The sequence below is a fragment of the Streptomyces sp. ITFR-16 genome (assembly GCF_031844705.1).
Lineage (GTDB): Bacteria > Actinomycetota > Actinomycetes > Streptomycetales > Streptomycetaceae > Streptomyces.
The window spans coordinates 5,829,734-6,283,853 of sequence record NZ_CP134609.1 but is presented as its reverse complement, the minus strand read 5'-3'; the positions used below and the strand labels follow the sequence as shown (position 1 = coordinate 6,283,853).

Here is a 454,120-nt window from a genome sequence, read left to right as displayed (position 1 = left end):
ACGTTGACGAGCCCGGAGGTGAAGCCGGTGGCCCCGGCGGAGAAGTAGGAGGGGGCGTACAGCTCCGCGAGGCCGGCGACCCAGACGAAGCGCTCCAGGCCCGCGTCCCGGGCGAACCCGGCGAAGCGCGCGGCGTCCGGGACGGCGTACTTGACGCCGATGACGTTGGGGCAGGCGTCCGCGAGCGCGGCAAGGGCCGCCCCGTCCAGGTGCGGGTTGCGGATGTAGGGGACGACGCCGAGGCCGGGGACGGCCTGTGCGATGGCCCGGTGGTAGTCGATCCAGCCGTCCTGCGAGACGTACGGATGGACCGGCTGGTGGACCATCACCATCTCGGCTCCGGCGTCCCGGGCGTGCCCGGCGGCGGCGACGGCGGTCGGCACGTCGTGCCCGACCCCGACCAGGACCGCGGCACGGCCGCCCGCCTCCTCGACGGTCAGCTCGGTGACGGTGCGCCGCTCCTCGGGGGTGAGGGCGTAGAACTCACCGGTGTTGCCGTTCGGGGTGAGGATGCGCACGCCGCCGTCGAGCAGCCGCCGCAGCAGGGTGCGGTGCGCCGCCGTGTCGATGCTCCCGTCCTCGGCGAACGGGGTCACCGGGATCGCCACGACGTCGGCGAGGGCCGCCTTCAGGGGGGTGAGGTCCATACGGACAGGCCTTTCGCCGGTGTGCTGCCGCCTCACGCCGCGTCACCCCCGTCTTCGTCGTCGGGGAACGCGCGGCGGACGAAGGAGGCGATGTGGTCGTGCAGGGCCCCGGCCGCCGCGTCCGCGTCGTCGGCGAGCGCGAGCCGCAGGATCTCCCGGTGCTCGGCGGCCTCCCGCTCCCAGGACGGGACGGCCGACCAGGCGACCGTGGACACCAGCGCGGCCTGGTCGCGGACCTCGTCGAGCATCCGGGCCAGCAGCGGATTGCCGCAGGGCAGGTAGAGCGCCCGGTGGAAGTCCCGGTTGGCCAGCGACCTGTCGGCCGTGTCCCCGGCTGCGTCGGCCCGGTCCAGGGCCTCCCGCGCCGCGTCGAGCGAGGCCTTGCGGGTGACGGAGCGGCGCAGCGCCTCCGGTTCCAGCAGCAGCCGTACGTCGTACACCTCCCGGGCCATGGTGGCGTCGACGAGCCGCACGGTGGCGCCCTTGTACTGGCTCATGACGACGAGTCCGGTGCCGGCGAGGGTCTTGAGCGCCTCGCGGACCGGGGTCTTGGAGACGCCGAACTGCGCGGCCAGCTCCGTCTCGACGAGCGCCTGACCTGGTCTCAGCCGCGCCGTGAGGATCGCGTGCTTGACCGCCTCCAGCACGTACTGGGTCCGGGACGGAATCGGGGTGGGCGCAAAGGTCATGGGTGAAGGGCTCCCACATCTCGCGTATCACGTCTCATATATGACGTACGAAGTACGACGCGATGAAGCTAGAGCCGCCGCAATCGTTCGTCAACGCTTCCGGCAGAAGAACTTCAACGGGCTACGGCGTGTGCCCTACACCGATCGCCCCACCCGGCCCTCCCGCCCAACGGCGGTACGGCATCCGCCCGATGCCCCGCGCCCGCCTCACCGGCCAGCCTGACCACGACGCACAGACAGGGTCCGGGGAGGTCCGGTGGGTACACAGACACGGTCGGCGACAGGCAGGGTGCTGCGGGACCGAACGGCCGGGCTGTTCCTGGCGGCGGTCGTGGTCTCGGGGTTCGGCAGCTCCGCGATGTCGCTGGCGGCGGGCATCTGGGTCAAGTCCCTGACGGGCTCGGACAGTCTGGCGGCGCTGGCGCTCTTCGCCGTCTGGCTGCCGGTGCTCTTCGGACCGGTCATCGCGGCACCGGCCGACCGATGGCCCAGGAAGCCGCTGCTGGTCGGGGCGAACGTGGTCATGGCCCTGCTGCTGACCACCCTGACGGCGGTGGACTCGGCAAGGGGGATCTGGCTCCTGTTCGCGGTGCTCGTGGTGTACGGCTGCGCATCCGTACTGATGGACGCCGCCGAATCGGCCCTGGTCGCGCAGGCCGTGGACGCCCGGCTGCTGGGCGACTTCAACGGCCTGCGGATGATGGCGAACGAGGGCATGAAGCTGGTGGCCCCGCTCACCGGCGCGGGCCTCTACGCCCGCTTCGGGGGCGGCGCGGTGGCCCTGCTCGACGCGGCCTCCTTCGCACTGGCCGCCGGCCTCTACGGGCTGCTGCGCGTACGCGGGGCGGCCCCGGCGGATGACGCGCCCGGCGGATGGCCGGCCGGGCTCCGGCAGCTCCGCCGCTCACCGGTGCTGCGTCCACTGGTGCTGGCCGGCTCCGCGACGATGCTGTGCGCCGGGCTCAACGGGGCGACGCTGTACGCCGTCGTGGACGGGACGCTCGGCCTCCCCCGCGTTCGCCGGTGTGCTCTCCCTGGCCCAGGGCGCCGGGTCGGTCGCGAGCGGGCTGCTGGCCGGGCCCTTACTGCGGCGGCTGCCGGAGCGGGTGTTCACCGCGGCGGGCATCGCCGTGTTCGCGGTGGGGGTGGGTCTGCGGGCGCTGCCGTACGACGCGGTGGCGCTGACGGCGTGCGGGCTGATCGGGGCCGGGCTGCCCTGCGTGCTGATCGCCGCGCTGACGGCGGTGCAGCGGGAGACACCGGACGCGGTCCTGGGCCGGACGGCCGCGACCGCCGGCTCCCTGATGATGGCGCCCAACGCGGTGGCCCTGGCGCTCGGCGCGGGACTGGTCGCCGTGGTGGACGTGACCGTGCTGCTGCCGCTGGTGGGCGCGGTGGCACTGCTGACGGCGGGGCTGCTGCTCATGGGCCGACGGGGACGGCCGCCCGTCCCCGCCGGACCACGGGCGCCGTCATCCGCCGAGGCGTGAGAGCGCCGGGGCGACGGCCGCGAGATCCGGGTCCGAGGCCAGCCCCGCGTGGTACAGGCGCAGTTGGTTCGCGCCGAGCGCGACCGCGTGGGCGGCGTCGCGTTCCAGTGTGTCCGGGCTGCCGCCCATCCCGCGTACCGCGGTGAGATTGGCCGCGAGGACGCCCGCCCGGCCGGCGAACGGACCGAGCACGGCCTCCCGGGCCGCGTCCGAGCCGGTGCAGGGCAGCACCACTCCGTCCGCCACGGACAGGATGTGCTCCACGTCGACCCCCACGTTCGCCCCGGTGCGGTAGGGGGCGGGGTCGGCGTGCAGCAGGACCTGGAAACCGGGGGCCGCCGCCGCGCGCACGGCGGCGACCACCGACTTCTGGAGCCCGCGCGCCACTTCGGTACGCCATCGCAGCGTGGCCGCCGCGAGGTCCGCGCCGAGCAGCCTCTCGACCTCGCCCCAGCCGGCTTCCGGGGCACCGACGCCGGCCCAGACGGGCTCCAGCGCGCGGCGCACGGCCCGGCCCGCTTCCGCCGCGTCCAGGCCGTGCCCCTCGTACCCGGCCCGGCAGTCGGGGCAGAAGCAGAGCGACATCAGATACTGCGCCGCGTCACCGAGCGCGACGCCCGCGATCTTGTCGTGGGCGTGCAGATGGGCGAAGCCGTACCAGCCGCAGGACTCCAGCTCGGTGCCGTGCGCGCCGCCGCGTACCGCCGCCTCGGCCGCCAGATCGACCAGGTACGCACGGACGGCGGGCCGCGCGATGCAGGGCGCCCAGGGGTAGCGGTCGCCGTACGCATTGACCACGGAGGTCTCCGGATGCTCCGCTCCCAGCCGGGAGTTGTGCGCGAGGACGACCCAGCTGTGCACCTCCAGACCGGCCCCGGCCAGCGCCTCGGCCGCCTCGGCGAAGGGATCGTCCGAGGCCACCCAGGACTGCGGGTAGGGACGCAGCGCGCGGCCCTCCCACCGGGCGTCGTCCGGCGGATAGAGCACCGCCGCGTGCTCGGCCGTGACAATGCGGCGGGCGGGGTGGCGCGGGGTCAGCGCCCGCGTCGAGTGGTAGGCGGCGGCCAGTGTCACCTGCTGGACGCCGAGGTCCGCGACCCGGGCAGCCGCGTCCGGGTCCCCGACGACGTCCCACGGGTAGAGGAAGGCGGAGGCCCTCACCCGCGCTCCCCCGCCCCGGCGCCGGCCCGCTCCAGCAGGGCGCGTCCGTTCGCGATGATCGCGGTCAGCTCCTCGATGTGCGCGGCGGGCGGCTCGGTGAGCGGGCTGCGCACCTCGCCGACGTCCAGACCCTGGAGCCGGACGGCCGCCTTGACCAGCGACACCGCGTACCCCCGGCCCTTGGCGCGCAGTTCGACGAGCGGCCGGTAGAACGTGTCGAGCAGCGCGTTGACAAGGTCGTCGTCGCCGGAGTCCAGGGCCCGGTAGAAGGCCAGCGCGATGTCGGGGGCGAAGGCGAAGACGGCGGAGGAGTAGAGCGTGACGCCGATGCCCCGGTAGGCGAGGCCGGTGAGCTCGGCGGTGGGCAGCCCGTTGAAGTACAGGAAGTCCCCGCCGGGCCGTTCGGTGCGCACGGCGCTGACGATGCGCTGCATCAGGTCGAGGTCGCCGTACCCGTCCTTGAGGCCGATGATCCCGGGCGTCCGCGCCAGCGCGACCACGGTCTCGGGGGTGAAGACGGCGTTGTCGCGCTGGTAGACGATCGTCTCCAGGGCGGTGGCGGCGGCCAGCGCGGCGTAGTGGGCGAGCAGCCCCTCCTGGTCGGCGACGACCAGGTACGGCGGCATGGCGAGCAGCCCGTCGGCGCCGGCCTCCTCCGCCAGCTTCGCGAACCGGACCGCCAGCGCGGTGCCGTATCCGGCGCCCGCCACGACGGGCACCTGCCCCGCGGTCTCCTCGACGGCCGCCGCGACGACGAGCCGGAACTCCTCGGGCGTCAGGGCGTGGAACTCCCCCGTGCCGCAGCAGGCGAAGACGGCCGCCGCTCCGGCGTCGATGCCCCGTCGCACGTGCGTGCGGAAGGCGTCGAGGTCCACGGAGCCGTCCGGTCCGTAGGCGGTGACGGGAAAGAAGAGCGGCCCGGCGACAGCGGTGAGTCGGGCGGCAAGAGGGGCTGAGGTCACGGGCGCTCCCTGAGCAGGTTCAGGCGTGCACAATTCTGATCGGCGTCCATATTTATGAACAAGACTCACGCTAAGCCAGTGGCTTGGCACGGGTCAAGGCGGGTGCGGGTGCTCCGGGCGGGCGGTTCCGTCCTCAATCGCCGGACGGGCTTGGTGGTGCGGGTGTCCCGCAGGGTGCGCACTCTGTCCGGGTGGGGGTCCGGTGCCCCTCCGGGGAGACTCCTCGGACGACGAACGTGCGGCGACGACGCACTGGCACTCGGGAACATGTTCGTCGTCCTGCGGGGACTCCCCTGCACGGCCCCGGACCGGCCGTCGTGCGTCTGCGGCAGTCGGACAACCGGCGTTCGGGCGCGAATGATGCCGGGTGGGGGCGCGCAGGGGAGTCCCCGCAGGAAATGGCGTACGACCCGGGTCCCTCGCGGACCCGGGTGAACACGCCATTTCCGAGGAGTCTCCCCGGAGGGACCCCACCCCCACCCACCGGACAGAGCGCCCCCACGGGCAACCCGCACCACCAAGCCCGTCCGGCGATTGAGGACGGCACCCTCCGCCCCGGACCGGGGAACCCTTGACGCACCCCCACCCCGCTCCATAACTTGTCCACGCATGTGAACCCCAGCCAAGGACCCGGCACGAGGAGACCCCCGTATGCCCGCCCCCCGCACCGTCCTGCTCACCGGCGCCGCCGGCGGCCTCGGCACCCTGATGCGCGGACTGCTGCCCGCCCACGGCTACACGCTCCGCCTGTTCGACATGGTCCCCGTCGAGGGCGAGCCGGACGCGATCACCGCCGACCTCGGCGACAAGGAGGCCCTGCGCGAGGCCGTACGGGGCGTCGACGCGATCATCCACCTCGCGGGCATCTCGCTGGAAGCCTCCTTCGACAAGATCCTCCGGGCCAACATCGAAGGCACCTACAACCTCTACGAGGCCGCGCTCGCGGAAGGCGTGCGCCGGATCGTCTTCGCCTCCTCCAACCACGCCGTCGGCTTCACCCCCCGCCCCCTGCCCGGCGACCCGCTGATCCCCATCGACACCCCGCGCCGCCCGGACACCTTCTACGGCCTCTCCAAGTCCTTCGGCGAGGACCTCGCCCAGCTGTACTGGGACCGGCACGGCCTGGAGACCGTCTCGGTGCGCATCGGCTCCTGCTTCCCGGAGCCGACCTCCGTACGGATGCTCTCCGTCTGGATGAGCCCCGCCGACGGCGCCCGTCTCTTCGACGCGGCGCTGACCGCCGAGAACGTGGGGCACACCGTCGTCCACGGCTCCTCCGACAACACCCGGCTGTGGTGGGACCTGACGTCCGCCCGCGCGCTCGGCTACGCGCCGCAGGACGACTCGGAGCCGTACGCGGCGAAGCTCGTCGCCGAGCAGGGCGAGCTCGATCCGGACAACCCGGACCACGCCCACCTCGGCGGCCACTTCTGCACCGACCCCCCGATCTGGCCGCACTGACGCGAGGCGAAAACCCCGCGCCCGCGCCGGGCCGGGTCCGGCATGATGCCCGGTATGGCGAGACCTTCCGGATTCCGGTACGAGCGGCACGGCGACGCGAGCGTCGGCATCACCCACCACGGCCGCCCCGCCGGCACCCTGCGCGGCGGCCGGGCGGAGAAGTTCCTGGCCGAGGTGGAGTCGGGGGACGCCCAGCTGGTGATGGCCCGCTGGACCGGGGCGTACAAGCACGGCAACGAGCGGGCCGCGCGCAACCACCCCAGAAACCGATGACATCAGGGGACATGGCCGGACGGAACGATGCCGTCCGCCGGTCGGGGGAAGCCGCGCAAAGGTAAGGGAACGGCAAAGCCGGGTCGTTCGTTACCCCGAGCATGACCGCTATGACACCCGGCTCGAACATCCCTCTCTCCGCCGCCCGCGTGGCGGTGGACGTCGCCGCCCCCGTGCGGCTCGACGTCTCGGGCCTGCTGCTCGCCGCCGACGGCAAGGTGCGCTCGGACGACGACTTCATCTTCTACAACCAGCCCACCGGCCCCGGTGTGACCTACCGCTCGGGCGGCGGGACCGCACCGGACGCCATCGTCGTGGACACCTCGGCGGTGCCGGCCGGCATCGAGAAGATCGTCGTCACGGCGAGCCCGGACGGAGCCGGTCAGACCTTCCAGGGCGTCGAGCCCACCGCCACCGTGCGCAACGCGGACGACGGCAGCGTGCTAGCCACCTTCACCCCGCCCCGGCTGGGCGCGGAGACCGCGCTCGTCGTCATGGAGGTCTATCTGCGGGGCGGCGCGTGGAAGGTCCGCGCGGTCGGCCAGGGCTATGCCAACGGGCTGGCGGGCATCGCCACGGACTTCGGCGTCTCGGTCGAGGAGCCCGCCGCCGCGCCCATCGCGGCCGCTCCCCCGGCGCCCGCCGCCGCTCCGGACCCCCGGGTCTCCGCGCCCCCGGCCCCCGCCGCGCCGCCTGCACCGCCCGCAGCGCCCCCGGCCGCTGCCGCCTCGGGCCGGATCAACCTCGACAAGGGCCGGGTGAGCCTGCAGAAGAACCAGACGGTGTCGCTGGTCAAGGGCGGCCGGCCGCTGCTCTCCCAGGTCAAGATGGGCCTCGGCTGGGAGCCCGCGTTCCGCGGCAAGGACATCGACCTCGACGCCTCGGTGATCGCCTACGGGGCCGGCCGCAACCACCTGGACAGCTGCTACTTCGGCAAGCTCTCCATCCTGAACGGCGCGATCAAGCACTCCGGCGACAACCTCACGGGCGAGGGCGCCGGCGACGACGAGGTGATCGTCGTCGATCTGGGCCGCATCCCCCCGGAGGCGACCGGCCTGGTGTTCACGGTCAACTCGTTCACCGGACAGAAGTTCACCGAGGTCTCCAAGGCCTACTGCCGGCTGATCGACGCGACCACCGACGAGGAGCTGGTCCGCTTCGACCTCACCGGCGCCGAACCGCAGACCGGCGTGATGATGGCCAAGCTGATCAAGCAGTTCTCCGGCGAGTGGGAGATGACCGCGATGGGCGAGTTCGTGAAGTCCCGCACCGTCCGGGGCATGGTCAAGCCCGCCGCCCAGTCGCTGTAGCGCCCGCCCCGCCGTACAACGGCTTCAGGGGCACCCGGCTGGTAGCGGGTGCCCCTGAAGGCCGTAGGCGGAGAAACGGCGGACGCGGCGCGTGCTCGTCGCTTCTCTCAGAGCTTGGTCAGCTTGGAGTACGGGCTCAGGATCCTCCCCTGTCGCCCCGAGAAGTCGATGAGCACTGCGTCGTTGTCGCCCTCGACAGCGAGGACTCGGCCGAGTCCGAACTGGTCGTGCGACACCCTGTCGCCCACATCGAACAATTCGACCGGTGGGGCCGCCTGGGCCGGGCGGTTGAAGGGACTGGAAGGCAGGTGACGCCGGGATCCGGCTGACTGTTTCATTACCTTGAGTATGCGCCCTGGAAACGCCCGACGCCATGCCCGACCACTCCTGGGGCCCCACTGATGCCGGATTCGTAATCAGCGATTCCGGCACCACACGGCCCGGAGCCCTTGGCGCTCCGGGCCGAAAGGCCTTACTGTCACCCGCGCGGCTGGCGCTTCCACGGGCCGGTGATGGCCACCATGATCCCCGGCGTCTGGATGTTGGCGTACAGGGTCTTCCCGTCGGGCGAGAACGTGACGCCGGTGAACTCGCTGTACTCCGGCTCCTCCTCGGTGCCCGCGTTCAGGTCGTTGCGCGCGATCGGGTACGTACGGCCGCTCTCGGTCGCCCCGAAGAGGTGCTGGACGCCCTCGCCGTCCTCGGCGATCACCAGACCGCCGTACGGCGAGACGGTGATGTTGTCCGGGCCGTCGAACGCGCCGTCCTTCGAGGGGTCGGCGTTGACCCCGAGGAGCACCTTCAGCGTCAGCGTGCGGCGCTTCGGGTCGTAGAACCACACCTGGCCGTCGTGTTGCACGGGGCTCTCGTCACGGGCGTACGAGGAGACGATGTAGGCGCCGCCGTCGCCCCACCACATGCCCTCCAGCTTGCGGGCGCGGGTGACCTCCTTGTCGCCGAACTGCTTGCGCACCGAGACGGTCCTCGCGTCGCGGTCGGGCACGTCGACCCAGTCCACGCCGTACACCGTGCCGATCTTCGTGGCGCGGGAGAGGTCGTCGACGAACTTTCCGCTCTTGTCGAAGCACTTGGTGGCCTGGAGGACCCCGGCGTCGTCGGCGAGCGTGCGCAGCTTGCCCCGGCCGTGCCGGAAGCCGCGCGGCGGCACCCAGCGGTAGAGCAGCCCGTTGGGACCGGCCGCGTCCTCGGTGAGGTAGGCGTGCCCCTGCTGGGGGTCGATGACGACCGCCTCGTGCGCGTACCGGCCGAACGCCTTGACGGGGCGCGGGGCACGGTTGGCGCGCCGGTCGTACGGGTCGACCTCGAAGGCGTAGCCGTGGTCCTTGAGCAGCCCGTTCTTGCCGGCCCTGTCCTCGGTCTCCTCGCAGGTGATCCAGGTGCCCCAGGGGGTGGCGCCGCCGGCGCAGTTGGTGGAGGTGCCCGCGATGCCGACCCACTCGGCGGTGCGGCCGTCGCGGCGGGTCTCCACGACGGTGCAGCCGCCGGCCGCGACCGGGTCGTAGACGAGGCCGTCGGTGAGCGGGACCGGGTGCTCCCAGTCGGCGCGGGTGCCGCTCAGCTCGTGGTTGTTGACCAGCAGCGTCACGCCGCGCGCGCCCTCGAAGGCGGCCGTGCCGTCGTGGTTGGAGGGGGTGTACTCGCCGGACTCCAGCCTGGTGACACCGCTGTGGGTGATGACCTTGTACGAGAATCCGGCGGGCAGCGCGAGAATGCCCTTCGGGTCGGGACGCAGCGGCCCGTAGCCGGGCTCGTGGCTGTGTCCGTGTCCGTGTCCGTGCCCGTGTCCGTCGTGGCCGTGGTCGTCGTGGCCGTGGTCTCCGGCGGCGAGGGCGCCGGGCGCGGTGGCCAGCGCGGCGACGGTTCCGGTGAGGGCGATGCCGGCACCGGTGAGGGCGGACTGTCTGCTGAATTCCCTGCGCGTGAAGGCCATCGGGTACTCCTGGTGCAGCGGGGCGGCTGTTGACCGGCCCACCGTCCCGTTCCTGCCCCAACAGCAGTTGAACCCGAGGCGACTTCGGGGCGGAGCCTTCTGTGAAGATCCCCCGCCCCGCGCCTTCCCTCCGCGCCGCCGTCCCGCGCCGCCCCTGCGGCGCTAGCTGTCCGAACCGCCGCGCGAGCGGGCCTTGAAGGCGGCCTTGCGGGCCTCCTTCGCCTGCTTCTTGTCGCTGTGCAGCCGCCCCATGGCCTCCAGGACGTCCGCCGTCGCCGGGTGGTCCACCCGCCAGGCCTCCTCGAAGAAGCCGCTGTGCTGACCGGACAGCCCCTCGACCAGCTCCTGGAGCTCGTCCAGGTCGCCGTCCGCCTCCAGCTGGGCCGAGATGGTGTCGACGGCGAGCCAGAAGATCATCGCTTCGGAGGGCGGGGGCACGTCGGCCGCGCCGCGTTCGGCGAGCCAGACCCGGGCCAGGCCGCCGAGTTCGGGATCGCCGAGCACCGCGCGCACGGCGGGTTCGGCCTCCGCGCCGACCAGGGCGAGCGCCTGCTGGCAGTGCAGCCGGCGCAGCGGTGCCTGGGGGTCCGCACCGCGTGCGGCGTCCAGGAGTTCGGCGGCGGCCCCGTCGCCGCCGCGCTTGGTGAGCCACAGCCCGATCTCGCTGCGGGCCGCGGCCTCGGGGTAGTAGGCGATGCCGCCGAGGAGCGCGTCGGCGCCCTTGTCCGCGAGGTCGCCGATGGCCGGGGCGTCCACGCCGGCCTCCAGCATCCGGGCCCGGATGCCGTAGAGGCCGAGGGGCGTCAGCTTCACCATGCCGTACCGGGTGACGTCCTCGTCGTCGGCGGGCGGGGCGGTCTCCTCGCCCTCCTCGACGAGCAACGCCTCGTCCACCGGCCGGTATTCGACGATGCCGATGGGTTCGAGGACCCGGAACTGGTCGTCGAGGCGCATCATCGCGTCCGAGACCTGCTCCAGGATGTCGTCGGTGGGCTCGCCCATGTCGTCGGGCACGATCATCGACGCGGCGAGCGCGGGCAGCGGGACGGGCGCACCGTCCGCGCCGTCGCCGACGGTCAGCAGATAGAGGTTGCCGAGCACGCCGTCGAGGAATTCGGCCTCGGTCTCCGGGTCCCAGTCCAGGGCGTCGAAGTCGACCGAGCCGTCCTCGCCGACGAGGTCGGCGAAGTCGTCGAAGACGGGGGCGGTGGCGTCGGCGTGGGCGGCCTCCAGGCCGTCCAGCCAGATCGCCAGGACGTCGCTGGGCGAACCGCCGGTCAGCAGCGCGAGGTTCTCGCCCGCGGTGACGGTGCCCTCCGCGTCCGCGCCGAACTCCTCGTCGTCCTCGCCGAAGCCGTCCTCCTCCGGGGACAGGGCCTCCGCGGCCGGGTCCTCGACCTCGACGAGCCCGGTGTCGACGGCGAGCCGCCAGGCCTCGCTGGCCTCCGCCGCGCCGTCCTCGTCCGGGGTGAGGCCGAGGTGCTCGGCGGCTGCTGGCAGCTGGGCGTCGACGAGCTCGCCGCCGGCGCCGACCCGGGTGTCCGGCCCGGCCCAGCGGGCGAGCCGTACGGCGCGGGCGAGCAGCGGCGCGGCAAGCGCGTCCCGTGCCAGCTCGGCCTCGGTGTGCAGCCGGACCGGCGGCAGGGTGGGGCGCTCTGCGGACATCAGGGGGGTCTCCTCGGGACGTGCGGGGCGTACGGCTCGCCGGGGCGGTGACACCGGGCGGGTACGGGGTCAGGCGGCTCAAGCGTAGACGCATTTCGCCGCGTGCCGCCCGGAACCCGGGCAAGGCCGCCGGAGCACGCCCCAGGGGCCCCGGCGGCCGGCCGGTCCGTCCCCCCGGTCACGGTCGCGGCGCCCCCGGCCGCAGGCTCAGCGCGGGGGTGTAGCGGTGCACTCCGCCGCCGGTCACGCCGGGGTAGGTCTGCACCCGCTCCCACTGCGGTGTCCGCGAGCCGACGCCGTTGCCGGGAGCGGCGAGTGCGTCGATGTGCGCCTGTGCGCTCACCCATTCCGCGTAATTGAGCACACGGGTTCCGTCGGTGCTCACGTGGAAGTACCCGGCGAGCCCGCCGGGCGCGGGGGCCGGGTCCGTGCCGAGCGCCTCGAACACCGTGTCCACCCAGTCGCGTTGCCGGGCCGGGTCCGGCCCCTCGAACTCCACGTCGACGATGACGACGCACCCCGGCGCGACCGCGTCCGGCCCGCCGGGGGTGCCGAAGCGGTACAGCTCGTAGGTGTGCAGGGCGATCCGTTCGATGCCCGGCACGGCCGCGTCGATCTCGGCGTTCCGCTCGTCCCGGGCGGAGCGGACGTAGGCCTGGAAGGTCTCCTCGTCCGCCCACTGCGAGTAGTGGAAGAGCGTCCGGCCGTCCTCCCCCGTATGGACGGTGCAGGAGAGCGGCCCGGGCTGCGGCCACTCCCGGCTCTCCCATGCCTTGCGGATGGCCTCGACGGCCTGCCGCTGCCGTTCCGGTGTGCCGACGTCCCAGGTACTGGCCTTGACGACACCCGCGTCCGTGCGGGTGACATCGGGCCGGGACACCAGTTCCACGCTCATGACCGCTCCCCTCATGGGCGCTCCCGTGCGGTGCGCCCCATGACGGCCACCCTGATACGTCAAGTGCGCTTGAGGTCAACTGCGTCCCGGCCCTGCGTCGTTAGGCTGACGAAACGGACAAGGAACGGAGTACCGCATGTCGCTGCGGGTCGAGGGCATCACACGCGAACAGCATCTGGCGTTCGTCGCCGGCCGGAGTTCCGTGAGCCATATGCAGGTCCCGTCGTGGGGCGGGGTGAAGCCCGACTGGCGCGCGGAGAGCATCGGCTGGCTGGACGGGGAGCGGATCGTCGGTGCCGCGCTGGTGCTGTACCGCCCGATCCCCCGGGCCAAGCGGTATCTGGCGTATCTGCCGGAGGGGCCGGTCATCCCGTGGCACGAGGGCGATCTGCGGCCCTGGCTGGATCCGCTGCTGCTCCATGTGAAGGAGCGGGGCGCGTTCACGGTACGGATGGGGCCGCCCGTGATCGCGCGCCGGTGGGAGGCGCAGACGGTCAAGGACGCCGTGCCCGATCCGGCCGCGCGCCGGCTGGGTGACGTCGAGCCCGACGTGGTCGAGCCGGGCGCCGCCGAGCTGGTGGCGCAGCTGCACCGGCTGGGCTGGCGGCGGAGCGCTGACGGCGGCGCGGACGGATTCGCCGCGGGCCAGCCCCGGTACGTCTTCCAGGTGCCGTTCGCCGGGCGGTCGCTGGAGGAGATCCGGGGCGGGCTGAACCAGCAGTGGCGGCGCAACATCAAGAAGGCCGAGAAGGCGGGCGTCAAGGTCGTCGAGGGCGGCCTCGACGACCTTCCGGTCTTCTACGGGCTGTACCGCGAGACGGCCGAGCGCGACCGCTTCATCGCCCGCCCGCTCGACTACTTCCAGCGGATGTGGACCGCGCTGCGCGCCGAGGACCCGGAGCGGATGCGGCTGTATCTGGCGCACCACGACGGGGAGGTCCTGTCCGCGGCGACGATGCTGACGGTCGGCACCCACGTCTGGTACTCGTACGGCGCCTCCACGAGCCGCCGGCGCGAGGTGCAGCCGAGCAACGCGGTCCAGTGGCGGATGATGAGCGACGCGCACGAACGGGGCGCCGACGTCTACGACCTGCGCGGCATCACCGACACCCTCGACGAGAGCAGCCATCTGGTGGGCCTGCTGCGCTTCAAGGCCGGTACGGGCGGCCGTGCCGCCGAGTACGTCGGCGAGTGGGACTTCCCGGTCAGCAAGCTGCTGCACAAGGCGTTCAGCCTGTACATGGCCCGCCGCTGACGCCCCGGGGCGGCCGTGCCAGAATCCCGGGCGTGCAGCTGCGTACCGCGACCCGCCCCGACCTGTCCGCCGTGCTCGCCCTGCTCGCCGACGAGGACGCGGTGGTGGACCCCGCGTCGGTCGTCGTGGACGAGGCCTACGAGAAGGCGTTCGCCGACATCACGGCCGATGCCCGCAACGAGATCCTGGTGCTGGAGGACGGCGGGACGGTGGTGGGCTGCCTCCAGGCGACCTACATCCCCGGACTCGGCAGGCACGGGGCCGAGCGCGCCCTGATCGAGGCCGTGCGGGTCAGGGCGGACCGGCGCGGCGGCGGGCTCGGGCGGCAGCTGATGGAGCGGGCCGTCGAGCGGGCTCGGCTGCGGGGCTGCTCGCTGGTGCAGCTGACCAGCAACCGGAGCCGGAAGGACGCACACCGCTTCTACGCCTCACTGGGGTTCGCCGCCAGCCACGAAGGGTTCAAGCTCACCCTCTGAGCGCAGCGGACCCTTGAGCGTTTCTTCACCTTCACCCGGAGAAGAACTAAGTGGACCTTCATGGTCCGGCGGGCCGACACTGCGGACATGACGCCTCCCGCACCCTCGCGCCCGCGCCCCTTCGGCCGCGCCCTCTGCGCGATGATCACCCCGTTCACCGCCGGCGGAGCCCTCGATCCGGACGCGGCGGCCCGGCACGCCGCGGCCCTGGTCGCTGACGGCTGCGACGGTCTGGTGCTCAGCGGCACCACCGGCGAGTCCCCGACGACCTCGGACGCGGAGAAGGCGGCGCTGCTGCGCGCGGTGCGGGAGGCGGTCGGCGCGGACGTGCCGGTGGTGGCGGGCATCGGCACCTCGGACACCCGGCACACGGTGGAACTGGCCCGGCAGGCCGAGCGGGCCGGCGCCGACGGCCTCCTGGTAGTGACCCCGTACTACAGCCGGCCGCCGCAGGACGCCGTGGAGGCGCACTTCCGCCGGGTGGCCGACGCGTCGGGCCTCCCGCTGATGCTGTACGACATCCCGGGGCGCACCGGCACCCGTATCGAGCCGGAGACCCTGCTGCGGCTGGCGGAGCACCCGCGCGTCGTGGCGGTGAAGGACTGCTCGCAGGATCTGCTGGGCGCGACCAAGGTGATCGCGGCGACCGCGCTGGCGTACTACTCGGGCTGCGAGGAGCTGAATCTGCCGCTGTACGCGGTGGGCGGGGCCGGCTATGTCAGCACGGTCGCCAATGTGGCGCCCCGTCAGCTGCGGTCCGTGCTGGACGCGTTCGACGCCGGGGACACCGGGGAGGCGCAGCGGCTGAACGGGCTGCTCGCCGCGCTGGTCGAGCTGATGATGGCGTCCGGGCTGCCCGGCACGGTGACGGCGAAGGCGCTGCTGGCCGCGGGCCCGGTCCGGGAACCGCTGCGGCCCGCCGGACGCGGGGCGACCGACGGGCTGCGCGAGGCGTACGGGCGACTGCTCGCCGCCGCTTAGTCGTTGCTGTGCAGGACGTCGTTGAGGCCGTCCCAGACCGCGTTGTTCGGGCGGGCCTCGACGGTTCCGGTCACCGAGTTGCGGCGGAAGAGGATGTTCGAGGCGCCGGAGAGCTCGCGCGCCTTGACGACCTGGCCGTCGGGCAGGGTGACACGGGTGCCCGCGGTGACGTACAGACCGGCCTCGACGACGCATTCGTCGCCGAGCGCGATCCCGACCCCGGCCTCCGCGCCGACGAGGCAGCGCTCACCGATCACGATGCGCTCCTTGCCGCCGCCGGACAGCGTGCCCATGGTGGAGGCGCCGCCGCCGATGTCGGAGCCGTCGCCGACGACGACACCGGCGGAGATCCGGCCCTCGACCATCGACGTGCCGAGCGTGCCGGCGTTGAAGTTGACGAAGCCCTCGTGCATGACGGTGGTGCCGGAGGCGAGATGCGCACCGAGCCGCACCCGGTCGGCGTCGGCGATCCGGACGCCCTTCGGGGCGACGTAGTCCGTCATGCGCGGGAACTTGTCGACCGAGGTCACCTGGAGGTGCAGGCCCTCGGCGCGAGCGTTGAGCCGCACCTTCTCCAGGTCGTCGACGGCGACCGGGCCGAGCGAGGTCCAGGCCACGTTGGTGAGGAGGCCGAAGAGCCCGTCCAGGTTCTGCCCGTGCGGCCGGACGAGACGGTGCGAGAGCAGGTGCAGCCGCAGGTACGCGTCGTGGGCGTCGAGCGGCTTGTCGTCGAGCGAGGCGATGACCGTACGCACGGCGACGACCTCGACCCCGCGGCGTGCGTCCACGCCGATGGCCTTGGCGGCGCCCTCGCCGAGCAGGTTGACGGCCCGGTCGGGGGTGAGCCGCTCGGTTCCGGCCGGTCCGGGCTCGGCGGTGAGCTCGGGCGCGGGGAACCAGGTGTCGAGAACGGATCCGTCGCCGGCGATGGTGGCGAGGCCGGCGGCGACGGCGCCGGTGGTGCGGGTGGAAGTCGTGTCGGTCATGGACAGAAACCTAACCGGCCGGGGGCCGCCCCGGCGAACCGGTCTCAGCGTCCGGGCGTCGCGGCACCGGGTGCCGCAGGACCGGCCGGGAGCGGGAGCCGGACGGGGACGGGCCGAGGCGCCGGGCGGCCAGGACCGCCCCGCCCGCACCGCAGGCCAGGACCGCGCAGGCGGGCCAGAGCAGGGCGGGCGCGGCGCTGTAGAGCGCGCCGCCCAGCGGGGGCGCGAGCACCTGTCCGCTGATCGAGGCGCCCGCGTACAGGCTCTGGAACCGGCCCTGGGCGTGGACGGGCGCCTGGTCGGCGACATAGGCCGTGGCCGGGGTCTTGTACAGGATCTCGCCCAGGCTGAGCGAGCACATCATCGAGACGGCGAGCACCGTGCCGGCGCCCGCGCCCAGCAGCGCGTACCCGGCCCCGACCAGCAGCAGCCCCGTGCCGACGATGCTCAGCGGCGCCCGCTTGCGCAGCGCGTGGGCTGCGGGCAGTTCGAGGCACAGGATGACCGCTCCGTTGAGCCCGATCAGCCAGCCGTAGAACGAGGTGCCGTGTCCGTGGTCGGCGAGGAAGACGGGGAGGGTGGAGTACTGCTGGCGGTAGACGGTGTCGGCGCAGACGATGGCCGAGAGCAGCACCGGTACGGCGGGCCTGGCCCGCAGTTCGCTCCACAGCCCCGGCCCGCCCGGGCGCTGCGCGGGGCGGGAGTGCGCGGTGCCGCGGGCCGGCAGGATCCGGGCCGCGTACCCGGCGAACAGCAGGGTGCCCATCCCGTCGATCAGGAACAGCCAGTCGTAGGAGTAGTGCGCCGCGATCAGCGCGCCGACGGGCGGCCCGACGGTGAAGCCGCCGTTGCCGGCGAAGCGGGTGAGGGCGAAGCTCTGGCGCCTGGAGCCCTCGGGCACGGAGACGGCGACCAGCGCGGAGTTGGCGGCGCGCACGACCCCGGTCGCGTACTCGGCGAGCGGCAGCACGCCGTACAGCACGGCGAGCGGCAGCAGGGGCAGGGCGATGAGCACGGCCCCGCTCACACAGGCGCCGAGCAGCAGCATCCGGCGGTGCCCGTAGCGGTCGCCGAACCAGCCGCCGGTGAAGTTGCCCGCGACCAGCCCGATGCCGCCGATGCCCGTGAGCACCCCGGCCTGGGCGACGGAGAGCCCGCGCGGGCCCGTCAGACAGACGAAGAGATAGACGAAGGTGAAGCTCACCACGCCGTTGAAGAAGGCTCCGAACGCCAGCAGCCGCACCGTGCGCGGGACACCCCGCAGCATCTCCACCCGAACATCCCCCCCGTGAGTTCCCTTTGGGAACTGACTATGGCAGCATGCTCTGCTCAGGTCAACGCGGACGGACGCGGTTCACCGGATGCAGTTCAATGGCCGTCACACCCTGACGGAGGAGGCCCCATGGCCCAGCGCGGCAGCCTGGCGGACGCGGACTGCGCGATCGCCCAGGCGCTCGACGTGGTCGGCGACTGGTGGACGCTGCTGATCGTGCGGGACACGGCACGCGGGGTGCACCGGTTCGACGCGCTCCAGCACGAACTGGGCGTGTCCCGCAAGGTGCTCACCGAGCGGCTGCGGCTGCTGGTCGACGCGGGAGTGCTCTCCCGCGAGCCCTACCAGGACCGGCCCGCCCGGTACGAGTACCGGCTGACGCCGCGCGGCCGCGCCCTGCTGCCGGTACTGATCGCGCTCCAGGACTGGGGCGATGCCTGGGTGACGGGAGACGGAGCGACCATGGCGACCACGGAGGAGTCCTCTCGGGAGGCCGCGCGGGTGCACGCGCTGGTGGGCACCGAGGTGCCGGAGCTGAGCCTGCCGGGGCACACCGGCGGGCGGCAGGACCCGGTGGCGGCCACGCCGTACACCGTCCTGTACTTCTTCCCGGGCGCCTACGCCCGCCAGGAGTCCTATCCGCCGGGCTGGTCCGGCATCCCCGGCGCCCGGGGATGCACCCTCGAATCGTGCACCTACCGCGACCAGTTGGCCGAGTTCACCGCGGCCGGGGCCACCGTGCACGGCATCTCCACCCAGCGCCCCGACGAGCAGCTGGCGTTCGCGGAGGCGGAGCGGCTGCGCTTCCCGCTCCTGTCGGACGCCGGCCTCGAACTGACCGCCGCCCTGCGCCTGCCCACGTTCCGCGCGGCGGGCGTCAGCCGGCTGAAGCGGCTGACCCTGGTGGTGGACCGGGACCGGGTGGTCCGCGAGGCGCTGTACCCGGTCACCGACATCGAGGAGAGCGTACGGACGGCCCTGGCAGCGGTCCGGGGCGTCAGCCGGTGATGCGCCCCAGCATCTCGCGGGCGTAGGCCTCGTCGTACTCCCCGCCGGTGAGCAGCGCTTGGAGGCAGATGCCGTCCATCAGCGCCACCAGGGCGCGGGCGGTGGCCGGATCGGTGCGGGGTTCCAGCAGGGCGGCCGTGGCGTCGGTCCACTCGGCGGCGACCGGGCGCAGCGCGGGCCGGCGCAGCGCGGCGAGGTAGAGCTCGTACTCCAGCTCCGCCCGGCCCCGGCCGCCGCCGAAGAACTCCCCGAGCAGCCGGGCGAGTTCGGCGGCGAGGTCGGCGGCCGGGTCGGCAAGGGCCCGGCTCTCGCGCATGAGCCCGGCGAAGTTCTCGTTGGAGCGGCGCAGGGCGGCGGTCAGCAGCTCGTCCAGCGAGGCGAAGTGGTAGGTCGTCGAGCCGAGCGGCACATCGGCCTCGGCGGCGACGGAGCGGTGGCTGAGCCCGGCGATCCCCCGGGCGCCGACCACCCGGATCGCCGCGTCGATGATCCGGGCGCGCCGCTCGGGGTCGTACCGCCGGGCCATCAGTGCGCACCGCCCAGGTTCAGCACCACCACACCGGCGATGACCAGGACGATTCCGGCCAGCTTGAGCAGGCTGCCGGACTCCCCCATGAACAGCATGCCGATGAAGGCGACGGCTGCGGTTCCGGTCCCCGCCCAGATCGCGTAGGCCGTGCCCATGGACAGGGTCTTGAGCGTCTGGGCGAGCAGCGAGAAGGCCAGCAGATAGCCGACGACGGTGATCAGCGAGGGCCAGAGGCGGGTGAACCCCTCGCTGTACTTCATGGCCGTCGTCCCGGCCACCTCCGCCGCTATGGCCGCGGCGAGCAGTCCGTATCCCATGTGTACGAGTGTACGCAACGGCGGTTGCCGTCCGCCCCGGAATGGCGGGACCGGCGGGACGCTACCGTGGTCCGTCCGGACACATGATCGACTGACCGACGGAGCAGCAGTGGCGCAGGACGCAGGGTGGGGCGGCGGTGCCCAGGGGGGCACGCCGTACGGGGGACCTCCAGGACCGCCTGGGCCTCCCGGGTGGGGTGGCTGGGGCGGTGGCTGGATGCCGCCGAAGCCCGGGGTGATACCCCTGGGGCCGTTGAGGCTCGGGGACATATTCGGCGGCTCGTTCGCCACCATCGGCCGTTACGGCAAGCAGTTGTTCGCCATCGGGGCGGCCGTCTACGGCGGCGCGCTGGCCGTGGTGGTCGTGGCGGCGGCCATCGCGTACTCGGCCGTCGCCGACCCGCTGGACCGGCTGTTCGCGCTCCGCGCGGACGAGGACCCCAGGTCGCAGGATCTGACCGCGGTGCTCGTGGCCCTCGGCCTGGTCGCGCTGCTCGGCCTGGTCGCGATGGTGGTGGCGACGGCCATCATCTACGCGGCGGTGCCCGCCGTCCTCCAGGAGGCGGTGCTCGGCCGGCCGACCACCTTCTCCGACATCTGGCGTCGGGCCTGGAGCCGGATGCCCGCGGTGTTCGGCGCGGTCTTCCTGACCTGTCTGATCGCCATGATCCCGATCGTGCTCGCCTGGGCCGGGTTCGTCGCCCTGATCATCGGCCTGTTCGCGATGGACGGCGGGGGCTCCGCGGTGCTGGCCGTGGTGGGCGTGCTGGGTGCGCTGGCCACGGCACCGCTCGGGATCTGGCTCTGGGTGAAGTTCGCCCTGGCCCCCTCGGTGGCCGTCTTCGAGAACCAGGGGCCGATCGCCTCGATGCGCCGCTCCGCCCAGCTGGTGCGCGGGGACTGGTGGCGGATCTTCGGGATCACCCTGCTGGCCAGCATGATCGCCGGGGTCGCGAGCTATCTGATCCAGCTGCCGTTCTCGCTGCTCGGGATGTTCTCCGGCATGCTCGGCTCGGCCAATCTGGGCGACGACCCGAACCCGGCGTCGATCCTGGTCGCGATGAGCGGCTATGTGCTGGCCCTGATGATCGGCCAGCTCGTGGGCCAGCTGGTCGTGGCCATCTTCCCGCCCCTGGTGACGGGCCTGCTCTACGTGGACCGCCGCATCCGCACCGAGAACCTGGGCCCGGTCCTCGCCGAGGCGGCCGCCGTGCCGCCGCAGTACATGGTCTGAGTCCCCGGGGGGGGCGGTGGGGTGCGCCGTCCGTCGCCGGTCCGGCGCACCCCGCCCTCTCTCTGTCAGCCGCGGGCGACGGCGATCGAGCCCTGGAGCCGCTCGCCCGCCTCGTAGACCATGTACGGCACCCCGTGGTCCGTCCCGAAGCTCGGGGAGGCGCTGCGGCCGTTCTCGGGTGCGGCGCTGCCCGAGTCGTAGAAGACGCCGAGGTGGTCGCGGCGGGAGAAGTCGTTGCCCACCTCGGTGATCAGCAGATTGCCGCCGCTCTCCTTGTTGGTGTTGTAGACGACGTACGTGCTTCCGTTCCGGCTCAGCAGGTGCGGGCCGCCTATGTTGTCCGCACCGACGTCGGTGTGGCGTACGAGCGGCTGCTGGGCGAAGGTCCAGTCGCGGCCGTCCTTCGACCATCCCCAGGCGATGTCACGGTGGTTGGAGCTGTTGTTGAGCATGAACAGCATCACGTAGCGCGCGCCGCGCGCGGGCAGGTCGTGCCGGAAGACGCGGGCGTACGAGGTCTCGGTGCTGCCCGCCGGCATCATCGCGGTGGTGAGCACCACCTTGTCGTACGTGAAGGTGATGCCGTCCTTGGAACGGGCCAGGCGGGTCGTGCCGTTCTCGCCGTGGAAGTAGAGCCAGAGCTCCTTGACGTCCTCGTTCCACAGGACGTGCGGGGAGGCGACATGGCTGACCTTGTAGTGCGGCTGCCAGTTGTTGGAGACGAGGGGGTTGGCCGGGTACTCGGTGAACGGCCCCTCCAGGGAGTCGCCGTAGGCCAGGCAGATCCCCCCGGGGGCATCGTGCGGGCCGTAGTAGAGGTAGTAACGGCCCAGCGGAGCGGCCAGCTTGTCGTAGACGCCCCGGATGCACGGGAAGATGATCTCGCCGGTCGGGTTGTACTTCAGCCGCGAGGGCGTCAGCAGCGTCTTGGTGTAGCGGTAGTCGGGGAATCCGCCGGGGGCCGCCGCGGCGCTGCTCGCGGCGGCGCCGGTGGCGACGATCCCGGCGGTGGCGGCGGCCCCGGCGACCGCGCCCCGCAGGAAGATCCTGCGGCTCGGCTGCCGGGGGCCGCTGTGGTGTGTCCCGTACGCGTCGTCGTGCTGTGTCATGTCGTGCTCCGTCCCGAGTGAGCGATCACAGATGACTGGGGTGGGGGTGACCGGCGTGAGAGGTCACAGATAACTGGCGGCGGTCACGCAGAATCCGCCCAGGGCGACGGCCCAGACATACGGCAGGGTCCGCAGCATCACCTGCTGGGGGGTCACCCCGGCGTACTGCGCGCTCCAGACGGTCTGCGTACTGGTGGGGTCCGACACCCCGAAGACCTGGTTGTACGAGGTGGCGAGGCCGAGGACCGCGACGGCCGGGTAGATGCCGGCGGCGATGAGGACACCGGCGATGCCGGCGCCCAGGCCGTAGACGTTCAGCGGCCCCCGGTAGAGGCAGAGCGGTACGAGGAGGGTGAACACCAGGACGAACAGCACCGGGTTCTGCGGGCTGACGGCCTTGACCAGCGGCTCCAGGGTCTCCACCGCGCCCGGCAGCTTCACCGCGGCGAGCAGGATCCCGATGGCGACGAACAGCACGATCGGCGCCGCCGCGACCTCGAACGCGCCGTACAGCGTGCGCAGCAGCCGCTTGTTCATGTCGCGCGGCCGCGTGGTCGTGACCAGTGCGTACAGGACACCGGCCAGCATCGAGGGCAGGATCGCGACCTCGAGGCCGAGGGCGAGGCCCAGCGGGACGAGCGGGGTGAGCAGCGCGTACCAGGGGGCGTCGCCGAGTTGCCTGCGCCGGGAGGCCGGCTTGGCGGACGCCGACTTGAGCGACCACGCGTGTTCCACTCCGCGCCGCCGCGTCTCGACGAGGACGAAGAGGACGGCGGCGGCCAGGGCGAAGGGGAACAGCTTCAGCATGAAGCCGCGGACCGTGTCGACGGGCAGTTCGAGGGCCGTGGAGAAGAACTGCCAGATGGGCAGTTCGAAGGGCATGCCGGCGGCGATGCCCATCAGGATCGTCCCGGCCGCGGTGACCTTGGGGATGCCGACGGCGATCATGGCGGGGATGCCGATGATGCCGGCGAGCATCGCCGCGGGGGCCGAGCCGGTGACCGTGCCGACGAGGGTGGAGACGGCGAGGACGCCGAGGGCGACCACGACCGGCCGGTCCCCGCCGAACTCGACGATCTTGCGGACGAGCGTGCCCGCGATGCCCGTCTCGTCGAGGAGCCTGCCCAGCCAGGAGCCCAGCAGGATCGCGATCATCGTGGCGGCGAGCATCGGCGCGCCGTTCTGCACGACCGTGTCCAGGACGCTGTTCTCGCCGGTCGGCGGGGCGCCCGCGACAAGGGCGATGACGACGCCGAGGAGGACGAGCGCGAAGGCGGTGGGCAGCCTGCGGGTGAGCATCGCGGCGACTCCGGCCGCCATGACAAGAAGGATGACGACGCCCATGGCGTTACTTCTCTCTTCCGTGCGGGGATCCGTGCCGCGGCCCGGCCGCGGTGGCCAGGGCGGCCGTGAGCAGGAGCGGGCTTCGTCCCAGTCCGCAGGCGACGCGGGCGTGGGCATGGGCGGCGATCTCGTCGGCCCCGGCGACGTGGCCGTACAGGGTGTGCCGCCCGGCGCGGAGGACGACATGGTTCAGGTCGCGCTTCAGGGCCTTCTTCGCGGGCCCGTGGTGGAGCCGCTCGTGCACGGCCTCATGGGCGAGGGCCGCCGCCCGTACCGAACCGGCCGGGAACCAGTGGCGCCAGCCGAGCCGCTCCGTCAGCTCCTCGGCGAGGGCCAGGGTGTCGGTGAACAGTTCGACGGTCGGCACGGGCCGTGAGGTGTAGCGGGCCAGCAGGCCCCTCGCCAGACCGCCTTCGCTCTCCACGATCCGGGCCGTGGAGGCGGCGGGAGCCAGCGCCGAGCCGAACGCGTCGGCCCTGCGGGCCCACTGCCGCAGCAGCTCCGGGTCACGCCCCTCGTGCGTGGGGGTGTTCGCCAGCAGCCGCGCGCCGAACTCGGCGTCGTCGTACGCCGCGAGTTCCCCGATCGCCGCGCGTGCGGCCCGGTCGAGCGGTGCGGCCGTCATGAGCGCACCTCCAGGACGGCGACGACCGGTTCGTCGGCGGCGCGGGCGCGCAGTTCGCTGCGGGCGAGCGCGAGCAGCGGCTGCGGATCCAGCACCCCGGACAGGTCGGCGATCCGGGAACCGAGCAGCAGCCGCAGCGCCGGGGCGCGGACACCGCCGTCGCCGTACGACGTCGCCTCAGTCACCAGACCGGCGAGGACTTCGGGGGCCCGGCCCACGGTGGTGGTCTCGACCCGGGCGTCGGGGGCGTGGAGCCGTACGACGCCGTCCGCGTCGACGACCCGCACCGGGTGGAGGTCCGGGCGGAACCGGCGGTGCACATCGGTGCCGTACACGGTGTGGGCGGGGGTGCCCGCCAGGACGCGCACCGAGGCCGGGTCGGTCCTGAGGCTGTCGGCCGCGGCGCGCAGCCGGTCCGCCTCGTCGGCGCGGTGCGCCCGGTCCTGGGTCCGCAGTTCGGTGGCGCCGGTCGCGACGGCCCGCACGGTGCTGGTCTGCGGGTCGACGGTGACCTCCACCTCGACGCCGTCGGCGGCGGCGCCCTGGGCGACGACGGCGGCCTCGGCCTCGGCGCGCACGGCGAGTATCTGCTCCTGGCCGGCTCCGGGGATGATGCGCTCGACCTGTTCCCGGACGAGGGCGAGGGCCACGCCGATGGGGCTGATCACCTCGTTGTGCCGGGCGATCCTGCCCTCCTGGCCGGTGACGGCCGCGAGGTGGGGCGTGACGGCGGCGGCGCCACCGCCCCCGCCGACGAGCACCGCGGTGTCCTTGTCGAGGCGGTAGTCGCGCATCATCGTCTCGGCCACGGCCCTGACCTTGCCGGTGCCCGCGTCCAGGATCATCGTCGCCGCCGCGGCGACGTCCGTGCCGAGCAGGGCGGCCAGCGGGGCGATCGCGGCCTCGGCCACGGACGGGTCGCACCGCGCGAAGTCCCCCTCCGGCACCCGTCCCAGGGCGTTGGCCGCGCAGGTCATCGTGATCGCGAAGCGCCCGCCCGCGGCATCGATCACCGCGTAGTCGGCCGGGTCGTCCTCCTTCGGCCGGATCAGGGTGATCCTGGCGTCGCGCAGGTCCTCCGCGCTCGCGAAGCAGGCGTAGGCCAGCCCCGCGATGTGCGCGCTGCGCGGCCCGACACCGGTGACCGCGCCGCCCGCGACCCGGACCATCGACCCGCCGCCGACCCCGACGGTGCGGACGTCGAGCGCCGACAGGTACGAGGTCCGGCCGAGGATGGTGGCGTGCCGGACGGCGACCTTGCCCCGCCGCACGACGCTGATGTCCGTGGACGTTCCGCCGGTCTCCAGGAACAGGCCCTCGCTGACGCGCTCCTGCATGAGCGCTCCGGCGACACCCGCCGCCGGTCCCGACAGCACCGTCAGCAGCGGTCTGCGCCGCATCTCGTCCAGCGACATCACCCCGCCGTCGCAGCGCATCACCATCAGCGGCGCGCTCACCCCCGCCTTGGCGATGGAGGCGTCGACGAGATCGGCGGTGGCGAGCATGCGCGGCAGGATCGCGGCGTTCACCACGGCGGTCCGGGTCCGTTTGTGGAGCCCGTACAGCGAAGTGATGTCGTGCGCGGCGGTCGTCGGCAGCCCGCGCTCCCCGGCGGCGGCGGTGACGGCGTCCTCGCCCTCGGGGCGGTCCACGCTGAACGGCTGGCTGGCGACGACCACTTCGGCGCCCTCGCGTACGACCGCGTCCAGGGCCTCGCGTACGGCGGCCGCGTCCTGCGGGTCGGCCACGTGCCCGTAGACGAGCGGAAGCCGCTTGCCCGGGGTGAGTTCCAGCTTGCGCAGGGCGGCCAGCCGGCGGGTGAGCGCCGCGCTCGGACCTGCGCCGATACCGATCAGGCCGACGGTGGCGACGTCGCCCTCCAGCAGCGCGTTGGTAGCCTGTGTGGTGCCGTGGGCGAGGAAGGTCACCTCCTGCGGGGTGTGGCCGGTCTGCTCCAGCAGGCGGTCGAGAGCTTCGACGATGCCGTGGGCGACGCCGTCCTCGTGGTGGTGGCTGGTGGGAACCTTCACCTGCCCCAGCAGAAGCAGGGTCGTGGCATCGACGGCCACGGCGTCGGTGAAGGTTCCGCCCACGTCGATGCCGACGCGGATGCGGTGGGTGTTCATGGCTGGGCACCTCCTTGTGCGGGTGGGCAGGCGGAGGGCGGCAGGGGCCGGTCGTTCACGGGACCGGGGCCCTGGGCCGGGCGGGTACAGGTGGAGCTGCGCCCGCCCGGCACTCCGCCGCCGCCCGGGGGGCCTTGCGGTGAAGCGGTGGTGCGGTGTCGTGGGCGGCGGGTGCCGCCCGGGGGTGGGTCAGTAGCCGCGTACATCGGGCCAGTGGCGCTGGACGCCTTCGCGGTCCAGCACCTGGGCGAACGCCTCGAACCGCTTGTCCTCGGCCTGGACGCGGTGCGGCTCGACGCCCTCGGCGACACAGTGCGCGGCGAGGGCGCCGGCGACCTCGCCGATGTTCCATTCCACCGGGTGGAGCCGGTAGCAGCCGTTGGTGATGTGGGTGGTGCCGATGTTCTTGCCGGCGGGCAGCAGGTTGCGGACGCGGCGCGGAATCAGGGCGCCGAGGGGGATCTCGAACGGCACGGAACCGATGTCGATGTAGTTGTCGCCCCCGGTGGAGGGGTGCAGGTCGATGCGGTAGTTGCCGACGCCGACGGAGTCCCGGTACCGGGTGCCGCCGTACGGGCCGACGATGTCGATGGACACGTCGTGCTCGGTGACGGTGGTGACGGCCTTGATCCGGCGCGACTCGCGGACGTACGGGGCCTTGGCGAGCCCGTCGGGCGTGCCGGTGATGTCGGGGCGCGGCCGGAGCCCGGGGAATCCCCGGCCGCCGTCGGCGCGCGGCGCCTCGGTCTGGAGCCAGTACAGCACCGACAGCGAGAGCTGGCGGGCCCCGGCCAGCGCGGCGGCCGATGTCTCCTCGCCTGCGCCGACCAGGGGCTTGAGCCAGTAGTCGTTGAGCGGCCAGTTGACCAGCGTGATGTCGGAGTCGAAGGCGCCGGGCCGGTGCAGTTTGCGGGCCAGGATGCGGCGGAAGCCGAAGAGTTCCTTGTCGCCCGCGTCGGCCGACTGGTCGGCGTTGACGTCGAGCGGGTCGAGGTCCGGGTTGGGGACGAAGGTGCGCGGTACGGCTTCCAGGCTGCGGGGGTCGGGGGCGAGGAAACCGAGCAGCGGGCCCGGCCAGAAGTCCGGCCGGTAGGCGCGCCAGAAGTCGTAGTCGGCGGGCCGCTCGATGGTGTGGTCCTCGCCCTCGTGGTGGGAGAGCGCGAAACACACCGTGATGCCCTGCTGGTTGAGGGGCTGGGCCTCCTCGGGAGCGTGCGGCTCGTCGAACTCGCCGCGCGCCTCCGCGCCGGTCACATGCTCCACCCCGGCGAGTTCGAGCAGCTCGCCGGTCTCGGTCGCGTCGATGACGTAACGGGCGCCGAGGGTACGGCGGTTGCCGGTTCGGGTGTCCTCCAGCGTGACGGACCGCACGGTGTCGTCGTCGCCCGCCTCGGCGGCGACCGGGCGGTGCTCGGTGAGGAGCGTGAGCCGGCCGGACGAGCGGTGCGGTGCGAGCATCGCCTCCAGTACGGCGAGGGCGACGCGCGGCTCGTGGCAGAGCTTGCTGACGCGGCCGGCCCCGGGGTTGAGGGTGGTGAGGGCCAAGGCCTCGGAACGCAGCGGGTACCAGCGGCGGTAGTGGTCCCTGATGGACTCGCGCAGGGCGCGGTACGAGGCGGTGGTCCCGAACTCCTCCACCCAGGGGTGCTCGTCCGGCGGGACCGCCTGCGAGGTGAGCTGGCCGCCGATCCAGTCCGTCTCCTCGGTGAGGACGACGGTGCGTCCCGCCCGGCAGGCGGCGAGGGCGGCGGCGACGCCGCCGAGACCGGCGCCCACGATGAGGATGTCGGGTTCGGGTATCACGGTTCTCCTTGAAGTGCGGGGTGTGCTCGGTGCGTTGGCGCGGAGGGGGTCACAGATGGCCGGGGGGCGGCGGGCCGGCCGTCGCGCCGGGGCGGAAGGCGCAGGCCACGAGGGGTTCCGTCGCCTCCTCCCCGGCGACCAGCGCGGCGAGCATCCGCACGGCGGCGGCGCCCAGCCGCGTACGGGGGATGTCGAATCCGGTGATGGCCGGGCCGTCCGCGAGGTCCGGCGGCGGGCTGCCGAGCACCGCGAGCGAGGCGTCGCGCGGGCAGTCGATCCCGACGAAGTGTGCGGCGCCGTGCAGGGCCCGCCAGGCATCGCCGGTGTCGGTCTCCTCCGCGACGAACGCGGTCACCCCGTCGTCCAGCCAGCCGCGCAGCCGCTCCGCGGTGAGGTCGCGCTCCGGGTCGGCCGAACGGAAGACGGCCCCGGGGCCGCCCGGCAGCCCCGCCTCCTCCAGGCCCTTGAGGAAGCCGTGCTCGCGGTCGGTGGACGCGGGGGCATCGTCGTCCTCGCGGACGAGCACGATGCGGCGGTGCCCGAGGGAGGCGAGGTGCGCGACGACCTCCCGGCTGGCGCTGATGTAGTCGGCGCCGACCCACGCCAGCCCCTCCAGCTCGTCCCTGCGGCCCAGGTGGACCACGGGGAAGCCGTCGGCCACCAGGCGCAGCAGCTCGTCGGCGGGCGCGTGGCGTCCGAGGAACAGACAGCCGTCGGCGAGCCGCACCCGGTTGAGCGCGTGCGGACCGGCGGCCCCGGCGCCGCCCGTACTGGAGCCGGTGAAGAGCACCAGGTCGTAGCCGCGGACCGCGGCCTCCTGCTCGACACCGACGAGGAACGGGTAGTACGAGTGCTGCACGTCGGTCGGGAACGTGGAGGTGAAGCTGAAGACCCCGAGCAGGTTGTTGCGCGCGGCGGCCAGCCTGCTGGCTGCCGGATCGGGGACGTAGCCGAGCGTGCGCACCGCGTCGAGCACCTTGCGCCGGGTCTCCTCCGAGATCGTGGCGCCCTGTTTCCGCGCCCCGAGGACCAGCGAGACCGTGGCCTGGGAGACCCCGGCGAGACGCGCGACCTCGGCCTGCCGGGGCCGGGACGTGCGGCCCGCGGGCGAGGGGGCGCGGCCCGGCCGGGCCCGCCGCTTGGGTTCTTCCACAGTGTTCCTCCGGATCGTTAATGCGTATTACTAATGCGCATTAACGAGTACTGTGGGCCTCACCCCCCGCAGCGGTCAAGGGTTCGCGCAGGACTTCTTTCGGCAGGCGCCCCGGGAGCGGTTACCGCACCCCGCGCGGCCGGAACTGGATGCTGATGCGTCCGCCGGCGGTCCGGGCGGACTTGGGGACGGCGTGCTCCCAGGTCCGCTGGCACGAGCCGCCCATCACGATCAGGTCGCCGTGCCCCAGTGGGCGGCGCACGGCCCCGCCACCGCCCACCGGGCGCAGCAGCAGGTCGCGGGGGGTGCCGACGGAGAGGATGGCGACCATCGTGTCCTCGCGGGCGCCCCGGCCGATGCGGTCGCCGTGCCAGGCCACGCTGTCGCGCCCGTCGCGGTAGTGGCACAGGCCGGCCGTCGCGAACTCCTCGCCGAGCTCGGCGCGGTAGTGCGTGGACAGGGCCCGGCGCGCCTCGTCGAGAACGGGGTGCGGCAGCGGCTCGCCGGCCCCGTAGAAGGCGAGCAGCCGGGGCACGTCCACGACGCGCTCGTACATCTCCCGGCGCTCCGCCTTCCACGGGACGTCGGCGGCCAGCCGTTCGAACAGCGTCCCGGCACCGCTGAGCCATCCCGGCAGCAGGTCGATCCAGGCCCCGTGACCGAGAACCGTCCTGCGCATCCCGCCCAGCGGGCCCAGGCGTACCTCGTCGCCCTGGTCGAAGAGCGATCCCTGGAGCTGGTGCGGTGCCATGCGTCCAGCGTACGCGAATAGAACAGGTGCGCTAATTAAGAACGGCCGTGCTCCCCCGGCGAACCGGCGGGCACGGCCGTGCGGAGGGCGAAGCGCGAGGCCCGCCCCGGTGGATCAGCCGTTGAGCGTGAACCAGGTCGCGCGGGACTTCTTCCACTCGGCGTGGTCCAGGTCCTTGGCCTCGGTGCCGTCCCCGTACAGATCGGCCGAACCGGCGTCCGTGATCAGCTGCGCGCGGGCGCCGGGCACCGTCAGGTCCGGCACGTCCACCACGGCCTCCCAGCCGCCCGGGTCGGCGGTCGGCAGGTCGAGACGCTTCACCGGCGCGTGGCCGGCGACGCCGTCCCAGGAGTAGACGGCGTACGGGTCGGAGTTGTCGTCCGCCGCCCAGGAGCCGGCCACGATCAGGTACTGGTCGGCGGAGTTCTTCCGGATGTCACGGATGCTGAGCCCGCCGAGGTCCAGCTCGATGGGGCTGCCGATGACGGCCTTCGCCCCGGAGCCCGCCACCTTGTCGAAGTTGGTCACGGGCACGATCAATGCCTTGGCGCCCTCCTTCGGCGGGACGAGCGGCGCCCGGAAGCCGAGGTAGGCGGTGGTCGTCGAACCGGGCGCGAACTCCAGGCCCTCGATGTTGAAGCCGTCGATCTGCTTGGGCACCTGGCCGCTCTTCGTCCCCTTGGCGAAGCCGTAGCGGTCGCCGTTGGACTTGTCCCAGGCGACGAGGTCGTCCCGGAGCTTCTTGTACGAGCCGCCGACGGTCAGCTGGGTGGACGCCCCGGAGCCGGTCACCGTGGTGGTGAAGACGGTGTTGCGGTCCGCCTTGTACTCGCCGTCCTTGTTGTTGCCCAGCGAGCCCGTCCAGTAGATCGTGTTGCCGATGCGGGTCGCGCCCTCGATGTCCACCTCCTTGGAGACACCGAGCTTCTTCGCCACGTCCCAGGTCCTTACGGGCGCGCCGGAGGCGTTGCGGTCGTACAGGCGCAGCGTGTTGGACTCGTCGTCGGCGACCACCGCATAGCCGCCGCCGGCGTCGACGGCGGCCGAGGCGTCGGAGGAGCCGGTCAGGTAGTGGGTGTCGGCGGCGTTCTGCACGGCGGCGGAGGCCGCGTAGTGCAGCTTCCTGGTGGCGCTCTTGCCGCCGAGGCCGGTGACCTTGACGGTGAGGTCGGTGTAGCCGCGGGCGTGGGCGGTGACCCGGAGCTGCCGGGTGGCGCCGGTGCCGGTCACGGTGACGTCGCCGGGCGCGGCCACGGACGACTTGGAGCTGGCGGAGGCGGCCACCCCTAGCGCGTCGGCGTCGGCTCCGCTCTGGGCGACGGTGACCGTGACCACCGGGTCGCCGCTGGCCCCGACGGCGCCGGAGAGATAGTCGGCGGAGAACGAGATCGTCGGCGTTCCGTAGCTCGCGGCGTGCGCGGGCACGGCCGGCACCAGGGCCGCCAGCGCCAGCGCGCCTCCTGCTGCGACGGCCCGGTGGTGGCGGAGGACAGGGGAATGCGGCACGGCGTACCTCTCGTCGGCGTGGTGTCGAGAAGCAGGTTCCGGTTTCCGTGCCAACACAGGGCGCACGGCAGGCGTACACCGGGCGAACAACGGCGAACGGCCCCCGGCGGAATGCTCCGGGGGCCGTGCGTCGTCGTACGGGCTGCTCAGACGTTGAAGCCCAGCGCGCGCAGCTGCTCGCGGCCGTCGTCCGTGATCTTGTCGGGGCCCCACGGCGGCATCCAGACCCAGTTGATCCGGAGTTCGTTGACGATGCCGTCGGTGGCGGACTTCGCCTGGTCCTCGATCACATCGGTCAGCGGACAGGCCGCCGACGTCAGTGTCATGTCCAGCGTGGCGATGTTGGCGTCGTCGATGTGGATGCCGTAGATCAGCCCCAGGTTGACGACGTCGATCCCCAGCTCGGGGTCGACCACGTCGTACAGCGCTTCGCGGACCTCCTCCTCGGAGGCCGGCTTGGTGGTGAGGGTCTCGTTGTCGCTCATGCGGTCTTCCCTTCGGACAGCGCCTTCGCCGTCGCGTCCTTCCACGCCATCCAGCTCAGCAGCGCGCACTTGACCCGGGCCGGGTACTTGGAGACACCGGCGAACGCCACGGCGTCCTCCAGCACCTCCTCCATCGCGTCGTCCGGCTCCAGCTGTCCCTTGGACTGCATCAGTTCCAGGAACGCGGCCTGGATCTTCTGCGCCTCGCCCAGTTCCTTGCCGACCAGCAGCTCGTTCAGCACGGAGGCGCTGGCCTGGCTGATGGAGCAGCCCTGGCCCTCGTAACTCACGTCGGCGATCGTCTCGCCCTCGTACCGCACCCGCAGTGTGATCTCGTCACCGCACGTCGGATTGACGTGATGCACCTCGGCGTCGCCGTCCCGCAGGCCGCGCCCGTGGGGGTGCTTGTAGTGGTCCAGGATCACTTCCTGGTACATGGAATCAAGCTTCACGAGTCAATCCTCAGCCGCTGTCTAACCGAAAAAGTTCCGGACGTGTTCCAGGCCGTCCACCAGGGCGTCGACCTCGGCGGGCGTGGAGTACAGATAGAACGACGCCCGCGTGGTCGCAGGAATTCCGTACCGCAGGCAGACCGGCCGTGCGCAGTGGTGTCCGACCCGGACCGCGATGCCCTGCTCGTCGAGCACCTGGCCCACGTCGTGCGGGTGGATGTCGCCGAGCGTGAAGGAGATCGTGGCGCCGCGGTCCTCCGCGGTGGCCGGGCCGATGATCCTGAGGTCCGGCACCTCCAGCAGCCGCTTCACCGCGTAGGCGGTGATGGCCTGCTCATGGCGGTGGATGTTCTCCATGCCGATGGCCGAGAGGTAGTCCACGGCCGCGCCGAGGCCGACGGCCTGGGCGATCGGAGGCGTACCCGCCTCGAACTTGTGCGGCGCCGGGGCGTAGGTCGAGGAGTGCATCGACACGGTCTCGATCATCTCGCCGCCGCCGAGGAACGGCGGCAGGTCCTCCAGGAGCTCCTGCCGTCCCCAGAGCACGCCGATACCGGTCGGGCCGACCATCTTGTGGCCGGTGAAGGCCACGAAGTCGGCCTGCAGCGCCTGCACGTCGAGCACCATGTGCGGGGCGGCCTGCGAGGCGTCGATGCAGACCAGCGCACCGACCTCCTGGGCGCGCCGGACGATCTGCTCGACCGGGTTGATCGTGCCCATGATGTTGGAGACCAGCGTGAAGGAGACGATCTTCGTCTTCTCGGTGATGATCTCGTCGATGTTGGACAGGTCGAGGCGGCCGTCGTCCGTGATGCCGAACCACTTCAGCTTCGCGCCCGTGCGCTGCGAGAGCAGCTGCCACGGCACGATGTTGGAGTGGTGCTCCATCTCGGTGGTGACGATCTCGGTCTCGTGGTCGACCCGGTAGGGCTCGTCGGCCCAGCCGAGCATGTTGGCCACGAGGTTGAGCGACTCCGAGGCGTTCTTGGTGAAGATCACCTCGTTGCGGCTGGGCGCGTTGATGAACGCGGCGATCTTGTCACGGGCGCCCTCGTACAGCGCCGTGGCCTCCTCCGCGATCGTGTACACACCGCGGTGCACATTGGCGTTGTGCCGCTCGTAGTACTCGTTGAGGGCGTCGAGCACCTGGCGCGGCTTCTGCGAGGTCGCCGCACTGTCCAGGTAAACGATCTTCTTCCCGTCGTGGACCGTACGATCCAGCAGGGGGAAGTCCTTGCGGATCGCCTCGGTGTCGAGGAGGCCCGGCAGCTGTGTCACGCGGAAGCGCCACCCTTCACATATGCCTCGTAGCCCTCGTTCTCCAGCTTGTCGGCGAGCTCGGCGCCGCCGGACTCGGCGATCCGGCCGTTGGCGAACACGTGCACGAAGTCGGGCTTGATGTACCGGAGGATCCGGGTGTAGTGCGTGATCAGCAGGGTGCCGACCTCGCCGGTCTCACGGACCCGGTTGACGCCCTCGGAGACGACGCGCAGGGCGTCGACGTCGAGGCCGGAGTCGGTCTCGTCGAGGATCGCGACCTTCGGCTTGAGGAGCTCCAGCTGAAGGATCTCGTGGCGCTTCTTCTCACCGCCGGAGAAGCCCTCGTTGACGTTGCGCTCGGCGAAGGACGGGTCCATCTGGAGGCCGGACATCGTCTCCTTGACCTCCTTCACCCAGGTGCGGAGCTTGGGCGCCTCGCCGCGGACGGCGGTGGCGGAGGTGCGCAGGAAGTTGGAGACCGAGACACCGGGGATCTCGACCGGGTACTGCATGGCGAGGAACAGGCCGGCGCGGGCCCGCTCGTCGACGGACATCTCCAGGACGTCCTCGCCGTCCAGGGTGACCGTGCCGCTGGTGACGGTGTACTTGGGGTGCCCCGCCAGCGAGTACGCGAGGGTGGACTTGCCGGACCCGTTGGGGCCCATGATGGCGTGGGTCTCGCCCTGCTTCACGGTCAGGTCGACGCCCTTGAGGATCTCCTTCGTGGCGTTGTCGGCCTCGACGGTGACGTGCAGGTCGCGGATTTCAAGCGTTGCCATGGGTGACTCAGGACTCCTGGGTGACGGAGACGAGCACATCGTCCCCTTCGATCTTGACGGGGTATACGGGGACGGGGCGTGTCGCGGGAAGGCCGGACGGCTTGCCGGTGCGCAGGTCGAAACTCGATCCGTGCAGCCAGCACTCGATCGAACAGTCCTCGACCTCGCCCTCGGACAGCGAGACGTTCGCGTGCGAGCAGATGTCGTTGATCGCGAACACCTCGCCCTCGGTGCGGACGACGGAGACCGGCGTGCCGTCGAGCTCCACCCTTTTGGGGGTGTCGTCCTCCAGCTCGCTCAGCGCACAGGCTTTGACGAAGGCCATCAGACCGACGCCTTCAGCTCGGTCTCGATCTTGTCGAGGAGACGGGCTTCGACGTCCGGCAGGCCGATCTGCTGGACCAGCTCGGCGAAGAAGCCGCGCACGACGAGGCGGCGCGCCTCCTCGGCCGGGATGCCCCGGGACTGCAGGTAGAACAGCTGCTCGTCGTCGAAGCGGCCGGTCGCGGAGGCGTGGCCGGCGCCGACGATCTCACCGGTCTCGATCTCCAGGTTCGGCACCGAGTCGACCCGGGCACCGTCGGTGAGAACCAGGTTGCGGTTCATCTCGTAGGTGTCGGTGCCCTCGGCGGCCGCCTGGATGAGGACGTCGCCGATCCAGACGGCGTGCGCGCCGTCGCCCTGCAGTGCGCCCTTGTAGGCCACGTTGGACTTGCAGTGCGGGGTGTTGTGGTCGACCAGGAGGCGGTGCTCCTGGTGCTGGCCCTTGTCGGTGAAGTACAGACCGAAGAGCTCGGCCTCGCCGCCCGTGCCCGCGTAGGCGATCCGCGGGTGGATCCGGACCAGGTCACCGCCGAAGGTGACGACGATGGACTTGAACGAGGCGTCCCGGCCGACCAGGGCGTTGTGCTGGCCGACGTGCACGGCCCGCTCGTCCCAGTCCTGCACGGAGACGACGGTCAGCTTGGCGCCGTCGCCCAGGACGTAGTCCACGTTGGCGGCGAGCACCGCGTCGCCGGTGTGGTCGATGACGACGACGGCCTCGGCGAAGGCGCCCAGCTCGACGACCTGGTGGCCGAAGGCCACCCCGCCCTCGCCGTGCACCGCGATCCGGATCGGCTCGGTGAGCACGGCTTCCTTCTCGACGGTGACGACGGAGGCCTGCTCGAAGGACGAGTACGCCTGCGCGGCGACCCGGTCCACCGGCGTGCCGGCCCGGCCGAGGCGGGCGTCGTCGCGGCCGACGGTCTCGACCGTGACGCCCGCGGGGGCCTCGATGGCGACCTTCACCGCGTTGCCGGTGGCGACGGCGGTGCCGTCGTGCAGCCCGCGCAGCCGCTCCAGCGGGGTGAACCGCCACTCCTCCTCGCGGCCGTGCGGGACCGGGAAGTCCGCGACGTCGAAGGACGGGGGTGCGCTCATGCGCGTGGCGACGGTCGACTCCGCGGCCACCGCGATGGAACCGGCGGTGGTGGACCCCGCAGGAATGTTCTGAGCCTCAGCCATGGCTGTCGTAGTGCTCGCTTTCTCAGTCGGACAGATGTCAGGGGGGATTCGGGCGCCGGCGTACTAGCCGACCGAACCCTCCATCTGCAGCTCGATCAGCCGGTTGAGCTCGAGCGCGTACTCCATGGGGAGCTCCTTCGCGATCGGCTCGACGAAGCCGCGCACGATCATCGCCATGGCCTCGAACTCGGTCATGCCGCGGCTCATCAGATAGAAGAGCTGGTCCTCGGAGACCTTGGAGACGGTCGCCTCGTGACCCATCGACACGTCGTCCTCGCGGACGTCGACGTACGGGTAGGTGTCGGAGCGCGAGATGGTGTCGACCAGGAGCGCGTCGCACAGCACGTTGGACTTCGCGCCCGGCGCGCCCTCACCGATCTCGATCAGACCGCGGTAGGAGGTGCGGCCGCCGCCTCGTGCCACCGACTTGGAGACGATGTTGGACGAGGTGTTCGGGGCCATGTGGACCATCTTGGCGCCGGCGTCCTGGTGCTGGCCCTCGCCCGCGAAGGCGATGGACAGGGTCTCGCCCTTGGCGTGCTCGCCCATCAGGTAGACGGCCGGGTACTTCATGGTGACCTTGGAGCCGATGTTGCCGTCGACCCACTCCATGGTCGCGCCCTCGTAGGCCACGGCGCGCTTGGTGACCAGGTTGTAGACGTTGTTCGACCAGTTCTGGATCGTCGTGTAGCGGCAGCGGCCGCCCTTCTTCACGATGATCTCGACGACCGCGGAGTGCAGGGAGTCCGAGGAGTAGATCGGGGCGGTGCAGCCCTCGACGTAGTGGACGTAGGCGTCCTCGTCGACGATGATCAGCGTCCGCTCGAACTGGCCCATGTTCTCCGTGTTGATACGGAAGTAGGCCTGGAGCGGGATCTCGACGTGCACACCCTTCGGCACGTAGATGAACGAGCCACCGGACCACACGGCCGAGTTCAGCGAGGCGAACTTGTTGTCGCCGACCGGGATGACGGTGCCGAAGTACTCCTTGAAGAGCTCCGGGTGCTCCTTCAGCGCGGTGTCGGTGTCCATGAAGATGACACCCTGCGCCTCCAGCTCCTCGTTGATCTGGTGGTAGACGACCTCGGACTCGTACTGCGCGGCGACACCGGCGACCAGGCGCTGCTTCTCCGCCTCGGGGATGCCGAGCTTGTCGTACGTATTCTTGATGTCCTCGGGCAGGTCCTCCCAGGACTCCGCCTGCTTCTCCGTCGACCGCACGAAGTACTTGATGTTGTCGAAGTCGATGCCCGAGAGGTCCGAGCCCCAGTTGGGCATGGGCTTCTTGCCGAAGAGCTTGAGGCCCTTGAGCCGCAGCTTCAGCATCCACTCGGGCTCGTTCTTCTTCTCCGAGATGTCGCGGACGACGGCCTCGGAGAGGCCGCGCTTGGCTGCCGCGCCTGCCGCGTCGGAGTCGGCCCAGCCGAATTCGTACGTGCCCAGGCCATCGAGCTCAGGGTGGGCAGTCTCCGTAGGGAGCGTCATGCGGGGTTCCTCCCGGACTTGCTTGTGGATGCTGAATCAGTGGTCTGCGGGGTGGGGTGGCCGCTGCGCGGAATGTACGTCGTGCACACCCCGTCGCCGTGGGCGATGGTGGCCAGACGCTGCACATGGGTCCCCAGGAGGCTGGAGAAGAACTCCGTCTCCGCCTCGCACAGCTGCGGGTACTGCTCGGCGACGTGTGCGACCGGGCAGTGGTGCTGACACAGCTGCTCACCCTGTTGCGGGCCCGGCGCGCTGCGCGCCGTAGCAGCGTACCCGTCGGCGGACAAGGCCTTGGCCAGCGCCTCCGTACGGGCTTCGGGGTCCGCGGCTTCGATCGCCGCGCGGTAGGCCGCCGACTGCTCGGCGATCCTGGCCCGGGCGAACGCCATGACCGCTTCGTCGCCCGAGGTCTCGGCGATCCAGCGCAGGGCGTCCGCGGCAAGCGTGTCGTAGGACTGGTCGAAGGCGTCCCGGCCGCAGTCGGTCAGGGCGAACACCTTGGCCGGACGGCCGCGGGTCCGTGCCCCGTAGACCCGCTGCTCGCGGGCCTCGACGACATCGTCGGAGACGAGGGCGTCGAGATGGCGGCGGACGGCCGCCTGGGTCAGCCCCAGGCGCTTCGCCAGATCGGCGACGGTGGAGGGGCCGTGGTCCAGAATGGAGCGCGCGACCCGGTTGCGCGTCGAGCGCTCACCGGTCGCGAGTTCCTCCTGCGGAGCCTCTCCCACGTATTTCACAACGCCATTGTTGCGTAATTCCTTCGGCCCTGACAACCACGGTCCGAAACGATCAACCGTGGAATCCATCACTTAGGGTTACCTAATCAAGCCCCCGGACCGGGGCCCCCGAGGCGGCTGCCTAGACTTACCGCCCATGAAGAGCGAGCCCGTTTCACCCCCCTCCGGCCCGGCTGTCCAGGTCCGTGGCCTGGTGAAGCGGTACGGCGGCAAGGCCGCCGTGGACGGCCTCGACCTGGAGGTGGCGGCCGGCGCGGTCACCGCGGTCCTCGGTCCCAACGGCGCCGGCAAGACCACCACGATCGAGACATGCGAGGGATACCGCCGTCCGGACCAGGGCACCGTCCGGGTCCTCGGGCTCGACCCCGTCGCCGACGCGGCGCGGCTGCGCCCCCGGATCGGTGTGATGCTCCAGTCCGGCGGCGTCTACTCCGGCGCCCGCGCCGACGAGATGCTCCGCCACATGGCGAAACTCCACGCCCACCCGCTCGACGTCGACGCCCTCATCGAGCGCCTGGGCCTCGGCGGCTGCGGCCGCACCGCCTACCGGCGGCTCTCCGGCGGCCAGCAGCAGCGGCTCGCCCTGGCCATGGCCGTCGTCGGCCGCCCGGAACTCGTCTTCCTGGACGAGCCCACCGCCGGCCTCGACCCGCAGGCCCGCCGCTCCACCTGGGATCTCGTACGGGAGCTGCGCGCCGACGGCGTCGGCGTCGTGCTCACCACCCACTTCATGGACGAGGCCGAGGAGCTCGCCGACGACGTCGCCTTCATCGACGCGGGCCGGCTCGTCGCCCAGGGCAGCCCCGAGGCCCTGTGCCGCGGCGGCGCCGAGAACACCCTGCGCTTCACCGGCCGCCCCGGCCTCGACCTGGACTCCCTGCTCAAGGCGCTGCCCCCCGGCACCGAGGCGGCCGAGCTCAGCACCGGCGCGTACCGCATCACCGGCGACGTCGGTCCGCAGCTGCTGGCCACCGTCACCTCCTGGTGCGCGCAGCACGGCGTGATGCCCTCGGGCATCTCCGTGGAGCGCCACACCCTGGAGGACGTCTTCCTCGAACTGACCGGCAAGGAGCTGCGCGCATGAGCGCCGGTACGTACACCCCCCGGCCGGGCGCCGCCCCGCTGCCGCGCATGATCGCCGCGCAGACCGCGCTGGAGACCCGGATGCTGCTGCGCAACGGCGAGCAGCTGCTGCTGACGGTGGTCATCCCGACGCTGCTGCTGGTGCTGTTCAGCGCGGTCGACATCGTCGACACCGGCTCGGGCGCGTCGGTCGACTTCCTGGCCCCGGGCATCCTGGCGCTCGCCGTGATGTCGACGGCCTTCACCGGACAGGCCATCGCCACCGGTTTCGAGCGGCGCTACGGCGTGCTCAAGCGGCTCGGCGCCTCGCCGCTGCCCCGCTGGGCGCTGATGGCCGCGAAGACCCTCGCGGTGCTGGTCACCGAGGTGCTCCAGGTCGTCCTGCTGACGGTGATCGCCTTCGCGCTGGGCTGGTCGCCGCACGGCAACCCGTTCGCGGTGCTGCTCCTGCTGGTGCTGGGGACCGCAGCCTTCTCCGGGCTCGGCCTGCTGATGGCCGGGACGCTCAAGGCCGAGGCGACGCTGGCCGCCGCCAACCTGGTGTTCCTGCTGCTGCTCGTCGGCGGCGGGGTGATCGTGCCGCTGGAGAAGTTCCCGGACGCGGTGCAGTCGGTGCTGGGCCTGCTGCCGATCACGGCGCTGTCGGACGGGCTTCGGGACGTCCTCCAGCACGGTGCGGCACTGCCGTGGGGCGATGTCGGCATCCTGGCCGTGTGGGCGGTGCTGGGGCTCGGAGCGGCGGCGCGCTTCTTCCGCTGGGAGTGAGCCCCGGACACCCGCCGGGTCACGATTCGTCCCCCTCGTGAAAGCTTGCACAAGCTGCCGCCTACGATGGTGCGCGTGCCCAAGCTGACCCGAGCCGAAGTCGCTCAAGCCGCGCGGAACCCGCTGCAGTACATCGCCGACCGCTGGACCCCGTCCGACCGGACGGTGCGCCGTGCGGCCATGGCCGCGGTCGTCATGGCCGTCCTCATCGTCGTCACCGGCGGCGCCGTACGGCTGACCGGTTCCGGTCTCGGCTGCCCGACCTGGCCCAAGTGCACCGACGAGAGCCTGACGGCGACGAGCGCGATGGGCTTCCACGGCGCCATCGAGTTCGGCAACCGGATGCTGACGTACGTCCTGTGCGCGGTGGTCGGCTGGGCGATCATCGCGGCCCGGTCCGCCAAGCCGGGCCGGCGTTCGCTGACCCGCCTCGGGTGGGTCCAGTTCTGGGTGGTCATGGGCAACGCCGTCCTCGGCGGCGTCGTCGTGCTGGTCGGCCTCAACCCGTACACCGTGGCGGCGCACTTCCTGCTGTCCACGGCGCTGCTGGCGGTCGCGGTCGTGATGTGGCAGCGGACCCGCGAGGGCGACGAGGCGCCGCGTCCGCTGGTCGGCAAGGCGGTCGCGCAGCTGACCTGGCTGCTGGTCGTCGCGGCGGGGCTGCTGATCGCGGTCGGTACGGTCGTCACGGGCGCCGGGCGGCACGCAGGTGACTCCAGCGACGTCCACCGCATCCCGATCGACTGGAAGACGATCGCCCAGCTGCACGCCGACCTGGCCTGGGTCGTGGTGGCCCTGACCGTCGCGCTCTGGTTCGTCCTGAAGGCCGTCGACGCCCCCGTCGGCCCGCTGCACCGCGCCCGGGACCTCTTCCTGATCCTGATGGGCCAGGGTGTGATCGGCTATGTCCAGTACTTCACGGACACCCCGGAGATCCTGGTCGGGCTGCACATGTTCGGCTCGTGCCTGGTGTGGATCGGCGTGGTCCGCGTCCTGCTGTCCCTGCGCGAGCGCCCGCTGACGGCCCCCGCGGTGCCCGGCCCGGCGGCCGAGCTCCCGGAGCCCGCAGCCGCCGGCTGACCGGCGCTCACCATTCGGCGAAGGCGCCGTCGTCCTGGCGCCAGACCGGGTTGCGCCAGGCGTGCCCGGCGCGGTCGGCCGCGCGTACGGCGGCCTCGTCGACGGTGACGCCGAGCCCCGGCTGCCCGGTCCGCCGGGCGTGCCCGGCCTCGAAGCGGAACGGCTCGGTGTCCACGACGTAACTGAGCAGGTCCGCGTCCTTGTTGTAGTGGATGCCCCGGCTCTGCTCCTGGATGAGGAAGTTCGGGGTGGCGAAGGCGATCTGGAGACCGGCGGCGAGGGCGATCGGGCCGAGCGGGCAGTGCGGGGCGAGCTGTGCGCCGAAGGTGTCGGCCAGCGAGGCGATGCGGTGGACCTCGGAGATGCCTCCGGCGTGCGAGGGGTCCGGCTGGGCGACCGCGATCCCGGCCGTCAGCGCGGGCAGGAAGTCGGCCCGTCCGTACAGCCGTTCCCCGGTGGCAAGGGGGATTGAGGTGGCGCCGACGAGGGCTGGCAGCAGATGCCCGTGCTCGGGCAGGAGGGGTTCCTCGACGAACAGCGGGTGCAGCGGCTCGATGGCGTGCAGCACCCGGCGGGCCCCGGCCGGGCCGAAGCGGCCGTGCATGTCGACGGCGACGTCACGGCCGGGGCCGAGCACCTCGCGGGCGACGGCGACCCGTTCGACGACGGCGGCGGTCTCGGCGGGGGTGCCCAGCGGTGCGGTGCGGCCCGCCGCGTTCATCTTCACGGCGGTGAAACCGGCCTCGACCTGGGCGGTGATCTCCTCGGCGAGCCGGGCGGGTTCGTCGCCGCCGACCCAAGCGTAGACCCGGACCCGGTCGCGCACGGGACCGCCGAGCAGGGCGTGCACGGGCGCGCCGTACACCTTTCCGGCGATGTCCCACAGCGCCTGGTCGAGTCCGGCGACGGCGCTGGAGAGCACCGGGCCGCCCCGGTAGAAGCCGCCCTTGCTGAGCACCTGCCAGTGGTCCTGGATGCGCAGCGGGTCCTCGCCCAACAGGTATTCGGAGAGGACGTCGACAGCGGCCCTGACCACCTCGGCCCGGCCCTCGACGACGGGTTCGCCCCAGCCGACCACGCCCTCGTCGGTCTCCACGCGGCAGAACAGCCAGCGCGGCGGGACGAGGAAGGTCTCGATACGGGTGATCCTCACTGGTCCGCGGTCCCCTCGCCGGTGTCCCCTGCCGTCCTGCGCACCCGGTCCAGGTCGCGTGCGGCCTGGTCGAGCAGGGTCCGCACGGCGCGTTCGGCGGCGGCCGGGTCCCGCTCGCGCACGGCGTCCAGGACGACCCGGTGGCTGGGCACCGGGTCCTCGCCGTGCCGGGAGCTGTGCACGATCGCGTCGCGGTGGGCGAGACCGGACTCGATGACCATCTCCATGCGTTCCAGCAGTTCGTTGTGGGTGGCCGCGAGGAGGGCGCGGTGGAAGGCGAGGTCCGCCTCGACCGCGTGGGCGGCGCCGCCCTCCTGCTCCCCCATCGCGGTGATCGCGGCTTCGAGCGCGTCCAGGTCCGCGTCGGTGCGGCGTTCGGCGGCGAGCCGGACGGCGGCCGGCTCGATGATGCCGCGCACCTCGCCGAGGTTGCGCAGCAGCGCCGGCCCGGCGCCCGCGCCGCCGTCGGCGAACTGCCAGCGCAGCACGTCCGCGTCGAGCAGGTTCCAGTCGGAGCGGGCCCGGACGAAGGTGCCGCGCTTCTGGCGGGCGTCGACCATCCCCTTGGCCGCGAGGACCTTCAGGGACTCGCGCAGGGCGGTCAGGCTGACGTCCAGCTCGCCCTGGAGCGCCACGAGGTCGAGCGTCGCCCCTTCGGGGATCTCGCCGCTCAGGACCCGGCGCGCGAGAGTCTCCACGGTCTGGCCGTGCACTCCGCGGCGCGCGTATGCCGCCATGTCCGTGTGCCTTTCTGCTGTGCCGTACGACGCGGTTTGGGGGGCGGGCGGTGGTCAGGCCGAGGCCTTGACGACGGACCAGCCGCCGTCCACGAGCAGGCTCGACCCGGTGATGTAGGACGCTTCGTCCGCGGCGAGGAAGGCGATGGCCGCTGCCGCTTCCGCGGGGGTGCCGAACCGGCCGGCGGCGGTCTCGGCGACGCTTCTGCGCCGGTCCTCCTCGGTCACCCGGTCCCAGGCGGCGGTGAGGATGGGCCCGGGGAGCACGGCGTTGACCCGCACCTCGGGCCCGTACTCCACCGCGAGCTGCCCGCACAGGGAGAGCAGCGCGCCCTTGGACGCGGCGTAGGCGGGGTGGCCGGGGATGCCCTTGTGGGCGTGGACCGACGAGGTCAGCACGGCGGCGCCGCGCTGGGCCCGCAGGTCGGGCAGGACCGCGCGGAAGCCGAGGAAGGTGCCGGTGAGGTTGACCGCGAGCTGCCGCTCCCAGGAGCCGACGGTCATCTCGTGGGCGGGGGTTACGTCGACCGTGTAGGCGTTGCTGACCAGGACGCCGACGGGTCCGAAGGTGTGCGCGGCGGCCACCACCCGCCGCCAGTCGGCTTCGCCGGAGACGTCGGTAGGGACGAAGAGGGCCCGGCCGCCCCGGGCGCGCAGGGCCGCGGCGACGGCCTCGCCGGCCTCCTGTGCGATGTCCGCGAGGATCACCGCGGCGCCCTCGTCGGCGAGGCGTTCGGCCGTGGCCGCGCCGATGCCCGAGGCGGCGCCGGTGACGACTGCCACCTTGTCGGCGAGACGGGGGCGTGCGTTCATGGGGCGGCTCGGCTCCTCGGAGTTCGTGCCTGCTGCCGGCGGCCCGGTCGCAACCGCCGGATCACAGACTGAGGTGCCGAGGAGCCCCCGTCAAGATTAATTACTAATTATCACCGCCGGGTACGGCCGGTGGCTTCAGGCCTTGTCGGAGGGGCCGCCGACCTGGATGCCGGCCATGCGCGTCCACTCGTACGGGCCCGTGCGGACCTTCGCCGCGAACTCGCCGTCGAAGGCGTCGTGCATCGTGATCCCGGACTTCTGCGCGGCGCTCTCGGCGACGGCGTAGGAGGGGGCCACCAGGTCGCCCCAGCCGCCGTCCTCGCCCACGAGGACGATGCGGGCGCCCATCTGCCCGATGTACGCGAGCTGCCCCTCGGCGCCGCCGTGGGCCTTCGCGAAGGCCCCGATCTGCTTGGCCAGCCGGGCGGCCCTGCGCTCCGCGCGCGCCGCCTGCTTGCCGTCCACCTGCTGGGTCTCAGCCGTCTCTGCCATGCACAGGATGCTACCGATGGGTAGATCGACGTGCGACGGGCGGGGAGCGTGGCGTGGGCCACGCTCCCCGCCCGTCGGCGGAAGCGGAGGAGGTCTACCGCAGGAAGGGGTCCACCGCCACGGCGACGAACAGCAGGGACACATAGGTGATCGACCAGTGGAACAGCCGCATCTCCTTGAGCTTCCCGCCGGTCACCCCGGCCTTGGCCCGGTTCAGCAGGGCGTGCGCCTCCCAGAGCCAGAAGCCGCCGGTCAGCAGGGCCACCGCCGTGTAGAACCAGCCGGTGTAGCCCAGCGGGGTCAGCAGCAGCGAGACGGCGACCATCACCCAGCTGTAGAGGACGATCTGGCGGGCCACCACCCGATTGGAGGCGATGACCGGGAGCATCGGGACGCCGACCCGGGCGTAGTCGTCCTTCACCTTCATGGAGAGCGGCCAGTAGTGCGGCGGCGTCCAGAAGAAGATGACGGCGAAGAGGATCACCGCGGCCCAGGACATCGAGTTCGTCACGGCCGACCAGCCGATGAGGACCGGCATGCAGCCCGCGATGCCGCCCCAGACGATGTTCTGCGAGGTGCGGCGCTTCAGCAGCATCGTGTAGACGACGACGTAGAAGAGCAGGGCGCCGAGCGACAGCGCCGCCGACAGCCAGTTCACCAGCAGCCCGAACCAGGCCGTCGAGACCACCGCGAGGGTGATGCCGAAGGCGAGGCACTCGCGCGGGCTCACCATCCCGGTGACCAGCGGGCGCTGCGACGTACGGTCCATCAACGCGTCGATGTCGCGGTCGATGTACATGTTCAGCGCATTGGCACCGCCGGCGGACAGGTATCCGCCGATGGTGGTAGTGAGCACGAGCCACAGGTCGGGTACACCCTGAGCAGCCAGGAACATCACCGGAACAGTGGTGATCAGCAACAGCTCGATGATCCGAGGCTTGGTCAGTGCCACGAATGCCTTGACCCGGGCCCCGAACGGGCGATGGCCCCCTGGGCTCGGAGTCAAGGCGACCCCTGCGGGTCGGGACTCGACGGCCGTCACGCACACCCCTGACAGAGAAATCCCAGCAAGCTCCGGGCATGAGGGCCCAGTGAAGACTTGCGCGAACCCGACCACTGTAGACGTTGGGGACAGGCCGCCCTTCGCGGGGGTGGGGTCGTGTTGATGTGGCGTGGAGGGGCGGTGCGGCACCCGTGCGAGAGGGGTCGCACATACGAGTGGCGCACAGGTGTCGCAGGGGCGTTCGCGGGGGTACACGGTGGCCGCGCGGGGGCGCCCCGGAACGCTCGCCGAAGCACCTCAGGAGTGACCCCGCGCGCTCATCGGAGAGGCCCATCGGTGAACCTCCGCGCTCATACGGGAGGCGGATTCCGCGGGGCGCCCGCACCCTGGTAGGAGCCGGAAATCACGGGTCCGGACGGGGGTAGGCTCGACAACGTCCGGTGCGGTCACAGTCACCGGTTGACAACAGTGGAGAGGAGCCCTGACTCAGGGTGAGCACCAAGCCGACCACCACAGACCTCCAGTGGACCGAATTGGACCAGCGGGCCGTGGACACCGTCCGCGTCCTCGCCGCGGACGCCGTACAAAAGGTCGGAAACGGCCACCCGGGTACGGCCATGAGCCTGGCTCCCGCCGCGTACACCATCTTCCAGAAGGTGATGCGTCACGACCCCGCGGATCCCGAGTGGACCGGCCGCGACCGGTTCGTGCTCTCGGCGGGCCACACCAGCCTGACCCTCTACATCCAGCTCTACCTGGCCGGGTACGGCCTGGAGCTCGATGACCTGAAGGCCTTCCGCACCTGGGGTTCCAAGACCCCGGGCCACCCGGAGTACGGCCACACCACCGGCGTGGAGACGACGACCGGCCCGCTGGGCCAGGGTGTCGCCAACGCGGTGGGCATGGCGATGGCCGCCCGCTACGAGCGCGGCCTGTTCGACCCGGACGCGGCCCCCGGCACCTCCCCGTTCGACCACATGGTGTGGGCCGTCGCCGGCGACGGCTGCCTCCAGGAGGGCATCTCCGCGGAGGCGTCCTCGCTGGCCGGGCACCAGAAGCTCGGCAACCTGGTCCTCCTGTGGGACGACAACCACATCTCGATCGAGGGCGACACGGAGACCGCGGTCTCCGAGGACACCCTCAAGCGCTACGAGGCGTACGGCTGGCACGTCCAGCGTGTCGACCAGCTGCCCAGCGGCGACCTGGACCCGGCGGGTCTCTACGAGGCGCTGCTCGCGGCGAAGGCCGAGACCGAGCGCCCGTCGTTCATCGCGGCCCGCTCGATCATCGCCTGGCCCGCCCCGCACGCCCAGAACACCGAGGCGGCGCACGGCTCCGCGCTCGGCGACGACGAGGTCGCCGCGACCAAGAAGGTGCTGGGCTTCGACCCGGAGAAGACCTTCGAGGTCGCCGACGAGGTCATCGCGCACACCCGTCGGGCGCTGGACCGCGGCCGCGAGGCCAGGGCCGAGTGGGACAAGTCCTTCGCCGCGTGGCGCACCGCCGCCCCGGAGCGCGCCGCCGAGTTCGACCGTGTCCGCGCGGGCGAGCTGCCCAAGGGCTGGGAGGACGCCCTCCCGGTCTTCGAGCCCGGCAAGGGTGTCGCCACCCGCGCCGCCTCCGGCAAGGTGCTCCAGGCGCTCGGCGAGATCATCCCCGAGCTGTGGGGCGGCTCCGCCGACCTCGCCGGCTCGAACAACACCACGATCGACAAGACGTCGTCGTTCCTCCCGGCGGGCAACCCGCTGCCGGGCGCGGACCCGTACGGCCGCACGATCCACTTCGGCATCCGCGAGCACGCCATGGCCGCGGCCATGAACGGCATCGCGCTGCACGGCAACACCCGCATCTACGGCGGCACCTTCCTGGTGTTCTCCGACTACATGCGCAACGCCGTGCGGCTGTCCGCGCTGATGCACCTGCCGGTGACCTACGTGTGGACGCACGACTCGATCGGTCTCGGCGAGGACGGCCCCACCCACCAGCCGGTGGAGCACCTGGCCTCGCTGCGCGCCATCCCGGGCCTCAACGTCGTGCGCCCGGCCGACGCCAACGAGACGACCATCGCCTGGCGCGAGATCCTGCGCCGCTACACCAAGGTGTTCGGCAAGGGCGCCCCGCACGGTCTGGCGCTGACCCGCCAGGGCGTGCCGACGTACGAAGCGAACGAGGACACCGCCAAGGGCGGGTACGTCCTGCGCGAGGCCGAGGGAGGTGAGCCCCAGGTGCTGCTGATCGGTACGGGCTCCGAGGTCCAGCTCGCCGTCGAGGCGCGCGAGGAGCTCCAGGCCGCCGGTATTCCGACCCGTGTGGTCTCGATGCCGTGTGTCGAGTGGTTCGAGGAGCAGGACCAGGCGTACAAGGACAGCGTGCTGCCGCCGTCCGTGAAGGCCCGGGTCGCGGTCGAGGCGGGCATCGGCCTGACCTGGTACCGGTACGTCGGGGACGCGGGCCGGATCGTCTCGCTGGAGCACTTCGGTGCCTCGGCCGACGCCAAGGTCCTCTTCCGTGAGTTCGGCTTCACCGGCGAGGCCGTCGCCGAGGCCGCCCGGGAATCCCTCGCGGCCGTCACGCGCTGACGCCGTTATACGACTAGTAGGAGATGCAATTCTCATGACAGACGCACTCAAGCGCCTCTCCGACGAGGGCGTGGCGATCTGGCTCGATGACCTCTCGCGCAAGCGGATCACCTCGGGCAACCTCGCCGAGCTGATCGACCAGAGCCACGTCGTGGGTGTCACGACCAACCCGTCGATCTTCCAGAAGGCGATCTCCTCGGGCGACGGTTACGAGCAGCAGCTCACCGACCTCGCCGCCCGCAGGGTGACCGTCGAGGAAGCGATCCGGATGATCACCACGGCGGACGTCCGGGACGCGGCCGACATCCTGCGCCCGGTCTTCGACGCCACCGACGGCCAGGACGGCCGGGTCTCCATCGAGGTCGACCCGCGCCTGGCGCACAACACCCTGGCCACGGTCGCCGAGGCCAAGCAGCTGGCCTGGCTGGTGGACCGGCCGAACACGCTCATCAAGATCCCGGCGACCAGGGCCGGCCTGCCGGCGATCACCGAGACCATCGGCCGGGGCATCAGCGTCAACGTGACGCTGATCTTCTCGCTGGAGCGCTACCGCGAGGTCATGGACGCCTACCTGGCGGGCCTGGAGAAGGCGAAGGCCGCGGGCCTGGACCTCTCCAAGATCCACTCGGTGGCCTCCTTCTTCGTGTCCCGCGTGGACACCGAGATCGACAAGCGGCTCGACGCGATCGGCACCGACGAGGCCAAGGCCGCCAAGGGCAAGTCCGCCCTGGCCAACGCCCGCCTGGCCTACGAGGCGTACGAGGAGGTCTTCGCCGGTGAGCGCTGGGCCGCCCTCGACCGGGCGCACGCCAACAAGCAGCGCCCGCTGTGGGCCTCCACCGGCGTGAAGGACCCGTCCCTCAAGGACACCCTCTACGTCGTGGACCTCGTCGCGCCGAACACGGTCAACACCATGCCGGAGGCGACTCTGGACGCGGTGGCCGACCATGGGGAGATCACCGGCAACACCGTCGCCGGTTCCTACGACCAGGGCCGTGCCGACCTCGAGACGATCAAGAAGCTCGGGATCAGCTACGACGACGTCGTCCAGCTCCTGGAGGACGAGGGCGTCGAGAAGTTCGAGGCCGCCTGGACCGACCTGCTCAACTCGACCGAGGCGGAGCTCAAGCGCCTCGCCCCTTCGGAGGGCTGACCACTTTGTCTGGTGTTCCCGGAGCCAACCCGCTCCGTGACGCCCAGGACCGACGGCTCCCGCGCATCGCGGGGCCGTCGGGCCTGGTCATCTTTGGCGTCACGGGCGATTTGTCCCGTAAAAAGCTGATGCCCGCCGTCTACGACCTGGCCAATCGCGGCCTGCTGCCGCCGGGCTTCTCGCTCATCGGTTTCGCGCGCCGCGACTGGGAGGACGAGGACTTCGCCCAGGTCGTCCACGACGCCGTCAAGGAGCATTCCCGTACGCCCTTCCGCGAAGAGGTCTGGCAGCAGCTCAGCCAGGGCATGCGCTTCGTGCAGGGCGACTTCGACGACGACGTCGCGTTCGAGACCCTCAGGGCCACGATCGAGGAACTCGACAAGGCGCAGGGGACGGGCGGCAACTTCGCCTTCTACCTGTCCGTACCGCCGAAGTTCTTCCCCAAGGTCGTCCAGCAGCTCAAGAAGCACGGCCTGGCCGACCAGGGAGAGGGCTCCTGGCGCCGGGCCGTCATCGAGAAGCCCTTCGGCCACGACCTGAAGAGCGCGCAGGAGCTCAACCAGCTCGTGCACGACGTCTTCCCGCCGAACGAGGTCTTCCGGATCGACCACTACCTCGGCAAGGAGACGGTCCAGAACATCCTGGCGCTGCGCTTCGCCAACACGATGTGGGAGCCGATCTGGAACAGGTCGTACGTCGACCACGTCCAGATCACGATGGCCGAGGACATCGGCATCGGCGGCCGGGCCGGCTACTACGACGGCATCGGCGCCGCCCGCGACGTCATCCAGAACCACCTGCTCCAGCTGCTGGCCCTGACCGCGATGGAGGAGCCCGGCTCCTTCCACCCCAAGGCCCTGGTCGCCGAGAAGCTCAAGGTGCTCACGGCGGTGGAGCTGCCGGAGGACCTGGGCAAGCACACGGTGCGCGGCCAGTACACGCACGCGTGGCAGGGCGGCCAGGAAGTGCCCGGCTATCTGGAGGAAGAGGGAATCGACCCCAAGTCGAAGACCGACACCTTCGCCGCCGTCAAGCTCACGATCAACAACCGCCGCTGGGCGGGCGTGCCGTTCTACCTCCGGACCGGGAAGCGGCTCGGCCGCCGGGTGACGGAGATCGCGGTCGTCTTCAAGCGCGCCCCGTACCTGCCCTTCGAGTCCGGTGCCACGGAGGAGCTGGGCGGCAACGCCCTGGTCATCCGGGTCCAGCCGGACGAGGGCGTGACGGTGCGGTTCGGCTCCAAGGTGCCGGGCACCTCCATGGAGGTCCGGGACGTGACGATGGACTTCGCCTACGGCGAGTCCTTCACCGAGTCCAGCCCGGAGGCGTACGAGCGGCTCATCCTCGATGTGCTGCTCGGCGACGCCAACCTCTTCCCGCGCCACCAGGAGGTCGAACTCTCCTGGAACATCCTGGACCCGATCGAGGAGTACTGGGACAAGCACGGCAAGCCGGCGCAGTACCCGGCAGGCACCTGGGGCCCGTCCGAGGCGGACGAGATGCTCGCACGAGACGGACGGAGCTGGCGCCGGCCATGAAGATCGACCTCACGGAAACCACGTCCAGCAAGATCAACCAGGCCCTGGTGTCGGCCCGCCGCGCGGTCGGCGCCCCGGCCATCGGGATGGTGCTCACCCTCGTCATCGTCACCGACGAGGAGAACGCCTACGACGCGCTGAAGGCCGCGAGCGACTCCTCGCGCGAGCACCCCTCGCGGATCATCGCCGTGATCAAGCGGGTCAGCCGTTCGCCGCGCGCCCGCCGTGACGCGCGGCTCGACGCCGAGGTCCGGGTCGGTTCCGACTCGGGCTCCGGCGAGACCGTCGTGCTGCGCCTGCACGGCGAGCTGGCCAACCACGCCCAGTCGGTCGTCCTGCCGCTGCTGCTGCCGGATGCCCCGGTGGTGCTGTGGTGGCCCCAGGACGCCCCGGCGGACCCGGCGAAGGACGCGCTGGGCGCCCTCGCCCAGCGCCGCATCACCGACACCTACTCCGCCGAGCACCCGCTCGACGAGCTGGCGGTGCGTGCGGCGACCTACCAGCCGGGGGACACGGACCTGGCCTGGACCCGCATCACGCCGTGGCGCTCGATGCTGGCGGCGGCGCTCGACCAGCAGCCGGCCGAGGTCGTCTCCGCCACGGTCGAGGGCGAGTCCGACAACCCGAGCTGCGAACTGCTGGCCATGTGGCTGGCGGACCGGCTCAAGGTGCCGGTGGAGCGCACGACGTCCGGCGGCCCCGGTCTGACGGCCGTCCGGATGACCACGAAGAACGGCGACATCGTCCTGGACCGGGCCGACGGCTCGCTCGCCACGCTGTGCATGGTGGGCCAGCCGGACCGTGCCGTGGCGCTCAAGCGCCGGGAGACGGCCGAGCTCCTCGCCGAGGAGCTGCGGCGTCTGGACCCGGACAACATCTACGAGTCCACGGTGAAGTTCGGCGTCGAGCGTCTGGGACAGGTGGCGGAGCCCGCAGCGGCGGAGAAGGCCGCCCCCGCCCAGGCCCCGGCCGCCGCCAAGAAGGCCGCGCCCGCGAAGAAGGCGGCGTCGAAGTGAGCGTCGTCCCGCAGCTCGTCGTGCACCGCGACAAGGAGCTGATGGCCCGGGCCGCGGCGGCCCGGCTGATCACCAAGGTCGTGGACGCCCAGGCCGCCCGGGGTCACGCCTCGGTGGTGCTGACGGGCGGGCGCAACGGCAACGGCCTGCTGGCCGCGCTGGCCGCCGCGCCCGCGCGGGACGCCGTGGACTGGTCGCGGCTGGACCTGTGGTGGGGCGACGAGCGGTTCCTGCCCGAGGGCGATCCGGAGCGCAATGTCACGCAGGCCCGCGAGGCCCTGCTGGACTCGGTGCCGCTGGATCCGGCGCGGGTGCACGCGATGCCCGCGTCCGACGGGCCGTACGGCGACGACGCCGACGCGGCGGCCGCCGCGTACGCCGCCGAACTGGCCGCCGCGGCCGGTCCGGAGGACCACGGCCCGGTGCCGGTGTTCGACGTGCTGATGCTCGGCGTCGGCCCCGACACCCATGTCGCCTCGCTCTTCCCCGAGCTGCCCGCGGTACGGGAGACCGAGCGCACCGTCGTCGGTGTGCACGGGGCGCCCAAGCCGCCGCCGGTGCGGATCTCGCTCACGCTGCCCGCCATCCGGGCGGCGCGCGAGGTGTGGCTGCTCGCGGCGGGCGAGGACAAGGCGGAGGCCGCGGCCATCGCCCTGTCGGGGGCCGGGGAGATCCAGGCCCCGGCGGCGGGTGCGTACGGCCGCAGCCGCACCCTGTGGCTGCTGGACGCGGCGGCGGCCTCCGGGCTGCCGCGCGCCCTCTACCCGCCGGCATCCGCCTGACCGGCCGACCGGCTGTCAGCAGTACGGACCGCGGGCCCGGTCCGCTCCTCGGAGCGGACCGGGCCCGCGGCGTGAGAGGGTCGGGCCCATGCATATCGGAAGCGTGGTGATGGGGGCGTCGGACGTGCGGCGCGCGGCGGCCTTCTGGAAGGCGGCGCTCGGCTACGTGGAGCGCGAGCCGCTCACCGAGGACTGGGTGGTCCTGGTCCCGGCGCAGGGGTCCGGGCCCGGGGTCTCACTGGGCCGCAGCGACGCCCCGGTGCAGGAGGTCCCCCGGGTCCATCTCGACCTGTACACCGAGGAGCAGGACGCCGAGGTGGCGCGGCTGCTCGGGCTCGGCGCCGTCGAGGTCGACTGGAAGCTGTATCCCGAGGACCCGGACTTCGTGGTCCTCGCGGACCCCGAGGGCAACCGCTTCTGCGTCATCGACACGACGCACGGCTGACCGGCGCTCACTCCCCCGGCGCCCGCTCCAGGAAGGGCGCCAGCAGCCCCGGGACGGCCTCGGAGGCGAAGGCGAGGCCCTCGGCGGCATCCGCGTCGTACACCGTGTACGCGCCCGCCCCGGCGGCCGTCGTCGCGGTGACGCTCAGGACGCCCGCCCTGCGCTGGAAGTAGGTCTGCCGGACCGTCCAGCCGATCACTCCGGCCCGTTCCAGGGCGGCGGTGGAGCGGCGCAGCGCTCCCGAACGGGTCACCAGATAGCCGCCGCTGAGGGTGTGTCCGAGGCTGCGGTACGCGTCGTGCGCCAGCAGCACCCCCGCCGGCAGCCCGATGGCCGCGCAGCCGAGCGCGGTCCAGAGCAGGACGGGTGTCAGCAGGGCGCCGAGCAGCGCGAGGACCAGCACCGGGACCAGGACCGCCCACAGGGCCCGGCGCAGCCGCCGGCCGCGCGCCGCGGGCGGGTGCGCGACGAGCGCGGCGCCGGTCGGGGAGAGGTCCTCGCGGAGCACGGCGGCGGCGACTTCGTCCGCGAGGCGCCGGGGCGCGGCGGGCAGCAGGGTGTTGTGGTCGCCGTGCTGCTCCTCGTCGTCCTTGGCGAGTCCGGTGGTGATGGCGTCGAGGCGGGCCGCGCCCAGCAGCCGGACGCCCAGCGGCTCGACGAGGTCGGCGCCGCGCAGCCTGCGCTCCTCGATGGTGACGGAGCGGGAGGTGAGCAGTCCGCGCCGGATGCGCAGGGTGCCGCCCGGTTCGCGTTCGAGCCGGTAGTTCCACCACATCTCGACCCAGAGGCCGAGGGCGCCGATGACGCCGGCGAGGACCGCGGCGACGGCGAGGAGCACGATCACGGAGACCAGGGAGGTGTCCCGGTAGCGGTCGCCGACCCATTCGATGACCCGGCCCTGGGCGCCGAACCAGTCGCTGACCTGCATCACCGCCCCGACGGCGGCCCCGCCGAGCGCGGGTGCGACGAACGAGACGGGTGCGTAGCGGATCCAGCGCGGGTCGAGCGCGACGAGTTCGCCCTCGCGGTGGCTGCCGGGCACCGTGCTCGCGCCCCGCTCCAGCAGGGCGCGGCGCAGCCGTTCCCCCTCGGCGCGCAGGACCGGGTCGAGTTCCAGGGTGGATTCGCTCCCGGTGTGCTCGCCGGTGCCGATCCGGACGGTGACCAGGCCGAGGACGCGCTGGACCGGGTGGGCGGTGAGGTCGACGCTGCGGATGCGTTCGCGGGCCAGGGATCGCTTCTTGACCAGGAGCAGGCCGGTGTGGAGCTCGACCCGGTCGGCGCCCACGCGGTAGCGGGTGCGGCGCCAGCGTACGTAGTCGGCGCCGGCGCTGCCCGCGATCAGCAGAGCGGCGCCGGTCAGTACCCAGGCGACGGCGGTCCCGAATCCGAACCGGCCGGAGAGCCCGAGCGTGGTCGGTACGGCGGCGCCCGCCGCCACCCCGGCGGTGACCAGGGCGGTGAGCCAGACCGTGCGCCGGTCGAGCGAGCGCCAGTCCCCGGGCGGGGCGGCGGTGCTCATGTGGCGTCCCCGGGGGTGTCGCGGGTGATCCGGGTCAGCCGCTCGGCGAGTTCCGCGGCCAGTTCGTGGTCGAGGCCCTCGATCCGGACCGCGCCCTTGGCGGACGCGGTGGTGACGGTGACCGTGGCGAGCCGGAAGAGCTGTTCGAGGGGGCCGCGCACGGTGTCCACGGTCTGGATCCGGGACATCGGCGCGATCCGCCACTCCTGCCACAGCACGCCCGTGCGGACGTACACGGCCTCGTCCGTGACCTCCCAGCGGTGCGTGCGGAACCACCAGAGGGGGACGAGGACGGCGCAGCCGGTGCCGAGGACGGCGAGCGCGGCGGCGGGCAGCCACAGCCAGAACCGGGCCGGCGCGAGGAACGCCCCGAGCACGGCCAGGACGGCCACCGGCACCGCGGTGAGCAGCAGCCACTGGACCCGCCACCAGCCGACGGCCCGCGGGTCCAGCGTGTTGACCGGCGGCCGCAGCCGTACCGCCCCCTCCCCGGCGGTCATGGGGTCAGCGCCCCCGCAGCTCGCGGTACGCGGCGACGAGCGCGGCGGTCGAGCTGTCGAGCTGTTCGCCGCCCTTGCCCTCCGTGAGCACCGGCTCGATCTTCTTCGCGAGGACCTTGCCGAGCTCGACGCCCCACTGGTCGAAGGAGTCGATGTTCCAGACGGCGCCCTGGACGAAGACCTTGTGCTCGTACAGCGCGATCAGCTGGCCGAGCACCGACGGGGTGAGCCGGTCGGCGAGGATCGTCGTGGTGGGGTGGTTGCCGCGGAAGCTCTTGTGCGGCACCAGCTCCTCGGGGACGCCCTCGGCGCGTACCTCGTCCGGCGTCTTGCCGAAGGCCAGGGCCTGGGTCTGGGCGAAGAAGTTGGCCATCAGCAGGTCGTGCTGGGCGACCAGCCCGGGCAGCAGGGAATCGACCGGCTCGGCGAAGCCGATGAAGTCGGCCGGGATGACCTTCGTGCCCTGGTGGATCAGCTGGTAGTAGGCGTGCTGGCCGTTGGTGCCGGGGGTGCCCCAGACGACCGGGCCGGTCTGCCAGTCCACCGGATTGCCGTCCCGGTCCACGGACTTGCCGTTGGACTCCATGTCGAGCTGCTGGAGGTAGGCGGTGAACCGGGACAGGTAGTGGCTGTAGGGCAGCACGGCGTGCGACTGCGCGTCGAAGAAGCCGCCGTACCAGACGCCGAGCAGACCCAGCAGGAGCGGGGCGTTCTCCTCGGCGGGGGCGGTGCGGAAGTGCTCGTCGACGAGGTGGAAGCCGTCGAGCATCTCGCGGAACCGGTCCGGGCCAATGGCGATCATCAGCGACAGGCCGATGGCGGAGTCGTACGAGTAGCGGCCGCCGACCCAGTCCCAGAACTCGAACATGTTGGCGGTGTCGATGCCGAAGTCCGCGACCTTCTCGCCGTTCGTGGACAGCGCCACGAAGTGCTTGGCCACCGCTTCCTGACCGGCCTTCAGCCCGGTCAGCAGCCAGTCGCGGGCGGAGGTGGCGTTGGTGATCGTCTCGATCGTGGTGAAGGTCTTGGAGGCGATGACGAAGAGCGTCTCGGCCGGGTCCAGGTCGTGCACGGCCTCGTGCAGGTCGGCGCCGTCGACGTTGGAGACGAAGCGGACCGTGAGCGAGCGGTCCGTGAAGGAGCGCAGCACCTCGTAGGCCATGGCGGGGCCGAGGTCGGAGCCGCCGATGCCGATGTTGACGATGTTCTTGATCGGCTTGCCGGTGTGGCCGGTCCACTCGCCGGACCTGACCCGGTCGGAGAAGGCCGCCATCTTGTCGAGCACGGCGTGCACGGCGGGCACCACGTTCTCGCCGTCGACCTCGATCACGGCGTCGCGCGGGGCGCGCAGCGCGGTGTGCAGGACGGCGCGGTCCTCGGTGGTGTTGATCTTGTCGCCGCGGAACATGGCGTCCCGCAGCCCGGCAACCCCGGTGGCCTTCGCCAGCTCGCGCAGCAGCGTGAGCGTCTCGTCGGTGACCAGGTGCTTGGAGTAGTCGAGGTACAGATCGCCGACCCGCAGGGTGTATCCGGTACCGCGCTCCGGATCGTCCGCGAACAGCTGCCGCAGATGTGTCGACCCCAGCTGCTCACGGTGCTTGCCCAGCGCGGCCCATTCCGGCGTCTGGTTGAGCCTGGTACGGCTTTGTGCGTTCATCCCGGACATCAGCCCACTTCTTCTCGTAACCGCAGTTCCCCGCTGCCCCTCCAACCTAATTGATCAGGCGGCCGGACGGCACAACGGCGGGCTGCGGCACGGCAGAAGCATTCCGGCCGGGCACCCGTGGGGTGTCCGGCCGGTGAACGATTCAGATCTCGCCGCGGAGTTTCGCCAGGGCCTCGGCGAGGATCGCCTCGCCGTCCGCGTCACTGCGCCGCTCGCGTACGTACGCGAGGTGCGTCTTGTACGGCTCGGTGCGGGGCGGGTCCGGCGGGCTGTCCCGGTCCTGGCCGGCCGGGAATCCACAGCGCGGGCAGTCCCAGGTCTCCGGTACCTGCGCGTCATGGGCGAAGCTCGGCTGCGTCTCGTGCCCGTTCGAGCACCAGAAGGAGATGCGGGCGCGTGGCGCGGACTCGCCGCGCTCGGCCTCCCCCATCGGCCCCGCTCCGACCCGGCTTCCCCGGATCGCGTTGCCACTTGCCACGGTCGTAACTCCCTGCGTGATGGTGCTCGAAGATGCCCCAGTCTACGTAAGGCCCAACGCGCGTCCAGTGAAAGGAGTTACACCCTCACCGGGAATCGCGTACGACGGGTCAGTTGTCCAGCTTGATGAGCAGACCAAGCACCACGATGCACGCGAACCAGCCCAGACCGACCACCACGGTGATCCGGTCGAGGTTCCGCTCGGCGACCGAGGAACCGCCGACGGAGGACTGCATGCCGCCACCGAACATGTCGGAGAGGCCGCCGCCCTTTCCCTTGTGCATCAGCACCAGCAGCATCAGCAGCAGGCTGAAGACGATCAGGGCGATCTCGAACCCCAAAATCACGGCTGGTCCCTACTTTCCGGAAATCCTGACTGCATGTGCGAACAACGGGGGCCGGGAGGCTGCCCTCCTCGGCCCCCGCAAGGGTACGACGGATCCGCGCTACCGCATACTCACTGGTCGCGGAAGCGGACGATCTTGACGAACTCGTCGGCGTCCAGCGCGGCGCCGCCGATCAGCGCACCGTCCACATCGGGCTGCGCCATGATCGCGGCGACATTGCCGGACTTGACCGAGCCGCCGTACTGGATGCGGACCGCGTCGGCCAGCTCCTGCGAGTACAGCTCGGCGAGGCGGCCGCGGATCGCACCGCAGACCTCCTGCGCGTCCTCGGGGGTGGCGACCTCGCCGGTGCCGATGGCCCAGACCGGCTCGTAGGCGATCACGATGGACTCGGCCTGCTCGGCCGGGATGTCCTTCAGCGCGCCGTCGAGCTGGGCGAGGGTGTACGCGACCTGGTCGCCGGCCTTGCGGACGTCCAGACCCTCACCGACGCACAGGATCGGGGTCAGGCCGTGCTTGTACGCGGCCTTCACCTTGGCGTTGCAGACCTCGTCGGTCTCCGCGTGGTACTGGCGGCGCTCGCTGTGGCCGACGGCGACATAGGTGCACTTCAGCTTGGCGAGCATGGGGCCGGAGATCTCACCGGTGTACGCGCCGGAGTCGTGCGCCGAGATGTCCTGGGCGCCGTACTTGATCTTCAGCTTGTCGCCGTCGACCAGCGTCTGCACGGAGCGCAGGTCGGTGAAGGGCGGCAGGACAGCGACCTCGACGGCGTCGTAGTCCTTGTCGGCCAGGGCGAAGGCGAGCTTCTGGACGTGTGCGATGGCCTCGAGGTGGTTGAGGTTCATCTTCCAGTTGCCCGCCATCAGCGGGGTCCGGCCTTGGGCGGTAGCAGTCATGAAAGGTCAGTCCTCCAGTGCGGCGAGGCCGGGAAGCGTCTTGCCCTCGAGGTATTCGAGGCTGGCACCGCCACCGGTCGAGATGTGTCCGAACGCGTTCTCGTCGAAGCCCAGGATGCGGACGGCCGCGGCGGAGTCGCCACCGCCGACCACGCTGAAGCCCGAGGAGTCGACGAGGGCCTGGGCGACGGCCCGGGTGCCCTCGGCGAAGTCGGGGTGCTCGAAGACGCCCATCGGGCCGTTCCAGAAGACGGTGGCCGCGTCGGCGAGCTTCGATGCGTAGAGCTTGTTGGTCTCCGGCCCGTTGTCCAGACCCATCTGGCCGGCCGGCATGGCGTCGGCGGCGACGGTGGTGGGGTGGGCCGGGGCCTTGGTCTTGAGGTCCGGGAACTCCGGCGCGACCACGACGTCGACGGGGAGCACGAACTCCACGCCCTTCGCCTCGGCGCGGGCGAGGTACTCCTGCACGGCCGGGATCTGGTCCTCCTGGAGCAGCGAGCTGCCGACCTCGTGGCCCTGGGCCTTGAGGAAGGTGTACGCCATGCCGCCGCCGATGAGGATGCGGTCGGCCCGCTCCAGCAGGTGGTCGATGACCCCGAGCTTGTCGGAGACCTTGGCGCCGCCGAGCACGACCGCGTAGGGCCGCTGGACGTCGTCGGTGAGCTTCTTCAGGACGCCGACCTCGGTGGCGATCAGGTCGCCCGCGGCGTGCGGGAGCCGGGCCGGGAGGTCGAAGACCGAGGCGTGCTTGCGGTGCACGGCGCCGAAGCCGTCGCCCACGTACAGGTCGGCGAGCTCGGCCAGCTGGTCGGCGAACGCGCCGCGCTCGGCGTCGTCCTTCGACGTCTCGCCGGGGTTGAAGCGGAGGTTCTCGATGACGGCGACCTGGCCGTCGGTGAGGGCGGCGACCGTGGCGCGGGCGGACTCGCCGACGGTGTCGGTCGCGAAGGCCACATCGGTCCCCAGCAGCTCGCCGAGGCGGGCGGCGGCGGGGGCCAGCGAGAACGCCGGGTCCGGGGCGCCCTTGGGGCGGCCCAGGTGCGAGGCGACAACGACCCGGGCGCCGGCCTCGGCCAGCTTGCGGACGGTCGGCGCGACGGCGCGGATCCGGCCGTCGTCGGTGATGGTGGTGCCGCTCAGCGGCACGTTGAGGTCGGCGCGGACGAATACGCGCTTGCCGGTGACCCCTTCGGCGAGAAGTTCGTCGATCGTCTTCATCTGTCTGGACTCCTAGGAGGACGGGGGCGCATGCGAGGGGGCTCGAACGGCGCCGCGTTGCGCTGTTCGAGCCCCGTGCTCACATCGAGGTGCCTGCCGGACCAGCGGTCAGAGCTGGCTGCCGACGAAGACGGTCAGGTCGACGAGGCGGTTGGAGTAGCCCCACTCGTTGTCGTACCAGCCGAGGATCTTCACCGTGTTGCCCTCCTGGACCATGGTCAGGGAGGAGTCGAAGGTGCAGGACGACGGGTCGCCGACGATGTCCGAGGACACGATCGGGTCCTCGGTGTACGTGAGGAAGCCCTTGAGGTCGCCGTCGTCGGACGCCTTCTTGAACGCGGCGTTGACCTCGTCCTTGGTGACCTCGCGCTGCAGGGTCACGACGAGGTCGGTGGCGGAACCGGTCGGGACCGGGACACGCATCGCGATGCCGTCGAGCTTGCCCTTGAGCTGCGGCAGAACCAGGGCGGTGGCCTTCGCGGCACCCGTCGTGGTCGGGATGATGTTCTCCGCGGCGGCGCGGGCGCGACGCAGGTCGGAGTGCGGGAAGTCCAGGATGCGCTGGTCGTTCGTGTACGCGTGGACCGTCGTCATCAGGCCCTTGACGATGCCGAAGTTCTCGTCGAGAACCTTGGCCATCGGCGCCACGCAGTTGGTGGTGCAGGAGGCGTTGGAGATGATGTTGTGCTGGGCGGCGTCGTACTTGTCCTGGTTGACGCCCATCACGATGGTGATGTCCTCGTCCTTGGCCGGAGCCGAGATGAGGACCTTCTTGGCGCCGCCCGCGATGTGCTTGGCGGCGTCGGCCTTCTTGGTGAAGATGCCGGTCGACTCGATGACGATGTCGACGCCCAGCTCGCCCCACGGGATGTCCGCCGGGTTGCGCTCGGAGAGCACCTTGATGGTGTGACCGTCGACCGTGATGGTGTCGGCGGTGTGACTCACCTCTGCCTTGAGACGACCCAGAATGGTGTCGTACTTCAGCAGGTGGGCCGTGGTCGCAGTGTCACCCAGGTCGTTGACAGCCACGATCTCGATGTCCGCACCCTGCTCCAGCAGCGCGCGGAAGTAGTTACGACCGATGCGGCCAAAGCCGTTGATGCCTACGCGGATCGTCACGAACCGATCTCCTCGTTAGGTACGCCGGTTTTCGACGCCGGCGAGTTGTATGGGATGTCCCCGACCGCCTCCGACCCTACCTCTCCGGAGCCCTCGGGGTGACATCGAGCGGGGCCGTAAGACGGCCGCAGGCCCGTACTCCCCAGTAGGAGTACGGGCCTGCGGTTGTCCGGTGCCACCGGCTGCGACGATTACGCAGCGTCAACACCCGCGGGTGCGTGGCGCGTTCCCGCCGCGGCTCGTCGGCGGGGACGCGGATCAGCCGACCAGACCGTCGGCCAGCTCTTCACTGAGGGTGGACTCGGTGCCGGGGATACCCAGGTCCTGGGCCCGCTTGTCGGCCATCGCCAGGAGCCGGCGGATCCGGCCCGCGACGGCGTCCTTGGTCAGCGGCGGGTCGGCGAGGGCGCCCAGCTCCTCCAGGGAGGCCTGCTTGTGCTCCATGCGCAGCCGTCCGGCGGCGGCGAGGTGCTCGGGGACCTCCTCGCCCAGGATCTCCAGCGCGCGCCCCACCCGGGCACCCGCGGCGACGGCGGCGCGGGCGGAGCGGCGCAGGTTCGCGTCGTCGAAGTTGGCGAGGCGGTTGGCGGTGGCGCGGACCTCGCGCCGCATCCGCCGCTCCTCCCAGGCCAGCACCGACTCATGGGCGCCGAGCCGGGTGAGCAGGGCGCCGATCGCGTCGCCGTCGCGGACGACGACGCGGTCCACCCCGCGCACCTCGCGGGCCTTCGCCGCGATGGAGAGCCTGCGGGCGGCGCCGACCAGCGCGAGCGCCGCCTCCGGGCCCGGGCAGGTCACCTCCAGCGAGGAGGAGCGCCCCGGCTCGGTCAGCGAGCCGTGCGCCAGAAAGGCCCCGCGCCAGGCGGCCTCGGCGTCGCAGGTGGCCCCCGAGACCACCTGCGGGGGAAGTCCGCGGATGGGACGGCCGCGGCCGTCCACCAGGCCCGTCTGGCGCGCCAGCTGGTCTCCGCCGGCCACCACCCGTACGACATAGCGCGAACCGCGCCGCAGGCCGCCGGGGGCCATCACGATCAGCTCCGAGCTGTGCCCGAAGATCTCGAGAATGTCCCGCTTGAGCCGGCGCGCCGCCATCGCGGTGTCCAGCTCCGCCTCGATCACAATCCGGCCGCTCACCAGGTGCAGTCCACCCGCGAACCGAAGAATCGCCGAGACCTCTGCCTTCCTGCAGCAGGTCCGGGTCACGGGAAGCCGAGAGATTTCGTCCTTCACCGCTGGCGTCATCGCCATGGGCCGATCCTTCCATGCATCCGAAAAATACGGTCGTACGCGGCGGCCAACAGCTCCGGATCATGAATCGGAACGCCGTCGGGTGAGGCCACCGGCGCCAGCTCGACCGCGGCACCGAGCCGTTTTGCGGCGTCGGCGAGGGACTCGCGGTCGGGCACGGCGGCCTCGTCGGCCAGCACCACGTCCAAGGCGAGTTTAGGGGCGTGTCGTCCCAAAACCTCCAAATGACGCTGCGGAGAGAAGCCCTCTGTTTCACCGGGTTGCGGCGCGAGGTTCAGCGAGAGGACCTTGCGGGCCTTCGTTTCGATCAGCGCGTCGAGCAGATCGGGGACGAGCAGATGCGGGATGACCGAGGAGAACCAGGAGCCGGGGCCGAGCACCACCCAGTCCGCGTCCAGCACGGCGGCGACCGCCTCGGGGACGGCCGGCGGGTCGGCGGGCACCACGTGCACCGACTGGACCTCGCCGGGGGTGAGCGCCACCGTGGCCTGGCCGCGCACGGTGTCCACGTCCTCCGGGCGCTCGGGGTCGTGCCCCTTGACGAGCGCCTGGAGCTCCAGCGGCACGGCGGACATGGGCAGCACCCTGCCGTGCGCGCCGAGGAGCTTGCCGACCAGGTCGAGGGCCTGGACGTGGTCGCCGAGCTGTTCCCACAGGGCGACGATCAGCAGGTTGCCGACCGCGTGCTCGTGCAGGTCTCCCTTGGACTGGAAGCGGTGCTGGATGACCTGGGACCAGGTCCGGCCCCACTCGTCGTCGCCGCACAGGGCGGCCAGCGCCTTGCGCAGGTCGCCCGGGGGCAGCACGCCCAGCTCCTCGCGGAGCCGGCCGCTGGATCCGCCGTCGTCGGCGACCGTGACCACCGCGGTCAGGTCGCCGGTGATCCGCCGCAGGGCGGTGAGGGAGGCGGACAGGCCCATGCCGCCGCCGAGCGCGACGACCTTGGGCTGCGCGCCGCGCTTGCGGCCGGACAGGGGCGTGCCCCTGCGCAGCCGGCGCAGACGCAGATTGCGACTGGTCACTCGCGCCCCATGTCCCGGTGGACGAGCACGGTCTCGATCCCCTCGGTGGCGAGCCGGGCCGCCAGCTTCTCCGACATGGCCACGGAGCGGTGCTTGCCGCCCGTACAGCCGACGGCGATGGTCACATAGCGCTTGCCCTCGCGGCGGTAGCCCGCGGCGACCAGCTGGAGCAGCTCGGTGTACTGGTTGAGGAACTCCTTGGCGCCCGGCTGGTCGAAGACGTACGCGGACACCTCCTCGTTGAGGCCGGTGAAGGGGCGCAGCTCCGGGACCCAGTGCGGGTTGGGCAGGAAGCGGCAGTCCACCACCAGGTCGGCATCGACGGGCAGCCCGTACTTGAAGCCGAAGGACATCACCGTGGCGCGGAGCTCGGGCTCCTCGTCGCCCGCGAACTGGGCGTCCATCTTGGCGCGCAGCTCGTGCACGTTGAGGCTGGAGGTGTCGATCACCAGGTCGGCGTCGCCGCGCAGCTCGCGCAGCAGGTCGCGCTCGGCGGCGATGCCGTCGACGATGCGGCCGTCGCCCTGGAGGGGGTGCGGGCGCCGGACCGACTCGAAGCGGCGCACCAGCGCGTCGTCGGAGGACTCCAGGAAGACGATGCGCCGGGTGACGCCCTTGGCCTCCAGGTCCGCGAGGGACTCGCGGAGGTTGTCGAAGAAACGGCGCCCGCGCACGTCGACGACGACGGCGATCCGCGCCACGTTGCCCTGCGAGCGGGCGCCGAGCTCCACCATGGTGGGGATCAGCGCGGGCGGCAGGTTGTCGACGACGAACCAGCCGAGGTCCTCCAGACACTTGGCCGCGGTGCTGCGCCCGGCGCCCGACATGCCGGAGATGATCACCAGCTCGGGGATGGCCACCGCGCTGTCGCCCGTCTCGATCGAGGTGCCCGTACTCACGTGTGCTGCTCCGTCTGCTCGGTCTGTGCGGTCGTGCCCGTGTTCGTCGTGCCCGTGTTCATTGTCGCGCTCGGTCATGTCGTGCTGCCCCCGTCGTCCTCTTCAATGATCTCTCCTGTGGCCGTGTTCACGGCGGGCGTGGCCGGGGCGGCCGCGGCGAGGGCGACGGCCACCGATTCCGCCGTCCGGCGGCCTATCCCCGGAACCTCGCAGATCTCGTCGATTGTCGCCTGCCTCAGCTTCTTGACGGAGCCGAAATGCTTGATCAGGGCCTGTTTCCGGGTCTCTCCGAGTCCGGCGACGGCGTCCAGGGGGCTGGAGCGGATGCGCTTGGCCCGTTTGGCGCGCTGGTAGGCGATAGCGAAGCGGTGGGCCTCGTCGCGGATGCGCTGGAGGAGGTAGAGGCCCTCGCTGGAGCGGGGCAGGACCACCGGGTCGTCGTCGTCGGGCAGCCAGACCTCTTCGAGGCGCTTGGCGAGGCCGCAGACGGCGATGTCGTCGATCCCCAGCTCGTCCAGGGCCCGCTTGGCGGCGGCGACCTGGGGCTGCCCGCCGTCGACCACGAGGAGCTGGGGCGGGTAGGCGAACCGCTTGGGCCGGCCGTCGTCCTCGCGGGGCCCGGCGGGGTCGGCGGCGGCCGGCACGGGGCCGCTGGGAGCGGGGCCCGTGGGCGCGGGCCCGCCGGCTGCCGCTCCATCGGGTGCGGGGGTCTCCTCCCACTCCCCCGTCCGCTCCTTCTCCTGGAGGTAGCGGCGGAAGCGCCGGCCGATCACCTCGTGCATCGAGCGGACGTCGTCCTGGCCCTCGAAGCCCTTGATCTGGAAGCGGCGGTACTCCCCCTTGCGGGCCAGCCCGTCCTCGAAGACCACCATGGACGCCACGACGTCGTCGCCCTGGAGGTGCGAGATGTCGAAGCACTCGATGCGCAGGGGGGCCGTGTCGAGGCCGAGCGCCTCGGCAATCTCCTCCAGCGCCCGGGAGCGGGTGGTGAGGTCGGAGGCGCGCTTGGTCTTGTGCAGCCCCAGGGCCTGCTGGGCGTTGCGCTGGACCGTGGCCATCAGGTCCTTCTTGTCGCCGCGCTGCGGGATGCGCAGGCTGACCTGGGAGCCCCGGCGGTCCGCCAGCCACTGGGAGACCGCGTCGGGGTCCTCGGGCAGGGCCGGGACCAGGACCTCCTTGGGCACGGAATCGCCGCTCTCCTCCCCGTACAGCTGCTGGAGGGCGTGCTCGACGAGGCCGGAGGTGTCGACGTTCTCCACCTTGTCGGTGACCCAGCCGCGCTGGCCGCGCACCCGGCCGCCGCGGACGTGGAAGATCTGGACGGCCGCCTCCAGCTCGTCCTCGGCGACCGCGATGAGGTCGGCGTCGGTGGCGTCGGCGAGCACGACGGCGCTCTTCTCCATGGCGCGCTTGAGCGCCTCGACGTCGTCGCGCAGGCGCGCCGCCCGCTCGTACTCCATCTCCTCGGCCGCCGCCGTCATGTCCTTCTCCAGGCGGCGGATGTACGTGCCGGTGCGGCCGGCCATGAAGTCGCAGAAGTCGTCCGCCAGTTCGCGGTGCTCCTCGGGGGTGACGCGGCCGACGCAGGGGGCCGAGCACTTGCCGATGTAGCCGAGGAGGCAGGGGCGGCCGGTCCTGGCGGCGTTCTTGAAGACCCCGGCGGAGCAGGTGCGGACGGGGAAGACGCGGAGCATCAGGTCGACCGTCTCGCGGATCGCCCAGGCGTGCCCGTACGGACCGAAGTAGCGCACGCCCTTCTTCTTGGCGCCGCGCATCACCTGGACGCGCGGGAACTCCTCGTTGAGCGTGACCGCGAGATACGGATAGCTCTTGTCGTCGCGGTACTTGACGTTGAACCGGGGGTCGAACTCCTTGATCCAGGAGTACTCGAGCTGGAGCGCCTCGACCTCCGTGGACACCACGGTCCACTCCACGGACGCGGCGGTGGTCACCATCGTGCGCGTGCGCGGGTGGAGGCCGGAGAGGTCCTGGAAGTAGTTGGCCAGGCGCTGGCGCAGGCTCTTCGCCTTCCCGACGTAGATCACCCGGCGGTGCTCGTCGCGGAATTTGTAGACCCCCGGGGAGTCGGGGATCTGTCCCGGCTTGGGGCGGTAGCTGGAGGGGTCTGCCATGGGTCCCACCCTACTTGCGGGCAGTGACAGCTCGGGGTGCGCACGGATGGCGCCGGGCCCCGGGACACGGGTTGGGGGCACGTGTCCCGGGGCCCGGGGTCTTCGGGTGCGGGCGGGGCCCGCCGTCACCCCTCCCCGCGGCGGCGGCCGCGGTTGCGCAGGGCGGTGGCCCCGCACAGGGCGAGTACGGCGACGGCGCCCGCCGCGGCCGCCCCGGAGGTGGCGGTCAGGGCGGTGGACGGGCCGGTGTCCGCCGCGATGGCGGGCCCGGACCGCGCCGCCGCGGCCTTCCCGCCCTTCTCGTCGGTCGCGCCGGACGGTCCGTAGCCGCCGGCCCGGCCGGAGCGGGCGTACGCGGAGCCGGGCAGCTTGTCCGCGTACGCGGCCCGTACCCGGGTGCGGTAGGCGGCCAGCGTGGTCCCGTCGGCGCCGACCGCGCGGACGGCGTCCTGGTCCAGTGGGAGCACCCGGCCGCCCTTCTGGACGTACCAGGCGTCGATCTGGGGCTCGCGGAAGACGAGGCCGCCGGGCAGCTTGCGGGCACCGGCGGCGGCGTAGCGGCTCTCGTCGTCGCCGGTGGCGATGTTCACCACCTGCCAGCTCCCGTCCCTGCCCGGCTCGGGCAGCGTCCACAGGGACGCCTTCTGGCCGTCCGAGGAGACGGCGGTGCTGGCCAGGTAGTCGAGGTCGGCGACGGGCGCCCCCGGTTCACCGGCGACGAAGTCGGCGGACAGGGTGCGGACCGGCACGGCCGCGCCCTCGATCCGTGGGGCGGCGGCCGCCTTGGTGACGGCGCCCTCCCGGGCGAAGAACCGGGACAGGGTGTCCAGGGTGGTGGCGTCGGTGGCCGCCTCATGGGCCGCCGCCAGGGCCGAGGGGGTGGCCGAGGGGCCGGTGGCGGCCGCGGCCTGCGGGGCGACGGTCAGCAGGGCGGCGCCCGCCAGCACCCCGCTCGCGGCGAGGGCGGCGGCGAAGGGGCGCGCGCCGCGCACGGTACGGGTGGAGGTCATGCCGTCACGCCCCGATCCGGTAGAGCGAGTGGGTCCAGGAGAACTCGCTGTTGTTCACGTACCAGGCGTGCGAGGCCCAGTTGTAGCGGTTGCTGGAGGGCCAGGGATCGCCCCAGTAGACCCAGCTGTTGGCGTCGTCGTAGCCGTACAGGACGTGCATGTGGCCGCCGCCCGAGGACCACTGGATGCGGGTCTCCACCGGCCGTCCGGCGGCTATCTCGGCCTGCACGGCGGGATAGCGCAGCCAGCCGGTGACGTACGAGCCGGGGTTGATGCCGGCCCAGTACAGACCGTCCTGGACATTGCCGAGCGAGGCCTGCGAGTTGGGGCAGTCGTAGCCCTGCGCACGGCCGAAGGCGGCGTTGCAGAACTGGTTCTGGGTGTAGTTCCGGCCGAACCAGGCGGCGATGGTGTTGCCGGAGGCCGCCCAGCACCAGTTGCTCTTCTGCTGGGCCTGCATGGTGATGTTCAGCCGCTGGGTGGCGGCCAGGGTGCCCGTCGCGGCGGAGGCGGTGCGGTCGTGGCCGGCGGCGGTGGCGGTCGCCGTGGGTGCGGCGAGAAGGAGGACGGCGAGAACGGCTGTCACCGACAGCCGTCCCGGCCGGATTCTTCGGTTGCGCATGGCGTTCCTCCCGGGGCGGGGGGTGGGGGTTCCGAGGAGCGCGTCCGGACGCTGTCGAGGAGCATCAACCGTTGTCGGGAGCGGGTCAACACGCTTCAATGCGGGGGAACAGCGCGGTGTGAACGCCGGGGGTGCTCGCGTGAACGCGTCCCCCTGGCCACCTGCGGTCCGGCACCCGTCGGCGCGGCCCGGCCCGCGCGCGTCGTGAATGTTCACCTGGAGTCTCAATGACGAAGTCAAGCCGCCTGCGTGACCGGCGGGGCGGAGGTGAAGACTCGCCCGTCACGCAGCAGGGCCCACAGCACGCTCGCTCGTCGGCGGGCGAGAGCGATGACGGCCTGGACGTGCTTGCAGCCCTCGCCGCGCTTCTTGAGGTAGAAGTCCCGGTTCGGTCCCTCACGGATGATGCTGGTCTGCGCGGAGAGGTAGAACACCCGTCGCAGGCGTCGGCTGTAGCGCTTGGGCCGGTGAAGGTTGCCAGTGCGGCGTCCGGAGTCGCGGGGCACGGGCACCAGCCCCGCCGCCGAGGCCAGATGGCCGGCGTCGGCATAGGCTGCGAGGTCACCGGCGGCGACGACGAACTCGGCCCCGAGTATCGGGCCCATGCCGGGCATCGACTCGATGATCCCGGCTTGCGGATGGCTGCGGAAGGTGTCGCGGATCTGCCGGTCGATGTTCTTGAGCCGGTCGTCCAGGGCCAGGATCTGAGCGGCGAGATCGGCCACGATCTGGGCTGCGGCGTCCTCCCCGGGCAGCGCGGTCTGCTGGGCCTGGGCCGCCTCCAGAGCGGTGGCCGCGACCGCGTCGGCTCCACGAACACTGCGGTTGGCGAGCCAGGCCGTCAGCCGTGCCCGCCCACGTCGACGGATCGCGGCCGGGGTCTGATATCCGGTCAGCAGCACCAGGGCACCCTTGTGGGCCGAGTAGTCGAAGGCCCGCTCCAGCGCGGGGAAGACGCCGGTCAGCACGTCGCGCAGGCGGTTGATCATCCGTACCCGGTCGGCAACCAGGTCCGAGCGGTGGGCAGTCAGCAGCGCGAGGTCGGCGGCAATCTGGGCGGGCACGTCGATCGTGGCGAAATCCCGGCGATGACGGGCGGTCTCGGCGATGACGTAGGCATCGCGGGCGTCCGTCTTCGCCTCGCCCCGGTAGGCGCCGGACATGCGGTTGACGGTGCGGCCGGGCACGTAGACGGCCCGCTGGCCCTGCGCCGCGAGCAGGGCCAGCAGCAGCGCGGAGGACGTGCCGGAGATATCCACCGCCCAGCGGACCTCATCCGCCAGGCCGAGGATCTCACCGAGCGCGGTCAGGATCGCCGACTCGTCGTTGTCGACCTTCTTCGACCACAGCGTCGCGCCGGTCTCGTCGACCACGGCCGCCCAGTGGTGGCCCTTGCCGGCATCGATACCGGCCCAGACCTGGGTCTTCCGCTCGCTCACGTGCCCCTCCTCGCATCCCACCACATGCCGTCGGCCCGAGGAACACCCCGCTGTCATCTCCGTAATCAGCGACCGCACACAGCGCGCACATCTCAATCAGCAGCCAGGGCGCCCCGGAGAGCCGGACGGCCACTCCAGGGAAGCCACTGACGGCAAGAACCCATAAGCCACATCCGGCCCTCCCGGACCACCCAACAACTTACGGAGGACCCATGCAGCACACCGAGGCCGAACTGGCGCAGGTGCTGCACACCGGCCCGTTCCACCTGGCCCTGCGCACCGCGCTCTCCGTGCGCGGGCTGCCGCTCCAGCGGGTCCAGCACCATCTGGCGCACCGGGGGGTCAAGGTCGGGGTGACCAGCCTGAGTTACTGGCAGCAGGGGGCCCGGCGCCCGCAGCGTCCGGAGTCCCTGCGGGCCGTGAAGGCGCTGGAGGAGGTGCTGGAGCTGCCGGGGAACTCGCTGCTCGCGCTGCTGGGCGCCGGGGAGCCGCGCACGGAGGCGGACCGCCCGCCGGCCCGCTCGTACCGCTCGCTGATGGAGACGTCCGGCTCGGTGGAGCGGCTGCTCGCGGCGATGGAGTCACCGGCGGACGGCGGGCTGCACACGGTGGGGCACCAGGAGCGGGTACGGATCGGGCCCGGCCGCCAGATGCAGTTCCGGAGCTCGCAGCACGTCGTGCGCGCCCATCGCGACGGGGTGGACCGCTATCTCGCCGTGTACCGGGGCGATCCGGGGTGCGATCCCTCGCGGGTCGGGGTGAGCGCCCGGGAGAACTGCCGCACCGGACGGGTCCGCTGGGACGCGGAGACGGGGGTGCTGGTGGCGGAGCTGCTCTTCGACACCCGGCTGCGGGCGGGCGAGACGTACCTCTTCGGCTACGGCTTCGAGGACGGCACGGGCGGGCCGTGCGGGGAGTACGTGCGCGGCTTCACCTTCGGCGGCGGGCAGTACGTGCTGCAGATCCGCTTCGACGAGGAGGCGCTGCCGGTGCGGTGCCGCCGCTTCGCCCAGGTGTCGGCGGGGGCGCCGCGCGGGGCCCGGACGGATCTCACGCTCACCGGCCGGCACCGGACCGTCCATCTGGTCGAGCAGGGGGTGCGGCCCGGTCTGGTCGGGATCGACTGGGACTGGGAGTGAGGGGCCGCGCCGGGCTCAGGCCTCGGGGCCCGCGATCAGCTTTCCGCCCTCGACCCTGACCGGGACGGAGGGCAGCGGCACGGTCGCCGGGCCGTGCACGGCCTTGCCGGTCGTCGTGTCGAAGAGGCTGCCGTGGCAGGGGCAGTGCCCCTCGTTCTTCTCGACCCGGTCCAGCAGGCAGCCCGCGTGGGTGCACTGGGCGCTGAACGCCTTGAACTCGCCCTTGGCCGGGCAGCTGACGACGACGCGCTGCTCGCGGTAGAGCTTGGACTGGCCGACGGGGATCTCGTCGGGTGTGCCGAGCTCGACGGGTGCGGTGGGGGTCGGCGTCTCGGCGTGCCCGAGCTTCGAGTCGGTCGAGCAGGCGGCCGCACCCAGCCCGGCGACGCCCGCGAGGGCGGCACCCTTCAGCACGGTGCGGCGGGCGGCGGGCTGGCCGGACATGCGGTCTCCACGGGTCAGAGGTGCGGCGGGGTGCCAGGGATGCCCGAGGTCACTGAGGCATCGGTGACGTAACCGACGATACCGGCGGAGACGGACGCACCCGCGCGCGGGCGGGTCCGGCGCGCGACGCGGCGAGGTGGCGGCCCCCGGCGGGGCCGCCACCTCGCATCGCGTGCTCCCGGCGTCAGGCCTTGCGGGCGCGGGTCGCCTTCTTGGCCGCGGGCTTCTTCGCCGCGGCGGTCTTGGCGGTCTTCGCCATGGCCGCCTTCGCCGTGGTGGCCTTCGCCGCCGTCTTCCTCGCGGGGGCGGACTTCGCGGCGACGGTCTTCTTCGCGGCCGTCTTGCGGGTGACCGGCTTGCGCGCCGCCGGCACCGCGGCCTCGCTCACCCGGTCCGCGTCCAGAATGCCCTGGAGGAACTTCCCGGTGTGGCTGGCGGGAACACCGGCCACGTACTCCGGGGTGCCCTCGGCGATGACCAGACCGCCGCCGTTGCCCCCTTCGGGACCCATGTCGATGACCCAGTCGGCGGTCTTGATGACATCGAGGTTGTGCTCGATGACGATCACCGAGTTGCCCTTGTCGACAAGCCCGGAGAGCACCTTGATCAGCTTGGAGATGTCCTCGAAGTGCAGACCGGTGGTCGGCTCGTCCAGGACGTAGACCGTGCGGCCGGTGGAGCGCTTCTGGAGCTCGCTCGCCAGCTTCACGCGCTGGGCCTCGCCGCCGGAGAGCGTCGGCGCGGACTGGCCGAGCCGCACATAGCCGAGGCCGACCTCGTTGAGCGTGCGCAGATGGCGGGCGATGGTCGGGACGGCCTCGAAGAACTCCAGGCCCTCCTCGATCGGCATGTCCAGCACCTCGGCGATGGACTTGCCCTTGTAGTGGACCTCCAGGGTCTCCCGGTTGTAGCGCGCTCCGTGGCAGACCTCGCACGGGACGTACACGTCCGGCAGGAAGTTCATCTCGATCTTGATCGTGCCGTCGCCGGAGCAGTTCTCGCAGCGGCCGCCCTTGACGTTGAAGGAGAACCGGCCCGGCAGATAGCCGCGGACCTTGGCCTCCATCGTCTCCGCGAACAGCCTGCGGACGTGGTCGAAGACACCCGTGTACGTCGCCGGGTTGGACCGGGGCGTACGGCCGATGGGCGACTGGTCGACGTGCACCACCTTGTCGACGAGGTCGTCCCCGTCGACCCGGGTGTGCCGGCCGGGCACCGACTTGGCGCCGTTCAGCTCGCGGGCCAGGTGGGTGTAGAGGATGTCGTTGACCAGCGTCGACTTGCCGGAGCCGGAGACCCCGGTGACGGCGGTCAGCACGCCGAGCGGGAAGGAGACGTCGATGTCCCGGAGGTTGTTCTCCCGGGCGCCGTGGACCGTGAGCAGCCGCGAGGGGTCGACTGGGCGCCGGACCTCGGGCATCTCGATCGACTTCTTGCCGGTCAGATACTGGCCGGTGATCGACTTGTCGTTGGCCAGCAGCTCCTTGAGCGATCCGGAGTGGACCACCTTGCCGCCGTGCTCGCCGGCGCCGGGGCCGATGTCCACGACCCAGTCCGCGACCTTGATGGTGTCCTCGTCGTGCTCGACGACGATGAGCGTGTTGCCCATGTCGCGGAGGCGGACCAGGGTCTCGATCAGCCGGTGGTTGTCGCGCTGGTGCAGGCCGATGGACGGCTCGTCCAGCACGTACAGCACGCCGACCAGGCCGGAGCCGATCTGGGTGGCGAGCCGGATGCGCTGGGCCTCACCGCCGGACAGGGTGCCCGCCGCGCGGTTCAGCGAGAGGTAGTCCAGGCCCACGTCGACCAGGAACTTCAGCCGCTCGTTGACCTCCTTGAGGACGCGCTCGGCGATCTTCTTGTCACGGGCGTTCAGCTTCAGCCGGCCGAGGAACTCGGCGCACTCGCTGATCGACATCGCGGCGACCTGGGCGATGGACTTCTCCATCACCGTGACCGCGAGGACGATCGGCTTGAGCCGGGTGCCCTCACAGGTCGGGCAGGGCACCTCGCGCATATAGCCCTCGAAGCGCTCCCTGCTGGAGTCGCTCTCGGCCTCCGAGTGCCGCCGCTTGACGAACTGGACCGCGCCTTCGAAGGAGGGCGTGGTGTAGGCGCGCTCGCGCCCGTACCTGTTGCGGTAGCGGACCTCGGTCTGGATCTTGTGGCCGTGCAGCAGGGCCTTCTTGGCGCGCTGCGGCAGCCCGGCCCAGGGGATGTCCGTACGGAAGCCGAGGGCTTCGGCCAGCGCGTTGATCTGGCGGCCGAAGTACTCCTTGGTGTGGCCGTGCGACCAGGGGTGGATCGCGCCCTCGTCGAGGGACTTGTCCTCGTCGGGGACGATCAGCTCCGGGTCGACCTCCATGCGCGTGCCGATGCCGGTGCAGTCGGGGCAGGCGCCGAAGGGGGAGTTGAAGGAGAAGGAGCGCGGCTCCAGCTCCTCGAAGGAGAGGTCGTCGTACGGGCAGTAGAGGTGCTCGGAGTACATCCGCTCGCGCTCGGGGTCGTCCTCGGGGAGGTCGACGAAGTCGAGCACGACCATGCCGCCGGAGAGGCCGAGCGCGGTCTCGACCGAGTCGGTCAGCCGGCGCTTGGCGCTGTCCTTCACCGTGAGCCGGTCGATGACCACCTCGATGGTGTGCTTCTCCTGCTTCTTGAGCACGGGCGGCTCGGAGAGCTGGACCGTCGCCCCGTCGACCCTGGCCCTGCTGTACCCCTTGGTCTGCAGATCGGCGAAGAGGTCGACGAACTCGCCCTTGCGCTCGCGCACCAGCGGCGAGAGCACCTGGAAGCGGCTGCCCTCGGGCAGGCCGAGGACCTTGTCCACGATGGCCTGCGGCGACTGGCGGGAGATCGGGCGGTGGCACTCGGGGCAGTGCGGCTTGCCGATCCTGGCGAAGAGCAGCCGGAGGTAGTCGTAGACCTCCGTGATGGTGCCGACCGTCGAGCGCGGGTTGCGCGAGGTCGACTTCTGGTCGATGGAGACGGCGGGCGACAGGCCCTCGATGAAGTCGACGTCCGGCTTGTCCATCTGGCCGAGGAACTGCCGGGCGTACGAGGAGAGGGACTCCACGTAGCGCCGCTGGCCCTCGGCGAAGATCGTGTCGAACGCGAGCGACGACTTGCCCGACCCGGAGAGTCCGGTGAAGACGATGAGGGAGTCGCGGGGGAGGTCGAGCGAGACGTTCTTGAGGTTGTGCTCGCGAGCGCCACGGACGATGAGACGGTCGGCCACGCCGGTCCGCACCTTTCTAGAGAGAAGCGGGGGAACTGAGCCCCTGTCCCAGGGTATGGGGGGCGCCACAGCGGTGTACGGAGCTTTCGACTCCGAGCGTATAGCACGCGCATTCGAATTACGGACGGCTGATGACTCCTTCACCCGAATGAGTGGCGGGGCTAGGCTCGGCCCCATGAATGATCACGTGCACGACCTCGCAGCACTGCGTGAAGCGACGGATCGACTGCTCAGCGCCACCGGGAAACTGGACGACGTCGCACTCGCCGAACCGTCACGGCTGCCGGGCTGGACCCGGGGTCATGTCGTCGCGCACCTCTCTCGTAACGCCGACGCGCTCGTAAATGTTCTCCGAGGCCGGCCGATGTACGCAGACAGCGAAACCCGCGACCGCGACATCGAGCGTGACGCGCCCCGGCCGCGGGCCGAGCAGCTCGCCGACCTGGCCGCGAGCGCGGACCGCTTCCAGGACGCGGCCGCCGCACCGGCGGACTGGTCACGCACGGTGGCGCTGCGCAACGGGGTGACGGACTCGGCCTCCCGGGTCCCCTTCCGCCGCCGCATCGAGGTCGAGCTGCACCACGTGGACCTGGACGTCGGCTACGAGCTGGAGGACCTGCCGGACGAGTTCACCGCGCGGGAGATCGACTTCCTCGCCGAGCGCTTCGCCGGGCACCCCGACGTGGTGGCGACGGTCGCGACCGACGACACCGGCCGGTCCTGGACGACCGGCGGCGGCGCGGCGGGCGGGCCCGTCACGGTGCGCGGCACGGCGTCCGGGCTGCTCGGCTGGCTCAGCGGACGGCGGGACGGCTCCGCGCTGACCGCCGAGGGCGGACCCCTTCCGGCGCTGCCCCCGCTATAGGCTGAGACGTATGACGTACAGCGGAGCGGTCAGGGTCGGCGGGCCTGCGGATGTGCACGAGTTGACGGATCTGATGATCTCCAAGGTCGCCGTCGGCCCGATGAACAACAACGCCTACCTGCTGCGCTGCCGGGCCTCCGGCGAGCAGCTGCTGATCGACGCGGCGAGCGAGCCCGCGACCCTGCTCCGACTGATCGGTGACGACTCGATCGTCTCGGTCGTCACCACCCACCGGCACGGCGACCACTGGCAGGCGCTGGGCGAGGTGGTCGCGGCCACCGGCGCCCGCACCTACGCCGGGCGGTACGACGCCGAGGGCATCCCGGTCCCGACCGATGTGCTCGTCGAGGACGGCGACACGATCCGGGTCGGACAGGTCGCCCTGACCGCCCGCCATCTGACCGGGCACACCCCGGGGTCGATCGCGCTCGTCTACGACGACCCGCACGGCGCCCCGCATCTGTTCACCGGGGACTGCCTCTTCCCCGGCGGGGTCGGCAACACGCACAAGGACCCCGAGGCGTTCGCCCGTCTGCTGCACGATGTGGAGACCAGGCTCTTCGCCCCGCTGCCGGACGAGACCTGGGTCTACCCGGGCCACGGGCACGACACCACGCTGGGCGCCGAGCGCCCGCAGCTGCCTCAGTGGCGCGCCCGCGGCTGGTGACGGCGGCGCCGCTCAGGCGTCTATGCCGGCGCCCTTGTCTGCGGGGTCGGCGGCCTTCCCCGCGTCCTCGCCGTCCGCCTCGGCCCGCTTCTTGTTGGCGATCAGACTGGTGATCGTGGTGATCACCAGCACCCCGCAGATGACGCCGAGCGAGACCGGGATGGAGATCTCGGGGACGTGCACCCCGGACTCGTGCAGCGCGTGCAGCACCAGCTTGACGCCGATGAAGCCGAGAATGACCGACAGCCCGTAGCTGAGGTGGACCAGCTTCTTGAGCAGCCCGCCGATCAGGAAGTACAGCTGCCGCAGCCCCATCAGCGCGAAGGCGTTGGCGGTGAAGACGATGTACGGGTCCTGGGTCAGGCCGAAGATCGCGGGGATGGAGTCCAGCGCGAACAGCACATCGGTGGTGCCGATGGCGAGCATGACCACCATCAGGGGCGTCAGCACGCGCTTGCCGTTGTTACGGATGAAGAGCTTGGTGCCGTGATAGCGGTCGGCGACACCGAAGCGGCGCTCGATGTTCTTGAGGAGCCGGTTCTCCTCGAACTCCTCGTCCCCCTCGTCGGCACGCGCCTCCTGGATGAGCTTCCAGGCGGTGTAGATCAGGAACGCGCCGAAGATGTAGAAGACCCACGAGAAGTTGGCGATGACCGCGGCGCCCGCGGCGATGAAGATCGCTCTCAGCACCAGGGCGATCAGCACCCCGATGAGCAGCACCCGCTGCTGGAGGTGGGAGGGCACCGAGAACTTCGCCATGATCAGCACGAAGACGAAGAGGTTGTCGACGCTCAGCGACTTCTCGGTGATGTAGCCGGCGAAGAACTCGCCCGAGGCCTGGGTCTCGCCGAACACGAGCAGACCGAGCCCGAAGAGGGCGGCCAGGACGATCCAGACGATGGTCCAGATGCCGGCTTCCTTGGTCGACACGTCATGGGGCTTGCGCCCGATGAAGAAGTCGACGGAGATGAGGGCGCACAGACCGAGAATGGTCAGCGCCCAGAGGGTCCATGAAACGTCCACTGCGCCTCCGGCAGTTCGCTACGGCTACTGATCAGCGTCGTCGCTGCCGGAGGTCTCTTCCACCCGGGCGCACGGGATGCGCGCCTGGGCCGACGCCCCGGGACCGGTCACAGTCCGTACTGACGGGAACGCCGCGTATGGGAGTACTCCCCTCCGCTCCATGAACAGTACAGGGAATACCAAGGAAAGGTAAAGAGAAGGCTAAAGGATCTCCAAAAGGCCAGCTGGGAAGAGGTGCGGACGGATGCGGCCTCAGCGGTGACCGGTGCGGCGGGCGGAAGCCACCTGGGCCAGCACCTGCTCCAGGACCCTGCTGCCCGGCGGGGTCGCGAGCGGTTCGTACGTCCATGCGTGACCGACCCACGGATCGGCCAGATGGTCGTCGGCGACCGGAGTGATCCGCAGCAGCGACCGCCACAGCGGGTCGAGCACCGGCCCGTAGGCGGAGGCGTCCGCCCGGTCGGCGACCATCAGGAGGTGGACGCCGACGGCGGGCCCCTCGTCGGCGAGATAGCGCAGCTGGGTGACGGCACGGTCGTCGAAGCCGTGCGGGAAGTCGTTGACGATCAGCAGCTGCTCGGCCGGGTCCAGATCGGGCGGCAGCGAATCGGCCGCACCGGCCCGGATCGCCATCTGCACGAGGTCGACGCGCCGGGTGAGATGGGCGAGGACCGAGGCCACTCCCCCGGGCCCGGACGCGGGCGGCCCCGAGAGCACCCCGGATGCGACCAGCGGGGCGAGCGCGGTGGCGGCCGAGCCGGCCGGGTCGATGACATGGACCGAGAACTCGTTCGGCGGGTAGACGGCGAGCAGCCGGGCCGCGTGCAGGACCGCGCTCTCCATGGCCAGGCGGCGCAGCGTGTCCGTGTCGGTCAGGGCGGCGGCCTCGGAGGCCGTTCGGCCGCTGTCGATCCAGATGCCGCGCTCCAGCGGCAGCCGCACCAGCAGCGGGATGCGCAGGGCGACGCTCTCCGGGAGATGGAGGTCGCCGATCCGCAGGGCCATGGGGATCTCCATCGGGACCCGGTAGCCGTGCCAGACGGGGTTGTCCCAGCCCGCGTACGCGGCGGGGAGCGCGGGCTCGACCACGGCGGACTCGGCGGCGAGCTGGGCGAGGTCGCGGTCCAGCGCCTCACGGGCCCGGCCGGTCAGCTCGTCCCGCTTGGCCCGGGCCTCCGCACGGGCCCGGTCGCCCGCGCCGCCGATCCGGCTGCGCGGGTCGGACAGGGTGCGCTCCAGCTCCTGGTCCATCCGGGACTCGGCGAAGTCGACGGCGCTGCGGTACGCGGCGGCGGCCCGGGCCAGGTCCTCGAACATGCCCCAGATCTGGTTGTAGAGGCGCTCGTCCATGGACCAGCCGGTGGCGTCCCCCGCGACGGGCTGGGCGGGCTGCCCCGGCTGCGCGGGCGGCGCGGTGGGCGGGGGCGGCGGGGGCGTGGAGGTCTGGCGGCGCGGGTGCGCGTAGTCGACGGGGCCGCCCGGGGCCGCCGGAGCGGCGGGCTGCGGGGTCGCGGGCGGCGGGGTGGCCGAGCCGGGCAGGGGCGCCGGCTGCGGGGTCGCCGGAGGGGGGACGGGCGGCTGCCCGCCACCCGTCGCGGGGGCCGCGGTCTGCCTGACCCGGTCCCCCTCCGGGGTGCGGGGCGGCGGCGGGGCCACGGAACGGGCCAGACCGCGGGCGACCGCTTCCTGGATCGACCCGGCCAGTTCGGCCGCCCCGTCCAGGCCCTGGTCGGCGAGCATCGCGGCGAGGCCGCCCGCATAGCCCTGGCCGACCGCGCGGACCTTCCAGGCGCCCTGCCTGCGGTAGAGCTCCAGGGCGGAGACCGCGGACTCGCTGTCCAGGCCGGTCAGGGTGAACGTGGCGATCTCGCCGCCGTCGAGGCCGGTCACGGCGACGAAGGGCGAGGCGACGGCCCCGAACCTGGCCGGGCCGCCCGCGCCCAGCGGCAGGGCCAGCAGCACCGTGACCCGGTGCACCTCGGCGGGCAGGGCGTCGAGGTCGACGGCGAGCCGGTGCTCGGAGGCGGCCTGCCGGGACACCTCCAGACCCGGCAGCTGCGGCGAGCCGGGGTGGGCTATCCACTCCACCCCGCGCACCGTGCCGCGCTCGTCGCCGAGCGTGGCACCCGCCACGACGGGCGCTCCGGCCGATACCCGGATCTCCAGTCGGGTCTGGGGCAAGGTGTGGTTCTGCCCCCGGACCAGCTCGGCCGTCATTGCCCTGTCCCCTCGACGAGTTACTGCCGCGATGCGGTGTTCCGATGTGGTGCCGTCCCGTGCGTCCGTACGCACGGGACGGCGTTGTGATGCGGTGCAGCTCCCGGCGGCCGATGCCTCCGGGAGCTGCGCGTGTCGCGATGCGGACCTGTCGGGTCCGGCGCCGCCTACAGGTGGGGCAGGATCGCCGGCATGAGGTCCTGGAAGGTGCGGCCGTTGGCCGGGGTGCCGAGGGCGGTCATCTGCCACCCGTTCCCCGCGCGGTGCACCTTGGCCATGATCTGGGCGGTGTACTGCCCGCCGCCGTCCAGCGTGTAGCGGGCGAGCTCCTGGCCGTTGGTCTCGTCGACGATGCGGCAGAAGGCGTTCTGCACCTCCTGGAACGTCTGGCCGGTGAAGGAGTTCACCGTGAAGACGATCTGGTCGATGTGGACCGGCACCCGCTGGAGGTCCACCAGGATCGCCTCGTCGTCGCCGCCCGAACCGGCGCCGCCGACCAGGTTGTCCCCGGTGTGCCGGACCGAGCCGTCGTCGCTGGTGAGGTGCCGGAAGAAGACCACGTCGACCGGCTGCTTGTCGGCGAACAGGACCGCCGAGGCGTCCAAGTCGATCTCCCGGGTGCGCGAGCCGAACAGACCGCGGCGCGGCGCCGCCTGCCAGCCGAGCCCCATCCGTACCGCGGTCAGGGTCCCCCCGTCGCTCTTCTGCAGGCTGATGGCCTGACCCTTGGTCATATTGACCGTCACGCGCTGTCCCCTCTCCGCTGTCCCCGCAACCGTCCTTGCGCGGTTTCCCAGCACCCTACGCAGTCACGCCACCGGCGCAGAGGTTCCGGGCCGTTTTGTGTCGGTCCTGCAACACACCGGGCGCAGCCCGGTCAGGCCAGCCCCGCTTCCCTCATCTGGCGCAGCTCCTTCTTCAGTTCCCCGACCTCGTCGCGCAGCCGGGCGGCGACCTCGAACTGCAGGTCGGCGGCGGCCGCGCGCATCCGGTCGGTCATCTCCTCGATGATCCCCGCGAGTTCGGTGGCCGGGCGGTCGGTGACCGCCGTCCCGGCCTTGCCGGCCCTGCCGGCCTTCGCCGCCTTGCCCGGCGCGGCGTCGATGCCCAGCGTGGGCACCGGGGTCTTGGCGCCCTTCGCCTGGCGGTAGCCGGTGCCGAGCAGCTGCTCGGTGTCGACCTCCTCGCGCGCGATCGTCGCGACGATGTCGTTGATCTTCTTGCGCAGCGGCTGCGGGTCGAGGCCGCGCTCGGTGTTGTAGGCGATCTGCTTCTCGCGGCGGCGGTTGGTCTCGTCGATAGCCTGCGCCATCGCCGGGGTGATCTTGTCCGCGTACATATGGACCTGGCCCGACACGTTACGGGCGGCGCGGCCGATGGTCTGGATGAGCGAGGTGCCCGAGCGCAGGAAGCCCTGCTTGTCGGCGTCGAGAATGGCCACGAGAGACACCTCGGGCAGGTCGAGGCCCTCACGGAGCAGGTTGATGCCGACCAGGACGTCGTACTCGCCGGAGCGCAGCTCCCGCAGCAGCTCGATCCGGCGCAGGGTGTCGACGTCGCTGTGCAGATAGCGGACCTGGATGCCGAGCTCCAGGAAGTAGTCGGTGAGGTCCTCGGACATCTTCTTGGTGAGGGTGGTGACGAGGACTCGCTCGTCCTTCTCGGTGCGCTTGCGGATCTCGTGCACCAGGTCGTCGATCTGGCCCTCGGTGGGCTTGACGACGACCTCCGGGTCGACCAGGCCGGTGGGGCGGATGATCTGCTCCACGAAGCCCTCGCCCCGGGAGAGCTCGTACTTGCCGGGGGTGGCGGAGAGGTAGACCGTCTGGTCGATCCGGCCGAGGAACTCCTCCCACTTCAGCGGGCGGTTGTCCAGGGCGGACGGCAGCCGGAAGCCGTGGTCGACGAGGGTCCGCTTCCGGGAGGCGTCGCCCTCGTACATCGCGCCGATCTGCGGCACCGTGACGTGCGACTCGTCGAGCACCAGGAGGAAGTCCTCGGGGAAGTAGTCGAGGAGGGTGTTGGGCGCGGTGCCGGGGGAACGGCCGTCGAAGTGCATCGAGTAGTTCTCCACGCCGGAGCAGGTGCCGATCTGGCGGAGCATCTCGATGTCGTACGTGGTGCGCATCCGCAGCCGCTGGGCCTCCAGCATCTTGCCCTGCTTCTCCAGCTCGGCCAGCCGCTGCCCGAGCTCCTGCTCGATGCCCGTGACGGCCTTCTCCATGCGCTCGGGTCCCGCCACGTAGTGGCTGGCGGGGAAGACGTGGAGGGACCGGTCCTCGCTGATGACCTCGCCGGTGAGCGGGTGGAGGGTGGAGAGCGCCTCGATCTCGTCCCCGAACATCTCGATCCGGACGGCGAGCTCCTCGTAGACCGGGAAGATCTCGATGGTGTCGCCGCGCACCCGGAAGGTTCCCCGGGTGAACGCCAGGTCGTTGCGGGTGTACTGGATCTCCACGAAGCGGCGCAGCAGCTGGTCGCGGTCGATCTCGTCGCCCACCTTGAGCTGGACCATCCGGTCCACGTACTCCTGCGGCGTACCCAGGCCGTAGATGCAGGAGACCGAGGCGACCACGACGACGTCGCGCCGGGTGAGCAGCGAGTTGGTCGCGGAGTGGCGCAGCCGCTCGACCTCCTCGTTGATCGAGGAGTCCTTCTCGATGTAGGTGTCCGACTGCGGGACGTACGCCTCGGGCTGGTAGTAGTCGTAGTACGAGACGAAGTACTCGACGGCGTTGTTGGGCAGGAGCTCGCGGAACTCGTTGGCCAGCTGGGCGGCCAGCGTCTTGTTCGGCGCCATCACCAGCGTGGGGCGCTGCAGCTTCTCGATCATCCAGGCGGTGGTCGCCGACTTTCCGGTGCCGGTCGCGCCGAGCAGCACGACGTCCTTCTCACCTGCCCGGATGCGCTTCTCCAGCTCGGCGATGGCCGCCGGCTGGTCGCCGCTGGGCTGGTAGGGACTGACGACCTCGAAAGGCGCCACCGAACGTTCGATCTTCGAAACGGGCCGCATGCAACCACCGTACGACCCCCCACTGACAACGGGGTCCGGACGGCGTCCGCGCCGGGGTCCCGGTCAGCGTTCGCGGGGCCGTACGGGTTCGCGGGGGTGCGTGTGGAACGACGCCGGGTCGGCATGCGTGCCGAACCGGGGCACCTGGCGCTGGGCGGGGATTCCGGGGGCGCGCCCGGCGCCGGGCGGGGCGTCGCGGTCGTTCCAGTCGGGCGTGCCCATGACCACCAGCGGGTCGAACATGACGACGACGGCCGCGAGCAGCAGGAAGCAGGCGGGCCCGATCAGCATGGGCACGAGGAGCGCCGTCGCCCGGTCCCCGGTGGCGTGGCCCGCGGCGGCGGCGGGGTGCAGATGGACCTGGAGGGCGGCCATGCCCGTGTAGTGCATGCCGCTCACCGCCGCGCCCATCACGACGGCGGCCCCGAGGCTGGTCAGGAGGCCGTGGCGGGAGACCGCGGCCCACAGGGCGGCGGTCGAGGCGACGACGGCGATGACGACGGAGAGCGACACGGTGAGCGTGTCGTACTCGAACTGCCCATCAAGTCGCATACCGGCCATGCCGAGGTAATGCATGGAGGCCACACCGAGTCCGGTGATCGTGCCTCCCGTCACCAGTGCCATGCGGGTGGCGCCCCGGTACCCGACGAGGAATATCCCGATGCCGACCATGACGACCGCGACGGCGAGGCTGGCGAAGGTGACCGGCCTGTCGTAGCCGACGGGCACCTCCTCGACGGAGAAGCCCACCATCGCGATGAAGTGCATGGTCCAGATGCCCGAACCTATGGAGGTCGCACCGAGAGCCAGCCAGCCGGCCTTGAAGGAGCGCTCGGTCCGCAGCGACCGGGTGGTGCAGCGCAGGCCCAGTGCCGCGCCGAGACACGCCATCACGAATGCCACCGCCGGAGTCACCGCTCCATAGCTGAAGCCGTGGACTGTGCCCTGCATCTTCGTACGCCCTTCGCAGTAGCCCGGGTTCGGACGACCCTATGGCGCGGGGCCCGGCAAACAAACAGAAGAGCTGCATTTTATCGACAGGGGAATCGGCCCGTGACCAGCTCCCCGGGGTGCGTTCACGCAGTGGCCATCCTTCGCCCGTCCCCCGTTCGGGGCCGGCTGGGACGCTCGGGCCGTCCGCAACTCTGACGCAAGGAGTCCACGTGTACGCAGGCACCGCAACTGCCTCCGTCGCTGCCGCCGCCCTGCTGGGCGCCGGCACCTTCCTGATGTCGACCGCCGCACCCGTCACGGACACCACCCCCACCGGGCGCACCGCGCCCGTGACCCACGCACTCCCCGCCGCACACCCCACGACCCCCGGCACCGGGGCCCGGCCGGAGAACGGCCCGGAGCCCGTCGCGACCGGCGTCCCGCGGATCTTCGCCCACCGGGGCGCGTCCGCCTACGCGCCCGAGAACACCCTCGCCGCCGTGGACAAGGCGGACGTCCTCGGCTTCGACTGGGTCGAGAACGATGTCCAGCTCACCAAGGACGGCGAGCTGGTTGTCATCCACGACACCGACCTGAAGCGGACGACGAACGCCGAGGAGGTCTTCCCGGACCGCGCTCCCTGGGCGGTCAAGGACTTCACGGCCGCCGAGATCGCCCGGCTGGACGCGGGCAGCTGGTTCGGCCCCCGGTTCACGGGCGTCCGGGTGCCCACACTGCGGCAGTACCTGGACCGGATCGGGCGCAACGGCCAGAATCTGCTGCTGGAGATCAAGAGCCCCGAGATCTACCCGGGGATCGAGCGGGCGACCCTGCGGGTCCTCGGCCAGGAGGGGTGGCTCGACCGTGCCCACACCGGCAACCGCCTGGTGATCCAGAGCTTCGGCGCCGACAGCGTGCGTACGGTGCACGCGCTGCGCCCGGACGTGACCACGGGCTTCCTGGGCAACCCTGCCGTCGCCGACCTGCCCGCGTACGCCGCGTTCGCCGACCAGATCAACCCGACGTACACCTCGGTCTCCGGCGACTACGTGGCGGCCGTGCACGCCCTGAAGGGGCCGCACGACAAGCCGCTGGAGGTGAACACCTGGACGGTCGACGACGCGGAGCACGCCCTCCGGGTGAACGGGCTGGGTGTGGACGGCATCATCACCAACACCCCGGATGTGGTGCGCGCGGCCACGGGCGGCCGCACGGGCGCCTGACCCGCCCCGGGGACGGCACCGGGACCGGCCGCGGAAGCCCGTTGTCAGTGGCCGGTCGTACGGTGGGTGCCATGAACAGCAACGGGGTCGTCGAGTGGGCCGTCGTCGAGAGCGACATCGGCCCGCTCCTGCTGGCCGCGACGGATGCCGGGCTGGTGAACGTGGTCTTCCACGCCCGCCCCGAGGTGCGGGACAAGGCGCTGGACCGGCTGGGCGGCCGGCTCGGTGCGGAGCCGGTCACGTCCCCCGGCTCCGCCCGGCTCGCCGAGCCGATACGCCAGCTCGCGGCGTACTTCGCGGGCACGCTGCGGGAGTTCTCGCTCGACCTGGACTGGTCCCTGACGGGCGGCTTCAACCGCCAGGTGCTGCGCGAGCTGGCGTCGGGGGTGCCGTACGGGGCGGTCGCCGGGTACGGGGACCTCGCCGACCGGGTCGGCCGGCCGGGTGCGGCCCAGGCGGTGGGTACGGCGATGGGCTCCAATCCGCTGCCCGTCGTGGTGCCCTGTCACCGGGTGGTGGAGAGCGACGGGGGCCTCGGCGGCTTCGGCGGCGGACTGGAGACCAAGAGGCGGCTGCTGGCGCTGGAGGGCGTGCTGCCCCAGCCGCTGTTCTGACCCGGGGCCGCGGACCGCTCCGGGGCGGTTCAGAGGGTGATGTGGTACGCCTTGCGCAGCGTCTCGTGCACGGTCCACGTCGTACGGTCGCCCTCGCGCAGCACGCACGCGTCGCCGGGTCCGATCTCCAGCGTGGCGCCGCCCTCGACCGCCACGGTCGCGCGCCCGCTGACGACCACGAACAGCTCGTTGGCCTCGGTGTCCGTGACCACGCCCGGCGTGATCTGCCAGATCCCGCGCAGCTGCTTGCCGTCGGCCGACTCCCACAGCACCTTGCCGGTGACCTCGGGCTCGCCGGAGACGATCTGCGCCGGATCGAGCGGTTCCGGTTCCAGCACGGCGTCCGGGATGTGCACGGAGAAGGAGGGGGAGGACTGATCAAAGGTGCTCATGGCCGGTCACCTTAGCGACCGGCTCCGGGCGCCTCGCCACCAGGACGGGCTGGAAGAAGCCCGACTCGTCCGGCTCGTGCCACACCGGCTCCCGCAGCCCGGCCCGGGTGGCGAATTCGACGATCTGCGCCTGGGACAGCGCCCAGTACGAGGTACGGCGTGTACGCACGCCCCATCCCGCCTCCCCGTCCGTGCTCCCGGCCGCCGGCGCGCCGGGCAGCAGCTGGAAGTGCTCCAGGTCGTAGCGCTCGCCGTCCGGCCGCCAGTGCCACAGCTGGAAGGTGACCACCCGCCCGTCGGCGTCCTCCCGGACCTGGGGCTGCGTGGACGCGGGCCGTTCGCGGCGCAGCCGGTCGTACGGCCGGGTGGACAGCAGCAGGACCCCGCCGGGCCGCAGCACCCTGCGCATCTCGCCGAGCGCGGCCAGCACCGCCTGCGGGGTGAGCAGATGGGGCAGGGAGTTGTCGGCGCACACGACCACGTCGAACGAGCTGTCGAGGAACGGCAGCTCCCTCATGTCGGCGGCCGTGGTGCGCAGGCTCAGCCCCCGCTCCGCCGCCTCCTTGGCGGCCCGGTCCGCCGCGACGGGGCTCAGATCCGTACCGGTGACCCGGTGACCCAGCGCGGCCAGTCCCAGGGCCTGGGTCCCGATGCCGCAGGCGCAGTCCAGCACGTCGTACGCCAGGGGGCCGTCGGCCGGCAGTGCCGCGTCGATCAGGGTGGAGAGCGCGGCCGCCTGGCGCTCGATGCTCGCCTGCCAGTCCGCGTACATGAGGTCGTAGTCCGCGGCCAGGTCGTCGTAGAAGTGGCGCACGGTGGAGGGGGACGGATTCGGCGCAGACGTCATGGCCCGACCCTAACGCCGGGGCGGGCGCGGCACGTTTGAGTCCGGGGCACGCGCGACAGGGATGTGGACATGTCACTGACTGCGCCGCTCGGCGCCACCCCCTACGCCCCCGTTCTCTCCGCCGAGGTCCGGGCCGCCCTCGCCGAGGACCGGCCCGTCGTCGCCCTGGAGTCGACGATCATCGCCCATGGCCTGCCCCGCCCCCGCAATCTGCGGGTCGCCGAGGAGCTGGAGGGGCTGGTGCGGTCCGCCGGGGCCGTGCCCGCCACCGTCGCCGTGCTGGACGGCCTGGCCCGGGTCGGCCTGGACAAGGCCCAGGTGGAGCGGGTCGCCGGGGATCCGGCGATGCGCAAGCTGGGGCACCGGGACCTCGCCCCGGCGCTGGCGGCCGGGGCGAGCGGGGCGACGACCGTGTCCGCGACCGCGTTCCTGGCGGCCCGCGCGGGGCTGCGGATCTTCGCGACCGGCGGGCTCGGCGGGGTCCACCGGGGCTGGACCGAGACCCAGGACGAGTCCGCCGACCTGCGGCTGCTGGCGCGGACGGGGATCACCGTGGTCTGCGCGGGCGTGAAGTCGATCCTGGACGTCCCGGCCACCTTGCAGCGCCTGGAGACGCTCGGGGTCGGGGTGCTCGGCTACGGCACGGACCGGTTCCCCGGCTTCTACCTGAGCAGTTCGGGCGAGCCGGTCGACTGGACGGTGCGCTCGCCCGAGGAGGTCGCGGAGGTGATGCGGGCGCAGGACGCGCTCGGCGGCCCGGACGCGGCGCTGATCGTCGCCAACCCCGTGCCCCGGGAGGAGCAGTTGGACCCGGAGCTGCACGACCGGGTGCTGGCCGAGGCGCTGGACGCGTGCCGGGAGCGCGGCATCGTGGGGCAGGCCGTCACGCCGTTTCTCCTCGATCAGCTGATGCGGCGGACCGAGGGCGCATCGCTGGAGGCCAATCTCGCGGCCGTCCGGGGCAATGTGGCGCTCGCGGCGCGGATCGCCACCGCCTGGACGGCACGGTGACCGGCGCCCTTCTCGTCGTCGGGGAGGTCGTCACCGACATCGTGGCCCGGCACGGGGCGGGGCTGGTCCACGGCACGGACACCCCGGCCCGGATCCGGACCCTGGCGGGCGGCGCCGGGGCCAATGCGGCCTGCTGGGCGGCGCTTTCGGGCTGCCGGGACGTGCGGCTGGTGGCCCGCGTCGGCGCCGACTCGGCGGGCTGGCACCGCGACCTGCTGCACCGCGCCGGGGTGCGCGCGCTGCTGGCTGTGGACGACGCGGCCCCGACCGGCACCGTCGTCGCCCTGGTCGACTCCGCCGCCGAGCGCACCTTCCTCACCGACAGCGGGGCGGTGCTGCGCCTCTCCCCCGGCGACTGGTCGCCCTCCCTGCTCGACGGCGTCGGCCGCCTCCATCTCTCCGGCTATCTGCTGTTCGCCGAGACGAGCCGCGCCACCGCCCTGCTGGCCCTGCGGGAGGCCGGGCGGCGGAACATCCCGGTGAGCGTCGACCCGGCCTCGGCAGGATTCCTCTCGGAACTCGGCGTCGGCCGGTTCCTGGACCTGGTCGAGGGCACGGACCTGCTGCTGCCCAACGCGGACGAGGCCCGGGTGCTCACCGGTCTCCCCGACCCCGCCGACGCGGCGGCCAAGCTGAGCCTGCTGGTCCGTCAGGTCGTCGTCACCCTGGGCGGGGGCGGCGCGCTGCTGGCCACCGCCGGTACGGTGCGCCATCGCGTCCCGGCCGAGCCGGTCGCGGCCGCCGTGGACTCCACCGGCGCCGGTGACGCCTTCACCGGGGCCTTCCTCGCGGCCCGGCTCGCGGGCGCCGACGACGCGGCTGCCGTGGCGGCGGGGTGCCGCGCGGGGGCGCGGGCCGTCACGGCGGTGGGCGGAAGGCCGCCGCTGCCCGGCGAGTGACGGGACGCCCCGGGGCGGGTGACCACGCGCCCGGGGGTGACGACGCACCCGGGCCCTAGGGCCTGTCCGGCCCCGGTCCGCCGGACAGGCCCCGGTTCTCCTGCCTCAGGCCGGTCCAGGCCGGGTGGCGCGGGTCGTCGGCGCGCACCACCGCGTCCGCGCTCCCGGCGGGCGCCACCTCGTCCTCGTACCGCGCGAAGGCCGGCAGGGTCCACTGCTCGTCCTCCTCCGTGCGCCGCCTCAGCGCGCCGGGCGACAGCCTCAGATGGACGCTCAGGTCGAAGGGGAACCAGTGCCCCAGCAGCAGCGGCCCGTGCAGGAGCAGCACCCCGCCCTCCGGCAGCGTCCGGTAGGCGCTCCGCGTGGCACGGTCCGTCTCCGGGTCCCACAGATCGGGCAGCACCCGCCCGCTGCCGCCCGGCTCCAGCGGGCCGAACACCTCGCGCCACAGCGCCCCGGTGTCGAACCAGCTGCCGTAGTACGAGTCGGGGTCCCGCTTGCCGTACTCGTACCGCAGACTGGCCGGCCGCAGAAAGCCCGCCGCGGACACGGTCAGCACCGCCCGGCCGCGCACCATCAGCCGCTGGGCCACGGACTCGGCCAGCTCGCCGGTACGGGCGGCGGGGGCGCCGTCGACGGCGATCTTGAGCCAGGGCCCGCCGCCGGCGGGCTTCAGCGCGTCGGCGTGCGCGGCCAGCGCGTCCGCCAGCCGTTCCCAGGTGATCGCTTCGAATCGCACCGCTCCATCATGGCCTTCTCCGCGGCCCGTGCCGGCGGCGGCCGTCAGGGGAAGTCAGTCCGGTGGTCCTCGACCAGGCGGCGTACGCGTTCGGCGAGCGGGCCGTGCGCCGCCTCGCGCGCCGCCGCCGCGTCGGCGAGGCCGGTGATGTCCTCGGCCCAGTTCCCGGTGACGGGGTGCTCGGCCCCGACGCGGGCGAAGCCGCGCTCCAGCAGGCCCCGGGCCGTCTCCGGCTGTCCGCGCAGCACGGCCTTGACCGCGGCGACCGCGTTGGCGAGGGCGCTGGCGGGCCTCGACCAGTCGGGGCCGGGTTCCGGCGGACCGGCCGGCGCGGGGGCGGGGCTGCCTGCGGCGGAGCGCGCGGTGATCTCCAGGTCGAGGCGCCAGAAGAGCGGAACGCCGTCGAAGGCGACGAAGAGCAGCCGCCGTGCGCGGGAGTGCCGCAGATCGGGGTCCGTCCGCAGCGAGCCGACGCCCCGGACCGTACCCAGCACATCGCCGGCGGCGGCCACGCACGGCTCGAAGCGGTCGTCCGGAACGGTCCACACCACATCGATGTCGCTGTACGCGTCGGCCGTCCCCCGGGCGAGCGAGCCCCGCAGCTCCGCGTGCGAGCCGGGGCAGTGGGCGGTGAGCGCGGTCAGGACCTCCCTGGCCAGCGCGGCGCGGCGCGCCGGGTCGAGCTCCCCGCTCACGCGTCCACCACCCCCCTCGTCCGCTTTGCCGGTGACGGTCTACGGTCGTGCCCATGGATCTCGCATTCGCCCGTTCGTTCGCCGCGCGGTGGCAGGACGACTGGAACTCCCACGATCTCGAACGCATCCTGACGCATTATCACGACGACGTGACGTTCAGCTCGCCCATGATCGCCCGGTTCACCGGCGATGCCTCCGGCACCGTGCACGGCAAGGACGCGCTCCGCGCGTACTGGGCGCGCGGGCTCGAACTCATCCCCGATCTCGCCTTCGAGGTGATGGACGTGCGGGCCGGCGTCGACACCGTGGTGATCGACTACCGCAACCAGATCGGCGGCCGGGTGTACGAGGTGCTGACCTTCCGCGACAATCTGGTGAGCGCCGGTCTGGGCGCGTACGGGGAGACGCTCGCCCGCTGACGGCCGGCGCCCGGCAGGTCGGTGGCCGCCGGGTGCCGGGGCGCGGGCCGCGCGTCACTTCTTCTTGCCGCAGTCCACCGCGTCGGCGTCCTCGGAGAGTTCGCTGCCCTTCGGAAGCAGATAGGTCACCCAGAGGACGACGGGCTCGGTGCCCAGATTGCGTCCGATGTGGCGGTGCTTCTTCCCCGACGGCTCGATGAAGGACGTGCCGGCGGGTGACACCTCGACCGTGCAGTCGTCCAGCGTGCGGGTCAGCGTCCCGGCCTTGACGACGGCGATCAGCTGGCCGCGGTGGGTGTGCCAGCCGGTGGAGCCGCCCGGCTCGATGGTGATCTTCCGGAAGGTGACGTCGGCGCGGCCCTTGGGGGCCTTCACCTTCAGCTTGCCCACCGAGGTGCCCACCGCGACGACGGTGCCGCTCACCCCGCTGCCCGGGGTGGCGACGGCCGCCGACGGTACGAAGCCGAGCGCCGCCACACAGCCTCCGATCACCAGCGCCTTGCCCAGCCGCCCCCGGTGTCCCGGGCGCACCGTACCGCGCCGTTCCTGCCGTTCCAGTCGCTCCTGCTGTCTGCCGAATCCCACGGGCAACTCCTCGCCATCGGTGTCCCGGACATCCCAAATGCCCGGACGCTACCCAGAAGTTGCCCGTACGAATCACGCCACCGGCACCGCGACCCGCGCCGCCGCCGGACCCCTCCGCGCCCGGGTCACTCGCCGCGCAGATCGGCCGCCAGCGGGCCGTCGCCGAAGACCTCGATCCGGCCGTCCTTCACCGCCTGCGCGAAGGTCAGATCACCCCGCCCCAGGGCGAGACAGAGCTCCGCGTCGAGTGCGATGCCCGCGTCGGCGCGCGGTGCGGGGCCGTCCCCGTACACGGGTTCACCGGCGGCCACCCCGCCCGTACGCACATGGAACTCGCCCTCGTCCAGGCGGACATCCACCACCCCGGCGACCGTCGGCCCCCCGGCCCCGTCCAGGGCGCGCAGCAGCGGGAGAGCGAACCAGTGCGCCCGGACCGCGTCCGTGGGCCGGCGCTCCTCCAGGGCGGGCGCGCCCCATGCGGCGAGCGCGGTGAGGACGGGCAGCAAGCCGTGCCCCCGGCCGGTGAGTTCGTAGACGGAGGCGGCGGCGGGCGGGGGCAGCCTGCGGCGGGTGACCAGGCCGCCCTGCTCCATGTCCTTGAGCCGGGACGCCAGGACGTCCGTGCTGACCCCCGGCAGGTCGGCGTGCAGATCCGTGTAGCGGCGGGGGCCGGCCAGCAGTTCACGGACGATCAGCAGCGTCCACCGGTCACCGACGGCGTCCAGGGCGCGGGCGCCGGCGCAGAACTGGTCGTAACTCCGGCGGCGGGCCGGGCGGGTCGCTGGCTGTGGCTGACGTGGCATGCGACGCAGTCTAGACATGTTGTTGGACTTTCCAAGCTCAAGCTTGGTAAAACCAAGTACCACAACCGGGTCGGGGAGGCACCGCATGGAATTCCGCCAGTCCAGCAAGCTCAACGAGGTCTGTTACGAGATCCGGGGCCCGGTCATCGAGCACGCCAACGCCCTGGAGGAGGCGGGCCACAGCGTGCTCCGGCTCAACACGGGCAATCCGGCGCTGTTCGGTTTCGAGGCGCCGGAGGAGATCGTCCAGGACATGATCCGGATGCTTCCGCAGGCCCACGGCTACACCGACTCGCGCGGCATCCTGTCCGCCCGCCGGGCCGTGGCGCAGCGCTACCAGGCCATGGGGCTCACCGAGGTCGGCGTGGACGACATCTTCCTGGGCAACGGCGTCTCGGAGCTGATCTCCATGGCCGTCCAGGGCCTGCTGGAGGACGGTGACGAGGTACTGATCCCGTCCCCGGACTATCCGCTGTGGACCGCGGTGACGACGCTGGCCGGCGGAAAGGCCGTGCACTACACCTGCGACGAGGCCTCGGACTGGAACCCCGATCTCGCCGACATGGCCGCGAAGATCACCGACCGCACCCGGGCCGTCGTGATCATCAACCCGAACAACCCGACCGGCGCTGTCTATCCGCGCGAGGTGCTGGAGGGCATCCTCGACCTGGCCCGCCGGCACGGCCTGATGGTGTTCGCCGACGAGATCTACGACCAGATCCTGTACGACGACGCCGAGCACCACCCCGTCTGCGTCCTCGCCCCCGACCTGGTCTGCCTCACCTTCAGCGGCCTGTCCAAGACGTACCGGGTGGCCGGGTTCCGCTCGGGCTGGATGGTGGTGTCGGGTCCGAAGCAGCACGCCCGCAGCTATCTGGAGGGGCTGACCATGCTCGCCTCCATGCGGCTGTGCCCCAACGCCCCCGCGCAGTACGCGATCCAGGCCGCGCTGGGCGGCCGGCAGTCGATCCGGGACCTGGTGGTGCCCGGGGGCAGGCTGTACGAGCAGCGCGAGCGCGCCTGGCAGAAGCTGAACGAGATCCCGGGGGTGTCCTGTGTGAAGCCGAAGGGCGCGCTCTACGCCTTCCCCCGCATCGACCCGAAGGTGCACCCGATCGCCGACGACGAGAAGTTCGTCCTGGACCTGCTGCTGCGGGAGAAGATCCAGGTCGTCCAGGGCACCGGTTTCAACTGGCCGCGCCCCGACCACTTCCGCATCCTGACCCTCCCGTACGCTGATGATCTTGACGCCGCGATCAGCCGCATCGGCCGCTTCCTGACCGGATACCGGCAGTGAGCCGCCGGCCGGCGACGAAGGGAACCCGTCCGTGAGCTGCCCCGACTGCCGGGTCCCCGTCCACACCCAGTTCGCCTCGCCCGAGCTCGTCGGCGCGATCGTCGAGGGTGGACTCGACCCGGCGACCGACCCCGGCTGGGCCCGGTCGGGCGCCGCGTCACCGGCGGAGTACGCGCGCTGGGCCGGCCATCTGTGCGGGATGACCTGTCTGCGCATGGCGCTCGGCGCGGACGCCCCCTCGCTGTTCGCGCTGCGCGACGGAGCGCTGGGGTACGGCGCGTACACCGAGGACGCCGCCGGTGAGATCCGCGGCCTGGTCTACGACCCGTTCGCCGTGTACGTACGGGAGAAGCACGGCCTCGACGCCACCGTCCACCGCCGTCTGGAAGCGGCGGAGATCCCGGACCTGCTGGACGCGGGGCGGTCCGTCATGGCCTCGGTGCACTACGCGATCCGCCGCCCGGAGCAGCCCGCGACGGGACGCGGCGGACATCTGGTGCTCCTGACGTCCCGTACGCCCGACGGGACGGGCGTCCACTTCCACAACCCGTCCGGGACGAGCGCGCAGACCCGGGCCGCGAGCCTTCCCCTGACGGAGTTCGAGCGCTTCTTCGCCGGGCGCGGAGTGTCGCTGCGCGCGGCCTGACGGCTCACGGAGCGGGGATCCGGCAGCCACAACACGGCCCGCACCGGAGGTCTTTGGCGCCCTGCGGGTACCGTCCGCGCGCCGGTGCGCTCCCGCCCGTTCGGGTGGTTTCCGTGCGACGCCCCTCTTCCGCCGCCGTCCGATGGGGGCCGCTTGCCACAGTGAGGCCCGCGCGTCCGCGCCCGCTCCCCGCACCTGGAACGAAGGGCCTCCCCCATGCCTCGCCTCCCCCGCCCCGCCCGCGCGAACGACCCGGCGGCCACCGGCTCCGCCGCCACCCGCCGCCGTCCCCGGCACCGTGCCGCGCTCGTCACCGCGACGGCGGGGCTCGCCGTCCTGGCGGCGGGCGCGCCCGTCGCGTACGCCACGCTGGGCGGCGGCTCCTCCCCGGACCCCCGGCCGGCGACGACGGCCGTGCGGGGGAAGGACTACATCGAGACCCGGCTGCTCTTCGGCACCGAACGCCCGGACGGCGGACCGGAGGTGACCGACCGGCAGTTCCTGGCGTTCATCGACGAGGAGGTCACCCCGCGCTTCCCGAACGGGCTGACGATCCAGGACGGCCGCGGGCAGTGGCGGGACTCCCACGGGGTGATCGAGCGGGAGCGGAGCTATGAACTGACCCTGCTCTACCCGGCGTCCGAGGCCCGGCTGCGCGATCCGCAGATCGAGCGGATCCGCGACGCCTACGAGAAGGCGTACGCGCAGGACTCGGTGGCGCGGCTGGAGGAGCGCACCCGGGCCGACTTCTAGCCGAGCCGCCCGTAGGTGAACCGCCGCCCGCCGGTGGCCGGCCCGTGGCGGTCGGGTACTGTGCCGCGGCCGGGTTCCGGGCCACCGGACGTCGACCAGCGGGAGAGCGAACAGCATGGGCGCACCGATACGCCACTTCACCGCCACTACCGAACAGGGGCAGGTCTTCACGGTCAACATCGAGCGGGACTTCCGCTACGACCCGTACCGCGACTTCCTCGTCTGTGCGCACTGCGACTGGTCGCCCTCGCTCCTGACGACCCGGCGGATCATCGACATGGCCGGGGAGCATCTGGCCTCGGCGCACGGAGCCGGGCGGGGGCTGGCCCAGCAGGAAAACGAGTCCTTCCGCAAGGGGCGGCTGATCGTGCTGCCGATCGTCGCCGTCGTGCTGATCGCCTTCCTGGTGCTGGTGACCCGCTGAGCGGTCGGCGGCCGGTCAGCCGCCGCTGAGCTCCAGGAGTGCGCCCACCGGGTCGGAGTCCGGGGCCGCGCGGGGCCACCACTCGTCCTCGCCGGGGTCGGACTCGTAGCCGTACCACCGGCCGTCGTGGCCGAAGCGGAGCTGAAGGGTGCCGCCGGGGTGGGTGAGGTGGTTGCGCCAGGGCTGGAAGCGGGGGTAACCGGCGGCGGCGAGCGCCGGGCGGGCCCGGTCGAAGGGGCCCGCCGGGGGGTCCCAGGGGGTCTCCAGGACCGCCAGGCCCTCGGCCCCGCCCTGCCGCCAGGCGGCCACGGCCCGGGCCAGGTCCGTGGTGTTGCGGCCGGTGGCGGAGGCCAGCTCGCGGTAGAGGGCGCGGGTGGTGGCGGTGAGCCCGGCGGTGGGACGGGCGGCGGCCAGCCGGACGGCGTCCTGCCACGGGGTGAGCCCGGCGAGCGGGTCGAGGCCGGTGGTGAGCAGCGCGTGGGCGCGGGCACCCGCGTCCGTGGCGAGCTGGTCGAGGGCGAGCGGGTCCCGGCTGCCGGGCAGGCCGGGGTAGGAGGGCGGCTGGCCCGGATGCGGCGCGACGGGGAGCGGGGCGGGCAGCGGCGGCAGGAAGCGGCCTGCGAGCGCCTCCGACGCCGGTACGGACGGGGCGGCGGGGGCGGCGGGCCGCTCCCGCGCGGAGTGCGCGGCGTTGCGACGGCCCAGGTCCTCCAGGAGCTCGCGCTCGCCCCGGCCGCGCAGCAGCAACAGGACGAACGCGTCGGCGTCCAGCAGCCGGGCCATCTGGTAGCAGAGCGCGGCCACGTGCTTGCAGGGGCGGCCGCGGTCGGGGCAGGAACAGGTGGGGTCGAGGTCCCCGGCGGCCGGGAGCAGCGTGACACCGGCGTCGGCCGCGGTGTCGGCCAGTGAGTGCGGCATCTCCTTGGCGAGGAGCGCGGCGAGGTGGCCGGGGCGGGCGGCGACCGCGTCGAGGAAGGTCTCCCATTCGGGGTCGGTCAGCACGCGCAGCCGCAGTTCGGCGCGGTACGGGCGGGGTCGGCTGCCGTGCACATAGGCGACGACGCGGCCCGGGGTGACCGTGATCGCGGCGACGTGCCCGGTGTCCGCGTACGCACGGCCGCGGGCGAGCCTCGGCGCGTCCATCGAGAGGGACTCCAGGGCCGACACCCAGGCCCGGCCCCACCAGCTGTCCGCGAAGGGTTCGCCCTCGCCGGAGGTGCGCGCGGGCACGGCCTCGAAGGTGCGCCGCAGGTCGTCGGGGCCGGGGCGGGAGCGGGCGACGGGACGCGGGCTCATGACGGCCTCCGCAGGGAGACGAGATCGGCGAGGTCGCGGTCGCTGAGCTCGGTCAGCGCGGTCTCCCCGGCCCCGAGGACGGCGTCCGCCAGGGCCCGCTTGGCGAGCAGCATCTCGCCGATCCGGTCCTCGACGGTGCCTTCCGCGATCAGCCGGTGCACCTGGACGGGCTGGGTCTGCCCGATGCGGTAGGCGCGGTCGGTGGCCTGTTCCTCGACGGCCGGGTTCCACCAGCGGTCGTAGTGGATGACATGGGCGGCCCGGGTGAGGTTGAGCCCGGTGCCCGCCGCCTTGAGGGAGAGCAGGAAGACGGGCACCTCGCCGGACTGGAAGCGGTCCACCATCCGCTCGCGCTCGGGCACCGGCGTACCGCCGTGCAGGAGCTGGGAGGGGATCGCGCGCGAGGCGAGGTGCGCGGAGAGCAGCCGGGCCATCGTCACGTACTGGGTGAAGACGAGGACGGAGCCGTCCTCGGCGAGGATCGTGTCGAGGAGTTCGTCGAGGAGAGCGAGCTTCCCGGAGCGGCCGGTGAGACGGGTCGGCTCCTCCTTCAGATACTGCGCGGGGTGGTTGCAGATCTGCTTGAGCGAGGCCAGCAGCTTCATGATCAGTCCGCGCCGGGCGATGCCCTCCGATGCCTCGATGTACGCCATGGTCTCGCGCACCGTCGCCTCGTAGAGCGTGGCCTGTTCACGGGTGAGGAAGACGGGGTGGTCGGTCTCCGTCTTGGGCGGCAGCTCGGGGGCGATGCCGGGGTCCGACTTCTTGCGGCGCAGCAGGAAGGGCCGGACCAGGCGGGAGAGCCGCTCCACCGCTTCGTCGTTGGCGATCCCGGCGGCCGTGCCGGTGTTCTCCACGATCCGGGCGTGCCGGGCGCGGAACGCCTTGAGGGGGCCGAGGAGTCCGGGGGTGGTCCAGTCGAGCAGCGCCCAGAGCTCGGAGAGGTTGTTCTCGACGGGGGTGCCGGTCAGGGCGACGCGGGCCGGGGAGGGGATGGTGCGCAGCGCCCTGGCGGTGGAGGAGAGGGGGTTCTTCACGTGCTGCGCCTCGTCGGCGACGACCAGTCCCCAGCTGTGTGCCGCCAGTTCGGCCGCGCTGGAGCGCATCGTGCCGTACGTGGTGAGGACGAAGCCGCCGTCGGGTCCGGCGAGGGTGCGGCCTGTGCCGTGGAAGCGGCGGACCGGGACTCCGGGGGCGAAGCGGTTGATCTCCCGGTGCCAGTTGCCCAGGAGCGAGGCGGGGCAGATCACCAGGGTGGGGGCGGGGTGGGCGCGGTGCAGATGGAGGGCGATGAGGGTGATCGTCTTGCCGAGGCCCATGTCGTCGGCGAGGCAGCCGCCGAGGCCGAGCGAGGTCATCCGGTCCAGCCAGGCGAGTCCGCGCAGCTGGTAGTCCCGGAGTGTGGCGTCGAGTCCGGGCGGCGGGGGGATCGTCGTGTCGTCCTCGACGATGCGCCGGCGCAGCTCCGCCAGCGCGCCGACCGGGACCGCCTCGACCTGCTCGCCGTCCACCTCGGCGCTGCCGGTCAGGGCGACGGCCAGGGCGTCCACCGGGTCGAGGAGGCCCAGCTCCCGCTTGCGCGCCTTTCGGACGAGCGCGGGGTCGACGACGACCCACTGGTCCCGCAGCCGCACCACGGGGCGGTGCGCCTCGGCGAGCGTGTCCATCTCGGCCTCGGTGAGCTTCTGGTCGCCCAGGGAGAGCTGCCAGTCGAACGCGAAGAGCTGATCGGCGTCGAAGAACGAGGTGCCGTCGGTGGCCGAGCCGGGCGCGGGCCTCACGACGGCGGCCGCGGTGAGGGAGCGGGCCAGCTCCCTCGGCCAGTGGACGCTCACCCCGGCGGCCGAGAGCCGTGCCCCGGCGTCGCTCAGCAGCTCGTACAGCTCGTCCTCGGTGAGGGCCAGTACGTCGGGGACGGGCTGGTCCAGCAGCCGTTCCAGCGGGGCCCAGACGCGGGCGGCGCGGCGCAGGGCGAGCACGGCGTCGATCCTGGCGCGGGGGCCGAAGGGTTCGCCCGCGCCGCCGTTCCACAGGGCGGCGGCGTCGACGACGTAGGTGGGGTCGGCGAGGCTGTGCACCTGGGTGACGGCCGCGGCGGCATGCCGTGCGGCGGGGTCGTTCCCGCTCTCGCTCTCGCCGGTGGCCCGGTCCGGGTCGGTGGTGCCGGCCGTGTCGAAGAGTTCGTACGCGGACAGGTCCAGGCGCAGCGAGACCCGCACCCCGGCGTCGAGGCCGGAGGCGACCTCCACCGCCCACTCCCGCGCCCCGGGCAGATGCTGGGCCTCACGGGCGGCGAAGGGCCCGCCCATGGCGTAGGCGGCGGCAGGTGTGCGGGGCAGGGTGTCGGCGACCGCGTCGAGGAATGCGCCGACGAGGTGCTCGGGGTCGGGGAGCCGCGGCGGGGTGGGGCCGGTGAGCGGGACCGCGTACCCCTCCCAGGGGAGGGCGGCGGCGACGGCCCGCAGATGGGCGATGTCCTCGGCGTCCCGGGGCCCGGCCCGCCAGGCGTCGTGGTCGTCGGCGGTCAGGCCGGGGAGCATCCGGCCCCGGGCGACCAGATGCAGGGCGTGCAGGGCGGCGGCGCCCCAGCAGCGGGTGGCGGGGTGGGCGGATCGCAGGTGCCGGGCGCGGGCCAGGAGGGGGAGCGCGTCGGTGACGGGGAGGACGAGGGCGGGGACGGTGTGCGCGCGGATCTCGTCGTCGCCCCTTGCCGTGTTCCCGCCCGCGTGCGCGGCGCCTTCGCCCGGCGGGCGTACGACGGTGATCTCGGTGCGCCGGGGGCCGGTGTCCGCCGCGTCGGACGTGGAGGCGGGGGCGCTCGGCAGCGGGCCGTCCGCCGGGTCCCAGAACGCGATGCGGCCCTGGCGGGGCAGGGCCGCGGGCAGGAAGACGGCGGCGCAGCGCAGGAGGCGGTCGTCGTCGGCGTCGTGCCGTGGTGGTGGGGCGATGGTCACCGGTCCCCCTCCTGAGTGCGGGTCCGTGTTCCGTGCCTGGTCAGCACGGAATCCTCTGACTCGCGAGTCTAGGCGGGGGGTGTGACAGCCGGTGTCCGCCGGGGATCCCGTCCCCCGGGTGCTCCGCTCCCGGACCCCCGCTCCTCAAACGCCGGAGGGACTGGAATTCGCCCTCCGGGGCAGACCGTCGGCCCGGGCGGCCGGGGAGGCCCCGGCGGGTGGAGCGGAAGCAGTGGGCGGAGCGGCTGCGGCAGGCGGGGACTCCTTGATCTCGACCCGGTCGATCTGCACGCCCCATCCGACCGCAGGGCTGTCGATCATCAGCTCAAGCCCCTGGTTCAGCTTCTCGCGGTTGGAGAGAAGGTCGTCCAGATCGCTCTTTCCGATGATCGAACGCAACGATGTCTGGGCCATCTGGGAGACCGCGAAGCGGTAGTCCTCCACCTCGACGACCGCGCTCGCCGCGTCGACCACCTTGAAGTAGATGACCGCGTCCACCCGCACCGTGACGTTGTCCCGGGTGATCCCGTCCTGCGCCGGCACCGGCATGGTGACGATCTGCATGTTGACCTTGCGCAGCCGCTCGACGCCCGGCAGCACCATCGTGAACCCGGGTCCGCGCACATCGTCGCGGAGCCGGCCGAGCCTGAGCACCACGCCCCGCTCGTACTGCTTGACGACCCGGGCGGCCGCCGCCGTGTACACGGCACCCGCCGACGCCGCCGCGACCACGGCGATCAAGAGCTCCTGGACCATGACGGCCCCCTGCCAGCCGGACGAACCGGACTATCTGTCGCGACGCTCTCTCACTTCGCGCCCTAATACCACGTTATGCCCGATTCGGACACCGGTCGAACCTCCGTCCGTCCGGCCGTCCCCCGCCCGGCGTCCTCCCGGATGCCGGGGCCCGGGGAAGCGGGCAGGGTGACGAGCGTCAGCCCGTACAGCCGAGCCGGACGAGACAGACGAGGATCCGCCCATGCCCGTGACCGACCACCGACGCCGCCGTCTCGGCATCGCCGCCCAGGCCGTGCTCCTGACCCTCACCGTCGCGGGCTGTTCCGGTCTCGGCCGGACCGCGGTCGGCCCGGTCACGTACACGACCGAGCGGGACGCCGTGATCATGCTGAACAGCCCCTCGGTCAAGGGCTGCCACCGGCTCGCCCCGGCGGGTGCCAAGGAAGTCGTCAACGGCACCCTGATCGACATCATCCTGTACCGGACGAGGGACTGCACCGGCCCGGGGACGACGTATCTCGCCACCACGTTCTCCGATGTCAACGCGCCCGGCGCGCTGCCCTGGCGCAGCTTCAGCACGGTCCACTGACGCCCGCCCGGCCGGGCCCGCCGGGCTCACGCCCGGCGGCGGACCCGCGCGACCAGGGCCGCCGTCGCCTCTCTGCGCTCCCTGGCGATCAGCACCATGACCACGACGAGCAGCGCGGGCATCACCGCGTTCGGCGGGTCGAGCAGCGTCAGCTGGACGACGGACGCCCCCGCCAGCAGGCCGCAGAAGGCGAGGGCCGCGACCCCGGCGAGCAGCGGGATCAGCAGCGCGACCGCCCCGGCCGCCTCCAGGAAGCCGATGGCGTACATCGCGCCCCGCCCCCAGCCCATCCGGGCGAAGGACTCGACGGCGGACTCGTGGGCGATCAGTTTGGCGCTCCCGCTGAAGCCGAGGAACAGCGCCAGGGCGTACCGCGCGACGTGCAGCGCGACGGTACGGCCCCGGCCCGCGGCGGGGGCGGAGACGGGGGCGGACGAGGGGGAACCGGCCGTGGCGGTCGGGGACATGGTGTGCTCCTCGGGGACGGGTGCGCGGTGTTGCGCACACCCGTACAGACCGGGGCCCCGCCCATAACTCATCGCTCGGCGGGGCAGGAATTCCCCGCTCTCCCGCGCTACTTGGGCACGGCCCGCACCCAGACGCCGTCGTCCGTGAGATAGCGGTCCACCCGCAGACCGGCCGCGTCCAGATACCCCTCGAACTCCTCCTTCGACAGCAGCCGGGACAGGAAGGTCTGGGTCCACCGGGCATCGGCGAACTCGTACTCCGCGCGCACCGAACGCACCCCGTCCCCGACCGGCTCCGAGGAGACGATGCGCGTCGTGCAGCCGGCCGGGTGGACCCGTTCGCGCGGCAGCGCGGTGTGGTAGTCCGCCCCCTCGCGCTGGAGGAGCACGACGCCTGCGTCGCGTACGTATCGGCGGCAGGTCCGCAGCAGTCCGTCGCGCACCCGGTGGTCGCCGGAGTGCACCAGGAACGAGGCCAGCATCACGACGTCGAAGGTCTCGTCCCCGAGGTCCAGCGACTCGATCGGGGCGCACACCGTCCGGGCGCCGCGCACCTTCTCCAGCATCTGCGGCGACTCGTCCACGGCCGTGACCGCGAAGCCGCGCTCGACCAGCGGATGGGTCACCCGGCCCGCCCCGCAGCCCAGTTCGAGGATGCTCGCCCCGGCGGGCACGGCCGCCTCGATGACGTCCGGTTCATCGCCGACGGCCAGCCGGGTGTACAGCTCGACCGCGCAGCCGTCCGGGGTGATCGCCCCGGGGCCCGTCCCTGAGTAGCCCTCACGTACCAGTTGTCCGCTCATACCCGGACGAACGCGCGTGCGGCGGCGGCCGTTCCCCGGGCGCTCACACCGAGCGGCGGGCGACCAGGGCGGCGCAGAGGTGCTGGAGGTCGGCGGGGCGGGCCGGGGAGAGTCCGGTCAGCCGGTCGATGCGGCGGATGCGGTAGTCGACGGTGTTGGGGTGGACATGCAGTGCGGCCGCCGCGGCCCGGCGGTCCAGCCCGTGTTCGAGGTACGTCTCCAGCGTGTGCAGCAGCTCCGGCTTGGCCTCCAGCGGGTGCAGGAGCCGGGCCAGCCCGCGCAGCGCCTCGCTGGGCCTGCTCAGCTGGTACTCCAGCAGGACGTCGGCCAGCCGGTAGAGGCCGGGCGCCCGGCCGGTGCGGGCGACGAGATCGACGATCTCGGCGTTACGGGCCACCGCGGCCGGCACCGCCGCCGGTTCGGCGGTCTCGGCGGCCGCCGTGACGGGGACGCCCGCCGCCCGGGTCGCCTCGGCGATCAGCTCGCGCAGGCCGCCGGGCCCGCTCCAGGGGGGCTGTTTTGCGACGGGCAGCAGCACGGTGCCGCCGGACGCGTCCAGGGCCGTCAGCGCGGGCGTCCCGGCGAACCGGTCCAGGGCCGTGCGGATGCGGCGGATCTTGCGGCGGGCCGCCACCTCCGTCCCCGGTCCCGGGGCCTGGCCCACCTCGTCGTGGTGCGGGGCGAGCGCGAGGGCCATCGTCAGATAGCGGGCGGCGGGGCGCAGGCCGGTGCGCCGGGTGAAGCCCTCCAGGTCCTCACCGGTGAGGAGCGCGGCCATCAGGGCGTGCCGGCCGCCGTGCTCCTGGCTGTCCAGGATCTGCCGGGCCTCCAGGTACGCCCCGCTCACCGCGGAGGTCAGCTGCTGCTGGAGGACCATGATGCGGTCCATGATCTCCAGCACGGCCGGCAGGTCGCCCGGGCCCGCGTCGCGCGCGGTCTCCTCCCAGCACATCGCGATGCCCACCTGGTACGCGGTGAGGATGGCGTCCAGCGGTACGCCCTCCTCGGCACGCTGGGCCGCCGAGTCGCGCTGCTGGGCGAGTTCGGCGTCGGTCGCCGCTCTGCGGTGCTCGACGACGTCGGCGAACAGGCGCAGGTTGTGCTGGACGATGTCCGCGATGTCGCCCGCGATCTCCTCGTGGGGCAGCTCCGCGTAGACCGGCAGATCGCTCAGCAGCCGGGCGACGACACGGGCGGTGAGGGCGGGGACGCGGGCCCGCAGCCGGCCCGCCACCGGGCGTCCGCCGAGGCACAACGGCCGCTGTCCGGCCCCGACGGCCGTCCGCTCGTTGTCATGCGTCACAAAAGCCCCCGCGGAAGTCTGCGTTACCGACCAGTTAAACGACGGCGTTCGAGTCTGCATGATGACCGGCGACACCCGCCATGCCCCCACTCTCAGCGCACCGGAGGTCGTCGTGAACTCGTCCCGAAACAAGGCGTTCTGTCGTTCCGTCAGAGGAGCCGCCACCGCTGTCGCCCTGGCCTCCCTGGCCGTCGGCACCACCGCGTCCGGTGCCTGGGCGGCGAGCGCCGACGACCCCGTCCAGTACGTGGCGCTCGGCGACTCCATGGCCTCGGGACCGCTCATCCCGGGCGTCACCGGCTCGCTCGCCTGCGGCCGTTCCACGCACAACTACGCGCACGAGCTGGCGGCGAGCATCGGCGCCTCGCTGCGCGACGTGACGTGCAGCGGTGCCCAGTCCAAGCACATGGCCGAGAAGCAGTCCCTGTCTCTGCTCGACGTCCCGATGGGCTCGGCGGCGCCGCAGTTCGACGCGCTGCGCGCGGACACCGACCTGGTGACCCTGACCATCGGCGGCAACGACGCCGGTCTGGTCGGCATCGCGCAGGACTGCATGCAGCTCGACCCGACCGCCACCCCGTGCAGGGACAAGCTGACGGAGGGCGGGGTCGACCAGGTGGCGCAGCGGATCGACGCGTTCGCGCCGCGCCTGGCGGCCGTACTGGACGGAATCCACCAGCGGTCCCCGCAGGCGAGGATTCTCGTGACGGGCTACGGGCTGTACATCAAGCCGGGCGGCTGCTGGCCGCTGCAGCCCGTGCTGCCGGTGGACGCCGACTTCCTCCAGGGCAGTGTGAACCGGATGAACGCGGTGATCGCCGAGCAGAGCGCCGCGCACGGCGCCGAGTACATCGACGTCGCCACGCCGAGCAAGGGCCACGACGCCTGCCGGGCGCCGTCCGACAAGTGGGTCGAGGGGTACGTGCCGACCGCGCCGGCCGCCCCGCTGCACCCGAACCGGCAGGGCGAGGCCGCCTACGCCCGCATCATCGGCGCGCACCTCCAGGGGAGCTGACCCGTGCGGCAGCGGATACTCGACGGACTGCTCGCGGTGGCGCTCGGCACCGCCGCGCTCCTCGCCCCGCCCGCCCACGCGGCCCCGGCGGACCCTTCCCCGGCGCGGGGCTGCGACCCGCTGGCACCCGCCGAGTGCCTGCTGCCGTTCCCCGACGACTGGTACACCCGGCCGGACCCGCGCACCGACACGGGCCGCCGGGTGGCCTTCGACGCCTCGGTCCTGCCCCGGCCCGCTACGGGGCAGGCCGTCGACCCGGCGGCCTGGAACCGGTCCGACGGCTTCTCCCCCGGCTCCACCCTGATCGCCCAGGTGCCGGGCCTCGACCTGACGAGGACCGGCGCGGCCCCGCTCACCGACATCGGCAGGTCGCTGGAGCGGGACGCGCCCGTCGTCCTGCTGGACACCACGACCGGTGAGCGGTGGCCGTACTGGGCGGAGCCGGACGCCAACGCCGCAGACCCCGCGCGCCGGGCCCTGCTGATCCACCCGGCCCGCAACTTCCGCGACGGCCACCACTACGCCGTGGCGCTGCGCCGGCTCAAGGACGGAGCGGGCCGTACGATTCCGGCCGCCGCCCCGTTCGCCGCCGTCGCCGGAGAGCGGCTGCCCGCGCACGACCCGCTGCGCGTGCGCCAGGACCGGCTGCGGCCCGCGCTGAGCGCCCTGCGCCGGGCCGGGGTCTCCACCCAGGGGCTCAATCTGGCCTGGGACTTCACGGTCGCCTCCACCCGCAGCCTCACCGGCGACCTGTTCACCCTCCGCGACGACGCGTTCCGCCGCCTCGGCAACCGCTCGCCCGCCTTCACGGTCACCGGGGTCACGGACTTCACCCGGGAGCAGGACCCCCGGATCGCCCGCGAGGTCACCGGTGAGATCACCGTGCCCGGCTATCTGGACACGCCGGGCGGCCCGCCCGGCGCCGTGCTGAACCGCGACCGGAACGGCACCCCGCGCGCTCTCCCCGGCAGCAACCAGACCGCCGCGTTCCGCTGCGAGATCCCGCGCGCCGCCTTCCGTACGCCCTCCCGCCCCTCGCTCTACGGGCACGGACTGCTCGGCTCACGCAACGAGGTCGGCGCGGGCAACGTCAAGGACATGGCGGCCGAGCACGACTTCACCTTCTGCGCGACGGACTGGATCGGCATGGCCAAGGACGACATCCCCGTCGTGCTGGCCGCGCTCGCCGATCCGACCCTGTTCCCCGCCGTCCCCGAACGCAGCGAACAGGGCATGCTGAACGCCCTGTTCCTCGGCCGCGCCCTGATCCACGCCGAGGGCCTGGGCGGCGACCCGGCGTTCCGTACCGCCGGGGGCCGTCCACTCCTCGACACCCGGCACGGTCTCGCGTACGACGGGAACAGCCAGGGCGGCATCCTGGGCGGGGCGCTGATCGCCGCCTCGACCGACATCCGGCGCGGGGTCCTGGGCGTCACCGCCATGAACTACGGGCTGCTGCTCAACCGCAGCGCCGACTTCGCCCCGTTCCAGCAGGTCCTGGACGGGGCCTACCCCGACAAGCTGCGCCAGCAGCTCGTCCTCCAGCTGTTCCAGATGGTGTGGGACCGGGGCGAGACCGACGCGTACGCGAACCACCTCACCGATCACCACCAGGTGCTGATGCACATCGCGTACGGCGACCACCAGGTCGCGAACGCGGCGGCCGACGTGGAGGCGCGCAGCATCGGCGCCCGGCTGGTCTCCCCCGCGCTCGCCCCGGGCCGCAGCCCCGATGCCGTCCCCCACTGGGGCATCCGGCACGTCGGCGCCGGCCAACTGCCCTACCGGGGATCGGCCATGACCGTCTGGGACAGCGGCACCCCCACCCCTCCGCTCACCAACACCCCGCCCACCGGGCCCGCTTACGGGCACGATCCGCACGAGGATCCCCGCAACTCGCCCGCCGCACGTCAGCAGAAGGCCACCTTCCTGACCACCGGCCGTGTCATCAATGTCTGCGGCACCACCCCGTGCACCGTCTCCCCGACCTCCTGACGCCTCCCCTGCCCGCAGGGACCTGACAAGGAGCACCATGCGTACGCACCGCATCGCCGGAGCCGCCCTCGCGGCCGCCCTCCTGACCGGTACGGCCATGGCGCCGGCCGCCCTCGCCGCGCCGCCCGCAGCCGCGCCGGCCGCCGCTCGGTCCGCCGTCCCCTTCACGGCCGCCACCGCCGCACGCGCCGCCGACGGGGGTTACGCCCTGTCCTGGGCCTCGCCCGCCGCCTCGGTGACCGTCACCGCCGTCACCTCCCCCGACGCCACCACCGGCACCGCGCTCGGGACGGCGGCGGGCACCGGCTCGCTGACCGTGCCCGCCGGGACCCTTCCGGAGGCCGGGCGCTGGTACTTCCGGCTGGTCCCGGACAGCGGCGGCCCGCTGGTGGTCGCGGACCGCTCGCTCGGCCTGGAGTCCGCCCGCAACTTCCGGGACATCGGCGGCTACCGCACCACGGACGGCCGCTGGGTCCGCTCCGGCCTGGTCTACCGCTCCAACAAGCTGAGCTCCCTCACCGACGCCGAGCAGCAGCGGCTGCTCTCCCAGGGGCTGACGCTCGATGTGGACCTGCGCAACGCCCAGGAGCGGCACGACGACCCGGACCGGCTGCCGGCCGGTGTCACGTACCAGGTCGCCGATGTCGTCTCGCTCAGCCACGGGATCCGCTTCCACGACTCGGCCCTGATGACCCTGGCCCAGGCCATAGCCGCCGGCCTCTTCTCCGGCTCCTCCGACCTGGGCCAGTCCATCGGCTACCCGTTCATGGTCGACTTCGTGGGCGCCGACTACGCGTTCCACGACCTGGTCACGGCCGTCACCACGAACACCTCGGGCGCCACGGTCTTCCACTGCAGCGCGGGCAAGGACCGCACCGGCTGGGGCACCGCCGTCCTGCTCACGCTGCTCGGCGTGCCCCGGGAGACGGTCGAGGCGGACTTCCTGGCCAGCAACCAGTACACGGGCAACCCGAAGGCCGTGGAGCTGAGCTGGCTGCGCGCGGCGTTCGCCGAGGTGGACCACATCTACGGCGACTTCGCCGCGTACGTACGCGACGGGCTGAAGCTCGACGCGGCGACCGTGGAGACCCTGCGCGCGCGGCTGCTGACCGGCTGAGCCGCACGTTCTCGCGGGCACCTCGCGACATCCGTGCCGCCGTGGGTCCATGCTGGTAGGTGAGGCGATGGCCATGCGTAGCGGTAATGAACCGACCACTGCCCGCAGTCCGCTGCGGATGCGGCTCTGGCTGGGCCTGTGGGGCCTGGCCTGGGCCGTCTTCGGGCTGACGGCCTTCACCCTGACCGGCCGGGCCGGCTGGGCGGCTGCCTGCGGGGTGCTGCTCGTGCTGGTCCTGGTGGATCTGGCCGTGGTCGTCCACCACATGCGCCGGGGCCCGCACTACCAGCCGGGCAGCACGATCCCGCCGTACGAGCCGGATCATGGCCCCGGACGGCGCGGGTACCGGTGCTGAGCGGCACGGAAGGCCCGCGGTACGGGTGACGGGCGGGCGGAGGTGTCAGCTCTCCGTGTCGAAGCGGGCGGCCTTCAGATACTCCGGGTTGGGGTCCAGCGCGGCTGCCAGCCGGAAGTGGCGCGTGGCCCGCTCGGGGTGGCCGGAGCGCTCGAAGGTGCGGGCGAGCGCGAAGTGCGCGAAGGCGTTGTCCGGCTCCCGCTCCAGGACCAGTTCGAATTCGAGCTCGGCCGGGCGCAGTTGGGCGGCAGCGAAGAAGGCGCGGGCCCGCAGCAGACGGGCCGCGGTGTTCTCCGGGTGGGAGGCGATGACCGAGTCGAGCAGTTGCACCGCGCCCCGGGGATCACGCGCGGCGAGCAGCTGCTCGGCCGCACGGAAGTCGATGACGTCGGTTTCCGGGTTCCTCTCGGGCACAGTCGCATCCTTCCCTCGTCCACCGCGGGGTGAACATCGGCCCGGCCGCCGGTATTCCGGCCCGGGGTCAGCCGGCCTCGGCCCGCCGGACCAGCTCCGCCCAGACCTCGGCGACCCTCGGTTCCAGCTCCTCGACGGTCCCGTCGTTGTCGATCACCAGATCGGCGACGGCGCGCCGCTCCTCCCGGGTGGCCTGGGCGGCCATCCGGGCGCGCGCCTCCTCCTCCGTCATCCCGCGCAGCCGCACGAGGCGGTCGAGCTGGGTCTTGGGAGCGGCGTCGATGACGACGACCAGGTCGTAGAGGGGGGCGAGGCCGTTCTCGGTGAGCAGGGGCACGTCGTGGACGACCACGGACCCGGGGCTCGCCTCCCGCTCCAGTTCGGCGGAGCGGGCACCGACGAGCGGGTGGACGATCGCGTTGAGCGCGGCGCGGCGGCCCGGGTCGGCGAAGACGATCGAGCCGAGCTTCGGCCGGTCCAGGGTGCCCTCGGGGGTGAGGATCTGTGCGCCGAACTCCTCGACCACGGCCGCGAGACCCGGGGTGCCGGGCTCGACGACCTCGCGGGCGATCCGGTCCGCGTCGATGAGGACGGCTCCGTGACCGACGAGCAGCCGCGACACCTCGCTCTTGCCGGCGCCGATGCCGCCGGTCAGGCCCACTTTCAGCATGGGCGGCAGCCTAGTGCCCCGCCCCCGGCCCTGCGGGGGCGGGCCCGGCCCGGATCAGCCGTCTCCCTCGCGCTCGGCGAGGAACTTCTCGAATTCGAGGCCGATCTCGTCGGCGGACGGCAGGTCCACCGGCTCGGCGACCAGACTGCCGCGCGTCTCGGCCCCGGCCACCGCGTCGTACTGGTGCTCAAGGCCCTCGACCAGCGTGACGAGTTCCTCGTCGCCCTGGTCGATCTGGCGGTCGATCTCCGTCTGGGTGCGGTGCGCCTCGGTGCGCAGGGCGTGGGCGATGGTCGGCAGGACCAGCCCGGTCGCCGCCGTGATCGACTCCAGCGCGGTGAGCGCGGCATCGGGGTAGGCGGAGCGGGCCACATAGTGCGGGACATGGGCGGCGACACCGAGCACGTCGTGTCCGGCCTCCATCAGCCGGTACTCGACAAGGGCCTCGGCGGAGCCGGGGACCTGTGCCTCGTCGAACGGGCTGCGGTGACCGGGCATGAGGTCGGTGCGGTTGCCGTGCGGGGTGATGCCGACCGGGCGGGTGTGCGGCACGCCCATCGGGATGCCGTGGAAGTTGACCGCGAGGCGCACACCGAGCCGCTCGACGATCTGCTCGACGGCGGCGGCGAAACGCTCCCACTCGACATCGGGCTCGGGCCCGGACAGCAGCAGGAACGGCGCCCCGGTGGCGTCCTGGACAACCCGGACGTCCAGGGTCGGGGTCTCGTACGCCGACCAGCGGTCGCGCTTGAACGTCAGCAGGGGACGGCGTGCGCGGTAGTCGACCAGGCGGTCGTGGTCGAAGCGGGCCACGACCTGGTGCGGCAGGGATTCGAGCAGGCCGTCGACGATCTGCTCACCGGTCTCACCCGCGTCGATGTATCCCTCGAAGTGGTAGAGCATGACCAGGCCGGCCGACTCCTGGGCGAGCGCCATGTCGACGACAGCCAGGCCCTTCGGCTCCCATTCGTACAAACTCTGCGGATCAGGCACGGTTACCGCTCCTCCTTGTGTTCCTGAAGAAGAACGTCCCGGGGGGCATGGGCATTCCCGCCCATGCCCCTTCACATGGTGTTTACCCAAGGACCCGCGTGTGCAGTGCCGTGACCGCCTTCCGGGCCGAGGTGAACGCGCCGTGCTGCCAGGCATCCGCGTAGCTGAGGTAGTCCCCGGCGAAGTACACGTGTCCGGCGGCCTTGTTGAGCGGTGCGAAGACGGGCGCGTCCGGGCCGCCCGGCAGGGAGTGCCAGGACGCCTCCAGGTACGGGGTCTGGCGCCAGTGGTGGGAGAACGAGGTGGCGAGTTCCGTGCGGTACTTCTCCCCGTGGATCTTCACGCCCTGCGCGACGGCCCGCGCCTCGCGCTCGCGCGGGCTGAGCGCGGCGTACGCGTCCGCGTCGGACCCGGTGTTGTAGTACCCGATGATCGTTCCGCGCCGGCCCTGGTGGCCGTAGGACGGGTACCAGATGTGGGCCAGGTCCAGGTCCGTCTCGGTGATCCCGCCATAGATCCGGTGGTCGCTCTCCCACCAGCGGCTGCGGTACTCGAGCCCGATCTTGCCGGCCGAGGAGGGCTTGCAGGCCTCCAGCGCGGTCTGGACGGCCGGGCCCAGGTTGTGCGCGGTCCCGGCCAGGATGTTGGGCGGCAGGGCCGCGACGCAGTAGTCCGCATCGATGCGGCGGGTGCGGCCGGACTGGGTGTAGGTGACGGTGACGCCGTGGGCGGTGTCGGTGATCTCGGTGACGGCCGCGCCGGTACGGATCCGGCGCTCCCCGATCGCCCGGGTGAGCGCGGCGGGTATCCGGTCCATCCCGCCGACCGGCTGGAACATCAGCATCGCCTGGTCGTACTCGAACTCGAAGGCGAAGTAGCGCCCGACGCCGCTGGCGAAGACCTCGGATGCGGAGGGGACGGAGCCGAGCTGCTCACCGGGGGTGCCTGCGGCGGCCGGGTCGACGCGGTAGCCGCGCCGGGGGCTTCCGGTGTAGTCGAGGGTGTCGCCGATGTCGCCGAAGTCCTTGAGGAATTCCAGCAGCCGCTCCTGGTCGTCGGCGGTGATCTGCCGGTCGAGGGCCCCCTTGTCGGTGGCCTTGGAGAGCAGTTCGGCGACATAGCCGTACACATCGGCCTTGGCGGTGCGGTAGCGCACCGGGGCCTTCATGCCCGACTTCTCGTTGAAGATGTAGGCATTGGCGTTCACATTGGTGAAAACCTCGATGGGTACGCCGAGTTCGCGGCAGTAGTCGAGGGTGACCATCCACTGCGGGATCCGGCCGGGCCCGGCGTTCATGTACTGCCCGTCGGAGAACCGCGCGGTCTGCTGGACGCCGTGGATGTCGGTGGTGGAATCGCCGCCGCGCACGGTGAAGTTGCGGCCTCCCGTGCGGCCCCTTGCCTCCAGGACCGTACAGTCGTAGCCCGCCTTGCCGAGTTCGTAGGCGGTGGCGAGTCCGGCGATGCCGCCGCCCACCACGACCACCTTGGCCGCGGCCTTGCCCTTCAGGTGGAAGTCACTGCTGCTGGGCGCGCGGAAGGCGGGTTCGCGGCCTGCCGCCCGGGCGGTGGGGGCGAGGCCGAGCGCCCCCATGGTGGCGAACATCGCCCCGGCCCCGCCGGAGAGCCCGACGTTGCGCAGGAAAGTGCGGCGGCTCGCGCCCGGCGTCGCGGACGAGTGGTGCGAAGCATGCGTCATGTCCCGGCTCCCCTTCGGATCTTGAGGTTGCCGGGGATCCTGGCAAGGGGGTGTTACGGGCCGTCAGTTACTCGTGTATCCCACACGTTTCTCTGTGTTCACGCGCTTCACCGGGCTCGCGATCAATGGTCCAGACCTTGACACGCCCCCGGCCCGTCCCTACCGTCACTGGGCAGCAAGTTCAGGCACTCGCCCCATATTCATGTACGAGAACATCCTGGACCTTTCACGGGAAGGCACCCCCATGCGCACCCGCACGCTGCTCCCCGCCCTGCTGGCCACCGCCCTCGCCACCGGTGGCCTCGCGCTCGCCTCCGCCACCACGGCGGGTGCCGCCACGGTCATCGAGGTGAGCACCGCCGCCCAGCTCAAGTCGGCCCTCACCGCGGCCGCGCCCGGCGACACGATCCACCTCGCCGACGGCACGTACACCGGCAACTTCAAGACCACCGTGCCCGGCACCGCCGCCGCCCGCATCACCCTGACCGGCTCCGCCGGGGCGGTCCTCACGGCCGGCGGCGGCTACGGGCTGCACCTCAACGGCGCCTCGTACTGGACCGTGCGGGGCGTCACCGTCACCGGCGGCCAGAAGGGCATCATGGCCGATGCCGCCGACGGCGTGATCATCGACTCGGTGACCGTGCACGACCTCACCATGGAGGGCGTCCACTTCCGCAAGTCCAGCAGCGACGGCGTCATCAGGAACTCCCGGATCTACGACACCGGGCACGACGGACGCGGCATGGGCGAGGGCGTGTACGTCGGCACGGCGGGCGACCTCTCCGACCGCAGCGACCGGGTGCAGATCCTGGACAACACGATCGGCCCCGGAGTCGGCGGCGAGAACGTCGACATCAAGGAGGGCACCACCGGGGCGCGCGTCATCGGCAACACCTTCGACGGCAGCGGGCTGACCGGCGCCAACTACGACGACTCCTGGGTCGACGTGAAGGGCAACGACGTCCTCGTCGAGGGCAACCACGGCACCCGTACGACCAACAACGGCTACGAGACGCACACCCAGCAGAGCGGCTGGGGCTGCGGGACCGTCTTCCGGGACAACGCCTCGGACCTGTCGGGATCGACGGGCGACAGAAGGATCGCGATCAACGTCACCAACTACAGCGCGAGTTGCCCGACGACGGTCTACGCGAGCAACACCGTCACGGGCGGCAACGGCCTGACCGACATCGCCGTCACCCCGTAGGACCGGCCGGACCCACGGATGAGGCCCGCCCCCCGAAGGGGACGGGCCTCATCCGTCATCCACTGCTGCGGCCGATGACCGGCCGGAGGGTCAGAGCGTCAGCTCTGGCCGCCCGCCAGCTTCTCGCGCAGGGCAGCCAGGGCCTCGTCCGACGCCAGGGCGCCGGAGTTGTCCGCGGACTCCGAGGAGTACGAGCCGCCACCGCTGCCGCCGGAGGCAGCCGGGGCGTTGCCGGCCGGGGCGGCAGCGCCCTCGGCGGCAGCGGCCTCGTCGGCCTCGCGGGACTTGATGACCTGGGCCTGGTGCTGCTCGAAGCGCTGCTGCGCCTCGGCGTACTGGGTCTCCCAGACCTCGCGCTGAGCCTCGAAGCCCTCGAGCCAGTCGTTGGTCTCGGGGTCGAAGCCCTCGGGGTAGATGTAGTTGCCCTGGTCGTCGTACGACGCGGCCATGCCGTACAGGGTCGGGTCGAACTCGACCGACGCCGGGTCGCCACCGAAGGACTCGTTGGCCTGCTTCAGCGAGAGGCTGATGCGACGGCGCTCGAGGTCGATGTCGATGACCTTGACGAAGATCTCGTCGTTGACCTGGACGACCTGCTCCGGGATCTCCACGTGGCGCTCGGCCAGCTCGGAGATGTGGACCAGGCCCTCGATGCCCTCGTCGACGCGCACGAACGCACCGAACGGAACGAGCTTGGTGACCTTACCGGGAACGACCTGCCCGATCTGGTGCGTACGGGCGAACTGCTGCCACGGGTCTTCCTGCGTCGCCTTGAGCGACAGGGACACGCGCTCGCGGTCCATGTCCACGTCGAGGACCTCGACGGTGACTTCCTGGCCGACCTCGACAACCTCGGAGGGGTGGTCGATGTGCTTCCAGGACAGCTCGGAGACGTGCACGAGACCGTCGACGCCACCCAGGTCCACGAAGGCACCGAAGTTGACGATCGAGGAGACGACGCCGGAGCGGACCTGACCCTTCTGGAGGGTCGTGAGGAACGTCTGGCGGACCTCGGACTGGGTCTGCTCGAGCCAGGCACGGCGGGACAGGACCACGTTGTTGCGGTTCTTGTCCAGCTCGATGATCTTGGCCTCGAGCTCCTTGCCCACGTACGGCTGGAGGTCGCGGACGCGGCGCATCTCGACGAGCGACGCCGGCAGGAAGCCGCGGAGGCCGATGTCGAGGATGAGACCACCCTTGACGACCTCGATGACGGTACCGGTGACGATGCCGTCTTCTTCCTTGATCTTCTCGATGGTGCCCCAGGCACGCTCGTACTGAGCGCGCTTCTTCGAGAGGATCAGGCGGCCTTCCTTGTCCTCCTTCTGAAGGACCAGGGCCTCGATCTCGTCGCCGACCTTGACGACCTCGTTCGGGTCGACGTCGTGCTTGATCGAGAGCTCGCGGCTCGGGATGACACCTTCGGTCTTGTAACCGATGTCGAGGAGAACCTCGTCCCGGTCAACCTTGACGATGACACCGTCAACGATGTCGCCGTCGTTGAAGTACTTGATCGTCTCGTCGATCGCCGCGAGGAACGCGTCCGCGTCGCCGATGTCGTTGACCGCAACCTGCGGAGTGGTGGCGGTGGTCTCGGTGCTGCTCGTCATGTGGGAAAGGGCTCCGGTACGGACAGTGAGTCGAAGTTACTGCTACGCCGTGAGCCCGTATCGCCTCTGCAGAAGCCGGACAGCCTGGGAAGCGCCGGCCCCTGAGCGGGAGGCGCCTCGTGAACCGAGGGGACATACAACAGATGCGAGCGCGGCCTGCTAGGTCTGAGGCGCGCAGGCTCGCAGCGCAACTTGTAGCATACGGGGGCAGCAGGGCACGGTCAATGCGCGAAGGCGCACACCAGGGGCGGAACAACCCATACCCGGCACAACTCAGGTTCACCGAGGCCACATCGGCCCCGGCGAGGTTCCGGACACACGGGTCCCGCGCGCACGAGATCCCCCTGGTACGTACCGCGTACGACGGGGTGAAGGCAAACTACAACGACGGACACGATGAGCCAAGAGATCTACGCCCCCGAACCCGAGGCGACACGCCGCAGCGCCGGTGAGGCCGAGAGCAGCAGGGCCAGCCGGGGCTGGTGGGACAGCAACGCCGACGAGTACCAGAGCGACCACGGCACCTTCCTCGGCGACGACCGCTTCGTCTGGGGCCCCGAGGGTCTCGACGAGGCCACGGCCGGGCTGCTGGGCCCCGCCGGATCGCTGAAGGGCCTGGACGTCCTGGAGATCGGAGCCGGCGCGGCGCAGTGCTCACGCTGGCTCGCGGCGCAGGGCGCCCGCCCGGTCGCCCTGGACCTCTCCCACCGCCAGCTCCAGCACGCGCTGCGGATCGGCGGGGGCATCCCGCTGGTCGAGGCGGACGCCGGGGTGCTGCCCTTCCGCGACGGCTCCTTCGACCTGGCCTGCTCCGCGTACGGCGCGGTGCCGTTCGTCGCCGATCCGGTCCAGGTCTTCCGCGAGGTCCACCGGGTGCTGCGCCCCGGCGGCCGCTGGGTCTTCTCGGTCACCCATCCCGTCCGCTGGGCCTTCCCCGACGAGCCGGGCCCCGAGGGGCTGTCCGTCGCCGCCTCGTACTTCGACCGCACGCCGTACGTGGAGCAGGACGAGCAGGGCAACGCCGTGTACGTCGAGCACCACCGCACGGTGGGCGACCGGGTGCGGGACGTGGTGGCGGGCGGCTTCCGGCTGCTCGACCTGGTGGAGCCGGAGTGGCCGTCCTGGAACGATCAGGAGTGGGGCGGCTGGTCGCCGCTGCGCGGCCATCTGATCCCGGGGACCGCGATCTTCGTCTGCGCCCGGGACTGAGACACCGGCCGGTGCGGGGCCCGGGCGCCGCGCGTACGAGACTGGGGGCGTGATCCGCACCGAGGCCCTGGACCAGCTGCCCGTCCGCACCGCCGTGCCCGCGCTGCGGCGGGCGCTCGACGACCGGGGGGTCGCGGTGCTGTGCGCCCCGCCCGGCACCGGCAAGACGACCCTGGTCCCGCTGGTGCTGGCCGGGCTGACCGGTGAAGGACCGGTGCGCCGGGTGGTGGTCGCCGAACCGAGGCGGATCGCCGCCCGCGCGGCGGCCCGGCGGATGGCCTGGCTGCTCGGCGAACGGACCGGCGGACGGGTCGGGTTCACCGTGCGCGGCGAGCGCGTGGTGGGGCCGGACACCGTGGTCGAGGTGGTCACCACCGGGGTGCTGCTCCAGCGGCTCCAGCGCGACCAGGAGCTCGCGGGCGTCGACGCGGTGATCATCGACGAGTGCCACGAGCGGCATCTGGACGCGGACACGGTGGCCGCCTTCCTGCTGGACGTCCGCGCGGCGATCCGGCCCGACCTGCGGCTGGTCGCCGCCTCGGCCACCACGGACGCGGAGGGCTGGGCTCGGCTGCTCGGCGACGCCCCGGTGGTCGAGGCGCAGGGTGTGTCGCACCCGGTGGAGGTCGTGTGGGCGCCGCCGCCGAGGCCGGTGCGCCCGCCGCACGGGATGAGGGTCGATCCGGCGCTGCTGAGCCATGTCGCCGCCGTGGTGCGGCGGGCGCTGGCCGAGCGGGACGGCGATGTGCTGTGTTTCCTGCCCGGGGTCGGTGAGATCGGCCGGGTGGCCGGTCAGCTGTCCGGGGTGGCGGCCGAAGTCCTCCAGGTGCACGGGCGGGCCCCGGCGGCCGTGCAGGACGCGGTGCTCGCGGGCTCCTCGCAGGGGCGGCGGGTGGTGCTGGCGACCTCGGTGGCGGAGTCGTCGCTGACCGTCCCCGGGGTGCGGACGGTCGTCGACTCCGGGCTCGCCAGGGAGCCGCGCACGGACCACGCGCGGGGGCTGAGCGCGCTGACGACGGTACGGGCCTCGCAGGCGGCGGGCCGCCAGCGGGCGGGCCGGGCCGGGCGGGAGGCGCCCGGGACGGTCTACCGCTGCTGGGAGCAGGCGGAGGACGGGCGGCTGGCCCGGTTCCCGTCCCCGGAGATCAAGGTGGCCGATCTGGCGGCGTTCGCGCTCCAGGCGGCCTGCTGGGGCGATCCGGACGCCTCGGGGCTCGCGCTGCTCGACGCGCCCCCGGAGGGTGCGATGGGCGCGGCCCGCGAGGTGCTGACGGCGGTCGGCGCGGTGGGGGCGGACGGCCGGGTCACCGAGCGGGGGCTGCGGATGTCCCGGCTCGGGCTGCATCCCCGGCTGGCGAGGGCCCTGCTGGACGGGGCGGCCGAGGCCGGGGGCCGCCGGGCCGCCGAGGTGGTGGCGCTGCTCAGCGAGGAGCCGCCCCGGGACTACGGGGACGACCTGGCCGCAGCGTTGCGTACCGCGCGGCTCGGCAAGGACGGGTACGCCGCCCGCTGGCGCCAGGAGGTGCGGCGGCTGTCCTCCTCCCTCAAGGGCTCCGGGGCCGGCGGCGCCGGCCCGGACGACGCCGCCGTGGGCCTGGTCGCCGCGCTGGCGTTCCCCGAGCGGGTGGCGCGGGCCCGGGGCGAGGGCGCGTTCCTGATGGCCTCGGGCACGGGCGCGGAGCTGGGCGAGGGCTCGCGGCTGCGCAGCGCGCCCTGGCTGGCGGTCGCGGTGGCGGACCGGCCGGCGCACGCGGCGTCGGCCAGGGTCCGGCTCGCGGCGGTCATCGACGAGGACACCGCGCGGCTGGCGGCCGGGCATCTGCGGTTCGCGGGCGAGGAGGTCCGCTGGGACGGCCGGGACGTGGTGGCCCGCCGGGTCGAACGGCTGGGCGCGGTCGAGCTGTCGGAGCGCCCGCTGAAGCAGCCCGATCCGGACCTGGTCCGTGAGGCGCTGGTGGAGGGGCTGCGGCGGGAGGGGCTCGGGCTGCTGCGCTGGAGCCGGGACGCGGAGCAGTTGCGGGAGCGGCTGGCCTTCCTGCACCGGGAGCTGGGGGCGCCCTGGCCGGATGTGTCGGACGGGGCGCTGCTGGAGCGTACCGGTCAGTGGCTGGAGCCCGAGCTGTCGCGGGCCCGGCGGCGGTCCGGGCTGGCCGCGATCGACGCCGGGCAGGCGCTGCGCAGGCTGCTGCCCTGGGCGACCGGCGAGGCGGCCCGGCTGGACGAGCTGGCCCCGGAGCGGATCGAGGTGCCGAGCGGTTCGCGGATCAGGGTGGAGTACGGCGGGGCGCAGCCCGTGCTCGCGGTGAAGCTCCAGGAGCTGTTCGGTCTCCAGGAGACCCCGAGGGTGGCCGGCGTACCGGTGCTGGTCCATCTGCTCTCCCCCGCCGGCCGGCCCGCCGCGGTGACGGCGGACCTGGCGTCGTTCTGGCGGGAGGGCTACAAGGCGGTGCGGGCGGAGCTGCGCGGCCGGTATCCGAGGCATCCGTGGCCGGAGGACCCGGCGACGGTGGAGGCGACGCGGTACACGAAGGCGCGGCTCAGGCGGGAGTAGGCGCCGGGCCGGGGGCGGCTTCGGGGACGGGATCGGGCCGGGGCCCGTCCGGGCGCCGGGAGCGGGCCTCCAGCCAGAGCGCGAGGGCCAGCAGCACGGCGGCGAGGCCGAGGAAGCCCCGGGGCAGGTACGAGGTGAGCAGCAGGACCAGCAGGCGCTGGGACTTGACGAGGTCGACGATCGAGACGACGTAGTCCTCGCGCATCTTCACATGGCCGGCGAACACGGTGACGGTGTCCTGGGGCATGCCCATCGCCTTGGCGTTGCGCATCTCCTCGCGGTGGATCTCCTCGCCGTTGACCGGCGCGCCGGTGACGGGGTCGACCCAGAACATCCGCTTGGTGGTGTACCAGCGGGTCATCCCGGTCCTGGCGATCTGCGCCGGGGTGATGCCCTTGATGGGCATCGTCTTCGGCATGGGGACCTCGGTCCACGGGACGGTCTGCTCGAAGTAGTAGACCTCCAGGCCGCGGAAGGTGCGGGTGCCCCTGTAGTGGATGGGCGAGCTGGTGCGGGTCTGGGCGTCGAAGTACTCGTAGTCGCGCTTCTCGGTGAGGAAGGGCCATTTGAACTCGATGCCCTCGCGGGTGACCGGGTCGCCGTCGACCATTTCGCCGGTGGCGTGGACGGGGGCCTGGCTGTGGGCGTCGAAGATGTAGCGCTCGGGGATCTTGGAGACCATCTTGCCGTCGGGCCCCTGGACGTAGGAGAGGGCGTCCCAGACGACGACGTCGCGGCCGGCGCTGCGTTCGATCCGCTCGGACTCCTCCACGTTGCCCTTGAGGGTCTGCACGATGGTGATCCTGTCGACCTTCTTGGCCGTGAGGGTGGAGTAGTCGAGGAGGGTGGCGGGCTTCGCCTCCAGCACCGTCTCCTGGTACTGGTTCGGCGGGATCTTCGCGAGGCGCGGGAAGGCGTACCAGCGCAGCAGCGGGGACAGCGCGGCGAAGAAGACGGCGAAGGCCAGGAGTACGAGACCGGCTCGGCGGCGCATGGGCTGCCCTTCCTCGACAGTGGCGGTGTGGTGCCGACGGCTATTTCCTGGGGCCCGGGACGGTCGTCAGCAGGGGTTCGGGGGAGGTCTCGCCGGGCGGGGCGCCCACCGCGCCGACGGTGATGACGAGGGCGAGGGCGGCGGCCAGTCCGATGGCGGCGGCGATAAGGGCGCGCATGCTCGGCCTCCCGGAAGCACATAGCTGATGGGTCGTCAGGGCTGGGGCACCGTAGCAACCGGGGCGCGAGATGAGAACACATGCGACAGCCCCTCGGCCCGTGCGGGCCGAGGGGCTGTCGCGTACGTGCGCGGGGTCAGGAGGCGGCGGAGGCGGAGCGCTCCTTGACCGTGAGCTCGACGACGACCGTGGCGCCGCCCTCGGTGGTGAGCCGCAGCTTGTACGTACCCGCCGGGCCGTCCGCGTAGATCTTCGGCAGGACGAGCCTGCCGTCGGCGTCCGTGGTCAGCACGAGACTGCGGACCGGGTTGCCGTCGTCGTCCGTGCAGTACGGGCCCTTGTCGTTCTCGACCGGCTTCTCGTCGTCGGTGATCATCGTGGCGGTGACGGCGACCCGGTCGGCGGCCGCGCCCTTGTACGTGGCCGCGAACACGAGGTCGGCGAAGGTCTCGCCGGGTGCGGCGGCCGGCACGTCGGTGCCGGTCCTGACGATCGCGTCGGCCTGCCGGGCGGTGACGGTCGCGCTGTAGGTGACGGGGGCCAGCGCGGTGCCGGTCGCCGCGGCGCGCACGGTGAACTGCCCGGTCTTCTCGCCCGCCTCGAGCACCGGCGCGGTGACCGTGCCGTCGGTCCCGGTCGCCAGCGTGACGCTCGTCTTCCCGCCCGCGAACGCGGCGTCGGTGTCACCGACGACGGTGAAGGTCACGGAGACCTTGGCGAGCGGGCCGCCGACGGAGTTGCGCGCCCGCACCCTGATCCGCTCGGCGAAGGCGTCGCCGGCCGTGGCGGTCAGCGGGCCGGTACCGGCGTTCTGCACCCCGGCCAGGGTCTCGGACGGAGTGGGGGCGGGCGTCGGCTTGGGCGAGGTCGGCTTGCCGATGCCGCCCGGCTTCGAGGGCCCGGGGCTCGGCTTCGCCGGGGGCTTGGGCTTCTCCGGGTCGTGCGGCTTCGGCGAGGGGGACGTCGACGGCGACGGCGAGGTGGACGGGTGGCCGCCGCCGGGGCCGTTGCCCGTGCTGGGGCTGGTCGGCAGCACGCCGGTGCCGTCCGGGACCTCGTGGGTGCCGCGGTTGTAGTACGTGAACCACGAGCGGACGGTCCGCAGATACTCGTCCGAGTGGTTGTAGCTCAGGACCGCCCGGTCCAGGTCGGCGGCGACCGACAGATCGCGGGAGCCGGCGCAGAGATAGCGGCCGGCGGCGAGCGCCGCGTCGTAGATGTTGTTGGGGTCCTTGCGGCCGTCGCCGTTGCCGTCCTGGCCCCAGGTCTCCCAGGTGGACGGGATGAACTGCATCGGGCCGACCGCCCGGTCGTGCTCCCGGTCGCCGTCGTAGGCACCGTTGTCGGTGTCCTTGATCAGGGCGAAACCCTGGCCGTTGAGGGCCGGGCCGAGGATCGGGGAGAGCGTGGTGCCCTGCGCGTCCACCCGGCCGCCGCGGGCCTGGCCGGACTCGACCTTGCCGATCGCGGCGAGCAGTTGCCACGGCAGCCGGCAGGCGGCGTCCGTGCTCGCGAGGGTCCCCTGGGCCTTCTTGTACGCCGCAAGGACCGACGCCGGAATGCCCGATTCCGCACTGCCGGTGGCGGGCAGGTCGACGGAGGTGCCGGGCTTGTCCGGCGTGTGCAGCGGCGGAAGGTCCGTGAAGTACGGCGAGTCGCCGGACGCCCCGGTGTCGCCGGAGCCGGAGGGCGTGGAGCCCGCGGTCGGCTGGTCGCCGCCCTCGGCGGCGGTCAGAGGTGAACCGGGTGCCTGCGATGCGGACAGGGCCGCCACCGCGGCGGCCGCCACGGCGGTGGTGGTCGCCCCTCTACGCAGCCGGCGGCCGAATTGCGCTGCCATGAAGTCTGGGCCCTCCCCCTCGACGGCTGTCCGCGCTCCCCTGCGCCTGGACTCAGGCGACCCTACGGCAACTTGTGCCGCCCGGACACAGCGGCCGGACGTCTTCTTACCGGTTTTTCACGTTCCGGACCGCAGATTGTCCGGTCCCCGCCACCTGACGACGGCTCACGCATACTTCCCCCATGCCGTTCACGCTCAGCCACGCCGCCGCCGTCCTGCCGGGAATCCGCCGGGACGGGACGGGCCGGGGGCCCCTCGTCGCCTCGGCCCTCGTCGCCGGTTCGTTCGCCCCCGACATGACGTACTACGCGGACACGGCGATTCCGGGCGCCATGGAGTTCGGACAGGTCACCCACGCGGCCTGGGGGGTCTTCACCGTGGACGTCCTGATCACGGCGGCGACGGTGGCTCTGTGGCTGCTGCTGCGGGAACCTCTGGTGGCGCTGCTGCCCCGGACCTGGCAGGGGCGGGTGTACGCCTGCGTACGAGGGGCCCGGCGGGCGCCAGGGGCGGGGCCGCGGGGTGCCCGGGACGCGGCGTGGTTCGTGGTGTCGGCGGTGCTCGGGGCGGCCACGCACGTCGTCTGGGACGCGTTCACCCATCACGACCGGTGGGGGGTGCGGCTGGTGCCGGTGCTCGGGGCCGGCGCGGGCGGGTTCCCCGTCTACACGCTGGTGCAGTACGGCAGTTCGGCGCTGGCCCTGACCGGGATCGGGTGGTTCGCGGTGAGCGCGCTGCGGCGGGCCGGGGCGCGCCCGGTCCCCCCGGCCGTACCGGTCCTGGGCCGCCGGGCGCGCTGGTACGCGGGCGGCGGCATCGCGCTGTGCGTCCTGCTGGGCATCGTGCACCGGTGCGCGCGCTGGTACGCCGCCTTCGGGCACATCAGCACCCCGCTGGACATCATCCCCACCGCCTGCTTCGGCGCGGGCGCCGGACTCGCGGTGGGGCTGGTGCTGTGGGGGGTGTGGCTGCGGCTGGTCCGCCGCCCCGGCCCCGCACCGGCGCTCCCCGTCGCCGGCCGGGCCCGGGACACGAGCCCGGCCGGCGACTGAGGCGGTCCGCCCTCGGCCGCACCGCGGGCGGCGGGTGCCCGCGTCCGGCGCCGGCGGTCAGTGCGCCGCCGACTCCCAGTCGTTGCCCACGCCGACGGAGACGTCCAGCGGGGCGCGCAGCTGGACCGCCGTCGACATCTCGTGGCGCAGGATCTTCTCCACCTGCTCGCGCTCGCCCGCGGCGATCTCCAGCACGATTTCGTCGTGCACCTGGAGCAGCATCCGCGAGGTGAGCTTCGCCTCCGTGAGTGCACGGTCGACGTGGAGCATGGCGACCTTGACGATGTCCGCCGCCGTGCCCTGGATCGGTGCGTTGAGCGCCATCCGCTCGGCCGTCTCGCGGCGCTGGCGGTTGTCGCTGTTGAGGTCGGGCAGATAGCGGCGGCGGCCGAAGACCGTCTCCGTGTAGCCGGTGGCCCTGGCCTCCTCCACCACCCGGTGCAGGTAGTCGCGGACGCCGCCGAACCGCTCGAAGTAGGTGTCCATCAGGCCCCGGGCCTCGCCCGCCTCGATGTTCAGCTGCTGGGAGAGGCCGAACGCGGAGAGCCCGTAGGCCAGCCCGTAGCTCATGGCCTTGATCTTGCGCCGCATCTCCGGGTCGACCGCGGACTTGTCGACGCCGAACACCTGGGAGGCGACCGTGGTGTGCAGGTCCTCGCCGGAGGTGAACGCCTCGATCAGGCCCGCGTCCTCGGAGAGGTGGGCCATGACCCGCAGCTCGATCTGGCTGTAGTCCGCCGTCATCAGCGACTCGAAGCCCTCGCCGACGACGAAGCCCCGGCGGATCGCCCGGCCCTCGTCCGTGCGGACGGGGATGTTCTGCAGATTGGGGTCGGTGGAGGAGAGCCGGCCGGTGGCGGCGACGGTCTGGTTGAACGTGGTGTGGATGCGGCCGTCCGCCGCGATCGTCTTGACCAGGCCCTCGACCGTCACCCGCAGCTTGGCCTGCTCGCGGTGGCGCAGCATGATGACCGGCAGCTCGTGCTCGGTCTGGGCGGCGAGCCAGGCCAGGGCGTCCGCGTCGGTCGTGTACCCGGTCTTGGTCTTCTTGGTCTTCGGCAGGCCCAGCTCGCCGAAGAGGACCTCCTGGAGCTGCTTGGGCGAGCCGAGGTTGAACTCCCGGCCCACCGCGGCGTGCGCCTCCTTCACCGCCTGCTGCACGGCGCCCGCGAACTGCTGCTCCATACCCTCCAGATGGGCGCGGTCGGCCGCGATGCCGTGCCGCTCGAGCCGGGCCAGCAGGATCGACGTCGGCAGCTCCATGTCGTGGAGCAGCTCGGCGGCGCCGACCTCCTTGAGGCGGATGGTGAACGCGTCACCGAGGTCCAGGATCGCGCGGGCCTGCGCCATCAGCGCGTCGGCCTCGGCCTGGTCGTCGGCGCCGAAGGCCAGCTGCCCGTCGGACGCGGCGGCCGGGGCCAGCTCCCGGCCCAGGTACTCCACCGCGAGGGCGTCCAGCGCGAAGGAGCGCCGGCCGGGCTTGACCAGGTAGGCGGCGAGCGCGGTGTCCATCGAGACGCCCTCGATCCGCCAGCCGTGCTCCGGGAAGACCCGCATCGCGCTCTTGGCGTTGTGCATGACCTTGGGCCGGCCCGCGTCCGCGAGCCAGGCGGCGAACGCCTGCTCGTCGGCCTCGTCGACCTGGGCCGGGTCGAACCAGGCCGCAGCCCCGTCCGCCGCGGCGAGCGCGATCTCGGTGACCGTGCCGCTGCCGAGGGCCCAGGTGTCCACGGAGGTGAGGCCCAGCGGCTGCCCGGCGTGCTCCGCCAGCCACGGGGCGAGCTCGCCGGCGCCCAGCACCGCGCCGTCCAGCTCGATGCCCGCGGCGGGCGCGGGGGCCTCGTCCTCGGCCGCGCCCGGGTCCACCGCGAGAAGCCGCTCGCGCAGGCTCGGGTTGCGGATCTCCAGCACGTCGAGCACCCCGGTGACCGCGGTGCGGTCGTAGGGGGCGCGCTCCAGGTCGGCGGGGGTCTTCGGCAGGGCCACGTCGCGGACCATCTCGGTCAGCCGGCGGTTCATCCGCACCGCGTCCAGGTGGTCGCGGAAATTCTGCCCCGCCTTGCCCTTGACCTCCTCGGCCCGGGCCACCAGCTCGTCGAAGGAACCGAACTGGTTGATCCACTTCGCGGCCGTCTTCTCGCCGACGCCGGGGATGCCCGGAAGGTTGTCCGACGGGTCACCGCGCAGCGCCGCGAAGTCGGGGTACTGCTGGGGGGTGAGGCCGTACTTCTCCTCGACCTTGGCCGGGGTGAAGCGCGTCAGCTCCGAGACGCCCTTGGTCGGGTAGAGCACCGTGACGTTGTCCGTGATCAGCTGGAAGGAGTCCCGGTCGCCGGTGACGATCAGGACCTCGAAGCCGGCCGCCTCGGCCTGGGTGGCCAGGGTGGCGATGACGTCGTCCGCCTCGAAGCCGTCGACCGCGAAACGGTCGGCGTGCATCGCGTCGAGCAGCTCGCCGATCAGCTCGACCTGGCCCTTGAACTCGTCCGGGGTCTTGGAGCGGTTCGCCTTGTACTCGGGGAACTCCTGCGCGCGCCAGGTCTTGCGGGACACGTCGAAGGCCACCGCGAAATGCGTCGGCGCCTCGTCACGCAGGGTGTTCGCCAGCATCGACATGAAGCCGTACACCGCGTTGGTCGGCTGTCCCGCCCCTGTCGTGAAATTCTCCGCAGGCAGCGCAAAGAACGCCCGGTACGCCAGGGAGTGCCCGTCCATCAGGAGCAGGCGCGGTCGGTTGTCTGCCGTCTTCTTCGATGCCGTCTCAGCCACACCCCGATCCTGCCACGGCCCACTGACAATCCGGACCGGCGACCGCCCGCGACGGCTCACCGGACCGGCTGTCCGCCCCGCGTGCCAGGATCGAGGAGAAGGACACACGCACTGCGGCCCGCGCGGGGACGCAGCAGGCTCGAAGGGGAGCACGATGGCCAGCAAGCCGCCCACGGGAGACCCCGTCCAGGACTCACCGCAGGTCGGACCGGCCCGGCACGCCGCCGCCGGGCTGCCCGCCGTCGCCCACAGCCTGCGCATCGCCCAGCAGCAGATGGGGGTGAGCCGCACGGCGCGGACCCTGCTCAAGGTCAACCAGAAGGACGGCTTCGACTGCCCCGGCTGCGCCTGGCCCGAGGGCGACAAGCGGCACACCGCCGAATTCTGCGAGAACGGCGCCAAGGCCGTGGCCGAGGAGGCGACGCTGCGCCGCGTCACCCCCGACTTCTTCGCCGCCCACCCGGTCGCCGACCTGGCCGCCCGCAGCGGCTACTGGCTCGGCCAGCAGGGCCGCATCACCCAGCCCATGTATCTGCCCGAGGGCGCCGACCGGTACGAGGCGGTGGCCTGGGAGCGGGCCTTCGAGATCATGGCCGAGGAACTGCGCGCGCTCGGCTCCCCCGACGAGGCCCTCTTCTACACCTCCGGGCGCACCAGCAACGAGGCCGCGTTCCTCCTTCAGCTGTTCGCCCGCGAATTCGGCACCAACAACCTGCCCGACTGCTCCAACATGTGCCACGAGTCCTCCGGCTCGGCGCTCACCGAGACCATCGGCGTCGGCAAGGGCTCGGTGTCCCTGGAGGACCTGCACCACGCCGACCTGATCATCGTCGCCGGGCAGAACCCGGGCACCAACCACCCCCGGATGCTCTCCGCGCTGGAGAAGGCCAAGTCGGCGGGCGCGAAGATCATTTCGGTGAACCCGCTGCCCGAGGCGGGGATGGAGCGCTTCAAGAACCCGCAGACACCGCTCGGCATGATCAAGGGCGCCGCGCTCAACGACCTGTTCCTCCAGATCCGTATCGGCGGCGACCAGGCCCTCTTCCGGCTGCTGAACAAGCTGATCCTGGAGACCGAGGGGGCCGTCGACCAGGCGTTCGTGGAGCGGCACACCCATGGCTTCGAGGAGTTCGCCGCAGCGGCGGCCGCCGCCGACTGGGACGGGACGCTCGCCGCGACCGGCCTCGACCGGGCCGCGATCGAGCAGGCACTCGCGCTGGTCCTCGCCTCGGAGCGCACCATCGTGTGCTGGGCGATGGGCCTCACCCAGCACAAGCACTCGGTGCCGACCATCCGCGAGGTCGTCAACTTCCTTCTGCTGCGCGGCAACATCGGCCGCCCCGGCGCAGGCGTCTGCCCCGTGCGGGGCCACTCCAACGTGCAGGGCGACCGCACCATGGGGATCTTCGAGCGGCCCGCGCCGGCGTTCCTCGACGCGCTCGACAAGGAGTTCGGCATCACCTCGCCGCGCCACCACGGCTACGACGTGGTCCGCTCCATCGAGGCCCTGCGCGACGGCGACGCCAAGGTCTTCTTCGCCATGGGCGGCAACTTCGTCGCGGCCACGCCCGACACCGCCGTCACCGAGGCCGCGATGCGCAACGCGCGCCTGACCGTCCATGTCTCCACCAAGCTCAACCGCTCGCACGCGGTCACCGGCGCCCGGGCGCTGATCCTGCCCACCCTGGGCCGTACCGACAAGGACGTGCAGGCGGGCGGGCGGCAGTTCGTCACCGTCGAGGACTCCATGAGCATGGTCCACGCCTCGCGCGGCAACCTCACCCCCGCGAGCCCGCATCTGCTCTCCGAGCCCGCCATCGTCGCCCGGCTCGCCCGCGCCGTGCTCGGGCCCGCGTCGGCCACGCCCTGGGAGGAGTTCGAGCGGGACTACGGGACGATCCGCGACCGCATCGCACGTGTCGTCCCCGGCTTCGAGGACTTCAACGCGCGCGTCGCCCACCCCGGCGGGTTCACGCTCCCGCACGCTCCGCGCGACTCGCGCCGCTTCCCCACCGCCACCGGGAAGGCCAACTTCACCGCCGCCCCCGTCGAGTTCCCCGAACTCCCGGAGGGCAGGCTGCTGTTGCAGACCCTGCGCTCGCACGACCAGTACAACACCACCGTCTACGGCCTGGACGACCGCTACCGGGGCATCAAGGGGGGCCGCCGCGTCGTCCTGGTCAACCCCGACGACGCGGCCGTTCTCGGCCTCGCCGACGGCGCGTACACCGACCTCGTCGGCGAATGGAGGGACGGGGTGGAGCGCCGCGCCCCCGGCTTCCGCGTCGTCCACTACCCCACCGCCCGGGGCTGCGCCGCCGCCTACTACCCCGAGACCAATGTGCTGGTCCCCCTGGACTCGACCGCCGACACCAGCAACACCCCCGCCAGCAAGTCCGTCGTGGTGCGCTTCGAGAACACCGCCCCGGCGCCCGCCCCGGACGCCGCCTAAGCGACCGCTCAGCCGTCTGATAAGAACGACGGACACAGAAGCGCACCACCGCAGAGAGACGGAGCCGGACCCCATGGGCGAGCACACCGCGCCGAAGTTCCCCCAGGAGATCATCGACGAGTACGCCGCGCTCGGCGTCGACCTCCCCGCCCTCTTCTCCGCCGGCCACCTCGGCGAGCGCATGGGCGTGCAGATCACCGAGGCCTCCGCGGACCGCGTCGTCGGCACCATGCCCGTCGAGGGCAACACCCAGCCCTACGGACTCCTGCACGGCGGCGCCTCCGCCGTCCTCGCCGAGACCCTCGGCTCCGTCGGCACCATGCTCCACGGCGGCGCCACCAAGGTCGCCGTCGGCGTGGACCTGAACTGCACCCATCACCGAGGGGTACGAAGCGGCCTCGTCACCGGCGTCGCCACCCCCGTACACCGCGGCCGCACCACCGCCACGTACGAGATCGTCATCACCGACGAACAGGACAAGCGGGTCTGTACCGCCCGCCTCACCTGCCTGCTGCGCGACGTCCCCCGGGCCGACGCCTCCTGACCGCGCGGCACCCCCTTCCACCACGGCCCGGCCGGATCACCGATCCGGCCGGGCCGTGTCATACCCGGGCACAACGGCCGCCGCGCACACAGAACTTGCACATCGCCAGGCCGCAACGCCCTTGACCCCATGACCCGTTCCGTGGCCCACTCGTCTGCCACGCCCCGCCTGCCCACCAGCACACCGCGTCGACCGCGCCACCCCGGACGTAACACTGCGTAACAAACGCGCAATGTACGCGCGCCCCGGCGCGGCACGAAGAGCCCGGCCCGCAGGCACCGGGTGCCCCGGCGTGCCCCCGCACCGCCGCGCACACCCCCCGGCGGGCGACAGCACCAAGATCGCCTCAAGCCCCTTAGCAGAGCTGCGCGTTCTCAGCATGCGGTCACTTCACGGTCCGGTAAAAAGCCGTACATGTCCCCACAGCCACCTCAAGCCTTGCTCAAGGGCATAACAAGACAGTCACATCCTGCTCCACCCCCATCCCGGACCCCCACCGCTGCCCTTAGAGTCACCGCCAGTCACCGCGCCGCCGGGCGCGTCTGCAGCACGGCCCTGTACCAACCAGTACGGCCCGGCGAACGACACGGCACCTCAAGCAGAGGAGGCCGCGCCAGGGAAAGGACTTTTCGTGCGACACCGTTCTTTGCTCATCCTCACCACAGTGCTCACCACAGGAGCACTGACGCTCACCGCCTGCGGGTCGCGCGACGACGACAAGAAGGGCAGCAGCGGCGGCGACAGCCAGACCGTGGTCATCGGCGTCGACGCTCCGCTGACCGGTGACCTGTCCGCCCTCGGCCTCGGCATCAAGAACTCCGCCGACCTCGCCGCCAAGACGGCGAACAAGGACAAGACGGTCCCGGGGATCACCTTCAAGATCCAGCCGCTCGACGACCAGGCCCAGCCCTCGGTCGGCCAGCAGAACGCCACGAAGTTCATCGACAGCAAGGACGTCCTCGGTGTCGTCGGCCCGCTGAACTCCGGCGTCTCCCAGTCGATGCAGAAGCCGCTCAACGACGCCGGCCTGACGCAGATCTCCCCCGCCAACACGGGCACCGAGCTGACCCAGGGCGACAACTGGAAGACCGGCGACAAGAAGCGCCCCTTCAAGACCTACTTCCGCACCGCCACCACGGACCAGATCCAGGGCGCCTTCGCGGCGAAGTACCTGTACAACGACGCGAAGATCAAGCAGGTCTACCTCATCGACGACCAGAAGCCCTACGGTGCCGGTCTCGCCGCCTCCTTCAAGGCGACGTTCACCGACCTCGGCGGCAAGATCGTCGGCGCGGACCACGTCAACCCCGACGACCGTGACTTCAACGCCGTCGTGACCAAGGTCAAGCGCTCCGGTGCCAAGGCCGTCTACTACGGCGGTGAGTACCCCGCCGGCGCCCCCCTGAGCCAGCAGCTCAAGGACAGCGTGCAGATCCCGCTCATGGGCGGTGACGGCATGTACAGCGCCGACTTCATCAAGCTCAACAAGAAGGCCCAGGGCGACATCGCCACCTCCGTCGGCAAGCCCGTCGAGGAGCTGGACTCCGCCAAGACCTTCATCGCGAACTACAAGGCGGCCGGATACAAGGACGCCTACGAGGCGTACGGCGGCGGCACCTACGACGCCACCTGGGCGATCATCGAGGCCGTCAAGGCCGTCGTCGCCGCCAATGACGGCAAGCTCCCCGACGACGCCCGCGCCAAGGTCCTGGAGGCCGTCGGCAAGGTCAAGTTCGACGGCGTCACCGGCCCGGTCTCCTTCGACGAGTTCGGCGACACCACCAACACCATGATGACCGCGTACCAGGTCGACGGCGGCAAGTGGACGTCCAAGCTCAGCGAGGCCTACAAGCCGTAACACGCTCCCGGTCACGCAACGACTGACACCAGACCGCGCGGGAGCGCTACGAGCGCTCCCGCGCGGTGCCATATCCGAACCACTCCACGGAGGCCCTGCGGTGCACGAACTGCCGCAACAGCTGGCCAATGGACTCATCCTCGGCGCGATGTACGGACTCATCGCGATCGGTTACACGATGGTCTACGGAATCATCCAGCTCATCAACTTCGCCCACGGCGAGATCTTCATGATCGGAGGCTTCGGAGCTCTCACCGTGTACCTCTGGATGCCGGCCGGCTCCAACCTCCTCGCAATCGTCCCCCTCATGATCATCGGCGGCGTCATATGCTCCGTCGCGGTCAGCGTCGCCGCCGAACGCTTCGCCTACCGGCCGCTGCGCAACGCCCCCCGGCTCGCCCCGCTGATCACCGCGATCGGACTCTCCCTCGCGCTCCAGCAGGCCATCTGGAAGTGGTACCCGAACGCCACCAAGGACCGCCCCTTCCCGCAGTTCAAGGGCGAGGCCTTCGACCTCTTCGGCGCCCACATCCAGCGCGGTGACATCTTCGTCCTCATCGCCGCCCCCGTCTGCATGATCGCCCTCGGGCTCTTCGTCTCCAAGACCCGCTCCGGCCGCGGCATGCAGGCCACCTCGCAGGACCCCGACACCGCCAAGCTCATGGGCATCAACACGGACCGCATCATCGTCATGGCCTTCGCCATCGGTGCCGCGTTCGCCGCCGTCGCCGCCGTCGCCTACGGGCTCAAGAACGGCCAGATCGGCTTCAAAATGGGCTTCATCATGGGGCTCAAGGCGTTCACCGCCGCCGTGCTCGGCGGCATCGGCAACATCTACGGCGCCATGCTCGGCGGCGTCGTCCTCGGCGTCGCCGAATCCCTCGCCACCGGCTACATGAGCGACGTCCCCGGCATGGACCTGTTCGGCGGCGGTGCCTGGAAGGACGTGTGGGCCTTCGTCCTCCTCATCGTCGTCCTGCTGCTGCGGCCCCAGGGCCTGCTCGGCGAACGCGTCGCGGATCGGGCGTGATACGGATGACCACCCAGACCCCCCTCGTCCCGCTGCCCGCCCCGGTCGCCCGGATCGCCACCGCCGTCGGCGCCGCCGCCGCGCTGGCCGGCACCTTCCTGCCCTGGACCTGGACCTCCGAGTTCCCCGGCGACCTCACCGTCACCGGCTACCCCGGCGGCCTCCAGGTCCTCACCCTCACCGGTGCCGTCCTCACCCTCCTGTTCACCCTCTGCGGATACGGCATCCCGGGACTGCGCTGGCTCACCCCCGGCGGCGTCAACAGCCCCGTCCGCCTCCTCGCGCTCGCCACCCTCGGCACCACCGGCTACGCCATGGGCGCCATCTCCTACGAGCTCGGCGGCGCGGTCAACCTGGAGCCCGGAGCCTGGGTCAGCGGCGTCGGCGCACTCGTCGCCGTGGTCGCCTCCCTCGGACTGCCCAGCGACGTGCCGATCCCGGCCGAGCACATCGCGCCGAACGCCTGGCAGCGCTTCCGCAACAGCCTCGCCGCCCCCTCGGTCTCCCGCGCCAAGGCGCTCCCGGGCTGGGCCGAGATCATCATCATCGCCGTGTGCTTCGGTGTCGCGCTGTACGTCTTCACCTTCGGCATCGACATCCCCACCGAGGAGTCCGAGCAGTTCATCGGCTTCCTCATCACCGCGGCCTTCGCGTTCACCGCGCTGACCCGGGCCGGCCTCATCGCCCGCATCACCGCGCTGACCACGAAGCACCGCAACGTGACGCTGACCGCCGCACTGGTCGCGGCGCTCTGCTTCCCGTTCACCCAGGACACCGCCGAATACGCCCTCATCGGTGCGAACATCCTGATCTTCGCCACCGTGGCCCTCGGCCTGAACGTCGTTGTCGGCCTCGCCGGCCTCCTCGACCTCGGCTACGTCGCCTTCCTCGGCGTCGGCGCCTACACCGCGGCCCTCGTCTCCGGCGCCCCGCTCTCCGCGATCGGCGTCCACTTCCCCTTCTGGGCCGCCGTGCTCACCGGAGCCGTCGTCTCCCTGATCTTCGGCGTCCTCATCGGCGCCCCGACACTGCGGCTGCGCGGCGACTACCTCGCCATCGTGACCCTCGGCTTCGGAGAGATCTTCCGCGTCACGGTCAACAACCTCAACGGCAACAGCGGACCGGACCTCACCAACGGCTCCCAGGGCATCCCCAGCATCCCGGACCTCAACCTGTTCGGGATCGACTTCGGGCTCAGCCACGACATCGGCCCCTTCACGCTCAGCAGGCCGGCCAACTACTACCTGCTGATGCTGGTCGTCACCGCCGTCGTCGTGCTGGTCTTCCGCCGCTCCGGGGACTCCCGCATCGGCCGCGCCTGGGTCGCCATCCGCGAGGACGAGACCGCGGCCACCGCCATGGGCATCAACGCCTTCCGGCTCAAGCTGCTCGCCTTCGCCCTCGGCGCCACCCTCGCCGGACTCGCCGGTACCGTCCAGGCCCACGTCAACTACACCGTGACGCCCGAGCAGTACCAGTTCGCCGGCTCCGTGCCCCCGAACTCCGCCTTCCTCCTCGCCGCCGTCATCCTCGGCGGCATGGGGACCCTCAGCGGACCCTTCGTCGGCGCCGCGCTGCTCTACCTGATCCCGGCCAAGCTGCAGTTCATGCAGGACTACCAGCTCTTCCTCTTCGGCATCGCGCTCATCCTCCTGATGCGCTTCCGCCCCGAGGGCCTGGTCGCCGACCGCAGGAAGCAGCTCGAATTCCACGAGACCGGCCAACTCGACGTACCCGAACCACGGCAGTCCGAAGACAGCGACGCCGGCATCGCCAAGGCGGGGGCGTGACCACCATGACCACCACCACGAAGACCGCGACCACCGTCCTGGACGCCAGCGGGGTCACCATGCGCTTCGGCGGTCTCACCGCCGTACGCGATGTCGACCTCACGGTCAACGCGGGCGAGATCGTCGGCCTCATCGGCCCCAACGGCGCCGGCAAGACGACCTTCTTCAACTGCCTCACCGGCCTCTACGTCCCCACCGAGGGCAAGGTCAGCTACAAGGGCACCGTCCTGCCGCCCAAGCCCCACCTCGTCACCAAGGCAGGCATCGCCCGCACCTTCCAGAACATCAGGCTCTTCGCCAACATGACGGTCCTGGAGAATGTCCTCGTCGGACGCCACACCAGGACCAAGGAGGGCCTCTGGTCGGCCCTGCTGCGCCTGCCCGGCTACAGCAAGGCGGAGAACTCCAGCCGCGAACGCGCCTTGGAGCTCCTGGAGTTCATCGGCCTCCAGGACAAGGCCGACCACCTGGCGCGCAACCTCCCCTACGGAGACCAGCGCAAGCTGGAGATCGCCCGCGCGCTCGCCAGCGACCCCGGGCTCCTCCTCCTGGACGAGCCCACCGCCGGCATGAACCCGCAGGAGACCCGGGTCACCGAAGAGCTCATCTTCGCCATCCGGGACCAGGGCATCGCCGTTCTCGTCATCGAGCACGACATGCGCTTCATCTTCAACCTGTGCGACCGCGTCGCCGTGCTCGTCCAGGGCGAGAAGCTCGTCGAGGGCACCGCCGAGGTCGTCCAGGGGGACGAGCGCGTCGTCGCCGCCTATCTCGGCACCCCCTTCGAAGGCGCCCCCGGCGCCGAGGAGGTCGCCGAGGTCGAGGCCGCGGAGGCGGGGGCCGCCGCCGTCGCCGAGGACAGCAGCGCCGAAGCCCCTGCTGCCACGGACACCACCACCGAAGAGGAGGACAACCGATGACCGCACTGCTCGAGGTCGAGGACCTCCGCGTCGCCTACGGCAAGATCGAGGCCGTGAAGGGGATCTCCTTCACCGTCGACGCCGGCCAGGTGGTCACCCTCATCGGCACCAACGGCGCCGGCAAGACCACCACCCTGCGCACCCTGTCCGGGCTGCTCAAGCCGCTCGGCGGCCGGGTGCTCTTCGAGGGCAAACCGCTCACCAACATCCCGGCACACAAGATCGTCTCACTGGGCCTCGCCCACTCCCCCGAGGGCCGGCACATCTTCCCCCGGCTGACGATCACCGAGAACCTTCTGCTCGGCGCCTACCTCCGCAACGACAAGGCCGGCATCGAGAAGGACATCCAGCGCGCCTACGACCTCTTCCCCATCCTCGGGGAACGCCGCAAGCAGGCCGCCGGCACCCTCTCCGGCGGCGAGCAGCAGATGCTCGCCATGGGACGCGCCCTGATGTCCCAGCCGAAACTGCTCATGCTCGACGAGCCCTCCATGGGCCTCTCCCCGATCATGATGCAGAAGATCATGGAGACCATCGTCGAGCTGCGGGCGTCCGGCACGACGATCCTCCTCGTCGAGCAGAACGCCCAGGCCGCCCTGTCCCTCGCGGACCAGGGCCACGTCATGGAGATCGGCAAGATCGTCCTCTCCGGCACCGGGGCGGACCTCCTCCACGACGAGTCCGTCCGCAAGGCGTACCTCGGCGAGGACTGAGCCCGTACGGGAAGGCCCGCACCCCGGATGTCCGGGGTGCGGGCCTTCCCGTTGTACGGGTACGGCTACTCGGCCGCGCGCTTCTTCTCCTCGGCGTCCTCGATCAGCGCCTCGGCGAGCTGCTGCATCGAGAGCCGGCGGTCCATCGACGTCTTCTGGATCCACCGGAACGCCTCCGGCTCCGACAGCCCGTAGTCCGTCTGCAGAATGCTCTTCGCCCGGTCCACCAGCTTCCGCGTCTCCAGCCGCTGCGCCAGGTCCGCGACCTCGTTCTCCAAGGCCTTCAGCTCGGAGAACCGCGAGACGGCCATCTCGATGGCGGGCACCACGTCGCTCTTGCTGAACGGCTTCACGAGGTACGCCATCGCCCCGGCGTCCCGGGCCCGCTCGACCAGGTCGCGCTGCGAGAACGCGGTGAGCATCAGGACGGGCGCGATGGACTCCTCGGCGATCTTCTCGGCGGCGGAGATCCCGTCGAGGACCGGCATCTTCACATCGAGGATGACCAGGTCCGGCTTGTGCTCCCGGGCCAGCTCGACGGCCTGCTGCCCGTCCCCGGCCTCACCGACGACCGAGTACCCCTCTTCTTCGAGCATCTCTTTGAGATCGAGGCGAATGAGCGCCTCGTCCTCGGCGATGACGACGCGGGTCGTCAGCGGCGGGACGTGCGACTTGTCGTCGTCGGCGACGGGCTGGGGCGACTCGGGGGTGGTCACGGGGGCTCCTTGTTCCAGGACAGGTACAGCTCCCACGAGCCTACCTAGCTCCTGTAAGGTAGTGACGCGCAGGGCAGCTACAACCCTTCCTTTCTAAGGCCCCAGTACTCCAACTGGTCAGAGAGGCCGCTCTCAAACAGCGGACAGTGTGGGTTCGAATCCCACCTGGGGCACTTTTCCTTCGATTCCAAGGTTGCAGGCGAGTCGCCTACTTCGGGCTGTCGTCCTCGCCGATGTGGTGCACGCGTACCAGGTTCGTGGAGCCCGCCACGCCCGGCGGGGAGCCGGCCGTGATGACCACGACGTCGCCCTTCCGGCAGCGGCCGATCTTCAGCAGTTCCTCGTCGACCTGGGCCACCATCGCGTCCGTCGAGTCCACGTGCGGGCCGAGGAACGTCTCCACACCCCAGGTCAGGTTCAGCTGGGAGCGGGTGGCCGGGTCCGGGGTGAAGGCCAGGAGCGGGATGGGTGAGCGGTAGCGGGAGAGGCGCTTGACCGTGTCGCCGCTCTGGGTGAAGGCCACCAGGAACTTCGCGCCGAGGAAGTCCCCCATCTCCGCCGCCGCGCGGGCCACCGCGCCGCCCTGGGTGCGGGGCTTGTTGCGGTCGGTGAGCGGGGGCAGGCCCTTGGCGAGGATGTCCTCCTCGGCGGCCTCGACGATGCGGGACATCGTGCGGACCGTCTCGATGGGGTACTTGCCGACGCTGGTCTCGCCGGAGAGCATCACCGCGTCCGTGCCGTCGATGACGGCGTTGGCGACGTCGGAGGCCTCGGCGCGGGTGGGCCGGGAGTTGTCGATCATCGAGTCGAGCATCTGGGTCGCGACGATGACCGGCTTGGCGTTGCGCTTGGCCAGCTTGATCGCGCGCTTCTGGACGATCGGCACCTGCTCCAGGGGCATTTCGACGCCGAGGTCGCCGCGGGCGACCATGATGCCGTCGAAGGCGGCGACGATGTCGTCGATGTTCTCCACGGCCTGGGGCTTCTCGACCTTGGCGATGACGGGGAGGCGCCGCCCCTCCTCGTCCATGACGCGGTGGACGTCCTCGATGTCGCGGCCGCTGCGCACGAAGGAGAGGGCGATGACGTCCGCGCCCGTGCGCAGGGCCCAGCGCAGGTCGTCGATGTCCTTCTCGGAGAGCGCGGGCACGGAGACGGCGACGCCGGGGAGGTTGAGCCCCTTGTGGTCGGAGACCATGCCGCCCTCGACGACGGTGGTGCGGACGCGGGGACCGTCGACCTCGGTCACCTCCAGCGTGACGCGCCCGTCGTCGACGAGGATGCGCTCGCCCGGGGTGACGTCGGCGGCGAGGCCGGAGTAGGTGGTGCCGCAGGTGTGGCGGTCACCCTCCATGGGTTCGACGGTGATGGTGAAGTCGTCGCCGCGTTCAAGGAGTACGGGTCCTTCGCGGAAGCGTCCGAGGCGGATCTTCGGACCTTGAAGGTCGGCGAGGATGCCGACACTGCGGCCGGCCTCGTCGGACGCCTTGCGCACACGGTGGTAGCGCTCTTCGTGCTCGGCGTAGGTGCCGTGGCTGAGGTTGAGGCGGGCGATGTCCATTCCCGCCTCGACCAAGGCTTTGATCTGGTCGTATGTATCGGTGGCGGGTCCCAGGGTGCAAACAATTTTCGCTCGGCGCATGGTTCGAGCCTAATCCTTACCTACGGGTAGCGAATTGGCTCGGGATGACTGCCCAACCACCTTTGAGTGAAGGGTTATTGACAAGTGTTGAATTGTGCGGCGGGGCGCTCGGATGAGCGCGCGAAATGCGGCCGGGCGCGGCACTTCAGAGTTTTGGTGGGGTCATGATGAATCGCGCATTCACCTGGGCGTAGACGGTCTGCGCCTGCGGTTCGAGGTCGAGCGCGGGGGCTCCGCCGGCGGCGCCCGGGGCCGGCGGGGGCGCGCCGCCGTACCCGCGTGCGAAGGCGACGGGGGCCGCGTTCTCCGCGCCGAGGTCCGCGAGTTCGACCAGGGCGGCGAGCTGGGCGCCGACGGCCTCCGCGTATTCGCGGGCGCGCTGCACGGCTTCGCGTACGGCCTGGCGGCGGGCCTCGCCGTGGGCGGGCGATTCGGGGCGCAGGGACCACCAGGGGCCGTCGATCCGGGTCATGTCGAGGTCGCCGGCGCGGGTGGTGAATTCACCGAGTGCGGTGAAGTCGTTGAGCAAGGCGGTGATGAGGACGCGGCCGTGGTAGGCGCGGATCTTTTCGTCGCGTCCGCGCTGGGCGAGTTCGGGGGTGATGGAGAAGGCGCCGGTTTCGAGTTTCTCGACGGCTTCGCCGTATCCCCGGGCGAGTTCGAGAACGGCGCTGTTGCGCCGGGTGAGATCGTCGAGCGCGGCGCGGCGGTCCTTTCCGCGCGCGGTGACGGTGATGCCGACGCGGGCGATCTCGGGGTCGAACTGGAGGCGGGCCTCGCCCCGGACGGCGAGGCGGGGGTGGTCCGGGGTGCCGTAGGGCTGCGCGGTGTCGGTCATGGGTCCACTGTCGCACTCGGGTACGACAGCGGCCGGTCATCGAATAGAAACCTGTGGGGGGTGTTGCCGGGTGTGGTGCGTGGGTCATTATCTACGCGCGTTGTCCACGCGCGGGTACGTTCTACGCGCGTTGTGTGCGGCGGAACTTGCACGGAGAGAACTGAGATGTGGGAGACGAGATGCCGCTGAACCGAAGGACGTTCCTGGGCACATCGGCCGCGGCCGGCGCCGGCGTGGCGATCGCGGGCGGTGCCGCGGCGCCCGCCGAGGCGCACGGACACGGGCACGGTCATGGGCACGGGCGTCCGCCGAAGCGGTACTCGTTCACCGTGATGGGGACGACGGACCTGCACGGGAATGTCTTCAACTGGGACTACTTCACGGACGCGGAGTTCGACGACAAGGACCACAACGACGTCGGCCTGGCGAAGATCTCCACACTGGTCGACCAGGTGCGGCGCGAGAAGGGCCGCCACAACACCCTGATGATCGACGCGGGTGACACGATCCAGGGCACGCAGCTGTCGTACTACTACGCGAAGATCGACCCGATCACCGCGAAGCGCGGTCCGGTGCACCCGATGGCGCAGGCGATGAACGCGATCGGCTACGACGCGGCGGCACTGGGCAACCACGAGTTCAACTACGGCATCCCGGTGCTGCGGAAGTTCGAGGAGCAGTGCGACTTCCCGCTGCTCGGGGCGAACGCGCTGGACGCGAAGACGCTGCGGCCGGCGTTCGCGCCGTACGTGATCAAGAAGTTGCGCACCCCGCACGGCCGGGACGTGAAGGTCGCCGTTCTGGGCCTGACCAACCCGGGGATCGCGATCTGGGACAAGGTGAACGTCAGCGGGAAGATGGTGTTCCCGGGCCTGGAGGAGCAGGCAGCCAAGTATGTGCCGCGGCTGCGGTCGATGGGCGCGGACGTGGTGATCGTCTCGGCGCACTCGGGCAACAGCGGGACGTCGTCGTACGGGGACCAGATCCCGTACGTGGAGAACGCCGCGGGCCTGGTGGCCGAGCAGGTCCCGGGGATCGACGCGATCCTGGTGGGCCACGCGCACCTGGAGATCCCCGAGTACTTCGTGGAGAACAAGAAGACCGGCAAGAAGGTCGTGCTGTCCGAGCCGCTGAAGTGGGGCCAGCGGCTGACGCTGTTCGACTTCGACCTGGTGTGGGAGAAGGGCCGCTGGGTGGTCGAGAAGGCCGGTTCCCGGGTGCTGAACTCGAACACCGCGGCGGAGGACCGGAAGATCACGAAGCTGCTGGCGGACGAGCACAAGAAGGTCGTCGCGTACGTCAACCAGGTGATCGGCACGTCGGCGGCGGCGATGACGACCGCCGAGGCGGCGTGGAAGGACGAGCCGATCATCGATCTGATCAACGTCGTCCAGACCGAGACGGTGAAGGCGGCGCTCGCGGGCGGCGAGTACGCACAGCTGCCGGTGCTCTCGCAGGCGTCCTGCTTCTCGCGCACGGCGAAGATCCCGGCCGGGAACGTGACGATCAAGGACGCGGCGGGGCTGTACCCCTTCGAGAACACCCTTGAGGCGCGGCTCGTGACGGGTGCGCAGATCAAGGACTACCTGGAGTTCTCGGCGCGGTACTACGTGCAGACGGCGGCGGGCGCGCCGGTGGACCCGGAGAAGCTGACGAACGCGGACAACACCCCGGACTACAACTACGACGCGGTGTCCGGTCTGACGTACGACATCGATATCGCGAAGCCGAACGGTTCGCGGATCGTGAACCTGTCCTTCGAGGGCAAGGCGATCGACCCGGCGGCGCAGTTCGTGCTGGCGGTGAACAACTACCGGGCGAGCGGCGGCGGCAACTTCCCGCATGTCCCGGCCGCCAAGCAGCTGTGGGCGAACTCGGAGGAGATCCGGAACACGATCATCGCCTGGGTGCAGGCGAAGGGTTCGGTGGACGGTGCGCAGTTCGCCTCGGTGGACTGGCGTCTGACGCGGGACGGCACGCCGGTGTTCTAGGCGTCGCACGCAGGTGAAAGGCGGGCGCCCGCTTCCTCCGGGGAGGCGGGCGTCCGCCTTTCGCGTGCCCGGGGGCGTTCAGTTGCTCTGGGCGAGAGGGATGAGCGCGGTGTTCTGCGCGGGGATGCCCGGGGTGTGCGGCGCCAGGCCGAAGGTGGTGAAGGCGGTGCGCTCCGGCAGGGGGTATGGGGTGGTGCCGGTGAGGTCGTTGAGGATGGCGGCGCTGCGCCAGGCGGCGAGGCCCAGGTCGGGGGCGCCGACGCCGTGGGTGTGCCGTTCGGCGTTCTGTACGTAGATGTGGCCGGTGACGGAGGGGTCGAGGCCGAGGCGGTAGCGCTCGTCGATGCGGGGCCGGCCGGCGCTGTCGTGGCGCAGATGCGGGGCGAGGCCTTCGAGGATCCGGCCGAGGGGGCGTTCGCGGTAGCCGGTGGCGAGGACGACGGCGTCGGTGGTGAGGCGGCTGCGGGTGCCCTGCTCGGTGTGTTCGAGGTGGAGTTCGACGCGGGTGTTGGCGACGCGTCCGGCGGTGCGTACGGCCACGCCGGGGGTGAGGGTGGCGTCGGGCCAGCCGCCGTGGAGGGTGCGGCGGTAGAGCTCGTCGTGGATGGCGGCGATGGTGTCGTGGTCGATGCCCTTGTGGAGCTGCCACTGCTGGGGGACGAGTGTGTCGCGTACGGCTTCGGGCAGTGCGTGGAAGTAGCGGGTGTAGTCGGGGGTGAAGTGTTCGAGCCCGAGCTTGGAGTACTCCATGGGGGCGAAGGCCGGGGTGCGGGCCAGCCAGTGGAGCTGTTCGCGGCCGGCGGGGCGGGCGCGCAGCAGGTCGAGGAAGATCTCGGCGCCGGACTGGCCGGACCCGATGACGGTGATGTGTCCGGCTTCGAGGAGGCGGCTGCGGTGGTGGAGGTAGTCGGCGGAGTGGATGACGGGGACGGATCCGGCGTCGGCGAGGGGTTTGAGGGGCTCGGGGATGTGGGGCTCGGTGCCGATGCCGAGGGCGATGTGGCGGGTGTGCGCGCGGCCGAGCGACTCGGCTTCGCCCTGGGCGTCGAGCTGGGTGAAGTCGACCTCGAAGTGGGCGCGTTCGGCGTTCCAGCGGATGGCGTCGACCTGGTGGCCGAAGTGCAGGCCGGGGAGCTGTTCGCTGACCCAGCGGCAGTAGGCGTCGTACTCGGCGCGCTGGATGTGGAAGCGCTCGGCGAAGTAGAAGGGGTAGAGGCGGTCGCGGGTGCGCAGGTAGTTGAGGAAGCTCCAGGGGCTGGTGGGGTCGGCGAGGGTGACGAGGTCGGCCAGGAAGGGGACCTGGAGGCTGGCGCCCTCGATGAGGAGGCCGGGGTGCCAGTGGAAGGCGGGGCGCTGCTCGTAGAAGGTGGCGGCGATCGGGCCGGGGATGCCGTGGGCGAGCGCGGCGAGGGAGAGGTTGAAGGGGCCGATGCCGATGCCGACGAGGTCGTGTGGCTGATCGGTCTCGGGGGTGGGCCGGTCGGTCATCGGAGGGAGCTGCCTTCCTGGGTCGCGGTGGCGGGGTCTGCGGCGGCGGAGGTCTCGGTGACGGGGCTTTCGGTGGCGAGGGCTTCGGTGACGAGGGCTTCGGTGACGAGGCCGAGGAGCCGTTGCAGGTCGTCGGGGGTGGTGTACGGGTTGAGGAGGGTCGCCTTGAGCCAGAGGCGGCCGTGCGCGCGGGTGCGGCCGAGTACGGCGTGGCCGCCGGTCAGGAGCGCGCGGCGGATGGCGGCGACGGTGCGGTCGTCGGCGTCCGTGGGGCGGAAGAGGACGGTGCTGATGGTGGGGCGGTCGTAGAGGTCGAGGCCCGGGGCCTTGGTGACGAGGTCGGCGAGGTGGTGCGCGGCGGCGCAGGTGCGGTCGACGAGGTCGGCGAGGCCGGTGCGGCCGAGGGCCTGGAGGGTGACCGCGATCTTGAGTACGTCGGGGCGGCGGGTGGTGCGCAGGGAGCGGCCGAGGAGGTCGGGCAGGCCGGCCTCGGTGTCGTCGTCGGCGTTGAGGTAGGGCGCGCGGTGGTGGAGTGCGTCGAGGTGGTGGCGGTCGGGGACGGCGAGGATGCCGGCCGAGGCGGGCTGCCAGCCGAGTTTGTGCAGGTCGAGGGTGACGCTGTGGGCGCGGTGGAGGCCGTGGACCTGGTGCCGGTGGGTGGGGCTGAACAGGAGCGGTCCGCCGTAGGCGGCGTCGATGTGGAGTTCGGCGCCGTGGCGGGTGCACAGGTCCGCGATCTCGGCGAGGGGGTCGATCTGCCCGGTGTCGGTGGTGCCGGCGGTGGCGGTGACGAGCACGGGGCCCTGACCCCGGAGCCGGGCGAGGGTGTCGTCGAGCGCGGCGAGGTCGAGGGTGCCGGTGGGGGCGGGCACGGTGACGGGTTCGGGCAGGCCGAGGAGCCAGGCGGCGCGGGTGATGCTGTGGTGGGCGTTGGCGCCGGTGACGGTGCGGACGGGGCCGTGGCGTTCGCGGGCGAGGAGGAGGGCGAGTTGGTTGGCCTCGGTGCCGCCGGTGGTGACGAGGGCGTCGGGCGCGGTGTGGTGGGGGTAGATCTCGGCGGCGAGCGCGGCGGTGGTGCCGGCTTCCAGGGCGGATGCGGCGGGGGCCTGGTCCCAGGAGTCCATGGAGGGGTTGAGGGCCGACGCGGCGAGGTCGGCCGCAGCGGCGACGGCGAGGGGCGGGGTGTGGAGGTGGGCGGCGCAGAGCGGGTCGGCGGGGTCGGCGGCGCCTTCGGTGAGGGCCCCGACGAGGGCGGCGAGGGCGTGGTGGGCGCCGGTGCCGTGCTCCGGGATGACGGGGTCCAGGACGGTGCGCAGGGCGGCGGTGACCGTGTCGGGTCCGCCGGCGGGCAGCGGGCCGTCGCGGCGGCGGGCGCCCTCCTGGAGTGCGGTGAGGACGGTGTCGAGGAGGGGGCGCAGGGCGGCGGGGCCCGGGGTGGATCCGGCGAGGGGTGGGGTGGGCATGGGTGGGTGGCCCCTTCGGGTGCGCATGGGTGGACATGCCAGCTTGTCCGGGTTTCGGGGGGCGCTGCCGGGGAGCCCCGTGATCTGAACTCGAACGGGGGACGGTGGGCCGATGGGGCCGGGCCGGGCGGGGGCGGGATGGTATGGGCGGGGACGTACGGCTGTGGATACGGGAGTGCCCGGCCCGCCCTCGGTGGTGAGGGCGGGCCGGGCACGGGTGGTGCGGCGGTGCGGTGCTCCGGTCAGTGGGCTTCGCGTACGGCGAGGGCGCGGCGCAGGTCGTCGATCTGGTCGATCAGTTTGCGGCGCAGGGCGGGGCTGAGGTCCTCGCCGGCGAGGGCCTGTTCGCCGAGGCGGAGGCTGTCGGCGTCGACGGCGTCGGCCGGGAAGGCGTAGCGCCCGGCGGCCTCGGCGATGGCGGGGCCCCGGCGGTCGGCGAGTGCTGCGGCCTCGGCGTAGTAGCGGGGCACGTATGCCCGTACGAGGTCGGTCTGTTCGGGCTGCCAGAAGCCCTGGGCGGTGGCGGTGAAGAGGTAGTTGGAGAGGCTGTCGTCGTGGAACAGGGCGTCCCAGGCGGCGGCCTTGGCCTCGGCGGTGGGCAGCGCGGCGCGGCAGCGGGCGGCGCCCTCCTGGCCGGTCGCGCTGGGGTCGGCGTCGAGCGCGGCGGCGATGGCGGTCTCGTCGACGGCGCCGAGTACGGCGAGGCGGGTCAGGATCCGCCAGCGCAGCTCGGGGTCGAGTTCGGGTCCGCCGGGGACGGTGCCGTCGGCCAGCCAGCCCTGGATGGTGTCGGGCTGGGTGGCGGCGTCGATGAGGTGGCGGACGGCGGTGAGGCGCAGGCCGGGCCGGCTGCCGTCCTCGGTGCGGCGGATCAGGTCGCGGCACAGGGCGGTGAGCGTGGTGAGCGCGGCGGGCCGGTCCTCGGGGGCCACGTAGCGGGCGGCGATCTGGCCGTCGGCGAAGGCGAGGACGCCTTGGAGGAGGGCCAGGTCGGTCTCGTGGGGCAGGTGGGTGCGGGCCGCTTCGAGGTAGGTGGCGGGGGCGAGTTCGCCGTCGCGGACCATGTCGCGGGCGGCGTTCCAGATGACGGCCCGGGTGAGCGCGTCGGGGACGCCGGAGAGGCCGGCCAGGACGGTGTCCCAGGAGCCCGCGTCGAGCCGGATCTTGGCGTAGGTGAGGTCCTCGTCGTTGAGGACGACGAGGGCGGGGCGGCCGCCGGGGCGGGTGAGCGGGCCGTCCTGGGGGATGCCGGTGTCGAAGCGGTCGCGCAGGACGAGCGGGACGCGGCCGGGCTGGGTGTCCAGCGCGAGGTCGTAGGTGCCGACGCTGATGCGGTGGGGGCGGGTGCCCTGCCGGTCGACGGCGAGCGACCAGCTGGTGTCGGCCTCCTCGACCCGCGCGGTGAGGGTGTCGACGCCGGTGGTGCGCAGCCACTGCTCGGCCCAGGCGTGGACGTCGCGGTCGGTGGCGGAGGCGAGGTTGTCGATGAAGTCGGCGAGGGTGGCGTTGCCGAACCTGTGGCGGGCGAAGTGGGCGTTGATACCGGCCAGGAAGTCCTTCTCGCCGAGCCAGGCGACGAGCTGGCGCAGCGCGGAGGCGCCCTTGGCGTAGGAGATGCCGTCGAAGTTGAGCAGCGCGGACGCGGTGTCGGGGACGTCGGCGGGGTCGGGGGCGACGGGGTGGGTGGAGGGGCGCTGGTCCGCGTCGTATCCCCAGCCCTTGCGGGCGACGCCGAAGTCGACCCAGGTGTCGGTGTACTGGGTGGCCTCGGCGAGGGTCTGGTAGCCCATGTACTCGGCGAAGGACTCGTTGAGCCAGATGTCGTCCCACCAGGCGAGGGTGACGAGGTCGCCGAACCACATGTGGGCCATCTCGTGGGCGATGACCATGCCGCGGGTCTGGCGCTCGGTCTCGGTGACGGCGGAGCGGTAGACGAACTCGTCGCGGAAGGTGACGAGTCCGGGGTTCTCCATGGCGCCCGCGTTGAACTCCGGGACGAAGGCCTGGTCGTAGGAGTCGAAGGGGTACGGCTCGTCGAACTTCTCCTGGAACCGGTCGAAGCAGGCCCGGGTGATGCCGAGGATCTCGTCCGCGTCGGCGTCGAGGTACGGGGCGAGGGAGCGGCGGCAGTGGAGGCCGAAGGGCAGTCCGGCGTGCTCGGTGGTCACGGAGTGCCAGGGGCCCGCGGCGACGGCGACGAGATAGGTGGAGATCAGCGGGGTGGGGGCGAGGGTCCAGCGGCCGTCGCCCCGGTGGTGGGCGATGCCGTTGCCGAGGACGCTCCAGCCTTCGGGCGCGGTGACCGTGAGGTCGAACACGGACTTGAGGTCCGGCTGGTCGAAGGCGGCGAAGACGCGCTGGACGTCCTCCATGAACAGCTGGGTGTAGACGTAGGTCTCGTTGTCGCTGGGGTCGGTGAAGCGGTGCATGCCTTCGCCGGTGCGGGAGTAGTGCATGGCGGCGTCGACGTGCAGTTCGTGGCCGCCGGCGGTGAGGCCGGTCAGGGGGTACCGGTTCCCGTCGAGCTCAGCGGGGTCCAGCGGCTGCCCGTCGAGGCTGATCGAGCGCAGGACGGCGGGCTTCAGCTCGACGAAGGTGTCGCCGGCCGCGCGAGCGGTGAACTGGATGACGGTACGGGAGTCGAAGGTCTCCTCCCCCGCGGTGAGATCGAGTGCGATCGTGTACCGCTGTACGTCGAGGAACTGGGCTCGGGCCTGCGCTTCATCGCGCATCAGTACGGACATGGGGGCCATGCTGCCGTATGCGGTGGTCCCGGTGCAGCCGGGTTCGGGACGGACCGGCCGGGCCTTGCCGGAACCTTTGAGGGCTAAGATTCTTACCCATGGTGTAGCTGTACGGAGGTGTGCCCGGGATGGCGAAGGACGGGGACGCGGTCGCGTCGATCGTGGCGGACTGGCGGCGGGAGCGGCCCGAGCTGGACACGGCTCCGCTGGAGGTGTTCGGCCGGCTGCACCGGGCGTTCCTCCGGTACAGCGCGGCGATCTCGCGGCCGGTGGAGCGCCGGGGCCTTTCGATGGCCGGGTTCGACGTGCTGACCGCGCTGCGGCGGGCGGGGAAGCCGTTTCGCCGTACGGCGGGTGAGCTGGCCGACTCGGGGCTGATCAGCTCGGCGGGCGTGACGCTGCGGATCGACCGGCTGGAGAAGGACGGGCTGATCCGGCGGGAGCGGGATCCGCAGGACCGGCGGGTGGTGCACTCGCGGCTGACGGACGAGGGGCTGTCGCTGATCGACGCGCTGTTCTCGGAGCATCTGGACAACGAGCGGCGGATGCTGGCGGGGTTGTCGGAGGCGGAGTGCGGTGAGCTTGCGCGGTTGCTGGAGAAGCTGGAGCGGTCCGTGCTGGCGGCGGAGGGCGGGGAGTAGACCCTCCGCGGGGGGCACGGAGGCCCTGGTGCGGGTGGTGTCCTCAGTCGCCGGACGGGCCTGGAAGGAGGACACCCCCGCTGGTGTCAGGATCCCGTTGCCTGGGCCTCCGCCTCCGTGCGGTACATGCGGCGGACACGGACCACGCCCAGGTCGTGCTGGTAGAGGTTCTCCGCCTGGTCGGCGTCGCTGCGCAGGTCCTCCAGCATGACGCGGTCCTGTTCGAGCACCTCCCAGTGGCGGTCCTCCAGCAGTGTCCGGTACAGGAAGCGCCAGGTGTCGCGCTGCCAGCCGGTGACCTTGCGGTAGCGCCAGAAGAAGACGGCGCAGCGGTCCTCGTCGATGGGGGTGGCCATGCCGACGATGCCGAACGGGCCGCCGGGCCCGGCCGTCGGCGGGTACGGGATGGTGAGGTCGACCCAGTCGACGCCGGTGCGGCAGAGCTCGACCCAGTCGAAGTTGACCCCGCTCTGGTCGGTCTTCTCGAAGAAGAAGCCCCGCTCGGTCTCGCGGATGCGGAAGCGCGCGGTGGTCTGGCCCTCGGCCATGCTGTGCGAGTCCCGGTGGAGGAACGACCCGTGCATCGGGTCGAGCAGGTTCTCCACGGCGTAGCGCCAGTTGACGTTCCACTCGGCATAGCAGAGGAACGCGGTGGTGCCGGGGTCGGTGAGCTGTTCCGGGAGGGTGAGCGGCACCGGCTCGGCGTGGGTGCTGTCGCCGAAGTACGCGAGGATCGCGCCGCCGGTCTCGACGAGGTGGGGTGCGGCGACGAGCTGTTTGCCCTCCAGATTGCAGCCGGGCAGGCCGGGGACGGCCGCGACGGTGCCGGTGCCGTCGACCTGGACGCCGTGGTACCAGCAGGCGATGCGGTCCCCGAGGTGCTTGCCGAGGGAGAGGCGCGCGCCCCGGTGGGGGCAGCGGTCCTCCAGCATGTGGAGGGTGCCGTCGGCGCGGCGGAAGAGCAGCCACTCCTCGCCGAGGAGGGTGAGCCGTTTCATTCCGCCGGCGGGGACGAAGTCCGAGGGGCAGACCGCGTACCACTGGTTGCGGATGCCGGTGGCGAAGAGGCGGTCGGCGGTGCGGTCGCCGGGGCGGGCGACCTCGGAGGGCCGCACGGGGGTGCCCGGCCGGACCGGGGTGGCGGTGTCGGTGGTCATGGCGGTGTCACGCTCCCAGTCGGCGCATCTCGGTGCGGAAGGTTTCCTCGGTCCACGGGCTGCCGTCGGGTGCGGGCAGGTCGCGGGCGTTGAGTCCGGCGACGAGCCCCGGCAGGTCGTGGGCTCCGCTGCCGAAGACCTCTTCGATCTCCGCGGCGAGCTTCTTCTCGTACGGGGTGGGTTCGGCGGTGCGTGACTGGTGCGGGTCGAGGTACTGGGCGTGGGTCGGGCTGGTCATGCCGGCTCCCTTCGGGGGCGGTTCAGAGGTCGAGGACGAGGCGGGGGGTGCGGGCCCGGGAGACGCAGAGCATCATCGACGCGCCGGACTCGCGTTCGCTGTCGGTGAGCAGGAAGTCCCGGTGGTCGGGGGTGCCTTCGAGGACCTTGGTCTCGCAGGTGCCGCAGATGCCGTCGCGGCAGGAGGAGGCGACGGGGAGGCCCGCGCTCTCCAGGGCGTCGAGCACGGAGGTGTCCGGGCCGACCTCGACGGTGCGTCCGGTGCGGGAGCAGACGACCTCGAAGCCGGTGTCCTCGCCGTCGCGCGCCGGGGCGGCGGGCGCGGCGAAGCGTTCGGTGCGGGCGCCGGGGTGGCGTTCCTCGACGGCGGCGAGCAGGGGTTCGGGGCCGCAGCAGTAGACCTGGGTGCCCGGGGCGAGGCCGGTGAGCAGGGCGTCGAGGTCGGGGTGGCCGCTCTCGTCCTGCGGAACGAACTCCACCGATCCGCCCGGCAGTTCGGCCAGTGCCGTGAGTTCGGCGCCGAAGGCCATGGAGGCGCGGCTGCGGCCGCCGTGGACCAGGCGCCACGGGGTGGAGGTGCGGGCGGCCTCGCGGGCCATGGCCAGGAGCGGGGTGATGCCGATGCCGCCGGCGATGAAGAGGTAGCCGGTGGCGTCGCCCGCCGGGTCGAGCTCGAAGTGGTTGCGGGGCCCCTGGACATGGACGGTCTGGCCGGGGCGCAGGCCGCTGTGGACATGGGCGGAGCCGCCGCGTGAGGCGGGTTCCCGCAGGACGCCGATGCGCCAGTGGGTGGGGTCGGCGGGGTCGGAGCACAGCGAGTACTGGCGGATGTGGCCGCCGGTGTGGACGTCGATGTGGGCGCCGGGCCGCCAGGCGGGGAGCGGGGCGCCGTCCGGGTGGGTGAGTTCGATGCTCAGGACTCCGTCGGCCTCCCAGGTCATGCGGTGGACGAGCAGGTCGAGCCGGGGTTCCTCGGCGGGCGTCATGACGGGTTGCCTCCTTCTCCAGGGGTATCGGTGGCGGTGGCCGGGAGCTTGACCGGCGGGGTGAACGGGGTGTTCATCGGGCCGAGTGCGGCGAGGTCGACCTCGACGAGGGTGGGTCCCGGCGAGGCGGTGGCCGCCTTGATGACGGGTGCGGCGTCGGCCTCGGCGGCGATCCGGGCGTACGGGAGGCCAACGGCGGCGGCGAGCAGCGCGAAGTCGGGGGTGGTGAGGTCGACTCCGGAGCGGCGGGGGAAGTGGGTGTCCTGCATGTTGCGCAGGACTCCGTAGCCGCCGTCGTTGAAGACGAGAAGGGTGAGGTCGGGCTTCTCCTGGGCGAGGGTGAGGAGTTCGCCGAGGTGGACGGCGAGGCCGCCGTCGCCGGCGATGACGACGGTGGGTGCGCCGGGGCGGCCGAGTGCGGCGCCGATGCCCATGGCGAGGCCCTGGCCGATGCCGCCGCCGCGCGGGAAGACGTTGGTGGCCGGGTCGGTGATCTCCAGGAGCCGGTTTCCCCAGGTGGAGGAGGGGATGGTGACATCGCGGGCGATGACGGATCCGGGCGGGCAGGCGTCCCGGATGGCGTCGTTGACCGCGGCCTGCGGGCCGATGGCGTGGCGCTGTGCGGTACGGGCCTCGGTGCGGGCCCTGCGCACCCGGTCGGGCCAGCTCGTCTCCGTACCGCCGCTGGTGACACGGCCCAGGAGGGCGGCGAGTACGGCGGCGGCGTCGCCGTGCAGGGCGACGGTCGCGGGGTACACACGGCCCGGGGCGGCCGGGTCCAGGTCCAGCTGGATGTGGACGGGCGGGAGCCGGAGGCCGTAGTCGGCGGTCTCGTTGGAGCGGAAGTGGGTGCCGATGGAGAGCAGGACGTCGGCCTCGGCGAGCAGGGCGCGGCCGGCGGGGGCGGTGGCGTAGTTGCCGAGGACCCGGTCGTCGGACTCGGGGACGGCGCCCCGGCCGGAGTTGGAGGTGACGAGTCCGGCGTTCAGGGCGTCCAGGAGCGCGGCGACCTCGGGGCGGGCGCTGTTGGCGCCGCCGCCGGCCCAGAGGAGGGGGCGGCGGGCCCCGGACAGCAGGGCGGCCGCCGCGTCGAGGAGCGCCGCGTCGGGCAGGGCGGGGGCCGTTGCCCCGGGGACGGGGGTGCCGGTGAGTACCTGGGGCGCGAACTGCAGGTCGATGGGCCATTCCACGCTGACCGGGCCGTGCGGCGCGGTGAGGGCGCGGGCCGCCGCGTCGCGCAGGATGTCCCCGGCGCGGGCGGCGTCGGTGACGGTGACGGCGTGGGTGGACACCGCGCGGAGCATGCCGAGCTGGTCCTTGGTCTCGTGGATGAAGCCGCGTCCGGAGCCGAGGTAGGCGCTGTCGATCTGTCCGGTGATGTGGAGGACGGGGGTGCCGGAGCTGAGGGACTCGATGAGGGAGCCGGCCGCGTTGCCCGCGCCCGTACCGGTGCTGGTGAGGGCGCAGCCGAGGGTGCCGCTGGCTCGGGCGTAGCCGTCGGCGGCGTTGACGGCGGCGGCTTCGTGGCGGACGGGGACGAAGCGCAGATCGCGGTCGACGGCTTCGACGAGCGGCAGGTTGTGCACGCTGACGATGCCGAACACCGTGTCGACGCCCAGTCCGCGCAGCGTCTCGACGAGCAGGTCGCCGCCGTTGGGTCGGGTCATGTCGGGTGCTCCTGAGGGGTGGGGTGACGGGCTGCGGGGTTACGCGACGGCGCGGTTGACGCCGCCGCAGACGTCGACGGTGGTGCCGGTGATGTACGAGGCCCTGGGTGAGAGCAGGGCGGTGACGGCGTACGCGACTTCGTCGGCGGTGCCGAGGCGGCCCAGGGCGATGCCCCGGTCGGCGGCGAGCGCGGCCTGCCAGGCGGTGTAGTCGAGGGGGCTGCCGGACGCGGCGTGGCGGCGTTCCCACTGGCCGGTGTCGACGAGGCCGAGGCAGACGGAGTTGACGCGGATGCCGTCGGGGGCGAGTTCCTTGGACAGGGAGGTGGAGAGGTTGAGGATGCCGGCGCGGGCGGCGCTGGTGGTCATCAGCGCGGTCTCGGGCTGTTTGGCGAGGACGGCGTTGATGTTGACGACGGAGGCGCGGCCGGGGGTCCCGCCGGATGCGCGCAGATGGGGCAGGGCGGCGTTGAGGGGGTTGAGGACGCCGAAGAACTTGAGTTCCAGTTCGTCGCGCCAGTCGTCGGCGGTGGTCTCGGCGAAGGGCTTCATCCGGGAGGCGCCGGCGTTGTTGACGAGCCCGTCGAGGCCGCCGAGGTGGTCGGCGGCGGCCTCGGTGAAGGCGCGTACGGCGGCTTCGTCGCGGACGTCGCAGGGGGCGTGGAAGAGCCGGTCCGGGGTGGCGAGGCCGTCCAGGGCGGCGGCGAGGGCGTCGGGGCGGCGGCCGCAGGTGGCGACGCGGGCGCCTTCGCCGAGGAGCGTGCGGACGGTGGCGAGGCCGACGCCGGAGCTGCCGCCGGTGACGAGGATGCGGGTGCCTTGCAGGCGGAGGTCCATGGGGCTGAGGCTCCTTTCGGGTGGGGGCGCGGGGCGCTCCGCGGGGGCACCGGGACCCCGGTGCGGGGGTGTCCTCAATCGCCGGACGGGCTTGATCTGCCGGCCCGGCACGCTCGATTCGCGCGGCGCGGTGGTCGTTCTGTCCTCGATCGCCGGACGGGCCCGGATTGGCTCGGGCGTCAGGTCATCGTGAAGCCGCCGTTGACCGCGAAGGTCTGGCCCGTGATGTAGCCGGACTCCTCGCCGACGAGGAACGCGATCAGGCCGACCAGGTCCGCCGGTCGCTGGGGGCGGGAGATCGCCCGGTTCAGCCGGTACAGCTCGTGGCGTTCGGCGGGGATGTCCACCGCGGACTCCCCCTCCGTGAGGCCGGGCGCGACCGCGTTGACGGTGATGCCGAGGTCGCCCGTCTCGCGGGCCATGGCCCGGGTCAGGGAGATCACCGCACCCTTGGAGGCGATGTAGTGGGCCAGCCGGGGCGAGCCGTACAGCGCCGCGTCCGAGGCGAGGTTGACGATGCGTCCGCTGCCGTGGGCCCGCATCAGCGGGAGGAGGGCGCGGGCGACGAGCCAGGGGCCGCGGGCGTTGACCGCCATGATGCGGTCCCAGGCTTCGACATCGATCTCGTGGAACGGCTTGCCGCCCACCGCGTTGGCGAGTCCGGCGTTGTTGACCAGGCCGTACAGCCGGCTGCCGTCCCCGGCGAGCGTGCCGGCGAGTGCGGCGACGGAGTCCGGGTCGGCGACATCGAGCGGGTGGAAGTCCGCGGCGATGCCGTCGGCCCGCAGTTCCTCGGCGGCCCGGCGCCCGGTGGCCTCGTCGAGTTCGGCGACGAGGACGCGGTGGCCGTCGGCGCCGATCCGGCGGGCCGCGGCCAGTCCCAGGCCGCGGCCGGCGCCGGTGACGACGACCGTACGGGGGGTGTCGTCGGCGGCCATCAGTCGCGGGTCACGCCGTGCATCGGGGAGTGCGCGGGGTAGGTCGGCACCTGCGGCTTCCGGGTACCGATGATCACGCAGAACAGGGCGTCGGTGTCGCCCTCGTTCTTCAGCGAGCGGGCCACCCCGGCGGGCACGACGATCATGTCGCGGTAGCCGAGGGTGCGGTACTCGGCCTCGTCGGCGCCCCGGTGGATGCCGACCCTGACCTGCCCCTCCAGGACGAAGAAGGCCTCCTCGACGTCGTGGTGGGTGTGCTCGGGGCCCTCCGCGCCCGGCGGGAGCAGCATGTTGGAGAGGGTGAAGCCGCCCGAGGGCAGGATGCGGTTGTCGTTCTCGTGGTTGCCGGTGGCGCCGGAGCCGACGTAGCGGATCTGGGCGCGGCGGTACTGGGCGCCGGCCTTCTCCTGGAAGGAGAGGGTGTTCCAGTCGGGCTCGCGGGAGTCCTTGGTGGCGATGAGCGAGTCGGTGAACTTCGCGAGGTCGCCGTCGTTCTCGTACGGGGTGTTGTCGATGGGCACGGGATGCTCCTCGGTTCGGTGCTGGGGGCGGGTGGTGGGCGGTGCGTCGCTACGCGGGCACGCGGGCGACGACGTGGAGGTGGGCGCGGACCCAGGCGTTGAAGGCCTCGGGGCGTTCCTGGTTGGCGAGGTGCCCGGCGCCGGAGAGGGTGACGTAGACGGACTTGGCGAGGCCGCCGGCGATGGCCTGGGACTCGTCGGTGCCGGTGACGGTGTCCTGTTCGCCGCACAGGACGAGGGCCGGTGCGGTGATGGCGGGCAGGTCGTGGGTGAGGTCGGCCTCCGCCATGGACGCGGCGGCGTAGCCGTATCCGGGGGTGCGGACGGAGGCGGCCATGGTGGCGACGACGCGTGCGACGAGGCCGGGGGGCGCGTCGGCCGAGACGAGGCGCGGTCCGCGCGCGGCGGCGAAGGCCTCGGGCCCCTGGGCGGCGAGCTGTTCGGCGCGCCCGCGCATGGCCCGCGCCTTGTCCGGGTCGGTGCCGGACCCCCGGCTTGAGTCGGCGACGATCAGGGAGGCCACCAGGTCCGGGTGGCGGGCGGCGAGGCGCAGCGCGATGACGCCGCCCCAGGAGACGCCGAGGACATGGGCGGGGCCGCCGTGTGCGCGGATGAGGGCGGCGGCGGTGTCGGCGTAGCCGTCGAGGCCGGGGGCGTGGGCCGGGTCGGCGGAGCCGGCGTAGCCGGGCGCGTCCCAGGCCACCACCCGCACCTGGTCGGCGAGTTGGTCGAGCTGCGGGGCGAAGGCGGCGGACGAGGAGCCGATGCCGTGCAGGCAGAGCAGCAGCGGGGCGTCCGGGTCGCCGGCCTCCCGGGTGTGGACGGCCCCGGCCGTGAGCGTCGCGGCGGTCACAGGATCTGTCCCGCCCGGCCGACGACGGCGCCGAGGCTGCGGAGCACGGCGTGCGGGACGACCTGGCTGGTGGCCGGGTTGGCGGCGTCGGGCCGGTGGGCGACCTCGAAGCGGTACGTGCCGTGCTCGCCGGCCGCCTCGATGACGTGCCGGGTCAGGGTGGCAGCCGGGTCCGCGACCACGACGACCTGGACGAGGCCGGGGTCGCCGGTGGCCAGCGCGACCGAGGCGGCGACGTTGGTCGACCTGGGGAACTTCACCGGGACGTCGCGTGCGGTGCCGCGCATGACCTCGACGGGTCCGGTGGCCGTCCGCAGCCGTTCGGTCAGTCCGGCGTCCATCCAGGGCTGGTGGAGGGTGCCGGGAAGCTTGGTGGTGGTGAGGGTGACGGAGGTGAGGGGGCCGAGTCCCCGCACGGCCTGGAGGAGGTCGAGTCCGCCGACGGCGCCGCCGGTGAAGTAGACGCGTCCGGGTCCGGCGGCGCGCAGCCGGTCGACGAGTCCCGGGTCGACGAGGGCGCCGGTGGACGCGATCAGCAGGTCGGCGCCGCCGGTCAGGACCCGCTCGGCCCATTCCCGTACCACCGTCTGGCCCGCGGCCTCGACGATCAGGTCGCAGACGGCGAGGGCGTCCTCGAAGGAGAGCTGGGGGGCGGGGGCGTCGACGAGGGGGCGGTTGTCGATGACGCAGGTGAGTTCGGCGCCGGGGATGTGGCCCTCGGCGAGTGCGGTGCCGACGACGCGTCCGATGGCGCCCCAGCCGACGAGGCCGACGCGGCGGACGGGGCGGGCGGAGCGCGCGGGGGTGTCCGGGCGGGGGGCCGGGGTGGCGGTCATGCGGTCACCTCTTCTGATGCGGGGGCGAGGGGGCCGGGGTCGGGGGTGCCCGCCATGCGGGAGCGGATCGCGGGCGAGGGCGGTCCGGCGGTCCCCCACAGGTCGGAGAGGTCGGGGGTGCGGCGCCAGACCTTGGCGATCCAGGCGTCCTCGACGATCTGGGCGACCTCGGAGGTGTATTCGCAGACGAGTCCGGCGGGGTCGGTGAAGTAGGAGAACGTGTTGTTGCCGGGGCCGTGCCGGCCGGGCCCCCACTGCGGGGTGATCCCGTGGTGGCGGAGCCGGCCGAGGCCGCGCATGAAGTGGTCGACCGACGTCATCTCGTAGGCGACGTGGTTGAGGGAGGTCCACTCGGCCTGGTTGAACGCGATGCAGTGGTGGTCGGCGTTGCAGCGCAGGAAGGCCATCTGGTGCTCGGACCAGTCGGAGACGCGCAGGCCGAGGACCGAGGTGTAGAAGGCGACGGCCGCATCGATGTCCGTGGTGTTCAGGACGGTGTGGGTGACGCCGACGGGGACGGCGGCGTCCCGGCCGCGCGGGGTGACGGCGTGGGTCTGGGCGCTGAGCTCGATCAGCCGGCCCTCGGGGTCGGTGAAGCGCAGTCCGTAGCCGCCGCCGACCTGGTCGAGGGGGCCGGGGCCGGCTGCGGGGACGATGCCGAGGGCGAACAGCCTGCGGGCGGCCTCGTCGATCTCGGCGGGGGTGGCGACGGCGAAGGTGATGCGGCCGAGTCCGTTGCGCTCGCCCCGGCTGAGGTGCAGGACGTGGTGCTCCTCGCCGGTGCCGCGCAGCCAGGTGGCGTCCCTCTCGCGCTCGACGGCTTCCAGGCCCCAGACCTCGGCGTAGAAGTCGGCGGACTCGGTGAAGGCGGGGGTGCGGAGTTCGACGGAGCGCAGGGCGCGGAGCCGGGCGACGGGCTGGGCGGGGCGGTTCTCGTGGGGCATGGCGTTCTTCCGCTCGGGTTCGTGGGGCACGTGCGGCGTCAGTGGGCGGCGGCCCAGGGCAGCGGGGTGGTGTCGGTGGCCCAGTAGAGGGACTTCTGCCGCTGGTAGCCGCGGATCAGGTCGCGGCCCTTCTCGGTGCCGATGCCGCTGTCCTTCAGCCCGCCGAACGGGGTGGCGATGCTGAACTGCTTGTAGGTGTTGATCCAGACGGTGCCCGCGTCGATGCGGCGGGCAAGCCGCCAGGCCCTGGCGTGGTCGCGGGTCCAGATGCCGCAGGCCAGCCCGTAGACGCTGTCGTTGGCCTGGGCGACGAGGTCGTCCTCGTCGTCGAAGGGCAGGGCGATCAGGACCGGGCCGAAGATCTCCTCCTGGCAGACCCGGGCGGAGTTGGGCAGGCCGTCCAGGACGGTGGGCAGGTAGTAGGCGCCCTCGCGGTAGCGCTCGCCGTCGGGGGCCGCTCCCCCGCACCGGACGGTGGCGCCCTCGGCGCGGGCCAGGTCGACGTAGGCGGCGACGCTGTCGCGGTGGCGGTGGTGGACCAGCGGGGCGACCTGGGTGTCGGGGTCGGTGCCGGGCCCGACGCGCAGTTTCCCGGTACGGGAGACGAGCTCGCCGACGAACTCCTCGTAGCGGGAGCGGGCGACGAAGAGCCGGGAGCCTGCGATGCAGCTCTGTCCGCTGGAGGAGAAGACCCCGTACATGACGCCGGCGAGGGCCTGTTCCAGGTCGGCGTCCTCCAGCACGATCGTCGGGGACTTGCCGCCGAGTTCGAGGGAGACCGGCACGAGTCTGCCGGCGGCCGCGTGGGCGAGGGTGCGGCCGGTGGCCGTGCCGCCGGTGAAGGTGATCTTCCCGACAGCCGGGTGGCGGACGATCGCGTCGCCGATGACGCTGCCCCGGCCCGGCAGCACCGAGAGCAGCGCGGTGGGCAGGGCGGCCTCGGTGAGGGCCTGGTGGACCAGCCGGCCGAGCGCGAGGGCGACCAGCGGCGTCCACTCGGCGGGCTTGAGCAGGACGGCGTTGCCGCCGGCGAGCGCGGGGGCGAGCTTCTGGGCGTCGCTGGCGATCGGCGAGTTCCAGGGGGTGATCGCGGCGACGACGCCGATGGGTTCGTGGACGCTCATCGTGACGTACGGGCCGCGCGCGGGGGTGAGCGCGTCCTCGGCGGTCTCCAGGGCGGCGGCGGTGTAGCGGAAGGTGCCGGCCGCGCTGAGCACCAGGGCGCGGGTCTCGGTGAGGCACTTGCCGGTGTCGGCGGTCTGGAGGGCGGCGAGCCGGTCGGCGCCCTGCTCGACGAGGTCGGCGACGCGGTGCAGCAGCCGGGCCCTCAGATGGGCGGGCAGCTCGCGCCAGGCGGGGTCTTGGGCGGCGTCGGCGGCTGCGGCGGCGGCCTCCTCGACGTCGTCGAGGGAGGCGGCGTGCACGGTGGCGACGGTCCGGCCGGTGGCCGGATCGACGGTCTCGACGGGGGCCCCGCGGCCCTGCCGCCACCGTCCCGCGACCAACACCTCGTCGGCAAGCATCAGTTGGCCTCCTGCTGTCGTGTCGGTTACCTCAGGGCTAAAAATCTAAGTGCTTAAGTAATTGACCGCAAGCCCCCCTCGGCGAAAATCCTTTTGGCCCGAGGGTCTTGACGGGCTCCACCCCGGGACCGATAAAACTTAAGCCCTAAGAAGCTAGGCGCTTACAGAGGTCCGTGGGCGATGTCACCCGCTCCTGAGCCCTGTGCGTACGTCCCCACCCGTACGCTCACCTCACTCCCGCCCCCTCCGTAACCCGTGTACCTGGCTCTCCCCAACCGCTCCGGTCCCCCGCGGAGCAGGAGGAACCCTGGATGAGCACCGACACCTCGCAGGACGCCGCACCGGGACCGTCCCCGGCCGGCACCACCCGCGCCGCCGTCGCCGCCCGCTTCGAGCGGCTGCCGCTCTCGCGCTGGCACGTCACCGTCCGCCTGATCGTGGGGGTTGTCACCTTCTTCGAGGCCTTCGACCAGTTGCTGATCGCCTACGCGCTGCCCGAACTGCGCGAGGAATGGCACCTGACCACGGGCGACGCCACCGCCGTGCTGACCGTCGGCTCGGCGGGCATGCTCGTCGGCGCCCTGCTCTCGGGGCGGCTGGCCGACCGCTACGGCCGGGTGAGGGTGATCGCGTACTGCGTGGCCGTCTCCGGCCTGGCGAGCCTCGCCCTGACCGCCTGCACCTCGCTCACCCCGTTCCTGGCGCTGCGCTTCGTGCAGGGCCTCGCGATCGGCGGCGAGGTACCGGTGGCGGCCGCCTTCATCAGCGAGATCACCCGCAGCTTCAAGCGCGGCCGCTTCGTCCTGCTGTACGAACTCGTCTTCCCGGCCGGCCTCACCGTCGGGGCGCTGGTCGCGGCCTGGGTGGTCCCGGCGGCGGGCTGGCGCACGATGTTCGCGGTCGCCGCCGTGCCCGGCCTGCTGGCCTTCCTGGTCCAGCGCAGGGTCCCGGAGTCACCGCGCTGGCTCGCGGACCGGGGCCGCCTCGCGGAGGCCGACGCGGTGCTGAGCGGCATCGAGGCGAAGGTGTCGGCCGCGACGGGCCGGCCGCTGCCCCCGCCGGTCCTCGGCGCCGCCGGGCCCGCGCCCGCCGCCGGAGCCGCCGCCACCCCGGCGGAACACGCCGCGAGCGGTGTCCGCGGCCTGTTCACCGGCCGCTACCGGCGCCGCACCCTGGTCGTCGGCGCGATCTGGTTCACCGGCTACTTCGTGAACTACGGCGTGACGTCCTGGCTGCCCAGCATCTACAAGGACGCCTACGGCCTCACCCTCTCCGACGCCCTGATCCACTCCACGGTGACGTCGGTGGCCGGGCTGCTCGGCTGTCTGCTCGTCGCCCTCACCGTGGATGTGTTCGGCCGCCGCCGGATCTTCGCCGTCTGCCTCGGCGCCTCGGCCGCGCTGCTGCTCACACTCGCGGCGCTCGGCGCCCGTACCCCCGGGCAGGTCCTGCTCTGGACCTCGCTCTCGGCGGTCGGCTTCTTCGGCTCCAACATCTGCCTGTACCTGTACACGCCCGAGCTGTACCCGACCCGGATGCGCGCCCTGGGCTGCAGCGTCGGCGGTGCGGTCAACCGGCTGGGCGTGATCCTCGGCCCGGTCCTGGTGGGCGTGGTCTACGCGGCCGGCCACAGCGTCACGGCGGTCTTCGTGATGCTGGGAACGGTGGCCGCGCTCGGCGCGGTGGTGGCCGGGACACTGGCGGAGGAGACGGCGAACCGGCCGCTGGAGGAGATCTCTCCCTGACCGGCGGCCGGCGGGCGGGGCCCGGCGGGCGGCGCGCAGCCGAGGAGGCCCTACGCCTGCGCGCCGCCCGCCGGGTGCGCCGACTCCTCGGCGATGCGCTCGTGGTGGCGGATGACCTCGGCCACGATGAAGTTCAGCAGCTTCTCCGCGAACGCCGGGTCCAGGTGCGCACTCTCCGCGAGCTGCCGCAGCCGGGCGATCTGCCGGGACTCACGGGCCGGGTCCGCCGGGGGCAGCTGGTGGGCGGCCTTGAGATGACCGACCTGCTGGGTGCACTTGAAGCGCTCGGCCAGCATGTGGACAACAGCCGCGTCGATGTTGTCGATGCTCTCGCGCAGCCGTTTCAGCTCGGCGCCTACGGACTCGTCGATGTCGCTCGTGGTCATGGTCAGCGAGCTTAGAGGGTCCCTCGCGCCGGGTTCCGCGGGGTTGCGGAACGACCGCCCGCGGGGCTACGGGATGATCGTCGGCGGGTGCTCCGCGTCGGGCACCCGGTCGCTCCAGCCGCCCGGCACACTGCGGCCCTGCTGCTCGCGGAAGCGCACCGGGGCCATGCCGACCCGGCGGGCGAACAGCCGGGAGAAGTACGCCGGATCGTCGTACCCGACCCGCCGGGCGACGGCGGCGACCGGCAGGTCCCCGGTGGCGAGGAGCTCCTTGGCACGGCCGAGCCGGATGCCGAGGAGATAGTCCTTCGGACTGCACCCCGCGCTCCGCCGCACCGCCGTGCGCAGTTCGGCGGAGGTCATGCCGTGCCGGGCCGCGTGCTCGGCCACCGAGAGCGGCCGGAAGGCGTCCCGGGCCAGCGCCTGGAGCACCGGGTCGCCGTCGGGTCCCACGTCCGCGCGGGCCCGGCGCAGCGCGACGAGCAGTTCGTGGACGGCCGCACCGGTCTCCACCTCCAGCAGCGGATTGCCGCGCCGGGCCGCACGCACCATCCGGCCGACGGCGGCGCGCGGGCCCGCCGTGTCGGCGAGCGGGACGAGGGGCCGGTCCGGCTCGATGTAGCCGAGTTCGGTGTACGTGGCGGTGGCGGGCCCGGTGAAGTCGACGAAGCTCTCGTCCCAGCCGGTGGCCGGGTCGGCGCCGTAGTGGTGCGGGGTGCCGGGGGTCAGCCAGATCAGGCTGGGGCCCGTCACGGGCACCCGGCGCCCGTCGGGCCCGGCGAACCATCCGCTGCCCGCGTTGATGACGACGGCCACATGGTGGTCCAGGGTGCGCGGGCCCACGGTCGGCAGAGTGCCGTGCTGGAGGCCCACCCCGAGACAGACCAGGCCCAGGCGGTGGTGGAGCGGGCTGGGGGTGAAGAAGCGCATCCAGGTGTGGTACATCGGCCTTCGCTCCCCGGTCCTCTCGTCGCGCGCCGCTCGTCGCGTGGGCGTGTGCTGCGTGTGCTGCGTCCAAACAGCCATGATCTTTGTCCATGGACCGGCCGCACGCCAGGGCTGAGGCTGGGCCGTGACATTCCTCCCGGGTTCGCCCGCTCCGTCGCACGTGCCGCGTTCCGCCGGCAGCGGTCCCGGGGCGGCGCCGGTCCCGGGACCACGCGCACAGGAGAGAACGAGCACGATGGCTGACTTCACCGTGGGGGACGACCACTTCCGGCTCGACGGGAAGCCCGTACGGCTGCTGTCGGGGGCTCTGCACTACTTCCGGGTGCACGAGGCGCAGTGGGACCACCGGCTGTCGATGCTGCGGGCGATGGGCCTGAACTGCGTCGAGACGTATGTGCCGTGGAACCTCCACGAGCCGCGTCCGGGCGCGTTCCGCGACGTCGGCGCGCTCGGCCGGTTCCTGGACGCGGCGCGGCGGGCGGGGCTGTGGGCGATCGTCCGCCCCGGCCCGTACATCTGCGCGGAGTGGGAGAACGGCGGTCTGCCGGCCTGGGTGACCGGGCGGTTCGGGCGGCGGGTGCGGACCCGGGACGCGGGCTATCTCGACGCGGTGCGCGCCTGGTTCGCCGAGCTGCTGCCGCAGGTCGTGGAGCGGCAGACGGGCCGGGGCGGCCCGGTGGTCATGGTGCAGGCGGAGAACGAGTACGGCAGCTACGGCACCGACCAGGTCTATCTGCGCCGGGTGGCCGGGCTGCTGCGCGAGGCGGGCGTGGACGTCCCGCTGTTCACCTCCGACGGGCCGGAGGACCACATGCTCACGGGCGGTTCGGTGCCCGGCCTGCTCGCCACGGCGAACTTCGGCTCGGGCGCGCGCGAGGCCTTCCGTGTGCTGCGCCGCCACCAGCCATCGGGACCGCTGATGTGCATGGAGTTCTGGTGCGGCTGGTTCGAGCACTGGGGCGCGCCGCCGGTCGTACGGGATCCGGCGCAGGCGGCCGGCGCGCTGCGGGAGATCCTGGAGTGCGGGGCCTCGGTGAACATCTACATGGCGCACGGCGGGACGAACTTCGCCGGCTGGGCGGGCGCCAACCGCTCCGGCCCGCTCCAGGACCAGGACCTGCTGCCGACGGTGACCTCCTACGACTACGACGCGCCCGTGGACGAGTACGGCCGGCCCACGGAGAAGTTCCGCCTGTTCCGTGACGTCCTCGCCGCCTACGCGGACGGGCCGCTGCCGGAGCCGCCGCCCGAGCCCGCCGGCCTGGCGGAGCCGGTGCGGGCCGTGCTGGGCGAGTGGGCGCCGCTCTCCGCCGTGCTGGAGGCGCTCGGTGACGAGGAGACCGAGGAGTCGGGGGTGCCGCCCACGTTCGAGGAGCTGGGGGTCGACCGCGGGCTGGTGCGCTACCGGGTCGCGGTGCCGGGCCCCCGCCGCCCGTACGCCCTCGGTGTCGCGGGCCTGCGGGACCGGGCGGTGGTGTACGTGGACGGGGTCCGCAAGGGGGTCCTGGCCGAGGAGGACGCCGTGCTCGACGAGCCGGTGGCCGGGCCCGCCGATGTGGAGCTCTGGGTGGAGTCGCTGGGCCGGGTCAACTACGGGCCGCGCCTGGGCGAGCCGAAGGGGATCACCGGGGGCGTGCTGCACGAGCGCCAGTATCTGCACGGGGTGCGGGCGCGGGCGCTGCGGCTGGACGCGTTCGACGCGCCGGACGGCGGGGACCCGCTGGCGGGCGTCCGGTTCGAGGCGGTCGACGAGGCCGCGGGGACCGGGCTGTTCCGGGGTTCGTTCACGCTCGCCGACGTGTCCGGGACGGGGCACGCGGGGCTCGAACTGCCTGGCTGGATGCGTGGCTTCGTCTGGGTGAACGGCTTCTGCCTCGGGCGCTACTGGTCGGCGGGCCCCCAGCACACGCTGTACGTACCGGGTCCGGTGCTGCGGGAGGGCGTCAACGAGGTGTGGGTGCTGGAGACGGAGCAGGCCGGGGCGCCGTACGCGGAGCTGGGCCCGGGAGCGCCCCCGCGCGCGGACGGTCCCGTTACAGTGGGGAGGAGTTGAGCGTCGCGGAACGGGGGTACGGACGTGGCGGACAGCCCCCACGGCAGCCCGGTGGTGCACGGCTTCCCGCATCTGGCCACCGTCCGCTCCGCCGTCACCGCGCTCTACCGGCGGCTCTCGTACGACGGTGTGCACCGCTTCGCCCCGAGCCTCGCCCCGGTCGAGGCCGCCTTCGCCGACGCCGATGACCTGCATCTGGGCACCCAGCGGGTGGCGCGGGCGATGGTGCAGCATCTGCGGCTGCCGGACGCGCGGATGATCGTGGCGTTCCGCGCGATGGAGCACGCGGGAAGCGTGGAACTCGCGGCGGGCCCCGAGTACTCCATCGAGCTGAACGACCGGTTCCGTACGCATCGCAGGGACATCGGCGCCGCGCTCTCCCACGAGGTCATGCATGTGCTGCTGCACCGCCTGGGCCTGGAGTTCCCGGGGACCCGGGACAACGAGATCCTGACCGACACGGCGGCCGCCTATCTGGGGGCGGGCTGGCTGCTGCTGGACGCGTTCCGGGAGGACGCCACGTCCAGCCAGAAGCTCGGCTACCTCACCCCGGAGGAGTTCGGGTACGTGCTGGCCAAACGGGCGATCGCCTTCGACGAGGACCCCTCGCCGTGGTTCACCAGCCCGCAGGCGTACACCGCGTACACCAAGGGCCGGGCCCAGGCGCTGCGCGAGAGCGCGCAGCCGCCGCTCACGGCGGCCGGCTGGGCGGGCCGCCGCAGGTACGCCAAGGACCGGCGGTACGCACAGGACCATCCCGGCGCGGGCGCGGCACCGGGTCAGGAGGTCCCGTACACCTTCGAGACCTCAGGGGACGGGCTCCGGGTCGCCTTTCCGTGCCCCACCTGCCACCAGCGCAACCGGATTCCGGTCCGGGGCCGGGTGCGCGCCCGGTGCGCGCTGTGCCGCACGGTGCTGGACTGCACCACCTGAGCCAACGGGCTGTGCCGCACGGCGTATTACAGTCGAAATGTGACAGAAGATCCGAGGGCGGAGACAGCGGGCGCGGCGGACGGGCAGCGCCTGTCCGCCGCGCTGTACGAGGGCGACGACGCCGTCGTACGGCTGCTCCGCGCCGGTGTGCCCGCCGAGTCGGTGGACGAGGAGGGCACGAGCGCGCTCTATCTGGCGGCGGTCTCGGACCGTCCCGGGGCGGTGCGGCTGCTCCTCGCCGCCGGCGCCGACCCGGACCGGGCCTGCGGTCCCGAGGCCGGTGATCTGCCGCTGTGCGGGGCGGCGTGCGGCGGTCACACGGAGGTGGTCGAGGCGCTGCTGTCCGCCGGGGCACGGCCGGATCTGCGCGAGCAGTTCGGGTTCACGGCCCTGCGCTGGGCGGTGGGGCTCGGTCACGCCCGGACGGCTGAGGTGCTTCTCGCGTACGGCGCCGACCCCTGCCTCCCGGGCCCCGAGGGCGAGTCGCCCCTGCTGCTCGCCGCCCGGCGCGGCTCCCTGGAGACGGTACGGGCGCTGCTGCGCCGGGGCGCGGGGGCACGCGAGGGCGCGGTCGATGAGGCGCTCGGCGAGGCGCGCCGGATGCTGGACGTGGACCTGGAGCGGGAGATGCGCGACGGACTGCGGGAGGTGTACGGGGACCGGCCCGGGTACGAGGTCGTGGCGCGGCGCGACGTGGTCGACGGCGGGGAGACGCTGACCGTCGAACTGGTGCGGGACGGGCACCCGTCGGCGGGGCGCGACCAGCAGACGGGGCACGGGGCGATCGCCACGGTCCTGGAGGGCGAGCTGGGTATCCGGGCCCCCTTCGAGGAGCTGGCGCGACGGGCCCTGCGGTCGGGGCGGCCGGAGCTGGACAACTGGCGGGTGGCGGTGGAGGCGTTGTGCGGGCGGGGGGACGAGGAGACGCGGCAGGCGGCAATGGCGTGGTGTGCGAGCGGTGACGCGGCGCGGGTGGCGCTGGGGGCGGAGGTGCTGGCGGGGCTGGGTGCCCCGGGAGCGCTGCCGGACCCCCGCTCCTCAACCGCCGGAGGGGCTTGAAGCGGAGGGGCCTGAGGCGGAGGGGCTCGGGTGCGCCGGCGCTCCGTACACCGGGGCGGGCTCCGCCGCCCGCGCCAGCAGCTTGCGTACCGTCTCGTCCACCGCCGCCACGTCCCAGCGTTCGCCCCGGTCCGCCGTCGGGCCCGTGCGCCAGCCCTCCATCACCGTGATCCTGCCCGCCTCCGCCTCGAAGACCCGGCCCGTCACCCCGTCGCTGGCGGCCGAGCCGAGCCACACCACCAGCGGGGACACGTTCTCCGGCGCCATCGCGTCGAACGCCCCCTCCCCCGGTGCCGCCATCGTCTGCGCGAAGGTCCGCTCCGTCATCCGGGTCCGCGCCGCCGGGGCGATGGCGTTGACCTGGACCCCGTAACGCGCCATCTCCTCGGCGGCCACCAGGGTCAGACCGAGGATTCCGGCCTTCGCGGCGGAGTAGTTGCCCTGGCCGACGCTGCCGAGGAGGCCCGCCCCCGAGCTGGTGTTGATCACCCGTGCGACGGGCGTGCGCCCCGCCTTCGTCTCGGCGCGCCAGTGGGCCGCCGCATGCTTCAGGGGCAGGAAGTGGCCCTTGAGATGAACCCGCATCACGGCGTCCCAGTCGTCCTCGTCCAGGTTGACCAGCATCCGGTCCCGCAGAAAGCCCGCGTTGTTGACCAGGGTGTCCAGCCGGCCGAAGGCGTCCAGCGCCGCCGCGACCAGGCCGGACGCGCCCTCGGTGGTGGCGATGTCGCCGCCGTGCGCGACCGCCTCGCCGCCGGCCGCCACGATCGCGTCGGCCACCTGCCGGGCCGGCCCCGAAGAGATGCCGTCGCCGTCCGGACCGGTCCCCAGGTCGTTGACGACCACCTTCGCCCCCTCGGCCGCGAAGGCGAGCGCATGGGCCCGGCCCAGACCGCGCCCCGCACCCGTCACGATCACCACACGGCCGTCGCACAGACCGGTCATCACTCATCTCCCCTGTTGGCGATGCGGGGGCAGGCTGCTACCTTCCACACCTAACAAATGTTTGGTGGAAAGGTAGCTGATTCACTCATGGGTGTCTCCACCACCTGTCCCGGCAGCGGAATCCGGCTCGTCACCGCCGACTACCCACCCGTCAACGCCCTCCCCGTCAAGGGCTGGTACGCCCTGGCCGACGCGGTCCGCGCCGCCGGCCGCGACCCCGAAGCGCGCTGTGTCGTCCTCGCCGCCTCCGGCCGGGGCTTCAACGCGGGGGTCGACATCAAGGAGATGCAGCGCGCCTCCGGGCACGAGGCGCTGCTCGGCGCCAACAGGGGCTGCTCCGAGGCGTTCGCCGCGGTGTACGAGTGCGAGGTCCCGGTCGTCGCCGCCGTGCAGGGCTTCTGCCTCGGCGGCGGCATCGGGCTCGTCGGCAACGCGGACGCGATCGTGGCGAGCGAGGACGCGACCTTCGGCCTGCCCGAGCTGGACCGGGGCGCGCTCGGTGCCGCGACCCATCTGTCCCGGCTGGTCCCGCAGCACCTGATGCGCACGCTGTACTACACCTCCCGCACCGCCACCGCCGCCGAACTGCACGCCCACGGCTCGGTGTGGCGGGTCGTGCCCCGTACCGAACTCATGGACGCGGCCCTGGCGTTGGCTGCGGAGATCGCCCGCAAGGACGGCTCCCTCATCCGGCTGGCCAAGGCCGCGATCAACGGCATCGACCCGGTGGACGTGCGCCGCAGCTACCGCTTCGAGCAGGGCTTCACCTTCGAGGCCGGCCTCAGCGGCGTCGCCGGCCGCGTCCGCGACACCTTCGGCAAGGAGGCATGACGGTGACCGACAAGACCATGACGGCCGAGGAGGCCGTGTCCCGGCTCCGCAGCGGCATGACCCTCGGCATCGGCGGCTGGGGCTCGCGCCGCAAACCGATGGCCCTGGTCCGGGCCCTGCTCCGCTCCGACGTCACCGACCTCACGGTGATCTCGTACGGCGGCCCCGATGTCGGCCTGCTCGCCGCCGCCGGACGCATCCGCAGGCTCGTCGCCGCCTTCGTCACGCTCGACTCGGTCCCGCTGGAGCCGCACTTCCGCGCGGCCCGCCAGCAAGGGGCGTTCGAGCTGACGGAGATCGACGAGGCCATGTTCATGTGGGGGCTGCACGCCGCCGCGAACCGGCTGCCGTTCCTGCCCGTGCGCGCCGGGATCGGTTCGGACGTGATGCGGGTCAACCCCGGTCTGCGCACGGTCGTCTCGCCGTACGAGGACGGCGAGGAGTTCGTCGCGATGCCCGCCCTGCGGATGGACGCCGCCCTCGTCCACCTCAACCGCGCCGACTGGCAGGGCAACGGCCAGTACCTGGGCCCCGACCCGTACTTCGACGACCTGTTCTGCGAGGCCGCCGACACCGCGTACGTCTCCTGCGAACGCCTGGTGGAGACGGCGGAGCTGACCGGGACCGCGGCGCCGCAGACCCTTCTGGTGCAGCGGCACTCCGTCACCGGGGTCGTCGAGGCCCCGAACGGCGCGCACTTCACCTCCTGCGTCCCCGACCACCCGCGTGACGAGGCCTTCCAGAAGGCGTACGCCACCGCTGCGGCGGACCCCGACGCCTGGGCGGCCTTCACCGACCGCTTCCTGCACCCCCGGGGCGACGAGAAAAGCTATCGGGCGGCCGTCCGGGCCTGGCACGAGGAGCAGAAGTGAGCGAGTCATTCACCGGCACGGCCACCCGGGCCGAGTACTGCGTGATCGCCTGCGCGGAGGCGTGGCGCGGCGACGGCGAGGTGCTCGCCGGCCCGATGGGCCCGGTCCCCTCCGTCGGCGCCCGGCTCGCCCGGCTGACCTTCGCGCCCGACCTGCTGCTCACCGACGGCGAGGCGCTGATCGTCGGCCCGGACGGCGCGCCCGAGGGCTGGCTGCCGTACCGCAGGCACCTCACCATGGTCACCGGCGGCCGGCGGCACGTGATGATGGGCGCGAGCCAGATCGACCGGTACGGCAACCAGAACATCTCCTGCATCGGCGACTGGGCCCTGCCCGCCCGCCAGCTGCTCGGCGTGCGCGGCGCACCCGTGAACACCCTGAACAATCCCGTCAGTTACTGGATCCCCCGGCACTCGCCCCGGGTGTTCGTCGAGCGTGTGGACATGATCTGCGGTGTCGGGTACGACAGCGCGGCGGCGGCCGGTCCCTCCGCGACCCGCTACCACCGCATCCCGAGGGTGGTCAGCGATCTCGGGGTGTTCGACTTCGCGACCCCGGACCACTCGATGCGGCTGGCCTCGCTGCATCCGGGGGTCACCGTCGACGCGGTCCGCGCGGCGACGGGTTTCTCGCTCGCCGTCGCGGACGACGTCCCGTACACCCGTGAGCCGACCGCCGGGGAACTGCGCCTGATCCGTGAGGTCATCGACCCGGCGGGCGCCCGGGACCGCGAGGTGAGGGTCTGATGCGCACCCGGCTCACGGAACTCGTCGGGGTCCGCCACCCGATCGTCCAGACCGGCATGGGCTGGGTCGCGGGGCCCCGGCTGGTGTCCGCCACGGCCGAGGCGGGCGCGCTCGGCATCCTCGCCTCGGCGACGATGACCACCGAACAGCTGCGGGCGGCGGTACGGGAGGTCAAGTCCCGTACGCGGGAGCCCTTCGGGGTCAACCTGCGCGCCGACGCCGGTGACGCGCGCGAGCGGGTGCGGATCATCGTCGAGGAGGGGGTGCGGGTGGCCTCGTTCGCACTGGCCCCCTCGAAGGAGCTGATCTCCGAGCTGAGGGACGCGGGGGTGGTCGTCATCCCGTCCGTCGGCGCGCGGCGCCATGCGGAGAAGGTCGCGGCATGGGGGGCGGACGCGGTGATCGTGCAGGGCGGCGAGGGTGGCGGTCACACCGGCGAGGTCGCCACCTGTGTACTGCTGCCGCAGGTGGTCGACGCGGTGGACATCCCGGTGATCGCGGCGGGCGGCTTCCACGACGGCCGGGGGCTGGTCGCGGCGCTGGCGTACGGGGCGGCGGGCGTCGCCATGGGGACGCGCTTCCTGCTGACGGCCGAATCGACGGTGCCGGACGCGGTCAAGGCCCGCTATCTGGCGGCGGGCGTCAAGGACGTCACGGTCACGACGGCGGTCGACGGGCTGCCGCACCGGATGCTGCGGACGGAGATGGTCGCGGCGCTGGAGCACGCGGGCCGGGTGCGTTCCCTGGCCCAGGCGGTGCGCCGGGCGTCGGGCTTCCGGCGGATCTCCGGACTGAGCTGGCCCCGGATGGTGCGCGACGGGCTGGCGATGCGGCACGGCAGGGAGCTGTCGTGGAGCCAGGTGCTGATGGCGGCCAACACCCCCATGCTGCTGAAGGCCGCGATGGTGGACGGCCGCACGGACCTGGGCGTGATGGCCTCCGGCCAGGTCGCGGGGGTCATCGAGGACCTGCCGACGGTGGCGGCCCTGGTGACGAGGGTGATGGCGGAGGCGGAGGCGCGTGCGGCGTCGCTGAGCCGCTGAAACCCAGCGCCTGCGGGCCGCGAACCCGGCCCGGGCGGGAAAACCCAGCCCAGGTGGCAAAGACCAGCCCGTCCGGCGTCTGAGGACGGGAGCGGTGCTCGGGAGACCCCGATCACCGCTCCGTCCTCAGACGCCGGACGGACTGAAAGGGCGCTACGCCGCCCGACGGCCCCGCGTCGGCGCGGAACCGCGGGACGCGGCACCACGCGCAGACGCACCGGCGCCGCCTCCGCCCCCGCGGCGGCCCCGCCCCCGGCTCCCCGAGCGGAACCCGGACCCCGCACCGGCCCCGCCGGCACCCGCACGGGCCTTCGGCTTGGCCTGCACCGGCTGCGGGACCTCGATCACGATCGCGACACCCGACGGCTCGCGCGCCCCGGTGATCCGGGTGAGCTCCTCGTCGGTGGACTTGATCCGGGTGGTGTGCGGCGCGATGCCCGCGTCCTGCATCAGCCGGGTCATCTCCCGCTTCTCCTCGGGCAGCACCAGCGTGACGACACTGCCGGACTCCCCGGCGCGCGCGGTGCGCCCGCCTCGGTGGAGGTAGTCCTTGTGGTCCGTGGGCGGGTCCACGTTGACGACCAGGTCGAGATCGTCGACGTGGATGCCACGGGCCGCCACGTTCGTCGCGACGAGCGCGGTGACCTGGCCGTTCTTGAACTGGTCCAGGGTCCGGTTGCGCTGCGGCTGCGAGCGCCCGCCGTGCAGGGCGGCAGCCCGTACACCGCTGGCGAGCAGCCGCTTGGCGAAGCGGTCGGCGGCACGCTTGGTGTCGACGAACATGATCACGCGGCCCTCACGGGCGGCGATCTTCGTGGCGACGGCCTTCTTGTCGGTCTCGTCGAGCACATGGAGGACGTGGTGCTCCATGGTGGTGACCGCGCCTGCGGACGGGTCGACCGAGTGCACGACGGGGTCGGTCAGGAACATCTTGACCAGACGGTCGATGTTCTTGTCCAGGGTCGCGGAGAAGAGCATCCGCTGCCCGTCCGGCTCGACCTGCTTGAGCAGGGCGACGACCTGCGGCATGAAGCCCATGTCGGCCATCTGGTCGGCCTCGTCGAGGACGGTGATGGCGACCTGGTCCAGGCGGCAGTCGCCGCGCTCGATGAGGTCCTTGAGCCGGCCCGGCGTGGCGACGAGCACCTCGGCGCCCCGGCGCAGCGTGGCGGACTGCTTGGTGATGGACATGCCGCCGACGACGGTGGCCAGCCGCAGGTTCACGGAGGTCGCGTACGGCGTCATCGCGTCGGTGACCTGCTGGGCGAGCTCGCGGGTCGGGACGAGGACGAGGACCAGCGGGGCCTTCGGCTCGGCGCGGCGTCCGGCGGTGCGGGCCAGCAGGGCGAGGCCGAAGGCCAGGGTCTTGCCGGAGCCGGTGCGGCCGCGGCCGAGGATGTCCCGGCCGGCCAGCGAGTTCGGCAGGGTGGCGCCCTGGATCGGGAACGGGTCGGTGACGCCCTGCGCGGCAAGGGTTTTCAGCAGGGCGGCGGGCATGTCCAGCTCGGCGAACGCCTCGACGGCGGGCAGTGCGGGGGTCATGGTTTCGGGCAGGGCGAACTCACCCTGCGGCGGCGTGGCCCTGCGACGGGGCGACGCCTTTCCGGATCCCTTGCCGGAACCCTGTGCGGTTGCCTTTGCCTGGGCCGCGCCGCGCCCCCTCGACGGGCGATTACGGGCGGGACGGTCCTGACGTTCGGAGCGGGTCATACGGAATTGCCCTCCTGGGGATTCCTGGGAACTACATGGAGCTGCTGGGATCTCCCAGGGACAGCACAAGCCGGGACCCGCACCTTCACGGTGCGGGCCCCGGCTGCGAGGTACGCGTCCGGCGATTAGGCCGGGACGATGTTCTCCGCCTGCGGGCCCTTCTGGCCCTGCGTGACGTCGAAGGAGACCTTCTGGCCCTCCTGGAGCTCACGGAAGCCCTGGGTGGCGATGTTGGAGTAGTGGGCGAAGACGTCGGCGCCGCCGCCGTCCTGCTCGATGAAGCCGAAGCCCTTTTCCGAGTTGAACCACTTCACGGTTCCAGTAGCCATGTCATTCTCCTAAAACAGGTGCAGTGCCGGAAATCCGCACTTTACGGATTCCAAGTCGCCGCATTGAGCCCCACCCGGAGAAAGCCGGAAAACAATAAAGCGCCTGAGGAAGCATTCCCGTCAGGCGCACATAAAGTTCATGGGTACCAAAACTGCAACCGGACCACCGTAGCACGATCCGTCGACCGACGGTGGGAGGCGCCACGCCGCCGGCCTGCCCGGAGTCGTCCCCGGAGGCGTTTCCGGGGGCGGCCCCGGGGCCGCTTTTCAGATTCTCAGAGCCGTTCGACGATGGTCACATTCGCCTGGCCGCCGCCCTCGCACATGGTCTGGAGCCCGTAACGGCCGCCCGTGCGTTCCAGTTCGTGCAGCAGGGTCGTCATCAGCCGGGCCCCGGTGGCGCCCAGCGGGTGGCCCAGGGCTATCGCGCCGCCGTTGACGTTGACCCGGTCCGGATCGGCGCCGGTCTCTTTCAGCCAGGCGAGGACGACCGGCGCGAAGGCCTCGTTGATCTCGACCAGGTCGATGTCGTCGATCGACATGCCGGTCCTCCGCAGCGCGTGGGCGGTGGCCGGGATCGGGGCGGAGAGCATCCGGATGGGGTCCTCGCCCCGCACCGACAGGTGATGGATGCGGGCGCGGGGGGTGAGGCCGTGCACGGCGACGGCCTGTTCGGAGGCGATGAGCAGCGCGGCGGCCCCGTCGGAGACCTGGGAGGAGCAGGCCGCGGTGATGGTGCCGCCGTCCACCACCGGCTTCAATCCCGCCATTTTCTCCAGGGTGGTGTCGCGGCGCGGCCCCTCGTCGGCGGTGACGTCCCCGTACGCGACGGTCTCGCGCGCGAAACGGCCCTCGTCGAGGGCGCGGACCGCGCGGCGGTGCGAGACGAGGGCGAACTCCTCCATGTCGCGGCGGCCGATCCCCCACTTCTCGGCGATCAGCTGGGCGCCGTGGAACTGGTTGACGGGCCGGTCGCCGTAGCGGGCCCGCCAGCCCTCGCTGCCGGCGAACGGGCCGGCGGTGAGACCGAGGGGCTCGGCGGCCTGCCGGGAGGCGAAGGCGATCGGGATCTGGGTCATGTTCTGGGTGCCGCCGGCGACGACCAGGTCCTGGGTGCCGGAGAGCACGCCCTGGGCCGCGAAGTGCACGGCCTGCTGGGAGGAGCCGCACTGCCGGTCGACGGTGACGCCGGGGACCTCCTCGGGCAGCCCGGCCGCCAGCCAGCTGGTGCGGGCGATGTCCCCGGCCTGCGGACCGACGGTGTCGAGGCAGCCGAACACCACGTCGTCGACCGCCGCCGGGTCGATGCCGGACCGCTCGACGAGGGCCCTGAGCACATGGGCGCCGAGGTCGGCGGGGTGGACGGCCCCGAGGCCTCCTCCGCGCCGCCCCACGGGGGTGCGTACCGCTTCGACGATGTAGGCCTCGGCCATGGCTGCTCCTCGGGTGCGTCAGTGACGGAGGGCGATCCCGTCCAGGACCATCGAGAGGTACTGGCGGGCGATCTCCTCGGGGCTGTGCTGTCCGCCGGGCCGGTACCAGGAGGCGGCGACCCAGACGGTGTCGCGCACGAACCGGTAGGTCAGACGGATGTCCAGGTCGGCCCGGAAGGTCCGGTCGGCGACGCCGCGCTCCAGGGTGCCGAGCCAGGCCTTCTCGAACTTCTGCTGGGAGTCGGCGAGGTACTGGAAGCGCGGCCGGACGGCCAGCTGCCGGGCCTCCTTCTGGTAGATGGCGACGGCGGCGCGGTGCCGGTCGATCTCGCGGAAGGACTCGGTGACGAGCGCCTCGATGGTCTCCCTGGGGCCGAGTCCGGCGCCGAGCACGGCGTCGTACCCGTCCCAGAGCTCGTCGAGGAAGGCGGAGAGGATCTCGTCGACCATCGATTCCTTGGAATCGAAGTGGTAGTAGAGGCTGCCCGCGAGCATTCCGGCCGCGTCCGCGATCCTGCGTACGGTCGTGGCGTTGTATCCCTCGGCGGCGAACACCTCGGCGGCGGTGGCCAGCAGTTCGGCACGGCGCTCCGGCGAGGGGGTCACCTGGGGCTTCTTCTTGGTAGGCACCCGGCCATTCTCCGCCCCGCCGGGTCAGGCACGCTGACTGCTGACGGAGACGACCTCGCCCGTCATGTACGAGGAGTAGCCGCTCGCCAGGAAGACGATGACGTTGGCGACCTCCCACGGCTCGGCGTACCGGCCGAAGGCCTCCTTGTCCGTCAGCTCGTCGAGGAGTTCGTCGGAGGTCACCTTCACCAGGTGGGGGTGCATGGCGAGGCTGGGCGCGACCGCGTTGACGCGTACGCCGTACGCGGCGGCCTCGACGGCGGCGCAGCGGGTGAGGGCCATGACGCCCGCCTTCGCGGCGGCGTAGTGGGCCTGGCCGCTCTGGGCGCGCCAGCCGACGACCGAGGCGTTGTTGACGACGACGCCGCCCCGGCCGGCCGCCCGCAGGGAGCGCAGGGCCGCGCGGGTGCAGCGGAAGGTGCCGTTGAGGGTGACGTCGAGGACCTTGCTCCACTGGGCGTCGGTCATCTCGGTGAGGGTCGCGGTGCCGCCGAGCCCGGCGTTGTTGACGACGACGTCGAGTCCGCCGTGGGCCTGCTCGGCGTGCGCGAACAGCGCCCGGACCTGTGTCTCGTCGGTGACGTCGCAGGGCAGTGAGGTGACCCGGTCCGCGCCGAACTCCCCGGCGAGGGCGCGTTCGGTCTCCGCGAGCCGGCGGGTGTGCGCGTCGCCGATGACGATCCGGGCGCCCTCCTCCAGGAACCTGCGGGCGGTGGCGCCGCCGATGCCCGCGCCCGCCGCCGCGGTGATGACGGCACAGCGTCCGTCCAGGAGCCCGTGACCGGGGAGGTACTGCGGTGCGCCCACGTCCGTGACTCCTTCGCCCTCGGGTCCTCGACGGTGCCGAGGGCCGTACGTTAACCTACCAAACACTTGTTAGGGAAGGATGGTCCCGATGGATCTGTCGTTCACGGCCGGCGAGGAGGAGTTCCGGGCCGAGGCGCGCCAGTGGCTGCGGGCCCATGTGCCCGACCGGCCGCTGCCCTCCCTGGAGACCGCCGAGGGGTTCGCCGCGCACCGGGCCTGGGAGGCCGAGCTGTACGCGGACCGCTGGTCGGTCGTCTCCTGGCCGGCCGGGTACGGGGGCAGGGGCGCCGACATCTTCCGCTGGCTGGTCTTCGAGGAGGAGTACTACGCGGCGGGCGCACCCGGCCGGGTCTCGCAGAACGGCATCAGCCTCCTCGCCCCCACCCTCTTCGACCACGCCACCGAGGAGCAGCGCGCCCGGATCCTGCCGCCGATGGCGAGCGGCGAGGTGATCTGGGCGCAGGCATGGTCGGAGCCCGAGGCCGGCTCGGACCTGGCGTCGCTGCGCTCGCGGGCGGTGCGCACGGACGGCGGCTGGCTGCTGTCGGGGCAGAAGACCTGGTCCTCGCGGGCGGCGTTCGCGGACCGGGCGTTCGGCGTCTTCCGCAGCGACCCGGCGGCGGCGAAGCCGCACCAGGGGCTGACGTATCTGATGTTCGGCCTGTCCGCGCCGGGGGTCACCGTCCGGCCGGTGGGGCGCCTGGACGGCAAGCCGGCCTTCGCCGAGCTGTTCCTGGACGAGGTGTTCGTGCCGGACGAGGACGTGATCGGTGAGCCCGGCCAGGGCTGGCGGATCGCCATGTCCGCCACGGGCAACGAGCGCGGGCTCACCCTGCGCTCCCCCGGCCGCTTCCTGGCCGCCGCCGGCCGGCTGGCCGCGCTGTGGCGCACGCACGGCGACCCCTCGGACACCGCGCTCGGCAACCGGGTCGCGGACGCGGTGACGGGCGCGCGGGCCTATCAGCTCTTCACGTACGCCAACGCCTCGCGTTTCGCGACGGGTTCCACGATCGGCGCGGAGTCCAGTCTGAACAAGGTCTTCTGGTCCGAGTACGACATCGCGCTGCACGAGACGGCGCTCGATCTGCTGGGCCCGGACGCGGAGCTCGCGGGGTCCGACTGGGAGCAGGGGTACGTCTTCTCGCTGGCCGGGCCGGTCTACGCCGGGACGAACGAGATCCAGCGGGACATCATCGCCGAGCGGCTGCTCGGCCTGCCGAAGGGGCGGCGCTGATGCGATTCCTCCTGACCGGCGAGCAGCGGGAGTTCGGCCGCTCGCTGGCCGCGATGCTGGCGGCGGCGGACACGCCCTCGGCGGTAAGGGCCTGGGGCGACGGGGACCGGGGTCCGGGCGAGGAGCTGTGGAAGCGGCTCGCGGAGGCCGGGGTGTTCGCGCTCGCGGTGCCGGAGTCCCGCGGGGGCGTCGGGGTGCTGCCGGTCGAACTGGCCGTCGCCTTCGTGGAGCTGGGCCGGCACGCGGTGCCGGGTCCGGTGGTGGAGACGGTCACCGCGTCGGTGCTGCTGGCCGGGGCGGGCGGCCCGGCCGCCGGTGACTGGCTGCCCCGGCTGGCCTCCGGGGCGGCGTCGGCGACGCTGCGGATGGCGGGGCACGGGCCGTACGCGCTGGACGCGGACGCCGTGGACGCGGTGTTCACCGTGGACGGCGAGGTGCTGCGGCTCGCCCCCGGCCCGGGCACGCTCAGCGCGTCGGCGGACCCGGCCCGGCGGCTGTTCTCGCCCGGGCCCGGCGGCCGGGTCCTGGCGGCGGGGCCCGGGGTGGCCGAGGGAGCCGCGCGGGCCGCGCGGTGGGCGGCCTTCGCGACGGCCGCCCAGGCGCTCGGCACGGGCGAGGCGCTGCTGTCCGCGACGGTGGCGTACGTGAAGCAGCGCACCCAGTTCGGTGTGCCCGTCGGGTCCTTCCAGGCGGTGAAGCACCGGCTCGCGGACACCCTGACCGGCCTGGAGTTCGCCCGCCCGCTGCTGTACGGGGCGGCGCTGTCGCTCGCCGCCGGTTCACCCCGTGCGGCGGCGGACGTGGCGGCGGCGAAGGTGACGGCGGGCGAGGCCGCGTACGCCGCCGCGCGGACGGCGCTCCAACTGCACGGGGCGGTGGGCTACACCGAGGAGCTGGATCTGTCGCTGTGGCTGCGCAGGGCGCGCCCGCTGCGCGACGCGTGGGGAACGCCCGCTGCCTGCCGGGCGCTGATTCTCGCGGACCTGCCGGGCCCGCCCGCGTCAGGGCGTACCGGAGGCTGAGGCGTCGTCGTTGCCCCGGCGGATCGTGCGCGCCGGGAGGCCGGGGCGCCATACCCGGACGACGAGGGTGTCGCCCTCGACGGTGGTGCGCACGACCTCGGTCAGCTCCACCCGGAACAGATGGAAGGGCTCCGGCGGTTTCGCCGCGTCGGTGAACCGGGCCAGCAGGCCGGGGTCGGTCACCTCCGCCGCCCGTCCGCAGATCCGGACGTCGCCGTCCGCCATCTCCGCGTCCGGGCCCGGGTTGGCCTGCACCGCGAAGCGGGGGTCGCGGCGCAGGTCCAGCGCCTTGCGGGAGCCCGGCATCATCCCGAGGAGGGGTTCGCCGAGCCGGAAGTCCACTTCGAGGCCGGTCACCCGGGGTGATCCGTCCGCGCGCAGAGTGGCCAGGACGTGGTGGCGGTACTGCTCGAAGCGGCGGCGCACGGTGTCGGCGAAGGCCGGTTCCGCTGCCCGGAAGTCTGCCCAGGAACGTGTCGTCATGCGCTCCATCGAACCCGGGATACCCGACATCCTCTGTCCGGATTGCTCAGGGGCGGTCGGGGGCCGCCCGTTCGGATGCCGCCCGGTCCCGGGGGTGGTGTCCTGGAAGAGGTGGTGGCCGCCGTCCGGGCGGCGGGGAGGCCCACTCCCGCCCCCGAGGTGAGTTCAGATGGCGATCTTCATGAAGGCGTCGCTGCCGGGTATGACGACGGACCGGTACGAGGCGCTCAACGCGGAACTCGAAGCACTGCCCGGTGACACGTTCGCGGGATGTCTCTCCCATGTCTGCGTCCCGACCGACACGGGCCTGGAGATCTACGACGTCTGGGAGTCCGAGGAGGCCATGAACACGTTCGGCGGGATCATCATGCCCCTCGTCGAGAAGCTGGGGCTGCCCGACTCGGGTGAGCCCCCGAAGGTCTCGCGGGTGCACCGCTTCTGGACCCGTGACTCCTAGGGCGTGTCCCCGCGCGCGTCCGACAGCGTGACCAGCGCCGCGAACCCCTGGGTACGCAGCACACACACCGCCGGGCCCCGCAGCAGCACGCCGTCGTAGGGGTCGAGGACGGTGTCCGTGCCGTCGATCACTGCACCGTCCTCCAGCGCCACGGCCAGCACCGCACCGCCCTCCGGCGCCCTGAGCCGGAGGGTGCCGCGTACCACCGCCACCTCGGCCCTCGTACGGTCCCTGCGGGACATCACGTTGAGGTTCCTGACCGGGCCCGCCAGCAGCCGGCCCTCGGTCTGCGGGTCGCCCGGGAAGCCGTGCGGCCAGTACGGCTCGTCGACGATGTGGTGCTCGCCGTCCACCAGCAGGTCCATTCCGGCCCCCTCCACCACGGTGAGCGTACGGTCGACGCCGGGGAAGACGGAGAACGGCCCGTCCCCGGTCACCTCCGCCAGGCTGACCCGCCAGTCGAAGGCGTCCGTCGTGGCGCCGGGGGACGCGGCGATCTCGCGGGTGACTCCCCCGCCGTTCTTCCAGGCCACCGGCGGCCGGCCGGCGGCGCGCAGGATCCGGAACGCCTCGGAGGTCATGCGGCTTCTCCACTCTCGACGGGTCGGGGCCTTGAGCCTAAGCCCGGCTGCGGGCGGTGCCGGCGGGTTCGCTATCTTGATCGCCACCCGCCCCACCGGCCGCTCTTGCCCGTCCACTGCCGAAGGAGCCGGCCATGGAGGCCGCCGCCACCACGTGCTACTGCCATCCCTCGTACGAGACGTATGTCAGCTGCACCCGTTGCGAGCGGTTCATCTGCCCGGACTGCATGCGTGAGGCCGCCGTCGGCCACCACTGCGTGGAGTGCGTGCGGGAGGGGCAGCGCTCGGTGCGGCAGGCCCGCACGGTCTTCGGCGGTATGGCGTCCCGGGCCGCGGTGCCGCTGGTCACGTACGTCCTGATGGGGCTCAACGTCCTGGTGTACCTGGGCGAGCTGGTCAGTCCTGGCCTCGTCGACCGGTTCGCGATGACGGGTGCCGGACTGGCCGCCCCGGACGGCAGCCGCTATGTCTACGTGGACGGGGGCTTCCCCGGGCTCGATGTGATCGGGGTCGTGGACGGCGAGTGGTACCGGCTGCTCACCGGGGCCTTCCTCCATCTGCCGCCGACCGGCGCCTCGTTCGGCTCGCTGCCGTTCGGGGTGCTGCACATCGTCTTCAACATGTACGCGCTGTGGAACCTCGGCCGGGTGGTCGAGCAGCAGCTGGGGCGGGCCCGCTACCTCGCCCTGTATCTGCTGTCCGCCCTGGGCGGTTCGGTCCTGGTCTACCTGGTCGCGCCGTACGACGACACGGTGGGCGCCTCCGGCGCGGTCTTCGGTCTGGCCGCGTCGTTCTACGTCGTCAACCGCCGTCTGGGCCGGGACATGCAGGCGGTCAACCGGTTCCTGGCCGGGTTCCTGATCTGGATGGTGATCTCGGCGGGCTTCACCTCCTGGCAGGGGCACCTGGGCGGGCTGCTCACCGGCGCCCTGGTGACGGTCGTCTACGCGTACGCCCCGGCGGAGCGGCGCACGGCGGTCCAGGCCGCCGGATGCGTGGTGCTGCTGGCCGTACTGGTGCTGCTGGTGGTCCTGAAGACCTCGGCGCTGACGGGCTGAGCGGGGCCCCGCGCACGGGCCCGTCTGACACCATGACCGCATGCGGAATGATCACTCCACCCCGCCGTCGCGGGGCGGGAGCCCCGGTGTGTACTCGCTGGTCCGGCGGCTGCACCCCCTGGACTGGCTGGCGGCCGGGCTGCTTCTGCTGGGGCTGGTCGCCGCGGCGACCGGGCTGCTGCCCAGCGGCCCGGCGGCCGACCAGATGCGGCGCATCGGGCCGCTGCTGGCGTTCCTGGCCACCGTGATCGTGCTGGCGGAACTGGCGGGCCGGGCGCAGGTCTTCGACGTGGTCGCGGCCTGGGTGGCGCGGGCCGGGCGGGGCCGCTACCCGCTGCTCTTCGGGCTGTGCGTGGCCTTCGCCTCGCTCACCACGATCACCCTGAACCTGGACACCACCGCCGTCCTGCTCACCCCGGTGATGCTGGCGCTGGCCGGCCGGGTGGGCATCGCGGCGGTGCCGCTGGCGATGACGACGGTGTGGCTGGCCAACACCGCGAGCCTGCTGCTGCCCGTGTCGAACCTGACCAATCTGCTGGCGGCGGACCGGGTGGCGCTGTCCCCGGCCGGGCTCGCGGCCGTGATGTGGCTGCCGCAGCTGGCCGCGATCGGGGCGACGGCCCTGTGTCTGTGGGTCTTCTACTGGCGCCGGGGTCGGCGCGGCGCCGACCGGTACACCCCGCCGCAAGTGCCGGCGCCCGACGACCGGGTGCTGCTCGGGATTTGCTCGGTGGCGTGCGCGGGGTTCCTGCTGGCGATCCTGGCCGTGGACGTGCCGCTGTGGTCCGCCTCGCTGGTCGCGATGCTGGTCGTCGTGGCGGCCTACGCGGTACGGCGCCGGGGCGAGCTGCGCCTCTCGCTGATCCCGTGGCGGCTGCTGGTACTGGTCCCGGGGATGTTCCTGGTCGTGGAGACGGTCAACGCGCACGGGCTGCACGAGCTGCTGGTGCGGGCACTCGGCACGGACAACGGCTTCGTGGGGATGCTGCGCTCGGCCGGCGTGGGCGCCGGGCTGGCCAACGTACTGAACAACCTTCCGGCGTACGTGGCGGGCGAGGCGGTCGTCCCGGCGGCCAACCACCACCAGCTGCTGGCCCTGCTGATCGGGGTCAACGCGGGCCCCCTCGTCACTCCGTGGGGCTCGCTGGCGACGCTGCTGTGGTTCGAGCGGTGCCGCTGGCAGGGGACGCGCATCGACCTGCGGCGCTTCGTGCTGACCGGTCTGGTGCTGGCGGTGACGGCGACGGCGGCCGCCACCTGCGCGCTGGCCCTGACCGCCTGAGCCGGGAGGGCGGCTGCCCCGGGATGCGCCACGGCGCCTGCCGAATCGTCCGGTCGGGGACGGGCAGGCGCCGCGTTCAGTTCCGTACGCCGTTGTACGGGACGTCTGGTGTGCCGTGATCAGACCGTCAGGGAACGGTCCGTCGGGCGGATCGGGGCCGGCAGCGCGCTGGCCCCGGTCAGGTAGCGGTCCACGCCGCGTGCCGCGGAGCGGCCCTCGGCGATGGCCCACACGATGAGGGACTGGCCGCGGCCCGCGTCTCCGGCGACGAAGACGCCGTCGACGTTGGTGGCGTAGTCGTCGTCGCGGGCGACGTTGCCCCGGGCGTCGAGCTCCAGGCCGAACTGCTGGACCAGACCGTTGGCCTGGTCGGTGCCGGTGAAGCCCATCGCGAGGGTGACCAGCTGTGCGGGGATCGTCCGCTCGGTGCCGGGCTTCTGCTCCAGCTTACCGTCCTTGAACTCCACCTCGACGAGGTGGAGGGACTGGACGTTGCCGTCCTCGTCGCCCTCGAAGTGGGTGGTCGAGACGGAGTAGACCCGCTCGCCGCCCTCCTCGTGCGCGGAGGTGACCTTGTAGAGCATCGGGAACGTCGGCCAGGGCTGGTTGGCGTTCCGGTCCTCGCCCGGCCGGGGCATGATCTCCAGCTGGGTGACGGACAGGGCGCCCTGGCGGTGGGCGGTGCCCACGCAGTCGGCGCCGGTGTCGCCGCCGCCGATGACCACGACGTGCTTGCCCTCGGCGGTGATCGGGGAGACCGTCAGGTCGCCCTCCTGCACCTTGTTGGCGAGCGGCAGGTACTCCATCGCGAAGTGCACACCGTTCAGCTCACGGCCCGGGACGGGCAGATCGCGCGAGACGGTGGCGCCGGCGGCGATGACGACCGCGTCGTAGCGGCGGCGCAGCTTGGCGGCGTCGATGTCCCGGCCGACCTCGACCTCGGTGCGGAACTTGGTGCCCTCCGCGCGCATCTGCTCGATGCGGCGGTTGATGTGCGACTTCTCCATCTTGAACTCGGGGATGCCGTACCGCAGGAGTCCCCCGATGCGGTCCGCGCGCTCGTAGACGGCGACGGTGTGGCCGGCCCGGGTCAGCTGCTGGGCGGCGGCGAGTCCGGCCGGGCCCGAGCCGATGACGGCCACGGTCTTGCCGGAGAGGCGCTCGGGCGGCTGCGGGGTCACGTCGCCGCGGTCCCACGCCTGGTCGATGATCGAGACCTCGACGTTCTTGATGGTGACGGCCGGCTGGTTGATGCCGAGCACACACGCCGACTCGCAGGGGGCCGGGCAGAGCCGCCCGGTGAACTCCGGGAAGTTGTTCGTGGCGTGCAGGCGCTCGGACGCGGCGGTCCAGTCCTCGCGGTAGGCGTAGTCGTTCCACTCGGGGATCAGGTTTCCGAGCGGACAGCCGTTGTGGCAGAACGGGATGCCGCAGTCCATGCAGCGGCCGGCCTGCTTGCTGATGATCGGCAGCAGCGAGCCGGGTACGTAGACCTCGTTCCAGTCCTTGACGCGCTCGCCGACGGGGCGGGTCTTGGCGACCTCGCGGCCGGTGGTCAGGAAGCCCTTGGGGTCAGCCATTGGTCGCCGCCTCCATCATCTTCTCGGTGGTCTCCTGCTCGGAGAGACCGGCGAGCTCAGCGGCGTCCTTGGCGGCGAGCACTGCCTTGTAGGTGGACGGGATGATCTTGCTGAAGCGGGCCACCGCGGTGTCCCACTCGGCGAGGAGCTTCTCGGCGACCGTGGAGCCGGTCTCCTCCTGGTGGCGGCGCACGACGTCGTGCAGCCACTGCTGGTCGGCGGCGGTGAGCTCCTCGACGGCGCCGAGGTTGCCGACGTTGACGTTGTCGCGGTTCAGGTCGATGACGTAGGCGACACCGCCCGACATGCCGGCCGCGAAGTTGCGCCCGGTCTCGCCGAGCACGACGGCGTGCCCGCCGGTCATGTACTCGCAGCCGTGGTCGCCCACGCCCTCCGAGACGACCGTAGCGCCGGAGTTGCGGACGCAGAACCGCTCGCCGGTGCGGCCGCGCAGGAACAGCTCGCCGCCGGTGGCACCGTAGGCGATGGTGTTGCCCGCGATGGTGGAGTACTCGGCGAGGTGGTCGGCGCCCCGGTCCGGGCGGACGATGACGCGGCCGCCGGAGAGGCCCTTGCCGACGTAGTCGTTGGCGTCGCCCTCCAGGCGCAGCGTCACACCACTGGGCAGGAAGGCGCCGAAGGACTGGCCCGCGGAGCCGGTGAAGGTGATGTCGATGGTGTCCTCGGGCAGGCCCGCACCGCCGAACTTCTTCGTGACCTCGTGGCCGAGCATGGTGCCGACGGTCCGGTTGATGTTGCGGATCGCGATCTGCGCGCGGACCGGCTGGGCGGCCTCGGGGCTGTCGGCCTTCAGGGCGTCGGCGGCGAGCTTGATCAGCTCGTTGTCGAGGGCCTTGGCCAGACCGTGGTCCTGCTCGGCGATCTGGTGGCGGGAGGCGCCCTCGGGCAGCTCGGGCACGTGGAACAGCGGCTTCAGGTCGAGGCCCTGGGCCTTCCAGTGCGTGATCGCCCGGTCGGTGTCGAGCAGCTCGGCGTGGCCGACGGCCTCCTCGATCGTACGGAAGCCGAGCTCGGCGAGGATCTCGCGGACTTCCTGGGCGATGAACTCGAAGAAGTTGACGATGTACTCGGCCTTGCCGGAGAACCGGTCGCGCAGCACCGGGTTCTGGGTGGCGATGCCGACCGGGCAGGTGTCCAGGTGGCAGACGCGCATCATGACGCAGCCGGAGACGACGAGCGGCGCGGTCGCGAAACCGAACTCCTCGGCGCCCAGCAGGGCGGCGATGACCACGTCGCGGCCGGTCTTGAGCTGGCCGTCGGTCTGCACGACGATGCGGTCGCGCAGGCCGTTGAGCAGCAGCGTCTGCTGGGTCTCGGCGAGGCCCAGCTCCCAGGGACCGCCCGCGTGCTTGAGCGAGGTGAGCGGGGAGGCGCCCGTGCCGCCGTCGTGGCCGGAGATCAGGACGACGTCCGCGTGCGCCTTGGAGACACCGGCGGCGACCGTGCCGACGCCGACCTCGGAGACCAGCTTCACATGGATGCGGGCCGCCGGGTTGGCGTTCTTGAGGTCGTGGATCAGCTGGGCCAGGTCCTCGATGGAGTAGATGTCGTGGTGCGGCGGCGGGGAGATCAGACCGACACCCGGGGTGGAGTGCCGGGTCTTGGCGACCCACGGGTAGACCTTGTGGCCGGGCAGCTGGCCGCCCTCGCCGGGCTTGGCGCCCTGCGCCATCTTGATCTGGATGTCGTCCGCGTTGACCAGGTACTCGCTGGTGACACCGAAGCGGCCGGAGGCGACCTGCTTGATGGACGAGCGGCGGGCCGGGTCGTAGAGCCGGTCGGCGTCCTCGCCGCCCTCACCGGTGTTGGACTTGCCGCCCAGCTGGTTCATGGCGATCGCGAGGGTCTCGTGCGCCTCGCGGGAGATGGAGCCGTACGACATGGCGCCGGTGGAGAAGCGCTTGACGATGTCGGCGACGGACTCGACCTCGTCGATGTCGATCGCCTCGCGGTCCGAGGCGAAGCCGAACAGACCGCGCAGCGTCATCAGCCGCTCGGACTGCTCGTTCACCCGGTCCGTGTACTTCTTGAAGATGTCGTAGCGGCGGTTGCGCGTGGCGTGCTGGAGGCGGAAGACCGTCTCCGGGTCGAACAGGTGCGGCTCGCCCTCGCGGCGCCACTGGTACTCGCCGCCGATCTCCAGCGCGCGGTGCGAGGCGGAGATGCCGGAGGCGGGGTAGCCCTTGGCGTGCCGGGCGGCGACCTCCTTGGCGACGACGTCGAGTCCGGCGCCGCCGATCTTGGTGGCCGTGCCGTTGAAGTACTTGGCGACGAAGTCCTCGTCGAGGCCGACGGCCTCGAAGACCTGGGCGCCGCGGTAGGAGGCGACGGTGGAGATGCCCATCTTGGACATGACCTTCAGGACGCCCTTGCCCAGCGCGTAGATGAGGTTGCGGATGGCCTGCTCGGCGTCGATGCCCTCGATGAAGGTGCCGGCCCGGACCAGGTCCTCGACGGACTCCATGGCCAGGTACGGGTTGACCGCGGCGGCGCCGTAGCCGATCAGCAGCGCGACGTGGTGGACCTCGCGGACGTCACCGGCCTCGACCAGCAGGCCCACCTGGGTGCGCTGCTTGGTGCGGATGAGGTGGTGGTGGACGGCCGAGGTGAGCAGCAGCGAGGGGATGGGGGCGTGCTCGGCGTCGGAGTGCCGGTCGGACAGGACGATCAGGCGGGCGCCGTCCTCGATGGCGGCGTCGACCTCGGTGCAGATCTCCTCGATCCGCGCGGCCAGCGCCTCGCCGCCGCCGCCGACCCGGTAGAGCCCGGAGAGGGTGGCGGCCTTCATGCCCGGCATGTCGCCGTCGGCGTTGATGTGTATGAGCTTGGCCAGCTCGTCGTTGTCGATCACCGGGAACGGCAGCGTGACGCTGCGACAGGACGCGGCGGTCGGCTCCAGCAGGTTGCCCGCGGGGCCCAGCGACGAGCGCAGCGAGGTGACGAGCTCCTCGCGGATGGCGTCCAGCGGCGGGTTGGTGACCTGCGCGAACAGCTGGGTGAAGTAGTCGAAGAGCAGCCGGGGGCGCGCGGAGAGCGCGGCGATCGGCGAGTCGGTGCCCATGGAGCCGAGCGGCTCGCCGGCGGTGCGGGCCATCGGCGCGAGGATGACGCGGAGCTCTTCCTCGGTGTAGCCGAAGGTCTGCTGGCGGCGGGTGACGGAGGCGTGGGTGTGGACGATGTGCTCGCGCTCGGGGAGGTCCTCGAGCTCGATCTCGCCGGTCTCCAGCCACTCCTGGTACGGCTGCTCGGCGGCCAGGCCGGCCTTGATCTCGTCGTCCTCGATGATGCGGTGCTCCGCGGTGTCGACGAGGAACATCCGGCCGGGCTGCAGACGGCCCTTGCGGACCACCTTGGCGGGGTCGATGTCCAGGACGCCGACCTCGGAGGAGAGGACGACGAGACCGTCGTCGGTGACCCAGTAGCGGCCGGGGCGCAGACCGTTGCGGTCGAGGACCGCGCCGACCTGGACGCCGTCGGTGAAGGTGACGCAGGCCGGGCCGTCCCAGGGCTCCATCATCGTGGCGTGGTACTGGTAGAAGGCGCGGCGGGCCGGGTCCATGGAGTCGTGGTTCTCCCACGCCTCGGGGACCATCATCAGCACGGAGTGCGGCAGCGAGCGGCCGCCGAGGTGGAGCAGCTCCAGGACCTCGTCGAAGGAGGCCGAGTCGGAGGCGTCCGGGGTGCAGACGGGGAAGATCCGGTCCAGCTGCTCCGTACCGAAGAGGCTGGAGGCGAGCTGGGACTCGCGGGCCTTCATCCAGTTGCGGTTGCCCTTGACCGTGTTGATCTCGCCGTTGTGCGCGACGAAGCGGTACGGGTGGGCGAGCGGCCAGCTCGGGAAGGTGTTGGTGGAGAAGCGGGAGTGGACCAGCGCGACCGTGGTGGCGAAGCGGCGGTCGGAGAGGTCCGGGAAGAACGGCTCCAGCTGTCCCGTGGTGAGCATGCCCTTGTAGACGATCGTGCGGGCGGAGAGCGACGGGAAGTAGACCCCGGTCTCACGCTCGGCACGCTTGCGCAGCACGAAGGCCTTGCGGTCCAGGGCGATGCCGGTGCTCTCGCCGTCCGCGACGAAGAGCTGGCGGAACTCGGGCATGGTGGCGCGGGCGCCGTTGCCGAGGATGTCGGGGGTGACCGGGACCTCGCGCCAGCCGAGGACCTGGAGGCCTTCTTCGGCGGCGATCTTCTCGAGGTCGTGGACGGCGTCGGTGGAGCCGTCCGCGGGCAGGAAGGCGATGCCGACGGCGTAGCCACCGGCCTCGGGGAGCTCGAAGGGGACCTCGGCACGCAGGAAGGCGTCCGGGACCTGGAGCAGGATTCCGGCGCCGTCACCGGAGTCGGGCTCGGATCCGGTGGCGCCTCGGTGTTCGAGGTTGCGCAGTACGGTCAGCGCCTGCTCGACCAGCTCATGGCTGGCCACACCGGTCAGAGTGGCCACGAACCCGACGCCGCAGGCGTCGTGCTCGTTGCGGGGGTCGTACATCCCCTGCTGGGCGGGGCGACCGTCCATGGGCGACCAGGCGTCGGTGCGCATCGGCTCTCCCGTCGTCGTCGTGGCATATGCAGTGCCGAGGGACGACGTTGGCCCTCTGCGAAATTTCGTGCAGATTACATGATGGGACGCTTCTCAAAAAGCGGATAGCTCGTTCCAACATACGGACACCGTCGGTGACGGCGGAGTGGGTCGCAGTCGGAGGATCGGCGCCCGGGAGACCACAGAGAGCAGGCGTCGTTGCCTGCGGTGTCTACGGCTCATGCCCGGCGGCAAAGGAAACGAAACCGCCGGGTAATGGCTACTTATGTGTAGCCCTGCATAGAGTCTCATTTTACGGTCCGCACGGGCATCCCGCCCAGTGGCGGGTGCCAGGACATACGTCACACAGATGGCGCCCACGTTACGGGCCGGGTCCACGGGCCGGTGCGCGGGGCGCGGGCGGTGCCCGGCGGGCTCAGCCGCCGACGGCCACACCGAACAGCGCGCCCAGACCGTACGTGATCGCGGCCGCCGCGCCACCGAGCGCCAGCTGCCGCAGCCCGCTGAACCACCAGCTGCGCGCGGTGACCCGGGCGACCACGGCGCCGCAGCCGAAGAGCCCCAGCAGCGCCAGCAGCACGGCCGGCCACATCGCTGCCGCGCCCAGCAGATACGGCAGCACGGGCAGCAGCGCCCCCAGCGCGAAGGCGCCGAAGGAGGAGACGGCGGCGACGAGGGGCGAGGGCAGGTCGCCCGGGTCGATGCCCAGCTCCTCGCGGGCGTGTATCTCCAGGGCCTGCTCGGGGTCGCGGGACAGCTGCCGGGCGACCTCGCGGGCGAGATCCGGCTCGACGCCGCGCGACGCGTAGAGCGCGGCGAGCTCCCGCTCCTCGTCCTTGGGGTGCTTGCGCAGCTCCCGCCGCTCGACGCCCAGCTCGGCCTCGACCAGCTCGCGCTGGGAGGCCACCGAGGTGTACTCGCCGGCGGCCATGGAGAAGGCGCCGGCCGCCAGGCCCGCGAGCCCGGTGATCACGATCGTGCGGTGCGAGACCGCGCCGCCCGCGACACCGGTCATCAGCGCGAGGTTCGAGACGAGCCCGTCCATGGCACCGAACACCGCCGGACGCAGCCAGCCTCCGTTGACATCACGGTGGGTGTGGTTGTCCCGGTGCGCCTCGTGCAGGACGGCGTCGGTCTCGATGATGGACACAGCTCTCCTCTTCTCCGGCAGCGGAATTCACCGCTCCGCCCCCGCTCGACACACTCGAAAGTGCGCACGAAAAAGGGCTCCCGCCAGCAAGGCAGGCCGTACTTACCACGCTGTGTGACCAGGTAGGTACGGCTTGCCTTGCTGGCGGAAGGGCGTCATCCGAGTGGCCCTTTTGTAGTGATTTCCGGCCTCTGTCGGGGCTCCGCGTGGCACAGATCCCACAGGTATGGAACTGGCTCGGGGCGAGCGAAGGGTCGACGCGATGGAGCTGATCGCAGGGAATCCGGCGGCGGCGCGGACGGATGCCGCCGCAGCGGCGGGGCGGGTCGCCAGGACCCCGGGCGACCCGGTCAGGGGCGGAACGGCCGACCGGGCCAGGGGCGCGCTCCTCGGCCTCGCGGTCGGTGACGCGCTGGGCGCACCGGCGGAGAACATGCGGCCCTCCGAGATCCGCCGCCGCTGGGGCCGGATCGAGGGCTTCGTCAGCGACGACCCGGCGGGCACCGACGACACCGAGTACGCGATCTTCTCCGGGCTGCTGCTGGCCCGGCACGGCTCCGCGCTGACCGTCACCCACGTCGAGCGGGCCTGGCACCTGTGGATCGCCGACCTGGACGAGGGGCCCTTCCGGGGCGCGGGCTTCAGCGAACGCGGCACGCTGGAGAACCTGCGCCGGGGCCTGGCCGCCCCGATCTCGGCCCAGCACCGGCACGCCTGGAGCGACGGCCTGGCGATGCGGGCGGCGCCCTTCGGCGTCTTCGCGGCGGGCCGGCCCGCCGAGGCGGCCCGGCTGGTGGCGGTGGACGGCCGGGTCAGCCACGAGGGCGAGGGCATCTACGGCGGCCAGGCGGTGGCGGCCGGGGTGGCCGCCGCGATGACCGGTGCCGGGGTCGCCTCGGTGATCGCCGCCGCACTCTCCGTCGTCCCCATGGACTCCTGGACGGCCCGCTCGCTGCGCCGCGCGGTGACGGCGGCGCAGCGCCCGCACCCGGACCGGCTCACCGCGGAGCGCGCGCTGCGCTCGGCCGTCGTCGTGGGCGGCTACCCGTGGACGGATCTGGCCCCGGAGGCGGTGGGCCTGGCCTTCGGCGCGTTCGCGGCGGCGCGCGGCGACTTCCGTACGGCGGTGCTGACGGCGGTCAACATGGGCCGCGACGCCGACACGACGGCCGCGGTGGCGGGCGCCCTGGCCGGCGCGCTGCACGGGGCGTCCGCCGTCCCGCGCGTCTGGGCGGACGCGATCGGCCCGGTGCGCGGCAGCTGTCTGCCCTCGATGCGCGGCTACCACGTGCTGGACATCGCGGAACTGCTCACCCCGGACGAGGCGGACACCCGGGCCGCGGGCGGCGGGCCCGAGGCCCCGGACACGCGGGGCCCCGCCGCCCCCGCCACCCGCAGCGCCCCGGACGCGGAGGCCCTCGACGGCTCCCCCGCCCCGGACCCGCAGGCCGCCGCCCCGGTGGCCGGGCGATGACCACGGCGCGGGACGTCACCCGCACCGCACGCCCCGCCACCGGGCGACGGGCCCGGATCGAGGGACTGCTGCTGGGTCTGTCCGCCGGGGACGCGGCGGGGTGGCCGGCCGCGCGGCACCGGGCGGCCCGGATGCCGGAGTGGACCCGGCGCCTGACCCGCGAGCTCGACACCTTCGCCGAGCAGAACGCGACGACCACCCTGCCCGTGCCCATCGCGCTCAACCAGCCGCCCGAGCCGCTGCGGCTCGGCCCGTCCGACGACGCGGAATGGGCGGCGTTCGCGGCGAGCACCGTGCTCACCTCTGCGGCGGGCCGGCTGCACGGACTCGCCCCCGGGCGCCGGATGCGGGCCGCCGTGGACCTCGCCTGGAACGCGCTGGCCGCCGAGGTGTCCGCGGCCGCCGCCCGGGCGCCCGAGGTCGAGTCGGCCGTGCTGCCGCTGCGGGCCAGGATCTCCGTGCGGGCCGGGCTCGGCAATCTCGCCGCCGGTCTCCGCCCGCCCGCCACCGGCCACGACAACCCGCACTACTTCGACGACGCGGCCTGTGTGCGGGCCGCCGTGCTGGCCGTCGTGCACCCCGGCGACCCCGACGCGGCCGCCGCACTCGCGGAGTTCGACGCGCGCTACACACAGGACGGCGACGGGGTGCACGGGGCCCGCGCCATGGCCGCCGCCGTCGCGGAGGCGCTCGGCGGGGCGGACGTCGACACGGCGGTGAACGCCGCGCTCGCCCAGCTCCCCGAGGGCACCGAGATCGCCCGCAACGCCGCCCACGCGGTCCGGATCGCCCGGGAGTTCGCCGGGGAGCGGGCCGGGGCCTTCGCCCTCGTCCCCGTGCTGGAGCACCAGATCGTCGACCATGTCTACAGCTACGGGATCGCCGCCGCCGAGACCGTGCCGGTCGCGCTCGCCCTCACCGCGGCGGCCCGGGGCGACCTCGCGCAGGCGGTGCCGTCGGCGGCCTGTCTGTCCCGGGTCGCCGACTCCGCCCCCGCGCTGGCCGGTGCGCTGACGGGCGCGCTCGGCGGGATCACCAGCGTGCCGGACGGCTGGCGCGAGGCCTGCCGCACCCTCGCCGGGTGCGCGCTGCCCCGTTTCGCGGGTACGGATCTGATCGAACTCGCCGGGCTGCTGGCAGACACGGAACCGGCGCCCTCGGGTGGACAATTCGGACATGACATCCACCGCGCCCCTGGCGCCCACGAGGTCCGCACCCACGACGACATCCACTGAGCCCACCCTCGACGACCGGATCGCCGGCGCCCTCGTCGGCGCCGCCGTGGGCGACGCACTCGGCGGCCCGGTCGAGGGCCGGCCGCCGGAGCAGATCGTGGCCCGCCACGGCGGGCGGATCACGGGCGTCGTCGGCCCCTGGGACGGCGACGACTGGCCGACCGCCCGCCCCATCGCCCCGTACCACAAGGGCGACGGGCACGTCACCGACGACACCCTGATGACCCATGCGCTGGTCCGGGTGTACGGGAAGGTGCGCGGCCATCTCGACGCGTACTCCGTCGCCGACCACCTCGTACCCGAGCTGATCTCCAACCCTCGCTGGATCCCGGAGCTGGAGGCGGAGGCTCTGCCGCTCCAGCGGGTCTTCCTGGCCGAGAAGTGGATCGTCGCCCGGCTGCACTACGGCCATGTCGACCCGCGCGAGGCGGGCTCCGGGAACATCGTCAACTGCGGTGCGGCGATGTACATGGCGCCGGTCGGCCTGGTGAACGCCGCCCATCCGCAGGCGGCGTACGCCGAGGCGCTGGATGTCGCGGGGGCCCATCAGTCCAGTTACGGCCGGGAGGCGGCGGGTGTCTTCGCGGCCGCCGTCGCCGCCGCGTGCGCCCCCGGGGCGACGGCCGGGAGCGTTGTGGAAACCTGTCTGTCCCTCGCCAAGGACGGCACCCGCGCCGCCATCGAGGCCGTGTGCGAAACGGCTTCCCACCACCGGGACTTCGAGGCGGCCCTCGCCCCGCTGCGTGAGGCCGTCGCCCCGTTCGACACGGTCGGCCCGGACTACCGCGCCCCCTCGCTCGGCGCCCGCCGCCCCTCGCGGCTGCACGCCATCGAGGAACTGCCCGTCGCGCTCGGCATGCTGCTCGTCGCGGACGGGGACTACCGCGCGGCGGTGCTGGGTTCGGTCAACTACGGGCGCGACTGCGACTCCATCGCCACCATGAGCGGCGCGCTCGCGGGCGCCCTGCACGGCGAGCGCGCGATCCCCGCCGACTGGGCGGCGACGGTGGCGGGGGCCAGCCGTCTCGATCTGCACGCCCCGGCCCGGACCCTGGCCGAGGTCGCCCGCGAGGTGTTCGCGCAGGACACCGCCCGCCGCCGCGCCCACGAGGCCGCCTTCGCCGCCCTGGTCCGGACGCCGTGACCACTGCCGTGCGCGTCACCTGGGTGCAGCCGGAGGACCTGGTCGGCCATGAGCTGCGGCAGGCGGCCGAGGACGGGCGCGACGCCCGCGACCTCGCGCGCCGGTGGTACGAGGCGGGCGGCGCGCCCGCCCCGGACCGGGCGGGCGCCTCGGCCCCCGCCGCCCCGCCCGAGCTGCGGGCGGTCGCCACCCACCTGCTGGACGAACTCGCCACGCTGGAATCGCCGCTGGCCGACGACGAGCCGACCGGCCTGGACGCGATCCGGGCCGCCTGTCCGCAGTGGCCGCACGCCGCCACGCAGCGGCCGGCCGTGACCGGGCGCGAGCGGCTGCACGCGGCCTGGCTGGGCCGCGCCGCCGGCTGTCTGCTCGGCAAACCGGTCGAGAAGCTGCCGCTGGAAGGCATCCGCGCCCTGGCCAGGGCCACCGGGAACTGGCCGCTCTCCTCCTGGTTCACCGCCCGCGGCCTGCCCCCGGGCCTGGCCGCCACCTACCCCTGGAACCGGCGCTCGGCGCCCACCTCACTGGCCGAGAACATCGACGGGATGCCCGAGGACGACGACCTCAACCACCCCTTGCTCACCGTGCTGCTGCTCCAGCGGCACGGACCGTCCTTCACCACCGCCGACCTGGCCCGGCTGTGGCTGGACGAGCTTCCGGCGGGGCGGACGTTCACCGCCGAGCGGGTCGCCTACCGCAATCTGCTCGACGGCATCGAGCCGCCGGAGACCGCCCGCCACCGCAATCCGTTCCGGGAGTGGATCGGGGCGCAGATCCGGGCCGACGTGCACGGCTGGACCCACCCGGGGGACCCGGCGGCGGCAGCGGAGCAGGCCCACCGCGACGCGGTCCTCACCCATACCGGGAACGGGGTGTACGGCGCGATGTTCACCGCCGCCGCGCTCGCCGAGGCGGCCGGCGGCGAGGCCGATGTGCACGGCTGCCTGGCCGCCGGACTCAGGGTCGTCCCCCCGCGCTCGCGGTTCGCCCGCGCGGTGCGCGACGGCATCGAAGCGGCCCGCGCGCAGGACGACTTCGATACGGTCGTCGACCGGCTGCACGCGGCGTACGGCAGGTATCACTGGGTCCATGTCCTGCCCAACGCGGCGCTGCTGGCCGCCGCCCTCACGCACGCCGACGGCGACTTCACCGGCTCGGTCTGCCGGGCGGTGTCCGGCGGCTGGGACACCGACTCCAACGGGGCGACCGCGGGTTCGCTCGCCGGGCTGCTCGCCGGGCGGCCGGACGCGCTGCCCGACCGCTGGACCGCCCCGCTGAAGAACCGTCTCGCCACGTCCGTACCCGGCTTCGACGCGGTCGGCTTCGACACGCTGGCCGATCTGACCCACCGTCTCACCCACGAGGAGGCACTCCGCCCATGACCAGTCTCGCGGTGCTCGGCAGCACCAATATGGATCTTGTGGCCTATGTCGACCGGGCCCCGGAGCGCGGGGAGACCGTCACCGGAAAGGAGTTCCGCACCATCCCCGGCGGCAAGGGCGCCAACCAGGCCGTCGCCGCCGCCCGCGCGGGCGGTGAGGTGCTGATGATCGGCGCGGTCGGCGACGACGCGTACGGCGTCCGATTGCGGGAGAACCTGGAGCACTCGGGCGTCGACACCGATCTCCTGCACACCGCCGAGGGCCCCAGCGGCACCGCGCACATCGTGGTCGACGCCCAGGGGTCCAACGCGATCGTGGTGGTGCCCGGCGCCAACGGCACCGTCACCGTGCTCGGACCGGGCGAGATCGCCGCCATCGCGGGCGCCGATCTGCTGCTGCTCCAGCTGGAGCTGCCGCTGTCCGCCGTGATCGAGGGTGCCCGGGCCGGTCACGCCAAGGGCGTACGGACGGTGCTCACCCCCTCCCCCGTGCAGGACCTGCCCTCCGAACTCCTCGACAACGTCGACCTGCTGATCCCCAACGAGCACGAGGCGGCGGCCCTGTCCGGGCAGGACGAACCGCACGCGGCCGCCGAGATCCTGCTCAGCCAGGTCCCGGCGGTCGTCATCACGCTCGGCTCCAAGGGCTGTCTGTACGCGGCCCGGGGCAGCCGGACCATCCACTTCCCCGCCCCCGATGTCGCCGCCGTCGACACCACCGGGGCCGGGGACACCTTCGTCGGCACACTGGCCGTGGCGCTCGGCGAGGGGCGGCCCGTGCCGCAGGCCATCGCCTGGGCCTCGGCCGCCGCCGCGCTCTGCGTACAGAAGCCGGGCGCCTCGACCTCCATGCCGTACCGCAGCGAAATCGATGCCGCGTGAGCGGGCAGTCAGCGGCTCCGCTGACCGGACTGCGCGTCGTCGACCTCGCCACGCTCTTCGCGGGGCCCCTGGCGGCCACGATGCTGGGCGACTTCGGCGCCGAGGTGATCAAGGTCGAGCACCCGAGCCGGCCCGACCCGTCCCGGGGGCACGGTCCCGCCAAGGACGGGATCGGGCTGTGGTGGAAGCTGCTCGGCCGCAACAAGCGCAATCTGACCCTCGACCTGTCCTGCCCGGACGGGCGCGACGTCCTGCTGCGGCTGGCCGCCGAGACGGATGTGGTCGTCGAGAACTTCCGGCCGGGCACGCTGGAGCGATGGGGGCTCGGCCCGAAGGAGCTGCACGCCGTCAACCCCCGGCTGGTGCTGGTCCGGGTCACGGGCTTCGGCCAGTTCGGCCCGTACTCCCACCGGCCGGGCTTCGGCACGCTCGCGGAGGCGATGAGCGGCTTCGCGGCGATCACCGGGGAGCCGGACGGTCCGCCGACCCTGCCGCCGTTCGGGCTCGCCGACTCGATCGCGGCGCTCGCCACGGCCTTCGCCGTGATGGCCGCCCTGGCGGGCCGGGACCGCACCGGCGAGGGCCAGGTCGTCGACATGGCGATCATCGAACCGATCCTGACCGTGCTCGGCGCGCAGCCGCTCTGGTACGACCAGCTCGGCTACGTCCAGCCGCGCACCGGCAACCGCTCGCGCAACAACGCCCCGCGCAACACCTACCGCACCTCGGACGGGCAGTGGGTGGCCGTCTCCACCTCCGCGCAGTCCGTCGCGGAGCGGGTGATGCGCCTGGTGGGCCGGGCGGAGCTGATCGAGGAGCCGTGGTTCGGCTCCGGCACCACCCGCGCCGAGCACAGCGACGATCTCGACGAGGCGGTCGGCCACTGGATCGCCCGGCACACCCGGGAGGAGGCGGTCTCCGCGTTCGAGAAGGCGGAGGCGGCCATCGCGCCCGTCCACGACATCCGCGAGGTGATGGAGGACCCGCAGTACCGGGCCCTGGACTCCATCACGGAGGTCGACGACCCGGAGCTGGGACCGCTGCGGATGCAGAACGTCCTCTTCCGGCTCTCCGCGACCCCGGGGGCGATCCGCTGGGCGGGGCGCCCGCACGGCGCCGACACCGAGGAGATCCTCACCGAGCTGGGCCTGAGCGGGCCGGAGATCTCGGCGCTGCGGGCGGAGCGGGTGCTGTGACCGCGGCGACCCCTCTCACCTGGCTGTACGTGCCCGGGGACCGGCCGGACGTGGTCCGCAAGGCGGCGGTGTCCGGGGCGGACGTGGTGATCGTCGACCTGGAGGACGCGGTCGCCCCGGACCGCAAGGAGTACGCCCGCGCGGCCACCGCGGAGCTGCTGTCGGACCCGGCGTCCGCCACGGCGGCGCCGGTCCATGTCCGGGTCAACGACGAGGCGGACGTCCTGGCGCTGGCCGGGCTGCCGGGCCTGGCCGAGCTGCGGCTGCCGAAGATCACCCATGCCGCGTCCGTCCACCACATCGCGGCGCTGGCCCCCGGTGTCGCGCTCTGTCCGCTCCTGGAGTCGGCCCTCGGCATCGAGCACGCCTACTCGGTGGCCGCCGCCCACCCCCAGGTCCGCGCGATCGCCCTGGGCGAGGCGGACCTCCGCGCCGATCTCGGGGTACGGGAGGACGCGGGGCTCGACTGGTCGCGCAGCCGGGTGGTGGTCGCGGCCCGGGCGGCCGGGCTGGCCCCGCCCGCCCAGTCGGTGTTCCCGGACGTGCGGGACCTGGACGGCCTGTGGTCCTCGTGCGCGCACGGCCGGTCGCTCGGCTTCCTCGGCCGGTCGGCGATCCATCCCCGGCAGCTGCCGGTGATCGAACGCGCCTTCCGGCCGACGCCGCAGGAGATCGAGGCGGCCCAGGAAATCGTCGAGGCGGCCGTCACCCAGGCGGGCGCCCAGGCCCTCCCGGACGGCCGCTTCGTGGACGCGGCGGTGGTGGCCCAGGCCCACCGCACACTGGCCCTGGCCGGCCGGGGACGGGAACGGTGAGCGACAACCCACCTCCCGGATCAAGCCCGTCAGGCGATCGAGGACACCGTGCCCGCGACACCGTGCCGCCGGCACGGACAGGGCGAGGGCCCGCCGAATGATCCGGCGGGCCCTCGCCCTGCGGGTACGCCCGGCGTCAGCCCTTCGCCGCCTCCGCCGTACCGTCCGCCTTGGGCGCGTCCTCGTCCTCGGCCGCCTCCACGGGCGCCTCCGCGTCCGCGTCCTCGCCGACTTCGCCCTTCACGGCTTCCGGCGCCTCCGGCTCGACGATCTCCTCGCGCCCCGGCCGCACCTTCGCCGAGATCACGATGTACGCCACCGCAAGCAGGCCCACGATCACGGCGGTCCACACGTTCAGCCGCAGGCCCAGGATGTGGTGGGCCTCGTCGACGCGCATGTACTCGATCCAGCCGCGCCCCGCGCAGTACGCCGCGACGTACAGCGCGAACGCCCGCCCGTGTCCGAGCTTGAAGCGGCGGTCCGCCCAGATCACCAGGAGCGCCACACCGACGCACCACAGCGACTCGTACAGGAACGTCGGGTGGTAGGTGCCCGCCACCCGGTTGGGGCCCTCGCTGATCTTCAGCGCCCACGGGAGGTCGGTCTGCTTCCCGTACAGCTCCTGGTTGAACCAGTTGCCCCAGCGGCCGCAGGCCTGGGCCAGGGCGATGCCGGGGGCGAGCGCGTCGGCCCAGGCGGGCAGCGGGATGCCCCGGCGGCGGCAGCCGATCCAGGCACCGACCGCGCCCAGGGCGATCGCACCCCAGATACCGAGGCCGCCCTGCCAGATCTTGAAGGCGTCGACCCAGTTCTCACCGTCGCTGAAGTACAGCTGGTAGTCGGTGATGACGTGGTAGAGCCTGCCGCCGACGAGGCCGAAGGGCACGGCCCAGACGGCGATGTCGGCCACGGTGCCGGCTCGGCCGCCCCGGGCGACCCAGCGCTTGTTGCCGAACCAGACGGCGACGAAGACACCGATGATGATGCAGAACGCGTAGCCGCGGAGCGGGATCGGGCCGAGATCGATCACGCCGGTCGACGGGCTGGGAATGTAGGCAAGGTTCATGACAGCGTCGACGCTACCTTGCCGGGCGGGACGTACGGCAACCCGCCCGACAACGTATGGGTAACGAGGCGGTCATCGATTCCCCCGGCCGGGCCCATGGAACCGCTAAGGAACCGGCGTCGCCGTGCCCGGCTTCTTGCCCTTGTTGGCCTCGGCGACCCACTTCTTCAGGTTGGCCACCGTGATCGGCTCGTCACCCTTCTTGGGGAAGATCGACTCGCCGTTGAGCAGGGCCGTCGGCGTGCCCTGGAAGCCGCCGTTCTGGAACGCGGTGTTGGACTTGCGGACCCACGCGTCGTGCTTGCCGTCCTCGACACAGCTGCGGAATCCGGGCGTGTCGAGCCCGTCGACCTTCCCGGCCAGCTCGATCAGCCTGCCGTTGTCGCCGAAGGCGTCGTCGGACTCCTGGGGCTGGTTGCGGTACAGCACGTCGTGGTACGCGGGGAACTTCCCGGCGTCCTGGGCGCAGGCCGCCGCGTTGGCCGCCTTGAGCGAGCCGCTGCCGCCGAGGTTGCCGTCGATCAGCGTGGCCAGGTGGTACTCGACCTTGATCTGGCCGCTCTGCTCCAACTGATGGATCGTGTCGCGGAAGGCGTTCTCGAACTGGGCGCAGACCGGGCAGCGGAAGTCCTCCCAGACCGTGAGCGTGGACGGGGCGTCGTCCGCGCCGACGGGGATCGCCAGGCTGTCCTTGCCGGTCGCGCCGGACGGGGAGACGGCCGGGCCCGACGCCTTGTCCTTGCCGCCCTTGTCGCCGGTGTTCGCCGCGATCACTCCGATGACGGCGGCCAGCCCGAGGACCCCCACCACGGCCGTGGACACGATCAGCGTGCGGCGGCGGCGCTCGCGCGCCTTCGCCTGCTCGCGCTGCTGGATCAGCCGGTCTCGCGCGGCCCTCTTACCCTCTGGGTTCTTCTCGCTCACACCGCAGCAACGAACCGGGGAGGCACTCGCGTGCCTCCCCGGTCCCAGGTCCACCCGTTCGAGTTACGCCCGGTGTCAGCGCTTTCGAACACCTTCGGCCAGATCGGCCGCCAGTGAGCGGACGGCTTCCAGGCCGGCCGGCCCGTCGGGCGCGTCCAGCATCCGCTTGACGAAGGCCGAGCCGACGATGACGCCGTCGGCGAAGCCCGCGACCTCGGCCGCCTGGTCGGCGTTGGACACGCCGAGGCCGACACAGACCGGGATGTCCGTGGTGGCGCGGGTGCGCCGCACCAGGTCCTGGGCCTGCTCGCCGACCGAGGCGCGGGTACCGGTGACCCCCATCAGCGAGGCGGCGTAGACGAAGCCGGAGCCCGCCGCCGTGATGGTGGCGAGGCGCTCGTCCTTGCTGCTGGGCGCGACGACGAAGACGGTCGCCAGACCGTGCTTCTCGGCGTGCTCGCGCCACAGCGCGGACTCCTGGACCGGCAGGTCGGGCAGGATGCACCCGGCGCCGCCCGCCTCGGCGAGCTCGGCGGTGAAGCGCTCGACGCCGTACCGGTCGATCGGGTTCCAGTACGTCATGACGAGGATCGGGACGCCGGTCGCCTCGTACGCCTCGCGCACCGTGCGCATCACGTCGGCGATCTTCACGCCGCCGCGCAGCGCGATGTCGTCGGCGGTCTGGATGACCGGGCCGTCGAGCACGGGGTCGCTGTGCGGCAGCCCCACCTCGACGATGTCGGCGCCGCCGGCGACGACGGCCTTGACCGCCTCGATGCCGCCGTCCACGGTCGGGAAGCCGGCCGGCAGATAGGCGATCAGCGCGGCCCGGTCCTCGGCCCGTGCGGTGGCGAGCGTGCTGTTCAGCAGTGCGATGTTGCCGCTCACTTGGCGTCCCCCTCGATCTCCGCGGTCGCGCTGTCCGCGTCCGCCTCGACGGCCGCGTCCGCGTCGTACAGCCCGAAGTACCGTGCCGCCGTGTCCATGTCCTTGTCGCCCCGGCCGGAGAGGTTGACCAGGATCAGGCCGTCCTTGCCGAGTTCCCTGCCGACCTCCAGGGCCCCCGCCAGCGCGTGCGCGCTCTCGATGGCCGGGATGATGCCCTCGGTGCGCGAGAGCAGGCGCAGCGCCTGCATGGCCGCGTCGTCGGTGACCGCGCGGTACTCGCCGCGGCCGACGTCCTTGAGGTACGCGTGCTCGGGGCCGATGCCCGGGTAGTCCAGACCGGCCGAGATGGAGTACGGCTCGGTGATCTGGCCCTCCTCGTCCTGGAGGACGTAGCTGCGCGAGCCGTGCAGGATGCCGGGCTCGCCCGCGGTCAGGGTGGCCGCGTGCTCGCCGGTCTCCACGCCGTGTCCGCCGGGCTCGCAGCCGATGAGGCGGACCCCGGCGTCGGGGATGAAGGCGTGGAAGAGGCCGATGGCGTTGGAGCCGCCGCCGACGCAGGCGACCGCGGCGTCCGGCAGCCGTCCGGCCCGCTCCAGGATCTGCCGCCTGGCCTCGACGCCGATCACGCGGTGGAAGTCGCGGACCATGGCGGGGAAGGGGTGCGGGCCGGCGACCGTACCGAACAGGTAGTGGGTGCGGTCCACGTTGGCGACCCAGTCGCGGAACGCCTCGTTGATGGCGTCCTTGAGGGTGCGGGAGCCGGACTTCACGGCGATGACCTCGGCGCCGAGCATCCGCATGCGCGCCACGTTGAGCGCCTGGCGCTCGGTGTCGATCTCGCCCATGTAGATGGTGCAGTCGAGGCCGAAGAGCGCGCAGGCGGTCGCGGTGGCGACGCCGTGCTGGCCGGCCCCGGTCTCGGCGATGACTCGGGTCTTGCCCATGCGCTTGGTGAGCAGCGCCTGGCCCAGCACGTTGTTGATCTTGTGCGAGCCGGTGTGGTTCAGGTCCTCGCGCTTGAGGAAGATCCGGGCGCCGCCCGCGTGCTCCGCGAAGCGCGGGACCTCGGTCAGGGCGCTGGGGCGGCCGGTGTAGTCGACCATGAGCTCGTTGAGCTCGGCGGCGAAGGCGGGGTCGGCCTTCGCCTTGTCGTACTCGACGGCGACCTCGTCCACGGCGGCGACGAGCGCCTCCGGGATGAACTTTCCGCCGTACGCGCCGAAGTACCCCTCGGCGCTGGGGATCAGACCCTCCGGGTCCGGGATGAAGAAGTCGGACGACATCGATGTGCTCCTCGACAGGGCATGGGTGGGTTCACCGTAGTGCGCCGTGAGCGGAGCGCCGCCGCGGCCGGGGGCCGGGCGGATGCGGTCGTGCGCGACCGCGCCTCGTGGGCGGGGTGACGACGGCCGGGGCTCGCTCTACTGCGCGGACCCCGTGCGCCATCGCATGCCGTTGACCTGACCGGGTTCGTCACCGATCACGTACCGCACCCGTCGGCCGTGCACCCGGCGCGCGGGGGCGCGGCAGCCGCGGGGGCGGCAGCCGCGCGCCAGCGGCGCGTGCGGGTCGCGTCCCAGCGGCCGGCGCGCCCCGGCGGGGCGCAGGCCCGGCCGGACGCGGGGCACGGAACGGTCGGCGGACATCGGGCGGGGTCAGCCCCGTCCGTGCCGGAGCGCGGGGTGGGCGCCGGCGGCGACCAGGTCGGCGACGGCGGCGCGCGGGTCGCGGCCGGTGACCAGGGACTCGCCGACCAGCACGGCGTCAGCGCCGGCGTTGGCGTAGGCGATGAGGTCGTGCGGGCCGCGGACGCCGGACTCGGCGACCTTGACGATGCGGTCGGGGATCTCGGGGGCGACGCGCTCGAAGGTGGAGCGGTCGACCTTGAGGTCCTTCAGGTTGCGCGCGTTGACACCGATGATGCGGGCGCCGGCGTCCACCGCGCGCTCCGCCTCCTCCTCGTCGTGCGCCTCGACCAGCGGCGTCAGGCCGATGGACTCGGCGCGCTCGATCAGGGAGACCAGGGCCTCCTGGTCGAGGGCGGCGACGATCAGCAGCGCGAGGTCGGCGCCGTAGGCACGCGCCTCCCACAGCTGGTAGGAGGTGACGATGAAGTCCTTGCGCAGGATCGGGATGTCGACCTTGGCGCGGACGGCCTCCAGGTCGGCGAGCGAGCCGCCGAAGCGCCGCTGCTCGGTGAGGACCGAGATGACGGACGCGCCGCCGGCCTCGTAGTCCGCGGCGAGCGCGGCCGGGTCGGCGATGGCGGCGAGCGCGCCCTTGGAGGGGCTGGAGCGCTTGACCTCGCAGATGACGGTCACGCCCTCGCCGCGCAGGGCGGCGACTCCGTCCTTGGCCTGGGGAGCGCGGGCCGCGCGTTCCTTGAGCTCGTCGAGGCTGACGCGCGCCTGCCGCTCCGCGAGGTCGGCGCGGACGCCGTCGATGATCTCGTCGAGCACACTCACGCGAGCGGCCCCCTTCCGGGACGGTGGCAAAGAAACATATCGGGGCACAGGATCAGCCATACCGATGGTATCCGCAGGAGGCCGGTGGGCCCGCATCCGGCCGTCGGGTGTCCCACTACCTGGGCATTCACGGCGCGAGCGCCGATCCGAACGGCAGGTTCCGGACGACGGTGAAGATCAGCAGCACGGCTCCGATCCCCCACCAGTGCACCGGCTTCAGGTCGATCCGCACCGGCCTGCCGGCGGCGGCGCGCACGGTCCACAGGACCCAGAGCACGGCGAAGAGCGCATAGCCGACGACGGCCAGGGCGTTGGAGCCGAGCGCCGCCGCGAGGTCGCCGTGGGCGACGGCGTGGGCGCTGCGCAGCCCGCCGCAGCCGGGGCAGTAGATCCCGGCGAACCGGAGCAGCGGACAGACCGGGTAGTGGCCCGGCTCGTTCGGGTCGACGGAGCCCACGTACGCGAAGGCCCCGGCGACGACGGCCAGGACCCCGGCCGGGGCGGCGATCCGGCGCAGCCGCGAGGCGGGCACGGGGGCGGGCGGGAAGACCGGCGGCCCCTGGCCGGGCACGCCGGGCGTGGGGGGCGGGCCGGTCACCGGCGGGCGGTCCGGGGCCGGCGGGGCGGGGGAAGGCGAGGCGTCCACCCGGTGATTGTCGCCGCTGACGCGGCGAGGCGCAGCCCGGACCGGGCTGCGCCTCGCGTGCGTACCGTCCCGGACACGGCCCGGGGAGGGGGTCAGGAGGTCTGGGCCTGTCCGGCGCGGGCCCGGGCCGCCGCCACGTCCGCCGACTCCTTCGGCATGCCGAGGCCGGCCGCCTTCATCGCGAGACCGACGACACCGCCGAGGACGACGACGGCCATGCCGGCCCAGAAGCCGAGCGGGTTGGCCGCGACCATGAAGACGCCCGCGATGCAGAAGCCGATGAAGGCGATGATGACACCGGTCCAGGCGGCCGGGGTGTGTCCGTGGCTGCTGCCCGCCATGAGTTGCTCCTCGTTGATGATGCGCTGTGGGTATCGCTCGGGTGGCTGTGCGCAGGGCCGGTGCCGCTGGGGGTGCCGCCTGCTGCGAGCTCACGCACATTGTCCCGTACGGGCGGGCCGGACGTGAGCTGGGGGGTCATGCCTCGCGCGTCGGGTCCTCGCCGCGGTCCAGGGCCTTCCACAGGTCCTCGGGCCGGTCCGGGTCGGGGGCGGTGCGGGGGGCCTTGCGGGGGCGCGGGGTGCCGTCGCGCTCGTACCGTCCGGACATCGTGGGCCAGCGGCTGCCGTAGCGCAGGGCGAGCAGCCCGGCGAGCAGGATCAGCAGGCCGCCGGCGGCCGTGATGTAGGGCCAGGCGGTGTGGCTGAGGGCCTCGATGGTGGCGGAGCTGTCGCCGGTGCTCTGGGCGGCCTTGGCGTCGAGCGCGTCGCTGTCGAAGGCGCCGAGGTAGGCGCTCAGGGCGGCGCCGAGTCCGCTGAGGGCCAGCAGTCCGGCGACGAGCAGGCGGCTGCCGGCACGGACGGCGAAGACCGCGACGAGGGCGGCCAGGCCGACTATGGCGAGGGCGGCGGGCACGCCGGTGACGTCCTGGCCCTCGGCGCTCAGCGCGAGGGCTCCGCCGCCGACCGAGGCCTTGCCCTCGGCCCAGGTCTGCCCGGAGGAGAGCAGGACGACAGTGGCGCCGGCCGCCCCGAGGAGCAGGCCGGCGGCCAGGCTTCGGCGGCTGCCTGGGCTGTCGGACGCGGCGGCGGCTTCGGCACGGGGCTGGGGTACGGGGACAGCACTCACGCCCTCCACTATCCCTTACGTCCCGGGAAAGCCCGACCGCCCCCCTGTCGCGGGCGCCCGCAGGCCCTCTAGGCGCGCCGGCCGCTGTCCCGTAGCCGGTTGGCCGTGTGGACGGCGCGCAGCACCGCCGCGGCCTTGTTGCGGCACTCGGTGTCCTCGGCGACCGGGTCGGAGTCGGCGACGACCCCGGCGCCGGCCTGGACGTAGGCCGTGCCGTCGCGCAGCAGGGCGGTGCGGATCGCGATGGCGGTGTCGGAGTCCCCGGCGAAGTCGAGGTAGCCGACGCAGCCGCCGTACAGCCCCCGGCGGGTGGGTTCGAGTTCCTCGATGATCTGCATGGCGCGGGGCTTGGGGGCGCCGGAGAGGGTGCCGGCCGGGAAGCAGGCGGTGAGAACGTCGAAGGCGGTGCGGCCCTCGGCGACCTTCCCGGTGACCGTGGACACGATGTGCATCACATGGGAGTACCGCTCGATCGACATGAAGTCGACGACCTCGACGCTGCCGGGTTCGCAGACCCGGCCCAGGTCGTTGCGGCCGAGGTCGACGAGCATCAGGTGCTCGGCGCGTTCCTTGGGGTCGGCGAGGAGTTCGTCGGCGAGCGCCTGGTCCTCCTGCGGGGTGGCGCCCCGGTGCCGGGTGCCGGCGATGGGGTGGACCATCGCCCGGCCGTCCTCGACCTTGACGAGCGCCTCGGGGCTGGAGCCCGCGACGTCGAAGCCGTCGAAGCGGAAGAGGTACATGTACGGCGAGGGGTTGGTGGCCCGCAGCACCCGGTAGACGTCCAGGGCGCTCGCGGTGCACGGGGTCTCGAAGCGTTGGGAGGGGACGACCTGGAAGGCCTCGCCCGCCCTGATGCGCTCCTTCACGTCCTCGACGGCGTCCTGGTAGGCCTTGCCGCCCCACAGCGCGGTGTACGGCGGGAGCTCGGAGGGCGGCAGCACGGCCGGGGCGTTCTCGACGGGGCGGCGCAGGTCCTGCTCCATCGCGTCGAGCCGGGCGACGGCGTCGGTGTACGCCTCGTCGACGCCGGTGGCCAGGTCGTTGTGGTTGATGGCGTTGGCGATGAGCAGGACGCTGCCGTCCCAGTGGTCCAGGACCGCGAGGTCGGAGGTGAGCAGCATGGTCAGCTCGGGGAGCCTCAGGTCGTCGCCGCCGCTCTCGCCGATCCTCTCCAGCCGGCGCACGATGTCGTAGCCGAGGTAGCCGACCATGCCGCCGGTGAAGGGCGGGAGGCCGGATTCCTGGTCGTGCGGGGTGTGCAGGGTCTCGATGGTGGCGCGCAGGGCCTGGAGGGGGTCGCCGTCGACCGGGACGCCGACGGGCGGGGTGCCGTCCCAGTGGGCCTCGCCGTCGCGGGTGGTGAGCGTGGCGGCGCTGCGGACGCCGATGAAGGAGTAGCGCGACCAGGTGCGGCCGTTCTCCGCGGATTCCAGGAGGAAGGTGCCGGTGCGCTCGCCCGCGAGCTTGCGGTAGAGGCCGACCGGGGTGTCGCCGTCCGCGAGGAGCCGGCGGGTGACGGGGATGACGCGCCGGTCGACGGCCAGCTTGCGGAAGGTGTCGAGGTCCATGGCCGCAGACCCTACTGTCCGAGCGGGAGGACGTCGGCGTCGAAACAGGTGCGGTCGCCGGTGTGGCAGGCGGCGCCCGTCTGGTCGACCCTGACGAGCACGGTGTCGGCGTCGCAGTCCAGCGCGACGGACTTGACCTGCTGGATGTGGCCGGAGGTGTCGCCCTTGACCCAGTACTCCTGGCGGCTGCGCGACCAGTAGGTGCAGCGGCCGGTGGTCAGGGTGCGGTGCAGCGCCTCGTCGTCCATCCAGCCGAGCATCAGCACCTCGCCGGTGTCGTACTGCTGGGCGATGGCCGGGACCAGCCCGTCGGCGCCGCGCTTGAGGCGGGCGGCGATGGCGGGGTCGAGGTCGCTGGCGGGCCGGGGGGTGCCGGGCGTGGGCGTGCTGGTCATGTGCCCATTGTGCCGTGGCCGGGGAGGGCATTCGGGCGTGCGTCCACTGGGCGGACGGTGGACGCCGGTCGTACGCTGGCGGGCATGTCGACCCATGCGAAGCGCGAACGACTTCTGCTTGCCGACCTGTTGGAGGCGGTGGGCCCGGAGGCCCCGACTCTCTGCCACGGCTGGAATGCCCGCGACCTGGCGGCCCATGTGGTGGTGCGCGAGCGCCGCCCGGACGCGGCGGCCGGAACGCTGATCGGCCCCCTGAAGAACCGGCGCGACCGGGTGCAGGCCGAGTTCACCGCGAAGCCGTACGAGGAGCTGATCCAGCTCATCCGTACGGGGCCGCCCCGGATGTCCCCGTTCGGGCTGAAGCAGCTGGACGAGGCGGCCAACACCGTCGAGTTCTATGTGCACACCGAGGACGTGCGCCGGGCGCAGCCCGAGTGGTCGGCGCGGGAGCTGGACCCGGTCTTCGCCGACGTCCTGTGGTCGCGTACGGAGAAGGCGGCGCGGGTGCTGGGCCGCAAGGCGCCGGTGGGGCTGGTGCTGCGGCGGCCGGACGGGCAGACGGCGGTGGCGCACAAGGGCACCCCGGTGGTGACGGTGACCGGTGAGCCGGGCGAGCTGCTGCTGTTCGCGTTCGGGCGGCAGGACGCGGCGCGGGTGGAGCTGGAGGGCGAGCCGGAGGCGATCGGCCGGGTGACGACGGCGAAGCTCGGGATGTAGCGCCCTGCCGTACGGGGCCGCCTCAGCGTGGCAGTTCCGCGCGGCGCAGCCGGGTGAAGGCCAGGCCGGTCACCGCGCCGGCCCCGCACAGCGCGGCGCCGGCGACGAAGACCGGGCCGGTGCCCCACAGGGCGACGGCCGCGCCGGTGACGGGGTAGCTGAGCGGCGAGAGGGCGTGGGTGAACAGCGTGGAGACCGAGGTGACCCGGCCCAGGCAGGCGGGGTCGGCGGCGGTCTGCGTCAGTGCGCCGCACAGGGCGCCGCCGAGGCCCGCGAGGAGTCCGATGAGGACGGCGACCCCGGCGGCGAGCGGCACGGAGGGCACGTACGCCAGGGCCGCCACGGCGACGGCGCTGGTCAGCACGGTCAGGCACATGACGAGTCCGGCCCGGGGTATCCGGCCGCGCACGGCGAGCAGCAGCGCGGACGCGCCGGCGCCGGTGCCGAAGGCGGCCAGCACCCAGCCCATGCCGGAGGCGCCCCAGCCGCGCTCCTGGCTGAGGAGGATCAGGCCGAGGTTGAGCGGTCCGACGAAGCCCAGTTCGCTGACGGCGATGACGAGCATCAGCGGTCCCAGGAGCGGGTGGCGGCGGATGTGGCGCAGCCCGTCGGCCAGTTCGCGCCAAGCGGTGCCGGCGGGTTCGGCCGTGTCCCGTACGGCCGGCGGGGTCATCCGCACCGCCAGCAGCAGCGGCAGCGAGACGGCGAAGAGCACGCCTGCGGCGGCGAAGGCCAGGACGGGTCCGCCGAGAGCCACGGCGACGCCGCCGAGCGGCGCGCCGAGGACGTTGGCGCCCCGGGAGGCGAGGCCGCGCAGCCCCTGGACGCGGGCGAGCTGGGAGGCGGCGGTGATCCTCGGCGGGAGGGCCCCGACGGCGGGCAGGAAGAGGGCGTCGGCCGCGCCGAAGACGAGCGCGACGGCGATCAGCATCCACACCGCGGGCGAGGTGAGGAGCAGGGCGCCGGCCAGGCCCAGGACGACCAGGCAGCGGGCCGTGTCGCTCGTGACGACGACGCGGCGCGGGCCGAGCCGGTCGGCGAGCACTCCCCCGCCGAGCAGCAGCAGGGCCCGGGGCAGGGAGCCGGCGGCCAGCACCAGGCCGGTCTGCGAGGCGTCGCCGGTGCGGGCGGCGGCCCAGGCCAGGGCCATGTAGTAGACGCTGTCGCCGATCATGGAGGCGGTGTAGGCGCCCAGCCAGCGCAGGACGTTGCCGTCGCGGTGGGCGGGGCGCGCCGGGGCCTCGGCCGCGATGAGGGTGACGGTCACGGGGTCGTCCTCTCGGGTGGCGGGTCAGGTGCGGAACGGGAAGCCGTACAGATGCAGCGCGACGTTCTCGCGGTCCGCCGTGTCGCCGGCCTCCTCGCGGGTGCGGCCCTGCTCCTCGTACCGCTTGACGAGCGCGTCCATCTCCCGTTCGAGCGCGGCGAGTTCCCCGGCGGTGAGCCGGGCCAGGTATTCGGAGCCGAAGGCGGCCCTGCGCCACTGCGGGGGCCAGCTGCGGTGCGCGTCGAGGTGGCGGCGGTACATCTCGGCGTGCTGGTCGAAGGAGAGCCGGCTGACGGCGGTGTGGGTGGCGGCCTTCTCGGGTGCGTCGCTGAAGTCCTCGTCGTGGAAGCGCAGCCCCTTCGAGGCGGGCTGCCACCAGCGCTCGCGTCCGTCCGCGCCCTCCCGCTCGGCCTCCTCGATCAGGCCGTGGTCGGCGAGCTTGCGCAGGTGGTAGCTGACGAGCGAGACCGCCTCGTCGACCTGCTCGGCGAGCTGGGAGGCGGTGGCCTGCCGGGCGATGTAGAGGGCGCGGTACAGCTTCATCCGCAGCGGGTGTCCGAACGCCTTGAGGGTGCCGAGGTCGGACACCCGGCGTGATTCGTTGCTTGGCATGCCCCCACGGTAGATAGGAAAGAAAACTTGCGCAATATCTGTTGCGCAATAAAAGTTGCACGATTCGGGGCGGTGCGCAGTCGGTACCCAGGGGTGTGCGCCGCGCTTCTTCATCACGGTCCTGCGACCTTCCGGCCGGTAGCCCCCGCTGGGCATACGCGCGGGGGCCGGACCGCGTCACGCGGTCCGGCCCCCGGAGGTGCGGTTGCTCAGCGGACCGGGTGTCCGGACTCCCGCAGCGCGCCCTTGACCTCGGAGATCCGCAGATCACCGAAGTGGAAGACGGACGCGGCCAGGACCGCGTCGGCCCCGGCGGAGACGGCCGGGGCGAAGTCGGCGAGCCGGCCCGCACCGCCGGAGGCGATGACGGGGACGCCGACCTGCGCCCGTACGGCCGCGATCATCTCGGTGTCGTAGCCGTCCTTCGTGCCGTCGGCGTCCATCGAGTTGAGCAGGATCTCGCCCGCGCCGAGTTCGGCCGCCCGGTGCGCCCACTCGACGGCGTCGATGCCGGTGCCCTTGCGGCCGCCGTGCGTGGTGACCTCGAAGGAGGTGCCGTCCGGCGTGCGGCGGGCATCCACGGAGAGCACCAGGACCTGGCGGCCGAAGCGCTCGGCGATCTCCCGGATCAGCTCCGGCCGGGCGATGGCCGCGGTGTTGACGCCGACCTTGTCCGCGCCGGCCCGCAGCAGCTTGTCGACGTCGTCTGCGGTGCGGACGCCGCCGCCGACGGTGAGCGGGATGAAGACCTGCTCTGCGGTGCGCCGCACCACGTCGTAGGTCGTCTCGCGGTTGCCGCTGGAGGCGGTGATGTCCAGGAAGGTCAGCTCGTCGGCGCCCTCGGCGTCGTACAGCTTCGCCATCTCGACGGGGTCGCCGGCGTCCCGCAGGTTCTGGAAGTTGACGCCCTTGACGACGCGGCCGTTGTCCACGTCGAGGCAGGGGATCACGCGTACCGCGAGGGTCATCGCGCACCTGCCCGGTAGGCCTCGACCTCGACCTCGACGACCAGGCTCGGGTCGACGAGACCGGACACGATGAGCATGGAGGCGGCGGGCCGCACGTCGTCGAACAGCTCCTTGTGGGCGCGTCCGACCTCGTCGGTGTCCCGGGCGTGCGTGACGTACATCCGGGTGCGGACCACATCCTCGCGTCCGAGGCCCAGCTGCTTCAGGGCCTCGAAGGCGGCCTGGAAGGAGGTGACGGTCTGTTCGTAGGGGCCGCCGGCGGAGATCGCGCCGCCCACCACCGACGTGCACCCGGCCACCAGCACCAGGCCGTTGGGCAGCTCGACCGCGCGGGAGTAGCCGAACTTCTCCTCCCAGGGGGCGCCGGAGGCGACGCGCCGGACGGACTCGGTCATGCGGCGACCGCCTTCAGGGCCTCTTCCAGCGTGAACGCCTTCGCGTACAGCGCCTTGCCGACGATCGCGCCCTCGACCCCTTCGGGGACCAGCAGCGAGATCGCGCGCAGGTCGTCGAGGCAGGAGACGCCGCCCGAGGCGACGACGGGGCGGTCGGTGGCCGCGCAGACGTCCCTCAGCAGGCCCAGGTTGGGGCCCTGGAGCGTGCCGTCCTTGGCGATGTCGGTGACGACGTAGCGGGCGCAGCCCTCGGAGTCGAGGCGCTCCAGCGTCTCGTAGAGGTCGCCGCCGTCGCGGGTCCAGCCCCGGCCGCGCAGCGTGGTGCCGCGCACGTCGAGGCCGACGGCGATCTGGTCGCCGTGCTCGGCGATGACCTTGGCGACCCACTCCGGGGTCTCCAGGGCGGCGGTGCCGAGGTTGACGCGGCGGCAGCCGGTGGCGAGGGCGGCGGCCAGCGAGGCGTCGTCGCGGATGCCGCCGGAGAGCTCGACCTTGATGTCCATGGCGCCGGCCACCTCGGCGATGAGGGCGCGGTTGTCGCCGGTGCCGAAGGCGGCGTCCAGGTCGACGAGGTGCAGCCACTCGGCGCCGGCGCTCTGCCAGGCGAGTGCGGCCTCCAGCGGGGAGCCGTAGGAGGTCTCGGAGCCGGACTCGCCGTGCACCAGGCGGACCGCCTGGCCGTCGCGCACGTCTACGGCGGGGAGCAGTTCAAGCTTCGGCATTACAGCGTCTCGATCCAGTTGGTCAGCAGCTGGGCGCCGGCATCGCCGGACTTCTCGGGGTGGAACTGGGTGGCCCACAGCGCGCCGTTCTCCACGGCCGCCACGAACCGTTCGCCGTGCGTGGCCCAGGTGACCTTGGGGGCACGGATCCGCGCGTTGGTGACTTCGAGGGCCCACTCGTGCGCCGCGTAGGAGTGCACGAAGTAGTAGCGGGCCTCGGGGTCGAGTCCGGCGAACAGCCGGGAGTCCTCGGGGGCTTCGACGGTGTTCCACCCCATGTGCGGGACGACGTCGGCCTTGAGCGGGCCGACCGTGCCGGGCCACTCGTCGAGCCCCTCGGTCTCCACGCCGTGCTCGATGCCGCGCTCGAAAAGGATCTGCATGCCGACGCAGATGCCCATGACGGGCCGGCCGCCGGAGAGCCTGCGGCCGATGATCCAGTCGCCGCGGGCCTCCTTGAGCCCCTCCATGCAGGCGGAGAACGCGCCGACGCCTGGCACCAGCAGCCCGTCGGCGTTCATGGCCGTGTCGAAGTCGCGGGTGATCTCGACGTCGGCGCCGACATGGGCGAGGGCTCGCTCGGCCGAACGGACGTTGCCGAAGCCGTAGTCGAAGACGACGACCTTCTTCTTGGTATCCACGTCTGTTCCCTCAGTCCCAGAGTCCCTGGATCCGCATGACGCCCGCTACCAGGCACATCACGGAGGCGATCGTGAGCAGCACGATGATGCTCTTGGGCATCCCCTGCTTGGAGAAGGAGTAGACCCCGCCGGCCAGGAAGAGGCCGACCAGGATCAGGACGGTGTTGAGGCCGGTCACAGGGCGCCCTTCGTGGAGGGGAGGATGCCGGCCGCGCGCGGGTCGTGCTCGCTGGCGTAGCGCAGGGCGCGGGCGAGCGCCTTGAACTGGCACTCCACGATGTGGTGGGCGTTGCGCCCGTACGGGACGTGGACGTGCAGGGCGATCTGGGCCTGGGCTACGAAGGACTCCAGGATGTGCCGGGTCATCGTCGTGTCGTAGGCGCCGATCATCGGCGCCATGTTCTCGGGCTCGGTGTGCACCAGGTAGGGGCGGCCGGAGAGGTCGACGGTGACCTGGGCGAGCGACTCGTCCAGCGGGACGGTGCAGTTGCCGAAGCGGTAGATGCCGACCTTGTCGCCGAGCGCCTGCTTGAAGGCGGCGCCGAGCGCAAGGGCGGTGTCCTCGATGGTGTGGTGGGAGTCGATGTGCAGGTCGCCGTCGGTCTTGACCGTGAGGTCGAACAGTCCGTGGCGGCCGAGCTGGTCGAGCATGTGGTCGTAGAAGCCGACCCCGGTCGCGACATCGACCTTGCCGGAGCCGTCGAGGTTGATCTCGACGACCACGGAGGTTTCCTTGGTGGTCCGCTCCACTCTTCCTACGCGGGCCTCGCGAGTCATGCGTCGTGCTCCTTCTTCAGTTCGCGCACCGCATCGAGGAACGCGTCGTTCTCTTCCGGGGTCCCTGCGGAGACCCGCAGCCATCCCGGTACGCCGTTGTCCCGGACCAGGACGCCCCGGTCGAGGATGTACCGCCAGGCGGTGCGGCTGTCGGCGAAGCGGCCGAACTGGACGAAGTTGGCGTCCGAGTCGGTGACGTCGAAGCCGAGAGCGCGCAGCTCGGTGACGATCCGGTCGCGCTCGCTCTTGAGCTGCGCGACGTACCCCAGGAGCGTATCGGTGTGCTCCAGGGCGGCGAGCGCGGTGGCCTGGGTGACGGAGGACAGGTGGTACGGCAGCCGCACCAGCTGGACCGCGTCGACGACGGCCGGGGCCGCGGCGAGGTAGCCCAGGCGCAGCCCGGCGGCGCCGAACGCCTTCGACATGGTGCGGGAGAGCACCAGGTGGGGGCGGCCCTCGATCAGCGGGAGCAGCGAGGGGTGGTGGCTGAACTCGCCGTACGCCTCGTCGACCACGACCATGGACGGCTTCGCGGCCTGCGCGGCGTCGTACAGCGCGAGGACGGTCTCCGCGTCGACGGCGGTGCCGGTGGGGTTGTTGGGCGAGGTGATGAAGACGACGTCGGGCCGGTGCTCGGCGATGGCGGCGCGGGCGGCGTCCACGTCGATGGTGAAGTCCTCGTGGCGCGGGCCGGAGATCCACCCCGTTCCGGTGCCGCGGGCGATGAGGGCGTGCATGGAGTACGAGGGCTCGAAGCCGATCGCGGTGCGGCCGGGGCCGCCGAAGGTCTGCAGCAGTTGCTGGAGCACCTCGTTGGAGCCGTTGGCCGCCCAGACGTTGGCGGCGGCGACCTCGTGCCCGGCGGTGCGGGTGAGGTAGCGGGCCAGTTCGGTACGGAGCTCGACGGCGTCCCGGTCGGGGTAGCGGTTGAGGCCGCGGGCGGCCTCGCGGACCCGTTCGGCGATCCGGTCGACCAGGGCCTCGGGGAGCGGGTAGGGATTCTCGTTGGTGTTCAGCCGGACCGGTACGTCGAGCTGGGGCGCCCCGTACGGGGACTGGCCGCGCAGTTCGTCCCGGATGGGGAGCTCGTCCCAGGCGTTGCGCGCGGTGGTGCCGTCGTTCGTCACTGCTGCGGAACCTTCCAGCCGAACCGGGCCTTGAGGGCTGCGCCGTGGGCGGGGAGGTCCTCCGCCTCGGCGAGGGTCACGACGTGGTGGGTGACCTCGGCGAGCGCGTCGCGCGTGTAGTCGACGATGTGGATGCCGCGCAGGAAGGACTGCACGGACAGGCCCGAGGAGTGGCAGGCGCAGCCGCCGGTGGGCAGGACGTGGTTGGAGCCGGCGCAGTAGTCGCCGAGCGAGACGGGCGACCAGGGGCCGACGAAGACCGCTCCGGCGTTGCGGACCCGGTCGGCGACGGCCGCGGCGTCGGCGGTCTGGATCTCCAGGTGCTCGGCGGCGTACGCGTCGACGACCTTGAGGCCGTCCGCCAGGTCGTTGACCAGGACGATCGCGGACTGCCGGCCGGCGAGCGCGGGCTCGATCCGGTCGCTGACGTGCTTGGTCGCGGCGACCTGGGGCTTCAGCTCGGCCTCGGTGGCGGCGGCCAGCTCCTCGGAGTCGGTCACCAGCACGGCGGCGGCCATCGGGTCGTGCTCGGCCTGGCTGATCAGGTCGGCGGCGACGTGCACCGGGTCGGCGGTGGCGTCCGCGAGGATCGCGATCTCGGTGGGTCCGGCCTCGGCGTCGATGCCGATACGGCCCTTGAGGAGGCGCTTGGCGGCGGCGACGTAGATGTTGCCGGGGCCGGTGACGAGGTCGACGGGCAGGCAGTCCTCGGTGCCGTACGCGAACATCGCGACGGCCTGGGCGCCGCCGGCGGCGTACACCTCGTCGACGCCGAGCAGGGCGCAGGCGGCCAGGATCGTGGGGTGCGGCAGTCCGCCGAACTCGCTCTGCGGCGGGGACGCGACGGCGATGCCCTCGACGCCGGCCTCCTGCGCGGGGACCACGTTCATCACGACGGAGGAGGGATAGACCGAGCGGCCGCCCGGCACATAGAGCCCGACGCGCTCGACAGGCACCCACTTCTCGGTGACGGTGCCGCCGGGGACGACCTGGGTGGTGTGCGTGGTGCGGCGCTGCTCGCGGTGGACGAGGCGGGCGCGGCGGATCGACTCCTCCAGGGCGGCGCGCACGGCCGGATCGAGCGCCTCCAGGGCGTCGGTGACCGCGCTCGCGGGGACCCGGATCGACTCCAGCCGTACCTTGTCGAACCTCTCTCCCCAGTCGATCACTGCCGCCGAGCCACGATGGCGTACGTCCTCGCAGATGGGCCGCACCGTCTCCAGGGCGGCTTCCACGTCGAACTCGGCACGGGGCAGCAGGTCGCGCAGGGCGCCGCCCTCGGGGAGGGCATCGCCGCGCAGATCGATTCGAGAGATCACACCGCAATTCTCGCAGACCGCCATCGGCGCCCGGACGTCCGTATCACTGGCTGATACATGCCCCCGCTGCGACGGCTGACTATGTGCGTTCACCCGGTCACTCAGAGGGAATAACGGGATCACAGCTCCGAACGAAAGGGGCACCCGTGACGGAGCGGAACGACGGGGATCTCCCGGACGGCCTGAGCGCGGCCGAGCTGGGCATGTGGCAGTCCTTCAGAAACGGCACCACCTACGACCTGCGCGCCCGCGACGGGGCGCGCGACGATCCGTTCGCCCCGTACCCCTGGGGCCCCGAACGCAGTGTGGCGGCCCGGGTCGTCGCCCGGCTGCTGCTGAGCGGGCCCGGGGCCAGACCGGGCCGGGTGACGGCGCTGAAGCTCCGGGGCGTGCTGATCACCGGGAAGCTGGACCTGGCGGGCGGGCGCGTCGATCCGTATGTGGAGCTGACCGGCTGCCGGTTCGAGGAGGAGGTGGTGCTCCCCGAGTGCCATTTCACGACGCTGCGGATGGTGGGGTGCGCGATCCCCCGGCTGGAGGCGGCCCGGCTGCGCACCGAGGGCGATCTCCATCTGCCGCGCTGCCGGGTCGAGCGCGGGATCCGGCTCACGGACGCCCAGATCGGTACGGACCTGCTGATCAACCAGATCGACATCGGCCCCGACCGGCAGGGCCGGGCCCTCATCGGGGACGGGCTCGCGGTCGCCCAGGACCTCCAGGCGGAGATGATCGAGACGCTCGGCGAGCTGAGCCTGCGCGGGACGAAGGTGGGCGGTTCGCTGAGTCTGCGCGGCAGCCGGCTGCGGGCGGCCCAGGGCCGCCGCGCGCTGAACGCACCGCAGCTGAGCGTGGAGCGCACCCTCTACATGAGCGAGGCGTGGGTCAGCGTGGACACGGGGAACCAGGGCACCACTCCCCCGTTCGGCATCGTCACCTCCCCGACCCCTGCGCACGGCACCCGCGCGCAGGCCTTCCGCTGCCGGGGCGGGGTGCGGCTGGACGACGGCCGGTTCGGTGACGCGGTCGACCTGCACAAGGCCGTGTTCGTGCTGGCCGCCCACGAGGAGCTGTCGCTGCGCCGGATCGTCGCGCCCGAGCTGCGGTTCAACCCCGAGCGCCCGGCCCGGGGGCGCGTCGTGCTCAACGGGGCGAAGGTCGTCACGCTGATCGACGTCTCGACGAGCTGGCCGGGCCCGGGCGGTCTGGCGATGGGCGGGTTCGTCTACGAGAACCTCGTCCCGTACGGGCATTTCCCGCTCTCGCGGCGCCTGGAGTGGGTGGCGGCGGCGACCCCGGAGTACGTGCCGGAGCCGTACGAACGGCTGGCCGCCGTGCTGCGCGGCAGCGGGGAGGACGCGGACGCCCGCGAGGTGCTGCTCGCCAAGCAGCGGCGCCGCCGCGAGACGCTGCCGCCGGCCGCGAAGCTCTGGGGCTATCTCCAGGACTGGACGGTGGCGTACGGCTACCGGCCGGGGCGGGCCGCGGTGTGGATGGCCGTGCTGTGGGCGGCGGGCACGCTGGCCTTCTCGCGGCACGAGCCGGCCGCGATCAAGGGCGGGGAGCATCCGCAGTGGAACGCGGCGCTCTACGCCCTGGATCTGCTGATCCCGGTGATCAATCTCGGCCAGGACGGCTACTGGCGGCTGCAGGGCGGCTGGCAGTGGGCCTCGGCCGTCCTGGTGCTGCTGGGTTGGATACTGGCCACCACCGTCGCGGCCGGCGCCTCGCGAATGCTGCGCCGCGGCTGACCGCGACCGCCTCCGGCCCCGCCCGCCGGGCCGCGATCCCCGCCCCCGCCTGGGCCGCCCGGCCCCACCCGGCAGCGGACACACCACGGACCGTCTGCCCCCGACCGTCAGGAATCAGCCAGAATCCACGATTTCCTTTGCCTTTTCTTGACTCCGGCCGGAGCAACCCATCCACTCGGCACCAAAGCTTCACAGCGCCCCTCTGGCGCCGTCTCCACCAGCGCTTTTCAATGGTCTGCACCATGCCTTTCCTCCGCGCTCTGCTCCGTACCGCGCGTGTGATCCGGCACACCCCGGAGCTGTCCACCGGGTTGCCCGCGGACCACGCGGTGATGCTCGACGCCCCCGACGAGCGGCTCTCGCCCGCGCTGGTGGCGGCCGCCCTCGGGGAGTACGAACCGGCCGCGAAGCTGCTGGCCACCACCCGGGACGCCGCCGAGTGGGAGAGCCGGGACCGCTATCTGAGCCGGCTCGTCGCCTTCGCCCGCAACCGGGACGGCTGGCTCCGCGACTGGCTGTCCGCGGCCCCGCACGATCCCGACGCCCTGCTCGTCAAGGCCCAGCTCGCCGTCGACCGCGCCTGGGAGTCGCCCGCCCGCGCGGAGCAGCTGCGCGCGGTGGGGCCGATGATCACGGCGGCCGCGGAGAGCGATCCGCGCGACCCCGTGCCCTGGCGCCTGGCGCTGGACCATGCCCGGGGCACGCAGGCCACGCACACCACGTTCGAGACCCTGTGGGAGGAGGCCCTCCAGCGCTCCACGCACCACTACGGCTGCCATGTCGCGGCCCTGCAGTACCTTTCGGCCGCCTGGTACGGCTCGCACCGCGAGTGCTTCGACTTCGCCGAGCGGGCCGCCGAGGACTCGCTGCCCAGCTCCCTGGTCCAGGCACTGCCGCTGCGGGCCGCCTTCGCCGTACTGGCCGAGGGCTCCGGCGCCCGCACCACCTCGGTGCAGGAGGAGCGCATCGACACCGCGGCGGATCTGGCGATCTCGCTGTCGGCGGCCTTCGCCCCGGGCGACCCGTGGCCGGCCGAGGTGCGCAATCTGCTCGCGTACGTGCTGGTGGCGCGGGGCCGCTGGGACGAGGCGCTGGAACAGTTCCGGCAGATCGGACCGCACGCGGCCTCCTTCCCGTGGGCCTCGGTCTCCGACGATCCGCTCGGCCGGTTCCTCGACGCGCGGGACGGCGCGCGGCTCCGGGTGGCCTCGCGGACGCCGTTGCGCCACCGGGCCGACCGGGGGCACCCCCGCGGCCATTACGCTTGAGCGTTGTGACCACCGCTCGCCTGCCTCTGTTTCCGCTGAACGCGGTGCTGTTCCCCGGCCTCGTGCTGCCGCTCAACGTCTTCGAGGAGCGGTATCGCGCCATGATGCGCGAGCTGCTGAAGACCGACGAGGACGAACCGCGCCGCTTCGCCGTGGTCGCCATCCGCGACGGCCGCGAGACCGCCCCGACCGCCTCCGGCATGCCGGAGGCGGTCAGCACGCCCGTCGAGCGCGGCCCGGCGGACGGCTTCGGGCCCGACCCGGTCCAGACGTTCCACCGGGTGGGCTGCGTCGCCGACGCGGCGACCATCAGGGAGCGGGCCGACGGCAGCTTCGAGGTCCTGGCCACCGGCACGACCCGGGTCAGGATCCTCTCGGTGGACGCGAGCGGCCCGTATCTCACGGCCGAGCTCGAAGAGCTGGAGGAGGACCCGGGCGAGGAGGCGGGCGCGCTCGCCGAGGGCGTCCTGCGGGCCTTCCGCAGCTACCAGAAGCGGCTGGCCGGCGCCAGCGAGCGCTCCCTGACCACGGGCGCGGACCTGCCCGACGACCCCTCGGTCGTCTCCTATCTGGTCGCCGCCGCCGCGGTCCTCGACGTCCCCGCCAAGCAGCGCCTGCTCCAGGCCCCGGACACCGCGACCCGGCTCCGCGAGGAGCTGAAGCTCCTGCGCGCCGAGACCGCCGTCATCCGGCATCTGCCGTCGCTGCCGGCGGTGGACCTGACCCGGGCCCCGACCCACCCCAACTGACATGGCGAAGAAACCGAAGAAGCAGAACCGGTCCGGCGGCACCCCCGCCACGGTCGCCCTGACCGAGGCGGGCACGGCGTTCACCGTGCACGCGTACGAACACGACCCGGCGTCGCCCTCCTACGGCGAGGAGGCGGCCGAGGCCCTGGGTGTCTCCCCCGACCGGGTGTTCAAGACCCTGGTGGCCGACGTGGACGGCGTCCTGACGGTCGCGGTGGTCCCCGTGGCGGGCTCCCTGGACCTGAAGGCCCTGGCGTCGGCGGTGGGCGGCAAGCGGGCCGTGATGGCGGACCCGGCGGCGGCGGAACGCACCACGGGCTACGTCCGCGGCGGCATCTCCCCCCTGGGCCAGCGCAAGCGCCTGCCCACGGTGCTGGACGCGTCGGCGCGCGCCCACGCCACGATCTGCGTCTCGGCGGGCCGCCGCGGCCTGGAGGTCGAACTGGCCCCGACGGACCTGGCCACCCTGACATCAGCGGTCTTCGCGCCGATCGGCCGCGCCTGAGTTTCCCGCCACCGCGAAGGAACCGCCCCCCCCGGCCCGGTTCCGTCCTCCAGCGCGCCGGCCGAATCCGGCCCGTCCGGCGCTTGAGGACCGGGGTCCGGGGCGGAGCCCCGGATCAGGGAAGGGGCGGGTAGGGGAAGAGCCCCCGCGCGCAGCGCCCGCCCACCGTCACTCCCCGCCCGAGGCCTCCGGCGACTCCGGCTTGGGCGACTCACCCGCCGGGGACGAGCTGGACGACGGCGACGAGGTGGACGACGGCGCGGAACCGGACGGCGGCGCCCCGTAATACCCCGAACCCCCGTGATAGACCCCCCACTCCGGCTCAGGATCCCGCGGCCCCAGCAGCGCCGTCACCCCCAGATGCACCACCATCGCCGCCAGCGCCCAGGCCAGCAACGCCCCCTTGGCCCGCAGCTCCAGCGGCGCGTCGAAGATCACGCCCTTGCCCACCTCGCGCGCGTGCGCGACCACGTCGTCGGTCGGCCCCAGCCGCGTACCGACCTGCCAGGCCAGCACCGACCCGAGCAGCCCGCCCACCGCGAGCCCGACGACCGGCAGGATCCCGCCGCGCCGGTGGAACCAGAAGACCAGCCCCGCCGACACCGCCCCGAACGCGAGACCGAGCAGCGCAAACGTTCCGTCGGCCCCGATCGCCTCCTCGCCCTCGCTGTCGCTGAGGAAGACGGCGGTGTTGTCGGAGACCAGCGGCACCCGGGGCGCCAGCCACAGCCACAGCAGCCCGAGCAGGACCCCCGCGACCGTCAGGACGGCGGCGATCACGCCCGCCCGCCGCAGGTCCGAGCGGAGTTCCTCCCGGTCCGGAGTCCCGGTCGGGACGCCTTGGTGAGAGCCGGTGGGACCGCCCCCTGCGGGCGGCGTCTGCCACGGCTCGTGGGGGGAGGGCTGGTGCGGCGGCGTCAGGGGTGCGGTCACCGTGCCATCGTGCCAGGCGTCGCTGTGCGGCGCCTCACCGGACCGCTGCCCTGCGGTACGCCCAGGTCGCCACGGCCAGCGAGACCACGCCCACGACGGCGCAGACGGCGAGGTCGAGGGCGACGACCGCCCAGTCGGGGTGGGCGTCGAAAGACCGGGAGAGCGCCTCCACCCCGTACGTGGACGGCAGCAGATCGCGGGCCCAGCCGATCGGCCCCGGCAGCCGGTCCGCCGGCAGCACCCCCAGCAGCAGCGCCGCGGACATCCCGAGCTGCCCCAGCAGCGTGGCCAGCTCCTGGCGCGGCGCGAGCAGCCCGAGGGCGGCGCCGAGGCCGGAGAGGGCCGCCCCGGAGAGGGGGACGACGGCGACCAGCACCCACAGGTGCGTCATCGGCAGCCCGAACAGCACACTGCCGGTCACCGCCGTGACGATCGTGCCGGGCACGGTGAAGGAGGCGTACGCCCCGGCCGCCCCGAGCACCACGGCGGCCGGCGGCACCGGCAGCGTCGCGTAGTGGTCGAGCCCCCCGCCCGCCCGCAGCTGCCCGAAGTACTGGGCGAGCAGGTTCAGCGCGACGAAGGCGACGACCAGGACACTGGACCCGGCGACGACGGCCCGCGCCTCGGAGCCCCCGTCCACGACCCCCCGCATCAGGACCATGATCCCGACGGACTGGAAGGTGGCCACGAAGAGCAGCGGGATGCGGGCGACCCTGGCCCGGGAGAGCTGGGCCCGGTAGACGGCCGCGAGCGAGGGGAACAGCCGGGCCCGCGGCGCGAGCGCCGCCACAGCCCCGGCCGCCGCGCCGATTCCGCTCATGCCTTCACCAGCCTTCACCGGTCCCTTGGTGACACCCACGCCGATCATGCCTTCACCAGCCCCTTGGTCACGCCGCCGCCGAGCGCCAGGTAGACGTCCTCCAGGCTCGGCGTCGCCAGGGTGAAGTCGTCGAGCGCGGCGAAGGCCGCGCCACCGGTCACCGCGGCGACCGCCGCCCGGGCCTCCTCGGGCGCGAGCCGCAGCACCCAGCGGCGCCCGGACTCCTGGGCCGAGGGGCGCAGCGCGGCGACCTCGGGGACGTGCAGGGGCGCCCGCTCGCGCCACACCAGCTCCACCCGGACCTCGCCCGCGACGCGCTCCTTGAGCCCGGAGGGGGTGTCGCAGGCGATGACCTTGCCGCGTTCGATGACGGCGACCCGGTCCAGGACGGTCTCGGCCTCGATGACGTTGTGGGTGACCAGCAGGACCGTGGCGCCGCGCTCGGCCCGACGCCGGTCGACGGCGGCCCAGACGGCGCGCCGGGCCACCGGGTCCATGCCCGTGGTCGGCTCGTCCAGGACGAGCACCGGGCGCTCGCCGACGAGCGCGGCGGCGACGCAGGCGAGCCGCCGCTGGCCGCCGGAGAGCTTCTTCAGGGGGCGGCCGGCGAGCTCGGTGAGGCCGAGTTCGTCCAAGACGGCGTCGCGCTCGGCACGGGCCTCGCGCACCGGCAGTCCGCGCAGCCGCCCGGTGGTCTCGGCGGCCAGGGCGACCGTCAGCTCGTCGAGCGCGGTGGACTCCTGGCCCAGGTAGCCGACCAGCCGGGAGGCCCGCTCGGGGTGGCGTACGAGGTCGTGGCCCAGCATGTCGACGCTGCCGGAGTCGGGCCGCATCAGCCCGGTGAGCTGGCGTACGAGGGTGGTCTTCCCGGCGCCGTTGGGGCCCAGCAGTCCGAAGATCTCGCCGCGCCGGACGTCCAGGCTGATGCCGTCGGTGGCGCGGACCTCGGGGGTGGGCGGAGTGCCTCGCCGGCCCCGGGCCGGGGGGTAGGTCTTGACCAGATCACGCACCGCGCACACGGTGCCGTTCGCTGTCCGCGCCTGTGCTGTCCCCGTGCTCACGAGGTACGAGGGTACGGGGTCCGGGGACCCGCATTACGCCCGGGGCCGCACCGATCGGACATCAACGCAGCAAACACCGGCCGGGTTGAGCGGGGCTGGCCCGGATGTGGCCTCAGTCTCCAGCGGGGGCCGCTTTCCCGGCCTTCTCGGCCGGCCGCTCCCCCGGGGCGTGCTCGGCCGCGGCCCGTACGTCGATCTCGCGCCAGAACCCGGCCCGGATCGCGTACCGGTCGTGCTCGTCGATCTGGTCGTCCTTGTGGGCGAGCAGTCCGAACCGGGCCGCGTACCGCAGCAGCTCGCCGTCGATGCGGTGCGGGATGCGGGGGTACATCGTGGACAGCTTCTGCAGATGGGCGGTCTCCGGCAGCCGCTCCATCCACCGCCGGGCGAAGACCTGGCCCACCTCGAAGGGGTCGCCGCCGACCGTGGTGATGTCCTCCTCGCGGTCCGCCCAGCGCTGCTCGGCGCTGGTGAGCTGGGCGAGGGTGGGCAGCGATGCGGTCTCGGGGGGCTCGCCGAGCGGTCCGCCGCGCTCCACCCAGCCCCGGTCCGAGGACCAGCGCAGCGTGGCGTTGGCGGGCGGCGGGGCCGGGTGCCGCTCCGCCGGGGCGGCGGGCCCGCGCAGGGTGCCCGCGAGGTCCTTCGGGGTGGGCACGCCCCTGCCGGGGTGGCTGTGCGCGGGCGGTCCCGCACCCTCCTCGGGCGGCGGGGGCGTCCCCGTGCGGGCGGCTTCGGCCTGGGCCCGGGAGGCGCGCTCGGCGGAGGCCTGGAGGGCCGCCTCGGGCAGCGGCGCGGACAGGATCGCGGTGATCTCGGGGCCCGGGACGGGCGGCGGCGCACAGGCCCCGCCGGTCTCCTTGGCCCGTACCGCCTGGGTGATCCAGGCCCGGTCCAGCACCCGGCGCTCGTCGGCCTCGGCGACGAGGTCCTCGGACTGGTTGTAGTCGCCGTCGGCGGCCTGGACGGCCCAGAGGTGGACGGCGACGCCGTGTTCCTTGGCGGACATCAGACCGGGCAGCAGATCGCCGTCGCCGGTCACCAGGACCACGTCGGAGCAGGCCCGGTTCCTGGCGAGTTCGGTGAGCTCGGCGTGCATCGCGGCGTCGACGCCCTTCTGCGCCCAGCGCCCGTCACTGCGGGTGAGTGCGCCCAGCCGGACCGTCACGCGCGGCATGACCCGCAGCCTGCGGTGCTCGGGCTGGGGCACGCGGTCGGGGGCGCCGTCGAACCAGTAGATCCGCAGCAGCGGCTGCTCGGTGTCGGCCTCGGCCCGCTCGCGCAGCCCCTGGATCAGCGCCGCGTGGTCGACGGTGATGCGGGAACGGGCGGGCTCGCCTGCCAGCAGGCTCGCGGCTGCGCCCAGCAAGTAGCCGGCGTCCACCAGGACGACGCAACGGTCCACGCGTTCCACCCTCTTCCAGGAATTCGGGAACGGGTTTCCTTCGAGTCTGCCCGACCGCGCGGAGGTTAACGGCCGGAACTCGATCATCGGCGTGGCGGATCCGGAAAACCGCGCATCATACCTCCTTGCTACGCACGGTAATGATCCAACATGCGATGTTTATCCGATTATGTGAATCTGACAGCGGTCCTGGCCCCGAGAGTCCTTATAGGAGGAACACCATGGCCAAGAACAAGAACCGCAAGCAGGGCAGCCAGCAGGACCGCGCTTCCGAGTCGGAGCGCGGTGCGCAGGAGGCACGTTCGACGGCTTTCGAGTCGCAGAACCAGCCGCAGGCCCAGTCCCAGGGCAGCCCTGCCGATGTTGCGCGTAAGCATCAGCGGCGCTTCGGCCACAACTGACCGGACTCCTCCGGTACGGCCACAGGCCGGTAGGACCGGGAGGGGCGGCTCCGCGCAAGCGGAACCGCCCCTCCCGTACGTCTGCGCTCAGCCGGCCAGGCAGGACGGCCCGAGCAGGACCTTCAGGTCGCCGAAGAGCGCCGGGTCGGGCTTCACCCGGTGCCGGTCGAGCCGGAGCACCGTGGTCTTGCGGGGGCCCTGGAGCCTGATGCGCACCTCGGTGTCGCCCCGGTGGCTGTTGAGCACCTCACCGAGCCGGCTGACCATGGGCGGGGTGATCTTGACGGTCGGGATGGTCAGCACGACCGGGGCGTTGGTGCCCGCCGAGGAGATGTCGGGCACCTGCATCTCCATGGCGACCAGCCGGGGCACGTCCTCGCGCTTGTCGAGCCGTCCCTTGACGAAGACGACCGTGTCCTCGACGAGCTGGGTCGAGACCAGCTGGTAGGTGGCGGGGAAGAACATGCACTCGATGGAACCCGCCAGGTCCTCCACGGTGGCGATGGCCCAGGCGTTGCCCTGCTTGGTCATCTTGCGCTGGAGGCCCGAGATGATGCCGCCGATGGTGACGATCGCGCCGTCGCTGTGCTCGCCGCCGGTGAGCTGCGAGATCGCGGCGTCGGACTTGTCGCTCAGCACGTGCTCGATGCCGAAGAGCGGGTGGTCGGAGACGTAGAGCCCGAGCATCTCGCGCTCCTGGGCAAGCAGGTAGGACTTCTCCCACTCGATGTCGGAGAACTCCACGTCGAGCCCGAAGCCCGGCTCGTCGCTGTCCTCCTCGCCGCCGCCGAAGAGGTCGAACTGCCCCTCGGCCTCCTTGCGCTTGACCTGCACCACGTTGTCGATCATCGGTTCGTGGTGGGCGACCAGCCCCTTGCGGGTGTGGCCCATCTCGTCGAAGGCGCCGGCCTTGATCAGCGACTCCACGGTCCGCTTGTTGCAGACGACCGCCTCGACCTTGTCGAGGAAGTCGGGGAAGGAGCTGTACTTCCCCTTCGCCTTGCGGCACCGGATGATCGAGTCCACGACGTTCTGGCCGACGTTGCGGACGGCCGTCAGCCCGAAGAGGATGACGTCGTCACCCTGGGCGGCGAAGTTGGACTGGGACTCGTTGACGTTCGGCGGGAGCACCTTGATGCCCATGCGCCGGCACTCGTTGAGGTAGACCGCGGACTTGTCCTTGTCGTCCTTGACCGAGGTCAGCAGGGCGGCCATGTACTCGGCGGGGTAGTTCGCCTTGAGGTACGCCGTCCAGTAGGTGACCAGGCCGTACGCCGAGGAGTGCGCCTTGTTGAACGCGTACCCGGCGAACGGGACCAGGACGTCCCACAGGGCCTTGATCGCCGCGTCGGAGAAGCCCTTCTCCTTGGCGCCCGCCTCGAAGAGGACGAAGTTCTTCGCCAGCTCCTCGGGCTTCTTCTTGCCCATCACGCGGCGCAGGATGTCGGCCTCGCCGAGCGAGTACCCGGCGACGATCTGGGCGGCCTTCTGCACCTGCTCCTGGTAGACGATCAGGCCGTAGGTGAGGCCGAGGACCTCCTTGAGGGGCTCCTCCAGCTCCGGGTGGATCGGGGTGATCTCCTGGCGGCCGTTCTTGCGCTCCGCGTAGTTCGTGTGCGAGTTCATGCCCATCGGGCCCGGCCGGTACAGGGCCGAGACGGCGGAGATGTCCTCGAAGTTGTCGGGCTGCATCTGGCGCAGCAGGGAGCGCATCGGCCCGCCGTCGAACTGGAACACACCGAGCGTGTCACCGCGGCAGAGCAGTTCGTACGTCTTGGGGTCGTCCAGGGGCAGCGCGAGCATCTCCAGGTCGATGCCCTTGTTGGACTTCACCATCTTGATGGCGTCGTCCATGATCGTCAGGTTGCGCAGCCCCAGGAAGTCCATCTTCAGCAGGCCGAGCGACTCGCACTGCGGGTAGTCCCACTGCGTGATGGTGACGCCGTCGGTGTGCCGCACCCAGACCGGGGCGTGGTCGACGATGGGCTCGCTGGACATGATGACGCCGGCGGCGTGCACGCCCATCTGCCGGACCAGGCCCTCGACGCCCTTCGCGGTGTCGATGACCTTCTGGACGTCCGGCTCGTTCTCGTACATCGCCCGGATCTCGCCCGCCTCGCTGTAGCGCGGGTGCTTCGGGTCGGTGATGCCGTTGAGGTCGATGCCCTTGCCGAGGACGTCGGCCGGCATCGCCTTGGTGAGCCGGTCGCCCATGGCGTACGGGTAGCCGAGGACGCGGGCCGAGTCCTTGATCGCGTTCTTGGCCTTGATCTTGCCGTAGGTGCCGATCATGGCGACCTTGTCGGCGCCGTACTTCTCCGTGACGTACCGGATCACCTCGACGCGCCTGCGCTCGTCGAAGTCGATGTCGACGTCGGGCATGGAGACGCGCTCCGGGTTGAGGAAGCGCTCGAAGATCAGTCCGTGCTCGATCGGGTCGAGGTCGGTGATGCCCATCGCGTACGACACGATCGAGCCGGCCGCGGAGCCTCGTCCGGGGCCGACGGCGATGCCGTTGTTCTTGGCCCACATGATGAAGTCGGCGACGACCAGGAAGTACCCCGGGAACCCCATCTGGATGATGATGTCCATCTCGTACTCGACCTGCTTCTGCCGGTCCTCGGGGATGCCGCCGGGGAAGCGGCGCTCCATCCCCACCCGGACCTCCTCCTGGAACCAGGTGACCTCCGTGTAGCCCTCGGGGATCTCGAACTTCGGCATCAGGTCGCGCTTCTCGAACATCCCGGTGGTGTCGATCTGCTGCGCGACCAGCAGGGTGTTGGCGCAGCCCTCCTGCCAGGCGTCCGAGGAGTCGACGCCGTACATCTCGTCCGTCGTCTTGAGGTAGTAGCCGGTGCCGTCGAAGCGGAAGCGGTCCGGGTCGGAGAGGTTCTTGCCGGTCTGGATGCACAGCAGGGCGTCGTGCGCGGTCGCCTCGTCGGCGTACGTGTAGTGCGAGTCGTTCGTCACGAGCGGCGGGATGTTCAGCTTCCGGCCGATCTCCAGGAGCCCGTCGCGGACCCGGCGCTCGATCTCGATGCCGTGGTCCATCAGCTCCAGGAAGTACCGGCCCTCGCCGAAGATGTCCTTGTAGTCGGAGGCCGCCTGGACCGCCTCGTCGAACTGTCCGAGCCGCAGGCGCGTCTGCACCTCGCCGGAGGGGCAGCCGGTGGACGCGATCAGACCCTCGGACCACTGCGAGATGGTCTCCTTGTCCATACGCGGCCACTTCTGCAGCCAGCCCTCGGCGTAGGCGTCGGAGGAGAGCTTGAAGAGGTTGTGCAGCCCCTTGGCGTTCGCCGCCCAGATCGTCTTGTGGGTGTAACCACCCGAACCGGAGACGTCGTCGCGCTTCTGGTGCGGCTGCCCCCATTGGATCTTCCGCTTGTGCTTGCGCGACTCGGGGGCGACGTACGCCTCGATCCCGATGATCGGCGTCACGCCCGCCTTCTGCGCCGAGTGGAAGAAGTCGTACGCCCCGTGCAGGTTGCCGTGGTCGGTCATCGCGATGTGGGACATGCCCATCTCGTTGCACGCGTTGAACATGTCCTTGAGCCGCGCGGCACCGTCCAGCAGCGAGTACTGGGTGTGGACGTGAAGGTGCGTGAAAGGCGGCTTGGTCACGGCGCTGTGCCTCCGGGGAAACGGACGATGACGGGCGGGACACCCCCGAGGGGGACAGCGTGGAAGTCTACGTCTCCCGGGTCACGAGTGACGGGCACTCCGCGATACGGTCGCGCGTTGGAAGGGCGAGGACGCCCGTCCCATTTGTCATGTACGTCGTCACGCAGGCCAGGTACCAGGAGGCACCCAGAGATGTCGGAAACGCAGACCGGCGCAGCGCAGCGCGGGGAGCAGATCCTCGAGGTCTTCGACACCGCCTTCGGTGAGCTGCTGGCCGCCGATCCGGCCGCCTTCCAGGTCAAGTTCCGCAAGATGGCGGGCTCGGCCTTCGCGTTCTACCGGGGCACGGCCTGCCTGTTCTACGACGACCTGGAGCGGGAGCGGCACGGCGGCCCGTATCTGGACGAGCGCACCGGCCGGGTGTGGATCCACGGCGATCTGCACGCGGAGAATTTCGGCACGTACATGGACGCCAACGGCCGCCTGGTCTTCAACGTCAACGACTTCGACGAGGCCTACGTCGGCCCCTTCACCTGGGACCTCAAGCGGTTCGCCGCCTCGGTCGCCCTGATCGGCTACGCGAAGGCGCTGAGCGACGAGCAGATCACCGAGCTCGTCCGGATCTACGCGGCCGCCTACCGAGAGCGGATCCACGCACTGGCGACGGGCGCGAAGAACGACGAGGTGCCGCCGTTCACGCTCGACACCGCCGAGGGCCCGCTGCTGGGCGCCCTGCGCGTCGCCCGCTCGCTGACCCGGTTCTCGCTGCTGGACTCGATGACCGAGATCCGTGACTTCGAGCGCCGGTTCGCCGAGGGCGGCGGCGCGATCGACCTGGACGCGGCGACGCGGTACAAGGTGCTGGCCGCGTTCGACGGCTATCTGGAGACGCTGCCCGAGTCCAGCCTGACCCGCCCGGATTCCTACCGGGTCAAGGACGTCGTCGGCCGGCGCGGCATCGGCATCGGATCGGCCGGCCTGCCCTCGTACAACATCCTTCTGGAGGGCAACAGCGACGCCCTGGAGAACGATGTGGTGATCTACCTCAAGCAGGCGCAGACCCCCGCCGTCTCCCGGCACATCACGGACGCGGCCGTGCGGGACTACTTCCAGCACGAGGGGCACCGCACGGTGATCTCGCAGCGCGCCCTCCAGGCGCACGCCGACCCGTGGCTGGGCTGGACCGAGCTGGACGGCGCCGGCCAGCTGGTCGCCGAGGTCTCGCCGTACGCGGTCGACCTGGACTGGTCCGACATCGACGAGCCGGACGAGATCGCTGCGGTCGTCGCCGACCTCGGCCGGGCGACGGCGACGATGCACTCCGCTGCGGACGACGAGAGCGGCCACTCCCTGGTCCCGTTCTCCACCGAGCGGGCCATCGACGCGGCCATCGCGGCCGACGAGGACGGCTTCGCGGAGCTGCTGGTGGACTTCGCCCACAGCTACGGCGCCCGGGCGCGCGAGGACCACCAGATCTTCGTGGACCTCTTCCGCAACGGCCGGATCCCGGGGCTCTAGCCACCGGGGCGCGGGCTTCAGGGGTCGCTTACAGGTTCGCATGCGACACTCCAGGGCGATGGACATATCCGGGACGCAGCTCAGAGTCGTACGCGCGGCGCTTTTCACAGCGCTCGTCGTGACGCTCTCGGCTGCCTCCCATGTGCTGCTGACCCGGGTACCGCTGCCGGTGGTCCCGGTCGCCGTGCTGGCCGCCGCGGTCTTCGCGGCGGCCTATGCCCTGGCCGGGCGGCAGCGCGGTTTCGGGGCGATCGCGGGGCTGCTGGTCCCGCTGGAGCTGGCCGCGGACACCGTCTTCACCACCGGCCAGCACCTCTGTTACGGCGCCGCGGGCGGCCCGATCGCAGGTCCGCTGCGCTCCGTGGGCGTCGATGTGCTGTGCGGCGGCGGGCACGTAGGGACCGATGTGGGCACCCCGCTGACGTCGGTGGCCTCCGGCGGCCAGGGCGCCGCCACGCTGCTGGCCTCGCCCGGCCCCCTGGTCCCGTGGCTGCTGCTGGCCGCGCATGTGACGGTCGGGCTGCTCGCCGCCGCCTGGCTGCACCGGGGCGAGCTGGCGCTCGCCGCGCTGCTGGGGGCGTTCGCGCTGCTGGCGTTCCGGCCGCTGCTGATCGCGGTGGCCGTGGCGGGCGGGGACCGCAGCCGCGCCCCCCGCTCGGCGCGCCCCGCACCCCGGGACGCCCTGCCGCTCGCGCCCGCCTGCCTCCTCGTGCACTCCGTGGGACGGAGGGGACCGCCGCGCTCGGCAGGCGCCACCGCCTGAGCACACGATCCCCCACCCCGTACGACCACGCAGACCACGGAGAACCGCACCATGAGCAAGCGCAACAGCCAGGCCAGCAAGTCCGCCGCCCGCGAGCGGCTGCGCGCGGAGCGCGAGCGCCAGGCCAAGAAGGACAGGACCCGCCGGCAGATCGTCGTCGGCGTCTCGGTCGTCGCCGTCCTCGCGATCGCCGCGGGCGTCGGCTACGGCGTGATGAAGCTCAACGAGCCCGACCACTGGGACGAGGCGAAGAACGCCAAGACCGTCGCCGCGCCGAAGAACACCTCGGGCAAGAACGGCACGACCGTCGTCATCGGCAAGTCGAGCGCCAAGAAGACCCTGGAGCTGTACGAGGACTCCCGCTGCCCGATCTGCGCCTCGTTCGAGCAGACGGTCGGCGAGACGGTCCACAAGGACATCGACGCCGGCAAGTACAAGGTCAAGTACATCGGTGCCACGTTCATCGACGGCGACAAGTCCGCCAACGGCGAGGGTTCGAAGAACGCGCTGAGCGCCCTGGGCGCCGCGCTCAACGTGAGCCCCGAGGCGTTCCTCGACTACAAGTACGCGCTCTACTCCGCGAAGTACCACCCGGAGGAGACGCAGGACAAGTTCAAGGACGACTCGTACCTGATCAAGGTCGCCGACACGGTGGACGCCCTGAAGGGCAACGCCGCGTTCCAGAAGGACGTCAAGGACGGCACCTACGACGCCTGGGCGATGAAGATGTCCGACACCTTCGGCAAGAGCGGCGTCGAGGGGACCCCGACGCTGAAGATGGACGGCAAGACGCTGACCGGCGCGGACGGGAAGAACGCCCCGATGACGGTGGAGGACTTCACCACCGCGATCACCGCGGCCCTGAAGGGCTGACCCGCCCCCGTACCGTCCGAAGGGCCCCGCGCACCGCGTGCGCGGGGCCCTTCGGCGCTCACAGCGTGGCGAGGAAGCCGATCGCGACCTTCCAGGCCAGCTCGGCCGCGTCCCGGTCGAAGTCCGGCAGTTCGGCGTCGGTGAACAGATGGCCCGCGCCGGGGTAGCGGTAGATCTCGACATCCGCGCCGGTGCGCTGCATCTGCAGATACCAGGAGTTCAGCCAGTCGTGCGTCTCGAACGGGTCGGGGTCGGCGACATGCAGCTGTACGGGCAGTTCGTCGACCGAGGCGTTCTCCGCGATGTCCGACGTGCCGTGGAACAGCAGCAGCCCGCGTGCCTTCGCATCCCCGAGCGCCAGGGTCTGGGCGACGGAGGCACCCAGCGAGAAGCCTGCGTAGACCAGCCCGCGGTCGGAGTAGGGCGCGGCGGCCAGCACGGCCCGCTTCAGCAGCTCCTCCTTGCCCGTCTCTTCCCTGAATGCCTGTGCTTCCTCCACGGATTCGAAGGTGTGCCCCTCGAACAGATCGGGCACCTGCACCTCGTGCCCGGCGGCGCGCAGCCGGTCGGCTGCCGCGTGGACCGCGGGGCGCAGACCGTACGTCGAGTGGAAAAGCATGATGTTCATGAGGCCCATGGTGCCAGTTACGGTCGAGAGCATGGAGAGCGACAGCATGGAGAACGTACTGCGTCCGCTGATCGTCCTCGGCGGTTCGGTCGTGATCACGCTGGTGGCGGGATGGCTGCTCGATCTGCTCCTGAGACGGGCCGACGGCCGCCACCACGAGACCCCGCTGTGGGGTCTGCTGCGGCGCTGCCGGATCCCGTTCCAGGTGACGCTGTGCACGGCGCTGCTGCGCGCCTCGTACACGCACACCGGGCTCCGCTCGGTGCGCGAGCACCAGGTGGGCATCGGACGGCTGCTGACGCTGGTGCTGATCGGGGCCTCGGCCTGGCTGGTGGTGCGGATCGCCGTCGCGGTGGTGGACTCGGTGTACGCGCGCTACGCGGCGAGCACCCGGGACCCGGCGCGGGTGCGGCGGGTACGGACGCAGGTGACGCTGATCCAGCGGGTGGTCATCGCGATCGTGACGACCGTGGCGGTCGCGGCGATGCTGCTGACGTTCCCCGCCATGCAGGCGGTGGGGACCTCGATGCTGGCCTCGGCCGGTGTGCTCGGCATCGTCGCCGGTGTCGCCGCGCAGTCCACGCTCGGCAACCTCTTCGCCGGGCTGCAGATCGCCTTCGGCGACATGGTGCGGATCGGCGACACGGTGGTGGTGGACGGTGAGTGGGGCACGGTCGAGGAGATCACCCTGACCTTCCTCGCCGTCCGGACCTGGGACGAGCGGCGGATCACCATGCCGGTCTCGTACTTCACCGGCAAGCCGTTCGAGAACTGGTCGCGCGGCGGTGCCCAGATGACCGGTTCGGTGTTCTTCCACCTCGACCACGCGGCCCCGGTCGACGCGATGCGCGACCGGCTGCGGGACATCCTCGGCGAGTGCGCCGCCTGGGACGGCCGGGACTGGTCGCTGGCGGTCACGGACACCACGCCGTCGACGATCCAGGTGCGCGCGGTGGTCACCGCGAAGGACGCGAACGACATCTGGACGGTGCGCTGCACGGTCCGGGAGCAGCTGATCGGCTGGCTGCGCGACCACCATCCGTACGCGCTGCCGAGGATCGCGACGGCGCCCGCCGCGATGCCGCCCGGCGACGCCTGGCCGTCGGTGAACGGCCGGGACGAGAAGCCGGCGGGGCTGAGCAGGGCGCCGCGCACCGGGCGGGGCTGAGCGGCGCCCGGTGCGCGGGCCGCGTCCGGCTGGGGCGTGCCGTCGAACCGGTGCCGTTGCCCGAAGGGCGGCGGGGCGGCGACAGGTGCTTCCCCAAGCTCCCGGCTTCGCTCGACCAGGGGAGACCCCACTCCTCGGCGTGCCGGCCCCGGACCCCTGTACTGGACGTACCGGGACCCGTGGCCGGTGCGGCGAGAGTACGTGCATGGCGCCGCCCGGCAGACGCCAGTTCGACGACACGCCCTAGCGCAGGCTGCGGACGTCGAGCTGGCGCAGCACCCGGTCCACGACCTCCGGGTCCGCGCCCGCCTCGCTCCGGGCGGCGAGCACCGCGTGGCGGGCGGCCGACATCATCTCGCGCTGGATGCGGCTGACCGCCTTGAACCGCTCGGCGCGCTTCGCGTACGCGTCGCGCCGCTCGTCGTCGACCATGTCGGGGCTGATCCGGGCCCCCACGTCGTAGGCGAGCCGGTGCAGCCGCTCGACGACGTCCTCGGGGAACTCCTCGACCTCCTCGATCTCCTTGAGCCGCTGCCGGGCCGCCCTGGCCGCCCGGATCGCGAGGTCCCGCTCCAGGGCCGCCTCGGCGTCGGTGTCCGCGCGGACCCCCAGCCGGCGCACCAGCCAGGGCAGCGTCAGCCCCTGGAAGACCAGCGTGACCATGATCACGGCGAAGGCGATGAAGATGATCTCGTCGCGCCCGGGGAAGGGCTTGCCGTCGTCCGTCTTCAGCGGGATGGCGAGGGCCAGGGCGACCGAGGCCACCCCGCGCATCCCGGCCCACCACATGATCACGGTCTCCCGCCAGCTGGTGGGGATCTCCTCGCTGACGTCCCGGCGGGTGTGCAGCCGCTTGGCCAGCCAGGTCGCGGGCAGCAGATACAGCAGCCGTACGCCGACGACGACCGCGACGACGGCCAGGCCCCAGCCGGCCATCTCCAGCTCGCGCCCGTCGGCCGTACCGAACACGTTGTGCAGTTCGAGGCCGATCAGTCCGAAGGCGACGCCGGTGACGAGGGTGTCGACGATCTCCCAGAAGGTGCGTCCGGTGAGCCGGCCGAGGACGTCGTCGGCGTCGGCCGTGTGCTCGGCGAGGAAGAGCGCGGTGGTCAGCACGGCGAGCACGCCGGAGCCCATCAGCTCCTCGGCGAGCACATAGCTGACGAACGGCACCAGCAGCGTGAGGCCCACCTGGAGGGTGGCGTCGCCGAGCAGCCCCATCAGCTTGATGGTGAGCCAGCCGAGTGCGACGCCCACCGCCACGGCCACGACGGCGGACAGGACCAGCAGCCCGAACGCCTCGGGCAGCGAGAAGGTACCGCTGACGGCCGCGGCGATGGCCACGTGGTAGAGCACGATCGCCGTCACGTCGTTGAACAGGCCCTCGCCCTCCAGGATCGAGACGAGCCTGCGGGGCAGCCCGACCGAGCCCGCGACGGCGGTCGCGGCGACCGGGTCGGGCGGGGCGACGAGCGCGCCGAGCGCGACGGCGGCGGCCAGCGGCAGCCCGGGGACGACCGCGTTGGCCACGGCGGCGACGGCCGCCGTGGTGAGGAAGACCAGCGCCACGGCCAGCAGGAAGATCGGCCGCTTGTTGGCGGCGAACTGCCGCCAGGAGGTGCGCTGCACGGAGGCGTAGAGCAGCGGCGGCAGCAGTGCGGGAAGGATGATCTCGGGCGGGATGTCCACGTTCGGCACGAAGCTGACGAAGGCGAGACCGACGCCCGCGAGCGTCATGAGCACGGGAGCGGGCAGCCCGAGCCGGTCCCCGAGCGGCACGGTGACCACGGCCCCGAGCAACAGCAGGAGCAGCAGTGCCATTTGATCCACGAGGTACCTTCCGGAGCGCTCCGGCCGGGCCCGGTCTCGGCTCGGCCAAGGCCCTCAGCCTGCCATGCGCCCCGCGCACCCCGAGGTCAGGGGTGCGGCGCGGTGTCAGATCGTCCGGCGCATCGCCCGGTGCGGAATGCCCGCGTCGGGGAACTCGGGGCCGTAGGCCGCATAGCCGAGGCGCTCGTAGAAGCCGAGCGCGTGCGTCTGGGCGTGCAGGTCGACCGCGGTCAGACCGCGCTCCCGGGCGGCGTCCTCGACGGCCCGCACCAGCGCCGCGCCGACCCCGAGGCCGCGCGCCTCCTTGGTCACCGCGAGCCGGCCCAGCGAGCCGACCGTGAGGTCGCCGCCGGTCTTGGCCGCCGCGGCCGGGCCGTGCAGCAGCCGCCCGGTGCCGAGCGCAGTGCCGTCCGCCGCGACGGCGATGACGTGCACCGCGTCCGCGTCGTAGGCGTCGTACTCCAGCTCCTCGGGCACGTTCTGCTCGCCGACGAAGACGTCCTTGCGGACCTGGAAACAGGCGGCACGGTCCTGCTCACCGGTGACCGTGCGAGTGGTGTAGGAGATCATTCGCTCTCTGCCGCGATCCGGTCGAGGGCCTGCTGGAGGTCGTCGGGGTAGGTGCTGGCGAACTCCACCCAGCTGCCGTCCGCGGGGTGCTCGAAGCCGAGCCGGACCGCGTGCAGCCACTGCCGGGTCAGGCCCAGTCGCTTGGCCATGGTCGGGTCGGCGCCATAGGTGAGGTCGCCGACACAGGGGTGGCGGTGGGCGGACATGTGGACCCGGATCTGGTGCGTGCGGCCGGTCTCCAGCTTGATGTCGAGCAGGCTGGCGGCGCGGTACGCCTCGATCAGGTCGTAGTGCGTCACGGAGGGCTTGCCCTCGGCGACGACCGCCCACTTGTAGTCGTGGGTGGGGTGGCGCCCGATGGGGGCGTCGATGGTGCCGCTCATCGGGTCGGGGTGGCCCTGGACCAGGGCGTGGTACTTCTTCTCGACGACCCGGTCGCGGAACTGGGCCTTCAGCCGGGTGTAGGCGCGCTCGGACTTGGCGACGACCATCAGTCCGGAGGTGCCGACGTCGAGGCGGTGCACGATGCCCTGGCGCTCGGCGGCGCCGGAGGTGGAGATCCGGTACCCGGCCGCGGCGAGACCGCCGATGACGGTGGTGCCGGTCCAGCCGGGGCTGGGGTGCGCGGCGACACCGACCGGCTTCATGATCACGACGATGTCGTCGTCGTCGTGGACGATCTCCATGCCCTCGACGGGCTCGGCGACGATCTGCACCGGAGCGGGCGCCTGCGGCATCTCGACCTCGAGCCAGGCACCGCCCCGCACCCGCTCGGACTTCCCGACGACCGAACCGTCCACCTGCACCTTCCCGGCGGCGGCCAGCTCTGCGGCCTTGGTGCGGGAGAAACCGAACATCCGGGAGATGGCGGCGTCGACCCGCTCGCCTTCCAGGCCATCGGGTACGGGCAGGGTGCGGACCTCGGGTTGCGTACTCACCTGTCGAGTATGCCTTGCGTGGCTCAGTCCTTGTGCACGGTGCCGTCGGGGTCCAGGCCCTTGAAGGAAAGCAGGACGATCAGGATGCCGCCGCAGACGATCGCGGAGTCGGCCAGGTTGAAGACGGCGAAGTGGGCGGGGGCGATGAAGTCCACCACCGCGCCCTCGAAGACGCCCGGTGCCCGGAAGATCCGGTCGGTGAGGTTGCCGAGGGCGCCGCCGAGCAGCAGCCCGAGGGCGATGGCCCACGGCAGGCTGTAGAGCTTGCGCGCGAGCCGGGCGATCACCACGATGACGGTCGCCGCGATGACGGTGAAGATGATCGTGAAGGCCTCACCGAAGCCGAACGCGGCGCCCGCGTTGCGGATCGCGTCGAGCTTGAGCCAGTCGCCGAAGATCTCGACCGGCTCCTGGTGCTCCAGCTTCGCGACCACGAGCATCTTGCTGCCCAGGTCGAGCAGATAGGCGAGCACGGCCACGCAGAACAGCAGGATGACCCGGCGCCGGCGGACGGCCGGCGACCGGTCGACCGCCGCTTCCTCGTCCTCGGCCGCGGTCGCGCCGGTGTCCTGCCCGTCCGGCTCGACGGCGTCCGGGGACCCGGCCTCGCCGCTGTGCTCCGGCTCGGTTCCTCCGTGTCCCTCAGCCTCGGGGATGTCCGGCGTACCGATGATGCGCTCCGCCTCTGCCACGTGAGTCCCTCAACCTAGTTCCCGACTGAGGACGAGGGTACGACACGCTGGCGGGGATCAGCCGCGTCGCTCCTGCTTCTGTTTGTCCTCGACACAGAGGGTGGCCCGGGGGAAGGCCTGCATCCGTGCCTTGCCGATCGGATTGCCGCAGATCTCGCACAGACCGTAGGTGCCCGCGTCGAGCCGGGCGAGCGCCCGCTCGGTCTGCTCCAGCATCTCCTGGGCGTTGGCGGCGAGTGACATCTCGTGCTCGCGGGTGATGTTCTTGGTACCGGTGTCCGCCTCGTCGTCCCCCGCCCCGTCGCCGGAGTCCCGCATCAGCCCGGCCAGCGCGAGGCCCGAGGCCTCCAGCTCGTCCCGCAGCCGGGTGATCTCGCCGGTCAGCTCGCTGCGCGCGGCCGCGACCTCCTCCGGCGTCCAGGGGTCCTCCCCCGGCCGTACGGCCAGCTCCCCGGGCGCCGTGGCGACCCGGGCCGGGGGCACGGGTGCCGTGTCCCGGTCGGCCGTGCGGGTCCTGGCCGCGCTCTTCTTGGCTACCACCGTGTGGGCTCCCGTCTGCTCGGCGGCCTCGGCCGCCCCCGTGGCCGCCGGAGCGGCCTTCTTCGAAGCCTTCGCGGCCGTGGTCCCGGCCGCGGTCTTCTTCGTCGCGGTCTTCTTGGCCGCGGTCTTCTTCGCCGCCGCCTTCTTGGCCGTCTTCTTCGCGGGCGCCTTCTTCACGGCCGCCTTCTTCGTGGTCTTCTTCGCGGCCTTCGCGGCCCCGGTGGTCTGGTCGGCCGCGTCCTCCGGCCCGGTCCCCGCGTTCGCGTCGGACGTCTTCTTCGCCACCATGGCCGCGGCCCCTTCACGCATTGTGATCTTGCTCGCGAGTCGTGCTGGGACGATAAGTCGACCCCAGCCCTGCGGCAACGGGGCACGCCGCCGCATCGCCCCTCCCCGTGTCCGGACCACCGCGCGCCTGAATCCGTTGTGCCCAGCTCCCCGCCGGGTAATCCGCCTTCCGCCGACGTGCCGGGCGGCGCCGGGACTCCGTACGGCCCGTCTGGCCATTCGGGTCACGCCGGGCCCCCGGTAAACCGGTCGGCCGGCGCGGCCCGGGGCCCGTACACTGGCCTCAGCGAGAGGCGTGGATGGGACGAGTAGCGTCGTACGCAGCCAGGAGCGACCCGGGGACGGTGGAAGCCCGGGGGCGAGCGCGTCGTGAAGATCACCCGGAGCCGTCGGAAGAAAGCCCGCAAGGCGAGTAGAACCGGCATCGCACCCCAATGAGGGGGCCACGGGCACACACCCGGGGCCAAGGAGGGTGGTACCGCGGGGACCGGCATCGGTTCTCGTCCCTCCGACGGAAGTGGAAAACGTCCGCCGGAGGAAGCCCGCACATGACATCGCCGCAGTACCGCCAGGTACCCGCCCAGGTCGACCTGCCCGCGCTGGAGCACGCCGTGCTCGACTTCTGGCGCGAGAACAAGGTCTTCACCAAGAGCCTCGACCAGTCCGAGGGCCGCCCCGAGTGGGTCTTCTACGAGGGCCCGCCGACCGCCAACGGCATGCCCGGCGCCCACCACATCGAGGCCCGCGTCTTCAAGGACGTCTTCCCGCGCTTCCGCACCATGCAGGGCTACCACGTCGGCCGCAAGGCCGGCTGGGACTGCCACGGCCTGCCGGTCGAGCTCGCGGTCGAGAAGGAGCTGGGCTTCAACGGCAAGAAGGACATCGAGGCGTACGGCATCGCCGAGTTCAACGCCAAGTGCCGTGAGTCCGTGACCCGGCACACCGACGCCTTCACCGACCTCACAACCCGGATGGGCTACTGGGTCGACCTCGACGACGCGTACCGCACGATGGACCCCGAGTACGTCGAGTCCGTGTGGTGGTCGCTGAAGGAGATCTTCGGCAAGGGCCTGCTGGTCCAGGACCACCGGGTCGCCCCCTGGTGCCCGCGCTGCGGCACCGGCCTCTCCGACCACGAGCTGGCCCAGGGCTACGAGACGGTCGTCGACCCCTCGGTCTTCGTCCGCTTCCCGCTCACCTCCGGCCCGCTGGCCGGCGAGGCGGCCCTGCTGGTCTGGACGACGACGCCCTGGACCCTGGTCTCCAACACGGCCGTCGCCGCGCACCCCGATGTCGAGTACGTCGTCGCGACGAACGGCGAGGAGAAGCTCGTCGTCGCCCGCCCGCTCGTCGAGAAGGCGCTCGGCGAGGGCTGGGAGCCGACCGGCCAGTCGTTCACCGGCCGCGAGATGGAGCGCTGGACCTACGAGCGCCCGTTCGCCCTGGTCGACTTCCCGGCCCCCGCGCACTACGTCGTCAACGCGGAGTACGTGACGACCGAGGACGGTACGGGTCTGGTCCACCAGTCCCCCGCCTTCGGCGCAGACGACCTCCTGGTCTGCAAGGAGTACGGCCTCCCGGTGGTCAACCCGGTCCGCCCCGACGGCACCTTCGAGGAGGACGTGCCGCTGGTGGGCGGCGTCTTCTTCAAGAAGGCCGACGAGGCGCTCACCGAGGACCTCAGGGACCGCGGTCTGCTCTTCCGCCACGTCCCGTACGAGCACAGCTACCCGCACTGCTGGCGCTGCCACACCGCGCTGCTCTACTACGCGCAGCCGTCCTGGTACATCCGCACGACCGCCGTCAAGGACCGTCTCCTCGAGGAGAACGAGAAGACCAACTGGTTCCCCGAATCGGTCAAGAACGGCCGGTACGGCGACTGGCTGAACAACAACATCGACTGGGCGCTGTCCCGCAACCGCTACTGGGGCACCCCGCTGCCCATCTGGCGCTGCGAGGACGACCACCTCACCTGTGTCGGCTCGCGCGCCGAGCTGAGCGAGCTGACCGGCAGCGACCTCTCGGGCCTGGACCCGCACCGCCCGTTCATCGACGAGATCACGTTCACCTGCTCGCACGAGAACTGCCAGCTGGAGGCGTACCGCGTCCCCGAGGTCATCGACGCCTGGTACGACTCGGGATCCATGCCGTTCGCGCAGTGGGGCTACCCGCACAAGAACAAGGAGATCTTCGAGAGCCGCTACCCGGCGCAGTTCATCTCGGAGGCCATCGACCAGACACGCGGCTGGTTCTACACCCTGATGGCGATCGGCACCCTGGTCTTCGACAAGTCCAGCTACGAGAACGTCGTCTGCCTCGGCCACATCCTCGCCGAGGACGGCCGCAAGATGTCCAAGCACCTGGGCAACACCCTCGAACCGATCCCGCTCATGGACCAGCACGGCGCGGACGCGGTCCGCTGGTTCATGGCGGCCGGCGGCTCCCCGTGGGCGGCCCGCCGCGTCGGCCACGGCACGATCCAGGAGGTCGTCCGCAAGACGCTCCTCACCTACTGGAACACGGTCGCCTTCCAGGCCCTGTACGCCCGTACGTCGGACTGGGCGCCCTCGGCCGCCGACCCGGCCCCGGCCGACCGCACGGTCCTGGACCGCTGGCTGCTGAGCGAGCTGAACGCGCTCGTCGACCAGGTCACCCAGGCGCTGGAGGGGTACGACACCCAGCGCGCCGGCAAGCTGCTGTCCTCGTTCGTCGACGACCTGTCCAACTGGTACGTGCGCCGCTCCCGCCGCCGCTTCTGGCAGGGCGACAAGGCCGCGCTGCGCACCCTGCACGAGGTCATCGAGACGGTCACGCTGCTGATGGCCCCGCTGACCCCGTTCATCACCGAGCGGGTCTGGCAGGACCTGGTCGCGCCGGTCACCCCGGACGCCCCGGAGTCGGTCCACCTGGCCTCCTGGCCGAAGGCCGACCTGTCGGTGGTCGACCCGGGCCTCTCCACGCAGATGGCACTGGTACGCCGCCTGGTGGAGCTGGGCCGCGCCACCCGCGCCGAGTCGGGCGTGAAGACCCGCCAGCCGCTGTCGCGCGCCCTGGTGGGGGCCTCGGGCTTCGAGACCCTCTCCCCCGAGCTGCGCGCCCAGATCACGGAGGAGCTGAACGTCTCCTCGCTGGCCTCTCTCTCCGAGGTGGGCGGCTCTCTGGTCGACACGACGGCCAAGGCGAACTTCCGGGCCCTGGGCAAGCGGTTCGGCAAGGGCGTCCAGGCGGTGGCCAAGGCGGTGGCGAACGCGGACGCGGCGGCCCTGTCCCTCGCCCTGCGCGAGAGCGGCACGGCGTCGGTGGAGGTCGACGGCGAGCAGATCGCCCTCTCTCCCGAAGAGGTGATCATCACGGAGACCCCGCGCGAGGGCTGGTCGGTCGCCTCCGACTCGGGCGCGACGGTCGCGCTGGACCTGGAGATCACCCCGGAACTGCGGCGCGCGGGCCTGGCCCGTGACGCGATCCGGCTCATCCAGGAGGCCCGCAAGAACAGCGGTCTGGACGTGGCGGACCGGATCGCCGTCCGCTGGACGACCACGTCCCCGGCGACGGCCGAGGCCCTGACCGAGCACGCGTCACTGATCGCGGACGAGGTCCTGGCCGTGGACTACGCGCAGGGCGAGGCGGAGAGCCCGTACGGTCCCCCCTTCGAGGACGAGGGCCTGTCCCTGACGTTCCGCCTCCACAAGACGGAGCGCTAGCCCGCAGCACGCAGGGGCCCGACCGGACACCTTCCGGCCGGGCCCCTGCCGTATCCGGGGTCGTGCGGATCCAGCCTCGCCGGCGTTCGGGGCGCGGGGTCCGGGGCGGAGCCGGGGGCATGCCCCGCGCAGCGGGACCCGGGCGCCGCCCACGGCAAAGGGCCGGGCCCCGGGGAAACCCCGGGGCCCGGCCCTTTGCCTGCCGACGGCTACGCGCTCATCGCGCGCAACCCGCTCAGTTGTCGTCCTCGTCGATCAGGAACCCGCGCATCGGCGAAGGCGCCTGCTGCATCGGCTGCGGCGCCTGCGGCCGCACCGGTGCCATCGGCTGCGTCATCGCGGGCGACATCTGCTGCTGGCCGCCGTACGAGGGGCCACCGCCCATGGACGGGTTGCCGCCCATCTGCTGGTTGCCGTGACCGCCGTGGTTGCCGCCCATGGTGTGACCCATGGCACCGGCACCGGCCGGAGCCAGCGAGGGCGACGGCGGCAGCGAGGCGGCCGCCGGCGTCCGCGGCGGAGCCAGCGAGTCGTCGGCCTGGGTCTCCAGCTGACGCAGCTGGCTCTCCAGGTAGGACTTCAGACGGGTGCGGTACTCGCGCTCGAAGCCACGCAGGTCCTCGACCTTGCGCTCAAGCGTCGCGCGGGCCGACTCCAGCGAGCCCATCGCCACGCGGTGCTTCTCCTGCGCGTCCCGCTCCAGCGCGTCCGCCTTGGCACGCGCGTCGCGCTCCAGGCCCTCGGCACGGCTGCGCGCCTCACCGACGATCTTGTTGGCCTCGGAACGGGCCTCCGCGATCGCCTGGTCGGCGGTCTGCTGCGCCAGGGAGAGGACACGGGCGGCGCTGTCGCCGCCGGGGCCCTGCTGCTGCATCTGCGGCGGCTGCTGCATCTGCTGCATCTGCTGCATCTGCTGCTGCGGGTTGTGGCCGCCCATGGGGCCACCCATCGGGCCGCCCATGGGGCCACCCTGCATCGGACCGGGGCCGTGCGGGCCCTGCGGACCGGGACCGTGCGGACCCTGGGGACCGTGGCCGCTGGGACCGGCGGGCAGCTGCGGAGCACCACCGGGCAGCTGGGGGGGACCCATCTGCGGGGGCTGCTGCTGGACCGGCGGACCAGATATGGCAGCGGGCACCGGTGCGCCGGGCCGGTCCTGCGGCTCCGGCTTGCGCATACCCTGCTGCTGCTGGTTCTGCGCGGCGGCACGCGTGGCGGCGGCCAGCTTGGCGCGCAGATCCTCGTTCTCACGGAGCAGGCGGGTCAGCTCGGACTCGACCTCGTCGAGGAAGGCATCAACCTCGTCCTCGTCATAGCCTTCTCGGAGGCGGACCGTCGTGAACTGCTTGTTCCGCACGTCCTCGGGGGTCAGCGGCATCTCTTCTTCACCTCTACGTAGTCGTCGGCAGTCGGCAAGACCGTATCGCTCACAACCCGGTCACGATGCTGATCAAGATGGAAACGATGATCATCAGAACGAAGAAGGACAGGTCGAGTGCCACGCCCCCGAGACGCAGCGGCGGAATGAACCGCCGCAGGAGCTTGAGCGGTGGATCGGTGACCGTGTAAGTGGCCTCGAGTACGACCACCATCGGCTTGCCCGGCTGCCATGAACGTGCGAACTGGAAGACGTAGTCCATGACCAGCCGGAAGATCAGCACGATGAGGAAACACATCAACGCGATGTAGACAACACTTTGTGCGACGCCCATCCTCGCGCTTCCCTCTCCCCTGGCTCTCGTAGCTCCGGCCTCTCGGCCGGGTTGTTCCCGGTGTCGTGTTCTCAGCTCTGGTTGAAGAATCCGCCCTCTGCGATGCGGGCCTTGTCCTCCGCCGTGACATCGACGTTAGCAGGCGACAACAGGAACACCTTCTGCGTCACGCGCTCAATGCTGCCATGGAGACCGAAGACGAGTCCCGCGGCAAAGTCGACAAGTCGCTTTGCGTCCGTATCGTCCATCTCCGTGAGATTCATGATCACCGGAGTGCCCTCACGGAAGTGTTCCCCGATGGTACGGGCCTCGTTGTACGTCCTGGGGTGCAGCGTGGTGATCCGGTAGGGCTCCCGCTCGGACACGACCTTGGGCATGATCACCGGTGCGTTCTTCTCCATGTTCGGGCGTTCAGGTGTGATGGATGCCACGGGCGCGATCCGGGCGGGTCGCTCTCTCTCCGCCGGGATCTGAACCGGCTCCCGCTGGGCCGGCGGCTGTACCACTCGTACCGGTTCGTCCCGCTCCCGGTCCCGCTCCACCTGATGCGCGGGCTGGTGCCGGCGCCGGTCGCGCTCGGGCTCCGGCTCGGGTTCGAATTCGTCGTCGGGGTCGAACCCCGGACCGTCGTACCCATCGTCCTCCACGAGGCCGAGGTAGACCGCCATCTTGCGCATCGCGCCGGCCATGCTCTGAGTCCTCCGCTCTGTGGTGGATCGGCATCTGTCACCAAGTGCCCGCGATCCACTCCGGCCTACCCGCCCTGGGCGGTAATGACCATATTTTCTGCTGTGGTCCGACTTGCTTGGCGACGTTACCCGAGCCCGGGTCGGACTCCGAGTACCGCAGTACCGACGCGCACATGTGTCGCTCCGGCCGCAACGGCGTCCTCGAGGTCCGCACTCATCCCTGCAGAGACCATGTTCGCAGCCGGATGGTTCCCGCGCAGCCGGGATGAGAATTCCATCAGCCGGTCGAACGCCGCCCGTTGCCGCCCGGCGAACGGACCGGCGAGCGGGGCGACGGTCATCAGACCGTCCAGCCGCAGTCCCGGTGCGGAGGCGACCGCGTCGGCCAACTCCTCGATGCCGTCGGGCGCGACGCCGCCGCGCTCACCCCGCTCGCCGCTCTCCGCGTCCAGGGCGACCTGGATGAGACAGCCGAGTTCGCGGCCGGCCCGGACGGCCGCCGACGAGAGGGCGGTCACCAGCTTCGTACGGTCCACGGACTGCACGACATCGGCATAACTCGCCACAGAACGAACCTTGTTCGTCTGCAATTGACCGACAAAGTGCCATGAGAGGGGTAGATCCGCACATGCGGCGGCTTTGGGGGCGGCATCCTGGTCGCGGTTCTCGGCGACCTGACGGACACCGAGTCCGTGCAGGATCCGCACATCGCTCGCGGGGTAGGTCTTGGTGACCACGATGAGGGTCACCTCCTCCCGCTTGCGGCCGGCGGTGGCGCAGGCGGAAGCAATGCGTTCCTCCACCTGTGCCAGATTTGCGGCGAGTTGTTCCTTACGGTCCGTCATGCCCTATCAGTCCAACCAGACATATCCGGCGAGCCGCCCGGTGATGCGGTCGCGTCGGTACGAGAAGTGGTCGCCCGATTCCAGGGTGCAGACGGACGACATGTGCCGGTCGGTGACACCGAGGGCTTCGAGCTGGGCATGGACTCCGGCGGTGACGTCCACCGCCGGAGTCCCCCAGCTGGTCTCGGACCATGAGCCGGGAGCGGCCGCCGCGACCTCGTCCCGCATCGCGGCCGGAACCTCGTAGCACCGGCCGCAGACGGCGGGCCCGGTGTGGGCGGTGATCCGCGAGGGCTCCGCGCCCAGACCGGTCATGGCCTCGACCGCCGCCGGCACGACTCCGGCGACCAGCCCCGGCCGGCCCGCGTGGGCCGCCGCGACGACTCCGGCGACCGGATCGGCGAGCAGTACGGGGGTGCAGTCGGCGGTGAGCACGGCGAGCGGGAGTCCGCGCCGCGCGGTGACCACAGCGTCGACGGCGGGAATCCCGGGGACGTCGCCCCAGGGTCCGTCGACCACGGCGACGTCCCGCCCGTGCACCTGGTTCATCCAGACGACCCGCGCCGGATCGAGTCCGCGGCCGCGCGCGGCACGCTCCCGGTTGGCGAGAACGGCGGCGGGGTCGTCACCGACCGCGCCGCCGAGGTTGAGCTCCGCATACGGAGCGGCGCTCACCCCGCCCCACCTGTCGGTGAAGGAGAAGTGGGCGCCGCCGCCCGAAGAAGGCGAATCCGTCGAGCTCACTGTGTGGTGCGGACCTATCACTTCAAGAAATCCGGAACGTCCAGCTCTTCGGCCTGGGAGTCCTGGTAGGGACGGGCCGGCGGGACGTGCGGCGGAGAGACCGGCGGAAGGTGGCTCTCGCCGGCCGCCGGAACCGGCTCGGCCTGGACCGGGGGCTCCTCGCGCGGGGGCACGGAGCCCAGTCCGCTCGACTGGCGCACGGGCTCGGCGGCCCGGACCGGCGTGGCCGGCTCCTCGCGCTTGGTGGAGTTGGCGCCCAGGACGTTCTCCCGGCGGGCCGGCGGCTGGCCGCCGTCGAAGCCCGCGGCGATCACGGTGACCCGCACCTCGTCGCCCAGGGCGTCGTCGATGACCGCACCGAAGATGATGTTCGCCTCGGGGTGCGCCGCCTCGCTCACCAGCTGGGCGGCCTCGTTGATCTCGAAGAGACCGAGGTCGCTGCCGCCGGAGATGGAGAGCAGGACACCGCGGGCGCCGTCGATGGACGCCTCCAGGAGCGGCGAGGAGATCGCCATCTCCGCCGCCGCCACCGCGCGGTCGTCGCCGCGGGCCGAGCCGATGCCCATGAGCGCCGATCCGGCCTCGGACATGACCGACTTGACGTCGGCGAAGTCGAGGTTGATCAGACCCGGGGTGGTGATGAGGTCGGTGATGCCCTGGACACCCGAGAGCAGGACCTGGTCGGCCGACTTGAAGGCGTCGAGCACGCTGACCTGGCGGTCCGAGATGGACAGCAGCCGGTCGTTGGGAATGACGATGAGGGTGTCGACCTCTTCGCGGAGCTCGGCGATGCCGTCCTCCGCCTGGTTCGCGCGGCGCCTGCCCTCGAAGGTGAACGGGCGGGTGACCACACCGATCGTCAGGGCGCCGAGCGAGCGTGCGATGTTGGCGACGACGGGTGCGCCACCGGTTCCGGTGCCACCGCCTTCGCCTGCGGTGACGAAGACCATGTCGGCCCCCTTGAGGACCTCCTCGATCTCCTCACGGTGGTCCTCTGCCGCCTTACGACCGACGGCCGGGTTCGCCCCGGCGCCGAGGCCGCGGGTGAGTTCACGGCCGACGTCGAGCTTGACGTCGGCGTCGCTCATCAACAGGGCTTGCGCATCCGTGTTGATCGCGATGAACTCGACGCCCTTGAGACCGACCTCGATCATTCGGTTGATGGCATTGACACCACCGCCGCCGACACCGATGACCTTGATGACTGCGAGGTAGTTCTGCGGTGCTGCCACGTCGAAGGCCTCTCGCCTCGAGTTACGTGTCGTCGCTTGGCGGTAGTCCCGCCGCGACGACGGATGCCGATTGGGACGGTCCGAACGCCGACCCAAACCCTAACGTTCAAGTTTAGGGTTACCAGTGTGTCTGCTTCATGGACTCTTCCGAACAGGACACTAAGTCGACAAGTGGCGCACGTTCAACGAACACGCCGAACCTCCCGTTTTTCTTTTCACCCTATGTGATCACCCGTAGCGCTGACCAACCAGGGTGCTGGCCAGGCCAAATGTGCGTCAACTACCCGACACCGCAGGAGCGGTGGGCGCACTCACGTCGAAGTGTCCCGCTTTGGGAGCGGCTTTCATGAGAGCGGTGAGGACTTTCGCCTTCACCGCGCCCTCTTCACCGCTTCCCCAGATCACCGTCCGGTCCCGGGTGAGTTCCAGGGAGACCGCATCGTACGAGGTGACCCGCACGACCTCGGTCTCCCGGGCGATGCCGCCCGGAAGGTCGCCGGCGACCCGGACCGCTTCCCGCACCAGCCGGTTGCTGTCGAAACGGCGCAGGCTCGCGGAGTGACCCGGGGTCAGTTCCAGCAGAGGTACGCGCGGGGGCGCTTTGTCCACCGTGGCGAAGCGCACGCCCTCGGCGTCCACTTCGATGAACTTCGCACCCTTTTTCATCAGCAGGACCGGCTGCCGTTCGGTCACTTTAAGTCCGATCCCGTGCGGCCATGACCGTACGACATCCACCGAGTCGATACGAGGCAACTTCTGGCGCAACCGGGCGGCGACGGCGCCGGTGTCCACGGAGACCAGCGGAGCGCCCATCGGCACCTGCGCCGCGGCCTCCACCTCGGCCGGTGACAGCACGTCGACACCGGTGATCCTGACCTGCTCGGTGCGGAGCCAGGAGGACCCGTAGAGCGCCCAGACGGCGCCCGAGCCGAGCACCAGCACCGCGGCGGCGATCACGATCAGCAGCCCGCGCCGGGAGATCCGGGAGCCCTCGGCGCCTGGGCGTGGCGGGCGGTCCGGGGTGTCCTGCTGCTGCCCCTTGCCGCGCTGGGCGGTCGTCGGTCCGGCCACGCTCGCTCCTTATGCCGGGTCCGGGGGCCACCGCCCCCGGACCCGTCCGCCTCACGCGTTACGACGTGCGGCAATCGCCTCGTACACCATGCCGACCAGCAGATCGTCGGCGTCCCGGCGGCCGAACTCGGCGGCGGCGCGGGACATTTCATACAACCGGTGCGGATCGGACAGCACCGGGAGGACGTTGCCCTGCACCCACTCGGGAGTGAGCGCGGCGTCGTCCACCAGCAGGCCGCCGCCTGCGTTGACCACCGGCTGGGCGTTGAGCCGCTGTTCGCCGTTGCCGATCGGCAACGGGACATAGGCGGCGGGAAGCCCGACGGCGGAGAGTTCGGCGACGGTCATCGCGCCCGCGCGGCAGAGCATCATGTCGGCCGCGGCGTACGCGAGATCCATCCGGTCCACGTACGGTACCGGGATGTAGGGGGGCATCCCGGGCATGTTGTCGACGCGCGGCAATTCGTTCTTGGGGCCGACCACATGCAGGATCTGGATGCCGGAGCGCTGGAGCAGCGGTGCGACGCGCTGGACCACCTCGTTGAGGTGGCGGGCGCCCTGCGAGCCGCCGGAGACCAGCAGCGTCGGCAGGTTGGGGTCGAGACCGAACGCCGCGCGCGCCTCGGGGCGGACGCGGGCCCGGTCCAGGGTGGCGATGGTGCGGCGCAGCGGGATGCCGATGTAGCGGGCGCCGCGCAGCTTGCTGTCGGGGGTGGAGACGGCGACCCCGTGCGCGTACCGCGAGCCGATCTTGTTGGCCAGGCCCGGCCGGGCGTTGGCCTCGTGCACCACGATGGGCACTCCGGCGCGCTTGGCGGCGAGATAGCCGGGCAGGGCCACATAGCCGCCGAAGCCGACGACGCAGTCCGCCTTGGTGCGCTCCAGGATCTGCTCGGCGGCCTTGATGGTGCCGCGCAGCCTGCCCGGGACGGTGATGAGTTCGGGGGTGGGTTTACGCGGCAGCGGGACGGCCGGGATCAGGGCGAGTTCGTACCCCCGCTCGGGTACGAGCCTGGTCTCGAGTCCGCGCTCCGTGCCCAGAGCGGTGATTCCCACGCTCGGGTCCTGCCTGCGCAGGGCATCCGCGAGGGCAAGCGCGGGCTCGATGTGGCCGGCGGTCCCCCCACCGGCGAGTACGACATGCACCGAAATTCACCGCTCTCCGGACGGACGCTTCTTGACGCGCCGTCTCATCGTCTTCCATCTCACCCCGGGCCTCCGCATGGCCAGGGCCGCCTTCGCCGCGGGCTCGTCCCGCGCGAACGCGATCAGCAGCCCGACGGCGAACATGGTCGGCAGCAGGGCCGACCCCCCGTAGGAGAACAGCGGGAGCGGGACACCGGCGATCGGCAGCAGGCCGAGCACCGCACCGATGTTGATCACGGCCTGCGCCGTGATCCAGGTGGTCACACCTCCCGCTGCGTACCTCACGAAGGGGTCCTCCGTGCGTCCGGCCACGCGGATACCCGCATAGCCTAGAGCCGCGAAGAGGGCGAGTACCGACAGCGTCCCCGCCAGTCCCAGTTCCTCCCCGGTGATGGCGAAGATGAAGTCGGTGTGAGGTTCGGGCAGTTGACCCCATTTTTCCACACTTGCACCGAGCCCGGATCCGAACCAGCCGCCCGATGCCAGAGCATAGATGCCGTGCACGGCCTGCCAGCACGAGCCGCCGGGCCCCGGTTCGCTGGCCCCCATGCAGTCGAGCCGGGACATCCGGTTGGGACTGGTCTTGATCAGCAGGACGGCGATCAGACCTGCGGAGGCCAGGACTCCGGCGAACAGCCGGGTGGGCGCCCCGGCCAGCCAGAGCAGCCCGAACAGGATGGCCGTGAGAATGATCGCAGTGCCCATGTCGCCGCCGAGCATGATCAGCCCGAGGAGCATGAAGGCGACCGGGACCAGCGGGACGAGCATGTGCTTCCACTGGGTCAGCAGCCGCTTGTCCTGTTTGCGGGCGAGCAGGTCGGCGCCCCACAGCACGAGGGCCAGCTTGCCGAACTCGCTGGGCTGGAGCTGGAAGGGGCCGCCCAGGTAGAGCCAGTTGCGGTTGCCGTTGACCGACATCCCTATCCCCGGCACCTGGACCAGCACCATCAGGAAGACCGCGCCCATCAGCAGCGGGTAGGACAGCGCCCGGTGCAGCTTGACCGGCATCCGGGCGGCGACCGCCATCAGCCCGGCTCCGATGACGGCGGCCAGGAACTGCTTGCGGAAGAAGTAGGTGCCCGGCTTGCCCAGCTCCAGCGCCTTGATCATCGAGGCGGAGTAGACCATCACCAGGCCGAGCACGGTGATCAGGAGCCCGGCGCCCAGGATGAGGTAGTACGCGGTCAGCGGGCGGTCCCAGGCCCTGCGCGCCTGCTCGTACAGCCGCCGCACCCCGCCGCCGCGCGGGCTGCGGGGGCTCCCGGCGGTCCGGGAGCGCGCCGGGGCGGGCCCGCGTGCGGCGCCGGCGGCGGGCCGTACGCGCAGTGCGAGGCCGGCCGGGAGCGCGGCGCCCGGGGTCGCGAGGAGGGGCGGTCGGAGCGCCCGGCTGATCGCCGAGGTCGTCCGTGAGCGGTCCCCGCCGCGTGCGGCAGGGCTCTCTTCGGCCGGCATGGTCCCAGTCCCCTCCACTGCTCGTGCCCGGGGCTCCGGTGCCGGGAGCCCGGCCCCCGGCGCGCGGAGGCCGGGGCCGTCAGGCGCTCTCGGCGGCGCGTGCGCGGACGGCGTCCGCGAAGGCCTCGCCCCGCTTGTTGTAGTTGACGAACATGTCCATCGAGGCGCAGGCCGGGGCCATCAGTACGGTGTCTCCCGGCCGGGCGAGCCGTGCCGCCTCGCAGACCGCCTCGGACATCGCCCCAGTGTCGGTCCGGTCGAGGTCGACCACCGGGACCTCGGGCGCGTGTCGCGCGAGGGCTTCGCGGATCAGGGCCCGGTCCGCGCCCATCAGCACGACGCCCCGCAGGCGCTTCGCGCACCCGGTCACCAGTTCGTCGAAGGTGGCGCCCTTGGCCAGGCCGCCGGCGATCCAGACGATCGGGTCGTAGGACGCGAGGGACGCCTCGGCGGCGTGCGTGTTGGTGGCCTTGGAGTCGTCGATGTACGCGACCCCGTCGATGTCCGCGACGTGCTCGATGCGGTGGGGGTCCGGGCGGAAGGCCCGCAGCCCGTCGCGCACGGCGGCCGGCTCGACGCCGAAGGCGCGGGCCAGCGCGGCGGCGGCCAGCGCGTTGGCGATGTTGTGCGGGGCGGGCGGGTTCACGTCCGCGACCTCGGCCAGCTCCTGCGCCTGCTTCTGCCGGTTGGCCACGAAGGCCCGGTCGACGAGGATGCCGTCGACCACGCCGAGCTGGGAGGGTCCGGGGGTGGAGAGGGTGAAGCCGATGGCCCGGCAGCCCTCCTCGACGTCCGCCTCGCGCACCAGGTCCTCGGTGGCGGGGTCCGCCGCGTTGTAGACGCAGGCGACCTGGTTGCCCTCGTAGATCCGGCCCTTGTCGGCGGCGTACGCCTCCATGGAGCCGTGCCAGTCGAGGTGGTCGGGCGCCAGGTTGAGCACGGCCGCGGAGTGGGCGCGCAGCGAGGGCGACCAGTGCAGCTGGTAGCTGGAGAGCTCGACGGCGAGCACGTCGTACGTCTCCTCGCCGAGGACGGCGTCCAGGAGGGAGACGCCGATGTTGCCGACGGCCGCGGTGCGCAGCCCGGCCGCCTCCAGGATCGAGGCGAGCATCCGTACGGTCGTCGTCTTGCCGTTGGTGCCGGTGACCGCGAGCCAGGGGGCCGGCTTCCTGCCGTCCTGTCCGCGCAGCCGCCAGGCGAGTTCGACGTCGCCCCAGACCGGGACGCCCGCTTCGGCGGCCGCGGCGAACAGCGGCTTGCCGGGCTTCCAGCCCGGGGCGGTGACGATCAGCTCGGTGGACTTCGGCAGGGTGTCCCCGTCGCCGAGGCGCACGGTGATGCCCTGTGCCTCCAGCTCCGCGGCCTGGGTCCGCGAGCGCGCGTCGTCCCCGTCGTTGACCACGGTGACGAGGGCGCCGAGGCCGTGCAGCGCGCGGGCCGCCGGGATCCCGGAGACCCCGAGTCCGGCGACCGTGACGTGCTTGCCCTGCCAGTCCACGTTGCTCACTTCTTGGCTGCCCATCCCGCGTAGAAGAGGCCGAGGCCGACGATCACGCACATGCCCTGGATGATCCAGAAGCGGACCACGACAAGGACTTCGGACCACCCCTTGAGTTCGAAGTGGTGCTGGAGCGGTGCCATCCGGAAGACGCGCTTGCCGGTCATCTTGAACGAGCCGACCTGGATGACGACGGACATCGTGATCATCACGAAGAGGCCGCCGAGCACCGCCATCAGGAACTCGGTGCGGGAGCAGATCGCCAGACCGGCGAGCGCGCCGCCGAGGGCGAGCGAGCCGGTGTCCCCCATGAAGATCTTGGCCGGCGAGGTGTTCCACCACAGGAAGCCGAAGCAGGAGCCCATCAGGGCGGACGCCACGACGGCGAGGTCGAGCGGATCTCGTACCTCGAAGCAGGCGCTCGGGTTGGTGAGGGTGGCCGCGTTGGCGCAGGACTCCTGGAACTGCCAGAGCCCGATGAAGGTGTAGGCACCGAAGACCATCACCGAGGCGCCGGTGGCGAGGCCGTCCAGACCGTCCGTCAGGTTCACGCCGTTGGACATGGCGAGGATCATGAAGAGCGCCCAGACCACGAACAGCACCGGGCCGATCGACCAGCCGAAGTCCTCGACGAACGAGAGCTTGGTGGAGGCGGGGGTGTTGCCGCGGGCGTCGGCGAACTGGAGCGAGAGCACCGCGAAGGCGATGCCGACGATCAGCTGGCCGGCCATCTTCGCCTTGGCCCGCAGACCCAGCGAGCGCTGCTTGACGATCTTGATGTAGTCGTCGAGGAAGCCGACGAGACCCATCCCCGCCATCAGGAAGAGGACCAGCACACCGGAGAAGCGCATGTCCTCGCCGGTGATCACCTTCGCCAGGACGTACGCGATGATCGTCGCCAGGATGAAGGCGATGCCGCCCATGGTGGGCGTGCCCTTCTTGGAGCCGTGGGTACGCGGGCCGTCGTCCCGGATGAACTGCCCGTATCCCTTGCGGGCCAGCAGCTTGATCAGCAGCGGAGTGCCGACCAGGGTCAGGAAGAGCCCGATGGCCCCCGCGAAGAGGATCTGCCTCATCGGCCCGCGACCTCGCCCTCGGTCGCGTTCTCCAGCAGTGCCGTAACGACCTGCTCCAGGCCGACCGACCGGGACGCCTTCACCAGCACGACGTCTCCCGGGCGCAGTTCACTGCGCAACAGATCGACGGCAGCCTGTGCGTCGGACACATGCACCGACTCCTCACCCCACGAACCCTCGTTGTATGCGCCCAGTTGCAGCCAGGAGGCTTCTCTGCCCCCGACCGCGACGAGCTTGCTGACGTTGAGCCGGACGGCGAGCCGTCCGACCGCGTCGTGCTCGGCGAGCGAGGCGTCGCCGAGCTCGGCCATCAGGCCGAGCACCGCCCACGTACGACGCCCCTTCCCCATGGCGACCAGCGCGCGCAGCGCTGCCTTCACGGATTCGGGGTTGGCGTTGTAGGCGTCATTGACGAACGTCACGCCGTCCGGACGCTCGGTGACCTCCATGCGCCAGCGGGAGAGGGTGCCCGCCTCGGAGAGCGCCTCGGCGATCTCGTCTGCGGACAGGCCCAACTCATGGGCGACGGCGGCCGCGGCGAGCGCGTTCGACACGTGGTGCTCACCGTACAGGCGCATGGTCACATCGCTGCACCCGGTGGGTGTGTGGAGGCGGAACGCGGGGCGTCCGTCGTCGGTGAGCCGCACGTTCTCGCCCCGTACGTCCGCATCCGCGGCTTCGCCGAAGAGCAGCACCCGGGCCTTGGTGCGGGAGGTCATGGCGCGTACGAGGGGGTCGTCGGCGTTGAGCACGGCGAGGCCGTCCTCGGGGAGCGACTCGACCATCTCGCCCTTGGCCTGGGCGATCTGCTCCCGGCCGCCGAACTCGCCGATGTGCGCGGTGCCGACGTTGAGGACGAGGCCGATCCTCGGCGGCACGAGGCCGGTGAGGTAACAGATGTCGCCGATGTAGCGGGCGCCCATCTCCAGGACGAGGTGGCGGGTCTCCTCCGTGGCCCGCAGCGCGGTGAGCGGCAGGCCGATCTCGTTGTTGAGGTTGCCCTCGGGGTAGACCGTGGGGCCCTTGCGCTCCAGGAGCTGGGCGATGAGGTCCTTCGTGGAGGTCTTGCCCGCGGATCCGGTGAGGGCGACGACGGTGGTGCCGAGGCGGCCGACGACCGCGCGGGCGAGCGCGCCGAGCGCCGCGACGACGTCGTCGACGACGATCGCGGGCACGCCGACGGGACGGGCGGCCAGGACGGCCGCGGCGCCCGCCTCGACGGCGCCCCGGGCGTAGTCGTGGCCGTCGGCCCGTTCGCCGGCGAAGGCGACGAAGAGGCTGCCTTGCCGCACCTGGCGGGAGTCGCTGACGACCGGCCCGCTGACGATTGCTGCCGGATCCGGTATGTCGTACGACTGCCCGCCGACGATTTCGGCGATCTCGGCGAGGGAAAGGGCGATCACTTGGTCATCCCTGACTGTTGTTCTCGTGGGTGGAGGCACGGGGGGTGGCGCTCTCGTCTCCCAGGGACCGCTCGATGGCCGCGCGCAGGACCACCCGGTCGTCGAAGGGCCGGACCACGCCGTGGACGTCCTGGCCCTGCTCGTGGCCCTTGCCGGCGACCAGCACGGTGTCGCCGGGTCCGGCCCGGCCGACGGCGGCGGCGATGGCGGCGGCCCGGTCGGCGTCGACCAGGACGTCGCCGCGTTCGTGCACGGGCACTTCGGCGGCGCCGGCGAGCATCGCGGCGAGGATGCCGAGCGGGTCCTCGGAGCGGGGGTTGTCTGAGGTCAGGACGGCGGTGTCGGCGAGCCGGGCCGCGGCAGCGCCCATCGGGCCGCGCTTGGTGGTGTCGCGGTCGCCGCCGCAGCCGAGGACGATGTGCAGCTTGCCCTCGGTGACCTTCTGCAGGGAGCGCAGCACCGACTCGACGGCGTCGGTCTTGTGCGCGTAGTCGACGAGTGCGAGGTACGGCTGTCCCGCGTCGACCCGCTCCAGCCGGCCGGGCACCCCGGGCACGGCGGCGACGCCGTCGGCCGCGGTCTGCGGGTCGATGCCGGCGACGGCGAGGGTGACGATCGCGGCCAGGGTGTTGGCGACGTTGAACGGGCCGGGCAGCGGGGCCCTGGCGGTGGCCCGCTCGTCCTTGGGACCGACGACGGTGAAGGTGGACCCGAGCGGGCCGACCTCGACGTCCTCGGCCCGCCAGTCGGCGTCCGGGTGGCCCTCGGCGGAGAAGGTGGTGAGGGGGACGGACGCCTCGGTGATCAGCCTGCGGCCGTACTCGTCGTCGAAGTTGACGACGCCCTGCCGGCTGCGCCGGGGGGTGAACAGCTGCGCCTTGGCCTGGAAGTAGTCCTCCATGCCGGAGTGGAACTCCATGTGCTCCGGGCTGAGGTTGTTGAAGACGGCGACGTCGAAGACGCAGCCGTCGACCCGGCCGAGCACCAGCGCGTGGCTGGAGACCTCCATGGTCACCGCGTCCACGCCGCGTTCGCGCATGACGGCGTACAGGGCCTGGAGATCGGTGGCTTCGGGGGTGGTGCGCTCGGACTTGATGCGCTCGTCGCCGATCCGCATCTCGACGGTGCCGATGAGGCCGGTGTCGCGTCCGGCGCCCCGGAAGCCGCCTTCGACGAGGTAGGCGGTGGTGGTCTTGCCGGAGGTCCCGGTGATGCCGATCTGGAGCAGGTCGGTGCCGGGGTGGCCGTAGATCTCGGCGGCGAGTTCGCCCATCCGGCCGCGCGGGTCCTCGGTGACCAGCACCGGGAGTCCGGTGGCGGCGGCGCGTTCGGCGCCGTCCGGGTCGGTGAGGATCGCGGCGGCGCCGAGGCCGGCCGCCTGGGCGGTGAAGTCGGCGCCGTGCAGACGGGCGCCCGGCAGGGCCGCGTACAGATCTCCGGGGCGTACGGCCCGGGAGTCGTGGGTGATGCCGGTGACTTCGCCGGTGCCCGGCGGTTCGGCTCCCAGCCGGGCTGCCAGCTCGCCGAGGGAGGTCGGCCGCAGCCGATCCGGGCGGGGCGCTCCCGGGTAGTTCACAGGCGCGTCCTTCGGGGTGGTTCGGGACTGTTCAGCGTGGGGCACGGCGGTGAGCGTACCGGGCGCACCCGGCCTCTCGCGAAGTGAGGGGCCGGGGGTACGGGGCTTCCCGTTCCGGTTCCCGGGATCAGGGGTGATGGTTGTCACTGGTGGTCTCCGCGAGTTCACTCGTCGGGCTTGGAAAACACCGGCAGCCTGGCCGGCTCGCTGCCGGACGGCGGGGTCTGGAGCGTCTTCAGCGCGAACTCCATGACCTGCTTGTAGATGGGGCCGCAGATCTGGCCGCCGAAGTAGTTGCCCTTGACGGGGTTCTGGATCGCGCAGTAGACGGTGATCTGGGGGTTGTCGGCGGGGGCGAAGCCGGCGAAGGAGGCGGTGTAGCCGTGGTAGCCGCCGCGTACCGGGTCGACGCGGTTGGCCGTTCCGGTCTTGCCCGCGACCCGGTAGCCGGGGATCTTGGCCTTCGTTCCGGTGCCCTCCTCGTCGCCGACCACGGATTCCAGCATGGTGGCGAGCGTCTTGGCGGTCTTCTCGCTGACCACCCTGGTCTGTTCGGGGGCCTCGGCCGGGGTGAAGCGGCCGTCGGCGCCCTTGGTGCCGCGCACGAGGGTCGGCTGGATGCGGACTCCCCCGTTGGCGATCGTCGAGTAGATCGAGGCGGCCTGCATCGCGTTGAGGGAGAGGCCCTGGCCGAAGGGGATCGTGAACTGCTGCGAGGTGGACCAGTCCTGGGGCTTGGCGAGGATGCCGGGGGTCTCTCCCGGGTAGCCGAGCCCGGTCGGCGAGCCGATGCCGAACTTCCGCAAATAGGAGTAAAGCACCTTGTTGGCCTGGGCCTGGGTCTTCCCCAGCTGTCCGGTGGCCAGGATGGTGCCGATGTTGCTGGACTTGGCGAGTACGCCGTTGAGCGTCAGGTTCCAGGTGCGGTGGTCGACGTCGTCCTTGAAGAGCCGGTCGCCTCGGTGCAGCCGGTTGGGGACCGTGACGTGCGTACCGGGGGTGGCGACGCCCTCCTCCAGCACGGCGGCCATGGACATGACCTTGCTGGTGGAGCCGGGCTCGTACACGTCCTGGAGGGCCGCGTTGCCCAGGGCCGCGGCGTCGGCCTGGGAGAGGTCGTTGGGGTCGAAGCCCGGGGCGTTGGCCATGGCGAGCACCTCACCGGTCCGGGTGTTCTGGACGATCACGTAACCCCGGTCGGCCTTGGACTTCTTCACCTGCTCGGAGATGGCCTTCTGGGCCGCCCACTGGATGTCGCGGTCGATGGTCAGCTCGACGTCGGAGCCCGCGACCGCGGGGACCTCCTTGGTGCCTGCGGTGGGCACCCGCCGGCCGCCGGACTGGGCGTACTTGATCGTGCCGTCCTCGCCCGCCAGCTCCTTGTCGAGCTTGGACTCAAGGCCGCCGGCGCCCTTGCCCTCGGCGTTGACGTAACCCAGTATCCCGGCGGCGAGCCCGCCGTTGGGGTAGACGCGCTTGGTGGTCGACTCCTGGAAGACCCCGGCCAGCACATTGGCCCCGGGGCCGCCGGCCGCCTTGTCCTTCGCGGCCTTCTCGGCGAAGACGGACTTGAGGTCCTTGATCTGCTTCCAGACCTGCGGGGTCTGCCGGCGGGCCAGCACGGCGTACCGGCTCTTCGGCTTCGACAGCTTCTTCGTGAGCTCCGCCGCGTCGGCCCCGAGGATGGGTGCGAGCAGGGCGGCGGCCTGCTGGGGGGCGTCGGGCGCCTTGCTGTCCGCCGGGGTGAACATCTTGGGGTCGGCGGTGATGTCGTACGCGTCGACGCTGGTGGCCAGCGCGATGCCGCTGCGGTCGGTGATCTCGCCGCGTTCGGCGGCGACCGTGTAGCTGAGATAGCGGTTCTTCTCGGCCTTGGCCGCGTACGCGCTGGCGTCGACGGCCTGGACCTGGAGGAGCCGGACGACGAACGCGATCATGACGAGCGTCAGGGCGAGGCTGACCAGCCGCAGCCGGGGGCGCGGGCTGCCGAGGCGCAGCGTCCGGGCGGGGCGGCGCCCGCGCGCGGTCCGGCCGCGCGGCACGGCGGACGACGGCCGCCGGCGGGGCGCCGGACGGGCCGCGGGGCGTGGGGCGCGGCCCGCCGCGTTACGGGGACGGGCGGGGCCGGGTACCCGGCGGCGCGGTGGTTCCTGGGAGGGCACTGCGTCACCTGCCGGGGCTCGGGGAGGTCTGGTTGGCCGGGGTACGCGGGGTCGCGGCGGTGCCCGGCTTCGCCGGGGCGGACGTGGAGGCGCCGGGCGCGGGCGCGGTGGCGGCCGCGGTGCCCGACGGGGTGGCGGGCGGCGGGGCCGGGGCTGTGGTCTTCGGCGGTGCGGGGGCCGGTGGCGCGGTGGCGGCCGACGGCACACCGCGCACCGTGCCGTCCGGGTCGAGGAAGACGGGGCTGCCGCCGGGGACCATGCCCAGCTCCCGGGCGCGGCGCGCGAGGGCGTCGGGCTCCGACGAGCGGTCGACGTCGCGCTGGAGGGCCTGCTGCTCGTCGGTGAGGTCGGTGGTCCGCTTCTTCAGCTCGCTCAGCCGGAACGATCCTTCGTTGAGCGCGGAGTTGAGCAGCAGCAGCGTGATCAGACCGCCGCCGAGGAGCAGGACGACCAGCAGCACGAAGGGGGTCCGGGCCGCGCTGCTCGGTCCGGCGGGCATCAGCCGGGTGAGCCGTGCGGCGCGTCCTTTCAGCTGCCCGGCCGGCTTGCTCACCGCACCGCTCCGTCCCCCGCGTCAGCGCTCCGGCGGCTCATCGCTCCTCCTCGCGGATGCGCTGGGCGCCGCGCAGCCGGGCGGGGGCGGCGCGCCGGTTCTCGGCGACCTCCTCCTCGGTGGGCAGCTCCGCGCCTCGGGTGAGCAGCTTCAGCCGGGGCTGGTAGCGCTCGGGGACGACCGGCAGACCGGGCGGGGCGGTGTTGGCGGCGCCTGCCGCGAACACCTGCTTGACCAGCCGGTCCTCCAGCGAGTGGTACGACAGGACGGCGATGCGTCCGCCGACGGCGAGGCTCCCGACGGCGGCCGGGATCGCCCGCTCCAGCACGGTGAGCTCGCCGTTGACCTCGATGCGCAGGGCCTGGAAGGTGCGCTTGGCGGGGTTGCCGCCGGTGCGCTTGGCGGCCTGCGGCAGCGAGTCGCGGATCAGCTCGACGAGTCTGGCGCTGTTGCTGAAGGGCTCCTTCTCGCGCTCGCGCACGACGGCGGAGACGATCCGCTTCGCCTGCTTCTCCTCGCCGTACGCCCGCAGGATCCGCACCAGCTCGCCCGGCGGGTAGGTGTTGAGCACCTCGGCCGCGCCGATCCCGGTCGTCTGGTCCATCCGCATGTCGAGGGGGGCGTCCTGGGCGTACGCGAAGCCTCGGTCGGCCTCGTCCAGCTGCATCGAGGAGACCCCGAGGTCGAACAGGACCCCCTGGACCTTGGGGACGCCGAGCCGGTCGAGCACCTCGGGCAGTTCGTCGTAGACGGCGTGCACGAGTGTGGCGCGGTCGCCGTAGGGCGCGAGGCGTTCGCCGGAGAGCCGCAGCGCCTCCTTGTCCCGGTCCAGCGCGATCAGCCGGGCGGTGGGGAAGGCGGAGAGGAGCGCTTCGCTGTGCCCGCCGAGTCCCAGGGTGCAGTCGACGACCACGGGCGGCTGCGGGCCCGCCGCCTCCAGAGCCGGGGCCAACAGGTCCAGGCATCGCTGGAGCATCACCGGGACGTGTCGGGTCTGGCTCATGCGCCCTCTCAGGCTCAGGTCCCGGGTGGCTGCACGTACGGCCTGGTCCCCGCCCGCTCGCGAAGGGGAGGTCCGCCGGCGCCGGGGAAGGGGCGTCAGCCGACCGGCGAGTGGGAGAGGGCCGGGCCGTACGTACGCCGCGCACACGGGGAAAAATTCGGAATGTGCAGGGTGTCGGTAACTTCCCGTCACTTTAGTCCACCCTGCCATTCGATCGATTCCCGATCAATCAACCCCGCAGCGCGTCGGGCATCCCTTTGTTCACCCGAGCGGGTGACCTGCTGTGAGGCTTGTGGGTTACCTCACAACAAGCGTCGTTGACGTTCTTTGTCCGCTTCCCCACCACGACGGAGAGGCTCCCGGCCGCTAACGTCTTGTCCATGTCGACTTCCGCGCACTCCCCCGCCGAGCCCGCCGTCCCCACGGTCACCGACCGCCTGGTCGAAGCGAACGGGCGCTACGCGTCTGAGTTCACCGACCCCGGCATGGACGCGAAGCCGGTGCTGCGCGTCGCCGTCGTCGCCTGCATGGACGCCCGGCTCGACCTGCACAAGGCGCTCGGCCTGGCCCTGGGCGACTGCCACACCATCCGCAACGCGGGCGGCGTGGTCACCGACGACGTGATCCGCTCGCTGTCGATCAGCCAGCGGGCCCTCGGCACCCGCAGCGTGATACTGATCCACCACACCAACTGCGGCATGGAGTCGATCACCGAGGAGTTCCGGCAGGAACTGGAGATGGAGGTCGGCCAGCGGCCGGCCTGGGCGGTGGAGGCCTACAAGGACGCCGACCAGGACGTGCGGCAGTCGATGCAGCGCGTGCGCACCTCGCCGTTCCTGCTGCACACCGACGACGTGCGCGGTTTCGTCTTCGACGTGACCACCGGTCTGCTGCGCGAGATCCCGCCGGCCGTCTGATCCGGAATCCCGCGGCGCCGGAAGGTGACGGACACGTTCCGGTGACGAAATCCCCACCTAGCCCGACATATCTCCCCCGGTTGTCCACAGGCGAGTGACACGAAGCGGTAACGGCAACAAGAATGCGTGTGTGACACCCCGTCGGGCCCCGCCCGGCGCGGTGTCGGTATTCGGGGTGGGCCGGGCCGCACGAGGGCGCCGGCCCGTGACTGGGGAATCCCGTGCTCCTGGTGAGCGTGGGGCAGGGCCGAGGAGGGCCGGGTGACGACCTATGACGATCGAGCGAGCCTCACAGATCTGACGACCACCGCGGAGCGGGTGCGCAGGTCGGTGGAGCGTGTGATCGAGGGCAAGCCGGAGGTCGTACGGCTTTCGCTGACCGTGCTGCTCGCGGAGGGGCACCTCCTGATCGAGGACGTCCCCGGCGTCGGCAAGACCATGCTGGCCAAGGCGCTGGCCCGGTCCATCGACTGCTCGGTGCGGCGCATCCAGTTCACACCGGACCTGCTGCCCTCGGACATCACCGGTGTGTCCATCTACGACCAGCAGCGCCGCGACTTCGAGTTCAAACCGGGCGCGATCTTCGCCCAGATCGTGATCGGCGACGAGATCAACCGCGCCTCGCCCAAGACCCAGTCCGCGCTGCTGGAGTCGATGGAGGAGCGCCAGGTCACCATCGACGGGCACACCTACGAGCTGCCCGACCCCTTCATGGTCGTCGCCACGCAGAACCCGGTGGAGATGGAGGGCACCTATCCGCTGCCCGAGGCCCAGCGCGACCGCTTCATGGCCCGGGTGTCGATCGGCTATCCGAGCGCGGAGGCCGAGCTCCAGATGCTCGATGTGCACGGCGGCGTCTCACCGCTCGACGACCTCCAGCCCGTGGCCCACGCGCACGACATCGTGAAGCTGATCGACGCGGTGCGCACGGTGCATGTCGCCGACGCCGTACGGCGGTACGCGGTGCAGCTCGTCGGCGCCACGCGCAACCACCCCGACCTCAGACTCGGCGCCTCGCCGCGCGCCACGCTGCATCTGCTGCGCGCCGCGAAGGCCTCCGCCGCGCTGAGCGGCCGGGACTACTGCCTGCCCGACGATGTGCAGGCCCTGGCCGTCGCGGTGCTCGCCCACCGGCTGCTGCCCACCGCACAGGCCCAGCTCAACCGCCGCACCGCCGAGCAGGTCGTGCTGGAGATCCTCCAGCAGACCCCGGTGCCCACGGCCGCCGGAGGCACGGCCGTCACGCCCCCGCAGCACCAGCCGGGCCCGGCGTACGGCGGCCGGCAGCAGCCCGGCGTACGGCGGCTCTGATGGCCGCCGGGGGGCCGGTCCCGATGGACGACAGCGACGACAAGGGCGGTCTGCGCGCCGCGCTGGGCGGGCTGACCACCCGGGGGCGCTCCTTCCTCGCGGCCGGTGTCGCGGCGGCGGTCTGCGCCTATGTGCTGGGCCAGGCGGACCTGCTGCGGGTCGGACTGCTGCTCGCCGTGCTGCCGCTGGTGTGTGTGACCGTGCTCTACCGGACCCGGTACCGCGTCGCGGGCACCCGGCGGCTCTCCCCCTCACGGGTGCCGGCGGGTGCCGAGGCGCGCGTCCATCTGCGCGTGGACAACGTCTCGCGGCTGCCCACGGGCCTGCTGATGCTCCAGGACCGGGTGCCGTACGTGCTCGGGCCCCGGCCCCGCTTCGTGCTGGACCGGGTGGAGGCGGGCGGGCGGCGCGAGGTGTCCTACCGGGTGCGCTCGGACCTGCGCGGGCGCTACCCGCTCGGTCCGCTCCAGCTGCGGCTGAGCGACCCGTTCGGGATGTGCGAGCTGACGCGTTCCTTCAGCGCGTACGACACCCTGGTGGTCATCCCCCGGACCGAGCCGCTGCCGCCGGTGCGGCTGGCGGGCGAGGCGACCGGGTACGGCGAGGGCCGTCAGCGCTCGCTGGCGCTGGCCGGCGAGGACGACGTGATCCCGCGCGGCTACCGGCACGGCGACGATCTGCGCCGCGTCCACTGGCGCTCCACCGCGCGCTACGGCGAGCTGATGGTGCGCCGCGAGGAGCAGCCGCAGCGCGCCAGGTGCACGGTGCTGCTGGACACGCGGCAGATCGCCTACCAGGGCGCGGGTCCCGACTCGGCGTTCGAGTGGGCCGTCTCCGGGGCGGCCTCCGTCCTGGTGCACATGCTGGAGCGGGGCTTCGCGGTCCGGCTGCTGACGGACAATGGGACGGTGGTGCCGGGCGAGGGCGAGAGCGGCTTCGCCGGTGCCACCCAGGACTCCGCGGACGCGGCCGGTCTGATGATGGACACCCTGGCCGAGGTGGACCACTCCGACGGAGGCGGTCTCTCCCGCGCCTACGACGTGCTGCGCGGCGGCAACGAGGGCCTGCTGATCGCCTTCCTCGGCGAGCTGGACGAGGAGCAGGCGGCCGTGGCGGCCCGGATGCGGCAGCGCAGCGGCGGGGCCGTCGCGTTCGTCCTCGACAGCGCCGCCTGGGTGCACGGCGAGAGCCCGGCCACCCGGGAGGCGTCCGAGCAGCGGCTGCGGCGGCTGCGCGAGTCGGGGTGGACGGCGGTGCCCGTGCGGCCCGGCACGGCTCTCGCCGGGCTGTGGCAGCAGGCGGGTCATCACGGCTCGCTGACGCAGTCCGCCGCGGTCGGCGGCACGACGGGCGGTACGACGGGATTCTCCGGTGGTTGGTCATGAGGGGACGGTCATGAGCGGTCGTGGTCGGCTGGCGCTGTGCGCCTTTGCGGCGACGCTGATGGCGGCGTGTTCGATGCTGCCGCTGGTCGACCCGGTCACCTGGATTCTGCAGGCCGCGTTCATGCTGGCCGTCGTGAGCGGTGCGGGCGCGCTCTGCCGCCGGGTGCCGCTGCCCCGGGTCCTGACGGTCGCCGCGCAGCTGCTGGTCATGCTGGTGCTGCTGACCGTGGCCTTCGCCCGGCAGCAGGCCCTGGCCGGGCTGGTCCCGGGGCCGCAGGCCGTGCGGCAGCTCGCGGATCTGCTGACGGCGGGCGCGGACGACGTCGGACGGTACGCGATTCCGGCGCCGGCCACCCCGGGCATCCGGCTGATGCTGGTGGGCGGTGTGCTGCTGGTCGGGCTCGCGGTGGACGTGCTGGCGGTGACGTTCCGCAGCGCCGCGCCCGCCGGGCTGCCCCTGCTGGCGCTCTACTCGGTCGCCGCGGGCCTCTCGGACGGCGGCGCGGACTGGCTGTGGTTCCTGCTGGCCGCCTGCGGCTATCTGCTGCTTCTGCTGGCCGAGGGGCGGGACCGGCTCTCCCAGTGGGGCCGGGTCTTCGCCGGTGCGGCCGGGTCCGGGAACGGGCTGCCCTCCGGGATCGACTCCCCGGGCCTCGGGGCGCTCGCCCCGGTGCGCACGGGCCGGCGGATCGGGGCCCTGGCGCTGGGCATCGCGCTGGTCGTGCCGGCGGCGCTGCCCGCGCTCGACGGCGGTCTGCTGGCCGGTACGGCCGGCGGGAACGGCAAGGGGGGAGGCGGCGGCACGATCTCCGCGGTGAACCCCCTGGTCTCGCTCCAGAACAACCTGAACCAGCCGGAGAACCGGGAGGTGATCTCGTACCGCACCAACTCCGAGGACACCCAGGGCTTCTATCTGCGCATCCTGGCCCTGGACCAGTTCAACGGGAACGAGTGGCGTGCCTCGACCCGGAGTCTGAAGGATGTGCCGAAGCGGATGCCGGACCCGGCCGGCCTCGCCCCGGACGTCGCCGTGACGGAGATCAGGTCGAACATCTCCGCCTCGCCCTCGTACCGGCAGACCTATCTGCCGCTCCCCTATCCGGCCACCGAGGTCAGGATCGGCGGGCGCTGGCGCTTCGAGCCGGAGGGGCGCACCCTCGTCGGGGACGACGGTGAGACGACCGGCGGCGCCCGGTACACGGTCTCCAGCCTGGAGGTGCAGCCGACGGCGGCCCAGCTCGCCCGGGCGGGCGCGGCCCCGGCGGCGCTGCTGCGCGAGTACACCCGGGTGCCCGACTCCCTGCCGAAGGTGGTCGCGCAGACGGCCGACGAGGTGACGAAGGGCGCGGCCAACGCCTACGAGCAGGCGGTGAAGCTGCAGAACTACTTCTCCACCGACGGCGGGTTCACCTACGACACCTCGGTGAACTCGGGGACCGGCAGCGCCGCGATCGCCCGCTTCCTGAAGGACAAGGAGGGCTTCTGCGTCCACTTCTCCTTCACGATGGCCGCGATGGCGCGGACGCTGGGCATCCCGGCCCGGGTCGCGGTGGGGTTCACCCCCGGCACCGCGCAGTCGGACGGTTCGGTCTCGGTCGGCCTGCGCGACGCGCACGCCTGGCCCGAGCTGTATTTCGAGGGCATCGGCTGGACCCGCTTCGAGCCGACGCCGACACGTGGCTCCACCCCCACGTACACCCTGCCGGACGCCCCGTCCGGTGACACGGCGGATCCGGCCCGGCCGGAGACGGGTGCCTCGGCGCCGGTTCCGGTGGCGCCGTCCGCGTCCGACAGCTGCCCGGCCCAGATGCGCAAGCAGGGTGAGTGCGGGAGCACGGAGATGCCCGGTGCCGTGGCGCCGACGGGTGGCGGGACGTCGGCCGGTTCCGTGCTCGGCATCGCCCTGGTGGCCCTGCTCGTGCTGCTGATTCCGCTGCTGCCGGCGGCCTGGCGGGTCAGGGTACGGGCCCGGAGGCTGGGCTCCTCCGCCGGGCGCACCCCGGCCGACGCGACGGCGCGGACGCTGTCGGCGTGGCTGGAGATCACCGACTCGGCGTGGGACCACGGCATCGAGCCGGACGAGTCGCAGACCCCGCGCAAGTCCGCGGCCCGGCTGGTGCGGCTGGGGCGGCTCGACACCGAGGCGGCCGCGGCCGTGCACCGGGTGGCGGGCGCGGTGGAGCAGGTGCTCTACGCGCCCCGGCCGCTCCCGGCGTCGGGGCTCGCGGAGGATGTGGGGACGGTACGGGCGGGGCTGCGGGCCCCGGCCGGCCGGTTCGCCCGGTTCCGCGCGGTCATGGCGCCGCGCTCGGCCGTCCGGGTGGTGTGGGCCCTGTCCGAACGGCGGGCGGCACTGGCCGGGCGGTGGCGGATGCCGCGGCGTCCCGCGTGGGCGCGCCGGCTGTCCCGCCAGGGCGGCTGACGACCCGGGTCCGGGGCACACGCCCCCGGAGCCACGGCAGGGAGTCCCCGGGGGCACGGCATGGGTGAGGGGCGGTCGCAGAAATGCGACCGCCCCTCACCCATAAGTGTTCTGAGCCGGGCTTCCCGAGCGCTTACTGCCCCTGCTCGTCACGGCGACGCTGCCACCGCTGTTCGATCCGGTTCATCACGGACCGGCGCTGTTTGGCCTGCCGGCGTTCGCCGGCGCCTCCGGTGCGGACCGCCTGTTGCTCGCCCGGCTTCGGCGCCTTGCGCCAACCCGTGACCGCGAGCACCGCGCAGCCCAGCATGACGAGGAAACCCACCACGCTGATCCAGATCTGCTGAGCGACCATTCCGGCCATGAGGAGCGCGATACCCACCAGAAAGCCAGCAACTGCCTGGTAGACCCGTCGCCGGGTGTACGTACGCAGCCCACTTCCCTCGAGCGCTGTCGCGAACTTGGGATCTTCGGCGTACAGCGCTCGCTCCATTTGCTCGAGCATTCGCTGCTCGTGCTCCGAGAGCGGCACGGAGTCCTCCTCGTCGTCGGCCGCGGGGGGCGGCCGGTATGCGGCCCTTCCAGGATAGGCAGGGAATCGCCCCCGTGAAACCCGCCCTCAATGCCAATCAGCCAGTCCGGGCCGCCACGACGGCTCAGCTGCTGAGGCGTTGATTCCCCAACCTCCGATCCGTCATGCCGGATGGTGTCCCCCGATCATACGGGGCCGAGGCCCGGATCGGGGCTGCCGGTGCGTACTCCGTCTGCAGCTGCGTTGCTGATCAGCCACGCTGCCGACCCGATCCGGCCGGGGCGCTCAGACCCGCTTCGTGCCCAGGACGTGCAGCTGGGTCGCCACCGAGTGGAAGGCCGGCAGCTCGGCGGCGGCGGTCTCCAGCTTGAGCAGGGCTTCCATCGCGCCCGGTTCGGTGTCCACCAGGACTCCAGGCACGAGGTCGGCGAAGACGCGCACACCGTGGACCGCGCCCACCTCGACATCGGCGGCGGAGACCAGCTCGGTGAGCTGCTCGGCCGTGTAGCGCCGGGGCATCGGGTCGCCCTCGCCCCAGCGGCCCGCCGGGTCGCTGAGCGCCTGCCTGGCCTCGGTGAAGTGGCCCGCGAGCGCCCGGGCCAGGACCGCGCCGCCCAGCCCGGCGGCGAGCAGGCTGAGGGCGCCGGCGGAGCGGAGCGCGTCGACCGCGTGCCGTACCCCCTCGGCGGGGTCGTCCACGTACTCCAGGACGCCGTGGCAGAGCACCGCGTCGTAGCCACCGCGCTCGACCACGTCGAAGAGACCGAGGATGTCGCCCTGCACCCCGTGCACCCGGTCGGCGACGCCGGCCTCGGCGGCCCGGCGCTCCAGCGCGAACAGCGCGTTGGGGCTGGGGTCGACGACGGTGACGCGGTGGCCGAGGCGGGCGACCGGCACCGCGAAGTTGCCGGTGCCGCCGCCGGTGTCCAGCACGTCCAGGGCGTCCCTGCCGGTCGCCTTGACCTGGCGGTCGAGGGCGTCCTTGAGGACCTCCCAGACCACAGCGGTACGGAGGGAGGCGCGGGGGCGCAGCTGGTCCGACACGGCAGTTGACTCCTCGGCACGGTGCCGCCACGGGGGCGGGGCGTGAACAGCGCAGGTAACAGGTCCCGTCCACCCTATGGCCTGGCACCGCCGTCGCCGTCATCCCGTGTCGGGGCGCTCGGCGCGGGGCTGCGGAAGCACCGGCTGGAGCACCAGCAGCCGCTCCACCAGGCGCAGGAACATCGCCGCGTCCCGCAGCAGGTCGTCCGCGTCCCGCCGGGTGGCCGCGCCGGGTATGCCCGCCTCGGCGCGGGCCCGCCGGGCGGCGCCTGCGGCGAACAGCGCGCTCCATTCGGTGAGCTCGGGGGCCAGCTCCGGGAGGACCTCCCAGGCGCTGCGGATGCGCTCGCGGCGCCGCCGGGCGGGCTCGGGCCGCCCCCGGACGGCGAGCACGGCGGCCGCGGTGCGCAGGGCGGCGAGGTGGGCGGTGGCATAGCGCTCGTTCGGCACGTCGAGGACAGCTGCCTCTTCCAGGCCGGCACGGGCCTGGGCGAGGAGATCGAGAGCGGCGGGCGGCGCCGCGGCGCGCCGGACGACGGGGTGGACATCGTGTGCCGGGCCGGTCGGTGAGGGAGCAGGGCCGTCTGCGCGGCGTCGCGGGGCGGCTGCTGCGGACGAGTGGGCCATGACAGAACCTCCTGTCTCGGTAACGGCTTCGTGGCCGTCTGTGTCCATCGTGACGGCACCCACTGACAATCGGTCTCGAACCGGCCCTGACCTGGCATTTTGCTTCGGTCACGAGTTCGGGATACCTTTTTGAACTGACCAGTCAGTTCAAAGAAGGGGGAGGGACTGTGGACAGCCCGCATGCTGCGGCCGGCCCGCACGGGGCCGCCGTCACCGCCGAGGACCTCGGGCTCAGAGGACCGCGCGGCTGGGCCTTCCGGGGCGTGACCTTCAGCGCCGCCCCCGGTTCCCTGATCGCCGCCGAGGGCCCCTCCGGCTCCGGCCGCACCTGCCTGCTGCTCGCCCTCACCGGCCGGATGAAGCCGACCGAGGGCCGGGCGGAGACCGCCGGGCTCCGCCTGCCGCGCCGGGCCGCCGCCGTCCGCCGGATCGCGGCCCTGGGCCCGGTGCCCTCGGTCAGCGAGCTGGACCCGGCCTTCACCGTCGACGAGCACCTGCGTGAGCGGGCCCTGCTCCAGCGCCGCTACGACGGCTCCCTGCGCACCCTGCTGCACCCGCGCCGCGAGCGCGTAGCCGCCGCCCGGGCCCGGATCGACGACGCGCTGACGGCCGCCGGGCTCGACCCCGCCGCCCTGCCCAAGGCCGGGCGGACCTCCGTACGGGATCTGGAGCGGCTGGAGGCGCTGCGGCTCTCCGTGGCCCTCGCGCTGATCGGCCGGCCCCGGCTGCTCGCGGTCGACGACACGGATCTCAAGCTCTCCGACGCCGAGCGGGCCGAGGCCTGGGCGCTGCTGCGCTCCCTCGCCGCCGCCGGCACGACCGTGCTGGCCGTGTGCAGCGAGGCGCCCGAGGACGCCCTCGTCGTCCGCACGGACGCCCCGCACGCGGACGCGGAACGCGCGGGTGCGGAAAAGGACACCGCACCCGACGCCACCGACGGGACCACCGAGGAAGACGAGGAAGGGACGGCCGATGCGTTCGCCGAGACTCGCCGCGCTTGAGCTGAGGCGCTTCGGCCGGGGGAAGCTGCCGCGCGCCGCACTGGCCGCGCTCCTGCTGCTGCCCCTGCTCTACGGCGCCCTGTACCTCTGGTCGTTCTGGGACCCCTACGGCCGCCTGGACCGCATCCCGGTCGCCCTGGTCAACGACGACAAGGGCGCCACCGCCGAGGGCAAGCGGATCACGGCGGGCGACGACATCACCGGGAAACTGCTGGACTCCAAGGTCTTCGACTGGCACGAGGTCAGCGCCGCCGAGGCCGACAAGGGCGTCGAGGACGGCACGTACTACCTCTCGCTGCGCATGCCGTCGGACTTCAGCAAGCGCATCGCCTCCAGCTCCGGCGACTCCCCCGAGACCGGCGCGCTCCAGGTGCGCACCAACGACGCCAACAACTACATCGTCGGGCAGATCTCCCGGACGGTGTTCTCCGAGGTCCGCACTGCAGCGTCGACCAACGCCTCGCGCGGCTTCCTCGACCGGATCTTCATCAGCTTCTCCGACCTGCACGACGCGACGGCGAAGGCCGCCAAGGGTGCCGACGACCTCAAGGGAGGCATCGGCAAGGCGAAGAAGGGCTCCAAGGACCTCGCGGACGGGCTCAAGGAAGCGAAGGGCGGCAGCAGCAGGCTGGCCACCGGCATCGTCAGGCTCGACAAGGGCGCGGGCGATCTGGAGACCGGCTCGCGCCAGGTCGCCGGCGGCACCCAGCTGCTGGCCGACAAGGTCAACAAGGTGGCCGGGGACATCCGCCCGTTCCTGAAGGACAACGGCAAGTCCATCGGTGACACGGCCCGGCTGGTCTCCGACTCGTCGAAGACCGTACGGGACAACCTCGACCTGCTCGTGAAGGCGGCGCCCACCGCCGCGAGCGCCGCACACACCGCGTCCGACGAGCTGACCGAGATCCACCGCACCCGCTGCGAGGACCAGCCGCTGCCCGACCCCACCGTCTGCCCGCCGCTGAAGCGGGCCGTGACGGCGGCGGCCGATGTCGCCGCCGTGGCCGACGACGTGAACGTCCTGGTCAAGAATCAGGACGGGGACCTCAAGAAGCTGCGCACCCAGCTGACCACCCTGCAGAAGCAGGCCGACGCGCTGGCCGAGCGCGCCCCGCACCTGGACGAGGACCTGGAGGCGTCGGTCAAGAAGATCAACGCCCTCAACACCGGCGCCCACAAGGTCGCCAAGGGCGCGGACCAGCTGCACACGGGCCTGACCACGGCCAGGACGGGCTCGGCCGATCTGAACACCGGCGTCGGCAAGCTGAAGAAGGGCGCGACGAGCCTGGACAGCGGGATGATCCGGCTCGGCGACGGCTCGGCGACCCTCGCCCAGGGCCTCAACGACGGCGTGGGAAAGATCCCCGACTACGACAAGAAGGACCGCGACGCCCGGACCGGGGTCATGGCCGACCCCGTGCAGCTGGCCTCCCGGTCGATGCACGCGGCGCCCAACTACGGCACCGGGTTCGCGCCCTACTTCATCCCGCTCTCCCTCTGGGTCGGCGCGATGGTGGCGTACATGCTGATCCAGCCGCTCAGCCGGCGCGCCCTGGCCGCCGGGGCACCGGCCTGGCGGATCGCCCTCGCGGGCTGGCTGCCGGTGGCCGCGATCGGGCTGCTCCAGGTGGGCGCCCTGATGTCCGTACTGCACTGGGGGCTCGGCCTGCAGATGACCCGGGCCGCCGGGACGATCGGCTTCCTCGCCCTGGTCACCTGCTGCTTCGCCGCGATCGTGCAGTGGCTGAACGCCCGCTTCGGAGCGGCCGGGCGCATCCTCGTCCTCGCGGTGCTGATGCTCCAGCTGACCTCGGCCGGCGGCACCTACCCCGTACAGACGAGTCCGGGCTTCTTCAACGCGATCCACCCCTATCTGCCGATGAGCTACATCGTGGAGGGGCTGCGCCGGCTGATCACGGGCGGCGGGCTCGGCCCGGTCTGGCAGGGCTGTGCTGTGCTGCTCGCCTTCACCGCAGGTGCGCTCGCGCTGACCGCGCTGTCCGCGCGCCGCAAGCAGATGTGGACCCTGGACCGGCTGCACCCGGAGCTGAGCCTGTGAGCGCCCCGGGACCTGTGAGAATCAGGAGCATGGAAAGCAGTAGCACCACGCGCCGCCGGGCCACCCGGCAGAAGCTCTACGAGGCGGCGGTGACCCTCATCGCCGAGAAGGGTTTCTCCGCCACCACGGTGGACGAGATCGCCGAGCGCGCCGGGGTCGCCAAGGGCACGGTCTACTACAACTTCAAGAGCAAGACCGAGCTGTTCGAGGAGCTGCTGCGGCACGGGGTCGGGCTGCTGACCGCCTCGCTGCGGGCCGCGGCCGAGGAGACCGACGCGCGGGGCGGCAGCCGGGTCGAGGCGCTGGACGCCATGATCCGGGCCGGTCTGGCCTTCATCGACCGCTATCCCGCCTTCACCCAGCTGTACGTGGCCGAGCTCTGGCGCACCAACCGCGCCTGGCAGGGGACGCTGCTGGTGGTCCGCCAGGAGGCCGTCGCCGTGGTCGAGGGCGTGCTGCGGGAGGGCGTCGCGAACGGCGAGCTGAGCGAGGAGATCGACATCCCGCTGACGGCGGCCGCGCTGGTCGGGATGGTGCTGGTGGCGGCGCTGGACTGGCAGGCGTTCCAGCCGGAGCGGTCGATCGACGACGTGCACTCGGCGCTGTCCCTGCTGCTGCACGGGCGGGTCAGCGGGCGCTGAGCCGGGCCCGGCCCGCCCCCGGACGTGCGAAGGCGCCGTCCGACGGGGCTCGATCCCCCCCGAGCCTCGCCGGACCGGCGCCTTGCGTGCAGCCGGAGAACCATCCCCCGTGACCCCGTGTCCCCCGTGGTCCCGGGTCCTCCGTCGTGCACCCCCGTTCGGAAGGGGGCGCCGCCGCGTTCCGCAGCCCCGTGCCGGCGGTGCCGCGGCGGCGCCCCTCCCGTGGTCCCCCACTCTGCCGTTCCCGCAGGTCGCGGCCCATCCGTGTCCCTACTCATCTCACGCCCTAGGTACGGATACTCAGACCTGGGCCCCCGCACCCGGCCGCACGGGCCCGCCGGCTGGTTACGATCACGTCCGTGTCCGTACTCCCCCTGGTGTTCACGAGCGGCTGGGCGAGCGGGATCAACGCCTACGCGGTGGTCCTGCTGCTCGGCGTCCTCGGCGCGACCGGAGTGACCGACGAGGTGCCCGCCTCGCTCCAGCGCACCGATGTCCTCGTCGTCGCCGGTGTGCTCTTCCTCTGCGAGGTGGTCGCGGACAAGATCCCGTACGTGGACTCGGTCTGGGACTCGGTGCACACCGTCATCAGGCCGCTGGCGGGCGCCGTCGTGGCGGCGCTGCTCGCGGGCGAGAGCGGGTCGCTGCCCGAGCTGGCGGCCGGGGCCGTCGGCGGTTCCACCGCGCTGATGAGCCATCTGGTGAAGGCCGGCACCAGGATGGCGGTCAACACCTCCCCCGAGCCCTTCAGCAATATCGCGCTGAGCACTGCCGAGGACCTCGGCGTCGCGGGGGTCGTCACCTTCGCCGTATTCCACCCGTGGATCGCCGCCGGCATCGCCGGGACCCTGCTGCTGCTCGGCCTGGTGATACTGGTCTTCCTGGCCTCCCGGATCCGCCGGTTCCTGCGCCGCAGGGCGCAGCGCCGGGAGGAGAGGCGGCTGGCGCAGTCCGTCTCCCACCGGCCTGACGACTGAGCTGTCGGAGGCAGTCGTTAAAGTCCCTGGCATGGCACGTATTGCGGTGATCGGCGCCGGGATGGGCGCGATGTCGGCGGCGGCCCGGCTGGCCGTGGCAGGCCACCGGGTGACGGTGTACGAGCGGTCGCAGACCTACGGCGGCTCGCTCGGCCGGCATGCGCGGGACGGGTTCGTCTTCGACACCGGGCCCGGTCTGCTCCATCTGCCCGCGGTCTACCGCGACCTGTTCGTGAAGACCGGCAAGGAGCCGCTGGAGCAGTGCGTCTCGCTGACCCAGGTGGACCCGGCGAGCCGCCATGTCTTCGCGGACGGCACGGACGTCCGTCTGCCGAACGCGTCACGCGCCGGGACGGTCGCCGCTCTGGACGCCGCGCTAGGCAGCGGTGCGGGCGGGAGGTGGGGCGCCTTCCTCGACCGGGCCAGGGACGCCTGGGACCGCTCCAGGCGTCCGCTGCTCGAGGAGCCGCTGCGCCCCGACTGGCAGGTGCTGACCCGCGACCCCTATCCGGCTCCGGCGCACCGCAGGCTGCTGCGTCCGGCCCGGCGGGCGGGCACGGTGGCGGAGATCGGTGCCTGGGAGCTGGCGGACCCCCGTCTCGCCGCCCTGCTGGACGGGTACGCGCTGTCGTACGGCCTGGATCCGCTGCACGCCCCGGCGGGCGCGGCCCTGCTGCCGTACATGGAGGAGACGTTCGGCAGCTGGTACGTCATGGGCGGGATGCGGGCGCTGGCGCAGGCGGTGTACGAGCGGTGCCTGGCCCGGAAGGTGGAGTTCGTCTTCGGCGCCGAGGTGGCCCGGGTCGTGGAGAAGGACGGCCGGGCAGCAGGCGTCGAGCTGGCGGACGGGACGGTCGCGGAGGCCGCGCACGTGGTGCTGGGCGCCCGGCCGGCTCCGGAGCTGGTGTCCGGTCAGGAGCTCTGGCAGGACGGCGAGGTGACGGCGCAGCCGCGCGCGGACGGCGGCGGGTCCGGCCGGTTCCTGGTGCTGCTCTCGCTGCGCGGCGGGCGGCCGGCCGACGCCGTGCACCGGACGCTGGTGCACCCGGCCGACGGGGCGGCCGAGAGCGCGGCGGTGTTCGGGGGCAGGGCCGCCGGGCACCCCACGGTGACGGTGCTGCGCCCCGACGATCCCTCGACCCGCCCCGACGAGGCGCACGAGGCCGTGACCCTGATGGCGACGGTCGCCCCGCACGGCCCGGTGGACTGGACGGACCCGGCGCTGCGCGCGCGGTTCGCGGACACGCTGATCGACAGCGCGGGCGCGGCGGTGCCCGGACTGCGGGAGCGGGTGCTGGACATGGAGGTGCGGACGCCCGCGGAGACCGCGGCGGACACCGGTGCGCCCGGCGGCGCCGTTCCCCCGCCCGCGCTGGCGGGTGCCGGGGGCGGTCATCTCCACGCGGGCAACCGCACCCGGCTGCCGGGGCTGCTGCTGGCGGGCGGCTGGTCGCACCCGGGCGGCGGGCCGGCCCATGCGGGCATGTCCGGGGCGCTGGTCGCGGGGATCGTCGTCGAGGGGGACGGCTTCCGCGGGTCGCAGTGACGGCGGCGGGGCCCGGGCGGCCCGGCCCCGGGCGTCAGTAGCGGTACTGGTCGTTGTAGCCGGGGTCGTAGCCGTTCGGGTACGGGGCCGGCTGGGCGGGCTGCTCCGGGGGCGGGGGGTACTGCTCGCCCTCGCGCTGCTGCGGCACCCACACACCGCCGGGCGGGGTCTCGGAGCCGTAGGTCCGGGACTGCGCGCCGTAGGGGTCGGCGGGGTCGGTGTACTGCTGTCCGGCGCCCTGGCTGTCGTAGTTCCCGTAGGCGTCGTACGTGCCGTACTGCGGGGTGCCCGCGGTGGTGCCGATGTACGGGTCGGAGTAGGCGGCGTACTGCTGCTGGTCCGTGCCGTAGTCGTACTGGCCCGCTCCGGCGTAGGTGCCCTGGCCGGAATAGGTGTCCTGGCCCGCGTAGCCGTCCTGGGCCGCGTAGGTGTCCTGCCCGGGGTACGTGTCCTGGCCGGGGTAGGCGTCCTGCCCCTGCGTCTGATGGCCCGGGTAGTCGGCGTAGGGGTCGTACGCGGCGTACTGCGGGCTGCCCTGGGGCTGCTGGGGTTCCTGGTGGGTCTCGCGGCGCGGCAGCGGATCGGTGTAGACGCCGTACTGCCCGGTGTCGTCCGGCAGGGGCTCCGGCTCGTAGACCGCGGCGGCCCCGTCCCGCGGGGCGGAGCCGGGGGCGGGCGGTGCGTCGGTGCCGGACTCCATCTCCAGGTCCGAGACCCGCAGCGCGGGCTCGCGCTCGCCGCCCCCGCGCCGCCGGCGGCTCGCGCCGGGGCTGCCCCCTATGGCCCAGCCGGTCGAGAAGCCCCGGCGGAACGAGAGCGTGACGTAGGTCTGACCGGTCGCGAAGGCGACCGCGCCGAGGGCGATGACGGGCACGGACGGCATCAGGACGCCGAGGACGACACCGAGGAAGCCGGTGAAGGCGAGCAGGCGCCAGCGCAGCCGCGCCTTGTACTGGAGCAGCACCTCACCGAGCAGCCACAGCGCAACGATGCCGAACGCGATGTAGAGGACCGTCCAGCCCATGCCCGCCCCCTTCTACGGCCACCGCCCCGGATCGTGGCGGGTACGGCCGGTCACGACTGCTTGTGCAGTCCGAGATTCTCGTAGATCTCGAGCGTCGCAGTCGAGTTGTTCAACGTGATGAAGTGCAGTCCGGGCACACCCTCGGAAAGCAGCTCCGCGCAGAACCGCGTTGCGAAGTCGATGCCAATGGAGCGTACAGCGGCGGGATCGTCCTTGGCGGCGAGGATGCGTTCTTTCAGCTCGGCGGGCACGGTCGCGTTGCTGAGCTGCGCGAACCGCTCCAATTGCCGGACGCTCGTGAGCGGCATGACTTCCGGAATGATCGGCGTTTCGCAACCCGCAGCGACCACCCGGTCACGCATCCGCAGATAATCCCCGGGCGTGAAGAACATCTGCGTGATCGCATAGTCCGCACCGGCGCGGCACTTGTCCACGAAATGCCGGATGTCGGTGTCCCAGTCGGTGGAGCGGGGGTGCCGCTCGGGAAAGGCCGCGACGCCGACGCAGAAATCCCCGGCCTCCTTGATCAGCCGGACGAGATCGGCCGCGTACCGCACTCCTTCCGGGTGCTCGACCCACGGGCCCATCGGGTCGCCCGGCGGGTCGCCGCGCACGGCGAGGATGTTCCGGATGCCGGCGTCCGCGTACTGCCCGACCATGTTGCGCAGTTCGGCGACGGAGTGGTTGACCGCCGTGAGGTGCGCGACCGGGGTGAGGGTGGACTCGGCGGCGATGTCCTGGGTGGCCTTCACCGTCCCGGACCGGGTGGAACCACCGGCCCCGTAGGTCACGGAGACGAAGCTCGGCCGGACCGCCTCGACCCGGCGCAGCGCGTTCCAGAGGTTCCGTTCGCCCTTTTCGGTCTTGGGCGCCCAGAACTCGAACGAGTACGAGGTCTTGCCGGTCGCGAGCATCTCACGCACGGTGCGCGCGTGATCTGTCCTGGTGGAAGGTGTGCCAAGGGCCATACCGGCAGGTTAACCAGGAGGACGCCCCATCCCCGCCGAACCGGGGTGATTTGCCTGGATTGACCGTTACTTTGTCCACGCCTCGGACACTTCTGTCCCAAACACGCCCTCGGCGCGCGCTGCGGGACGCGCCCGCGCCGCTCACGCGCCGGCGCGCTCGCGGACCCTTCGTGCCAGCTCAGCGGCGGCGGCGGCCGGATCGGACGCCTCCGTGACGGCGCGGACCACGACGACGCGGCGCGCCCCGGCGTCCAGCACCTGGTCCAGATTGCCCGCGTCGATCCCGCCGATGGCGAACCAGGGGCGCGCGGGGGCGAGCGAGGCGGCGTAGCGGACGAGGTCCAGGCCGGGGGCGTGCCGGCCGGGCTTGGTGGGGGTGGGCCAGCAGGGGCCGGTGCAGAAGTAGTCCACGCCGGGCTCGGCGACGGCCGCGTCCACCTCGGCCCGGGCGTGCGTGGAGCGGCCGACGACCACGTCCCGGCCGATGATCGCGCGGGCGGCCGGCACCGGCAGGTCGCCCTGGCCCAGGTGCAGCACGTCGCTGCCGATGGCGTGGGCGACGTCGGCCCGGTCGTTGACCGCGAGGAGCTTGCCGTGGCGCTTGCAGGCGTCCGCGAAGACCGCGAGGTGCTCCAGCTCCTCGGCGGCCTCCATGCCCTTGTCGCGCAGCTGGACGATGTCCACCCCGCCGGAGAGCACCGCGTCGAGGAACTCGGGCAGGTCGCCCTGGCGCCTGCGCGCGTCCGTGCACAGATAGAGCCGGGCGTCGGACAGCTGCGAGCGAGGCGTGGACATGGTGCGGTTCCCCCCGGGACAAGGCGATGGCGTGGTGCGGCGCGGGGAGCGGGCCGCGTGGGACGCGGCCCGCTCCCCCGTACGGCTTTCGGTCAGACGGCGAGCGCCTGGGCGCGGCGCTTCACCTCCGTGCCGCGATTCTCACTCAGCGCCTGCGCGGGCGTGCCCGGCAGGGTCGGGTCGGGCGTGAAGAGCCATTCCAGCATCTCTTCGTCGGAGTAGCCGTCGTCCCTCAGGAGCGTCAGGGTCCCGGAGAGGCCCTTGACCACCTTGCTGCCGTCGATGAAGGCGGCAGGCACCTGGAGCGCCCGGTTCTCACCACGTCGTACGGCGATGAGCTGGCCCTCCTTCACCAGCTGCCGCACACGCGTCACCTCGACATCGAGCATTTCCGCGATGTCGGGAAGGTGGAGCCAGGCAGGGACGAGAGCATCGATCTTTGCGTCAATCTCGGTCACGGGACAAGCCTGCCATCCCGGACCGACAGCCGACACCCGGACTCAGCCCTTCAGGTCCTCGCGGCTACGGGAGGACCGCCGACTTCAGCGGTACGGAGGGGTCGGCGGCCCGCAGCGGATCGAGCCGCGCCCCCGCCTCGACGAGCCTGCGCCCCTGGGCCAGATCGCGCGGCCGGCTCACGGCCAGGACGGCGGCCAGGACGCCGTCGCGCAGCCAGCACACGGACCAGGCGGGGTCCGCCGGGTCGCCGCGCCACAGCAGCGTGTCCGCGTCCGCGTGATGGCCGGCGTACTGCACGAACCGGCCGAACTGCTCGGACCAGAAGTAGGGCACGGGGTCGTAGGCGGGCGGTTCGGCGGCGCCCTCGCCGGCGGCCGCGGCGATGTGCGCGGCGGCGGTCCTCGGCCCCTGGAGCGCGTTGTCCCAGTGGTGGACGAGCAGCCGGGTGCCGTAGCGGGCGGAGGGGAAGGAGGCGCAGTCGCCGACGGCGTACACATCGGGCAGCGAGGTGCGCAGGGCCGTGTCGGCGGTGACCGATCCGTCGGGGCCGAGCGCGACGCCCGAGCCGGCCAGCCAGCCGGTGGCGGGCCGGGCGCCGATCCCGACGACGACCGCGTCGGCGGCGAGGGTGCGCCCGTCCGCCAGGACCACCGCGCCGGGTTCGACGCGGGCGACCCGGGCCCCGGTGAGGAGTTCGGCGCCGCTCTGTGCGTACCAGGCGGCCATCGGGGCGGCGACCTCGGCGGGCAGGGCACCCGCCAGGGGCCGGCCGGCGGCCTCGACGACGGTGACCGCACAGCCGGCGGCGCGGGCCGCGGTGGCGAACTCGGCGCCGATCCAGCCCGCGCCCACGACCACCACGTCGTGCCCCGCCGCGAGGACGGGGCGCAGCCGCGCCGCGTCGTCGAGGGTGCGCAGCAGATGGACGCCGGGCACGCCCTCGGAGCCGGGCAGGACGACCGGTTCGGCGCCGGTGGCGATGACCAGGACGTCGTAGGGCACGGGGCCCGCGGAGGTGTCCAGTTCGTGCGCGGCGGCGCGCACGCCGGTGACCTCGCAGCCCAGGCGCAGTTCGATGTCCAGGCCCTCGAAGTCGATGTCGAAGGCGGATTCCTCGGCCTTGCCGAGCAGGACCGCCTTGGACAGCGGGGGCCGGTCGTAGGGCTGGTGGGGCTCGGCGCCGATGAGGGTGACGGCGCCCGTGAAGCCCTGTTCGCGCAGGGCCACGGCGGTCTGCACCCCGGCCATGCCCGCGCCGGCGACGACGACCCGCCGCCCCGGCCTCTCTGCCCGCTGCTGCTCGCTCACCCGTCCACCTTAACCACGTGACAGACCGTCAGGACAGGGGGCCGCCGGTCCCGCCCGCACCCCCGCCCTCCTTACCGGGTCCCGGGAGCGGGGTTTAGGGTGGCCACGGTAAGACACTCGCGGGAGCCCGGACGCACCGGGCTGAGAGGGAGGCTGGACGGCCTCCGACCGTACGAACCTGATCCGGGTCATGCCGGCGAAGGGAGGGGCTGGACGCCCATGCGCACCCATCGCACCGAAGGGTCCGACGTCCTCGTCATCGGGGGCGGCATCATCGGCCTGGTGACCGCCTGGCGGGCCGCGCAGCGCGGACTGCCGACCGCGGTCGTGGACCCCGGTCCGGGCGGCGGCGCCGCCCGGGTCGCGGCCGGCATGCTGGCCGCCGTCACCGAACTCCACTACGGCGAGGACACCCTGCTGAGGCTCAACCTCGCCTCCGCCGCCCGCTATCCGTCGTTCACCGCCGAGCTGGAGGCGGCCGGCGGACAGGACATCGGCTTCCGCGCCTGCGGCACCCTGGCCGTCGCACTGGACGCCGACGACCGCGCCCATCTGCGCGAGCTGCACGAGCTCCAGCGGCGCTCGGGGCTGGACTCGCAGTGGCTGACCGGCCGGGAGTGCCGCCGGCTGGAGCCGATGCTCGCGCCGGGGGTGCGGGGCGGGCTGCGGGCCGACGGCGACCACCAGGTCGATCCGCGCCGGCTGGCCGCCGCGCTGCTCACGGCGTGCGAGCGGGCCGGGGTCGTCTTCCACCGCCGAAGGGCCGAGCGGCTCTCGGTGGTGCGCGACCGGGCCGTCGGGGCCGTCCTGGACGACGGCACGGAGGTGGCGGCCGACCAGGTCGTGCTCGCCGCGGGCAGTCTCAGCGGCCGGCTGGCCGGGGTGCCCCCGCAGGTCCTGCCGCCCGTGCGCCCGGTGAAGGGCCAGGTGCTGCGCCTGACCGTGCCCCCCGCGTACGCCCCCTTCCTCTCGCGCACCGTGCGCGCCGTGGTCCGGGGCAGCCACGTCTATCTCGTGCCGCGCGAGAACGGCGAGCTGGTCGTCGGCGCGACCAGCGAGGAGATGGGCTGGGACACCACGGTCACGGCGGGCGGGGTGTACGAGCTGCTGCGCGACGCGCACGAGCTGGTGCCCGGCATCACCGAGCTGCCGCTCACCGAGACCCTGGCCGGCCTGCGCCCCGCCTCCCCCGACAACGCCCCGCTGCTCGGCCGGACCGCCCTGCCCGGCCTCCATCTCGCCACCGGCCACCACCGCAACGGGGTGCTGCTCACGCCCGTCACGGGTGACGCCATGGGGCAGCTGCTGGCCGGCGGCGAGCTGCCCGAGGTGGCCCGCCCCTTCTCCCCCGGACGGTTCGCACCCGCCGCCCCCGCACGTCAGGAGCAGCCCGCATGACCGAGTCCGTCCCGCTCACCGTGTCCGTGAACGGCGAGGCGGTCGCCGTCGCCCCGGGCACCACCCTGGCGGCCCTCGTCGCGACGCTGACGGCCGCGCCCTCGGGTGTCGCGGCCGCGCTCAACGAGACCGTGGTGCCGCGCGGCCAGTGGCCCGCGGCGGCGCTCACCGACGGCGACCGGGTCGAGGTCCTGACCGCGGTCCAGGGAGGCTGACCGTGTCCGACGACCTCTTCACCCTCGGCGGCACCGTCCTCGGCTCCCGGCTGATCATGGGCACGGGCGGGGCGCCCAGCCTTGAGGTGCTGGAGCGCTCCCTGACCGCGTCCGGCACCGAGCTGACCACGGTCGCCATGCGCCGCCTGGACCCGACCGTGCAGGGCTCCGTGCTCTCCGTGCTGGAGAAGCTCTCCATCCGGGTGCTGCCGAACACGGCGGGCTGCTTCACGGCGGGCGAGGCCGTGCTCACCGCCCGGCTGGCCCGCGAGGCCCTCGGCACCGACTGGGTCAAGCTGGAGGTGGTGGCCGACGAACGCACCCTGCTGCCCGACCCGGTCGAGCTGCTGGACGCCGCCGAGATCCTGGTGGACGACGGTTTCACCGTGCTGCCGTACACCAACGACGACCCGGTGCTGGCCCGGAAGCTGGAGGACGTGGGGTGCGCCGCGATCATGCCGCTCGGCTCGCCGATCGGCTCGGGCCTGGGCATCCGCAACCCGCACAACTTCCAGCTGATCACCGAGCAGGCGGGGGTCCCGGTGATCCTGGACGCGGGCGCGGGGACGGCGTCGGACGCGGCGTTCGCCATGGAGCTGGGGTGCGCGGCTGTGATGCTCGCCTCGGCGGTGACCCGGGCCCAGGAGCCCGAGCTGATGGCTTCCGCGATGCGGCACGCGGTGGAGGGCGGGCGGCTCGCGTACCGCGCCGGGCGCATCCCCCGGCGCCACTTCGCCGAGGCGTCGTCGCCGGTGGCGGGGCGTGCGGCGCTGGATCCGGAGCGCCCGGCGTTCTGAACCCGGGGTTCCGCGGTGGCGGATCTCATGTCCCTGTCACGGCTCGGCTTCAGTACTGCCCCGGGTTCGCCCCGGAGCGTCGGGGGTGTCCGTGGCGGCTCGTAGACTCGCATGGTGGATACGACCCTCCAGGACCCTCTCGTCGGGCAGCTGCTCGACGGCCGCTACCGCGTCGATGCCCGCATCGCCGTGGGCGGCATGGCCACGGTCTACCGGGCCATGGACACCCGGCTCGACCGGGTGCTCGCCCTCAAGGTGATGCATCCGGCGCTCGCGACCGACGCCACGTTCGTCGAGCGCTTCATCCGTGAGGCCAAGTCGGTGGCGCTGCTCGCGCACCCCAACGTGGTCGCGGTCTTCGACCAGGGCGCCCAGGGTCAGTACGTCTACCTGGCGATGGAGTACGTCGCGGGGTGCACGCTGCGCGACGTGCTGGCGGAGCGCGGCGCCCTGCGGCCGCGGGCCGCGCTGGACATCCTGGAGCCGGTGCTCGCCGCGCTCGGTGCCGCGCACCGGGCAGGCTTCGTGCACCGCGACATGAAGCCGGAGAACGTGCTGATCGGGGACGACGGCCGGGTCAAGGTCGCCGACTTCGGCCTGGTCCGGGCCGTGGACTCGGTGACGAACACCACGGGGACCATCCTGGGCACGGTCTCGTATCTCGCCCCCGAGCAGATCGAGCACGGCACGGCGGACACCCGGGCGGACGTCTACGCCTGCGGCGTCGTGCTGTACGAGATGCTGACGGGCGACAAGCCGCGCGACGGGGACTCCCCCGCCCAGGTCATCTACCAGCACCTCAACGAGGACGTACCGCCTCCGTCGGCCGTGGTCCCGGGGCTCGCGGTCGAGCTCGACGACCTGGTCGCGAGCGCGACCGCCCGCAACCCCGAGATCCGTCCGTTCGACGCGGTGGCGCTGCTCGCCGAGACGCGCCGGGCCCGCGCGGGCCTCACCGACGCCCAGCTCGACGCCGTACCGCCGCAGGCTCTCCCCGAGGTGCGCGACGCGGCCGAGGAGCCGCAGGACGCCGGGGAGGACGTCCGGGAGGACGACCACACCACGGTCATCCCCCGGGTGCTGCCTGCCGATCTGGGCACCGCCCACCACACCAACCGGCTGGAGATGCCCCCGCCGCCCGCACAGCTGCCGCCGCCCGCCCGTGGCGGCGGGCTCCGCGGCGGTCCCCGGCGCGGCATCCTGGCGGCGGTCCTGGCCGTGCTGCTGGTGCTGGGCGTCGGCGGGGGCGTCTGGTACATCAACTCCGGACAGTTCACCCAGGTCCCCGCGCTGCTGGGCCAGAGCGAGAAGGCCGCGAAGAAGCGGCTCTCGGACGCCGGGCTGGACCTGAAGGGCGTCGAGCGCGTCTACAGCGACACCGTGGACCGGGGCAAGGTGGTGGGCAGCAACCCCAAGTCGGGCGACCGCATCCGGGGCAACGGCTCGGTCTCGCTCATCGTCTCGCGCGGGCCCGAGATCGTGAAGGTGCCCGACGTCGAGGGCCTCAGACTGGGCGACGCCCGGCGCGAGCTGGTGAAGGCCGGCCTGCAGCCCGGCATGGTGACCAGGGAGTTCAGCGAGGACGTGGCGGCGGGCGAAGTGGTGCGTACGGATCCCGAGCGGGGGACGGAGCGGCACCCGGACTCCGCGGTCGCGCTCGTGGTCTCCAAGGGCGCCCCCGTCGACGTCCCGGACGTCACCGGTCTCTCCGTCGAGGACGCCACGGACGCGCTGAAGGAAGAGGGCCTGAAGACCGAGGTGGCGCCCGGCCGGGTCAACTCCCCGGAGGACGCGGGCGACGTCGCCCGCCAGTCGCCGGGCGAGGGCACCGAGGCCGCCAGGGGCGACACCGTCACGCTGACGGTCTCCAAGGGCCCGCGCATGATCGACGTACCGGACGTGACCGGCAAGGACGTCGACGACGCCCGCAGCGAGTTGGAGGACGCGGGCTTCGAGGTCAAGGTCGACCGCCCGTTCCTCTCGTTCAGCGACACGGTCGCGAGCCAGTCCGTCGACGGCGGCGACCGGGCGCCCGAGGGCAGCACCATCACCATCAGGACCAAGGGGCTCTAGATCCGTATGCGCAACCCAGTCGGCGGTCATATCCCGGTGGCCGGCGGCCTCGCCAAGGTGGGGCTGCCCTACGCCCGGGAGATGGGGGCGGAGGCCGTCCAGGTCTTCGTCGCCAACCCGCGCGGCTGGGCGACCCCGGCAGGCAACGCGGCGCAGGACGAACTGTTCCGCGCCGGGTGCGCCGCCGCGTCCATGCCCGCCTATGTGCATGCCCCGTATCTGATCAACTTCGGCTCGCACACCCCGGAGACCGTGGAAAAGTCCGTGGCGTCGCTGCGCCACTCCCTGCGCCGGGCCCGTGAGATCGGCGCCCTGGGCGTCGTGGTGCACACCGGCTCGGCGACCAACGGAAGGCCCCGCGAGGAGGCGCTGGCGCAGGTGCGCACCCATATGCGGCCGCTGCTGGACGAGCTGGCGCACGACGACGACCCGTTCCTGCTGCTGGAGTCGACGGCGGGGCAGGGTTTCTCGCTCTGCTCACGGACCTGGGACTTCGGCCCGTACTTCGATGCGCTGGACGCCCACCCGAAGCTCGGCATCTGCCTGGACACCTGCCACATCTTCGCCGCGGGGCACGATCTGGCCGGTCCCGGCGGCATGAAGGAGACGCTGGACCTGCTGATGGAGACGGTCGGTGAGGGCCGGCTGAAGCTGATCCACGCCAATGACTCCAAGGACGTCACCGGTGCCCACAAGGACCGCCACGAGAACATCGGCGCGGGCCACATCGGCGAGGAGCCGTTCCGGGAGCTGTTCTCCCACCCGGCGACCGAGGGCGTGCCGCTGGTCATCGAGACCCCGGGCGGCAAGGAGGGCCACGCGGCGGACGTGGCCCGGCTGAAGGCGCTGCGCGGGCCGGACTGACCGGGCGGAGCGGCCCGGTCAGAGCTCGGGGCCGTCCCCGGGCTCCTCCTGGTAGGAGTAGCGCTGCTCCCGCCAGGGGTCGCCTATGTTGTGGTAGCCGCGCTCCTCCCAGAAGCCCCGGCGGTCGGCGGTCATGTACTCGATGCCCCGGACCCACTTGGGGCCCTTCCAGGCGTACAGGTGCGGGACGACGAGCCGGAGCGGAAAGCCGTGCTCGGCGGTGAGGAGTTCGCCGCCCTTGTGGGTCGCGAACAGAGTCCGGTCGGAGAGGAAGTCCTCGATCCGGAGATTCGAACTGAATCCGTATTCGGCCCAGACCATCACATGGGTGACGTGGGGCGCGGGCGGTGCGAGCGCCACGACATCGCGGGCGAGCACGCCGCCCCACTCGGCACCGAGCATGCTGAATTTGGTCACGCAGTGAAGATCGGCGACGACCGACGAGAACGGCAGCGCCGAGAAATCCTGGTGATTCCAGCAGCGCTTCTCGCCGTCGGCCGTGGCCCCGAAGACCCGGAACTCCCAGCGGTCGGGCTTGAACTTCGGCACCGGCCCGTAATGGGTAACCGGCCAGCCGCGCTGCAGTCGCTGTCCCGGCGGAAGCTCGGACTGCTCTGCTGCGCGGTGTTCCCGGCTTTCCGGCTGACCCATGACTCCATGGTGACAGACAGGCAGGGGTGGTCATGACCAGGGCAGAGCCGATCAGGGCAACTCGTACTAAGCGTGCACTTACTGGACGGCCACCGGACGCGATGCGAGGATGCGGCCATCTTGCCCAGTTCACCGGTTGGAAGGAGCCTCTGCGATGCAGGGCGACCCCGAGGTCCTCGAGTTCCTGAACGAACAGCTGACCGCCGAATTGACTGCCATCAATCAGTATTTCCTGCACGCGAAGATGCAGGACAATTTCGGCTGGACCAAGCTCGCCAAATACACGCGGTCCGAGTCCTTCGACGAGATGAAGCACGCCGAGATCCTGACCGACCGGATTCTCTTCCTGGAAGGACTGCCGAACTATCAGCGGCTCTTCCACGTCCGCGTGGGCCAGACGGTCACCGAGATGTTCCAGGCGGACCGCCAGGTCGAGGTGGAGGCGATCGACCGCCTCAAGCGCGGTATCGAGCTGATGCGGGGCAAGGGCGACATCACGTCGGCGAACATCTTCGAGTCGATCCTCGCGGACGAGGAGCACCACATCGACTATCTCGACACCCAGCTGGAACTGGTGGAGAAGCTCGGGGAGCCGCTGTACATCGCGCAGCTCATCGAGCAGCCCGACAGCTGACCGCCGGGACGCTCAGGCGGCCTCGGGGAGCGCGACCGGCTCGGTGTCGCCGCCGGACGTCTGCTTCTGGTCGAGCAGGTCACGACGCGGGCAGGCGCCGCGGCCCAGCATCGCCTGGATGGTGCGGACGCAGCCGCCGCAGTCCGTGCCCGCCTTGCAGGCGGAGGCGATCTGGCGGGGCGTGCAGGCGCCGGCTTCCGCATGCATCTTCACCTGCTGCTCCGTAACGCCGAAGCACGAGCAGACGTACATGCGGTTCACCTCCCGACGGGATCGATCGTGGGCGCCGCCCCGATAATCGGTGAGGCTAACCTAACCTTACCCGCCGCGCGAGGCCGGTAAAAGCCCCGGAACGACCGGTGGGGCACGGATCACATCGATCCGTGCCCCGCCGTCGTACGTGCGCTACCTGCCGTGACGCCTACTGGTCCCGGTACATCTCGGCGACCAGGAAGGCGAGGTCCAGCGACTGGCTGCGGTTGAGCCGGGGGTCGCAGGCCGTCTCGTACCGCTGGTGCAGGTCGTCGACGAAGATCTCGTGGCCGCCGCCGACGCACTCGGTGACGTCGTCGCCGGTGAGCTCGACATGGATGCCGCCCGGGTGCGTGCCGAGGCTCTTGTGCACCTCGAAGAAGCCCTTGACCTCGTCCAGGACGTCGTCGAAGCGACGGGTCTTGTGGCCGGAGGCGGCCTCGAAGGTGTTGCCGTGCATCGGGTCGGTGACCCAGGCGACGGTGGCACCGGAGGCGGTGACCTTCTCGACGAGCTCGGGCAGCTTGTCGCGGACCTTGTCGGCGCCCATCCGGACGATGAAGGTCAGCCGGCCCGGCTCGCGGTCGGGGTCGAGGCGCTCGACGTAGCCGAGGGCCTCGTCGACGGTGGTCGTCGGGCCGAGCTTGATGCCGATGGGGTTGCGGATCCTCGAGGCGAACTCGATGTGCGCTCCGTCCATCTGGCGGGTGCGCTCACCGATCCACACCATGTGACCCGAGGTGTCGTACAGCCGGCCGGTGCGCGAGTCGGTGCGCGTGAGCGCGGACTCGTAGTCCAGCAGCAGGCCCTCGTGCGAGGAGTAGAACTCGACGGCCTTGAACTCCGCCGGGTCGGTGCCGCACGCCTTCATGAAGTTCAGCGCGTTGTCGATCTCGCGGGCCAGGGCCTCGTAGCGCTGGCCGGAGGGGGACGACTTCACGAAGTCCTGGTTCCAGGCGTGCACCTGGCGCAGGTCGGCGTAACCACCGGTGGTGAAGGCACGGACCAGGTTCAGCGTGGAGGCGGATGCGTGGTACATCTGCTTCAGCCGCTCGGGGTCCGGGACGCGGGCCTCCTCGGTGAAGGCGAAGCCGTTCACCGAGTCGCCGCGGTAGGTCGGCAGGGTCACGCCGTCGCGGGTCTCGGTCGACTTGGAGCGCGGCTTGGAGTACTGCCCGGCGATCCGGCCCACCTTGACGACGGGCACGGAGGCCGCGTAGGTGAGGACGGCGCTCATCTGGAGCAGCGTCTTCAGCTTGGCGCGGATGTGCTCGGCCGACACGGCGTCGAAGGCCTCGGCGCAGTCACCGCCCTGCAGCAGGAACGCCTCGCCCTTGGCGACGGCTCCCATGCGGGCACGCAGCTGGTCGCACTCGCCGGCGAAGACGAGCGGCGGATACGACGCGAGGTCCGCGAGTACATCGCGCAGGGCCTCGGAGTCGGGGTACTCGGGCTGCTGCGCCGCGGGAAGGTCTCGCCAGGTGTTGCCACCGGCGACGGAGGTATTGGCGTTCACGGTCACGGGTCCCACATTACGGGGTCGTGTCGCCTGCTTTTCCTGCTGCTCAGTGACTGAGACGGACATCTCGGCACGTCCAGTGACGGGTATCACTCCCCGGCCTGCTAGCCTCGCGTTTTTCAGCGTTGAACAAGTGGACAACAGGGGTGGGGACTTGAAGCGGAATCACCGGAGGGACCTCGGCAGGAGACGGCTGCTGTACGGGGCCGGGGCGGCGGTCGTCGCGACCGCGACGATCGGCACGCTGGCCATGGCCTCGCAGGACCCCGCGGCCACCGACGGCAAGCCGGGCTCCCCGGCCGCCGTCCTGCAGTCGCAGTTCGAGGACGCGGCCCGTGAGTTCGACGTCCCGCAGAGCGTGCTGATGGCGGTCTCGTACCGGCAGACCCTGTGGGAGAGCCACGACGGCGAGCCGAGCACCAGCGGGGCGTACAACGTCATGGGGCTCACCCGGGTCACCGAGGACGACATCGAGCAGCCGACCGACGCGGAGCGGCTCGCTCACCTGAACATGAGCGGTGACCCGGCCGTCACGAAGCACTTCGACGCCGGGCGCGCGCTGCGCGGGCTGCCGAAGCGGGTCGACACCGGCGCGGCCGAGCTGCACACGCTGGACGAGGCCGCGAAGCTCATCGACAGGCCGGCGGGCGACGTCCAGGACGACACCGCGCAGAGCATCCGCGCGGGCGCCGCGCTGCTGGCGAAGTACCAGAAGGACGCGACCGGCTCGCTGCCCGGCGACGCCGGCAAGTGGTACCCCGCCGTGGCGCGCTACAGCCAGGCGCCGGACACCAAGGGCGCCACGCTCTTCGCCAACCGCGTGTTCGAGTCGGTGAAAAGCGGCGAGAGCCGGGTGACGGCCGACGGCCAGCAGCTGTCGCTGCCCGCGGAGCCGTCGGTGACCCCGGTCAGGCCCGCCAGGATGCCGCTGGCCGCGACGAACGCGAGCACCACCGCGGCCCCGGCCCCGGAGTGCCCCTCCGGGCTGAACTGCGACTTCAAGCCCGCCGGGTACAAGCAGAACAGCTCGACCCCGGACGACTTCGGCAACTACAACGAGGCGAACCGTCCGGCCGGCGGCGAGGACATCCGCTACATCGTCATCCACGACACGGAGGGCGGCTACGACGGTTCGCTGGCCACCTTCCAGAACCCCGCCTCGTACGCCAGTGCGCACTACCTGATCAGGGCGAAGGACGGCCTGGTCACACAGCTGGTGCAGACGAAGGACGAGGCGTGGCACGCGGCGAACAAGACCGTGAACATGCACTCGGTCGGCATCGAGCACGAGGGCTACGCGATCAAGTCGGGCAGCTGGTACACGGAGCCGCAGTACGAGTCCTCCGCGACGCTCGTGAAGTATCTCGCCGCCAGGTTCGGCATCCCGCTGGACCGTGAGCACATCATCGGCCACGACGAGGTGCCGGGCGTCCTGGACGGCAATGTCGCCTCCCAGCACTGGGACCCGGGCCCCTTCTGGGACTGGAACCACTACATGTCCCTGATGGGCGCCCCGACCGGTGCCAGTGGCGCGGGCGGTCCGGTCAAGGCGGGTGAGGTGGTCCGTGTGGTGCCGCCGTTCACCTCGGCCAACCAGCCCGAGCTGACGTACGGCGGCAGCGCGGTCGCCAAGCAGCCGGCGAACTTCGGCTACCTCTACACCTCGGCCTCCACGTCCGCGGCGAAGATCGTCGACCCGTACATGCCGAACGTGAAGGACACCGACGGGCCGAACTGGGGCAACAAGGTCGTCGCCGGCGGTGCGTACGTGGTCGCCGAGTCGAAGGGCGACTGGACCGCCATCTGGTACGGCGGCAAGAAGGCCTGGTTCCAGAACCCGGGCGGCCAGTTCACCAAGACGGTCGCCAGGACCGCCCAGCCGGTGCTGAAGCCCAGGAGCGGTGCGGCCTCCATCCCGGTGTACGGGCGCGCCTACCCCGAGGACGCGGCCTACGCGGGCACCGGCGTCCCGGTCCAGGACAAGAACAACGACTCGCTGACGAAGTACAGCGTCCCGGCGGGCCAGGTCTACGCGCAGGCGGGTCCGGCCCAGGCCGGCGACTACTGGTTCGCGGGCACCTTCGCCGGCACGGCCGACAACGACCGCACCCTGGTGAAGGGGAGCACGAACCTCTTCTACCCGATCCGCTACAACCACCGCATCGCCTGGGTCAAGGCGAGCGACGTCCAGCAGGCGAGCAGCACCGTCCCGGATGCCGGGACCGACCGGTACGACGTGATGGGCCGGGACAGCGCCGGGCGCATCTGGCAGTACCAGGGCACCGGTACCGCATCCTCGCCGTACTACCGCCGCTACCAGGCCGGCTACGGCTGGGAGAACTACACGGCGATCACCGCCATGACCGCGCTGCGGGCCGACGGCACTGGGGACATCGTGGCCCGGGGCAAGGACGGCGTGCTCTGGTACTACCGGGGCAGCGGCAACCCGGACAAGCCGTACCTGGCCCGGCTGAAGGTGGGCAGCGGCTGGAACCAGTACGACAGCCTGACCGGCATGCGGGACCTCGACGGTGACGGCAAGGCGGATCTGATCGCGCGCAACGCCGCAGGCGCGATCTTCTTCTACAAGGGGACGGGTGACCCGGCGAAGCCCTTCGCGCCCAAGGCGCAGATCGGCACCGGCTGGCAGATCTACGACACCCTGGTCTCCACCGGCGACCTGAACGGCGACGGCAGGGCCGACTTCGTGGCCCGGGACAAGTCGGGGGTGCTGTGGATCTACACGGGCACCGGCTCGGCGGCCTCCCCGTACGCGAAGAGGGTCAAGATCGGCACGGGCTGGGGCGCGTACAAGCTGCTGCTCGGACCGAGCGACCTGGACCGCGACGGCCGGGGCGACCTGGTCGGCGTGGACGGTTCCGGGAATTTCTGGTTCTACCACTCCACCGGTGACACGGCGGCGCCCTTCGCCAAGAAGGTGCAGGTCGGGACCGGCTGGCAGATCTACGACACGCTGTTCTAGCCGGCGGGCAGGACCGTGAGCGCGGGGCCTGTTCCCACCCGGCCGGGTGGGAACAGGCCCCGTCGCCGCACGGCGTGGGTTAGGGTTCGGGACATGTTCGCGCACTCGACCCGTAACTGGTGGTGGACCGCTCATCCGGCGGCCCACTGATCGCGCGTACACCGACGCAGAGGCCGCCCGAGGGGCGGCCTTTTCCGTGTCCGGGGCCGTTCCTCCCAGCTGATCTTCCTGGAAGGAACACCCCGCATGACGATCGACCGACTGCTCCGCGACGACTGCCCGCCCTTCGCCCTGCTCCGCAGGCGCACTCCCGGCCATGACCACGACACCGTCGAGGTGCTGATCGGCGAGGTGCGCGAGGTGGAGCGGCTGGCCGAACTCCCCGTCGGCGAAAGGCCCTCGCTGGCCCTGGTGCCGTTCCGCCAGATCGCCGAGCGCGGCTTCGACGTACGGGACGACGGGACCCCGCTGTCCGTGCTGGTCGCCGACGAGACGTACGAACTCAGCGTGGACGAGGCGCTGAAGCTGCTCCCGGCCCATGAGGTGGACGTCCGCGACGGGGCCTTCGACGTCGGCGACGAGGAGTACGCGGCGACCGTGCGGCGGGTCGTCGAGGACGAGATCGGCCGGGGCGAGGGCGCGAACTTCGTGATCCGGCGGACCTTCCGGGGCGAGATCCCGGGCTTCGGCCGGGCGGACGCACTGGCCCTGTTCCGGCGGCTGCTGGCCGGGGAGCGTGGGGCGTACTGGACGTTCGTCGTCCACACCGGCGGCAGGACACTGGTCGGAGCCAGCCCGGAGGTGCATGTGCGGATGTCCGGCGGGACGGTCGTGATGAATCCGATCAGCGGCACCTACCGCTACCCCGCCGAGGGGCCGAGCGCCGAGGGCCTGCTGGACTTCCTCGGTGACCGCAAGGAGACCGAGGAGCTCTCCATGGTGGTCGACGAGGAGCTGAAGATGATGTGCACCGTCGGCGACATGGGCGGGGTGGTGATCGGCCCCCGGCTCAAGGAGATGGCCCATCTCGCGCACACGGAGTACGAGTTGCGCGGACGCTCCTCGCTGGACGTACGGGAGGTGCTGAGGGAGACGATGTTCGCGGCGACCGTCACCGGCTCCCCCGTGCAGAACGCCTGCCGGGTCATCGAGCGGTACGAGTCCGGCGGGCGGGGCTACTACGCGGGCGCGCTGGCCCTGCTGCGGCAGGCACCCGACGGGACGCAGACGCTGGACTCGCCGATCCTGATCCGGACCGCCGACATCTCGGCGGAGGGCCGGCTGCGGGTGCCGGTCGGGGCGACGCTGGTGCGCCACTCCGACCCGGAGAGCGAGGTCGCCGAGACCCATGCGAAGGCGGCCGGGGTGCTGGCCGCGCTGGGGGTGCGCCCGGCCCGGCCCGAGGCGGAGGGGGAGCGGCCCCTGCTGGCCGCCGATCCCCGGGTGCGGGAGGCACTGGACGCCAGGCGCGGCGGACTCGCGCCGTTCTGGCTGCGGATGCAGGAGCGCACCGACGCGCTGTCGGGCCATGCGCTGGTGGTGGACGGCGAGGACACCTTCACCGCGATGCTGGGGCACCTGCTGCGCGCCTCGGGGCTCGACGTCTCCGTGCGCCGCTACGACGAGCCCGGGCTGCGCGAGGCGGTGCGGGCGCACGAGGGGCCCGTCGTGCTGGGTCCGGGGCCGGGGAACCCGGGTGATCAGGGCGACCCGAAGATGCGGTTCCTGCGCTCGCTGACCGCCGGGCTGGTCCGCGAGCACCGGCACGGGCTGCTGGGGGTGTGCCTGGGCCATGAGCTGATCGCGGCGGAACTGGGCCTGGACATCGTCCGCAAGGCGGTGCCGTACCAGGGGGCGCAGACCAGGATCGAGCTGTTCGGGCGGCCGGAGACCGTCGGCTTCTACAACAGCTTCACCGCGCGCTGCGACGAGGCGGCGGCGGCCGAGCTGGCGGCGCACGGCATCGAGAGCAGCGTGGACGCGGCGACCGGGGAGCTGCACGCGCTGCGCGGGGACGGCTTCGCCTCGGTGCAGTTCCACCCGGAGTCGGTGCTGACGATGCGCGGGGCGGCGATCGTGGGCGAGCTGCTGGCGGGGCTGCCGGTACGCGGCTGAGGGACGGCGGGCTCAGGGGGCGGGCGGGGCCGGGACCAGGACGTTGTCGCTGTGGCGGCGTGCCAGGTAGTCGTCGACGTTCTGGACCGTGGCGTCGATGATCTGGCCCACCGCGTCCTCCGTGTAGTACGCCTGGTGCGAGGTGACGATGACGTTCGGGAAGGTGACGAGCCGGGCCAGGGTGTCGTCGTCGACGCCCTCCAGGGACTTGTCGAGGAAGAAGAGCCCGGCCTCCGCCTCGTACACGTCCAGGCCCACGCCCAGGAACCGGCCCGCGCGCAGCTCACCGACCAGGGCCGAGGTGTCGATGAGGCCGCCCCGGCTGGAGTTGATCAGGATCGCGTCGTCCTTCATGCGGGCGAGGGCGTCCTTGCCGATGATGTGGTGGGTGGCGGGCAGCAGCGGGACGTGCAGGCTGATCAGGTCGGACTCGGCGAGCAGCTGCTCCTTGTCGACGTAGCGCATGCCGAGCTCGGTGCAGCCGGGGTTCTCGGCGACGTCCCAGCCGAGCAGATTCATGCCGAAGCCGTGGGCGATCCGGGTGAAGGCCTCGCCGATCTTGCCGGTGCCGATGATGCCGGCGGTGCGGCCGTGCATGTCGCGGCCGAGCAGTCCGTCGAGGCGGAAGTCGAAGTCGCGGGTGCGGCCGGCGGCCCGGATGACGCGGCGGTTGACCGCCATGGCGAGGGTCCAGGCGAATTCGGCGACCGAGTAGGGCGAGTACCAGGAGACCCGGGCGACCCGCAGGGCGAGGCGTTCGGCGACGTCCAGATCGATGTTGTTGAAGCCGGTGGAGCGCTGGGCGATCATCTGGGTGCCGCCGGCCGCGAGGGTCTGCAGGACGGCGCTGCCCAGGTCGGCGTTGACGCTGGTGGAGATGACCTCGTAGCCCGCCGCGATGGGGGCGGTGTCCCGGTTCAGGAAGACGTCCAGGCACCGGACCTCGTGCTTCCCGGCGAAGGCCTTCTCGATCAGCGGCTTCTCGTCGGACTGCACACCGAATGCCAGGATCTCCACGACTGCTCCCGTGACTGATGCGGGCCCCGCAGGGGCGGTCATCGCGAATATACGGCGGCGGGGCCCGCGGCGCCGCTCAGCCGAAGAAGACTCCGGCCTCCGCGTAGAGCGCCGGGTCGACGGTCTTGAGGCGGGCGGTGGCCTCCGCGATCGGCACCCGCACGATGTCCGTGCCGCGCAGGGCGACCATCTTGCCGAAGTCCCCGTCGCGCACCGCGTCGATCGCGTGCAGCCCGAAGCGGGTGGCCAGCCAGCGGTCGAAGGCGCTGGGGGTGCCGCCGCGCTGGACATGACCGAGGACGGTGGTCCTGGCCTCGTGGCCGGTGCGGCTCTCGATCTGCCGGGCCAGCCATTCGCCGACGCCGGAGAGCCGGACGTGTCCGAAGGAGTCGTGCGTGCCGTCCTTGAGGACCATCGCGCCGTGCGCGGGCACGGCCCCCTCGGCGACCACCACGATCGGTGCGTAGCTGGCCCGGAAGCGCGAGGCCACCCAGGCGCAGACCTGGTCGATGTCGAAGCGCTGTTCCGGGATGAGGATGACGTTGGCGCCCCCGGCCAGGCCCGAGTGGAGCGCGATCCAGCCCGCGTGGCGGCCCATCACCTCGACGACGAGGACCCGCATATGGGACTCGGCCGTGGTGTGCAGCCGGTCGATGGCCTCGGTCGCGATGCCCACGGCGGTGTCGAAGCCGAAGGTGTAGTCGGTGGCGGACAGGTCGTTGTCGATGGTCTTGGGCACGCCGACGCAGCGGATGCCGTGCTCGTCGGACAGGGTCGCCGCCACGCCGAGGGTGTCCTCGCCGCCGATGGTGACGAGGGCGTCGACCTCGTACGCGGCGAGGTTCTCCCTGATCCGGCGCACGCCCCCGTCGACGGCGAGCGGATTGGTGCGCGAGGAACCGATGATGGTGCCGCCGCGCGGCAGGATCCCGCGCACCGCGGGGACGGAGAGCGGGACGGTGCTGCCCTGCACCGCCCCGCGCCAGCCGTCCCGGAACCCGATGAAGTCGTAGCCGTACTCCTGCACGCCCTTGCGGACGAGGGCGCGGATGACCGCGTTGAGCCCGGGGCAGTCGCCTCCCCCGGTCAGTACTCCGACTCGCATGGAAGCATCCCTTCGCCGAAGTGAGCCCACTCGTCACCAAGTTAAGGGTGACCCAGGTCACTCCGGGATGGGTCGGACGGTCAATTCCCGTGCAACGCTCGGGAGTTGATCTCAGGCGTCGTCGAGCCCGCGCTCTATGGCGTACCGCACGAGCTCCACCCGGTTGTGCAGCTGGAGCTTGCCCAGGGTGTTCTGCACATGGTTCTGGACGGTGCGGTGCGAGATGACGAGCCGCTCGGCGATCTGCTTGTACGAGAGCCCCTTGGCCACCAGCCGCAGGACCTCGGTCTCCCGGTCGGTGAGCTGCGGGGCCTTCGGCTCGTCGGAGGCGACGGGCGCGGGCTCGGAGGCGAGCCTGCGGTACTCGCCGAGCACCAGACCGGCGAGGCCGGGGGTGAAGACCGGGTCGCCTGCCGCGGTGGAGCGGACGGCCTCGGTCAGCTCCTGGGTGCTCGCCGACTTGAGCAGATAGCCGGTGGCCCCGGACTTGACCGCCTCCAGCACATCGGCGTGCTCGCCGCTCGCGGAGAGCACCAGGACCCGCAGGCCCGGCTGGGCGCCGACGAGTTCCTTGCAGACCTGGACGCCGGGCATGCCGGGCAGATTGAGGTCGAGGACCAGGACGTCGGGGGTGACGGCCCCGGCCCGCCGCACCGCCTGCGGCCCGTCGCCCGCGGTCGCGACCACGTCGAAGCCGGCCTCGGCGAGGTCACGGGCGACGGCGTCGCGCCACATCGGATGGTCGTCGACCACCATCACCCTGACCGGCCGCTGCCCCGCCCCGGTGTCCTTCTCCTGTGCTGCGCTCATCGCACCGAACCCGCCTTCCCCCGTGAAACCTTCGGAACCTTCAACTCGACCTCGGTGCCCTGGCCGGGCACCGAGATCAACTCTGCCGTACCGCCCAGGTCACGCAGCCGCCCCCGGATCGACAGCGCGACCCCGAGCCGCCCCTCGCCCTCGGCCTGGGCGAGCCGCCCCTCCGGGATGCCCGGACCGTCGTCCCGGACCGTGACGATCACCTCGTCCGGCCAGTCCTCGACCAGGATCCACGCCTGGGCGCCCTCCCCCGCGTGCACCCGGACATTGTCCAGGGCCGCGCCGACGGCCGCCGCCAGCTCCAGGGCCGCGGCCGGGGCGAGCAGGACCGGGGCGCCGGGCTCGGCGAAGCTGACCCGGGAGCCGGCGTGCGGGGCGAGCAGGGCGCGCAGATCGGTCTCGCCCGGTGCCTCCGGCTCGTCGTCGTCCTGCTCGACGGTCCGCACGACGGCGCCCTCGGACGCCTCCTCCGAGACCCGGGTGGGCGGCACCAGACCGCTGGAGACCAGGGTGCGCAGGGCGACCTCCTGCTCCCCGGCCATCCGGCCCAGCTCGGCCGCCTCGCCGCCGATCGCCGCGCCCCGGCGCTGCACCATGGCGAGGACCTGGAGCACGCTGTCGTGGATGTCCCGGGCCAGCCGCTCCCGCTCCCGGGTGGCGGCCTCGATCTCCAGGGCGCGGGCAAGGGTGCGCTCACTGGCGCGGGCGACCTCGACGACGTACCCGATGGCTATCGAGGCGACCCAGACCAGCAGGACGTTGTGCAGGGTGTCGCGGCTCGGCTCGGCGCGCTCGACGAGATTGGCGACGGCGACGAGGCTGGAGGCGAACGCCGCCCAGCGCCAGCCGCCCTTGATCGCGAAGGCCAGGACGGACCCCGCGGTCCAGATGGACGGCAGGGTCGGCCCGTCGACGTGCTGGGCCTGGAAGTCGGCGAGCGGAGTGACGAGGATGCCGGTGAGGGCGACCGCGAGATCGGCGCCCAGGAAGCGCTTGGTGCAGGCCGCGGCCGAGCCGACCTTCGGCAGGGTGGCGAGCGTCCAGAGCGCCATCGCCGACAGGAAGGCGACCGCCACCCAGGTCCGGTCGTACGCGCCGTGCGCGAACACGGCGAGCAGGATCGCGTAGAGCATCGTCAGGATGCGGTAGGCGGTCAGCGCCCGCCACAGCGGCTGCTCGACCGACATCCGCACGACCCGGACCCGTTTGGCCATCGTCCTCTCCCCCACCCCGGTGGACCGCCCGCGCGCGCTCAGGCGCCGCCGCGGTCCCTGTCCGTGTCCGACGCGGTCTTCTTCGCGGCCTCGGCCCGCCGCTTCGCCTCGTCGGCGATCTGCCGCTTGGCGGCGGTCGCGTAGATGTCGACGTACTCCTGGCCGGAGAGGTTCATGATCTCGTACATCACCTCGTCGGTGACCGAGCGCAGGATGAAGCGGTCGCCCTCCATGCCGTGGTACCGGCTGAAGTCGAGCGGCTTGCCGATCCTGATTCCCGGGCGCATCAGCTTGGGCATCACCTGGCCCGGCGGCTGGATCTTCTCCGTGTCGATCATCGCGACGGGGATGACCGGCGCCCCGGTGGCGAGCGCCACCCGGGCGAGCCCGCCGGGCTTGCCCCGGTAGAGCCGGCCGTCGGGCGAGCGGGTGCCCTCCGGGTAGATACCGAAGAGCCCGCCGCTCTCGATGACCTCTATGCCGGCCTTGATCGCCGCCTCGCCCGCGCCGCGCGCGCCCGAGCGGTCCACGGGGAGCTGGCCGACGCCCTTGAAGAAGGCGGCGGTGAGCTTGCCCTTCACACCGGGCGCGGTGAAGTACTCCGCCTTGGCGATGAAGGTCACCTTGCGGTCCAGGACGGCCGGCAGGAAGAAGGAGTCGGAGAACGACAGATGGTTGCTGGCGAGGATCGCGGGCCCCCGCTCGGGGATGTTCTCCAGGCCCTCCACCCACGGCCTGAAGGCGAGCTTCAGAGACCCGCCGATGGAGAACTTCATAGCGCCGTAGATCAACTCGGGTGCCTCCTGTGTGCTGTCCGACAGACCTTAACCCGCGGCACGGGCCGGGTGTCCCAGGCACCGGCCGGGGACGGCCCTGGTCGGTGTCGGTCCGGTCGCGTACGGTGAAGTAATCCGTCTGCACTCCCCCCTTTCGCTCCCCTTCGAGCCTCACGAACAGGAGACCCCGGTGCCGGTCCTTCCTGGAGCCGAGCCGTTCCGCCACGAGGGCGGAGAGGTCGGCGTCCTCCTCTGTCACGGATTCACCGGCTCGCCGCAGTCGCTGCGCCCCTGGGCCGAGTACCTGGCCGCGCGCGGCCTCACCGTCTCGCTGCCGCTGCTGCCGGGGCACGGCACCCGCTGGCAGGACATGCAGGTGACCGGCTGGCAGGACTGGTACGCGGAGGTGGACCGGGAGCTGCGCGGGCTGCTGGAGCGGTGCGAGCAGGTCTTCGTCTTCGGCCTCTCCATGGGCGGCGCGCTGGCGCTGCGGCTCGCCGCGAAGCACGGTGACGCGGTCCGGGGCCTGGTGCTCGTCAATCCGGCCAACAAGGTGCACGGCCTGGCGGCGCACGCGCTGCCGGTCGTCCGTCATCTGGTGCCGACGACGAAGGGCCTGGTGAGCGACATCGCGCTGAAGGGATCGGACGAGGTGGGCTACGACCGGGTGCCCCTGCACGCGGCCCATTCGGTACGGAAGTTCTTCCGGCTCGTCGACGGCGAGCTGCCCCAGGTGACCCAGCCGCTCCTGCTGTTGCACAGCCCCCAGGACCATGTCGTGCCGCCCGCCGACTCGGCCCGCATCCTGAGCCGGGTGTCCTCGACCGACGTCCGCGAGATCCTCCTGGAACAGAGCTACCACGTCGCGACGTTGGACCACGATGCGGAGCGGATCTTCGACGAGAGCCATGCGTTCATCGGCCGCCTCGCTCCGAGTGTCGGGAAGAAGGGGAGCACGTCCGGTGGCTGAGCACGACGCGGAGCGCGCGGGCAGCGAGGAGGAGCGCGAGCCGCTCCCCGCCGAGGGAGCGGCCGTTCCCGACGACGGCGGTGCGCCGCCGCCCGAGGGACCCACCGCCGCGGGCGGCGGGGAGACCCCGGTCGACGAGGACGCCGTCTGGAAGGCGATCGTCGCGGGGTACGGGGAGGAGCCGCCGGACCCGCCGGGGGCGCGGCCCTTCCGGTCCATCGAGGATCTCGCGCTGCCGGACGACGGCCCGCTGACCGCGCTGGACCCGGACAAGGGCATCGGCAAGCGTCCGCCCAAGCCGGACAATCCGCTGGGCAGCTCCGTGGTGTTCGCCCCGGGTGTGGGCGGCCCGCGCGACTACGAACCGGCGGAGCCGTCCGCCGGTGACATCGACGACGAGGACGACAGCGGCGAGGGGCACTTCGTGCCGCCGGAGCCGCCGCCGCTGCCGGAGGCCGACGTCACGGCGAAGTTCGCCTGGCTCGCGGTGGTCGGCGGCCCGGTGCTGCTGCTGGTCGCGGTGCTGCTCCAGTGGGAGATGACCTGGTGGCTGACGACGGTCTGCGTCGGCGGCTTCCTGGGCGGTTTCGTCACGCTGGTGGCCCGGATGGAGCACGACGACGAGGACGGCGACGACCCGGGCCGCGGCGCGGTGGTCTGAGCCGGGTCCTCACGCCGGGGCGGCCGGCACCCGCAGCGCGGCCAGCACCGGCAGATGGTCGGTCGCGGCCAGCAGGTCGGCGCCGGTGACCCCGGGCAGCCCGGCCGGCACCCCGCAGCCGACCACCTCGATGCCTGCGGTCGCGAAGACCGCGTCGATCCGCCGCCGCGGGTCCTGCGGCGGGAAGGTGTACTCGCCGCCCAGCGGCCGTACCTCCCAGCAGTCCTGGAAGTGGCCGGCCAGCCGCCGGAAGGCCCGCCCGCTCGGTACGTCGTTGAGGTCGCCGGCGACGACCGCGTGCTCCACGCCCATCGCGTCCACCGTCTCCAGCAGCCGTTCGGTCTGGGCGGCGCGCTCCTGGCGCTGGAGGCTCAGATGGCAGCTCAGCACGCCGATCCGGGTGCCCGCGATCCGTACCACGGCGGTGGCGAAGCCCCTGCGGTGCAGGCCCGGGGTGAGCGGCAGCAGGATGTCCTCGGTGCGCTCGACCGCGGCGCGCAAGGAGCAGAGCAGCAGCGGTCCGGCCGCGGTGGCACCGCCGGAGAGGATCACCAGATCGGTGGCGGCGGCGAGCCGGGCGGCGCGCTTGCGCCAGCGGAAGAAGCGCGGCGCCTCCTGGATCATGACCAGGTCGGGGGCGCAGGCGCGGATCACCCGGGCCAGCGCGGCGGTGTCGTCGCGCATCGACCGGATGTTGTAGCTGAGCACCCGGATGACGGCCGAGCCGTCCTCCTCGGTGCGGGAAGCGGGCAGCGACATCGTGGCCATGTGCTCACGATACGGCGGACGCCCGCCGCTCCCCGAGGGGGCGCGACGGGCGTCCTGCGTGTCCGTTTCCGGCGGGGTCAGCCCTGGCGGGCCAGGTCCGCCGCGCCCACCAGCCCGGCCTTGCCGCCCAGTTGGGCCGCGAGCACCTGGGCGTGCGGGCGCCATTCGCCACCGATCAGCCAGCGCCGGAACGACTTGCGGATCGGGTCGAGGACCAGCTCGCCCTCGTCCGAGACGCCGCCGCCGACGATGAAGGCGGAGGGGTCGAAGAGCGAGGCGAGGTCGGCGAGTCCGGCGCCGGCCCAGCGGGCCAGCTCGCGGAACGAGTCGACGGCCACCGGGCAGCCCTGCCGGGCGGCCTCGCTGATGTGCTTGCCCTCGATGCCCTCGACCGTGCCGTCGCCGAGGCCCAGCAGGATCGTGGCGTTCTCGGGGGTGGCGTTGGCCCGCTGCCTCGCGTACCGGACGAGCGCGCGGCCGGAGGCGTACTGCTCCCAGCAGCCCTGGCTGCCGCAGCCGCAGAGCAGACCGTCCGGGACGACCCGGATGTGGCCGAACTCGGCGGCCACGCCGAAGCGTCCGCGCCGGAGCTTGTTGCCAATGATGATGCCGCCGCCGAGGCCGGTGCCGAGCGTGATGCAGATGACGTCGTCGTGGCCCTGGCCGGCGCCGAAGCGGTATTCGCCCCAGGCCGCCGCGTTGGCGTCGTTCTCGACGACGACGGGGAGGCCGACGCGCTGCTCGACCTTGTCCTTGAGCGGCTCGTGCCGCCAGTTGATGTTCGGTGCGAACAGCACCGTGGCCCGCTTGTCGTCGACGTAGCCGGCGGCGCCGATGCCGACTGCCTCCACCGGGTGTCCCGCGCTCGCGCCGGAGACCGCCGCCGCGATGGCGTCCACGATGGCTTCGGCCGTCGGCGGGGTCGGCACCTTGAAGGTCGAGAGGATGTGGCCCTCTTCGTCGACCACTCCAGCTGCGATCTTCGTGCCGCCGATATCGACGCCGATGGTGAGTCCCATGAATCCCTCAGTTTCGGTCGAGCCCCGCTGAGGCAACCGTACCCGAGGCCGGGCCCCGCACTGTCGGCGCCGGTCAGTCCAGGTCGATGTGTTCGCCGCTGCCCGGCCCCTCGTCGCGGGGGTCGGAGGGGTCGTCCGCCTTCTTTTCCGTGCCCGCGGGGTCCCCCGCGCCCTGGGTCCAGCGGCGTTCCTGTCCCTCGACGGCCGAGCGGTAGGCCGCGAGCAGTTCGCTGCCGGCGGCGGCGATGTGATCGAAAACGTCCGGATTGCGCTCGATGACGGGCTCGACGGCGGACTTCGCCTGGCGGATGACCTGCTGCACGGCGCCCTGGGCCGCGACCCCGAACAGCGGCGACTGGAGCGACCCGAGCTTGTCGGCGACGGCGTCGACCAGCTTGCGCAGCTCCTCGGCGGCGGAGCCGGGCGGCGGCCCGTACTCGGCGCGGCGGCGGGCCTTCTCGGCGGCGAGATCCTCGGCGCAGGCCTGGGCCCACGCGTCGTCGTCGACGGGACGATCGGTGGCTTCGCTCATGGCGGACTCCTGCGACTGGGTGGCCGGGCGGCCCGGCATACCGGACACGTACTACCGACGTTACCCGAACGGTGGTACGCCGTTCAGCTCGTCCTGGGCCACAGCGCGGGGTCGGGCGTGAACCGGACCCGGAGCACCCCGTCGGTGAGCGCGGCGCCGGAGACGGTGCAGCGGCGCAGGGCGGACTCCAGGGGCACGATGCGGTGGAACGGGCCGACGGTCAGCAGGAGTTCGCTGCCGCGCCGGACGAGCTGGAGGTCCTTCTTGACGGCGCCGGGCAGCCGCAGGCACCACAGCAGTATCCCGTCGGCGCCGTCGGGCCCGTCGGGGGCGCCGGCCTCCTCGATCCACCAGGGGTCCTCGGCGCGGCCCCCGTCCCGGCCGTCCGGGGAGACCGCGAGCACGTCGTCCGGGCCGGTCAGCGCGGCGAGGCCGGCGGGCCCCTCGGGATCGCGGCCGAGGTGGGGCACCTGCACCGGCGGGGCCTCGGCGGACCATTCCTCGCGCCAGTGGGCGAGGCACTTCTCCTGCTGGGCGGCGAGCGCGGCGAACCACGGGTCCGGCGAGTGGCCGGGCAGCACCCGGTTGGCGACCAGCGCGTCGACGCGCAGCCCGTGCAGGGCGAGGCCGGTGCGGGCGGTGCGCAGGGCGTCCTCGGCGGCCGGGCCGGGTTCGGCCACCAGCCGCAGGGTGGTGGCCCGGTCCTCGATCAGTGCCTGGACCTCGGCCAGCTCGGCGTCGCGCCGGGCTGCGGCCTCGTACAGCCACTGGGCGGGCATGGGCACACCGGCCAGCTGGGCGAGCATCGGGCGCAGGGCGCGGGCGGCCTGGCGTTCCTGGGGCAGCAGCCGGCGCAGATAGCGGCGCAGCTGTTCGGGCAGGGCGAGCAGGGCGAGTGCCTCGCGCAGCGGCGGCAGATCGACGACGAGGAGGTCGTAGCCCTCGCGGGACCAGTCGCCCCGGGCGGCGCGGCGCAGGGTGTGCAGCGTGGCGAGCTCGGTGCTGCCGGGGAGTTCGGTCAGCTCCTCGCCGTCCATCCGGTTGCCGCCGAGCAGGTCGAGCACACCGGACAACTGGTCCTGGAGGGTGAGGAGTTCACTGCGGAAGTGCGCGCCGGAGTCGATCCGGACGGACCACAGCCGGTCGGTGACCGGCGTGGGTTCGGTGGCCTGGGGGAAGCCGGGTATGGCGTCGGCTGAGACGAGCAGGGTGCGGGCGCCGCCCCGGGCACCGGCCAGCGCGGTCGCCGCCGCGACGGTGGTACGGCCGGCGCCGCCGAGGCCGGTGACCAGGACCGTACGCACGGGGTCAGGCCTTCGGGACGGACTCGACGCGCTTCTTGAGACCGGCCAGCGCGCGGTCGATGATGACCTTCTCCGCCTTGCGCTTGATCATGCCGAGCATCGGGATCTTGACGTCGACGGTCAGCCGGTAGGTGACCTCGGTGCGGTCGCCGTCGCCGAGCGGGGCCAGCGCGTAGGAGCCGTCGATGGCGCGCAGCATCTGGGACTTGACCAGGGTCCAGCTGACCTCGTAGTCGCCGATCCAGGTGTACGCGAGGGTGTGGTCGTCCTTGATCGCGCCGGCGTCCAGGACGAGGCGGACCCTCTCGGCGCGGCCGCGGTCGTCGGTGGCGAGCACCTCGGCCTCCTTGACCTCCCCGGTCCATTCCGGATAGCGGTCGAAGTCGGCGATCACACCCATGACGTCGGCCGGTGCCGCCTCGATCGTGATGCTCGAGCTGGTGTGTTCAGCCATCGCTGTGGCCCTCCAGTGCGGTGTACCGGTCGGTCGGCAGAGGCCTGCCGCCAGAAGGCTATCGCGTGTGCGCGGCGCCTTGTCCCAGGGCCCGGTGCGGGCCCCGTCACCACTCCAGGGCGAAGGGCCGGCCGGTCGAGGCGAAGTGGCCGACGTTCACGCACTCGGTGTCGCCGATCCGCATCCGGCGGACCAGCGGCTGGTGGACATGGCCGAAGACGGCGTAGCGGGGGCGGGTGCGGCGGATGGCGTCGAGCAGGGCCCGGCTGCCGCGCTCGAAGCGGCGCGCGACGGTGTCGTACGTCAGCTCCGGCACCTCGGGCGGGATGTGCGTGCACAGGACGTCGACCGGGCCGACCGCCTCGATCTTGGCCGCGTACTCCTCGTCGCTGATCTCGTACGGGGTGCGCATCGGGGTCCGCAGCCCGCCGCCGACGAAGCCGAAGACCCGGCCGCCGATCTCGGCGCGCTCGCCGTCCAGGACGGTGGTGCCGGGGCCGGCGTACTCGGGCCAGAGGTCCGGGATGTCGACATTGCCGTAGGTCGCGTACGTCGGCGTGGGGAGCGCGGCGAACATCTCGGCGTACTGCTTGCGCACCGCCCCCACGATCGCGGCGTTGCGGTCCATGCCCGCCCACAGCGCTCGGCCGAAGTCGCGCGCCTCCTCGTAGCGGCGCTCGGTGCGCAGGGCGACGATCCGGTCGGCGTTCTCCACGCCGAACAGGTCGGGGAAGATGCCGCGCGAGTGGTCGGCGTAGTCGAGGAAGAGCACCAGGTCACCCAGGCAGACGAGAGCGTCGGCACCGTCCCCGGCGCGGGCCAGGGCCTCGGTGTTGCCGTGCACGTCGCTGACGACATGGACGCGGGTGCGCCGCCCGGCGGCGGCCCGGCTGTTCGGTGCGGCTCCCATGAAGATCACCCTAGAACCCCGGCGTCCACCTGGGTAGAGGCCCCGGACCTGCGGTTACTTCCGGGTGCCGGGCGGGGTGGACTACTGTGCGCGAAAGGACCACCGATATGTGTGACGCATAAGACATCTGGCCGGAACCCCCTATCGGGAACCGAGTACCGGTGGGTAACGTCCGGGCAGTCCAGTCGTGCTCACCCCACTGAGCACCCGCCATCATGGACCGCGCCGGTGCGTCACACAGAGCCGTGGCACCGGAGCCCGATGAGGAGCAGCAGTCTTGCGCGAGTTCAGCCTTCCGGCCCTGTACGAGGTCCCCTCGGACGGCAACCTGACGGATCTCATCCGCCGCAATGCCGCTCAGCATCCCGATGTCGCGGTGATGAGCCGCAAAGTGGCGGGCGTCTGGACGGACGTCACCGCCACGCAGTTCCTGGCCGAGGTCAGAGCGGCCGCCAAGGGGCTGATCGCCGCCGGTGTCGAGCCCGGCGACCGGGTCGCCCTGATGTCCCGCACCCGCTACGAGTGGGTGCAGCTGGACTTCGCGATCTGGAGCGCGGGCGCGGTGACCGTGCCCGTGTACGAGACCAGCTCCGCCGAGCAGGTGCAGTGGATCCTCGGTGACTCGGGGGCCGTCGCGGTGCTGGTGGAGAGCGACGCGCACGCCGGGGCCGTGGCCTCCGTGCGCGACCGGCTGCCGGAGCTTCGCCATGTCTGGCAGATCGACAAGGGCGCGGTCGACGCGCTCACGGCGTCGGGCGCGGAGGTCTCCGAGGAGACCGTGGACCTGCGCAGCGCGGGCGCCAAGGCCGACGACCCGGCCACCATCGTCTACACCTCCGGCACCACCGGCCGCCCCAAGGGCTGTGTGCTGACGCACCGCAGCTTCTTCGCGGAGTGCGGCAACGTGGTCGAGCGGCTCAAGCCCCTCTTCCGTACCGGCGAGTGCTCGGTCCTGCTCTTCCTGCCCGCCGCCCATGTCTTCGGACGGCTGGTCGAGGTCGCCTCGGTGATGGCCCCGATCAAGCTCGGCTGCGTCCCGGACATCAAGAACCTCACCGATGAACTGGCCGCGTTCCGGCCGACCCTGATCCTCGGGGTGCCGCGCGTCTTCGAGAAGGTCTACAACTCGGCGCGCGCCAAGGCGCAGGCCGACGGCAAGGGCAAGATCTTCGACAAGGCGGCGAACACGGCGATCGCCTACAGCCGCGCGCTGGGCACCCCGCAGGGCCCGTCCATGGGCCTGAAGTTCAAGCACAAGGTCTTCGACCGGCTGGTCTACAGCAAGCTGCGGGCCGTCCTCGGCGGCCGCGGCGAGTACGCGATCTCCGGCGGCGCGCCCCTGGGCGAGCGGCTCGGCCACTTCTACCGGGGCATCGGCTTCACCGTCCTGGAGGGCTACGGCCTGACCGAGACCTGCGCGGCGACCGCCTTCAACCCGTGGGACCGGCAGAAGATCGGTACGGTCGGCCAGCCGCTGCCCGGCTCCGTGGTGCGGATCGCGGACGACGGCGAGGTGCTGCTGCACGGCGAGCACCTGTTCTCCGGCTACTGGAACAACGAGGCGGCCTCCGCCGAGGTGCTGGCCGACGGCTGGTTCCACACCGGTGACATCGGCACCCTCGACGAGGACGGCTACCTCGCGATCACCGGCCGCAAGAAGGAGATCATCGTGACGGCCGGCGGCAAGAACGTCGCGCCCGCCGTCATCGAGGACCGCATCCGCGGGCACGCCCTGGTGGCGGAGTGCATGGTGGTCGGCGACGGACGCCCGTTCGTGGGCGCGCTCGTGACGCTGGACGAGGAGTTCCTCGGGCACTGGGCCGAGGAGCACGGCAAGCCCGTCGGCTCCACCGCCCTGTCGCTGCGCGAGGACCCGGAGCTGCTGGCCGAGGTACAGCGCGCGATCGACGACGGCAACGCCGCGGTCTCCAAGGCCGAGTCCGTACGCAAGTTCCGCATCCTGGGCGCCCAGTTCACCGAGGAGGCGGGCCACATCACGCCCTCGCTGAAGCTGAAGCGCAACGTGGTGGCGAAGGACTTCGCGGACGAGGTCGAGTCGATCTACCGCGCCTGATCCACGCGTACGCAGGGGCCCGCGCCGGACACGGTGCGGGCCCCTCGTGCGTTCAGAGCAGCGTCCTGAGCTTCTCCGCGAGCAGGTCCCAGCGCCACTTCTCCTCGACCCAGGCGCGGCCCCGCTCCCCCATCCGCCGCCGCAGCTCCGCGTCGCCGAGCAGCGTCACGATCCGCTCCGCCGCCTCCTCGGCCGAGCCGCCGCGCACCACCCAGCCCGTCTCGCCGTCGAGCACGGCGTCGGGCGCGCCGCCGGAGTCGCCCGCCACCACCGGCAGCCCGGTCGCGGACGCCTCCAGGTAGACGATGCCGAGGCCCTCCACGTCGAGGCCGCCGCGCCGGGTGCGGCACGGCATCGCGAAGACGTCTCCGGCCCCGTAGTGCGCGGGCAGCTCCTCCCAGGGCACCGGCCCGGTGAACCGCACCGAGTCCGCCACCCCGGTCTGCGCCGCCAGCTTCCTGAGACCGGCCTCGTACGGACCGCCGCCGACGATCAGCAGGACGGCGTCCGGCTGCTCGGCCAGGATCGCGGGCATCGCGAGGATCAGGGTGTCCTGGCCCTTGCGGGGCACCAGCCGGGAGACACAGACGACGACCGGCCGGCCGGTGAGCCCGAGGCGGGCCCGGACCCGGTCCCCGCCCGAATCCGGGTGGAAGGTCTTCTCGTCCACGCCCGGGGGCAGCTGGACCATGCGCCCGGCGGCCGCCGGGGTGAGTGCGGCGGCGATCCGGGAGCGGGTGTACTCGCCGAGATAGGTGATCGTGTCCGTGCCCTCGCCGATCCGCCGCAGCAGCTGCCGGGACGCGGGCAGCTGGGCCCAGCCGGCCTCGTGGCCGTGGGTGGTGGCGACCAGCCGGCGGGCGCCGGCGCGGCGCAGCGCCGGTGCCATCAGCCCGAGCGGGGCGGCGGCGCCGAACCAGACGGACGAGCAGCCGTGGGTGCGCAGCAGCCGGGCGGCGCGGCGGGTGACGCGCGGGGTGGGCAGCAGCATCGTCGTGCGGTCGCGGACGACGGTGAAGGGCTGCTCCGCGTCGAAGGCGGCGGTGGCCGCCGCACCCTCGGCGCCGCGCTTCCAGGTGGAGGCGTAGACGACGATCCGGTCCGGGTCCAGCCGCAGCGCCATGTTGTGCAGGAAGGCCTGGATGCCGCCGGGGCGGGGCGGGAAGTCATTGGTCACGATCAAGGTCTTGTCCATCGCCGCCGACAGTACCGGGCGGCCCCGCCTGATGGCTCCCGCACCGGCGGGGCAGGCATCATGGCTCCTCGTACCACCGACGGAACGGGACGAGGGCAGGTCAATGACGGGTTCGAGCGGCACACGTCCGGCGGCCTTCGCGGTGTGGGCGCTCACCAGATCCGTGCTGCTGCTCTGCGTCGTCAAGGTGTTCACGCTGCCGGGACCGGACGTGACGAGCGATGTCTCGGTGATCTACCACGGCTGGTACGACGTCCTGCGCTCCGGCAGCTATCCGCAGTCCGATGTGACCTGGCAGTACCCGCCGGTGGCCGCACTCGCGATCCTCTCCCCCGCCCTGCTGCCGTTCCTGGACTACGCCTCGGCCTTCTTCGTCCTGGCGTTCCTGTGCGACGCCCTGGTGCTGGGCCTGCTGCTGTACGCGGGCCGGGGGTCCGGGCGGCGGACGGCGGGGGTCTGGGTGTGGGTGGCGGGGGTGCCCCTGCTCGGCACGACCGCGTACGCCCGGTACGACGTGATGGTGACGGCGGTCGCCGTGGCGGCGCTGCTGGCCGGGGTGCGCCGTCCCCGGGTGCTGGGCGCCCTGGCCGCGTTCGGCGCGCTGCTCAAGGTGTGGCCGGCCCTGCTGCTGGCCGGGACCGCCCCCGGCCGCCGGACCAGGCTGGCCTGGACGACGGCGGCCGGGGTCGCCCTCGGGCTGCTGGTGCTGTGCACGGCGGCGGCGCCGGGCGCGCTGGCCTTCCTGGGCTTCCAGCGCGACCGGGGCACCGAGGTCGAGTCGCTGGGGGCGCTGGTCTTCCATGTGGCGCGGCAGTTCGGCTGGCAGGGCCGGGTGGAGCTGCACTACGGCTCACTGGAGTTCCTGGGCCCGCATGTGCCGCTGGTGAGCACGCTGGCACTGGGGCTGAGTGTGGTCGCGTTCGGCTGGCTGCTGGTGTGGCGGCTGCGGGCGCGCACCTTCGGGGTGAGCACGCCGGCGGACGCGGCGTTCACCGCGGTGCTGCTGTTCACCACCACGAGCCGGGTGATCAGCCCGCAGTACATGCTGTGGCTGGTCGGTCTGGCCGCGGTCTGCCTGGTGTTCCGGGAGAGCCGGATGGTGTGGCCGGCCGGTCTTGTGCTGGTGGCGACGGGCGTCACCCAGCTGGAGTTCCCGCTCGGCTTCGGCCATGTGGTGACCAGCGACGCGACGGGCGTGACGCTGATGTTCCTGCGCAACGGGCTGCTGGTCGCGGCGTCCCTGCTGGCGTGCGCGCTGCTGTGGCGGGAGACCGTGCCGGGCCGGACGCCGCAGGGGGCGGACGCGGCGGGCGCCGCTCCCGCGCTCAGCCGAGCCGACTCCCCAGATACTCCCGCCAGCGCGCCGTGAAGTCCTGCGGAGTCGTGCCCAGCACCTCGTGCAGGGCCTGCTCCACCGCTCCGTCCCGCCCTGAGTGCCCTCCGACGGCCCGGTAGAAGGCGAACAGCTTCTCCTCGCCCCAGTGGTCGGCAATGAGCGCGCAGGCCAGCCAGCCGCCCTCGTACGCCTTCGCCAGCCGGTCCGCGTCCCCCGCGAAGCCGAAGTCCTCGTCCGCGGGCAGCGCGGCCGGTACGTCACCGGCCTGGACGGCATCGGCCAGCTCGGGCGCGATCTCGGTCGCGGTGCGCTCCTGGTCCCGGTAGGCCGCCCAGTCCGCGAAGCCCTCGGAGAGCCAGGTGGGGGTGGCGGCGGAGGTACGGGCGCGGGTGGCCACATGGGTGGTCTCGTGGGTGAGGACCACGCGCTGCCCGAAGGCGCCGAGCATCGCGTACGCCTCCGGGTTGACGATGACCCGGTCGGCCGGCGCCTTCCCCGAGCCGCCCGTCTCGCCGGTGGTGACGGCCGCTATGCCCCGGTAGTTCGCGGCCGGTGATCCCAGCAGGTCCGCCATGTCGTCGACGGTGTCCGGCACCAGCACCACCACGCGGCCCGCCCACCGCTCCGGCCAGGCGGCGGAGACGGCCGGCACCGCCCGGTCCGCGGTGGCGGCGATCCTCTCCAGCTCGGCCCGGGTCCGGCCCACTCCCAGCACCAGGCTGTGGCCGCCGCGCACCACGTCGATGTCGCCCTGCTCCCAGAGCTGCCGGGCCCCGCCCTCCGCTGCCCGGTCCGCCGTGATGTACCAGCGGCCGTCCGCCGGGTCCCGGGTCAGGTCCAGGACGCGGTCCACGGAGACCGGGGCGCTGTCGTAGCCCTTGATCCGGTACCCGAGGCGGACGTCGGCGGTGGCCCGGCCCTTCCCGCGCGCGGAGAGGTCCGTCAGCCGGTACGTCCAGGAGCCGATCGGCACGTCCGCGAGGTGGCCGATCTCCCGGCGCTGCGCCGTCCGCAGCGCCGTGGCGCGCGGGTCCACGACGGCGGCGTAGCCGGCCGGGTCGTGGTGCAGTACGGCGGCGGCGCGGCGGTCGAGGGTGGCGCGGATGTCCCGCGCGTCGGTGTCCGGCGCCCTGCCGGCCGGAGCGGCGCAGCCGGCGGCGCACAGCAGCGCGGCGAGCACGGCACCCGCCGCACGCCGTCGTCCTCCGCGCGCCCGTCTCGCGGTGCGCCCCTGATCAGCCACCTGACCGAGGGTACGGTCAGACGCGGGTGACCGAGGCGATGGGCATCATGCCGACGGGGTCGTAGCGCACGGCGGCGCCCGGGTACGGCGCGTGGATCACCTGGCCGTTGCCGACGTACATCCCGACATGGCTGGCGTCCGCCCGGTAGGTGACCAGGTCGCCGGGGCGCGCCTCGGAGAGCGGCACCATGCGGCCCGCGTACCGCTGCGCCTGCGAGGTACGGGGCAGGCTGACCCCGGCCTGGGCGTACGCCCACTGCATCAGCCCGGAACAGTCGAATCCGGAGGGCCCGCTCGCACCCCAGACGTACGGGCGTCCCAGCGCCCGGCGGACCGCCATGACGGCGGCCGCCGCCCGCGCCGAGCCGGCCGGGAGTCCGGCCCGGGGGCCGGCGCCGAAGTCCCGCCCGTCGCGCGAGGCCCGCTCGAACGCCGCCCGCTCGCCGCCCGGCAGCGACCGCAGCAGCCGGCGCGCCTGGGTCAGCTTGCGCTCGACGGTGCGCTTGTGGCGGCTGACGGCCTCGCGGTTGCGCTTCAGGCCGGCGAGGGAGCGGGCGGCCTCGGCCCGGGTCTGGGCCAGGACGCGCTGTGCCTTGCGGAGTTCGGCCAGGGCGGCGGCGCGGCTCTCGTCGGCGCGGCCGAGGGCGGCGGCCCGGTCGAGGTAGTTGTCCGGGTCGGAGGAGAGCAGCAGGGCCAGCGAGGGGTCGATGCCGCCGGAGCGGTACTCGGCCCGGGCCACCGAACCCAGCTCCGTACGCATGCGGTTGATGCGCTCCTGGCCCCGGGCCGCGCGGTCCTGGGCGCGGCTCACCTCGCCGCGCAGCCGCCCGACGTTCTCACCGGCCTTGTTGTACTGCTCGGTGGCCCGCTCCGCCTCGGTGAACAGGCGGTCGACCCGGGCCCCGGCGGTCTGCGGCGAGTCCTGCGGCTCGGCGCTGGCGGTGGCGGCGCCGAGCGTGGCCGCGGCGGTGGCCGCCGCGGCGGACAGGACAGTGGCCCGGACGCTCCGGCTCAGGCCGGGCTGTGTGGAACGGCGATGGGACACCACAGGACGCCGTACTCCCTTCCGCTGTACGCAGACGTGCGCAGCCCCTGCCACCCGGGGCGGGCGGACCGACGCACGGGAGCTGCACAGCAGGCAGACAGTAGTCGGACGATCACGGAGCGGACAAAGACCGCGCCGGTCCGGCGGAAGGCACACACAGTGACGCCCCGCCGGTGACCTGTGGTCTCCGGCGGGGCGGCTGTCAGTGCGGGGCGCGGGAATTCGCCCGTTCGGGCGTGGTCAGATGCGCACGGCGGTCTGGTAGGCGCCGACCGTGTTCATTGACTCGTAGCGCACGTACGCGCCCGGCTTCGGCGCGTGGAGCACGGTGTTGTTGCCGGCGTAGAGCGCCACGTGCGAGGTGTTGCTGAAGAAGACCAGGTCGCCCGGCTTGAGCTGGCTGCGCGGGATCTGCGTGCCCTGGTTGATCTGGGTGTACGTGGTGCGGGTGATCTGGGCACCGGCCTGGGCGTAGGCCCACTGGGTCAGGCCCGAGCAGTCGAAGGAGCCGGGGCCGGTGGCGCCGGAGACGTACGGCATGCCGACGCGGGTGTTGGCGGCCTGGAGGGCGGCGGCGCCCAGTCCGGAGGCGGGGGCCTCGTTGCCGAGGTCGATGCGGTCACCGGCGGCGCGGCTGGCGCGCTGGTCGTCCTCGCGCATCTTCTGGCGCTCGGCGGCGGTGAGGGTGTTGAGCAGCTTCTGCGCCTCGGCGAGCTTGGTCTGCTGCTTCTTCTTCTTCTCGCCGAGCGTCTTGCGGACGTCGGCGAGGTCGCTCAGCTTGTCCTGGGCCTCCTTGCGCTCCTGCGCGAGGGACCGCTGCTTCTCCTGGACCTTCTGCAGCGACTCGGCCTGCTTGGCCGTCAACTGGTCCAGCGCGGAGGCCTGGTCCAGGAAGCTGTCCGGGTCGGAGGCGAGGAAGAGCTGCACGGAGGGGTCGATGCCTCCGGAGCGGTACTGCGCGGCGGCGAGGGAACCCAGGCCCGAGCGCAGGTTGTTGAGCTCCTGCTGACCGCGCGCCACCTTGTCCTGCAGCGCGCCGATCTGCTTCTCGAGCTTCTCCTGCTTCTCCTTGGCCCCGCTGTACTGCTCGGTGGCCTCTTCCGCCTCGTGGTAGAGCTTGTCGACCTTCGCCTTGACCTCGCTCTTGGTCGGCTTGGGGTCGGCGTGAGCGGCCTGGGAGGTGAGAGCCACGGCTGCGGCGGCGGTGGCGGTGAGCACGGTCACGCGGGTGCGGCTCGGCTGCTTGGGACGACGGTGGGACGCCACGAAGGCGAGCTCCTTCTTCCTCGAGCCGCCTACCGGGCTGTGGGGAGATGAATCCCCGGCTCCGTGCAGATCACGGACTCGGCGGTTCCTTCGCTGTCACCCCGGATGGGTGATCAACCGCGCGAAGGTTCGAGGCCCGACCCTAGTGACCATCTTGTGATCAGTTCAAATCCTCACGGGAAAAATCTCGTCACACGAGGCACTTCTTTGCCCACATCACACAGGGTGTAGCGGTGACTTGACGGTCCGTTCCGTGATATCCGGCAAGTCACCGCAAGCCGCACTAGACGCGCGAAAGCCGCTTCAGGAGCAAGACGGACGCAACGGGCCTGGCCCCCGCCTTCGCCACCCCGTCGGCCACCTCGCGGTCGGTGGAGACCACCACCACGGGCCGTCCGGACGGTTCGGCGCGCGCGAGTTGGCGGATGAGCTCGTCGGCCGTGACCCCCGGCTTGCTGAACAGCACCCGCACCCCGCGCGGCGGCGCGAGCAGCACCGGCGCGGCCAGCTCGGCCCCGTCGAAGACACAGGTCATCTCGGCGCCCGTCTGGGCCGCCAGCATCGCCAGACCGCCCAGCAGCCTCAACCGCTGCTTCTCCAGCGGCATCTGGGGATAGCCGGTCTTGGTGACGTTGTAGCCGTCCACGATCATGTGGGCCTGCGGCAGCGCCAGCAGCTGGTCCAGCAGCGCCGGGTCGGTCTCCGAAAGGGCCCTGGCCGCGATGTCCTTGGGAGACATCCGGCCCGGCTCGACCGCGTCCACGCTGTCGGCGGGGCGCATCGAGGAGGGCGGCAGCGCCAGTTCGCGCCGCAGCCCGGCCGCCGCGTCCAGCACCGTGTCGAGCAGCAGCCGCAGCCGCATGTCCTCGACCGAGCGTCCCTCCCTGGCGGCCCTGCGGCCCGCCTCCACGGCCGCCTCGGCCTCACCGAGCCGCGCCCGCAGCCGCCGGGTCTCGCTCTCGGCCGCGGACACCTGGGCGGCCGCCTCGGCCCGTACGGCGTCGCTCTCGGCCCTGCCCCGGCGCAGCGCCGCCTCGCCGCGCTTGACCTCGTTGGCCGCGCTGCGCAGTTTGCGCTGGAGGGAGTCGGCCTCCTTGCGGGCCGCATCCAGCTCGGCGCGCAGCCGTTCCGTCTCGCTCTTCGTCTGGGCGCGCGCCTGCGCCAGCTCCTCGCGCAGGCGCTCCAGCTCGCGCCGGCTCTCCTCGTCGGCGCGCTCGGCGTCGGCCCGCTGGGCCTCCTCGCCGGCGGCGGCGACCAGCTTCACCCAGCCGGCCGGGCGCAGCACATAGGCCGCGGCGGCCACGTCCACGGGATCCGCGGCGGCGGGCGGCGAACCGGCCTCCAGGGCGCCCGCCAGCTCCGGCTGGGCCTCCTTGAGCCGTTCACCGATGCGCCGGCGGAAGGGCGCGTCGCCCTCCAGCGCGGCCGCCATCGCGTTCCCGGCGAACTTGGCGCGCCGGGTCGGGGTGAAGCGGGCGTACTGTCTGAGCTGTGCCGGGAGTTCGCTGACCGTGAGACCGCCGAACGCGTCCGAGACCAGCGCGACGACCCGGCGCCGCACACCTTCGGGCAGCGGGCGGTCGAGCACCTCCACGGCGTCGTCGGCCGCACCGGCCGACGCGGCGCCGCCTTCGGGCTGCTCCACCATCCGTCACCTCATGTTGTCTGTCCGCACGGCCCCGTCAGGAGTCGGCACCCGGCCTGTCGACTAGTTCGATCTGGTCCACCGCGTTGCACCAACGACAGCGCACCGACTCGATGGTCTCACTGACGACCTCGCGTTCCTCGATGCTGGACTCCCCGGCCAGGTCGAGATGGACGTACTCGACGACCTTGGACGAGCGCGTCACATCGAAACGGGTCAGATTTCCGCAGAGCGTGCAGCGCCAGCGGGTCCCGTCGGTCGGCTGGGGAACCGTCGTCATCGTTGCGTCCTCTTTCGTCGGGCTGTCGAGCTGTCGAGCTGCCGGGCAAGGATCTCGCGGTGCGCCGTCGAACTGCGGATGTCCTGTCGTCACCCTACGGCCTCGGTGCGTTCGGGCGGCACGGCGAGGCGGTCTGTCCCGTTCCCTCCGCTTGCGTCATGCTCTGTTCATGATCGATCGGCGGACTGCGGCCGGCAGGCTCCTGCGCGCGGCGACCTCGGGCGGACCGCCGGTGACGTATGCGCTCATCGCCCTGTGCTGCGTGATCTTCCTGATCAGCCCGCTGTCCGGATTCAACCCGGTCTACGGCACCGCCGACGCGCTGCTCGCCGCCCAGGCCGGGTACTTCGAACGCTGGGGCGTGATCCCGAGCGAACTGTGGGACGGCTCCGCGCACGCCGTGCTCACCCCGCTGACCGCCCTGTTCGTGCACGGCAGCTGGCTGCACCTGCTCGGCAACATCCTGTTCCTCTACGTGTTCGGCGCGATGGCCGAGGAGCGGATGGGCCACACCGAGTTCGCCTTCTTCTACCTCGGCTGCGGCTATCTCGCCCTGCTCGCCTACGCGGCCGCGCACGCCACCTCCGACCAGACGCTCGTCGGCGCGTCGGGGGCGATCTCGGCGGTGCTCGGGGCGTTCCTCTACCTCTTCCCGAGGGCCCGGGTCACCAGCCTGTTCCCGTTCCTGCTGTTCCTGCCGCTGCGCTTCCCCGCGTGGATCGTGCTGATCTTCTGGTTCGTGCTCCAGTGGCTGGCCGCCGAGGGCGCCGGCAGCGGCCCCGGAGTGGCCTACCTCGCCCATGTCGTCGGCTTCGCCACCGGCTTCCTCTACGCCTGGGGACGCTATCGGCGTGACGCTAGAGTGAAGTCTCCAGCCACGGCCACCGAGGGAGAAAGCCAGCCGTGATCACCGCGATCGTGCTCATCAAAACCAGCGTGGACCGGATTCCCGAGATCGCCGAGGCCATCGCCGCGCTGGACAGCGTCAGCGAGGTCTTCTCGGTCACCGGTACCTACGACCTGATCGCCATGGTCCGGGTGGCCAAGCACGACGACCTCGCCGAGGTCATCCCCGGCCGGATCAGCAAGATCCCCGGTGTCGAGGGCACCGACACACACGTGGCGTTCCGTACGTACTCGCAGCACGACCTGGAAGCCGCCTTCGCCATCGGCCTCGACGGCTAGGCACGTGACAACGCGGTCGGCGCGGGTCCGGGCAGCTGCCCGGACCCGCGCCGACCGCGTTGTACCTGTCAGACCTGAGCGGCCTCGCCCCGGTCCGGGACACAACGGCCGCCCTCGGTGCGGTACTTCCACTGGGCGCCCTCGCTCACCAGCTCCTTGACCGCCCGCAGGAAGCGCTCGATGTGCTCGTCCGGGGTGCCGGCGCCGAAGCTGACCCGGATCGCGTTCAGGGACCGCTCGCCCGGCTCGGCCTCGGGCGCGCCGCACTCGCCGACGTCCTGCGGGTCGCTGCCGAGCAGGGTGCGCACGAGCGGGTGGGCGCAGAAGAGGCCGTCGCGCACCCCGATGCCGTACTCGGCGGAGAGGGCGGCGGCGAAGTGGGAGCTGTTCCAGCCCTCCACCACGAAGGAGATGACGCCGACCCGGGGCGCGTCGTCGCCGAACAGCGAGAGCACCTTGACCTCGGGGACCTCGGCGAGCCCGGCGCGGACCTGCGCGACCAGGTGCTGCTCACGGGCGACCAGGGAGTCGTAGCCGGCCTCGGTGAGCGCCTTGCAGGCGGCGGCGATGGAGTAGACGCCGATGACGTTGGGCGAGCCGGCCTCGTGGCGGGCGGCGGTGGTGTGCCATTCGACGTCCACCCCGCCGTCGGCGCGCCGGGCGACCTTGCGGGAGGCGCCGCCGCCGGCCAGGTAGGGCTCGGCGGCGGTCAGCCAGTCGGAGCGGCCGGCGAGGACGCCCGAGCCGAAGGGCGCGTACAGCTTGTGTCCGGAGAAGGCGACCCAGTCGACGTCCAGCTCCGCGATGTCGACGGGGTGGTGCGGGGCGAGCTGGGCGGCGTCCAGGACGATGCGGGCGCCGTGGGCGTGGGCGGCGGCGGCGAGTTCCTTGACGGGCCACAGCTCGCCGGTGACGTTGGAGGCGCCGGTGACGCAGACCAGCGCGGGGCCAATGGGGCCTCCCCTGCTCGAACGAAGCCGAGAGCTCGGGGAAGGTTCGCGGTCGGCGAGGGCGCGCTCCAGGGTGGCGACGGCCTGGGCCGGGGTGCGCGGGGCGTTGAGGTAGGTCACCCGGGCGTCGCGCCAGGGCAGCAGCGAGGCGTGGTGCTCGGTCTCGAAGACGAACACCTCGCAGTCGGCGGGCAGCGCGGCGGCCAGCAGGTTGAGCGAGTCGGTGGTGGAGCGGGTGAAGACGACCTGGTCGTCGGCGCGGCAGCCGAGGAACTCCGCGACCGTCACCCGGCTGCTCTCGAAGAGGTCAGTGGAGAGCTGGGAGAGGTAGCCGGCCCCGCGGTGGACGCTGCCGTAGTAGGGGGCGTACGCGGCCACGTCGTCCCACACCCGCTGGAGGGCCGGGGCGCTCGCCGCGTAGTCGAGCGCCGCGTAGGTGACCTCACCGCCGGTGACCAGCGGGACCGTGACGTCTCCGCCCAGAACGGGCAGCGGGGAACAAAGTGACTGGTCGGCGGCAGCGGTGAAGACAGACATGGCGAACTCCCGTATACAGGCAGGCGAATTCCGCGTGCCTGCGGAGACGCGGCAGCACGGAAGGAAGAAAAGAAGGTGCGCGGAGAAGGGCCGAAAAGCCCTATCGCATTCGCTTGCTCACAAGAGGCTCCCTGAGGACCAGGACCCCACGGGTGGACATCTCACGATGTCGAGGGGTCCGCGCTTGCCGCAGACCTCGCTGCCTACGGCCTGGTCTTCACCCGGGGCACCCCGCCACGGACGGAGGGTTGCCGGACAGCGGGCCGGGGCCGTAGTCGCTGTCACTCATGACCTGCGCAGCATCTTGCCATACCTACGGGAACGCGCAAGGCGCAGTCCATGATCTGGACTGCGCCCTGCCTCACATCCGTGCGCTCACGCGTTGCTGGCCTCGACCCATCTCTCCAGGACGCGCCCGGCCGCACCCGAGTCGATCGACTCGGCGGCCTTCGCCATCCCGGCGGCGAGCCGCTCGGTGAGCGGGCCCTCCCCCGGCTCCAGCGCGACCAGCGCCGCCGCCGAATTGAGCAGGACGGCGTCCCGTACGGGCCCGGTCTCGCCGGCCAGCAGCCGGCGGGCCACATCGGCGTTGTACGAGGCGTCGGCGCCGCGCAGCGCCTCCACCGGCACCAGTTCGAGCCCGACGTCGCGCGGGTCGAAGGCCTCCTCGCGCACCGCCCCGTCCCGGGCGATCCACACCCGGGAGGTGGCGGTGGTGGTCAGCTCGTCCAGGCCGTCGTCGCCGCGGAAGACCAGCGCGGAGTTGCCGCGCTCGGCCAGGACGCCCGCGACGATGGGCGCCATCCGCAGGTCGGCGACGCCGATCGCCTGGGAGCGGACCTTGGCCGGGTTGGTGAGCGGCCCCAGGATGTTGAAGGTGGTCGGGGCGCCGAGCTCGGACCGGGCCTTCGCCGCGTGCCGCAGGGCCGGGTGGAACTTCACCGCGAAGCAGAAGGTGATGCCCGCCTCCTCCGCGACCTCGGCGACACGGCGCGGCGGCAGGTCCAGATTGACGCCGAGCTTGCCCAGGACGTCGGACGAGCCGCTGGCCGACGAGGAGGCGCGGTTGCCGTGCTTGACGACCTTGGCGCCGGTGCCCGCCACGACGATCGCGGACATCGTGGAGATGTTGACCGTCTTGGCCATGTCGCCGCCGGTGCCCACGATGTCGACCGTGCGGCCGGGCACCTCGATGGTCGTGGCGTGCTCGTACATCGCGCGGACCAGCCCGGAGACCTCCGTGACCGTCTCGCCCTTGGCGCGCAGGGCCACCGCGAAGCCGGCGATCTGCACGTCGGTCGCCTCGCCGCTCATGATGCGGTCCATCGCCCAGGCGGTGTCGTCGGCCGTCAGGTCCTGGCCGCGCAGCAGGGGGGTCAGCACGCCGGGCCAGGAACGAGCCGCCACGCTGTCGCCGCCGACCGGGGTCACAACGTTCATGGTCCGCTCCTGGGGTCCACAGCCGATAAAGGGATCGGGGCCACCCTATCGAGCCGTACGGACAGCGAAGAGCCCCGTCCATCGGATGGAATGGACGGGGCTCTCGCTGTGGCGATCAGTCGGGTCGGTCAGGCGATCAGTGGTGGCCGTGGCCGCTCGTGATCTCCTTGTACTCCTCGGCGGTGGGCTTGGCGATCTGGTTGTTCTCGCCGTAGTAGCCCTTGCTGAGCTTGGCGCGCAGCTTCTCCACCGGGGAGACCTTGCGCCGGACGCCGTTCTCGTCGACCGTCGGGCCGATCTCGACCGGCTTGTACTGCTCGTGCGCGGTGAGCGTGTGCAGCTGCGCGGGGGCGAGCGGCTCGTGCACCTCGACGAACTCACCGTGCGGCAGGCGCTTGATGAGACCGGACTCGCGTCCGTGCAGCACCTTCTCCTTGTCCCGGCGCTGGAGGCCGAGGCAGATCCGCTTCGTCACGATGAACGCGAGGACCGGTCCCACGAAGAAGAAGATCCGGACGAACCACGAGATCGAGTTCAGCGACAGGTGGAAGTGCGTGGCCCACAGGTCGTTGCCACCACCGACGAGGCCGATGAAGTAGACCGTGATCCAGGCGACACCGAAGGCCGTACGGGTCGGGGCGTTGCGCGGGCGGTCCAGGATGTGGTGCTCGCGCTTGTCCCCGGTGACCCAGGACTCGATGAACGGGTACATGGCGATCGCACCCAGGATCACGCCGAACAGGACCAGCGGGATGAACACACCGAGGACCAGGGTGTGGCCCCACAGGTTGATCTCCCAGCCCGGCATCACTCGGATCAGACCCTCGGCGAAGCCCATGTACCAGTCGGGCTGGGCGCCGGTGGACACCTGGTCCGGGCGGTACGGGCCGATGGCCCAGATCGGGTTGATCGAGGCGATGCCCGCGATGACGGCGATGACACCGAAGACCAGGAAGAAGAAGCCTCCGGCCTTCGCCATGTACACCGGCAGCAGCGGCATGCCCACGACGTTCTTGTTGGTCCGGCCGGGACCCGCGAACTGCGTGTGCTTGTGGTAGAAGACCAGGATCAGGTGGCCCACCAGCAGTCCGAGCATGATGCCCGGCAGCAGCAGGATGTGGATCGAGTAGAACCGCGCGACGAAGTCGCCGCCCGGGAACTCCCCGCCGAACAGGAACATCGAGATGTACGTGCCCACGATCGGCGTCGACAGGATCGCGCCCTGCGTGAAGCGGACACCAGTACCCGAGAGCAGGTCGTCCGGGAGCGAGTAACCGGTGAAACCGGTGAACATGCCGAGGACGAACAGCAGGAAGCCGAACAGCCAGTTGATCTCGCGCGGCTTGCGGAACGCGCCCGTGAAGAACACGCGCATCATGTGCACGAACATGCCGGCCAGGAAGATCAGCGCGGCCCAGTGGTGGATCTGGCGGACCAGCAGACCGCCGCGGACGTCGAAGCTGATGTCCAGCGTCGAGGCGTAGGCCTCGGACATCCGGATGCCCTGCATGGGCTCGTACGGGCCGTGGTACACGACCTCGTTCATGCTCGGGTGGAAGAACAGCGTCAGGTACACACCCGTGAGGATGATGATGATGAAGCTGTAGAGGCAGATCTCACCGAGCATGAAGGACCAGTGGTCCGGGAAGATCTTGCGCATGTTGGCCTTGGCCAGGGAGTAGATCCCGAGCCGGCCGTCCGCCCAGTCGGCCACCCGCTCACCGGCGGGCGCCTTGCGCTTCGTATCGGTCGCAGTACTCATCCGCGCTCCCAGAATGCAGGACCGACGGGCTCTTCGAAGTCACCGAGCGCCTCGAGGTTGCCCTCGCTGTTCACGCCGATCCGCAGCTGCGGAAGAGCGTGACCGGCCGGACCGAAGATGACGCGGGCGCCGTCGGAGAGGTCGAAGGTGGACTGGTGGCACGGGCAGAGCACGTGGTGCGTCTGCTGCTCGTACAGGCTGATCGGGCAGCCGACGTGGGTGCAGATCTTGGAGAAGGCCACGATCCCCTCGTGGGCCCACTCGCGCTCGCGCTTGTCCTTGATGTTGTCCGGCTCGATGCGGATGATCATCAGGGCGGCCTTGGCGATCTGCGTCTGGAAGTCGTGCGCGTCCTCCTCCAGGCCCTCGGGCATGGCGAAGGTCAGCGAACCGACGACGACGTCCTCGGGGCGCAGCGGCTCATTGGTGTTCATGTTGATGAGCTGCTTGCCCTTGGCCCACATGGTCGAGCGGAGCTTCTTCTCCGGCAGCGGACCGAGGTCGCGCAGCAGGACCACACCGGCGAGCGGCACCAGGGCCAGTGCACCGAACATGGTGTTCCGGATCAGCTTGCGCCGGCCGAACGCGGACTCCTCGGCACCTGCCGCGAAGTCGGCGAGCACCTTCGCCTTGACCTCGGGCTCGGCCGAGATCGCGTGCCGCTCGTCGGCGACCTCCACGTCGGACATCAGGGTGCGCGCCCAGTGGACGGCGCCCGCGCCGATCGCGAAGAGCGCCACGCCCAGGGTCAGCCCCAGGGAGAAGTTCAGCGCGCTCACATGGCCGAACGGGAAGATGTAGACGATCTTGTCGACCGGGAAGATGACGTAGGAGGCGATGAAGCCCACCGTCGCCAGCATGGACAGCGTGAACATGAACGCGACCGCGCGCTCGGACCGGTTGGCGGCCCGTTCGTCGATGTCCTGGATGCGCGGCTTGTGGGCCGGCAGCCCCGGGTCGGCGAACGGGTCGTCCGTACCCTCCACCGCGCCGTGCGCGGGGTCCTGCTCTGCGGGCAGGTTCTCTTCTGGAATCTCTTGGCTACTCATGACTTCTTGGCCTTAGCGGTGTGGGCCGCGACCCAGACGGCAACTGCGATCAGTGCGCCGAGTCCGAAGATCCAGCCGAACAGACCCTCGCTGACCGGACCGAGGCCGCCCAGCTTGAGGCCGCCGGGGCTCTCCGACTCACCGCTGTTCACGGTCTGGACGTACGCGATGATGTCCTTCTTCTGCTGCTCGGGCATCGTCGAGTCCGGGAAGGACGGCATGCTCTGCGGGCCCGTCTGCATGGCCTCGTAGATGTGCTTCGGGTCCACGCCCTCGAGGCTGGGGGCGTACTTGCCCTTCGTCAGGGCACCGCCCTCGCCGGTGAAGTTGTGGCACTGCGCGCAGTTGGTACGGAACAGGTCGCCACCCTTGGCGACGTCCGCGCCCTCAGGGCTGACCTGGCTCTTGGTCGGGACGATCGGACCGGCGCCGAGCGACGCGACGTACGCCGCGAGCTGGTCGATCTCGGCCTGGGTGTAGATGACCTTCTTCTTCGGTACCTGGGCGCCCGGCTGCTGCGCCGGCATACGGCCCGTACCGACCTGGAAGTCCACGGCGGCGGAGCCCACGCCGACAAGCGAGGGCCCGTCGGTGGTGCCCTGACCGCCGGTTCCGTGGCAGCTGGCGCAACCGACGGAGTACAGCTTCTTGCCCTCGTCGATGGCGAGGGACTGGGCGGTGTCGTCGGCCTGCGCCTTACTCGCGGGCGCAAACGCGGCGTACAGCCCCCCAGTGGCCGCCAGCGCGAGGAGTAGTACGACGACCGCCGCCAACGGATGGCGTCGTCGTGCGGAGAGCTTTTTCACGGATTACCCCGGTGTCAGGATCTTCTGCGTCGATGCTGGATGTGGTTCGGGCTCGGGCCCGGTTACTTGATCATGTAGATCGTGGCGAAGAGGCCGATCCACACGACATCGACGAAGTGCCAGTAATAGGACACGACGATGGCAGCGGTCGCCTGTTCATGGGTGAACCTCTTGGCCGCGTATGTCCTGCCCAGAACGAGCAGGAAGGCGATGAGACCGCCTGTCACATGCAGACCGTGGAAGCCGGTGGTCAGGTAGAACACCGAGCCGTACGGATCCGAGGACAGCGAGAGGCCGTCCTTCTTCACCAGCTCCGTGTACTCGAAGACCTGGCCTCCGATGAAGATCGCACCCATCACGAACGTGATCACGAACCAGGCACGGAGCTTCTTCACGTCGCCCCGCTCCGCGGCGAAGACGCCGAGCTGGCAGGTGAGTGAGGAGAGCACCAGGATCGTGGTGTTCGTCGCCGAGAACGGGAAGTTCAGGGCGGATGCCATTTCCTTCCAGTGATCCGCTCCGGTCACCGATCGCAGGGTGAAGTACATCGCGAAGAGGGCCGCGAAGAACATCAGCTCGGAACTCAACCAGATGATGGTTCCGACGCTGGTGAGGTTCGGCCGATTGACCGACGGGTGCGCGTGCCCGGTTTCTACTGTCGTTGCTGTCGCCACGACCGACATTATGTCGGTCGCTTATCCCGCCCTCACTCCGGGGGGTGCCGTTCGGTGTGTCAGGGGGGTGTGTCCTGCCCGAACGGCCCATGGATCCGCTGTCCCGGGCGGTGCTGACAGGCTGTCGGGCGGAGTACGATCCGCGCATCGGACAGCTCTCACAGACCGAGTGCCCCGAAAGCCCCGAAGACACAGATGTCACGGAGGAACCATGCAGCCGACCGCCACGGTCCTGGTCTACAGCGACAACGCACACACCCGTGAGCAGGTGAGGCTGGCCGCGGGACGCAGGCCCGCGGCGGACGTGCCACCGGTGGAGTTCCTGGAGTGCGCCACCCTGCCCGCCGTCCTGGACGCGCTGGACCACGGGGGCGTCGACGTCTGCGTACTGGACGGCGAGACGGCCCCGGCGGGCGGGATGGGCGTCTGCCGGCAGATCAAGGACGAGATCTTCCGCTGCCCGCCGGTGCTGCTCCTGATCGGCCGCCCCCAGGACGCCTGGCTGGCCACCTGGAGCCGTGCGGACGCCGCGGTGACCCTCCCGGTCGAACCGGTGGAGTTCGCGGACGCGCTGGCCGCCCTGCTGCGCGCCAGGCTGTCCGTGGAGGCCTGAGCCCCCGCACTCCACCGGTAGTCCCTCCGAGGGGCAGCGCACCCCCGGCCGTCAGACCTGGGGGCGCAGCCGCGCCGCCCGGACCGTGTCGACGCGGTTCGCGGTGGTGTCGTTGGTGAGCGCGCTGCCCTTCTGCCACTTGGCCCAGGACAGGTTCCAGTCTCCGTAGCCGTTGTCGAAGGGCGTCATGGTCTCGCCGTCGCTGCCGACGACCTTGACGATGTCGCCCTCGCGCACGGTGTTGAAGAACCACTCGGCCTCGCTGGTGCTCATGCCGGTGCAGCCGTGGCTGACGTTGGCGTACCCCTGCGATCCGGTGGACCAGGGCGCCGCGTGGACGTACTCCCCGCTCCAGGTGACCCGGGTCGCGTAGTAGACCGGCAGGTCGTACGAGTCGGCCGAGCCCTCGGCGATCCCGATGGACTCCCCGCGCATACGTACGTAGTACTCCTTGCCCAGCACGACCTTGACGCCGTTGCGCGTGTCGAAGCCGGGCTTGCCGGTGGTGACCGGAATGGTGTTGATCACTTCGCCGTTGCGCAGCACCGTCATGGAGTGCTCCGAGGCGTCGGTGATGGCCTCCACGCGGTCGCCGGTGGTGATCTTCAGCGACTTCGCGGGGGCCCCGTAGAGGGCGTTGGTCACCTTGATGCCGGCCAGGTTGCTGCTGACCTCGATGGTGGCCTTGGCCGGCCAGTACTCCTGCGGGCGGTAGTGCAGCGTCTTGTCGTCGACCCAGTACCAGGAGCCGGTCACGGCGGGCGTGGAGCGGACCTTGAGCGCGCGCTCCACGGTGGCGCGGGCGGCGTTGTCGGTGACGGGGGCGCTGAGTTGCGCCGTGACGGGCTGTCCGACGCCGTAGGTGCCCGCCTGCGGGCCGAAGGTGACCTTCAGGAACTTCTTGGCCGCCGCGGTCTCGAAGGAGAGCGTACGGACGCCTGGGGCGCCGTCGTCGTCCTCCATGCTGACCCTGACGGAGTAGCGGGTGCCCGCGGCCAGCGGGGCGGTGGAGTGCCAGCGGTGGCCGTCGGCGTCGAGTTCGCCCGCCAGATGGCGTCCTTCGGTGTCCACGGCCGTCACATCGGTGATCCGGCCGTCGTCGCCGTCGACGCTGACTTCGAGGGGCTTGTCCGGGTCGACCTTCTCCCCGCCGTCGGGGGCGTTGGAGGAGATCTCGTCCGCCGCGTCGTACGGCTTCGCCGAGAGCGGATGGCTGCCGGACTCCCCACAGGCTGTCGCCCCTGCGACCAGGGTCACGACCAGCAGAGTGCAGCTCACTACGGGACGGATGCGCGGCGTGTGGTTCATGAACCCACGCTAAGAAGATTCATCCGATTCAGCGCGCCGGATGACTGCAAACGGGGGGCCCGCACTTCGCGTGGAAGTGCGGGCCCCCCGTCAGGTGGAGCGATGTCACAGGTGGAGCGGTGTCACTGGGTGCGGTTCTCGCCGCGGTAGTACTCGAAGACCCAGCCGAACAGACCGATCAGGATGACCGGGGCCGAGAAGTAGAGCAGCCACCAGCCGAAGACGACTCCCATGAAGGCGAGCAGACCGCCGACCGCCAGCGAGAGCGGCTGCCAGCTGTGCGGGGAGAAGAACCCCACGTCGCCGGCCTCGTCCGCCACGTCGGCTTCCTTGTTGTCCTGCGCCAGCGCGTCGACCCGCCGGGCCGTGAAGGCCAGGTAGAAGCCGATCATGACGCTCAGGCCGAAGGCCAGGACGAGTGCGGTGGTGCCGACCGGCTCCTTGGACCACACCCCGTACGTGATGGCCATGACGAGGATGAACAGCGCCAGGCCGAGGAACATCTTGCCCTGGATCTTCACTTGCCCGCCTCCTTGCCGCCGGCGAGCGCCTTGTCACCCTCGGAGAGGTGGTCCAGCTGCTCCAGCGCCGTGATCTCCGGGTGGTGCAGGTCGAACGCCGGGGATTCGGAGCGGATCCGGGGCAGGGTGAGGAAGTTGTGCCGCGGCGGCGGGCACGACGTCGCCCACTCCAGCGAACGGCCGTAGCCCCACGGGTCGTCGACCTCGATCTTCTTGCCGTACTTGGCCGTCTTCCACACGTTGTAGAGGAACGGCAGGATCGACAGGCCCAGCAGGAACGAGGAGATCGTCGAGATGGTGTTCAGCGCGGTGAAGCCGTCGGCCGCCAGATAGTCGGCGTACCGGCGCGGCATGCCTTCCGCGCCCAGCCAGTGCTGCACCAGGAACGTGCCGTGGAAGCCCACGAACAGCGTCCAGAAGGTGATCTTCCCGAGCCGCTCGTCGAGCATCTTGCCGGTGAACTTCGGCCACCAGAAGTGGAATCCGGAGAACATCGCGAACACCACGGTGCCGAAGACGACGTAGTGGAAGTGCGCGACCACGAAGTACGAGTCCGAGACGTGGAAGTCCATCGGCGGCGAGGCCAGGATGACACCGGTCAGACCACCGAAGGTGAAGGTGATCAGGAAGCCGATCGCCCAGAGCATCGGTGTCTCGAAGGACAGCGAGCCCTTCCACATCGTGCCGATCCAGTTGAAGAACTTCACCCCGGTGGGCACCGCGATGAGGAACGTCATGAAGGAGAAGAACGGCAGCAGCACACCGCCGGTGACGTACATGTGGTGCGCCCACACGGTCACCGAGAGGCCGGCGATGGAGATCGTCGCGGCCACCAGGCCGATGTAACCGAACATCGGCTTGCGGCTGAAGACCGGGATCACTTCCGAAATGATCCCGAAGAACGGCAAGGCGATGATGTACACCTCTGGATGGCCGAAGAACCAGAAGAGGTGTTGCCAGAGCAATGCGCCGCCATTGGCCGCGTCGAAGACGTGCGCACCGAATTTACGGTCCGCCTCCAGCGCGAAGAGCGCCGCCGCGAGGACCGGGAAGGCCAGCAGGACCAGCACACCGGTCAGCAGGACGTTCCAGACGAAGATCGGCATGCGGAACATCGTCATGCCGGGCGCGCGCATGCAGATGATCGTGGTGATGAAGTTGACCGAACCGAGGATCGTGCCGAAGCCGGAGAAGGCCAGACCCATGATCCACATGTCGGCGCCGACGCCCGGCGAACGGACCGCGTCCGACAGCGGGGAGTAGGCGAACCAGCCGAAGTCGGCCGCACCCTGCGGGGTGAGGAAGCCGGCCACCGCGAGGATCGAGCCGAAGAGGTACAGCCAGTACGCGAACATGTTCAGCCGCGGGAACGCCACGTCGGGCGCGCCGATCTGCAGCGGCATGATCCAGTTCGCGAATCCGGCGAACAGCGGCGTCGCGAACATCAGCAGCATGATCGTGCCGTGCATCGTGAACGCCTGGTTGAACTGCTCGTTCGACATGATCTGCGTGCCGGGCCGGGCCAGTTCGGCGCGCATGAAGAGCGCCATCAGACCGCCGATGCAGAAGAACGCGAACGATGTGACCAGGTACATCGTGCCGATCGTCTTGTGGTCAGTGGTGGTCAGCCACTTGATGACGACGTTTCCCGGCTGCTTGCGCCGGACCGGCAGCTCGTCCTCGTACGAGTCGTCTGCTGCCGCGGCACCCTGAGGTTCGTTGAGGATGCTCACAGTTTGTTCGTCTCCGCATTCCTGGCCGGGTCAGTCTGCTCGATGCCGGCCGGCACGTAGCCCGTCTGGCCCTTCTTCGCCAGCTCCTTCAGGTGCGCCTGGTAGCGCTCCGGGGAGACGACCTTGACGTTGAAGAGCATCCGGGAGTGGTCGACGCCGCAGAGCTCGGCGCACTTGCCCTTGAAGGTGCCCTCCTGGTTGGGAGTCACCTCGAAGGCGTTGGTGTGGCCCGGAATGACGTCCTGCTTCATGAGGAACGGCACCACCCAGAAGGAGTGGATGACGTCACGCGAAGTCAGGATGAAACGGACCTTCTCACCCTTGGGCAGCCAGAGGGTCGGCCCCGGGTTGCCGTTCTGCGGGTTCCGAGTGCCCGGGATACCGACGTCGTAGACGCCGTCCGCACCCTTCGGGAACTCCTTGCGGAACCTGTCCGGGATGGCGTCGAGCTCCTTGGGGACCTCGTTGCCCGTGGCGGCCGAGCCGTCCACGTTCTCGATGTAGTTGAAACCCCAGCTCCACTGGTAGCCGACCACGTTGATGGTGTGGGCGGGCTTCGGGGAGAGCTCGAGGAGCTTCGATTCGTCGCGCGCGGTGAAGTAGAACAACACCGAGACGATGATCAGAGGGACCACGGTGTACAGCGCCTCGATGGGCATGTTGTACCGGGTCTGCGGAGGTACCTCCACCTTGGTGCGGCTGCGCCGGTGGAAGATGACGCTCCACAGGATCAGGCCCCAGACCAGCACGCCCGTGGCGAGCGCAGCCGCCCACGAGCCCTGCCAGAGGGAAAGGATCCGTGGGGCCTCTTCCGTTACCGGCGTAGGCATACCAAGGCGGGGGAAGTCCTTGTATGTGCAACCGGTGGCGGTCGCCAGGATCAGGCCCGCAGTCAGCACCTGCGGCAGCTTCCGCCGCATCGGGCGCCGCGACGAGCGGTCGGAGCCGTTGGGACTCACGTAGCGCCTTCCCGAGAGTCTCGCCCGCACGGTCGGCGCGCCCGTCTCGCTGGTCGGTCGCCGGCCCTGACGCGGGCAGGGGTTTGGATGTTTATGCGGACCAAACCCTACTGGACGCTATTTGGGGCCGCGCGGGGAGGGTGCCCAACGCGCCGCCCGACTCCCCGAAGGGGTGGAATTCGCGCCTCCGGCGGCCATCTGACGCCCCCTCTCCCGGTTCTCCGCCGCCGCGGAGCCCGGCCGGTCCCGGTCCCCGGGCGGGGCCGGGCTAGCGTGACCGGGTGCCCTACTTCGACGCGGCGTCCGCCGCACCCCTGCACCCCGTCGCCCGTCAGGCGCTGCTTGCCGCACTGGACGAGGGCTGGGCCGATCCGGCCAGGCTCTACCGGGAAGGGCGGCGGGCCCGGCTGCTGCTGGACGCGGCCAGGGAGGCGTCGGCGGAGGCCGTCGGCTGCCGCCCCGACGAGCTCACCTTCACCTCATCGGGCACCCGGGCGGTGCACGCGGGAATTTCCGGAGCTCTCGCCGGGCGTCGGCGTGTCGGCGGCCATCTGGTGGTGTCGGCGGTCGAACACTCGTCGGTGCTGCACGCGGCGGCGGACCATGCGGACCGGGGCGGCTCGGTCACCGAGGTGCCGGTGGACCGCTCGGGCGCGGTGAGCCCGGAGACGTACGCGCGGGCCCTGCGCGAGGACACCGCGCTGGCCTGTCTGCAGTCGGCCAACCACGAGGTCGGCACCCTCCAGCCGGTGGCCGAGGCCGCCGGGCTGTGCCGGGACGCGGGGGTCCCGCTGCTGGTGGACGCGGCGCAGTCGCTGGGGTGGGGGCCGGTGCCGGATGGCTGGTCGCTGCTGGCGGGCAGCGCGCACAAATGGGGCGGACCGGCCGGGGTCGGGCTGCTCGCGGTGCGCAAGGGAGTGCGGTTCGCGCCCCAAGGCCCGTCCGACGAGCGGGAGTCGGGCCGGGCCCCCGGCTTCGAGAACCTGCCGGCGATCGTCGCGGCCGCGGCGTCCCTGCGGGCGGTACGGGCCGAGGCCGCCGCGGAGTCGGAGCGGCTGCGGGAGCTGGTGGACCGGATCCGCGGCCGGGTGCCGGCGCTGGTGCCCGATGTGGAGGTGGTCGGCGATCCGGTGCTGCGGCTGCCGCACCTGGTGACCTTCTCCTGTCTCTATGTCGACGGGGAGACACTGCTGCACGAGCTGGACCGGGCCGGTTTCTCCGTGTCGTCCGGTTCGTCCTGCACGAGCAGCACCCTGACACCGAGCCATGTGCTCAAGGCGATGGGCGTGCTGTCCGAGGGCAACGTCCGGGTGTCGCTGCCGTCGGGCACGTCCGGCGAGGACGTCGACCGCTTCCTCGCGGAGCTTCCCGGGCTGGTCGCGGGGGTACGGGAGAAGCTGGGCGCGCCCGCCGCCGCCGTCCCCTCCCCCGCCGCGCGGAACTCCCTGGTCGTCGACGCGCTCGGGAAGCGCTGCCCGATCCCGGTCATCGAGCTCGCAAAGGTGATCGGAGGGGTACCCGTGGGCGGGACGGTGACCGTGCTGTCCGACGACGAGGCGGCCCGGCTCGACATTCCGGCCTGGTGCGAGATGCGCGAGCAGGAGTACGTGGGTGAGGAGCCGGCGGACCGGGGCTCGGCCCATGTGGTCCGCCGGCTGTCCTGACCGCCCGGCTACACGAGGTGGGTGCGCACCTCGGCGGCGGCCTCGTGGCCGTACGCCTTGGTGAAGCGGTCCATGAAGTGGTTGCGGTGCAGGGTGTACTCCTGGGTGCCGACCGTCTCGATGACGAGGGTCGCCAGCATGCAGCCGACCTGGGCGGCGCGCTCCAGGCCGACGCCCCAGGCGAGGCCGGAGAGGAACCCGGCCCGGAAGGCGTCGCCGACGCCGGTCGGGTCGGCCTTGACGTTCTCCTCGGGGCAGCCGACCTGGATCGGCTCCTCGCCGGCGCGCTCGATGCGCACGCCCTGGGCGCCGAGGGTGGTGACCCGGTGGCCGACCTTGGCGAGGATCTCCGCGTCGGTCCAGCCGGTCTTGGACTCGATGAGCCCCTTCTCGTACTCGTTGGAGAAGAGGTACGTGGCGCCGTCGAGGAGGATGCGGATCTCGTCGCCGTCCATCCGGGCGATCTGCTGGGAGAAGTCCGCGGCGAACGGGATCCCGCGCGAGCGGCACTCCTCGGTGTGGCGGAGCATCCCCTCGGGGTCGTCGGCGCCGATGGAGACGAGGTCGAGGCCGCCCACCCGGTCGGCGACGGCCTTCAGCTCGATGAGCCGCGCCTCGCTCATGGCGCCGGTGTAGAAGGAGCCGATCTGGTTGTGGTCGGCGTCCGTCGTGCAGACGAAGCGGGCCGTGTGCAGGACCTCGGAGATCCGCACCGAGCCGGTGTCGACGCCGTGGCGGTCGAGCCACGCCCGGTACTCGTCGAAGTCGGAGCCCGCGGCCCCGACCAGGACCGGCCGGGTGCCGAGCAGGCCCATGCCGAAGCAGATGTTGGCCGCGACCCCTCCCCTGCGTACGTCCAGGTTGTCGACCAGGAAGGAGAGCGAGACCGTGTGCAGCTGATCGGCGACCAGCTGGTCGGCGAATCGGCCGGGGAAGGTCATGAGGTGGTCGGTGGCGATGGAGCCGGTGACTGCGATACGCACGGGGAGACTGCTCCTGCGGAGGTCGAGGGGAACGGGTGTCCGCGTTCCCGGGGTGGCGTGACAGTTCACGCTACCGGTTCCCGGAGCACCCGAAGGGGAAAAACTACCCGATAGTAGGGCTTTCTTCCTGAGCTCTGTGGTGCCTACGGTGCGGTTATGTCGAACCACATCGCCCCGCGCGAGTCCGAGAACGGCCTGGCCGAGCTGCGCGGAGACTGCGCACGGATGGCTCCGCACTGGGTGGTACCCGCCAGGAGCGCGCCCACCCCTGTCGCCCCCTCCCTCATCCACGGCGTGACCGTGCCGTCCGCCTCCGCCCGGCTGATCGACGCGATGCCGGAGTACGGCGACTAGGCGGCACCGCGCGGCGCCCGCGCCGCCTCAAGGGGAACCGTGCGCTCCTTCGCCCCGTCCCACCCGTGTCCGTACCCACGGTTCGGGCGATATGCCGGACAGGCATATGACGGCAACGCAGGCGAAGGAGCGATCCGGTGAGCACCGAGCGACCCGACAACGACGTGACCGGCCCCCGGCGGCGTTCGCCGCTGGTCGTGGCCTCGGTGGCAGCGGCCGTGCTGCTGGCCGGCGGCGGCGGCGCGTACTGGGCCGCGACCGCGGCGGACGGCGGTGACGGAGGACAGGGCAGTGCCGCGGACCAGGGGGACGCCTCTCCGCCGCCCCTGCGCCTGGACGAGGAGGGCGGCGCCGCCTCGCCGTCGTCCCCGCAGCCGTCGGCCCCGCCGGAGGGCATCGCCCCCGGTGAACCCGATCCGCACGGCACCCGGCTGGTCTACCGCGCCTCCGGCACGCTGCCGGACGGCCCCGGCAAGGCCGCCGTCCGGCGTGCGGCCGGGACCGTGTCCGCCGCCGAGGTCGCCCGGCTGGCCAAGGCGCTGGGCCTGCCGGGGACCCCGCAGGACGGGACCACGTTCTGGAAGGTGGGCTCCGACGGGGACGGCTCGGGCCCGTTCCTCCGGGTCGAGAAGCAGGCCCCCGGGACCTGGACCTTCGCCCGGTACGGCTCGGGCGGCACGGACAACTGCAAGAAGGGGGCCACCTGTCCGGGGAAGCAGGTCGACCCGGGCGGCTCCGGTTCTCCGGTGAGCGAGAAGGCCGCGAAGGCCGCCGCCGCGCCCGTGCTGAAGGCCGTCGGCCAGGACGACGCGGCGCTCGACGCCCGCCAGCTGATGGGCTCGGCCCGGGTGGTGAACGCCGACCCGGTGGTGGACGGACTGCCGACGTACGGCTGGGCGACCGGGATCAAGGTCGGCCCCGGCAGTGAAGTGATCGGCGGCGGCGGGCAGTTGAAGGCCCTGGAGAAGGGCGCCGACTATCCGGTGATCGGCGCGGCCGAGGCCCTGAAGCGGCTGAACGCGGCACAGCCGCCGTCCGGCGCCCGGAGCACCGGCGGCTGCGCGACCCCGGCTCCGCTGGAGGACGGCACGAAGCCGTCCGGTGTGAGCTGCGGGGCACGGACCGGCGCGGAGCCGGCGACGGTGACGGTCGACAAGGCGACGTTCGGCCTGGCGGCGCGGCACGCGGACGGGAAGCAGCTGCTCGTACCGTCCTGGATCTTCACGGTCCGCCCGGCCGGCGGTACGGGTGACACGGTCACCCAGGTGGCCGTGGACCCGAAGTACCTGACGAAGAACCCCGCGTCGGAGAAGACACCGGACAGCGGCGGCGCCACCAAGGCCCGCACGGTCCTCTCCTACGGCTCCGACGGCCGGACGCTCTCGGTGACGTTCTGGGGCGGCGTGTGCAGCACGTACACGGCGAGCGCCCGCGAGGACGGCGGGACGGTACGGGTGAGCGTGAAGGAGACCAAGCCCGACCCGGACAAGGTCTGCGTCATGATGGCCAAGGAGCTGACCCGTACGGTCACGCTGGACCAGCCGCTGGACGGCCGGAAGGTGGTCGACACGGCCTCGGGCGCCACGGTGCCGCGCGCCTGACACCGCGCCCGTGCCACACAGCACGACGACACAGCACGACGGCGGCGGCCCCGGAAGGATCCCGGGGCCGCCGCCGTGACATCGGCGCCGACCGCGCGCCTGGGCCCGCTTAGCTGAAGGAGTCGCCGCAGGCGCAGGAGCCGGTGGCGTTCGGGTTGTCGATGGTGAAGCCCTGCTTCTCGATGGTGTCGACGAAGTCGACCGAGGCGCCGCCCAGGTACGGGGCGCTCATGCGGTCGGTGACGACCTTCACACCGCCGAAGTCCTTCACGACGTCACCGTCGAGCGAACGCTCGTCGAAGAACAGCTGGTAGCGCAGGCCCGAGCAGCCGCCGGGCTGGACGGCGACGCGGAGCGCCAGGTCGTCGCGGCCCTCCTGCTCCAGCAGGCCCTTGACCTTGGCTGCGGCGGCGTCGGACAGGAGGATGCCGTCGCTCACGGTGGTGGTCTCGTCCGATACGGACATCTGCTTCTCTCCCGGGTTGTACGGAGACTGCTTGCCGACGTTGCAACCGTCGGGACCGCGGATTCATTCCGGGCCGAGCGCTTGCCTGTTCCCTTCATGCTCGCACACCGGCCCTGTGGGCGGATGCGTCACATTGACGCTATCGGCATCGTCAAAGTGACGTGAAGCGGCTATGATAGATAGCGTCAATTAGACGAAAAGGCTTCCCGCACAGAAGTCACCGCAGAGAAGAAAGGGTGCGTGACGTGACCACGGCCCAGACCGTCCAGGAACTCGACGTCCAGCCGACGCCCCTCGCCCTGCTGCTGCTCGGCCGCGACGCCGACCCCAGGAGCGAGCGCGGTGTCGAATGCCCCGGTGACCTGCCCTCCCCCTCCGACCCGGACCTCGTGGAGCGAGCCCGCGCGGCCAAGGAGAAGCTGGGCGAGAAGGTCTTCGTCCTCGGGCACCACTACCAGCGCGACGAGGTCATCCAGTTCGCGGACGTGACCGGTGACTCCTTCAAGCTCGCCCGGGACGCGGCGGCCCGTCCGGAGGCGGAGTACATCGTCTTCTGCGGTGTGCACTTCATGGCCGAGTCCGCGGACATCCTGACCACGGACGACCAGAAGGTCGTGCTGCCGGACCTGGCGGCGGGCTGCTCGATGGCCGACATGGCCACCGCCGAGCAGGTCGCCGAGTGCTGGGACGTGCTGACCGAGGCCGGCGTCGCGGACCGGGTCGTGCCCGTCTCGTACATGAACTCCTCCGCCGACATCAAGGCCTTCACCGGCCGCCACGGAGGCACGATCTGCACCTCGTCCAACGCGAAGCGCGCCCTGGAGTGGGCGTTCGAGCAGGGCGAGAAGGTCTTGTTCCTGCCCGACCAGCACCTGGGCCGCAACACCGCCGTCCGGGACATGGGCATGTCGCTGGGGGACTGCGTCCTCTACAACCCGCACAAGCCGAACGGCGGCCTGACCGCCGAGGAGCTGCGGAACGCGAAGATGATCCTGTGGCGCGGGCACTGCTCGGTGCACGGCCGCTTCTCGGTGGAGTCGGTCGAGGACGTCCGCGCGCGCATACCCGGTGTCAATGTGCTGGTGCACCCGGAGTGCAAGCACGAGGTCGTGGCCGCCGCGGACTACGTCGGCTCGACGGAGTACATCATCAAGGCCCTGGAAGCGGCCCCGGCCGGCTCCAAGTGGGCCATCGGCACCGAGCTGAACCTGGTGCGCCGCCTGGCGAACCGTTTCGCGGCCGAGGACAAGGAGATCGTCTTCCTCGACAAGACGGTCTGCTTCTGCTCGACGATGAACCGGATCGACCTGCCGCACCTGGTGTGGACACTGGAGTCCCTGGCCGAGGGCAAGCTCGTCAACCGGATCGAGGTCGACCCGGAGACGGAGAAGTACGCCAAGCTGGCCCTGGAGCGGATGCTCGCGCTGCCGTAGCCGGTTCCCCGCGCAGAAGGTCCGGACGTGGCCGATTTCGTCCGGACCGGCCCGGAAGCCCCTCCCCCGTATCTACGCTGCTGTTCTCACCGGCGGCGCGGATACGGGGGACAGTTGTATGGGGCACCTCAGCAGGGTGGACGACCTGGTGGTCGTCGTACCGGGAATCCTCGGCAGCACGCTGGCGGACGCGGACGGGCACGAGGTCTGGGGGCTCTCCGGGAAGGCCCTGCTGCGGGGCATCCGCACCTTCGGCAACGCGGTCAAGGGGCTGACGCTCGCTCCCGGGCTCGGCGACGGGCCTCCCGGCGACGGCGTACGGCCGGTCGGGCTCATGCCCGATCTGCATGCCCTGCCGGGGGTGTGGATGCCGGTGGACGGGTACAGCGGCCTGCTGGGCTGGCTGGAACGGACCTTCACCCTCCGGCGCCGTCTGCCGGGCGATGCGGCGGATGTCCCGGCCAACCTCGTCGGCTTCGCCTACGACTGGCGGCTCTCCTGCCGCTGCAACGCACAACGGCTGGCCGAGCGCGTGGACGAGGAACTGGGCCGCTGGCGTGCGTCCCGGCCCGGCCGGCGGGACGCCAAGGTCATTTTCCTCTGCCACTCCATGGGCGGCCTCGTCACCCGGAGCTACGTCGAGCAGTGCGGCGGCGCCGAGGTCACGCGCCGCGTGATCACGCTCGGGACGCCGTACCGGGGCTCCCTGGACGCGCTGCTGTATCTGGTCAACGGCATGCGGTACGGGATCGGCCCGGCGGGCCTCGACCTCACTGCGTTCGCCCGCAGCCTCCCCTCCCTTCACCAGCTCACCCCGGACTACGCCTGCCTGACGACGGCCGCCGGATCGCCGCTGCGATACGCGCGCGAGGTCACGGGCCTGCCCGGGGTGGACGAGGAACTGCTGCGGCACGCGGGCCGTTTCCACGCGGATCTGCGGGAATCGGACGCGAGCAGGCGATACGGGGTGGAGTACGTGCCGGTCGGCGGGGTGCTCCAGCCGACGCCCACGACCGCCGAGACCGAGGGCGACGGCTTGCGCCCGGTGCTCACCATCGACGGGGTGGACGAGGGGGGCGACGGGCGGGTGCCTCATCTCTCCAGCGGCCATGTGGGTGCGGGCCGGCACGCGTACACCCCGTGGGAGAAGCACGGCTCCCTGCAGAACAACAGGGCGGTCCGCCAGGCCCTCTACAACTGGCTCACCCCCGAGCCACCCGTGCACCGGGGCGCGGACGACGGCACGGTGGCGCTCTCCGTGGCGGCGCCGGAAATCCTCGTGGAGGGAGAGGCGTACGAGATCCGGGCGACGGTACCCGCGGACAGACCGGGCCACGACCGGGTCGCCGTCTTCGCGGGTGCGCAGGACGGTCCGATGCGCAGGATGACCAACCGGGGCGGCGGGCTGTACACCGCCCGGATCAGCGGACTTCCGGCGGGCGGGCACCGGGTGCGGATCGGCACCCGGGTTTCGTCCCATGTGGTGATGACGGCCCTGGTGCTGGTCCTGGAGCGGGGCTGACGATGACGCACGAGGAAGAGGGCCGGCCGAAGCCGGCGGGCACGGCGCTGTGCGTGGTGTGCGAGGAGTACGCGGACGGGGGGAGGTTTCCACGGCTCGTGGGGGCCGGGGCCCAGATGGACGAGATCGTGGGGCTGCTGGAGGGGTTGGGGTACGAGGCGCGGAAGGTGGGGGACGGGGACCCTTCGGCGGACGCGTTTCGCGCGGAGTGCGAGGAGTGGTCCGAGGGCTGGGTTGCCACGGGTGACTCCAGACCGGCTCTGGTCATCTGGTCGGGGCACGGGGTGCGCGTCGACGGCCGGACGCGGCTCGTGCTCCCGGACCTGAAGCCGGCCGACGACCCGGGGCAGTGGAAGGCGAGGGTGACGCGGCACGGCGTGACCGCCGACGATCTCGTCAGCGAAGCCGTCGGCTCCGGTGCCGAACACGTACTGGTGATCATCGACGCCTGTTACGCGGGCGGCGGCGCGGTCCCGGCGCTGGAGACGGCTCTCGGGCGCTGGGAGGAGGAGTCCGCAGCACCCGGACACGCCAAATGGCTCGGCTTCCTCGCGAGTTGTCAGAGCCACGAGACCTCGGACGGCAGCGGCCCGCTGCTGGCCGCCCTGGCGGAGGTACTGAAGGCGGGTCCGGCCGGCAACGAGTACCGCTCCGCATGGAGCGACCACAATGCGCTCGTCAGCGGCCCCGACCTGCTGGGCGCCATCGCCACGCGGTGGCAGGGCGAGGGCCAGACACCGGTCCCCGCCACCATCGGCGAGTGGCGGCCCGCCTTCCCCAATCCGCTCCACACCCCCGGGGCCCCGGCCCGGCTGGTGGAGCACCTGGTGCAGGCGGCCCGTGGGGTCGGCCACCTGGAGGAGGGCTGGTTCTTCACCGGCCGTACGGGGGTGCTGGGCCGGATCGTGGACTGGATGGACGAGGGCACGCCCGGCCTGTTCCTGGTGACCGGGCCCGCCGGCTGCGGGAAGTCGGCCGTGCTGGGCCGTATCGCCACGCTCGCGGACCCGGAGCAGCGCGCGCGGGCCGTGGAGAACGGGGCGCTGCGCGACGGCGACCCGGACCCGGGCGTCCGGGCGGAGCGCACGCTCGCGGCGGTGCACGTACGGGACCTGACCCCGGTGCAGGCGGCAGCACGGCTGGCCCGCGCCCTGGGCCTGCACAGGCCCCGCAACACGGACGATTTCCGGGCCGAGGTGCGGGAGCTGTCGCCTCAGCCGGTCCTGGTCATCGACGGCCTGGACGAGGTACCGGCCGAGCACCTGCAGGGCATGATCGAGGAGCTGGTCTTCCCGCTGAGCCGGACGGTCCCGGTGCTGCTCGGCTCCCGCGAACGCGCGTTCCGCAGCCGTCTGGCGGACGACGGGCGCGCGGACGAGACGCTGCCGGACGCGCTGGCCCGGCTGATCGGCGCGGGCGTCACCACTGCGGACCTCGAGCGGGAGCCGCACACCCAGGAGGACATCGCCGCGTACGTGTTCCGCCGGTGTGCGGCGGCCGGTGTGCCGGAGGGCCGGGCGCGGGAGGCGGGCGAGGCGGTCGCCTCACGGGCCGCGGCGGGGGGCGGCGGATTCCTGTTCGCCCGGCTGGTGACGGGCTCGCTGCTGGCGGAGGGGCGGGTCGCCGAGGAGGAGCGGTGGCAGGACGGTCTGCCGGGGTCCATCGAGGCCGCGTTCGAGGACGACCTGCGGGCGGGTCCGGTCCGGGTCCTGGCCGACGGCACCGAACTGCCTTCCGCCGCCCGGGACCTGCTGACCGCACTGGCCTGGGCGGTCGGGCGCGGCATGCCCGCCGGAGGCGTCTGGGAGGAGGTCGCCGGCGCGCTGGGCGGCCGCGCGGTGCCGTACGAGGAGAGCGACGTGGACTGGGTGCTGTCCGCCTACGGCCGCTACATCGTCGAGGACTCGGAGGGCGGACAGGCGGTGTACCGCCTGTACCACCGGGAGTTCGTGTCCCATCTCGCGGGGCGGGACGGGCCCGGAGGCGCCGCGGCCGGAGAGGTGGCGTCGGCCGCCCTGGTCGCGCACGTCGAGCGGCGTGTGGCGGACGGCGGCTGGGCAGCGGTCGACCCGTACGTGGTGCGGAGGCTGGCGCGGCACGCGGCGCAGGCGGGTGAGCCGGGCATCGAGCTGCTGCGGGGGCTGGCGGAGCGGGTCACGGGCGCGATGCCGGTTCTGGCCCAGGCCCTGCGCCACTTCTCCGAGCGGCTCGGCACGGACGGGGACCTCGACGCGGCGGTGACGCACGCGCGGGAGGCCCTGGTGCTGTACCGGGCGCTGGAGCAGACCGTTCCCGGGTCCTGCACGACGTCGCTGGTCCGCACGCTGATCAACGTCGCCAACCGGTGCGCCGAGATCGGCGACCTCGAAGGGGCGCTCGTCCCGGCGCGTGAGGCGGTGGCGCTCCAGCGCGGCATCGCCGACGCGGGCGGCAGCGCGTCCCTTCCCGACCTGGCCCTCGCCCTCGGCACACTCGGCCGGCGCCTGCACGACATCGGTGACCGCGAGGGAGCGCTCACCCTGACGCGGGACGCCGCCGACATCTACCGCGGGCTCGCGGAAGAGTTCCCGGCGGTCTTCCGCCCGCGGCTCGCCGCCTCGCTGAACAATCTGGCGGTGAGTCTGGCGGCCGTCGGGCAGCGCCGGGCCGCCGTACCGCCCGCGCGGGAGGCCGTGGAGATCCACACCGAGCTGGCCGCTTCGCACCCCGATGAGTTCCTGGCCCCGCTGGCCTCCTCCCTGACCAATCTGGCCGGCAGCCTCAAGGCCGTCGGAAGCGATGCGAGTGCGCTTCCGCACGCGGAGGAGGCGGTCAGGGTCAACCGGAAGGTGGCCGAACGCCACCCCGCCGTCCTGCGGTCCTCCCTGGCCGGCTCCCTGACCAATCTGTCCGTGCACCGGGAGGATGTCGGTGATCTCGCGGGGTGCCTGGCGCCCGCGCGGGAGGCCGTGGAGCTCTGCCAGGAACTCGTCGCACGTCATCCGGCCGCCTTCCAGCCGCAGTTGGCGGGCGCACTGCACAACCTGGCGGACCGGATGTCCGCCACCGGGGACCGGGAGGGCGCGCTCACCACGGCCCGGGACGCCGCGCGCCTGTTCGCCGGGCTCGCCTCGCAGCACCCCGACGCCTTCCAGCCCGATCTCGCCCGGTCCCTGACCTCGCTGGCCAACAAGACGGCCGACGCGGGCGACCGGGCGTCGGCCGTCCTGCTCGCGCGCGAGGCCGTCCGCATCCAGCGCGAACTGGCCCGGGACCTCCCGAGGGCATCCCTCCCGGGGCTGGCCGCGATGCTCAACAACCTCGCGATGCACCTGGTCGCCTCGGGTGAGCCCGGGGAGGCCCTGTCCGACGCCGAGGAGGCGACCGCACTCTACGGGCGCCTGGCCACGGAGGATCCGGACGCCTTCCTCCCGGAGCTGGCGACGGCCCTCAACAACCTCGGCAACCACCGCGCCTCCCTGGGCGACGTCTCGGGGGCGCTGGCCGCGGGCCGTGAATCGGTCGCCATCCGCCGCGATCTCGCCGCGGAGCAGCCCGCCGTCTTCCGGCCGGACCTGGCCACGGCGCTCATCAACCTCGCCGCTCACCTGAACCATGCCGGGGACCCGGCGGCGGGCCTGCGGGCGTCGGAGGAGGCCGTCGCCCTCTTCCGTGAACTCGTGATTCCCGAGCCCGCTCTCCGCTCCGCGCTCGCCGGCTCACTCGGCACCCTGGCCCGCAATCTCGCCGACACCGGCAGCCGGAAGGACTCCCTGGCGCCGGCCGGGGAGGGCGTCCGGATCCTGCGCGAGCTGGTCGGCGAACTCAGCAGCGCCCACCTGCCCAATCTGGCCCTCGCCCTCCACGGTCTCAGCAGGCTTCTGGTGATGAACGAGGACGGCGAAGGAGCCGTGGGCGCGGCGCGGGAGGCGGTCGCCGCGTACCGGACCCTGGCCCTGGAGAACCCGGGCGCCTTCGCGACGGACCTGGTCGCAGCTCTCACCAACCTGTCCGGGAACCTCGCCCGCGTCGGCGACCACGCCTCGGCGATCGAGGCGTACGAGGAGTGCGCGGCCGAGTTCGCCGAGGCCCACCCCGCGACCGCACGGCGTCTCGGGGCCGAGCGGGACATCTTCCTGCTGGGCTGCCCCGCTCCCCGCCCCTCGGAGGGCGTACGCGCGCTCGTGTCGTTCCTGGCGCGGGGCACCGGCACCGGGCCGGACGACGGCCCGGACCTGGTGGCCGTACGGGCACGGCGGGCGCTTCGCGGTCATGGCGACCCGCAGGCCGTGCGCGCCGCGTGGGAGGCGGAGACCTCGGGCCCCGCGCCCGGCTGGCTCACCCTGTCGGCCGTGACCGTGGACCTGGTCAGCTCCTGGATGTTCGCGCCCAACTGGCCCGCGTCACGCGACTTCTGGTCCCAGAACGCCGACACGCTCGGCGAGGAGCGGGCGGCGACGGCCCTCGAAGAGCTGGCGCTGCTGGACCCCCGCACCGCGCGGCGGCACACCGCGCTCCGTGAGGCGATCCTCGCCCACGGCGTGACCGCCGCCTACGACCCGCTGATCCTCGCGGAGCAGACGGCGGAATGGGTGAACTGCACCTCCTGGGCGGAGTCCCGGGCCTTCCTCCAGGCCCACCCGCGCATCCTCCGGGCCCGGCCGCCCGAGGACACCCCCCTCGCGCATCTCGCCGTCATCGAGGTCGCCCGCTCGGAAGGGCTGGACGCCGCCTACCGTATCGTCGAGGACCGCGCCGCTCTCCAGGCCTATGTGGAAAGGGCGCTGGCCGCCGGGGACGGCAACGCGCTGTTGCACGCGGCGGCCGTCGAGGGGCAGGTCTTCGACGACAAGCTGTCCTCCTTCACCCACGCCCAGGCGGGCATGGTGCTCGCCGGAGCCGTCGAGGGCGTCGTGCCGGACGAGCTGGCGACGCTCCTGCCCCGCGCCTCCGACGAGACCCGGACCCGGCTGCTGAGGGAGATCGCCGCCCTCAGCGTCCAGCACGCCCGCCCGCACGGCGAGCTGTGGCTCCGGATGGTCCAGGCGCTCAGCGGGACCGCCTGACGTCCACGGCCGGACTCGAAGGGGCCTGTCCCGCACGCTCGGTGCGGGACAGGCCCCTCGTCGTACCGGTCCGGGTCAGGCCTTCGCCGGCTCCGGCTCGTCGGACGAGTCGCAGGAGCCGGTGGAGGTGGACTCCTGCTGCTCGGACGGCGCCGGCAGACCGGCCTTCTTGGCGCGCTTGTCCGCCTTCTTCTTCGCGCGGCGCTCCTTGCGGAGCTCCACCATCGCGTACAGCGTCGGCACCAGGAGCAGCGTCAGCAGCGTCGAGGTGACGAGGCCGCCGATGACCACCACGGCCAGCGGCTGCGAGATGAAGCCGCCCTCGCCGGTGACGCCGAGCGCCATCGGGAGGAGGGCGAAGATCGTCGCCAGGGCCGTCATCAGGATCGGGCGCAGCCGGTGGCGGCCGCCCTCGACGACCGCCTCGACGACGCCCATGCCCTGCCCGCGGTACTGGTTGATCAGGTCGATCAGCACGATCGCGTTGGTCACCACGATGCCGATCAGCATCAGCATGCCGATCATCGCCGGGACGCCCATCGGGGTGCCGGTGATCAGGAGCAGGCCGATCGCGCCGGTCGCCGCGAACGGGATGGAGACCAGCAGGATCAGCGGCTGGACCAGCGACCGGAAGGTGGCGACCAGCAGCATGAAGACGATCGCGATGGCCGCCAGCATGGCCAGGCCCAGCTTCATGAACGCGTCGTCCTGGTCCTGGGAGACGCCGCCGATGGTGGCGGTGGCGCCGTCCGGGAGGTCCAGGGCGTTGATCTTCGTCTGGAGCGAGGCGCTGACCGCGCCGGTGTTGTCACCGGTGGGCCGGGCGGTGATGGTCGCGGCGCGCTGGCCGTCGATCCGGGTCATGGAGACCGGTCCGGGGACCAGCTTCACGTCGGCGATCGTGCCGAGCTTGACCGGGCCGAGCGGGAGGTTCTTCAGCTCGGCCATCGTGGTGGCCGGGTGGGCGGACTTGATGACGACGTCGCGCTCGGTGTCGTCCATGATCGCCTTGCCCGACGGGGTGCCGCGCACCGCACCGGCGACGGCCGCGCCCAGCGTGGCCTGGTCGTAACCGGCGTCGGCGGCCTTGGCGTTGGCCGTGACCGAGATGCGCGGGACGCTCTGCGCCAGGTCGCTCTGGACGTCGGTGACGTCCTTCAGCCCGGCGACCTCGGCGCGGACCTGCTCGGACGCCTTCTTCAGGGTGTCCGCGTCGGCCGACTTGACCACGACGCTGAGGTCCTGGCTGCCGAAGCCGTCGCCCGCGGCGATGGTGGTGTCACCGATGCCGTCGAGCTTGCCGAGGGCCTCGTCGATGCGGTCCTGGGTGGCGTCGTAGTCGGCGGAGTCCTTCAGGGTGATCTGGTACGAGGCCTGGTTGGCGCCCGTGCCGCCGCCGAAGGCCGCCATGAAGCCGGACGAGCCGACGGTGACCTGGTAGTCCTTGACGCCCTCGTCGCCGGCGAGGACCTTCTCGACCTTCTTGGCCGCCTCGTCGGCGGCCGCCAGGCTGGTGCCCGGGGTGAGCACCTGCTTGATGGACAGGACCTCCTGCTCGCCCTGGTCGAAGAAGTTGGTCTTCAGCAGCGGGGCCATGCCGAAGGTGCCGAGCAGCACGGCCACGGCGATGACGACACTGGTGATGCGGCGCCGGGTGGCGAAGCGCAGCACCGGCACGTAGATCCGCTGGAGCCTGCTGCGGGCCTCCTTCTCCTCGGCCTCGCGGCGCGCCTTGTCCGGGTCCTCGGCGCTGCCCTTGGGGGCGCGCAGGAACCAGTACGACAGGACGGGCACGACGGTCAGCGAGACCAGCAGCGACGCCAGCAGGGCCGCGGTGACGGTCAGCGAGAACGAGCCGAAGAGCTCGCCGACCATGCCGCCGACGAGGCCGATGGGCAGGAAGACGGCGACGGTGGTCAGGGTCGAGGCCGTGACCGCGCCCGCCACCTCCTTCACCGCGGTGATGATCGCGGACTGCCGCTCCTCGCCGTAGCCGAGGTGCCGCTTGATGTTCTCCAGAACGACGATCGAGTCGTCGACGACCCGGCCGATCGCGATGGTGAGTGCGCCCAGCGTGAGCATGTTGAGCGACAGGTCGCGGGTCCAGAGCACGATCAGCGCGAGGACCACGGAGAGCGGGATGGAGACCGCGGTGACCAGGGTCGAGCGGAGCGAGGCCAGGAAGACCAGGATCACGATGACCGCGAAGAGCAGGCCGAGCGCGCCCTCGGTGGTCAGGCCCGAGATCGCCTTGGAGACGGCGGGGCCCTGGTCGGAGACGACGGTCAGCTCGGCGCCGGAGCCGAGGTCCTGGCGCAGCTTCGGGAGCTTGTCCTTGACGGCGTCCGAGATGGCGACGGCGCTGCCGTCCTTGTCCATCGTCGCCATGACGGCGAGGCTCGGCTTGCCGTTCGTCCGGGTGAGGGAGACCGCGGTGGCGGGCTCCTGCTCCACCGTCGCGATGTCACCGACGCGGACCGGCTTGCCGGGCTTGCCGGTCGGGTTCTGGCCGGAGACCCTCAGGTCCTCGATCTGCTTCAGCGAGCCGAAGGCTCCGCCGACCTGGACGGTGCGGCTCTTGCCGGACTCGGAGAAGGAGCCGGCCGGGACGGTCGCGCCGCCCGCCTGGAGCGCCTGGGAGAGCGAGGCCGCGTTCAGTCCGGCGGCGGCGAGCTTCTTGTCGTCGGGGGTGACGGAGACCTGGAGGTCCCGCACACCGTCGACGGAGACCTGTCCGACACCGTCGATGTCCTCCAGCGCGGGGACGACGGTGCGGTCCAGCTGGTCGGCGAGTGCCTGCTGGTCCTTGTCGGAGGTGACGGCGAGGACGACGGTCGGGATGTCGTCCGTCGAGCCGGCGATGACCTGCGGGTCGACGTCGTCGGGCAGCTGGATGCGGGCGCGGTTCACCGCCTGCTGGATGTCGGCGACGAGCTGCTTGGTGCCCTCGTCCCCGAAGTCGAAGGACGCCATGATGACGGCGTTGCCCTCGCTGGCGGTCGACGTGATGCCGGTGACGCCGTCGACGGCCTTGATGGAATTCTCGAGCGGTTCGACGACCTGCTTCTCGACCACATCGGGGGACGCACCCTGGTAGGGAGCGAGCACCGACACCATCGGGAGTTCGATGGTGGGCAGCAGTTGCTGCTTGAGCTGCGGGATCGCGATCGCTCCGAAGACGAGCGCGACGATCGAGATCAGCCCGATCAGGGCCCTTTGCGCGAGGCTGAATCTGGACAGCCAGGACATGGGTGGGTCTCTCTTCTGTGGCTTACGCGGCAGATGGGCGGGTGACTCGGGGACAGACCCGGCCCACCTACACGATCTCCCACCCCCGGGGGCGCGGGCGTCGGCCCCAGGTCGCTTTCTTATGCCGCGCATACCGCAGGTGGAGTACACCCGGGCTGCACCCTCACTCCACCCTGGGGCGTACCAGGCCCGATTCGTATGCAATTACCACCAGTTGGGCCCGGTCCCGGGCGCCCAGCTTCGCCATCGCCCGGTTCACATGGGTCTTGACGGTGAGCGGGCTGACCACCAGCCGCTCCGCGATCTCGTCGTTGGACAGCCCGCCCCCGACCAGCACCAGCACCTCGCGCTCCCGGGTGGTCAGGGCCGCCAGCCGCTCGGAGTACGCCGCTGGGCCCGGTCCCCCGTCGGCCGAACTGCCGCCCTGCGCGAGGAACGTGGCGATCAAGCCCTTGGTCGCGGCGGGCGACAGCAGCGCCTCGCCGCCCGCGGCGATCCGGATGGCGTTGAGGAGTTCGTCGGGTTCCGCGCCCTTGCCGAGGAAGCCCGAGGCGCCGGCGCGCAGCGACTGCACCACGTACTCGTCCACCTCGAACGTGGTGAGCATGACCACGTGCACCTCCGCGAGATCCGGGTCGGCGCTGATCATCCGGGTCGCGGTGAGCCCGTCCGTGCCGGGCATCCGGATGTCCATCAGCACCACGTCCGGCCGGGTCGAGCGGGCCAGTTCGACGGCCTGCGCCCCGTCCGCGGCCTCGCCCACCACCCGCATGTCGGGCTCCGAGTCGACCAGCACCCGGAACGCGCTGCGCAGCAGCGCCTGGTCGTCGACGAGCAGGACCTTGATGGCCGGTGTCATGCGTGCTCCCCCGTCCGGCCCGCCGCTCCCGGCTGATCCGGCTTCTGCGCACGGGCCTTGAGGGGCAGGATCGCATGCACGCGGAAGCCGCCTCCGTAACGGGGGCCCGCGGTCAGGGTGCCGCCCAGGGCGGTGACGCGTTCGCGCATCCCGAGCAGCCCGTGGCCGCCACCGGCCGGCTGCCGGCCGCCGCCGGAGGTGCCGCGGCCGTTGTCCAGCACCATGACCTCGGCCGTGGCCCCGACCCGTACGACACTCACCTCGGCCCTGGCCCCCGGGCCCGCGTGCTTGCGCACGTTGGTCAGCGCCTCCTGGATCACCCGGTACGCGGCCAGGTCCACCGCCGAGGGCAGCGGCGGGTCGTCACCGGTCGCACAGGCCACCTCGACGGGCAGCCCGGCCTGCCGCACGGTCTCCACGAGCTGGCCGAGGACCGCGAGCCCCGGGGCGGGTTCGGTCGGGGCCTCCGGGTCGCCGGACTGGCGCAGCAGCCCGACGGTGGCCCGCAGTTCGTTGAGCGCGGAGCGGCTCGCCTCCCGGACATGGGCGAGTGCCTGTTTGGCCTGGTCGGGGCGTTTGTCCATGACATGGGCCGCGACCCCGGCCTGCACGTTGACCAGGGCGATGTGATGGGCGACGACATCGTGCAGGTCCCGGGCGATCCGCAGCCGCTCCTCCGCGACGCGGCGGCGGGCCTCCTCCTCGCGGGTCCGCTCGGCCCGTTCCGCGCGCTCCCGGATCGCGTCGACGAACGCGCGCCGGGAGCGGACCGCGTCCCCTGCGGCGGCCGCCATGCCCGTCCAGGCGAAGACGCCCAGGTTCTCCTGGCTGTACCAGGGCGGCGAGCCGAAGAGCATCGCGGCCGCGGTGAGCGCGGACATCGTGAGCAGCCCGACCCGCCAGGTGGTCGGGCGGTCGGTGCGGGCGGCGACGGTGTACAGCGCAATGACCGCGCTCATCACGACGGGCGCGGGCGGATCCACCATCACCAGTTCGACGACGGTCAGCGCACCGGTGGCGGCGAGCACCGCAAGCGGGTTGCGGCGCCGCCGGACGAGGGCGAGGGCGCCCAGGGTCATCAGGAGCAGGCTGCTCACCGCGGGCGTACGGGTGCCGAAGACGGGCCCGTTGTGCCTGTTCGGATCGGCGAACGACCCGATGATCATGGCCACGAGCACGGCGAGGGCGAGGGCGCCGTCCAGCGCGAGGGGATGGTCGCGCAGCCAGTGCCGGACGCGCAGGACCCCGGTTCCGAGGGTGGTCACGTCAAGCAACGTTACGGCGTGTCGCTCGCGCACCGGTCCGGCCGGCCAGGAGCGGTGCGCGACAGCACTGTGCCCCGCGTCCGGCGGACCGGATGCGGGGCACAGTGCCGCGGGTGCTGGAGCGGCCGGCGGTCAGCCGGGGATCAGCCCGTCGTCGCGGAGCATGGCGCGCACCTCTTCGAGGGTCGCGTCGGGCGACGGCAGGATCAGCTCGGACGGCTCCAGGGAGTCGTCGGGCAAGGGTGTGCCGAGTTCACGCACCTTGGCCAGGAGCGCGTGGAGCGTGGTGCGGAAGCCCGGTCCGTCACCGCTCTCCATTTCGGCGAGCAGTTCGTTGTCGAGTTCGTTGAGCTCGGCGAGGTGACTGTCGGCCAGGACTGCCTGGCCCTCCCCCATGATCCGTACGATCATGACGCTGCCTTAATTCTTGTCGAACTTGTGCGGGGACCGGTCCTGCTGCTGCTGGGCGGCGTCCTGCGGACCGCCCTCGATGGCCTGCTGCGAGGAGGAGCCGCCGGCCAGTTCGGCCTTCATGCGCTGCAGCTCCAGCTCCACATCCGTACCACCGGAGATCCGGTCCAGCTCGGCGGCGATGTCGTCCTTCGCCGTGCCGGTCGGGTCGTCCAGGGCGCCGGAGGCGAGCAGCTCGTCGATCGCGCCCGCGCGCGCCTGGAGCTGCTGGGTCTTGTCCTCGGCCCGCTGAATGGCCAGGCCGACGTCGCCCATCTCCTCGGAGATGCCGGAGAAGGCCTCCCCGATCCGGGTCTGTGCCTGGGCCGCCGTGTAGGTGGCCTTGATGGTCTCCTTCTTCGTACGGAAGGCGTCCACCTTCGCCTGCAGACGCTGGGCCGCGAGGGTGAGCTTCTCCTCCTCGCCCTGCAGCGTGGTGTGCTGCGTCTCCAGGTCCGTGACCTGCTGCTGGAGGGCGGCGCGGCGCGACAGCGCCTCGCGTGCCAGGTCCTCGCGGCCGAGCGCGAGCGCCTTGCGGCCCTGGTCCTCCAGCTTGGACGTCTGGCCCTGCAGCTGGTTCAGCTGCAGCTCCAGCCGCTTGCGCGAGGTCGCCACGTCGGCGACGCCGCGGCGCACCTTCTGAAGCAGCTCCAGCTGCTTCTGGTACGAGTAATCGAGGGTCTCGCGCGGGTCCTCGGCCCGGTCCAGGGCCTTGTTCGCCTTCGCGCGGAAGATCATCCCCATACGCTTCATGACACCGCTCATGGGCTTCGCGCGCCCCCTTCTGACTTAACTGGGCTCCAGCACTCCGACAGAACCCACAGTACGGGCCCTGTCTCTATTACCGCACTGTTCGAGCGTGGATGGGGTCCTCCCCAAGGACGACTGCTCCCGGTGACCGCTCCGGCCCAGGGAGTAGACGAGGGTCGGGGAAAGGGCGGGGAAGCCCGGATCGTCCGGCTCGTACACCGGCAAGGACGCAGGCCGTTGCCGGATCGTTCCCGGCCGGTCTGGGGTCGTCGCGATCGACCCCGTACCCTTGGGCCTTGTGTTCCGTAGCCGCTCCAAGGAAGAGAAGGCCCCCACCGGCAAGGTGACGGCGGACCTCTCCAAGACGCCCCGCGACCCGCAGGCCCCCAAAGGTCGCCCCACCCCCAAGCGCAGCGACGCCCAGTCGCAGCGCCGCCGTGCCTCCAGTGGCGCGCCGACCGACCGCAAGGAGGCCATGAAGCGCCAGCGCGAAGCGCGGCGTGTGGACATGGCCAGGCAGCGTGAGGCGCTCGCCAGTGGTGACGAGCGCTATCTGCCGGCCCGCGACAAGGGCCCGGTGCGGCGCTTCGTCCGCGACTTCGTGGACTCGCGCTTCTGCATCGCGGAGTACTTCCTGCCGCTGGCGGTGGTCATCCTGGTGCTCAGCGTGATCCAGATCCGCGGCATCCAGAACATCTCGCTGCTGCTCTGGCTCGGCGTGATCGTGCTGATCGTCGTCGACTCGATCGGGCTCACGTTCCGGCTGCGCAAGCAGCTGAACGAGCGCTTCCCGGACACCCCGAAGCGCGGAGCGGTCGCCTACGGCCTGATGCGTACGCTCCAGATGCGTCGCCTGCGGCTGCCGAAGCCGCAGGTCAAGCGCGGAGAGCGGCCCTGAGTACGGATCTCTCCGGTGCGGCCGGCGGCGTGTCCGCAGGCCGGCCGGGTGATGCGGTCTCCGGGTTCGAGGGGGCCTCGTCGGTCTGGCTGAAGGGGCTCGGCGGGCTGCGCAACACCGTCCGCCAGGAGCTGGTGGCCCGGCAGCTGGACGAGCAGATAGCGGCCCGCTTCCCCGTGGGCCAGCGGCTGCGGATCCTCGATGTCGGCATGGGCCAGGGCAACCAGGCCCTGCGGCTCGCGCGGGCCGGGCACACGGTCACCGGGCTCGAAGCCGACGCCGAGATGCTGCGGGTCGCCCGTGAGTCGCTCGGCGGCGAGCCTGCGGGCATCCGTGAGCGGGTCCGGTTCATCGAGGGCAACGGCCAGGACACCGGGGTGCACTTCCTGCCCGGAAGCTTCGACGTGGTCCTCTGCCACGGCGTGCTGATGTATGTCCAGGAGCCGGATGCCATGGTGGCCGGTCTGGCCAGGATGCTGGCCCCGGGCGGGCTGCTGTCCCTGCTCGTGCGGAACGCGGACGCGCTCGCGATGCGGCCCGGGACGGCCGGGGACTGGGACGCGGCACTGGCCGCGTTCGACACGGACCGCTACACCAACCGGCTCGGCCTGTCCGTCCGCGCGGACCGGCTGGACGCCCTCACCGCGACGCTCGCCGGGATCGCGGCGCCGCTGCACGCCTGGTACGGGGTGCGGGTCTTCACGGATCACGTGGGCAACGACGTGGAGCTGCCGTCGGCGGCGGAGCTGGAGCGGGTGCTTTCGGCGGAGGACCGGGCGGGGCGGACGGATCCCTACCGGCGGGTCGCGGCGTTGCTGCACCTGTGCGGGGTGCGGGGGTAGGGGCCGGGGCCCCGGGCGTACACCAGCGGGTGCGCTCGGCGGGCCGTCGCGTTTCGTGAACGTGACAATACGGACATGGATGCCCTTTGCTCTCGCAGCCGTGTGCGTCGGCTGCTGTTGCCCCTGTCCGCAGGTGTCTGTGCGATCGCGCTGGTGAGCGGTTGCTCCGACTCGACCTCCCCCGCCCCGAAGCCCGAGGCGACGACGTCCGGGTCGGCTCAGCCGGGCTCGGCCTCGAAGGCCACCGGTGATCTGCAGAGCGAGTACCAGTCGGTCATCAAGGACGTGCTGCCGTCGGTCGTGCAGATCGACGCGTCGAACAGTCTGGGTTCCGGCATCGTCTACGACGCCAAGGGCCATATCGTCACCAACGCCCATGTCGTCGGCGACGAGAAGAAGTTCAAGGTGACCGCGGCCACCGGCGAGAAGGTGCTGAGCGCCTCGCTGGTCGCCGCCTATCCCGACCAGGACCTCGCCGTCATCAAGCTCGACGACGTGCCCGAGGGGCTGAAGGCCGCGAAGTTCGGCGACTCGGAGAAGGTCGAGGTGGGCCAGATCGTGCTGGCGATGGGGTCGCCGCTCGGTCTGTCCAGCAGCGTCACCCAGGGCATCGTCTCGGCACTGGGCCGGACCGTGAGCGAGAGCCGCGCGGGCGGCGGCACCGGCGCCACCATCGCGAACATGGTGCAGACCTCGGCGGCGATCAACCCCGGCAACAGCGGCGGCGCCCTGGTGAACCTGAACAGCGAGGTCATCGGCATCCCGACGCTCGCGGCGACCGACCCGCAGATGGGTGACAGCGCGGCGCCCGGGATCGGCTTCGCGATCCCCGTCTCGATGGTGAGGACGGTGGCCGACCAGATCATCAAGAGCGGCAAGGTCACCGACTCCGGCCGGGCGGCCCTGGACATCACCGGCCGTACGGTCGTCAACGACAGCTACCAGCCCGCGGGCGTCGCGATCGTCAGTGTGGGCAAGGGCGGCGCGGCCGAGAAGGCGGGGCTGCGGGTCGGCGACATCATCACCGAGCTGGGCGACACCCCGGTCACCACGATCACCTCGCTGTCGGAGGCCCTGGCCGGGCGGAAGCCGGGCCAGAAGGTCACCGTCACCTATCAGCGCAGCGAGGCGGAGAAGACCGCCGACGTCACGCTCGGGGAGATCTGAGACCCGGACGGCGACGGCGGACGGCCGCCGGGCCGGGCCCTCGCGGGTCCCGCCCGGCGGCCGTCGCGGTCAGCTTTGGTCGCCCTGGAGGCTCATCGGGCCGTAGATCTTCGTCGCGTCCTCGAAGAGCGTCACCTGGTCCGCACCGCCGTCGAGGAGTTCCTTCCAGTACTCACCGATCCAGGACTCCGCGTCGCCCTGCGTCGTGAATTCCTCCGGCTGCAGGGCCGGCTCCGTCTCCGTACCGTCGGACTTCTCGAACCGCCACGTCCACGCCATGTCCGCCTCCTGGGTCACTTGTTACGGTCCGCAGCCTAGTGGCTCCGGACCGGGGCGGGAGGGGGGCCGGGCACGCCCGGTGCACCCCAGATCGCGCAACCGGTGCGGGGACGCGGGAGGATCGGAGCGTGGAACTGACTCTGCTCGGCACCGGAGCCCCCGACGGGCTGCCGCGGCCCGACTGCCCCTGCGCCGCCTGCGCCACCGCCACCGGAGCGCGCAGCCGGGCCGCGACCGCCCTGCTGATCGACGACGCGCTGCTGCTCGACCTCACGCCCGGGGCGGTGTTCGCCGCCGCCCGCGCGGGGCATTCGCTGACCGGCGTACGACAGGTGCTGCTCACCCATCCGCACGACGGACCGGCCGTCGAACTGCCCGCGGGCCTGCCGCCGGCGGGGCGGGTGCCGGACGGCCGGGAGCTGACCCTGATCAGCGGGCACCGGGTGCGGGCCGTGCCGATGGACGCGCCGGGGACGGGGTACGAGGTGACCTCGCCGGAGGGCGAGCGGCTGCTCTACCTGCCGCCGGGCGGCGCCCCGGCCGGTCTCGCGGACCGGGTGGCTGAGCCGTACGACATGGTGGTCGCGGATGTCGTGGGCCGGCCCGACGCGGTGGCCCGGCTGCGGGCCGTCGAGGCGGTCGGGCCCGCCACCGAGGTGATCGCCGTCCATCTGGACCACGACGCCCCGCCCGGCGCCGAGCTGGAGCGACGGCTCGCGGCGGCCGGGGCGCGGGCCGTGCCGGACGGGACGACGCTCGCGGTCGGCGGCTACCGCGCCGCGCCCGTGGTCCCCCGGCGCACGCTGGTCACCGGCGGCGCGCGGTCCGGGAAGTCGGTCGAGGCCGAACGGCGGCTGGAGACGTATCCCGAGGTCGTGTACGTGGCGACCGGCGGCGGCCGGGACGGCGACGCGGAGTGGGCGGCCCGGATCGGGCTGCACCGGGAGCGCAGACCGGCGGCCTGGCGCACCGAGGAGACATGCGAACTGGCGGAGCTGCTGGCCTCGGACGGGCCGCCGCTGCTGATCGACTGCCTGTCGCTGTGGCTGACGGACGCGATGGACCGGGTGGACGCCTGGGACGACGAGGCGTGGTCCGGCGGCGGACAGAGCGCGCTGCGCAAGCGGACGGCCGAACTCGTCGCAGCGGTGCGCGGGACCCGGCGTACCGTCGTGACGGTGACCAACCAGGCGGGGTCCGGGGTGGTGCCCGCGACCGCCGCAGGGCGGCGCTTCCGGGACGAGCTGGGCCGGCTGAACGCGGCGGTCGCCGCCGAGTGCGAGCTGGTGCTGCTGGTGGTGGCGGGGCAGGCGCTGACCCTGCGGGGCTGACGGGTGGCGCGTACCCCCCGCAGGCCGGAACGGAACAGGAGGAGCGGACATGGCGCGTGTGCGGCCGATGCTGGACGGGGTCCCGGAGACCCTGTTGTGGACCTTGTACAACCGGGCCTGCGAGGCGAGCCGGTCCTATCCGGTGCTGGACGACCCGATGGCGGCCGAGCTGCTGTCGGATCTCGACTACCCGTTCGAGGAGCGGTTCGGGCGGCCCAGCCCCTTCCACTCGCAGGCGCAGGCGCTGCGGTCGCGCTGCTTCGACCTGGCGGTGCAGGAGTATCTGCGCGACCGTCCCGAGGCCACCGTGGTGGCGCTCGGCGACGGTCTGGAGACCGGGTTCTGGCGGATCGACAACGGCCGGCTGAACTGGCTGAGCGTGGAGTTGCCCGAGGTGGCCACGCTGCGGCGCACGCTGCTGCCGCCGTCGGACCGGCTGCGGACGCTGTCCGGTTCGGCGACCGGTCTGTCCTGGCTGGACGAGATCGAGGACCCCGAGGGCCGGGGCGTGGTGGTCACGACGCAGGGGCTGCTGATGTATCTGCGGCCGGCCGAGGTGCGCCGGATCCTGGCGGCCTGCGCCGAGCGGCTGCCGGGCGGGATCATGGTGCTGGACACGATGTCGCGGTGGCTCGCGAAAGGCACGGTGGCGGGCACCTCGAAGGTCGGCGGGATGACGATCCCGCCGATGCGCTGGGCGATGGACCCGGGCGAGCGGGCCAAGCTGCGCGGCGCGCATCCGGGGATCACCGAGGTGCGGGCGCTGCGGCTGCCGCGCGGGCGCGGGGCGATGGGTGAGCTGATCCGGCTGCAGGGTCTGCTTCCGGGGCTGCGGACGCTGACGCCCGCCATGACGCTGCTGCGGTTCGGGGACCGGGCGGCGCACTGAGAGGGGCCGCAAATCGCGGCGGGTACTGTTCCGCAGGGAGCCCGCCGGCGGGCTCCCTGGCCACCCCACGTATCGACCCGCGAGGCAGACCCCCGTGAATCTGGACGACTTCTCCGACCTGATCGAACGCCCCGACGGGGGTGTACGGCGTGACGCCGAGGAACGCCGGGAACGGTTCGCGGTGCCACCGGGCGCCCTCGGCCGCCTCGACGAACTCGGCGAGTGGCTCTCGGCGGCCCAGCAGTCCGTGCCGGTGAGGCCCGTCGAGCAGGCGCGCGTGATCCTGTTCGCCGGTGACCACGGAGTGGCGGGGCTCGGGGTGTCGGGGCGTGCGGCCGGCAGCGCGTACGAGCTGGTACGGGCCACGCTGGACGGGGCGACGCCGCTCGCGGTGCTGGCGCGGCGGTTCTCCGTCCCGGTGCGGATCGTCGACGTCTCGCTGGACTGCGACCCGGAGCTGCTGCCGGAGTCGGTGGTGCGGACCCGGGTGCGGCGCGGCAGCGGCCGGATCGACATCGAGGACGCGCTGACGGTCGAGGAGGCGGAGCAGGCGGTCCGGCTCGGCATGGCGCTGGCCGACGAGGAGGCCGACTCGGGCACCGATCTGGTGGTACTCGGCGATCTGAGCGTCGGCGGCACGACGGCCGCGGCCACCTTGATCGCGGCGCTGTGCGGGACGGACGCCTCGGTGGTGACGGGGCGCGGTGGCGCGGGGATCGACGACCTGGCCTGGATGCGCAAGTGCGCGGCGGTGCGGGACGCCTTGCGCCGGGCCCGGCCGGTCCTCGGTGACCAGCTGGAGCTGCTGGCCACGGTGGGCGGGGCCGATCTCGCGGCGATGACCGGCTTCCTGCTGCAGTGCGCGGTGCGCCGGCTGCCGGTGATCCTGGACGGGGTGGTCTCCGCGGCCTGTGCGCTGGTCGGCCAGCGGGCGGCGTTCCGGGCGCCGGACTGGTGGCTGGCGGGCCAGCTGAGCGGTGAGCCGGCGCAGGCGAAGGCGCTGGACCGGATGGCGCTCAACCCGCTGCTGGACCACGGCGTCATCGTCGGGGAAGGAAGCGGGGCCTTGCTCGCACTTCCGTTCGTCCAGGCCGCCGCCGCACTGGCAGCCGAACTGCCCGAGCGGGCACCGGTGGCCGACGAGGACGACGAGAAGGACGACGACTCCCCGGCCGGGGACTGACGGAACGCGCCCGACCCATCGGGCCGCGGCCGGCCGGACACCGGCCGCGGAGCGGCCCCTCACGGAGTGCGATGCCCCATATGATCGCGTTTCATGGGAGAGGTCCGATTGGTCAGCGAGGAATCCGGGCAGGGTGCCGTCCGGCCGCAGAGCACCGAACGTTCACGACGCAGCGCGGCATTCGCCATCTGGTACCTGCGCATCGTGTCGTTCATCAATTTCCTGAGCGCCGTCTGGGTCACCTTCGGCCAGGACCTGCGCCGCCACAACACCGAGAACTACTTCACCCCCTATCTGCTCACGGCGGGTTTCTCCTCCGGGGTGGTCGCGCTCTTCCTGGCCGTGACCATGCGGCGGCGCAAACGAGCCGCGTGGATCGTGAACATGGTGCTCAGCGGGCTGACCCTGCTGCTGTTCGCCGCGGTGATCGGCTTCCCGGAGATCCGCCGCTACCCGCAGAACTGGATCTCGCTGGCACTGACCGCCGCCTTCGTCCTGGCGCTGGTCCTCGGCCGGCGCGAGTTCTACGCGAAGGGCGACCGGTCCAACCCGAAGCTGGCCGCGCTGGTCGCGGTGGGCGGGCTGCTGGTCACCTCGCTGCTCGCGGCGGGCCTGGTCACGGTCACCAACTCCGCGCACGACGACTACCGTTCGACGTTCCTGGACCGCTGGCGCTACGGCGCGCTGCGGCTGGTCTCCGTCGCCGCCGACGACTCGCGGTTCCCCGGCATCCGGACGCCGGGCTGGGTGAACGTCGTCATCAACATCCTCTCCACGCTGCTGCTGATCGCCGTCGTGTACGCGGCGTTCCGCTCGCGCCGGGCGGTCGACCCGATCGGCCCGGCGGACGAGGCGGAGCTGCGGGCGCTGCTCGACAAGCACGGTGAGCGGGACTCGCTCGGCTACTTCGCGCTGCGCCGCGAGAAGAGCGTCATCTGGTCGCCGACGAAGAAGGCGGCCGTCACCTACCGGGTGGTCGGCGGGGTCTCGCTCGCCTCCGGGGACCCGATCGGCGACCCCGAGGCCTGGCCCGGGGCGATCGCCCCCTGGCTGGCCGAGGCCCGCGAGCACGGCTGGATCCCGGCCGCGATGGGGGTGAGCGAGGAGGGCGGCACCGTCTACGCCCGGCACGGCCTCGACGCCCTGGAGCTGGGGGACGAGGCGATCGTGGAGACCGCCGAATTCACCCTGGACGGGCGGGCGATGCGCACCGTCCGCCAGGCGTACAACCGGGTCAAGCGGGCCGGTTACGAGGTGACGGTGCGCCGGCACGCGGACATCCCCGAGGCCGAGATGGCCCAACTGGTGCGCCGGGCCGACGACTGGCGCGACGGGGCGACCGAGCGCGGCTTCTCGATGGCGCTGGGCCGGCTCGGCGACCCGGCCGACGGGCAGTGCGTGATGCTCGAATGCCGGGACGCCTCCGGCGAGGACGGCACCCCGGGCGGGCTGCGGGCCGTGCTGAGCTTCGTCCCCTGGGGCCCGCACGGTCTCTCGCTGGACCTGATGCGCCGTGACCGGGACGCGGAGAACGGCCTGATGGAGTTCATGGTCATCGAACTCCTGCAACGGGCCGAGAAGATCGGCGTCACCCAGGTCTCGCTGAACTTCGCGATGTTCCGGTCCGTCTTCGAGCGCGGGTCGCGGCTGGGCGCGGGGCCGGTGCTCAGGCTGTGGCGTTCGCTGCTCAGCTTCTTCTCGCGCTGGTGGCAGATCGAGTCGCTCTACCGCGCCAACGCCAAGTACCGGCCGATCTGGGAACCGCGCTATCTGCTGTTCGAGAAGAGCGCGGACCTGCTGCGCATCGGCATCGCGGCGGGCCGCGCCGAAGGGTTCCTGGAGGCACCCGGACTGCCCAAGTGGCTGCACCGCTCGCAGCTGGGACCGCGTGGATGAGACCGCCGCGCGCGCTCGGCCCGGTCCGCCGGGCGGCCCGCCGGGAGTGGGGTCCGCTGTGGACGGCCGTACGGACGGCGCTCGCCGCCGACGGGCTGCGGGCCGTCCCCATGACCCTGTGCGCGGTCGCCCTGGTGGCGCTGCTCCAGGTGGTGCAGAACCGGTCGTGGGGCTACGGGCCGGTGCAGACGCTCGGCGCGGTCAGGGCCGACGACCCCCTGTGGGCGGCGCTGCTGCGGACCCCCCTGTCGCTGTTCGTGCCCGCGCTCGATCTGCCGGTGTGGGGCGCGCTGGTCCAGGTGCTGCTGGTGTTCGGGACCGCCGAGATCTGCCTCGGCCGGTGGCGGACGCTGCTGATCGCGTACGTCGCGACGCTGGCCGGGACGCTGTACGCGCGGATCGGCGTGGCGACCGGGCCCGGCGGGTTCCTCGGGCTGCCCGCCTCCGACGCGCTGATCGTGGACACCGGCCCCTCGGCGGCGGTGGTCGCCCTGGCCGTCTGCGTCTGCTGCGCCTACCGGGCGCGGCTCACCGGGGCGCTGGTGATCGTGGCGATGGTGACGGAGGTGGCCGTCAAGGACAACCTGGCGGGCAAGGAGCACCTCGCGGCCATCGTGGCGGCCCTGGTGCTGTGCGCGCTCGGGGGCCTGCGCCGGCGCGGTCAGGGCTTGGGCGACGGGGCCGGGACCCGGTCCGGCGCGCCGCCGATCAGGTCCTGAAACTTCCGGCGCGGCCCGGCCCAGCGCACATCGTGGTGGTAGGCCCGCAGCACCGAACGGGACCGGGCGCGGTGCCGGTTGCGGTAGAAGCGCTTGGCCCACATCGAGGTCGGCCGGGCCAGCCGGACCGCCCCGAACAGGGCGACGAACGGGACCAGGGTGCCGACCACCGCCATCCGCGTCTTGCCCTTGAACAGGGCGATCAGCACGAAGCAGAAGTTGACGACGATGGTGAGCACGGCGCCGAGCCGGCCCTGCTGCTGATCGTCGCTCAGGTCGTCCACGCCGAGCGGGGAGAACCCGCCGAGCACCAGCAGCACCAGGGCCGCCGTGAGCACCACGACCTCCACGCTCTGGCGGCCCTGCTCGGTCCAGTACACGTCGTCCAGATGCAGGATCAGCGCGAACTCGTCCAGCACCAGTCCCGCGCCGATGCCGAACACCACCGCACAGACCCCGGCCGTGACGCCGTGCTTCCCGCTGGCCACCGCACCGAATCCGCCGACGACGCTGAGCACGACGCCCGGCACCACGTGGTGGACATGGACCCCGCCCGGGGTGATGTTGCGGAACGGCCCCTTGCCGGCCCGGATCATCCGGGTGATGACGCGGGTGATCGCGAACGTGAGCACGAAGGCGGCCAGGGCCAGGAGCAGGGGCAGCTTGCCGGGCTCGACGATGTTCCGATCGAACCAGTGACCCATGCCACCCACTCCCGCTTGGCCGCTTCCGCCCGTTTTCCGCCGTTTCGGACAATCTATCGGCCGCGCCCACCGATTAGCCTGCGCGCCGTGACCTCCCTGAACAGCCACGGCATACGTTTCGCCTTCGGCACCCTGACCGTGCTCCCCGTCCGCGTCACCCGCTGGGACCGGGACGCGGCCCGGTCCGGAATGCTGTGCGCCCCGCTGGCCGGACTCGCGGTCGGCGTGCTCGCGGCTGCGGCGGGGAGCCTGTTGCTGCTGTTCGGCTCGGGCCCGCTGCTCGCCGCCGTGGCCTGCGCCGCCGCGCCGGCCGCGCTCACCAGGGGGCTGCATCTGGACGGTCTCGCGGACACCGCCGACGGCCTCGGCAGCGGCAGACCGGCCGACGACGCGCTGCGGATCATGAAGCAGTCGGACATTGGGCCATTCGGTGTGATCACCCTGCTCTTCGTCCTGCTGGCCCAGGTGGCGGTCCTCCAGCAGCTGTACGCGCAGGGCTGGGTGCGCGGCGCGGTGGCGGCCGTCGCCTCCGCCGTCGTCGCCCGGCTCGCCCTCACCCTCGCCTCCCGGCGCGGCGTCCCGGCGGCGCGCCCGGAGGGGCTGGGCGCGGCGGTCGCGGGCACGGTCCCGGTGGCCGGCGCGGTGGCCGCCGCCCTCGTGGTGGTGGCGGCCTGCGCGGGCGCAGGCGCGCTGTTCGGCGGGTACGGGGCGCTGCGCCACGCCCTGGCCGCCCTGGCCGCCCTGGCGGTGGCCCAGCTGCTGCTGCGGCACTGCGTGCGGCGGTTCGGCGGGGTGACCGGCGATGTGTTCGGCGCGCTGGCGGAGACGGCGGCGACGGTGACGCTGGTGGGCCTGGCACTCGGCTGAGCCCCGCCCCGGCCGGTCAGCTCCGCGCGGCCGGGCACGTCCGGCGCCAGGGGCCGAGTTCGTACGCCTTGCGCAGCGAGCTCAGCCTCAGCCGCCGGGACTGTGCGCAGAACCGCTCCACCGGGAGCTCGTACTCGACGTGGAAGACCGCCTTGCCCGCCTTCACGAACGGGGTGAGCTCCTCGCACTCGTCGTACTGGGCGCACTGCTCGTTGACCGCGAAGTCGAAGTCCGCCACCAGCTCCGGGATCTGCGGGAGGTCGTTCTTCAGGCCGACGGCCATGCCGTGGCGGTGGGCCGCGCGGGCGATCAGGCGGTTGTAGCGCAGCTGGTCGGCGGCGGTCAGCGGGAAGCCGGTGCGGTTGCGGTAGCCGTCCATGTTGTCGGGCTCCACCGCGTCGAAGCCCTTCTTCGCGCACATCGCGATCCGGGTCTCCATCAGCGGCTCCAGGACGTCGGTGCGCCGGATGTCGAGCCAGCGCTCCCCCTTCCAGCCGTTGCCCTTCCCCAGGACCTCGGTGGGGAAGCGGGACGCGTCCGGGCGGAACTTCTCCCAGGCGCCGGTGGACAGGTAGCAGATGACCTTGCGGCCCTTGCGGTGCAGCGCGGCCACCTCGGCGGCGCTGCGGTCGAAGCCGTCGATGTCGTACACCGGGGCGTCCACCGCGGTGTCCAGCCGGCCGGAGAGCTGCCACTGCCAGTCGGTGCCGGGCGCGGGCTGCCAGCGGGCCGCCGACGGCTTCGCCGAGGTCTTCCCGGCCGGGTCCGGGCCGGGTGCCGGGCCGCAGCCGGCCAGCAGCGCCAGCAGGGTCAGTACGGCGACCGGCAGCGCGGGCAGGCGCTGGTGCATCGTTCCCCCGTCCGCCGGGGCGCCGCCAACGCCGCCCCAGCCATGGTCCGTTGTCCCCGGGACGATCTTCCCGGGGTGACAACCATACGGCCGCCGGGGGCCTCGACGGCCCGCCGCCGTGATCGGGCAGCAAAGGCGCGCGTAGGCTCATTCCCGGCACATTGCGGCGGCGTCTACGATGCGCCGGGCCCGGTCGGCCACCCCCTCGACCATCACAGGCCGGAAAAGAACTCAACGGAAGCGAGATTTCACCACCGTGACTGCTCTCACTCTCAGCACCGCCGGTGCGGCGACGCTGCGCGCCGACGCGCTTGTCGTCGGTGTCGCCAAGGGCGACAAGGGCCTGGTGCTCGCACCGGGCGCCGAGGCCGCGGACAAGGCGTTCGACGGAAAGCTCGCCGCCGTCCTGGAGACCCTGGGCGCCGCCGGTGCCGAGGGCGAACTGACCAAGCTCCCCGCGCCCGACGGCCTGAAGGTCCCGGTCGTCATCGCGGCCGGACTCGGCCCGGTCCCGGAGAAGGACGGCGCGTACGACGCCGAGGCGCTGCGCCGGGCCGCTGGTGCGGCCGCCCGCTCGCTCGCCGGCGCCAAGAAGGCGGGCTTCGCCCTGCCCGTCGGCTCCGTCGAGGACGCCGAGGCCGTCGCGGAGGGCGCCCTGCTGGGCGCGTACGCCTTCACCGCCTACCAGGGCGGCGAGAACAAGCTCGCGCCCAAAGGCGCCAAGGCGGCCGGCGCCAAGCTGCCGCTCGGCGAGGTCGCCCTGCTCGGCGCCAAGCCGCGCGACAAGGCCTTCAAGGCCGCGGCCGAGCGCGCGGTCGCGCTGGCCGAGGAGATCAACCGGGCCCGTGACCTGGTCAACACCCCGCCGAACGACCTGTACCCCGAGTCCTTCGCCGCCGTGGCCACCGCCGCCGGCAAGGAGCACGGCATCAAGGTGCAGGTGCTCGACGAGAAGGCGCTCGTCAAGGGCGGCTTCGGCGGTCTGCTCGGCGTCGGCCAGGGCTCGACCCACGGCCCGCGCCTGGTGAAGCTGGCCTACACCCACCCGAAGGCGGAGAAGACCCTGGCCCTCGTGGGCAAGGGCATCACCTACGACTCGGGCGGCATCTCGCTGAAGCCGGCCGGCCACAACGAGACGATGAAGTGCGACATGAGCGGCGCCGCCGCCGTGTTCGCGACCGTCGTCGCGGCCGCCCGTCTGGGCCTGCGGGTCAACGTCACCGGCTGGCTGGCGCTCGCCGAGAACATGCCATCGGGCAACGCCACCCGCCCCGGTGACGTGCTGCGCATGTACAGCGGCAAGACCGTCGAGGTCCTCAACACCGACGCCGAGGGCCGGCTCGTCCTCGCGGACGCGCTGACCCGCGCCTCGGAGGAGAACCCGGACGCGATCGTCGACGTGGCGACCCTGACCGGCGCGATGGTGCTGGCCCTGGGCAACCGCACCTTCGGCATCATGGCCAACGACGATGCCTTCCGTACCTCGATCCACGAGATCGCCGAGGAGGTCGGCGAGGCCTCCTGGCCGATGCCGCTCCCGGCCGACCTCCGCAAGGGCATGGACTCCCCGACCGCCGACATCGCCAACATGGGCGAGCGGATGGGCGGCGGTCTGGTGGCCGGTCTGTTCCTGAAGGAGTTCGTGGGCAAGGGCATCGCCTGGGCGCACCTGGACATCGCGGGCCCGGCCTTCCACGAGGGCGCCCCGTACGGCTACACGCCGAAGGGCGGCACCGGCTCGTCGGTCCGCACCCTGGTGAAGCTGGCGGAGCGCACCGCGGCCGGAGACCTCGGCTGAGGTCGTCGACCGCTGTACGGCCCCGGGCATAGGCCCGGGGCCGTACGTGTTCCCCTCACGGCACCGCGGCAGGGGCCCGGACGGTTTCGCTCTCGACGAAATCAGCCGGTCCCTACGCAGCGGTAACCCCCTGGGACGGACGATCATCCGTCCCAGACACGGGCCCCGCGTCCCGCCCACCGTCAACAAGTGCGAAGATGGGTTCTCGGCAGGACAGGGCCCCCACCACAGGGCCGAAAGACAAAAGCGGCCGAACACCAGCCGACCGGCCGGTCACACCCCGATGACGGGGCCCGGCGTACGGCGCACATGCATGGAGGACGTGACGTGGCGAACGACGCCAGCACCGTTTTCGACCTAGTGATCCTCGGCGGTGGTAGCGGCGGGTATGCCGCGGCCCTGCGCGGAGCGCAGCTGGGCCTGGACGTCGCTCTGATCGAGAAGGGCAAGGTTGGCGGCACCTGCCTGCACAACGGCTGCATCCCCACGAAGGCCCTGCTGCACGCCGGTGAGATCGCCGACCAGGCGCGCGAGGCCGGCCAGTTCGGCGTCAAGGCCACCTTCGAGGGCATCGACATCGAGGCCGTCCACAAGTACAAGGACGAGGTGATCTCGGGCCTGTACAAGGGTCTGCAGGGCCTCGTCGCCTCCCGCAAGGTGCACTACATCGAGGGTGAGGGCCGGCTCTCCTCCCCCACCTCGGTGGATGTGAACGGCCAGCGCATCCAGGGCCGCCACGTGCTCCTGGCGACCGGCTCCGTGCCGAAGTCGCTCCCGGGCCTGGAGATCGACGGCAACCGCATCATCTCCTCGGACTACGCACTGAAGCTGGACCGCGTCCCGAAGTCCGCGATCGTGCTGGGCGGCGGCGTCATCGGCGTCGAGTTCGCCTCGGCGTGGACCTCCTTCGGCACCGACGTCACGATCATCGAGGGCCTCAAGCACCTCGTGCCGGTCGAGGACGAGAACAGCTCCAAGCTTCTTGAGCGCGCGTTCCGCAAGCGCGGCATCAAGTTCAACCTCGGCACGTTCTTCCAGAGCGCCGAGTACACGCAGGACGGCGTCCGCGTGACCCTCGCCGACGGCAAGACCTTCGAGGCGGAGGTGCTGCTGGTCGCGATCGGCCGCGGCCCGGTCTCACAGGGTCTCGGCTACGAGGAGGCCGGCGTCGCGACGGACCGCGGCTACGTCCTGGTCGACGAGTACATGCGGACGAATGTGGAGACGATCTCGGCCGTGGGCGACCTCGTCCCGACGCTCCAGCTCGCCCACGTCGGCTTTGCCGAGGGCATCCTGGTGGCGGAGCGGCTGGCCGGTCTCAAGACCGTCCCGATCGACTACGACGGTGTCCCCCGGGTGACGTACTGCCACCCCGAGGTCGCCTCCGTCGGCATCACCGAGGCCAAGGCCAAGGAGCTCTACGGCGCGGACAAGGTCGTCGCGCTGAAGTACAACCTCGCGGGCAACGGCAAGAGCAAGATCCTCAAGACCGCGGGCGAGATCAAGCTCGTCCAGGTCAAGGACGGTGCCGTGGTCGGCGTCCACATGGTCGGTGACCGTATGGGCGAGCAGGTCGGCGAAGCCCAGCTGATCTACAACTGGGAGGCGCTGCCGGCCGAGGTGGCCCAGCTCATCCACGCCCACCCGACCCAGAGCGAGGCGCTCGGCGAGGCCCACCTGGCCCTGGCCGGCAAGCCCCTGCACTCCCACGACTGACCAGTCGACCGGGCGCGACGACCGACCACTTCCGCATTTTCGTTAGGAGCAACTGAAACCATGTCGGTTTCCGTAACCCTTCCGGCGCTCGGCGAGAGCGTCACCGAGGGCACTGTCACCCGCTGGCTGAAGGCCGAGGGCGAGCGCGTCGAGGCCGACGAGCCGCTGCTCGAGGTGTCGACCGACAAGGTCGACACCGAGATCCCGGCCCCCGCCTCCGGCATCCTCGCCTCCATCAAGGTCGCCGAGGACGAGACCGTCGAGGTCGGCGCCGAGCTGGCCGTCATCGACGACGGCTCGGGCGCCCCGGCCGCCGCCGAGGCCCCGGCCGCCGAGCCCGAGGCCGCCCCGGCCCCGGCTCCGGCTCCGGCAGCCGAGGCCCCCGCCGCCCCGGCCCCCGCGGCCGAGGCTCCGGCCGGTGGTGCCTCCGGCACCGACGTCACCCTTCCGGCGCTCGGCGAGAGCGTCACCGAGGGCACCGTCACCCGCTGGCTGAAGGAGGTCGGCGAGGAGGTCGCGGAGGACGAGCCCCTGCTCGAGGTCTCCACGGACAAGGTCGACACCGAGATCCCGGCCCCGGTCTCCGGTGTGCTGCTGGAGATCGTGGTCGGCGAGGACGAGACCGCCGAGGTCGGCGCCAAGCTGGCCGTCATCGGCGCCCCGGGCGCCGCTCCGGCCGCCGCTGCTCCGGCCCCGGCCGCCGCCCCGGCACCCGCCGCGCCCGCCCCGGCACCGGCGGCTCCGGCTCCCGCGCCGGCCGCGCCCGCACCGGCACCGGCTCCGGCGGCTCCCGCCCCGGCTCCGGCGCCCGCCGCCGCTCCCGCGCCTGCCGCCCCGGCTCCGGCTCCGGCCGCTCCGGCCGCCCCGGCCGCGACCTCCGGTGACGACGGCGCGTACGTCACGCCGCTGGTCCGCAAGCTCGCCGCCGAGAACGGCGTCGACCTGGGCTCGGTCAAGGGCACCGGCGTCGGTGGCCGCATCCGCAAGCAGGACGTCGTGGCCGCCGCAGAGGCCGCCAAGGCCGCCGCTGCCGCTCCGGCTCCCGCCGCCGCCCCGGCCGCCGCCTCCAAGGCGCCGAAGCTGGAGGCCTCCCCGCTGCGCGGTCAGACGGTCAAGATGACCCGCATGCGCAAGGTCATCGGCGACAACATGATGAAGGCGCTGCACTCGCAGGCCCAGCTGACCTCGGTCGTCGAGGTCGACGTCACCAAGCTGATGAAGCTGCGCAATAAGGCGAAGAACGGCTTCGCGGCCCGTGAGGGCGTCAAGCTCTCCCCGATGCCGTTCTACGTCAAGGCCGCCGCCCAGGCGCTGAAGGCCCACCCGGTCATCAACGCCCGGATCAACGAGGACGAAGGCACGATCACGTACTTCGACTCGGAGAACATCGGCATCGCCGTGGACGCCGAGAAGGGTCTGATGACCCCGGTCATCAAGGGTGCGGGTGACCTCAACATCGCCGGTATCTCGAAGAAGACCGCCGAGCTGGCCGGCAAGGCCCGCGGTGGCGGCCTGACGCCGGACGACATGTCCGGCGCCACCTTCACCATCAGCAACACCGGCTCGCGCGGTGCGCTGTTCGACACCGTCATCGTGCCGCCGAACCAGGCAGCCATCCTGGGCATCGGCGCCACCGTCAAGCGTCCCGCGGTCATCGAGACCGAGGAGGGCACCGTGATCGGTGTCCGCGACATGACGTACCTCTCGCTCTCCTACGACCACCGTCTGGTGGACGGCGCGGACGCCGCCCGCTACCTGACCGCGGTCAAGGCGATCCTGGAGGCCGGTGAGTTCGAGGTCGAGCTCGGCCTCTGAGCACCACGGCTGTAACCAGCCTCACCAGCGGCGCCCCCGTCCGGAACACTCCCGGGCGGGGGCGCCGCCGTATTGTCTAGACACCACCGGTCGCTCCGGCCGCCGTGTCGGTGCAGGCAGCACCGGTTTGCCCCGAAGGAGCCCCTCATGACCCCGCCCGTCGTCCACTCGCTGCGCGAGCAGATCCGCGAGCACATCGTGGACGGGATCGTCAGCGGGCGCTGGAAGCCGGGCGAGCGGATCGTGGAGCGGCGGATCGCCACCGAGCTGGAGGTCAGCCAGACGCCGGTGCGCGAGGCGCTGCGGGAGCTGGAGACGCTCCGGCTGATCGAGTCGGCGCCCAACAAGGGCGTCCGGGTCCGCAACCTCACCGCCGCCGACCTGGAGGAGAGCTATCCGGTCCGGGCCGGCCTGGAGCAGATCGCCGCCGAGCTGGCGGCCCCCGGGCTCGGCGAGGACTGCTCGCTGCTGGCCCCGCACGTGGCGGCGCTGTACGAGGCGGACCGGCTGGCCGACGGCGAGGCGCAGGTGCGCCACACGGTCGGGTTCCACCGCGAGCTGGTCCGGGCGGCGGGCAACGCCGTGCTGCTGCACACCTGGGAGGGGCTGGGCATCGAGGTGTTCACCGCGCTCTCCATCCGCTGGCTCGGCACGGTGCAGAAGTCGTACGCGGAGGAGCACGAGGCGCTCATCGAGGCCTTCCTGCGCAAGGACCCGGACATCGGGACGCTGGTCAAGGCGCATGTGCTCGGGTGCGCGCCGCGCGCCTGAGAGCGGCGCCGGCAGTGATGCGCATGTGTCGGAAGGGGCGCTCGCCCGTGCAGGCGAGTGCCCTTTTTATCCCATAAATCCCGTCACTGCGTGCCCCCTTTCGAGGCACCCCATGCCACTTTCTTCAGATCGAGAAGTTTTGCCTTTCATCCTTTGATCGATCATCGATCGGCGACTTACAGTTCACTCCGCGGGCCCACCGGCCCCATCGCCCTGTCCTGCCAGTCAGGGACTTCTCCACCCCCCTCCTCACCGGAAGGCGGCGATCATGACCGACCCCGTAGCAAAGCTTCCGAGCGAGCTCGACCAGCTCCCGGACCGCGACCCGGAGGAGACCGCCGAATGGGCGGCCTCCCTCGATGCCGTCACCAAGGCCGCAGGCCCGCACCGCGCCGCGTACCTGATGCGCCGCTCGCTCCAGCACGCCGAGGGTGCCGGTCTCGCGCTGCCCAAACTGCTGGAGACCGACTACGTCAACTCCATCCCCACCGCCGCGGAGCCCGCCTTCGACGGTGACCTGGAGATGGAATCGAAGATCACCGCGTGGAACCGCTGGAACGCGGCCGCGATGGTCACCCGCGGCTCCCGCTTCGGCGTCGGCGGCCACATCGCCACCTTCGCCTCGGCGGCCTGGCTGTACGAGACCGGCTTCAACCACTTCTTCCGCGGCAAGGAGGGGGACGGCTCCGGCGACCAGCTCTACATCCAGGGCCACGCCTCCCCCGGCATCTACGCCCGCGCCTTCCTCGACGGCCGGCTCAGCGAGCAGCAGCTCGACAACTTCCGCCAGGAGGCGGGCGGCGACGGCCTGCCGTCCTACCCGCACCCGCGCCGGCTGCCCTGGCTGTGGGAGTTCCCCACCGTGTCGATGGGCCTCGGCCCGCTCTCGGCGATCTACCAGGCGCGCTTCAACCGCTACCTGGCCAACCGCAACATCAAGGACACGTCGAACTCGCACGTCTGGGCCTTCCTGGGCGACGGCGAGATGGACGAGCCCGAGTCGACCGCCGCCCTCGCCCTCGCGGCCCGTGAGCAGCTCGACAACCTGACCTTCGTCATCAACTGCAACCTGCAGCGCCTCGACGGCCCGGTCCGCGCCAACTTCCGGGTCGTCCAGGAGCTGGAGGGCGCGTTCCGCGGCGCCGGCTGGAACGTCGTCAAGACGCTCTGGGGCTCCGCCTGGGACGAGCTGTTCCAGCTCGACACCGCGGGTGCGCTGGTGCGCCGGCTCCGCGAGGTGCCGGACGCCCAGTTCCAGACGTACGCGACCCGGGACGTCGCCTACATCCGCGAGCACTTCTTCGGTGCCGAGCCCGCCCTCGCCGAGCTGGCGAAGCTGCTCACCGACGCGAAGATCGCCGAGTGCTTCCACACCTCGCGCGGCGGCCACGAGGCCCGCAAGGTGTACGCGGCCTACCGGGCGGCGCTGGAGCACAAGGGCGCCCCGACGGTGATCCTGGCCCAGACCGTGAAGGGCTACACGCTCGGCCCGGGCTTCGAGTCGCGCAACGCCAACCACCAGATGAAGAAGCTCGACGGCAAGCAGTTCCGCGCCATGCGCGACCTGCTCGACCTGCCGATCCCGGACTCGAAGCTGGACGAGGGCCTGGTGCCCTACGGCCACCCGGGCGCCGATTCCCCGGAGGTCCGCTACCTCCAGGAGCGCCGTGCCGCCCTCGGCGGCCCCGCCCCGGCCCGCCGGGTGCACCAGGTGGCGCTGCCCGCGCCCGAGGAGCGCGCGTTCGCCGCGCTGAAGAAGGGTTCCGGCAAGCAGGAGCTGGCCACCACGATGGCCTTCGTCCGCCTCGCCAAGGACCTGATGCGGGACAAGGAGACCGGCAAGCGCTGGGTCCCGATCGTCCCCGACGAGGCCCGCACCTTCGGTATGGAGGCGCTGTTCCCGTCGGCCGGCATCTACTCGCCGCTGGGCCAGACGTACGACCCGGTCGACCGCGACCAGCTGATGTACTACAAGGAAGCCAAGGACGGCCAGGTCCTCAACGAGGGCATCACCGAGGCCGGCGCCATGGCCGACTTCATCGCCGCCGCCACGTCGTACGCGACGCACGGCGAGCCGATGATCCCGTTCTACATCTTCTACTCGATGTTCGGCTGGCAGCGCACGGGCGACCAGTTCTGGCAGCTCGGCGACCAGCTCGGCCGCGGCTTCGTGGTCGGCGCCACCGCCGGCCGTACGACCCTGACCGGTGAGGGCCTCCAGCACGCGGACGGCCACTCGCACCTGATCGCGTCCACGAACCCGGCGTCGCTCAACTACGACCCGGCGTTCGCGTACGAGATCGCGGTCATCGTCCAGGACGGCCTGCGGCGGATGTACGGCCCCGACGCCGAGAACGTCTTCTACTACCTGACGGTCTACAACGAGCCGAAGCCGCAGCCCGCGATGCAGGAGGGCGTCGAGGAGGGCATCCTCAAGGGGCTGTACCGCTTCAAGGAGGGCACGCCCGCGAAGGCGGACGCGCCCCGCACCCAGCTGCTGGCCTCCGGCACGGCGATCCACTGGGCCCTGGAGGCGCAGGAGCTGCTGGCCTCGGACTGGGGTGTCACGGCCGACGTCTGGTCCGCCACCTCGTGGGGCGAGCTGCGCCGGGAGGCGCTGGAGTGCGACGAGGCGCTGCTGCGCGGTGAGCAGCGGGTGCCGTACGTGACCCAGGCGCTGGAAGGCGCTCCGGGTCCGGTCCTCGCGGTCAGCGACTGGATGCGCCAGGTGCCGGACCAGATCAGCCAGTGGGTCGAGCAGGACTGGACCTCGCTCGGCACGGACGGCTTCGGCATCTCCGACACCCGTGAGGCGGCCCGCCGCCACTTCGGCGTGGACGCGCAGTCGATCACGGTCGCGGCCCTGGCCCAGCTGGCCCGCCGCGGCGAGGTGCCCGCGTCCGCGGTCAAGGAGGCACGCGAGCGTTACGGGCTCTGACGGCCCGGAGACCCGCCATCGGGCCCGTCCGGCGGGAGGCGTTGTCCTCCTTCGCCGGACGGGCTCGGTCGTGCACCACCGGGCCCGGCCGGCGATTGAGGACATCCTTGGAGCCCGGCCGGCGGCTGAGGCCAGTGCTCGCGTGCCCGGTGCCGCGGCCACAATGGCCGCATGCGTGCTGCCCGGCTCATCAGAATGGTGCTGCTTCTTCAGGCCCGGCCCGGTCTGACCGGGGCCGAGCTGGCCCGGGAGCTGGAGGTGTCCGAGCGGACCGTCACCCGGGACGCCCAGGCCCTGTCCGAGGCGGGCATCCCGGTCTATGCGGAGCGGGGGCGGTCCGGCGGGTACCGGCTTGTCGGCGGGTACCGCACCGGGCTCACCGGCCTCGCCCGGGACGAGGCCGAGGCGCTCTTCCTCTCCGGCCTGCCCGCCGCCCTGCGCGAGATGGGCCTCCAGGACGCCGCGACGGCCGCCCGGCTGAAGGTGTCGGCCGCGCTCATGCCCTCCCTGCGGGACGCGCCCGCGGGCGCCGGGCGCCGCTTCCATCTGGACGCCCCCGGCTGGTACCGGGAACCGGCCACCCCGGAGCACCTGCCCGCCGTGGCCGAGGCCGTCCGGGGCGACCGTACGATCCTGGCCCGCTATCTGCGGGCCGGCCGGGACACCGGGGTGGAACGGGAGCTGGCCCCGTACGGCCTCGTCCTCAAGGCCGGGGTCTGGTATCTCTGCGCCCGGGCGGGTGACGACTTCCGGGTGTACCGGATCGACCGCTTCACCGCCGTGACGGTGTCGGACACCCCGTTCGTACGGGACGAGGACTTCGATCTGCCCGCCTTCTGGGACGAGCGCGCGGCTCAGTTCGCCCGCTCGATCCTGCGCACCGAGGTCACCCTGCGGCTCTCCCCGGCAGCCGTGCGGCGGCTGCCGCACGCCGTGGACCGGGCGGCGGCCGAGGAGGCGCTCGCGGCCGCCGGGCCGCCCGACGCGGACGGATGGGTCGCGGTCACCCTGCCGGTCGAGTCCCTGGAGGTCGCCCGCGGTCAGCTGCTGGCCCTGGGACCGGAGTTGGAGGTAAGGGAGCCGGCCGCGCTGCGCAGCAGGTTCGCGGAGGCCGCCGAACGCCTGTACGCGCTCTACCGGAACACCCCGTGAGGCTTCATTTCGGTGTCTCCGCGTGCATCGGCCGCCGCCAGGGCAGATGCTGGACCCGTGATGGACGAGACGGAATTCTGGGAGCTCATCGACAGCACCCGCGAGGCCGCCGACGGCGACCCCGAGGACCACGCCGACCTGCTCGTCGAACGGCTGGTGCAGCTCGATCCCGAATCCGTGCTGGACTTCGCCCGGCACTTCGAGGCCCGCTACAACCGGGCCTACCGCTGGGATCTGTGGGCCGCCGCCAGTGTGCTGCTCGGCGGCGCGAGCGACGACGCCTTCGACTACTTCCGCTGCTGGCTGATCGGCCAGGGCAGGGAGGTCTTCGAGGGCGCGGTGCACGATCCGGACGCCCTGGCGGAGCTGCTGGACGACTTCGACGAGGAGCTGGACGGCGACGCCGAGGAGCTGGGGTACGCCGCCGACGAGGCGTACGAGCAGCTCACCGGGGTGGTCGCGCCGGACCTCGGGCTGCCGCCGCAGGCCGGGGAGCCCGAGGGCACCCCGATCGGCATCGAGGACGACGCGGCGCTGGCGGCCCGGCTGCCCGCGCTGTGGGAGCGGTTCGGCGCCGGGTGACCCCCGGCCCGTGCCCGGTCACGGGGCGAGCGGCCGGCCCATCAGCACGTCGTCCACGTACCGCCCGCCCAGGAAGAACTCGTCGCGCAGCACGCCCTCGACGGTGAACCCCTCCGACGCGTAGAGCGCGCGGGCGGGGGCGTTGTGGCCGAGGACGCGCAGGGTGATCCGGTTCGCCCCGTCGGCGCGCGCCGCCCCGCAGGCGGCCCGTATCAGCGCGCGTCCGATGCCGCGCCCGCGCGCCCAGCCCGCCACGGCCAGGCCCTGTATCTGGCGGACGTGCGCGTTGCAGGCGAGCGGGGTGGGCGGGACCACCCGGATGTACCCGGCGACGACCTGCTCGCCGGCCTCGTCGGCCGCCTCGGCGACCAGGATGTCCCGGGGCAGGTGCCGGTCGTCGAAGAACGGCGCGTACGGCGGCTGGGGGCGCGGCTGCACGGAGTGCAGGGTCGACCAGGTGCTCCGGTCGAGCTCCCCGAGCACCGGGCCGTCCGCGGCGACGGCGGGGCGGACGGACGGGGCGGGAGGGGTGGAGGAATCGGCCATGGGCGCCACTGTGCCACGCCGCGTATCGCGGGGGACATGGGGCAGGATGGGTCCCATGCCGCACTCCCGTATCGCCGTCACCGGATCGACCGGACTCATCGGAGCGGCGCTGGTGCGCTCGCTGCGGACCGACGGACACGAGGTGGTACGCCTCGTCAGGCGCCCGGCGCGGGACGGCGACGAGGTGGAGTGGGACCCCAAGCGGGGCTATGTGGACGTGGCCGGGCTGGTCGGCTGCGACGCGGTCGTCCACCTCGCCGGGGCCGGGGTCGGCGACCACCGCTGGACCGACGCCTACAAGCAGGAGATCCGGGACAGCCGGGTGCTCGGCACGGCCGCGATCGCCGAGGCAGTCGCCTCGCTGGACACCCCGCCGCAGGTGCTGCTGTCCGGGTCCGCGATCGGCTTCTACGGAGACACCGGGGACCGCGCGGTCGACGAGAGCGCGCCTCCGGGCGACGGATTCCTGCCGTCGGTGTGCGTGGAGTGGGAAGAGGCCACGGCCGCCGCCGAGGAGGCCGGGGTACGGACCGTGCACGCGCGGACCGGGCTGGTCGTCGCCCGGGAGGGCGGCGCCTGGGGCCGTATGTTCCCACTGTTCCGCGCGGGGCTCGGCGGCCGGCTGGGCAACGGCCGGCAGTACTGGAGCTTCATCGCGCTGCACGACCACATCGCGGCGCTGCGGCACATTCTCGACACCCCCGCGCTGTCCGGACCGGTGAACCTGACCGGGCCCGGGCCCGTCACCAACGGCGAGGTGACGGCGGCGATGGGCCGGGTGCTGCACCGTCCGACCCTGTTCACCGCGCCGGCGCCGGCGCTGCGGATCGCGCTGGGCGAGTTCGCCGGGGATGTGCTGGGCAGTCAGCGGGTGCTGCCGGGACAGCTGCTGGACTCCGGATTCACCTTCGCCTTCCCGGGCATCGACGCCGCCATCCGCGCGGCCCTGCGCTGACGCCTTGTCGTTTCCTACGGGTGAATTCAGACGGGTGTGCGACCCCGTGCACCGGTGCTCCCGCACGCGCGCGACTGCGCGCGATCGAGCCACTCTCTAGCCTCGTGCCGAACTCGCGCATTCCGGTGGCCGGTTGAGGGCAAGAGCCTCCCACCAATTGCGCCGACTCGGGGAGGGGCACGTGCGCAGCACGGCACACCACGCGGACGTCGTCATCATCGGGGCCGGGATCGCCGGCCTCTCGGCGGCCCACCGACTGACCAGTGCGGGAGTGAGCGTCAGCGTCCTGGAGGCCGGCCCCGGCGTCGGCGGCCGGATGACGACCGACGAGGTGGACGGGTTCCGGCTCGACCGCATCGGCCCGCTGCTCAACACCGCCTGCCCGGAGCTGTGTACGACGCCCGCTCTGGACGGAATCGGCCTGCGGACCTTCGATCCGGGCGTCCTCGTCCACAGCGAGGGCCGCCGTCACCGGACCGGGGAGACGCGCGCCGTGCGGGGCTCACGCAGCGCACGGGGCGCGCTCAAGGCAGCGCGCGCCCTCGCGCACGCCCCCCGGGCTCCGCTGACCGGCTCGCTCACCGGCGCCATGGGCGGCGCGATCGACCAGGCCCGGCTGGCCGCGGCGCTGGCCCGCCTCGCCGCCACCCCCGAGGCCCGCCTCCTGGCCCGGCCCGAACGGCCCGCGCTGGACGCCCTGGCCGGGCGCGGCCTGTCCTCCCGTACGCTCAACGGCTTCGTACGGCCGCTGCTCACCGCGCTGCTCAGCGATCCGGCGCTCACCACGTCCAGCCGGTCCGCCGATCTCGCCCTGCGCACCTATGCGAGCGGCCGGCTCTGTGTGCCGTCGGGGGGTTCGGGCACCCTGCCCGAACTGCTCGCCGCCGCGCTGCCGCCCGGCACCGTCCGTACCGGCGTCCATGTCACCGCGGCCGACATCACCTCGGTGCGCACCAAGGAGCACGGCGAACTGGGCTGCCGCTCCCTGCTGCTGGCGACCGGCGCGAGCGCGGCGGCCGAACTGCTGCCGGGGCTGCGGGTGCCGTCCTTCCACCCGGTGACGGTGCTCCACCACACCGCCCCCGCTCCCCCGCCGACCGGCGCCTCGCTGCTGCTGGACGGCGACCGCACGGGCCCGGTGGCGCACACCGCGGTGATGAGCGAGGTCGATCCGGCGCGCGCCCCGCAGGGCCGGACGCTGGTCAGCTCCACGGTCCTCGGCACCCCGCCCGCCGATCTGGACCGCGCGGTCCGCGCTCATCTCGCCACGCTCTACGGCGTGCCGACCGACGACTGGGAGCTGCTGGCCGCCCACCACGACCCGGAGGCGGTGCCCGCGATGACGCCCCCGCACGATCCGCTGCGGCCGGTCCGGCTCCTCGCGGGGCTGTATGTCTGCGGCGACCACCGCGACACGGGCACGGTCCGGGGCGCGCTGTCCTCGGGCCGCCGCGCCGCCGCCGCGATCCTCACGGACCTGGGTGTACGGCCGGCGGGACAGGACGCGAGGGAGTTCCCCGAGGCCGCCTGACGCACGGGCCGCCGCTCACCCCAGGGCGGCGACCCGCTCGCGGTAGCCCCGGACGGCGGCGGCGTCCCGGAACGGTTCGAGCCGCCGCTCGAAGTCGCGTACGTACTCGGTGGCGCGCACCGAGCGCATCTCGGCGGCCTGCTGGGCGGCCTCCGCGCCCAGCCGGCAGGCCTGGTCCAGCTCGCCGAGCCCCAGCCGGGCGGAGGCGAGCACCACCCGGCAGAACAGCCGGCTGCGGGCGTACGCCGGGGCGCGCAGCTGGAGCGAGCGCTCCGCGTGCTGGGCGGCGGCCCGGTACTGCTGGAGGTCGCGGTGGCAGTGCCCGAACTCGTCGGCGAGCTGGGCCTCGTCGAACTGGCGCGCCCAGTGCGGGATCTCGTCGCCGGGGCGGGCGGCCTCCAGCGCGCGTTCCGCCCGGGCCAGCGAGGCGGCGCACGCCTTGGACTCGCCGAGCACCGCGTGGCCGCGCGCCTCCACCGCGTGCAGCAGGGCCAGCACGGCGTGGGGCGCGGCGGAGCCGATGCCCTGCTGCGCCACCCGGGCCAGCTGGACCGCCTCCCGGCCGTGCGCGAGGTAGACCGCCTGCCGGCTCATGGTGATCAGGACGTAGCTGCCGTAGGCGCGGTCCCCGGCTGCCTGGGCCAGCCGGAGCGCCTGGACGAAGTAGCGCTGGGCGAGCCCATGGGCCGCGATGTCGTACGAGGTCCAGCCGGCCAGCCGGGTCAGCTCCGCGGCGGCGGCGAACAGCCGCCGTCCGGTGGTCTCGCCGTAGATGCCGCGCAGCATCGGCTCCGTCTCGTGCTCCAGATAGCGCACGAGGGCCTGCCGGGCGTGGCCGCCGCCGTAGGCGTGGTCGAGGGTGCGGAAGAGCTCGGCGACCGAGCGCAGGGCCGCGACGTCGCCGCTGCCGACCCTCAGCCCGGAGCCCCGCTCGGTCTGGCGCTGCCGGGGGACGGCGGGGGCGGCGGGCGCGGCGCCGCCCGGTGCGCCCGTCGGCGCGGGCGCACCGGCGGGCCGGGACGGGGCGGGGCCCCGGACGCCGTGCCGGGTGCCGGGGGCGCCGCCCTGCTCGGGGACCCCGGTCAGGGCGCCGGGGTACGTGCCCCGGGGCGCGACGGCGGCCTGGGCGCCGGGCGCTCGGCCCGCCGCCCCGCCGCCCACGCCGACGGCCCGGACCGGACCGCCCGCCGTCGTCACGGGCTCGCCGCCCCGGCCCACCCACTCGTCCGCCCGGCCGATCAGCCAGTCCCGGCTGGGGACGACCAGTCCCGCCGGGGTGAAGGCGATCTTCCGCAGCTCCGCCTGGCTGCCGGAGTCCTTGCGCCACAGTCCGCTGACGATGTCGACCGCCTCGGCCGGTGTGGCGGCGAACTCCAGGCCGGCGTAGACGGGGGCGCACGCATCCAGGCCCAGGTCCTGCGCGGAGAGCCGGCGCCCGAGCCGCCGGGTGAACACCTCGGCGATCAGGGCGGGCGTGGTGCCCCGGGGCTGCTGGCCGCGCAGCCAGCGGGTCACGGAGGTCTTGTCGTACCGCAGGTCGAGGCCGTGTTCGAGGCCGAGCTGGTCCACCCGGCGGGCGAGGCCGGCGTTGGAGAATCCGGCTTCGGTGATGAGCGAGGCGAGTCGGCGGTTGGGGGTGCGCTGCGGAGGTCGTTCCGACATCAGCTGTACGGTCTCCTGCCTTCGGGGCGGGCGGGCCCCAGGGGACGCCTCCTAGGGAACGGCGCGAATTTAGCGGCACCTGGGGCGGCTTCTGCGGCCTTCGCTCCACATTCATCCGATCGTGTGAGGATTGGGGGCGGCGCTGACGGGAACCACCTGCCGGGGGCCCGCTCCGGCGGCGGTCGTACAGTGGCCGGGGCGCGATGTTGTGCAGGGCGGCGTGGTAACGGGGACACCCCCCGGATCCCGGCGCCCCGAAGAGAGAGGCTGCTGTCGTGACTGAGCTTCGGTTCGTCCATCTGGGATTCGGCGAGGAAGCCGTCGACTACCGGGAGGCCTGGCAGAAGCAGCGCGAGGTCCACGCGGCACGGTTCGAGGACACCGTCCCCGACACCTGCCTCCTGCTGGAGCACCCGCCCGTCTACACGGCCGGGCGGCGCACGGCCGACAACGAGCGCCCCCTCGACGGGACCCCGGTCATCGACGTGGACCGCGGCGGGAAGATCACCTGGCACGGTCCGGGCCAGCTCATCGGCTACCCGATCCAGAAGCTGCCGCGCCCGGTGGACGTCGTCGCGCATGTGCGGCGGCTGGAGGAGGCGCTGATCCGTACCGCCGCCGACTTCGGTGTGGAGACCAGCCGGGTCGAGGGCCGCAGCGGCGTCTGGGTCCTCGGCGACCCGGTCGAGCAGCGCCCGGCGGTCGGCGGGCTCTCGCTCGACTTCGACCCGAGGCTCCAGGACGACGAGTTCGACCCCCGGCTGAACGGCCCGGAGTACGCCCCGTCCAACGCCGGGCAGCGCCGCGAGGACCGCAAGCTGGCCGCGATCGGCATCCGGGTCGCCAAGGGCGTGACGATGCACGGCTTCTCCTTCAACGTGAACCCGGACAACACCTGGTTCGACCGGATCGTGCCGTGCGGGATCCGGGACGCGGGCGTCACCTCGCTCAGCTACGAGCTCGGCCGCGACATCACCGTCCCGCAGGTGCTCCCCGTCGCCGAGAAGCACCTGCGGGACATCCTGGAGAACGCCGAACTCGCCCCGCGCACGATCGAGCGCACCGGCGATGCCGTGGCCACGGCATGACACTCGGGAGACGGCTCCGGGAATAGGCCCTGCCGGCCACAGGTTGGCCAGACGTAAAGCCGAATGAACTACGGGCGTACCCTGGTGTTCGCCGAAGAATCCAATGCAGCGAAAGCAAAGGGGAGTGCCGGAGTGTCCGCTGTCGCACCCGACGGGCGCAAGATGCTGCGCCTCGAGGTCCGGAACAGCCAGACCCCCATCGAGCGCAAGCCCGAGTGGATCAAAACCCGGGCGAAGATGGGCCCCGAGTACAACCAGCTGCAGAAGCTCGTGAAGAGCGAGGGTCTGCACACGGTGTGCCAGGAGGCCGGCTGCCCCAACATCTTCGAGTGCTGGGAGGACCGCGAGGCCACGTTCCTCATCGGCGGCGACCAGTGCACCCGGCGCTGTGACTTCTGCCAGATCGACACGGGCAAGCCGCAGGCGCTGGACCGGGACGAGCCCCGCCGCGTCGGTGAGTCGGTCGTCACGATGGACCTGAACTACGCCACCATCACCGGCGTCGCCCGCGACGACCTGGAGGACGGCGGTGCCTGGCTGTACGCGGAGACCGTGCGCCAGATCCACGCGCTGACGGCGGAGCGGGAGGCCGGCCGCACCAAGGTCGAGCTGCTGATCCCCGACTTCAACGCGGAGCCCGAGCAACTGGCCGAGGTCTTCTCCTCGCGCCCCGAGGTGCTCGCGCACAACGTGGAGACGGTGCCGCGCATCTTCAAGCGGATCCGCCCCGGCTTCCGCTACGAGCGCTCCCTCGAGGTCATCACCAGGGCCCGCGAGGCCGGTCTGGTGACCAAGTCCAACCTGATCCTCGGCATGGGCGAGACCCGCGAGGAAGTCAGCGAGGCGCTCCAGGACCTCTACGACGCGGGCTGCGAGCTGATCACCATCACGCAGTACCTGCGGCCCTCCGTGCGCCACCACCCGGTCGAGCGCTGGGTGAAGCCGCACGAGTTCGTGGAGCTCAAGGACGAGGCGGACAGCATCGGCTACTCCGGTGTGATGTCCGGGCCGCTGGTCCGCTCCTCGTACCGCGCGGGCCGGCTGTTCCAGCAGGCGATGGAGGCGCGCGGGGCCGAGGCCACCGCGACCCCGTCCGCGTAGCGTCCGTGTGAAACCGGGCACAAGAAGCTACTGATCAGTAATGGCTGATTCGGCGCGGCCCATGCGCTCCTCGCAGGTCGGAGGCGCGGATGGGCCGCGTCGGCGTGCGCGGCGCCCGCATCAAGGTTTCATTGGTGTTTGACCGACCGGTCATGCGCTGGTAACACCGAGCAGTGACCCTGGATGCACGCAGCGCAGTGGCTCTCCGGGCCGCTGCCGCCCCTGCGCCCCGTATCCAGTCCGCGCAGCACACTCCGTTCACCGGGCGCCGCTCAGTGAGCGCATTCGTTCCGAGGGGACTTCCACGATGCAGGCCGTGCCGGTACGCGCCACCGCCATTCCGTCCGTCACCGATGCCCTCCGCGCCGTCGAGTCGCTGCTGCTGAGCAGCGGCCAGCGGACCGCCCGCCGCAACGCCTGGACGGCCGTCCTGGAGGACCGCCGCCGGGCCAAGGACCGGGTCGAGTCCGAGTACGTACTGGAGGCCGTGGCCGACCACCGTTCCTAGGCCACGTAAACTTCATTGCATGGCGAGGAAGGCAAACACCACTGAAGGCGCGGACAGCGCCGAGAACGCGGGGCGGCTCAAGCAGATCGCCCTGACCTACAAGATGACCAGGCGGACCGACTCCAAGATCGGTCTTGTCGTCGCGGGTGTGGGAATCGTCACCTTCGGTGTCCTCCTCGCGATCGGTTTCCTGATCGATCACCCGATCTACGTGGGCATCCTGGGCTTCGTGCTCGCCCTCCTCGCGATGGCGATCGTCTTCGGACGCCGTGCCGAGCGTGCGGCCTTCGGGCAGATGGAGGGGCAGCCGGGTGCCGCGGCGGCGGTGCTGGACCGGGTGGGCCGCGGCTGGACCACGACGCCCGCGGTCGCGATGAACCGCAGCCAGGACGTCGTCCACCGTGCCGTGGGCAAGGCGGGCATCGTGCTGGTCGGCGAGGGCAACCCGAACCGGGTGAAGGGCCTGCTCGCGGCCGAGAAGAAGAAGATGGCCCGCATCGTGGTCGACGTACCCGTGCACGACATCATCGTCGGCAACGGCGAGGGCCAGGTGCCGCTCAAGAAGGTGCGCACCAAGATGCTGAAGCTTCCGCGCGTGCTGACCGGCCCGCAGGTCACGGCCGCCAACGACCGGCTGCGCGCGATGGGTGACCTGATGAGCAACATGCCGCTGCCGAAGGGCCCGATGCCGAAGGGCATGCGGATGCCGCGCGGCGGAAAGATGCGCTGACCGCAGGACCGAGCAGGACGCAGGCAAAGAGGGCGGGCCGTGAACCCAGTGGGTTCACGGCCCGCCCTCTTCGTGTGTGCGTCTCAGATCCGGACCTGGACGGCGCGGGCGAGGCGGTCGTGCAGGCCGCGGCCGTCGCGGTCCCAGACCAGGGCGGGGATCGCCAGGCACAGCAGCAGGCTGCGCACCAGGACCCGTCCGGACCCCAGCCGGCCGCCCTCCTCGGCGACGACCTTGATGCCCAGGATGCGCTTGCCCGGCGTGCAGCCGATCGTGCCGACGGTGAGCACGCTCAGGACGAGGAAGATGCCGAGCGCCCAGTTGCCCGCCGCCTGCTGGTCACCGCGAGCGAACAGCCCGTATGCGATCAGCAGGCACAGGGCCCAGTCGACGAAGAGGGCGCCGAAGCGCCGGCCGAGCGGGGCGATGGAGCCCGGCCCCTGCTCGGGAAGCCCGAGCCGTTTGCCCCGGTACCCGAAGTCGGCGCCCATCTCCTCGGCCGCCGCGCGCGGCCCGGAGAGCCACGATCCGATTGCTTGCCTGTTGTCCACCCGACCACGGTACTGCGCCCGCCCGGAATGCCTCCCCGGCGGGTGCTGTCCCACTCTTCGGACACCCCCGCGAAACCGGCCCGGAACCCGCGCGGAACCAGCGCGGGAGCCGTTTTCGAACGCCCCTGGGATGCCGCCCGCACCCGGCTCGGTTAACTTCGGCGAAACAAATGGGTCATGCTTGAGAAATCCCGTCTGCCTATGGTCGGGTCCAGCGTGTGCCACCGCACTGGCCACACCACGAGCTGCAACCCCGTCCCTCCCGGGCCGGGAGTAGGAGGAGTTGGATGTTCCAGAACGCCGACGACGTGAAGAAGTACATCGCCGACGAAGACGTCAAGTTCATCGACGTCCGGTTCTGCGACCTGCCCGGTGTGATGCAGCACTTCACCATCCCGGCGGCGGTCTTCGACCCGAGCGACGAGCTTGCCTTCGACGGCTCGTCGATCCGCGGCTTCCAGGCCATCCACGAGTCCGACATGGCGCTCCGCGCGGACCTGTCGACCGCCCGTGTCGACCCGTTCCGCCGCGACAAGACCGTCAACATCAACTTCTTCATCCACGACCCGATCACCGGCGAGCAGTACAGCCGTGACCCGCGGAACGTGGCCAAGAAGGCCGAGGCCTACCTCGCCTCCACCGGCATCGCCGACACCGCGTACTTCGGCCCCGAGGCCGAGTTCTACGTCTTCGACAACGTCCGCTTCCAGACGTCGGCGAACGAGAGCTTCTACCACATCGACTCCGAGGCCGGCGCCTGGAACACCGGGTCGGAGGAGAACAACCGCGGTTACAAGGTCCGCTACAAGGGCGGCTACTTCCCGACCCCGCCGGTCGACCACTTCGCCGACCTGCGTGCCGAGATCTCCCTGGAGCTGGACAAGAACGGCCTCCAGGTCGAGCGCCAGCACCACGAGGTCGGCACCGCCGGCCAGGCGGAGATCAACTACAAGTTCAACACGCTGCTCGCCGCGGCCGACGACCTGATGCTCTTCAAGTACATCGTGAAGAACGTCGCCTGGCGCAACGGCAAGACCGCGACCTTCATGCCGAAGCCGATCTTCGGTGACAACGGCTCGGGCATGCACGTCCACCAGTCCCTGTGGTCCGGCGGCTCCCCGCTGTTCTACGACGAGCAGGGCTACGCGGGCCTCTCGGACATCGCCCGCTACTACATCGGCGGCATCCTGAAGCACGCCCCGTCGCTGCTGGCCTTCACCAACCCGACGGTGAACTCCTACCACCGCCTGGTCCCCGGCTTCGAGGCCCCGGTCAACATGGTGTACTCGCAGCGCAACCGCTCCGCCGCGATGCGTATCCCGATCACGGGCTCCAACCCGAAGGCCAAGCGCGTCGAGTTCCGCGCCCCGGACCCGTCGTCCAACCCGTACCTGGCGTTCTCGGCCCTCCTGATGGCCGGCCTGGACGGCGTCAAGAACAAGATCGAGCCGGCCGAGCCGATCGACAAGGACCTCTACGAGCTGGCTCCCGAGGAGCACGCCAACGTCCAGCAGGTCCCGACGTCCCTCCCGGCGGTCCTCGATGCCCTCGAGGCGGACAACGAGTACCTCCAGGCCGGCGGCGTCTTCACGTCCGACCTGATCGAGACGTGGATCGACTACAAGCGCACCCACGAGATCGCCCCGATCCAGCTGCGCCCGCACCCGCACGAGTTCGAGCTGTACTTCGACCTCTAGGCCGCGGACACCGCCACAAAGGCCGCCGCACCCGCCCGGGTGCGGCGGCCTTCGCCGTGAGCGGCCACTGCCGGGCCGCCCGCGTGGGGTCGACGAAGGCCAGTCGGAGGACACCAAGACCTGCATAAGGAGCTGGCCGGCCCCTGGGACGACGGCTGGATCAGCGAGAGCAGGCTGACACCGGAACTGGCCAAGGCCATCGACGCCGCCGTGAAGGCGGCAGGGCACTGACACCGGCCCTGTCGCTCCCCCTCCGGAGTTCGTGCGCCGGCTGCGAGGTCCCTACCCCGGGAACGGCGCCACCGTCTCCTCGCCGGTCAGGGTGTTGAGGCGTTCCGCCGCGTCGGTGTCGAGGTAGAAGAGCGTCATCGCCTGGCCGTTGTGGCGGACATGGAAGCGGGACCTGCCGTGTTCCAGTTCGTCCATGAGGTAGCCGACCACCATCAGGTCGGCCCAGTCGTCCCGGACCTCGATGGGCCAGGTGATCCGGCGGCCGTCGGCCGTGTACGCGAGCCATGCCTCCTCCGTGCCGAGGTCGACGTGGTCGCGCAGGTCGGTCAGGGCGTCCGGGCGGCCGGTGATGCGGCTGAGCCGGCGGGCGAGCGTCACGTACGAACCGCGGCCCCGGACGCACTCGGTGTCGAAGTGCCAGGCGCGGTCGCAGAACCACCGGTCCCACGGCTCCGCCTCGACCGCGCAGCCCAGGGTGAACAGCAGCTGGTCGAACGGCTTGCGCTCGTACGCCTCCCTGGGCCACGAGTACAGCAGCTCGTCCACGGTCCGGCCGGCCGCGAGCGGCAGTCCCAGGTCCGCGAGGGCGGCCAGTTGGTCCTCAAGGCGCATGGGCGGGATCGTATCCGGCCCGCCGGGTCAGTGGCGCAGGGCCTTGCCCACCTCGGTCTTGACGTCGCCCTCCAGCTTGCGGTTGCTGCGGGCCGTGGCGTCCTTGCTGCCCTTGGCGGGCACGTCGTCGACCGTGACCACGGAGGTGTCGAGCAGATTGCCGTTCTCGTCGCGGAAGTTGATCTGCACCGCGTAGGAGCGGGCGGCGTCGGTGCCGTTGCGGACGGTGATCTTCGCGGTGGCGCGGCCGTCCTCGTCGGTGTCAGGGGCGCCGACCGTGACGTCGCCGCTCGCGTTCACCCCGTCCTTGATGCTGTTCAGCTTGTCACCGGCCGCCGCCGTCGCCGAGGCGACCGCGTCGGTGCCCCGGGACGCCAGCGAGGAGGCCGCCGAAGCCGCCTTGGACGCCGTGCTGGACGCGCTGTCCCCGTCGTCCGAGCAGGCCGTGGCCGTCGCCGCGACGATCATCGCTACCAGCACCGCGCCCGCGCCCCGTACGCCTCGTCCCGTCATCGTGTCTCCCAGTCCCGGCCCGCACCTGTCCTGCCGAGTCAAGGGGGCCGCGGGTGCGGGCGCATGCCGTGCGGGCCGGATGGGTGAGGGAGCGGGGCTGTGGGGTCGCGGGGTCGCGCGGGGCGGTCGAGTCTGGAGGGATGAGCGAGCCGTCGACCTCCGAGGAGCCGGTCCCGCCGTCGCCCCCTCGGCGGCGGCTGTGGCCGTGGGTGCTGCTGATGATCGCCGTCCTGCTGGCCCTCGCCGCGGGCGCCGTCTCCGCCGTACTGTCCCACCGGATCTCCGCCGAGGGCTCGCGGACCGTGCACATCCGGTACGAGGTCACCGGCACCGCCGAGGACGTGACGCTCACCTACAGCACCTGGCGGGACAAGGAGCTGTCGACCGGCCGGCTGACCCTGCGGTCCCTGCCGTGGGCCGGGGAGCTGGACACCAGGGGGTTCATGAGCGGCGGTTCGTTCGTCGTCCGCCTCGGGCGGTCGGGGGGCGAGGTCGCTTGCGCGGTGACGGTGGACGACGGTACGCACCGGACCGCGCGGGCCTCCGGCGCGTTCGCCACCGCCAGGTGCGACGGGTTCTGAGACGCGGCCACGCCCCCGGGCCTCCGGGGGCGCGGCGCGGTCGGTGGTGGTGGCCGGGTCAGCGGCCGTAGCGGATGAGCGCGCGGACCATGCGGCAGGTGGTGTCGGACGGCGGGTGGATGCCGAGGCGGTCGGCGGTCGTGCGTATCCGGGCGTTGCTCGCGCTCGACGGGTGGTAGACGCCCGTGTCGAGCAGGGCGATCGTTAGGCGCATCGCCTTGAGCCGGCGGTTGTGGGAGACGTACCACTCACGGGGGTGGCCGGCGGGGAGCGGCTTCTTCCCAAGGGGCTTGTGGAGCGGCTCGGTCGTGACTGCGGCAACGGCCATGGGCAACCTCCTGGCGGGGTGGCGGAGCTCTGCGGAACCCTCACGAACTACCCCTATTCTACTGCCCCCCACTGACAATCGCCCCTGGCCAGAGGGGTTTTCGCGGGTCCATCGCGTACCTTTGGCCGCATGGAGATCTGGATCAATCCCGCCTGTTCCAAGTGCCGCAGCGCGGTGCGGCTGCTCGACGCCGAGGGCGCCGGCTACACCGTCCGGCGCTACCTGGAGGACGTGCCGTCGCCGGACGAGATCCGGACCGTGCTCGACCGGCTGGGGCTGGAACCGTGGGACATCACGCGGACGCAGGAGGCTGACGCGAAGGAGCTGGGGCTCAGGGAGTGGCCGCGCGAGGCGGCCTCGCGGGAGCGGTGGATCACCGCCCTCGCCGAGCACCCCGGGCTGATCCAGCGACCGATCATCACGGCCGGGGACGGCACCGCCGTGGTCGCCCGCACCGACGAGGCGGTCCGGGACGCGATGGGGCGCTGAGGGACGCGCTCACTCCGCCCGCGCGCCCAGGAACTTCCCTATCGCTTCGGTGAGTTCGGGGGCCGTCGCCGCGTCCAGCGGCAGGGTGTGGTGGGTGGCGGCGGGCAGGACCGCCGTCTTTGCGTGCGGCAGCAGGCGGTGCGCGGCGTCCGCCACCCGGGAGGCGTGATGCGCGCGGCTCCTGCCGGCGAGGACGATCAGGGTCGGTACGGTGAGCGCGCCCAGGGCCTCGGGTGACGGGCGGGGGCCGGTGACCGGGCGCGCCGAGGGGAAGTCCGCCGCCGCCTCGCGCAGCCGCAGCCACGCCGGGTCGAGCGGTGCGTGGTCCGTCTCCCACTCCAGGAAGGCCCGGGTCCGGGCGGCGGTCGGGCGGATCAGCATCGGCAGCGCGTGCAGCAGATAGCCGGGGCGGAAGCCCGTGAAGCAGCCGGTCGGGTCGACGAGGATCAGTCCGCTCACGCGCCCGGGTGCGTGCAGGGCGTGGTGAAGGGCGATCCAGCCGCCGTACGAATGGCCGCACAGCGCGGTGGAGTCCGCGCCCAGGCCGTCCAGCACCGCGTCGAGCCAGGCGTTCAGGTCGGCCGCGGTGCGGATCGGCCGCTCCCCCGGCGTGCTGCGTCCCGGCTCGCCCACGAGGTCGACCGCGTGGACCCGCCGGGTGCGGCCCAGGGCCGCGGCCTGGGCGTACCAGACGGTGGAGGTCGCGCCGCCGCCCGGCAGCAGGACGAGGGGCGGGGCGTCCTCGGGGCCGTAGCTGTTGACATGGGTGGTGCCGTACGGGGTGGGGACGGGGGTCGGCGTGGTGCCGGCCGGCCAGGTGGCCGCGACGACCTCGTCGTACGCGGCGAGGAAGGCCGCGTCGGCGGGCGGGGGCGGGGTGGATGTCATGGGTGCTCCCTGGACTCCGTACACCTCTATTATCTCGCTGAGCGAGATAATAGAGGAGGAGGCGGAGATGAGCGAGCAGGGTCCGGAGCTGGAGATCGTCCACTTGCTGCGCAGGGTCACGACGGAATTCGGCCTGCGCCAGGCGGAGTTCGCGGCCCGGCACGGCATGCATCCGACCGATGTACGGGCCCTGGTGTGTTTGCTCGACGCGGAGCGGAGCGGGACCGAGGCCACCCCCGGCCGGCTCGGCGCCGAACTCGGGCTCAACTCGGCGGGGACCACCTCGCTGATCGGCCGGCTGGAGCGGCTGGGCCATCTGACCCGCACCCGCGACCCCCGGGACCGGCGGCGGGTGCTGCTGACCGTGACGCCGGGCGCGGTGGAGCTGGGGTGGGCGGCGTTCGGGCCGGTGATCGGGAGCGCGGTCGCGCTGCTGCGGGAGTTCGACGCGGGTGAGGTCGCCGCCGTGCGCCGCTTTCTGGACGGATTCCTCGCGGCGGTCTCGGAGCCGGAGGGCGCGGGGCCGGGCTGAGCCGGCCCCGCCGCCCGGGGTCAGCCTCCCGCCTGCGCCTCGGCCTCCGCGAGCAGCTCGGTCAGCCGCAGGCCGAACCGTACGTCGCACGGGTGCGGCTCCCCCGTGCGCACCGATGCGATCAGCGCGTCCACCGCCGCCCCGAAGGCGCCGACCGCGCCGTCCCAGCGCGGCAGCGAGGCGATGCCCCGGCCGCCCCTGAGCTGGACCTCCACGCCTGCCGCGGCAGGCGGCGCGCCCAGGGCGAGCGTCACCGTGCTGGAGGCGCCGGAGGTGTGGCGCAGCAGGAGGTGGTGGGCGTCGGCGGGGCCACGGGACGCGGTGAGCGCGGTGACGTCGCCCAGGACCGGGATCAGGACCGAGAGCGCGTGCGGGCCGACGTCCCAGAGCCCGCCCTTCTCGTGGCGCCAGGGGGACGCGGCGTACTCGCTGTCCGCGCCGGGAGCCCACAGGGCGCCGATCCAGTCCGCGCGGGCCGTGAACCAGTCGCCCACCGCCTCCTGTTCGGCGATCCAGGCGGCGGTCTCCGGCGCGAACCGCAGCGTGCAGAACACGATCGAGGCCACCCGGGCCTGCTCGGCGGCCTCGGCCACCTCGCGGGCGCCGGCCACGGTCGTGGCGACGGGCTTGTCCATCAGCAGATGGCAGCCGGCCGAGGCGGCGCGGGCGGCCAGCGGAGCCTGGACGTCGGGCGGCAGGGCGAACGCGACGGCGTCGCTCGCGGCGAACAGCTCGTCGAGCCCGGCATCACCGGTGTAAGCGGTGACGCCGTGCGCGGCGGCCAGCTCCCCGGCGGCCTCGGCCCGCCGCCCCCACACCCCGCTGAGTACGGCGCCCGGGTGGGCGGCGAGGGCGGGTGCCTGGGTGTTGCGGGCCCAGGGGCCCGTACCGGCCAGGCCGATGCGCAGGGGGTTCGCGGAGGTCGTCATGGGTCCAGTGTGCCCGGTGCGCCCCGCCGCCCGGGCGCCCCTCCCCTCGCGTACCCGGCCGAATGCGGTGGCAGGACGCGCGGCCGTTCGGTTACGTTGACGGGGCCGGCCGCGGGACTCCGGTGCGACTTCCGGGACTTGCCTATGAAGCAAACATTTCGCTGCTCGCGCCCCCATTCCCCGGCCGGCTTCCGTGTGCGCGCACCGCCGCGCGGAACACCACGGGGGACGCATCATGACGACCGAGACGTACGCCGATCTCATCGCCGCCGAGGACGTGCTGCTGTTCGTCAACGCGGCCGTCACCGCGACGGGCCAGCGCGAGTTCCACTCCGGCGCCGGGCACCAGCAGCTCTCGCTGGACTTCCTGCACGCGTACGTACGGATCAACTACCGCCGGGTGTACGCGGCTTCGCTCGCCCTGGACATCAACGACCACAACGCCGTGCGGATCGTGCGGGGCCTGCTGGAGCACGCCGCCGACGCGTCCGCCGAGGAGAGGCGCACCGAGGGGCGGCTCATCGCCGCCCGGCTGGCGAAGCTGCCGCCGCAGCGGGTCTACCGGCTGTTCCGGGAGCTGCGGGCGGCCAAGGTCAACAACCGGCGCACCCGGGCGATCATGCGCGACTGGCTGGCGGCGCGGCCGGATCCGGCGCACGACGCGGTGAAGTACCGCGCGGGCCTGAAGACAGCCGCGCGCCACGCCCATCTGCGGCTCGACGGCGGCACCGCGCCCGACGGCGAGCTGGGCGCGTTCCTGTTCCGGCCGGGGAAGCTGCCGCGTTACGAGCACCGGCTGCTCGACGCCTGGCGCCGGGCCCACTACGAGCAGGGTGCCGTCGACGAGCTGCCCTTCACCGTCGCCGAGGGCTTCGCGGCGCGGCACGGTATGAAGCGCGAGGCGTTCGTGGCGCGGATGGTGCCCCGGATGACGCGGCTGGAGCGGCTGCGCACCCAGGGCCGGCGCACGGTGGCGGACCCGGCAGAGCTGCCCGGGGGCGTCGATCTGACCGTGATGCCGCTGACCCGGCTCGCCCTGTACGTCCTGTCGCTGGAGCGGGAGGCGCGCGGCCGTCATCGCGCGGAGCTGGTGCCGGCGCTGCGCGCCTCGGCCCGTCGCGCGGCCGGGCCGCACGCCGGGAGCTGGGGGCGGGTCGCGGCGGTCCTGGACGACAGCTACTCCTCGTCGGGCTCCGGCGAGAAGCGGCGCCGGCCGCTCGCCGTGGCGCTGGCCTGCCACTTCCTGCTGGAGGCGCTGGCGGCGCCCGGCGCGTGCGTTCCGCTGTGGACCTCGGGTGCGCGCGATCCGCTGCTGGTCGGGCCGTCGGGGCCGACCCCGCTGGGCACCCGGATCCTGGACGCGCTCGGGCACGGCCCGGAGCGGCTGGTCATCGTCTCGGACGGCTGGGACAACGCCCCGCCGGGGCTCGCGGGCGAGGTGCTGCGGGTGTGGCGGACCCGGCTGGATCCGGACCGGCGCACCGCCGTGGTGCATGTGAACCCTGTATACGACGCGGCCGGTTTCGACGTCCGGCGGCTGTCCCCTAGCGTGCCGACGGCCGGCATCCGGGATGCCGAGGACCTGCCGGCGCTGGTGGAGATCGCCCAGTTCTCCGAGGGGCGCACCGGCCCCGCCGAGCTGCACGCCTATCTGGACCGGCAGGTCGCCCGGTTCGTGGACGACGGACGGCCGGGAGGCGCGCGGTGAACAGGCTCGAACTGAACGGTCTCACCGCCCGCCCGGCCCAGGTGTGGGGCGGGATCCGGCTGGTGCCGCTGGTGCGGGAGAAGCCGGTCGAGGGACTCCGCCTGCACCGCGAGGTGTACGCGGCGGACGGTCCGGCGGTGGTCGAGGTGGGTCCGCGTGCCCACTACACCTCGTACATCCCGCACGGGTTCGTCGCCGACTGGTCGGGCGAGGGGGCGCGCTCGGCCACGTACGGTACGCAGCTGGCCGGGCCCGGCGGCGAGGGTGCCCCGCCCCGGACGATGAAGCTGCCGCGCCACCGCCACCACCGGCTGGCCAAGCGGCAGCCCGGGGACCGGCTGCGCTTCCTGCCGCTGCATCTGGCGCTGGAGGGCTATCTCGCGCTGCACTTCGGCGGTCCGTCGACCGCCTGGGAGGAGTGGTCGCGCCGGGCGCTGCGCGACGGGCTCTCGCCGCGCGGCGAGGACGCGTACATGGGGTGGTCGGTGCGCGGGCTCGGGGACGCGCTGCGCACCTTCGAGATCCACCCCGGACAGTGCGGGGTGATGGTCTACGCCGCCGACACGCTCGCCGCCGCCTTCGTGGTGCCGCATCCCGGCGACTACCGGCTGCTCCACCCGACGCTGATCGAGGACCTGTACGGGGAGCTGGTCCACCAGTACGCGATGTACGGGGCGCCGGTGCCGGAGTTCGGGGCGCGGATCGCGGACGGGCCCGGGCTGCGGACGCTCGCCGCGCTGCGGGCGGCCGCGCGGGAGCAGGAGCGGGAGTGGGCCGAGGCGCACGACACCCTGTTCGCGCGGGAGCTGCTGGACAGCTCGTACGGCTTCGAGCGGGTGTACCGGATGGGGGCGTTCACACTGTGGCGGTTCCTGCCGCCGTTCCTGCGCGACCGGGGCGGGCAGCACATCGGCGAGACGATCACCGACCACAAGGGGCAGGTCGCCTATCTGAAGACGTTCCGGCTCTCCGAGGCGCAGGTCCGGCGCGGCCATCTGCTGCACCGGCTGGACGACGCGGACTGGCGGCTGCCGCTCGCCGCGCAGGCCCTGGGCACCGGTGAGAAGGAGCTGAGGGCGCGGATCCGGGCCGCCGGATTCGAGTCGCTGCTGCGGCACCGGGAGCTGTGAAGGAGCCTTCGCAACAGGCCCGTCTTTCGCAGGAAACCTCGGTAACACGGGGTTCACACCGGAGCAACGGTCGGGAAATCGCGTCTTGCGAAGCTGCGCTGCATAGACCGCAGCACCCGCAAAGGATGGCTTCCGTGACGTTCAAGGCTGAGTACATCTGGATCGACGGCACCGAGCCGACCGCCAAGCTCCGTTCGAAGACCAAGATCATGCCCGGTACCCCGTCGTCCGACGTGGCGGAGCTGCCCATCTGGGGCTTCGACGGTTCGAGCACCAACCAGGCCGAGGGCCACGCCTCCGACCGGGTGCTGAAGCCGGTCTTCACGTGTCCGGACCCGATCCGCGGCGGCGACGACGTCCTGGTCCTGTGCGAGGTCTTCAACATCGACATGACTCCGCACGAGTCCAACACCCGGGCCGGACTCCGCCCGGTCGCCGAGCAGTTCGCCGGCCAGGAGCCGATCTTCGGCATCGAGCAGGAGTACACCTTCTTCGACGGCCACCGCCCGCTCGGCTTCCCGGAGGGCGGCTTCCCGGCCGCGCAGGGCGGCTACTACTGCGGTGTCGGCGCGGACGAGATCTTCGGCCGCCAGATCGTCGAGAAGCACCTCGACAACTGCCTGAAGGCGGGCCTGGGCATCTCGGGCATCAACGCCGAGGTCATGCCCGGCCAGTGGGAGTTCCAGGTGGGCCCGCTCTCCCCGCTGGAGGTCTCCGACCAGCTGTGGATCGCCCGCTGGCTGCTCTACCGCACCGCCGAGGACTTCAACGTCTCCGCGACCCTCGACCCGAAGCCGGTCAAGGGCGACTGGAACGGCGCGGGCGCGCACACCAACTTCTCCACCAAGGCGATGCGCGAGGGCTACGACGCGATCATCACCGCGTGCGAGTCGCTCGGCGAGGGCTCGAAGCCGATGGACCACGTCAAGAACTACGGCGCGGGCATCGACGACCGTCTGACCGGTCTGCACGAGACCGCCCCGTGGAACGAGTACAGCTACGGCGTCTCCAACCGCGGCGCCTCGGTCCGCATCCCGTGGCAGGTCGAGCAGGACCGCAAGGGCTACATCGAGGACCGCCGCCCGAACGCCAACGTCGACCCGTACGTCGTCACGCGGCTGATCGTCGACACCTGCTGCACCGCGCTGGAGAAGGCCGACCAGGTCTGATCCGGCCCCGCACACGCACAAGAGGCGCCCACCGCACTGCCGGTGGGCGCCTCCGCGCGTGCCCGAGGTGAGGAACGTAACGCAAAGGGTCCGTATCGACGGCTGAGAGAAGTCTGCTCCGGGGTCCTGTTCTCTGGTTCAATGGGGGCATGGCCAGCTACCCGCACTCCTCGACAGGTCGCAGCGACCTCGAGCCCTTCTGGCCTTCCCGTCAGCACCACGACTTCGACCGGGTGTGTTGCCGCGCGTTGAACGCGCTGGCCCCCTAAAGCCGCTCACCCCGGTCTTCGGTCCGCGCGCACGTAGCAAGTCCGTCCACAGACGACTCCTTCGCGCGAAAGAGCTGACCCCCATGGCGAACACTCGTACTTTCTCCGCCGCAGCCGCTGCCACCGCAGCGCAGCCGGCGGCCGCTGCGACCGCTTCCGCTCGTCCCCCCTCTCCCAACCGGCACCGACTGCGTGCCGTCGCCCCTGACGAGGTCGTCCAGCCGGCCGATGTGTCGGCGTTCCTGACGCCGGGCGCGACCTGGCTGCCCGCGCCCCAGCACACCCTGCCGGCGCTGCCGGGCCGCCCGCCGATGGTCGGCTATCTGGTGCTCGTCCCCGCCGACCAGCAGCCGGCCTTCGCGGCCGCGGCCGCCGATGTCGCCAAGGCGGGCCGGTTCGCCGCTCCGGAGGTGCTGGAGGAGGCGGGGACCGGACCGGTCCGTATCGACTCCGTCCAGCGCACCGCATCGGTGAACGGGAACACCCTCGACCTGACCTACCTGGAGTTCGAACTCCTGGCCCACCTGGTGGCGCACCCGCACCGGGTGCACACCCGCGACCAGCTGGTGACCACGGTCTGGGGTTACGGACACGTGGGCGACGGGCGCACCGTCGACGTCCACATCGCCCGGCTGCGCCGGAAGCTGGGCGCCGAGCACCGCCGGTCGATCCAGACGGTGCGGCGCGTGGGTTACAAGTACGCGCCCTGAGACAGGACGTGGGGCCCGGTTCCGGTGTGTACCGGAACCGGGCCCCACGTGTGTGTGCCGTCAGCCGCGCGGGCCCGTTCCGACCGGGGCCGTCGCCGCGAGGGGTGCGGGCTCCGGTTCGCTGTGGTCCAGGCTCGGCAGCCGGGAGAGGCCGCGCGGGGTGCGCCAGTTGCGCTCGCCCAGCAGCGCCATCGCGGAGGGCAGCAGCACCATCCGTACGACCGTGGCGTCCAGCAGCACCGCGACGGCCAGGCCGACGCCCATCTGCTGCATGTCCTGCATGGACAGCGTCCCGAAGACCGAGAACACCGCCACCATGATCACGGCCGCACCGGTCACCGCACCGGCCGTGCGCCGGATGCCCTCGTCGATCGCGGCCCGGGTGTCCAGGCCCCGGCCGTGGGCCTCGCGGATCCGGGAGACCACGAAGACGTGGTAGTCCATCGAGAGCCCGAACAGGACCACCAGGACGAACAGCGGCATCCAGGACTCGATCGCGCCGACCCCCTCGGAGCCGATCAGCGAGGCGCCCCAGCCGTGCTGGAAGACGGCGGTCATCACCCCGTAGGCGGCGGCCACGGAGAGCAGGTTGAGCAGGATCGAGGTCACGGCGATGACGTAGGAGCGGAAGCAGAACAGCATCAGCAGGAAGGTCACGGCGGTGACGAAGAGGAAGACCGGCACGATGCCGCGCTTCAGCTGGTCGTTGAAGTCGGCCGACCCGGCCACCTCACCGGTGACATAGGCCCGGGCGCCCGTGCCGTCGAACGCGGCCGGCAGCCGGTCCTCGCGCAGCCCGTCCAGATCGGCCGCGCCGCCGGGCAGCGGCACCTCGATCTCCGCGATGTTCCGCGCCTTGTGGACGGTCACCCCGTCGAACCCGGCGAGCGCCTTGCGTACGGCAGGCGCCTGGATGTCGTCGGCCTCGACGACCACCTGGGCCGGGGCGGGGCCGCCGGGGAAGGTATCGCTGATGTTCCGGTAGGCGACGGACAGGGCGGAGTCGGAGCCGAACTGCTTCTCCAGGCCGAGCGACTCGGTCTTCATGCCCAGGGCGGGCGCGGCGAGCGCCAGCAGGACGAGGACGGAGGCGGCGGCGAAGAACTTCGGCTTGGCCAGCACGGGCCGCAGCAGCTTCCCGGCGAGCCGGCCGCTCTCCTTCCTGCCCCGCTTGCCGCGCCGGTTCAGCAGCGGCACCCGTCCGGCGTCGATCCGGTCGCCCAGCCAGGACAGCAGCGCGGGCAGCACGGTGACGGAGCCCAGCATGGCGATGCAGACGACGGTGATCGTGGCGAGGGCGAAGCCCTTGAAGAGCAGCAGTCCGGACAGGAACATGCCGGCCATGGCCACCATGACGGTCAGCCCGGAGACGAGCACGGCCCGGCCGCTGGTCGCCGCGGCGATCCGCAGGGCGGTCTCGGCGTCGCGCCCGGCCGCCCGCTCGTCGCGCTCGCGCCGCAGGTAGAAGAGGCAGTAGTCGACGCCGACGGCGAAGCCCATCAGGAACATCACGGAGTACGTGGTCTGGAACAGGTGCAGCTGGTGGCTGGCGAGCGACAGCAGACCGAAGGCGGCCATGCACGCGGTGAGCGCGAGCCCCACGGGCAGCAGGGCCGCCACGACCGCGCCGAAGGCGACCAGCAGGATGCCGAGCGCCAGCGGTACGGCGGTGAACTCGGCCTTCTTGAAGTCGTCGGCGAGCAGGTCGCCGAGCCACTTGCCGGCGCTGGCGTCGCCGAACTGCTGGACCGTGACGTCCTCACGGTGGTCCCGGACACCGGCCACCGCGTCCAGGACGGGCTGCACCCGGTCGGCCGCGGTGTCCGCGTCGCCCTTCATCGCGAAGGTGACCAGCGCGTCCTTGCCGTCCTTGGAGGGGACCGGCGCCGCGAGGTCCGTCACCTCGCCGGTCTTCCCCAGGGCCTCGGTCAGCTCGCGCGCCGCGGCCCGCCAGCCGTCCGGCTCGGCCGACGACACCATGACCAGTTCACCGGCGCGGTGGGCCAGGCCCGCGTCGGAGAGGAGCTGTTCGGCGCGGGCCGAGTCGCCCGCCCCGTTCTCCGCGTCGGTCATCTCGACCATGCCCGACGCGCCGCCGATGCCCGCGGCGAGTACGACGAAGAGCAGCCAGCCGAGAATGGCCGTCTTGCGGTGGTGTGCGCTCCACACACCGATACGTGCCGCGAGGTTACGCCTCATGGCGGGTTCGCCCCCTGTTGGTTGTGAGGTCCGACGATGCACCTCGAATCTAGGAAGGTGCCGCCCGCCGCCCCAGCCGCCGAACCCCCCGCTCCGAGCGACATAGGGCGAGGTCGCGGGGGTGGTGCTGGGTACACCCCCGCCGGGTGGTGAAACGGCTGACGCATCCGGTGCCCGTCGGGTGAGACTGTGAGCGGACCGGGGCCGGCACGAGGGCCCGGCAAGGGGAAGAGGGGCCGGAATGACCACGAAACAGGGACGGATCAGGGCCGCGCTGCTGGCCGCGGGGCGCGGGCTGGTGCTGTCGTTCGCCTCCTCGGTGGGGTCGATCACGCTGTTCGTGCTGGCGGTGCTCTCCATCGCCTTCATTCCGCTGGGCATCGGCCTGGTCACCACGCCGTACGTGCTGGAGGCGGTCCGCAAGCACGCCAACCAGCGCCGGCTGCTGGCGATCACCTGGTCGGACGTCCGCATCCCGGTTCCGTACCGGCCCTTCCCCAAGGACGTGCGCGGCGGCTTCACCGGTCAGGTGGAGCGGACCACACTGATGCTGAAGGACCCGGCGACCTGGCGGGACATCCGGTGGATGCTGGTCGACATGACGGCCGGCTACACGGTGTCCATCCTGGCGGCGGCGCTGCTGATCTACCCGGTGGAGGGGTTCGTCCTGGCGGCGGGTCTGTGGCGGGTCTTCACGGACGACCGGTACTGGTACGCGTTCGTGCCGGTCGACAGCCAGGCGACGGGCCTTGCCGCCGCCGCGCTCGGGGTGGCGCTCTTCGCGGTCGGTGTGGCGCTGAGCGAGCGGCTGCTGCGGGCGCACTTCGTGCTCGCCCGCTCGGTGCTGGCCCCCACCCAGGAGCAGGAACTGGCCCTGCGCATCGACCGGCTGACCGAGACCCGGCACGAGGCCGTCGACACCGCCGCCTCCGAGCTGCGGCGCATCGAGCGGGATCTGCACGACGGGGCGCAGGCCCGGCTGGTCGCCATGGGCATGAACCTGGGCACCATCGAGGCGCTGATCGAGAAGGACCCGGCGCAGGCGAAGAAGCTCCTGGCGATGGCCCGGGAGTCCTCGGCCGAGGCGCTGACGGAGCTGCGCGACCTCGTGCGGGGCATCCACCCGCCGGTGCTCGCCGAGCGCGGACTCGGGGACGCGGTCAAGGCGTTGGCGCTGCGGCTGCCCATCGAGTCCGAGGTGGACGTGGACCTGGACGGGCGGGCCGACGCCCCGGTCGAGTCGGCGGCGTACTTCGCGGTGAGCGAGACCCTGACCAACGCGGCGAAGCACTCCGGCGCGGACCGGATCTGGGTGGATCTGCACCACACCGACGGGATGCTCAGGATCTCGGTCACGGACAACGGAAAGGGCGGCGCGGCGGCCGGACCGGGCTCGGGTCTGAGCGGAATCGAACGCCGACTCGGTACATTCGACGGCATCATGGCCGTCAGCAGCCCCGCGGGCGGTCCCACCATGGTGACCATGGAGATCCCTTGCGAGTTGTCCTAGCCGAAGATCTCTTCCTGCTGCGCGACGGCCTGGTCCGCATGCTGGAGGCGTACGACTTCGAGATCGCGGCCGCCGTCGAGACCGGGCCCGAATTGACCAGAGCCCTGGCCGAGTTGCAGCCGGACGTCGCCGTCGTCGACGTCCGGCTTCCGCCGTCCCACACGGACGAGGGGCTGCAGTGCGCCCTCGCGGCCCGGAAGGCGAGACCCGGTCTGCCGGTGCTCGTACTGTCCCAGCACGTGGAGCAGTTGTACGCGCGCGAGCTGCTGGCGGACGGCAACGGGGCGATCGGCTATCTGCTCAAGGACCGGGTCTTCGACGCCGACCAGTTCATCGACGCGGTGCGCCGGGTCGCGGCGGGCGGCACGGCGATGGACCCGCAGGTGATCTCGCAGCTGCTGTCGCGGCGCTCCCAGGACAAGCCGATGGGCGGGCTGACGCCCCGGGAGCGCGAGGTCATGGAGCTGATGGCCCAGGGCCGGTCGAACGCGGCGATCGCCTCGCAGATGGTGATCACGGAGCGGGCGGTGGCCAAGCACACCTCGAACATCTTCGGGAAGCTCGGCCTGCCGCCGTCCGACGACGACAACCGCCGCGTTCTCGCGGTACTCGCGTATCTGGACCGGGGCTAGGGCGTGTCGGCCCCGGCGGGTGTACCGGCGAGGTGCAGGGTCGTGGCGCCGAGGTACGGCTTCGCCCTGGATTCCAGCACCTTGACGCGGACCGCGGACGCGGTCACCGCTTCGGGGAGCGGCAGGATGCGTTCACGGCCGATGGTGGTGCCCTCGGCGATCCGGTGCCAGCTCCCGCCGGTCCGGGCCTCCACGGCGAACCTCTCCACCCGCTGGCCGTGCCGGGTGTCCTCCCGGACGGCGACCCGGTCGAAGGTGTACGGCCCCGGGCCCTGCCTGCGCACGTCGGTGCCGTAGACCCGGCGCACCTCGGCGCCGAAGGCGGTCAGTGAGGCGATGTCCGCCTCGGCGATCCGGCCGTCGGGGGCGGGCGGGACGTTGAGCAGGAGCGAGGCGTTGCGGCCGACGCTCTTCTCGTACAGGTCCATCAACTGGGCCGCGTTCTTGGGCTGTTCGTCCTGGTGGTAGAACCAGCCGGGGCGGTTGGAGACGTCCGCCTCGGCCGGGTACCACTGGAGGTAGCGGACGTCCGGTTGCAGGAGCCGGGCGCGGGAGCCGATGTCGGGGTCGGTCGAGTCGTTGGGGAGGCTGCCGAGCCCGGTCCACGGGTCGGTGAGGTGCGGGGTGACGCTCCACTCGGTCTCGCGGGCGACCCCGGACTCGTTGCCGACCCAGCGCACGCCCTGCGGGCCCTGGAAGACGACGGTGTCCGGCGACAGCGCCTTGACCATGTCGAACCACTGCTTGACGTCGTACTTCTGAGTGATGCCGGAGCCGGACCAGGGGTTGGCGCCGTCGAGCCACAGCTCCTCGACGGGGCCGTAGTGGGTGAAGATCTCGTACAGCTGGTTGAGGTAGTACGCGTCGTAGTCGTCGGCCTTCACCTTGAAGGTGGGCAGCTTGCCGCTCTTCACCCGGGCGGCGCGGTCGTCGCCGGGGACGAGGGTGGGGATGGTGCGCTCGGTGACGGCGCTGCCGTTGCCGAAGCGGCCCCGACCGGCCGGGGCCCGGTCGCCGTCCTCCAGCGCCATGCGCTCGGGCAGGCTCAGCGGCTGCCCCTCGGCCTGCTTGGCGCGGATCTTCTCGACCCACTCGGCGTGCCAGGCGTGCGGGAGTTCGGCGCCGTCGGACGGTGAGAGGTAGAGGCCGACCTTCAGGCCCGCCTTGCGGGCGGCCTTCACATAGGCGGCGACGACATCGGGGCTGCCGGGGCTGAGGGCGACCGAGTGGTCGGTGTAGCGGCTGGGGTAGAGGACGAAGCCGTCGTGGTGCTTGACGGTGAGCATGACCTGTTCGACACCGGCGGCCTTGTACGCGCGCATCCACTGGTCGGCGTCGATGGTCTCGGGGGCGAAGAGCTTCTCGTCCTCGGTGCCCGAGCCCCATTCGCGGTCGGTGAAGGTGTTCATCCCGAAGTGCGTGAAGGCGGTGACCTCGCGCTGCTGCCAGGCGAGCTGCCCCTTGGTGGGGACGGTGTTCGCCGCCTTCTCGATGATCCGGTCCGGGCTGTCGCACGCCTCGACCGTCATCTGCGAGGCGGGTCTCACGGGCGCGTCGCACGGGGCGTGACGATGCGGCGCCGGCTGCTGCGCCGTCGCCTGTACGGGGACGAGCGCGGCGGCGGCCGCCAGTGCGAGCGCGCTGAGCACATGGGTGCGTCGTGCCATGGTTCCCTCCCATTCGCGACCACGAGTGGTCCGATCTCTTGGGTACCGACGCGTGCATGGTGCCGCAAGGAGGGGCACCCGGGAAGGGTGCGCGTGACATACGTCCTATCTCTCATGCGTAAAGTCCAAGCCGGACCGCTGCGGTCAGCCGTTGAACCAGGCCGCGACATCGAGCCGGAAGGTGTCCGCCGGGACCATCGTGCGCAGGTCGGACTCCAGGGCGCGGACGCGCTCGGCCCCGAGCGCGCGGACCCACTCGGCCCGCAGCCGGTCGAAGCCCTCGGCGGACCGGGCGAGCACGTCGGCCCCGCGCGGGGACAGCCGGACGAGCTTGCGGCGGCCGTCGTGCGGATCGTCGACGCGCTCCACGTAGCCGAGGGCCTCCAGCTTCTCGACGGTCTTGCCCGCGGCCTGCTTGGAGACGCCGAGCCGGCGGCCGATCTCACTGGCGGTCGACCCGTCCCAGCCCACCGCCTGAAGCGCGTACCCGTATGCCGGGCGCATGTCGGGGTGGCCCTGCTCGGCCAGTTCGCGGTGCAGCGCGTCGATGACCGACCGGAATCCGGCGAACAGCAGCAGGGGCAGCTCGAAGCCCGCGCCGGGCGCCTCCGCGGCCTGTGCCGGGGCCGCACCTCCTCGCTCAGCCATTGCGAAACTCGACAACCTGGTTTACGTTTTCGTCAATCACGTTGTCGAGTTTACCGCGAGAGGCGTCCCTCATGTCCGTGACCCGCTTTCCCGACCACACCCTCGAATCCGCCCCCGCCGCCGCCCGCGCCACCATGGCCGCCGTGGAGCGGAAGCAGGGCTACCTGCCCGTCGGCGTCACCCGGCTCGCCTCGGCGCCGGAGCTGCTCAACGGCTTCCTGAAGGTGAGCGCGCTCTTCGAGTCGACCACCCTGGACCCGCTCGCCCGGGAGGTCGTGATCATGACGATGGCCACCCGCAACGGCTGCCACCTCTGCGTGGCGATGCACACCGCCAGGCTCACCGCGCTCGACGCGGACGCCGCCCTCCTCGCCGCACTCCGCGACGGGAACCCGCTGCCGGACGAACGGCTGGAGGCGGTACGGCAGTTCACCCTCGCGGTGCTCGCGACCAACGGGGCCGTCGACGACGCCGCGCTCGACGCCTTCCTGGCGCACGGCCACACCTCCCGCAACGCGCTGGAAGTGGTCCTGGGCATCGGCGCCTACACCATGTCGACACTGGCCAACCGGATGACGGACGCGCCCGTCGACCCCCAACTGGCCGCGTTCGCCTGACACTTGCCTCCCACGAATCCCAGGAATTCAGCCGCCCGTTGAACGGGCCGCGCCCCGGACCCGTATGGAACGTCACGCTTCTCCCCCGCGAAGCCTGAGGAGTCCGAGGAGTTCCATGGGACGCACATCGCGCAAGAAACGCTCCACCCTGGCCAACCGGGCGATCATCGCCTCGGCCGCACTGATCCTGGGCGGGGGTGGGCTGGCCGCGGTCAACGTCTACGCCTCTGCGGGCGAGGGGTCCGCCGGCTCCCCGCACGGCCGGCACTGGCAGCAGCCGGTCCGCCAGGCCTCCACCATCGACTGCCCGGAGGTGGTCGACGCGATCCCCGAGGTGCCGGCACCCGCGCGGGCGGAGGTGGACCGGGAACTGGCCGCCATGGACACCCAGATCACCGACGCCTACCGGGAGTTCGCCGACCGCAGGGACCGGATGGCCCGGGAGCCCGGTCTCGCCGAGAACACCGTGCTGGGCCCGCTCAGGGCCCGGCGCACCGCCAGCATCGACCGCATCGCGACCGCGATCGGGCGCAGCGCGAAGCGTCCGGAGCGACTGGGTTCGCTGGCCCCGTGCAGCATGCGTGCCGACGACGACCCGCCGGAGCCCTCGCAGGACCCGTCGCAGGACCCGTCACAGGCCCCCTCGCAGGATCCCGGGAACGGCGGCGACGGCAACGGTGACGGCCGGGACCCGGCCCCGAGCGGCAACGGCCCCGAGGACTCCGACTTCGTCGACATCCAGTCCGTCCAGCCCGATGCCGGCAGGCCCGCCCGGCTGCGCGGCGCCTCGCGCGGCACCTTCACCACCGAGTGCGGGCGCAACGAGAACGGGAAGTTCAACCCGGACAACGTCATCGCCGCGCCCGGCGTGAGCAACGGCGCCCACCACATGCACGACTACGTCGGCAACCAGGCCACGGACGCCTTCGCGGGCGACGACGAGCTGGCCGCCGGGGACACCACCTGCCGCAATCAGGGCGACCGCTCCACGTACTACTGGCCCGTGCTCCGGCTGCAGAACGGGGCGGACGAGAACGACGCGGACGCCGACGGCGGGGGCAGGGACCAGAACACCGGGGAGATCCAGACGCCCGCCCAGGTGACGCTGAAGTTCACCGGGAACCCCACCGGCAAGGTCACGGCCATGCCGCGCTTCCTGCGCATCATCACCGGTGACGCCAAGGCCTTCACCAACGGCGACGCCAACGCCAACGCCTCCTGGAGCTGCACCGGCTTCGAGGACCGGCAGCTGAAGGACAAGTACCCGATCTGCCCGCAGGGCAGCCAGGTCGTCCGCTCCTTCGCCTTCCAGAGCTGCCGGGACGGGCAGAACACCGACAGCGCCAACCACCGCACCCATGTGGCGTTCGCCCAGGACGACGGGCGGTGCCCCGAGGGCTTCCGGGCCATTCCGCAGCTGGTCCAGCGCATCGTCTACGACGTGCCGCCGGGGCCCGGGTTCGCCGTCGACTCCTTCCCGGAGCAGCTGCACAAGCCCGTCACGGACCACGGTGACTTCATCAACGTCTTCGACGCCAGGCTGATGCGGAAAGTGGTGAGCTGCATCAATTCCGGGCGCACATGCCGCTGAGCCCCTGTGGCTCGGCGCCTCCCCCGCGCCCCCGCCCGCCTGCGCGGTCAGCTCGTGCGGTGACCGGAGTGTCCTGCCTCGCTCCCCCCACTGCCACCACTTCCCGAGTGGTGCGGCGAGGCGGTCTCCACCGTCCCGCCGAGCCGGCCGCGCAGTGCCGTGACCACCTCGGCGTCCGAGACGGCCACCCACCTGCGGCCGACCAGGTACGAGCCGCCGTAGTCGTTCGCCTCGTTGATCCACTCGCGCTGGCCCCGGTCGGTGGCGAAGGTGGCCAGCACATAACGCCCGTCTTCCGTGGTGCAGTTGGCCTGCCGCAGCTCCTGGGCGTCGGTCTGGATCCTGGGCTCGCAGCCCGCCTGGGCCGCGAGCTCCTCCAGTGTGCCGGTCGCGGTCGGCGGTACGGCGCTCTCCCCGCCGCCGCCCGAGCACGCCGTCAGCAGGACCAGGCCCGCGCATCCGGCCACGACGGCGGCCAGGCGCCGCGCATCCCGTATCCTTCGCGTCCCGCGCCGCGTCACCATCCGGCCATCGTGCCGCTTCCCCCGGCCGCGCGGCGGCCGAACGGGGAAGGCCGTACCGGGCCGGTGGACGCGGCCGCCGGGGCCCGGCCGGAGTGACCATCGCACGATTCGCTCGTTCTGCTGAATGTGCGCCCACTGTCAGAGGTACCGTCAGCCGCCGCCCCGGTCGATGCGGAGCAGGCCGAGGCCGCGCTCGTCGAGCACTACCCGCGCCTGGTCAGGTTCGGCTATCTGGTCCTGCCACCGTCCCTGAGCCGCAGCCGGCGCGTGCTCACCGCCCATGCCCTGGCCCAGCGGTCCCTGCAGTCGGCGCACCGCAGCCGGGCCACGGCCGCCGGCGTCCCCCAGCCCCGCCATGCCGCCCGCACCGCCCCGGCGTCCCCCGGCTACGCGTACGTACGACGGCAGGTGCTGCGCGGGGCGCTCGCGGCGGGGCGGCCTCGCCGGCTGCGGTTCTGGCCGCGCCGCGCCCAGCTGCCGCCCGTGCTGCCGCTGGCCTGGGGGCTGCGGCTGCTCCCGCACTCGGGCGGCGCGGACGAACTCGCCCTGGCGCAGCGGCTGTCGGCGGTCAGCGGCGGGGCGCGCGCCGCGTTCGTCCTGCGCGGCCTGGAGGGGCTGGCCGACGGGGAGGTCCGGCGGGAGCTGGCCGCAGCCGGGGTGGCCGATCCGCATGCCGCCCTGACGGAGGCGGACGGGGTGTGCGCCCCGTACGCGCTGCTGGCCTCGCCCGAGTTCGACCCCTGCTCGCTCCAGGCCCGGCCGCCGGATCTGCCGCGCCGCCGCAGACATGGCAGGGCCGCGCTGGCGGGCGCCGCCGCGCTGCTGGTGTGCGGGGCACTGCTGGTGCTGCCGGGCGACGGCTGGGGGCGCGACGCGCTGTCGGCTCCGCTGTACACGCGCAATCCGGCGTCCGAAGCGGCGCTGGACCCGGCGGCGCTGCGGGTGGTGCCGGCGACGTTCTGGCAGCGCTCGCCGCGTTCCGACTTCACGGCCTGGCCCACGCGCGGCGACCGCACGCAGGACACCCGGCTGCTGGGGCGGGCGCTGGCGGTGTGGGCACGGCCGGGTCCCGGGGTGCGGACGTCGGCGACGCCCCGGACGCCGGCGGGGCCGCCGATGGGCCCGCCGCAGCTGCTGTACGCGGGCGAGGTGGGCGCGTCCGCGGTGGTGCTGTTCTACGACGGGCTGCGGGTCGTGCGGTACGCGGAGCCCCGCAACGCCGACCCGTCGCAGGGGGCGGTGCTGGACTTCGCCCGGGTCGACGGGGCGGACACCGCGTCGTCGGGGGCGCTGGTGGTGGACCGCGCGGAGGGCAGGGTGCGCTATCTGACGGCACCCTGGGTGCGGAGCCTGCGGGTGCGGGACCTGCTGGCGCCGGACCGGGCGCCGCGCACGCTGCGCCGCTCCCCCGACGGGGTGAGCGAGGCGCTGACCAGCCCGGCGACCGCGCCCGGCTGCCGGACCTGGGACGCCGTCGAGCTGGCGGACGGCACGGCGGTGCGGCTGCTGACGGATCTGGGCGAGCTCGCCCCGGCCCGGCTGACCTCGGGTCCCCCGGCGAAGCCGCACGACGTCGCGGGCCGGGCGGAGCTGGACAGCTGGGCACGGACCGCCTGTCTGCTGCCGGCGGTGCGCTCGCACGGGGTGCGGTCGGTGAACTCCTGGATGTACGCGACCCAGCCGCTGCCCGAGGGCAACGGCGCCGCCCAGTGGCTGTGCACCCGGGCGGAGACCTGGCGGGGCACCGGGAGCCGGGTCCTCGCCCAGTTCCAGGCCCCGTCCGCGCGGCCGTCGGGGAGCCGGCCGCCCGGGGCGGTCGCGGCGCGGGCCGAGGACTCCCCGGCGTGCGGGACGCGTACGCCCCGGGTGCTGGCCGGTGTGCTGTGGAAGTCGCACGCCGGGCGGTGGTACGTCCTCGCGGCGGGCAGCGAGCAGTTCGCGTCGCTGACCACATCGGGCGGGGTGAGCGGCCGGGCGCAGGGGCGGCTGCTGGCGGTGCCGGCCCGGGCGGGCGACCGGGCCCGGCTGAACGGACGGCTGACGGACGGCAGTCGGGTCGGCGCACTGCGCTGAGCGCCCCGGGCGGGAACGGACTCAGGAATTCGTCTCCCGCCCCTGTTCCCCGGGCTTACCCCTCAGTACATTGACAACATGTCTAACACGCAGCCAGCGGCGGTCGCGTCGGAGCGGACCCCCCTCAAGGCCCGGCGGGTCTCCTTCGCCTGGGACCGGACCCCCCTGCACTGGGTGCCGGGCGACCCGTTCACCACGCACACCATCAATGTGCTCCACCTCCTGCTCCCGGCCGGGGAACGCTGGTTCATCCACGTCTACCGCCAGGTGCTCCCGTACATCCATGACGAGGAGCTGCGGCAGGACGTCATCGGGTTCATCGGCCAGGAGGCGATGCACTCCCAGGCCCACGACGACGTGCTCCCGCACCTCAAGGAGCAGGGCCTCGACCCGACCCCGTACACCGCGCAGGTCGACTGGCTCTTCGAGAAGCTGCTCGGCGACCGGACGCTGCCGCCGGGCCGGGCCCGCAAGTGGTGGCTGATGGAGCGGGTGGCGACGATCGCGGCGATCGAGCACTACACCGCCTTCCTCGGCGACTGGATCCTGAACGCCGACGAACTGGACCGGCGCGGCGCCGACCCCACCATGCTGGACCTGCTGCGCTGGCACGGCGCGGAGGAGGTCGAGCACCGCTCGGTCGCCTTCGACGTGTTCATGCATGTCGACGGCGGGTACCGGCGGCGGGTGCGGACCTGGGCGACGGCGTTCTCCGCACTGGCCTTCCTCTGGCAGCGCGGCGCCCGCTTCTTCATGGAGAACGATCCGAGCCTGCTGGACGGCAAGGCGTCCTTCGGGCAGTTCTACCGCAGCGGCCGGCACGGCACCCTGCCGAGCACCCCGTCGATGCTGCGGTCCATCCCGCGCTATCTCAGCCGCTCGTACCACCCCTCGCAGGAGGGCAGCACGGCGCAGGCCGTCGACTACCTCACCCGCTCGCCCGCCGCGGTCGCGGCCGAGGCCCGTACGACGGAAGCCCGTTGACCATGCCGCGTTCCCTTCCCCTGCCCCGTCTGCGTACCGTCGCCGCGGTCGCCGGTGCCGCGCTGCTCGCCCGGCGGGCGATGCGCCGGCGCATCGAGAAGTCCCCGCTGTGGCCGCTGCCCGCGCTGGACGAGCCCATATCGGGCCGGTCGCAGCGCCGTTCCACCACCGGGCGGCGGCTGCTGGTCACCGAGCGGACGAGCCCCGCCGACGGTGTCGTCCAACTCCGCCTGGAGGGACCGGACCTGCCGCCCTGGGAGCCCGGGGCCCATCTGGACCTGGTGCTGCCCTCCGGCCTGGTCCGCCAGTACTCGCTGTGCGGCGACCCGGCCGACACGGGCACCTACACCGTGGCGACCCGGCTGGCCGAGGACGGGCGCGGCGGCTCCCGCGAGGTGCACACCGCGCTCCACGAGGGCGGGGAGGTCGAGGTGCGCGGCCCGCGCAACCGCTTCCCGCTCACGGACGCCCCCGCCTACCTCCTGGTCGCGGGCGGCATCGGCATCACCCCCGTCCTGCCGATGCTGCGCAGGCTCGCGGCCGAGGGCGCCGACTGGCGGCTGCTGTACGGAGGCCGCAGCCGGGCCACCATGCCGTTCCTGGCGGAGATCGAGAAGCTGGGCACCGACGGCGACCGGGTCACGGTCGTCCCGCAGGACGAGGCGGGCCACCCGGACATCGCCGCCGCCCTCGCGGACACGGCCGAGGGCACGGCGGTCTACTGCTGCGGCCCGGAGCCCCTGATGGACGCCGTCTCGGCCGCGCTCCCGCCCGGCCGCACCCTGCATCTGGAGCGGTTCTCGGCGGCGGGCGCGGAGCAGACCGGCGCGGTCCCCTTCGAGGTGGAGCTGCGCCGCTCGGGCCGTACGGTCCCGGTCGCGGCGGACCAGTCGGTGCTGGCCGCCGTGCGGGCCGAGCTGCCGCATGTCTCGTACTCCTGCGAGCAGGGCTTCTGCGGGACGTGCCAACAGCGCGTCCTGGAGGGCGAGGTGGAGCACCGCGACGATCTGCTGACGGACGCGGAGCGGGACGGTTCGATGCTGATCTGCGTCTCGCGGTGCCGTGGCGGACGGCTGGTGCTGGACCTGTAGTTCCCCCGGACCCACCGGTCGGTAGGCTGTTCCCCATGACGACCGGGGTGCGGCGCAGGATGGGCGTCGAGGAGCGCAGACAGCAGCTGATCGGTGTCGCGCTGGAGTTGTTCAGTCACCGGTCCCCGGACGAGGTGTCCATCGACGAGATCGCGGCGGCCGCCGGGATCTCGCGACCGCTGGTCTACCACTACTTCCCGGGCAAGCAGAGCCTGTACGAGGCGGCGCTGCGCCGGGCGGCCGACGAGCTGGCGACCCGCTTCCTGGAGCCGCGCGAAGGGCCGCTGGGCGCACGGCTGTTGCGGGTGATGGGCCGGTTCTTCGACTTCGTGGACGAGCACGGGCCCGGGTTCGCCGCGCTGATGCGGGGCGGCCCGGCCGTGGGCTCCTCGACGGCCAACGCGATGATCGACGGGGTGCGCCAGGCGGCCTGCGAGCAGATCCTGGCCCATCTGGGCGTCGAGGAGCCGCCCGCCCGGCTGGAGTTGGTCGTCCGGTCCTGGGTCTCGCTCGCCGAGTCGACGGCCCTGATCTGGCTGGACGGGCGGCGCATCCCGCGCGCGGAGCTGGAGATGCAGCTCGTGCACGACTTCGCGGCGCTGGCCGCCGTGAGCGCCGCGTACAACGAGGAGATGGCCGGCATCGTACTGCGGGTCCTGGCGCAGGAGCCGGTGGACGGGCCGTTCGGGGACCTGCTGCTGCGGCTCTCCTCGCTGGCGCCCGCCGTACCGGCCGTGCCCCCGCAGCGGCTGCCCTGACGCCGGGCGGTCAGCGCTTGCGGTAGGAGGGGTCCAGGTCGCGCGTCTCCGCCGAGAGGTGGAGGGTGAGCCCGGCGTCCGGCCGGATGTGGGCGGCCAGCAGCTCCAGCACGGATTCGGTGAGCAGGGCCCGGACCTCGGGGGTGCGGCCGGGCAGCAGCGCGATGTCGATGTGCACGATCGCGTCACCGGCGGGCGCGTCCGCCACCGCGGTCTCCTCGACCCGGCGGAAGCGCGTCTTGCAGGCGGCGGTCTTCGTGCTGACCGTCTCGGCGATCAGCGGGTGCAGCGCGCCGGCGAAACCGGGGCGGTCGAAGGTCTCGTCGAGCTCGGCGGAGTAGTCGACGGTGATCTGCGGCATGACGGGCTCCAGGTCGGGGCGGGGAGGGCGACGGCCCCCACCCTTCCCCCGCCCGGCCGGAACGCACAACCGGGGACCACTAGGTGAGCAGTTCGCCGTGCAGCGCGAGGGCGAGGCCCGCCTCCGCGCTGTCCGCCCGGCCCTGTTCGAAGGCGCGCAGATACGCGGCGTCGCCGACGGCCTCGCGGGCCTGCCGTTCGCACGCCTCGCGCAGCGGGCCCAGTTCGGGGGTGCCGCGCTGGGGGTGGCCGACCATCCGCCAGTAGACGTGTCCGGTGCCGTACACGCGGGCGGCGCGGGCCCCCTCGCCCTGGGCGGCGATCGCGGCGGCCAGGATGTCCAGGCCGAGGGCGATGCCGAAGCTGTCGCGGAGCCGGTGCTTGCCCGCCAGCATGGACCTGGCGTGCGCGGCGGCCGGTTCGGCGCGGCCCTGGAGCAGGGCGATCAGGGCGAGTTGGTAGTCGGCGTAGCTGCGGGTCCAGCACTCGTCCTGGGCCTCGCAGGCGGCGCGCAGGACGGCGGCGGCCTCACCGGCCTCGTCGAGCCGGCCGAGTCCGGTGAGCGCGAAGACGGTGATCAGATGGCAGCGCAGCCGGTAGGCCGACTCCAGCGGGGTGCCGGCCCCGGTGGCGCGCAGCACCCGCTCGGCCTCCCGCAGCCCCTTCTCCGGCTCGCCGGTCATCAGATGGGTGAGGCCGCGCAGATAGGCGGCGGCGAGCACGCCCTCGTCGGTGCCGTCCTCGGCCGCCGCCCGGGTGCACTCCTCGCCGGTCCGCTCGGCGGCGCGGTGGTCGCCCTGGAGCAGCAGGCAGATGCCGAGGACCCACAGGGCGCGGGTGCGGTGGGGGCCCCGGGCCGGGCCGGCGTCCAGGGCGCGCTGGGCGTAGCCCCGGGTCTGCGGGAGGTGGCCGCAGCAGCACCAGAAGAAGCCGATGCGGCCGGCCATCTCCTGGGCCGCCGCGGTGTCGTGCGCCAGGAGGTGGTCGAGGGCGGCGCACAGGTCGGCGTGCGACTCGGCGATGCGGTGGTACCAGAGGATCTGGTCGTCGCCGGTCCAGCCGGCGTGGGCGCTGCGGGCCAGCTGGAGGAAGCAGGCGGCGTGGCGGTCGGCGGCTGCGCGTTCCTCGCCGAGTTCGGCCAGCCACATCCGGCCGTACTCACGGAGGGTGTCCAGCATGCGGTGGCGTACCCCGTCGCGGACGACGACGGACTTGGCGACCAGTCCGCGCAGTGCCGCCCGGACGCCGTCGCGGGTGAGCGGTCCGCCGGCGCAGACCGTGGCGGCCGTGTCCTCGTCGAAGTCGCCGCGCAGGACGGTGAGCCGGGCCCAGAGGAGCCGTTCCAGGGGCGCGCACAGTTCGTGGGACCAGCCGATGGTGGTGCGCAGAGTGCGGTGGCGCACCGGCCGGAGCGAGGCGTCGGCGAACACGTCGAGGCGGTGGCCGAGCCGGTGGGCGATCTCCTGGACGCTCTGGCGTCCCACGGCGGCGGCGGCGAGTTCGATGGCGAGCGGGATGCCTTCGAGGCGGCGGCAGACCTCGGCGGCGGCGGCAGCGGTGGCGGGTTCGTCGAAGGGGGTGCCGGGGGCGGCGGCCCCGGCCCGTTCGCGGAAGAGGGTGAGCGCGTCGGCGGCGCCCTCGACGGGCAGCGGCTCCACCTCGACGAGCTGCTCGCCCTTGATGTCCAGGGGCTGGCGGCTGGTGGCCAGGACGGTGAGGCCGGGCGAGGTGGTGAGGATCTCGCCGAGGAGGTGGGCGCAGGCCGGGCGCAGGTGTTCGCAGGAGTCCAGGACGAGCAGGAGCTGCTTGTCGGCGAGCCATTCGCACAGCACGTCGATGGGCATGCGCAGGGTGTGGTCGCTGAGCCCGACCGCGTCGGAGACGGTGGCCAGGAGGAGTTCGTCGTCGTGGAGGGGGGCGAGGTCGGCCCAGCGGACGCCGTCGCGGTAGCCGGGCTCGGCGCGTACGGCCGCGCGGACGGCCAGCCGGGTCTTGCCGACCCCGCCGGTGCCGGTGAGGGTGGTCAGCCGACCGGTGGCGAGGGCGTGTTCGAGCCCGACCAGCTCCGCCCCCCGTCCGACGAAACTGCTGGTCTCCTCGGGGATGTTGCTCGCCATCGTCACCGTCGCTGACCGGAGGGAGCGGCCGGGACCGGCCGGGTGGGGTGTGGGAGGGGCGCGCCCGGGAGAGCGGTGGTGCGGCTCTCCCCGGCGGCTTCCCACACGTTAGTCCCGTTACGGGTCAGCGCAGCGAGAACACCGCCACGGTGCGACCCGGAACGGTGAAGCTGCCCGAACTCCTCTCGTACGAGGACCGCTTGACGGTAAGATCCGCGCCCGCCGCCTGGACGGGGTGCAGGGCGTAGGACTTTCCGGCCAGCGCGGCGACCTTCTGGGTGGTGGTGCCGGGCGTGGCGTTGAGGACCACCAGCAGCGTGCCGAGCCGCATGGTGATCACTCCCGGCGTCTCGTCCTTGCCGGAGAGCGGGAAGGAGAGCCGGGACTGCACCTGCCCGGCGGTGGCGAGAGCGAAGTCCTTCTCGGTCGCGCGGATGGTGAGCAGGTCGCGGTAGGCGGCCGAGGCGCCGTTGATCTGTGCGCAGCCGGGGCCGATCGCGGGGTTGGTCAGCAGCGGCCTGGCGTAGGACCACTTGGACTCGTTGTCGGCGGCGGGCGGCAGCCCCCGGCCGAAGCCGTTGCCCGCGCGGCAGTCCCAGTGCAGCGCGTTGAACCAGTCGCCGCTGTCGAAGGAGTTGCGGTCCAGCGACTTGGAGCGCAGCAGGTCGCTGCCGGCCTGGGAGAGCGAGGGGCCCTGCGAGAGGGTGGCCGTCGCCATGGCCAGGACCTGCATCCGGGCCCGGTCGGCGGCCGGGGTGCCCGCCGGGAGCTTGAAGGCGAGGGCGTCGTACAGCGTCTCGTTGTCGTGGGCGTCGGCGTAGGCGAGCGCGTCGCCGGGGGCCACGGCGTAGCCGGCCGGGGCTCCGTTGTAGTCGACGCCCGAGCCCTTGACCGTGGCGCCGGAGCTGTCGGTGAAGGTGTAGTCGGCGAGGTTGCCGGTGAGGCCGACCTTGATCAGGTCCTGGTAGTGGAGCAGCCGGGCCTTCTGTTCGACCTCGGTGCCGTTGGCGGTGGAGGTGTTGGGGTCGGTGTAGAGGCCGGTGGCGAAGCCCTGCACGCCGGGGTCCTCGTCGAACGGGCCGCCGCCGCGCACGGCGTCGCGGGCCCGGTCGGAGAAGGTGGCGATGCCGGTGCCGGCCATGTTCTTCTGGGTGGCCTGGACGAAGCGGGCGTCGTCGGCGATCTCACCGAAGTTCCAGCCCTCCCCGTACAGGATGATCTTCTTGCCGTCCACGCCGTCCCTGGCTGCCGTCAGGGCGTCGAGGGCCTTGCGGACGGCCAGGATGTTGGCCTTGGGATGGTGTCCCATCAGGTCGAAGCGGAAGCCGTCGACCTTGTACTCCTTGGCCCAGGTGACGATCGAGTCGACGACGAGCTTGCCCATCATGGTGTTCTCGGGGGCGGTGTTGGCGCAGCAGCTGGAGGTGGCGACGGTGCCGTCCTCCAGGAGCCGCTGGTAGTAGCCGGGCACGATCCGGTCGAGGACGGACTTGTCGTCCTGGCCGGCGGCGACGGTGTGGTTGTAGACGACGTCCATGACGGTCCGCAGACCGGCGCCGTTGAGGCCCTGCACCATCTGCCGGAACTCGACCGTGCGCCGGGTGCCCTCCGGGTCGGAGGCGTACGACCCCTCCGGCACGGTGTAGTGCAGCGGGTCGTAGCCCCAGTTGAAGCCGTCCTTCGCGGCGGCCTTCGCCACGCAGGCCTGCTGCTCGGCGGAGTCGGGGGCGTAGACGGACAGCTCGCAGGCCGGCTTCTGCTGGTCCTTCTTCCTCTCGGGAATGGTGCCGATGTCGAAGGCGGGCAGCAGATGGACGTAGCTGGTGCCGGAGTCGGCGAGCTGCTTGAGGTGCTTCATCCCGTCGGAGCGGGTGTCGGTGAAGGCGAGGTACTCGCCGGGGTGCCGGGAGGTGGGGTCCGCGACGGAGAAGTCGCGGATCTGGAGCTCCTGGATCTGGGCGTCCCGCAGCGGCACGGCGGCGGGCTTGCGCAGGGTGCTCCAGCCCTCGGGCGCGAGCTTCCGGTCGTCGAGGTCGACGACGAGGCTGCGGGCCGAGTCGGTGGTCAGGGCGGTGGAGTAGGGGTCGGTGACCCTGTTGGTGACCATCTTGCGGACGGTGGGCGCCCAGACGTCCACGACGTACCGGTAGGGCTTGCCGGTCCAGTTCTTCTTCCCGGTGACGGACCAGACGCCGGTGCGGTCGTCGCGGCGCATCGGGACGGACCTGCCGTCGAGTTCGAGCGCGACGGTACGGGCGGTGGGCGCCCACACGGACAGGGTGGGCGTGCCGTGCCGGAAGACCGGGCCGAGCGAGGCGGCCTTCGCCCGCGTCCCGTAGAGGTCGTCGAGCACCCCGGCACTCTGCACCCCGGTGGCAGCGAGCAGGGCGCCGTTGGCGGCGCGCTGGGTGGCGATCAGCTGGCCGCGCAGGGCCTCGCGGACCCGGTCCCGGTCACGGGCGTCGACGGTGAAGGCCGGGTAGTCCTTGAGGTGCGGGTACTTCGCCTTCTGCGCGTCGCTCAGCGCGGACGGGGTGAGCCGCAGCCACTGGCCCTCGTCGCTCAGGGCGCCGTCGACGACGGAGATGCCGCCGCTCGATGCGTAGACGAGCTGCTGGCTGGTGGCCTCGGTCGCCTTCACCTTCCAGACCACGGTGCCGGCGTCGATCCACTGGGCCTCGGCCTTGGTGAGGTCGGGAGTGGGGACGGTGCCGGTCTGCGGGAGCAGATAGCCGGCGGTCCCGCCGAGCATCCACACCTCGTGGCCGTACGTGGCCAGGTCGAGCGACTGGTCGCTGGGCAGGTCCTTCTCGTCGCCCCGGTGCAGGATGTAGCTGAGCGAGGCGGCCCCGTCGGTGAGCGGGACCTCGAAGGTGAGGCCGGAGGCGTCCTTCCCGGCCGGCTGGAGGGGCTTGGCCCAGTCGGTGGGCTCCTTGGCGCCGGTCCAGGTGTGCAGGCCCCAGCCGTCGTAGTCACCGTCGGCCCGGTAGTAGTGCAGGACGGCCTTGGAGGTGTCCGGTGCGGGGTAGACGCCTTCGGGGGCGGTGTCCGCCTGGCCGTCCTCCCCCTGTGCGACCCAGACCTGGCCGGTCCTCGCGAGGTCGACGGCGCGCTCCGGCCCGTCGGCGGTGCCGGACTTCTCGACGGTGTACGGGACCGATTCGGCGCCCTCCGGCACCTTGATCCAGGCGAACGCGCCGTACGCGTCGCGCCCGGCGAACTCCGCGGTGGTGTCGCCGGACCGCGCCTGCCAGCCGGTGTAGTCGCCGTCGGCGCGCCGGTAGTGGATGACGGCGTAGTCGCGCTCGACGGCAACGGGCTTCGCCGGGGCGGGCGCCCGTCCGGCGGTGGAGGAGGCGAGCGCGCTCGCGGTGCGCCCGGTGCGGTCGACGGCGACGGCCTTGTACCGCAGGGGTGTTCCGGCCGCCGTGGTGGCGGGGATCGTCTGGGTGACCTTGTACGGCGCGTGGTCGGCGGTGCCGAGGGTGGTCCACTTCCCGTTGCCCGTCTGGGCGGCGAAGACGACCCGGTTGAGCGAGCCGCCGTCCACGTCGGCGGTCAGCTCGACGGTGCCGGTTGCGCCGGCGGCCGGGGCCCTCAGGGTGACGGAGGGCCTGGCGGCCGGGGCGGCGAGGGGCTCGGCGGCGCGGAGCACGATGCTCGACAGGGCCGGGACGGTGACCTCGATCTTCTTGTCGGCGCCGCTGCGGACCGTACCGGAACCGCCGTACAGCGTACGGAAGTCCGTCCGGGCGGACTCGGTGGGCAGCTGGACGGTCCTCGCCCCGGTGCCGTTGTTGGTGGCGACGACGTACTCGTTGCCGAGCCGGGGATCCGTACGGGAGAAGGCGTAGACGGAGCCCTCGGCGTACCGCTCGGTCTGGACCCCGTCGCGCAGCGCCGGGTTCTTCCGGGTCAGCTCGGAGAGGGCGGCGATGGAGCGGTAGACCGGGTGCCCGGTGTCGTAGGCGTCGGAGGCGTGGGTGCGGTCGGTGCCCAGCTCGTCGTCGTCGAGGTAGTCGGCGGTCTTGGAGGCGAACATCGTCTGGCGGGCGTCCTTGTCGCCGCCCGCGCCGGTGAAGCCCTGCTCGTCGCCGTAGTAGACGACGGGGTTGCCCCGGCTGAGGAACATCAGCTCGTTGGCGAGCCGGGCGCGCTTGAGGAGTTCGGCGTCACCGGCCTTCGGGTTGTCCTGCTTCAGGAAGGTGCCGATGCGGCCCATGTCGTGGTTGCCGAGGAAGGTGACCTGCTCGTAGGCGTTGGCCTTGTCGGTGGTGTACCGGTAGTCGTCGCCGAAGACGGCGGCGAGCTTCGAGGCCGGGGCGCCCTGCGAGGCGTACTGGCGGGCCGCTTCCTGGAAGGGGAAGTCGAGCGTCGCGTCCAGCCGCCCCTGGGTGACATAGGGCGAGGTGATCGCGGTGTCGGCGGAGTAGACCTCGCCGAACATGAAGAAGTCCTTGCGCCCGTGCTTCGCGGCGTAGGCGTCCAGCGCGGTGGCCCACTGGGTCCAGAAGTCCAGGTCGACGTGTTTGACGGTGTCGATCCGGAAGCCGTCGATGTCGAAGTCCCTGACCCACTTCTCGTAGATCTTCTCCATGCCGGAGACGACCTCGGGCCGCTCGGTCCACAGGTCGTCGAGCCCGGAGAAGTCGCCGTACGTGGTGGACTCGCCGGCGTACGTCGAGTCACCCCGGTTGTGGTACATCGTGGGGTCGTTGAGCCAGGACGGCGTCTTGCCGCCGCCGGCCACCGGCTTGTACGGGAAGGCGTCGGCGTCCACCTTCGCCATGCCCGCCGCGTCGTCGAAGGGACGGCCGTCCCGGTCGAGGTAGGGGTGGGCGCCCTTGGGCCGGTAGCCGTACGTCTTCTCGGCGTAGTCGACGGTGTCGGCGGTGTGGTTGGTGATGACGTCGAAGAAGACCTTCATGCCCTTGCCGTGGGCCTTGTCGATCAGCTTCGTCAGGTCGGCGTTGGTACCGAAGTGCGGGTCGACCTGGGTGAAGTCGGTGATCCAGTAGCCGTGGTAGCCGGCCGACGCGTCCTTGCCGGTGCCCTGGACGGGCCGGTTCCTGAAGATCGGGGCGAGCCAGATCGCGGTGGTGCCGAGCCCCTTGATGTAGTCGAGCCTGCTCGTCAGCCCCTTGAGGTCGCCGCCCTGGTAGAACCCCTTGTCGGTGGGGTCGTACCCGGTCTCCAGCCGGGAGCCGGTCAGCCCGCCGCGGTCGTTGCGGGTGTCGCCGTTGGCGAACCGGTCGGGCATGACGAAGTAGAACTGCTCACGGGTCAGATCGTGCCGGGCGGCCTCGGCCGCCAGCCTGCCGTCCGACGGTGCGGCGGGCGGCCTGGCCGCGGCGGCGGGCAGCGCGGGCACGAGGGCCGCGCACAGGGCGGCCGCGACGACGGCGGTGGCCGTTCTTCTCGCGGGCACGCGCGGGGACGGACGTATCACTCGGGCTCTCCTCGAAGGGGTGCGGGTACGGGTGCGGAGCCGGACGGGCGGAATCCGGCCCGTCCGGCTCACAGGGGAAGGGGGGTCAGTTCCGCCAGACGTCCGCCGTCAGCGCCACCTTGCCGGAGGCGGGAACGGTCGCCGTGCGGTTGGCACCGCTCTCCCAGGTGACGTTGCCGCTCGCGTCCTTGCGGATGTACTTGTACGCGAACGACGTACCGGCGGGCAGGCTCACATCGAGCTTCCAGACGGGGTACGCGGCCGGGTCCAGCTTCAGTGCGGCGGCCGGGTTCCAGCCGCCGAGGACGGACCGGTCGCCGGTGACGTAGATGTTCTGGCCGGGCTGGGTGGTGGCGCTGACGCCGAAGGAGGCACCGGAGGTGCCCGTCCCGGGGTCGGCCGGGTCCGTCGGTCCTGCGCCGCAGGTGCGGGCGCCGGTGTGCAGGGCCAGGGCGGTGCCGGCACCGAGGGTCGCGGTGAACCGGCCGGAGCCGTCGACCGTGACGCCCCTGCCGGACTGGACGTCGCAGTAGTCGCCGGCGGGCAGCGAGGTCTGGAACGTCCGGGTCAGCGAGGAGCCCTCGTGGTTGATCGCGACATAGGCCTTGGAGCCGCGCCCGAAGGCGATCCGGTCGCCGCCGTCGTCCCACCAGTCGGTGACGCCCTCACCGCGTGCGGTGTTGCGGAAGCCGACCATGGAGGAGATCTCGCGCCAGGCGTGCTGGCACTTCCAGCCGTCGCTGTAGCAGGCGTTCACCGTGCCGCCGTTGGGCGGGCCGGCGTCCTTGTCCGTCCACTCGTAGCCGGAGTGGACGTCGGGCGAGCCGTAGGGCCACGCCAGCATGAACACGCTGGCGAGCGTGTAGGTGGCGCCGTCCTTGTAGTTCAGCGTGTCGCCGCCCCGCTCGGTGTCGTGGTTGTCGACGAACACCGCGGCCTTCGAGGAGGGCATGAAGCCCCATCCCTCGCCGAAGTTCCTCAGGTTGGCGAGGTTCTCGTTGTTGAAGACCTGCTTGAGACTGCGGGCGTAGCGGAACTCCTGGACGTCCCCGTTCCCGGTGTACTCGTCGGGCGAGACGGCCTCGCCCGCGCCGTGGATGGCCTCCTGCTTCCAGTAGGCATCCGGGTTGCTCAGCCGCGACTTGATGTTGGCGAGGTCACCGGCGGGCATGTGCTTGGCCGCGTCGATGCGGAAGCCGTCGACGCCCAGCGAGAGCAGGTCGTCGAGGTAGCCGGCGATCCTGCCGCGTACGTAGTCCTCACCGGTGTCCAGGTCGGCGAGCCCGACGAGCTCGCAGTTCTGGACGTTGGCGCGGTCGCCGTAGTTGCTGATCTGGGAGGTGCAGTCGTCCATGTCGTACGAGGAGTACAGCCCGGGGTAGTCGTACTTCGTGTACGGGGTGCCGCCCGTGCCGGTGCCCGAACCGCTGGTCATGTGGTTGATGACCGAGTCCGCGACGACCTTGACGCCCGCGCTGTGGCAGGCGCCGATCATGCGGGCGAAGGACGTGCGGTCGCCGAGCCGTCCGGCGATCCTGTAGCTGACCGGCTGGTACGAGGTCCACCACTGCCCGCCCTGGATGTGCTCCTGGGGCGGTGAGACCTGGACGAAGCCGTAACCGGCGGGACCGAGGGTGTCCTTGCACGCCTGGGCGACGGAGTCGAACTTCCACTCGAACAGGACGGCGGTGACGTCCTTGGCGCCCGGGGCGGCGGCCTCGGCGTGCGTGGCGGGGACCACGAGGGCGGCGGCGCCGGCGAGCAGTGCGAGCGCGGCAGACAGGGGTCTGCGTGCCATGTTTCCTCCTGCGGTGGGGGAAATGCGGGTGACCGTGCAGCCTCATACGGCAACGCGCCCTGCCCTCAAGGCTCCTGAAGGTTCTTGCTGCAAGAATGCAAACCTTGCCGCGGGGAGACCGTACGAGCCCGGCAGGGCGTGGTCAACCCTTTGGACACGACCCGCTCATATCCTGCTCACACCCACGAAATACCGAGGATTTCTTCCTGCAAGGACTTACGCAAGACATTGCAGCGCTGTTACGTTTCTCCCGACTCCGGTCCGGTCGGCCGGGGGTCCCGTTACCCCGGGCCCCACGCGCCCGGCCGGCCGGGCCGGTCACCCACGAGAGAGGCGCCGGGAGTCACACTCCCCGCCGGCCCGCCCGGGCCGACCCCCGGCGCCTCTCCCGGGTGTGGCCGCCCCCGACCCCGGCCCGCAGCCGGGCCGTTCCCGGGCCGCGACTAGGCTCGCCCCCATGTGGCCAGGACAGCAGTCGCACCCCGAACAGCCGAACACGCCGGGCACACACGGCGGTTCGGACCCCGTACAGCCCGGCCCGGGCAGCCCCGACTGGCACGCCGCCCCCACGCTCGGCATGAGCGCCCCCGAACCGCCCCGCCGCAACCGGACCACGGCCGTCGTGGTCTCCGCCGCCGCGGCGGTCGTCGTGGCCTGCGCGGCGGTGGGCTACCTGGCGCTGCGCGACGACGGGAACGGCGAGGCCCGTCCGCAGCCGTCGCCGACCGCGCCGGCGAGCGCCGACGGCACGGACCGGGGCGCGGCCGGCGGCGGTTCGGGCCCGCTCGTCCCCGGCTGGAAGACCGTGGTCAACGCCGAGCGCGGCATCACCTTCGACGTGCCCGACTCCTGGGCGCGGAAGGCCGCGAGCTGGGTGAGCTACGTCGCGGAGAACGACGACCCCAAGGAGAAGCCGCTGGTCGGGATGATGGCGCCGGCGGTCCTCCAGGAGAAGTGGTGCACGTCCGACGACGACAAGGACGGCACCCAGGACGACTACGCGCTCGCCTCGACGGGCACCACAGGGGAGCAGGGCTCCCGGAGCGCGGCCGAGGCCGCCGAGGACACGGCCGAGACCTGGGTCTACGGCCTCTACACCCAGCCCGACCGCTCGCGCCTCACGGTCGGTGAGCCCGAGTCGTTCCGGACGAAGACGGGCGTCGAGGGCAGCCTGGTGACCGTCACCTCGTCCGGGACACCGAAGAAGGGCAAGTGCGACACCGACGGCAAGGCGGTGACGTTCGCCTTCAAGAATGCGGAGGGCGAGTTCGTCTCGTGGACCTACGTCGGGGCGCACGGCGTCCCGGACGAGGTGCCCGACGCCACGATCCGCCAGATCCTCGGCACCGTACGCCTCTACAAGCAGGGCGACGGCCAGGACTGAGCGGGTGCGGGGCCGGCCCCCCTCCGGCCGGCCCCGCGCCCGTCCTCGTCAGGGCGTCACGGGCTCCGCAGCGCCGCCGTCGAGCCCCGGACGACCAGCTCCGGCTGGAACACGTACTCCGTGCGCTGCACGGGACTTCCGCCGATCTCCTCCAGCAGCGCGCCCACCGCGGCCGCCGCCATCGCCTGCACGGGCTGGCGCACGGTGGTCAGCGGCGGGTCGGTGAACGCGATGAGCTGTGAGTCGTCGAAGCCGACCACCGAGACGTCGCGGGGCACATCGAGTCCCCGGTCCCGGGCCGCGCGCACCACGCCCAGCGCCATCAGGTCGCTGCCGCAGACGATGCCCGTGCACCCCCGGTCCAGCAGCGCACCGGCCGCCACCTGACCGCCCTCGACGCTGAACAGCGTGGAGCACACCAGGAGTCCGGCCTCGGAGCGGTCGAGCCCCAGCAGCGAGACCGCCGCGTCCACGAAGCCGTCCCGCTTGCGGCGGGAGGGCACATAGCGCTGCGGTCCGATGGCCAGGCCGACCTTGCGGTGGCCGAGTTCGGCGAGATGCCCGACGGCCATCCGCACGGCGGCGGTGTCGTCGGGCGAGACGAACGGTGCGCTGATCCGCTCGTTGTAGCCGTTGATGAGCACGAACGGCACGCCCCGGTCGGTCAGCGCGGCATAGCGCGCCGGGTCGGCCGAGGTGTCGGCGTGCAGCCCGGAGAGGAACACGATGCCGCCGACGCCCCGTTCGACGAGCTGCTCGACGAGCTCGTCCTCGGTGGCGCCGCCGGGCAGTTGGGTGCAGAGCACCGGGGTGTAGCCGTGCCCGGCGAGCACCTGCTCCACGGACTGGGCGAACGCCGGGAAGATCGGGTTGGTGAGCTCGGGCGTCACCAGTCCGATCAGCCCGGCGCTGCGCTGCCGCAGCCGTACCGGGCGTTCGTAGCCCAGGATGTCGAGCGCCGCGAGCACCCGCTGACGCGTGGTGTCCGCGACGCCCGGCTTGCCGTTGAGCACCCGGCTGACGGTCGCCTCGCTGACGGACGCCTGGCCGGCGATGTCCGACAGTCTCAGCGCGCCGCCCGTGCCGGGGCCCCGCGGCAGGGGAACACTCACACCGTCCACCACACCGTGGTGTCAACGGGCAGCTCGATCGTGTCACCGTCGACGGCCACCGGGGAGCTGGCCAGCAGGACGGTGCCGTACGCGGGGACCCGGACCGGGGCGCCCGTGGTGTTGACCGTGCAGACGAAGCCCGGGCGGCCGAGGACCAGCACCCCCTCCGGGGCGTCCAGCCACTCCACCGCGCCGCCGGCGCCGAGCCCGGGGTGGGCGCGGCGGGCGGCGAGCGCGGCCCGGTACAGCTCCAGGGTGGAGCCGGCCGCACCGGTCTGGGCCTCGATGCTCATCTCGCCCCAGCCGGCGGGCTGCGGGAGCCAGCTGCCGCCCGCGCCGAAGCCGTACGAGGAGCCCTCGCGGGTCCACGGGATCGGGACGCGGCAGCCGTCGCGGAAGCCGTCCTGGCCCTCGGCCCGGAAGAACGACGGGTCCTGGCGCGCCTCGTCGGGCAGGTCGGTGACGTCGGGCAGGCCGAGCTCCTCGCCCTGGTAGACGTAGGCGGAGCCGGGCAGCGCCAGCATCAGCAGACTGGCGGCCCGGGCCCGGCGCAGACCCAGCTCGCGGTCGCCCGCGGTGCGGATCTGGGTGCCGAGGCCGGCCGGGTTGGCGAACCGGGTGGCGTGCCGGGTGACGTCGTGATTGGAGAGCACCCAGGTGGTGGGGGCGCCGACCGGGCGCATGGCGTTCAGCGAGGTGTCGATGACCTCGCGCAGCGCGGTGGCGTCCCAGTCGGTGGCCAGGTACTGGAAGTTGAAGGCCTGGTGCATCTCGTCGGGGCGCACGTAGTTGGCGGTGCGCTCGACGGTCGGGGTCCAAGCCTCGGCGACCGCGATCCGCCCGCCCGTCGCCCGCCCCCGCCCTTCTGCGGAAGGCTCTGCGGGCCCCATCGTATCGGGGTACTCGTCCAGGATGACGCGCCAGCTCCGGTAGATCTCGTGCACCCCGTCCTGGTCGAAGAACGGCATGACATCGTTTCCGAGCAGCTTGAGCTGGTCGTGCGTGCCGAGGTCGGGCAGTCCCTCGGCCTTGACGAGGCCGTGCGCCACGTCGACCCGGAAGCCGTCGACGCCCATGTCGAGCCAGAAGCGCAGGATCGAGCGGAACTCGTCGGCGACGGCCGGGTGCTCCCAGTTGAAGTCGGGCTGCTCGGGCGCGAAGAGGTGGAGGTACCACTCGCCGGGGGTGCCGTCCGGGTCGGTGGTACGGGTCCAGGCCGGGCCGCCGAAGATGGACTCCCAGTCGTTGGGCGGGAGTTCGCCGTCCGCGCCCTGGCCGGGGCGGAAGTGGTAGCGGTCGCGCAGCGCGGAGCCGGGGCCCTCGGCGAGTGCGCGCTTGAACCACTCGTGCTGGTCGGAGGAGTGGTTGGGCACCAGGTCGACGATGATCCGCAGGCCCAGCTCATGGGCGTCGCGGATCAGGGAGTCGGCGTCCAGCAGGGTGCCGAACATCGGGTCGATGGCCCGGTAGTCGGCGACGTCGTAGCCCGCGTCGGCCTGCGGGGAGGCGTAGAACGGGCTGAGCCAGACCGCGTCGACACCGAGGTCCTTGAGGTAGGGAAGTCTGCTGCGTACGCCTGCGAGATCGCCCATGCCGTCGCCGTTGCCGTCGGCGAAGCTGCGCGGATAGACCTGGTAGATCACCGCGTCCTGCCACCAGCCGGTGCGGTGGCCCGGGGCGTCGTCGGACGTGCCGGTGGAGGGGGCAGCGAGGTGCTGGGTCATGTCGTCCCTGGGGTGTCTGGGTGGGGAGTGGCGCCGGGACCGGGTCGGGATGCCGGCGCCACCGTGACTGGTGCGTGCGGGTCGTACGGCCGTGCTGTCGTGGAGCTCAGCCCTTGACGGCTCCGGCGGACATGCCGGTGACGAGGTGCTTCTGCGCGAACAGGAAGACCAGGGCCGCGGGTATCGCGATGAGCACGGACGCGGCGGTCATCGGACCCCACTGGGCCCCGTACCGGTTGACGAACAGCTGGAGTCCGCCCGCGAGCGTGAGATTGTCCTCGCCGACCATGAAGGCGGAGGCGTACGCCACCTCGCCCCAGGCGGTGATGAAGGAGTAGAAGGCGGTGACGGCGAGACCGGGCTTGGCCAGCGGCAGGATCAGCCGCCAGAACGTGCCGAACGGGGTGAGGCCGTCGACCTGGCCCGACTCGTCGATCTCGCGCGGAATGGTGTCGAAGAAGCCCTTCATCATCCAGGCGCAGAACGGCACCGAGATGGTGAGGTAGGTGATGACCAGTCCGGCGGGCCTGTTGAGCAGACCCATGGTCGCCATGATGTTGTAGATCGGCACGATGAGGACGGCGACCGGGAACATCTGGGTGATCAGCAGCGTCCACATCAGCCCGCGCTTGCCGGGGAAGCGGAAGCGGCTGACGGCGTAGCCGGTGGAGGCGGAGACGATCACGCCGAGCAGGGTGGTGAGCCCGGCGATGAGCAGCGAGTTGCCGAACCAGGTGAGGAACTTCGTGTTCTGGAGCAGGTTCGTATAGTTCTCGAGCGTCGTCTCTTTGAAGAAGTCCGTGGTGGTGGCGTACGCGGCGGGCTTCAGCGAGGTGAGCAGGACCCACAGCACGGGGAAGACCGCGATCACGGACGCGACGATCAGCGTCAGGTGGAGCGCGGTGGAGGCCAGCGGCGAACGCTCGCCGCGCAGCCGGACCTTGGGCGCGGAGTGCCGCGCGGGGGCGGGTGCCGTGGTCACCAGTCATCTCCCTGGGTGCGGAGGACTCGCCGGTAGACCGCGGCGAAGACCATCAGGAGTACGAGGATCAGCACGCCCCAGGTGGAGGAGAGCGCGAAGTCGCGCGGGCTGATCTCGAAGGAGAACTTGTACGCCTGCGTCACCAGGATCTGGGTGGCGTCGCCGGGTCCGCCGCCGGTCAGCAGGAAGATCACCGGGAACATGTTGAAGGTCCAGATGGTGGAGAGCAGGATCACCGTCGTGGAGACGGGGCGCAGTCCGGGCAGCGTGATGTGGCAAAAGCGCTGCCAGGCGGTGGCGCCGTCCATCTCCGCGGCCTCGTACTGCTCACCGGCGATGGACTGGAGCCCGCCGAGGAGGGCGACCATCATGAACGGCACGCCGAGCCACACGTTGACGGCGATGACGGAGATCTTCGCCCAGGTGGGGTCGTTGAGCCACGGGATGCCGTCGAAGCCGGCCCCGGAGAGGATCTTGTTGAGCAGCCCGCGGTCCTCGTTGTAGAGGAAGCGCCAGGCGAAGACGGAGACGAAGCCGGGGATGGCCCAGGGCAGGATGAGCGCCATCCGGTAGGCGGAGCGCCCGGCGATCCGGCGGTTGAGGATGTTGGCGAGGGCCATGCCGAGGCCGAAGGTGATGGCCACGCAGGAGACCGTCCACACCAGGGTCCAGCCGAGCGTGCCGAGGAACTCGTTGCCGGTGAGCACATCGGTGTAGTTGTCCGCCCCGACGAACTTGTACGTCGCGGGAATGTGGTTGACGCCGATGGACCGTTCGACGTTGCGCTCGGTGGCGTCGGTCAGCGACAGGTAGATGCCGCGTACCAGCGGGTACCCGATGATCACGCCGATCACGATCACGACGGGGGCGACCATGGTCCAGGCGTACCAGTGGGTCGACAGGGCCCGCCGGAGCCTGCTCGGGGGCGGGGGGTTGCCAGTACCGCGGCTCCGGCCGCGGGCGACGATGTCGTCGCCCGCGGCCTTCGCCACCGACTGGCTGGTGTGGACAGCCATCAGCCGGCCTGCCTTCCTGGGTTACTTCCAGCCATCGAGGAGCTTGCGGTAGGAGTCGCCGGTCGTCTTGACCGCCTTCTCCGGGGAGGTCTGGCCGGTGAGGACCTTGGTGTACTCGGTGACGAGCGGCGCGAAGAGGCTGCCGGTCTCCGGGATCCAGGGGCGCTCGACGGCACTCTCGACGACCGGCTTGAAGAACCCGACGATCTCGTTGTCGACGACCGGCTCCTCGGCGTAGGCGGAGGTACGGGTCGGCAGGAGGTTGAGCTCCTTGGTGACCTGGGCCTGCGTCTTGACGGAGGTCATGTAGTCGACGAAGGCGTAGGAGGCCTCGAGGTTCTTGGAACCGGCGTAGACGGCGAGGTTGTGACCGCCCTGCGGGGCACCCTGGGCGGCGGAGCCGGCCGGGACCGGGGCGACGCCCAGGTTGGCCTTGTCCTTGAACTCCTTGCCGGTGTAGGTGTCGGCGACGGCCCACGGGCCGTTGATCATCATCGCGACCTTGCCGTCCTTGAAGGACGACTGCATGTTCTCCCAGCCGTCCGTCGCGTCGGTCTTGGCGGCGCCGGAGTCGACCAGGTCCTTGACGACAGTCATGGCCTTGACGCCGGCCGCGTTGTCGATGGTGACCTTCTTGTCGGCGGCGTCGACCATGTCGCCGCCCTCGCCGTAGAGGAAGGACAGGAACCAGTACGCGTCGTCGCCGCGCAGGTAGAGGCCGGTCTTGCCGGTCTTGTCCTTGATCTTCTTCGACACGGTCTTCAGCTCGTCGACCGACTTCGGGACCTCGACGCCGGCCTCCTTGAAGATCTTCTTGTTGTAGAAGATGCCCATGGAGTCGATGACCTGCGGCACGGCGAAGGTCTTGCCGTTGTACTTGGTGGACGCGGCGGCCTGCTTCAGGAAGTCGCTCTCCTTCTGGAGGGCGGGGGTGCCGTCCAGCGGGGCGAGGTAGCCGAGGTCGGCGAACTCGGGCGTCCAGGCGACCTCGGAGCGGATCACGTCGGGGGCACCGGCGCCGGACTGGGCGGCGTTCTTGAACTTGTTCTGCGCGTCGCCGAAGGGGACGTTGACGTACTTGACGTCGACCTTCGGGTGCTCCTTCTCGAAGCCCTCGGCGATCTTCTTGAAGACCTTGTCCTCGCTGCCCGCGGTGGAGGTGTCCCACCACGTCACGGTGCCGGAGAGCTCGCCCGAGCCCTTGCTGGGGCTGTCGGACTTGTCGTCATCGCTGCCGCAGGCGGTCGCCGCGAGCGCCAGGGCCGCGACCAGGGCGGTGGCCGTTATGCCACGTCGCATCTGAACTCCTTCAACTGCCGTACCGCTCCGTCGCGGCGCCGGGTCGACGTGAACGTAACAAGGATGAAAGAAGGCCGAAAGACTTTGCGGAAGATTTCTGCAAGCCCCGGCGATCGTTACATTCGCGTGTCCTCACGGTTGCCGTCAAGCCTCTTGACGAAAGTCCTCGGACCCTGCCAGGCGCAGGCCACCACCCATGATTCCGCAGTGCGACGATCCGACCGCAGCCCGCACACCGGTCCCGCAAGACCTTGCAAGACATTGCCGGAGCGGCCCTGGAGCGGCCCTCGGCGGGCGGTCGCGCGCGCCCCACGTCCGATTCCTGTGCATGGTGGGCAATCCGACCCGCTCCCGGTACAGTCCAGTCCCATGACCGCACGGCTTGCCGATATCGCAACTCAGGCGGGGGTCAGCGAAGCGACGGTCAGCCGTGTACTGAACGGCAAGCCCGGGGTAGCCGCTGCCACCCGCGAATCCGTCCTCGCCGCGCTCGACGTCCTCGGCTACGAACGGCCCGTACGTCTGCGCCGGCGCAGCGCGGGGCTCGTCGGCCTGATCACGCCCGAGCTGGAGAACCCGATCTTCCCGGCACTGGCCCAGGTCATCGGCCAGGCGCTGACGCGGCAGGGCTACACCCCGGTGCTGGCCACCCAGACGCCCGGCGGCTCCACCGAGGACGAGCTGACCGAGATGCTGGTCGACCGGGGCGTCTCCGGGATCATCTTCGTCTCCGGACTGCACGCCGACACCTCGGCCGACATGCAGCGCTACGAGCAACTGCGCGCCCAGGGTGTCCCCTTCGTCCTGGTGAACGGTTTCTCCCCCAAGGTGCAGGCGCCCTTCATCTCGCCGGACGACCGGGCCGCGATGCGGCTGGCGGTGACGCATCTGGTCTCGCTGGGCCACACCCGGATCGGGCTGGCGGTCGGCCCGAAGCGCTTCGTGCCGGTGCTCCGCAAGATCGAGGGCTTCCACGCCACGATGCGGGAGCAGTTGAACCTCACCTCGGACGAGGTCGAGGAGCTGATCCAGCACTCCCTGTACACGCTGGAGGGCGGCCAGGCGGCTGCGTCGGCGCTGATGGAGCGCGGCTGTACGGCGGTGGTGTGCGCGAGCGACATGATGGCGCTGGGCGCGATCCGGGCCGCCCGCAGGCTCTCCCGGGAGGTCCCGCGCGATCTGTCGGTGGTGGGGTACGACGACTCGCCGCTCATAGCGTTCACCGACCCGCCGCTGACCACGATCCGGCAGCCGGTGACGGCGATGGGCCAAGCCGCCGTGCGCACGCTCCTGGAGGAGATCGGCGGCACACCCGCCCCGCACAGCGAGTTCGTCTTCATGCCGGAACTCGTCGTGCGCGGCTCCACCGCCGCGGGCCCCGGGCAGGACGCGGCCGGGCCCTTCCCTCCCGTCCAAGGATCCCACGCCCAGCGGTAGTCCGCAGGACGTGCAACCCGCTCCCGACCGGAGGATCATCGGGCGGAGGGGGCAAATCTGGCAGACTCTGTGCCTATGGGTGAATTGAGCGTGAAACCACAGGAAGGCCGTACGGAGGCCACCCCGTCACCCATCGTGAACGAGGCGGCTCCCGAGGCGAACACGCAGCAGACCGGCGGCGCGCACCGCACCCGCAGACTGCTCGACCGCACCCTTTCAGGGCTGCGGGCCCCGCGGTCTCCCCGGCGGCCTCGCCTCTGGTTCGAAATCCTGCTGATCGCGGTCAGTTACTGGCTGTACTCGCTGGTGCGCAACGCCGTCCCCGAGCAGAAGACCGCCGCCCTGGCCAACGCCGACTGGCTCTGGTCGGTCGAGCGCTTCATGGGCATCGCCGTGGAGCAGTCGGTCAACCACGCGGTGAACTCGGTGACATGGCTGATCGTGTCGATGAACTACTACTACGCGACCCTGCACTTCGTCGTCACCATCGGTGTGCTCGTCTGGCTGTTCCACCGCCACCCCGGCCGCTACGCGGCGGCCCGGCTGGCCCTCTTCGCGACCACGGCGGTGGCACTGCTCGGCTACTACCTCTACCCGTTGGCCCCGCCGCGCCTGATGAACGGCGGCCACTTCATCGACACCGTCATGGTCCACCAGACCTGGGGTTCGATGGCCTCGGGCAACTTCAAGCAGATGTCGAACCAGTACGCGGCGATGCCGTCGATGCACATCGGCTGGTCGCTGTGGTGCGGCCTGACGGTCTTCGCCCTGGCCTCCGCCCCCTGGGCGCGCATCCTGGGCCTGCTGTACCCGGCGGTCACGCTGATGGTGATCGTGTCGACGGCGAACCACTTCTGGCTGGACGCGGTGGGCGGCATGGCCTGCCTGGCGTTCGGTTACGCGGTGTCGTACGCCTGGTACGGAACGCTCCCCCACCACCTCCCGAAACGCATCCCGCCGAAGGCGGGGAGGCCTGCCCGCCTCCGAGCCCTCGGGGCACCCCGCGAACCGGCGGCAACCCGCCACTGACCCCCCGGGGCCTCCCCCACACACGGCTCAGCCCCCGTAGAAGCGCTCCTCGACAACACCCCGCGCCCGCCGCGTGACCCGGCGGTAGTCGTCCAGCATGTCCCCGACGTGCCCCGGCTCGTACCCCAGGTACCGCCCCACCGCGGTCAGCTCGCGCGGCCCCGAGGGGAACGTGTCCCCGGGCCGCCCGCGTACCAGCATCACCGCGTTCCGCACCCGGGTCGCCAGGACCCACGCCTCGTCCAGGGTCTGCGCGTCCTCCCCCGGGATCAGCCCCGCCGCACACGCGGCGGCCAGCGCCTCCCGGGTGCGGGTCGTCCGCAGCCCCGGCTGCGCCCAGCCGTGCCGCATCTGCAGCAGCTGGACCGTCCACTCGACGTCGCTCAGCCCGCCGCGCCCCAGCTTCGTGTGGAGCGTGGAGTCCGCGCCGCGCGGCAGCCGCTCGGACTCCATCCGGGCCTTCAGCCGCCGGATCTCACGGACCGCGTCCTCCCCGAGCCCCTCCATCGGATACCGCAGCGGGTCGATCAGTTCGATGAAGTCGCGCCCCAGGTCCAGGTCGCCCGCCATCGGCTCGGCGCGCAGCAGCGCCTGGCTCTCCCAGACCAGCGACCAGCGCCGGTAGTAGGCCTCGTACGACTTCAGGGTCCGCACCAGCGGCCCGCTCTTGCCCTCGGGCCGCAGGTCCGCGTCGATGATCAGCGGCGGGTCGGCGGTGGGCAGCTGGAGCAGCCGGCGCATCTCGGCGACGACCCGGTTCGCGGCCCGGCTCGCCTCCTGCTCGTCGACGCCCTCGCGCGGTTCGTGGACGAACAGGACATCCGCGTCGGAGCCGTATCCCAGCTCGTGCCCGCCGAAGCGGCCCATGCCGATCACGGCGAACCGGGTGGGCAGGGTGTCGCCCCACTCCGCGCGGACGGCGGCCCGCAGCGCGCCGGCGATGGTGACGGCGTTCAGATCGGTGACGGCGCTGCCGACCCGGTCCACGAGCGCGCCGGGGTCGGACTCGGCGGGGCTCTCCTCCGTGCCGTACGAGCCGATGAGGTCGGCGGCCGTCGTCCGGAACAGCTCGCGCCGGCGCACGCCGCGTACCACCGCCACGGCCGATTCGGCGTCCTCCGCGCGCCCGACGGCGGCCAGCACCTCCTGTTCGAGGTGCCGGCGCCTGCGCGGCTTCAGGCCCAGGGGGTCGCCGAGGATCGCGACCGCCTCGGGGGCGCGCAGCAGCAGGTCGGGGGCGAGCCGGCCGGCCGACAGGACCCGGGCGAGATTCTCGGCGGCGGCGCCCTCGTCGCGCAGCAGGCGCAGGTACCAGGGCGTCTTGCCGAGTGCGTCGGACACCTTGCGGAAGCCGAGGAGCCCGGCGTCCGGGTCGGCGGAGTCCGCGAACCAGCCGAGCAGCACCGGCAGCAGGGTGCGCTGGATGGCGGCCTTGCGCGAGACCCCGGAGGACAGGGCCTCCAGATGCCGCAGGGCGGCCGCCGGGTCCTCGTAGCCGAGGGCTTCGAGGCGGTGGGCGGCGGCCTTCGTGCTGAGCCGGGACTCACCGGGCGCGAGCTGGGCGACGGCGTCCAGCAGCGGCCGGTAGAACAGCTTCTCGTGCAGCCGGCGGACGACGGAGGCGTGCCGTTTCCAGGCCTGGTTGAGCTCGGTGACGGGGTCCGCGCGCAGGCCCAGCGAGCGGGCGAGGCGCCGCAGGTCGGGTTCGTCCTCCGGGACGAGGTGGGTGCGGCGCAGCCGGTAGAGCTGGATGCGGTGCTCCATGGTGCGCAGGAAGCGGTAGGCGTCGTCCAGCTGGACCGCGTCCACCCGCCCCACGTACCCGCCGTCGGCCAGCGCGCCCAGCGCCTCCAGGGTCGATCCGCTGCGCAGGGTGGCGTCGGTACGGCCGTGCACGAGCTGGAGCAGCTGGACGGCGAACTCGACGTCCCGCAGCCCGCCGGGCCCGAGCTTGATCTCGCGCTCGACCCGGTCGGCGGGGATGGTGTCGATGACCCGGCGGCGCATCTTCTGCACGTCGGGGACGAAGTTCTCCCGGTCCGCGGCCTGCCAGACGAGGGGCGAGACGGCCTCGACGTACTCGGCACCCAGCTCGGGGTCGCCGGCCACCGGCCGGGCCTTCAGGAGCGCCTGGAACTCCCAGGTCTTGGCCCAGCGCTGGTAGTAGGCGAGGTGCGAGGAGAGCGTGCGCACCAGGGGGCCGTTGCGGCCCTCGGGGCGGAGGTTGGCGTCGACGGGCCAGATGGTCCCCTCGACGGTCGTGTCGGAGCAGATCCGCATGAGGTGGGCGGCGAGGCGGGTCGCGGCCTGGATGGCCTTGCTCTCCTCGGCGCCGTCGGCGGGTTCCGCGACGAAGATGACGTCGACGTCGGAGACGTAGTTCAGCTCGTGGCCGCCGCACTTGCCCATCGCGATGACGGCGAGCCGGCACTGCGCGGCGTCGGCGGGCGCGGCCGTACGCGCGATGGCGAGGGCGGCGCGCAGTGTGGCGGTGGCCAGGTCGGCCAGTTCGGCGGCGGTCTGGACGAGGTCGGTCGTGCCGCACACGTCGCGGGCCGCTATCGACAGCAGGCACCGCCGGTAGCCGACGCGCAGCGTGTCCGGGTCGTCCGCGCCGGCCAGTTCGTGTTCGAACTCGGCCACGCCGGGGTGCAGGTCGACGGCCTCGTACGTGACGAGCGCCTGCCAGTCGCGCGGGTGGCGGGCCAGGTGGTCGCCGAGCGCCTCGGAGGCCCCCAGCACCCCGAGCAGCCGGTCCCGCAGGGGCTTGGCGGTGACGAGGGTGTCCAGCAGGATCTGCCGCTCGTCGGCCTCCTCGGCCTCGACGAGCCGGACCAGGCCGCGCAGGGCCAGATCGGGGTCGGCGGTGGCCCCGAGGGCTTCGAGCAGGACGGGGTCGGAGCGCACGGAGGACAGGTCCGGCAGCTCGAGCAGCCGCTCGGCCGCGGACGGATCGGTGAAACCGTGCCGCAGCAGTCGGGTGAAGGTGCTGCTCCTGCGCCCCGGCAACGTCGTCATCCGCGTTCTCCTGCTCGCCGCCCGATCACCTTCCAGCCTTCCGAGCCTAGCCCGGTACCGATGAATTCGGAGCGCGGGCGGAGTCCGTACTTCGCAGGCAGGATCGCTTTCAGGACCCGACCGGGGGGCCCCACCATGACCGCAGACGAACCGGCCGCCGAGCTGGATGCCCGCTACAGCAGTCCGGGCGCACGGCCCGGCGCCTGGGCCGAGGCCCAAGAGCTGCTGACCGGGGCCGAGCTGTACTGGCTGAGTACGGTCCGCCCGGACGGCCGCCCGCACGTCACCCCCCTGATCGGTGTCTGGTGGCAGGACGCGCTGCATTTCTCCACGGGCCCCGAGGAGCGCAAGGCCCGCAATCTGGCGGGCAACCCCGAGGTCGTCCTGATGACCGGGACGAACGCCTGGTCGGCGGGGACGGACGTGGTGGTGGAGGGCCGGGCGGAGCGTGTGACCGACGAGGACCGGCTCGTGCGTCTCGCCCGCGCGTGGGAGGAGAAGTACGGGCCGGTCTGGCACTTCGGCGTGGCCGACGGGGCGTTCGTGGGCTCCCTGGACAACCGGGCCCATGTGTTCGCGGTGTCCCCGCGCACGGTCTTCGCCTTCGGCAAGGGCGACCCGTTCACCCAGACCCGCTGGCGCTTCGCCTGAGCCGGCCGGGCGGGCGGGCGTCTCAGGACGCGGGCAGGGTTCCGATGACGACGGTGGCGTACAGCTCGTCGGAGGTCACGACGCGCGGGGCGAGCCCGCTGCCGCCGACGGTCCGCGCGGCCGTCTCCGCCTGCCGTTCGCTCGTCTCGACCAGCAGACTGCCGCCGGGGGCCAGCCAGCGCGGCGCGTCGGCGGCCACCCGCCGCAGGACGTCGAGGCCGTCGCCGCCGCCGTCGAGCGCGACCAGCGGCTCGTGGACGCGCGCCTCGGCGGGCAGCAGGGCGACATCGCCGGTCGGTACGTAGGGCACGTTGGCGAGCAGCACGTCGACGCGCCCGCGCAGTCCGGCGGGCAGGGGGGCGAAGAGGTCGCCCTCGTAGACACGGCCGAGGCCGCCGACGTTGCGCCGGGCGCAGCGCACGGCGGCGGGTTCGACGTCGGACGCGTGGAGTTCGACGTCCTCCAGCGCGGTGGCGAGGGCGGCGCCGAGCGCGCCCGAGCCGCAGCAGAGGTCCACCACGACGGCCGGGCTCGGCGCCAGGCGGACCGCCTGGCGGATCAGGAACTCGGTGCGGCGGCGGGGGACGAAGACCCCGGGGTCGACGGCGATCCGCAGCCCGCTGAACTCGGCCCAGCCCAGGACGTGTTCGAGGGGGTGGCCGGCGACGCGCCGCTCGACCATCGCGGAGAGGTCGGCGGGCCCGGTGGCGGTGGCGGCGATCAGGTCCGCTTCGTCCTCGGCGAAGACGCAGCCGGCGGAGCGGAGGGCGGTGACGAGGGAGGACAGGGCGGGCGGTGACAACGGGACGGGCATCGGGCGGAGCCTTTCGGAGGAATGCCGAGGGGTGCTCCGCGGCCGGTCACATCCGGTCGGCCACGCCGTCATGAAGGGGGGTGAGCACCCTGCCTGCTACAGCGGTAATGGGTCCCACCTCCTTCGCTGCGTCCCCGTACGGGGATCTTCGTCGCGCCTTACGTCCCCGTGCGGGGAGGCGCCACACTACCCCAGCGGGGCTCCGGGCCCGGCCCGCCGGCGCTCAGCGCTTGCCGGGCCGCCAGTCGTTGCCGCCGTCGATGAACCGGTTGTGCACGGCGATCGAGGTATTGGCGGCCCTGATGTTCCGTATCTCCGCGCTGTGGTGGCGTTCGTTCTGCTGGCCGTCGAAGTTCTCCGTACGGCGTCTTCGCTCCTTCAGCGTGAGTCTCACGATCAGGAAGACGATCGTCCCCACCAGCACGCCGAGCACAGCCAGCACCTCGGTCATCGGTCCCCCGTCCGCAGCCTTTTCGGCTGTCATTGTCAGTGACCGGACAGGACGGGTCCACCGGAATACCGGGGTCCGCCGGGCTCACTCCTCGGTGGGTACGCAGAGCACCGGCACCCTCGACAGATGGAGGAGCTTGTGCGGGGTGGAGCCGAGGAGGGCCCCGCGCATCGGGCTCTCGCCCCAGCTGCCCACCACGATGACGCGGGCCCCGTGCCGTTCGGCGGCCTCGATCAGCGCCTGGGCCGGGCTGCGGTCGATCACCTCGACGACGGCCTCCACCCCTGCCTCGCGGGCCTCCGCGAGCGCCCGCTCCAGCCCCGAGCGCCCGGCCTGGCGGACGGCGTCGTAGGCGGCGTGGTACTCCTCGCCGGTGGGGCCGGGCGGCGCGGCCCCGTAGACCAGGACCAGCGGCTCGCCGTACGCGGCGGCCACCTCGATCGCGATGCGCAGGGCGCGGGCGGCGCCGGGCGACTCGTCGTAGCCGAGGACCACGGACATCTCAGCGCTCCTTGCCGTGGACGAGTCCCGGGTCGACCACGCCCCGGCGCTCGGCCCAGAAGAGGGGTGCCCGCAGCCGCCACACCACCATGAGCACCACACCGGCCAGGCTGATGGCGATGCCGATGACGAGCGGCGGTCCGAGGCCGAACCAGGAGCTGCCGCTGTAGGAGTTGGCCGGGTCGGACATGTCGATCACCGACCGCACGAGCAGCCAGGTCAGCAGCCCGGCCCCGACCACCGGCCCGAGGCCGATGAGCAGGAAGCTCCGCACGTTCTCCGTCAGATGGCGGCGGTAGTAGATCGCGCAGGCCACCCCGGTCAGGGCGTAGTAGAAGGCGATCAGCAGGGACAGGGCCGTCAGCGAGTCGAAGAGTGCGTTCTTGCTGATCTGGTTGACGACGAGGTACCAGGCGATGGCGATGGCGGCCACCCACCAGGTGCTCACGTCGGGGGTCCGGAACCGCGGGCTGATGTGGCCGAAGTGCGCCGGCAGCGCGTGCCTCCGGGCCATCGACAGGGCGGTGCGGGAGGCGGGGATGATCGTGGTCTGGGTCGAGGCGATGGCGGAGGTGGCGACCGCGAGGAGCACGATCCAGTCCCAGCCGCCCATCACCTCGCGGGCGAGCAGCGCGAAGATGAACTCCTCCTCGTCGGCGTTCTCGGCGAGGTACGCCGTACCGGCGAAGGCGACGACCGCGAAGCCGACGGACAGGTAGGTCACCAGCAGGATGACGGTGGACCACACCCCCGCCTTGCCGGGGGCGGTCGCGGAGTCCTCGACCTCCTCGGTGAGGTTGACCGCGGACTCCCAGCCCCAGTAGATGAACACGCCCAGCAGCAGCCCGCTGGTGAGGGCCGCGCCACCCGCCCCGAACGGGTTGAGCCAGCTGACCGAGGGGTGGATGGAGTCGAACGAGGTGGTGCCCGCGTAGACGCGGTAGAGCGCCACGATCACGAAGACCAGCAGGAAGACCACCTGCGCCAGGATCAGCGCGTTCTGCACCTTGGCCGACAGCTCGGTGCCGATGACGCACAGGCCCGTCATGACCAGGATCAGGACGACGGTGAGCAGTTGGCGCACGAAGGTGTTGTCGGCCCAGCTGTCGAGCCCGACGGCCAGCAGCCCGAAGCTGACGGCGACGTCCGCGAGGGACCCCACGACGAGCACCCCGGTCATCGTGATGGCCCAGCCCCCGAGCCATCCGCTCCAGGGCCCCATCGAGCGGGTCACCCAGGAGAACGTGGTCCCGCAGTCCTGGTCGACCTTGTTGAGGTAGTAGAACGCCGAGGCGATGAGGAGCATCGGTACGAAGGAGGCGAAGAGCACTCCGGGGGCGTAGATGCCGACGAGCGCGACGATCGGCCCGATGACGGCCGCCACCGAGTACGCCGGGGAGGTGGCGTTCAGCCCGATGACGAGGGCGTCGACGAAGCCGATCGCATCGGGCTTCAGGGTGGCCGGCCGCGCGGGTGCGGCCGGCTCCCCGCCGAGGTCCTTCGCCATGTGCCCTCGCTCAGTTCAGGACCGCAGGGGTAACCGGAATATGCGTCCTCATGCTAGGCAGACACCACAAAGTACGCATATCCACGGCACCCGGAGGAGGGGCATCGCCGGACGTGCGCACGCCCGGCCGTCACTCACTGCTCGCGCAGCCCCCAAGGGGCGCCGTACTCCCCCAGCAGATCCAGGAAGGGGCGCGGCGGCAGGGCTTCGGGGCCGAGCACCCCGCTGCCGCTCCACACCCCGCCGGCGACGAGTTCCAGGGCGGCGACCGGATTGATGGCGGTCTGCCAGACGACGGCCTGGGAGCCGTACTCCCGCATCGACCACTGGTTGTCCACCACGTGGTAGAGGTACACCTCCCGGGGCTGCCCGTCCTTGACACCCTTGACCCAGGTCCCGGCGCAGGTCTTGCCGTGCATCCGGTCACCGAGGCCCGCCGGGTCGGGCAGACAGGCGGCGACGACGTCACGGGGCGAGACGGCGGCCTTCCCGAGGTCGCTCGCCACGGACACGGGCTCGGTCCGGTCGAGGCCCAGCATGTGGAGCGTCCGGAGCACCCCGATGAACTCGTCGCCGAGGCCGTACTTGAAGGTGACCCGCCCGGCCTTGAGCCAACGGGGTACGAGAAGCACCTCCTCGTGCTCCACGTTGACGCACTCGACGGGCCCGATGCCCTCGGGGAAGTCGAAGACCTCAGGCTCGCTGAAGGGGGCTGTGGTGTACCAGCCGCGCCCGCTCTCGTACACGACGGGCGGGTTGAGGCACTCCTCGATGGTCGTCCAGATGCTGAAGGACGGCGCGAAGTCGTAGCCGTCGACGGTCAGGTTCGCCCCGTCCCGGATGCCGATCTCCTCGATCTCGTCGAAGAGCTCGTCGGAGGCGTACCGGGCGAACACGTCGGACAGCCCGGGCTCCACGCCCATGCCCACCAGCGCGAGCCGCCCGGCGGCCTCCCACTCGGCGGCCCGCTCGAACTGCGCGTCCCCGAGCTTGACCCCGCACTCCTCGTACGGACGGGAGGGATGCGGCCGGGACAGGGACATGGCCATGTCGAGATAGTGCGCGCCATGACCGAGCGCCGCCTCGAACAGGGGCATCACGAAGCGTGGATCGGTGGCATTGAGCAGCACGTCGCAACGGTGCTCTTCGAGGGCCGCGGTCACGGCGCCCTGGTCGGAGGCGTCCAGCCGCGCGGCGCTGAACCTCTCGCCCCGCTCCCCCAGGGCGGCGACGGCGCTCTCGGCCCGTGCGGGGTCGTAGTCGGCGACCACCATGTGCTCGAAGAACGCCCTGCGGGCGGCGATCCGCGTGATCGCGGTCCCCACCCCTCCGGCTCCGACCAAGAGGACACGCATGGAGGACCACTCCTTCACCGGCAGCACGGGGGGCGTACGGATCTGATGGCGTCAGGACGCTAACAGCCGGACGTACGTTTCCCGGCCGTCCCGGCGGCGTCCGGCCCGGGAAGTCCACCGGCGGAACCATCGCCGCTCACACGGAGGTGGCGGCCCGGCCCAGACGCAGGGCGGAGACGAGGAAGAAGACGCCGCCGAGGAACGCGTACCCGGCCAGGCTGCCAAGGGCGGCGCCGTCCTGGCCTGCCTGGACGACGAACGAGGCGCCGGCCAGGGTGGAGATGCCGCCGCTGGCGATCATCGGCCACTGCCCGCCCATGCGGCGCCGCAGAACACCGACGGCCAGCTGGACGAGCCCCGCGGTGACGGCCCAGGCGCCCCAGACACGCAGGACGGCCGGAATACCGGAGGAGACGGCGACGGCCAGCCCCGCGGCGGTGAGGGCGCTCAGCGCGATGTTGGCGTACAGACCGCGCACGGGACCGCGATGCGCCCGCGCGGACCTGAGGTCGACGACGGCACATCCCACGTCGAACAGGGGATAGACCACCAGCAGTGTCGTACTGAGGGCGCCGAGGGTGTCGGCGGAGACGAACAGCAGACCGGCCCAGACGGCGGCGAACGCGAAGCGGAGGAAGTAGAGCTGCCGCAGGGCGGCGGCGGGGGCGGCACTCGGGGCGGGGGCGGGGGCGACAGCGGAGGCATTCACGGGAGTTCCCTTCGAGAAAGGAGACAGACCGAACGTTCTCCCTCACTCCTCCCATCCAAAGCGCAGCCCACCCCCTTGTCAAGACCGAACGTTCTCCCTCACCCCGCTGGTACGGTGACGGCATGAGTACGAGCACACAGGCCGGAGGCACGTCGGAGGCGCGGTCCCGACTGCTCGACACGGCGACCCGGATCTTCTACGCGGAGGGCATCCACTCCGTCGGCGTGGACCGGATCATCGCGGAGGCCCAGGTCACACGCGCCACCCTGTACCGGCACTTCAAGGGCAAGGAGGAGCTGATCCTCGCCTACCTCCAGCAGGCCGACCAGGGCATCCGGGGCCAGGTGGCGGCCATCGAGGCATCGGGCCTCCCGCCCGCCGACACGGTCCGCGCCGTCGCCCGCTCCATCACCGAGGGCATCCGGTCGGACGGCTTCCGGGGCTGCGCCTTCCTGAACGCGGCGGCCGAGTACCCCGACCCGTCCCACCCGGTCCACCAGGCGGTCCTGGCCCACCGCCAGTGGTTCCTGGAAACGGCCACACACCTCCTGACCCGGGCAGGCTGCGAACCGGCCACCGAGGCGGGCCGGCACTTCGTCATGCTCCGGGACGGCGCGATGGCAGCGGGCTGCCTCTCCGACCCGGCACTGATCTCGGAGACGTTCCTGGGGGGCGTGGAGGGGATCCTGCGCGGACACGGCCACGCGGCCTGAACCGTCCGGGCCGTCGATCCCGCCGGGCCGAGCCCCGCAGCCATGACGACCGGGCCGGCCTCGCGCCACGCACGGATCGGAGGCCCGGCGCTCCCCTGAGCGCCGCAAGGGCCGTCAAGTGCCCGCTGCCCGGTCGAGGGCCCTGCGCCGACGCGCGGGCGCCCCGTCCGCCTTGTTGATGACTGGATGACCGCAGACTCGACCCATCAACCACGACTGGAGAGTTCATGCCCATCAAGACGTCGCAGATCCCCACCGCCGACGGCGTGGCCGACGCGTTCGCCGCCTTCCCTGACGACGGTGAGCAGCACCCGGGCGTGCTGATGTACCCGGACGGCTTCGGTATCCGCCCCGTGCTGCGGGAGATGGCCGACGAGCTGGCCCGGCACGGGTACTACGTACTGGTCCTGAACATGTTCTACCGGCACGGCCCGACCCCGGTGATCGACCTTCCCGAGTACATCGGCGGCGAGGCCAGGTCCGCGGTCTTCGCCCAGCTGATGCCCTTGATCGAGGCGCACACCGCCGAACAGACCCTGCGCGACGCAGACGCCTGCCTAGGGTTCCTCACCGCCCAGCCCCAGGTGCGCCCCGGGCCGGTCGCGGTGACCGGCTACTGCTTCGGCGGCCTGCTGGCGACGCGTACCGCCGCCGCCCACCCCAACCAGGTGGCGGCCCTCGCGGCCTTCCACGCCCCGGTGGGCGCCGACGGCCCCGACGCCCTCGCCGGCATCACCGCCCGGGCGCACTTCGGCCACGCGGCGAGCGACCTGACGCCCGAGGACCTGGACCGGCTCAACCGGTCCCTGGACGCCGCCGGGATCGACCACACGTCGGAGATCTACCCCGGTACGGCCCATGGGTTCACCATGTCCGACACCGACGCGTACGACGCCGCAGGGCTGCGACGCCACTGGGACCGCCTGCTCCCCCTCCTCGAGAGCGCCCTTCACTGACGGGTTCCGTGCCGCCGTCCTGGCAGGATGGCGGCATGGAACGAGTACGTGGAATCGGCGGCTACTTTCTGCGGGCCGCCGACCCGGCGGCCCTGAACGCCTGGTACCGCGACTGCCTGGGTCTGGACACCGACGAGCACGGCCTGTGGCGCCAGGAAGCCGGACCGACGGTCTTCGCGACGTTCGAGCCCGGCACCGACTACTTCGGCTCCCGCACCCAGCAGACCATGCTCAACTTCCGGGTCACCGACCTGGACGCGATGCTCGCGCAGCTGCGCGCCAAGGGAGCGGACGTCTCCGAGGACGTCCAGGAGATGGACGGCGTAGGCCGCTTCGGCTGGGTCACGGACCCCGAGGGCAACCGCATCGAACTGTGGCAGCCGGCCTGACCGGCCCCACCCTCCCGCCGATCAGCCGACGGCCGCCTCGACGGCCTCGAAGATGTCGGCATCGGTCTCCCGCTGCCAGTCCGGCAGATCGGCCCAGTCGGCGACATAGCCGGGCTTCGGGTCCTCGAAGTGCTCACGGACCTCCCGGAACCGTCGGCCGCCCGCGCCGGGGGCGATTCCACACGGGCTCACGGATGAGAGGCAAGCTTCCTGCCGTCGTGTGAGCGCACCCGGGGTGCACCGTCCAGCAGCGCATCGGTGACCCGGACAGCGAAGACCTCGGCCATGCGGCTGATCGTCTCCTCCGGGGTCAGCCACTCAACTGCCGTTGTCTCGTCCGACAGTTGCTCGTGCCCTCCTTCGGCACGGCAGCGGAAGACCAGGGCGACGACGCCCCGGGACGTGTTCTTGTAGACCCCCGTCAAGCGGTCCACCTGCACCTTGACGCCGGTCTCCTCGTAGACCTCGCGACGGACACCGTCCTCCGGAGTCTCGGCCAGTTCGAGCACACCCCCGGGCGGCTCCCACGTCCCGTTGTCGGCGCGCCTTGTCGTGAGCACCCGGCCGTCCTCCCCTTGCGGCTCCAGCGACAAGGAACCGAAGCGGACCTGGTACGTGCTCCCAGAATGCGGGTCGCACCACTGTCCGCGTGGAAAGGTGACGCCCCATGGCCACCACCCGTACCCACCTCGACCGGCTGCCCTCCCCCGTACGCGCCGCCGTCGAGCAGCACACCGGCCCCCTCCTTGAGGTCGTGGAGGCGAGTGCGGGCTTCAACAGTGAGGTCGCTGCCCGGGTCACTTCCGTCACCGGCACCTGGCACATCAAGGGCCTGCGCGCCGGCCACCCTCGCGCCTGGACCCAGCGCCGAGAGGCCGAGATCGCTCCCTTCATCAGAGAGATCGCCCCCGCCCTGCGCTGGCGTGTCGAGACCGCCGGATGGGATCTCCTCGGCTTCGAGGCCATGGACGGCCGCCACGCCGACTACGCCCCCGGCTCCGCCGATCTCCCCGAAGTCGCCGCCCTCCTGCGCCGGCTGGGCCGCACCCCCTGCCCGGACATCGAGCTGCGCCACGCCGAACAACGCCTGGAGCGTTACGCGGCCACCCCCGACGACCTCCGCTTCTTCGCCGGTGACCACCTCCTGCACACCGACCTCAACAACACCAACGTCCTCGTCAACGACCAGTCACCGCAGGGCGATCGGGCACGCCTGGTCGACTGGGCATGGGCCACACGCGGAGCCGCCTGGCTCAACGCCGGCTACTGGGTCATCTGGCTCATCGCCTCCGGACACACGCCGACCGCCGCCGAGCGATGGGCGTCGAAGGTGCCCGCCTGGCACACGGCCCCGCCCGAGGGCATCACCGCCTTCGCCGCCGCCAACCGCAACGTCTGGGCCGAGATCAGTGGTGCGGACCCCGACGCGTGGACGCTGCGTCTGGCGACCGCCGCTGCGGCTTGGCACGGGCACCGCGAATGAACAGGATGCCCGCGCCCCCTCGCACAGCCGACGCTGTCAGTGGGCGCGTTCATACTGCCCGCCATGAGTGACCGCTACGAGATCGTCCTGTCCTGCTTCCTGCGCGGCGACCTGCCCGAGTCCGCGCTCGCCGCCCTGCGCTGGCATCTGGGCCTGGCCGCCGATTGTCCCGAGGAGCTCGACGAGGAGGAACACCCCTGGCCGCTGTTCCCGGTGTCCTCTCACTCCCGTCTGCCCGGCGGCGACGTGGCGATCCTGCGGGAAGCGGAGATGGCGGACGGGCTGGACCGCCCCCTGTGGGAACTCTTCGCCCGGAATTACGGGGTGGATGACAATCTCCTGATGCTCGACGCCCTGCTGGCGCTGGTGGCACCGCACGTCGCCGTCCCGGGATACGGGGGTCATCTGCGCCACGAGTTCGGCACGGAGCCGACCGCCTTCGTCTTTCGTGACGGGGGGCATGCCCTGGTGCCGCCGGGCGCGAGGAGTGAGGGCTGAGCCCGGACGCCGGTGGGGCCCACAGCCTTAAGCCGTGGGCCCCACCGGTGAAGCCGCAATGGCGCGCCGCGCCTACAGCACCGGCAGCAGGTTCTTCAGCTCGAAAGCCGTCACCTCGCTGCGGTACTCCTCCCACTCCTGCTTCTTGTTGCGGAGGAAGAAGTCGAAGACGTGCTCGCCCAGGGTTTCGGCGACCAGTTCGCTCTTCTCCATCAGGGAGATCGCCTCGCCGAGGTTCTGCGGGAGGGGTTCGATGCCCATCGCGCGGCGCTCCGCGTCGGAGAGGGCCCAGACGTCGTCGTCGGCGCCGGCCGGGAGTTCGTAGCCCTCCTCGATGCCCTTGAGGCCCGCGGCCAGGAGGACCGCGTAGGTGAGGTAGGGGTTGGCGCCGGAGTCGATGGAGCGGACCTCCACGCGGGCCGAGCCCGTCTTGCCGGGCTTGTACATCGGGACGCGGATCAGGGCCGAGCGGTTGTTGTGGCCCCAGCAGATGTACGAGGGGGCCTCGCCGCCGGCGCCTGCGGCGCGGGAGGAGCCGCCCCAGATGCGCTTGTAGGAGTTGACCCACTGGTTGGTGACCGCCGAGATCTCCGCCGCGTGCCGCAGCAGGCCCGCGATGAAGGAGCGGCCGACCTTGGAGAGCTGGTACTCCGCGCCGGACTCGTAGAACGCGTTGCGGTCGCCCTCGAAGAGGGAGAGGTGGGTGTGCATGCCCGAGCCGGGGTACTCCGAGAACGGCTTCGGCATGAAGGTCGCCTGGACGCCCTGCTCCAGCGCGACCTGCTTCATGACCAGGCGGAAGGTCATGATGTTGTCGGCCGTGGAGAGCGCGTCCGCGTACCGCAGGTCGATCTCCTGCTGGCCCGGAGCACCCTCGTGGTGGCTGAACTCCACCGAGATGCCCATCGATTCGAGCATCGTGATCGCCTGACGGCGGAAGTCCATGCCCACGTTCTGCGGGGTGTGGTCGAAGTAGCCCGAGCTGTCCGCCGGGGTCGGGCGGGTGCCGTCGACCGGCTTGTTCTTCAGGAGGAAGAACTCGATCTCGGGGTGGGTGTAGAAGGTGAAGCCGAGGTCGGAGGTCTTGGCGAGGATGCGCTTCAGTACGTAGCGCGGGTCCGCGAAGGACGGCGAGCCGTCCGGCATCAGGATGTCGCAGAACATCCGCGCGGTGCCCGGAGCCTCCGCGCGCCACGGCAGGATCTGGAAGGTGCCCGGGTCCGGCTTGGCGATCATGTCCGACTCGTACACCCGGGCGAAGCCCTCGATGGCCGAGCCGTCGAAGCCGATCCCCTCGTCAAACGCCTGTTCCAGCTCGGCGGGGGCGACGGCCACGGACTTGAGGTAACCGAGCACGTCGGTGAACCACAGCCGAACGAACCGGATGTCGCGCTCCTCGAGTGTCCTGAGGACGAATTCCTGCTGCTTGTCCATAGCCACATCCTTGCAGTTCAGACGGTCCGTGCATCACCTCCCGGGGCTGGGGAGAGACTCCAGTATCACGACCCCGGATTTCCCCCAGATTACGCACCCGACGTGAGATGGAGCACTCGGCCACCCACTACGATCGTCGGCCATGGTGCGCGTGGGGCGCGGCGGGCTCGCAACTGCCCCGCGCACACCGCTTTCCAGGCCCGTTACGTCCCCTCATCGCCCCTTCGCAGAAGGACCCACGACATGAGCTACGACCGCAGGACACGCATAGAGCAGATGCGCAAGGCCGACCGCGTGCGCGACCGCCGCAACCGCGTGCTGGCCATAAGCCTCAGCGCCGTCGTCGTCGCAGGTCTCGTCACCTTCGGTACGTACACGCTGCTCGACCGTTCCTCGGCCAGGGCCGACCAGAAGGCCGCCGACGCGAAGGACGCGAAGCGGTCCGCCGAGGAGCAGAAGGATCTGGCCGCCGGTCCGATCGAGGGCGAGAAGACGTGGGACGCGAAGAAGCTGACCCGCAACCACGTCACCACCCCCGTCGACTACCCGATGAAGCCTCCGGTCGGCGGTGACCACAGTCCCGTCTGGATGAACTGCGACGGCGAGGTATACAAAAAGGCCATCCCCGACGTGAACGCCGTGCACGCGCTGGAGCACGGTTCGGTCTGGGTCACGTACACCGACAAGGCCCCGGCCGCCGATGTGGACAAGCTCGCCGAGCGGGTGTCCGGGACCCCGTACTCGCTGATGAGCCCCTACAGGGACCAGGCCGGCGCGATCATGCTGAGCGCCTGGGGCAAGCAGGTCACGGTGGACGGTGCCGACGACCGCCGGGTGGCGCAGTTCTTCGCCAAGTACGTGCAGGGCCCGCAGACGCCCGAGCCGGGTGCGGCGTGCACCGGCGGGCTGGCGGCCCCGTGACCGTCGTATCGGAGCGCACCCGGCGCACCCGGTGGGCGGCGGGTTCCGCCGTCGCCGCAGCCGTGCTGTTCGCGGGGGCCGCGACGGTCGCCTCCGCACGGGACGACGGCGGTACGGACCACCACGCCGCGGTCTCCGTCCCGCGCGCCCCGGCCACGGATTCGGCGGACGCCGGGTTCGCCCGCGACATGGCCGTCCACCATCAGCAGGCCGTGGAGATGTCCTTCATCGTGCGCGACCGCACGCGGAACGAGGACGTGCGCCGGCTCGCGTACGACATCGCCAACACCCAGGCCAACCAGCGGGGCATGCTGCTCGGCTGGCTGGATCTGTGGGAGCTTCCGAAGACCTCCGCCGGGCAGGAGCCGATGACCTGGATGGCCGGCGGGGAGCACGCCGGGCACGACATGGCCGGGATGCCGGGGATGGACGACAACTTCCAGGCCCATGACGGGGCCCTCATGCCCGGCATGGCCACCCGTACCGAGCTGAAGCAGCTGCGCGGGGCCAGTGGCAGGAAGGCCGAGATCCTGTATCTCCAGCTGATGACCGACCACCACAAGGGCGGCATCGGCATGGCCCGGGGCTGTGCGGACCGGTGCAGCGTCAAGGCGGAGAAACGGCTCGCCCGGGGCATGGCCGAGGCCCAGCAGTCCGAGCTGGACGCGATGGCCGACCTGCTGGCCGAGCGCGGAGCGAAGCCCAGAGACCACGGCTGAGAGTTCCCCCGCACCGCGGATGCACCCGAATGGGTGATAGCGGTCGCGCGCCCCGAACAGGCCGATGACGATGGGTTCGCTCGGGGCCGTACAGCAGTGCCCTTCGGCACGCAGGAGGAATCCCCCATGACCACCGCCAAGGACATCATGCATTCCGGCGCCACCTGGATCCCGGCGCACGAGACGCTCGACCGCGCCGCCCAGCTGATGCGCGAGCACAACGTCGGCGCGCTGCCCATCTCCGCCAACGGCGGGCAGGACCGGATGATCGGCATTCTCACGGACCGCGACATCGTGGTCGGCTGTGTGGCGATGGGCCGGGACCCGTCCAAGGTCACCGCGGGCGACCTCGCGCAGGGCACGCCGCGCTGGATCGAGGCGGACGCGGGCGTGGACGCGGTGCTGGAGGAGATGCAGACCCACCAGATCCGCCGGCTGCCGGTCGTCGAGAACAAGGTACTGATCGGCATGATCAGCGAGGCCGATCTCGCCCAGCACCTCTCCGAGGACCAGATCGCCGGCTGGGCGGAGAAGGTCTACTCCCGCAGCTCGCAGGGCTGACCGGCACGGCGTACGGCCCGACGGCCCGCTCCCCCGCCGCGCGCGGGGCGGCGGGCCGCCGCCGTTCGTATACCCGGTGGGGGTAGGGTGGCCGCCATGTCGGGGACCAGGAGTGCGAGGTACGGGCGGCTGCTGCTGTTCGCCGCGCTGCTCTTCGGGATCTTCACCATGCACACGGTCGGGCACCCGGCCGCCGACCACGCACCGGAGCACAGCGGCACGGTGGCATCGGCCCCGCAGATGCCGTCGGACCCGGCGGCCGGGGCCGCCGCACCCCACCACCCCGCCGCGCCCCCGCACGGCATGGACCCCCTGGCCGTCTGTCTCGCCGTGCTGGGCGTCTGGGGTCTCGCCCTGCTCACCGTGCTGCTGCTGGTCCCGGCGACGCGCCGGGCCGTCGGCCCCCTGCCGGGAGCCGGCGCGGCCCCAGCCGTACGCGTGCCCCCGCCCCGGCCCCGCAAGGCCGCCCTCATCGGTCTGTCGGTCCTGCGGATATAGGCGCAACCGCGCCCCCGTCCGCCCTGAGCACCGCGCTCACACCGACCACCCACACCATGAGGTGCACTCAGTCATGTCCGCTCAGCCCACCCGCCGCGCCGTTCTCGGCGCCTCGCTCGCCCTCGCCGGTACCGGAGCCCTCGCCGCCTGCGCCGGGCGCGGCACCGCGTCGGACCACTCCGCCATGAACCACGGGGCGCCCGCCGGCACCACGCCCCCCGAGGGCTATGTCGACCCCGCAGGACCGGAGGTCGTCGCCGCCGAACGGCGCCGGGGCACCGGCCCCGAGCGCAAGGTCTCCCTCACCGCGACCGCCACCCGGCTCGACCTCGGCGGCGGCCGTACCGTCAGCTCCTGGGCGTACGGGGACCGGCTGCCCGGCAAGGAGGTGCGGGTCACCGCCGGGGACACGCTCGCCCTCACCCTCGCCAACCACCTCCCGCAGTCGACCTCGATGCACTGGCACGGGCTCGCCCTGCGCAACGACATGGACGGCGTGCCCGGCCTGACCCAGCGGGCCGTCGAACCGGGCGCCGACTTCACGTACCGGTTCACCGTGCCGGACCCCGGCACCTACTGGTTCCACCCGCACTCGGGCGTCCAGCTGGACCGGGGGCTCTACGCGCCGCTGATCGTCGACGACCCGAGGGAGCCCCTGTCGTACGACAAGGAGTGGGTCGTCGTCCTGGACGACTGGCTCGACGGGGTGGACGGCTCCACCCCCGACGCGGTGCTCGACGAACTGACCGGCGGCAACGGCGGCCACAGCGGGCACGCCATGCCCGCGACACCGTCGGCCGCCGGTGGCCCCTCGCGCATGCTGATGGGCGCCACCAGCGAGCTGCTGGGCGGGGACGCCGGGGACGTGGCCTACCCGTACTACCTGGTGAACGGGCGTACCGGCGACGATCCTTCCGTCTTCACGGCCGCGCCCGGGGACCGTATCCGGCTGCGGATCATCAACGCGGGCGGCGACACCGCCTTCCGGATCGCGCTCGGCGGCCACCGGATGACCGTCACGCACACCGACGGCTTCCCGGTCCGGCACACCGGGACCGACGCCCTGCTGCTCGGGATGGGCGAGCGCTACGACGTGCTGGTCACCGCAGGCGACGGGGTGTTCCCCCTGACCGCGCTGGCCGAGGGCAAGGACGCCGCCACGATGGCCCTGCTGCGCACCGGGGGCGGCACGGCGCCCAAGGCCTCCGCACGGCCGAAGGAGCTGGACGGCGAGCTGGTGACCGCCGACCGGCTGGCTCCGGACGCGTCCGTCGCGCTGGCGGCCGGGGAGCCCGACCGGACGGTGCGGATCCGGCTGACGGGGTCGATGGAGGCGTACGACTGGGCCTTCGACGGCAAGCCGTACACCGCCGACCAGCGCCATCCGGTGCAGGCCGGGGAGCGGGTCCGGATGGAGTTCCGGAACCCGACCGCGATGTGGCACCCGGTCCATCTGCACGGGCACACCTTCGCGCTGGCCGGGGGCGCCGCCGGGGCCCGCAAGGACACCGCGATCGTGCTGCCCCGGCAGTCGCTGACGGTGGACTTCGACGCCGACAACCCGGGGCTGTGGATGCTGCACTGCCACAACCTGTACCACGCGGAGGCGGGCATGATGACAGTCGTCGGCTACCGCAGCTGAACCGTTCCCGGCGGGCCGCGCGCTCTTTTTACGCGGCTCGCCGGGACATCGCGTCAGTCAGACGATTAGAGTGGGCGGCGTGCCTCAACTACGCCTCGCACTGAATCAGATCGACTCGACCGTCGGTGACCTCGCCGGCAACGCCGAGGCGATCGTCCACTGGACCCGGCACTCCGCCGAACAGGGCGCCCATCTGGTGGCGTTCCCGGAGATGGTGCTGACCGGCTACCCCGTCGAGGACCTGGCCCTGCGGTCGTCCTTCGTCGAGGCCTCGCGGGCCGCGCTGCGCGCGCTCGCCGTCCGGCTCGACGAGGAGGGCTTCGGGGAGCTGCCGGTCGTCGTCGGCTACCTCGACCGCTCCGAGTCCGCCGCCGCGCGCTACGGCCAGCCGGCCGGGTCCCCGCGCAACGCGGCCGCGGTGCTGCACCGGGGCGCGGTCGCGCTGAACTTCGCCAAGCACCACCTGCCCAACTACGGCGTCTTCGACGAGTTCCGGTACTTCGTGCCGGGCGACTCGATGCCGGTGGTGCGGGTGCACGGCATCGATGTGGCGCTCGCGATCTGCGAGGACCTCTGGCAGGACGGCGGCCGGGTGCCGGCCGCGCGCGCCGCCGGGGCCGGACTGCTGCTCTCCGTCAACGCCTCGCCCTACGAGCGGGACAAGGACGACACCCGCCTCGAACTGGTCCGCAGGCGGGCCCGGGAGGCGGACTGCACGACCGCCTATCTGGCGATGATCGGCGGCCAGGACGAGCTGGTCTTCGACGGCGACTCGATCGTCGTCGACCGGCACGGCGAGGTCATCGCCCGCGCGCCCCAGTTCGCCGAGGGCAGCGTCATCCTCGACCTGGACCTGCCGGCCGCCCCCGCCGAGACCCCGTCGGGTGTGGTAAACGACGGTCTGCGGATCGACCACGTGGTCCTCTCCGAGAAGCCCCTCCCGCCCTACGAGGCGGAGCTGGCCGGCGGCTACGCGGAGCGGCTCGACGACGACGAGGAGGTCTACTCCGCGCTGGTCGTCGGGCTGCGTGCGTACGCCGCGAAGAACGGTTTCAGCAGTGTGCTGCTGGGGCTCTCCGGCGGAATCGACTCGGCGCTCTGCGCGGCCATCGCCTGCGATGCGCTGGGGGCGCGGAACGTGTACGCGGTCTCGATGCCGTCGAAGTACTCCTCGGAGCACTCCAAGGGCGACGCGGCCGAGATGGCACGGCGTACCGGGCTGAACTTCCGGACCGTGCCGATCGAGCCGATGTTCGACGCGTACATGGGGTCGCTGGAGCTGACCGGGCTGGCCGAGGAGAACCTCCAGGCGCGGCTGCGCGGCACGCTGCTGATGGCGCTGTCCAACCAGGAGGGCCACATCGTCCTGGCGCCCGGCAACAAGTCCGAGCTGGCGGTCGGGTACTCCACGCTGTACGGGGACGCGGTCGGCGCGTACGGGCCGATCAAGGACGTGTACAAGACGTGGGTCTTCCGGCTGGCGAAGTGGCGCAACCGGGCCGCCGAGGAGCGCGGGCAGACCCCGCCGATCCCGGAGGCCTCGATCACCAAGCCGCCGAGCGCCGAGCTGCGGCCGGGCCAGGTCGACACGGACTCGCTGCCGGACTACGACGTGCTGGACCGGATCCTGGAGCTGTACGTGGACCGGGACCAGGGCCTCGACGCGATCGTGGCGGCCGGGTTCGACGAGGCGCTGGTGGCGAAGACGCTGCGGATGGTGGACACCGCGGAGTACAAGCGGCGGCAGTATCCGCCGGGGACGAAGATCTCGCCGAAGGGATTCGGGAAGGACCGGCGGCTGCCGATCACGAACCGGTGGCGGGAGGCCGGCTGACGCCGGCGGGTCTCCGAAACGCGAGCCCGTCCGGGGCCGGGGGTTGTCCCCGGACGCCGGACGGGCTGGGTTGTCCGTCAGTTGCGGCCCGATCCGGCCGAGGTCTTGTCCTCGAACGCCGGACGGGCTGAATTCTGGCCGGCCACCACCTTTGAGGTTCCCCTCTCACGGTCCAGCGTGCCCGCCGTCACCGCGATCGCCAGGCCCGCCAGGGCCAGGGCCGCGCCGACCAGGGCCGGGGAGGTCCAGCCCCAGCCGGCCGCGATGGCCACGCCGCCGAGCCACGCGCCGCCCGCGTTGGCCAGGTTGAACGCGGAGTGGTTGGAGGCGGACGCCAGGGTCGGGGCGTCCTTGGCCTTGTTCATGACGAGCATCTGGAGCGGGGTGGTGGTCATGAAGCCGACCCCGCCCAGCAGCACCACCATCACCAGCGCGGCCCACCGCACATGCGCGGCGAACGGGAAGACGACCAGGACCACGGCGAGCGCGCCCAGTGATCCGTACAGCGTCGGGCGCAGCGCCCGGTCCGTGAGCGGGCCCGCGGCGAGGGCGCCCAGGGTCATGCCGATGCCGAAGAGCGCCAGCACCGGCGTCACGGAGGACTCGCCGAAGCCCATCGCCTCGGTGGTCATCGCCGAGAGGTAGGAGTACACGGCGAAGACCCCGGCGAAGCCGAAGACGGCGGTGAGCAGGCCGAGCAGCACCTGCCGGTTGCCGAGGGCGCGCAGCTCGTGGCGGACGTTCTGGTGGGCCTCGACCGGGATCTGCGGGATCAGCCGGGCGAGCGCGGCCATCGCACAGAGGCCGATGACCGCGACCACCAGGAAGGTGGCCCGCCAGCCGAGGTGCTGGCCGAGCAGGGTGGCGGCGGGCACGCCGACGATGTTGGCAACGGTCAGGCCGAGGAACATCGTGGCCACGGCCCGGGCCCGGCGCCCCTCGGGGACGAGCCGGGCGGCGACGACCGCGCCGACGCCGAAGAACGCGCCGTGCGGCAGCCCGGCCAGCAGCCGCCCCGCGACCAGCCAGCCGAAGCCGGGGGCGAGCGCGGAGGCGAGGTTGCCGACGGTGAAGAGCGCCATCAGCAGCAGGAGCATCCGCTTGCGCGGGATCCGGGAGCCGACGGAGGTGAGCAGGGGCGCGCCGAGCACCACGCCGATCGCGTAGGCCGACACCAGATACCCGGCGGTGGGGACGGAGGTGCCCAGGTCGTCCGCGACATTGGGCAGCAGGCCCATCATCACGAACTCGGTGGTGCCGATGCCGAAGGCGCTCACAGCCAACGCGAGCAGGGCCAGGGGCATGAAGAGAGACCTTTCCGCAGGGAGGGGGCAAGGGCGTGCGCGGAGACAAGCGCGCACGACGAGGGACCGGTCTTCTCACCGGCTACCTTGTTCCCGATCGGAACAAATTCTCTCAGACGTTTTATGCCCGGAGGTAAACGGCCCGTTGCGTCAGAGCTTGACGCGGGCGGCGATCGGAAGATGGTCGCTGTCCGTGGCCGGGAGCGTCCACGAGGACATCGGCTCGACGCCCTTCACCATGATCTGGTCGATCCGCGCCATCGGGAACGACGCGGGCCAGCTGAAGCCGAAGCCGTCACCGGCCGCGCCCTGGGTGGAGCGCATCTGGGAGGTGACCGCGTTGAGCGAGCGGTCGTTCATGGTGCCGTTGAGGTCGCCGAGCAGCGCGACCCGCTCCAGCCGCTCGTGGGAGATGGCCTCGCCGAGGGCGTCCGCGCTCTGGTCGCGCTGGTTGGCGGTGAACCCGGCGTGCAGCTTGACCCGGACCGAGGGCAGGTGTGCCACATAGACGGCGAGCGGACCCTCGGGGGTGGCGACGGTGGTCCGCATGGCCCGGACCCAGCCCATCTTGATGTCCACCGGCCGGGTGTCGCTGAGCCGGTACTTGCTCCACACACCGACGGTCCCCTGCACGGAGTGGTACGGGAAGCGCGCGGCGAGCGCCGACTCGTACGCCGCCACCTGGCCGGCGGGCAGCTCCTGGAGGGCGATGACGTCCGCGCCGGAGCCCGCGACCTGCTGGGCGGTGCCGGCGGGGTCCGGGTTGTCCGCGTTGACGTTGTGGGTGGCGACGGTGAGATCGCCGCCGCCGCCGGACTTGTCGGTGAGCAGCCCGCCGAACAGGTTGAACCAGAACACGACCGGCAGCAGCAGGGCGATCAGCGCGGTCGCCGAGCGGCGCACCAGGGCCAGGACCAGCAGCAGCGGGACGAAGACGGCGATCCAGGGCAGGAACGTCTCGGTGAGGCTGCCCAGGTTGCCGATGGTGTTCGGGATCTGGGCATGGAAGACCATCACCAGCGTCAGCAGGACGGAGCAGCAGGCCAGGACGATGCCGCGCCGCCAGATGCCCGGGTCCCGGGTCCATCTGTCGCGCAGGTCCCGGAAGCGGGATCCGGAGCGCTGCGGTCCCACGCCGCCGTTCTCCGCGTCCGTCCTGTACGCCTGCACCATCGCGCTGTCCTCACTGCCTTGCCGTACACATCGCCGCGCCCTACGACCCTAGGCGATGTGCGATGCCATTCCGGCCGTCGACGACGGCCGTACTGCCACGAGGACGAAGGAAGCGGCGCCGAGGGTTCCGGCCGGGGTGGATACGCGGGGGCTTGTGACAGAACGATCACACTCGTACCGGCCCGGGCGCGTCAGCCCGGGTCTGCGGCGCTTCCCGGTCCGGTGCCTGCGGGCCGGGGGCCGAGGCCCTCGGTCACCAGGGCGATGATCCGGTCGGCGAGATCGTCGGGCAGCGGCGCGTCCGGCCGGTGGACCGTGCGTACGAGCATGGGGCCGAGGAACAGGTCGTCCATCAGGTCCAGATCCGTGTCCCCCCGCAGTTCGCCCAGCTCGACGGCCCGCCGGACGGCGGCGACCATGGCGAGGCGGCGGGGGGCGATCACGGTGCACTGGTACTCGGACCAGAGCTTGGGGTGGCTCTTCATCTGCGCGAAGACGTTGTGCAGGAAGACCGAGGAGCGCCGGGCGAGACCCCCGGTGCGCATCGACTCCAGCAGGACCCGCAGGTCGTCGAGGCCGCCGGTGCCCGACACCTCGGGTTCCGGCGGCTCGATGTCGCGCAGGACGTCGACGAAGAGCTCCTCCTTGTCGGCCCAGCGCCGGTAGATGGTGGCCTTGCCGACCCCGGCGGTGCGGGCGATCCGCTCGATGGAGAGGCCGGCGAGGGGTTCACCGGCCTCCAGCAGTTCGATGACGGCGTCCAGGATGGCCCGCTCGGCGGCGGCGCTGCGCGGGCGGCCACGACGGGGCTCCGGCTCGTCGCCGGTCCGCCGGCCGGGGCTGTCGTCCGCCTGCCGGGGCCGGTCGTCGCCGGACTGCCCGTCCCGTTCGCCCGGGACCCGTTCGTCCTGGTCCGGTGCCTGAGCCTGCACGTGAAACCACCTTTCGCCGCCCCCGATTCTCGCCGACGCGGGCGGCGCCCGGCCGACACCGGCCGGCCGGGGCCGCCGGTGTCACCGTTCGGCGCCCGCGGGCACCGTCTCCTCGTCGCGTGCGGGTGCCTGCGGGGCGGGTGTGCGGCCCGGCAGGAACAGGGCGACCACGATCGCGCCGAGCAGGGCGACGAGCGCGGAGCCGAGGGCCGTGACGTGCATGGCGCTCATGAAGGCGTCGTGCGCGGCGGCGACCAGCGGGGTGCCCGCCGGGCCCATCTTCTCGGCGACGCCGAGGGTCGCCTCGATGGACTCGCCCGCCGCGTCCCGGGCCCCGGCCGGCAGTGCGCCGAGGTGGCCCTCGATGTCGCCCCGGTAGACGGTGGACAGCACCGAGCCGAGGACGGCGATCCCGAGGGCGCCGCCGACCTGCCGGAACGTGTTGTTGACGGCCGAGCCCGAGCCGGCCTTCTCGCGCGGCAGCGCCTGCATCACGGCCACGGTGACCGGCGGCATCACATGCGCCATGCCGGTGCCCTGGACGAAGAAGACCAGGCACATCAGCCAGACCGGGGTCGAGGCGTCGAACAGCGTGAAGGCCGCCAGGCCGACCGCGACCATCAGCATGCCGACGGTGCACACGGCGCGGGCGCCGAAGCGGTCGACGACCAGCCGGGCGCGGGGTGCGAAGAGCATCTGCGCGACGGCCAGGGGCAGGATCAGCAGACCGGACTGGAGCGCGCTCCAGCCGCGCACGCTCTGCATGTAGAAGGCGGAGAAGAAGGTCACGCCCATCAGCGCGAAGAAGACCAGCGCGATGGCGGCGACGGCCGCGGAGAACGCGGGCTTGCGGAAGTACGAGATGTCGATGGCCGGGCTGCTGCTGCGCTTCTCGTGAAGGACGAACACCACCAGGACGGCGAGTCCGCCGATGACCGGGAGGAGCACGGAGCCGGCGGTGAAGTCGGCCAGCTCACCGCCGCGGATGATGCCGTAGACCAGCAGCACCAGGCCGATGATGGACAGGATCACGCCGACCGGGTCGAGCCGGCCGGGCTTCGGGTCCTTCGAGTCCGGCACGAGCACCACCATGGCGACCAGGGCCACGATCACGACGGGCACGTTGACCAGGAAGATCGAGCCCCACCAGAAGTGCTCCAGGAGCAGCCCGCCGGTGATGGGGCCGATCGCGATGCCGAGGCCGACGCTGCCGGCCCAGATGCCGATCGCCTTGGGCTGCTCCTCGCGCTCGAAGACGTTCATCAGGACGGCGAGCGTGGCCGGCATCACGAAGGCGGCGCCGAAGCCCATCAGGGCGCGCCAGGTGATCAGCTCGCCGGGCGAGCCGGACATGGCGGCGAGGGCGGAGCCGATGCCGAACAGGACGATGCCGAAGAGCAGCACCTTCTTGCGGCCGAGGCGGTCGCCGAGGAGGCCTGCGGTGAAGAGCAGTCCGGCGAAGACGAGCGTGTAGGAGTTGATCGCCCACTCCAGCTCGCTCTGGGTGGCCCCCAGCCCGGTGGGCGAGGGGGAGGCGATCGTCTTGACGGCGACGTTCAGGATGGAGTTGTCCAGCACCACGATGAGCAGGCTGAACATGAGAACGCCGAGGATCGCCCAGCGGCGGCGGTGGACCGCCTCCGGGACTCGGGACACGACGGCGGGAGCGCCGGACGGTATGGACATGGACAGCAGCCTAACGCCGTTTCGATACGAGACCGTCTCGTATTGGAAAGTCTTTACCGTGCCGTGCGGCCATCGGGAGGCCCACCGGGCTCCGTGTGCGGGCCCACTTCCCGCGAGCGGCTCCGGGATGCCACCATGGAAGCGATCCGGGGACGCCGTCAGGGCGCCTCGAGATGACGAAGGAGCCGTTGGCCATGTCGCTTCAGGCTGCGCACAACCAGTCCACCCCCTCCCCCGCGGGACCTCCCTCCGACAGCAGCAAGGCGCTGTACGGGGGCAAGAGCAACCGCCGGGTCACCGTTCACGACATCGCCGCCGCCACCGAGCGCGGCGAGAAGTGGCCCATGCTCACCGCCTACGACGCGATGACCGCGTCCGTCTTCGACGAGGCCGGCATCCCGGTCATGCTCGTCGGCGACTCCATGGGCAACTGTCACCTCGGCTACGAGACCACCGTGCCCGTCACGATGGACGAGATCGCCATCCTCTCCGCCGCCGTCGTCCGGGGCACCAGGCGCGCCCTGATCGTCGCCGACCTGCCCTTCGGGGCCTACCAGGAGAGCCCCGTCCAGGCCCTGCGCAACGCCACCCGGCTGATCAAGGAGTCCGGGGTCGGGGCGGTCAAGCTGGAAGGCGGCGAGCGCAGCCACGAGCAGATCAAGCTGCTGGTCGACGCCGGCATCCCGGTGATGGCCCACATCGGCCTGACCCCGCAGTCCGTCAACGCGATGGGCTACCGGGTGCAGGGCCGCGGCGAGGAGGCCGCCCAGCAGATGCTGCGCGACGCCAAGGCCGTGCAGGACGCGGGCGCGTTCGCCGTCGTCCTGGAGCTCGTACCGGCCGAGCTGGCCGCCGAGGTCACCCGCACCCTGCACATCCCGACCGTCGGCATCGGCGCGGGTCCGGACACCGACGCGCAGGTGCTGGTCTACACCGACATGGTCGGGCTGACCGGCGGCAAGGTCCCGCGCTTCACCAAGCAGTACGCCGACCTGCGCCAGATCCTCGGTGACGCCGCGAAGGCGTACGCGGACGAGGTCGTCGGCGGCACCTTCCCGGCCCCGGAGCACACCTTCCACTGATGCCGCAGGGGCCTTGCCCCCGTTGACCACAGCGGCACCAACGACAGCCCGCCGACTTCCCCCATCGGCGGGCTGTCGGCCGTTGTCGGCGGCTGTAGGCAGGCTGTCGGCCCGCTGTAGGCGGACTGTCGGTGGCGACTGCTCTGATAGGGGGCATGACGCGAATCGACAAGACCCCCGGAAACGGCAGGACCGGCGGGAACGCCGTAGAGGTGCGGGGACTGGTCAAGCACTACGGCGAGACCAAGGCCCTGGACGGCGTGGACCTCGATGTCCGCGAGGGCACCGTGCTCGGTGTGCTCGGCCCCAACGGCGCCGGCAAGACCACGCTCGTACGGGTGCTGTCCACCCTCATCCAGCCCGACGCCGGACACGCGGTCGTGGCGGGCTTCGACGTGGTGAAGCAGCCCCGCGCGCTGCGCCGCACCATCGGCCTGACCGGGCAGTACGCCTCGGTCGACGAGAAGCTCTCCGGCTGGGAGAACCTCTACATGATCGGGCGGCTGCTCGACCTCCCCCGCAAGAAGGCGCGGGCGCGGGCCGACGAGCTGCTGGAGCGCTTCTCGCTCACCGACGCGGCGAAGAGGGCCGCGATGGAGTACTCCGGCGGAATGCGGCGCCGCCTCGACCTGGCCGCCTCCATGATCGGCAGCCCGGCCGTCCTGTATCTGGACGAGCCGACCACGGGGCTCGACCCCCGTACGCGCAACGAGGTCTGGGACGAGGTGCAGCGCATGGTCGCGGAGGGGGCGACCGTGCTGCTCACCACCCAGTACATGGAAGAGGCCGAACAGCTGGCCAACGAGCTGACCGTCATCGACAAGGGCAAGATCATCGCCCGCGGCGGTGTCGACGAGCTGAAGGCCAAGGTCGGCGGCCGCACCCTGCAGATCCGCCCCTCGGACCCGGCCGAACTGGCCGCGATGGCCCAGGCGCTGCGGGAGGCCGGTCTCGACGGCGTCGCGGGCGCGCAGGCCGTCCCCGACGAGGGCCTGCTCTACGTACCCATCCTCAGCGACGACCAGCTCACGGCCGTCATCGGCCTGCTCGGCACCCGGGGCTTCTCGCTGGCGCACGTCGCCACCGCACTGCCCAGCCTGGACGAGGTCTTCCTCGCCATCACCGGCGACAAGGCCACCGTCACCGACACGATTCCCCAGGAGGTCGCGGCATGAGCACGACGACTCTGACACCCGCCCCCACCGGCACCGCGCCGTCCGCCCCGGCCGCCCAGGTCCATGACGAGGGCCGGATCGGGCTGCGGAACAACCTGCGCCACATCGGGGCGCTGGTGCGGCGCAACCTGCTCCAGATCAAGAAGGATCCGGAGTCGATGTTCGACGCACTCCTGATGCCGATCATCTTCACGCTGCTGTTCGTGTACGTCTTCGGCGGCTCGGTCGGCGGCAGCATGGGCGGCGGCCGGCAGGAGTACCTGAACTACCTGATCCCCGGTCTGATGGCGATGATGGGCATGAACATCGCCATGGCCGTCGGCAGCGGGGTCAACGACGACTTCCGCAAGGGCATCATGGACCGGTTCCGGACCATGCCCATCGCCCGGTCCTCGGTGCTCATCGCGAAGATCGTGGTCGAGCTCGGACGCATGATGGTCGCCACGCTCATCCTGCTGGCCATGGGCTTCGCCCTCGGCGTGGAGCTCCAGGAGTCGGTGCTCGGGCTGATCGGGGCGATCGCCCTGTCGGCCGCCTTCGGTGCCGCCATCATGTGGATCTTCATCCTGCTCGGACTGACCATGAAGACGGCCCAGGCGGTCCAGGGGATGGGGATGCTCGTGCTGATGCCGCTCCAGTTCGGTTCCTCGATCTTCGCCCCGACCAAGACCATGCCGGGCTGGCTCCAGACGTTCACCGACTACAACCCGCTGTCGAACCTGGCCGACGCCGCGCGTGCCCTGATGATGGGCGGCCCGCTCGCCCACTCGGTCTGGGTGACGCTCGGCTGGACCGTGGTGATCACGGCGGTCATGGCCCCGCTCGCGGTGGCCAAGTTCCGCAAGAAGTCCTGACCTTCGGTTCAGTGCCGGTACGCGTCGACGAGGGCGGTGGCCTCCTCCAGGGAGAGGCCGCCGCCCTCGGCGCGGGCGGCCTCGTAGGCCGTGTCCCCCAGCTCGCCGCGGACCAGCCCCTCGGCGTGCGCGAAGTTCTCCCGCTCCATCGCCGTCAGGAAGTGCCCGGGCGGCAGGAGTTCCCGGGAGGCGGCCAGCAGCCGCGCCGCGAGGGCGGCCGCGCGCTCCCCGCCGAGTCCGCCCAGGGCCCAGGCCGCGGTGACCAGATGGATCACCGCCATCTGCGGGGCCACCATCTGCGTCAGCAGATCGCCCAGGTGCGACAGCGCCTGCCGGGCCCGCTCCAGCGCGATCGCGTACTTGCCCTCCAGGTTGTCCAGCCAGGCCAGGGCGCCCACCACGAAGCCCTCGAAGATCTCCATGGTCTGGGGCTCGAACTCCCGCCGCAGTTCGCCGAACTGCTCGCGCGCCTCGGCGGTACGGCCGGTGCGGCCCAGCCACAGGGCCAGGAAGAGCCGGGCCGCCGGTCTCGCCCCGTGGCCCGCGTGCCGGCTGTCGGCGAGGACCTCGCGCAGGACCGCCTCGCCCTCCTCGCCCCGGCCGAGTTCGGTGATCGCGGAGGCGTAGCGGGTGCGGAGCACCGCGACCTGGACCAGGGCGCCGAGCTTCTCCGCCGAGCCGATCGCCGCCTGGTAGTCCTCGGCCGCCCGGGTGTAGTCACCCGTCTTCTCGTGCGCCTCGCCGCGCGAGGAGAGCGCCTCGGCCATCCCCCACTCGTCACCGAGGCGGCGGAAGATCTCCAGGCTCTCGGCGGCGTCCTCATGGGCCGCCCCCGCCCAGTCGGGGCGGTTGGCCAGGACGTTGGCGCGCATCTGGAGGGCCGCGGCCATCTCCCACTCGTAGCCGAACTCCCGTGTGGCGCGGACCGTTTCGTCCAGCAGGTTCCTCAGGTCCTCGACGCCGCCGGTCAGCATGACGGCGAAGAACCAGAGCGAGGCGGGGCTGCGGCAGGTCTGCGGCTGGCCGGCCCGGTAGGTGGCGGCGATCGCCCGCAGCCGCTCCATGGTGGCCTCGTTCTTCCACTGGTCCATCGCGTGGTCCAGGCTGACGAGGCGGACCAGGGCCACCTGGCGCCGCGCCTCCTGGAGCAGTTCGGGACCCATCGGCGGGGGTGCGTCCGTGCAGCGTTCGTGGATCGAGGGCGCGGGGGCCGGCGGTCCGGCGAACGGATCGGGGCCGAGCGCCGCAGCGGCCTCGGACCAGTGCAGGGCGTCGCTGCGCAGATCGCGCATCTGCCAGTACCAGGACAGGGAGAGCACCATGCTCAGCGACTCCTGCTCGTCGCGGGCGGCGACGGCGTGCCGCAGGGCGGTGCGCAGGTTCTCGTACTCGCGCTGGAGGAGTTCGATGGCGGCCTGCTGGCCGGCGCCCCGGAGCAGGGGGTCGGTGGTACGGGCCAGCTCCCGGAAGTACACCTGGTGCCGGCGCTCCACCGCGTCGCGCTCGCCCGCCTCGTCGAGCCGTTCCGCCGCGTACTCGCCGACCGTCTCCAGGAGGCGGTAGCGCATCCCGCCGTCCGCCGCGGGCGCGGCCACCACCAGGGACTTGTCGACGAGGGAGCCGAGCCGCCCGGCGATGTCGTGGGCCTCTGCGGGACTGTCCGCGCAGACCGCCTCGGCCGATTCGAGGGTGCAGCCGCCGGCGAAGACGGACAGCCGGCGCAGAGTGGTGCGTTCGTCCCCGGGGAGCAGGTCCCAGGACCAGTCGACGACGGCCCGCAGGGTCTGCTGGCGCGGAAGCACGGTACGGCTGCCGTTGGTCAGCAGCCGGAACCGGTCGTCGAGCCGGTCCGCGATCTGCTGCGGGGTGAGCATCCGCAGCCGGGCGGCGGCCAGTTCGATGGCGAGCGGCAGTCCGTCGAGCCGGCGGCAGATCTCGGCGGCGGCCGCGGCCGTCTCCTCGTCCGCGTCGACCCGGAAGCCGGGCAGCGCCGCGGCGCCGCGCTCGGCGAGCAGGCGCAGCGCCATCGGATCGGGCAGCGGCTCGACGGGCCGGACGAACTCGCCGGGCACGCCGAGGGGTTCGCGGCTGGTGGCGAGGACGGTGAGCCCGGGGCAGCGGGCCAGCAGATGGTCCGCGAGGTCCGCGGCGGCCTCGATCACATGCTCGCAGTTGTCGAGCAGGAGCAGCATGCGGCGCCGGGAGCAGTACTCGGTGAGCCGGGCGAGCGGTTCGCCGGTGCCGCGCTCGGCGGCCCGCAGCTCCTCGGCGCCGGCCCCGCGCAGCACGGTCTCGCGGGCGCCGAGCGCGCTGAGCACCGCCTCCGGGAGCGCCTCGGGGTCGTCCACGGGCGCGAGTTCGGCCAGCCAGACGCCGTCGGGCCACTGCTCGGGGCCGGTGGACTCGGCGACCTCCTGGGAGAGCCGGGTCTTGCCAGCGCCGCCGGGGCCGAGCAGGGTGACCAGGCGCGCCCGGGTGAGGTCGCCGCGCACCGCGCCGATGTCGCGCTCCCGCCCGACGAAGCTGGTGAGCCTGGCCCGGAGGTTGCCCGGCCGGGCGGCGGGCACGGGGGCGGCGGGGGGCGCGGTCCCGGCGGGCGGGGGTGTGCGCGGGGCCGTCCCGGCCGGTTCCTGGCGCAGGAGTTCGGCGTGCAGCGCGGTCAGTTCGGGGCCGGGGTCGGTGCCGAGCCGGTCGGCGAGTCCGGTGCGCACCTCGTCGTAGGCGGCGAGCGCCTGGGCGGTGCGTCCGGCGTCGCGCAGGGCGCGCAGCCGCAGGGCCTGGAGGGGTTCGTCGATGGGGTGCTCGTCGCAGAGCGCGGCGAGCTCAGGCAGCACCTCGTCGGCCCGGCCCAGGGCGAGCGCGGCGGTGATGCGGGCGCGGCGGGCGTCGAGGCGTCGGGCCGTCCAGCGCGCGGCGACGGCGTGCCGGTCGGGGAGGTCGGCCAGGGCGGGGCCGCGCCAGAGGCCGAGTGCGTCGTCGAGGAGGTTCAGGGCCTTCGCCGGGTCGCCGTCCTCCAGGGCGCGCGTCCCCTCCCCCCCGAGCCGTTCGAAGCGGTACAGGTCGACGCTGTCCGGCTCGGCGGCCAGCCGGTAGCCGCTCTCCGCCGAGGTGACGGCGGCGTGGCCGAGCGCCCGCCGGAGCCGGCCCACCAGGGCCTGGAGCGCGCCCGTCGCGTCGCCGGGCGGTTCGCCGTCCCAGACCTCGTCGACGAGCACCCCTGCGGGGACCGTACGGCCGGTGCGCAGCGCGAGTACGGCGAGCAGGGCACGCAGCCGTGCCCCGCCGAGGGCGACGGCCGTGCCGTCGTCGCGGAGTGCCTGGGTGGTACCGAGGATGCCGTAGCGCACGCGCCCATTGTCCGTGACCGGTGGCCGGTTGCGTACAGCCGCCCGGCCGTACCCCCGCGCCCCGTCCGTCCCGCCCCCACCCTTTCCGGAACCACCCGCCCGATGCGAGACGTTTTCCCCGTGTCGCCTGTACGGTCGGGGCTCGCCGCCCGCCCGCTCCCGCCCGTCCCGAAGCCACCTGGAGCCGCCGATGACCACCGCCACCGCCCGCAGCGACCGGCGGATCAGCCCGGTGTTCCTGGGCATCGCCGCGGTGACGGCGGTGTCCGGCTGGGCGCTGTGGACGGACTTCGCCGGTCAGCCGGGCCTCGCCACGTTCCTCTTCGTCACGTCGGCGTGGGTCGTCTCGCTCTGTCTCCATGAGTACGCGCACGCCAGGACGGCGCTGCACAGCGGCGACATCTCCGTCGGCGCCAAGGGCTACCTCACGCTGAACCCGCTGAAGTACACCCATGCGCTGCTGAGCATTGTGCTCCCCGTGCTGTTCGTGATCATGGGCGGGATCGGTCTGCCGGGCGGCGCGGTCTTCATCGAGCGGGGGCGGATCCGCGGCCGCTGGAAGCACAGCCTGATCTCGGCGGCCGGGCCCCTGACCAACGTGCTGTTCGCGCTCGTGTGCACGGCGCCGTTCTGGCTGGACGCGCTGAGCGGCGTCCCCGGCCCGTTCCGCAACGCGCTGGCGTTCCTGGCGCTGCTCCAGGTGACGGCGGCGATCCTGAACTCCGTACCGGTGCCGGGTCTGGACGGCTACGGGGTGATCGAGCCCTGGCTCTCGTACCGGGTGCGGCGCGCTGTGGAGCCGATCGCCCCGTTCGGGCTGATCGCGGTGTTCGCGCTGCTGTGGATCCCGGAGGTGAACCTCGCGTTCTTCCACGCGATCGACGCACTGCTGGGGTCGCTCGGCGTGGAGGAGTTCCGCTCGGACTGCGGGTTCGACACCTACCGGTTCTGGCAGTCGGAGAACCCGTTCTGCACCGCGCGGTGACGGCGCGAAGGGCCTAGGCGCTCCGGACCGGCCGGTCCGCGCGGTGCCGGCGCACGTAGTACCACGCCATGTTGGACGAGAGTCCGACCAGCAGCACCCAGACGATCCCGAGGAGCCAGCTGCCCTGTACGAAGGAGATCACGGCGGCGACGACGGCGAGGACGCAGACGGCAACGGCGTAGAGAGCGAGGCGGGGCATGGGGGTGGCTCCTGTCGGGGGGGTGGTGCGCGGTCCCGTCCAGTGTCCCCCATGCCCCGGCCGCTCCGAGCAGGGTGGGTGCGCCCGGCTCACACGTCGGTGGCGCGCAGCCCCGCGTGTGCCTTGTAGCGGCGGTTGACGGAGATCAGGTTGGCGACCAGCGACTCGACCTGGTGGGCGTTGCGCAGCCGGCCCGCGAAGATCCCGCGCATGCCCGGGATCCGGCCGGCCAGCGCCTGGACGAGGTCGGTGTCCGCGCGGGCCTCGCCCAGCACGAGGACATCGGTGTCGATCTCCTCGATGGACTCGTCCTGGAGCAGCACCGCCGAGAGGTGGTGGAAGGCGGCGGTGACCCGGGAGTCCGGCAGCAGGGCGGCGGCCTGCTCGGCGGCGCTGCCCTCCTCGGGCTTCAGGGCGTAGGCGCCCTTCTTGTCGAAGCCGAGCGGGTTGACGCAGTCGACGACGAGCTTGCCGGCCAGCTCCTCGCGCAGCGACTCCAGGGTCTTGGCGTGCCCGTCCCACGGCACGGCGACGATCACGATGTCGCTGTCGCGCGCGCAGACGGCGTTGTCCGCGCCCCGGACGCCGTGGCCCAGCTCCTCGGCGGCGGCCTCGGCGCGGTCCGCCGCGCGGGAGCCGATGATCACGGACTGTCCGGCGCGGGCGAACCGGTAGGCGAGGCCGCGCCCCTGCGGGCCGGTACCGCCGAGCACGCCGACCGTCAGGCCGGAGACGTCGGGGAGGTCCCAGGGATCCTTGGCGGGGGGCTTGGGCGCGCTGCCGCTGTCATTCGTAGTCATGGCCCCGACACTACTGCCAGGTAGGGGGCGTGACGGCCCTTCCCCCGGCGGGAGCCGCGGCCGGCCGTACGGACCCGTTCGGATGGTTCCGCCGGTGTTCGCCCGGTGCGGGGGCCGGGTGTGCTGCATGATGCCGGGCCATGGATGCCGTACGTGTGGCGCTGCTGCGTGAGGTGCTCGCCGGGACCCAGTGGCCTGCGGCCACCCGGCGGTTCGCCGGGACGCTCCGGTCCTGTGTCGTCCCGCACGGCGGCGGGCTGCTGCTGGTGGGGACCGAGGAGTACGAGCCCTGGCATCTGGCCGCCCATCTGGTCGACGAGTCCACCTGGTCGGGGCTGCCCGAGCTGGCGCCCACGCTGGTACGCCACCGGGTGCGGGCCGGCGACCCGGCGCACCTGGCGGTCGGGCTGGGCCGGATCGAGGCGGCCGGGCGGGGCGAGACGCTGCTCGTGGTGGTGCCGGAGCGGCCGGACGAAGGGCTGCTGGAGCGGGTCCACGACGCCCGGCGGGCCGGGGCGACAGTGCTCTCGCTGGACAACGGCGATCCCGAGGTCCGGGGGCTGGCCCATGAGGCGCTGTCGGTGGCGGCGGGCGACGACGTGGACCTGGACACGGTCCAGCACCTGGTCAGCGCCGCCGCCGGGGAGAACAGCGCGCCCGTGCCGCGCGGCCGGCGGAGTTTCCGGGACCGGCTGTCGCGGCTCGCGGACCAGCTGACCGCACCGCCGCCGTCCCGCTGGTGAGCGGAGCCGGGGCGGGCCGGGCAGGGGGCCGGGGCCTGCCGCGGGAATGCGTTTGCATCGGGCATGTATCCGGACGGAGCATGTCGCCTTGTGACCTCTCGCTCCTCCCTCGCCGCCAGGCTGGCCACGCTGCTTCCCGATCTTTCGCCCTGGCGGTCCTCGGCGGACTTCCGCCTGCTGTGGGTGCAGGGGATCGTCACGTACTTCGGCAGTTTCATGGCGCTGATCGCGCTGCCGCTCCAGATCAAGGACCTGACCGGCTCCCCGCTCGCGGTCGGCGCGATGGGCGCGGTCGAGCTCGTGCCGCTGGTGGTCTTCGGGCTGTACGGCGGCGCGCTCGCCGACGCCGTGGACCGGCGCAAGGTCATCCTGGCCACCGAGGCGGGGCTCGGCCTGCTCGCGGTGGTCCTGCTGGTGAACGCGATGCTGCCGCACCCCATGCTGTGGCCGCTCTACGTGGTGGCCGGCGGCGTCTCCGCGCTCGCCGGGCTCCAGCGCCCCGCGCTGGACTCGCTGATGGCCCGGATCGTCCCGCACGACCAGCTGGGCGCAGCCGCCGCCCTGAACTCGCTGCGCTGGCAGGCCGGCGCCATCATGGGCCCGGCGCTGGCGGGCCTGGTGGTGGCATACGCCGGGCACGCCACGGCGTACGCGATCACCGTGGTCACGTTCGGCGTCTCCGTCCTGCTGTGCCGCGGGCTTTCCCCGGCCCCGCCCGCGGAGAAG

407 protein-coding genes, 1 tRNA gene, 2 pseudogenes and 2 riboswitches (2 of these 412 cut by a window edge) are annotated in these 454,120 nt (G+C 72.2%); of the genes and pseudogenes, 170 read left to right on the top strand and 240 right to left on the bottom strand.

The features are described 5' to 3' along the window. Both RLT58_RS27840 and RLT58_RS27835 read right to left on the bottom strand, forming a co-directional pair. Positions 1–647 carry the 5' portion of a dihydrodipicolinate synthase family protein gene (locus tag RLT58_RS27840; protein ID WP_311313110.1) on the bottom strand. Its footprint begins 256 nt before the window's first position, so 647 of the gene's 903 nt are visible here — the first part of the coding sequence; the start codon lies at positions 645–647; its stop codon lies beyond the left edge, outside the window. Between the two features lie 32 nt (positions 648–679). Further along, positions 680–1,336: a GntR family transcriptional regulator gene (locus tag RLT58_RS27835; protein ID WP_311313109.1), complete on the bottom strand. Its 657-nt coding sequence runs from the start codon at positions 1,334–1,336 to the stop codon at positions 680–682. Positions 1,337–1,625: 289 nt separating this feature from the next. On the opposite strand from RLT58_RS27835, the pseudogene RLT58_RS27830 reads away from it, so the two are divergent. Next, positions 1,626–2,826, top strand: a pseudogene (locus tag RLT58_RS27830) (MFS transporter). On the opposite strand, the gene RLT58_RS27825 reads toward RLT58_RS27830, so the two are convergent. After that, a complete protein-coding gene (locus RLT58_RS27825) occupies positions 2,809–3,987 on the bottom strand; it encodes a hypothetical protein (protein ID WP_311313108.1) in 1,179 nt (392 codons plus the stop codon). The pseudogene RLT58_RS27830 and the gene RLT58_RS27825 sit on opposite strands and share 18 nt — an antisense overlap. Next, on the bottom strand, positions 3,984–4,949 hold the full coding sequence (locus RLT58_RS27820; protein ID WP_311313107.1) for a 5-dehydro-4-deoxyglucarate dehydratase: 966 nt from the start codon (positions 4,947–4,949) through the stop codon (positions 3,984–3,986). Before RLT58_RS27820 ends, RLT58_RS27825 begins: the two co-directional genes overlap by 4 nt. A 651-nt stretch (positions 4,950–5,600) precedes the next feature. Here RLT58_RS27820 and RLT58_RS27815 point away from each other — a divergent pair. The 3 genes from RLT58_RS27815 to RLT58_RS27805 all read left to right on the top strand — a co-directional run bounded on the left by RLT58_RS27815 (position 5,601) and on the right by RLT58_RS27805 (position 7,993). Continuing rightward, positions 5,601–6,410 carry an NAD-dependent epimerase/dehydratase family protein gene (locus RLT58_RS27815; protein ID WP_311313106.1) on the top strand — a complete coding sequence of 270 codons (810 nt, stop codon included), beginning with the start codon at positions 5,601–5,603 and terminating at the stop codon, positions 6,408–6,410. A 54-nt stretch (positions 6,411–6,464) separates the two neighbouring features. Further along, complete coding sequence (locus RLT58_RS27810) at positions 6,465–6,683, top strand: hypothetical protein (protein ID WP_311313105.1); 219 nt, start codon at positions 6,465–6,467, stop codon at positions 6,681–6,683. A gap of 101 nt (positions 6,684–6,784) precedes the next feature. Further along, a complete protein-coding gene (locus tag RLT58_RS27805; RefSeq protein WP_311313104.1) occupies positions 6,785–7,993 on the top strand; it encodes a TerD family protein in 1,209 nt (402 codons plus the stop codon). 107 nt (positions 7,994–8,100) lie between these two features. Here the strand turns inward: RLT58_RS27805 and RLT58_RS27800 are convergent, their stop codons facing one another. From RLT58_RS27800 to RLT58_RS27785, 4 genes are all read right to left on the bottom strand, one after another. Beyond that, the gene (locus RLT58_RS27800; RefSeq protein WP_037711258.1) at positions 8,101–8,331 is read right to left on the bottom strand and encodes a hypothetical protein; all 231 of its coding nucleotides are present in this window, start codon (positions 8,329–8,331) and stop codon (positions 8,101–8,103) included. Between the two features lie 140 nt (positions 8,332–8,471). After that, a complete protein-coding gene (locus tag RLT58_RS27795; protein ID WP_311314674.1) occupies positions 8,472–9,944 on the bottom strand; it encodes an alkaline phosphatase PhoX in 1,473 nt (490 codons plus the stop codon). Positions 9,945–10,106: 162 nt separating this feature from the next. Continuing rightward, the gene (locus RLT58_RS27790) at positions 10,107–11,609 is read right to left on the bottom strand and encodes a hypothetical protein (protein WP_311313103.1); all 1,503 of its coding nucleotides are present in this window, start codon (positions 11,607–11,609) and stop codon (positions 10,107–10,109) included. A 178-nt stretch (positions 11,610–11,787) separates the two neighbouring features. Then, positions 11,788–12,504: an antibiotic biosynthesis monooxygenase gene (locus tag RLT58_RS27785; RefSeq protein WP_311313102.1), complete on the bottom strand. Its 717-nt coding sequence runs from the start codon at positions 12,502–12,504 to the stop codon at positions 11,788–11,790. A 136-nt stretch (positions 12,505–12,640) separates the two neighbouring features. Between RLT58_RS27785 and RLT58_RS27780 the strand changes: the two genes are divergently transcribed. The 3 genes from RLT58_RS27780 (at position 12,641) to dapA (ending at position 15,216) form a co-directional block, all read left to right on the top strand. Next, complete coding sequence (locus RLT58_RS27780) at positions 12,641–13,759, top strand: lipid II:glycine glycyltransferase FemX (protein ID WP_311313101.1); 1,119 nt, start codon at positions 12,641–12,643, stop codon at positions 13,757–13,759. A gap of 32 nt (positions 13,760–13,791) precedes the next feature. Further along, positions 13,792–14,235, top strand: coding sequence for a GNAT family N-acetyltransferase (locus RLT58_RS27775; RefSeq protein ID WP_311313100.1), 444 nt, complete (start codon positions 13,792–13,794; stop codon positions 14,233–14,235). Between the two features lie 87 nt (positions 14,236–14,322). Further along, positions 14,323–15,216, top strand: a complete 894-nt coding sequence (gene dapA, locus RLT58_RS27770; RefSeq protein ID WP_311313099.1) for a 4-hydroxy-tetrahydrodipicolinate synthase — start codon at positions 14,323–14,325, stop codon at positions 15,214–15,216. On the opposite strand, the gene dapD is transcribed toward dapA, so the two are convergent. Beyond that, a complete protein-coding gene (gene dapD, locus RLT58_RS27765) occupies positions 15,213–16,202 on the bottom strand; it encodes a 2,3,4,5-tetrahydropyridine-2,6-dicarboxylate N-succinyltransferase (RefSeq protein ID WP_311313098.1) in 990 nt (329 codons plus the stop codon). The two genes, dapA and dapD, sit on opposite strands and share 4 nt — an antisense overlap. A 10-nt stretch (positions 16,203–16,212) precedes the next feature. Next, positions 16,213–17,475, bottom strand: coding sequence for an MFS transporter (locus RLT58_RS27760; RefSeq protein WP_311313097.1), 1,263 nt, complete (start codon positions 17,473–17,475; stop codon positions 16,213–16,215). Positions 17,476–17,604: 129 nt separating this feature from the next. On the opposite strand from RLT58_RS27760, the gene RLT58_RS27755 reads away from it, so the two are divergent. Beyond that, positions 17,605–18,483: an HxlR-like winged helix-turn-helix transcriptional regulator gene (locus tag RLT58_RS27755; RefSeq protein ID WP_311313096.1), complete on the top strand. Its 879-nt coding sequence runs from the start codon at positions 17,605–17,607 to the stop codon at positions 18,481–18,483. On the opposite strand, the gene RLT58_RS27750 is transcribed toward RLT58_RS27755, so the two are convergent. Beyond that, positions 18,473–19,009, bottom strand: coding sequence for a TetR/AcrR family transcriptional regulator (locus tag RLT58_RS27750; RefSeq protein WP_311313095.1), 537 nt, complete (start codon positions 19,007–19,009; stop codon positions 18,473–18,475). The two genes, RLT58_RS27755 and RLT58_RS27750, sit on opposite strands and share 11 nt — an antisense overlap. Then, the gene (locus tag RLT58_RS27745) at positions 19,009–19,329 is read right to left on the bottom strand and encodes a DMT family transporter (RefSeq protein ID WP_311313094.1); all 321 of its coding nucleotides are present in this window, start codon (positions 19,327–19,329) and stop codon (positions 19,009–19,011) included. Before RLT58_RS27745 ends, RLT58_RS27750 begins: the two co-directional genes overlap by 1 nt. Before the next feature lie 217 nt (positions 19,330–19,546). On the opposite strand from RLT58_RS27745, the gene RLT58_RS27740 reads away from it, so the two are divergent. Continuing rightward, the gene (locus RLT58_RS27740; RefSeq protein WP_311313093.1) at positions 19,547–20,563 is read left to right on the top strand and encodes a DUF7847 domain-containing protein; all 1,017 of its coding nucleotides are present in this window, start codon (positions 19,547–19,549) and stop codon (positions 20,561–20,563) included. 65 nt (positions 20,564–20,628) lie between these two features. Here RLT58_RS27740 and RLT58_RS27735 read toward each other — a convergent pair whose 3' ends face one another. The 16 genes from RLT58_RS27735 to RLT58_RS27660 all read right to left on the bottom strand — a co-directional run bounded on the left by RLT58_RS27735 (position 20,629) and on the right by RLT58_RS27660 (position 37,684). Continuing rightward, positions 20,629–21,672: a hypothetical protein gene (locus RLT58_RS27735; RefSeq protein ID WP_311313092.1), complete on the bottom strand. Its 1,044-nt coding sequence runs from the start codon at positions 21,670–21,672 to the stop codon at positions 20,629–20,631. 63 nt (positions 21,673–21,735) lie between these two features. Then, positions 21,736–23,016: a TRAP transporter large permease gene (locus RLT58_RS27730; RefSeq protein WP_311313091.1), complete on the bottom strand. Its 1,281-nt coding sequence runs from the start codon at positions 23,014–23,016 to the stop codon at positions 21,736–21,738. A gap of 4 nt (positions 23,017–23,020) precedes the next feature. Beyond that, the gene (locus RLT58_RS27725) at positions 23,021–23,641 is read right to left on the bottom strand and encodes a hypothetical protein (RefSeq protein ID WP_311313090.1); all 621 of its coding nucleotides are present in this window, start codon (positions 23,639–23,641) and stop codon (positions 23,021–23,023) included. After that, positions 23,638–25,767, bottom strand: coding sequence for a hydantoinase/oxoprolinase family protein (locus tag RLT58_RS27720; RefSeq protein ID WP_311313089.1), 2,130 nt, complete (start codon positions 25,765–25,767; stop codon positions 23,638–23,640). The genes RLT58_RS27725 and RLT58_RS27720 overlap by 4 nt, the downstream gene beginning before the upstream one ends. A 189-nt stretch (positions 25,768–25,956) precedes the next feature. Further along, positions 25,957–27,570: an FAD-dependent oxidoreductase gene (locus RLT58_RS27715; protein WP_311313088.1), complete on the bottom strand. Its 1,614-nt coding sequence runs from the start codon at positions 27,568–27,570 to the stop codon at positions 25,957–25,959. Positions 27,571–27,619: 49 nt separating this feature from the next. Next, complete coding sequence (locus tag RLT58_RS27710) at positions 27,620–28,723, bottom strand: LacI family DNA-binding transcriptional regulator (protein ID WP_311313087.1); 1,104 nt, start codon at positions 28,721–28,723, stop codon at positions 27,620–27,622. A gap of 121 nt (positions 28,724–28,844) precedes the next feature. Continuing rightward, positions 28,845–29,474 (bottom strand): alpha-ketoglutarate-dependent dioxygenase AlkB, encoded by a 630-nt coding sequence (locus tag RLT58_RS27705; protein WP_311313086.1) that lies wholly within the window; start codon positions 29,472–29,474, stop codon positions 28,845–28,847. Positions 29,475–29,588: 114 nt separating this feature from the next. Next, the gene (locus RLT58_RS27700; protein ID WP_311313085.1) at positions 29,589–30,980 is read right to left on the bottom strand and encodes a DUF3616 domain-containing protein; all 1,392 of its coding nucleotides are present in this window, start codon (positions 30,978–30,980) and stop codon (positions 29,589–29,591) included. A 146-nt stretch (positions 30,981–31,126) separates the two neighbouring features. Continuing rightward, entirely contained in the window at positions 31,127–31,465 is a 339-nt protein-coding gene (locus tag RLT58_RS27695; protein ID WP_093539690.1) for a metal-sulfur cluster assembly factor, read from the bottom strand. Continuing rightward, complete coding sequence (gene sufU / locus RLT58_RS27690) at positions 31,462–31,917, bottom strand: Fe-S cluster assembly sulfur transfer protein SufU (RefSeq protein WP_311313084.1); 456 nt, start codon at positions 31,915–31,917, stop codon at positions 31,462–31,464. The genes RLT58_RS27695 and sufU overlap by 4 nt, the downstream gene beginning before the upstream one ends. Positions 31,918–31,938: 21 nt before the next feature. Beyond that, positions 31,939–33,195, bottom strand: a complete 1,257-nt coding sequence (locus tag RLT58_RS27685) for a cysteine desulfurase (protein WP_311313083.1) — start codon at positions 33,193–33,195, stop codon at positions 31,939–31,941. Next, a complete protein-coding gene (sufC, locus tag RLT58_RS27680; protein WP_311313082.1) occupies positions 33,192–33,956 on the bottom strand; it encodes a Fe-S cluster assembly ATPase SufC in 765 nt (254 codons plus the stop codon). The genes RLT58_RS27685 and sufC overlap by 4 nt, the downstream gene beginning before the upstream one ends. 7 nt (positions 33,957–33,963) lie before the next feature. Continuing rightward, positions 33,964–34,281 (bottom strand): bifunctional 3-phenylpropionate/cinnamic acid dioxygenase ferredoxin subunit, encoded by a 318-nt coding sequence (locus RLT58_RS27675; protein ID WP_018555702.1) that lies wholly within the window; start codon positions 34,279–34,281, stop codon positions 33,964–33,966. After that, complete coding sequence (gene sufD, locus RLT58_RS27670) at positions 34,281–35,462, bottom strand: Fe-S cluster assembly protein SufD (RefSeq protein ID WP_311313081.1); 1,182 nt, start codon at positions 35,460–35,462, stop codon at positions 34,281–34,283. The genes RLT58_RS27675 and sufD overlap by 1 nt, the downstream gene beginning before the upstream one ends. A gap of 63 nt (positions 35,463–35,525) precedes the next feature. Beyond that, positions 35,526–36,947 (bottom strand): Fe-S cluster assembly protein SufB, encoded by a 1,422-nt coding sequence (sufB, locus tag RLT58_RS27665; protein WP_031094525.1) that lies wholly within the window; start codon positions 36,945–36,947, stop codon positions 35,526–35,528. Next, positions 36,944–37,684, bottom strand: coding sequence for a helix-turn-helix transcriptional regulator (locus RLT58_RS27660; RefSeq protein ID WP_311313080.1), 741 nt, complete (start codon positions 37,682–37,684; stop codon positions 36,944–36,946). Before RLT58_RS27660 ends, sufB begins: the two co-directional genes overlap by 4 nt. Before the next feature lie 136 nt (positions 37,685–37,820). Between RLT58_RS27660 and RLT58_RS27655 the strand changes: the two genes are divergently transcribed. From RLT58_RS27655 to RLT58_RS27645, 3 genes are all read left to right on the top strand, one after another. Continuing rightward, complete coding sequence (locus RLT58_RS27655; protein WP_311313079.1) at positions 37,821–38,768, top strand: ABC transporter ATP-binding protein; 948 nt, start codon at positions 37,821–37,823, stop codon at positions 38,766–38,768. After that, positions 38,765–39,532 carry an ABC transporter permease gene (locus tag RLT58_RS27650; protein ID WP_311313078.1) on the top strand — a complete coding sequence of 256 codons (768 nt, stop codon included), beginning with the start codon at positions 38,765–38,767 and terminating at the stop codon, positions 39,530–39,532. Before RLT58_RS27655 ends, RLT58_RS27650 begins: the two co-directional genes overlap by 4 nt. 66 nt (positions 39,533–39,598) lie before the next feature. Further along, positions 39,599–40,612: a COX15/CtaA family protein gene (locus RLT58_RS27645; RefSeq protein ID WP_311313077.1), complete on the top strand. Its 1,014-nt coding sequence runs from the start codon at positions 39,599–39,601 to the stop codon at positions 40,610–40,612. Positions 40,613–40,619: 7 nt separating this feature from the next. Here RLT58_RS27645 and dgoD read toward each other — a convergent pair whose 3' ends face one another. From dgoD to RLT58_RS27620, 5 genes are all read right to left on the bottom strand, one after another. Continuing rightward, positions 40,620–41,765 (bottom strand): galactonate dehydratase, encoded by a 1,146-nt coding sequence (gene dgoD / locus RLT58_RS27640; RefSeq protein ID WP_311313076.1) that lies wholly within the window; start codon positions 41,763–41,765, stop codon positions 40,620–40,622. Further along, complete coding sequence (locus RLT58_RS27635; RefSeq protein ID WP_311313075.1) at positions 41,762–42,502, bottom strand: FadR/GntR family transcriptional regulator; 741 nt, start codon at positions 42,500–42,502, stop codon at positions 41,762–41,764. Before RLT58_RS27635 ends, dgoD begins: the two co-directional genes overlap by 4 nt. A 54-nt stretch (positions 42,503–42,556) precedes the next feature. After that, positions 42,557–43,315 carry an SDR family NAD(P)-dependent oxidoreductase gene (locus RLT58_RS27630; RefSeq protein ID WP_311313074.1) on the bottom strand — a complete coding sequence of 253 codons (759 nt, stop codon included), beginning with the start codon at positions 43,313–43,315 and terminating at the stop codon, positions 42,557–42,559. A gap of 135 nt (positions 43,316–43,450) precedes the next feature. Next, positions 43,451–43,807 carry a hypothetical protein gene (locus tag RLT58_RS27625; RefSeq protein WP_311313073.1) on the bottom strand — a complete coding sequence of 119 codons (357 nt, stop codon included), beginning with the start codon at positions 43,805–43,807 and terminating at the stop codon, positions 43,451–43,453. A gap of 94 nt (positions 43,808–43,901) precedes the next feature. Next, positions 43,902–44,855, bottom strand: a complete 954-nt coding sequence (locus tag RLT58_RS27620; protein ID WP_399131685.1) for a heme o synthase — start codon at positions 44,853–44,855, stop codon at positions 43,902–43,904. Positions 44,856–45,301: 446 nt separating this feature from the next. Here RLT58_RS27620 and tkt point away from each other — a divergent pair, with 446 nt between their 5' ends. From tkt to RLT58_RS27590, 6 genes are all read left to right on the top strand, one after another. Continuing rightward, positions 45,302–47,389 (top strand): transketolase, encoded by a 2,088-nt coding sequence (tkt, locus tag RLT58_RS27615; protein ID WP_311313071.1) that lies wholly within the window; start codon positions 45,302–45,304, stop codon positions 47,387–47,389. A gap of 34 nt (positions 47,390–47,423) precedes the next feature. Then, positions 47,424–48,542 (top strand): transaldolase, encoded by a 1,119-nt coding sequence (gene tal, locus RLT58_RS27610; protein ID WP_311313070.1) that lies wholly within the window; start codon positions 47,424–47,426, stop codon positions 48,540–48,542. A gap of 5 nt (positions 48,543–48,547) precedes the next feature. After that, a complete protein-coding gene (gene zwf / locus RLT58_RS27605) occupies positions 48,548–50,080 on the top strand; it encodes a glucose-6-phosphate dehydrogenase (RefSeq protein WP_311313069.1) in 1,533 nt (510 codons plus the stop codon). Beyond that, positions 50,077–51,096: a glucose-6-phosphate dehydrogenase assembly protein OpcA gene (opcA, locus tag RLT58_RS27600; protein WP_311313068.1), complete on the top strand. Its 1,020-nt coding sequence runs from the start codon at positions 50,077–50,079 to the stop codon at positions 51,094–51,096. The genes zwf and opcA overlap by 4 nt, the downstream gene beginning before the upstream one ends. 41 nt (positions 51,097–51,137) lie before the next feature. After that, on the top strand, positions 51,138–51,878 hold the full coding sequence (gene pgl / locus RLT58_RS27595) for a 6-phosphogluconolactonase (RefSeq protein WP_399131967.1): 741 nt from the start codon (positions 51,138–51,140) through the stop codon (positions 51,876–51,878). 88 nt (positions 51,879–51,966) lie between these two features. Beyond that, on the top strand, positions 51,967–52,323 hold the full coding sequence (locus RLT58_RS27590) for a VOC family protein (RefSeq protein WP_311313066.1): 357 nt from the start codon (positions 51,967–51,969) through the stop codon (positions 52,321–52,323). Between the two features lie 7 nt (positions 52,324–52,330). Here the strand turns inward: RLT58_RS27590 and RLT58_RS27585 are convergent, their stop codons facing one another. From RLT58_RS27585 to RLT58_RS27515, 15 genes are all read right to left on the bottom strand, one after another. Beyond that, positions 52,331–53,845: a PH domain-containing protein gene (locus RLT58_RS27585; protein ID WP_311313065.1), complete on the bottom strand. Its 1,515-nt coding sequence runs from the start codon at positions 53,843–53,845 to the stop codon at positions 52,331–52,333. After that, complete coding sequence (locus RLT58_RS27580) at positions 53,842–54,345, bottom strand: PH domain-containing protein (RefSeq protein ID WP_311313064.1); 504 nt, start codon at positions 54,343–54,345, stop codon at positions 53,842–53,844. The genes RLT58_RS27585 and RLT58_RS27580 overlap by 4 nt, the downstream gene beginning before the upstream one ends. A 4-nt stretch (positions 54,346–54,349) precedes the next feature. After that, positions 54,350–56,002, bottom strand: a complete 1,653-nt coding sequence (pgi, locus tag RLT58_RS27575; RefSeq protein WP_311313063.1) for a glucose-6-phosphate isomerase — start codon at positions 56,000–56,002, stop codon at positions 54,350–54,352. A gap of 151 nt (positions 56,003–56,153) precedes the next feature. Beyond that, a complete protein-coding gene (locus tag RLT58_RS27570; protein WP_078622699.1) occupies positions 56,154–56,489 on the bottom strand; it encodes an RNA polymerase-binding protein RbpA in 336 nt (111 codons plus the stop codon). Between the two features lie 109 nt (positions 56,490–56,598). Beyond that, entirely contained in the window at positions 56,599–56,835 is a 237-nt protein-coding gene (gene secG / locus RLT58_RS27565; RefSeq protein ID WP_018104607.1) for a preprotein translocase subunit SecG, read from the bottom strand. Positions 56,836–56,945: 110 nt separating this feature from the next. Then, positions 56,946–57,734, bottom strand: coding sequence for a triose-phosphate isomerase (gene tpiA, locus RLT58_RS27560; RefSeq protein ID WP_311313062.1), 789 nt, complete (start codon positions 57,732–57,734; stop codon positions 56,946–56,948). Positions 57,735–57,740: 6 nt separating this feature from the next. Next, positions 57,741–58,952 carry a phosphoglycerate kinase gene (locus RLT58_RS27555; RefSeq protein WP_311313061.1) on the bottom strand — a complete coding sequence of 404 codons (1,212 nt, stop codon included), beginning with the start codon at positions 58,950–58,952 and terminating at the stop codon, positions 57,741–57,743. 108 nt (positions 58,953–59,060) lie between these two features. Continuing rightward, a complete protein-coding gene (gap, locus tag RLT58_RS27550; protein WP_311313060.1) occupies positions 59,061–60,071 on the bottom strand; it encodes a type I glyceraldehyde-3-phosphate dehydrogenase in 1,011 nt (336 codons plus the stop codon). Between the two features lie 258 nt (positions 60,072–60,329). Beyond that, the gene (gene whiA, locus RLT58_RS27545; protein ID WP_030919772.1) at positions 60,330–61,319 is read right to left on the bottom strand and encodes a DNA-binding protein WhiA; all 990 of its coding nucleotides are present in this window, start codon (positions 61,317–61,319) and stop codon (positions 60,330–60,332) included. Then, entirely contained in the window at positions 61,310–62,341 is a 1,032-nt protein-coding gene (gene yvcK / locus RLT58_RS27540; RefSeq protein ID WP_311313059.1) for a gluconeogenesis factor YvcK family protein, read from the bottom strand. The genes whiA and yvcK overlap by 10 nt, the downstream gene beginning before the upstream one ends. Further along, entirely contained in the window at positions 62,338–63,318 is a 981-nt protein-coding gene (gene rapZ / locus RLT58_RS27535; protein WP_311313058.1) for an RNase adapter RapZ, read from the bottom strand. The genes yvcK and rapZ overlap by 4 nt, the downstream gene beginning before the upstream one ends. Continuing rightward, positions 63,315–65,372 carry an excinuclease ABC subunit UvrC gene (gene uvrC / locus RLT58_RS27530; RefSeq protein WP_311313057.1) on the bottom strand — a complete coding sequence of 686 codons (2,058 nt, stop codon included), beginning with the start codon at positions 65,370–65,372 and terminating at the stop codon, positions 63,315–63,317. The genes rapZ and uvrC overlap by 4 nt, the downstream gene beginning before the upstream one ends. Before the next feature lie 125 nt (positions 65,373–65,497). Continuing rightward, positions 65,498–66,382, bottom strand: a complete 885-nt coding sequence (locus RLT58_RS27525; RefSeq protein WP_311313056.1) for a hypothetical protein — start codon at positions 66,380–66,382, stop codon at positions 65,498–65,500. 4 nt (positions 66,383–66,386) lie between these two features. Beyond that, a complete protein-coding gene (locus tag RLT58_RS27520) occupies positions 66,387–67,004 on the bottom strand; it encodes a papain-like cysteine protease family protein (RefSeq protein ID WP_311313055.1) in 618 nt (205 codons plus the stop codon). Positions 67,005–67,240: 236 nt separating this feature from the next. Next, positions 67,241–68,443: an IS110 family RNA-guided transposase gene (locus RLT58_RS27515; protein ID WP_311313054.1), complete on the bottom strand. Its 1,203-nt coding sequence runs from the start codon at positions 68,441–68,443 to the stop codon at positions 67,241–67,243. Between the two features lie 212 nt (positions 68,444–68,655). Here RLT58_RS27515 and RLT58_RS27510 point away from each other — a divergent pair, with 212 nt between their 5' ends. Further along, positions 68,656–69,582, top strand: coding sequence for a hypothetical protein (locus tag RLT58_RS27510; protein WP_311313053.1), 927 nt, complete (start codon positions 68,656–68,658; stop codon positions 69,580–69,582). A 15-nt stretch (positions 69,583–69,597) separates the two neighbouring features. On the opposite strand, the gene RLT58_RS27505 is transcribed toward RLT58_RS27510, so the two are convergent. Both RLT58_RS27505 and uvrA read right to left on the bottom strand, forming a co-directional pair. Next, positions 69,598–70,026 (bottom strand): Rieske (2Fe-2S) protein, encoded by a 429-nt coding sequence (locus tag RLT58_RS27505; RefSeq protein WP_311313052.1) that lies wholly within the window; start codon positions 70,024–70,026, stop codon positions 69,598–69,600. Between the two features lie 184 nt (positions 70,027–70,210). Next, the gene (uvrA, locus tag RLT58_RS27500; RefSeq protein WP_311313051.1) at positions 70,211–73,261 is read right to left on the bottom strand and encodes an excinuclease ABC subunit UvrA; all 3,051 of its coding nucleotides are present in this window, start codon (positions 73,259–73,261) and stop codon (positions 70,211–70,213) included. Between the two features lie 175 nt (positions 73,262–73,436). Here uvrA and RLT58_RS27495 point away from each other — a divergent pair, with 175 nt between their 5' ends. Together RLT58_RS27495 and RLT58_RS27490 are read left to right on the top strand one after the other, a co-directional pair. After that, positions 73,437–74,126 (top strand): maleylpyruvate isomerase family mycothiol-dependent enzyme, encoded by a 690-nt coding sequence (locus tag RLT58_RS27495; protein WP_311313050.1) that lies wholly within the window; start codon positions 73,437–73,439, stop codon positions 74,124–74,126. A gap of 10 nt (positions 74,127–74,136) precedes the next feature. After that, on the top strand, positions 74,137–74,793 hold the full coding sequence (locus tag RLT58_RS27490; RefSeq protein WP_311313049.1) for an MBL fold metallo-hydrolase: 657 nt from the start codon (positions 74,137–74,139) through the stop codon (positions 74,791–74,793). A gap of 12 nt (positions 74,794–74,805) precedes the next feature. On the opposite strand, the gene RLT58_RS27485 is transcribed toward RLT58_RS27490, so the two are convergent. The 5 genes from RLT58_RS27485 to RLT58_RS27465 all read right to left on the bottom strand — a co-directional run bounded on the left by RLT58_RS27485 (position 74,806) and on the right by RLT58_RS27465 (position 81,997). Further along, on the bottom strand, positions 74,806–75,816 hold the full coding sequence (locus RLT58_RS27485) for a TerC family protein (RefSeq protein ID WP_311313048.1): 1,011 nt from the start codon (positions 75,814–75,816) through the stop codon (positions 74,806–74,808). A gap of 252 nt (positions 75,817–76,068) precedes the next feature. Beyond that, the gene (locus RLT58_RS27480; RefSeq protein ID WP_311313047.1) at positions 76,069–78,033 is read right to left on the bottom strand and encodes a TerD family protein; all 1,965 of its coding nucleotides are present in this window, start codon (positions 78,031–78,033) and stop codon (positions 76,069–76,071) included. A gap of 167 nt (positions 78,034–78,200) precedes the next feature. Further along, complete coding sequence (locus tag RLT58_RS27475; RefSeq protein WP_311313046.1) at positions 78,201–78,779, bottom strand: TerD family protein; 579 nt, start codon at positions 78,777–78,779, stop codon at positions 78,201–78,203. Positions 78,780–78,910: 131 nt separating this feature from the next. Next, on the bottom strand, positions 78,911–81,046 hold the full coding sequence (gene uvrB / locus RLT58_RS27470; protein ID WP_311313045.1) for an excinuclease ABC subunit UvrB: 2,136 nt from the start codon (positions 81,044–81,046) through the stop codon (positions 78,911–78,913). 63 nt (positions 81,047–81,109) lie between these two features. Beyond that, positions 81,110–81,997 (bottom strand): MHYT domain-containing protein, encoded by an 888-nt coding sequence (locus tag RLT58_RS27465; RefSeq protein WP_311313044.1) that lies wholly within the window; start codon positions 81,995–81,997, stop codon positions 81,110–81,112. 212 nt (positions 81,998–82,209) lie between these two features. On the opposite strand from RLT58_RS27465, the gene RLT58_RS27460 reads away from it, so the two are divergent. Together RLT58_RS27460 and RLT58_RS27455 are read left to right on the top strand one after the other, a co-directional pair. After that, positions 82,210–83,202, top strand: a complete 993-nt coding sequence (locus RLT58_RS27460) for a glycerophosphodiester phosphodiesterase (RefSeq protein WP_311313043.1) — start codon at positions 82,210–82,212, stop codon at positions 83,200–83,202. A 71-nt stretch (positions 83,203–83,273) separates the two neighbouring features. Then, on the top strand, positions 83,274–83,816 hold the full coding sequence (locus tag RLT58_RS27455; protein ID WP_311313042.1) for a methylated-DNA--[protein]-cysteine S-methyltransferase: 543 nt from the start codon (positions 83,274–83,276) through the stop codon (positions 83,814–83,816). A 29-nt stretch (positions 83,817–83,845) separates the two neighbouring features. On the opposite strand, the gene RLT58_RS27450 is transcribed toward RLT58_RS27455, so the two are convergent. Together RLT58_RS27450 and RLT58_RS27445 are read right to left on the bottom strand one after the other, a co-directional pair. Next, the gene (locus RLT58_RS27450) at positions 83,846–84,208 is read right to left on the bottom strand and encodes a cupin domain-containing protein (protein ID WP_311313041.1); all 363 of its coding nucleotides are present in this window, start codon (positions 84,206–84,208) and stop codon (positions 83,846–83,848) included. Then, positions 84,195–85,055 carry a class I SAM-dependent methyltransferase gene (locus RLT58_RS27445; RefSeq protein ID WP_311313040.1) on the bottom strand — a complete coding sequence of 287 codons (861 nt, stop codon included), beginning with the start codon at positions 85,053–85,055 and terminating at the stop codon, positions 84,195–84,197. Before RLT58_RS27445 ends, RLT58_RS27450 begins: the two co-directional genes overlap by 14 nt. 69 nt (positions 85,056–85,124) lie before the next feature. Between RLT58_RS27445 and RLT58_RS27440 the strand changes: the two genes are divergently transcribed. Continuing rightward, complete coding sequence (locus tag RLT58_RS27440; RefSeq protein WP_311313039.1) at positions 85,125–86,066, top strand: pseudouridine-5'-phosphate glycosidase; 942 nt, start codon at positions 85,125–85,127, stop codon at positions 86,064–86,066. Continuing rightward, a complete protein-coding gene (locus RLT58_RS27435; protein WP_311313038.1) occupies positions 86,063–86,965 on the top strand; it encodes a carbohydrate kinase family protein in 903 nt (300 codons plus the stop codon). Before RLT58_RS27440 ends, RLT58_RS27435 begins: the two co-directional genes overlap by 4 nt. Positions 86,966–87,020: 55 nt before the next feature. Here RLT58_RS27435 and RLT58_RS27430 read toward each other — a convergent pair whose 3' ends face one another. Next, complete coding sequence (locus tag RLT58_RS27430; RefSeq protein ID WP_311313037.1) at positions 87,021–87,704, bottom strand: nucleoside/nucleotide kinase family protein; 684 nt, start codon at positions 87,702–87,704, stop codon at positions 87,021–87,023. A 44-nt stretch (positions 87,705–87,748) separates the two neighbouring features. Next, positions 87,749–88,399: a nucleotidyltransferase domain-containing protein gene (locus RLT58_RS27425; protein ID WP_311313036.1), complete on the bottom strand. Its 651-nt coding sequence runs from the start codon at positions 88,397–88,399 to the stop codon at positions 87,749–87,751. 53 nt (positions 88,400–88,452) lie between these two features. Here RLT58_RS27425 and RLT58_RS27420 point away from each other — a divergent pair, with 53 nt between their 5' ends. Next, the gene (locus RLT58_RS27420) at positions 88,453–88,818 is read left to right on the top strand and encodes a nuclear transport factor 2 family protein (protein ID WP_311313035.1); all 366 of its coding nucleotides are present in this window, start codon (positions 88,453–88,455) and stop codon (positions 88,816–88,818) included. A gap of 54 nt (positions 88,819–88,872) precedes the next feature. Here RLT58_RS27420 and RLT58_RS27415 read toward each other — a convergent pair whose 3' ends face one another. After that, on the bottom strand, positions 88,873–89,376 hold the full coding sequence (locus RLT58_RS27415) for a cupin domain-containing protein (protein ID WP_311314673.1): 504 nt from the start codon (positions 89,374–89,376) through the stop codon (positions 88,873–88,875). A 152-nt stretch (positions 89,377–89,528) separates the two neighbouring features. Next, positions 89,529–90,206: a winged helix-turn-helix transcriptional regulator gene (locus RLT58_RS27410; protein WP_311313034.1), complete on the bottom strand. Its 678-nt coding sequence runs from the start codon at positions 90,204–90,206 to the stop codon at positions 89,529–89,531. Positions 90,207–90,291: 85 nt separating this feature from the next. Here RLT58_RS27410 and RLT58_RS27405 point away from each other — a divergent pair, with 85 nt between their 5' ends. The 4 genes from RLT58_RS27405 to RLT58_RS27390 all read left to right on the top strand — a co-directional run bounded on the left by RLT58_RS27405 (position 90,292) and on the right by RLT58_RS27390 (position 93,326). Then, entirely contained in the window at positions 90,292–91,503 is a 1,212-nt protein-coding gene (locus RLT58_RS27405) for a pyridoxal phosphate-dependent aminotransferase (protein ID WP_311313033.1), read from the top strand. A 31-nt stretch (positions 91,504–91,534) separates the two neighbouring features. After that, positions 91,535–92,149: a cysteine peptidase family C39 domain-containing protein gene (locus RLT58_RS27400; RefSeq protein WP_311313032.1), complete on the top strand. Its 615-nt coding sequence runs from the start codon at positions 91,535–91,537 to the stop codon at positions 92,147–92,149. 216 nt (positions 92,150–92,365) lie between these two features. Continuing rightward, the gene (locus RLT58_RS27395) at positions 92,366–92,902 is read left to right on the top strand and encodes a DUF3574 domain-containing protein (protein ID WP_311313031.1); all 537 of its coding nucleotides are present in this window, start codon (positions 92,366–92,368) and stop codon (positions 92,900–92,902) included. A 115-nt stretch (positions 92,903–93,017) separates the two neighbouring features. Then, positions 93,018–93,326: a hypothetical protein gene (locus tag RLT58_RS27390; RefSeq protein ID WP_311313030.1), complete on the top strand. Its 309-nt coding sequence runs from the start codon at positions 93,018–93,020 to the stop codon at positions 93,324–93,326. A gap of 15 nt (positions 93,327–93,341) precedes the next feature. Here the strand turns inward: RLT58_RS27390 and RLT58_RS27385 are convergent, their stop codons facing one another. From RLT58_RS27385 to RLT58_RS27375, 3 genes and pseudogenes are all read right to left on the bottom strand, one after another. Next, complete coding sequence (locus tag RLT58_RS27385; RefSeq protein WP_311313029.1) at positions 93,342–94,622, bottom strand: SWIM zinc finger family protein; 1,281 nt, start codon at positions 94,620–94,622, stop codon at positions 93,342–93,344. Further along, entirely contained in the window at positions 94,619–97,576 is a 2,958-nt protein-coding gene (locus RLT58_RS27380) for an SCO1167/SCO6262 family helicase (RefSeq protein WP_311313028.1), read from the bottom strand. The genes RLT58_RS27385 and RLT58_RS27380 overlap by 4 nt, the downstream gene beginning before the upstream one ends. A gap of 261 nt (positions 97,577–97,837) precedes the next feature. Continuing rightward, positions 97,838–98,332, bottom strand: a pseudogene (locus RLT58_RS27375) (SPFH domain-containing protein); the annotation flags it as partial. 223 nt (positions 98,333–98,555) lie between these two features. Here RLT58_RS27375 and RLT58_RS27370 point away from each other — a divergent pair. After that, positions 98,556–98,903, top strand: a complete 348-nt coding sequence (locus tag RLT58_RS27370) for a hypothetical protein (protein WP_311313027.1) — start codon at positions 98,556–98,558, stop codon at positions 98,901–98,903. Between the two features lie 26 nt (positions 98,904–98,929). On the opposite strand, the gene RLT58_RS27365 is transcribed toward RLT58_RS27370, so the two are convergent. The 3 genes from RLT58_RS27365 to RLT58_RS27355 form a co-directional block, all read right to left on the bottom strand. Further along, entirely contained in the window at positions 98,930–99,370 is a 441-nt protein-coding gene (locus RLT58_RS27365; protein WP_311313026.1) for a DoxX family protein, read from the bottom strand. 107 nt (positions 99,371–99,477) lie between these two features. Continuing rightward, positions 99,478–100,173, bottom strand: coding sequence for a class I SAM-dependent methyltransferase (locus RLT58_RS27360; RefSeq protein ID WP_311313025.1), 696 nt, complete (start codon positions 100,171–100,173; stop codon positions 99,478–99,480). A gap of 43 nt (positions 100,174–100,216) precedes the next feature. Continuing rightward, on the bottom strand, positions 100,217–101,428 hold the full coding sequence (locus tag RLT58_RS27355) for a PucR family transcriptional regulator (RefSeq protein WP_311314672.1): 1,212 nt from the start codon (positions 101,426–101,428) through the stop codon (positions 100,217–100,219). Between the two features lie 160 nt (positions 101,429–101,588). Here RLT58_RS27355 and RLT58_RS27350 point away from each other — a divergent pair, with 160 nt between their 5' ends. From RLT58_RS27350 to RLT58_RS27335, 4 genes are all read left to right on the top strand, one after another. Continuing rightward, positions 101,589–102,491 carry an SGNH/GDSL hydrolase family protein gene (locus tag RLT58_RS27350; RefSeq protein ID WP_311313024.1) on the top strand — a complete coding sequence of 301 codons (903 nt, stop codon included), beginning with the start codon at positions 101,589–101,591 and terminating at the stop codon, positions 102,489–102,491. A 3-nt stretch (positions 102,492–102,494) separates the two neighbouring features. Further along, complete coding sequence (locus tag RLT58_RS27345; RefSeq protein ID WP_311313023.1) at positions 102,495–104,486, top strand: hypothetical protein; 1,992 nt, start codon at positions 102,495–102,497, stop codon at positions 104,484–104,486. 37 nt (positions 104,487–104,523) lie between these two features. Then, positions 104,524–105,603, top strand: coding sequence for a tyrosine-protein phosphatase (locus RLT58_RS27340; RefSeq protein ID WP_311313022.1), 1,080 nt, complete (start codon positions 104,524–104,526; stop codon positions 105,601–105,603). Between the two features lie 73 nt (positions 105,604–105,676). Next, on the top strand, positions 105,677–105,958 hold the full coding sequence (locus tag RLT58_RS27335) for a DUF6343 family protein (protein WP_311313021.1): 282 nt from the start codon (positions 105,677–105,679) through the stop codon (positions 105,956–105,958). Positions 105,959–106,003: 45 nt separating this feature from the next. Here RLT58_RS27335 and RLT58_RS27330 read toward each other — a convergent pair whose 3' ends face one another. The 4 genes from RLT58_RS27330 to RLT58_RS27315 all read right to left on the bottom strand — a co-directional run bounded on the left by RLT58_RS27330 (position 106,004) and on the right by RLT58_RS27315 (position 109,641). After that, entirely contained in the window at positions 106,004–106,372 is a 369-nt protein-coding gene (locus RLT58_RS27330; RefSeq protein WP_311313020.1) for a tetratricopeptide repeat protein, read from the bottom strand. 67 nt (positions 106,373–106,439) lie between these two features. Next, positions 106,440–107,042 (bottom strand): dephospho-CoA kinase, encoded by a 603-nt coding sequence (gene coaE / locus RLT58_RS27325; RefSeq protein ID WP_311313019.1) that lies wholly within the window; start codon positions 107,040–107,042, stop codon positions 106,440–106,442. Between the two features lie 54 nt (positions 107,043–107,096). Beyond that, on the bottom strand, positions 107,097–108,035 hold the full coding sequence (locus RLT58_RS27320; RefSeq protein ID WP_311313018.1) for a PAC2 family protein: 939 nt from the start codon (positions 108,033–108,035) through the stop codon (positions 107,097–107,099). 82 nt (positions 108,036–108,117) lie between these two features. Then, positions 108,118–109,641, bottom strand: coding sequence for a flavin monoamine oxidase family protein (locus tag RLT58_RS27315; RefSeq protein ID WP_311314671.1), 1,524 nt, complete (start codon positions 109,639–109,641; stop codon positions 108,118–108,120). A 337-nt stretch (positions 109,642–109,978) separates the two neighbouring features. On the opposite strand from RLT58_RS27315, the gene RLT58_RS27310 reads away from it, so the two are divergent. Further along, a complete protein-coding gene (locus RLT58_RS27310) occupies positions 109,979–110,941 on the top strand; it encodes a right-handed parallel beta-helix repeat-containing protein (protein ID WP_311313017.1) in 963 nt (320 codons plus the stop codon). Positions 110,942–111,039: 98 nt separating this feature from the next. On the opposite strand, the gene rpsA is transcribed toward RLT58_RS27310, so the two are convergent. After that, complete coding sequence (rpsA, locus tag RLT58_RS27305) at positions 111,040–112,551, bottom strand: 30S ribosomal protein S1 (RefSeq protein ID WP_306052736.1); 1,512 nt, start codon at positions 112,549–112,551, stop codon at positions 111,040–111,042. Positions 112,552–112,947: 396 nt separating this feature from the next. Between rpsA and RLT58_RS27300 the strand changes: the two genes are divergently transcribed. Then, complete coding sequence (locus RLT58_RS27300) at positions 112,948–113,760, top strand: class I SAM-dependent methyltransferase (protein ID WP_311313016.1); 813 nt, start codon at positions 112,948–112,950, stop codon at positions 113,758–113,760. 49 nt (positions 113,761–113,809) lie between these two features. Continuing rightward, positions 113,810–116,311 (top strand): ATP-dependent helicase HrpB, encoded by a 2,502-nt coding sequence (hrpB, locus tag RLT58_RS27295; protein WP_311313015.1) that lies wholly within the window; start codon positions 113,810–113,812, stop codon positions 116,309–116,311. Here hrpB and RLT58_RS27290 read toward each other — a convergent pair. The 3 genes from RLT58_RS27290 to RLT58_RS27280 form a co-directional block, all read right to left on the bottom strand. Continuing rightward, positions 116,298–117,305 (bottom strand): cell envelope lipid trafficking protein PgfA, encoded by a 1,008-nt coding sequence (locus tag RLT58_RS27290; protein WP_311313014.1) that lies wholly within the window; start codon positions 117,303–117,305, stop codon positions 116,298–116,300. The genes hrpB and RLT58_RS27290 overlap by 14 nt on opposite strands. 40 nt (positions 117,306–117,345) lie before the next feature. Then, a complete protein-coding gene (locus RLT58_RS27285; protein ID WP_311313013.1) occupies positions 117,346–117,483 on the bottom strand; it encodes an SPW_0924 family protein in 138 nt (45 codons plus the stop codon). A gap of 136 nt (positions 117,484–117,619) precedes the next feature. Continuing rightward, positions 117,620–119,323: a lytic transglycosylase domain-containing protein gene (locus RLT58_RS27280; protein ID WP_311313012.1), complete on the bottom strand. Its 1,704-nt coding sequence runs from the start codon at positions 119,321–119,323 to the stop codon at positions 117,620–117,622. Between the two features lie 182 nt (positions 119,324–119,505). Between RLT58_RS27280 and RLT58_RS27275 the strand changes: the two genes are divergently transcribed. Beyond that, positions 119,506–120,375, top strand: a complete 870-nt coding sequence (locus RLT58_RS27275; RefSeq protein ID WP_311313011.1) for a DUF4184 family protein — start codon at positions 119,506–119,508, stop codon at positions 120,373–120,375. A 57-nt stretch (positions 120,376–120,432) separates the two neighbouring features. Here the strand turns inward: RLT58_RS27275 and polA are convergent, their stop codons facing one another. Further along, on the bottom strand, positions 120,433–123,144 hold the full coding sequence (gene polA / locus RLT58_RS27270; protein WP_311313010.1) for a DNA polymerase I: 2,712 nt from the start codon (positions 123,142–123,144) through the stop codon (positions 120,433–120,435). Positions 123,145–123,298: 154 nt separating this feature from the next. Here polA and RLT58_RS27265 point away from each other — a divergent pair, with 154 nt between their 5' ends. The 7 genes from RLT58_RS27265 to RLT58_RS27235 all read left to right on the top strand — a co-directional run bounded on the left by RLT58_RS27265 (position 123,299) and on the right by RLT58_RS27235 (position 132,451). Further along, the gene (locus RLT58_RS27265; RefSeq protein ID WP_311313009.1) at positions 123,299–125,596 is read left to right on the top strand and encodes an FdhF/YdeP family oxidoreductase; all 2,298 of its coding nucleotides are present in this window, start codon (positions 123,299–123,301) and stop codon (positions 125,594–125,596) included. Between the two features lie 73 nt (positions 125,597–125,669). After that, complete coding sequence (locus tag RLT58_RS27260; RefSeq protein WP_311313008.1) at positions 125,670–126,140, top strand: PaaI family thioesterase; 471 nt, start codon at positions 125,670–125,672, stop codon at positions 126,138–126,140. A gap of 646 nt (positions 126,141–126,786) precedes the next feature. Beyond that, entirely contained in the window at positions 126,787–127,998 is a 1,212-nt protein-coding gene (locus RLT58_RS27255) for a branched-chain amino acid ABC transporter substrate-binding protein (protein WP_311314670.1), read from the top strand. Between the two features lie 100 nt (positions 127,999–128,098). Next, complete coding sequence (locus RLT58_RS27250; protein ID WP_311313007.1) at positions 128,099–129,028, top strand: branched-chain amino acid ABC transporter permease; 930 nt, start codon at positions 128,099–128,101, stop codon at positions 129,026–129,028. A 5-nt stretch (positions 129,029–129,033) separates the two neighbouring features. After that, positions 129,034–130,818: a branched-chain amino acid ABC transporter permease gene (locus RLT58_RS27245; RefSeq protein WP_311313006.1), complete on the top strand. Its 1,785-nt coding sequence runs from the start codon at positions 129,034–129,036 to the stop codon at positions 130,816–130,818. 5 nt (positions 130,819–130,823) lie between these two features. Then, positions 130,824–131,738, top strand: coding sequence for an ABC transporter ATP-binding protein (locus RLT58_RS27240; RefSeq protein ID WP_311314669.1), 915 nt, complete (start codon positions 130,824–130,826; stop codon positions 131,736–131,738). Then, entirely contained in the window at positions 131,735–132,451 is a 717-nt protein-coding gene (locus tag RLT58_RS27235; RefSeq protein ID WP_311313005.1) for an ABC transporter ATP-binding protein, read from the top strand. Before RLT58_RS27240 ends, RLT58_RS27235 begins: the two co-directional genes overlap by 4 nt. Positions 132,452–132,516: 65 nt before the next feature. Here RLT58_RS27235 and RLT58_RS27230 read toward each other — a convergent pair whose 3' ends face one another. After that, positions 132,517–133,167: an ANTAR domain-containing response regulator gene (locus RLT58_RS27230; RefSeq protein ID WP_311313004.1), complete on the bottom strand. Its 651-nt coding sequence runs from the start codon at positions 133,165–133,167 to the stop codon at positions 132,517–132,519. Positions 133,168–133,265: 98 nt separating this feature from the next. Here RLT58_RS27230 and RLT58_RS27225 point away from each other — a divergent pair. Continuing rightward, positions 133,266–133,340, top strand: a tRNA-Leu gene (locus tag RLT58_RS27225). A 35-nt stretch (positions 133,341–133,375) separates the two neighbouring features. Here RLT58_RS27225 and pyk read toward each other — a convergent pair. Together pyk and RLT58_RS27215 are read right to left on the bottom strand one after the other, a co-directional pair. Further along, positions 133,376–134,809, bottom strand: coding sequence for a pyruvate kinase (pyk, locus tag RLT58_RS27220; RefSeq protein ID WP_311313003.1), 1,434 nt, complete (start codon positions 134,807–134,809; stop codon positions 133,376–133,378). A gap of 145 nt (positions 134,810–134,954) precedes the next feature. After that, entirely contained in the window at positions 134,955–135,647 is a 693-nt protein-coding gene (locus RLT58_RS27215) for an SIMPL domain-containing protein (RefSeq protein WP_311313002.1), read from the bottom strand. 179 nt (positions 135,648–135,826) lie between these two features. On the opposite strand from RLT58_RS27215, the gene RLT58_RS27210 reads away from it, so the two are divergent. Beyond that, positions 135,827–137,638, top strand: coding sequence for a bifunctional metallophosphatase/5'-nucleotidase (locus RLT58_RS27210; protein WP_311313001.1), 1,812 nt, complete (start codon positions 135,827–135,829; stop codon positions 137,636–137,638). A gap of 78 nt (positions 137,639–137,716) precedes the next feature. Here the strand turns inward: RLT58_RS27210 and RLT58_RS27205 are convergent, their stop codons facing one another. The 3 genes from RLT58_RS27205 to pepN all read right to left on the bottom strand — a co-directional run bounded on the left by RLT58_RS27205 (position 137,717) and on the right by pepN (position 143,333). Further along, positions 137,717–139,126 (bottom strand): lysine N(6)-hydroxylase/L-ornithine N(5)-oxygenase family protein, encoded by a 1,410-nt coding sequence (locus tag RLT58_RS27205; RefSeq protein WP_311313000.1) that lies wholly within the window; start codon positions 139,124–139,126, stop codon positions 137,717–137,719. Beyond that, positions 139,123–140,589 carry a pyridoxal phosphate-dependent decarboxylase family protein gene (locus tag RLT58_RS27200; protein ID WP_311312999.1) on the bottom strand — a complete coding sequence of 489 codons (1,467 nt, stop codon included), beginning with the start codon at positions 140,587–140,589 and terminating at the stop codon, positions 139,123–139,125. The genes RLT58_RS27205 and RLT58_RS27200 overlap by 4 nt, the downstream gene beginning before the upstream one ends. A 242-nt stretch (positions 140,590–140,831) precedes the next feature. Further along, complete coding sequence (gene pepN, locus RLT58_RS27195; RefSeq protein WP_311312998.1) at positions 140,832–143,333, bottom strand: aminopeptidase N; 2,502 nt, start codon at positions 143,331–143,333, stop codon at positions 140,832–140,834. A 128-nt stretch (positions 143,334–143,461) separates the two neighbouring features. Here pepN and RLT58_RS27190 point away from each other — a divergent pair, with 128 nt between their 5' ends. Next, the gene (locus tag RLT58_RS27190) at positions 143,462–143,974 is read left to right on the top strand and encodes a MarR family winged helix-turn-helix transcriptional regulator (RefSeq protein ID WP_311312997.1); all 513 of its coding nucleotides are present in this window, start codon (positions 143,462–143,464) and stop codon (positions 143,972–143,974) included. Between the two features lie 86 nt (positions 143,975–144,060). Here the strand turns inward: RLT58_RS27190 and RLT58_RS27185 are convergent, their stop codons facing one another. The 11 genes from RLT58_RS27185 to RLT58_RS27135 form a co-directional block, all read right to left on the bottom strand. Continuing rightward, complete coding sequence (locus RLT58_RS27185; protein ID WP_311312996.1) at positions 144,061–145,131, bottom strand: Rieske 2Fe-2S domain-containing protein; 1,071 nt, start codon at positions 145,129–145,131, stop codon at positions 144,061–144,063. Between the two features lie 7 nt (positions 145,132–145,138). Next, positions 145,139–145,369 (bottom strand): recombinase-like helix-turn-helix domain-containing protein, encoded by a 231-nt coding sequence (locus RLT58_RS27180; RefSeq protein ID WP_311312995.1) that lies wholly within the window; start codon positions 145,367–145,369, stop codon positions 145,139–145,141. A 22-nt stretch (positions 145,370–145,391) separates the two neighbouring features. Next, positions 145,392–146,354 (bottom strand): PDR/VanB family oxidoreductase, encoded by a 963-nt coding sequence (locus tag RLT58_RS27175; protein WP_311312994.1) that lies wholly within the window; start codon positions 146,352–146,354, stop codon positions 145,392–145,394. Further along, a complete protein-coding gene (locus RLT58_RS27170) occupies positions 146,351–148,021 on the bottom strand; it encodes a thiamine pyrophosphate-binding protein (protein WP_311312993.1) in 1,671 nt (556 codons plus the stop codon). Before RLT58_RS27170 ends, RLT58_RS27175 begins: the two co-directional genes overlap by 4 nt. A gap of 39 nt (positions 148,022–148,060) precedes the next feature. Further along, entirely contained in the window at positions 148,061–148,858 is a 798-nt protein-coding gene (locus tag RLT58_RS27165) for an SDR family oxidoreductase (protein ID WP_311312992.1), read from the bottom strand. Positions 148,859–149,037: 179 nt separating this feature from the next. Further along, the gene (locus tag RLT58_RS27160) at positions 149,038–149,796 is read right to left on the bottom strand and encodes an SDR family NAD(P)-dependent oxidoreductase (protein WP_311312991.1); all 759 of its coding nucleotides are present in this window, start codon (positions 149,794–149,796) and stop codon (positions 149,038–149,040) included. Further along, positions 149,796–150,317 (bottom strand): cupin domain-containing protein, encoded by a 522-nt coding sequence (locus RLT58_RS27155; RefSeq protein WP_399131684.1) that lies wholly within the window; start codon positions 150,315–150,317, stop codon positions 149,796–149,798. The genes RLT58_RS27160 and RLT58_RS27155 overlap by 1 nt, the downstream gene beginning before the upstream one ends. Before the next feature lie 49 nt (positions 150,318–150,366). Beyond that, on the bottom strand, positions 150,367–151,170 hold the full coding sequence (locus tag RLT58_RS27150) for an alpha/beta fold hydrolase (protein WP_311312990.1): 804 nt from the start codon (positions 151,168–151,170) through the stop codon (positions 150,367–150,369). Then, positions 151,167–152,006 (bottom strand): aspartate dehydrogenase domain-containing protein, encoded by an 840-nt coding sequence (locus RLT58_RS27145; RefSeq protein ID WP_311312989.1) that lies wholly within the window; start codon positions 152,004–152,006, stop codon positions 151,167–151,169. Before RLT58_RS27145 ends, RLT58_RS27150 begins: the two co-directional genes overlap by 4 nt. Then, positions 152,003–152,950 carry a VOC family protein gene (locus tag RLT58_RS27140; protein WP_311312988.1) on the bottom strand — a complete coding sequence of 316 codons (948 nt, stop codon included), beginning with the start codon at positions 152,948–152,950 and terminating at the stop codon, positions 152,003–152,005. The genes RLT58_RS27145 and RLT58_RS27140 overlap by 4 nt, the downstream gene beginning before the upstream one ends. Before the next feature lie 38 nt (positions 152,951–152,988). Continuing rightward, positions 152,989–154,473, bottom strand: coding sequence for an aldehyde dehydrogenase (locus tag RLT58_RS27135; protein ID WP_311312987.1), 1,485 nt, complete (start codon positions 154,471–154,473; stop codon positions 152,989–152,991). 311 nt (positions 154,474–154,784) lie between these two features. On the opposite strand from RLT58_RS27135, the gene RLT58_RS27130 reads away from it, so the two are divergent. Further along, positions 154,785–156,218, top strand: a complete 1,434-nt coding sequence (locus RLT58_RS27130) for an MFS transporter (RefSeq protein ID WP_311312986.1) — start codon at positions 154,785–154,787, stop codon at positions 156,216–156,218. A gap of 50 nt (positions 156,219–156,268) precedes the next feature. Here RLT58_RS27130 and RLT58_RS27125 read toward each other — a convergent pair whose 3' ends face one another. Both RLT58_RS27125 and RLT58_RS27120 read right to left on the bottom strand, forming a co-directional pair. Then, positions 156,269–156,604, bottom strand: a complete 336-nt coding sequence (locus RLT58_RS27125) for a chorismate mutase (RefSeq protein WP_311312985.1) — start codon at positions 156,602–156,604, stop codon at positions 156,269–156,271. Between the two features lie 66 nt (positions 156,605–156,670). Next, positions 156,671–157,549, bottom strand: coding sequence for a helix-turn-helix domain-containing protein (locus RLT58_RS27120; protein ID WP_311312984.1), 879 nt, complete (start codon positions 157,547–157,549; stop codon positions 156,671–156,673). A gap of 238 nt (positions 157,550–157,787) precedes the next feature. Here RLT58_RS27120 and RLT58_RS27115 point away from each other — a divergent pair, with 238 nt between their 5' ends. The 3 genes from RLT58_RS27115 to RLT58_RS27105 are packed head-to-tail and all read left to right on the top strand — an operon-like array spanning position 157,788 to position 161,597. Beyond that, positions 157,788–159,605, top strand: a complete 1,818-nt coding sequence (locus RLT58_RS27115; protein ID WP_311312983.1) for a glycoside hydrolase family 35 protein — start codon at positions 157,788–157,790, stop codon at positions 159,603–159,605. Between the two features lie 24 nt (positions 159,606–159,629). Next, a complete protein-coding gene (locus tag RLT58_RS27110; protein ID WP_311312982.1) occupies positions 159,630–160,538 on the top strand; it encodes a hypothetical protein in 909 nt (302 codons plus the stop codon). 39 nt (positions 160,539–160,577) lie between these two features. Further along, positions 160,578–161,597, top strand: coding sequence for an ankyrin repeat domain-containing protein (locus tag RLT58_RS27105; RefSeq protein WP_311312981.1), 1,020 nt, complete (start codon positions 160,578–160,580; stop codon positions 161,595–161,597). Here the strand turns inward: RLT58_RS27105 and RLT58_RS27100 are convergent. Further along, positions 161,577–162,542, bottom strand: a complete 966-nt coding sequence (locus tag RLT58_RS27100; RefSeq protein ID WP_311312980.1) for an SDR family oxidoreductase — start codon at positions 162,540–162,542, stop codon at positions 161,577–161,579. The two genes, RLT58_RS27105 and RLT58_RS27100, sit on opposite strands and share 21 nt — an antisense overlap. An 87-nt stretch (positions 162,543–162,629) precedes the next feature. On the opposite strand from RLT58_RS27100, the gene RLT58_RS27095 reads away from it, so the two are divergent. Genes RLT58_RS27095 through RLT58_RS27080 form a run of 4 tightly spaced genes read left to right on the top strand, consistent with a single transcriptional unit; the run spans position 162,630 to position 166,034 of the window. Beyond that, the gene (locus RLT58_RS27095; protein ID WP_311312979.1) at positions 162,630–163,373 is read left to right on the top strand and encodes an enoyl-CoA hydratase family protein; all 744 of its coding nucleotides are present in this window, start codon (positions 162,630–162,632) and stop codon (positions 163,371–163,373) included. A 17-nt stretch (positions 163,374–163,390) separates the two neighbouring features. Further along, positions 163,391–164,245: a CoA transferase subunit A gene (locus RLT58_RS27090; RefSeq protein ID WP_399131964.1), complete on the top strand. Its 855-nt coding sequence runs from the start codon at positions 163,391–163,393 to the stop codon at positions 164,243–164,245. Beyond that, on the top strand, positions 164,242–164,991 hold the full coding sequence (locus RLT58_RS27085) for a CoA-transferase subunit beta (protein ID WP_311312977.1): 750 nt from the start codon (positions 164,242–164,244) through the stop codon (positions 164,989–164,991). Before RLT58_RS27090 ends, RLT58_RS27085 begins: the two co-directional genes overlap by 4 nt. After that, positions 164,991–166,034 (top strand): NAD(P)H-dependent flavin oxidoreductase, encoded by a 1,044-nt coding sequence (locus RLT58_RS27080; protein ID WP_311312976.1) that lies wholly within the window; start codon positions 164,991–164,993, stop codon positions 166,032–166,034. The genes RLT58_RS27085 and RLT58_RS27080 overlap by 1 nt, the downstream gene beginning before the upstream one ends. Before the next feature lie 153 nt (positions 166,035–166,187). Here RLT58_RS27080 and RLT58_RS27075 read toward each other — a convergent pair whose 3' ends face one another. The 5 genes from RLT58_RS27075 to RLT58_RS27055 form a co-directional block, all read right to left on the bottom strand. Beyond that, complete coding sequence (locus RLT58_RS27075) at positions 166,188–167,744, bottom strand: DEAD/DEAH box helicase (RefSeq protein WP_311312975.1); 1,557 nt, start codon at positions 167,742–167,744, stop codon at positions 166,188–166,190. Between the two features lie 125 nt (positions 167,745–167,869). Next, entirely contained in the window at positions 167,870–168,073 is a 204-nt protein-coding gene (locus RLT58_RS27070; protein WP_015607926.1) for a cold-shock protein, read from the bottom strand. A 275-nt stretch (positions 168,074–168,348) separates the two neighbouring features. Next, positions 168,349–169,506, bottom strand: coding sequence for an acetyl-CoA C-acetyltransferase (locus RLT58_RS27065; RefSeq protein ID WP_311312974.1), 1,158 nt, complete (start codon positions 169,504–169,506; stop codon positions 168,349–168,351). An 18-nt stretch (positions 169,507–169,524) separates the two neighbouring features. After that, on the bottom strand, positions 169,525–170,136 hold the full coding sequence (locus tag RLT58_RS27060) for a TetR/AcrR family transcriptional regulator (protein ID WP_311312973.1): 612 nt from the start codon (positions 170,134–170,136) through the stop codon (positions 169,525–169,527). Between the two features lie 24 nt (positions 170,137–170,160). Further along, positions 170,161–170,943, bottom strand: coding sequence for an SDR family oxidoreductase (locus RLT58_RS27055; RefSeq protein ID WP_311312972.1), 783 nt, complete (start codon positions 170,941–170,943; stop codon positions 170,161–170,163). Between the two features lie 88 nt (positions 170,944–171,031). Between RLT58_RS27055 and RLT58_RS27050 the strand changes: the two genes are divergently transcribed. Together RLT58_RS27050 and RLT58_RS27045 are read left to right on the top strand one after the other, a co-directional pair. After that, positions 171,032–172,177, top strand: coding sequence for an acyl-CoA dehydrogenase family protein (locus RLT58_RS27050; RefSeq protein WP_311312971.1), 1,146 nt, complete (start codon positions 171,032–171,034; stop codon positions 172,175–172,177). Then, positions 172,177–173,199, top strand: coding sequence for an acyl-CoA dehydrogenase family protein (locus tag RLT58_RS27045; protein WP_311312970.1), 1,023 nt, complete (start codon positions 172,177–172,179; stop codon positions 173,197–173,199). Before RLT58_RS27050 ends, RLT58_RS27045 begins: the two co-directional genes overlap by 1 nt. Here RLT58_RS27045 and RLT58_RS27040 read toward each other — a convergent pair. Further along, positions 173,179–173,682 (bottom strand): pyridoxamine 5'-phosphate oxidase family protein, encoded by a 504-nt coding sequence (locus RLT58_RS27040; RefSeq protein WP_311312969.1) that lies wholly within the window; start codon positions 173,680–173,682, stop codon positions 173,179–173,181. The two genes, RLT58_RS27045 and RLT58_RS27040, sit on opposite strands and share 21 nt — an antisense overlap. Before the next feature lie 169 nt (positions 173,683–173,851). Between RLT58_RS27040 and RLT58_RS27035 the strand changes: the two genes are divergently transcribed. After that, complete coding sequence (locus tag RLT58_RS27035) at positions 173,852–174,139, top strand: hypothetical protein (RefSeq protein WP_311312968.1); 288 nt, start codon at positions 173,852–173,854, stop codon at positions 174,137–174,139. Here RLT58_RS27035 and RLT58_RS27030 read toward each other — a convergent pair. Then, positions 174,136–174,720 carry a HutD/Ves family protein gene (locus tag RLT58_RS27030; protein WP_311312967.1) on the bottom strand — a complete coding sequence of 195 codons (585 nt, stop codon included), beginning with the start codon at positions 174,718–174,720 and terminating at the stop codon, positions 174,136–174,138. The genes RLT58_RS27035 and RLT58_RS27030 overlap by 4 nt on opposite strands. 134 nt (positions 174,721–174,854) lie before the next feature. Between RLT58_RS27030 and RLT58_RS27025 the strand changes: the two genes are divergently transcribed. Both RLT58_RS27025 and RLT58_RS27020 read left to right on the top strand, forming a co-directional pair. Next, entirely contained in the window at positions 174,855–175,778 is a 924-nt protein-coding gene (locus RLT58_RS27025) for a rhomboid family intramembrane serine protease (protein WP_311312966.1), read from the top strand. 40 nt (positions 175,779–175,818) lie between these two features. Then, positions 175,819–177,060, top strand: coding sequence for an SLC13 family permease (locus RLT58_RS27020; protein WP_311312965.1), 1,242 nt, complete (start codon positions 175,819–175,821; stop codon positions 177,058–177,060). A gap of 119 nt (positions 177,061–177,179) precedes the next feature. Here the strand turns inward: RLT58_RS27020 and RLT58_RS27015 are convergent, their stop codons facing one another. From RLT58_RS27015 to RLT58_RS27005, 3 genes are all read right to left on the bottom strand, one after another. Continuing rightward, positions 177,180–178,640 (bottom strand): glutamate synthase subunit beta, encoded by a 1,461-nt coding sequence (locus tag RLT58_RS27015; protein WP_311312964.1) that lies wholly within the window; start codon positions 178,638–178,640, stop codon positions 177,180–177,182. Further along, positions 178,633–183,192, bottom strand: a complete 4,560-nt coding sequence (gene gltB, locus RLT58_RS27010; protein ID WP_311312963.1) for a glutamate synthase large subunit — start codon at positions 183,190–183,192, stop codon at positions 178,633–178,635. The genes RLT58_RS27015 and gltB overlap by 8 nt, the downstream gene beginning before the upstream one ends. A 415-nt stretch (positions 183,193–183,607) precedes the next feature. Next, positions 183,608–184,342 carry a VIT1/CCC1 transporter family protein gene (locus RLT58_RS27005; protein ID WP_311312962.1) on the bottom strand — a complete coding sequence of 245 codons (735 nt, stop codon included), beginning with the start codon at positions 184,340–184,342 and terminating at the stop codon, positions 183,608–183,610. 262 nt (positions 184,343–184,604) lie between these two features. Between RLT58_RS27005 and RLT58_RS27000 the strand changes: the two genes are divergently transcribed. Genes RLT58_RS27000 through RLT58_RS26970 form a run of 7 tightly spaced genes read left to right on the top strand, consistent with a single transcriptional unit; the run spans position 184,605 to position 192,469 of the window. Continuing rightward, on the top strand, positions 184,605–185,816 hold the full coding sequence (locus tag RLT58_RS27000) for an ADP-ribosylglycohydrolase family protein (RefSeq protein ID WP_311314667.1): 1,212 nt from the start codon (positions 184,605–184,607) through the stop codon (positions 185,814–185,816). Then, positions 185,813–187,051, top strand: coding sequence for an ADP-ribosylglycohydrolase family protein (locus RLT58_RS26995; RefSeq protein ID WP_311312961.1), 1,239 nt, complete (start codon positions 185,813–185,815; stop codon positions 187,049–187,051). The genes RLT58_RS27000 and RLT58_RS26995 overlap by 4 nt, the downstream gene beginning before the upstream one ends. Next, a complete protein-coding gene (locus RLT58_RS26990) occupies positions 186,993–188,195 on the top strand; it encodes an ADP-ribosylglycohydrolase family protein (RefSeq protein WP_311312960.1) in 1,203 nt (400 codons plus the stop codon). Before RLT58_RS26995 ends, RLT58_RS26990 begins: the two co-directional genes overlap by 59 nt. Beyond that, positions 188,192–189,577, top strand: coding sequence for an ADP-ribosylglycohydrolase family protein (locus RLT58_RS26985; RefSeq protein ID WP_311312959.1), 1,386 nt, complete (start codon positions 188,192–188,194; stop codon positions 189,575–189,577). The genes RLT58_RS26990 and RLT58_RS26985 overlap by 4 nt, the downstream gene beginning before the upstream one ends. After that, positions 189,574–190,458 (top strand): ribokinase, encoded by an 885-nt coding sequence (gene rbsK, locus RLT58_RS26980; protein ID WP_311312958.1) that lies wholly within the window; start codon positions 189,574–189,576, stop codon positions 190,456–190,458. Before RLT58_RS26985 ends, rbsK begins: the two co-directional genes overlap by 4 nt. Beyond that, positions 190,455–191,654 (top strand): CaiB/BaiF CoA transferase family protein, encoded by a 1,200-nt coding sequence (locus RLT58_RS26975; protein ID WP_311312957.1) that lies wholly within the window; start codon positions 190,455–190,457, stop codon positions 191,652–191,654. Before rbsK ends, RLT58_RS26975 begins: the two co-directional genes overlap by 4 nt. Continuing rightward, complete coding sequence (locus RLT58_RS26970) at positions 191,651–192,469, top strand: HpcH/HpaI aldolase/citrate lyase family protein (protein WP_311312956.1); 819 nt, start codon at positions 191,651–191,653, stop codon at positions 192,467–192,469. Before RLT58_RS26975 ends, RLT58_RS26970 begins: the two co-directional genes overlap by 4 nt. 136 nt (positions 192,470–192,605) lie before the next feature. Here RLT58_RS26970 and lgt read toward each other — a convergent pair whose 3' ends face one another. The 11 genes from lgt to hisI form a co-directional block, all read right to left on the bottom strand. After that, positions 192,606–193,535 carry a prolipoprotein diacylglyceryl transferase gene (gene lgt / locus RLT58_RS26965; protein ID WP_311312955.1) on the bottom strand — a complete coding sequence of 310 codons (930 nt, stop codon included), beginning with the start codon at positions 193,533–193,535 and terminating at the stop codon, positions 192,606–192,608. Positions 193,536–193,640: 105 nt separating this feature from the next. Continuing rightward, complete coding sequence (locus tag RLT58_RS26960) at positions 193,641–194,459, bottom strand: DsbA family protein (protein ID WP_311312954.1); 819 nt, start codon at positions 194,457–194,459, stop codon at positions 193,641–193,643. 75 nt (positions 194,460–194,534) lie between these two features. Then, positions 194,535–195,347 (bottom strand): tryptophan synthase subunit alpha, encoded by an 813-nt coding sequence (trpA, locus tag RLT58_RS26955; RefSeq protein WP_311312953.1) that lies wholly within the window; start codon positions 195,345–195,347, stop codon positions 194,535–194,537. Then, positions 195,344–196,630 carry a tryptophan synthase subunit beta gene (gene trpB, locus RLT58_RS26950; RefSeq protein ID WP_311312952.1) on the bottom strand — a complete coding sequence of 429 codons (1,287 nt, stop codon included), beginning with the start codon at positions 196,628–196,630 and terminating at the stop codon, positions 195,344–195,346. Before trpB ends, trpA begins: the two co-directional genes overlap by 4 nt. 138 nt (positions 196,631–196,768) lie before the next feature. Next, positions 196,769–196,993, bottom strand: a complete 225-nt coding sequence (gene trpM, locus RLT58_RS26945; RefSeq protein WP_311312951.1) for a tryptophan biosynthesis modulator TrpM — start codon at positions 196,991–196,993, stop codon at positions 196,769–196,771. A 9-nt stretch (positions 196,994–197,002) separates the two neighbouring features. Then, a complete protein-coding gene (gene trpC / locus RLT58_RS26940) occupies positions 197,003–197,812 on the bottom strand; it encodes an indole-3-glycerol phosphate synthase TrpC (RefSeq protein ID WP_311312950.1) in 810 nt (269 codons plus the stop codon). Positions 197,813–197,939: 127 nt separating this feature from the next. Beyond that, entirely contained in the window at positions 197,940–198,383 is a 444-nt protein-coding gene (locus RLT58_RS26935) for a DUF2752 domain-containing protein (RefSeq protein WP_311314666.1), read from the bottom strand. A 167-nt stretch (positions 198,384–198,550) separates the two neighbouring features. After that, positions 198,551–198,799, bottom strand: coding sequence for an HGxxPAAW family protein (locus RLT58_RS26930; protein ID WP_311312949.1), 249 nt, complete (start codon positions 198,797–198,799; stop codon positions 198,551–198,553). Between the two features lie 136 nt (positions 198,800–198,935). After that, positions 198,936–199,595: a TIGR02234 family membrane protein gene (locus RLT58_RS26925; RefSeq protein ID WP_311312948.1), complete on the bottom strand. Its 660-nt coding sequence runs from the start codon at positions 199,593–199,595 to the stop codon at positions 198,936–198,938. 59 nt (positions 199,596–199,654) lie between these two features. Continuing rightward, complete coding sequence (locus tag RLT58_RS26920) at positions 199,655–201,154, bottom strand: anthranilate synthase component I (protein ID WP_311312947.1); 1,500 nt, start codon at positions 201,152–201,154, stop codon at positions 199,655–199,657. Positions 201,155–201,165: 11 nt separating this feature from the next. Next, entirely contained in the window at positions 201,166–201,549 is a 384-nt protein-coding gene (gene hisI / locus RLT58_RS26915; protein ID WP_311312946.1) for a phosphoribosyl-AMP cyclohydrolase, read from the bottom strand. 84 nt (positions 201,550–201,633) lie between these two features. Between hisI and RLT58_RS26910 the strand changes: the two genes are divergently transcribed. Next, a complete protein-coding gene (locus RLT58_RS26910) occupies positions 201,634–202,266 on the top strand; it encodes a TIGR03085 family metal-binding protein (protein WP_311312945.1) in 633 nt (210 codons plus the stop codon). Positions 202,267–202,288: 22 nt separating this feature from the next. On the opposite strand, the gene RLT58_RS26905 is transcribed toward RLT58_RS26910, so the two are convergent. The 10 genes from RLT58_RS26905 to hisD all read right to left on the bottom strand — a co-directional run bounded on the left by RLT58_RS26905 (position 202,289) and on the right by hisD (position 210,094). After that, positions 202,289–203,533, bottom strand: a complete 1,245-nt coding sequence (locus RLT58_RS26905; RefSeq protein WP_311312944.1) for an MFS transporter — start codon at positions 203,531–203,533, stop codon at positions 202,289–202,291. Between the two features lie 24 nt (positions 203,534–203,557). Further along, the gene (locus RLT58_RS26900) at positions 203,558–204,145 is read right to left on the bottom strand and encodes an ArsR/SmtB family transcription factor (protein WP_311312943.1); all 588 of its coding nucleotides are present in this window, start codon (positions 204,143–204,145) and stop codon (positions 203,558–203,560) included. A 209-nt stretch (positions 204,146–204,354) separates the two neighbouring features. Continuing rightward, positions 204,355–205,113 carry an imidazole glycerol phosphate synthase subunit HisF gene (hisF, locus tag RLT58_RS26895; protein WP_311312942.1) on the bottom strand — a complete coding sequence of 253 codons (759 nt, stop codon included), beginning with the start codon at positions 205,111–205,113 and terminating at the stop codon, positions 204,355–204,357. Further along, a complete protein-coding gene (locus tag RLT58_RS26890) occupies positions 205,110–205,508 on the bottom strand; it encodes a RidA family protein (protein ID WP_311312941.1) in 399 nt (132 codons plus the stop codon). The genes hisF and RLT58_RS26890 overlap by 4 nt, the downstream gene beginning before the upstream one ends. Next, the gene (priA, locus tag RLT58_RS26885) at positions 205,505–206,230 is read right to left on the bottom strand and encodes a bifunctional 1-(5-phosphoribosyl)-5-((5-phosphoribosylamino)methylideneamino)imidazole-4-carboxamide isomerase/phosphoribosylanthranilate isomerase PriA (protein WP_311312940.1); all 726 of its coding nucleotides are present in this window, start codon (positions 206,228–206,230) and stop codon (positions 205,505–205,507) included. Before priA ends, RLT58_RS26890 begins: the two co-directional genes overlap by 4 nt. Continuing rightward, positions 206,230–206,871, bottom strand: a complete 642-nt coding sequence (gene hisH, locus RLT58_RS26880) for an imidazole glycerol phosphate synthase subunit HisH (protein ID WP_311312939.1) — start codon at positions 206,869–206,871, stop codon at positions 206,230–206,232. Before hisH ends, priA begins: the two co-directional genes overlap by 1 nt. A gap of 10 nt (positions 206,872–206,881) precedes the next feature. Beyond that, positions 206,882–207,049: a CG2302 family histidine operon protein gene (locus tag RLT58_RS26875; protein ID WP_311312938.1), complete on the bottom strand. Its 168-nt coding sequence runs from the start codon at positions 207,047–207,049 to the stop codon at positions 206,882–206,884. Continuing rightward, on the bottom strand, positions 207,046–207,648 hold the full coding sequence (hisB, locus tag RLT58_RS26870) for an imidazoleglycerol-phosphate dehydratase HisB (protein ID WP_136328297.1): 603 nt from the start codon (positions 207,646–207,648) through the stop codon (positions 207,046–207,048). Before hisB ends, RLT58_RS26875 begins: the two co-directional genes overlap by 4 nt. Continuing rightward, on the bottom strand, positions 207,645–208,775 hold the full coding sequence (locus tag RLT58_RS26865; RefSeq protein WP_311312937.1) for a histidinol-phosphate transaminase: 1,131 nt from the start codon (positions 208,773–208,775) through the stop codon (positions 207,645–207,647). Before RLT58_RS26865 ends, hisB begins: the two co-directional genes overlap by 4 nt. After that, complete coding sequence (gene hisD, locus RLT58_RS26860; RefSeq protein WP_311312936.1) at positions 208,772–210,094, bottom strand: histidinol dehydrogenase; 1,323 nt, start codon at positions 210,092–210,094, stop codon at positions 208,772–208,774. Before hisD ends, RLT58_RS26865 begins: the two co-directional genes overlap by 4 nt. A 146-nt stretch (positions 210,095–210,240) precedes the next feature. Here hisD and RLT58_RS26855 point away from each other — a divergent pair, with 146 nt between their 5' ends. The 4 genes from RLT58_RS26855 to ybaK all read left to right on the top strand — a co-directional run bounded on the left by RLT58_RS26855 (position 210,241) and on the right by ybaK (position 214,364). Further along, positions 210,241–211,842 (top strand): oxidoreductase, encoded by a 1,602-nt coding sequence (locus RLT58_RS26855; RefSeq protein WP_311312935.1) that lies wholly within the window; start codon positions 210,241–210,243, stop codon positions 211,840–211,842. A 230-nt stretch (positions 211,843–212,072) separates the two neighbouring features. Beyond that, positions 212,073–213,110, top strand: a complete 1,038-nt coding sequence (locus tag RLT58_RS26850) for a hypothetical protein (protein ID WP_311312934.1) — start codon at positions 212,073–212,075, stop codon at positions 213,108–213,110. Between the two features lie 5 nt (positions 213,111–213,115). Further along, a complete protein-coding gene (locus RLT58_RS26845) occupies positions 213,116–213,859 on the top strand; it encodes an LON peptidase substrate-binding domain-containing protein (RefSeq protein ID WP_311312933.1) in 744 nt (247 codons plus the stop codon). 1 nt (position 213,860) lies between these two features. Next, positions 213,861–214,364 (top strand): Cys-tRNA(Pro) deacylase, encoded by a 504-nt coding sequence (ybaK, locus tag RLT58_RS26840; protein ID WP_311312932.1) that lies wholly within the window; start codon positions 213,861–213,863, stop codon positions 214,362–214,364. A gap of 168 nt (positions 214,365–214,532) precedes the next feature. Here ybaK and RLT58_RS26835 read toward each other — a convergent pair whose 3' ends face one another. The 4 genes from RLT58_RS26835 to RLT58_RS26820 form a co-directional block, all read right to left on the bottom strand. After that, a complete protein-coding gene (locus RLT58_RS26835) occupies positions 214,533–215,297 on the bottom strand; it encodes an ABC transporter permease (RefSeq protein ID WP_311312931.1) in 765 nt (254 codons plus the stop codon). 34 nt (positions 215,298–215,331) lie between these two features. Further along, positions 215,332–216,117 carry an ABC transporter permease gene (locus RLT58_RS26830; RefSeq protein ID WP_311314665.1) on the bottom strand — a complete coding sequence of 262 codons (786 nt, stop codon included), beginning with the start codon at positions 216,115–216,117 and terminating at the stop codon, positions 215,332–215,334. A 44-nt stretch (positions 216,118–216,161) separates the two neighbouring features. Then, positions 216,162–217,136, bottom strand: a complete 975-nt coding sequence (locus RLT58_RS26825) for an ABC transporter ATP-binding protein (protein ID WP_311314664.1) — start codon at positions 217,134–217,136, stop codon at positions 216,162–216,164. Positions 217,137–217,290: 154 nt separating this feature from the next. Beyond that, positions 217,291–218,589, bottom strand: coding sequence for an NYN domain-containing protein (locus RLT58_RS26820; RefSeq protein ID WP_311312930.1), 1,299 nt, complete (start codon positions 218,587–218,589; stop codon positions 217,291–217,293). A 212-nt stretch (positions 218,590–218,801) separates the two neighbouring features. On the opposite strand from RLT58_RS26820, the gene RLT58_RS26815 reads away from it, so the two are divergent. Further along, the gene (locus RLT58_RS26815) at positions 218,802–218,981 is read left to right on the top strand and encodes a hypothetical protein (protein WP_148017758.1); all 180 of its coding nucleotides are present in this window, start codon (positions 218,802–218,804) and stop codon (positions 218,979–218,981) included. A gap of 87 nt (positions 218,982–219,068) precedes the next feature. Here the strand turns inward: RLT58_RS26815 and dnaE are convergent, their stop codons facing one another. After that, positions 219,069–222,605: a DNA polymerase III subunit alpha gene (gene dnaE, locus RLT58_RS26810; RefSeq protein ID WP_311312929.1), complete on the bottom strand. Its 3,537-nt coding sequence runs from the start codon at positions 222,603–222,605 to the stop codon at positions 219,069–219,071. A 192-nt stretch (positions 222,606–222,797) separates the two neighbouring features. Between dnaE and RLT58_RS26805 the strand changes: the two genes are divergently transcribed. The 3 genes from RLT58_RS26805 to RLT58_RS26795 are packed head-to-tail and all read left to right on the top strand — an operon-like array spanning position 222,798 to position 225,759. Next, positions 222,798–224,123: a DUF2252 domain-containing protein gene (locus RLT58_RS26805; RefSeq protein ID WP_311312928.1), complete on the top strand. Its 1,326-nt coding sequence runs from the start codon at positions 222,798–222,800 to the stop codon at positions 224,121–224,123. A 58-nt stretch (positions 224,124–224,181) separates the two neighbouring features. Next, complete coding sequence (locus RLT58_RS26800) at positions 224,182–224,886, top strand: hypothetical protein (RefSeq protein ID WP_311312927.1); 705 nt, start codon at positions 224,182–224,184, stop codon at positions 224,884–224,886. A gap of 51 nt (positions 224,887–224,937) precedes the next feature. Beyond that, on the top strand, positions 224,938–225,759 hold the full coding sequence (locus RLT58_RS26795; RefSeq protein WP_311312926.1) for a DsbA family protein: 822 nt from the start codon (positions 224,938–224,940) through the stop codon (positions 225,757–225,759). 58 nt (positions 225,760–225,817) lie between these two features. Here the strand turns inward: RLT58_RS26795 and RLT58_RS26790 are convergent, their stop codons facing one another. Beyond that, complete coding sequence (locus RLT58_RS26790) at positions 225,818–226,396, bottom strand: dienelactone hydrolase family protein (RefSeq protein WP_311314663.1); 579 nt, start codon at positions 226,394–226,396, stop codon at positions 225,818–225,820. A 37-nt stretch (positions 226,397–226,433) separates the two neighbouring features. Between RLT58_RS26790 and RLT58_RS26785 the strand changes: the two genes are divergently transcribed. Further along, entirely contained in the window at positions 226,434–227,555 is a 1,122-nt protein-coding gene (locus RLT58_RS26785) for a mechanosensitive ion channel family protein (protein ID WP_311314662.1), read from the top strand. A 243-nt stretch (positions 227,556–227,798) separates the two neighbouring features. Here the strand turns inward: RLT58_RS26785 and RLT58_RS26780 are convergent, their stop codons facing one another. The 5 genes from RLT58_RS26780 to RLT58_RS26760 form a co-directional block, all read right to left on the bottom strand. Beyond that, a complete protein-coding gene (locus RLT58_RS26780) occupies positions 227,799–229,385 on the bottom strand; it encodes a Na+/H+ antiporter (RefSeq protein WP_311312925.1) in 1,587 nt (528 codons plus the stop codon). Positions 229,386–229,490: 105 nt separating this feature from the next. Beyond that, positions 229,491–229,955 carry a GNAT family N-acetyltransferase gene (locus RLT58_RS26775; protein WP_311312924.1) on the bottom strand — a complete coding sequence of 155 codons (465 nt, stop codon included), beginning with the start codon at positions 229,953–229,955 and terminating at the stop codon, positions 229,491–229,493. Further along, complete coding sequence (locus RLT58_RS26770) at positions 229,952–230,893, bottom strand: RluA family pseudouridine synthase (protein WP_311312923.1); 942 nt, start codon at positions 230,891–230,893, stop codon at positions 229,952–229,954. Before RLT58_RS26770 ends, RLT58_RS26775 begins: the two co-directional genes overlap by 4 nt. A gap of 23 nt (positions 230,894–230,916) precedes the next feature. Then, entirely contained in the window at positions 230,917–231,585 is a 669-nt protein-coding gene (lspA, locus tag RLT58_RS26765) for a signal peptidase II (protein ID WP_311312922.1), read from the bottom strand. Positions 231,586–231,642: 57 nt separating this feature from the next. Further along, the gene (locus RLT58_RS26760) at positions 231,643–232,413 is read right to left on the bottom strand and encodes a TraR/DksA family transcriptional regulator (protein WP_311312921.1); all 771 of its coding nucleotides are present in this window, start codon (positions 232,411–232,413) and stop codon (positions 231,643–231,645) included. A 548-nt stretch (positions 232,414–232,961) separates the two neighbouring features. On the opposite strand from RLT58_RS26760, the gene ileS reads away from it, so the two are divergent. Next, positions 232,962–236,114, top strand: coding sequence for an isoleucine--tRNA ligase (gene ileS / locus RLT58_RS26755; protein ID WP_311312920.1), 3,153 nt, complete (start codon positions 232,962–232,964; stop codon positions 236,112–236,114). A 235-nt stretch (positions 236,115–236,349) separates the two neighbouring features. On the opposite strand, the gene RLT58_RS26750 is transcribed toward ileS, so the two are convergent. From RLT58_RS26750 to rsmH, 16 genes are all read right to left on the bottom strand, one after another. After that, positions 236,350–237,492 (bottom strand): DivIVA domain-containing protein, encoded by a 1,143-nt coding sequence (locus RLT58_RS26750; RefSeq protein WP_311312919.1) that lies wholly within the window; start codon positions 237,490–237,492, stop codon positions 236,350–236,352. A 49-nt stretch (positions 237,493–237,541) separates the two neighbouring features. Beyond that, a complete protein-coding gene (locus tag RLT58_RS26745; RefSeq protein ID WP_311312918.1) occupies positions 237,542–237,826 on the bottom strand; it encodes a YggT family protein in 285 nt (94 codons plus the stop codon). Between the two features lie 71 nt (positions 237,827–237,897). After that, a complete protein-coding gene (locus RLT58_RS26740) occupies positions 237,898–238,515 on the bottom strand; it encodes a cell division protein SepF (RefSeq protein WP_114244064.1) in 618 nt (205 codons plus the stop codon). Positions 238,516–238,640: 125 nt separating this feature from the next. Then, on the bottom strand, positions 238,641–239,360 hold the full coding sequence (locus RLT58_RS26735; RefSeq protein WP_311312917.1) for a YggS family pyridoxal phosphate-dependent enzyme: 720 nt from the start codon (positions 239,358–239,360) through the stop codon (positions 238,641–238,643). A gap of 6 nt (positions 239,361–239,366) precedes the next feature. Next, positions 239,367–240,104: a peptidoglycan editing factor PgeF gene (pgeF, locus tag RLT58_RS26730; protein WP_311312916.1), complete on the bottom strand. Its 738-nt coding sequence runs from the start codon at positions 240,102–240,104 to the stop codon at positions 239,367–239,369. A gap of 17 nt (positions 240,105–240,121) precedes the next feature. Continuing rightward, positions 240,122–241,336, bottom strand: a complete 1,215-nt coding sequence (ftsZ, locus tag RLT58_RS26725; RefSeq protein WP_311312915.1) for a cell division protein FtsZ — start codon at positions 241,334–241,336, stop codon at positions 240,122–240,124. A gap of 276 nt (positions 241,337–241,612) precedes the next feature. After that, positions 241,613–242,407 (bottom strand): cell division protein FtsQ/DivIB, encoded by a 795-nt coding sequence (locus RLT58_RS26720; RefSeq protein WP_311312914.1) that lies wholly within the window; start codon positions 242,405–242,407, stop codon positions 241,613–241,615. A 51-nt stretch (positions 242,408–242,458) separates the two neighbouring features. Then, positions 242,459–243,553, bottom strand: coding sequence for an undecaprenyldiphospho-muramoylpentapeptide beta-N-acetylglucosaminyltransferase (murG, locus tag RLT58_RS26715; protein WP_311312913.1), 1,095 nt, complete (start codon positions 243,551–243,553; stop codon positions 242,459–242,461). Between the two features lie 6 nt (positions 243,554–243,559). Next, on the bottom strand, positions 243,560–245,005 hold the full coding sequence (gene ftsW / locus RLT58_RS26710; protein WP_311312912.1) for a putative lipid II flippase FtsW: 1,446 nt from the start codon (positions 245,003–245,005) through the stop codon (positions 243,560–243,562). 79 nt (positions 245,006–245,084) lie between these two features. Next, complete coding sequence (gene murD, locus RLT58_RS26705; RefSeq protein WP_311314661.1) at positions 245,085–246,512, bottom strand: UDP-N-acetylmuramoyl-L-alanine--D-glutamate ligase; 1,428 nt, start codon at positions 246,510–246,512, stop codon at positions 245,085–245,087. Further along, a complete protein-coding gene (gene mraY, locus RLT58_RS26700; protein ID WP_311312911.1) occupies positions 246,509–247,579 on the bottom strand; it encodes a phospho-N-acetylmuramoyl-pentapeptide-transferase in 1,071 nt (356 codons plus the stop codon). Before mraY ends, murD begins: the two co-directional genes overlap by 4 nt. Next, positions 247,576–248,982: a UDP-N-acetylmuramoyl-tripeptide--D-alanyl-D-alanine ligase gene (murF, locus tag RLT58_RS26695; protein ID WP_311312910.1), complete on the bottom strand. Its 1,407-nt coding sequence runs from the start codon at positions 248,980–248,982 to the stop codon at positions 247,576–247,578. The genes mraY and murF overlap by 4 nt, the downstream gene beginning before the upstream one ends. 4 nt (positions 248,983–248,986) lie before the next feature. Beyond that, positions 248,987–250,705: a UDP-N-acetylmuramoyl-L-alanyl-D-glutamate--2,6-diaminopimelate ligase gene (locus RLT58_RS26690; RefSeq protein WP_311312909.1), complete on the bottom strand. Its 1,719-nt coding sequence runs from the start codon at positions 250,703–250,705 to the stop codon at positions 248,987–248,989. Positions 250,706–250,722: 17 nt separating this feature from the next. Then, entirely contained in the window at positions 250,723–252,720 is a 1,998-nt protein-coding gene (locus RLT58_RS26685) for a peptidoglycan D,D-transpeptidase FtsI family protein (RefSeq protein WP_311312908.1), read from the bottom strand. 4 nt (positions 252,721–252,724) lie between these two features. Beyond that, the gene (locus RLT58_RS26680; RefSeq protein ID WP_311314660.1) at positions 252,725–253,219 is read right to left on the bottom strand and encodes a cell division protein FtsL; all 495 of its coding nucleotides are present in this window, start codon (positions 253,217–253,219) and stop codon (positions 252,725–252,727) included. Between the two features lie 91 nt (positions 253,220–253,310). Further along, positions 253,311–254,276, bottom strand: coding sequence for a 16S rRNA (cytosine(1402)-N(4))-methyltransferase RsmH (gene rsmH, locus RLT58_RS26675; RefSeq protein WP_311312907.1), 966 nt, complete (start codon positions 254,274–254,276; stop codon positions 253,311–253,313). A gap of 380 nt (positions 254,277–254,656) precedes the next feature. Here rsmH and RLT58_RS26670 point away from each other — a divergent pair, with 380 nt between their 5' ends. The 4 genes from RLT58_RS26670 (at position 254,657) to RLT58_RS26655 (ending at position 260,311) form a co-directional block, all read left to right on the top strand. After that, a complete protein-coding gene (locus RLT58_RS26670) occupies positions 254,657–255,193 on the top strand; it encodes a beta-class carbonic anhydrase (protein ID WP_311312906.1) in 537 nt (178 codons plus the stop codon). Positions 255,194–255,454: 261 nt separating this feature from the next. Beyond that, on the top strand, positions 255,455–256,504 hold the full coding sequence (locus RLT58_RS26665; protein ID WP_311312905.1) for an AAA family ATPase: 1,050 nt from the start codon (positions 255,455–255,457) through the stop codon (positions 256,502–256,504). Further along, positions 256,504–257,889 carry a DUF58 domain-containing protein gene (locus RLT58_RS26660; RefSeq protein WP_311312904.1) on the top strand — a complete coding sequence of 462 codons (1,386 nt, stop codon included), beginning with the start codon at positions 256,504–256,506 and terminating at the stop codon, positions 257,887–257,889. Before RLT58_RS26665 ends, RLT58_RS26660 begins: the two co-directional genes overlap by 1 nt. Positions 257,890–257,899: 10 nt before the next feature. Continuing rightward, positions 257,900–260,311, top strand: coding sequence for a transglutaminase TgpA family protein (locus RLT58_RS26655; RefSeq protein WP_311312903.1), 2,412 nt, complete (start codon positions 257,900–257,902; stop codon positions 260,309–260,311). 133 nt (positions 260,312–260,444) lie between these two features. Here RLT58_RS26655 and RLT58_RS26650 read toward each other — a convergent pair whose 3' ends face one another. The 3 genes from RLT58_RS26650 to RLT58_RS26640 form a co-directional block, all read right to left on the bottom strand. Beyond that, positions 260,445–260,843 carry an SCO2097 family morphological protein gene (locus tag RLT58_RS26650; protein WP_311312902.1) on the bottom strand — a complete coding sequence of 133 codons (399 nt, stop codon included), beginning with the start codon at positions 260,841–260,843 and terminating at the stop codon, positions 260,445–260,447. 285 nt (positions 260,844–261,128) lie between these two features. Next, positions 261,129–261,887, bottom strand: a complete 759-nt coding sequence (locus RLT58_RS26645) for a methyltransferase (protein WP_311312901.1) — start codon at positions 261,885–261,887, stop codon at positions 261,129–261,131. 99 nt (positions 261,888–261,986) lie between these two features. Further along, the gene (locus tag RLT58_RS26640) at positions 261,987–262,514 is read right to left on the bottom strand and encodes an SAV_6107 family HEPN domain-containing protein (protein ID WP_311312900.1); all 528 of its coding nucleotides are present in this window, start codon (positions 262,512–262,514) and stop codon (positions 261,987–261,989) included. Between the two features lie 167 nt (positions 262,515–262,681). Here RLT58_RS26640 and RLT58_RS26635 point away from each other — a divergent pair, with 167 nt between their 5' ends. The 5 genes from RLT58_RS26635 (at position 262,682) to RLT58_RS26615 (ending at position 268,738) form a co-directional block, all read left to right on the top strand. Beyond that, positions 262,682–263,515, top strand: a complete 834-nt coding sequence (locus RLT58_RS26635; RefSeq protein ID WP_311312899.1) for an ATP-binding cassette domain-containing protein — start codon at positions 262,682–262,684, stop codon at positions 263,513–263,515. After that, positions 263,487–265,574: a YhgE/Pip family protein gene (locus RLT58_RS26630; RefSeq protein WP_311312898.1), complete on the top strand. Its 2,088-nt coding sequence runs from the start codon at positions 263,487–263,489 to the stop codon at positions 265,572–265,574. Before RLT58_RS26635 ends, RLT58_RS26630 begins: the two co-directional genes overlap by 29 nt. A 29-nt stretch (positions 265,575–265,603) precedes the next feature. Beyond that, complete coding sequence (locus RLT58_RS26625) at positions 265,604–266,215, top strand: TetR/AcrR family transcriptional regulator (protein WP_311312897.1); 612 nt, start codon at positions 265,604–265,606, stop codon at positions 266,213–266,215. A gap of 359 nt (positions 266,216–266,574) precedes the next feature. Then, the gene (locus tag RLT58_RS26620; protein WP_311312896.1) at positions 266,575–267,192 is read left to right on the top strand and encodes a DUF4126 domain-containing protein; all 618 of its coding nucleotides are present in this window, start codon (positions 266,575–266,577) and stop codon (positions 267,190–267,192) included. Positions 267,193–267,223: 31 nt separating this feature from the next. After that, positions 267,224–268,738 (top strand): phytoene desaturase family protein, encoded by a 1,515-nt coding sequence (locus tag RLT58_RS26615; RefSeq protein WP_311312895.1) that lies wholly within the window; start codon positions 267,224–267,226, stop codon positions 268,736–268,738. Positions 268,739–268,772: 34 nt separating this feature from the next. Here the strand turns inward: RLT58_RS26615 and RLT58_RS26610 are convergent, their stop codons facing one another. From RLT58_RS26610 to RLT58_RS26590, 5 genes are all read right to left on the bottom strand, one after another. After that, positions 268,773–269,762: a hypothetical protein gene (locus RLT58_RS26610; RefSeq protein WP_311312894.1), complete on the bottom strand. Its 990-nt coding sequence runs from the start codon at positions 269,760–269,762 to the stop codon at positions 268,773–268,775. A gap of 50 nt (positions 269,763–269,812) precedes the next feature. Next, complete coding sequence (gene metF / locus RLT58_RS26605) at positions 269,813–270,730, bottom strand: methylenetetrahydrofolate reductase [NAD(P)H] (RefSeq protein WP_311312893.1); 918 nt, start codon at positions 270,728–270,730, stop codon at positions 269,813–269,815. Between the two features lie 141 nt (positions 270,731–270,871). Next, entirely contained in the window at positions 270,872–271,525 is a 654-nt protein-coding gene (thiE, locus tag RLT58_RS26600; RefSeq protein WP_311312892.1) for a thiamine phosphate synthase, read from the bottom strand. A 92-nt stretch (positions 271,526–271,617) separates the two neighbouring features. Next, positions 271,618–271,983: an Rv2175c family DNA-binding protein gene (locus tag RLT58_RS26595; protein ID WP_311312891.1), complete on the bottom strand. Its 366-nt coding sequence runs from the start codon at positions 271,981–271,983 to the stop codon at positions 271,618–271,620. Positions 271,984–272,047: 64 nt separating this feature from the next. Then, positions 272,048–273,292 (bottom strand): NAD(P)/FAD-dependent oxidoreductase, encoded by a 1,245-nt coding sequence (locus RLT58_RS26590; protein WP_311312890.1) that lies wholly within the window; start codon positions 273,290–273,292, stop codon positions 272,048–272,050. A gap of 109 nt (positions 273,293–273,401) precedes the next feature. Then, a riboswitch (TPP riboswitch) is annotated at positions 273,402–273,514 on the top strand. Between RLT58_RS26590 and thiO the strand changes: the two genes are divergently transcribed. From thiO to RLT58_RS26565, 5 genes are all read left to right on the top strand, one after another. After that, the gene (thiO, locus tag RLT58_RS26585) at positions 273,512–274,690 is read left to right on the top strand and encodes a glycine oxidase ThiO (RefSeq protein WP_311312889.1); all 1,179 of its coding nucleotides are present in this window, start codon (positions 273,512–273,514) and stop codon (positions 274,688–274,690) included. It overlaps the preceding riboswitch by 3 nt. Then, positions 274,687–274,905, top strand: coding sequence for a sulfur carrier protein ThiS (gene thiS / locus RLT58_RS26580; RefSeq protein WP_311312888.1), 219 nt, complete (start codon positions 274,687–274,689; stop codon positions 274,903–274,905). Before thiO ends, thiS begins: the two co-directional genes overlap by 4 nt. Before the next feature lie 2 nt (positions 274,906–274,907). Next, a complete protein-coding gene (locus RLT58_RS26575) occupies positions 274,908–275,702 on the top strand; it encodes a thiazole synthase (protein ID WP_311312887.1) in 795 nt (264 codons plus the stop codon). 114 nt (positions 275,703–275,816) lie between these two features. After that, positions 275,817–277,775, top strand: a complete 1,959-nt coding sequence (gene pknB / locus RLT58_RS26570) for a Stk1 family PASTA domain-containing Ser/Thr kinase (protein ID WP_311314659.1) — start codon at positions 275,817–275,819, stop codon at positions 277,773–277,775. 6 nt (positions 277,776–277,781) lie between these two features. Beyond that, complete coding sequence (locus tag RLT58_RS26565) at positions 277,782–278,639, top strand: deoxyribonuclease IV (protein ID WP_311312886.1); 858 nt, start codon at positions 277,782–277,784, stop codon at positions 278,637–278,639. 18 nt (positions 278,640–278,657) lie between these two features. Here the strand turns inward: RLT58_RS26565 and RLT58_RS26560 are convergent, their stop codons facing one another. Beyond that, positions 278,658–279,290: a sulfite oxidase-like oxidoreductase gene (locus RLT58_RS26560; protein WP_311312885.1), complete on the bottom strand. Its 633-nt coding sequence runs from the start codon at positions 279,288–279,290 to the stop codon at positions 278,658–278,660. A gap of 154 nt (positions 279,291–279,444) precedes the next feature. On the opposite strand from RLT58_RS26560, the gene bfr reads away from it, so the two are divergent. Then, positions 279,445–279,924 carry a bacterioferritin gene (gene bfr / locus RLT58_RS26555; protein ID WP_311312884.1) on the top strand — a complete coding sequence of 160 codons (480 nt, stop codon included), beginning with the start codon at positions 279,445–279,447 and terminating at the stop codon, positions 279,922–279,924. Between the two features lie 12 nt (positions 279,925–279,936). On the opposite strand, the gene RLT58_RS26550 is transcribed toward bfr, so the two are convergent. After that, positions 279,937–280,176: a (2Fe-2S)-binding protein gene (locus RLT58_RS26550; protein WP_311312883.1), complete on the bottom strand. Its 240-nt coding sequence runs from the start codon at positions 280,174–280,176 to the stop codon at positions 279,937–279,939. 169 nt (positions 280,177–280,345) lie between these two features. Further along, positions 280,346–281,692, bottom strand: a complete 1,347-nt coding sequence (locus RLT58_RS26545; RefSeq protein WP_311314658.1) for a class II 3-deoxy-7-phosphoheptulonate synthase — start codon at positions 281,690–281,692, stop codon at positions 280,346–280,348. Positions 281,693–281,849: 157 nt separating this feature from the next. Between RLT58_RS26545 and RLT58_RS26540 the strand changes: the two genes are divergently transcribed. The 3 genes from RLT58_RS26540 to RLT58_RS26535 all read left to right on the top strand — a co-directional run bounded on the left by RLT58_RS26540 (position 281,850) and on the right by RLT58_RS26535 (position 286,793). Beyond that, complete coding sequence (locus tag RLT58_RS26540; RefSeq protein WP_311312882.1) at positions 281,850–284,678, top strand: N-acetylmuramoyl-L-alanine amidase; 2,829 nt, start codon at positions 281,850–281,852, stop codon at positions 284,676–284,678. Between the two features lie 93 nt (positions 284,679–284,771). Beyond that, positions 284,772–284,828, top strand: coding sequence for a trp operon leader peptide (locus RLT58_RS36155; RefSeq protein WP_073735655.1), 57 nt, complete (start codon positions 284,772–284,774; stop codon positions 284,826–284,828). 96 nt (positions 284,829–284,924) lie between these two features. Next, complete coding sequence (locus RLT58_RS26535) at positions 284,925–286,793, top strand: anthranilate synthase family protein (RefSeq protein ID WP_311312881.1); 1,869 nt, start codon at positions 284,925–284,927, stop codon at positions 286,791–286,793. Positions 286,794–286,805: 12 nt separating this feature from the next. On the opposite strand, the gene RLT58_RS26530 is transcribed toward RLT58_RS26535, so the two are convergent. The 5 genes from RLT58_RS26530 to RLT58_RS26510 all read right to left on the bottom strand — a co-directional run bounded on the left by RLT58_RS26530 (position 286,806) and on the right by RLT58_RS26510 (position 291,724). Then, positions 286,806–287,810, bottom strand: coding sequence for a 2-hydroxyacid dehydrogenase (locus tag RLT58_RS26530; protein WP_311312880.1), 1,005 nt, complete (start codon positions 287,808–287,810; stop codon positions 286,806–286,808). Positions 287,811–287,886: 76 nt separating this feature from the next. Next, a complete protein-coding gene (locus tag RLT58_RS26525) occupies positions 287,887–288,915 on the bottom strand; it encodes a 6-phosphofructokinase (protein WP_311312879.1) in 1,029 nt (342 codons plus the stop codon). A 111-nt stretch (positions 288,916–289,026) separates the two neighbouring features. Then, positions 289,027–289,725, bottom strand: a complete 699-nt coding sequence (locus tag RLT58_RS26520) for a response regulator (RefSeq protein ID WP_311312878.1) — start codon at positions 289,723–289,725, stop codon at positions 289,027–289,029. Beyond that, the gene (gene macS / locus RLT58_RS26515; RefSeq protein WP_311312877.1) at positions 289,722–290,948 is read right to left on the bottom strand and encodes a MacS family sensor histidine kinase; all 1,227 of its coding nucleotides are present in this window, start codon (positions 290,946–290,948) and stop codon (positions 289,722–289,724) included. Before macS ends, RLT58_RS26520 begins: the two co-directional genes overlap by 4 nt. Before the next feature lie 38 nt (positions 290,949–290,986). Beyond that, positions 290,987–291,724, bottom strand: a complete 738-nt coding sequence (locus tag RLT58_RS26510) for a lysophospholipid acyltransferase family protein (protein ID WP_311314657.1) — start codon at positions 291,722–291,724, stop codon at positions 290,987–290,989. Between the two features lie 190 nt (positions 291,725–291,914). On the opposite strand from RLT58_RS26510, the gene RLT58_RS26505 reads away from it, so the two are divergent. Then, on the top strand, positions 291,915–292,694 hold the full coding sequence (locus tag RLT58_RS26505; RefSeq protein WP_311312876.1) for an alpha/beta hydrolase: 780 nt from the start codon (positions 291,915–291,917) through the stop codon (positions 292,692–292,694). Further along, the gene (locus RLT58_RS26500; RefSeq protein WP_311312875.1) at positions 292,687–293,355 is read left to right on the top strand and encodes a hypothetical protein; all 669 of its coding nucleotides are present in this window, start codon (positions 292,687–292,689) and stop codon (positions 293,353–293,355) included. The genes RLT58_RS26505 and RLT58_RS26500 overlap by 8 nt, the downstream gene beginning before the upstream one ends. A gap of 9 nt (positions 293,356–293,364) precedes the next feature. On the opposite strand, the gene RLT58_RS26495 is transcribed toward RLT58_RS26500, so the two are convergent. The 6 genes from RLT58_RS26495 to RLT58_RS26470 all read right to left on the bottom strand — a co-directional run bounded on the left by RLT58_RS26495 (position 293,365) and on the right by RLT58_RS26470 (position 298,342). Beyond that, positions 293,365–294,123: an endonuclease/exonuclease/phosphatase family protein gene (locus RLT58_RS26495; RefSeq protein ID WP_311312874.1), complete on the bottom strand. Its 759-nt coding sequence runs from the start codon at positions 294,121–294,123 to the stop codon at positions 293,365–293,367. Between the two features lie 77 nt (positions 294,124–294,200). Next, complete coding sequence (locus RLT58_RS26490; protein WP_311312873.1) at positions 294,201–295,142, bottom strand: ROK family glucokinase; 942 nt, start codon at positions 295,140–295,142, stop codon at positions 294,201–294,203. Positions 295,143–295,215: 73 nt separating this feature from the next. Beyond that, the gene (locus RLT58_RS26485; RefSeq protein ID WP_311312872.1) at positions 295,216–295,674 is read right to left on the bottom strand and encodes a DUF5304 domain-containing protein; all 459 of its coding nucleotides are present in this window, start codon (positions 295,672–295,674) and stop codon (positions 295,216–295,218) included. Positions 295,675–295,757: 83 nt separating this feature from the next. Then, on the bottom strand, positions 295,758–296,978 hold the full coding sequence (locus tag RLT58_RS26480) for an ArsA family ATPase (RefSeq protein WP_311312871.1): 1,221 nt from the start codon (positions 296,976–296,978) through the stop codon (positions 295,758–295,760). 4 nt (positions 296,979–296,982) lie between these two features. Then, positions 296,983–297,432 (bottom strand): SRPBCC family protein, encoded by a 450-nt coding sequence (locus RLT58_RS26475; protein ID WP_311312870.1) that lies wholly within the window; start codon positions 297,430–297,432, stop codon positions 296,983–296,985. 106 nt (positions 297,433–297,538) lie between these two features. Continuing rightward, complete coding sequence (locus RLT58_RS26470) at positions 297,539–298,342, bottom strand: metallophosphoesterase family protein (RefSeq protein ID WP_311312869.1); 804 nt, start codon at positions 298,340–298,342, stop codon at positions 297,539–297,541. Between the two features lie 277 nt (positions 298,343–298,619). Here RLT58_RS26470 and RLT58_RS26465 point away from each other — a divergent pair, with 277 nt between their 5' ends. Then, positions 298,620–300,416, top strand: a complete 1,797-nt coding sequence (locus RLT58_RS26465; RefSeq protein WP_311312868.1) for an AMP-dependent synthetase/ligase — start codon at positions 298,620–298,622, stop codon at positions 300,414–300,416. Between the two features lie 52 nt (positions 300,417–300,468). Here the strand turns inward: RLT58_RS26465 and RLT58_RS26460 are convergent, their stop codons facing one another. After that, positions 300,469–301,611: a glycosyltransferase family 4 protein gene (locus tag RLT58_RS26460; RefSeq protein WP_311312867.1), complete on the bottom strand. Its 1,143-nt coding sequence runs from the start codon at positions 301,609–301,611 to the stop codon at positions 300,469–300,471. A 103-nt stretch (positions 301,612–301,714) separates the two neighbouring features. Between RLT58_RS26460 and RLT58_RS26455 the strand changes: the two genes are divergently transcribed. Further along, positions 301,715–302,980: a glycosyltransferase 87 family protein gene (locus RLT58_RS26455; protein ID WP_311312866.1), complete on the top strand. Its 1,266-nt coding sequence runs from the start codon at positions 301,715–301,717 to the stop codon at positions 302,978–302,980. Here RLT58_RS26455 and RLT58_RS26450 read toward each other — a convergent pair. The 5 genes from RLT58_RS26450 to RLT58_RS26430 form a co-directional block, all read right to left on the bottom strand. Beyond that, positions 302,937–304,190 (bottom strand): hypothetical protein, encoded by a 1,254-nt coding sequence (locus tag RLT58_RS26450; RefSeq protein WP_311312865.1) that lies wholly within the window; start codon positions 304,188–304,190, stop codon positions 302,937–302,939. The two genes, RLT58_RS26455 and RLT58_RS26450, sit on opposite strands and share 44 nt — an antisense overlap. Positions 304,191–304,206: 16 nt before the next feature. Continuing rightward, on the bottom strand, positions 304,207–305,238 hold the full coding sequence (locus tag RLT58_RS26445; RefSeq protein WP_311312864.1) for a C40 family peptidase: 1,032 nt from the start codon (positions 305,236–305,238) through the stop codon (positions 304,207–304,209). Positions 305,239–305,475: 237 nt separating this feature from the next. Continuing rightward, positions 305,476–306,501, bottom strand: coding sequence for a C40 family peptidase (locus tag RLT58_RS26440; RefSeq protein ID WP_311312863.1), 1,026 nt, complete (start codon positions 306,499–306,501; stop codon positions 305,476–305,478). Between the two features lie 283 nt (positions 306,502–306,784). After that, a complete protein-coding gene (locus RLT58_RS26435; protein WP_311314656.1) occupies positions 306,785–308,146 on the bottom strand; it encodes an NYN domain-containing protein in 1,362 nt (453 codons plus the stop codon). A gap of 37 nt (positions 308,147–308,183) precedes the next feature. Continuing rightward, complete coding sequence (locus RLT58_RS26430; protein ID WP_311312862.1) at positions 308,184–308,426, bottom strand: hypothetical protein; 243 nt, start codon at positions 308,424–308,426, stop codon at positions 308,184–308,186. A gap of 169 nt (positions 308,427–308,595) precedes the next feature. On the opposite strand from RLT58_RS26430, the gene RLT58_RS26425 reads away from it, so the two are divergent. Together RLT58_RS26425 and RLT58_RS26420 are read left to right on the top strand one after the other, a co-directional pair. After that, positions 308,596–309,333 carry a rhomboid family intramembrane serine protease gene (locus RLT58_RS26425; protein ID WP_311312861.1) on the top strand — a complete coding sequence of 246 codons (738 nt, stop codon included), beginning with the start codon at positions 308,596–308,598 and terminating at the stop codon, positions 309,331–309,333. Beyond that, positions 309,330–309,611 carry an Lrp/AsnC family transcriptional regulator gene (locus RLT58_RS26420; protein ID WP_311312860.1) on the top strand — a complete coding sequence of 94 codons (282 nt, stop codon included), beginning with the start codon at positions 309,330–309,332 and terminating at the stop codon, positions 309,609–309,611. The genes RLT58_RS26425 and RLT58_RS26420 overlap by 4 nt, the downstream gene beginning before the upstream one ends. 68 nt (positions 309,612–309,679) lie before the next feature. On the opposite strand, the gene RLT58_RS26415 is transcribed toward RLT58_RS26420, so the two are convergent. From RLT58_RS26415 to RLT58_RS26390, 6 genes are all read right to left on the bottom strand, one after another. Next, positions 309,680–311,098 carry an aminotransferase class V-fold PLP-dependent enzyme gene (locus RLT58_RS26415; RefSeq protein WP_311312859.1) on the bottom strand — a complete coding sequence of 473 codons (1,419 nt, stop codon included), beginning with the start codon at positions 311,096–311,098 and terminating at the stop codon, positions 309,680–309,682. 175 nt (positions 311,099–311,273) lie between these two features. Then, a riboswitch (SAM riboswitch) is annotated at positions 311,274–311,391 on the bottom strand. 82 nt (positions 311,392–311,473) lie between these two features. Further along, positions 311,474–312,538 carry an anthranilate phosphoribosyltransferase gene (gene trpD, locus RLT58_RS26410; protein WP_311312858.1) on the bottom strand — a complete coding sequence of 355 codons (1,065 nt, stop codon included), beginning with the start codon at positions 312,536–312,538 and terminating at the stop codon, positions 311,474–311,476. Between the two features lie 136 nt (positions 312,539–312,674). Then, positions 312,675–314,300, bottom strand: a complete 1,626-nt coding sequence (locus RLT58_RS26405; RefSeq protein ID WP_311312857.1) for a cytochrome bc1 complex cytochrome b subunit — start codon at positions 314,298–314,300, stop codon at positions 312,675–312,677. After that, the gene (locus RLT58_RS26400; RefSeq protein WP_311312856.1) at positions 314,297–315,349 is read right to left on the bottom strand and encodes a cytochrome bc1 complex Rieske iron-sulfur subunit; all 1,053 of its coding nucleotides are present in this window, start codon (positions 315,347–315,349) and stop codon (positions 314,297–314,299) included. The genes RLT58_RS26405 and RLT58_RS26400 overlap by 4 nt, the downstream gene beginning before the upstream one ends. Further along, positions 315,346–316,155 carry a cytochrome bc1 complex diheme cytochrome c subunit gene (locus RLT58_RS26395; RefSeq protein WP_311312855.1) on the bottom strand — a complete coding sequence of 270 codons (810 nt, stop codon included), beginning with the start codon at positions 316,153–316,155 and terminating at the stop codon, positions 315,346–315,348. Before RLT58_RS26395 ends, RLT58_RS26400 begins: the two co-directional genes overlap by 4 nt. A gap of 62 nt (positions 316,156–316,217) precedes the next feature. Beyond that, the gene (locus RLT58_RS26390) at positions 316,218–316,838 is read right to left on the bottom strand and encodes an aa3-type cytochrome oxidase subunit III (protein ID WP_311312854.1); all 621 of its coding nucleotides are present in this window, start codon (positions 316,836–316,838) and stop codon (positions 316,218–316,220) included. Between the two features lie 202 nt (positions 316,839–317,040). On the opposite strand from RLT58_RS26390, the gene RLT58_RS26385 reads away from it, so the two are divergent. Next, a complete protein-coding gene (locus RLT58_RS26385) occupies positions 317,041–317,442 on the top strand; it encodes a hypothetical protein (RefSeq protein WP_311312853.1) in 402 nt (133 codons plus the stop codon). A 51-nt stretch (positions 317,443–317,493) separates the two neighbouring features. Here the strand turns inward: RLT58_RS26385 and RLT58_RS26380 are convergent, their stop codons facing one another. From RLT58_RS26380 to coxB, 4 genes are all read right to left on the bottom strand, one after another. Continuing rightward, positions 317,494–318,750 (bottom strand): L,D-transpeptidase, encoded by a 1,257-nt coding sequence (locus tag RLT58_RS26380; protein ID WP_311312852.1) that lies wholly within the window; start codon positions 318,748–318,750, stop codon positions 317,494–317,496. A gap of 122 nt (positions 318,751–318,872) precedes the next feature. After that, positions 318,873–319,271, bottom strand: coding sequence for a cytochrome c oxidase subunit 4 (locus tag RLT58_RS26375; protein WP_311312851.1), 399 nt, complete (start codon positions 319,269–319,271; stop codon positions 318,873–318,875). Continuing rightward, positions 319,268–321,004 carry an aa3-type cytochrome oxidase subunit I gene (gene ctaD, locus RLT58_RS26370; protein WP_311312850.1) on the bottom strand — a complete coding sequence of 579 codons (1,737 nt, stop codon included), beginning with the start codon at positions 321,002–321,004 and terminating at the stop codon, positions 319,268–319,270. Before ctaD ends, RLT58_RS26375 begins: the two co-directional genes overlap by 4 nt. Next, positions 321,001–321,963, bottom strand: a complete 963-nt coding sequence (gene coxB, locus RLT58_RS26365; protein WP_311312849.1) for an aa3-type cytochrome oxidase subunit II — start codon at positions 321,961–321,963, stop codon at positions 321,001–321,003. The genes ctaD and coxB overlap by 4 nt, the downstream gene beginning before the upstream one ends. A gap of 281 nt (positions 321,964–322,244) precedes the next feature. Here coxB and RLT58_RS26360 point away from each other — a divergent pair, with 281 nt between their 5' ends. Continuing rightward, entirely contained in the window at positions 322,245–323,627 is a 1,383-nt protein-coding gene (locus RLT58_RS26360; RefSeq protein ID WP_311312848.1) for a cysteine desulfurase/sulfurtransferase TusA family protein, read from the top strand. An 8-nt stretch (positions 323,628–323,635) separates the two neighbouring features. Here RLT58_RS26360 and RLT58_RS26355 read toward each other — a convergent pair whose 3' ends face one another. Continuing rightward, positions 323,636–324,610: a carbohydrate kinase family protein gene (locus RLT58_RS26355; protein WP_311312847.1), complete on the bottom strand. Its 975-nt coding sequence runs from the start codon at positions 324,608–324,610 to the stop codon at positions 323,636–323,638. 156 nt (positions 324,611–324,766) lie between these two features. Between RLT58_RS26355 and RLT58_RS26350 the strand changes: the two genes are divergently transcribed. Then, entirely contained in the window at positions 324,767–324,964 is a 198-nt protein-coding gene (locus tag RLT58_RS26350; RefSeq protein WP_311312846.1) for a hypothetical protein, read from the top strand. 137 nt (positions 324,965–325,101) lie between these two features. Next, positions 325,102–326,565: a hypothetical protein gene (locus tag RLT58_RS26345; RefSeq protein ID WP_311312845.1), complete on the top strand. Its 1,464-nt coding sequence runs from the start codon at positions 325,102–325,104 to the stop codon at positions 326,563–326,565. A gap of 109 nt (positions 326,566–326,674) precedes the next feature. On the opposite strand, the gene RLT58_RS26340 is transcribed toward RLT58_RS26345, so the two are convergent. Continuing rightward, the gene (locus RLT58_RS26340; protein WP_024488899.1) at positions 326,675–327,031 is read right to left on the bottom strand and encodes a HesB/IscA family protein; all 357 of its coding nucleotides are present in this window, start codon (positions 327,029–327,031) and stop codon (positions 326,675–326,677) included. Between the two features lie 236 nt (positions 327,032–327,267). On the opposite strand from RLT58_RS26340, the gene nadA reads away from it, so the two are divergent. The 3 genes from nadA (at position 327,268) to RLT58_RS26325 (ending at position 335,031) form a co-directional block, all read left to right on the top strand. Next, on the top strand, positions 327,268–328,464 hold the full coding sequence (gene nadA, locus RLT58_RS26335; RefSeq protein WP_311312844.1) for a quinolinate synthase NadA: 1,197 nt from the start codon (positions 327,268–327,270) through the stop codon (positions 328,462–328,464). Between the two features lie 118 nt (positions 328,465–328,582). Next, on the top strand, positions 328,583–329,986 hold the full coding sequence (locus RLT58_RS26330) for an esterase/lipase family protein (protein ID WP_311312843.1): 1,404 nt from the start codon (positions 328,583–328,585) through the stop codon (positions 329,984–329,986). A 2-nt stretch (positions 329,987–329,988) separates the two neighbouring features. Next, positions 329,989–335,031 (top strand): tetratricopeptide repeat protein, encoded by a 5,043-nt coding sequence (locus tag RLT58_RS26325; protein ID WP_311312842.1) that lies wholly within the window; start codon positions 329,989–329,991, stop codon positions 335,029–335,031. Positions 335,032–335,106: 75 nt separating this feature from the next. On the opposite strand, the gene RLT58_RS26320 is transcribed toward RLT58_RS26325, so the two are convergent. The 5 genes from RLT58_RS26320 to RLT58_RS26300 all read right to left on the bottom strand — a co-directional run bounded on the left by RLT58_RS26320 (position 335,107) and on the right by RLT58_RS26300 (position 341,607). After that, positions 335,107–338,280: an efflux RND transporter permease subunit gene (locus tag RLT58_RS26320; protein WP_311312841.1), complete on the bottom strand. Its 3,174-nt coding sequence runs from the start codon at positions 338,278–338,280 to the stop codon at positions 335,107–335,109. A 163-nt stretch (positions 338,281–338,443) separates the two neighbouring features. Next, a complete protein-coding gene (locus RLT58_RS26315; RefSeq protein WP_311312840.1) occupies positions 338,444–339,139 on the bottom strand; it encodes a response regulator in 696 nt (231 codons plus the stop codon). After that, positions 339,136–340,404, bottom strand: a complete 1,269-nt coding sequence (locus RLT58_RS26310; protein WP_311312839.1) for a sensor histidine kinase — start codon at positions 340,402–340,404, stop codon at positions 339,136–339,138. The genes RLT58_RS26315 and RLT58_RS26310 overlap by 4 nt, the downstream gene beginning before the upstream one ends. A 132-nt stretch (positions 340,405–340,536) precedes the next feature. Beyond that, entirely contained in the window at positions 340,537–340,815 is a 279-nt protein-coding gene (locus tag RLT58_RS26305) for a PspA-associated protein PspAA (protein WP_311312838.1), read from the bottom strand. A 9-nt stretch (positions 340,816–340,824) separates the two neighbouring features. After that, positions 340,825–341,607, bottom strand: a complete 783-nt coding sequence (locus tag RLT58_RS26300) for a PspA/IM30 family protein (RefSeq protein WP_311312837.1) — start codon at positions 341,605–341,607, stop codon at positions 340,825–340,827. Between the two features lie 295 nt (positions 341,608–341,902). On the opposite strand from RLT58_RS26300, the gene RLT58_RS26295 reads away from it, so the two are divergent. The 3 genes from RLT58_RS26295 (at position 341,903) to RLT58_RS26285 (ending at position 344,511) form a co-directional block, all read left to right on the top strand. Continuing rightward, entirely contained in the window at positions 341,903–342,502 is a 600-nt protein-coding gene (locus tag RLT58_RS26295) for a DUF3043 domain-containing protein (protein ID WP_311312836.1), read from the top strand. 89 nt (positions 342,503–342,591) lie between these two features. Continuing rightward, positions 342,592–343,344 carry a class I SAM-dependent methyltransferase gene (locus RLT58_RS26290; RefSeq protein ID WP_311314655.1) on the top strand — a complete coding sequence of 251 codons (753 nt, stop codon included), beginning with the start codon at positions 342,592–342,594 and terminating at the stop codon, positions 343,342–343,344. A gap of 75 nt (positions 343,345–343,419) precedes the next feature. Then, positions 343,420–344,511: a S1C family serine protease gene (locus tag RLT58_RS26285; RefSeq protein ID WP_311312835.1), complete on the top strand. Its 1,092-nt coding sequence runs from the start codon at positions 343,420–343,422 to the stop codon at positions 344,509–344,511. Between the two features lie 69 nt (positions 344,512–344,580). Here RLT58_RS26285 and RLT58_RS26280 read toward each other — a convergent pair whose 3' ends face one another. After that, entirely contained in the window at positions 344,581–344,790 is a 210-nt protein-coding gene (locus RLT58_RS26280; RefSeq protein ID WP_311312834.1) for a hypothetical protein, read from the bottom strand. Between the two features lie 128 nt (positions 344,791–344,918). Between RLT58_RS26280 and RLT58_RS26275 the strand changes: the two genes are divergently transcribed. From RLT58_RS26275 to RLT58_RS26255, 5 genes are all read left to right on the top strand, one after another. Further along, a complete protein-coding gene (locus RLT58_RS26275; RefSeq protein WP_311312833.1) occupies positions 344,919–346,121 on the top strand; it encodes a bifunctional adenosylcobinamide kinase/adenosylcobinamide-phosphate guanylyltransferase in 1,203 nt (400 codons plus the stop codon). A 49-nt stretch (positions 346,122–346,170) separates the two neighbouring features. Then, positions 346,171–347,010, top strand: a complete 840-nt coding sequence (locus tag RLT58_RS26270) for a class I SAM-dependent methyltransferase (RefSeq protein WP_311312832.1) — start codon at positions 346,171–346,173, stop codon at positions 347,008–347,010. Between the two features lie 94 nt (positions 347,011–347,104). Next, on the top strand, positions 347,105–348,193 hold the full coding sequence (locus RLT58_RS26265) for a nicotinate-nucleotide--dimethylbenzimidazole phosphoribosyltransferase (protein ID WP_311312831.1): 1,089 nt from the start codon (positions 347,105–347,107) through the stop codon (positions 348,191–348,193). Positions 348,194–348,286: 93 nt separating this feature from the next. Continuing rightward, entirely contained in the window at positions 348,287–350,089 is a 1,803-nt protein-coding gene (locus tag RLT58_RS26260) for a phosphatidylglycerol lysyltransferase domain-containing protein (RefSeq protein WP_311312830.1), read from the top strand. Next, positions 350,086–350,808: a hypothetical protein gene (locus RLT58_RS26255; protein WP_311312829.1), complete on the top strand. Its 723-nt coding sequence runs from the start codon at positions 350,086–350,088 to the stop codon at positions 350,806–350,808. The genes RLT58_RS26260 and RLT58_RS26255 overlap by 4 nt, the downstream gene beginning before the upstream one ends. On the opposite strand, the gene RLT58_RS26250 is transcribed toward RLT58_RS26255, so the two are convergent. Then, positions 350,751–351,512: a hypothetical protein gene (locus RLT58_RS26250; protein ID WP_311312828.1), complete on the bottom strand. Its 762-nt coding sequence runs from the start codon at positions 351,510–351,512 to the stop codon at positions 350,751–350,753. The two genes, RLT58_RS26255 and RLT58_RS26250, sit on opposite strands and share 58 nt — an antisense overlap. Before the next feature lie 87 nt (positions 351,513–351,599). Between RLT58_RS26250 and RLT58_RS26245 the strand changes: the two genes are divergently transcribed. Further along, positions 351,600–352,379: an adenosylcobinamide-GDP ribazoletransferase gene (locus tag RLT58_RS26245; RefSeq protein WP_311312827.1), complete on the top strand. Its 780-nt coding sequence runs from the start codon at positions 351,600–351,602 to the stop codon at positions 352,377–352,379. A 16-nt stretch (positions 352,380–352,395) separates the two neighbouring features. Here the strand turns inward: RLT58_RS26245 and RLT58_RS26240 are convergent, their stop codons facing one another. Beyond that, positions 352,396–353,229, bottom strand: coding sequence for an endo alpha-1,4 polygalactosaminidase (locus RLT58_RS26240; RefSeq protein ID WP_311312826.1), 834 nt, complete (start codon positions 353,227–353,229; stop codon positions 352,396–352,398). Positions 353,230–353,485: 256 nt separating this feature from the next. Here RLT58_RS26240 and RLT58_RS26235 point away from each other — a divergent pair, with 256 nt between their 5' ends. The 7 genes from RLT58_RS26235 to RLT58_RS26205 all read left to right on the top strand — a co-directional run bounded on the left by RLT58_RS26235 (position 353,486) and on the right by RLT58_RS26205 (position 364,001). Further along, positions 353,486–355,027, top strand: a complete 1,542-nt coding sequence (locus tag RLT58_RS26235) for a leucyl aminopeptidase (protein WP_311312825.1) — start codon at positions 353,486–353,488, stop codon at positions 355,025–355,027. A gap of 327 nt (positions 355,028–355,354) precedes the next feature. Further along, a complete protein-coding gene (lpdA, locus tag RLT58_RS26230; protein WP_311312824.1) occupies positions 355,355–356,743 on the top strand; it encodes a dihydrolipoyl dehydrogenase in 1,389 nt (462 codons plus the stop codon). 60 nt (positions 356,744–356,803) lie between these two features. Next, a complete protein-coding gene (gene sucB / locus RLT58_RS26225) occupies positions 356,804–358,558 on the top strand; it encodes a 2-oxoglutarate dehydrogenase, E2 component, dihydrolipoamide succinyltransferase (RefSeq protein WP_311312823.1) in 1,755 nt (584 codons plus the stop codon). Between the two features lie 147 nt (positions 358,559–358,705). Continuing rightward, a complete protein-coding gene (locus RLT58_RS26220; protein ID WP_311312822.1) occupies positions 358,706–359,329 on the top strand; it encodes a GntR family transcriptional regulator in 624 nt (207 codons plus the stop codon). A gap of 268 nt (positions 359,330–359,597) precedes the next feature. Continuing rightward, positions 359,598–362,267 (top strand): pyruvate dehydrogenase (acetyl-transferring), homodimeric type, encoded by a 2,670-nt coding sequence (aceE, locus tag RLT58_RS26215; RefSeq protein ID WP_311312821.1) that lies wholly within the window; start codon positions 359,598–359,600, stop codon positions 362,265–362,267. Positions 362,268–362,438: 171 nt separating this feature from the next. Then, positions 362,439–363,419 (top strand): helix-turn-helix transcriptional regulator, encoded by a 981-nt coding sequence (locus RLT58_RS26210; protein WP_311312820.1) that lies wholly within the window; start codon positions 362,439–362,441, stop codon positions 363,417–363,419. A gap of 60 nt (positions 363,420–363,479) precedes the next feature. Beyond that, the gene (locus tag RLT58_RS26205; RefSeq protein ID WP_311312819.1) at positions 363,480–364,001 is read left to right on the top strand and encodes a DUF4240 domain-containing protein; all 522 of its coding nucleotides are present in this window, start codon (positions 363,480–363,482) and stop codon (positions 363,999–364,001) included. 18 nt (positions 364,002–364,019) lie between these two features. Here RLT58_RS26205 and RLT58_RS26200 read toward each other — a convergent pair whose 3' ends face one another. Continuing rightward, positions 364,020–364,547 carry a GNAT family N-acetyltransferase gene (locus RLT58_RS26200; RefSeq protein WP_311312818.1) on the bottom strand — a complete coding sequence of 176 codons (528 nt, stop codon included), beginning with the start codon at positions 364,545–364,547 and terminating at the stop codon, positions 364,020–364,022. A 55-nt stretch (positions 364,548–364,602) separates the two neighbouring features. On the opposite strand from RLT58_RS26200, the gene RLT58_RS26195 reads away from it, so the two are divergent. Both RLT58_RS26195 and RLT58_RS26190 read left to right on the top strand, forming a co-directional pair. Next, complete coding sequence (locus RLT58_RS26195; protein WP_311312817.1) at positions 364,603–365,502, top strand: TIGR01777 family oxidoreductase; 900 nt, start codon at positions 364,603–364,605, stop codon at positions 365,500–365,502. 181 nt (positions 365,503–365,683) lie between these two features. Continuing rightward, the gene (locus RLT58_RS26190; protein ID WP_311312816.1) at positions 365,684–367,033 is read left to right on the top strand and encodes an NAD(P)/FAD-dependent oxidoreductase; all 1,350 of its coding nucleotides are present in this window, start codon (positions 365,684–365,686) and stop codon (positions 367,031–367,033) included. A 15-nt stretch (positions 367,034–367,048) separates the two neighbouring features. On the opposite strand, the gene RLT58_RS26185 is transcribed toward RLT58_RS26190, so the two are convergent. Beyond that, positions 367,049–368,695 carry an NsdA family TPR-like regulatory protein gene (locus RLT58_RS26185; RefSeq protein ID WP_311312815.1) on the bottom strand — a complete coding sequence of 549 codons (1,647 nt, stop codon included), beginning with the start codon at positions 368,693–368,695 and terminating at the stop codon, positions 367,049–367,051. 275 nt (positions 368,696–368,970) lie between these two features. Here RLT58_RS26185 and lipB point away from each other — a divergent pair, with 275 nt between their 5' ends. The 4 genes from lipB to RLT58_RS26165 all read left to right on the top strand — a co-directional run bounded on the left by lipB (position 368,971) and on the right by RLT58_RS26165 (position 372,122). Next, positions 368,971–369,783 (top strand): lipoyl(octanoyl) transferase LipB, encoded by an 813-nt coding sequence (gene lipB, locus RLT58_RS26180; protein ID WP_311312814.1) that lies wholly within the window; start codon positions 368,971–368,973, stop codon positions 369,781–369,783. Between the two features lie 132 nt (positions 369,784–369,915). Beyond that, positions 369,916–370,884, top strand: a complete 969-nt coding sequence (gene lipA, locus RLT58_RS26175) for a lipoyl synthase (protein WP_311312813.1) — start codon at positions 369,916–369,918, stop codon at positions 370,882–370,884. A gap of 307 nt (positions 370,885–371,191) precedes the next feature. Next, positions 371,192–371,392, top strand: coding sequence for an SCO2195 family GlnR-regulated protein (locus RLT58_RS26170; RefSeq protein ID WP_311312812.1), 201 nt, complete (start codon positions 371,192–371,194; stop codon positions 371,390–371,392). A 19-nt stretch (positions 371,393–371,411) separates the two neighbouring features. Then, positions 371,412–372,122 carry a DUF4191 domain-containing protein gene (locus RLT58_RS26165; protein ID WP_311312811.1) on the top strand — a complete coding sequence of 237 codons (711 nt, stop codon included), beginning with the start codon at positions 371,412–371,414 and terminating at the stop codon, positions 372,120–372,122. 83 nt (positions 372,123–372,205) lie between these two features. On the opposite strand, the gene RLT58_RS26160 is transcribed toward RLT58_RS26165, so the two are convergent. Then, positions 372,206–372,673 carry an RDD family protein gene (locus RLT58_RS26160; RefSeq protein WP_311312810.1) on the bottom strand — a complete coding sequence of 156 codons (468 nt, stop codon included), beginning with the start codon at positions 372,671–372,673 and terminating at the stop codon, positions 372,206–372,208. Positions 372,674–372,960: 287 nt separating this feature from the next. On the opposite strand from RLT58_RS26160, the gene glnA (RLT58_RS26155) reads away from it, so the two are divergent. Then, complete coding sequence (glnA, locus tag RLT58_RS26155) at positions 372,961–374,370, top strand: type I glutamate--ammonia ligase (RefSeq protein WP_311312809.1); 1,410 nt, start codon at positions 372,961–372,963, stop codon at positions 374,368–374,370. Positions 374,371–374,652: 282 nt separating this feature from the next. Here the strand turns inward: glnA (RLT58_RS26155) and RLT58_RS26150 are convergent, their stop codons facing one another. Then, entirely contained in the window at positions 374,653–375,213 is a 561-nt protein-coding gene (locus RLT58_RS26150) for a hypothetical protein (RefSeq protein ID WP_311312808.1), read from the bottom strand. Positions 375,214–375,240: 27 nt separating this feature from the next. Further along, positions 375,241–375,726, bottom strand: a complete 486-nt coding sequence (locus tag RLT58_RS26145) for an FxLYD domain-containing protein (RefSeq protein ID WP_311312807.1) — start codon at positions 375,724–375,726, stop codon at positions 375,241–375,243. A 140-nt stretch (positions 375,727–375,866) separates the two neighbouring features. On the opposite strand from RLT58_RS26145, the gene RLT58_RS26140 reads away from it, so the two are divergent. Beyond that, entirely contained in the window at positions 375,867–376,307 is a 441-nt protein-coding gene (locus RLT58_RS26140) for a hypothetical protein (protein ID WP_311312806.1), read from the top strand. Positions 376,308–376,365: 58 nt separating this feature from the next. On the opposite strand, the gene RLT58_RS26135 is transcribed toward RLT58_RS26140, so the two are convergent. Further along, on the bottom strand, positions 376,366–376,635 hold the full coding sequence (locus tag RLT58_RS26135) for a hypothetical protein (protein WP_311312805.1): 270 nt from the start codon (positions 376,633–376,635) through the stop codon (positions 376,366–376,368). 129 nt (positions 376,636–376,764) lie between these two features. On the opposite strand from RLT58_RS26135, the gene RLT58_RS26130 reads away from it, so the two are divergent. Further along, positions 376,765–377,124 carry an arsenate reductase family protein gene (locus RLT58_RS26130; protein WP_311312804.1) on the top strand — a complete coding sequence of 120 codons (360 nt, stop codon included), beginning with the start codon at positions 376,765–376,767 and terminating at the stop codon, positions 377,122–377,124. A 9-nt stretch (positions 377,125–377,133) separates the two neighbouring features. Here RLT58_RS26130 and RLT58_RS26125 read toward each other — a convergent pair whose 3' ends face one another. Continuing rightward, positions 377,134–378,012, bottom strand: a complete 879-nt coding sequence (locus tag RLT58_RS26125) for an alpha/beta fold hydrolase (protein WP_311312803.1) — start codon at positions 378,010–378,012, stop codon at positions 377,134–377,136. Between the two features lie 67 nt (positions 378,013–378,079). Between RLT58_RS26125 and RLT58_RS26120 the strand changes: the two genes are divergently transcribed. Next, positions 378,080–378,544 carry a MarR family winged helix-turn-helix transcriptional regulator gene (locus tag RLT58_RS26120; protein WP_311314654.1) on the top strand — a complete coding sequence of 155 codons (465 nt, stop codon included), beginning with the start codon at positions 378,080–378,082 and terminating at the stop codon, positions 378,542–378,544. Between the two features lie 20 nt (positions 378,545–378,564). Here RLT58_RS26120 and RLT58_RS26115 read toward each other — a convergent pair whose 3' ends face one another. Continuing rightward, positions 378,565–379,473, bottom strand: coding sequence for a Gfo/Idh/MocA family protein (locus RLT58_RS26115; protein WP_311312802.1), 909 nt, complete (start codon positions 379,471–379,473; stop codon positions 378,565–378,567). A gap of 235 nt (positions 379,474–379,708) precedes the next feature. Between RLT58_RS26115 and RLT58_RS26110 the strand changes: the two genes are divergently transcribed. The 4 genes from RLT58_RS26110 (at position 379,709) to RLT58_RS26095 (ending at position 384,459) form a co-directional block, all read left to right on the top strand. Further along, entirely contained in the window at positions 379,709–381,181 is a 1,473-nt protein-coding gene (locus tag RLT58_RS26110) for a hypothetical protein (protein WP_311312801.1), read from the top strand. Then, the gene (locus tag RLT58_RS26105) at positions 381,178–382,311 is read left to right on the top strand and encodes an ARPP-2 domain-containing protein (protein WP_311312800.1); all 1,134 of its coding nucleotides are present in this window, start codon (positions 381,178–381,180) and stop codon (positions 382,309–382,311) included. Before RLT58_RS26110 ends, RLT58_RS26105 begins: the two co-directional genes overlap by 4 nt. A 134-nt stretch (positions 382,312–382,445) precedes the next feature. Then, positions 382,446–383,480 carry a glutamine synthetase gene (gene glnII / locus RLT58_RS26100; RefSeq protein WP_311312799.1) on the top strand — a complete coding sequence of 345 codons (1,035 nt, stop codon included), beginning with the start codon at positions 382,446–382,448 and terminating at the stop codon, positions 383,478–383,480. A gap of 352 nt (positions 383,481–383,832) precedes the next feature. After that, positions 383,833–384,459, top strand: a complete 627-nt coding sequence (locus tag RLT58_RS26095; RefSeq protein WP_311312798.1) for a winged helix-turn-helix domain-containing protein — start codon at positions 383,833–383,835, stop codon at positions 384,457–384,459. A gap of 60 nt (positions 384,460–384,519) precedes the next feature. Here the strand turns inward: RLT58_RS26095 and RLT58_RS26090 are convergent, their stop codons facing one another. Further along, the gene (locus tag RLT58_RS26090) at positions 384,520–386,658 is read right to left on the bottom strand and encodes an MMPL family transporter (protein ID WP_311312797.1); all 2,139 of its coding nucleotides are present in this window, start codon (positions 386,656–386,658) and stop codon (positions 384,520–384,522) included. Between the two features lie 241 nt (positions 386,659–386,899). Between RLT58_RS26090 and RLT58_RS26085 the strand changes: the two genes are divergently transcribed. Next, positions 386,900–388,168, top strand: coding sequence for a sensor histidine kinase (locus RLT58_RS26085; RefSeq protein WP_311312796.1), 1,269 nt, complete (start codon positions 386,900–386,902; stop codon positions 388,166–388,168). Then, entirely contained in the window at positions 388,153–388,800 is a 648-nt protein-coding gene (locus tag RLT58_RS26080) for a LuxR C-terminal-related transcriptional regulator (RefSeq protein WP_311312795.1), read from the top strand. The genes RLT58_RS26085 and RLT58_RS26080 overlap by 16 nt, the downstream gene beginning before the upstream one ends. On the opposite strand, the gene RLT58_RS26075 is transcribed toward RLT58_RS26080, so the two are convergent. Beyond that, positions 388,797–390,467 (bottom strand): alpha-L-fucosidase, encoded by a 1,671-nt coding sequence (locus RLT58_RS26075; RefSeq protein ID WP_311312794.1) that lies wholly within the window; start codon positions 390,465–390,467, stop codon positions 388,797–388,799. The two genes, RLT58_RS26080 and RLT58_RS26075, sit on opposite strands and share 4 nt — an antisense overlap. A gap of 144 nt (positions 390,468–390,611) precedes the next feature. Then, positions 390,612–391,115 (bottom strand): MarR family winged helix-turn-helix transcriptional regulator, encoded by a 504-nt coding sequence (locus tag RLT58_RS26070; protein ID WP_311312793.1) that lies wholly within the window; start codon positions 391,113–391,115, stop codon positions 390,612–390,614. A 71-nt stretch (positions 391,116–391,186) separates the two neighbouring features. On the opposite strand from RLT58_RS26070, the gene RLT58_RS26065 reads away from it, so the two are divergent. Next, positions 391,187–391,732 carry a carboxymuconolactone decarboxylase family protein gene (locus RLT58_RS26065; protein WP_311312792.1) on the top strand — a complete coding sequence of 182 codons (546 nt, stop codon included), beginning with the start codon at positions 391,187–391,189 and terminating at the stop codon, positions 391,730–391,732. A 115-nt stretch (positions 391,733–391,847) separates the two neighbouring features. After that, complete coding sequence (locus tag RLT58_RS26060) at positions 391,848–393,323, top strand: DUF1996 domain-containing protein (RefSeq protein WP_311312791.1); 1,476 nt, start codon at positions 391,848–391,850, stop codon at positions 393,321–393,323. Positions 393,324–393,370: 47 nt separating this feature from the next. On the opposite strand, the gene RLT58_RS26055 is transcribed toward RLT58_RS26060, so the two are convergent. Further along, on the bottom strand, positions 393,371–393,847 hold the full coding sequence (locus RLT58_RS26055) for a hypothetical protein (protein ID WP_311312790.1): 477 nt from the start codon (positions 393,845–393,847) through the stop codon (positions 393,371–393,373). A gap of 126 nt (positions 393,848–393,973) precedes the next feature. On the opposite strand from RLT58_RS26055, the gene RLT58_RS26050 reads away from it, so the two are divergent. From RLT58_RS26050 to RLT58_RS26035, 4 genes are all read left to right on the top strand, one after another. After that, positions 393,974–395,920 (top strand): hypothetical protein, encoded by a 1,947-nt coding sequence (locus RLT58_RS26050; RefSeq protein ID WP_311312789.1) that lies wholly within the window; start codon positions 393,974–393,976, stop codon positions 395,918–395,920. 78 nt (positions 395,921–395,998) lie between these two features. Next, complete coding sequence (locus RLT58_RS26045; RefSeq protein WP_311312788.1) at positions 395,999–396,904, top strand: metal-dependent hydrolase; 906 nt, start codon at positions 395,999–396,001, stop codon at positions 396,902–396,904. A gap of 2 nt (positions 396,905–396,906) precedes the next feature. Next, the gene (locus RLT58_RS26040) at positions 396,907–397,995 is read left to right on the top strand and encodes a PDR/VanB family oxidoreductase (RefSeq protein WP_311312787.1); all 1,089 of its coding nucleotides are present in this window, start codon (positions 396,907–396,909) and stop codon (positions 397,993–397,995) included. A gap of 35 nt (positions 397,996–398,030) precedes the next feature. Further along, positions 398,031–398,753: a TetR/AcrR family transcriptional regulator gene (locus RLT58_RS26035; protein ID WP_311312786.1), complete on the top strand. Its 723-nt coding sequence runs from the start codon at positions 398,031–398,033 to the stop codon at positions 398,751–398,753. A 10-nt stretch (positions 398,754–398,763) separates the two neighbouring features. Here the strand turns inward: RLT58_RS26035 and RLT58_RS26030 are convergent, their stop codons facing one another. The 4 genes from RLT58_RS26030 to RLT58_RS26015 all read right to left on the bottom strand — a co-directional run bounded on the left by RLT58_RS26030 (position 398,764) and on the right by RLT58_RS26015 (position 408,477). Next, positions 398,764–399,114, bottom strand: coding sequence for a 5-carboxymethyl-2-hydroxymuconate Delta-isomerase (locus RLT58_RS26030; RefSeq protein WP_311312785.1), 351 nt, complete (start codon positions 399,112–399,114; stop codon positions 398,764–398,766). A 79-nt stretch (positions 399,115–399,193) separates the two neighbouring features. Beyond that, positions 399,194–401,230, bottom strand: a complete 2,037-nt coding sequence (locus RLT58_RS26025; RefSeq protein WP_311312784.1) for an ATP-binding protein — start codon at positions 401,228–401,230, stop codon at positions 399,194–399,196. A gap of 124 nt (positions 401,231–401,354) precedes the next feature. After that, positions 401,355–406,679: a pullulanase-type alpha-1,6-glucosidase gene (gene pulA, locus RLT58_RS26020; RefSeq protein ID WP_311312783.1), complete on the bottom strand. Its 5,325-nt coding sequence runs from the start codon at positions 406,677–406,679 to the stop codon at positions 401,355–401,357. A gap of 85 nt (positions 406,680–406,764) precedes the next feature. Next, entirely contained in the window at positions 406,765–408,477 is a 1,713-nt protein-coding gene (locus RLT58_RS26015) for a carbohydrate-binding module family 20 domain-containing protein (protein WP_311312782.1), read from the bottom strand. Between the two features lie 577 nt (positions 408,478–409,054). On the opposite strand from RLT58_RS26015, the gene RLT58_RS26010 reads away from it, so the two are divergent. Further along, on the top strand, positions 409,055–409,861 hold the full coding sequence (locus tag RLT58_RS26010; protein WP_399131958.1) for a DUF8017 domain-containing protein: 807 nt from the start codon (positions 409,055–409,057) through the stop codon (positions 409,859–409,861). Positions 409,862–409,917: 56 nt separating this feature from the next. On the opposite strand, the gene RLT58_RS26005 is transcribed toward RLT58_RS26010, so the two are convergent. The 5 genes from RLT58_RS26005 to RLT58_RS25985 all read right to left on the bottom strand — a co-directional run bounded on the left by RLT58_RS26005 (position 409,918) and on the right by RLT58_RS25985 (position 415,994). Continuing rightward, a complete protein-coding gene (locus RLT58_RS26005) occupies positions 409,918–410,985 on the bottom strand; it encodes a LacI family DNA-binding transcriptional regulator (RefSeq protein ID WP_311312780.1) in 1,068 nt (355 codons plus the stop codon). Then, positions 410,970–412,697 carry a glycoside hydrolase family 13 protein gene (locus RLT58_RS26000; RefSeq protein WP_311312779.1) on the bottom strand — a complete coding sequence of 576 codons (1,728 nt, stop codon included), beginning with the start codon at positions 412,695–412,697 and terminating at the stop codon, positions 410,970–410,972. The genes RLT58_RS26005 and RLT58_RS26000 overlap by 16 nt, the downstream gene beginning before the upstream one ends. 106 nt (positions 412,698–412,803) lie before the next feature. Continuing rightward, the gene (locus RLT58_RS25995) at positions 412,804–413,682 is read right to left on the bottom strand and encodes a sugar ABC transporter permease (RefSeq protein ID WP_399131957.1); all 879 of its coding nucleotides are present in this window, start codon (positions 413,680–413,682) and stop codon (positions 412,804–412,806) included. After that, positions 413,676–414,695: a carbohydrate ABC transporter permease gene (locus RLT58_RS25990; protein WP_311312777.1), complete on the bottom strand. Its 1,020-nt coding sequence runs from the start codon at positions 414,693–414,695 to the stop codon at positions 413,676–413,678. The genes RLT58_RS25995 and RLT58_RS25990 overlap by 7 nt, the downstream gene beginning before the upstream one ends. 21 nt (positions 414,696–414,716) lie before the next feature. Further along, the gene (locus RLT58_RS25985; protein WP_311312776.1) at positions 414,717–415,994 is read right to left on the bottom strand and encodes an extracellular solute-binding protein; all 1,278 of its coding nucleotides are present in this window, start codon (positions 415,992–415,994) and stop codon (positions 414,717–414,719) included. 369 nt (positions 415,995–416,363) lie between these two features. Between RLT58_RS25985 and RLT58_RS25980 the strand changes: the two genes are divergently transcribed. Further along, positions 416,364–417,431, top strand: coding sequence for a LacI family DNA-binding transcriptional regulator (locus RLT58_RS25980; protein WP_311312775.1), 1,068 nt, complete (start codon positions 416,364–416,366; stop codon positions 417,429–417,431). 135 nt (positions 417,432–417,566) lie between these two features. Further along, positions 417,567–418,460: a phosphatase PAP2 family protein gene (locus RLT58_RS25975; protein WP_311314653.1), complete on the top strand. Its 894-nt coding sequence runs from the start codon at positions 417,567–417,569 to the stop codon at positions 418,458–418,460. 27 nt (positions 418,461–418,487) lie between these two features. On the opposite strand, the gene RLT58_RS25970 is transcribed toward RLT58_RS25975, so the two are convergent. Next, complete coding sequence (locus RLT58_RS25970) at positions 418,488–421,478, bottom strand: bifunctional [glutamine synthetase] adenylyltransferase/[glutamine synthetase]-adenylyl-L-tyrosine phosphorylase (protein WP_311312774.1); 2,991 nt, start codon at positions 421,476–421,478, stop codon at positions 418,488–418,490. 135 nt (positions 421,479–421,613) lie between these two features. On the opposite strand from RLT58_RS25970, the gene RLT58_RS25965 reads away from it, so the two are divergent. After that, complete coding sequence (locus RLT58_RS25965) at positions 421,614–422,129, top strand: pyridoxamine 5'-phosphate oxidase family protein (protein ID WP_311312773.1); 516 nt, start codon at positions 421,614–421,616, stop codon at positions 422,127–422,129. A gap of 22 nt (positions 422,130–422,151) precedes the next feature. Here RLT58_RS25965 and RLT58_RS25960 read toward each other — a convergent pair whose 3' ends face one another. From RLT58_RS25960 to RLT58_RS25935, 6 genes are all read right to left on the bottom strand, one after another. Beyond that, positions 422,152–422,943 (bottom strand): putative protein N(5)-glutamine methyltransferase, encoded by a 792-nt coding sequence (locus tag RLT58_RS25960; RefSeq protein WP_311312772.1) that lies wholly within the window; start codon positions 422,941–422,943, stop codon positions 422,152–422,154. Between the two features lie 223 nt (positions 422,944–423,166). Further along, a complete protein-coding gene (locus tag RLT58_RS25955) occupies positions 423,167–423,394 on the bottom strand; it encodes a hypothetical protein (RefSeq protein WP_311312771.1) in 228 nt (75 codons plus the stop codon). An 84-nt stretch (positions 423,395–423,478) separates the two neighbouring features. After that, positions 423,479–423,895, bottom strand: a complete 417-nt coding sequence (locus RLT58_RS25950; RefSeq protein WP_311312770.1) for a universal stress protein — start codon at positions 423,893–423,895, stop codon at positions 423,479–423,481. A 1-nt stretch (position 423,896) separates the two neighbouring features. Next, complete coding sequence (locus RLT58_RS25945) at positions 423,897–425,402, bottom strand: APC family permease (protein ID WP_311312769.1); 1,506 nt, start codon at positions 425,400–425,402, stop codon at positions 423,897–423,899. Positions 425,403–425,536: 134 nt separating this feature from the next. Continuing rightward, a complete protein-coding gene (locus RLT58_RS25940; RefSeq protein ID WP_311312768.1) occupies positions 425,537–426,757 on the bottom strand; it encodes a saccharopine dehydrogenase family protein in 1,221 nt (406 codons plus the stop codon). Between the two features lie 136 nt (positions 426,758–426,893). Then, positions 426,894–427,466, bottom strand: a complete 573-nt coding sequence (locus RLT58_RS25935; protein ID WP_311312767.1) for a hypothetical protein — start codon at positions 427,464–427,466, stop codon at positions 426,894–426,896. 122 nt (positions 427,467–427,588) lie between these two features. Here RLT58_RS25935 and RLT58_RS25930 point away from each other — a divergent pair, with 122 nt between their 5' ends. The 3 genes from RLT58_RS25930 (at position 427,589) to RLT58_RS25920 (ending at position 429,524) form a co-directional block, all read left to right on the top strand. Then, the gene (locus RLT58_RS25930; RefSeq protein WP_311312766.1) at positions 427,589–428,179 is read left to right on the top strand and encodes a TetR/AcrR family transcriptional regulator; all 591 of its coding nucleotides are present in this window, start codon (positions 427,589–427,591) and stop codon (positions 428,177–428,179) included. A 227-nt stretch (positions 428,180–428,406) separates the two neighbouring features. Next, positions 428,407–429,135: a dienelactone hydrolase family protein gene (locus RLT58_RS25925; RefSeq protein ID WP_311312765.1), complete on the top strand. Its 729-nt coding sequence runs from the start codon at positions 428,407–428,409 to the stop codon at positions 429,133–429,135. A gap of 35 nt (positions 429,136–429,170) precedes the next feature. Further along, on the top strand, positions 429,171–429,524 hold the full coding sequence (locus tag RLT58_RS25920) for a VOC family protein (RefSeq protein ID WP_311312764.1): 354 nt from the start codon (positions 429,171–429,173) through the stop codon (positions 429,522–429,524). A gap of 21 nt (positions 429,525–429,545) precedes the next feature. Here the strand turns inward: RLT58_RS25920 and RLT58_RS25915 are convergent, their stop codons facing one another. Further along, positions 429,546–429,716, bottom strand: coding sequence for a hypothetical protein (locus tag RLT58_RS25915; protein WP_311314756.1), 171 nt, complete (start codon positions 429,714–429,716; stop codon positions 429,546–429,548). Continuing rightward, positions 429,713–430,117 carry an NUDIX domain-containing protein gene (locus RLT58_RS25910; protein ID WP_311312763.1) on the bottom strand — a complete coding sequence of 135 codons (405 nt, stop codon included), beginning with the start codon at positions 430,115–430,117 and terminating at the stop codon, positions 429,713–429,715. The genes RLT58_RS25915 and RLT58_RS25910 overlap by 4 nt, the downstream gene beginning before the upstream one ends. A gap of 74 nt (positions 430,118–430,191) precedes the next feature. On the opposite strand from RLT58_RS25910, the gene RLT58_RS25905 reads away from it, so the two are divergent. Next, entirely contained in the window at positions 430,192–431,007 is an 816-nt protein-coding gene (locus tag RLT58_RS25905) for an aminoglycoside phosphotransferase (RefSeq protein ID WP_311312762.1), read from the top strand. Positions 431,008–431,070: 63 nt separating this feature from the next. Beyond that, positions 431,071–431,505: a hypothetical protein gene (locus RLT58_RS25900; protein WP_311312761.1), complete on the top strand. Its 435-nt coding sequence runs from the start codon at positions 431,071–431,073 to the stop codon at positions 431,503–431,505. A gap of 72 nt (positions 431,506–431,577) precedes the next feature. On the opposite strand, the gene glnA (RLT58_RS25895) is transcribed toward RLT58_RS25900, so the two are convergent. Continuing rightward, a complete protein-coding gene (gene glnA / locus RLT58_RS25895; protein ID WP_311312760.1) occupies positions 431,578–432,939 on the bottom strand; it encodes a gamma-glutamylpolyamine synthetase GlnA2 in 1,362 nt (453 codons plus the stop codon). 243 nt (positions 432,940–433,182) lie between these two features. Between glnA (RLT58_RS25895) and RLT58_RS25890 the strand changes: the two genes are divergently transcribed. The 6 genes from RLT58_RS25890 to RLT58_RS25865 all read left to right on the top strand — a co-directional run bounded on the left by RLT58_RS25890 (position 433,183) and on the right by RLT58_RS25865 (position 439,114). Further along, on the top strand, positions 433,183–433,860 hold the full coding sequence (locus tag RLT58_RS25890; protein ID WP_311312759.1) for a thioredoxin-like domain-containing protein: 678 nt from the start codon (positions 433,183–433,185) through the stop codon (positions 433,858–433,860). Further along, entirely contained in the window at positions 433,857–434,579 is a 723-nt protein-coding gene (locus RLT58_RS25885; RefSeq protein WP_311312758.1) for a DUF305 domain-containing protein, read from the top strand. The genes RLT58_RS25890 and RLT58_RS25885 overlap by 4 nt, the downstream gene beginning before the upstream one ends. Before the next feature lie 126 nt (positions 434,580–434,705). Further along, positions 434,706–435,140, top strand: a complete 435-nt coding sequence (locus RLT58_RS25880) for a CBS domain-containing protein (RefSeq protein WP_311312757.1) — start codon at positions 434,706–434,708, stop codon at positions 435,138–435,140. A gap of 96 nt (positions 435,141–435,236) precedes the next feature. Further along, a complete protein-coding gene (locus tag RLT58_RS25875) occupies positions 435,237–435,638 on the top strand; it encodes a DUF6153 family protein (protein ID WP_311312756.1) in 402 nt (133 codons plus the stop codon). 73 nt (positions 435,639–435,711) lie between these two features. Further along, on the top strand, positions 435,712–437,280 hold the full coding sequence (locus RLT58_RS25870) for a multicopper oxidase family protein (protein WP_311312755.1): 1,569 nt from the start codon (positions 435,712–435,714) through the stop codon (positions 437,278–437,280). Positions 437,281–437,359: 79 nt separating this feature from the next. Continuing rightward, positions 437,360–439,114: an NAD+ synthase gene (locus RLT58_RS25865; RefSeq protein ID WP_311312754.1), complete on the top strand. Its 1,755-nt coding sequence runs from the start codon at positions 437,360–437,362 to the stop codon at positions 439,112–439,114. Between the two features lie 77 nt (positions 439,115–439,191). On the opposite strand, the gene RLT58_RS25860 is transcribed toward RLT58_RS25865, so the two are convergent. The 4 genes from RLT58_RS25860 to RLT58_RS25845 form a co-directional block, all read right to left on the bottom strand. Further along, positions 439,192–440,418: an MFS transporter gene (locus tag RLT58_RS25860; RefSeq protein ID WP_311312753.1), complete on the bottom strand. Its 1,227-nt coding sequence runs from the start codon at positions 440,416–440,418 to the stop codon at positions 439,192–439,194. Between the two features lie 150 nt (positions 440,419–440,568). Beyond that, positions 440,569–441,591: an endonuclease/exonuclease/phosphatase family protein gene (locus RLT58_RS25855; RefSeq protein WP_311312752.1), complete on the bottom strand. Its 1,023-nt coding sequence runs from the start codon at positions 441,589–441,591 to the stop codon at positions 440,569–440,571. A 191-nt stretch (positions 441,592–441,782) separates the two neighbouring features. Continuing rightward, positions 441,783–442,523: a TetR/AcrR family transcriptional regulator gene (locus tag RLT58_RS25850; protein WP_311312751.1), complete on the bottom strand. Its 741-nt coding sequence runs from the start codon at positions 442,521–442,523 to the stop codon at positions 441,783–441,785. Positions 442,524–442,604: 81 nt separating this feature from the next. Continuing rightward, a complete protein-coding gene (locus RLT58_RS25845; RefSeq protein WP_311312750.1) occupies positions 442,605–444,209 on the bottom strand; it encodes an MFS transporter in 1,605 nt (534 codons plus the stop codon). 194 nt (positions 444,210–444,403) lie between these two features. Here RLT58_RS25845 and panB point away from each other — a divergent pair, with 194 nt between their 5' ends. The 3 genes from panB to RLT58_RS25830 all read left to right on the top strand — a co-directional run bounded on the left by panB (position 444,404) and on the right by RLT58_RS25830 (position 447,320). Beyond that, entirely contained in the window at positions 444,404–445,291 is an 888-nt protein-coding gene (panB, locus tag RLT58_RS25840) for a 3-methyl-2-oxobutanoate hydroxymethyltransferase (protein ID WP_311312749.1), read from the top strand. Positions 445,292–445,446: 155 nt separating this feature from the next. After that, positions 445,447–446,466: an efflux ABC transporter ATPase subunit, DrrA-related gene (locus RLT58_RS25835; protein WP_311312748.1), complete on the top strand. Its 1,020-nt coding sequence runs from the start codon at positions 445,447–445,449 to the stop codon at positions 446,464–446,466. Beyond that, positions 446,463–447,320, top strand: a complete 858-nt coding sequence (locus tag RLT58_RS25830) for an ABC transporter permease (protein WP_311312747.1) — start codon at positions 446,463–446,465, stop codon at positions 447,318–447,320. The genes RLT58_RS25835 and RLT58_RS25830 overlap by 4 nt, the downstream gene beginning before the upstream one ends. Positions 447,321–447,328: 8 nt before the next feature. Here RLT58_RS25830 and RLT58_RS25825 read toward each other — a convergent pair whose 3' ends face one another. Next, positions 447,329–450,667: an ATP-binding protein gene (locus RLT58_RS25825; RefSeq protein WP_311312746.1), complete on the bottom strand. Its 3,339-nt coding sequence runs from the start codon at positions 450,665–450,667 to the stop codon at positions 447,329–447,331. A 190-nt stretch (positions 450,668–450,857) separates the two neighbouring features. Between RLT58_RS25825 and RLT58_RS25820 the strand changes: the two genes are divergently transcribed. After that, positions 450,858–451,652, top strand: a complete 795-nt coding sequence (locus tag RLT58_RS25820; protein ID WP_311312745.1) for a site-2 protease family protein — start codon at positions 450,858–450,860, stop codon at positions 451,650–451,652. 13 nt (positions 451,653–451,665) lie between these two features. Here the strand turns inward: RLT58_RS25820 and RLT58_RS25815 are convergent, their stop codons facing one another. Beyond that, a complete protein-coding gene (locus tag RLT58_RS25815; protein ID WP_311312744.1) occupies positions 451,666–451,851 on the bottom strand; it encodes a hypothetical protein in 186 nt (61 codons plus the stop codon). An 89-nt stretch (positions 451,852–451,940) separates the two neighbouring features. Beyond that, on the bottom strand, positions 451,941–452,651 hold the full coding sequence (gene npdG / locus RLT58_RS25810; RefSeq protein WP_311312743.1) for an NADPH-dependent F420 reductase: 711 nt from the start codon (positions 452,649–452,651) through the stop codon (positions 451,941–451,943). 140 nt (positions 452,652–452,791) lie between these two features. On the opposite strand from npdG, the gene RLT58_RS25805 reads away from it, so the two are divergent. Next, on the top strand, positions 452,792–453,394 hold the full coding sequence (locus RLT58_RS25805; protein ID WP_311312742.1) for a hypothetical protein: 603 nt from the start codon (positions 452,792–452,794) through the stop codon (positions 453,392–453,394). 90 nt (positions 453,395–453,484) lie between these two features. Beyond that, positions 453,485–454,120 carry the 5' end (the start) of an MFS transporter gene (locus RLT58_RS25800; protein ID WP_311312741.1) on the top strand. Its footprint extends 675 nt past the window's final position, so 636 of the gene's 1,311 nt are visible here — the first part of the coding sequence; the start codon lies at positions 453,485–453,487; its stop codon lies beyond the right edge, outside the window.

Excerpts from the sequence above, each read along its gene's own strand:
- RLT58_RS27835 (WP_311313109.1), bottom strand. The coding sequence starts at position 1,336 with ATGACCTTTGCGCCCACCCCGATTCCGTCCCGGACCCAGTACGTGCTG.
- RLT58_RS27815 (WP_311313106.1), top strand. The coding sequence starts at position 5,601 with ATGCCCGCCCCCCGCACCGTCCTGCTCACCGGCGCCGCCGGCGGCCTC.
- RLT58_RS27810 (WP_311313105.1), top strand. The coding sequence starts at position 6,465 with ATGGCGAGACCTTCCGGATTCCGGTACGAGCGGCACGGCGACGCGAGC.
- RLT58_RS27805 (WP_311313104.1), top strand. The coding sequence starts at position 6,785 with ATGACCGCTATGACACCCGGCTCGAACATCCCTCTCTCCGCCGCCCGC.
- RLT58_RS27800 (WP_037711258.1), bottom strand. The coding sequence starts at position 8,331 with ATGAAACAGTCAGCCGGATCCCGGCGTCACCTGCCTTCCAGTCCCTTC.
- RLT58_RS27795 (WP_311314674.1), bottom strand. The coding sequence starts at position 9,944 with ATGGCCTTCACGCGCAGGGAATTCAGCAGACAGTCCGCCCTCACCGGT.
- RLT58_RS27790 (WP_311313103.1), bottom strand. The coding sequence starts at position 11,609 with ATGTCCGCAGAGCGCCCCACCCTGCCGCCGGTCCGGCTGCACACCGAG.
- RLT58_RS27785 (WP_311313102.1), bottom strand. The coding sequence starts at position 12,504 with ATGAGCGTGGAACTGGTGTCCCGGCCCGATGTCACCCGCACGGACGCG.
- RLT58_RS27780 (WP_311313101.1), top strand. The coding sequence starts at position 12,641 with ATGTCGCTGCGGGTCGAGGGCATCACACGCGAACAGCATCTGGCGTTC.
- dapA (WP_311313099.1), top strand. The coding sequence starts at position 14,323 with ATGACGCCTCCCGCACCCTCGCGCCCGCGCCCCTTCGGCCGCGCCCTC.
- dapD (WP_311313098.1), bottom strand. The coding sequence starts at position 16,202 with ATGACCGACACGACTTCCACCCGCACCACCGGCGCCGTCGCCGCCGGC.
- RLT58_RS27755 (WP_311313096.1), top strand. The coding sequence starts at position 17,605 with ATGGCCCAGCGCGGCAGCCTGGCGGACGCGGACTGCGCGATCGCCCAG.
- RLT58_RS27750 (WP_311313095.1), bottom strand. The coding sequence starts at position 19,009 with ATGGCCCGGCGGTACGACCCCGAGCGGCGCGCCCGGATCATCGACGCG.
- RLT58_RS27745 (WP_311313094.1), bottom strand. The coding sequence starts at position 19,329 with ATGGGATACGGACTGCTCGCCGCGGCCATAGCGGCGGAGGTGGCCGGG.
- RLT58_RS27740 (WP_311313093.1), top strand. The coding sequence starts at position 19,547 with ATGCCGCCGAAGCCCGGGGTGATACCCCTGGGGCCGTTGAGGCTCGGG.
- RLT58_RS27735 (WP_311313092.1), bottom strand. The coding sequence starts at position 21,672 with ATGACACAGCACGACGACGCGTACGGGACACACCACAGCGGCCCCCGG.
- RLT58_RS27730 (WP_311313091.1), bottom strand. The coding sequence starts at position 23,016 with ATGGGCGTCGTCATCCTTCTTGTCATGGCGGCCGGAGTCGCCGCGATG.
- RLT58_RS27725 (WP_311313090.1), bottom strand. The coding sequence starts at position 23,641 with ATGACGGCCGCACCGCTCGACCGGGCCGCACGCGCGGCGATCGGGGAA.
- RLT58_RS27720 (WP_311313089.1), bottom strand. The coding sequence starts at position 25,767 with ATGAACACCCACCGCATCCGCGTCGGCATCGACGTGGGCGGAACCTTC.
- RLT58_RS27705 (WP_311313086.1), bottom strand. The coding sequence starts at position 29,474 with ATGGCACCGCACCAGCTCCAGGGATCGCTCTTCGACCAGGGCGACGAG.
- RLT58_RS27695 (WP_093539690.1), bottom strand. The coding sequence starts at position 31,465 with ATGAGCGACAACGAGACCCTCACCACCAAGCCGGCCTCCGAGGAGGAG.
- sufC (WP_311313082.1), bottom strand. The coding sequence starts at position 33,956 with ATGGCAACGCTTGAAATCCGCGACCTGCACGTCACCGTCGAGGCCGAC.
- RLT58_RS27675 (WP_018555702.1), bottom strand. The coding sequence starts at position 34,281 with ATGGCCTTCGTCAAAGCCTGTGCGCTGAGCGAGCTGGAGGACGACACC.
- sufD (WP_311313081.1), bottom strand. The coding sequence starts at position 35,462 with ATGGCTGAGGCTCAGAACATTCCTGCGGGGTCCACCACCGCCGGTTCC.
- sufB (WP_031094525.1), bottom strand. The coding sequence starts at position 36,947 with ATGACGCTCCCTACGGAGACTGCCCACCCTGAGCTCGATGGCCTGGGC.
- RLT58_RS27655 (WP_311313079.1), top strand. The coding sequence starts at position 37,821 with ATGAAGAGCGAGCCCGTTTCACCCCCCTCCGGCCCGGCTGTCCAGGTC.
- RLT58_RS27650 (WP_311313078.1), top strand. The coding sequence starts at position 38,765 with ATGAGCGCCGGTACGTACACCCCCCGGCCGGGCGCCGCCCCGCTGCCG.
- RLT58_RS27645 (WP_311313077.1), top strand. The coding sequence starts at position 39,599 with ATGGTGCGCGTGCCCAAGCTGACCCGAGCCGAAGTCGCTCAAGCCGCG.
- RLT58_RS27635 (WP_311313075.1), bottom strand. The coding sequence starts at position 42,502 with ATGGCGGCATACGCGCGCCGCGGAGTGCACGGCCAGACCGTGGAGACT.
- RLT58_RS27630 (WP_311313074.1), bottom strand. The coding sequence starts at position 43,315 with ATGAACGCACGCCCCCGTCTCGCCGACAAGGTGGCAGTCGTCACCGGC.
- RLT58_RS27625 (WP_311313073.1), bottom strand. The coding sequence starts at position 43,807 with ATGGCAGAGACGGCTGAGACCCAGCAGGTGGACGGCAAGCAGGCGGCG.
- tal (WP_311313070.1), top strand. The coding sequence starts at position 47,424 with ATGACAGACGCACTCAAGCGCCTCTCCGACGAGGGCGTGGCGATCTGG.
- opcA (WP_311313068.1), top strand. The coding sequence starts at position 50,077 with ATGAAGATCGACCTCACGGAAACCACGTCCAGCAAGATCAACCAGGCC.
- pgl (WP_399131967.1), top strand. The coding sequence starts at position 51,138 with ATGGCCCGGGCCGCGGCGGCCCGGCTGATCACCAAGGTCGTGGACGCC.
- RLT58_RS27590 (WP_311313066.1), top strand. The coding sequence starts at position 51,967 with ATGCATATCGGAAGCGTGGTGATGGGGGCGTCGGACGTGCGGCGCGCG.
- RLT58_RS27585 (WP_311313065.1), bottom strand. The coding sequence starts at position 53,845 with ATGAGCACCGCCGCCCCGCCCGGGGACTGGCGCTCGCTCGACCGGCGC.
- RLT58_RS27580 (WP_311313064.1), bottom strand. The coding sequence starts at position 54,345 with ATGACCGCCGGGGAGGGGGCGGTACGGCTGCGGCCGCCGGTCAACACG.
- pgi (WP_311313063.1), bottom strand. The coding sequence starts at position 56,002 with ATGAACGCACAAAGCCGTACCAGGCTCAACCAGACGCCGGAATGGGCC.
- tpiA (WP_311313062.1), bottom strand. The coding sequence starts at position 57,734 with ATGACTGCTACCGCCCAAGGCCGGACCCCGCTGATGGCGGGCAACTGG.
- RLT58_RS27555 (WP_311313061.1), bottom strand. The coding sequence starts at position 58,952 with ATGAAGACGATCGACGAACTTCTCGCCGAAGGGGTCACCGGCAAGCGC.
- whiA (WP_030919772.1), bottom strand. The coding sequence starts at position 61,319 with ATGGCGATGACGCCAGCGGTGAAGGACGAAATCTCTCGGCTTCCCGTG.
- rapZ (WP_311313058.1), bottom strand. The coding sequence starts at position 63,318 with ATGACCGAGCGCGACAATGAACACGGGCACGACGAACACGGGCACGAC.
- uvrC (WP_311313057.1), bottom strand. The coding sequence starts at position 65,372 with ATGGCAGACCCCTCCAGCTACCGCCCCAAGCCGGGACAGATCCCCGAC.
- RLT58_RS27525 (WP_311313056.1), bottom strand. The coding sequence starts at position 66,382 with ATGACCTCCACCCGTACCGTGCGCGGCGCGCGCCCCTTCGCCGCCGCC.
- RLT58_RS27520 (WP_311313055.1), bottom strand. The coding sequence starts at position 67,004 with ATGCGCAACCGAAGAATCCGGCCGGGACGGCTGTCGGTGACAGCCGTT.
- RLT58_RS27510 (WP_311313053.1), top strand. The coding sequence starts at position 68,656 with ATGCAGCACACCGAGGCCGAACTGGCGCAGGTGCTGCACACCGGCCCG.
- RLT58_RS27505 (WP_311313052.1), bottom strand. The coding sequence starts at position 70,026 with ATGTCCGGCCAGCCCGCCGCCCGCCGCACCGTGCTGAAGGGTGCCGCC.
- RLT58_RS27495 (WP_311313050.1), top strand. The coding sequence starts at position 73,437 with ATGAATGATCACGTGCACGACCTCGCAGCACTGCGTGAAGCGACGGAT.
- RLT58_RS27490 (WP_311313049.1), top strand. The coding sequence starts at position 74,137 with ATGACGTACAGCGGAGCGGTCAGGGTCGGCGGGCCTGCGGATGTGCAC.
- RLT58_RS27480 (WP_311313047.1), bottom strand. The coding sequence starts at position 78,033 with ATGACGGCCGAGCTGGTCCGGGGGCAGAACCACACCTTGCCCCAGACC.
- uvrB (WP_311313045.1), bottom strand. The coding sequence starts at position 81,046 with ATGCGGCCCGTTTCGAAGATCGAACGTTCGGTGGCGCCTTTCGAGGTC.
- RLT58_RS27465 (WP_311313044.1), bottom strand. The coding sequence starts at position 81,997 with ATGCAGGGCACAGTCCACGGCTTCAGCTATGGAGCGGTGACTCCGGCG.
- RLT58_RS27455 (WP_311313042.1), top strand. The coding sequence starts at position 83,274 with ATGAACAGCAACGGGGTCGTCGAGTGGGCCGTCGTCGAGAGCGACATC.
- RLT58_RS27450 (WP_311313041.1), bottom strand. The coding sequence starts at position 84,208 with ATGAGCACCTTTGATCAGTCCTCCCCCTCCTTCTCCGTGCACATCCCG.
- RLT58_RS27445 (WP_311313040.1), bottom strand. The coding sequence starts at position 85,055 with ATGACGTCTGCGCCGAATCCGTCCCCCTCCACCGTGCGCCACTTCTAC.
- RLT58_RS27440 (WP_311313039.1), top strand. The coding sequence starts at position 85,125 with ATGTCACTGACTGCGCCGCTCGGCGCCACCCCCTACGCCCCCGTTCTC.
- RLT58_RS27420 (WP_311313035.1), top strand. The coding sequence starts at position 88,453 with ATGGATCTCGCATTCGCCCGTTCGTTCGCCGCGCGGTGGCAGGACGAC.
- RLT58_RS27410 (WP_311313034.1), bottom strand. The coding sequence starts at position 90,206 with ATGCCACGTCAGCCACAGCCAGCGACCCGCCCGGCCCGCCGCCGGAGT.
- RLT58_RS27405 (WP_311313033.1), top strand. The coding sequence starts at position 90,292 with ATGGAATTCCGCCAGTCCAGCAAGCTCAACGAGGTCTGTTACGAGATC.
- RLT58_RS27395 (WP_311313031.1), top strand. The coding sequence starts at position 92,366 with ATGCCTCGCCTCCCCCGCCCCGCCCGCGCGAACGACCCGGCGGCCACC.
- RLT58_RS27390 (WP_311313030.1), top strand. The coding sequence starts at position 93,018 with ATGGGCGCACCGATACGCCACTTCACCGCCACTACCGAACAGGGGCAG.
- RLT58_RS27385 (WP_311313029.1), bottom strand. The coding sequence starts at position 94,622 with ATGAGCCCGCGTCCCGTCGCCCGCTCCCGCCCCGGCCCCGACGACCTG.
- RLT58_RS27370 (WP_311313027.1), top strand. The coding sequence starts at position 98,556 with ATGCCCGTGACCGACCACCGACGCCGCCGTCTCGGCATCGCCGCCCAG.
- RLT58_RS27365 (WP_311313026.1), bottom strand. The coding sequence starts at position 99,370 with ATGTCCCCGACCGCCACGGCCGGTTCCCCCTCGTCCGCCCCCGTCTCC.
- RLT58_RS27360 (WP_311313025.1), bottom strand. The coding sequence starts at position 100,173 with ATGAGCGGACAACTGGTACGTGAGGGCTACTCAGGGACGGGCCCCGGG.
- RLT58_RS27340 (WP_311313022.1), top strand. The coding sequence starts at position 104,524 with ATGCGTACGCACCGCATCGCCGGAGCCGCCCTCGCGGCCGCCCTCCTG.
- RLT58_RS27335 (WP_311313021.1), top strand. The coding sequence starts at position 105,677 with ATGCGTAGCGGTAATGAACCGACCACTGCCCGCAGTCCGCTGCGGATG.
- coaE (WP_311313019.1), bottom strand. The coding sequence starts at position 107,042 with ATGCTGAAAGTGGGCCTGACCGGCGGCATCGGCGCCGGCAAGAGCGAG.
- RLT58_RS27315 (WP_311314671.1), bottom strand. The coding sequence starts at position 109,641 with ATGTTCGCCACCATGGGGGCGCTCGGCCTCGCCCCCACCGCCCGGGCG.
- RLT58_RS27310 (WP_311313017.1), top strand. The coding sequence starts at position 109,979 with ATGCGCACCCGCACGCTGCTCCCCGCCCTGCTGGCCACCGCCCTCGCC.
- rpsA (WP_306052736.1), bottom strand. The coding sequence starts at position 112,551 with ATGACGAGCAGCACCGAGACCACCGCCACCACTCCGCAGGTTGCGGTC.
- RLT58_RS27300 (WP_311313016.1), top strand. The coding sequence starts at position 112,948 with ATGAGCCAAGAGATCTACGCCCCCGAACCCGAGGCGACACGCCGCAGC.
- RLT58_RS27290 (WP_311313014.1), bottom strand. The coding sequence starts at position 117,305 with ATGCGCCGCCGAGCCGGTCTCGTACTCCTGGCCTTCGCCGTCTTCTTC.
- RLT58_RS27285 (WP_311313013.1), bottom strand. The coding sequence starts at position 117,483 with ATGCGCGCCCTTATCGCCGCCGCCATCGGACTGGCCGCCGCCCTCGCC.
- RLT58_RS27280 (WP_311313012.1), bottom strand. The coding sequence starts at position 119,323 with ATGGCAGCGCAATTCGGCCGCCGGCTGCGTAGAGGGGCGACCACCACC.
- RLT58_RS27275 (WP_311313011.1), top strand. The coding sequence starts at position 119,506 with ATGCCGTTCACGCTCAGCCACGCCGCCGCCGTCCTGCCGGGAATCCGC.
- RLT58_RS27265 (WP_311313009.1), top strand. The coding sequence starts at position 123,299 with ATGGCCAGCAAGCCGCCCACGGGAGACCCCGTCCAGGACTCACCGCAG.
- RLT58_RS27260 (WP_311313008.1), top strand. The coding sequence starts at position 125,670 with ATGGGCGAGCACACCGCGCCGAAGTTCCCCCAGGAGATCATCGACGAG.
- RLT58_RS27245 (WP_311313006.1), top strand. The coding sequence starts at position 129,034 with ATGACCACCCAGACCCCCCTCGTCCCGCTGCCCGCCCCGGTCGCCCGG.
- RLT58_RS27240 (WP_311314669.1), top strand. The coding sequence starts at position 130,824 with ATGACCACCACCACGAAGACCGCGACCACCGTCCTGGACGCCAGCGGG.
- RLT58_RS27235 (WP_311313005.1), top strand. The coding sequence starts at position 131,735 with ATGACCGCACTGCTCGAGGTCGAGGACCTCCGCGTCGCCTACGGCAAG.
- pyk (WP_311313003.1), bottom strand. The coding sequence starts at position 134,809 with ATGCGCCGAGCGAAAATTGTTTGCACCCTGGGACCCGCCACCGATACA.
- RLT58_RS27215 (WP_311313002.1), bottom strand. The coding sequence starts at position 135,647 with ATGACCGACACCGCGCAGCCCTACGGCACCCCGGACCACCCCCGCCTC.
- RLT58_RS27210 (WP_311313001.1), top strand. The coding sequence starts at position 135,827 with ATGCCGCTGAACCGAAGGACGTTCCTGGGCACATCGGCCGCGGCCGGC.
- RLT58_RS27205 (WP_311313000.1), bottom strand. The coding sequence starts at position 139,126 with ATGACCGACCGGCCCACCCCCGAGACCGATCAGCCACACGACCTCGTC.
- RLT58_RS27200 (WP_311312999.1), bottom strand. The coding sequence starts at position 140,589 with ATGCCCACCCCACCCCTCGCCGGATCCACCCCGGGCCCCGCCGCCCTG.
- pepN (WP_311312998.1), bottom strand. The coding sequence starts at position 143,333 with ATGTCCGTACTGATGCGCGATGAAGCGCAGGCCCGAGCCCAGTTCCTC.
- RLT58_RS27190 (WP_311312997.1), top strand. The coding sequence starts at position 143,462 with ATGGCGAAGGACGGGGACGCGGTCGCGTCGATCGTGGCGGACTGGCGG.
- RLT58_RS27185 (WP_311312996.1), bottom strand. The coding sequence starts at position 145,131 with ATGACCACCGACACCGCCACCCCGGTCCGGCCGGGCACCCCCGTGCGG.
- RLT58_RS27180 (WP_311312995.1), bottom strand. The coding sequence starts at position 145,369 with ATGACCAGCCCGACCCACGCCCAGTACCTCGACCCGCACCAGTCACGC.
- RLT58_RS27175 (WP_311312994.1), bottom strand. The coding sequence starts at position 146,354 with ATGACGCCCGCCGAGGAACCCCGGCTCGACCTGCTCGTCCACCGCATG.
- RLT58_RS27170 (WP_311312993.1), bottom strand. The coding sequence starts at position 148,021 with ATGACCCGACCCAACGGCGGCGACCTGCTCGTCGAGACGCTGCGCGGA.
- RLT58_RS27165 (WP_311312992.1), bottom strand. The coding sequence starts at position 148,858 with ATGGACCTCCGCCTGCAAGGCACCCGCATCCTCGTCACCGGCGGCAGC.
- RLT58_RS27160 (WP_311312991.1), bottom strand. The coding sequence starts at position 149,796 with ATGGCCGCCGACGACACCCCCCGTACGGTCGTCGTCACCGGCGCCGGC.
- RLT58_RS27145 (WP_311312989.1), bottom strand. The coding sequence starts at position 152,006 with ATGACCGCCACCCCGGCCCCCCGCCCGGACACCCCCGCGCGCTCCGCC.
- RLT58_RS27140 (WP_311312988.1), bottom strand. The coding sequence starts at position 152,950 with ATGCCCCACGAGAACCGCCCCGCCCAGCCCGTCGCCCGGCTCCGCGCC.
- RLT58_RS27135 (WP_311312987.1), bottom strand. The coding sequence starts at position 154,473 with ATGCTTGCCGACGAGGTGTTGGTCGCGGGACGGTGGCGGCAGGGCCGC.
- RLT58_RS27130 (WP_311312986.1), top strand. The coding sequence starts at position 154,785 with ATGAGCACCGACACCTCGCAGGACGCCGCACCGGGACCGTCCCCGGCC.
- RLT58_RS27125 (WP_311312985.1), bottom strand. The coding sequence starts at position 156,604 with ATGACCACGAGCGACATCGACGAGTCCGTAGGCGCCGAGCTGAAACGG.
- RLT58_RS27120 (WP_311312984.1), bottom strand. The coding sequence starts at position 157,549 with ATGTACCACACCTGGATGCGCTTCTTCACCCCCAGCCCGCTCCACCAC.
- RLT58_RS27115 (WP_311312983.1), top strand. The coding sequence starts at position 157,788 with ATGGCTGACTTCACCGTGGGGGACGACCACTTCCGGCTCGACGGGAAG.
- RLT58_RS27100 (WP_311312980.1), bottom strand. The coding sequence starts at position 162,542 with ATGACCGGTCTGTGCGACGGCCGTGTGGTGATCGTGACGGGTGCGGGG.
- RLT58_RS27095 (WP_311312979.1), top strand. The coding sequence starts at position 162,630 with ATGGGTGTCTCCACCACCTGTCCCGGCAGCGGAATCCGGCTCGTCACC.
- RLT58_RS27090 (WP_399131964.1), top strand. The coding sequence starts at position 163,391 with ATGACGGCCGAGGAGGCCGTGTCCCGGCTCCGCAGCGGCATGACCCTC.
- RLT58_RS27080 (WP_311312976.1), top strand. The coding sequence starts at position 164,991 with ATGCGCACCCGGCTCACGGAACTCGTCGGGGTCCGCCACCCGATCGTC.
- RLT58_RS27075 (WP_311312975.1), bottom strand. The coding sequence starts at position 167,744 with ATGACCCGCTCCGAACGTCAGGACCGTCCCGCCCGTAATCGCCCGTCG.
- RLT58_RS27070 (WP_015607926.1), bottom strand. The coding sequence starts at position 168,073 with ATGGCTACTGGAACCGTGAAGTGGTTCAACTCGGAAAAGGGCTTCGGC.
- RLT58_RS27065 (WP_311312974.1), bottom strand. The coding sequence starts at position 169,506 with ATGGCCGAGGCCTACATCGTCGAAGCGGTACGCACCCCCGTGGGGCGG.
- RLT58_RS27050 (WP_311312971.1), top strand. The coding sequence starts at position 171,032 with ATGGATCTGTCGTTCACGGCCGGCGAGGAGGAGTTCCGGGCCGAGGCG.
- RLT58_RS27045 (WP_311312970.1), top strand. The coding sequence starts at position 172,177 with ATGCGATTCCTCCTGACCGGCGAGCAGCGGGAGTTCGGCCGCTCGCTG.
- RLT58_RS27040 (WP_311312969.1), bottom strand. The coding sequence starts at position 173,682 with ATGACGACACGTTCCTGGGCAGACTTCCGGGCAGCGGAACCGGCCTTC.
- RLT58_RS27035 (WP_311312968.1), top strand. The coding sequence starts at position 173,852 with ATGGCGATCTTCATGAAGGCGTCGCTGCCGGGTATGACGACGGACCGG.
- RLT58_RS27030 (WP_311312967.1), bottom strand. The coding sequence starts at position 174,720 with ATGACCTCCGAGGCGTTCCGGATCCTGCGCGCCGCCGGCCGGCCGCCG.
- RLT58_RS27025 (WP_311312966.1), top strand. The coding sequence starts at position 174,855 with ATGGAGGCCGCCGCCACCACGTGCTACTGCCATCCCTCGTACGAGACG.
- RLT58_RS27020 (WP_311312965.1), top strand. The coding sequence starts at position 175,819 with ATGCGGAATGATCACTCCACCCCGCCGTCGCGGGGCGGGAGCCCCGGT.
- RLT58_RS27015 (WP_311312964.1), bottom strand. The coding sequence starts at position 178,640 with ATGGCTGACCCCAAGGGCTTCCTGACCACCGGCCGCGAGGTCGCCAAG.
- gltB (WP_311312963.1), bottom strand. The coding sequence starts at position 183,192 with ATGCGCACCGACGCCTGGTCGCCCATGGACGGTCGCCCCGCCCAGCAG.
- RLT58_RS27000 (WP_311314667.1), top strand. The coding sequence starts at position 184,605 with ATGGAGCTGATCGCAGGGAATCCGGCGGCGGCGCGGACGGATGCCGCC.
- RLT58_RS26995 (WP_311312961.1), top strand. The coding sequence starts at position 185,813 with ATGACCACGGCGCGGGACGTCACCCGCACCGCACGCCCCGCCACCGGG.
- RLT58_RS26990 (WP_311312960.1), top strand. The coding sequence starts at position 186,993 with ATGACATCCACCGCGCCCCTGGCGCCCACGAGGTCCGCACCCACGACG.
- rbsK (WP_311312958.1), top strand. The coding sequence starts at position 189,574 with ATGACCAGTCTCGCGGTGCTCGGCAGCACCAATATGGATCTTGTGGCC.
- lgt (WP_311312955.1), bottom strand. The coding sequence starts at position 193,535 with ATGAACCTTGCCTACATTCCCAGCCCGTCGACCGGCGTGATCGATCTC.
- trpB (WP_311312952.1), bottom strand. The coding sequence starts at position 196,630 with ATGTCGTCCGACTTCTTCATCCCGGACCCGGAGGGTCTGATCCCCAGC.
- trpM (WP_311312951.1), bottom strand. The coding sequence starts at position 196,993 with ATGTCCGCCGACCGTTCCGTGCCCCGCGTCCGGCCGGGCCTGCGCCCC.
- RLT58_RS26930 (WP_311312949.1), bottom strand. The coding sequence starts at position 198,799 with ATGGCGGGCAGCAGCCACGGACACACCCCGGCCGCCTGGACCGGTGTC.
- RLT58_RS26920 (WP_311312947.1), bottom strand. The coding sequence starts at position 201,154 with ATGGACCTCGACACCTTCCGCAAGCTGGCCGTCGACCGGCGCGTCATC.
- hisI (WP_311312946.1), bottom strand. The coding sequence starts at position 201,549 with ATGACCAGCACGCCCACGCCCGGCACCCCCCGGCCCGCCAGCGACCTC.
- RLT58_RS26910 (WP_311312945.1), top strand. The coding sequence starts at position 201,634 with ATGTCGACCCATGCGAAGCGCGAACGACTTCTGCTTGCCGACCTGTTG.
- RLT58_RS26900 (WP_311312943.1), bottom strand. The coding sequence starts at position 204,145 with ATGCCAAGCAACGAATCACGCCGGGTGTCCGACCTCGGCACCCTCAAG.
- hisF (WP_311312942.1), bottom strand. The coding sequence starts at position 205,113 with ATGACCCTCGCGGTACGCGTGATCCCCTGCCTCGACGTGGACAACGGC.
- RLT58_RS26890 (WP_311312941.1), bottom strand. The coding sequence starts at position 205,508 with ATGACCGAGTCCGTCCGGCGCGTCGCCTCCGGCGCCCCCTGGGAGGAG.
- priA (WP_311312940.1), bottom strand. The coding sequence starts at position 206,230 with ATGCCGAAGCTTGAACTGCTCCCCGCCGTAGACGTGCGCGACGGCCAG.
- hisB (WP_136328297.1), bottom strand. The coding sequence starts at position 207,648 with ATGACTCGCGAGGCCCGCGTAGGAAGAGTGGAGCGGACCACCAAGGAA.
- RLT58_RS26850 (WP_311312934.1), top strand. The coding sequence starts at position 212,073 with ATGGTCTGCACCATGCCTTTCCTCCGCGCTCTGCTCCGTACCGCGCGT.
- ybaK (WP_311312932.1), top strand. The coding sequence starts at position 213,861 with ATGGCGAAGAAACCGAAGAAGCAGAACCGGTCCGGCGGCACCCCCGCC.
- RLT58_RS26830 (WP_311314665.1), bottom strand. The coding sequence starts at position 216,117 with ATGAGCGGAATCGGCGCGGCGGCCGGGGCTGTGGCGGCGCTCGCGCCG.
- RLT58_RS26815 (WP_148017758.1), top strand. The coding sequence starts at position 218,802 with ATGGCCAAGAACAAGAACCGCAAGCAGGGCAGCCAGCAGGACCGCGCT.
- RLT58_RS26805 (WP_311312928.1), top strand. The coding sequence starts at position 222,798 with ATGTCGGAAACGCAGACCGGCGCAGCGCAGCGCGGGGAGCAGATCCTC.
- RLT58_RS26800 (WP_311312927.1), top strand. The coding sequence starts at position 224,182 with ATGGACATATCCGGGACGCAGCTCAGAGTCGTACGCGCGGCGCTTTTC.
- RLT58_RS26795 (WP_311312926.1), top strand. The coding sequence starts at position 224,938 with ATGAGCAAGCGCAACAGCCAGGCCAGCAAGTCCGCCGCCCGCGAGCGG.
- RLT58_RS26790 (WP_311314663.1), bottom strand. The coding sequence starts at position 226,396 with ATGGGCCTCATGAACATCATGCTTTTCCACTCGACGTACGGTCTGCGC.
- RLT58_RS26785 (WP_311314662.1), top strand. The coding sequence starts at position 226,434 with ATGGAGAACGTACTGCGTCCGCTGATCGTCCTCGGCGGTTCGGTCGTG.
- RLT58_RS26775 (WP_311312924.1), bottom strand. The coding sequence starts at position 229,955 with ATGATCTCCTACACCACTCGCACGGTCACCGGTGAGCAGGACCGTGCC.
- RLT58_RS26760 (WP_311312921.1), bottom strand. The coding sequence starts at position 232,413 with ATGGTGGCGAAGAAGACGTCCGACGCGAACGCGGGGACCGGGCCGGAG.
- ileS (WP_311312920.1), top strand. The coding sequence starts at position 232,962 with ATGACATCGCCGCAGTACCGCCAGGTACCCGCCCAGGTCGACCTGCCC.
- RLT58_RS26750 (WP_311312919.1), bottom strand. The coding sequence starts at position 237,492 with ATGCCGCTGACCCCCGAGGACGTGCGGAACAAGCAGTTCACGACGGTC.
- RLT58_RS26745 (WP_311312918.1), bottom strand. The coding sequence starts at position 237,826 with ATGGGCGTCGCACAAAGTGTTGTCTACATCGCGTTGATGTGTTTCCTC.
- RLT58_RS26740 (WP_114244064.1), bottom strand. The coding sequence starts at position 238,515 with ATGGCCGGCGCGATGCGCAAGATGGCGGTCTACCTCGGCCTCGTGGAG.
- RLT58_RS26735 (WP_311312917.1), bottom strand. The coding sequence starts at position 239,360 with ATGACGGACCGTAAGGAACAACTCGCCGCAAATCTGGCACAGGTGGAG.
- ftsW (WP_311312912.1), bottom strand. The coding sequence starts at position 245,005 with ATGCCGGCCGAAGAGAGCCCTGCCGCACGCGGCGGGGACCGCTCACGG.
- mraY (WP_311312911.1), bottom strand. The coding sequence starts at position 247,579 with ATGAGGCAGATCCTCTTCGCGGGGGCCATCGGGCTCTTCCTGACCCTG.
- RLT58_RS26680 (WP_311314660.1), bottom strand. The coding sequence starts at position 253,219 with ATGCCCGCCGGACCGAGCAGCGCGGCCCGGACCCCCTTCGTGCTGCTG.
- rsmH (WP_311312907.1), bottom strand. The coding sequence starts at position 254,276 with ATGAGCCAGACCCGACACGTCCCGGTGATGCTCCAGCGATGCCTGGAC.
- RLT58_RS26670 (WP_311312906.1), top strand. The coding sequence starts at position 254,657 with ATGTCGACTTCCGCGCACTCCCCCGCCGAGCCCGCCGTCCCCACGGTC.
- RLT58_RS26660 (WP_311312904.1), top strand. The coding sequence starts at position 256,504 with ATGGCCGCCGGGGGGCCGGTCCCGATGGACGACAGCGACGACAAGGGC.
- RLT58_RS26655 (WP_311312903.1), top strand. The coding sequence starts at position 257,900 with ATGAGCGGTCGTGGTCGGCTGGCGCTGTGCGCCTTTGCGGCGACGCTG.
- RLT58_RS26640 (WP_311312900.1), bottom strand. The coding sequence starts at position 262,514 with ATGGCCCACTCGTCCGCAGCAGCCGCCCCGCGACGCCGCGCAGACGGC.
- RLT58_RS26630 (WP_311312898.1), top strand. The coding sequence starts at position 263,487 with ATGCGTTCGCCGAGACTCGCCGCGCTTGAGCTGAGGCGCTTCGGCCGG.
- RLT58_RS26625 (WP_311312897.1), top strand. The coding sequence starts at position 265,604 with ATGGAAAGCAGTAGCACCACGCGCCGCCGGGCCACCCGGCAGAAGCTC.
- RLT58_RS26615 (WP_311312895.1), top strand. The coding sequence starts at position 267,224 with ATGGCACGTATTGCGGTGATCGGCGCCGGGATGGGCGCGATGTCGGCG.
- RLT58_RS26610 (WP_311312894.1), bottom strand. The coding sequence starts at position 269,762 with ATGGGCTGGACGGTCCTCTACATCGCGTTCGGCATCGTTGCGCTGTGG.
- metF (WP_311312893.1), bottom strand. The coding sequence starts at position 270,730 with ATGGCCCTTGGCACACCTTCCACCAGGACAGATCACGCGCGCACCGTG.
- thiE (WP_311312892.1), bottom strand. The coding sequence starts at position 271,525 with ATGTCCACGCCTCGCTCGCAGCTGTCCGACGCCCGGCTCTATCTGTGC.
- thiO (WP_311312889.1), top strand. The coding sequence starts at position 273,512 with ATGCGCACCCATCGCACCGAAGGGTCCGACGTCCTCGTCATCGGGGGC.
- thiS (WP_311312888.1), top strand. The coding sequence starts at position 274,687 with ATGACCGAGTCCGTCCCGCTCACCGTGTCCGTGAACGGCGAGGCGGTC.
- RLT58_RS26565 (WP_311312886.1), top strand. The coding sequence starts at position 277,782 with ATGCGCAACCCAGTCGGCGGTCATATCCCGGTGGCCGGCGGCCTCGCC.
- RLT58_RS26560 (WP_311312885.1), bottom strand. The coding sequence starts at position 279,290 with ATGGGTCAGCCGGAAAGCCGGGAACACCGCGCAGCAGAGCAGTCCGAG.
- bfr (WP_311312884.1), top strand. The coding sequence starts at position 279,445 with ATGCAGGGCGACCCCGAGGTCCTCGAGTTCCTGAACGAACAGCTGACC.
- RLT58_RS26550 (WP_311312883.1), bottom strand. The coding sequence starts at position 280,176 with ATGTACGTCTGCTCGTGCTTCGGCGTTACGGAGCAGCAGGTGAAGATG.
- RLT58_RS26535 (WP_311312881.1), top strand. The coding sequence starts at position 284,925 with ATGACGATCGACCGACTGCTCCGCGACGACTGCCCGCCCTTCGCCCTG.
- RLT58_RS26525 (WP_311312879.1), bottom strand. The coding sequence starts at position 288,915 with ATGCGAGTCGGAGTACTGACCGGGGGAGGCGACTGCCCCGGGCTCAAC.
- RLT58_RS26520 (WP_311312878.1), bottom strand. The coding sequence starts at position 289,725 with ATGAGCGCAGCACAGGAGAAGGACACCGGGGCGGGGCAGCGGCCGGTC.
- macS (WP_311312877.1), bottom strand. The coding sequence starts at position 290,948 with ATGGCCAAACGGGTCCGGGTCGTGCGGATGTCGGTCGAGCAGCCGCTG.
- RLT58_RS26510 (WP_311314657.1), bottom strand. The coding sequence starts at position 291,724 with ATGAAGTTCTCCATCGGCGGGTCTCTGAAGCTCGCCTTCAGGCCGTGG.
- RLT58_RS26495 (WP_311312874.1), bottom strand. The coding sequence starts at position 294,123 with ATGGCCACGATGTCGCTGCCCGCTTCCCGCACCGAGGAGGACGGCTCG.
- RLT58_RS26490 (WP_311312873.1), bottom strand. The coding sequence starts at position 295,142 with ATGGGACTCACCATCGGCGTCGATATCGGCGGCACGAAGATCGCAGCT.
- RLT58_RS26485 (WP_311312872.1), bottom strand. The coding sequence starts at position 295,674 with ATGAGCGAAGCCACCGATCGTCCCGTCGACGACGACGCGTGGGCCCAG.
- RLT58_RS26475 (WP_311312870.1), bottom strand. The coding sequence starts at position 297,432 with ATGGCTGAACACACCAGCTCGAGCATCACGATCGAGGCGGCACCGGCC.
- RLT58_RS26470 (WP_311312869.1), bottom strand. The coding sequence starts at position 298,342 with ATGGGAGCCGCACCGAACAGCCGGGCCGCCGCCGGGCGGCGCACCCGC.
- RLT58_RS26460 (WP_311312867.1), bottom strand. The coding sequence starts at position 301,611 with ATGGACAAGACCTTGATCGTGACCAATGACTTCCCGCCCCGCCCCGGC.
- RLT58_RS26455 (WP_311312866.1), top strand. The coding sequence starts at position 301,715 with ATGACGGGTTCGAGCGGCACACGTCCGGCGGCCTTCGCGGTGTGGGCG.
- RLT58_RS26430 (WP_311312862.1), bottom strand. The coding sequence starts at position 308,426 with ATGACGACGGTTCCCCAGCCGACCGACGGGACCCGCTGGCGCTGCACG.
- RLT58_RS26425 (WP_311312861.1), top strand. The coding sequence starts at position 308,596 with ATGATCGATCGGCGGACTGCGGCCGGCAGGCTCCTGCGCGCGGCGACC.
- RLT58_RS26415 (WP_311312859.1), bottom strand. The coding sequence starts at position 311,098 with ATGTCTGTCTTCACCGCTGCCGCCGACCAGTCACTTTGTTCCCCGCTG.
- trpD (WP_311312858.1), bottom strand. The coding sequence starts at position 312,538 with ATGAACGTTGTGACCCCGGTCGGCGGCGACAGCGTGGCGGCTCGTTCC.
- RLT58_RS26405 (WP_311312857.1), bottom strand. The coding sequence starts at position 314,300 with ATGAGTACTGCGACCGATACGAAGCGCAAGGCGCCCGCCGGTGAGCGG.
- RLT58_RS26400 (WP_311312856.1), bottom strand. The coding sequence starts at position 315,349 with ATGAGTAGCCAAGAGATTCCAGAAGAGAACCTGCCCGCAGAGCAGGAC.
- RLT58_RS26390 (WP_311312854.1), bottom strand. The coding sequence starts at position 316,838 with ATGTCGGTCGTGGCGACAGCAACGACAGTAGAAACCGGGCACGCGCAC.
- RLT58_RS26385 (WP_311312853.1), top strand. The coding sequence starts at position 317,041 with ATGCAGCCGACCGCCACGGTCCTGGTCTACAGCGACAACGCACACACC.
- RLT58_RS26380 (WP_311312852.1), bottom strand. The coding sequence starts at position 318,750 with ATGAACCACACGCCGCGCATCCGTCCCGTAGTGAGCTGCACTCTGCTG.
- RLT58_RS26350 (WP_311312846.1), top strand. The coding sequence starts at position 324,767 with ATGTCGAACCACATCGCCCCGCGCGAGTCCGAGAACGGCCTGGCCGAG.
- RLT58_RS26340 (WP_024488899.1), bottom strand. The coding sequence starts at position 327,031 with ATGTCCGTATCGGACGAGACCACCACCGTGAGCGACGGCATCCTCCTG.
- RLT58_RS26330 (WP_311312843.1), top strand. The coding sequence starts at position 328,583 with ATGGGGCACCTCAGCAGGGTGGACGACCTGGTGGTCGTCGTACCGGGA.
- RLT58_RS26325 (WP_311312842.1), top strand. The coding sequence starts at position 329,989 with ATGACGCACGAGGAAGAGGGCCGGCCGAAGCCGGCGGGCACGGCGCTG.
- RLT58_RS26320 (WP_311312841.1), bottom strand. The coding sequence starts at position 338,280 with ATGTCCTGGCTGTCCAGATTCAGCCTCGCGCAAAGGGCCCTGATCGGG.
- RLT58_RS26315 (WP_311312840.1), bottom strand. The coding sequence starts at position 339,139 with ATGACACCGGCCATCAAGGTCCTGCTCGTCGACGACCAGGCGCTGCTG.
- RLT58_RS26305 (WP_311312838.1), bottom strand. The coding sequence starts at position 340,815 with ATGATCGTACGGATCATGGGGGAGGGCCAGGCAGTCCTGGCCGACAGT.
- RLT58_RS26300 (WP_311312837.1), bottom strand. The coding sequence starts at position 341,607 with ATGAAGCGTATGGGGATGATCTTCCGCGCGAAGGCGAACAAGGCCCTG.
- RLT58_RS26285 (WP_311312835.1), top strand. The coding sequence starts at position 343,420 with ATGGATGCCCTTTGCTCTCGCAGCCGTGTGCGTCGGCTGCTGTTGCCC.
- RLT58_RS26280 (WP_311312834.1), bottom strand. The coding sequence starts at position 344,790 with ATGGCGTGGACGTGGCGGTTCGAGAAGTCCGACGGTACGGAGACGGAG.
- RLT58_RS26270 (WP_311312832.1), top strand. The coding sequence starts at position 346,171 with ATGGCGCGTGTGCGGCCGATGCTGGACGGGGTCCCGGAGACCCTGTTG.
- RLT58_RS26260 (WP_311312830.1), top strand. The coding sequence starts at position 348,287 with ATGGGAGAGGTCCGATTGGTCAGCGAGGAATCCGGGCAGGGTGCCGTC.
- RLT58_RS26255 (WP_311312829.1), top strand. The coding sequence starts at position 350,086 with ATGAGACCGCCGCGCGCGCTCGGCCCGGTCCGCCGGGCGGCCCGCCGG.
- RLT58_RS26250 (WP_311312828.1), bottom strand. The coding sequence starts at position 351,512 with ATGGGTCACTGGTTCGATCGGAACATCGTCGAGCCCGGCAAGCTGCCC.
- RLT58_RS26240 (WP_311312826.1), bottom strand. The coding sequence starts at position 353,229 with ATGCACCAGCGCCTGCCCGCGCTGCCGGTCGCCGTACTGACCCTGCTG.
- sucB (WP_311312823.1), top strand. The coding sequence starts at position 356,804 with ATGTCGGTTTCCGTAACCCTTCCGGCGCTCGGCGAGAGCGTCACCGAG.
- RLT58_RS26220 (WP_311312822.1), top strand. The coding sequence starts at position 358,706 with ATGACCCCGCCCGTCGTCCACTCGCTGCGCGAGCAGATCCGCGAGCAC.
- aceE (WP_311312821.1), top strand. The coding sequence starts at position 359,598 with ATGACCGACCCCGTAGCAAAGCTTCCGAGCGAGCTCGACCAGCTCCCG.
- RLT58_RS26210 (WP_311312820.1), top strand. The coding sequence starts at position 362,439 with ATGCGTGCTGCCCGGCTCATCAGAATGGTGCTGCTTCTTCAGGCCCGG.
- RLT58_RS26205 (WP_311312819.1), top strand. The coding sequence starts at position 363,480 with ATGGACGAGACGGAATTCTGGGAGCTCATCGACAGCACCCGCGAGGCC.
- RLT58_RS26200 (WP_311312818.1), bottom strand. The coding sequence starts at position 364,547 with ATGGCCGATTCCTCCACCCCTCCCGCCCCGTCCGTCCGCCCCGCCGTC.
- RLT58_RS26195 (WP_311312817.1), top strand. The coding sequence starts at position 364,603 with ATGCCGCACTCCCGTATCGCCGTCACCGGATCGACCGGACTCATCGGA.
- RLT58_RS26185 (WP_311312815.1), bottom strand. The coding sequence starts at position 368,695 with ATGTCGGAACGACCTCCGCAGCGCACCCCCAACCGCCGACTCGCCTCG.
- RLT58_RS26170 (WP_311312812.1), top strand. The coding sequence starts at position 371,192 with ATGCAGGCCGTGCCGGTACGCGCCACCGCCATTCCGTCCGTCACCGAT.
- RLT58_RS26165 (WP_311312811.1), top strand. The coding sequence starts at position 371,412 with ATGGCGAGGAAGGCAAACACCACTGAAGGCGCGGACAGCGCCGAGAAC.
- glnA (WP_311312809.1), top strand. The coding sequence starts at position 372,961 with ATGTTCCAGAACGCCGACGACGTGAAGAAGTACATCGCCGACGAAGAC.
- RLT58_RS26150 (WP_311312808.1), bottom strand. The coding sequence starts at position 375,213 with ATGCGCCTTGAGGACCAACTGGCCGCCCTCGCGGACCTGGGACTGCCG.
- RLT58_RS26145 (WP_311312807.1), bottom strand. The coding sequence starts at position 375,726 with ATGACGGGACGAGGCGTACGGGGCGCGGGCGCGGTGCTGGTAGCGATG.
- RLT58_RS26140 (WP_311312806.1), top strand. The coding sequence starts at position 375,867 with ATGAGCGAGCCGTCGACCTCCGAGGAGCCGGTCCCGCCGTCGCCCCCT.
- RLT58_RS26135 (WP_311312805.1), bottom strand. The coding sequence starts at position 376,635 with ATGGCCGTTGCCGCAGTCACGACCGAGCCGCTCCACAAGCCCCTTGGG.
- RLT58_RS26130 (WP_311312804.1), top strand. The coding sequence starts at position 376,765 with ATGGAGATCTGGATCAATCCCGCCTGTTCCAAGTGCCGCAGCGCGGTG.
- RLT58_RS26125 (WP_311312803.1), bottom strand. The coding sequence starts at position 378,012 with ATGACATCCACCCCGCCCCCGCCCGCCGACGCGGCCTTCCTCGCCGCG.
- RLT58_RS26120 (WP_311314654.1), top strand. The coding sequence starts at position 378,080 with ATGAGCGAGCAGGGTCCGGAGCTGGAGATCGTCCACTTGCTGCGCAGG.
- RLT58_RS26115 (WP_311312802.1), bottom strand. The coding sequence starts at position 379,473 with ATGACGACCTCCGCGAACCCCCTGCGCATCGGCCTGGCCGGTACGGGC.
- RLT58_RS26110 (WP_311312801.1), top strand. The coding sequence starts at position 379,709 with ATGACGACCGAGACGTACGCCGATCTCATCGCCGCCGAGGACGTGCTG.
- RLT58_RS26095 (WP_311312798.1), top strand. The coding sequence starts at position 383,833 with ATGGCGAACACTCGTACTTTCTCCGCCGCAGCCGCTGCCACCGCAGCG.
- RLT58_RS26090 (WP_311312797.1), bottom strand. The coding sequence starts at position 386,658 with ATGAGGCGTAACCTCGCGGCACGTATCGGTGTGTGGAGCGCACACCAC.
- RLT58_RS26085 (WP_311312796.1), top strand. The coding sequence starts at position 386,900 with ATGACCACGAAACAGGGACGGATCAGGGCCGCGCTGCTGGCCGCGGGG.
- RLT58_RS26075 (WP_311312794.1), bottom strand. The coding sequence starts at position 390,467 with ATGGCACGACGCACCCATGTGCTCAGCGCGCTCGCACTGGCGGCCGCC.
- RLT58_RS26070 (WP_311312793.1), bottom strand. The coding sequence starts at position 391,115 with ATGGCTGAGCGAGGAGGTGCGGCCCCGGCACAGGCCGCGGAGGCGCCC.
- RLT58_RS26065 (WP_311312792.1), top strand. The coding sequence starts at position 391,187 with ATGTCCGTGACCCGCTTTCCCGACCACACCCTCGAATCCGCCCCCGCC.
- RLT58_RS26060 (WP_311312791.1), top strand. The coding sequence starts at position 391,848 with ATGGGACGCACATCGCGCAAGAAACGCTCCACCCTGGCCAACCGGGCG.
- RLT58_RS26055 (WP_311312790.1), bottom strand. The coding sequence starts at position 393,847 with ATGGTGACGCGGCGCGGGACGCGAAGGATACGGGATGCGCGGCGCCTG.
- RLT58_RS26045 (WP_311312788.1), top strand. The coding sequence starts at position 395,999 with ATGTCTAACACGCAGCCAGCGGCGGTCGCGTCGGAGCGGACCCCCCTC.
- RLT58_RS26040 (WP_311312787.1), top strand. The coding sequence starts at position 396,907 with ATGCCGCGTTCCCTTCCCCTGCCCCGTCTGCGTACCGTCGCCGCGGTC.
- RLT58_RS26035 (WP_311312786.1), top strand. The coding sequence starts at position 398,031 with ATGACGACCGGGGTGCGGCGCAGGATGGGCGTCGAGGAGCGCAGACAG.
- RLT58_RS26030 (WP_311312785.1), bottom strand. The coding sequence starts at position 399,114 with ATGCCGCAGATCACCGTCGACTACTCCGCCGAGCTCGACGAGACCTTC.
- RLT58_RS26025 (WP_311312784.1), bottom strand. The coding sequence starts at position 401,230 with ATGGCGAGCAACATCCCCGAGGAGACCAGCAGTTTCGTCGGACGGGGG.
- RLT58_RS26015 (WP_311312782.1), bottom strand. The coding sequence starts at position 408,477 with ATGGCACGCAGACCCCTGTCTGCCGCGCTCGCACTGCTCGCCGGCGCC.
- RLT58_RS26010 (WP_399131958.1), top strand. The coding sequence starts at position 409,055 with ATGAGCGCCCCCGAACCGCCCCGCCGCAACCGGACCACGGCCGTCGTG.
- RLT58_RS26000 (WP_311312779.1), bottom strand. The coding sequence starts at position 412,697 with ATGACCCAGCACCTCGCTGCCCCCTCCACCGGCACGTCCGACGACGCC.
- RLT58_RS25990 (WP_311312777.1), bottom strand. The coding sequence starts at position 414,695 with ATGGCTGTCCACACCAGCCAGTCGGTGGCGAAGGCCGCGGGCGACGAC.
- RLT58_RS25985 (WP_311312776.1), bottom strand. The coding sequence starts at position 415,994 with ATGCGACGTGGCATAACGGCCACCGCCCTGGTCGCGGCCCTGGCGCTC.
- RLT58_RS25980 (WP_311312775.1), top strand. The coding sequence starts at position 416,364 with ATGACCGCACGGCTTGCCGATATCGCAACTCAGGCGGGGGTCAGCGAA.
- RLT58_RS25970 (WP_311312774.1), bottom strand. The coding sequence starts at position 421,478 with ATGACGACGTTGCCGGGGCGCAGGAGCAGCACCTTCACCCGACTGCTG.
- RLT58_RS25965 (WP_311312773.1), top strand. The coding sequence starts at position 421,614 with ATGACCGCAGACGAACCGGCCGCCGAGCTGGATGCCCGCTACAGCAGT.
- RLT58_RS25960 (WP_311312772.1), bottom strand. The coding sequence starts at position 422,943 with ATGCCCGTCCCGTTGTCACCGCCCGCCCTGTCCTCCCTCGTCACCGCC.
- RLT58_RS25955 (WP_311312771.1), bottom strand. The coding sequence starts at position 423,394 with ATGACCGAGGTGCTGGCTGTGCTCGGCGTGCTGGTGGGGACGATCGTC.
- RLT58_RS25950 (WP_311312770.1), bottom strand. The coding sequence starts at position 423,895 with ATGTCCGTGGTCCTCGGCTACGACGAGTCGCCCGGCGCCGCCCGCGCC.
- RLT58_RS25945 (WP_311312769.1), bottom strand. The coding sequence starts at position 425,402 with ATGGCGAAGGACCTCGGCGGGGAGCCGGCCGCACCCGCGCGGCCGGCC.
- RLT58_RS25940 (WP_311312768.1), bottom strand. The coding sequence starts at position 426,757 with ATGCGTGTCCTCTTGGTCGGAGCCGGAGGGGTGGGGACCGCGATCACG.
- RLT58_RS25930 (WP_311312766.1), top strand. The coding sequence starts at position 427,589 with ATGAGTACGAGCACACAGGCCGGAGGCACGTCGGAGGCGCGGTCCCGA.
- RLT58_RS25925 (WP_311312765.1), top strand. The coding sequence starts at position 428,407 with ATGCCCATCAAGACGTCGCAGATCCCCACCGCCGACGGCGTGGCCGAC.
- RLT58_RS25920 (WP_311312764.1), top strand. The coding sequence starts at position 429,171 with ATGGAACGAGTACGTGGAATCGGCGGCTACTTTCTGCGGGCCGCCGAC.
- RLT58_RS25905 (WP_311312762.1), top strand. The coding sequence starts at position 430,192 with ATGGCCACCACCCGTACCCACCTCGACCGGCTGCCCTCCCCCGTACGC.
- RLT58_RS25900 (WP_311312761.1), top strand. The coding sequence starts at position 431,071 with ATGAGTGACCGCTACGAGATCGTCCTGTCCTGCTTCCTGCGCGGCGAC.
- glnA (WP_311312760.1), bottom strand. The coding sequence starts at position 432,939 with ATGGACAAGCAGCAGGAATTCGTCCTCAGGACACTCGAGGAGCGCGAC.
- RLT58_RS25890 (WP_311312759.1), top strand. The coding sequence starts at position 433,183 with ATGAGCTACGACCGCAGGACACGCATAGAGCAGATGCGCAAGGCCGAC.
- RLT58_RS25880 (WP_311312757.1), top strand. The coding sequence starts at position 434,706 with ATGACCACCGCCAAGGACATCATGCATTCCGGCGCCACCTGGATCCCG.
- RLT58_RS25875 (WP_311312756.1), top strand. The coding sequence starts at position 435,237 with ATGTCGGGGACCAGGAGTGCGAGGTACGGGCGGCTGCTGCTGTTCGCC.
- RLT58_RS25870 (WP_311312755.1), top strand. The coding sequence starts at position 435,712 with ATGTCCGCTCAGCCCACCCGCCGCGCCGTTCTCGGCGCCTCGCTCGCC.
- RLT58_RS25860 (WP_311312753.1), bottom strand. The coding sequence starts at position 440,418 with ATGCCCCTGGCCCTGCTCGCGTTGGCTGTGAGCGCCTTCGGCATCGGC.
- RLT58_RS25855 (WP_311312752.1), bottom strand. The coding sequence starts at position 441,591 with ATGGTGCAGGCGTACAGGACGGACGCGGAGAACGGCGGCGTGGGACCG.
- RLT58_RS25845 (WP_311312750.1), bottom strand. The coding sequence starts at position 444,209 with ATGTCCATACCGTCCGGCGCTCCCGCCGTCGTGTCCCGAGTCCCGGAG.
- panB (WP_311312749.1), top strand. The coding sequence starts at position 444,404 with ATGTCGCTTCAGGCTGCGCACAACCAGTCCACCCCCTCCCCCGCGGGA.
- RLT58_RS25835 (WP_311312748.1), top strand. The coding sequence starts at position 445,447 with ATGACGCGAATCGACAAGACCCCCGGAAACGGCAGGACCGGCGGGAAC.
- RLT58_RS25830 (WP_311312747.1), top strand. The coding sequence starts at position 446,463 with ATGAGCACGACGACTCTGACACCCGCCCCCACCGGCACCGCGCCGTCC.
- RLT58_RS25820 (WP_311312745.1), top strand. The coding sequence starts at position 450,858 with ATGACCACCGCCACCGCCCGCAGCGACCGGCGGATCAGCCCGGTGTTC.
- RLT58_RS25815 (WP_311312744.1), bottom strand. The coding sequence starts at position 451,851 with ATGCCCCGCCTCGCTCTCTACGCCGTTGCCGTCTGCGTCCTCGCCGTC.
- npdG (WP_311312743.1), bottom strand. The coding sequence starts at position 452,651 with ATGACTACGAATGACAGCGGCAGCGCGCCCAAGCCCCCCGCCAAGGAT.
- RLT58_RS25805 (WP_311312742.1), top strand. The coding sequence starts at position 452,792 with ATGGATGCCGTACGTGTGGCGCTGCTGCGTGAGGTGCTCGCCGGGACC.